Here is a 388,160-nt window from a genome sequence, read left to right as displayed (position 1 = left end):
AAATTTTTTCATATTGAAATTCTCCTTAAAAATATCATAGAGAATTTTCTACTTTCTTGCTGTACTATTTTAGGGGATAGTTACAATAAAATAATATTTAATTATATTTTCTATTCTTTTAATTAAATACCTTGTAGACAAGAATTTTTTTAATCAGCTGCACTTTATGGAAAACAGTTTCGGGAATAAAATTCGAGCCAGATTTTACCTGATAGATATCTATAGAAGCCAGTAATTGGCTCATCAGATTTGATTCGATATCAATATTATTCCTGAACTTTAATAGTATAGATTTTTAAATTTGCTTTCCATACACATCGTGCCGTAAGCCATATCTGCAAGCTCAATGGTGATTGTCCCAGTCATTTCTTATTTATATAGTCAGAATAAATAAATCTTATAATTACAAAAATAAAGTATTCGATAAATTTGTTAGCTATTAAATTCAATTTTTTATTAAAAATTTTATTCCAGATATAAATTTGTGTGAATAGGATTGTATTGCCTTAAATACCTTATGAATTAAACTTAGAAGACATAATATTATATATCAATTGATGTCTGAATATATGTATGTATCTAAACAAATTAATCTGGATTTGTCTGAAATAATAAAAAATTAAATTGTAGTTTTTAGAATAAAAAATAATATTGAAAATCTAAACTATTAAAGTTATAATTTCTTTACAAATGTAAAGAAAAGTTTATTTATGAAAATATAGGAATAGTAATGATCTCTTTTACACCAACAGTATTTTTTTCGCGTTTATGCTCTTCTTTGGCAATTATAATTTGCTATGGATATCCAATATTGTTGTATATCGGATTAATTCATAAAGAAAACAAAAATAATGATTTAATTCTGCTTTTGTTATCAGTCTACTTTATACTTACTATACTTGTTTTAATGATTTTAGGATGGGCTCTTAACTGTAAATCAAATATTTGGATTAAGACAGTTGTGATCTTCGCGTCATGTTGTGCTATTCCTCATTTATTATTCAGTTTGGTATTTCTGCTAGGTATTTTCAGCCTCCCTTTATACATATTTACTTATTACCTAGCTTATTGGTATTTGAAAGGTGGTGCAAATTACCAGCCCACAACAAAGCCAAAGAGAATTAGGTTAAAGGTAATCAGCTAAAATATGTCATCAATAAAGTTATAGTATGATTTAGTTTTTATATTTAAAAAATATCTATTAAAAAAATATAAAATATCAGTATGATAACTGGCCATGAAATATTTCATTAATTAAAACTAATGGCCACATCTGCTCGTATTGAGTTTGTTAAATAAGTTAATAAATTTAATAAATTTATTGCATTTTTAATCAATATTATTACACAGGATAACTATTATGGATAAAGAATATACTGAGGCTACATTTCTGCGGCGTTTTAGTATTTCTGTCATGTGCCTGATTATAGGATCACCATGTTTCTTTCTAGGTATTGTAGGTGATGATAAAGCATTTCCGTTTTTACGTTTATTGCATATTATGCCTATGCCGGAAAATATGAGCAGTGATGAAATTTTTTATTTCACATTGGGAGTAATGGCTTTTTTAGCCACAGTAATATTATTAATTATGATGTTCGGATGGATATTTGATATTTCTACTAATCGTTTTCTGAAAATATTGGTGATTATTGGCTGTTGCTGCGGTTTTCCTAACGCTGCATTGTGTTTGAGTATTGGTGGCCTGATAGGAATAGGATTATTAATTTTACCTGCGACAATATTATCTATATATCTGTCACTTAGGTACTTTAATATTTTCGATTAAAATCAGTTTAAAGATAAAATTAATAACAAATAATTATTTATAGCCGAATATTTTGAAACTGATTATTACTTATTAGGATAAATAGTAATCAGTTTCTGTATATTTATATAACATATTTTGTATATAAGCAAATTTATAATTAATTTTTTACTTTATTTATATACTGTTGCATATATTTCTGCGCGGTATCAACAATTGCCTGTGTCTGAGCATCCACTTCGAGATTGATGCGATCATTTACCTGACAGCTTCCAAATAAAGTCCGGTTCATGGTTTCGGGAATCAGATGAACGTTAAATTCAGTAGTGGTTACCTCGCCGATGGTCAGGCTGCAACCGTTCAGCCCGATAAAACCTTTAGTAAGGATATAAGGGGCTGCACTTTCAGGGAGATTAAACCAGACAGTACGATTATCAGGGGTGTCTTCAATTTTACTAATGGTGGTCGTAGTAAAAATATGACCACTCATAATATGACCGCCAATTTCATCCCCATAGCGTGCAGCCCGCTCAATGTTTACCGCATCACCTACTTGTAGTTGTCCTAAATTGGTTTTGGCCAGACTTTCCGCCATGACATCAAAACATACTTCATCACCTTTAATGGCTGTAATGGTCAGGCAGCAGCCATTATTGGCAATAGAAGCACCGATAGTCAGGTTGTCACAGGCTCCCTCAGGGAGACGTACCTGTATTGTGCGCAATTGTTCATACTCTTGAATAGAGGTAACGGTACCTAAACCGCAGACAATTCCTGTAAACATTTATAATCCCTTTAAACAGATCAGGCAGATTGTGTATGTCTGGTTTTTGCAGCCTTTAACCGGGCTTCTTTGCGAATGGCTCCTTCCTGAAAACGGCGAGCCTCTTCTTCGCTGGCAATACATAGCGGCGGTACAACTGTAGGTTTGCCGTTTTTGTCTACAGCAACCATGCTGAAATAACAACTATTAGTGTGACGTGCACTGCGATGCTGGATATCCTGTGCTTCCACGCGAATACCAACTTCCATAGAAGTTCGGCCGACATGGTTAACTGACGCATAAAAAGTAACGAGTTCGCCCACGTGAATTGGTTCTTTGAATATTACCTGATCAACTGATAATGTTACTACATATTCGCCAGAATAACGACTGGCACAGGCATAGGCTACCTGATCCAGTAGCTTGAGTAAATCTCCGCCATGTACATTTCCGTGAAAATTTGCTAATGCTGGAGTCATAAGTACAGACATGGAAAGCTGATGCTGCGCACCTTGCGGTGGTAAAGGTGTAGGTTTCATGGAATAGCCTCTGATGTGTATTTCTGTATTAATTATTGTCTTTCTATGAAGACTGATTGTTATTATAGAAGCTATTGATAGTTATAACCAGCGCCGTCTGTAGAAATAAATTAATAAGCTAATAATTATAGTCGCCATAAGACCGAGTACCACAAAATAACTATAATGCCAGTGTAATTCAGGCATGTTATCAAAATTCATCCCATAGATACCGGTAAGGACATTCAGTGGCATGACGATGATAGTGATAACGGTAAGCATGCGCATTTGTTCATTCAGATGGTTTGACTGATAGGATAAATGCACATCCATCATGCCCATTACAGTATCTCGTGCACTGTCAAGCGTTTCCATTAATTGCTGGGTATGGTCATACACGTCAAGTAAATAAACATGAGTGTTCTGACTGAACATGGAAAATTCTCCATGTACAATTCGGCCGACAATATCACGAATAGGGGAAAGGGTACGGCGCAGATTACTGGCATCACGTTTTAACTGGTGGATCAGAATCAGTAAGTTTTTATTACTGTTGCTAAACAGGCGTTTGTCAACACCTTCAACCCGATTGTCAAATTCATCTACAGTAACGAAATAATCATCAATGATACGATCCAGCAATGAATACGCCAGAAAATCAATTCCTTTGCGGTAGATATCGCTGTAATTATGCTGAATATATTTACGGATAATATGCAGTAATCCGAGCGGTTCAAACTGGAAAGTAATAATATAATTCTGACCAATGATAATATAAATCTGGTTATATTGCAGTTTTTGTTTTTTATAAACAAAAACTCGTGCGGCTAAAAACAGATAATGTCCGTAGTCTTCAATTTTCGGACGCTGCTTGCGACTAAGCATGTCTTCCATGGCCAGTTCATGGATATTAAAAGGCTGTAATAGCTGATGCAGCTGTTCGTTATCAGTAATACCAATCAGGTGAATCCATGTAAGACAGTCTGTATCAGGTGCCGGTATGTTTTTACTGCATATATCGTCGCCGGTGAAGCTATGATTGATTAGTTGCTTTTCTTTAATCCGGATAATAGTCATGGATTGTGCTGGCATGTTGCTGACATTGCTGCGATGTACCAGACTAGGCAGATTATGGGTCTGAGCCAGTTTGTTACTGGAAACATTCGGCGTTGTACTCATGGGACATCCTTGACTGATTTATGGTTTACATGGCTTTGATTTCTAACTGTAATCCAATTTTCTGCCATAAAACAGATTCCTGCAATAAGACACTATCAGTAAGCGGATTGTGTTTTAACCATTCTTTACCCAGGCTGATGGTCAGTTTCCTTAACTGTTGGTCATAGTGAATGTCACAATGATTCACCGGTATCTGAATGTCTTGCCGTGCCCGGCAGAACAGTGCAGCCAGCCGTAATGACAATATACCCAGCCAGAGCATTTCCTGCTGACTGAATTCGGCTATTTTGCGTAGGTCGCCACGCTGTCCTAATACCATTGTAGCCAGAATATGCTGTTCTTTACGTGAAAAACCGGGCATATCAGCCTGATCGAGAATATAGGCTGCATGCTTATGAAAACCAGTATGAGAAATATCCAGACCAATTTCATGTACCAGCCCAGCCCAATGTACATATTGCTGCCATTGTTCCGGATGATCAGGAGAAACAGAGGCGGACAGATGATTGAATATCATTTGAGCTAGCTCGGCTACGCGTTCTGCCTGGATGGTATCAACATGATAGCGCTGCTGAAAATCAGCTATAGTCTGGTTGCGCATATCATCACCAAGTTGTCGTCCGATCATGTCGTAAAACACACCATCCCGCAGTGCGGCATCGGTTACTGTCATTTCGCTGATATTCAGTTCGGCAAAGGCGGCGATCATTACAGCCAGTCCGCCGGCAAAAACCTCTGTCCGGTCTGATTTTAAGCCTTCCAGTTTGGCTTTTTTGGTACTTCCGGCTGCAATAATATGATTGGCAATTTTGTGCATTTGTGTTGCGGTAATTGCATCGATGGTTGTGTCACCGGCTGCAATCACATCGCGAATTGAGCGGGCAGAGCCGGAGGTACCAATAGCGTAATGCCAGCCAATATTTTTAAGTGCGACGGAAATACGCTGAATTTCTGCCCGTGCATTGTTGACTGCGGCCTGAAAATTTTTATGGTGTATTTTACCGCGCGGGAAGAACCGCATACTGTAGGAAACACAGCCAAGATTCAGGCTTTCAGTAATGGCAGGCTGTAAATCCTGTCCGATAACAAATTCAGTAGAGCCGCCACCAATATCTATTACCAGCATGTTTTCACCCTTAGGTGGTAAGGTATGAACCACACCGGTATATATTAGTCTGGCTTCTTCGCGTCCGGCAATAATATCAATCGGAAAACCCAGTCTGGCTTCGGCAAGCGGTATAAACTGGCTGATATTTTTGGCAACGCGAAAAGTATTGGTTGCAACAACTCTTACCTGATCAGGATTGAAACCACGCAGCCTTTCTCCAAATCTGGCCAGACAATCCAATGCGCGTTGCTGAGAATCCTGATCAAGATTTTTTTGTTCGTCCAGTCCTGCTGCCAGCCTTACCATTTCTTTGATGGAATCAATGACCTGTAAATGGCCGTTCTGATTGTGGCAAATCTGGAGACGAAAGCTGTTAGAGCCTAGGTCTACAGTAGCGAGCATGTCTTGCGTGGTCATAATAAATATTTTTTAGTTCAGATAGGCATAATGTTACCGTATCCCTACCACAACTGCCATGAAAGGCTGTTTTACCAAATTCTGCCGGCGAAAATGATACACAAGTAACAGTGAATTTTATTTTTGGGTAAAAATAAAAAGGGGAAATTTGCGATTGAATGTACTTAAGTATTTCGGCAGAGCTGAATACTTTACATTGCTATTATGCTGACAGATTGCAGCAGTGCATAGAGCTAGAATCAGCTGAAATCCGGATACAATTCAGACCGCTGTATCTGTGGAATAAATTTTGCCAGTATGGCGGATTTATTCATGGATAAGCGGTCTGAGAATCAGCTTGAGACTAATATCTTACAGACTGTAATACATTTCAAATTCAAGCGGATGTGGTGCCATACGGATGCGTTTTACATCATCGCTCTTGAATTCAATATAGCTGTCGATCCAGTCCTGACTGAATACGCCGCCACGGGTTAAAAATTCATGGTCTGCTTTCAGTGCTTCCAAAGCTTCTTCTAAAGAAGCACATACGGTTGGTACCAGGGCATCTTCTTCCGGTGGTAAATCGTACAGATTTTTATCTGAAGGATCACCCGGATGAATTTTATTCTGGATGCCGTCCAGTCCGGCCATTAACAAAGCGGTGAAAGCCAGATAAGGATTAGCGGTTGGATCCGGGAAGCGAGCTTCGATACGGCGGGCTTTTGCACTGGCAACATACGGAATGCGAATAGAAGCTGAACGGTTTTTGGCAGAGTAGGCCAGTTTAGTCGGGGCTTCAAAATGCGGTACCAGACGTTTGTAAGAGTTGGTTGACGGATTAGTCAGCGCATTCAGTGCTTTAGCATGTTTAATGATACCACCGATGTAGTACAAAGCCAGATCAGACAAGCCGGCATAGCCGTCACCAGAAAACAGATTTTGTCCGTCTTTCCAGATAGACTGATGTACATGCATACCGGAACCATTGTCACCCAGAATAGGTTTTGGCATGAAAGTAGCAGTTTTACCAAAGTTGTGCGCTACATTCTGGATGACATATTTCATATCTTGTGTCCAGTCAGCACGGCGTACCAGTGTATTGAAGCGGGTACCGATTTCCATCTGACCGGCTGTGGCAACTTCGTGGTGATGTACTTCTACCGGAATACCGATCGCTTCCAGTGTCTGGGTGCAGGCTGAGCGTAAATCCTGACCGGAATCAACAGGTGCTACAGGGAAATAGCCGCCTTTAACGCCCGGGCGGTGTCCGGTATTCTGACCGTCATATGATTTACCGCTAGACCATGCGGCTTCTTCAGAATGAATTTTGTAACGGGTACCGCTCATATCGGTTTGCCATTCTACGCCGTCAAACACGAAAAATTCCGGTTCCGGACCAAAAAATGCAGTATCACCGATACCGGTTGATTTCAGATAAGCTTCGGCACGTTTTGCGATGGAGCGCGGATCACGGTCGTAACCCTGACCATTAGCCGGATCGATAACATCACAGGTTAAAACTACTGTGGTGTCATCATAGAAAGGGTCAATAAATGCTGTCGATGCATCTGGTCTCAGAGTCATATCGGAAGCCTGAATTCCTTTCCAGCCGGCGATGGAAGAACCATCAAAAGCCTGACCGTTTTCAAACCATTCTTCAGGGTCTTCCAGCACAATTCTGGCTGGCACGGATACGTGCTGCTGTTTGCCTTTTGTATCGGTAAAGCGCAAATCAATGAATTTGGCATCATTTTCTTCAATCAGGCTAACTACTTTTTTTATTGACATATTTAAGGCTCCCATTAAGGTCTGGAGAGTAACAAACTCTCCGGCAAGTTAAGGTGATTCTGCCACATTCAATTTGTAAAAAAAACGCATTGATGTAAAAAAAACCGGTTTTTTATAACGGATTAAATTAATTTATTTAAAAACATGTTGTTATGTATATTTATTCTGGTTTATATCAGAATTTGTGAACTATCAGATTTAGATATTCACTACAGAAAAATTTAATAAATCAAATATTGTCAGGAAATAAGGAAGAGCCAGGTTGATGTATCAGGCAGAATATTAACGGTAAATAAAAGGCGTTATTTCAAATTTTCTTATGTTATTGATTCAGAATGCTGATATTTGAATCGAATCGTATTGATTTGTTTCAGCCCGTAAGTTATCTATTAACTCATAATTAACGGGCTGAAATTAATAAATATTAGTTATTTATTTGATTTTTCCGTATTTTTTCAAAATTGCTAACAGTTGATCCTGCGGTAGCGCCTGAACCAGATTGTGATCACGACCTTCCATGGTTTCAGCTGCACATAAAGCATTTAATACTGCTTCTTCAACTGCTTCTACTGTGGCAATATAAAGCGGATCAATAATTTCATCGCTCAGCATATCAATTTTGCTGATGCCCAGACTGTAAGCATTTTCATTAGCGGTAGAGAAAGCCAGAAAAATGTCGCCGGAACCGTTATCACCATAAGCGCCGAGTAAGCCGATGCCAATAGGGACACGTTTGGTGAGTTTACTCAGTTGCCAGGGAAGTAACGGGGCGTCGGTAGCCAGAATCACAATGATAGATCCTGTTCCCGGTTTGGGGGCAAAAGTATTAATTACAGGCATGGTTTCAGGGCCAAATTCATCTTTCAGCGGAATACCGCAAATTTGAAAAGTATCACGCATCCCATGGTTGGCCTGTACCAGTACACCCAGAGTAAATTCACCGGCTTCTGTGCTGACTATACGTGATGCAGTGCCGGTACCACCTTTGAAATCATGGCAGATCATGCCGGTGCCACCACCGACGTTACCTTCAGCAATGGCACCTGCGTGTGCATTATTTAAAGCCTCAAGTGCATGTTCAGGTCTGATATGAAAACCATTAATGTCGTTTAATAATCCGTCCCATGTTTCGCCCACTACCGGATAAAAATATCCTACGCCGTCTACAGGCTGACCATTGTTAACATATGGAAAATAAAAGTGATTATCTATCATCCATTTGCTGGTGGTATCGCGTACAATACCTACGCTGTTAGTATTGGTAATGAGTACCGGACCATGCATTAAACCTGAATCATCCAGCCAGTGAGTGCCGGTTAATTCTCCATTACCGTTTAAATCATGCCTGCCGACAAATACAGCACTGCGTTGTTTACCTCTGGGCAAAATAGCGGTTACACCAGTACGGGCAAAGGCTGAACCCGGACCTGTATAATCATCCGGTGTACCATAGATAACGGTACTGTAGCCAACTTCAATGCCGCATACATCGGTTATCGCATTGTTTTTGCCAGTGGTGCCGGTTAGAGGAATTCCTAATTCCCGTGCACGTTTCTTAGTCATAATATTTCTCCTTTTTTACATGTATCATATTGTTTATCTTGATTATATTGTAAATATCAGCTTTTGCAGTATTTTTACAATAGTTGTTTGAAATTACTGGTGGTGTACGGCTGCTGCTCTTTTTTTGCTTTAAGAGCGGTAAGTAATGCCTGGTAACGACTGCGGGTCAATGGATAACCAATGGCACACAGTGCAGCAATAATGCCGGCTAATGCATGAATCCATGTGTTTAATTCCAGAATAGCCTGTTGTGCCAGTGGTGGCTGAATAATGGTTTCCTGACCTGTAGATGATATATATCCATGTTTCCCCAGATAAAAACCAATAAACCAAATGGCCAGTGCACTACCGAATTTTTGTAAGAATGACATCAGGGCTGTAATTGCTCCTTCTCTTCGTTTGTTGTTAATAAAATCATCCAGCTCACTAATGTCGTACATCATGGAATAATATATAGTCCAAAAATAACTATTGCCAAGTTGCAGCAGAATTAAAAAAATTATCAGCATAGTTCTGTTAGGAAATCCGCAAAAAAAGAATACGCCTGTGCCTATTGAGCTGATGAGCATAGACATATAATAGGCATTTCTTTTATCAAATTTCTGCGCGGTATAATTTACAGCGGGAAGCCAGGCAAGAGCCAGTAAGCTGTAAATCAAAAAACAGATCGCAGCATTTTTTTCGCTGTATGCCATGTTGTTTAAAAATAAATAATATAAGGCTCCGGTACTGAGCGCGTAAGCAGCCGACCAGAAAAAAACTGATGCGCCGAGAAATTTACTTGATGAAAGACGCCAGATTTCAATCATGTTACTGATAACTTCGCGAATAAAAGCCAGAAGCCGGTATCTGCTATGTATTCGGCTTGTTTTATGCCGGACAGGCAGTTCATAACCACGTGTCAGAAACCAGCAGGTGAGTCCGCTCAGTAAAGTCAGAACAGCAAATATCACACTCACTCCGTGCCAGCCGCTGCTGACACTGAATCCATAATCTACCATCCATTTAACAATCAGCGGCGGAGCGCAAGAAGATACAAGAACGGCTGCATTAAGTGCATAACCCGCCCATACCCGAAGCGAAGTACGTTCATCAAAGTTATTGGTCATTTCTGCACCTAAAGTGTAGAAAGGTATGACGTAGATTTTGTAAGCAGACCAGAAGAGAATGGCAATTATGGTGAAATAAACCGTTTTCTGATTGGTGCTAAGAGATGAAATATCAGTATAGAGCAGTAACAATAGCAGGGTATATGGCAGAATAGCTGCCAGCATTAATGGTCTGCGCCTCCCCCAGTGTGAACAGATATTATCTGAAAACTGACCTACCAGCGGATCAGCCACAGCATCCCAGATAACAGCAATCAGAACAATGGTACCTGCCTGAGTAGCAGGAATGCTGGCAACGTTTGTCAGAAAAAAAAGATAAAAAACATAAAAAAGATTATAGGCGAGTGAATCAGCCATTTGTCCGATGGCATATCCCAGTTTAACGTGTAAGGGTAATTTATTGAATGTGTGAGGAATGACAGGCCGGCGAGTATGCATGATTCATCCTGATAAAAACTATATCAATTGGCATTGCAATATGCATTGCATAAAAATTAAAAATTTTTGCTTCAGATGCTGGCCTGATATCAGATTATTTTTTGAACGTGCTGATTGATTGAATGCCAGCTGATTGATAAGTAGTTTTGTGTTTACCTGGATGTAATCAGGTTTTATTACGGTTAATCGATAATCCGAAAATTAAAGAGTAAGCGCGAGTAAATCATACGGTAAATTGAAGTTAAATAAAAATAATTTTTACAATTGTTGCTAATTGGTCTGGTTTTCAGGCTAAAAAACTAATTTTATTCAGTCAGAAATTTATTTAGCGACCAGATATGCATGCGTATGAAAACCAGCGTCTGCTTATCATGAAAGAAAAATTAATGGTTTTATGATAGGGTTTTGCCTTTAACCGGTGTAGTCTGGATAATGGCAACAGTTATTTACATAGCAGAGGGGAGTCAATGAGTATATTTGCAGTATTGGGTAATCCTGTAGCGCATAGTCGTTCTCCGCAAATTCATCAGGCTTTTGCTGCTCAGCACGGTCAAAAGTTAATTTATGAGCGGCGTCTGATTGCTGTTGATGATTTTGCTGCACAAGCCAGAGAATTTTTTAAAGCTGGCGGAACTGGGGCCAATGTTACTGTGCCTTTTAAGCATGAGGCTTATATTCTGGCTAATGTGCTGACTGAACGGGCTAAAGCAGCAAAAGCTGTTAATACTTTATTCTGGCGCAACGGGCAGTTGCTGGGGGACAATACTGACGGTATCGGTCTGGTGCGGGCAATTGAAGAATTATTGTCTTTTTCTCTGAGTAATAAACATATATTACTGCTGGGAGCGGGTGGTGCAGCGTGTGGTGTCATTCAGCCACTTTTACAGCAACTGCCGGCTTCGCTGACTATTGCTAACCGTTCAGTTGAAAAAGCGCACCTGCTTGCTCAGGAGCATAATGTAAGCTGGTGTGCGGTAACGCAGATAAAACCGGAATATGATGTCATTATCAATGCTACCTCAGGTAGTTTACACGGGCAGAAATTACCTGTATCTGCGCCAGCACTGGCCAGAGCGCAACTGGTTTACGATATGATGTATTCGGCAAAGTTAACCCCTTTTTTGCTTCAGGCTCATGAAGCAGGGTGCCGGAATCTGGCTGATGGTCTTGGTATGCTGGTAGCGCAGGCAGCAGCCTCATATGCACTGTGGCATGGTTTTAATCCTGATATCCGGCCGGTAACCGAGCAGATACGTAAAGAAATGGAACAGTCATGAAAATCGTGCGTAATTTGTTAATTGTGCTCGTTACGCTGTTTTTGCTGTTTAATGTTTATATTTATGGCAGTCTGTTAATCTATCGGACAGTGGCGCCGCACCGTACCATGTTTATGTTGTTACGTATGCATGAGCTGGCTGAAACCCGTCCGGATACGCAGTTGAATTATCAGTGGGTAGCTTACAACCGTATTTCGCCAAATCTGAAAAAAGCGCTGATTGCCTCAGAAGATGCGCGTTTTGCCGAACATGATGGTTTTGACTGGAATGGTATCCGTACGGCAATTAAAAAAAATGAACGTCAGGGTAATATTAAGGCTGGCGGGTCAACCATCAGCCAGCAGCTGGCTAAAAATCTGTTTTTATCTGAAAGTCGCAGTTACTGGCGTAAAGCAGAAGAAGCAGTGATTACTTCGCTGCTTGAAGCTACAACCAATAAAGACCGGATTTTTGCTCTATATCTGAATGTTATTGAGTGGGGATATGGGGTATACGGTGCCGAAGCGGCCAGTGAAACGATTTATGGACGAACCGCCATGCAGTTGTCTCCGCAACAGGCAGCCAAACTCGCTGCGCGTGTACCCAGACCACTTTATTACATTGATCATCCGCGAGATAAAGAAATTCGCCGTAAAGCCAATGTAATTTTACGGCGAATGGGTTCTGCACAATTGCCGGATAATGACCAGTAACTGCAAAGAGTATTGGTTAATTACTCACTCCGGATTAACCGCGTCGGCGTAAATCTTCTACTTCATCCAGTAATTGCAGAATCAGTGCAGTGGCACTCGCACTGGCATCAAAATCACGATGAATACGCCATGCGCGGCGGGCAATAGCCATATGGTAGCCACTATAGCGCGCCAATTGCGGTTCTTGTTCAACAGGAATAACGCTTTCAGCAATCAGGCTTAATATCCAGTTACTCTGATTGTCACAGGCACGAACCAGATCATCAAAGCTTAATTCAATATCTTGTTGATTTTTATTCATTCTTCGCTCCTGTTATCAAACATGATTCTGTGGTTTAAAACCGGCGTAATGCGTGGCAAGTGCCTGCCATGCGGCACGGTCTGCTTCGTTACTGGCTTGTGGCAGCACAATATTTATCAGCAGATACAAATCACCGGCTGCTTTTGCCGGTATACCTTTACCTTTCAGGCGCATTTTCTGCCCGTTGTAGCTGTTGGCAGGAATATTGACACTCAGTTTGCCGGCTGGAGTAGTAATATCTGTTTTACCGCCCAATGCAGCAGTCCAGGGAGCAACGTTGATACGCTGGTAAACATCTTTACGGTTCTGGACATATAAATTATCCTGATTACGGAAACTGATTTTTAAATATAAATCTCCGGATGAACCACCGTTAAAACCAGGTAATCCCTGACCGCTAAGCCGGATTTGCTGACCTTCAGTAATCCCTGCCGGAATTTTTACATTGAGTGTTTTACGCTCATAAGCCATTTGCCCCTGAGCATTCAGTGTAGGCATATCCAGGGATAAATTACGCTGTGCTCCCTGATAGGCTGCGGCAATATCAATAACCAGCTCAGCATGCTGGTCTTCTCCGCCTACCGGACCGCTTCGGCGTTGTTGAAAGCCTTGTCTTGCACTGCTGCCGAAAGCAGAGAATAAGTCGTCAAAACGAAAATCGCCATTGCCAAAGGCTCCGTTCTGACCAAAGTGACTTGGGTCAAAATCATACTGCTGATAACTGTAATCACCCTGGCTACCTCCAGCCTGCCGGCTGCTATGCCGGAACGGATTGTCCAGCATTTCATCATATTCAGCCCGTTTTTCCTTATCATGTAAGGTTTCATAAGCAATATTGATTTCACTAGTTTTGGCTACGGCATCAGGATCTTTACTCACGTCAGGGTGATATTTGCGAACTAGTTTACGATAGGCTTTTTTGATATCGTCTTCGCTGGCCTTTCGATCAACACCGAGAATTTCATAATAATTGCGTTCAGCCATATTTTATCCTTTGCTGAAATTTCTATTCGTTTTCAAAATACTATTTAAATCAAAATAAGGTCAAATGATTAAGATTTAAAGTGCTTATTTTAGGTAGTAAAAACAATTAATAAAATGTATATTTGTGTTTTAATTATAGATAAATAAAAATGAAATGATTAATTTTTGAAGTCTGAAAGAAATTAAAACTTGATTTGATAATGCGGTAAAGAAAAATTGTAATAATCCAGCTAATATAATATTGATTAGATTAAATAAATTATAAATTGAGATTGAAAATAACAGAATGTGAAATAATTTTATGGGATCAATTTATGATAATTATTTAACATTAAACTATAAATAAAATTCTAAAGAATTAAAACTAAGATAAAAAATAAAGAAAATTTCATTTGTCTGAGTAAAACTGATACTGATAACTTGATTTAGGTTTGGTTGTTTAAAGCAGCGAATAAACAAATTGATTACTCAGTAATAGCGTTTGTATAAAATAAAATTTATTAGTTAATAAATGTCAATTAATGTGCGGAAGTTCAAAAATAATTTCAATTCTGAATTTATTAATAAAAAATAGTTTTTGTTAATGATAATTACGTATTTGGTATTAATATAACTTATTATATTTACTTTTGTTTTATATAATTACCTGTTTTTGGCATAGTAAAAATCATTTACCACATTCTGATAAACTTTCTGTGATGATTTGTTTATTTGTTTTAAATCAGAAAATTGGTGTAAAAATACATTGCTGTTTAGGTATTACGCTGGTACGATTTAAACGAAAATACAGTATGTTGCATCACAATAATATATGCTTTTATTCAACTAAGATTATGCAGATTTATTGTAAGTTATTTGAATTTATTTGTATTTCTTTTAATTAATTTGGTAAAGCATCTGGTTAATAAAGAAAATGATAAATGAAATAGCAACAACATAAAGTGTTTTGTTCATGACTCAATCCCAAATGAAAGAGGATATTGCTATGTCTGCTGACTTCCATGATCAAGATATCGATCCGATTGAAACCCAGGAATGGCTGGATTCACTCAGCTCGGTGCTGAAAGAAGAGGGACCTGAACGTGCGCATTATTTAATGGAAAGCCTGGTGCGCTATATCCGCCGCCGAGGCATTTATATGCCGTTCAGTGCCACAACAGCCTATCTGAATACTATTCCTGTTGGTAAAGAAAAAAAATCACCGGGTAATCATGAATTAGAGCACCGAATCCGATCACTGGTGCGCTGGAATGCAGCAGCATTGGTATTAAATGCCAGCAAAAAGAATCTTGAGCTGGGCGGGCATATTGCCAGCTTCCAGTCTTGTGCTACTTTATATGATGTTGGTTTCAATCACTTCTGGCATGGTAAAACAGATAATCAGGAAGGCGATCTGGTATTTTTCCAGGGTCATAGTGCACCTGGTTTCTATGCACGTGCATTTGTTGAAGGCCGCTTAACTGAAGAACAAATGAGTAATTTCCGTCAGGAAGTACATGGTAATGGTCTGTCTTCTTATCCGCATCCATGGCTGATGCCTGACTTCTGGCAGTTCCCGACAGTATCTATGGGTCTGGGACCAATCCAGGGTATTTATCAGGCTCGTTTGCTGAAATATCTGGAATCCCGTGGTCTGGCGAAAAATCAGGGCCGTAAAGTATGGGTATTCTGTGGTGACGGCGAAATGGATGAGCCGGAAAGTCAGGGCGCAATTGCACTGGCTGCCCGTGATGGATTAGATAACCTGATTTTTGTTGTTAACTGTAACTTGCAGCGTCTGGACGGACCGGTACGCGGTAACGGTAAAATTATTCAGGAACTGGAAGGCAACTTCCGCGGTGCCGGCTGGAATGTACTGAAAGTAATCTGGGGCAGTAAGTGGGATGCACTGCTGGCTCAGGATAAAGATAATCTGCTGAAAAAACGCATGGAAGAATGTGTTGACGGTGATTATCAGATGTATAAATCACAGAATGGCGCATATGTGCGCGAACACTTCTTCAATACGCCTGAACTGAAAGCCATGGTGGCTAATATGTCAGACGATGAAATCTGGTCACTGAACCGTGGTGGTCACGATCCGCATAAGGTGTATGCCGCTTACTATGAAGCAGTTAATAATCCGGATGGACGTCCGACTGTAATTCTGGCTAAAACCATTAAAGGTTATGGTATGGGTGCTTCTGGTGAGGCACAGAATACTGCTCACCAGGCTAAGAAAATGGATATGAAATCTTTGAAACAATTCCGTGATCGTTTCCAGATTCCGGTAACTGATGAAGAGATGGAGCATACTCTGCCATTCTTCCGACTGCCTGAAGACAGCGAAGAAATGAAATACATGAAAGAGCGCCGTGCTCAGCTGGGTGGCTTCCTGCCTTACCGTCATCCTGATTCTGAGCAGTTACCAATTCCGCCATTAAGTGAATTTGAAGCTCAGTTGCAGGATAGCGGTGACCGTGAGTTCTCTACAACAATGGCCTTTGTACGTATTCTGAGTACACTGCTTAAAGATAAAAATATCGGCAAGCGGATTGTGCCGATTGTGCCGGATGAAAGCCGTACATTCGGTATGGAAGGTCTGTTCCGTCAGTATGCTATCTGGAATCCAAAAGGTCAGATTTACACCCCGCAGGATCACGACCAGCTGATGTTCTATAAAGAATCTAAAAATGGTCAGATTTTCCAGGAAGGTATTAATGAGCCGGGTGCAATGAGCTCATGGATTGCTGCTGCAACAAGCTATTCCAATAATGATTGCCCGCTAATCCCATTCTATATTTATTATTCAATGTTTGGTTTCCAGCGTATCGGCGATCTGGCCTGGGCTGCCGGTGATCAGCGTGCCCGTGGCTTTATGCTGGGCGGTACTTCCGGCCGTACAACTCTGAACGGTGAAGGCTTGCAGCATCAGGATGGTCATAGCCATATTCAGGCTGAGCTGATTCCGAACTGCATTTCCTATGATCCATCCTTCTCTTATGAAGTTGCTGTCATTATTCAGCATGGTATGCAGCGCATGTATGTAGACCGTGAAGATGTGTTCTATTACATCACTTTGATGAACCAGAACTATAAACATCCGGCTATGCCGCAGCGTGAAGGAATCGAACAGCAGATTCTGAAAGGTATGTATCTGTTGCAGGAAGGTGGCAGCGGTAAACTGAAAGTGCAGTTAATGGGTTCCGGTGTTATTTTGCAGGAAGTGATTGCTGCAGCAGAACTGCTGAAACAGGATTTCGATGTTGATGCCAATATCTGGAGTGTGACTTCATTTAATGAACTGTACCGTGATGGTATTGATATCGAACGCTACAATCGTCTGCATCCGACCGATACCCAGAAAGTACCTTATGTGACTCAATTACTGTCTGGTCATGAAGGTCCGATTGTGGCTTCAACCGATTATGTACGTCACTTTGCTGACCGTATTCGTGCTTATGTACCACAGGATGTGTTCACAGTTCTGGGTACAGATGGCTTTGGTCGCAGTGATTCCCGTGACAATTTACGTGAGTTCTTTGAAATCAACCGTTACCACGTGGCTGTAGCTGCTCTGAATGGTCTGGCTGATGAAGGCAAGATCAGTAAACAGGTGGTACAGGATGCCATCAATAAATATGGTATCAAGGCTGATGTAGAACCGAGCTGGGCACGTTAATAAACCCAATGCCTGAAGTTCATTCGGATTTCAGGCAGGTTTTGCTGGCTGTGCAAGCTAATGATTGTCGGACGCAGGCTTAAGCCTGCTGTCATCAAAGGACATAATGATGAGTCAGATTGTAGAAATAAAAGTGCCTGATATCGGTAATTATACCGGTGTCGATGTTATTGACGTGGCGGTCAAAGTTGGCGATAGCATTGCGGTAGACGATACCCTGATTACGCTTGAAACAGATAAAGCCACTATGGACGTTCCTGCTGATAAGGCTGGTGTGGTGAAAGAAGTCCTGGTTAAAGTAGGTGATAAAGTATCTGAAGGTAATGTGATTGTGAAAGTAGAAACTTCTGCTGCCGCAAGTGCATCTTCATCTGCCGGTACCACTACTGAAGCTCCGGTTAAGGCAACAACTACCGAAGCAGCCGGTACAGCTGCTCAGTCTGTTGCTGTGAAAGTACCGGACATCGGTAATTTCTCGAATGTTGATGTAATTGAAGTAGATATTAAGGTTGGTGATGATGTGGCTGTTGATCAGACACTGGTTACCCTGGAAACTGATAAAGCGACGATGGATGTACCGTCTACTGTTGCCGGTAAAGTAACGGCTGTACATGTAAAAGTTGGCGATAAAGTATCAGAAGGAAGTGCTCTGATTGAAGTGGCTGTTGCTCCGGCAAGTGCTGCTGCCGCACCGTTAACGCCGGAACAAAAAGAAGCTTCTGAAATCAAAAAACAGGTTGCTGCCACACCATCTGCCGAAAATAATGAATTACGTGCCGAAATCAAAAGCCATGTGCCTCAGGCTTTTGGCAGCTCTGATATTGATGAGAAAGGTTTTGAAAAAGCCCATGCCAGCCCATCTGTACGCAAACTGGCTCGTGAACTTGGCGTAAATTTAGGACGTGTAAGTGGTAGTGGACGTAAAGGGCGCATTACCCCTGTTGATCTGCGTGAATTTGTTAAATCGGTTATGCAGAAGGTTGATCGGGGTGGTAGCGGTGCTTCTCTCGGAGGCGGGCTGGATTTATTACCATGGCCTAAAGTAGATTTCAGCAAATTTGGTGAAATTGAAGTTAAAGAACTGTCACGAATCAAGAAAATCTCCGGTCAGAATCTGGCTCGTAACTGGGTAATGATTCCTCATGTTACTTTGCATGAAGATGCAGACATGACAGATCTGGAAGCTTTCCGTAAACAGCTGAATAAAGAATGGGAGCGTGCAGGTATTAAAGTATCTCCGCTGGCTTTCATTATTCTGGCCTGCGTGAAAGCATTACAGGAATTCCCTGAATTTAATTCTTCGCTTGATGGTGATAACCTGATTCTGAAGAAATACATTCATATCGGCTTTGCCGCTGATACGCCGAATGGTCTGGTTGTGCCGGTTATTAAAAACGCTGACCAGAAAGGTCTGAAAGAAATCACGCAGGAACTGGCTGATATGAGTAAGCGTGCCCGTGAAGGCAAGCTGAAACCTCAGGAAATGCAAGGCGCTTCTTTCACCATTTCTTCTTTAGGCGGTATTGGCGGTACAGGCTTTACGCCTATTGTTAATGCACCGGAAGTGGCTATTCTGGGCGTTTGTAAATCACAGATCAAACCGACCTGGACTGGTAAGGAATTTGAGCCGCGCTTACAATGCCCGCTGTCTCTGTCTTTTGACCACCGTGTGATTGATGGTGCGGCCGGTATGCGTTTTCTGGTATTTATCAGCCAGCTGCTGGCTGATTTCCGCCGCGTATCTCTGTAAGTTTTTAAATAACAGGCTGCCTGAAAACAGATTGGTTTCTGGCAGCCTGTATACATGAAATACAGGCAATTACTGTTGTATCTGATGCAACAGTCAGGCAAAAGGTAAGACCATGAGCTTAATTGAATTGAAAGTACCGGATATCGGCAATTATAAAGATGTCGATATTATTGCGGTAGAAATCAAACCGGGCGATACCGTTGCGGTAGATGATACACTGATTACGCTGGAAACAGATAAGGCCACGATGGATGTACCGGCAGAAACAGCCGGTGTGGTGAAAGAGGTTAAAGTTAAAGTTGGTGATAAAATTTCTGAAGGCGGTGTGATTGCAGTAGTAGAAGCTGTTGCTAAACCGGCAGTAAGTGCTCCTGCGGCTGAAAGTGCACCGGTAGCCGCACCTCAGGCAGCCAGTTACTCCGGCAGCAGTGATGCTGAGTACGATGTTGTTGTACTTGGCGGTGGTCCGGGCGGATATTCTGCGGCTTTTGCTGCAGCTGATGAAGGCCTGAAAGTTGCCATCGTGGAACGTTATGCAACTTTGGGCGGTGTTTGTCTGAATGTCGGTTGCATTCCATCCAAAGCTTTACTGCATAATGCAGCTGTAATCGATGAAGTTAAAGAACTGAAAGCCAATGGCATTGAGTATCCGGCACCAAAAATTGATATCGACCAGTTGCGCAGCTACAAGGAAAAAGTAGTAGCAAGAATGACCGGCGGTCTGGCCGGCATGGCTAAAACCCGTAAAGTTGATATTATTCGCGGTAATGGTCGCTATATCGATCCGCATCATATTGAAGTCAGACTGACTTCAGGGGAAGGACGTGTTGAAACCGGTGAAACCAGAACACTGGCTTTTAAAAATACCATTATTGCTGCCGGTAGCCGCGTAGTTAATTTACCGTTTATTCCTGAAGATCCGCGCATTGTTGATTCAACAGGCGCTCTGGCACTGAAATTTGTGCCGGAAAAAATGCTGATAATCGGCGGCGGTATTATTGGTCTGGAAATGGGTACAGTGTACAGCACACTGGGCGCACGTCTGGATGTAGTAGAAATGATGGATGGTCTGATGCAGGGTGCTGACCGCGATATGGTCAGAATCTGGCAGAAGAAAAACGAACATCGTTTTGATAATATCATGCTGAATACCAAAACCACAGCTGTTGAAGCTAAAGAAGATGGTATTTACGTGACATTTGAAGGCGCTAAAGCTCCGACACAGCCGCAACGCTATGATTTGGTTCTGGTTGCAGCCGGTCGTGCACCTAATGGCAAGCTGATAGGCGCAGAAAACGCCGGAGTGGCCGTTACAGATCGCGGGTTTATTAATGTTGATAAGCAGATGCGTACTAATGTACCGCATATTTTTGCCATAGGTGATATTGTGGGTCAGCCGATGCTGGCGCATAAAGCTGTACATGAAGCCCATGTGGCTGCTGAAAATTGTGCCGGTCATCAGGCGTATTTTGATGCACGTGTTATCCCCGGAGTGGCTTATACCAATCCGGAAGTTGCATGGGTAGGTATGACAGAAGATCAGGCAAAAAAAGACGGGGTAAAAATCACTAAATCTGTATTCCCTTGGGCTGCTTCCGGCCGTGCTGTAGCCAATGGTTGCAGTGAGGGGGCTACTAAGCTGATTTTTGACGCTGACAGTGGACTGATAATCGGCGGTGCAATTGTTGGTCCGAGTGCCGGCGATATGATTGGTGAAATCTGTCTGGCTATTGAAATGGGTTGTGATGCAGATGATATCGGTCGCACCATCCATCCTCATCCGACGCTGGGTGAATCAATAGGTATGGCAGCTGAAGTCGCTATGGGTACGTGTACTGACCTGCCACCACAGCGTAAAAAGTAAGAACTAAAATTCTTATGTCACAAGCTGTCCGGTTTTTCCGGACAGCTTTTTTATTGGACAAAAAAGGGTAAATTCGGAAATAATTGATTAAATCAGCTGGTTAAATTGAATAATATTTGCAAAAAAATATCAGTATCTGATACGTAAGTTACATTTAGACATTCCAGTACTGCGCTTATTCAGCTATTATCAAAATAAATATGCTGATAAATCACTATCCGTGTATTGCTGTGAGCTTATATTTTTATTAATCAGTATGAGTGTAATTGAATGAATATGAACAGCAAAACCTCTTCTGGTATTGCCCCCTGGATTATAGGAGGGTTGGTACTGCTGGCAACCATCAGTCTGTTTATAGGGCTAAAACCGATTCTAATGCCTTTTGCCGCAGCCGGAGTACTGGCTTACATTTTAAATCCATTGGTAGTAAAACTTCACAGTCTAAAACTTTCCCGCTCACTGGCAGCAATGCTGGTGATGTTTCTGGGACTGAGTGTTATTGTGATTTTGCTGCTGATTGTGATACCGATGCTGATTAATTTGCTGGACAGTATTTATGAGAAACTGCCCGCATTTCTTGACTGGGTGCATCACCGGCTTGTTCCATGGCTTAATCAGACATTTCATATCCGTATCCGCTGGGATGCGGATTATATGTCCAAGTATGTAGCACAATGGATTCAAACTCATAATGCCAGTATTAAAGATGCCGCTTCAAAAGTTTTACCTGTAGTATGGCAGCATAGCAGTGGTATGGTAGAGTGGGTGACCAATCTGCTGTTACTGCCTTTTCTTTTATATTATTTTCTGCTGGACTGGAATCGCTGGACCTCTGGTATCCGTCATCTGATTCCGCGCCGTGCCTTACCTACTTATAATCGTATCGCTACCAACATGGATACGGTACTGGGCGAATTCCTTCGCGGCGAACTGCTAGTAATGGTAATTATGGGCATGGTTTATGGTCTGGGGCTGGCATTGGTAGGGCTGGAATCCGGATTTGCTATAGGTATGGTTGCCGGTTTGCTGGTGTTTGTCCCTTATCTGGGTGCTTTTACCGGTCTGCTGCTGGCCACGCTGGCAGCATTATTGCAGTTTGATGGCTGGACAGGACTATTACTTGTCTGGGGTGTATTTGCCATTGGTCAGTTTCTGGAAAGCTTCTTTGTCACTCCGAAAATTGTGGGCGACAGAATTGGTCTGTCTCCGTTCTGGGTTATTTTCTCATTGATGGCATTCGGGCAGTTACTTGGTTTTGTCGGTATGCTGCTGGCCTTACCATTGGCTGCAATATGTCTGGTATTGATTCGGGAAGGAACTCAGGCGTACTGGAGAAGTGATTATTTCCGCAAATTGCCGGAAAATAGCATAATCAAGGATGAAAAAACACAGCAGGACAGGTAATCCTGGCTTCTTATTTTTATATGTTGCCTGCTGAAAAAACAACACCGGTACTTGCATTTATGCTGTGAAGTCATTAAAATTCTGCGTTTCATGATTTGTATATGTATGTTAGGAGATATTGATGGCCAATAGTGCACAATCTCGTAAGCGCGCCCGTCAGGCACTGAAACAACGTGCCCATAACGCTAGCTTGCGTACCGCTTTTCGCACTGCGGTTAAAAAAGTATTGAAAGCCGTTGAAGCTGGTGACAAAGCAGCTGCTCAGGTTACCTACAGCGAGAGCGTTAAAGTGATTGATCGCATTGCTGATAAAGGTGTTTTCCATAAAAATAAAGCTGCACGTCATAAAAGCCGTCTGGCTGCCAAAATCAAGGCTATGGCTGCTTAAGCTGATTTTTGTCATTGCATGAGACGATTCTCATGATTGCTATTATCACGAGGCTGTTCCCATTGTGGGCAGCCTTATGTTCTATCTTTGCCTATTATAATCCTGCCGTTTTTATTCCTCTGAAATCTTATATTTCTGAAATGTTGATGCTGGTGATGCTATCCATGGGCATGACGCTGAGAATTGAGGATTTTACCCGGGTATTGAAGCGGCCGGCGCCTATTGCGGCAGGTATTGGTCTGCATTATCTGATTATGCCACTGGCCGCATGGCTGATTGCCAGATTGCTGAACATGTCGCCAGAATTGCAGGCAGGAATGGTGCTGGTAGGGTGTGTGGCCAGTGGTACTGCTTCGAATGTGATGGTGTTTTTATCCAAAGGTGATGTTGCACTGTCTGTCACAATCAGTGCCTTGTCTACTGTAGTGGGCATTTTTGCTACACCACTATTGGCAAAACTTTATATAGCAGCATCAATTGAAGTACCTGTCGTAAATATGCTCAGGGAAATTTTGCTGATTGTTGCCTTACCTATTGCTATAGGGGTAAGCATTAATTATTTTGCGCCGAAACTGGTAAAAAAAATTATACCTTCACTGCCACTGATAACGATGTGTATGATTATTATTGTGCTATCAACTGTGGTGTCATTAAGCAGCGATAAAATCGGAATAAAAACGGTAATTGTTGTTATTGGTGTGATTTTGCATAATGCTTTAGGGCTGATTGGCGGTTACTGGGGTGGACGGTTGTTTGGTTTTGATAAATCCATCTGTCGCACACTGGCTCTGGAAGTAGGGATGCAGAATTCTGGTCTGGCAGCAGTATTGGGATCTAACTTTTTTGGTTCGATGGCTGCTTTACCGGGCGCAATATTTTCATTATGGCATAATATTTCCGGTTCGTTTCTCGCCAGCTACTGGTCGGGAAAGCCTACAGGTACAAGTAACGACCATGTGAAACGTGAAGATGTCAGTTTACATTAATTAATTTGACATACCAAAAAAGCCCGGTTATGAGTCCGGGCTTTTTTTATTGAATAATGCTTTGCTGAATTAAATGTACAGGTATTGATTTTGTATGTATATAGACGAAATTTTGTATTTTTAGGATGTGCAGTCAGTACCTGGCATTATAATCAGTATTCATCTTCGTCAGGCAGCGAAGTATCAGCCCACGCCTGGCGGATAGCTGAGTGAATAATATCCATACTAAAACCGCGGTAAGCAAGAAAATGCATACATTTATGTTTTTCTTTTAAGTCAGCGGGAGGCTGACGATATTTTTTTTGCAAAACAGCTATAGCATTATTTGTCTGTTGTTCTCTGTCCGGTAAATAATCTGCAATCAGAGCTGCATCAACACCTTTTTGCTTCAGGCTTTGCTCTAAACGCAGATTGCCATGCAGCCGGCTTTTACTATTGATATAAGTTTCCGTATATCGCTCATCTGATTGCCAGTGCTTTTGTGCCAGTTCATCCAGTAATGCTTCAAGATTGTCGTTTTCATCTGCATAAGGATGCAGTTTACGTGCCAGCTCAGCTCTGCTGATTTCCCGCCGTGCCAGTAGGGCAATGGCACGGGCACGTAAACTGATTTTTTGCTTCATGCGCGGATTTCGCTGTTAGCATGATGACGTATGCCATCATCAATCTGAGGCAGATGATCAACAATAATGTCCGGTTTAGTCTGGGTGTTTTTTGCCAGCTGTGCCATATCTGCATAACCCCATGTGACGCCACAGCTTAAAGCTCCGGCTGCTTTAGCTGCCAGAATATCATTAGCAGAGTCACCAACCATCAGTAAATTGCCGACGGGTACGCCTAATACTTCTGCTGTGTGCAATAAAGGCATAGGAGAGGGTTTTTTTTCAGCCAGTGTATCACCACCCACAACCAAACTGAATGAATCAGCCAATCCAAGCTCACATAATAATTCCACTGCCAGAATTTCATTTTTATTTGTGATTACTGCTAAAGGCAAACCACGGGCACGGAATAATGCCAGTGCGGTTTCTACTTCAGGATAGGGGCGGGTGTGAACACTCAAATGAGTACGGTAATAGGAAATAAAAGCAGTAAATCCCTGTGTCCAGATTGTTTCATCCACCAGACCGTCCCGATTACCACTGAGAGCCCGGTGTACAAGGCTGGATAAACCGTCACCTACATAGGTAGTCAGTTCAGATTCTGGCAATGATGACAGTCCTAGTTCCGCGCGCATATGATTGGCAGCAGCACATAAATCGGCGATTGAATCGACCAGGGTACCATCCAGATCGAATGCTATGGCATGAATATCATTCCATTTCATGATTGGCTTATTGATTGGGTAAAAGACATGCTTATTTTATCATGTTCAAATAACCAGTAAGGCTGCCGGTAGCAGTATATTTACTCTGTTTAGCAATCCGGTATTATTTAGGTTCAGACATAGCCGGATAAAACTACAGGCAATTAATCCAATTGCAGTTAGTTTATAACTGGCTGAATGGGATCACGGCTGAATATATAAGCTATATGCTGTTTAAACTTTGTACCGGCATGCAGAATATTATTCGGAAATGCATGGTGATTCGGAGCATCTGTATAGCCTTGCGGCTCAAAACAGATTGCTGCAAATGGCAGAAGTGATTTACGTGCCGGTATCTGCTGCTCAGACAGATTTTGGGCATTATAGACCACCATTACAGGTGCATCTGTTTTTACTGCCATGGACAAACCGGTATCCGGAGCACTTAAGCGCGCAACAATGTTGTTTGCTGAATTTGGTGGTAATACATAGGCCGTATCAATAATACTGCTGCCTATGGGACGTGCTGAATGAAAATCAAGCGTTGCCGGTGCTTTATGAATATCACCAGTTGGTATCATATCTTTATCAGTCACGATGACTTCTTGCGGTAACAACCATAACTGATGTTCGCTAATCGTGCTTTCTCTCAGAGCCAGATTAAAATAACTATGCTGAGTCAGATTAATTAAAGTATCACGATCTGATTCAGCGCTGAAATCAATATTCAGCTCGTTATTTACTGTCAGGGTATAGCATACCTGTACATTCAGGTTACCCGGATAGCCTTCCTCACCATCGGCACTAAAAAGCTGCATGGTAACCGAAGCGCAATGTTCATCATTGTGGGTAGCACATACTTTCCACCATTTCTGATCAAAACCAGTATACCCGCCATGCATATGATGTTCTCCCTGATTAGCAGTCAGGTGGAGCAGTTCATGGTTGAGCGGTGCATGGGCAAAGCTGATGCGTCCGGCATGCCGTCCGATTACAGCGCCCAGATGAGGATTGCTGGTACGATAACTGGTGCTGGCATAATCCTCAGCATTATTGAAACCCAGAACACATTGCACAGGATTACAATCTCTGTCAGGCATGATGATCGAGGTAACTATGGCACCGAAATCCATAACAGATACCTGCATCCCCTGACTGTTTGTCAGTGTCCACAATGTGGTACTTTCACCGTCTACCAAACCGAATGGCTGAGTACTAATCGTACATAATGAATGTTCATTTGATTTCATTCTGTCCGGCCTCTTCATCAAGATTATGTAAGAACGCCAGTTTTTCGGCGATTTTAATTTCCAGCCCACGAGCTACCGGCTGATAGAATGCCGGTTCATCCATCCCTTCAGGCATATAGGTTTCTCCGGCTGCATAGGCATTAGGTTCATCATGGGCATAGCGGTATTCACGCCCGTAGCCCAGCTCTTTCATTAACTTAGTCGGTGCATTGCGTAAATGAACCGGTACTTCATTAGACGGGTGTTTTTTGACAAAAGCACAGGCTTCGTTATAAGCAAGATAACCGGCATTGCTTTTTGCTGCACACGCCAGATACAGTACTGCCTGCGCCAGAGCCAGTTCCCCTTCAGGGCTGCCAAGTCGTTCAAAAGTCTGCGCTGCATCATTGGCTATTTGCATCGCTCTCGGATCAGCCAGACCAATATCTTCCCATGCCATACGGATTATACGTCTTGCCAGATAGCGGGGATCAGCACCACCATCCAGCATCCGGGTAAACCAGTATAGAGCGGCATTCGGATGAGATCCGCGTACTGATTTATGCAGTGCAGAAATCTGTTCGTAGAAGCTGTCGCCGCCTTTATCAAAACGGCGTAATTGCGTGCCAAGACTGCCGGCAGTTAACTCTGCGCTGATTTCAGTTTGCTGCTGTGCTTGTGCGGTATGAATCAGTTGTTCGAGTAAATTCAGAAAACGCCGGCCATCACCATCAGCGCTGTTAAGGATTAATGTCTGTGCATCCGAACTGATACTGAATGATTGAAACTCAGGCAGGCTGAAAACTTTATTTTGTAATTGTTTCAGTTCTTCAATGCTGAGTGAGTGCAGGGTATACACCTGTGATCGGCTTAGCAGTGCCGGATTAACCTCAAAAGAAGGATTTTCTGTTGTAGCGCCTATAAAAGTAAATAAGCCGTTTTCGACATAAGGTAAAAATGCATCCTGCTGTGATTTATTAAAGCGATGTACTTCATCGACAAAAAGTATGGTGCGTTGTCCTTGTTGTAAAGCCAGCTGAGCTTTTTCAACCGCAGTACGGATTTCTTTTACTCCGGAAAAAACCGCTGATAAAGGAATAAACAGAGCATTAAAGCTTTGTGCCAGAATCCGTGCCAGAGTGGTTTTACCCACGCCGGGAGGACCCCATAACAGCATGGAATGCAGGTGTCCGGTTTCTACGGCAACACGCAGAGGTTTACCTGCACCAATCAGGTGTTGCTGCCCGATTACGTCGTCCAGATTTTTCGGGCGTAACTGTTCTGCCAGTGGCGGTAAAGGTTTCTGATTAAATAAATCCATAACGTGTCATTCAGTACACGATAATTCGTGTAATATATTGTACCTGATTATGTAAACTTTGCAGGGCTGGTAACCATTGGATTATAGGTATAATCAGTATGGTTATATATTGTATAAATAAGAAAAGTTGTATTCTAGACTTAAATTTAATCCAACTGAAGAAATTGTATGAGTAAAATATTGTTTTTTCTGGTTTTTGTAGTTGTAGTGATAGGGGCTTATATAAATTATGACAGAAAATCAGAATACGGGCTGATATCTGGTATTGGCAGATATATGATCGATCAGGAATGTCAGCGTCAGTTTGGTCAATCGGTAAATAAACAGTTGACAGAATTATTTATCATCAAAAGAATCAGTCAAAAGGATTGTAACTGTATTGCAGTACATGCAAGTCGAAAACTCAGTATTAAAGAAATTGCAAAAATGGTCGATCCGCAGGTTCGTCAGCAAAGAGTGCGTGAATTTACTGTATCTCAGGCCAGAGTATGCAGGATAAGATTCCAGCGTTATTAACTATAGCTCAAATATGATTAAATCATACGGGAGAAACAATGAAATACATTAGTACCAGAGGGCAGACCGCGCCAAAAAGTTTTAGTCAGGCATTAATGGCAGGTCTGGCAGATGACGGTGGTTTATTATTACCACAAAGCTATCCGCATATTGATACATTTACTCTTCATGAGTGGCGGTCATTAAGTTATGCTGAACTGGCTATGCAGATTATCAGTCTGTTTGCTACTGATATTCCTAAAGCAGATTTACAGAAGATAGTTAATAAGACATATACAAAAGAAATATTCGGAAGTAATGAGATTACTCCGGTCAGAACTTTGCATGATGGAATTCTGATTGAAGGACTTTCAAATGGTCCGACGCTGGCATTTAAAGATATGGCCATGCAATTATTGGGTAATTTGTTTGAGTATGTGCTGGAACGTGAAAACCGCTTTCTGAATATTATCGGCGCCACCAGTGGCGATACCGGTTCTGCTGCTGAGTATGCTCTGCGCGGCAAAAAGCGGGTAAATGTATTTATGTTGTCCCCATATGGAAAAATGAGTGATTTCCAGCGTGCTCAGATGTATAGCCTGAAAGACAGTAACATTTTTAATATTGCTGTTAAAGGCATGTTCGATGATTGCCAGGATATTGTAAAAGCGCTGCAGAATGATCATGCTTTCAAGGCACACCATCATTTAAGTACAGTTAATTCTATCAACTGGGGTCGTATTGTTGCGCAGGTGGTGTATTACTTTAAGGGCTATTTTGCGGCTACCAGCACAAATGAACAAAAGGTTTCATTCTGCGTACCCAGTGGTAATTTTGGTAATGTGCTGGCAGGACATATTGCCCGAAGCATGGGCCTGCCTATTCATCGCCTGATTGTTGCTACAAATGAAAACGATGTGTTGAATGAATTTTTCAATACCGGCCATTATTGTCCCCGTGATGCGGCACATACATTTGTTACTTCAAGCCCATCTATGGATATTTCCAAAGCTTCTAATTTTGAACGCTTTGTTTATGATTTGCTTGACCATGATGGTTCTCATGTGCAAAAACTCTGGCAGCAGGTTGCAGCAGGCAATGGATTTGATTTAAGCCATATGCTGAATAAAATTCAGCATCAGTATGGTTTTGCTGCTGGTAAAAGTACTCATACTGATCGTTTGCAAACCATTGCTCAGGTGTATCGGGAGGATAATGAGCTGATTGATCCGCATACAGCAGATGGCGTAAAGGTAGCGCGACAGTTGCGCGAAGCAGGCGAAATCATTGTGTGTCTGGAAACTGCTCTGGCAGCTAAATTTGCACAGACTATTCATGAGGCAGTTGGAAGTGATGTAACCATACCGCGCCCTGATAATCTAGACGGACTGGAAGATTTACCACAGCATGTTACCGTGATGGATAATGATGCGGCTGCGGTTAAACGGTTTGTGGAAACACAATTGGATAAATAAAAGTAGATGTAAGTTTTTTCAAATTTTAAAGGCCGGCATGGTTATGCCGGCCTTAGTTTTTCAAATTAGAAATTATCTGGATTTTCCAGTTTATCTACTTTCTGTTTTAATTCTTCAGGAGTCAGTGCAATTTCTTCACTTGGATTAGCCGCTGCAGTGGCTACTGCAACAGGATTATAGACAGAAATGTATTCTGATCCGTCAGAACGATCCTCAATAGTGTACATCACTCCGCTGCGGTTGAAACGGTGGCACTGGCGCTGATACCAGCCTCTGAACCCAGTTTTAGGTTCATTTGGGTTGTAATAGAATGCGTTGAGTATTTCCGGTAAGCCAAGGCCACATACCACACCGGAAAGCAATACACAGATAAATGTATAACCAACCAGAATATCGCTGTATTTAGCCAATGCCGGCATATTGGCTACAGCCAGTATCAGGGCGAGAGAGATACCACCGCGTACACCCCCCCAAGATAAAATGGTAAGGCTGCCATGGTAGCTTTTCTTATATACTTTCGGAAACAACATAAATGCCAGTATGTTTCCGGCAAAACGGCTCAGATGCAGTAATACGAAAGCTATAATACCGCCGATAACCAGAGTTTTACTCATATCAACGATAAAGAGTTCCAGACCGATTAAGGTAAACAGAAATGAATTGATGATGCCTTCTACAGCGTGCCAGAAGTTATTAACATCATCTATTTCTTTTTTCTGTAAAACTTCCTGCCATTTATTTCCAACGATCAAACCGCCGACAACACAGGCAATCGGGCCGGACGCATGAGCAAAATAAGCCACCAGATAAGAACCGGAAGCCAGCAAAGCTGTTGTCAGAATCAGTGATTCATTTTCATGTTTGCCATGCAACAGGCGCAATGCGCCAATGCCGAAAATAAACCCGATAATAACGGCAACAACAATTTCATAGAAGAAATTTTCAATAACACCTAAAGGAGATACGTGCTGACCATTAATCAGAGTAAGAATGGTCATAAATACAACGATACACATGGCATCATTAAATAATGATTCACCTTCCAGTTTAACCATTAAATGGCGTGGGGTACGTACTGAGCTCAGTACGCCTTTAATCCCGATAGGGTCTGTTGCACCCAGAGCAGAGCCCAGTAACAGCAGAACCAGCAGAGGAACATGATCGCCGACCAGAAACTGAAACCCATAAAGCAGACCGCCAAACAGCACTGAGCACAGCAATAATCCCAGAGTGGCCAGAATCAGAATTTGTCTCCAGTAACGTTTTAAATCAGAAATCTTAAATTTAAGAGCAGAGGAGGTCAGAATAAAGCAGATTACGCCGTTTACCAGAAAATCATAAAAATTAATATGACTTACGGCTGCCTTTAAGGCCATGATATCTACATGGATAAAATGATTGCGTCCGAATAAATTCATGCCCCATTGCAGTGCAAACACCAGAATGGCTGAAACAATCGGTACACCAATGGCCTGCGGCATATCAAATAAGCGTTTATTTAATAATGTGGTGACAATAGACAGTGAAAAAATAACCGTTATTGCCTGTAAAAAAAGTACACTACCCATGCAAACAGTTTTCCTTTATTTAAGTATTGTAATAAGTTGCTGATGAATCGAATCTGTCGCAGTTTGTAGCAGGTTCCCCTTGAATCAAAACTTGCAATAATAACTTACGAATCAAATTCATCCAGTAAATCAGGTGCTGGAATAAAATAGAGACTGCCGCTTACCGGTGTGCTGAAATCCAGCAGACGGTCTACGTGACCTTCGTCATTTCCGGTAAACATATGCTGCAGCATTTGGCGTGTTACTGCAAATGAACGTGCATAACCGATAAAAAACGTACCGTACTCATTTTTTGACGGATGAGCAAATGCTACATTGGCACGAATAATTTTCAGTTCATTGCCTTGTGCATCATAAGCCTTACTCACGTTACTATGTGCAGTTTTCGGCTTTTCTTCATCAGAAAGCTCAATGTCATTAAAACGGCGCCGGCCAATGACTTTTTCCTGTTCTTCTACTGATAATTGCCGCCATGCCTGCATGTTATGCAGATATTTCTGAGTAAAAGCATAACTGCCGTTGCGAAATAACGGATCTTCATCACCCACCAGAGCATATTCTGCTTTGGATACATCTTCCGGATTTTCAGTACCGTCAACAAAACCGATGATAGCGCGACCATCCAGATAACGGAAACCACTTACTTCATCAATGGAATAAGTCGCATCAGCCAGTAATTCATCAATCATTGCGGCCATTTCATAACAAATATCCTGACGATCGGCACGGATATGAAAGAAAAGATCGCCAGCTGTCGCTACAGCAGTATGTTTTTCGCCTTTAATAGCAGTAAAAGGAGTCAGTTCTTTAGGCTTTGGTTTGCCCGGCCGCAGCCTGTCCCAGGCTTCCGAACCAATCCCCATTAATGCATTAAAATTTTCATCATGAAACCGGCCATGCATACTGCGTACTAACGCTGAAAAACCAGTAATAAATTCGAGTACCTTGGTAATCGCTGCCTGATTATTCTGTATCCCTAACGTAATAAATAAAGCACTTTTACCCGGATAAGCTAATACTGAAGGTGTTCTGTATATTGTCATTAATAAATACTTTCCTAAACCATTATTATAATGAAATCAACGTACATTATTAAGTACAAACTGACATGAATTTAAATATTTTTAACTATGTCATAAAAAATCGCCTGTAAATATGTTCAGCACAGTAAACCGAACCGAGTAATAAATCCGGCTTTTCTCACTGCCTGTATTAGTAACGCAATTAGTAAATGGGGATACTTATACATAAGATATGAAAATTATCGATAAAATATGATAATTATAACCTAAAAGCGTATAAAAGCTTTTATTTGCTGATATTTTTCCGCTAGTATAGATTACTTACTATTATTTACTATTACCCTGAGAAAGCAATGCATCACTCATTTCCACTGGTTGAAACCATCGTAGGTGGTTTATTTTTCGCCTTTGTGCTCGGTTATATCGCACATAAGCTGCGGATGCCCCCGTTGGTCGGCTATCTGCTGGCCGGCATAATTGTCGGACCGTATACCAAAGGATTTACTGCTGATATACATTTATCACAGCAGTTGGCCGAACTGGGCGTGATTTTGCTGATGTTTGGGGTGGGGCTGCATTTTTCCATTCGCGATTTACTTGCAGTTAAGCGGGTAGCGATACCGGGTGCACTTATCCAGATTGTTCTGGCTACCTTACTTGGCTGGCTGCTTGCCTATCTGGCCGGCTGGACAACAGGTGCGGGTATTGTCTTTGGATTGGCTCTATCTTGTGCTTCAACTGTTGTCTTAATAGCGGCTTTACAGCGCTGGCATTTGGGGGATTCTACACAGGGGCGAATTGCTACCGGCTGGCTGATTGTTGAAGATATTGCCATGGTGTTTGTGCTGGTGATGATTCCGGCTCTGGCACCGGTTTTATCAGGAGAGGGTGCTGTTTCCAGTGCAAATCTGCTTTATTTACTGGGCAAAACCGGAGCACAAATCATTGCATTTATACTGGTTATGCTTTTTCTTGGTCGCAGAATAATTCCATGGTCTTTACAGCGTGTAGTGAGCACAGGAAGTCCTGAGTTGTTTCGTTTGGCTGTCATTGCTATTGCTTTAGGCTGTGCCATACTGGCCAATTATTTCTTCGGTGTGTCGTTTGCTCTGGGTGCTTTTTTTGCCGGAGCCATCATCAGCGAAACCAGTATGAATCACACTGCTGAAGAAGCATCCGGCGGCTTACGTGATTTTTTTACCGTACTGTTTTTTGTTTCAGTGGGTATGCTGTTTGATCCTAGTATTATTGTCCGTAACCCACTATTACTCTTAGCCACTTTATTGGTGGTAGTAATAGGTAAAAGTGCGGGAGCATTTTTGATTGTGCGTGTATTCGGCTATCCGCCTCAAACTGCACTAACAATTGCTGTTGCGCTGGCTCAGATCGGTGAGTTTTCCTTCATGATTGCCAGTCTGGGCGCGGTATACAATATTTTGCCGCAATTAGCCAGTGATCTGATTCTGGGTAGTGCACTAATATCCATAATCTGTAACCCGTTTTTATTTGTCTGGCTGAACCGCTATCTGGAAAAACAGTCACAGCAAAAATCTTCTGCTACAACCATTGTGTCCGAGAGTAATCGATTATCGGATAAACCTCATGCAAAAGTAGCTGCACCAATTAAACCGGTTTCAATCTATTTTGTAGATGAAGATATGGCTATTGCTCCTGCGGTGAGCGATCATACGGTATTGGTGGGTGCAGGCCCGGTCGGACAAGAAATAATCAGACATTTGCACGCACGTAATGAAACAGTCTATGTACAGGAAAATCGTTTAGAAGTTGTTACCGAGTTGCGTGCACGTCAGATACCTGTGGCCTATGGGCATGCATTATCAGATGGGATGCTGGATGCTGTATTTGTCGCTCAGGCTAAAAATCTGATTATTACTATTCAGAATAAAACTGAAGTGATATCAATTATAAAGGCTGCTATCGCGCTTAATCCGCAACTGCACATAGTCACATTCAGCAGATATGAACAGGACAAACAGTTGTTTATTCAGGCAGGAGCAACCAAAGTTGTTGATAGTCAGCTCGTACTGGCCAATGAAATTATGCAAGCATTCGGACAGGTCTGAAAACTGACATTGATTCCAATAGAAAAATATAATTTTTTATTAGTTTTTAAAATAATCCAGTATCCTGAAAATGATATTTTTTGAAACAGGCGTAAATCGATAATTATCTAATATTGGTTTGCGCCTGTTTTGGTTTAATTACTTATAGTATCGATGAATACTTCCAGTTGTTCACGGTTAGTAATTTTGCTGTCTATTTTGATATATATACTGTGTTCTTCAGGAATAATTAGTACCTGATGTACACCAGCCTGTTCAAGTAATTGTTGTCGGGCATTGTCAGGTAAAACACGACCCTGTTTCAGGATAATGCGCAGACTGGCCAAATAGGGTGGTTCGTGCATTGTCAGACTCAGCAGAAGCCAGATAAAAGTTAATCCTGTGCCAAAGATAAAAACACTATGTGCACCGGTATGTGCAGCTAGCCAGCCTCCGATTGTTCCTCCGCAGGCTACGCCCAGAAACTGCCCAGTTGCATAGATGCCCATTGCAGTGCCTTTATAACCTGCCGGTGCTTCTTTACTGACCCATGAAGGCAAGAGTGCTTCCATCAGATTAAAAGCAATAAAGAATAATAAAACACCTGTGACAAGCGGCCAGAAAGAAATATTAGCCAGCCATAATACACTTTCAGCAATTAATAGTCCGGCAACACACAAGATAAACACTTGCTTCATTTGCCGTTTGCTTTCAGCGTATATAATTGGTGGCAGAACAGTTATGAAAGCAATCAGCATCGTGTATAAATAAATCTGCCAATGTCTGGCTGCCGGAAAGCCTGCCTGTTCCAGTTGTATAGGCAGTGCAACAAAAGTCGACATAAGCAGAAAATGCATGCAGAAAATACCGATGTTCAGCTTAAACAGGGCAGGGTTGCGCAGTACAGTACCAAAACTGCCGCGTACAATGCCTGATTCACGGTTAAGTATATGAACAGTACTGTCGGGTACAAAAAACAATGTCAGGCCGATAGCAGCCAGTGCCAATACCGCAATAACCCAGAATAATCCGTGTAAACCTATTGCGTGTGTAATGATAGGTCCGCAGACCATGGCAATTGCAAAAGTGATACCAAAGCTAATACCAATAAAAGCCATGGCTTTGGTGCGGTTTTGTTCGCGCGTCAGGTCAGATAATAATGCCATTACAGCTGCTGCGATAGCACCACTGCCTTGTAATGCACGTCCCAGTATGACTCCCCAGATAGAGGATGTTAAGGCAGCAATAATGCTGCCCAGAGTGAAAATCAGCAAGCCGCCTACAATTAAAGGTTTACGCCCGAAACGGTCAGACCACAAACCAAAAGGAATTTGTAATATAGCCTGCATCAGACCATAAATTCCGATTGCCAGTCCGATCAGGCTTTCACTTGCTCCCTCTAATTTCATACCATAAGTAGTCAGAACAGGAAGAACCATAAACATGCCCAGCATACGCAGCGAAAAGACTGCCCCTAACCCCCAAGTTGCACGCCTTTCGGCAAGATTCATGTGTGTATCGGTGTTGTTCTTGGAATTCATGTTTAATACTGCTTAAAAGAAAAACCTGCCTATTGTAAAAGAAACAAAGGCAGGTTGGGTTGGTTTGCGTATTGTTATATATTTATGTCACGGTATCAGCCAGCAAAGCTTAATACAGTTTGTGAGGCCGGAGTCATAAAATCTACCGACATCATTATGCTTAAGGTAGTGATAGCAATAATCGAAAACACAAACAGTTTGCGCGCCCATATACGATCATTATTCTGTGCTTTATAGCCGGATAATGCCATACACAGCCACCACACGCTGACAGCCGCAGCAACGACCAGATATTTGTAGCCGGCGTAACCGCCTATTGACAGCATCAATGTTGCAAACATAAAGGCAATAATATAAAACGTGATATGGTGTTTTGCTACAGCAATGCCTTTTACTACCGGTAAAACCGGAATATTAGCCGCCTGATAATCCTTAAAGCGGTAAATCGCGATTGCATAGGAATGTGGCATCTGCCAGAGACTGAAAATCGCCAGCAGAATAAGTGCACCTGCATCAAAATTATTGCTTACAGCGCAATAACCGATTACTGGTGGTGCGGCACCCGACAGACTGCCAATTAAAGTTCCGTAAACTGAATGCCGTTTCATATAGAGACTGTAAATCCCTACATAAACCACAAAGCCCATTACAGATAACCACATGGCTAAGGGATTTGCGCCAAAATAAAGCACAACAAACCCGGCAATACCCAGTATCGTGGCCAGTGCAAATGTTACGCGGGCAGATGCTAAGCCCCGCACAAGCACACGATTCTTAGTACGCTCCATTTTCGGATCAATATCACGGTCAATCAGATTATTAAACGCACAGCCGGAGGCTACTACCAAAGACACGCCCAGCAGGGTAAGGATTAGCAGGTAGCCGTTTATGCTGCCTTTTGACGCCAGCAAAAACCCGCCGACAACCGAAATCAGGTTGCCGACGATAATACCTGGTTTTGTTACTTGCAGGTATGGCTTAATCATGAACTGCCTTTAACCTAACACCATGTTTGCGTTGAGGCTCCACATAATCCAGATGGAAAGACCTACTAGCAATACAATCACAATAGCAGTGAAGATAAATGAAATCAGATTCCAGCGTTCTTCAGGGTTACTGCCCAGATGCAAAAAGCATACCAGCTGAACAATAAGCTGCAAAACGGCAGTAATGACAATCACGGCAAACAGAGTTTGTTTATCAGCGGACTGATTCATTACCATCATAAATGGAATCAGAGTTAAAACTACAGACAGGATAAACCCGATAATGTAGTTTTTAGCACTGCCATGTTGTGGGATATGGTCTTGATGGTTTGACTGACTCATAACGCTACCCCCATCAGATATACAATTGAGAACACGCAAATCCACACGATGTCCAGAAAGTGCCAGAACAGGCTCAGGCAGTTGATGCGCATGCGGTTAACACTAGTAAGACCGCGTGAAGCTACCTGAATCATCATTACAGCCATCCAGATTAAACCGGCAGTAACGTGCAGACCGTGGGTGCCGACCAGAGCAAAAAAGCCAGAAAGATAACCACTGCGGTCAGGACCCATACCACTTGTAATCAGGTGATGAAATTCATACAGTTCCATCCCGATGAAGCATGCACCGAATACAAAAGTAATCACCAGCCATAATAAAACCTGACTCTGATTATTGCGATTCATTGCCAGCACGGCAAAGCCGTAAGTAATGGAACTCAATAAAAGAGCAAAAGTTTCTACCAGCACAAAAGGCAGCTCGAAAATGTCTTTGCCGCTTGGACCACCTGCTGTGCCCGGCAGGAGCACGATATAGGTGGCAAACAGACAGGAGAACAAAATCAAGTCACTCATCAGGTAAATCCAGAACCCGAATACCTTCAGTGAACCGTTGTCGTGGTGAGCGTGCTCATGCGCACTACCGTGAATCAAGGTTTCAGTTGACATTATTTCAGTCCTGCTTTAGTTAATTCATTAAAACGTTTGCTTTCAATGGCTTCGATTTCAGCAACCGGAACGTAGTAATCCACATCCGTGTCAAAGCTCTTGACAATAATGCTGATAATCATGCCGGCAAAGCCAACGATAGCCATCCACCAGATATGCCAGATCAGGGCAAAGCCGCAAATCATTGAGAACACTGCAATCACCAGACCGGCAGCAGTATTTTTCGGCATATGAATTTCTTCATATTTGGCTGGTTTCTTGTAAGCAATACCTTTTTCTTTCTCATCCCAGAATGCATCACGGCTTTCAACCTGTGGCTGCACAGCGAAATTATAGAAAGGTACAGGGGAAGAAGTAGACCATTCCAGAGTACGACCATCCCACGGATCACCCGTAACATCAAGGTTTTCCTTACGATGCAGGCAGGAAACTACAACTTGAATCACCATGCATACTACACCCAGAGCGATAATGGCAGCACCACTGGCAGCAACGCACAGCAAATTATGGTAAGCCGGATCAATGTGCTGACTCAGACGGCGGGTCATACCCATGAAGCCCAGTGCGTATAAAGGCATGAATGCTACAAAGAAGCCGATAAACCAGCACCAGAAAGCCCGTTTGCCCCATTTTTCATCCAGCTTAAAGCCGAATGCTTTCGGGAACCAGTAGTTAAGTGCTGCAAACAATCCAAACACTACACCACCGATAATGGTGTTATGGAAGTGAGCGACTAAGAACAGACTGCCATGCAATACAAAATCCGCACCCGGCACAGCAAGCAGTACACCGGTCATACCACCTACAGAGAATGTAATGATAAAGCCTACAGTCCACAGCATCGGCACATGGAAGGAAATACGACCTTCATACATGGTAAACAGCCAGTTGAAGATTTTTACCCCGGTCGGGATAGAAATAATCATGGTTGCGATACCGAAGAATGCGTTGACATTGGCACCTGAACCCATGGTAAAGAAGTGGTGCAGCCATACGATGAAAGACAATATGGTGATACACACAGTTGCCCATACCATTGAAGTATAGCCAAACATGGTCTTGCGTGAGAATGTAGCTGTAACTTCTGAATACACACCAAAGATTGGCAGTATCAGAATATATACTTCCGGATGACCCCATGCCCAGATCAGGTTGATGTACATCATCATGTTACCGCCCAGTTCATTAGTAAAGAAGTGGGTGCCGAGGTAACGGTCTAATGTCAGCATGGCAACAGAGGCTGTCAGGATAGGGAAGGAAGTCAGAATCAGAATATTGCTACAGAAAGATGCCCAGCAGAAAATAGGCATTTTCATCATAGTCATGCCCGGGGCACGCATTTTCAGGATAGTAGCAATAAAGTTAACAGCACTAACTGTTGTCCCGATACCTGATATCTGCAAACTCCATATCCAGTAATCAACACCTACCCCCGGACTGAATTCCAGACCAGACAGCGGCGGATAGGACAACCAGCCGGTTTGTGCAAATTCACCGATTCCCAGTGATAAGTTAACCAGTACCACACTTACAGCAGTAAACCAGAAACCCAGATTATTCAGGAATGGGTAGGCCACATCGCGCGCACCCAGTTGCAGCGGGATGACAAAGTTCATCAGGCCGATTACAAAAGGCATGGCAACAAAGAAAATCATGATTACACCGTGAGCGGTGAAAATCTGATCGTAGTGATGTGGTGGCAAAAAGCCGTCACTGGTACCTGATGAGGCTAAAACCTGCTGACTACGCATCATCACTGCATCGGCAAAACCACGAACCAGCATCACAATAGCGACAATGATATACATGATACCGATGCGTTTGTGGTCAACTGTAGTAAACCATTCTTTCCACAGATAGCCCCATTTATGAAAATACGTAATTGCACCTACCAGCGCCAGACCAATGACGATGATAGCTGTAATCGTTACCATGACAATCGGTTCATGGAACGGTATCGCATCTAAAGATAATTTTCCGAACATTGTTTATTTCCTCGCAAGCTTACTCAGCACTGCTGGCTGCACTGGCCTGTAGAGCAGCAGGCATATTGTGATTGGCAAATTTAGCAATCACGTTGCCGTACAAACCCGGATTTGCGCTGGAGAAATATTCCACTTTATGGAATTGACTAGGCGCAGCCAGTTTGTTGAATGAAGCCATGTCATTAAGTGTATTGGGCGACTGTTTCACCTTATCCACCCACTGATTGAAGCTGGCTTCATCCGGTGTCGCAATGGCAGTAAATTTCATGCCAGAGAAACCGGCACCGCTGTAGCTGGATGAAATACCTTTGTATTCACCTGCTGTATCAGCAACCAGATGTAATTTGGTTTGCATACCAGCCATAGCATAAATCTGGCTACCCAGCTGCGGAATAAAGAATGAATTCATCACTGTATTGGAAGTGATTCTGAATTCCACCGGGGTATCTTTCGGAAAAGCAATTTCATTAACAGTGGCAATACCCTGTTCAGGATAAATAAACAGCCATTTCCAGTCTAATGAAATTACTTCGATTACCACCGGTTTTTTATCACTTTCCAGCGGACGATAGGGATCCAGAGAGTGAGTGGTTTTCCATGTGATTGTTCCCAGAATGAGAATAATCAGGATAGGAATACCCCAAACTACGGCTTCGAGTTTGTTGGAATGCGCCCATTTCGGTGAATATTTGGCATTACTACCCTCTCTGAATTTCAGAGAAAATAAAACTGCCATGATAATCACCGGAATTACGACTATCAACATCAAGCCTAAGGCTGTCAGTATCAGTGTGCGTTCTTCCTGACCTATATGGCCTTTAGGGTTTAGCAGAGCTGCATCACAGCCGCTTAAAAAAAGCGAACCGATCAGCATCGTCAATACTATCCCTGAGAGCTTACTTAATTTCATGTAACGACCTCAACATTACGGGAAACACGATTAACGTTTGTAAAAAACGGGTGCTACTATTTTAAGACAATGTAGCTGAACTGTATATTGCAGTATTCAACACATTATTAAAAAACATAGCGGAATAAATAAAAAATTTTTAAAATATTTTTTATTATTTATTATATAAAACAAATATGTATATTAAAAAATTACTTTATATTTCTTTGTCGTGAAGATAAGAATACTGCTTTGATTTCCGATAAAATCCGTTTATTAACACATAAATGTCATTTTGAAAATTAGTTTAATATTTAAATTTATCATGAATAAACTTAAATTTTTATTAAATATAAAATGCTGATTTATATAGATAAATATAGGGTGTATGTTTTAAGAAAAAAACAGCAAGCTTTTTTTCTGAAAAAAAGAAGATAAATGTTAAGATTATAAAAAGGTTAATCTGTATCAATTTTGTGTGAATTATTTTAAAAAATAATTTTTTTTAAATAATTTCAACAATAATTAAAAGCCAGATCGTCTAATTGTTGTATTTAAAATTTTGTATTATATGGTTTTTTATGAACTCGTTTTGAAATAAACAAATATTCGGGTGTTGTAAAGGTATCGACTGAAATAAAATATTGATTGATTTCTTTTTGCAACATGGTTTAAATAATATAACTAAAGTAAACAATCTAATTCAAATTAGATAATTATTATCTTTATTGTTTTTATGCTTATTTTCCTTACTTGTTAACATTTGAGTAAATGTTTAGCAATTTTCATACCATTTTGCATATTTTCTGTATTGAATTCATATTTATTGTAATTTCTCAAAATAATCATTAAGTGTTTTAACTATCTGATTATCTATATTGTTAATGATATTTGTATGATGGTATAGAAGAATCAGTAATCAAATTCAAAATAAATCAGCATGCATTCAAATATAAATATATAAATGCATCGGTTTGCTTTCATACCGGCTGGGTTGTTTGCAAACTGATGCATTCCTGATGGCTATATATCTTTTTATTCTAGCTATTTTGTTGTAATTGCTGCGCTGCTTGCAAGGCAAAATAGGTCAGAATACCATCTGCACCGGCTCGTTTAAATGCAAGCAGGCTTTCTAAAATTACTTTATCAGCCTCGAGCCAGCCATTACTGATGGCTGCCTGCAGCATGGCGTACTCACCAGATACCTGATAGGCGTATGTAGGAACGCCAAATTCATCTTTAACCCGTCTGATTACATCCAGATAAGGCATACCCGGTTTAATCATTACCATATCTGCTCCTTCAGCTATATCAAGTGCTACTTCATGCAGTGCTTCATTGCTGTTAGCAGGATCCATCTGATAAGTATATTTATTACCTTTACCCAGATTACCGGCACTGCCTACCGCACTGCGAAACGGACCGTAAAAAGCTGAAGCATATTTGGCAGCATAAGACATAATCCGGGTATGAATAAAACTATTTTCTTCCAATGCTTCGCGGATAGCTCCGATACGTCCATCCATCATATCGCTTGGAGAAAGAATATCCGCACCGGCTGCTGCATGTGAAAGTGATTGTTTGATAAGCGCTTCTATCGTTTCATCATTTTTAATATAACCATTTTCATCCGGCAGGCCATCCTGTCCGTGGGTTGTATAAGGATCGAGAGCCTGATCTGCCATTACACCCAGCTCAGGAAAACGGGATTTCAGAGCACGGATAGCACGCTGAATGATACCGTTTTCATCCCATGCCGCCCGTCCGTCAGCGGTTTTGCTATCAGGATTGGGAACACCAAATAAATCCAGAACCGGTACGCCCAGTTTTAAAGCCTGTTCCGCAACTTTTAATAATTCATCAATAGATAAACGTTCTACTCCGGGCATGCTGTCAACAGGCATACGCCCAGTTTGTTCATGCACAAATACCGGCAAAATAAAATCATTGGCTGTCAGTATGGTTTCACGCATCATTCGCCGTGAAAAATCATCACGTCGCATACGCCGCATACGTGTATTGGGCATAATTCGAGGAGGAAAGTTCATAATAGTAATCCTGATTTTTAATAATTACAGCCACCTATAAGCTGGCTAAAATCACGTTCTGTAAAGCTTAGTGAAATTTGGATTGTTATTCTAAACCCTTTCAGGCAGGACTTCTAATGACATAATTTTGTACTGATTATTAATAAAAACTATTAAATTTTGGTTTGTAATTAAAAGTGTATTTATAAGATGTAATTAGGAAAAAGCATAATTGCTTTTAAAATTCCTTCTGTTTAGTATTTAATTAAAATTGATAAGCAGTAAATATTTGAAACAAAGTCTAAATGAGTTAATTGATAGAATAATTTTTTATTGCTGAAAGAAAGCTGATTTTTCAATGAAATTAGCGTTCAATATAACTATTTAGTGAAAATCAAGCTAAAACTTATACTCCACATAATAATCCCTATAACTAAGTCTAATATTTTCCATGAAAGATTTTGATTAAATAAAGGAGATAAAAATTTTGCACCATAGCCTAAAGAAAAAAAGAACAGCCATGAGGCAAGCATAACTCCAAGCGTAAATAGATGAAGATTATCTTTGAATGATACTGATATCGAACCAACTAAAATCACTGTATCCAGATACACATGTGGATTTAACCATGTAAAAGCCAGACATACTCCAATAACTTTCATTAAGGAACTTTTATCAATCAGGCTTGTTTTCAGCGCTGAATTTTGATTCAATGCAGAATAAAAACTTCGTATGCCATAAATAAATAAAAAACACCAAAATATTTGGCATAAATAATAATTTCCGGATAGCGGTTAAGTACTTTAGCAAATCCGGTTACCCCTAAATAAATCAGAATAGTATCTGATACTGAGCAGATCAGGCATACCCAGAAAACATATTGCTGCTTTAGACCTTGCTTTAAAACAAATGCATTTTGGGCACCAATAGCTATAATTTATAAAAAGCCAAGGCCTAGTCCTGATAGTAAAGCAAATATTGAGTTTAACCTATTAAACTATTGAAATATAAAATAATTAACGCAATTTCTATTACTTGTTATATCAAAGTATATTTATATAACAAGTTTATTTTATTAATAATTTTGCTGAAAGCTTTATTAATTCAATAGATACGACGGTTTTTAAAATTATTCGGAAAATGTCTGGATAAAAATAGCTTAGATGAAATCCAGCTTAGGAATAATGATTTAGATTCATTTGAAAACAGGTTATTAAGTTTTACTCAGAGGGCTGACAACTGCGTACAAAGGCAGATGGTCGGAGAGTTTTTGCCATGGCAGACCTGTTAATGGTTTTGCTTCATGTATTTCCAGATGGCGGGTAAAGATTCTGTCGAGACTTAAAATAGGCAGGCGGGCGGGAAAAGTTTTCGGTGCATGGCGATAAGCATAAAATGCATCATGCAAATTTAATTTTAAACCTAAAGTATCGTGAGAACGCTGGCGCCAGTCGTTGAAATCGCCGGCTAAAATTAATGGATTGGCCGGATCTATTTCACTTTGGATATAGTCATAAATAGTCTGATACTGTTTTATTCGGTCTGGTTCACGTAAGTTTAAATGGGCACACAGGCATACCAAAGGTCGTGTCCAGTGCGGGGGCTGTATTTCACAATGTAACAGTCCTCGTTGTTCAACACTGTTTACACTTATATCCAGATTATGACAGGTTACAATTGGCAGCTGACTTAAAATAGCATTACCATGATCGCGGTATTTATAACGGGCATTACGTCCGTAACTGACGTTATAGGCTAACTGTTCGCCGAGTACCTGGTAATGGGGTTTTTTGGGAAAATCCGGCATATTTTCTGCCCGTTTACTATTGATTCCTTGTACTTCCTGCAAAAACAATATGTCTGGTGCCAGCTGATGCAGTGCTGCCGCCATTTGAGGAAGCTGTACTTTTTTATTAAGTGCTGACATGCCTTTATGTATGTTATAGGAGGCAATAGTGATTTTATTCATGAAAATGGCCGGTGATTTTAAATTACCAGTGTTGGGGTAGTTGTAGTATTGCTGAACGGTTCGATGGCGAAAATACTTTTTCCGCAGCCTGTTCAGGCGAACACCATATATAGTCTAAATGTTCGCGTGGTGACAGAAGAATAGGTGTTTCTGCTGTAACACACAGGGAAAAGATATGCTCGGTATTATGAGTAACTCCGGGAGCATAGCGATGACGCCAGTGCGGATAAATTTCGTAGATAGTGGATTGCTGCCAGTTAAGAATATCATTGCTGTAAATGCCGGTTTCTTCTGCCAGTTCTCGTTTTGCAGTCTGTTCAATTGTTTCTCCCGGTTCCAGACTGCCAGTTACAGATTGCCAGAAATCCGGCTTATCTGCGCGTTCCAGTAGCAGTATCTGCCGGTTGTTATCATAAATAACAACCAGTACAGATACAGGTTGTTTATATGGTTTATTGTTAATCATGATGCTGTTGATGAGCTGAGCGATAAGATGAAACGCTTAATGCGGTGGGTAAGGGCTCCGGATAAGCTGAAGCAGTTTCAGTTTTTACTGAACTGGTTATAGTATCGCAGGTAATCGGATCTTCTTTATCATTGAGAATACGTATTTCCTGCTGCGGAAATGGAAATTCTATACCAACTTCTTTAAAACGATTCCAGATTTCCAGCAAAATTGCAGAATTGATACTTAGAAAACCATTTTCCGGATCACGAATCCAGTAATTAACATACAGATTAATTCCGGAATCAGCAAAGCCGGTAACATAACTGTTTGGTTTAGGATCATCGCATACTCTTGCCTGTTTGGCTGCAGCTTCTTTTAGTATTTCCAAAGCCTGAGGCAGATCTGTATTGTAGGCTACCTGTAAGGTCAGGTTGTTGGACATGATTTTACTAGAATAAGAATCATTGATAACTGTATTGGAAACAAAAGTATCATTCGGAATCAGGGCTTCTGAGCCGTCGCTGCTGCGTAGTACTACAAAACGGGCAGTTATCTTGGTTACATAGCCGGTGAAATTATTAATATTCAGTCTGTCGCCAGGACGCACGGAATGGTCTGCCAGAATGATAAAACCGGATACATAGTTGCTGGCAATTTTTTGTAAGCCCAAGCCAAGACCAACACCCAGAGCACCACCAAAAACAGAGAGAATAGTTAAGTTAATTCCTACCATAGGCAGGGCAATCAGTACGGCAACCACTACCAGTAATGTTTTGACAATTTTTACCAGTACATAACGCAGATTGACGTCGAGTTTTTCTGCTTTAAGAATACGTCTTTCGGTAAATCGGGACAGCCACATGGCAATAATAATGGCAATCCCGACAATAATACTGCCGGTAATGACAGTATACAGGCTCAGACTGGTTGAACCTATGGGCAGAGCCAGTGACTTGAGCAGGCGGACAATAAAGGTATCCAGACTGGTGAGCCATAGAATAAAACATACCCATAGGAATGTGGATAGTGAGCGCTCATAATGCTCATTAAAACGGTTATTCGGGATAGCGTTGTGCAACACGGCCATAATGATGCGAATCATCAGTAACCAGCGCGCAGTAAAAACAGTTATTTGTAACCATAATACCGACTCACCTGTGCCGGCACGCCAGATAATCATTGCAATAATAGTGCAGATAAATAGCAATACGGGCCATAGCAGGCGTGTAAACAGGTGGTACAGAAACGGAAATTTAATGTTGTTCTGGTTTTCAGTACGTTTGGATACGGCCGACAGCATTTGCAGGCTGAGCCAATAAGTACCAATCATAATCACCACTGCACAGGCCAGTTCCAGCCAGCCGGTAGTGGTTTTTAAACTATGTACTATCAGGCGTGCCAGAAATTCTTTGCGGGCAAACATGGAGTCAAAGTAGTTATTCATGGTAGGGCAAAGAAAAAATTTTAAAATTGACCTAATGGTAGGCGTTTTAATAGGTTTCTGTAAACTGTCGTTATTAAAATTATCAAATATAGATAACTAAGCTGTGCGTATGATATTGGTGAATAATACTTGTAAAAATGATGGTTTATTTAAAATTATTTATAAAAACATATTTTTGTTGTGATTTTAACAAATCAGATTAAGCAGGCAACTTATTATTTGATTCTGAATGCAAAGATGCTTATAATAGTTGGTTTTCCAACCTTGCCCTTTGCACTTTCGCATGGTAAAGGGATCGATTAGCCACAAGGAGTACTCATGCGTCATTATGAAATCGTGTTCATTGTCCATCCGGATCAAAGCGAACAGGTCGGTGCTATGGTTGAACGTTACAAAACCATGATTACCGAAGCTAATGGTAAAATTCACCGTCTGGAAGACTGGGGCCGCCGTCAGCTGGCTTACCCGATCAATAAAATTCATAAAGCACACTACGTGTTAATGAATATTGAAACCACACCTGAAGTGATTGACGAAATTGAAACAGCATTCCGCTTTAATGATGCTGTATTGCGTCATCTGACTGTAAAAATGGACGCAGCAGTGACTGAAGCTTCTCCAATGATGAAAGACGAGAAGTCTAAAAATCTGTTAGCAGGTAACAGCACTGAAACTGCTTCAGAAGAAGCAGCTGAAGCCTGATTAATTTACTGAGGCCGGTTTGCTGAATCAAATATACCTGTGTGCACAGATTAAAAGTCTGGACAATTTACGCTATACGCCTGCCGGTTTGCCGGTTCTGACCATGTGGCTTACCCATGAGTCATGGCAAACGGAACTGCAACAGCAGTATCTGGCAAAAGTGGAAATTCAGGCGAAAGCACTGGGCGATTTAGCTGAAAACTGGTCGTATCAGCCGGGAAATATGGTCGAAGTCAGCGGATTTCTCAGCCAGAAAGGTATATACCACTCCCGTCCGGTACTGCATATCCAACAAATTCGTGAATATAAAGGTTAAACGACATGGCTCGTCAATCATTCAAACGTAGAAAATTTTGCCGCTTTACTGCGGAAGGTATCAAACAAGTAGACTATAAAGCAGTTGATTTGTTAAAAGATTTTATTACTGAAAATGGTAAAATCATTCCTGCACGCATTACCGGAACCAAAGCACATTACCAGCGTCAGCTGTCTACAGCGGTAAAACGTGCCCGTTTTCTGGCTTTGCTGCCTTACACCGATCAACATAAATAATAAGGAAGAGTTATTATGCAGATTATTTTGTTAGAAAAAGTCGGTGGCCTGGGTAATCTGGGTGATCTGGTTAATGTAAAAAACGGCTATGCCCGTAACTTTTTGATTCCTCAGGGTAAGGCTCAGCGTGCCAATGCTGCCAATCTGGCTGCATTTGAAGAAAAACGTGCTGAATATGAAGCACATCAGGCTGCTGTTCTTGCTGATGCTGAAGCACGTAAACTGAAACTGGATGGTCAGAACATCAGTGTAGCGCAAAAAGCTGGTGTTGATGGTCGTCTGTTTGGTTCTGTAACTACTCATGATATTGCAGAAGCTATTAAAGCTGCTATTGGTGTTGAAGTAGTTAAAGCTAATGTGCGTTTGCCTAATGGTCCTTTGAAAGCCATTGGTGAATATGAAATCGAAGTAGCTCTGCACAGTGATGCTGTTGCTGCTATCACAGTAACTGTTGTAGCTGCTGCAGAATAAATATAACTGACACACATCAGGAAAGCGTAAGCTGTTCGGGTTAATCCGGACAGCTTTTTTGTTATTGATGGTAAAATTAGTTTAAACTGTGCATGAAGCATATACTAGGAACCATAATAATGAAATTAGTCAGGATGATAAGTGCAGCTTTGTTTCTGTCTGCTTGTCAAAGTACCCATCCAATTCAGGAAAAACCACTTCAGCCTACTGCTACAACCAGTGTATCGTCACCAGCTGATAATAAAGTGTTTGCTTTGACGGACAGTGGAATAGATTTACTGAAACGTAATGATGTAAATCGTTTTATTGATTTTGAAGTTAAGCGGGGACAATATAGCAGGGCTCAACTGGAAAATTTTTTCCGGCAGGTAAGCTACCGGCCAAGTATTGTTCGTGGTATGGATAAACCGGGAACATCCTTACCGTGGTATACATTTGTACAGAATAATGCCAATAATGTTCGTATTAATACCGGAAATATCTTCTGGAAAAATAATACCGGAATAATTCAGGCAGTATCAAAACGTTATGGAGTAGCGCCGCAATTGCTGGTGGCGATTGTCGGGATTGAAACCAATTACGGCAATACTATGGGCTCATATCGGGTTGCTGATGCACTGACAACATTGGGCTATCACTATCCGCGGCGGGCTGAATATTTTCAGCGTGAGCTATCTGAATTTTTGCAACTGGCTTATGAAGAAAAGCAGGATCCATTAAGCTTTAAGGGCAGCTTTGCCGGGGCAATGGGTATGCCACAGTTCATGCCATCCAGTTTTCGCCAGTTTGCCGTTGACTGGGATGGTGATGGACATCGGGATATCTGGCGTAATTCCGGTGATACACTGGCCTCAGTGGCCAATTATATGAAACAGCATGGCTGGCAGTCCGGAGCGCCGATTGCTGTTCCGGTAAATATGCAGCCAACACCGCGATTACAACAAATCATTGATGAACCTACTTCGCTTAAATACACCGCAGGTCAGTTGCGTCAGTTAGGCGTAGTCATTCCCGCGCAGATTAAAGATCAGGAAAAGGGTATTTTATATCGTCTGGAAAGATCTTCCGGCGAATATGATTACTGGTTTGGTCTGAATAATTTCTACACTATCTGGCAATATAACCACAGCCGGCATTATGTGGCAGCCGTTCGTCAGATTGCGAATAATCTGGCAGATGCCAATGCTAATTTATAAATGAATGTTCATTTGCAATCATCAGCCATCTTATTATACAGATGGCTTTTATTTTGCTATGGTAAGTAGTAATTGATTAAAATAATTATTAAAAAATTTAAATAAAGATGAAACTAATCTGGTGTAATTCTTACCTGTATTAATATTGCAGGATATTCAATTAAACCATAGTCAGATTTATCATTGAAATGAAAATGAATGTCTGATTAATGATTATTAAATTAGTTATAGTAGAAGCTATTAATATTAATTTATGTGTTCAAATAAGTTTTTATCTTTCATTGCAGATAACTCCGATTTAAAATTTTATCTAAGTATGGCTATTCGTGTTTATTAGATAATGAGTAATCTAGTGATTTACCTGCATTTCCTCGATAACACTTTCTATAATCTGATAAGCCAGTTTAGCTGCATCTAATTTTTGATTGATAGAATTTTGATCATCATTATCAGGATTATTCTTATAATTAATTGTAAAAGAGTATAAGTAGGAAACTTCCCAATTATTAGTAAAATCATGAGTTATATAGCATTTTAAATCATAATCAGTCGGGCAATTAATAACAAGAGGTTCCGTTACAGATGGTAACCAACCGGGATTGGGAACGGTTATGACATTATAGTAGTGATCAAAAAACTTAAACATTTGTACTTGATTATCAAATTTTAAATTTTCAATCAATTCAGTGTGATGATTCACTATTTCATAATTTAATTTTTCTTCTTTAGTATAAATATATTTATTATTCAGATCGTCTTGAAATTGTTGCCATGGACTTTTAGTATTCTTATCTTTTTTTATCAGTTCGAATTCAAGCCATTCAAATTTTATTTGTCTGGTTGCCAGATTTTCGCAATAGCTGGCCATTTTTTTTGAAACCGGATGTTGGCATAAAGTATTTAAATCAATATTTATTTTACCAATGGAGTCGATTAAAGTTGGTTGAGAAGCTGAAAACTGCCTGCAAAAATTCTTTTGAGCGGTATTAAAAATATAATCTTCTAACTTAGGAGCAAGGCTTCTAATCCAAAATGATGGATATTTGGAGATCGGGTAAATACGTAAGTTAATATCTTCTGATAAAGCCACTAATCGGCCATTTTGTTTGCATTCACTGTCTGGACGGTTTTGCCAGTATTCTATTAACGTCGGAGCGACAAGATAGGCTGGCCAGAAAAAGGTACATAAGAATGGCAAAACAATATAAACAATAACAGAATAAAATTTTTGCTTAATGCCTTGAAAATGAGTTGTGAAGGATTGACAGTAGCGAAGAATAACTGGAAAAAGTGCTCCTGTTATTGAAAATAAAAAAATATAGAAGTCAGCAAATATCAGGCTGAAAACTAACCATCCGGCAATAATAATGGCAAAGCCTATTTTGATAAATTTATAAATTTTTCCATAAACAATTATCAGGGTAGGAAGAAAAACGATGTAGAAAAAGGGCAGTATAAATATCCATACAAAAACATAACTATCAGTGTGATAATAAGGATGATCCATGTACAGGCTCACTAAAAATATCTTTTTAAAATTATATTGACCCTGTTATTAATATAAATTAATTATTTTATTTAAAACAAATAATATTGATATATTGTGTATTTATATCAAATTATTGGTAGGTTAATTTGTAAATATGAACTCTTTTGACAAGGATAAATAAATTTCTGGTAATTTTTTTACTCATCCAGATGCTTAGATTAAGAGTAAAAATATTTAATATTGGAATAATGTGATTGTTAAACGCAGCTACTCAAGTAATGTTATATATTTCATAAATTAAGATTGATTTATAATTAAGCATACAGACTAAGTGCGTGGTTACATGTATTCAGATAGTTTTTCATGTAGCAAATGACTTTTTATTTCTTTTTGTTTTTATTTTCGCGTAGTTATATTTACTAAGAGCGATTTGTGTAAAATATTTGTACTTTAATTTATTATTGATGATTTAAGCATATTAAATATATATTCTGCAATCTTAACTATTTAAAGTAATAACAACAGATGTTAAAGCAAGTTGAGGTTGTTTCATCTGATTGTTTCACCTGGTTTGTGGCTTTGGTATAACCTTTTATGCTGGTTTTTGGTTACAATAAAGTGCTTGTTTAGATTGCACTGAACAAGATTTATTTTGCCTTTAAGTTTTGCTGTGGCTGGCAGTTGCGGATGGTTATGACTTATCAAGTATTGGCACGAAAATGGCGACCAAAAAAGTTCGCCGATTTAGTAGGACAGGAGCATGTAGTCAGGGCATTGTTAAATGCGCTTGATAAAGGACGTTTGCATCATGCTTATATGCTTACAGGGACTCGGGGTGTAGGTAAAACCACCATTGCCCGTATTCTGGCCAAAAGCCTGAATTGCCAGCATACTGAACATGGTGAGCCATGTAACCAATGTGATTCTTGTCGCCAGATTGATGCCGGCCGTTTTGTTGATGTGCTGGAAATTGATGCTGCTTCCAATACAGGAATTGATAATATCCGCGAAGTACTCGAAAACGCACAATATGCGCCAACGATGGGGCAGTATAAAGTCTATATCATCGACGAAGTGCACATGTTGTCGAAAAGTGCTTTTAATGCCATGCTCAAAACTTTAGAAGAGCCGCCTGAACATGTGAAATTTATTCTGGCGACAACAGATCCGCAGAAAGTACCGATTACGGTTTTAAGCCGGTGTCTGCAATTTGTCTTGCGCAATCTGAATAGTACTCAGGTACATGATCATCTGGTTTATGTATTACAGCAGGAACAAATTGCTTATGAAGATCCGGCATTATGGCTGTTAGGCCGGGCTGCTGCCGGCTCAATGCGTGATGCACTCAGTTTGCTTGATCAGGCTATTGCCATTGGTTCAGGAAAGGTAACTGAATCTGATGTGCGGAATATGATTGGTGCGGTTGATAAAAGTTATTTGTATGCGCTTTTGGAAGCCTTGGCTGTACGGGATGGTCAGGCATTACTGGCTAAAGCGGAGGAAATGGCCAGTTGCGCGGTAGGATTTGATAGTGCGTTAACTGAGCTGGCTCTGTTATTACAGCGATTAACAATACTGCAATCTGTTCCGGCAGTCGGCGCTGATGATCCTGAATATACGGCTTTAACTCGTTTTGCGGGTTTGTTTTCAGGAGAGCAGATTCAATTATATTATCAGTGTGTATTACGAGGTAAGGCAGATTTGCCGCTTGCTCCGGATGAGAAAGCCGGGTTTGTCATGACCTTATTGCGGATGCTTGCATTTGCACCTCTGGCTGCACTGAATACACAACGTTTGCATGGGCAAATCGATGGTACACAGTTGCATGATGTGCCAGTAAACAATAAGCAGATTGATAATATACCAACTGTTTCTGAAAAAAATAGTCCAGCTTCAGTATCTGAAGCACTGTCAGAGACAGCATCTGATGCAACTATTGAAGTACCGGTAACATTAGAAACTGAAATAATCGAAAAAAAATCGTCGTCGATAACAGCTGCTGATAGCAAGATATTAAATGATTCTTCACCTGCTTTGCAGGAATCTCAGTCTGTAACGATTAGCGATGAGCCTCCGCCACCCTGGGAAACAGGTGTTGATGACATATCCTGCGAGGCTGTGAGTGTGTTTGAGGCTGTAGAATCAGTCAATGCAAACTTGGCGGAAAAGTATGATGAAGATACGGATATATTCGCAGAAAAACCCAGAGATGATCAGAATTTAACTCTGGTAAAAAAGGCTTTTCCGCCATTGACGGCAGAGAACTGGCCGGAAATTTTAACTTTGCTGGCGCATCGTCTCGGTGCAGTACAGTTGTTCAGTCAGCATACGGCGATTGTTGCTTATGATGAAAATAGTGGTGATTTAACTATTGCTCTGGCTGAGCAGGGTGAGCCGACAGCCAATCGTGAGTTATTAAACCGGCTGGCTGAATCGTTGTCAGAAGTTTATCAACGGCCGATACATCTGCATACCTGTAGCTGGCAGGAGCAGAGTATGCCGGAAACACCGCAAATGCGTCAGCAGCGATTACATGCAGAACAACAACAGCAGGCAAAGACAGTGTTAGAAGCGCAGCCCGCTGTAAAGATGCTGATGGAAACTTTTAATGCAGAATGGATACCGGAAAGTTTACATCTGGATAAAGAATAATTGCCATTATTTGTTTAATTTTTTCTCTCTATTTAATTGACGTGTAAGGAAGATATTATGTTTGGAAAAGCAGGTTTGGGTGGTTTGATGAAGCAGGCGCAACAGATGCAGGAACGCATGAAAAAGGCGCAGGCTGATCTGGCTAATGTAGAGGTGGAAGGTGAATCTGGGGCTGGTATGGTTAAGGTAACCATGAATTGTCACTATGGAGTAAAACGTATCCATATTGATGACAGTTTGCTTGCTGATGCCGCTGATGACAAAGAGATGCTGGAAGATTTGATTGCAGCTGCGGTTAATGATGCCGTACGTAAAGCTGAATCAACTTCTTCAGAACGTATGAGTCAGTTTACTCAGGGTATGAATTTACCAGCAGGTATGGGAGATTTATTTAAATAATTACGCCAATAAAAAAGGGTAACGGTTATGTTACCCTTTTTTATTGTTTTTAGTTTAAGTTGTTATCATTAAAACCATTGTTATCTGCTTAGTTATGAAACTAAGCAGATAAAATGTTATATTGAAGTTCAGAAGTCAGGATGATAAGTGATCCGGATTAGTCTGATGGTAATCTTACATGGTATACAAATGTCAGGTTGGGTAAGATGAAGATATTTTGTCTGAGTTGGTGAAGCCAGTTCCGTTTCTTCCGGTTTGATGAGAGTTTAATTACATCAGAGCTATATATAAAATAATCTATAGTTTTTATGAAATAGATCCGGGCAGTCAGTCAGTGAAAACGGGCTGGTTTTATGTATGACTGAAGAGTTTGTTACAGGTAAAAAATGAGTACAAAACATGTGGACGCATTTAGCCGCTTAACCAATGCATTAAAAGTATTGCCTAATGTTGGCCCTAAAACAGCGCAGCGCATGGCATATGAATTATTACAGCACCAGCGTCAGGGCGCAGAAGAGCTGGTGGAAGCAATTCAAGCTGCTTTATTACAGGTACAGCATTGTCGTTTATGTAATACTTTCTGTGAAGGTGAATTGTGTGCAATTTGTTCTGATGAGCAGCGTGACACCAAACGATTAATGATAGTACAAATGCCGGTGGATGTAGCCAGTATGGAATCAGCACATTGCCATGATGGTTTGTATTTTGTATTGATGGGACAGGTTAGTCCGGCTCAGGGAGCAGATTTGCAGGCCATTGCTTTAGATAAACTGGTAACGCGATTACAGCATCATGAAGTAGATGAGATTATTATTGCTACCAATTTTACTGCTGAAGGAGATGCTACTGCGTACGTGCTGGCACAATTACTGGCTGAGTTTCCGGCAAAAGTTACGCGTCTGGCGCGAGGTATGCCACTCGGAGCAGAACTGGAATACATAGATGCAGGTACTCTGGCTCAGGCTGTTTATGAACGCCGTAATGTAAAGTAAACACTATAATTTACAGATAAAATCGGCTTAATGGCAGAATGGAGAATAAAAATATCACTAGGAAAGATTAAGCCAGTCACAGATTCATTTAAGAAATCAGACAGAGTAATTTTAGCAATTACTCTGTCTGTTGTTTTGTGGTTGTATTTCTGATTTAATTATCAGGAGGTAGCGGATTCGCTCAGAAATAGCTGATAAGCGGCATTGTGAGTTTGTTCCTGATAGATATAACCCACATTATCCAGAAATGCATAAAATTTTTCTGCATCAGCCGGGGGAATATTCAAACCAACCAGTACGCGGCCGAAATCGGCTCCATGATTGCGATAATGAAACAAAGTAATGTTCCAGTCGGATTGCATATGTATCAGAAAACGTCTCAGGGCACCCGGTCGCTCAGGAAATTCGAAGCTAATCAGACGTTCATTAGCCACTTTGCTGGTACGACCACCTACCATATACCGGATATGCAGTTTGGCCATTTCGTTATGAGTGAGATCCAGAGCCGGCAAACCATTGTTGTTCAGTTCCTGTACGATAGTCTGTAAATCAGCAGTATCATTGCTTTGAATACCAACAAATATATGGGCCTTCTGGTCATCACCATAACGATAATTGAATTCGGTAATATTTCTGTTACCGATTAGATCAATGAAAAAACGAAAGCTACCGGGTTTTTCCGGGATGGTTACCGCAAAAATTCCTTCATGTCCCTCTGTCAGTTCACAGCGTTCAGAGACGTGGCGCAGTTGATGGAAATTCATATTTGCACCGCTGGTTACTGCGATTAGATTTTGATGCTGACATTGATTCCGGGCGATATAGGCTTTTAATCCGGCAAGAGCCAGTGCACCGGAGGTTTCAGTAATACTGCGGGTATCATCGAAAATGTCTTTAATTGCAGCACAAATACTATCGGTATCTACAACAATAATATCATCCAGTAAGTCTTTGCATAGTGTGAATGTTTCTTCACCTACCAGTTTAACTGCGGTACCATCCGCAAACAAACCTACTTCTTTAAGTTCAATGCGTTTGCCGGCAGCAATAGATTGCTTCATAGCACAGGCATCTTCAGTTTCTACGCCGATTACTTTGACCTCCGGACGTACATTTTTAATGTATGCCGCCACTCCCGCCGCCAGCCCGCCGCCGCCAATAGCAACAAATACAGCATCAATAGGTTTCGGGTGCTGGCGTAATATTTCCATACCGATGGTACCCTGTCCGGCAATGACATCCGGATCATCAAACGGTGGAATATATGTGAGGCCACTTTGGGCAACCAGTTGCATGGCATGGTTATAGGCATCATTATAGGACTCACCGGCCAGTACTACTTTACCACCGCGTTTTTTTACAGCATCGATTTTAATTTGTGGTGTGGTCTGTGGCATAACGATAGTTGCCTCACAACCCAGTTTTTGTGCTGAAAGTGCTACGCCCTGAGCATGATTGCCGGCCGAGGCCGTGATGACACCTTTTTCCAGGGCATTTTTATCCAGTTTGGCCATTTTGTTATAGGCCCCGCGGATTTTGAAAGAGAATACTGGTTGTAAATCTTCCCGTTTCAGCCAGATGTGATTGTTGAGTCGATCTGACAGATTAGCAGCATAATCCAAGGGTGTTTCAATGGCCACATCATATACTGCGGCAGTAAGAATGCGGGTAAGGTAGTTTGTGTGATTGTTCATAATGTAGAATGAAAAAACTGATTTTATTTTGCAGATTATCTGATTAACTGAATTAATCAAAAATTAACGATAACGCGGCTGTTTTTTTTATGCAAGTAAATTTGCCAATATTGCTTCTCTTGTGCAGACTAATGTTTATAATAAGTGGTTATGGAAGTAGTTAATCGCGGTTAATTCAGATTTAAATTTGATAATAGAAATGATGAGAAATTTTTTTCACTGGTTTATTACAGCTGTGCTGATGAGTGTTTTGCTACCGGCACATGCAGTAACTATGCCTGAAATTAATGCTGCTGCATATGCAGTGGCAGATCAGCAAAGTGGTACAGTTCTGGCCAGCCGTGATAAAGATGCCCGGATTGAACCGGCAGCACTGACAAAGCTAATGACAGCTTATCTGGTATTAGATGCTTTGCATACGGGTAAACTGAAAGCGCAGCAACCGCTAAAAGTTTCCGCTACCGGCTGGCAGGCAGATGGTAGCCGGATGTTTTTACAGCAGGGTGTTCCGGTAAATGCGGAAACCGTTGTGCAGGGTATGCTGGTTATCTCAGCTAACGATGCAGCAATTACGCTGGCTGAGGCTGTGAGCGGAAACGAAAAAGCATTTGTGCGCAAGATGAATGCTGAGGCGCAAAAAATGGGACTGACAAATACCAATTTTGTCAATTGCACCGGATTACCGGCAGAGGGACAATATAGCAGTGTGGGGGATCTGCTGCTGCTGGCTCAGGCTTTGGTGCGCGATTTTCCGCAATATCAGAGCTGGTTTGCTAAAAAATCTTTTGCTTATAATGGTGTTACTCAGTTAAACCGTAATTTGCTCCTATTCAGAGATGATCAGGTAGATGGTCTGGCAGTCGGCTATACTATACATGGTGGTTACAATCTGGTTGTAAGCAGTAAACGCAATGAACGCAAAATTGTAGCTGTACTGGTAGGAGCTGACAGTAGTGAGGCCAGAGCAGCAGAGGGAAGTAAATTATTAAGCTGGGCTCTGACTAATTTTAATACGGTCAGATTATATCCGGCCGGACATAAAATAAGTGATATTACTGTTTATAAAGGTGCACACAGAAAAGTAGCAGCAGGTTTTTTAGGTGACGCTTATGTCACTTTGCCGTCTGGTAGTGCTAAACAATTGTCTGTAGAGCTGGAGGCTGTTCAACCAGTGGTAGCACCGGTGTACAAAGGCCAGAATATCGGAACTTTAAAATTGCTGTCAGGTAAACAGGAAATTGCCCGACAGAATGTTGTGGCACTGGAAAATGTGGGTGAAGCAAGCGGGTTTGGTCGTTGGCTGGATGGTATCGCCATGTGGTGGCATAACCTTTTTAACTGATAAAGCCGGCTGCTTTTTGAGAGATAAGCATTTATCTAAACGACTAATTAATCAGTTTAAAGGTAATATGTGCTGAATTGATTGATTTGTTTTAAAAATAAACCCATCAGCTGATGGGTTTATTTTTAATTTCAGTTATTCATAAGGATGACGGAGCAGAATGGTTTCTTCTCGATCAGGACCGGTAGAAATCATGGCAATCGGAGCACCGCAAATTTCTTCAATACGTTTCAGATAGGCTTTAGCATTGTCTGGTAGTGCGTCGTATGATTTCAGACCAAAAGTGCTTTCCTGCCAGCCCGGCATTGTTTCATAAATAGGCGTACAGGCAGAAACGGCGTCGGAACCACAAGGCAAAATATCTATTTTTTGCCCGTTATAATCATAACCGACACAAATATTAATGCTATCCATGCCATCCATAACATCCAGTTTAGTTAAACATAAGCCGGAAATACCATTTACCTGGATAGACCGTTTCATCAGAGCAGCATCAAACCAGCCGCAGCGGCGCGGACGTCCGGTTACTGCACCAAATTCATTGCCGCGTTCTGCCAGACCTTGACCCACGCTATCAAAAAGTTCGGTCGGGAATGGTCCGGAACCAACTCGTGTTGTGTAAGCTTTGACAATACCTAGTACGTAATCAAGTTTAGTCGGTCCTACACCAGAACCGACAGCTGCCGCTCCGGCAATACAGTTAGAGGAGGTAACGAAAGGATAGGTACCGTAATCAATATCAAGGAAAGTACCCTGAGCACCTTCGAACAGCAAGGATTCACCACGGGCATTCATGTCGTTCAGTTCACGGGAAACATCTCCGACCATTGGTTTTATCTGATCGGCCAGTTCCAGAGTCTGCTGGTAAATTTTTTCAGCATCAAGTGCTTCCTGACCATACAGGCCGGTAAGCTGGCAGTTATAAATGGCTACTGCATCTTTAATTTTCTGCTGTAAAACATCAGGATGGAATAAATCCATAATACGAACTGCACGCCGGGCAATCTTGTCTTCATATGCAGGTCCAATACCGCGACCGGTCGTGCCGATTTTCTTATCCCCCTTGGCTGCTTCACGAGCATGATCAAGAGCGATATGATAGGGAAGAATTAAGGGACAGGTCGGTGCAATGGTTAATTGTTTGGTTACATCAATACCCGCCTGCTGTAATTCAGCCATTTCGCTAAGCAGGGCTTCTGGTGATACGACAACACCAGAACCGATAAAACAACGTTTACCTGTATGTAAAATACCACTGGGAATCAGGCGCAAAACAGTTTTTTTGCCATTGACCACCAGAGTATGCCCTGCATTATGTCCGCCCTGATAACGTACCACGCCGGAGGCACGTTCAGTCAGCCAGTCTACAATTTTACCTTTGCCTTCATCACCCCACTGGGTGCCGACAACAACGACGTTTTTTGCCATATGGTTTTACCTGCTCATACTAAGGGTTAATTATTGCTACAAAGGAATCAGCTGCCATTGCTGGTTTTGCCATACCAGCTGGCGGTCGCATCCTCTGATATCGTTACATTCGGGAGTGTAATCAATAATGACACACTCACCGGCTGAACGCAGTTGCTCTATTTCGGTTTTTGCAGCAGAGGCATCTTGTACGCTGACTTTTATGCCGCGCAGTTTTTCTACCGGAGGCAGATGCCCGATTAAATCACGTAAATCAAAACTAAAACCGGAAGCAGGGCGGTTACGGCCAAAATATTTACCCAGACCATTATAACGTCCGCCTCGTGCCAGTGCGTCCGGCCAGTCTTCGCTATAGGCAGCAAACAGCAACCCAGTATGGTAGTTGTCTACTCGCAATTCACTTAAATCAATAAATATATTATGGTTTGCAAATGCTGTGCAGATTTGCCGGAGCTGCTGTAATGCTTCACTTATTTCCGGCAGGTCTGGCAGACAGTCTGCGGCAGTCTGCAATACTGTCTGGGTTCCATATAATGCAGGTAAAGCGACGAAAGCTTTAATCCACTGCTCAGAAAGCTGCCATTGTTGTACACACTGCTGAACTGCGGCAGCATCTTTAGCCTGCATCAACTGTAATAAAGTTGCCGCTTGTTGTGTAGTCAGGCTGGCAGCATTAGCTAGTGTATGAAAAATACCGATATGCCCAAGTGACAGTGTTGGTTTGGGTACATTGACGATAGCCAGGCTTTTTAGCATTAAATCAATAAGTTCGATGTCGGCTTCGATACCCGCATATCCATATAATTCGGCGCCGATCTGTAAAGGCTCCCGGGTGCTTAAAAAGCCGTCAGGCCGTGCATGTAAAACCGGACCGGCATAACACAGTCGGTTAACCCCGCTATTGGCTGACAGCAGATGAGCATCTATACGGGCAACCTGGGGTGTGATATCTGCGCGCAGACCAAGCTGCCGGCCACTAAGCTGATCGACAACACGAATGGTTTTTAGTGACAGTCCTTCATCAATACGGGTAAGTAAGGACTGGCTGTATTCAAGTAAAGGGGGGCTGACAAGTTCGTAGCCATGGACGCGATAAAGTGCTAACAGCTGTTCTTTGGCGCTTTCAAGCTGGCGCGCCGCTGAAGGTAGAATGTCGGCAATATATTCGGGCAATTGCCAAGACTGCATTGGGATTCCTCACAAAATACAAGCCACACTGACCCTGACGGAACAGTGTGACGTGGACGTGGAAAGGCAGCTGAATGCTGTGCCTGAGGTCTTTTAAAATATCACTTTATCACAATTTAACGTTTTTATACCAGAGACAATTAGATTCTGATTACCATTTTACCCAGCCTGTAGCCCAGGTAACTAAAATGATACCGCCAAATACAATTCGGTACCACGCGAAAGGAATATAATTTTTATGGGCAACAAAACGCAATAAAGCTTTCACTGCAACCAGAGCAGAAAGAAATGCGGCAACAAAACCAATTGCAATCAGCAATAGATCATCCCGGGTAAATTCATGTAGATGTTTAAGCATGTCGTAACCGGTGGCAGCAATCATTACTGGTACGGCCAGAAAAAAAGAAAACTCTGTTGCTGCTTTGCGCTCAATCCCCCAAAGCATGCCGCCCATAATCGTACTTCCAGAACGAGATGTACCGGGAATTAATGCCAGAATTTGCGCCAGTCCGACAATAAGTGCATCGCGAGGCCGCATGTCCTCAACAGTTTTAACTTTCGGTTCGGTACGGCTCTGACGTTTTTCAATCCAGAGAATCAGTAAACCGCCTATTACAAGTGCTGTAGCAACAGTGATCGGATTAAACAGATAATGCTTGATTTGTTCACTGAACAGTAAGCCCATGATGGCTGCGGGAATAAAGGCTATAGCCAGATTAAGAACAAAGCGGTTGGTAGCCGGTTCTTTACCAATATGGGTAATGATATGAGCAAATCGGTGTTTATATTCAAAAACAATGGCAAGAATTGCACCAAGCTGTATCGTAATGTCGAATACTTCACCTGTAGTCTCAAATTTCAGCAGATTACCGACTACTATCAGATGTCCGGTACTGGAAACAGGCAGAAATTCGGTCAAACCTTCTACAATGCCCAGAATCAGGGCTTTTAAAAACAAGACAATATCCATTTTATTTACTGTATTTGTGTATTTAAGCCATGAAATTTATACAAAACAATAGTGTGTTTAAGGTTAAACACACTATTGTTTTGATCGAAGACCAGAGTCTATCGATTGGCAGAGGCTGCTAGTGAGGCACCTATGCTTTTGGGTAGTTTACGTGTGCTTGCAGCATGTGCGCTATTTTCATTGCGTACTTTTTCAATTAGTTCATTCATTGTTTTCATTCCTGCTGCAAATCCTTTCGGAAATTTAAGTACGTATTTGCCGCCTACAATAACAGTGGGTGTTGACGTAATATTGTATTTTTCGCCCATTTTACGCATGCTGGTGGCCGTAGCTGAATTTTCCAGACTGTTATAGGCTTTTACCAGTTTTTGCCCGTCAAAAGCAGTCTGTTCTACTGCCCATTTATTGAATACGTTAGGTTGCCATAATTCGATGTGTTTATTAAAAATAGCATCAAAGATTAATGGGTCTGCCTGTAATTTCATGCCGGTACTGTTTACTGCTGCAGCAACACGGGCAAGATTGAAATAAACGTCATCATCCCAGACAACATGAACGGGACGCAGATAGGTATCAGGCGCAAAAGACTGCATTTCTTTAAGCATAAATGGCTCAAGATGTGAGCAGTGGACACAGCTGTAGGAAAAAAATTCCAGAACTTCTACTTTGTCTTTATGCAGTTGCGGAATGGGTTTATCCAGTACATCATAATCTATTTTTACTATTGCTGCCTGTGCTATACCAGTGACAAAAGCCATTGCTGTCACCATGGTAGTAATGATTTTTTTTAGCATGTTAATTTCCTGTTATGAAACTGGCTGACTCAGGATGCTGTTCTGGTCAGGCTGTCGATATTGTGCTGCTGTAAAGTTTGTTTAATCTGTTTTACCTGATTCTGACTCAGATTATCAGTCTGAACACGATATTTGATTGTACCGTTCACTTTAGCACTATGCACGCTGCTGTTAATTCCCAGCATCACTAGTTTGGCACGCTGGGCATCAGCATCAGTACGGTTGTTATATGAACCGATTTGTAAAAAAACTTTGTCTTCACTATGCTGCTTTGCTGCAGCACGCTGAGCTTTTTCAAGACTGCCGTTATTCAGAATTTGTTCCGGAGTTATATGTGTATGACTGACTGGGGGTGCTTTTCTGGGTGTTTTTTCTGGTGTTTTATGTGGTATGGGTGGTTGTGTTGTCGGTGTGTGTTCAATAGTAATGTCATTTTCAATCCCTCCCATATTGACCGGTTGTGAAGCCGGTATAGTCTCCGGGGTTTCAACGGTGGTTCCTGAAGACGCAGGAGTATCAGGAGTAAAGATTTGAGAAGATGCTGTTGTACTATTGGCCGGAGTAAGTATTTCGGGTTGTGGCGGAACAGAAGCAGCGGGATTATCAGGATTTTTAAAATCTGATTTGCTTTTATTCAGGAAGAACAGGATGCAGGCAATGATTAAGGTTGCAAGAAGCAAACCTATTATAAAGCTGACAAGCCCCTTACCTGCCTGACGAAGTGGTGTGTACATATGCATGTTAAAAGCCTTTATGTTTGGCATTATATACGGCAAATTCTGTTCAGAACCGGAAGCTATCTGTATAGATAACATTATCAATTTCAGTTCTGCTGATATTATAAAGCACGGCGGAAGCTTATGGCGCGTAAAATGTGACTGGTTTCAACATCATGTATATCATTCATATCTGCTAATGTACGTGCAATACGTAAAATACGATGAAAACTGCGTGCTGACAGCGACAATTTTTCCATCACACTGGCCAGGGTTTGTTTGGCTTCAGGGGTGATTCGGGCTATATCATCCAGTTCACGGTTGCTCAGTTGAGCATTGATTTTACCCTGACGCTGATACTGGCGCGAGCGTGCTGTTCTGACACGCTCACGAATACTGCTGCTGTTTTCGCCGTTTGCCTGCTGTAACAGATCACTGGCTGGTAAACTGGGCACTTCAATTATCAAATCTATACGGTCAAGCAGCGGACCGGAAATTTTATCACGGTAACGGGTTATGGCTTCGGGCGTACAGCGACATGGTTTAACTGGATGTCCGAGATAACCACAAGGGCAGGGATTCATTGCTGCTATCAGCTGGAATTCAGCCGGATAAGTAGCCTGACGTGCTGCGCGTGATATATGAATTTCTCCGCTTTCCAGTGGTTCTCGCAGAACTTCAAGAACTTTCCGGTCGAATTCCGGTAGTTCGTCCAAAAATAAAATACCATGATGTGCCAGTGAAATTTCACCAGGTCGGGGATCGGAGCCACCACCTACCAGTGCAACAGCCGAAGTACTATGATGGGGTGAGCGAAATGGCCGGTTCTGGCGGTATTTTTGCTGTTCGTGAGGCAACAATGACTGTAATGACCAGACACTGACGAGTTCTTTGGCTGTAAGTGGCGGTAAGATACCGGGTAGACGCTGTGCCAGCATAGATTTACCGGTTCCAGGCGGTCCGGACATGAGGATACTGTGACCGCCGGCTGCGGCGATCTCCAGTGCCAGTCTGGCTGTTTGCTGCCCGCGTACATCGGCCATATCAGGATAGTTTGTTTCATCAGGCTGTTGTTGTATAGATTGTACATCAACAGGGGAAAGTGGTTGGTCCTGATTAAGATGAGCTGCTACAGCCAATAATGTATCGGCGCCATAAACATGCGCATCGGGTAACAGGGCAGTTTGAAAAGCGTTATCTGAGGGCAGAATAAATGAACGCTGTTGCTGTCTGGCTGCTTCTGCCATGGCGATAGCTCCGCGGATAGGCCTGATCTGACCGGACAAGCCAAGTTCTCCGGCCAGTTCATACTGATGCAGATTGGTACCATCAATCTGACCGGATGCTGCCAGTATGCCGATAGCTATCGGTAAATCAAACCGGCCTGATTCTTTGGGTAAATCAGCAGGTGCCAGATTAACGGTAATTTTTTTAGCCGGAAAGTCAAAACCGGACTGAATAATAGCCGCTCTTACCCGATCTCTGCTTTCTTTAACTTCTGTATCCGGCAGACCAACAATGCTGAATGCAGGTAAGCCGTTGGCCAGATGAGCTTCTACCTCTACGAGTGGTGCTGCCATGCCAGCCAGAGCACGACTATAAACAACTGCCCATGACATGGCGTAATTCCTTAGTCAGACAAATCAGTATGATTATCTGTCGGAGCAACCGGATCGGTGGTTTCATGGTTGTTATTATTTTGTGCTAACAACGCTTCCAGCGCGATCACTCTGCTTTCTAGCTCAGCCAGTTTTTCCCGGGTTTTTAGTAAGACCTGTTGCTGAATATCGAATTCTTCACGTGTAATCAAATCCATCCGGTTAAAAGCACTGCCAAGCATGGATTTAACATTTTTTTCCATATCTTTGATGGGACTGTTACTGATGGTATCGCCGAGTTTATCGCTGATGTCTTCAAAAATTTTTTTGCTGATCATGACCTGAATCCTTTTAATGGCAAGGTAATCAATGTCTGTGATTGTACGGGTGAAACCGTCTGAGATGCAATGCTTATATGCTGTGCTGTTTACGGTGCAGTGAACACAATATTGTAATGCTTGCCGTCAACAGTTAAATCACCAAGAAAGTCATTACGTTCGTCAACACATACGGGCAATACGGCACGGTAAGCTGTCCATACCCCCTGTCCCTGCGGTTTGAAGTCGGTACGATTAAAACCCAGACTCATATTACGCATGGTGAAATGTATGCTGATTCGTTTTACAGAAGCGGGTACTTTACGCATGCTGATATCAAAAGGTTTAGTGATATCTGCCGGAGGCGTAAACTGAATGACAGCTCCTCCGGGTAATATGCAGCCGGTACGGACATTACAGTTACTGAGTGTGCTCAAAGCATCGGTACGGGTGTTATGCCAGAAAACTATGCCAATAATAAGCGGAACAGCTATGATAAAAATAAGTAGTCCGATGATAACAGCAGTTGATTTTTTTGCGGGCTGATTCATGAGATTGGCAGACCAATATAAATTAAGAAAAATTATCCGGTAATTGCAGTACAGGTGGTCGTGAATACACAGAGGCTGTAATACTTATTATTGTTGTTCCAGTATGATGCCATGAACACCCAGTGTCATCCAGTCTGGTTGTGCAATGAGCTGAGCGTTTATTTGCTGTAAAACCATAACGGGTACAGAGGAAGGCTGATTATGCAGCAGATGAAGCAGCAGCTGAATATCTTCATGTTGGCCAACCGGCCAGATTATCGCCGCAGCTGCTTGTGTCTGTAGCCACTCTTCACTGTTATGACATATAGCCCAGATGGCGCTGACAGGATGCAGATTCGCCAGTTGCTGTAGCTGATCTGCTGGTGTGTAAATAATTGATTCTGCTGCTATTCCTGAGTGGTAAGGGTATATTTTTAAGGCAGGTTCCTGCTTTGCCGCGGTATGAAAACCTGTATTTAAATTTCCGCTCATATGAGCAGGGATGGCTAATGCGGCCAGAATAGGTGCATTAGCAGGTAATATGGGGGTAACAGTAAGACAACCGGGCTGCTGCCAGCTCCAGCTTTGCTTTTCTCGTGCAGTTAGTTGTCCCTGCCACTGATCGGCAGCAATGCGATAAAATTGCAAATGTACGTGGGCATGTTCATAACGATGAGTTTTGCTTATCCATGGTGTAGCTGAATTAACGGTTATGCCTAGTTCTTCGGCAAATTCCCGCTGCAATGCCGCCAGCGGACTTTCCCCTGATTCTACTTTACCGCCGGCAAATTCCCAGTACCCGGCATATGCTTTACCTGCCGGTCGTGAACTAAGCAGAAATTCACCGCGCTGGTTATAAAGGATACCGGCAACTACTTCGATGAGATTATCCTGCGTCATTTAGCATACTCTGCTACAGCAAAAGCCACTATGTAGTCGTCTTCATCTGTGAGACTCAGATGGATACGGCCAATGTTTTTTTGTCTGAGCCATTGTGCTAATGGTTTTTCAACAATAAATTCAGGCCGGCCGAGTTCATTATGACCGATTCCGATATTGCGCAGGGTCACCGGACTGCGCAGACCGGTATGGACGGCTTTGGCAAAAGCTTCTTTAGCGGCAAAGCGTTTGGCCAGAAACTGTACAGGATGATTGGCTGAAGGCCACTCTAGTGCTTCAATCCGTGACAGCATTTTTGCTGCTACGGCATTAGCACCATAGGTTTTACACATTTTGGCAATACGTTCAATTTTAACTAAATCTGTACCTATGCCGTAAATCATGTTGTTCCTTTTGCTGGTAAAAGGTTAGGTTAATAAGGAAGGCTGCGTGCACGGAAAATAGTGGTTTTCATTTGTTCAATGGCTTGTGGTAAGCCGATGAAAATAGCCTGAGCAATCAGGGCATGACCAATATTCAGTTCGTTTATAGCCAGAATTTTAGCAATAGGGGTGACATTGTGAATATTCAGACCATGGCCGGCATTAACAATTATGCCCATTTCACTGGCCTGATGAGCTGCTTCTTCGATTCGTGCCAGCTGCTGCCGGCGCTGATGCATTTCAGGTGCATCAGCATAAGCACCGGTATGCAGCTCAATAACTGGTGCACCGACCTCCTGACAGGCCTGTATCTGCCGGCTATCTGCATCAATAAACAGTGATACACGTATCCCCGCAGCTGTCAGTTTCTGGACATATTCTGCTACTTTATCCTGTTGTGACAGAACATCCAGTCCGCCTTCTGTGGTAATTTCCTGTCTTTTTTCCGGTACGATACATACGTCGGCAGGCTGAACAGCCAGAGCGTTGTCAAGCATTTCCGGGGTAAGTGCCATTTCCAGATTAAGACGGGTGCTGATGGCATTTTTTACGGCAAATACATCAGCATCATGAATATGGCGGCGATCTTCACGTAAATGCATGGTAATCAGATCGGCACCATGTGTTTCGGCAAGCAGTGCTGCTTCCAGCGGGCTAGGATAGATACTGCCGCGAGCGTTACGTACTGTTGCTACATGATCTATGTTTACGCCAAGTAACATAAGTTTTTACCTAGTGCTGAGTTAAATGGATGTCACGATACTTTACCTTTTTCCGGCGGTAAAGATAACCGGTTTAACTTTATTTATCTGCAAATAAATCGTTGTCAAAAAGGTCTGGATTGTGTTCCGGTGTATCGGTTCGAAGATGGCAGACCAGATGCAAATCGGTTTTTACCTGACAGCAGCAGGGAAGTATCTCTCCCGGAGCGATAAAGGCCAGCGGCTGTTCTGCATAACTGACCTGCCCGGATAGCAGTTTGAGCCGGCATGAGCCACAATAACCGCTGCGACACTGATATTCAACTTCATGTCCGGTACGTTCCAGACCTTCCAGCAGGGTTTCATCCTGCTGAAGAGTGAATGTTTTGTCGCAGGTGGTGATTAAGCTCATTTTAGCTGAAGCTGCTCCGGTAGATTTTGTTGAAAACTGGGTTCAGACAGAAGTTTTAAAGTTCAAAATCGCTTAAGTCGTCTTCATTAAGTTCGGCATCAATCTGACCAACCAGATATGAGCTGACTTCTACTTCCTGTGGTGCTACCTGAACATTGTCGGAAGACAACCATGCATTAATCCACGGAATGGGATTTTGTTTGGCATGTTCAAAAGCCGGCGGTAAGCCTACAGCCTGCATACGCAGGTTGGTGATATATTCGACATACTGACCAAGAATATCTTTGTTCAGACCAATCATGGATCCGTCTTTAAATAAATATTCTGCCCAATCTTTTTCCTGTATAGCAGCACGACGGAAAAGCCGGAAACATTCTTCTTCCGTTTCAGCCGCTATCACCGCCATTTCCGGATCATCTGCACCGGTACGCATCAGGTTAAGCATTTGCTGAGTGCCAGTGAGGTGTAAAGCTTCATCACGGGCAATCAGTTTGATGATTTTGGCATTGCCTTCCATCAGTTCGCGCTCAGCAAAAGCAAAGGAACAGGCAAATGAAACATAAAAGCGGATTGCTTCCAGTACATTGACACACATCAGGCACAGATACAGCTTTTTCTTCAGCTCATGTAAATTGATTATAACGGTTTTACCGTTAATCTCATGTTCACCTACGCCCAGTAAGTTGTAGTACTGGGTATATTCGATTAAATCATCGTAGTAACAGGCAATTTCTTCAGCACGGGCAATAATGTGTTTGTTTTGTACAATATCATCAAACACAACCGAAGGATCATTCACGATATTGCGGATAATGTGAGTGTAACTGCGTGAATGAATGGTTTCAGAAAAAGACCATGTTTCAATCCATGTTTCCAGCTCAGGAATAGATACTAGAGGCAGTAAGGCAACATTAGGACTGCGCCCCTGAATGGAATCAAGCAGGGTCTGATATTTCAGATTACTGATAAAAATATGCTTTTCATGCTCTGGTAAATTGGCATAATCGATGCGATCACGCGATACATCTACTTCTTCAGGACGCCAGAAGAATGAAAGCTGTTTTTCAATCAGTTTTTCGAATATATCAAATTTCTGCTGGTCATAACGGGCTACATTAACCGGCTGTCCGAAGAACATCGGTTCTGTCAGGGCATTATTCGGTTTTTGACAGAATGTACTGTAATTCATAGACAGATGTTCACAGGCCATGGCGATACTCTTTATTTAATTAATGTAGAAAAAGGAGATAAGGGTGCTGATGCACCCTTGTTTAATCAGATTTTGCAAGCACCGCTGGCGCAACCGTCATCCTGAATACTGGTTTGCATATCATCGGCACCATCACGGGTATTCTGGTAATACAAAGTTTTCAGACCAAATTTATAGGCTGTCAGCAAATCTTTGATTAATTGCTTCATCGGGACTTTTTGTCCTTCAAAACGCTGTGGATCGTAATTGGTATTGGCAGATATCGACTGGTCGATAAATTTCTGCATAATACCGACTAAATGCAGATAACCTTCATTATTTGGCATATCCCAGAGCAATTCATACTGGTTGTGCAGACGTTCGAATTCCGGTACTACCTGTTTAAGAATACCATCTTTGGACGCCTTCACCGATACCAGCCCGCGCGGTGGTTCAATACCGTTTGTAGCATTGGCAATCTGGCTGGATGTTTCTGATGGCATAAGTGCCGTCAGAGTGGAATTACGCAGACCGTGTTTAACTATATCGGCACGCAATGATTCCCAGTCCAGATGCAAAGGTTCCTGACAGATTTTATCCAGATCTTTTTTGTATGTATCAATCGGTAATAAACCCTGAGCATAAGTAGTATCGCTGAATTTAGGGCATGCTCCCAGTTCCTGTGCCAGTTTGACAGAAGCTTTCAGCAGATAATACTGAATGGCTTCAAAAGTCCGGTGGGTAAGGTTTATGGCAGAACCATCACTGTATTTAACGCCATTTTTGGCCAGATAGTATGCAAAGTTAATGACACCAATACCTAATGTCCGCCGGTTCATGGTAGCCAGTTCAGCTGCTTTGATAGGGTAGTTCTGATAATCCAGCAAAGCGTCCAGAGCACGGGTAGCCAGCTCGGCCAGTTCTTCGAGTTCTTCCAGACTTTCCAGTGCGCCCAGATTAAATGCTGAAAGGGTACAGAGAGCTATTTCTCCCTCAGGGTCTTTAATGTCATTTAATGGACGGGTAGGTAAAGCAATTTCCAGACACAGATTTGACTGACGAACCGGAGCCAGCTTCGGGTCAAACGGGCTATGGGTATTGCAATGGTCGACATTCTGAATGTAAATGCGTCCGGTACCGGCACGTTCCTGCATTAATAATGAAAATAAATCCACTGCTGGAATACTGCGGCGATTGATGCTGTTGTCTTTTTCGTATAAAACATAAAGACGTTCGAATTCGTCCTGATCTGCAAAAAATGCATCATATAACCCCGGGACATCTGAAGGCGAAAACAGACTGATATTTTCACTCTTAATCAGGCGGGTATACAGCAGGCGATTAATTTGTACACCGTAGTCAAGATGCCGTACGCGGTTTTCTTCAACTCCGCGGTTATTTTTCAGTACCAGCAGATTTTCTACTTCCAGATGCCACAATGGATAGAACAGGGTAGCAGCACCACCGCGGACACCGCCTTGTGAGCATGATTTCACAGCTGCCTGAAACATCTTATAAAATGGAATACAGCCTGTATGTTGTGCCTCTCCGCCACGGATTTCGCTGCCTAGTGCACGGATCCGGCCAGCATTAATGCCAATGCCTGCGCGCTGAGATACATACTTCACAATTGCACTGGTAGTAGCATTGATGCTATCAAGACTATCATCACATTCAATCAGTACGCATGAAGAAAACTGACGGGTCGGGGTGCGAACACCTGACATAATTGGTGTTGGCAGGGAAATTTTAAAAGTACTGATGGCATGGTAGAATTTTTTTACATAAGTCAGTCTTGTAGCCTGAGGGTAACGGGCGAACAGGCACATTGCTACCAGCATGTATAAAAACTGCGGACTTTCAAAAATTTGTTTGGTAACACGGTTCTGAACCAGATATTTGCCTTCCAGCTGTTTAACTGCAGCATATGAGAAAGTTAAATCACGGTTATGTTCAATGCAGTCATTCAGTTCATCAAATTCTGCACGAGAATAATCTTCTAAAATATGTTTATCATACTTACCTGATTCTGTCAGCTTACTCACATGATCATATAGGTGAGGTGGCTCAAACTGGCCGAAAGCAATTTTACGCAGATGAAAGATAGCTAAGCGGGCTGCCAGATACTGATAATCCGGTGTTTCTGTGGAAATCAAGTCGGCTGCTGCTTTAATAATGGTTTCGTGAATATCGTCAGTACGAATACCATTATAAAATTGAATGTGTGAGCGCATTTCGACCTGAGATACGGATACATTATCCAGACCTTCTGCAGCCCAGGTAACGACCTGATGAATTTTATCCAGATTGATGTCTTCCAAACTACCATTACGTTTGGTTACTTTAAGGTTGGCAACCGCATTCATGAGTTATTCTTTCTAGCACAATTGACGCAGAAAAAAACAGTGCCAACACAAAATGTAGTGGTCAACTGTTATTTCAAACACAATATACTGGTTTTTTGCTTTAAAAAAAAGACTTGTCAAAACTGACTATATCCGCTTCTTGATAATGGTTGGGTTAAGTGAAGTAATGATTTTTGTTGATTGACAAGCAGTTTGCTTTGATTTGTCTCAATTTGAATAAAATTGTAAAAAAAATTATTAATTTTTTTGTTTTATTAGTTTTTTTATATCAGGGGATAAGTTTATGCTGTATATATCTACATTTACAGGGAAAAAGAAAAACTGCCTAAAATATAAGCTCAGCACAGCTTCGTTTAATTTCAGGCAGCAATGACAACGATTAGTATCTAGTGTTGCAATAGTGACTCATCTAGTTTTAAGTCATTGTTGTAATTGATACTAATCTGACTTTCAAGAACTGTTCGGGCAATGGACTTGGCTTCTTCGAGTGAATGCATGGTATAGCTGCCACACTGATAGCGGTTAAGTTCAGGTATGCGGCTCTGATCAGTTACCGCAAGCACATCCTGCATAGATTCCGCCCAGGCTTTGGCCACAGTTGCTTCATCAGGTGTTCCGATCAGACTCATATAAAAACCGGTGCGGCAGCCCATTGGTGAGATATCAATAATTTCTACTTGATCACTGTTAAGATGGTCGCGCATGAATCCGGCAAACAAATGCTCAAGAGTATGCATGCCTTTTTCAGGCAGTATAGTCTGATTCGGTTTGCAGAAGCGTAAATCAAATACAGTAATGTCATCTCCTTTGGGTGTGGTCATATTCTTAGCCACACGTACCGCCGGAGCATGCATACGGGTATGGTCTACAGTAAAACTGTCGAGTAATGGCATGATGATTCCCTCGCAATTATCAGTTTAAAATTTTTCGTGCATTGGCAAACAGACGGTACCAGCCGGACAATTCCGGCCAGTCACGCGGAGCCCAGCTCATTTGCGCTGTCTGGAATACCCGTTCAGGATGCGGCATCATAATGGTGACACGGCCATCCGTACTGCTGACACCGGCAATACCGGCCGGAGAGCCATTCGGGTTGAGCGGATATATATCCGTTACCTGATTTTGACCATCAACATACTGGAGTGCAACAGAAAGATCTGCCGGTATGGTTTCATTGGTCAGGTGAGCAAAATCTGCACGTCCTTCTCCATGACTCACCACTACCGGTAAACTACTGCCGACCATATCAGCCAGAATTAATGATGAGGAAGCCGGAATAGTGACCATGCTCAGACGAGCTTCAAACTGTTCGGAAATATTGCGCCGAAAACTTGGCCAGTTATCTGTACCTGGGATGATTTTAGCCAGATTGCTGAGCATCTGGCAGCCGTTACACACGCCTAGTGTCAGGGTATCCTGTCTGTCAAAGAATTCTGCAAACTGTTGTCGCAGTTGTTCATTAAATAGGATACTTTTTGCCCATCCTTCTCCGGCGCCCAGTACATCACCATAGCTGAATCCGCCACAGGCAGCCAGCAGTTGAAAATCACTTAATTTAACCCGTCCGCTTAGTAAATCACTCATATGAACATCGTAAGTTTCGAAATTAGCGCGGGTAAATGCAGCCGCCATTTCTAATTGTCCGTTAACGCCCTGTTCACGAAGAATGGCAACTTTAGGCTGCTGATGTCGATGAATATAAGGTAAAGCAATATCTTCTTCCGGATTAAAGCTCAGGCTGGCAAATAATTCTGACAGCTGTTCCTGCTCCAGTAAGGCAAATTCACTGTCTGCACAGCAAGGATTATCGCGTAAGCGTTGCATTTGATAACTGGTTTCACTCCACCTCTTTTGCAATTCAACCCGGTTTTCATTGAGTAAAACAGTATTACCATGCTGAACCATTAACCGGTCAGTTGTATTGATGTGACCAAGCACATGTAAAGTTTCAGCCATACCGGCAGAGGCAAAAGCATTCTGAATGCTGGCAAGGTCATCATTGTGTATCTGAATAACCGCACCAAGCTCTTCTGTAAACAGACTGCGTACAGCGGCATCTTGCAGCTTCTGATTCTGGCTGTGCTTATTGGTTTGCCGGATGAGAGATGCAATATCAATAGTCACCCCGATATGGGCAGCAAACATCATTTCAGCCAGTGTTACTACCAATCCGCCATCACTGCGGTCATGATAGGCCAGAATTTTATTTTCCTGAATCAATGACTGAATAAGTGTGAAAAATTTAGAAATAATTTCGGGATTGCTGATATCCGGAGCTAAACCGCAGAGATTTTTCCATACCTGCTGCAAAGCACTTCCACCCATTCGGCTGTACCCCTGACCGAGGTCAATGGCCAACAGAGTAGTATCTGCAATATTCTGTAGCTCGGGTGTCACAGTGTTGAGCACATTCTGAACCGGTGCAAAGGCTGTGATGACAGCAGATAAAGGCGAAACTACCCTTTTTTCTTCACCGGCATCATGCCAGCGTGTTTGCATTGATAATGAATCTTTGCCTACAGGTATACTGATTTGCAGTTTCTGGCACAGTTCGGATACGGCTTTGACAGTCTCATACAGACGGGCATCTTCTCCGGCAAAACCACAGGCAGCCATCCAGTTGGCAGAAAGTTTAATTTTACCCATTTCTCCGATGTCTGTGGCAGCAATATTGGTTAATGCTTCACCAACTGCCATACGCCCTGAGGCTGCACCGGAAAATAAGGCTACAGGTGATTTCTCACCCATACTCATGGCTTCGCCACGTAAGGTATTAAAGCCCATTTTGGTTACAGCAACGTCTGCAACCGGTGTCTGATATCTTCCAATCATCTGATCGCGATGCGTAAGGCCGCCAACACTGCGGTCGCCAATAGTAATCAGAAATTGTTTGCTGGCTACAGCAGGCAGACCTAATACTCTGTATAGGCTTTCACGAATATCTAGTTTACTTCCGTCAAAAGGAGGAATCTCTTCAATAACGGCAGAATCAGTGCGAGTCACTTTAGGAGGTTTGCCCAGTAACACGTCCAGAGGAATATCTACCGGGTTGTTATTGAATAATTCATCACATAATTGCAGCTGGCCATCATCAGTAGCTGTGCCGACAACAGCAAACGGACAACGTTCACGCTGGCATATGGACTGAAATATTTCCAGATTTTCAGGCTGTACTGCCAAAACATAGCGTTCCTGAGCTTCATTACACCAAATCTGCAACGGATTAAGTCCATGTTCTTCAAGTGGTATGCGGCGTAACTGAAAGATTGCCCCGCGGCCGGCATCGTTGACCAGCTCCGGAAAAGCGTTAGATAAACCACCTGCACCAACATCATGGATGGATATAATCGGATTTTCTGAGCCAAGTTGCCAGCAGCGGTCAATAACTTCCTGTGCGCGCCGCTCAATTTCAGGATTACCACGCTGCACTGAGTCGAAATCCAGATCAGCATGATTTGCTCCGGTACTCATACTGGAGGCTGCTCCGCCGCCCAGCCCGATCAGTAAGCCCGGTCCGCCCAGCTGAATAAGTAATGCACCTGCAGGAATATTGTCTTTAAAAACCTGCTGAGCCTGTATATTACCTAGTCCGCCTGCAATCATAATAGGTTTATGAAAGCCGCGCATAGTACCACTGAATAATTCTTCAAAGGTACGGAAATAGCCGAGCAAATTAGGACGACCAAATTCATTATTAAAGGCCGCGCTACCGATCGGGCCATCCAGCATGATATCCAGCGCACTGCTGATATGTGCTGGCTTACCGTACTGATTACGTGTAGTTGTATATTGTTCCCATGGCTGGATAAATTCGGGAATACAAAGATTAGAAACACTGAAACCACTTAAACCTGCTTTAGGACGTGCGCCTTTTCCTGTAGCGCCTTCATCACGGATTTCCCCGCCAGAGCCGGTTGCAGCGCCGGCAAATGGTGCGATAGCGGTAGGGTGGTTATGGGTTTCCACCTTCATCAGAATATGTGTTTCTTCAGTGCTGAATTGATATTTCTGCTGTTGATTTGCCTGTGGGTAAAAGCGTTCTATACTGGCACCGGCAATGATTGATGAATTGTCTTTGTAAGCGACCAGTGTACCTTTAGGATGCGCCTGATGCGTAGCCCGAATCATGCCAAACAGAGATTCAGGTTTGGCTTCATCATCAACAATAAATTTGGCATTAAATATTTTGTGTCGACAATGTTCTGAGTTTGCCTGAGCAAACATCATCAGTTCTACATCGGTAGGATTACGTTGCAGTTGCTGATAATTTTCAACCAGATAATCTATTTCATCTGCGGATAATGCCAGCCCCATTTGCTGGTTAGCTGCTTGTAGAGCTGTTTTGCCATTTGCCAGTATGTCAATACTGGTAAAACTTTTTGCCGCAGTTGTGTGAAACAGTTGTGCAGCGTCCGCTACAGCAGTTAGTACACTTTCTGTCATGCGGTCGTGTAGTATGGTTTGCCAGCTATCCTGTTCCTGCTGACTAAGCTCGCGCGAAAATGAATACAGGATGCCGCGCTCAATGCGCTCAATTACGTTTAGTCCGCAATTGTGTGCAATATCGGTTGCTTTGGATGCCCACGGTGAAATAGTGCCTAGACGGGGTGTAACCAATAATTGCGTGCCTGTCAGAGTATTGCTGTTCTGATGGGTAGCACGTAAAAGTTGAAGCAGTTTTTGCTGTTGACCAGAATCAAGTTCGGTGGCTGAAGCTACAAAATAGCGATATTCGCTGTTTATCTGAATATTACAATCCAGTTGTAATTTGGCTGCCTGCTGTAACAATTTTTCGATACGAAACGGGGATAGTGCGGCCTCGCCGCACAGTGACAGAACAACTGACATGATGAGAGTAGCTCACTTTAGTAGTGGGTTTTGGCTGAAACGCAATTTTACGCGAAAAATAAGTGCTTTGCTTAAATTTATGTTATTAAATCATGGTAGTTTGAGTTTCAGATAAGGATATGGTAGTTTTTAGCACTGTGGATACAGTAAAAAGGAACATGGCGGCATGAAAAAAATTGAAGCAATTGTTAAACCGTTTAAGCTGGATGATGTACGTGAAGCTTTGTCTGATGTAGGTTTCAGCGGAATGACTGTATCTGAGGTCAAAGGTTTTGGTCGGCAGAAAGGACATACAGAAATTTATCGCGGCGCTGAATACGCAGTAGATTTTCTACCCAAGGTAAAAATTGAACTGGTATTACCGGACGATAGAGTTGAGCAGGCGATTGAGGTAATTATTGCCGCTGCTCATTCCGGCAAAATCGGAGATGGTAAAATTTTTGTATTGCCGGTAGAAAGCGCTATTCGTATTCGGACCGGAGAGCGGGACGATACGGCAATTTAAAAAATAGTCCGAATAAATAGAAAACCGTCTGAGAATAGCAGTGATAACATGATCCAAGTGTGTTGCTACATTGCTTTCGTACGGTTTTCTTATCTTGAAGATATTAGCTTGGCTTTTTACCAAATTGCCACAGAGTGAACATAATAGTCGCAGCAATAAAAAATTTAAGTAAATCAAAACCGGCAAATGGCAGATAGCCTAATTGCAATGCATGATAAATACTGGTATGCAAATAAAAAGCCAGATAAAAAACACCAAAGACAAATATAACCTGATGAGCAAGTGCAAAGGCGCATAATCCGCTGAAAAAATGTCGGTCATAACCTCTTTCAGCAGCCCAGCCGGCGATATATGCACTGAATATGAAACCATACAGATAACCGGCAGAGGCTGATACCAATACATTTATTCCGCCATGCCCACCCGCAAAAAAGGGCAGACCACAGGCGCCGAGCAGCAAATATTCAAGTATGGCTAATACAGCGAGCTTTCGCCCTAAAAATGCACCGAGCAGTAAAACTGCCAGCGATTGCAGCGACAAAGGGACGGGGTGCAGAGGAATGCTTATATTGGCTGATATAGCCATTAATAATGCTGCTAATGTAGTAGCAAGTAATTGGTGCGACCACTGGGTTAACCTATAGTGCTGTAAAAGATAAGGCTGATAGGTTCGCGATAAAATTGAGGTCATGGATTGGTTATATTTAGTTGAATATCAGGGAGAAAAAAAGAGGTTCGCAATTAATAAAAAAGCGGCCGAAGCCGCTTGAATATAAAATTACAATACGTAACGAGCCAGATCCTCACGTTCAGCTATATCCTGTAAACGCGCATCAACGTAAGCTGCATCGATGGTTATATCGCCGGCAGGCGCATCAAAGGAAACTTCTTCAAGTAATTTTTCCATAACCGTATGCAATCGGCGTGCTCCAATATTTTCGGTTTTTTCATTAACCTGAAAAGCGATTTCAGCAATACGGGCAATGCCGTCATCAGTAAATTGCAGATTGACATCATCAGTAGCCAGTAAAGCAGAGTATTGTTCAGTCAAATTAGCGTGGGTCGTTGTCAGAATGGCTTTAAAGTCGTCTACACTCAGATTATCCAGCTCAACACGAATCGGAAAGCGCCCCTGTAATTCTGGGATTAGATCACTGGGTCGATTAAGATGAAATGCGCCAGATGCAATAAATAAAACATGATCAGTTTTAATCATGCCATACTTAGTCTGTACAGTTGTCCCTTCAACCAGAGGCAGTAAATCACGCTGCACACCCTGACGTGAAACATCTCCGCCATGGCGACTGCTGTCAGTAGCAATTTTATCGATTTCATCCAAAAATACGATGCCATTTTGTTCAACTGACTTAATTGCCTGTTCACGTAATTCTTCTTCGCTTACCAGTTTAGCTGCTTCTTCATCCAGCAGTAATTTCATGGCAGCGCTTACTTTCATTTTCTGAGCTTTTGTTTTACCATGTCCCATGCTGCTGAACATATCTTGCAACTGATTCGTGAAGTCTTCCATTCCCGGAGGGCCCATAACAGACATGGTCGGAGAAGGATTAGCGGCAACCTCAATCTCGATTTCCTTATCGTCAAGCTCGCCTTTACGCAGCATCTGACGGAATTTCTGCCGGGTATGATTTTCCGGTTGAGTTTCCTGTGGCTCACCGGCAAAACCGACACTGCGTGGCGGAGGCAGCAGGGCATCCAGAATGCGGTTTTCTGCGGCATCCTGAGCACGGTCGCGGTTTTTAGCAATTGTCTGGTTGCGAATGTTTTTCAGGGCAATTTCAATCAAATCACGAATAATACTGTCAACATCACGGCCTACATAGCCTACTTCAGTAAATTTGGTAGCTTCTACCTTAATAAAAGGTGCGTTGGCCAGACGGGCAAGTCTGCGGGCTATTTCAGTTTTACCTACACCAGTAGGCCCGATCATCAGAATATTTTTCGGAACGATTTCGCTTTGTAAGGGTTCGGCAACGCGACTGCGGCGATACCGGTTTCTCAGCGCTACTGCTACTGCACGTTTGGCCTGAGTTTGCCCGATAATATGATTATCTAATTCATGAACGATTTCGCTCGGGGTCATTACAGATGTACTCATCTTGTTCCAATCTTGAGATATGACCGTTTTAAAATACAAATTAAACGGCCAATAAAATTACAAGGTTTCAATAGTGTGGCTCTGATTTGTGTAAATGCAGATGTCACCGGCAATCTCGAGGGACTTTTTAACTACTTCAGCCGGTTCAAGCTCGGTATTTTCCATTAATGCACGTGCTGCCGACTGGGCAAAAGCACCACCGGAACCAATAGCTGCAATGCTTTGTTCCGGTTCGAGCACATCACCATTTCCGGTAATTACCAGTGTGTTTTTTTTATCAGCCACAATTAACATTGCTTCCAGACGGCGTAATGCGCGATCGGTACGCCATTCTTTAGCCAGTTCAATTGCAGCCAGCATCAGTTTACCCTGATGTTTTTGCAATTTACTTTCAAATAGTTCTATCAGGGTAAATGCATCGGCGGTACCACCGGCAAAACCGGCCAGCACCTGATTGTTATACAGTTTGCGCACTTTGCGTGCAGTCCCTTTAATAATGGTATTACCCAGTGTCACTTGACCATCTCCACCGATGGCGACGTTTTCACCGCGGCGAACGGAAATAATGGTTGTACCGTCGAATTGTTGCATGTCTCGTGATCCTTTGCTGACCAGCAGCCGGATAGCTGCCGGAGAAAATAACTGCATTTAAATAAGGGCAGTTATTACCGCTTTCAAGTTAAACCATGATTTATTCTGATTTATTAGAATTTGTCTATCACTCCGGCTGGCTAGTACAGATACTAAGCAGGAGAGTTTTTTATTCATATATAAAATAAAAACGGCAACCTGAAAGGTTGCCGTTGTTCAAAACACAATCAATTATTTTTTGTGTTTGTATACTTTTTTGGTAGTAACAGTTTTGGTGGTTTTAACAGTTTTGGTTTTAGCCGGAGCTACTGCCACTGTACCATTATCTATTACGCAGTTCTGGGTAACGATTTGCGGAACAATTTTTTCCTGACCGTTAATTACCTGTTTGCTTGGCTGTAACAGACCCAGAGCACCAACTTTATCTACAGTATCGCTGTTGGCAATAGCGGTTTTCCAAGTAATGCCTTCGGGAGAAACGAAAGTATTGTAGTTAACATCACGTGCATCACGCATCATTACAGGAGAAAGTCTGCCCTGATAATTTACCTGAGCTGCCACGACGTTCTGACCTTGCAATCCATACATTACAGTCAAACGGTTTTTAGCTGCACCAGTACCGCACAAATAAGCTACTTCTTTACGCGCATCAATCTGTACATTCGCTGTAGTTGCTGCAGGTACGGCTACCTGTGTAGAAGGTGCTTTATGATGATGTTTTGATGCACAACCGGTAACAGCCAGCATCAACAATACAGCCGGGACAAGAACTTTTTTCATGACAACTCCTTATAAGCATTTATGAATGAATCTTCTGATAACATAAACCATCATACTTGGCTTAGGTAAAGATGCAATAGCTGTATCTTAGTCTTTTTTAGCTAATGTAGGGTAGTATTAAATAATACAGTTTAAACGTTATCGTTATTGTATTAATAGTACATGAATAAAAAATTCTTCACAACATCATGTTTCAAGTGAAATATTTGTTTTCAAGGCCAACTATTAGTATGTGAAGGTCATTATTTTAACTGTATTTAATTTTCAATATTTAACTTTATTTCACTTGGTATCTGTACCACGCTTCTGTCATTCAGATTAAATGCTGTTAGGCTACCCCCCCATAAAGCACCGGTATCCACACACACAACATGATCGGCCTGATAAAAACCTAATGCCGACCAATGACCGAATAGAATGGTTTTATCGATATTTTGTCGGTGCGGCGCCTTAAACCATGGAATATGATGTGCTGGTATATTAATGAGCGTCCCTTTATAATCAAAATCCATTGCTCCATCATCAGTCAGTGCACGCATCCGGGTAAAACTGTTAGTGATAAAACGCAATCTCTCATCGCCACTGAGATTATTGTTCCAGCGAACAGGTTTATTTCCATACATTTGGGAAAAAAAATGTTCCGGAGTATTTTGCAATACGGTTTCCACTTCCTGAGCCAGTAGCTGTGCCTGATCGCTTGTCCATTCAGGCCATATCCCTGCATGTACCATGACATAATTGTCCTGCTGGTGATATAAGGGCTGTCGGAGTAACCAGTCAATTAATTGTTTTCTGTCGGGCGCATTCAGAATGTCACTGATTGTATCTGCACGTTTGAGTTTGCCATAACCATAATGCAGTGCAAGTAAATGTAAGTCATGATTTCCCAGAATAGTCTGCATACAGCCATCATGCTGTTTTACCAGACGCAATGTGGCCAGTGATTGCGGACCCCGGTTTACCAGATCTCCAGTAAGCCATAAGGTATCAGTACCGGGATTAAAATTCAGTTTGTCCAGCAGTTTTTTAAACTCTGTCAGACATCCCTGTAAATCACCAATCACATACTGTGCCATGTTCATCTCCCGAGAAATCGGGATAAACCTAATCAAACTGGTTTGTCCCGATTTGTCTGTTTACTTGTCCAGTACCAGAATGGCTTCAGCTTCAACCAAAGCACCTTTAGGTAAAGCAGAAACTTCAACAGCAGCACGAGCTGGATAAGGAGTTGTAAAGTATTGCGCCATAATCTCATTAAACGTAGAAAAATTACTCAAATCAGTCAGATAGGCATTTACTTTTACCAAATCATTCAGACTGCCTCCGGCTGCTTCTGCAACTGCCCGGAGATTTTTAAACACCTGATGTGCCTGTTCAGCAAAACCGCCATCAACGATTTGCATTGTTTCAGCTACTAACGGAATCTGACCGGAAAGATATACTGTATTGCCAGCACGCACTGCTTGTGAATAAGCACCGATAGCGACCGGTGCTTTCTCAGTATGAATAATATTTTTTCCCATGTTTTTACTCCTTGGTATGAAAAGGGGTTATCAGTCTTTCAAAAATAAAGCCAGTAAATTGTTCAGAAAAGTACGTCCGAGTGCAGTCGGACGTAAGTTTAACGGATCTGCGTCCATTAAACCTCGCTCTACGGCCTGAGTAATCGCATATTGAATGGAGGTAACAGGCAAGCCGGTACGCTCGCTAAACCATGTAGTAGGAACTCCGTCAGTTAATCTCAGGGCATTCAGCATAAATTCAAAAGGTAAATCCTGTGCAGAAATTTGCCGGCGGACAATAGCACACTGAGGTTGCTGCTGCATCGCTTGCAGATAATCTTTCGGATGCCTGCACCGAGTAGTGCGCTCAATTGCCTGAGCACTGGATATCTTACCATGAGCGCCAGCTCCGATACCGATATAATCGCCAAATTGCCAGTAGTTCAGATTATGCCGGCATTGTTGCTGAGGGTGGGCGAAGGCAGACGTTTCATAATGATGAAAACCTGCCTGTGACAGTGATGTATGTACCGCTTCTTCTATATCAGCAATATGGTCATCATCCGGTAGCTTCGGAGGAGGTGAATGGGCAAAAGGTGTATTGGGTTCCAGTGTAAGCTGATAAGCACTAATGTGCCTTACGCCAGTTGCAATTGCTGTATTAATATCTTCCTTTGCCTGTTCGACAGTTTGTCCTGGTAAGGCGTACATCAAATCAATATTGAGTTTAGGAAACAGGATTAAGCCTGATTCAATGGCATTTAGTGCTTCTTTGCGGTTATGAATTCTACCCAGTGCAGTCAGTTTGTCATTGGCAAAACTTTGTACTCCGATGGAAAGCCGGTTTATACCAGCTGCTGCATAGTCTGCAAAACGATCGCGTTCAAATGTGCCCGGATTGGCTTCAAGGGTAATTTCTGCTGTGGGTATCAGATTAACCCGTGCACGAATGCCGCTTAAGAGCTTTTCAAATGCAGATGCGGAAAACAGACTGGGTGTCCCTCCGCCGATAAAAATTGTGTGAACAGACCTACCCCAGAAATAAGGCAGTTCAGTTTCCAGATCAGTTAATAAGGCAGCAATATACTTCTGCTCATCCAGTTCCTGCTTAAGCTGATGCGAATTGAAGTCGCAATACGGACATTTGCGAACACACCATGGAATATGAATATACAGAGATAGTGGCGGTAAACTGGTCAAAGCTGGCGTAACAGAATGCGGTATTTGCAGAGAAACGGGAAACTCAGACATGAGTATTCAGACCATACTGCTGACGCAGTTTATCCATTAAAATATTTAATGCCTGAGCACGATGATTTATACGGTTTTTTTCTTCCTGACTCATTTGTGCAGCAGTCAGTTTCTGGTCTGGAACATAAAAATGCGGATCGTATCCAAAACCATTGCTTCCTGCAGCAGAGGATTGCCACAGCCCAGACCAATTGGCTTCAGCAATTAATGGCTGTGGATCATCAGGATGACGCACTAAAACCAGTACGCATACATAAAACACACTTTTGTCATCACAATTGCGTAATTCATCATCCAGCTTGGCATTGTTGGCTGTATCTGATTTTGGTTCCGTACCTGCATAACGTGCTGAATGGACGCCAGGTTTGCCATGCAGTGCATTGGCACAAATACCAGAATCATCGGCTAATGCCGGTAAGCCACTATAACGGCTGGCATGACGTGCTTTAGCAAGTGCATTTTCAACAAATGTGACATAAGGTTCAGGGCACTCAGGAATATTAAATTCAGACTGCGGAACAACTTCGATATTTAAAGAATTAAACAGGCGGCTGAATTCAGCCAGCTTGCCCTGATTATTACTGGCAAGAACAATTTTATTCATGGTTTACATCATTTGAGGATAACACTTGATTAATTTGCCGGTATGCACGTTCACGCAAAGTAAACGCCAGCGCAGCAAATTGCCCCAGTACACTAATGAAAGCGAGTAAACAGCAGATTATCGCAATAGTGTGCTGTTGATGTACCCAATAATAACAGCCCAGCGCAACCCAGCCAATAAACATAAATGTACATGAAGCCAGAATGAGTAATAAAAGTTTGAGTTTCGTCATTCGTGGATGCTTTAAAAAGATATAAATTGGCTGGACAGATTGGTTAATTAAGAAAGATACAGCTATTTACGATTATTACTTACAGCCGGAATAAAATAAATCAGTTTATAAATCAATTTTAAGTAAAAAAATATGAGTTATTTATAAAATACAGATTAATATTAATTATAGTGATTTCATAAACTGAAAAATTTTATTTTTTTCCCAATGAAGTAAAATCTGTAGTTGTTTCAGATTTCTGCTGATTCTCTTGTTTCATTTTGGTTAATTTAAAGGTCAAAGGCATTTCTCCGATAGCCATAATTGCACCTAGGATAAAAAATGTTTTACTATAAATTGTCAGTTGCTGATCTTTATTATAGAGAAAAAATCCGATACCGAGAAAGATTACAAACATAAGGCTTGTGCAGATATGCATTATAATTAATTTTTTCATTAGTCTGACATTATAAAAGGTTAAAGAAGAAATTCCAGCCAATTATATACAGAAAATCTGTTAAATGAAAACTATTGTAAATATTTAAATAATAAATATTTACAACTTATAGTTAAAAATATGCATATAAAATAAATTAATATTATTGAAAATGGATATTGAATTAATTTAAGTTTCGATTAATTTTAATTATTTTAATGGTAAATGGCGTTAGTATTATTAAGCCGAAAGCAGCAATAACAAAGCAGGTGATACTATACCATAATGGAAAGCGTATATCCGCAAAGAATATTGTACCGATAACTAAAGCTCCAATTACGGTCATTGAAAGAACACAATAACTAACAATTAATTTTTTCATATTTGACACTTCAGAATTTTTTATTTTCTATCTTTAGAATCTGTTTATCTGTCTAATAGACAAGAAAACCGGTTTTATAATAAACAGATTGAACAGTAAAAAAGATTGTATAAAAATAATTTTATTTTTAAAAGATATAAATATTAAATCGTTAGTATGTAATTTAAAAAAGTATTTGATAAGTAATTTAATCGAATCCTGAAAACAGCATAAAACAAAAATCCCGTGTCAGTTAAGTTAATCTTAAAGTAATTAATTAGCTCTGATTAGAAATCAAACAATCCATTTAATCCAAATTGATTCTAATTATTTAATTAGGCGACCTGAAATAAAAGTCTGGGTAGTTGTTTGGTTTAAAAAAGCCTGCATAAGCAGGCTTTTTTAAAGTTAGCGTAATTGCTGATCCAGTTGCTGAAGCCATTTTGTGGCATCTTTTCCGGTATATATTGTGCCATCTTCATTGGCCAGAGTGACACGTGTTCCGCCATCCTTGAGAGGTATTGCCAGTACCATCAGACGAGGTTGCTGTTTTGGCTGTTGCTGTTGTTCAGCTTTTTTGCTACGTCCGAACATACGTCCGAATAATCCTGGTTTTTTATTAGAAACAGAAGAGGCTTCTGCAGCAGCTACTTCAACCAGATAAGCATATTGACTCTGGTTTTCGCCAATTACATTCAGACCAACACGATCCAGAGCCAGTGCAACACGTCTCCAGTTACGTTCCTGAGGTCCAAGCAGGTAAATACTATTGCCATCAATTTTGGCTAGATTGTATTCATTCGGGTTTTGTTTTTGGGCAGCTATCTGTTGCTGTACCTGTTTGGCGTCTGCACCAAGATATTGCATAAAGCGCGCAAGAAATGCTGCTTCCAGCTCAGGCTCATTTGGTCTTGGCTGCCATGCAGTGCTGTCACCATCTTTGCTGGTATAGACTTCTTTCATACCTTTCTGGCTGAAGAATACATCTGTACCGCCTTTGCTATTACGTTCCAGACGGATAGTAAACATATCCCGCTCGCCGCTGGAGTAAACACCACCCAGACCTACTTTTTCGAATATACCGCGAATCACATCAGATGGCAGTTTGGCACGGTTTTCCGCCCAGTTGGTTTGCATCAGACCAATGGATGGTTCTTCACGCTCGATGGTAAAGCCCTGTTCCTGCCAGAATGCTCTGAGCAGCGGCCATAATTCAGCAGCTTGCTTGTTATCGATAGTCAGCCAGCGAATACTGCCATCACGTTGTAAATGAATATTCGGTACCTGAGTCAGTACCTGTGCATTCGCATTATTCTGAGTTTTGCCTGCTTTCTTGTTCATGTCACTGGCACGTACAGCCCCATTAATCAGTGTACTGCCAGGTGCACTAAAGCGGTTCCCCTGATTCGGATCAGTCAAATCAGGAGGTACATCCAGCTGAACAATTTTTTTATTGTCAGACTGATAATCCAGTTTAGGCAGGTTATCTTTTTTGCTGGCACAGGCGGCAAGACTGGCTGCCAGCAGGGTTAGTGCAACGGTTTTACTTATATTCATATCGGCCACTTTCAGTGTGCATTACAATGACAATGTAGGCTTGTGTTTAAATTAATTCGGCTTCCTGCATGGCGGCTAACACGACAGCCTGTCCGGCAGGAGTTAATTCAGTAATAGGTAGTCGGCAAACCGGATTGATTTTACCCAGTTTAGACAGTGCCCATTTCGTTGGTGCAGGGCTTGGTTCACAGAAAAGATCACCATGCAGACGCTGTAATTTATCATTTAAAGCGCGTGCACCGGTAATATCTCCGCGCAAAGCTGCATGACACATATCTGCAAACAATTTCGGAGCAACGTTAGCAGTAACGCTGATCACACCATGACCACCGCACAGTAAAAATGCCAGGGCAGTAGGATCATCACCGGAATAAACTGCAAAATTTTCAGGTACGTGCTTAAACAGATAACATGCACGGCCAATGTTGCCAGTGGCTTCTTTAATACCAACAATATTGTCAATTTCTGCCAGACGTAAGGCTGTGTCCGGTTGCATATCGGCAACAGTGCGACCCGGGACATTATACAAAATCATGGGGATACTGGTTGCTTCGGCAATAGTTTTAAAGTGGCGGTAGATACCTTCCTGATTCGGTTTATTGTAGTAGGGTACTACAGACAAAGTCATATCTGCACCAGCCTGCTGAGCCTCCTGAGCCAGATAAATTGCTTCATGAGTATTGTTGGCACCAGTACCGGCAATTACTTTCACACGTCCGGCTACATGTTCTACAGCAGTTTTGATGACATTCAAATGCTCATCCACGCTGAGTGTGGCTGATTCACCGGTTGTTCCCACGGCGACAATGGCATCGGTTCCGGACTCGATATGCCAGTCAATAAGCTGTTTGTATTGTTCATAATCAATACTGCCATCTTCATGCATAGGCGTTACGATGGCAACCAGGCTGCCTGTCAACATAATTCTACCCTTTACAGGTGAGCTAAAAATGTGATGATTGTAGCGTATTTTTTGCTTACATGGAAAACTGCCGGTATTCGAACCACTTTTGATAAAAGTAGTTTGCTTGTGTTAAAGATTCTATTCCTCAATAGTTTGCTCTAGATTAAACAGTGCCGTATCGCTTAAAATACGCTGCTTTATATACATTTCACACATGCATAAAGCAAATAAGGAAGGATGACATGGCCGATAATTCCTCTGTTCGTAAGCAGAATGAACACTCTGATTTGGTCTATGGTCTGGAGGAAAAACCTCCTGTTTTAAATGGTTTGCTCAGTGCATTAACCCATTTACTCGCTCTTTTTGTTCCTATGGTGGCGCCGGCTCTTGTGGTGGGCGGTGCGCTGAAACTGCCGGCTGACATGACTGCTTATCTGGTCTCAATGTCTATGGTAGCTTCAGGTGTAGGTACTTATATTCAGGTACACCGCTTTGGTGTTATTGGTTCGGGGCTGTTATCAATTCAATCAGTTAATTTTTCATTTGTCACTGTCATGATTGCGCTGGGGCTGGGCATGAAAGAAAGCGGGATGAATGAAAATACTATGATTTCAACTTTACTGGGCGTCTCATTCGTGGGCGCCTTTTTAGTAATCGGGGCATCATGGCTGTTACCTTTTCTGAAAAAAATCATCACACCTACTGTAAGCGGAGTTGTGGTATTGATGATAGGCCTGAGTCTTATTCATGTCGGTATTACTGACTTTGGCGGTGGTCTTACTGCAAAAGCAAATCATACTTTTGGTTCATGGTCTAATCTGGCTCTGTCCACATTTGTACTGTTTACTGTATTGTTATTTAACTGTTTTAAAAATGCATGGTGGCGTATGGCCGGCATTGCGGTAGGTTTGATATCAGGTTATGTAATTGCTATTTTTATGGGAATTGTAGATTTTTCCAATCTGCACGATTTACCCTTAATTACAATACCGATTCCATTTAAATACGGCTTTGCTTTTGACTGGCATGCTTTTATGGTGGCCGGTACCATTTATCTTTTAAGTGTATTTGAAGCAGTAGGTGATTTAACTGCTACCGCCATGATTTCTAATCAGCCGGTAGATGGTCCGTCGTACACAAACCGTTTACGCGGCGGAGTAATGGCTGATGGTCTGGTATCCGTAATTGCTACAGCACTGGGTTCATTGCCGTTAACCACTTTTGCTCAGAATAATGGCGTAATTCAGATGACGGGAGTTGCTTCACGGCATGTCGGTAAATATATTGCTGCTATTCTGATTATACTTGGCTTATTTCCATGGGTTGGTGCTATTTTTACCACTATACCCAGTCCGGTTTTAGGTGGCGCAATGGTGGTTATGTTCGGTTTGATTGTCACCGCCGGTATCAGAATTATTATTACTGCTGGTATCCGACGCCGTGAAGCAGTTATCTGTGCTACATCACTGGGGCTTGGTCTGGGTGTGGCTTTTGAACCGGAAGTGTTTGCTCAGTTACCAATATTGTTTCAAAATCCGATTTGTATGGGCGGAATTGTAGCGATTATTCTAAATATAGTGTTGCCACATGATAAAAGTGAACCGGCTGTTTATTTAAGTGACGACATTCCACATTAATTAATATCTGAAAAAAGGCTGCCGAAAATATTGGCAGCTTTTTTATAAATTTAAAATAATGATTTTAAATAGTAAGTTCTACTTTAATTAATGAATACTATAAGTTATAGGGAAAAGTTTAATTATCTGTAATTCTGGGTGGTATTAGTATTGTATTAAAAATTACTTTTAATTTTGTATTATTCTTTGATTTAATAACAATATCCGGCAGGTAAGGAGTTTGTTTTGTCAGAATTCAGAAAATTGTTATCTATGCTTTTTCCTTTGAAAGCAGATTAGCACCGTCAGTTGAATGCAGACGGGCAAATATCCAGCTTGAAAGCAGAGTAAACACGCCGAGAATAATAAAAGTAATGCGAAACGCGGTAGTAATATTGTGATTGATAAAGCTGGCACGACTGAAAGATTGTAAAAGTAATGCGCCAATTGCTATACCGAAACTTAATGCCAGTTGCTGGTTAACAGCCATCAGACTGGTGCCGCTGCTAACCTGATTAGGGCGTAAATCAGCCAGTGTAATGGTATTCATACCAGTAAACTGCAAAGAGTTACAAGCGCCCAAAATACACAGATGTAATAATATCAACCATTGCGGTGTACTAGCACTGATTAAAGCGAGTGACATAATCAGTATACCGATAATACGTGTGTTCCAGGCAAGTGTATTACGATAACCAAAATGATTCATTAAAGGCTTCAGAAAGGGTTTGGCAAATATAGCCGCCAAAGCAAGAGGCATCAGCAGCCAGCCTGAATTTACCGCATCATAGTTAAAAGCAACCTGAAATAATAAAGGCAATAATAAAGGCAGGGCGCTCATGCCAAGGCGGCTTACTAAATTACCTGCCAGTCCCAGACGAAATGTACGCACCAGAATTAAATGCGGAGGATACAAAGCACAGTTGTTCTGGCGTGCATGAGCAAGATAGGCAAATAAAGCGCCAATACCAGCAATAGCCATCATACAACCAAATAAAATATTATTAGCATGTGACATGGTTTCAAAAGTAAGCGTCATGCAAAAAGCAGATGCCGAAAACAGAAAGAAACCTAATCCATCAAAGTAATTTGCCGGACGGTTAAAATTGGGCATGATATACCAGGTAACCAGTAATCCTAATAACCCTATCGGTACATTAAGCAAAAATATCCAGTGCCAGCTGGTATATACCACAAGATAGCCACCAATAATTGGCCCCAGTACCGGTCCGATCAGTGCCGGCATGATGGCATAGTTCATAACAGTTATGAGTTTAGAGCGGTCGTAGGCCTGCATCATGGTTAAACGGGCTACCGGTGTTAGCATTGCGCCACCTAAACCCTGAATGATTCTGGCCAGTACCAGCAAAGCCAGATTATTACTTGCAGCACACAGTACAGATCCAATAATAAATATGACCATAGAACCCATAAAGAGTTTACGAGTTCCTAATTTATCCGACAGAAAACCAGACAGAGGCATCATTATTGCTAGCGTTAGCGCATAAGCAATAATTGCTGATTGCATATTAAGTGGTGACTGCCCAAGATCGGCAGCCATTGAGGGCAGAGCAGTATTCAGGATAGTAGCATCCAGCTGCTGCATAAAAATGGCTATAGCCAACAAAATGGGCAAAAAGCGTGAAGGTTTACTGTCGTTAATAGAAGCCATAATTGTTGTTTATCAATAATGGATTCATTTATTATAACAGAATCATGTAATGCATTATTTTGTTAATATAAAAGCATAAATTTATGAAAGTATATTTTTTATATTCATAATTTTAAGATAATAAATGTATATAAGAAGTATTTATGCTTTAAGGTTGATATATGTTTTATTATGGTAGATTAATAACGCGAAGCAGGCATGCATTACCAAATTCTGATAAGTAATTTTTTTATAAAATATAGGTTTGTTGAGTTTGTTTATAATGTTAGGATAATTGTATAGATAGATATTATTTTATTTTTTCTGAATCATATTTAAGCTTATATAAAAGTTTGGTGAAAAATGCCAGTATATGGATAATTTAAGGTATATCTGTTTTTTACATTTATTAAACTTGTTTACCAGAAGACACATTGCTTCACTAAATTGGAAAAAGCTAACAAACATACAAAGTAATCATTATAAATTTAGCGTAAAAAAATATTTAGATGTTTTAAATAATATTCATTGTGTACGTATGTCATTATGAATATTAGATAAATTTATTATTGCAGATGCTGGTAAGTACAAGCTTGCTTTTAGTATCCGGCTTATAAAAAAATTTTCAAATAAGGTGGATAATTATAAAATGAGAAAGTATTGAATAAATCTCAAAAAAATTGATATATGTTTCACATAAATAATATCTACTCTGTTTATATAAAACAAAAAGGTTAGATATAAAATAAACCGTGTTAGCTTAATAAAGCTAACACGGCCTAGAATGCAGTAATAGACTTACATACGTAATGTGTCTACAACATCAATCATGAATTCCATATCTTCTTCAGATAACTCGGTAAAGCCTTCTGGAAAACTTAATGCTTTAACAATAGTAGCGCCATCAGAATCGTCTGCCATTTTGCATAATATCTCTCTCAACGGCTCTGCTTTATCAGCTATATCTTTATGATATAACATGACATGAGATACTTCATTAATCCGGCTTTTCAGTAATACTTTTAACTGATCTTTGGTAACAGAGTTAAAGCTGTCATATACTTCAGCTTGAATAATGCCAATTTTTGCTTGTTGGCGGATAACACTTGAAGCTACCATAAGGAAGTTATCTTTACGATTGATAACCAGCTCATCATCGCTCAGATTAGCTGGTTCAAGCAAACGCAAACCAATAAAGTTGGCATCTTCATTATTGGAAAGAGCCAGTTCAACAGTACCTTTGAGCTCTTCAATAGCATTAATTTCCGAATCAGCCGCAGTAACAATTACAATCTCATCTGGTTGATTTTTAGGTTTAACCAGTGGTAAATAACCTTGTTCACGTACATAATTACCGGCAGCAAACGGATTAACAAAAAGCATAGAGACTTTTTCTTTATCTTGCTGTGCTTTTACTTCATCAAATGAAGGAGGCATAATCAGAGAAATATTCTGATTGCTTTTCTTTTGCAGGTAATTATTTAGCAAATACCATGTGCTGAACTGATCAGGCAAATAATCGGGTACAACCATTAAACTCAGCATATTATTTTCCTTCCTGTTCAGTTTTCAGCATTTCTATATACTTGGCACTCATTTCGTTAACACGTTCACGGCTTGGTTTGCGACGAATTGAGCTATAGCCAATCACTTTGCCTTGACGTAAGTTCGGAATTACAGTGGCGTATACCCAGTAATGGCCGCCATCTTTTCGTAAGTTTTTAACATAACCGTACCAGCGTTCGCCTCTTTGCAAGGTTTCCCACATATCGGCAAATGGAGCTTTTGGCATGTCAGGATGACGTAAAAGGCAGTGTGGAGCACCAATAATTTCATCACGTGCCCAGCCACTGATATCAACAAAGACGTCATTGGCATGCGTGATAATACCGTTAAGATCTGTACGTGATACAATTAAAGCACCATCAGGATAAGGAAATTCCTGATGAGTTACATATACTGTTGATTCTCCGTCTTGCTGATAATGCTTAATTTTATACTCTGAAAATTCACCTTCAGGCTTTGGCTGAATCCAACGACTCATATCCATATTTATCTGTCCTTCAATTTTGGTTTAATCTGATAAAGAATGAGTGTGCTTAATAGAAATGCATTTCAGATTTTTTATTTTTCTTACAGTAGTTTATTCTTTCTACTTTAATAAATTTACTGCTAATATAAATTTCTGGAAATGCATACAATCGGGATTTTAAATATTACCCAATACATATATGCGATGCGTTTCAATATAGTTATAAAACATTTAAACGCCCTTTCATGCAATAAATTTAGTTTTAGCTTTAGTTTTCTTTAGGTTTGACTAACAGCAATTTAGTCAGAATTCAGAAAATATCCGAATACAAGAGTACTGCCTGATTTTAAAGCTTATTTTTACAGTATTATAAACTGCAATAAAACGTGTTAATTTCAAATTTGCATGAGCGGGTATTTAAATAGCATTGCATATTTCAGATCAAGCAAATTGATTATTAACTAAAATGGTCAGCTAATTCTTTCAATGCCCGTTTAGCTTCAAACAGAATCAGACCTAATTTGGCTTCATGAGTGGTAGTAATGGTTAACAGAATAGCTTCAGAGGCCTGAAACAGCAGCATGTAGCCTTTATCAGTATGAATAATGGTATTGTCCAGAGTACCTTTTAATACCTCTTTTGCAGAACGATTACCCAGAGACAGTAATGCTGCAGCCATTGCACCAATACGGTCTTCATCCATGCCACTCTGCAAAGCTGAAGCAATTGGCAAACCATCAGTTGAGATAACTGCTGAAGATGTAATGTCGGGTGTACTGTTCAGGGTTTTCAATACGCCGTCGATAAAATCATATTTCATGGAAATTCCTCTTAAATTGACTGTAACTTTGTCAATTATAAAGATGGGTGAATGTTTTTGCAAAAAAATGTTATTAAATTTTATTAATTATCTTTATTTAAGCTTTCTATTTTATTTACATTTCTTTATTTTTTAGTTTATCTATAATTATTCAGAACCAATGAAAGCTATTGTTACAGTTTATTGAATTCTATTGAAATGTAAATGAAATTATAGCATTTTAGATAGTAGATTGCGTAATATAATCCTGTCAACTTAGCTAAAGTTTGATATTTATCAAATGTTATCTCATTTTTTATATTTTATATGCTATTGAGACTGCGAATATATGTTTAATTCTATGCTTAACTAATGGTAAATGAATTGTTTTAAATATTAAAATCTTACTTTTTTAGTGCATATTAATATATAAATTAATAGTGTGTTGTAAGTTTGCTTATATATTTTACAAATTTAAATTAATGTTATTTATTAAAAAGACAATTAAGTGAAATTAGTGCCCTTATAGTTTGATAATGTTAATTATGTTTATTTTGTTGTTTAATATATAAATTAATTTAAACAGGTTGTTCTCAATATGCTAAACAACCTGTTTGTCAGGTTAATTTCAAATATCGGCTTCTACTTTATCTCCTTCAGCTTCCATCCATACTCTTCTGGAAGCTGCTTCACCTTTTCCCATTAATTTGATAAAAATATTTCGGGTTTCACTGTTTTCTTCATCAGGAATATGTACTTGCAACAGACGGCGTGTATCCGGATTCATGGTAGTATCCTTGAGCTGATCAGGATTCATTTCGCCTAAACCTTTAAAGCGATTTATGTGATAAGTACTTTTTTCTAGTTGCAGTCTGTCTTTAATGCTTTCCAGTTCTGCCTCATCCTGAGCATAAATTTTGCGTGCAGTTTTGCTTTTACCCTGTGCATTTACATCTATACGAAAAAGTGGTGGTTGGGCAACATAAATGTGTCCGGCCTCTATCAGGCGCGGAAAATGGGTATAAAACAAGGTAAGCAATAGAACCTGTATATGAGCACCATCAACATCGGCATCTGATAAAATGGCTATTTTTCCATAGCGTAAGCCAGATAAATCAGGATTATCGTTTCTCCCGTGGGGGTCTACTCCGATGGCAACAGAAATATCATGTATTTCTGCATTACCAAACAATTGGTCGCGATGAATTTCAAAACTGTTTAAAACTTTACCTCGCAATGGAAGAATTGCCTGAGTATTTTTATCCCGTGCCAGTTTGGCTGAGCCGCCGGCTGAATCACCTTCTACCAGAAACAATTCATTTTCGCGGATGTCTTCACTTTCACAGTCTGTAAGTTTGCCTGGTAAAACAGCAACGCCAGAACCTTTTTTCTTTTCAATTTTTTTAGTTGAGCGCATTCGCGCCTGAGCCTGACTAATAGCCAGTTCAGCTATTTTTTTACCTGTATCGATATTCTGGTTTAACCAGAGTTCTAGTGGATCACTACATACTGCCGCTACCAGTTTGAGTGCATCACGACTGGTTAATTTGTCTTTTGTCTGCCCTTGAAACTGAGGATCGAGCAGCCGTGCTGAGAGAACAAAGGCAACGCGTGAAAAAACATCGTCTGACTGTAGTTTTACGCCGCGTGGAAGTAAATTATGATGATTGATAAAGTTGTTTACAGCGTGAAAAACTGCCTGTTTCAGCCCGGCTTCATGAGTGCCTCCTAACGCGGTAGGGATCAGATTAACGTAGCTTTCACTTGGTGTATGTCCGTCTTCCAGCCATGTCAGAGCGAAAGCTGCACCTTCACCCTGATTAAAATCAGTTCCATGATTTGAGTTTAAATAATTTTCACTGGAGAAAATGGGCGTGGCAGTCTGGCTGTCTGAGAGTAAGTCAAGTAAATAGCTTTTCAGGCCATTCGGATAATGCCAGTTTTGTGTCTGAGCTTCATCCGTAGCATTCTGGTAGCGGGTAAGGGTAACATTCACGCCGGGTAATAAAACTGCTTTGGCACGTAAATTGCGTTCCAGTTCCGGCAGATTGTATTGCGGATTATCGAAGTAATGTCCGTCAGGCCAGATACGAACTTCGGTACCACTGTCTTTAACGGCGCATTTACCGGTTACAGACAAAGGTTTAATGACGTCACCACCAGCAAAGGCAATATGGTAAATATTTCCGGCTCTTTTAACAGTAACCTCAAGCCGGGAAGACAGTGCATTGGTCACGGAAACGCCTACACCATGTAAGCCACCTGAAAAAGCATAAGCACCGTCGCCGCTTTTTTTATTGAATTTACCACCAGCATGAAGTTGGGTGAAAACCAGTTCAACTACGGGTACTTTTTCGGTTGGGTGTAATCCGGTGGGAATGCCGCGACCATTGTCTCTGACGGTAACGGATTCATCGGGATTCAGAGTAACATCGATATTTTGTGCATAGCCGCCCAGAGCTTCGTCTGCGGCATTATCAATTACTTCCTGAATGATATGAGTAGGGCTATCCGTTCTGGTATACATACCAGGGCGTTCTTTAACCGGTGCCAGTCCTTTCAGAACGGTGACACTGGATTCATCATAAGTTGTGGATTTGCTCATAATTTATTTTTAGATAAGTATTAATCGCAATATAAAACAAATTACCGTAAAAAATTTATTTTTTCGGTAATTTGTTTCAGATTCAGAATTTTGGCGGAATCTTCAATACAGAACTATTCACAGGCAATCATTCTGCCAGTGAGTATTTATCATCATGATTTTGTCGAGTTTGAACAAATTCAGTCCAGCTGGGCAGTTCGTGTAAAAAGCGTGAAAGCTCGTGTAATGCATTCAAATAGACATTTCTTTTGAATTCAATAACTTCATCAACTGGAGCCCAGTATTGGTGCCAACGCCATGCATCAAATTCAGGATGATGGGTTGCTCGCAGATGAACATCACTTTCCCGTCCGGTTAGACGCAGCAAATACCAGATCTGTTTTTGGCCTTTATAAGAACCCCGCCATTCGCGTTTGATCCAATGTGTAGGTACATCATAACGTAACCAGTCCCGGGTGCGTCCGATTATTTTGACATGATGCGGCAGCAGGCCGACTTCTTCCATGAGTTCACGATACATGGCGGCTTCCGGGCTTTCACCCGGCTTAATACCGCCTTGCGGAAACTGCCAAGAGTGTTCATGTACACGCTTGCCCCAAAAAACCTCGTTATGGTCGTTAGTAATGATTATCCCGACATTGGGGCGATAACCTTCTCTGTCTAACATGGTAGTTCGCCCAATAAATAAATTGAATTTTCGCACAAATCAGGCAGTGAGACTAGTAAGGATTAAATGTGAAATATCAAATTAAATTAAGTGAATTTTTATATTATATTGGCATATGGAAATTTTCAGTTAAAAATCTGGATTTAGCTATAAATAATATTGGTGAAATCTATTATTAATGATTAATTAGATATCTGGATGAGTTTTAATCATTCAGATTGGGTATTTAATTAGTCTTGTTATTAATTATTATGATTCAATTCGAACTGATGTATGAAAAATCCGGCGAAGTTTATTATTCATATAGAGTAGTGTATTTGTTTTATATTTTATTTATGGTTTTCAGAAACCAGATAATTGTGTAAATATTAAATCAGTTAAAAGCGTAAAAAACGTATCTTTCTTTATCTATCAATAGAATATCATTGGGATTATGTGGTCGTTTGGAATAAACGATATACGAAAATTATTTTTCCAAATATTTTCTCATTTCCAATATTTTAGACGAAAGATAAACTTTATGCTGATAAACAGGTAAATTATTATTTCTAATATTCTGCTTATTTTCATTTTGATATTTTAAAAAAGACAATTCTGTTAAATCTATGAATGATTGAACAGTTGGTAAGGGTATATATTAAATTGAAAAAATTATTAATATTAAGCAATTATCATAAAATTAATTGTCTAAAAGAAAAACAATATTGTAGTGAGGGTGGTTGAATCTATATTATAGTGACTGGTATAGCTGATGATAATTAATATTGCTCCTGGAGCTTAATCCTGAAAAGGTTGAAATAGTGGGACGGTATATAAAAGATAAAAATGTCTATCTAGTCAAATTAAAGTCATTTACAAAATGAATGCAGATGCAGAGAAATTTAATATTTTTATTTTAGCGCAAAGATATTCAATTTTAGGACTGGGATATGATGATATTTATTGTATTGTCAATCGTTTGATTTATAAAAAATTTTATTTAATTTAGTGTGGTCAAATATACTAAGGAATAACTGATTAAAAAATATTTTCATACCGATTTATAATAATTGAATCTGTACTCAATAATTGAATTAAAACAAATTCAGCTGAAAAAAATCCACATTACTGCAATCTTTTTGTATTTGAAATTTTATTATAAATAAGATGTAATGAGTTTATAGGTATTTGTTACTGGTAATAACTTTTCCGAAAATATTATTTATAGTTTTTATTAAAGAGAGCATATTTAAAAAGAGCCCTATCTCTGCAGATAGGGCTCTTTTTTAGCAAAAATTTTATTGATGAACAGGTTCGAAATTGTGAATGGCTTTTTCATTTTCAGGAGTTTGCTCTTTGCCATTTACAGCCTGAGTATGTTGATAAAAAGCAGCGCGTTTAGCTGCCTGAAAAATTTGTAATCTACGACGATGTTGCATAGTTAAATCCTTTCTCGCTTGCTGGTGTGGGGCACCAACTGTTGTCATTTATAACTTGGAAGTATAAGTTTACTGATAAATTAATAATGCAGATCAGTTATCAGTTCGGATATTGTTTTTAACGTAATAATTTATTAGTTCATTAAACAATATATAAGATATAACAGAATATTGCAAGACAGTGATGTATGTCTGTCTTTAAATTGAGAGGAAATGATAAATAGAAAAACCGCAGAATTGTTAAAAGGTCAGGTCTGAATCAGTAGCCTGACCTTTTATTACGATAAAGTGAGGAGCTTATTGCTTGGGTTGGCTATTACTACGTCTGTTTGGCTGACTGTTTCTCTGACGGGCAGCCGGAATGTTCTGGCGGGAACGGTTTGGTTGCTGTTCGCCAGACTGACGGCGGTTTGCATTCCAGTTACCATTTTTGTTGTGATTACCATAGGAGCGGCGACCTTTATTCGCTATTTTACCAGCACGTTTACGTGTCGGTTCCATACCGGCAATAGTTTGCTCAGGTAGTTTGCGGTTTAGGTAGCGTTCAATTTTATGTACTTTAATATACTCGTTTACTTCAGCAAAAGTAATGGCCAGACCGGTTCGGCCAGCACGGCCTGTACGACCGATACGATGTACATAGTCTTCAGCCTGCTTAGGTAAATCATAATTAATGACATGTGTAATGGTTGGTACATCAATACCACGGGCGGCAACATCAGTAGCCACTAGTATTTTAATCCGACCTTTGCGTAAATCCATTAATGTACGGTTACGCCAGCCTTGTGGCATATCGCCATGCAGACAGTTAGCCGAAAAGCCTTTTTCATAAAGTTCATCAGCCAGCTGTTCAGACATAGCTTTGGTGGCAGTAAATATTACTGCCTGATCAATACTGGTATCACGCAACAGATGATCAAGCAGACGGTTTTTATGCCGGATGTCATCACAGTAATACAGTTTTTCATCAATTTTGCCTTGTTTTTCTTCCCGGGCAATATCGATTTTTTGCGGTTGATGTGTTAATTTTTCGGCAAGTTTACCTACCATACCATCCCAGGTAGCTGAAAATAACAGGGTCTGACGTTCAGCAGGAGTTGCGGCAACTATGGTCTCAATATCATCAATAAAACCCATATCCAGCATTCTGTCTGCTTCATCCAGAATAAGCACTTCAAGCCGGCCAAAATCAATGCGTCCCTGACGCATGTGATCCATCAGACGTCCCGGAGTAGCTACGATAAGATCAATCGGACGGGATAATGCACGGATTTGCTGACCGAAAGCTGTACCGCCTACCAACGTTACTGTGCGCAGCCAAGGCATGTTTTTACCATAAATCTGAGCGTTTTTTTCTACCTGTTGAGCAAGTTCGCGTGTAGGTGTTAATACAAGAGCACGCGGGCCTTTGCCTGATTTTTCACTGCGTTTGAGCAGTTTTTGCAGTGTTGGTAATAAAAATGCGGCTGTTTTTCCAGAACCAGTTTGAGCGGAAACCATTAAATCCTGGTTATCCAGAACTGCCGGAATAGATTCAAGTTGTACTGGTGTTGGATTTTCGTAGCCGGCAGCAGTGAGTGCATTGGTAAGCTGTTTGTCTAGTTTTAAATCTGAAAAAGACAATGTCATGATTTTCCTTTGGTTAAACGAGCAACCAAACGTGATAATCTAGTTTATTGATGTGAAATTAGATTACAGGGAACTGTTGCTAGCTTAAGCCAAAAAGAAAATAACAAAGGAAAGATAGCAATTGGTTGTCGTAAGTGTGTGTGTTTAGGTATTTTATACATCGACAACAACCAGACAACGTACGCATTGCTGCGGGTGTTGGGTGAGCGGCATTACAAAACTATTAAAGTAATAATGAATTCGCTGTATTTAATAAGGTTGCAAACGATGGTTTCAAATATTATCTTTTTAATTATAAGAGATATGGTCTTTTTAAGCAAGAGCACTATTATATCTATATATGTAAATGTGCGAAGGTTTCTGTGGTTTTTTCCGTTACAATGTGACTGTTAGTGTATTTATTGCAGAAATGTAAAATTTTATTTATGAGTGAAGATATTGGTGCTTTTGTCAATCGTCTGGGCAAAAATATTAAGCATTTACGTAAATGGGCACAACGTCAGGATATAGAGGCATGGCGTATGTATGACCGGGATATTCCACAGTATCCATTTGCTGCTGACATTTATGCCGATCATGTACATTTACAAGAATATGATACGGGCTGGTTGATGCATAAGACAGACTATGAAAAATGGTTGGCTGAAGTAGTAGAGGCTGTTTTATTTGTGACTGGTCTGCCTAAAGAACATATTCATGTGAAAAAAAGACAAAGGCAAAAAGGTAAAGATCAGTATGAAAAAACTGATGTTACGGGTACGGATTTTGTAATTCATGAGCATGGGCGTGCATTCTGGGTGAATCTGGATAAATATCTGGATACAGGTTTATTTCTTGATCATCGTAATACTCGCCAGAAAATAGGCAATATAGCGGCGGGAAAACGATTTTTGAATTTATTTGCTTATACAGGCAGTTTTTCAGTATATGCTGCAACTGGCGGTGCTTTATTCAGCGAAACTGTAGATCTCTCGAATACTTATCTGCAATGGGCACAACGAAATTTTGAATTGAACGGGCTGGATATGCAGGCTCATCAGATTGTTCGTGCTGATGTATTTCAATATTTGCAGAAAGCTGTTGAAGATCACAAACAGTTTGATTTGATTGTAATGGATCCGCCAAGTTTCTCAAATAGTAAGAAAATGCTGGATATTCTGGATATTCAGCGGGATCAGGAAAAACTGATAGATGGTGCAATGCGTTTATTATCGAAACAGGGTAGTTTGTATTTTTCAAATAATCTGCGTAGTTTTACTTTAGATCCGGTTCTGGAGCAACGTTATGATGTAAATAATATTTCCAGAAAAACAATACCTGAAGATTTTCGCAATACTCGTATTCATCAATGTTGGGAAATCCGGCATCGTTAATCAAAAGGTCAATTTGCGGGAGATAAAAATGATTCGGGCTATACAATTATTTTTAGTTTTTGGTGTATTGAGTTTGTCAGAGTGGTTATTTTCTGTAGCTGAGGCCGCTGTTATCTACCATTCAGGTCGTGGCGAACGTCATGTTTATGTCGATTTACCCGTTTCATCAACTACAACCATTAATAAAACAGTACATATTGATGCTCCTGCCGGTGCAACAGTGATTTATACGGATACGCCGGTTTATCCTGCTGCACTTCCGTATCCGCCAGTTTATCCTATTGCATCCAGTATTAGTTTACGGCCAGTAAGCCATGGCTGTCTGCGTAATGACGGCATGTCTTCGGTCTGGCAGTCGGTAGCACTCGATTCCTGTGCCGGTGGTGAAATCAGCGAGGCTTTTTATTTTCATCAGGGACAGGTATGGCTGAATAATCGTTGTCTTGCGGTGAAAAATCATTCAGTAGGGACTGTTTCCTGTGAGCCGGACAGGAACAATAACTGGTTGCTTACAGGCAGACAAATTCGTGACAGAAACAGTAATTTATGTGTGGATGGTTCACAAGGATATTTACAATTGCGGCCTTGCAGTAATGATAGAAGTCAGCAGTTTCATTAAATCTGTTTACAGATTTGTTAATATAATAAATATATCCAATAAAAATTATTGTTATATTTTATAATGCGAATCTATGTTTGTAATATTTTGTTTAGTTGATAAGTTTAGTAAAAGTAAATAACTTTGACTTAAATATAATTCTACATGTTTATGTAATGTTATATTTTATTATGTTAAGATAATGCTTAATGAAATTGCTTTAAATTTATTGAAAAATTTGTTTTTATTTTCATAATCATAAATACGGACATCAGTTTTATTTATGTTGTGCCTGTGTAAACTTTGCCTGTTTCAGTGGTTTCACTGGTGGAGTAATAGCTGCTAAAGAAGTGGTAATTAAGCTATTAATTTGATTTATCAGGTAAAAATATAACAAATATGTATGAGAAAAGGCGGTTTCATACTGATGACTTTCATTGCAGGAATTTTTGATTTCAGCTAATTTTATTTATATTCTTGGTAAGGTAATTTAATACCACTATGTCTCGTTTTTCTTCCTGTATTCTGCCGCCGGCGATGCTGGGTATTCTGGGTGGCGGCCAGCTGGGTGCAATGTTTACGGTAGCTGCTAAGACAATGGGTTATCAGGTAACGGTTCTGGATCCTGATCCGAATGCGCCAGCAGCACAGTTTGCTGACAGACATTTGTGTTCCGCATTCGATGATGCTGATGCTTTGCAGCATATGGCCAAATGTGCTGCTGTTACGACTGAATTTGAAAATGTAAGTGCTGATTCAATGCACTGGCTGGCACAATATACGGTTGTATCGCCCTCGGGTGATTGTGTTGCGATTGCTCAGGACAGGCAGCAGGAAAAAGAATGGATTGACCGCGCCGGTCTGGTTACCGTGCCTTATACTGTTATCAGCACAGAATCTGATATTAATGATTCTCTGAAAAAATTGTTACCGGGTATTCTGAAAACAGCTACTCTGGGTTATGACGGAAAAGGACAGAAAACAGTTGATTCTATCGCTGAATTGCGTGAAGCTTTTACTCAATTGCAACATGTGCGCTGTGTGCTGGAAAAAAAAGTAGATTTGTGTGCTGAAATATCAGTAGTGGTTGCCCGTCTGAATAATCAGTATGCAGTATGTTTTCCGCCTGCAGAAAATCAGCATAAAAATGGTATTCTGGCGTACTCATTAGTACCGGCAAGGCTACCTCAGGCTATATTAAAGCAGGCTGAAAATATGGCTTTTAAGCTGGCTCAGGCCATGAATTATCAAGGGGTTCTAGCAGTTGAGATGTTTGTTGTAGGCAATGATATGCAGTTGATTGTTAATGAAATTGCTCCCCGGCCGCATAATTCAGGTCATTACACTTTAGATGCCTGTATTTCTGATCAGTTTCAGCAGCAGGTAAGATTAATGTGTGGTTTGCCTCCGGCAGCCTCAGATTTATTAAAGCCCTGCTGTATGGCGAATATTCTTGGTGATGTCTGGCCTGAAAACGGCGAACCGGACTGGAATGCTGTTCTGAATCATAAAACTGCCTGTTTACATCTGTATGGTAAAAAACAGGTGAGACCCGGCCGTAAAATGGGACATTTTACTGTTCTGGCTGAAAATACTGATCAGGCATGGCAGACAGCACGCGATCTTCATCTTCACTTGCAAAACTCAGCTCAAAATTCTTGCTCGACTGCTTTAGATAAATCCTGTTGACATGGACAAAAGGATAATACCTTGAAACTGATGAGCACAAAACAGTCTCCATTGGCGTGGTTTTCTTCTGGCTGGAAATTATTGGGATATGTCCTGCCAATGGCTCTTGCCTGTGCTGGTATTGCCGGTTTACCTGTGTCTATGGCAATTGCAGGTGTGATGTGTGCTTTGTTATGCAGTCTGCTTTTGGGCGGTAGTAAAAAAATATTATTAACACCATCACCTTTTTCCGCACTAATGCTGATGGCGGCAATAGCCTATTATGCAGGTGTAGTCAGTGAACGTATTGCTGTGGCCAGTTTACTTACGCTGTTTACCGGTGGCTGGTTATTATTGATGTCACTGATATTACCCAAACATTGTCTGAACTGGATTGCACGGCCAGTCTGGCATGGTATTGGTTTGGGTATGACGCTGACTCTGATTGTCATGCTTTTTCCGGTCATTTTAGGTGTGCAGGCCAATAATAGTTCATGGCAGGGAATGTGGGAACTGCTGATTGATTGGCAAGGCTGGAACTGGCCAAGTGTGGTTTTGGCCGGTTTATCATTTGCCTTGCTGGTATTATGGAGAAGTAAAACTCAGCCCAAGGCTTTATGGGTATTATTACTGGTATGGATTCTCAGTTATATATGGCCGTTTGCGCTAGTCGGAATTGCTACTCCGGTTCAGCAAAATGTGCAGCTCTGGCCATTTATGAATCCCGTACATGCTGACTGGCCATTATTGTTTTTTTTAAGTGCCACAATAGCACTATTAATATATATGGAAAGTTGTCAGTATTTATCTAATCAGTTCAGGCGTAATGTTGGCCTGGTTGGTTTTAGTAATATTCTGACAGCATTCACCGGAGGTATGGTAATCAGTTTAGGCTACATAGCTGATGAGGTTCTCAGGATTAAGCGTAATACGCTGATAGCAATGTTATTGCTTATGGCACTGATTTTTTGCTGGTCATGGCTGGCATATGTACCATTACCTGTGCTGGCAGTAATTGCGTTATATGTTATTTGTGTTCAGATTAACTGGTGTGAATTACGTTTATATTGCTGGCAATGGAGCGATTTATTGTGGCTGTGTATATCTGCCATACTGATTATTCTGTTTGGTGTCTGTACGGGTTTGTGGCTGGTGATTTCTTTTGCTCTGATAGTAATGTGCTGGTATTCACTCCGGATGCATGCCTGGCCGGTTTTATTGCCTGAAATTCAGATTATTGCGCAAGAAGCGGTTATCATTTTACCGCAGATATTATTGTTTGCTAATGTCAGCACGCTGCTGAATAAAAGCTATCTTCTTATTAATACGCTGGATATTAAAAAAATATATCTGGATATGAGTGCAGGCTGTCATGCTGATGTGACTGTATTTTTTCATTTACAAGCTCTTGCCCGTAGATTGCATCAGCAGGAAAAAATGTTATTTGTATGTGGTCTGAATGAAAAAACATACCGTATACTTATTGCTAAAAAGCTGGATTATTTATCAGCCGAGCAATTCAGTACCCTCAGTGCTGAATCTTTGTTAATATGTCATAAGTATAATAATGGTCCTGTAATAGCATGATTTGCTCAATATGATAATTGTTGATATGAATGTCAGTTCTGAGATTTTAATACTGAATATTTTATTCAGGCTGGAGAGAGAATGAGTAAATTCTGGAGTGAGAAAACCAGACAGCTGCAACCTTATGTACCCGGAGAGCAGCCCAAAATAGCTAATCTGGTTAAACTGAATACTAATGAAAATCCATTTCCGCCTTCTCCATTGGTATTAAAAGCAATGCAGGCTGCTACTGAAGATTTGCGTTTATATCCTGATCCGAATGCAGATAGATTAAAACAGACCATTGCTGATTATTATGGTTTGTCCAGGGAGCAGATTTTTGTGGGTAATGGTTCGGACGAAGTACTGGCTCAGGCATTTGCTGCTTTTTTTCAGGGAAAACAACAATTATTATTACCTGATATCAGTTATAGTTTTTATCCGGTCTATTGTCAGTTATATGATGTTGAGGCCCGTTATATCCGGCTTGATGAGCACTTCGCTATTAATCCGGTTGATTATTATGGTGCTCAGGCCGGAGTTGTTTTTCCTAATCCGAATGCACCTACCGGATGTATTTTGCCTTTGGCTCAGGTTGAGCAGATATTACAAGCCAATCCGGACTGTGTGGTACTGGTAGATGAGGCCTATATTGATTTTGGCGGTGAGTCTGCGGTGGCATTGATTGCTGATTATCCTAATCTGCTTGTGGTGCAGACACTTTCAAAATCTCGTTCGCTTGCCGGTATGCGGATTGGTCTTGCACTAGGGCAGGCAGAGCTGATTGAAGGACTTGAGCGGGTTAAAAACAGTTTTAATTCTTATCCGCTTGATCGTTTAGCACAAGCTGGCGCTATTGCAGCATTCGAAGATGAAAATTATTTTCGCTCAACTTGTGCCAAAGTTATTGAAAACCGTATCTGGCTGACTAAACATCTGTCTCAGCTCGGATTTGAGGTTTTACCTTCGCAGGCCAATTTTGTCTTTGCAAGTCATAAAAATAAAACAGCTGTGGAAATTGCTGCTGAGTTACGCCGGCATGGTGTAGTGGTTCGGCATTTTCCTCAGGAAAGAATCAATAATTTTTTACGAATCAGTGTCGGAACACAGCAACAGCAGCAAAGGCTGATTGAAGTATTGGAAGAAATGCTGAATCCATAGACAAATATACATTCTGATTTTGCTCGTCTGGAAAGTGCAAATTATCAAAAAAAGGTATTTGTTTGGTTAATGCAGTTAAGAATAGCTGATGAGCTGATAATCATCTGCTATTAATTCAAATGTGAAATGCTGATTGGATTGAATGATTATTTTTTTATCTCGTGTTACGAATATGACTCCGATATTTTGCTTTTTTTTCAGTTCACTCAACCCTTGTCTGATGCCTAAGCCATAAAAAATAGTTGAATAAATATCTCCGGTTAATGAGTTATCTGAAATGATGGTTACACTGTGCAATTCATTATTCAGAGGATAGCCGGTGTGCGGATCAAGGATGTGATGATACAGCTGGTCGTTAAGAGTAAAATAGCGTTCATAAATTCCGGAAGTGACTACTGATTTGTCTTCAACATGTATGATTCCGAGCAGATTGTTTGCCTCGGTAAAAGGGCGTTTTAAACCAATATGCCATTGCTTGTCAGCAGTAATTGGTGAGTAGCCGATTGTTAGTACATTACCTCCACAATTGATAATTGCCTGAAAAATGTTATATTGAGCTAAGAGCAATTTGATAATGTCCGCAATATAGCCTTTGGCAATGGCTCCTAAATCAATTTCCATACCAGCTTTAGCCAGATATACAGTTTGATTTGTCCGGTTCAGATCAATGTGATTCGGGTTAGTCAGTGTTAATCTACGGGCTATTTCATCCTTTTCCGGAATACTGCGTCCGTTAAAACCTATTTTCCATAATTTCACCAACGGACCAATTGCCAGATTAAACTTGCTGTCAGGTAACAGGCTGGCTGCTTTAGCCTGACTGATTAAATCAAAAACCAGTTTGCTTACTGCTACCGGCTGTTTGCCGGCAGCATGGTTAATGCTCATCACTTCTGATTGGTAGCGGTTTACTGTTAACCGGGCTTCCAGTTGCTCTATAGCGTTAAAAACGGCAGAGACTGCGGTTAGGTTTTCAACAAACAGTTTCAGGGAAACTGTTGTCCCCATTAGCTGTTGGCTATAGGTGTAACTTGTACCAGACATAAGTGATGAGACATTTATCAGTAATTAATGATTTTTAGCATATGCAGCAGCCTGATCACCGGCCTGAATACCAAAAATAATGATATCGGCAATGGCGTTCCCTCCAATGCGGTTGCCCCCATGTACACCACCGGCAACTTCACCCGCGGCATAAGCACCTTTAATGATCTCTGTATGAGTATCAAGAACCTCTGTCTTCGTATTGATGGTTACACCACCCATAGTATGGTGAATGCCTGGTGCAATACGGATAGCGTAAAAGAATGGCTGGTTCAGCTGGTGACGCATGCCGGTAGTACGTCCGAAATCTTCATCATGCTGCTGTTTTACAAAATGATTGTAGCGCTCTACTGTAGCGATGAGAAAATCCGGATTAATATTCAGCTTTTCTGCAAGTTCAGCCAGTGAGCCGGCTTTTACCGCCAGCCCTTTGCTGATGTAGGTTTCTGCTGCTTTATTTTCTGCACAAATCTGTTCATCAAATAATATATAGGCATAATGTTCAGAAAGGGCAATGATGCTGTTGGATACTTTGTCACGTGTGTCCAGTTCATTGACAAAGCGTTTGCCTTTTTGCGATATCAGAATAGCACCTCCGCCACGGATGGATTCTGATATTAGATAAGCGGTATTTTGCTCTACTGTGGGATGAATCTGTATTTCGTTCATATCAACAGTGCCGGCACCAATTTTTTGTAATAAAGCAATGCCTGAACCGGTTGCTCCTTTATGATTGGTGGTGACAAAATCAGCTAAATCAGGGCGGTAATGGGTGACCATTTGTGCATTGGCTCCAAAGCCACCGGTTGCGATAATGATTGCTTTGGTGCTGATGCGTTGTTCATTTCTTTCTTCGTCGCGCACGATTACTGCGTTAATGCGCCCGTCCTTCATTTCAATATCCGTTACAGAGGTATCCAGCATTACCTCTATCCCGCGGTCATTAATATTTTTCAGCAGACCGCTAATCAGAAAACCGCCGACTGCGGCACCATTATCGGGACGATGAGTGCGGTCTACACTCATACCGCCTGTGGTAGTCAGGTTATTTAACCGGATTCCTTTTTCATCCAGCCAGTCTATTGCAGCCGGAGCATGTTCGACAAAGTAGTGTAATAATTGCGGGTTGTTTTTATTTTTACCGCCTTTCAGGGTTTCGTTATAAAACCATTCTTTATGGTCGGTAATTCCTGCCTGCTGCTGAAAGCGGGTTTCAGCCGCATTCATACCTGCGGATGCTTTGTTGGTATTGCCGCCGATAACCGGCATTTTTTCAATAATAATTACTGAAGCCCCTTTATCATGTGCTTCAATAGCTGCGGCCAGTCCGGCACCGCCGCTTCCGACGACGACTACGTCACAGGATTTATCATCAGCATCACCGCCTTCTACAATTGTCGCTACTTTATATGAGGTTGATATGGCTTTGGTTACAGCTTTTTTAAATGCATCACATTGTGATGTAGCGCCACTGATTGCATCTACATAAGGGCTGTTGGCTGCCAGAATCCGTTCTTTAATTTCATTGAAATTACGTATAGAAACATGATCCAGTTTTTCGGCATTGACTAAAGACAAATCTTTGATAAAGTCTTGCCCCAGTTCTACATTTATGACAAATTGGTTATCAAAATCGTCGCTGACAGTTTGCTGATAGGTGCCGGCATGGAATTTTTTGGTATTGATTTCTCTTACCATGCTATGAATAAGCGGAAAGCGCCATAATGGTTCGGGAATGTTCAGGTTAGTACGCTGATCGCTGTTCATGGATAGCTGTAAATCATTATGTTTCTGAATGCGTTCAGCCCAGTCAGGATAGGCCACACAGGCGCGCCCTGCAGCGATGAGATCATAGCCATGTGCCATTGCTGTTTCTGCATCAGTTTTATTCACGACATTACCGACGCCGATAACCGGTATCTTAGCCAATACGGCAGAGCGTAATTGTATGTATTTATCAATTAATGGTGTTTCATCATTGCTGTCGATGATGGATGGCCGCAGTGTGGCACCCATAGAAAAATGTATATAGTCCAGACCAATTTGAGCGAGTTTGTCTAGCAGGAACAATGAATCGTCAAAAGTAATGCCCGGCACTTCGAGTTCTTCCGGTGAAAACCGGTAACCGATAATAAATTCATTAGAAGCATATTTTTTAGCCATTTGCCGGCTGATTTCAAGTATGGCGAGCGGGAAGCGGACGCGGTTTTCGCGGCTGCCGCCCCATTTATCCTGGCGCTGATTGGCGTGTGGTGAAAAAAACTGCTGGATAAGATAAGTATTGGCGCCATGTATTTCGATTCCGTCAAAACCCGCGGCAATTGCGCGCCTGACAGCTTCGCCGAATTTCTCAATCATATCTTCAACTTCGCCGGCTGTCATTGCTACAGGAACCGTTGCATTCGGACGTGGAATAGCAATCGCACTGGGGCCGACAGGTGTCTGACCGCCGATTAATTGCGGCTCAACCATTCGTCCGCCATGATAGATTTGTATAACAGCTTTTGAACCACGCTCTTTTATGGCTGTGGCTAACAGGCTCAGACCTTCGATACAATCATCATTATGAATGCCTATTGCTCCCGGAAAAGCCGGTCCTAAAGTATCAACATAAGCGCATTCAACAATTACTGTGCCAATACTGCCGGCACGTTCACGATAATAATCAATCAGATTATCTGTTACAGTTCCATCATAAAAACCACAACAGGTTGTCATTGGAGCCATAACTAAACGGTTTTTTAATACAGTACCATTAGGTAACGTCAGCGGATTGAAAAGGGGCGAAGATAGCTTATTCATATTTTGATACGAGTTCATCAGAACGGGATAAAAAGACTTAAATACATGGTAGCGTAAACGCTAATAATCATCTATTGAACAAAAGGGTTATATATTACAATGACATATATATAATATATTGCATTGATGTTTATCAAATTAAGCGGGTTAAATCGGGTAAATAATTTGTTTTGGGTCAGTTTTAAATACTTTTTTGACTATGGGTGAGATTGTTCACTACCACTCTTATATTAAACAGTTTGTGCTGCATACTGATTCATGCAAGCCACATCTGGCTTTGCAGTTTTCATTATTGAAATTGATATTATCAGCAGAGCATAATTAGTATTGGTTCTGAATATTATTTAACGTGCTGAAAAGATAAAAATTAATTTTTTACAAATATTAATAATCAGGTATTTGCTGTATAAGCATGACTTTGTCTGCTGCGCTCAGGTACAATCTGTTTTTTCTATTGAAATACAGTACTCATGGCATCTCTGGAAACATGGATTGGTTTACGTTATTTACGTGCCAGAAAACGTAATGGGTTTATGTCATTCATTACAGCAGTATCAATAGTTGGTATTGCATTAGGAGTGACAACATTAATTGTTGTTTTATCTGTTATGAATGGTTTCCAAAAAGAAATCCGCAATCAGCTCTTGAGTGTTGCTCCTCATGCTGAAATGGGTTTCTATGAAAATAGTCTGAACCAGCACTGGCAGGATTTGCAGAAGCTTGTTAAAGGTAATCCGCAAGTACTGGGCTCAGCTCCTTATGTGGCTGATCAGGCTTTGCTTGCTAATGCCGGCGAAGTTCGTGGTGTGCAAATACGCGGAATAGATCCGGCACTGGAGGGTAAAGTTGCAGATTATGGTCAGGGTATGCCCAAAAATGGGTTTGCTGATCTAAAGGCGGGTGAGTTTGGTATTCTTCTGGGAAAAGATTTGGCCGATGCACTGGGTGCTAATATCGGAGATAAGATAACTGTTATTACCCCTGATGGCAATGTTACACCAGCTGGTATGGTGCCACGGCTGAAGCAGTTTACATTAGTAGGTGTAGTTAAAACCAAAATCTATGAAGTGGATAATACACTTGCTTTAACTCATATTACGGATGCACAGAAATTGTACCGGCTGGGAAATAATGTAAGCGGATTGCGTTTAAAGCTGGCTGATCCGCAGAATGCACCGTCTGTCATTCAAAATATTGTGCCGGCAAAACTTCACAATGAAATCTGGATTCGCGACTGGACTTTTCAAAATCGCAGCTATTTTGATGCAGTGCAGATGGAAAAACGGATGATGTTTATTATCCTGTTATTAATCATTGCTGTAGCTGCCTTTAATCTGGTTTCGTCTTTAGTCATGGCGGTTACTGAAAAACAGGCTGATATTGCTATATTGCGCACCCTCGGACTTTCGCCGGGCGGCGTCATGCGTATTTTTATGATTCAGGGTGCCATAGCCGGATTCTTCGGTACATTTTTTGGTGTATTTTTTGGTGTAACACTCGGACTGAACATTGGCCGGATCGTTGCCTTTTTTGAACATCTGACGGGTAAGCACCTGATTCCTTCACAAGTATATTTTGTAAGCTATCTGCCTTCAGATGTGGAATTTTCTGATGTGTGTATGATTGCTGTTATTTCATTATTACTGGCTTTCGTTGCTACTTTATATCCAAGCTGGCGTGCCGCCAAAACTCAGCCGGCGGAGGCTCTGCGCTATGAATAAACCAGAATATGTTCTTGAGTGTGAGCATGTCAGCAAAACTTATGATGACGGACATTTACAGGTATCTGTACTGGATGATTTAGATTTCAAAGTCAGATGCGGTCAAAGTGTGAGTATAGTTGGTGCGTCCGGAAGCGGAAAATCTACTTTGCTGCATTTACTTGGCGGACTAGATACACCTAGTAGCGGTACTATACGTCTGATGGGACAAGATATTACCCGTCTTGGGCAGAAAGCCATAGGTCAGTTGCGTAACCAGTATCTGGGTTTTGTTTATCAATTTCATCATTTGTTGCCAGAGTTTACTGCGCTGGAAAATGTAATGATGCCTTTACTGATTGGACGCATACCAAAGGCTCAGGCAGAAGAACGTGCTAAGGAAATGCTGGATAACGTAGGGCTTAAGCAGCGTATGACCCACCGCCCCGGTGAATTGTCTGGCGGTGAGCGGCAACGGGCTGCTATTGCCCGTGCGCTGGTTACTCATCCCGCCTGTATATTGGCTGATGAACCTACAGGCAATCTAGATCGGAAAAATGCCGGCAATGTACTGGATATGATGCTGGATTTACAACATGAACTGAATACAAGTCTGGTAGTTGTTACCCATGATGATGAGCTTGCTCAACGTTTTGATGAAGTATTGACAGTAACAGATGGTAAATTAGTACCATTCAATGTTCGTTGATGTATGAATGTATAGGTTGTATTGATTGACTAAATATGGCTGAAGCTATCAATCCGTCAGAAACTCAGGAACAGTCTGCACATCCGGCGCTCGCTGCAATTGAGCATGTGCTTCGGGTGGTTGCCCAGCATGAGTGGGAAATTATTCAGCCATGGGCAGATAAACTGTTATGGGCGCTGAATCGTGGAGACAGTTATATTATTGTTCCCCGACAGCATTCGGAGGCGCTTCGTAAATGCAGAATTCTTGTTGGAGCTGCTGGTACTTATACGCCATTTATTTTGCAAAGCAATCATTTATTTTTAGGAAGAATGTGGCAGCTTGAGCAGGATATAGCCGAGTCTATGCTGGCATTGGCCAGTATTCCGCCTGTTCATTTGAATATGGATGTAGCCGCTGATCTGGCGGACTGGTTTCCTGATGCCGACAGTACCCAGCAACGTTTTGCTGCGGCACTGGCTCTTATTCAGCATTTTGTAGTGATTAATGGCGGGCCCGGAACAGGTAAAACGACTACTGTAGCCAAAATACTGGGTTTATTGCTGAAACATACCTGGCATTTATCACGTCCGCCGCAAATTGCACTGGTAGCTCCAACTGGCAAAGCAGCGGCACATATGGCCAGTGCTTTACAACGTGCATTGGATAAGCTGCCATTATCTGATGACAGCAGACAATTGCTGGCGGATTTATCAGGTCAGACGGTTCACCGCCTGTTACAGTTACAGCCTCCATTATTAACAGGCCCATTTGATGCAGAACATCCTTTACCGGTTGATATACTGGTGGTGGATGAATCTTCGATGCTGGATTTGTCTCTGTTTCGTGCACTGTTGCGTGCTTTAAAGCCTGATGTTCGTATCATTTTGCTGGGAGATGCTAATCAGCTGCCTGCTGTAGGCGCAGGAAATGTGCTGGCTGAATTATCCCAGCCGACAGTACTGTCTCCTGAACTGAAAAAACAGCTTACGGCTTTATTGCCCGAACAGTTTTTGCCTCCTGTCAGCGATAATGCCGGTATAGCTCAATATGTTGCAACTTTAACTCACAGTTACCGATTTGATGCGACACAGGGTATTGGTGCTCTGGCCTCCGCTTGTATCAACGGTGACGCGACGGCTGCACTTAATGCAGTAAACAGTTTTCCGGAGCAGTTACAACTGCACCAATTTGATATACAAGTACTGTGTCGCAAATTATATTCACAGCAACAGCTATGGTGGCAGGCAGTGGCTGAAAATAATATTACTCAAGTATTCAGCCATCTTACCGATATTATGGTGCTGACTACATGGCGTACTGATGCAGAAGCATTTAATCAGCAATACCGAAGCTATTTACGGACTCAGTTACATCAGAATACAGATAGCTGGTTTGCTGGTATGCCGATTCTGATTACTCAGAATGATTATGGTGTGGGTTTGTTTAATGGTGATATCGGCGTGATTCTTCCTGAACAGAATAATAGTGGGCATTTACTCGCTTATTTTGCTGAAGGGACAAATTATCGTTCAATTTCCCTCAGCCGCTTACCACAGCATGAGGCAGCTTTTGCCATTACGGTACATAAAAGTCAGGGATCAGAATATGATGATGTCTGGTTGCTGGCCCCGCAGTTGCGCGCAGCAGCTGATGATTCGTTGTTTAACCGTTCTCTTTTGTATACCGCATTAACCAGAGCCAGAAAACAGTTTACTTTTTGCGGTGCGTCTAAACAGCTAGTACAAGGTATAAAAAACAACCAGCAGCGGCATGGTGGATTAGGTACAGCTCTGACTCAATTATTGAGGAAACAGACGCAATTGTCTTTATTCTGAGTTGGCGGAATCTGAATCCGCATTGGTTGTTTTGTTCAAATAATTCATCTGTTAATCATTAAATTGTTGTGCATTACATCCATGTGGTGAATAAAATAAGATTATGCTATTCTGTTTGATTCTGTTACAGAATAAAGTTTCAATTATGCAAAAACCTTTAATTGCCATTATTGCGGCTATGCAGCCTGAGCTGGATTACCTGCTTGAACAACTGGATAACCGGCAGGATAGTCAGGCTGGTGCTGTTCATTTTCATCAGGGTGAAATTAAAGGCGTACCAGTGATACTTGCACTGAGTGGTATTGGTAAAGTCAATGCGGCGCTGACAACAGCAGTAATAATTGAAAGATTTACACCTGATTATGTTATCAATACTGGTAGTGCCGGTGGTTTGAAAGCCGGTATTCAGATTGGCGACGTTGTTGTAGGTTGGGAAATAGCTCATCATGATGTTGATGTAACTGTTTTTGGTTATGTGCCGGGGCAGGTACCACAATTACCGGCACGATTTAACGCTAACCAGTATCTTGCTGATGCAGCCAGAAAAGCCGCACACGTATTTACAGGTGCAGAAATCTATACTGGTTTAATTGTCAGTGGTGATCAGTTTGTTGGTACTGCTGAACAAAATCAATTGATTAAAGAAAAATTTTCTGATGTTGTGGCTGTAGAAATGGAAGCCGCTGCCATTGCGCAAACTTGCTATCAGCTTAATATCCCTTTTGTGATTATTCGTGCTATTTCAGATAATGGTGATGCAAATGCTTCTGTCAGCTTTGATCAGTTTCTGCAACAGGCTGCCGGTAATTCTGCACAAATGGTAATCAACTTAATTACTTCAGGATTGAATAAATCTGCCTTTGAAAACAAGTAAATTAGAGTAGTGATACTGAAAACAGAGTAGATATTCAGATAAATAAATATTCTGATACTGCTCTGTTTTTTTTATTTCTTGCTCTGAATTGTCTTAATATAGTGTTGGGTACTGTGAATCTTTTGACATTTATTAGTCTTGGCAGAAAATAATAAATAATTTGGATTATCTGTTTGAGCATGTTTATGCAGAAAATTTTCTTAAAAGCATTACATTGCTAAAATTTAATTTTGCCGGTTTCTCAGATATCGAATTTGATACAGGTGCTGTGTGATTACATTAAATTTTTGTTTGAAAAAATTTGATTATAAACAATTTAAATATTATTAATTGACTTTGTAGACAAGCCACTATTTAATAGCTTCTTTACAATATAGCTGGTTATGTAATAACTGTATTTACTGTGCTGCCCGCAGCTAAAGAAAATTAAGACTAATAATAGCTTATTTTTAACCGGCATTTATTTCATCAGGATGAGATTGTGTTCCATTCATTTTTTCCAAAGCCACGTTGGTTTTTTCCGTCTGCCATATTGTGGATAGGTCTGAATATTGCTCTCTGGTATTGCGGTGGGGAGAGTGCCGGAGAGTGGTTTGGCTGGCCGCAAGGCTATGCGGACAAACCTCTGGCTATTGGTCTTTCGCGTTTCTGGTCGCCGGCATTTTTGTGGTTTTATCTCTGGTTCTTGCTGGCTACAATCATTTTTGCTGTTTTCTGGTCAGTAGTAGCAAAACATCCGTGGCAGCGCTGGTCAATATGGGGTTCTGCTTTAATTCTTTTTAATATCTGGTTTAGTGTACAGATAAACGTAACGATTAATGCCTGGTATGGTCCTTTCTGGGATATGATTCAGAAGATGCTCAGTAATGGGGGTGGGCCGATCAGTGATTTGTATCAGAATATACTAACATTTTTGCAGATTGCGATGGTTGCAGTAACAGTATTTGTATTAAATACTTTTTTTGTCAGTCATTATGTATTTCGCTGGCGTACAGCCATGAATTATTACTATATTGAAAACTGGTCGAAACTGCGTACTGTTGAAGGGGCTTCTCAGCGTGTTCAGGAAGATACAATGCGCTTTGCCACTATTGTAGAAGAGTTGAGTGTCAGTCTGGTTCGGGCGGTTATGGTATTGATTGCATTTTTACCTCTACTGTTTCAGTTATCCAGCCATGTGCCGGCATTACCAATAATTGGTGAAGTAAAATATTCACTGGTTTGGGCAGCACTGGGCTGGTCCTTGTTTGGTACAGTTTTATTAGTTGCGGTCGGTATTAAATTACCCGGACTTCAGTTTAATATTCAAAAAGTAGAAGCTGCATATCGTAAAGAGCTGGTATATGGGGAAGATGATAGTGAACGTGCTCAGCCGGCGACATTGAAAGAGCTTTTCGAACGGGTAAAGGTTAATTACTACAGACTGTATTTTCACTATGCCTATTTCAATATGGTGAGTATATGGTATTTACAGCTGGATGGTATATATGGTCTTGTTATGTTATTTCCATCCATTGCTGCGGGTACCATGACTCTGGGCTTAATCAATCAAATTCTTAACGTATTTAATAATGTTCGTGAATCATTTCAGTATCTTATTAATTCATGGAAAACCATTATTGAGTTGCTGTCAATTCATAAACGTTTGAAGGCTTTTGAATCTATACTAAATGACAAAAATTGATATCTGATTGTTTAGAAAATTCTATGGGTATTCAGCTCTGACCGGATACCCATTAAATTTTATCAGTTTGCTCCAATAATGGATGAATAGTGATAATGTAACCAAAAGTTACATGAGAATCTTATTGGGTATTTCACAAATTTAAATTTACAAGTTGTAATTAAGCAAAATAAATCTTGATTATATTTGCAGAGTTTTTTTATTGATAATCCAGTGCAATCAGTTTTTTATCTATAGCTGTTGAGGGTTGAAATTCAGAGCTGATGATATACAAAATGTTATTTTTATCCTGTAAAAAAAGCGGAATAGCCTGCGGATGATCATGACAATACTGATGATAATCATAGGTAGCGGTAATATTGGTAATTTTAATTTTTGTCTGCTTACCGAGCATATTTTCCAGCCTTCTGAAAGTCACATCTTTGCCAAAAAGCTGGCGGGAAACATATTGATACTGTTTTTGTGCACGCGATGTTAAATCCTGTTCTTCATTAAAACGGATGCGATATATATTCTGTTCGCCAAAATCATGCCGAAATTGCAGCTCACATAATGTATTCAGTTCTTTATCACGGCTAACAGCAAACAGATAGCCAATACCTATCAGGTCAAGCTCAGTTTGTGCATTTTCTGAAACAGGGTTGCCAAAATATGTACGTAACCCCTTCATGCGCGCACGGGCAATTTGTACATAGTGATAATCGGCAACTAAAACATCAATATTAAGCTGCTTAAGTGTTGTAGCCAGCATCAGGGCTACTTCATTACTGCCTACAATCAGTACACCGTTATTACCGGGTTCACGGACTTTTAGTATACCGGCAACGGTTTTGGCACCAAGTCCCTGTATCAGGACAGTACCAATAATAATCAGAAAAACCATTGGTGCCAGTAGTTCAGTACCGGATAAGTGTTGATTTTGCAGGCGTAATGCAAACAATGAAGCAATGGACGCAGCGACGATACCGCGCGGACCTATCCAGCTAATCATTATTTTTTCCTGGATACTTAGGCCGGAATTAAAAGAAGAGAACCATACAGCCAGAGGACGTGCAATAAACATTGCGATAAATAGCAAAGCCAGCCCACGCCAGCCTAAACCCAGTAACGCAGTAACGTCCATACGGGCAGCAAGAATAATGAACAGCGTAGGTATAAATAATAAAGTTAAAGATTCATTAAATGCGAGAATACTTTGACGAGGAAATTGCGGCCAGTTTGCCAGGGCGAGTCCTAAAATAGTAACGGTTAACAAACCAGACTGGCTTTCGAGATAATTGGATACGGAAAACAAAATTAAAACAAAGGCAAATGTTACGACATTGCGCATATATTCAGGCAGCCAGTAGCGTTTGATGGCATTGGCAAGAAATACTGCACCGAGACCACCGCAAATAAATGCTACCAGTACAATTTTGCTAAAAAGCAATAGAGAATTTTCATGTCCGTCAGAAACGATATATTCGTATACCAGTACAACTGCAATGGCACCTACTGGATCAATAATAATCCCTTCCCAGCGCAGAATATTGGCAATTTTCGAACGAGGACGCACACTGCGCAGCATGGGTGCAATAACAGTAGGGCCAGTTACACAGACAAGTGCACCAAATAACAGAGCTACCCGAAAATCCAGATTAAACAGCCAGTATGCCGCCAGCGATAATACGACAATAGTTATCACTGCTCCAAGCGTAACCAGATTCTGCACAACTCGTCCGTGCTGGCTGATTTCATGAAATTGCAGGGTCAGTGCGCCTTCAAACAAAATAATGGCAACGCCAAGTGAAATAGAAGGAAAAAGTAGACTTCCCAGCACTGTATCAGGATGAAACCAGCCCAGAACCGGACCAATCATGATTCCGGTAAACAACAAAAAGAGTACAGACGGTTGTTTTAAATACCATGCCAGCCATTGAGCGCCCATGCCCAGAGCCAGTAATATCGATAACTGAAAAGCGATATCCATTGCTTATATTTGTGTAGTTCTCAGAATTGCTATTCTGCCACAAACTTGTTTCGCTATTATTATTTTCGATGAAGTGACGATTATGTATTAACTAAATGATATTTATATTGACAGATTATCAAACTTAGACTGATTGTTTGGCAGGCAAATACATGTTAATGGAAATTAACATGTATATCTTTAGGTTATATTAATTTATGTATTATAAATACAATTAATTTGTAGCTAAATTGACTGAATCGCTGCACAATTATGCATGTTTATAATGGGAATTAAATATATTCCAGATGTCTGTGAATGTAATTAATGCCTGTCTAGTGTGCAAGTTATTGTTTTGTTTTCAATAATGTGTGCACGCAATCATGGAGACGATATGAATACACGTATTGAACATGACAGCATGGGTGAAATTGCTGTATCTGAAAATGTTTACTGGGGTGCGCAGACTCAGCGCAGTCTGCAAAATTTTGATATTGGCGGCGAAACTTTGCCACCAGCTATGATTCAGGCAATGGCTCTGGTTAAAAAAGCAGCCGCATTAACTAACCAGCAGCTTGAGCGTATCAGCGGTGAATGTGCCGGTCTGATAGTACAGGCAGCTGAACGTGTTCTGGAAGGGAAACTGGCTGACCAGTTCCCATTGGTGGTATGGCAAACCGGCTCTGGTACGCAGAGTAATATGAACATGAATGAGGTTCTGGCTAATGTGGCCAATGAAATAGCTGGTCAGCCAAGAGGCAGTTATAAACCGGTACACCCGAATGATCATGTTAACCATGCTCAGTCTACCAATGATTCATTTCCGACTGCTATTCATGTCGCTACAGCAATTCAGATTAATAAGCATTTGATTCCCGCTGTACAGGCTTTACGTGACACACTGGCTTCTAAAGCAGAAGCCTTTAAAGATATTGTTAAAATTGGTCGTACACACCTGCAGGATGCGACACCGCTGACACTGGGTCAGGAATTCAGTGGCTATGTCAGCCAGCTGGATCATGGACTAGAGCGTTTGCAGCAGGCATTACACTGGTTATATGAATTGCCATTGGGTGGTACGGCTGTAGGCACTGGTTTGAACAGTCATCCGCAGTATGCAGAAAAATCAGCAGCTAAACTGGCTGAGTTAACCGGTTTACCGTTTGTTAGTGCACCTAATAAATTTGAAGCACTTGCTGGACGTGATGCAGTGGTATTCGCTTCTGGAAGCCTGAAAACTCTGGCAGTTAGCCTGAACAAGATTGCCAATGATATTCGCTGGCTGGCCAGCGGACCTCGCTGCGGTATCGGGGAAATTACTATTCCGGCAAATGAACCTGGTTCAAGTATTATGCCGGGTAAAGTGAATCCGACACAGTGTGAAGCCATGACTATGGTAGCTGCTCAGGTAATGGGTAATGATACGACTATTACAGTAGCGGGTGCTTCGGGTAATTTTGAACTGAACGTATTTATGCCTGTACTGGTGTTTAATATTCTGCAATCAGTACGTTTACTGGCTGATGCATGCAATAGTTTCAATCTGCGTTGTGCACAAGGAATTGAACCTGTAAAAGAAAAAATTGATGCCAATTTACATCATTCACTGATGCTGGTTACTGCGCTGAATCGTCATATTGGTTATGAAAAAGCAGCTAAAATTGCTAAAACTGCTTATGCACAGAATACAAGCCTGAAACAGGCAGCAATAGAGCTGGGATTTCTGACAGCAGAAGAGTTTGATAAATGGGTTATTCCTGAAGATATGATTGCACCACACTAATGGTGTAATCTGATTAAAAGCCGCATCGAATTAATTCCATGCGGCTTTTTGATATTAAACTCAGTATTATCGGTTGTATGATTAAGCTTTTAAAATTGATTACAATCTGATAATAAATTTTTTGTATATTTTAGTTAGTTTGCTGTATTTTTAATTAAACGCGCTTCTAACCTTACATAGCGGTGTTTGTCCAGTAATTGCAGACGTACACCAGTAGTATCATTGATTATACGCCATGATTTAACAAAACCTAATGTACCGGTACCAGTCCGTTCATCTTCTATATTGGCACATAGTTTAGTGATGCCGAAAGGCTTACTTAATCGCAATGTATGACGATAGTCGCGATAGGTTCCGTTTATATGATTACAGCCGAAATAAGCAAAATACTGGTGTGTATTCGGATCAAAACGAATGCGAGAAGAAGTATCTGGTGTGGGTTCTCCATTCAGAGAACGGATTTCCCAGTTACCGGATAAAAATCTGGTATCAGGCTTATCTGCAAAAGCACAGGCATTAGTTATAAGCAAAACAGCCATACAACCCAGAAAGAATGTTAGTTTCTTCATCTTTTTAATTTCATTTACTTATATAGCCAATTAATTTTGACATATTTTAGTATTTTAGCATTTTTATTCAATTTTGTCAGATTTTGCGCATTATTGTTCGGATTCGCGTTGTTGTTTATACAAACGTAACCATTCAAGAGCTTCTGTTTTTTGCTGATCATTTCCATATTGTAAATCTCGCATGGCGCGGCGGTAACCAGCCTGCTCCTGTGCCTTGGCAATTTGCTGCTGCTGAAAAGAGTCTTGATTATCAGGCACTCTTCTGTGTATCTGTTGCGTTTGTGCTTTAGCCATTGCTTTTGCAATCAGGGCAGCCGGATTAATTTTTCCGGCAGACTTTGCTGCAGAAGTTGTGGTTGTTGCAGGCTCTTTAGCTTTGCGTGCATGCAGTTGCTCCTCTTTTAAACGCTGCAGGCGTTGCAGACGTTCGGTACGATGCTGAAATCGCAGACTTGCCTGAGTAGCAGCAGCAAAACGGTCACTTTCCTGCCCATCGGTCAGTGTTCTTGACCGTGGTAACCAGTGTTCAAGTACCGGCTGCATATCGATACAATCAACCGGGCAGGGGGCAATACATAATTCACAACCACTGCATTCAGTGCTGATTACTGTATGCATTTGTTTGGTTGCGCCCATAATCGCATCTACCGGACAGACTTTAATACATGCCGTACAACCGATACACTCGGTTTCATCAATTACAGCTATTGCTTTAGGGAGGGCAGCTTTAAGCGCATCAGCCGGAGGAAGAACCTGCACTTTTAACAGTTTAGCTAAATCACTGATGACAGCAGTACCGCCCGGTGTACAAAGGTTAATTTCAGCTTCTCCGCGACTCAATGCCTGAGCATACGGCAAACAACCCTGATATCCACATTGCCTGCACTGAGTCTGAGGTAAAAGCCGGTCAATGTGTTCAGAAGCAATAGACATGATAAAACTACGTAGTTTTTAATACTTAAAGAACTATTCTAACATAAAGCTAAAACAGCAAATTTATACATATAAGCAGACTTTATTAAATATTATAGTCTGTTTATTCTGCTTTGTATTCAATCCTGTGCGGTTGTGGCTGAAATTATTTACCTGCAGGTGCTGTCCAGCCTCCGCCAAGAGCCTGATAAAGTGAAACCTGTGAATTCAGATAATCTGCTTTACTCTGAATCAGCTGACTTTGTACGCTTAGTAAATTGCGCTGGCTGTCCAGAACATCAAGATAAGGAGAATAACCTGCACGATAACGATTTGTTGCATGGTGCAGGGCATTCTCCAGTGCATTTCGTTCCATTTCCAAAGCTTGTTCCTGTTCCTGCAGGCGATAACTGCCGGATAATTGGTCTTCAACTTCCTTCAGAGCAGTCAGCACAGTTTTGCGATAGTTCCAGACAGCTTCATTACGTTTAGCTACATTCAGATCAAAATTTGCTTTTAATCGTCCGCCTTCGAATACAGGTGCCAGAATACTGCCGCCTATACTCCATAAATTAACCGGTTCTTTAATTGGTGAAGTGGTAAACAGACGGCCGAATGTAGCGCTGATTTTCACGGAAGGTAAAAATTGTGCCTGAGCCGAAGCCAGACTGGCATCACTGGCAGCTATTAATAGTGCTGACTGAACTATATCCGGACGATTTTTCATCAGATCAGAAGGCAGTATGTCAGGTATAGCCGGTGCATGCAGTTCCGATAAGGATAAACCGCGTTCAATGGTACGGCTGCTACTGCCTGTCAGCATACTCAGAGCATGTTCCTGCTGGCTGATACTGGATTGAACTACTGGAATCTGTTGCAGTGTGGCTGCATATTCAGCCTGTGCCTGATTCAGTTCCAGCTTGGATGTATAGCCGACATTAGCTTTAGATTGAGCAATTTTTAGCTCTCGCTGACGCGCTTCCAGAGTTTTTTGCAGTAAATTCAGCTTTTCATCAAGTGCACGCAGAGTGACATAAGATTTAACCGTAGTTGTGATGACACTCAGACGGGTTGCTTCTTCGGCAATTTCACTGGCCTGCCGGTTCAGACGACGTGCTTTCCATGCATTACGGTTTTGACCAAAAACATCCAGTTCGTATGCAGCCTGAAATGTTGGCTGTTCTACCCGGTTAATGGTAGCAATACCAAAAGCATTCAGGCTTTTTTGCCGTGAAGTACCGCCGCTGGCTTCCAGACTGGGTAGTAAGGATGCGCGCGAAGCATGTTCCTGAGCGAGTGCTTCCTGTATTCGTGTTTGTGCCAGAGCGATATCAATGTTATTAGCAAGTGCTTCACTGATAAGCCGGTTTAAAACCGGATCATTAAGCTGAGTCCACCATTGTGCATCTGCATGTTGAGCGGAGTGATGATACTGTTCATGCCACTGTACCGGAACGTCGACCCGCGCAGCTGCCGGAATGTTCGGAATTCTGGGAATACAACCACTGGCACTGACTGATAGGGCGATCAGGGTAAACAGTCTGATTAAAGGTGTTTTCATGCTTTCACTCTGGTTGTATCTATACTTACTACCACAGACATGCCCGGGCGCAGACGTTCAAAAAGATCATTACTGGTATCAATGCGTATACGGACAGCGATACGCTGTGGCACTTTAACGAAGTTACCTGTAGTGGTATCTGGTTTGATTGCAGAAAACTCACTGCCCGCAGCCGGAGAAATTTTTTCTACGGTACCTTTGACTCTGGCTCCGTTCAGGGCATCCACTGTAAACCATGCTGGCTGACCAACGCGGATATTGGCTGTCTGTGCCTCTTTAAAGTTAGCGACTACCCATTTGTGTGCGGGTACCAGAAACATTAATTGTGTTCCGGCATTTACCAGCTGACCATTTTTGACACTGATTTCACTTAGCCGGCCATTTTCAGGCGCCCGGACAACGGTATTGGATAAATCAATCTGAGCCAGTCCGAGCTGTGCATGTGCATTATCAACGTTTGCTTTCAGGCCGCTCTTGTTAACATGAGTGCTTTTCAGATCTTCCTGAGCAACCCGATATTGTGCTTTAGCTTCCGCAACTCCGGTTTGAGCCTGTTTTAATGCAGCTCTTGTCTGGTCGCGTTCACGTAAGGAAAGCGAACCATCAGCAACCAGAATATTTACCCGGGCCATATCAGCCTGAGCTTTTTCCAGTTGCGCCTGAGCATTGGCAATATCTGCCTCACGGGCTGCCAGAGTTGCTTCTTTACTGCGGCGATTCTGTTCGTAATTGGCTAAAGAGCTATCCTGTAAACCAATTCCGGCTTCAGCGGCTGCAACTTTTTGTTTGTAGATGCGGTCATCAATCTGTATGAGTGGCTGTCCAGCCTTAACGTCGTCAAAATCCTGAACATATACCTTAGTAACGTAACCAGTTACTTGAGGACTGATTATGGTAGTCTGACCACGTACATATGCATTATCAGTTGATACCATTGAGTTGCGGAATGGTGGTAATTTCCATGCACGTAAAATCATCAGGACACCAAGCATTAATACCAGTACCAGAATAGCTGTTACAAACCATTTACGTTTAGGAGGCTGCCACTGACTGGCTGCCGGCTGGGCAGGTGAGGGATTAGCCTTACCGGCAGAAGCGGATGAGCTGTTTTGCTGGTTCGTGCCCGCCTGATTCGTATTTGGCTGAGCAGATGTCTGTTCTTTAGCGGTTTTGTTTGCTGCCGGAGCAGACTGTACAGTTTGATTGCCGGTTGTTTTCTGATTTTGATCCGGATTGTTTTGTTGTGTGTCAGTCATTATTGTCCTTCTTTATTTTATTGTTTTGGCGGTTCTTGCATTGCACGCTGGCGGGCAGCCGCATAGTTTCTCAGTTCACGCCCGATAGGGTTGGTACCGTGTATCTGATGCCACCAGCGATGTGCGCCGACAACCAGAAAGCAGATTAACGAACCGATTCCCACCAAAACAAATAAATCATTGTAAGCAGCTATTTGTGCCAGCATGGTGTCCTGTTGAATCAGTTTACTGACACCATAGGCATGATTCCAGCTGCTATCAAAACTAAAGCGCTGGCTGGCCAGAGCATTCTTCTGAATTGCCTGATTGACTAGCGGGTCTGTCAGGTATGCACTGTCTGCGCTGTTAATCAGATGAATGCGTGTTCTGATCGTAATGAAAGCATTAAGTAACGCTGAACCGATTAGTCCACCGACAGTTTGTGAAAAACCGAATACTGCCGAGAAACTCATGATGTATACAGGGTCTTTGGAAAGAGCCCGTATCAGTCCTTCCATCATAACCGGCCCGAAAAAAAACAGCGAAGCAAAGGCAATCATAAACTCGGGAATATAGAAGTTAACCGGCCGTGACCACTGATTCTGTCCAACTTCCATAAAACTGGCCATAGCAATAATGGCAAATGAAATGACCAAAGGTAATTTAATATCAAGAGGATTGAATGTTAATACACTAGTAAGCAATCCGAGTGCAGCACCGCAGGAAACAACAGCATAAAAATGTATCATCTGGTCATTACTCAGACCTAAAACTGTCATCAGACCGGCCGCACCCATATTTTGTTCAGATAAGGCAACCCGTATCAGTGAACCGAAAATCAGTATCTGGAGCATACCGTTGGTATGCATCATCCATTTGATATCCAGCATCGGGTGTTTGCGGTTGTATTCAATAATCACGGAAAGCATACAGCATACGACGCCGGCTACAAACAGCCAGCCAATCCAGTCTTTGTCCCACCAGACAATCCTGCCTTGTACCGCTCCTGCAGAAATAAAGGCAATTCCGGCAGCCAGCAAAGGGAAGCTTATCAGATCAATTTTTTCGAAAGATTTTTCCAGATAGCCAGAGGGAATAGGTAACAGCCATACTGCACCGCATACCAGTAATGCCATACCTAGCTGAAAGCTGAATACAAGCTGAAACTGTTCGTGCTGTAAAAGCAGGGGAGAAATAAATCTGGCCAGCGGCTGGCTGAGCTGAGTAAGCCCCAGCCCGAATATCATGCCTTTACCACGATGAATAGCCGGCATCGCCTGCATCATGTAATACATGGCTACACTGTTTAAGCTGCCGCCTACCAACCCGCTCATACCACGGGCGAATAATTCCATATAATAATCATGGAAAAAAAACTGAAGGCAATTAGTCAGTATCAGCCCAAGAATGATATAGCCTACATAACGCGGCAACCCGAAATTCTGGCGGATTTTAAAAAGTAATACACTGATAATGGCGCTGAACATGTAATAAGATACCTGTATCCAGCCGCCCTGTTCAGGTGTCAGTCCCAAGTAGCCCTGAATCTGGGGAATGTTAGCCAGCATCATGCCATTGGTAAATCCGGCAGTTAAGCCAACGATTGTTCCAATGATGCCGTAGCATAAACGCCTTTTCCACGGATGGTCGGGAAATGACGGTGAGCCCGCCATCATGGGGCGTTCATGCGGTTTTAACTGATAGATATTTTGAGACATGGATTTTTTACTGCAATATACATATGCTGAAGCCGCTACAATTAAAAATGCCATCCAGTAATCCTGATTAACTCAGATGGATGGGCGATAAACGTTCAGCGTGTAATTATTCTAAAACAAATTTTTAGTTTCTGCTAACAATATTTTAATATCTGTGATAATAACTCTGCTTTAGAATAACGGATATAAATTGTTAATTTTTAAAATTATTTATCATTGTATAAATATAAAACTATTGTGTCTGTCAATAAATCTCAAGTGATAAAGATAAATTACGATTACATAAATATACGATAATTAAAACAGACAAGACCGCATATTAGTTTAATGTAAGATAGGACGAAAGTTCAGTAATTACTGATTGATTTTTTAGAGACAGGCATAAGTGATAATCACTCATAAGTATTAACTTATTTTGTTAATAAAAAATCCAGAAGAGCAGATGGTCGTTAAAAACAAAAAAGCATAATCCTGAGATTATGCTTTTTTGTTTTTAACTGGTGCCGGCACCAAGAGTCGAACTCGGGACCTTCTGATTACAAGTCAGCTGCTCTACCAACTGAGCTATGCCGGCGAAAGAGGAGCGCATTATGCGCAATAAAATTAAATCGTGCAAGCCTTTTTGGTGATTATTTTTTAAATTTACAATTAAACTGCTGTTTTAACGATTAAATAAAATATTCAAGTTTTAGCCTGATGGCGACAAACTATAACTATTTTTTATAACGTCCTATATTATAATACTGGGTTTTGTTTATTTATCGGGAGTGTCAGGGTGGGACACCATTTGAAACTCGCGCTTGCCGGCGCGCAAATTCTGTTTGTAGCATTTGGTGCTATGGTTCTGGTACCGTTGCTGACAGGGCTGAATCCGGCACTGGCATTAATGGGTGCAGGTATAGGTACTTTATTATTTCAACTTTGTACTAAACGTAAAGTACCGATTTATCTTGGTTCCTCTTTTGCGTTTATTGCACCGATTATTTATGCCATGCAGGAATGGGGACTTGGTTCAACTATGTTTGGTCTGTTTGCTGCCGGCTTTATGTATTTTGTTTTTGCCGCATTAATTAAATGGCGCGGTCTGGCTTCAGTACATCGTTTACTGCCACCAGTGGTCATTGGTCCGGTGATTATGGTGATAGGTTTATCGGTGGCTGTGGTAGCGAGCAGTATGGCTATGGGCAGATCCGGTGATAAGCAGGTGGTTGATTACGCTCATTCATTATTTTTGTCCGGTTTCACATTTGCTGTAACGGTTATTGTTACAGTATTCGGCAGCAAAATGATGCGGCTGATTCCGATTCTGATCGGTGTGGCTGCCGGTTATATTATGGCCTTATTTACCGGTATGGTAGATACCAGTGCCATGGCAGCGGCACCCTGGTTTGCTGTGCCGCATTTCGCTACACCTGAGGTTAACTGGCAGGCTGCACTGTTTATGCTGCCCGTAGCTATCGCACCAGCTATTGAGCATATTGGCGGAATCATGGCGATTGGTAAGGTAACAGGCCACGATTATGTAAAAGACCCCGGTTTGCATCGGACTTTGCTGGGTGATGGTTTGGGTGTATGTGTGGCCGGTCTGATTGGCGGCCCTCCGGTTACTACTTATGGAGAGGTTACCGGCGCGGTGATGATTACTAAAAACAGTAATCCGGTAATTATGACCTGGGCAGCCGTTTTTGCAATTTTTATGGCTTTTTTTGGTAAGTTTAATGCATTTCTCAGCTCTATTCCGTTGCCGGTAATGGGCGGGATTATGTTGTTGCTGTTTGGTACTATTGCTTCATTAGGTTTGAAAACGCTGATTGATGCCAAAGTGGATTTGATGGAACCGCGTAATCTGGTGATTGTCAGTTCCGTACTGACTGTCGGTATCGGCGGTATGGTTGTGAAGATTGGTACGATGGCTTTTGCTGGTGTGGGTTTGTGCGCTTTACTGGCGATTGTGCTTAATTTGCTGTTACCGGCTAAATCATCTGTTCAGTCCTGATAGATTATTTAAACGATTTATCCTGTAAAAAACCGCAGCTTGTTTATTGCTGCGGTTTTTGTATTTGGATATTAATTCTGTCTTTTAAGATAGTTTCAGTAAGAAATATATCAATTCAGATACAGGAATTTCAGGACAAATTACGTGCAGGAATATTAACTGTCTGAATATCAACGGCCAGTTAAATAGAGATTAATGATACAGATAAATATTTAGGTCATTATCCTGCAAAAGACAATTTCTTCAATTTCAAACAGAAAATAGCGGCTTTTGCCGCTATTTTAGACTAACCGGACAACCGGCTAAGATTAAGCTGCCTGAATATTAGCCGCTTGTTTACCTTTTGGACCGGTGGTCACATCAAAAGATACACGTTGACCTTCTTTCAAGGTTTTGAAACCATTCATGTTGATTGCAGAGAAATGTGCAAACAAATCTTCGCCACCTTCATCTGGGGTAATAAAACCAAAACCTTTAGCGTCGTTAAACCACTTAACAATACCAGTTGCCATGAAACTTCCTATACATAAAAAACAAAATAAAGAACAAGTTTACGACACAAAAAGGCCAAAAAAATAGTGAACGACTGTACAACAGTTTGTCTGGCAGTCTATGTCTGACTTGTTAAGTAGTCTTTTTACATAGGTTAAGAACTAACGTCAAGCAAGCTTACCGAAAAATGATAAAATTATTAAAACCGTTACTAAAAACCCACAGATACATGTAGATTAATAGACAATGTCAAATTCGAAGATACAAATTGTTAGCCAGAGCCAGAAATCCATGATAATGCCGCCAAAGCGCTATAAAGTGGTTTTGCTGAATGATGATTACACGACAATGGACTTTGTAATTGCAATTTTAATGGATGTGTTTCATTTACCACATACGCAGGCCATAGCTATTATGCTGATGGTACATGAATCAGGCAGCGGGATATGCGGTGTGTTTCAAAAAGATATTGCAGAAACAAAATGTAATCAGGTTTTGTCACGCTCGGAAGCAGCCGGTTTTCCTTTACAGTGTTTGGTAGAAGAGGCCTGAATTGCCTGTTTGGGTAATTACGGGTGAAATATTAGTTCTGCGGGCGCTACTTGAATTTTATCGTGTATGCTTCATGTTGTTTATACAAGTGAATAAAATTGGTTGCAGTCGCTATTGATAACGTTACTTTGTCAGGAGGTCGGATATGATTTCGGCACAGCTTGAAAAAATTCTGCAATATGTTTATGCCGAGGCTCGTAGCCGTGCCTTCGAATTTATTGGAGTGGAACATTTATTGCTCGGCCTGTTGCAACAAAGTGAAGATGTTAGTGAAGTATTACAGGCTGTGGGTGTAGACAATCATTTGCTGGCTAAACAGTTACAACAGAGTATTTATGAAAACACTCCGGTTTTGCCGGATAATGAGCTGGAACAGTCTGAATTACAGCCTACACTGGGTTTTCAGCGGGTTTTACAGCAGGCTATCGTGCATGTACGTGCGGCTCAGGCAAAAGGAGAGGTAACGCCGGTTGATGTATTGGTTGCGATAATGTCGGAAAAAGACAGTCATGCTGTCTATTTTATTGAATCGCAATCAGTAACCCGTCTGGATGTGCTGCGATATCTGACACTGGGTAATCATCGTTTTTCTCAGGATAAAAATACCGAGCAGAATAATGAAACAGAAGCAGCCAAAGCAGAGGCAAAAGCACTCGAACTGTATACAGTGAATCTTAATATGGAGGTAATGGCCGGACGTATTGATCCGTTAATCGGACGCAATGAAGAAATGCAGCGTCTGATTCAGACATTGTGTCGACGGCGCAAAAACAATCCATTACTGGTAGGTGAGGCTGGTGTAGGTAAAACTGCTCTGGCAGAAGGACTGGCCTATCTGCTGGTGAATGAAAAGGTACCTGAATCTATTAAGGGGTCAGTAGTTTTTTCTCTGGATATGGGCGCACTGCTGGCCGGTACCAAATATCGTGGTGATTTTGAAGCACGCCTGAAAGCAGTAATCAAAGAATTAAGTGAGCTGGATAAAGCTGTATTGTTTGTTGATGAAATTCATACCATCATCGGAGCCGGCAGTGTATCCGGCGGGACAATGGATGCATCCAATCTGCTTAAGCCCGCGTTAGCTAAAGGAAGTATGCGCTGTATTGGCGCCACTACGTATCAGGAATACCGTACTATTTTTGATAAGGATCATGCATTAAGCCGGCGTTTTCAGAAAATAGATGTAGTAGAACCTTCCGTACCGGAAACGGTACAGATATTGCAGGGCTTACGTCCGGCATTTGAGCACTTTCATCAGGTACGTTATACCCGTGCAGCATTACAGGCTGCTGCTGAGTTATCCGCACGCTATATAAACGAGCGATTTCTGCCTGATAAGGCGATTGATATCATTGATGAGGCAGCTGCTGCACAAAAAATTCAGCCGAAATCCAGACAGCGTAAAGTTATCGGACGGGCTGAGATTGAGGCTATTGTCGCTAAGGTGGCACGTATTCCGGAAACTGCTGTTTCTCATGATGATAAGCAGGTATTGCGTTTTCTGGCCGATAACCTGAAAGCAAAAGTTTTTGGACAGGATCAGGCTATTGATGTACTGGCTGCATCAATAAAAATGGCTCGTTCCGGTTTGAAACCGGCTGATAAGCCGATTGGCAGTTTTCTGTTTGCCGGGCCTACCGGCGTCGGTAAAACTGAGGTTGCCAGACAGCTGGCGCAGTTGCTGGATTTACCATTACTACGCTTTGATATGTCTGAATATATGGAACGGCATGCAGTTTCGCGTTTGATTGGTTCACCGCCGGGCTATGTTGGATACGAGCAGGGTGGATTGTTAACTGACGCGGTGAATAAACAGCCGTATTGTGTGTTACTGCTGGATGAAATTGAAAAAGCCCATCCTGATGTATTTAATGTGCTGTTACAAGTGATGGATTATGCCAAACTCACAGATAATAATGGACGTAGTGCGGATTTTCGTAATGTAATTGTCATTATGACCACTAATGCAGGTGCTGCCGAGCTTGCCAGACCGAATCTTGGATTTACCGGTCAGCGTGAACAGTCTGACAGTTTGATTGCTATTAAGAATACTTTTACTCCTGAATTTCGCAATCGCCTGGATGCTATTGTTCTATTTAAGGCATTGGATGAACAAATTATTGCGAAAGTGGTTGATAAGTTCTTGCTGGCTCTGGAACAGCAGTTATTGTCTAAACAGGTTGTGGCAGAATTTACACCGGCTCTGCGTGTTTTTCTGGCTAAAAATGGTTTTGATGCAGCAATGGGTGCGCGTCCGATGCATCGTCTGATACAGGAACGTATCCGTAAATTGCTGGCAGATGAATTGCTGTTCGGAAGGTTAAGTGAGGGCGGTGCTGTGCTTATAGATTATCTTCCGCAGTCAGATGAAGTAGTACTGGATTTTGCGGATTCTCAGGAAGCTGATCAGAACAAATTTGAATCAGTAACAATTGAATAATTATGTTAAGAATGTCAAAATTAAGATAAAAAAAAGTGTGGCGAAGAGCCACACTTAAACACACACATCAAGAGGAAACCAATCAAAGTAAATTCATTATAATGTTTTTGTTCAGAAGTGTTTTGATTCATATCAAATGTAAAGCTTTAATCTGAAATTATTTGAAAAATTTAATCTCTCTGCTTTGTAAAAAAACAGAGAGATTGTTTTTTTATGTAATTGTCACTGCAATTGTGCAGGGAGAGGATCGTTTTGCAGCTTATCTACAGGTTGTAACCGCTGATTGAGATCCAGAACCTCTAGCTGAGTACTGTCCGTTTCACTGAAAAATTGTTTACTATACGGCAGTTGTGGGGTGCTGATTCCCAGCCATTGTGCAACTCCATCCAGCAATTCTAAACCGCTGCGCCGTGCTTTGTTACGTAATTGTCCAGTTTGATTACTGCTGATAATCACTAATGGAACATGATAGTTCTGATAGAAGTGATCATTATGACGAAGAATACTTTCAGAACGCACGATGCTGTTTTTTTCATAACTGTTTTTATCGTGACTTAAACCGTGATCGCTGAAATACAACATACTGAATGGCTGACCGCTGTGCTGTAATGCACTATATATCTGACTTAGTAAATTGTCTGTCTGCCGGATAGTGTCAATATAGCAGTTACTGTTGTTATTATCGACATAGTGATGCGCTGGTTGTGGAAGACGGTCGCACGGATTAGGATGAGAACCCATGATATGCAGCACAATCAGCCGTGACCGATTCGCAGGCAGTGGCTGATTTAAAACTTTTTGCAGCGGTGCAATAAGTTGATCATCAAAGCTGCGTATACCAAAATCGTATCCGGTTGTTTTCAGAAAAGTCACCTGATTTGCCTGATGAGCAATAGTGGAAATTGATGTATCGTATTGTCCGAGAGCCCCCTGATTAGATAACCAGACAGTATCCATACCGGCTTTCTTAGCCAGAGTAATAACATTATTCTGAATGCTGAAAGGTTTGCCATGGCTTAGCGTTAAGCCGTGTAATAATGAAATAGGCGTGTTGGGGCCGGCAGACAGCATATTATCCATAACAATATTGGCATGTTTATCCAGAAATGGTGTATCTGCATATTTAAAGCCATACAGATGCATATAGTCTGCACGTACACTTTCACCGATAATTAGTACATAGTTACGATAAATCTGATGGCTGCTGCTGATTTGCCAGTTGTCAGGTTTGGCTAAATCCTGCTTCATTTTTGCCAGTGCAGCAAAATAGGCTCGTGGTTGCAGATAGGCATCTGCTAAAAATTCCACTGGTTGTGCGCGCAACGCAAAACCACCGGTTGTATAGCCCTTACGTGCTGTCTGTACTGTCATTACTATTAGAATCAGTACCAGCGGAATACTCCAGTAAAAGCGCCAGCGAGGTGCTGCGGCTTTACGATTAAAACGTACAATAAACAGCGGAACGGCAGCCAGTAAAATAGTAGCAAGGTAGGTGTGCCATGGAATAGCACATATATATTCACTTGCTTCACTGGCGGTTGTGCTTAATAACGAAGCAACAATACCAAAACTTGGCCGGCCGTACAGAGTAGCAGTAGGGTGGTATAAAAGAATAATAATAGCACTTAACCACATCAGCCAGCGCCATACGCTCGGGAAGAAACGCTGTAAAAGCAGCATAAGCAGCCAGGTTTCAATAATCCGGTTAGGATTCGGCGGATAAGCCAGCGCATAAATCATTACCAGACTGTAAATAAGTAATAACAAAATCATCAGCAGATAATGTTTACGAGGTGTCAGTTTCATAAATAACTCAGGATGCAGGAGTAAAATTATCGGCAAAGAAAGCTGTTTCTGCCAGAGCAGCCTGTTTGAAGAATAAGGATTGTGCGCTGGCAATCATTTGCGGATGTCCGCATGCATATACTTCATGGTTGCTCATGTCAGGATAATCATTTAAAGCGATATCCTGTACATACCCTCGAGCTCCTTTCCAGGCTGATTCCGGACGGGCCAGTACCGCTGTCCACTTTGCCTGAACCAATTTGGCGCAGAGTTTGTCCAATAAGGTAGCATCGTACAAATTTTCTTCTGCGGCTACTCCCCAGTATACATGGATAGCCTGCCGGTATTGTTGTTCAGCCAGAGTATTCAGCATAGCTTCAATTGGCGCAATACCAGTACCAGATGCCAGCATAATTAATGGTTTTTGCTGTTTACTCAGTTGAAAGCTGCCTAAAGGTCCGTGAATGTGAATAATATCTTTTTGCTGAAGCCGTCCGTCAAATAATTGTTCAGAAAAAACACCACCCGTATGGCGGCGGACATGAATAACCAGCTGACGAGTATCAGTATTAAAACCGGCGATGGAGTAACTGCGGCGTAAATTATCAGCGAGAACAATATCGACATATTGTCCGGCTGTAAAATTAAACTGTTTTTTTAGCGGCAGTTTCAGGGTAATAATGGCTACATTGGCACAATAGCGAATATCATCAATCCGCGCATTCAGCGTTTGAACCGGCTGATTATTTTTACCCAGATAATTGGGTAGATAAAGTGTTATATCACTTTCAGCACTCTGACAGCATAATAAAATATCCTGCTGATTGCTGTCTTTACTGTTCAAGGCCGCCTGTGAATTGATTTCAGTAGTTTTGCCCTCGGTCAGTTGCGCCTTGCAGGCACCACAACAGCCACTTTTACAGGCATGCGGCAGCATAATACCGTTTTCAATAGCCGCATTAAGCAGTGATTCCCCTTGTTTTGCGTAAAAAGTTTCACTTGCCGGTAAAACAGTTATCCGATAACTCATATCTGTTTTATATTATTTTAAAGAAAACGGCTATTTTAGAACCTTGCCAGATAAAAGCCAAATCAGGAGGTAAAAAGTGATAATAAATGCCGCAGCGCAGATTACATTATTATTTAATGAAAAAAGCCTGTTATGTTAATAACAGGCTTATCATGAATACTGCCTGAAAAGGCAGGGAAAGATTTAATTAGAAAAGTATTTGGCGTAGATTTTGTCGTACTCGCCACTGGCACGAATTTTTTTCAATGCATCATTCAGTTTTTCTACTGTGGCTGTATCACCTTTGCGTACCACGAATCCATAATGGTCTACACCAAATTCCGGTACCTTATTAATAGTAAATTTATCAGCACCGTTGGCTTTAACATAATTACTGATAACAGCACCATCTGAAACCATGGCCTCAACTCCGCCATTTTCCAGCTCTTTAATGGCTAAAGGTACACTATCAAAACGGGCAATTTTGGTACTTTGGGCACCAAGTATTTTCTGAACGGCCAGATCACCGGTCTGACCACTTGCAACAGCTACCCGCTGCATATTATTTAACTCTGCCAGAGAATGAAAGGTTTTTGCTTTCGGTGTCAGTACCATCATAGAAATATCAAAGTACGGATCGCTGAAAGTCATACTTTGTTTACGTTCATCAGTGATGGTTACCCCGGAAGCTACTATATCTAAATCGCCATTATTTAAACTGGCAAACAGACCATCCCAGGGCTGGTCTTTAAACTGTATTTTGAAATTACCGGCTTTAGCCATTGCGGTAAGCAAGTCAATATCAAAACCGGTAAGTGAACCATTAGCGGTACGTGACTCGAAAGGGGCAAATTCGGCATTTGTACCCACAATATAAGTTTTATCGGCACTAGACTGTGCAGGTGCAGATGCAGATTCTGAATTATTTTTACTTCCGCCACAGGCTGTTAGCACCAGTGCAGAGCACATGGCCGCAGCGGCGAACCAGTGTTTGATTTTCATAAATGCTCCTTAAGTTCAGATGGGTTAATTGGCTAAGGAAGATGTTCTATACAAAAATTTACATTTGATAATATGCATCCTTACTGCCATGTCTGGTTTGATAGTAACATATTTAAATGATGACACAAGCTTTACAGATACTCTGTAATGTAGGTTTGCAGTGTTATAATTTCACTCTCACATATACAAGACATTTATTAACAGTATATAAATTATGTGTGTTTTAGTTTTACAGGATAATTTATGCATATAATACATACCATTGCTGAAATGCGTTCATGGCGCAGGCAGGCTAAACGCGTAGCCTTGGTACCGACTATGGGTAATCTGCATGAAGGTCATTTGTCACTGGTACGTACAGCTAAAGCTTATGCAGATTCAGTGGTAGTAAGTATATTTGTTAACAGGATACAGTTTGGTGCCGGGGAAGATTTTGATAAATATCCGCGTACTTTAGAGCAGGATGCAGAAAAACTTAAAGCAGCTGGTGCTGATGTGGTATTTGCACCTGATGAAAGCGAGCTTTATCCAAATGGTGTGCAGAGTTATTTTGTTGAACCGCCGGCAATCCAGAATGAGTTATGCGGGCGCAGCCGTCCGGGTCATTTTCGCGGGGTGGCGACAATAGTAACTAAATTGTTTAATATTGTTCAACCTGATGTAGCCTGTTTTGGTAAAAAAGACTATCAGCAACTGGCTGTGATAAAAGGCATGGTTCAGGATCTGAATATGAATATAGAAATCATTCCGGTAGAAATTGAACGAGCACAAACCGGTTTGGCTTTATCCAGCCGTAATGGTTATCTTTCGGCACAGGAGCATGTACAGGCAGCACAGTTGTTTGCACAGTTACAAAATATTGCCGATGCAATTAAGCTGGGAAATACTAACTTTTCGGCTTTGGAAAATAGTGCCGCAACGTATTTGCAACAAAATGGATGGCAGGTTGATTATATTGAAATCAGGCAGGCACAAACGCTGACAAAAGCTCAGATATCCGATAAAAATCTGGTTATTCTGGCTGCTGCAATCTTGGGAACTACCCGTTTAATTGATAATATAGAAGTCAATTTGTCGCATTAATAATAAAAATAGTCTGTTAACCAGATATTAACCATAAGGCAGCGTGAACACGTATGTGGTGGATTGTATTAATACTGTTAATTATTGCTATAGGCGCTTTATTCTGGTGGCGTAATATTCAGGAACGCAAATGGCAACTGGAATTGACCTATCTGACTCGCTATGAAAACCGGTTTCAGGCAGGTCAGTTTCCGGTATTGAAGGTTGCCAGACCCTCTTTGAAAAGCCGTATTTCTTATCTGGCGCAAAAGCTTGTACAGCGCAATCAGACAGTTCAAAGTTCAGCGCAACAAGAACAACCGTCAGAATCAGAACTGCAAAAGACTAAATCTGAAGCAATAGATACTGTAAATAATCATGAAGAAATTCACTCGGCTGTACCGGCTAATAGTACTGGTGAGAGCTGTCAGCCAGAACAACAGACTGAAAAATCGGAATCTGAACCGGTTACTCCTCAGATTACAGTTATTGAATCCGCCCCTATACCGGTAAAAAGTGAAACGGAAAAAACAGTCAGTGAAAATGAAGATAGTTTACAAGACACAGCCGAAACTGATAATGAATTGCCGGTAATAAAGGATAACCCTTTGTTTCCGGTTAAATTGTTTAAATCTTTAAAAGAAGATACTGCCGAAAAAGAAGATGCTGCCGATGGTAATGATATTCATGCTGAAGCTGTGGCCGAAGAAAATATTTTGCCGGATACAGACGAAGAGACTGATATCGATAATGATGATCAGACAGATCAAAACATACTGATTACCAGTGATGAGCATGCTGAAACCGCTGTGGTGTTCCCTCCGGATAAAAATCTGGAAGTAATTACTCTGGCAGAAGCTACCCGTAAAGTGGCAACTCATCCGCTTACTGATACGGTTAGTGAACAGGCGCCTGCTCTTGAAGTTATTCAGCTTAAATGGCAGTACAAACCTTTAAACAGTCAGAATCAGCAGCGCAATCGCAATGCGAAAGAAATTACTGTCGATGATCCGATATTAAATAAAGTTCGTTCGCGTACTAAAGCCGAACAGGCTGCTTTGTTAAAAGCCCGGGCATTAAAAAATTTTGATTTGGATGATTTACAACAGGCTACCCATCACAAACTGGGTAATTCTGTTGGTGCTCCTTCGCACCTGCCGCATTCTGTAACTACTATTCCTGAGCAGTCAGTTCATGAGCATAGACTCGGGAGAGAACATAATGGTGTGCAAATTATTAACGAAGAAGATATTCGTTTGAATCTGCTGCGTCAGCGACTGGCAAGACAGCGCCATCACGAAAATGCCCAGCAGTTTAATTCTGGTTATAGCATACCAGTAATAGCTGAAGATGAAATATATGCGAATCTGGCCAAAACCGATTCACCGGTGAACAAACAGAAATTTCAGCGACCGGTAGTCAGAGAAAGTGTTATTCCGGCAGCTGCACGTATCGGTAAAAGCCATACAGTAAAAATGACGGCACCCGTAGCTGATATGTCTGCAGACAAAGGTTTTACCGATGCCGCCGGCAGTGCACAGGCACCACTGTCAACCAGATTTACACCTTTTCATTCCATGCCGCCAACATCTATTACTACAGTTGCGGCTGGAAATGCTCCTGTAGCAGAAAATTACACCAGCAGTAATGCTGACTATAGCGATTCTTTTAATCGGCAGCCAGTACAGCAGAATGAAAATTTCACTGAGAATCTGCGCCCGAGAAGAAGTCTGTTTCATTATTCTCAGGATATGCCAACAGTAAAGCAGGCAGTAACTGTCAATAATAATTCAGAAAATTCTTATTATGAGAATTCTGATTTTAGTATTGGAAACGCTTCCTATCTATCTGATGATAGTGATGGAGATGTTGCTGTGGCGGAAACTCCGATATTGGCTACAGAAGATCCGTTTTTCGCTGAAATTGAAGAGCAGACAGAAACGCCAGATTATTTCCCTTTGCATGAACATTACAACGAAGAAGAAGCTAATACAGATATATCTGCATTTTTGCCAAAGGTTGAAACTCAACCGCAAGGCAGTTCGGAAGTTGTTAATCATGTCGAAGTCATTGAAAAAGATGAACAACAAACTGAATCAGTACCGGTTGTCGAAAGCGCCGGAGTAGTTATCCGAAATAACCGGCAGTCACTACCCACAGAACAAAAAAACTATAGTGCTCAGCCATCGCAAACTGCTATCGGTATGGCACTGCAAAAAGCTTTACATAAGACAGCGGCCGTCACACCGGTGCATAAACCACAGTTAAAACCTATGCTGCCGGGGATGGATTTATTATTACCACCATATTATGATCCCGCGGCACAACAAAGTGAAGAAACCTTGCTGGAAAATGGTATCACCATCGAAGAAAAACTGGCTGAATTTAAAGTCAAAGTTCGTGTCATCGATGCATTTGCCGGCCCGGTCATTACTCGTTATGAAATTGAACCGGCACAGGGCGTTCGCGGTAGTCAGGTAGTTAATCTGGAAAAAGATTTAGCACGCAGTCTGGGCTTTGCTTCTATCCGGGTAGTCGAAACGATTCCGGGCAAAACCTGTATGGGACTGGAATTACCTAACCCCAAACGACAGATTATCCGTCTTAGTGAGATCTTTTCAGCTTCGGTATTTCAGCAATCCCGTTCTAAATTGACGCTCGCTCTTGGTCAGGGTATTACCGGTCAGCCTGTGGTAACGGATTTGGCTAAAGCACCACATCTTTTGGTAGCCGGAACAACAGGTTCTGGTAAGTCGGTAGGTGTTAATGCCATGATACTGTCTTTGCTGTTTAAAGCCACACCTGAAGATGTACGCCTGATTATGATTGATCCGAAAATGCTTGAATTGAGCATATATGAAGGTATCCCTCATCTGCTGGCGCCTGTGGTTACGGATATGAAGCTGGCTGCCAATGCGCTGACCTGGTGCGTAAACGAGATGGAAAAACGCTACCGGCTGATGAGTCATGCAGGTGTGCGTAATCTGGCCGGATTCAATCAGAAAATTGCTGAACTGGGTGCACGCAATCAAAAACTGTTTAATCCGTTCTCACTTACGCCGGATAATCCTGAACCACTGGAAAAATTGCCTTTTATTGTTGTGATTGTTGATGAATTTGCCGATTTGATGATGACAGCCGGCAAAAAAATTGAAGAACTTATTGCGCGTCTGGCGCAAAAAGCCCGTGCTGCCGGTATTCATTTGATACTGGCTACCCAGCGTCCCAGTGTAGATGTTATAACCGGACTGATAAAAGCTAATATTCCAACCCGTATTGCTTTTCAGGTATCCAGTAAAGTAGACAGTCGCACCATTCTTGATCAGATGGGCGCTGAAAACTTGCTCGGACAGGGGGATATGCTGTTTTTACCACCGGGTACCGCCTATCCGGAGCGTGTACATGGGGCCTTTGTCGCCGATGAAGAAGTGCATCGGGTAGTACATTATCTGAAACAGTTTGGCGAACCCCAATATATTGATGATATTTTAACTGCCGGGGTCAGTGATGATGATATGTTCAGCAATGCATCGTCACGCAGTAGCGATGATGAGATTGATCCTCTGTATGATGAAGCAGTGGCGCTGGTAATTAAAACTCGTAAGGCAAGTATTTCTTCTGTACAAAGACAATTGCGCATCGGTTATAACCGTGCTGCACGTCTGGTTGAACAAATGGAAGCAGAAGGAATTGTCTCTGCCGCAGAAGGCAATGGCAATCGTACCGTGCTGGCTCCGCAGAGTAATCATCTGGATGGATAATCTTTTAAAAATAAGTTTGTTTCTGCCGATTTCTTAAACGCATATTTTTATATGCGTTTTTTTATATCAATATGAAATGTAACCCTATATTATGTACAAGTATTTTATTAAAGTGATGATTTTAAAAAACAGTATTGCTGCATAATAGTTAATATCAGTATTCAGCATCTGATGAAAAATTTAATAAAATAATATTTAGTAGTAAAGTATGTTTAGTATCAATTTATAGTATTGAATATTTCAATTACTGATATGTAGATATTTATAAAATAAACGATAAATAGAAGATTTAAACTAAATTTTTCAGTCTGAATATTAAACCAATTAAGTATTTGAGTTAATTCTTTGTATTTATTTGTATGATTAAAATGAATTGATTGTAATAATGTTGTTTAATTTATACATTTTACAGCCTTTTTTTAATAAAATGTCATATTTATTAAGAATTGTCTGCTACGCTGAAACGCGGTCTATGCTTAAATAATGTCAAACAATTAATTAATTTTGATTTGTACGTATAAAAACGCAAATAAATATACAAATATATTAATTAAAGTATATAAATTCTCATAATTGATAAATTATAAAAATATATATATATCAATTCTCATTAATAAATAAATATTGTAAGTAATTGTTTTTAAAGTTAAGTTGTTTGAATCGTTTATAGATAAGTCTTAAGATAAATCGGCAATGTTTGAAATATAAATCCTAATTTCAAAATTTATATATTTATATAAATGAAAATATATTAATTATCTGGAGATGAATTTATGATTGAATCTTACAAACGATTCTGGCATAACATTCTAAATTTTTCAGGGACTTCTAATCGTGCTGATTATTGGTGGCCGATTGTGATTAACTATGTTCTTGGAATAATTTTGACGTATGCAGTTGAAAAAATGCTCGGACATCCGATTAATGATATCTATACATGGGGCGACTGGACGATTGATTTTGTCTTTCTGGTAGTCTGCTTTGCTGTGTGGATAGCGACTTTGTCACTTCAGTTCAGACGGCTGCATGATACAAACCGTTCTGCATGGTGGATTCTGATTACTCTTATACCGATCATCGGGCAAATTTGGTTTATTATACTGATGTTGTTGCCAGGTAGGCCAAACCGTTTTGAGCAAAGATTATTCTAGTGCTTTTTGGTAATTTGGTTTACAGTAATAGCTCAGTATTACTTAAATTGCCCGTTTGATAGCTTAGTCTTATTTTTTCTTTTTACCAGCAGCTTATTTCACTTGAAATTAAGCTGCTGGATAAATATCTTAATTGTTATTGCTAAAAATATATTATTTATTGATTTAAATAATTTTTTGATACTAGATATCTACAGCACTCATTGAGCATTCTTCATATTCTGCGTTGGCTCATTAACACTGAATCAAATATTTTCCATTGCTGAATACTTTTATCAGCCAATATCAATAATGTTAATACTTTCAGAACAATAAAATATGGCGGTTCCATAAGCAGACCAGTCTGTTTGCTCAATATCAAATTCGGAGATGCAATACTTAATAAAATCCAAAATTAAACAATGTATAAATTTACTCTTATCAAAGTTTAAATAAATATCAAAGATATATTTTGACTTTTGCGTTATAGTGCTGCCAGTTTTCTGATTGGGGTGTTATGAAAAATCTGTGGCAAAAGTTTGATCGGTCGTTTTTACGCGGACAGAAGTTATCAAAAGTCCTGGTTGTGCTGATTGCTGTGTGGCTGTTTCTGGCTACCAGTCTGGTAGGGTTGTCGTTGAATACCTCATGGCGGCTGGAAGAGCTGGGAATGGCAATCAATGAAGCCGGCAGTCTGCGCAAGCGGGTGTTTTATATGGTACTGGTCACGAAAACACCGGGTGCAGAGCAGCAGTTTGCGGATGAAAAGCGTCAATTTAAGGAAATACTTGGTCATTTATACGAATTGCATGATACCGGTGTTATGAACGGCCAGCGCCATAAACAGTTATTAACCCAAGTTCAGGAAATTGAGGAGCAGTTGCAGGATTTTCTTGCTGACCGTGAAGCTTATTTACAGGGCAGACTAAGCGGAGAAGCTTTCCTTGCTCAGGCCAGAGAATTCACTGCGGTAATTGACCGGCTGGTTTTGCTTATTGAGCAAGATAATACGCACAATATTAGGCTGTTGCGCTGGCTACAGGCGCTAGTATTAATGATGGCTGTACTATCTGCGATTGTGTCTTTGCTGTTACTGCATCATTTGGTCATTTCGCCGCTATTACGTCTGAATCAGGGCATCAGTCAGATTGGTAAGGGTTATTTTGATACACGCCTGAAAGTGGGTACGGCCAATGAGTTCGGGCAGGTAGCACAGGGTTTTAATCTGATGGCCGCCAAATTGTATGAAGTATATGACACGCTGGAAAACCGGGTCGCTGAGCAAACGCAGGCAGTGGTTAAGCGTAATCGTGAGCTAGCGGTATTATATACTATGACCTCATTGTTTCAGGAACAGCATGATCTGACGGTGCTGGTACAAATATTTATGCATAAAATGAAGGCGTTTAGTGGTGCGGATGCCTGTGTGGTGCAGTTAAAAAATCGCCATTCACAGATGCTCGAAGTAGCCGGTTCGGACGGGCTGACAGAGGAGCAGGTAGATATGTTCCGTGATTATCGCTGTGATGGCGGGCGCTGTGTGCGGTTGCATCAGTCTGTGGTTAATTACAATAATCAATCGCTGGTCATTCATGAGGAAAATAATCATTGCTGTCAGATGCAGCAGGTTCTGCCGTTTTGTCTGACTTTTGCAGTGAAATCAGTAGATGATGAAATCGGTATGCTGCACTTGTTTGCATTGAAGCCATTTGCACTGAGTGAAGAAAATCAACGTCTGATTTCAACTGTTTGCAGCCAGTTCGGGATAGCGATTGAAAGTATGCGCCTGAATGAACTGGATAAGCAGATGGCGATACTGGAAGAGCGTAACCTGATGGCACAAGGATTGCATGATAGTATCGCGCAGTCGCTTTCATTTATGAATATGCAGATACAGGTACTGGAAAAATCTCTTGCAGAGCAGAAACAAGAGCAGGCTAAACAGACTCTGGATTTTATTCATGAGGGTATTCAGCAATGCTATGATGATGTACGCGAATTATTGTCAAATTTCCGGGTACGTCTGGTTTCAGAAGGGCTAATCAGTTCGTTGCAGGAGGTGATGAAAAGATTTGAACAACAAACAGATATTGTTGCAGACTGGTCGGTAGAAGGCGATGTGTATGAGGTAGAGTCGGATGTACAATTGCAGGTAGTGTTCATTGTGCAGGAAGCATTATCAAATGTACGTAAACATGCGCATGCTGATGCTGTGCGGGTGAAGCTGGTATATCTGGCTGATCGCCTGAATCTCTGTATTGAAGATAACGGAATAGGTTTTGCCGAGGATACGCTCATTCAGAAGGGGCTGCACGGGCATGTGGGGGTACATATCATGAAAGAACGAGCCGGCAAAATTAATGGAGAATTAAAAATATTTGCACGTGAAAATAACGGGGTATGTGTAGAGTTGATGGTGCCGCGTCAGTATATTCATGCGCAGGAATAATTTTTGGGAATTTAATAATGCTTAATAAAAATAAGTACCGGATTCTGATTGTCGATGATCACACTTTGTTTCGGCGTGGTTTGCGTGCACTGATTGATAGTTGTGAGCGTTTTGAGGTGGTCGGTGAAGCCACAGACGGGCTTGAAGGGGTAAAAATGCAGCAACAGCTCCAGCCGGATGCTGTACTCCTTGATCTGGATATGCCGGTAATGAGAGGACTTGAAGCACTACCGCAGATGATAAATCATAATCCGCAGCAGGTGGTGCTGATGCTGACAGTATCTGAAGATGGTAGCGATTTACTCGAATGTATGCGGCTAGGCGCCCGCGGATATCTGTTAAAAAATATTGATACGGAATTTTTGCTGGATAGTATTGAAAAAGCGATTAGCGGTGATAGTGTGTTATCGCCTGAAATGACAAGTAAGCTGGTAACAAGGTTGCGCAGGCAGGAGCAGGCTGACGAGAAAATTACTGAACCACTGACACCGCGCGAACGGGAAATTTTGCGCTGGCTGGCACGTGGGAATAGTAATAAGGTGATTGCGCGTAATCTGGATGTGACTGAAAGCACTATAAAAGTGCATGTTCAGAATATTTTACGCAAATTAAATGTAGCCAGCAGGGTGCAGGCTGCTGTCTATGCCATTGAGCATGGTCTGGATAAATAAACAAATGAGTTGAGTATCGGATAATAGCTACTGAATATCAGAATTTGATAAAGGCCTATTGAGTTTGTCAATAGGCCTTTTTGCTTATTTGGCGTTGTGCTTTCTGATTAATGATTTTGCTTCGGATGACTAATTGGATATGAAAAGGTGATTACGTACACTAAAGAGAATTATTAATGGGGGTACAGAATGGATTCTGGTGTTAGAAAATCGGTAACAGTGCTTACTTCCAGCACGATTGCATTTATTGTCTGTTTTATGATCTGGATGATATTTGCTGTTTTGGGAATACCTATCAAAAAACAATTACAACTTAGTGAAGCTGAATTTGGTTTGCTGGTAGCGATGCCTGTACTGTCCGGATCACTTATCCGGGTGCCTTTAGGTATCTGGACTGACCGTTTTGGCGGCCGTATTGTATTTTTTCTGCTGATGCTGTCATGTGTTCCGGCAGTTTGGCTGCTTGAATATGCACACACATACAGTCAGTTTCTCTGGATTGCGCTGTGGCTGGGATTAGTAGGCGGCTCATTTTCTGTTGGTACTCCTTATGTGGCCAAATGGTTTCGTAAGGAACGTCAAGGTTTGGCAATGGGTATTTTTGGAGCCGGTAATGCTGGTTCTGCCGTAAATAAGTTTCTGGCACCTGCATTGATTGCAGCATATGGCTGGCAGGCTGTACCCCGCGTATATGCCGTAATTTTGCTGGTTATTACAGTGCTGTTCTGGTTTTTCAGTTATCCGGAGCCTAAAGCAGCTTCTGCTAAACAGCCAAGTCTGAAAGCTCAGTTGTTATTAATGAAAAATCCGCAAGTGCTGAAATACAGTCAGCTGTATTCGGTAGTGTTTGGTGGCTATGTGGGTATTTCGCTGTGGATGGTGAATTACTATGTTAACGAATATAACTTCGGCTTAGCACAGGCCGGGTTGCTGGCTGCATGCTTCTCTCTGCCGGGGGGTGTACTGCGTGCGTTCGGTGGCTGGCTGTCTGATAAATACGGTGCCTATAAAGTTACTTGGGCTGTAATGTGGATTTGCGCAATTGCATTCTTTCTGTTGTCTTATCCGCAAACACAAATGTCTATTCGTACAGTGAATGGTCATCTGGATATGCATATTGGTTTAAATGCAACGATATTTACTGTGCTGCTGTTTGTGGTCGGTGTGGCTATGGCAATCGGTAAAGCTTCGGTATTCAAGTTTATTTCTGATGAGTTTCCGGATGATATGGGTACTGTTTCTGGTGTAGTGGGTCTGGCCGGGGGACTGGGCGGTTTTCTGTTGCCGATTATGTTTGGTCGGTTAGTAGACTGGACAGGTGTACGTTCTACCTCCTTCATGCTGATGTTTGGCACGGTATGTATCAGTTTAATCTGGATGCATTTTTCTCTGAAAAACCCTAAGCACCAATAAAGTGAGTTTGATATGGGTAAAGTTTTAAAAGATTGGCGGCCGGAAGATCAACAATTCTGGCAGTCAGGTGGTCGTGCAATAGCACGCAGAAATTTATGGATTTCCGTTCCTGCATTGTTACTGGCGTTTGCCATCTGGCAGGTATGGAGTGTGACGGTAGTAAAACTGCCACTGGTTGGATTTAAGTTCAGCAGCAATGAACTGTTCTGGCTGGCGGCCTTGCCGGCATTATCAGGTGCAACTTTACGAATTTTCTATTCATTTGTGATTCCGATTTTCGGGGGCCGCAAATGGACGACAATTTCTACAGCCAGTTTGCTGATTCCTGCACTGGGTTTGGGCTTTGCTGTACAGAATCCGAATACTTCTTATACAACGATGTTCATTCTGGCGCTTTTATGTGGTTTTGGCGGAGCAAATTTCAGTTCATCTATGTCCAATATCAGTCTGTTTTTCCCGAAATCGGAAAAAGGTCAGGCGATGGGGATTAATGCCGGTTTGGGCAATCTGGGCGTATCCGCAGTACAGATTGCTGTGCCACTGGCGATTACTAGCTGCCTGTTTGGTGCAATGGGCGGTGAGTCTCAGACAATTTCTACGCCACAGGGTTCTGCACAGGTTTGGTTGCAGAATGCGGGTTTTATCTGGGTACCATTTATTGTGCTCAGTACGCTGGCTGCATGGTTTGGGATGAATGATATTGGCAGCATGCATTCCTCACTAAAGGAACAGTTTGTCATTTTCAAGCGGTTGCACAACTGGATTTTATGCTGGCTTTATGTGGGCACGTTTGGTTCGTTTATCGGTTTTTCGGCTGCTTTCCCGTTATTAATCAGCCATTCTTTCCCGCATCTGGATGCAGTTAAATTTGCCTTTTTAGGTCCGTTTGTTGGTGCAGTACTGCGTGTCGTGGGTGGCTGGTTGTCTGACAAGATGTCTGCGGCAAAACTTACTGAAATCAGCTATGCCATGATGATTGTCGGGGTTATTGGCGTTCTGGTATTTCAGCCTATAGGCGGCAATGAAGGCAGTTTTGTTGGTTTTTTCTGTAGTTTTATGTTGCTGTTTGCCTTTAGCGGTATTGGTAACGGTTCAACTTATGCGCAGGTGCCGCGGATTTTCTCTCAGTTTCATCGTCATCTGCATCAGGGCGATGTTAAAACCTCAGAAGCTCATGCCACTAAAGAATCAGCTACGGTATTAGGCTTTATGGGCGCAATCGGTGCTTATGGTGGTTTTCTGATTCCGAAAAGTTTTGGTTCTTCGATTGAGGCGACAGGCAGCGCATCAGTGGCTTTATGGGGCTTTATTGTTTTCTATGTAAGCTGTCTGATAGTTAATTACTGGTTTTATGTTCGCAAACAATCAGTTACGAGTTGTTAATTTGAAGTGATCGCACCATTGTCATAGATAATGGTGCAGAAAAAATATAAATCAATAAGAAACTGTTTGAGGCTTTTGCCTCTATGGAGCACAAATTCATGAGCCATTTTTTAGACAGACTGAATTTTTTACGTAAAACCAAAGAAACATTTTCTGCCGGACATGGGGCAGTGGTGGCTGAGAGCAGAGAATGGGAAGATGCTTACCGCCAGCGCTGGCAGCATGACAAAATTGTACGCTCTACTCATGGAGTAAATTGTACCGGTTCCTGCAGCTGGCGCGTTTTTGTTAAAAACGGTTTGATTACATGGGAAATGCAACAGACAGATTACCCGCGTACTCGTGCCGATTTACCCAATCATGAACCGCGGGGCTGTCCGCGCGGTGCATCATATAGCTGGTATGTTTATTCTGCTCAGCGGGTGAAATACCCGATGATTCGCGCTTCTTTGCTGCGTATGTGGCGTAAAAAGCGCCAGACTCTGAATGCAATTGAGGCGTGGCAGAGTATTACTCAGAATCCGGAACTGGCGAAAAAATATAAATCTGAGCGTGGTCAGGGCGGTTTTGTCCGTCTGGACTGGAAAGAAGCTTATGAAATTATTGCTGCTGCCAATGCATTCACAATTAAAGAGTTTGGCCCGGATCGTGTAATTGGCTTTTCTCCGATTCCGGCAATGTCGATGGTGAGTTATGCTGCCGGTTCGCGTTATCTGAGTCTGATTGGCGGTGTACCGCTGTCATTTTACGACTGGTATTGCGATTTACCACCTTCCAGCCCGCAAACATGGGGTGAACAAACCGATGTTGCAGAATCTGCCGACTGGTATAACGCCAACTATCTGATGGTATGGGGTTCTAATGTACCCATGACACGTACTCCGGATGCGCACTTCTATACTGAAGTGCGTTATAAAGGTACAAAAACAGTAGCAGTTTCATCTGATTATGGTGAAATGGTGAAATTCAGTGATATCTGGATGGCACCAAAACAGGGCACGGATGCTGCACTGGCAATGGCAATGGGGCATGTGATTCTGAAAGAATTTCATCTGCAGAATCCGTCAGAATATTTTATTGATTATTGTCGTCGTCTGACAGATATGCCTAATCTGGTGGTAATTAATCAGGAAAACGGCAAACTGCTGCCGGGCTACTTCCTGCGTGCAAGCCAGATAGCAGGCGGGCTGGATGAAAGCAATCATCCTGAATGGAAAACACTGGTTATCGACGAAAATACCGGTGATATTGTTGCACCGAAAGGATCGATAGGCTTCCGCTGGGGTGAGCAGGGTAAATGGAATCTGCTGGCACAAAAATCCGACAGTACAGAAATTAAAGCGCTGATATCACTTAAAGATAATCATGATGCCATCATGGGTGTATCTTTTGATTACTTCGGCGGGGATGATGCAGCAGAAGTAATTGTTAAAAATATACCGGTTAAGCAGATAATTAATGCAGATGGCGAAAAAATACTGGTAACCACAGTATTTGATTTGATGTGTGCCAATTATGGTATTGACCGTGGTTTTGGTGGTGATGGCGTTACCGATGATTATCTGGCTGATGTGCCTTATACACCATTGTGGCAGCAGAAACATACCGGCGTGAAGCCAGAGCTGGTGATTCAGGTGGCACGCGAATTTGCCCAAAACGCACATGAAACACATGGTCGCAGTATGGTAATTGTGGGTGCCGGTCTGAATCACTGGTATCACATGGACATGGCGTATCGTGGCATTATCAATATGCTGATGATGTGTGGTTGTATCGGTCAGAGCGGCGGCGGCTGGTGTCATTATGTCGGTCAGGAAAAACTACGCCCGCAAACCGGCTGGGCACCTCTGGCTTTTGCTGCAGACTGGAACCGGCCTTCACGCCAGATGAATGGTACTTCTTTCTTCTATGCACACACCAGCCAGTGGCGGCATGAAAAACTCAAGATGTCGGAAGTTATTGCGCCCACTCATGCCGGTCAGATGGCTGATATGAGTCAGCTGGATTTCAACGTTAAAGCTGAACGAATGGGCTGGCTGCCTTCTGCTCCGCAGCTGGGACGTAATCCGCTTGATGTGACCCGTGACGCAGAAGCACAAGGTAAAGATCCGATTGCATTTGCTGTTGAGCAGATGAAATCGGGCGCACTGGATATGGCTTGTACTGATCCGGATAATCCGCAGAATTTCCCGCGTAATCTGTTTGTCTGGCGTTCCAATATTCTTGGTTCATCCGGTAAGGGGCATGAGTATTTTCTCAAGTATCTGCTTGGCACACAAAATGCACTGATGAGTGATGAAACTGATGCTATTAAGCCGATTGATGTACAAGTGCGTCCGGCAGCAGAGGGTAAGCTGGATTTACTTACCGTACTGGATTTTCGTATGTCTACTACCTGTCTGTATGCAGATATTGTGCTGCCTACAGCCACCTGGTATGAAAAAGATGATCTGAATACTTCGGATATGCATCCGTTTATCCATCCGCTTAGTGAAGCAGTAAAACCGCTTTGGGAAAGTAAAACTGACTGGGATATTTATCGTGGTCTGGCGAAAGCGTTTTCCGAAACTGCCAAAGATTATCTGGGAGTACGTAAGGATCTGGTATTAACACCATTGATGCACGACAGTCCAGAAGAGCTGGCACAGCCGTTTGACCCGAAAGACTGGAAACTGGGTGAATGTGAACCGGTACCGGGCAAAACCATGCCGAAAATGACCGTGGTTGAACGTGATTATGGTGCTATTTATGACAAATTCACTTCAGTAGGACCGTTGCTGGAAAAAATCGGTAATGGTGGTAAAGGTATTAGCTGGCAGACTGGTGCAGAAGTAGATTTACTGCGCAAACTTAACAACACCCAATCCGAAGGTGTGGCCACAGGCCAGCCGAAACTGCATACAGCTATTGATGCTGCGGAAATGATTCTGACACTGGCTCCAGAGACCAATGGCCATGTGGCAGTTAAGGCATGGGAAGCTTTATCAAAAAATACAGGTATCGACCATACTCATCTGGCCATTGCCCGTGAAGACGATGCTATCCGTTTCCGTGATGTGCAGGCACAGCCGCGCAAGATTATTTCATCACCCACATGGTCTGGTCTGGAAAGTGAAAAAGTCAGCTATAACGCTGGTTATACCAATGTGCACGAACTGATTCCATGGCGCACCTTAACCGGCCGGCAGCAGTTTTATCAGGATCATCAATGGATGCGACTGTTTGGTGAGGGACTGGTTTCCTATCGTCCGGCTGTAGACCTGAAAACCACGCTAAATGTGAAAGGTCATCAAAGCAATGGCAATCCTGAAATCGTACTGAATTTCATCACACCACATCAGAAATGGGGTATTCACAGTACTTATTCAGATAATTTGCGAATGCTGACCTTATCACGCGGTGGTCCGCATGTGTGGGTTTCTGAAATTGATGCTAAACGTGCCGGTCTCGAAGATAACGACTGGGTGGAAGTATTCAATGTGAATGGTACGCTGACCGCACGTGTAGTGGTTAGCCAGCGAGTACCAGAAACCATGATTCTGATGTATCACGCACAGGAAAAAATTGTCAATGTGCCCGGTTCAGAGCTGTCCGGCAAACGCGGAGGTATTCATAACTCAGTCACTAAAGTGGTTATGAAGCCAACGCATATGATCGGTGGTTATGCTCAATTATCATGGGGCTTTAATTATTACGGTACGGTAGGTACCAACCGTGATGAGCTTGTCGTAGTACGCAAAATGAACAGAGTGGAATGGCTGGATCAACCAGCGAAAACACCGGTGACAGAATAAAAAGGACACAATCATGAAAATTCGTGCACAAATCGGAATGGTGTTAAATCTGGACAAGTGTATTGGCTGTCATACCTGTTCTGTTACCTGTAAAAATGTATGGACCAGTCGTGACGGGGTCGAATATGCCTGGTTTAATAATGTAGAAACAAAACCCGGTATCGGCTATCCGAAAAACTGGGAGGATCAGGAACAGTATAAAGGTGGCTGGATACGTGAAAATTCAGGCAAACTGAAACTGAAGCAGGGTAATCGTCTCAAAGTACTGGCCAATATCTTTGCCAACCCTAACATGCCGGCTATTGACCAGTATTATGAACCGTTTACCTATGATTATGAGCATCTGCAAAATGCCCCGCTGATGCAAACACCGCCTACAGCACGGCCTGTTTCGGTATTAACCGGGCAGAAAATGGATAAAATTCACTGGGGACCGAACTGGGAAGATGATTTAGGCGGTGAATTTGCCAAGCGTTCTAAAGATAAACTTTTTGATGGCATTCAGAAAGACATCTACGCTGCTTTTGAAAACACATTTATGATGTATTTGCCGCGTCTGTGTGAGCATTGCCTGAATCCAGCCTGTGTGGCCAGTTGCCCGTCCGGTTCAATATACAAGCGTGAAGAAGATGGGATTGTCCTGATTGATCAGGATAAATGCCGTGGCTGGCGTATGTGTGTTTCTGGCTGTCCTTATAAAAAGATTTACTACAACTGGGTGGCAGGCAAAGCGGAAAAATGTATTTTCTGTTATCCGCGCATTGAAGGCGGTCAACCGACAATTTGTTCAGAAACCTGTGTTGGCAGAATACGTTATCTTGGTGTACTCCTTTATGATGCAGACCGGATCAGTGAGAGTGCTGCGATAGAAAATCCTCAGGATTTATACGAACAGCAACTGGATATTTTTCTTGATCCGAATGATCCTGAAATTGCCAAAGAAGCACTGGCTCAGGGAATTCCGGCAGACTGGATACAGGCTGCTCAGAATTCACCGGTTTATAAAATGGCGGTTGAATGGAAAGTGGCATTTCCGTTACATCCAGAATATCGTACTTTACCGATGGTTTGGTATATTCCGCCGTTATCACCAATTCAGTCTGCGGTTGAATCCGGTGTTATTGGTCAGAATGGCCTGATTCCAGAAATAAAAGATATGCGAATTCCGATTGAATATCTGGCTAATCTGCTGACTGCCGGTAAAACCGAACCAATTATTAATGCGCTGCAAACCATGATTGATATGCGTAAATACATGCGCAGCAAAAATATTTATTCCGAAGAGCAGGCATTACAGGAATTGTCCGGACATCGTTTGAGTGCTGCGCAAATTGAAGAAATGTATCAGGTAATGGCAATTGCCAATTATGAAGACAGATTTGTCATTCCAAGTGCACATAAAGAACTGGTCAGCAATACTTTTGAGGAAAAAGCCAGTTGCGGATTTTCTTTTGGAGATGGCTGCCATAACGGCCACAGCAAAGAAAGCCTGTTTGGTACACGTAAAGCTTCACCGATTATTTTTCATGGACTGCGTAAGAAAAATAATCGTCAGTCGGCCTCATAGGACAGACAAATGTATAAAATTTTATCCATTTTACTAAGCTATCCAAGGCAGGAATGGTTAGACCATACGGATGAATTGCATTCAATTCTGGCTGATCAGTTATCTGCTAATCAGATTTCAGTATTACAACCATTTTTTGAACATTTACGCACGCATGATGAAATCGATCTTCAAGAAGTATATGTAGCTACTTTTGATCGCAGTCGCAAACATGCTTTACACATGTTTGAACATCTGCATGGAGAAGATCGCATCCGTGGTCAGGCGATGGTCGATTTACTGGCAGAATATCAGAAACACGGCTTTGAACCGGCTGATAATGAGTTGCCGGATTATCTGCCTTTATTTTTAGAATTTTTGTCTCATGTTGTCGAAGATGAAGCCAAAAATTTACTTGCTGATGCAGTACATGTGATTGGCTATATAGCTGACAACCTGCATCAGAGTAAATCAGTGTATGCACCGGTTATGGATGCAGTTGTCGCTTTATCTCCAGTTAAACCACAGCCATTACAGGCTGCACCAGTACGCAATATGGACGAAGCTCTGGAAAAATTCGGACCAACAGCAGAAGGGCTCGAACCATTATTAAATCAGCCGTCTGTGCAGGAAGTGCAATTTTTCCGCAATAAAAAATTCAGTTAGCCGGGAGACAGCATGTATTACCTTAATCAATTTATTTTCGGCATTTTTCCTTATATTGCCGCCAGTATTTTTTTTCTGGGCAGTTTGATTCGTTTTGATACAAATCAGTATTCATGGAAATCTGAATCAAGCCAGTTGCTTTATCCGCGTCTGCTGCGAGTTGGCAATATTCTGTTTCATATTGGTGTACTCGGACTGTTTTTCGGACATCTGGTCGGTTTGCTTACGCCTGTAGTAGTTTGGGATACACTTGGTGTTACTCATGAAGCCAAGCAGCTGACAGCAATGATTGCCGGCGGAATAATGGGTACCCTTGCTTTAATCGGATTACTGATGCTTATTTACCGGCGTTTCAGCTGTGCACGTTTACTGGCCAACAGTAGCTGGCGCGACAAACTGGTATTAATCTGGTTGCTGATTACGCTTTGTCTGGGGCTGGGTACTATCCATGTTTCCGCTCATCATCTGGACGGAGCAGAAATGATTAGTCTTATGCAGTGGGCTCAGCATATTGTGACATTCAGAGGCGGTGCAGCGGATATTATTGCGCATGTCAGCCCGATTTTTAAATTACACCTCTTTATGGGTATGAGTGTATTTGTAATCTTTCCATTTACCCGTTTGGTGCATATCTGGAGCGGATTTGGTACTTTAGTCTATCTGAAGCGTAAAACACAGCTGGTCAGAAGCAGACGTTATTAAATAGTATCTAAAAAAGAAAAAGGCAGTACTGGTAATCAGTACTGCCTTATTTATAATTTAAAAATCAATCTAAAATTTAACCTGCTAATTTGCCTCTACAGCTTAAATTTCATTTTCAGAAAATCTTTGGTTTTTCCAGTCTTCTTACTATTGTTAAAATTTACCTATATTTTTAAACTGTTGGATAGAATTACTAAATCAACATTTTCGCCTGAAATAGACTTACTCGCAAAAGAATCATTTGACCATATAATTTCAGTAACGTGAGTATCGGTGTCAGCTACACCCAGTCATTAAATCAATAGCAGATTATCGTCGCAATAAAGCCAGAACGGATGCATTGAAAACACAGCGTAAAAATATTCTGCAAGTAATCTTACTGCGTGATATCTGTCAGCTTGAAAAAATTGCCGGTAACGACACATAAATAAAGATTAATAAAATAAATATTGACGAAAAACAAAGTTAATTCATTTTTATAATAATAGGATATTGATAGATAAAATTTGTACAATTCAACAATAACTATAAATATCAAAAAGGTTAGGGTGATGAAAAAAACATGGGCATGGCTGGCGATGCTGGCAGCAATCGAATTAATGGGTTGTACCAATCATTTTGAACCATTTGTCGGCATAACCTCAGGTAAAAACCGCATGTATGCCGCACCGGTAGAAGCAATTGAATACAATTATGAAAATATGAGCGGGGGTAGTATTGGCGGAGGCTGTATTCCTAATACTCCGGGAATAGATGATTATGATGTAGGCAAAAAACGCTATGGTGGTGGTTCGACCTGCGGTGCAGCGGCACTGAGGGCTAAATGGACACCGGGTATGACTATGAAGATTTATTGGAAAATATTACCTTATCCGGGCTGGCAAGCTAGAGGCTTGAGATTGCCAGGTGTCAATGTAGATAAAAATGAAGAGCGAATAATTGATCAGTATGATGAATATTATTCAGCAGAAATACCCTTACCGCCACCACCACCATCAGCCGGAGATGATTTTGGTCAGGTAGCTAATATTACAGTACATTTCCTTCCATGTAATCAGTTGTTTATCACATACGGAACAATAGAAGAAGGACGTAATCCGGTTCACTGGAAACTGTTTGCCGAAAGCCAGAAATTGTGTACGCCACGCCCGAGCGTTAAATCGATGGCAGATTATCGCCGCAACAAAGCCAGAATGGATGCAGTGAAAGCGGAACGTAAAAATATTCCGCAGGTAATCTTACCGCGTTATATCAAACAGCTAGAAGCAGAAGGTAAATTGCCGGTAAGTACCACTAAATAAAGAATTAATAATTGGATAAATGTTGATAATAAACTAAAATAAATTCTTATTGATAATAATGGTTTACAGATAGTTAATATTTTAAAAAGTTAACAGTAACTATAAATACCAAAAAGGTTAGGGTGATGAAAAAAACATGGGCATGGCTGGCGATACTGGCAGCAATCGAATTAATGGGCTGTACCAATCATTTTGAACCTTTTGTCGGCATAACCTCAGGTAAAAACCGCATGTATGCAGCACCTGTTGAGTCATATGGATACAATTATGAAGATATGAATGGTGGCAGTATTGGTGGAGGATGTATTCCGGGTACACCAGGTGTTGATATTTATGAGGTTGGTAAAAAACGCTATGGAGGAGGAGCTACCTGTGGTGCAGCGGCACTAAGGGCAAAATGGACACCAGGCATGACTATGAAAATTAATTGGAAAGTCATACCTTATCCTGATTGGCGACCAAAAGCATTAAATACATCTGGAATGAATTTCGATCATGACCAACTAAATATTATAAATAAATATGATGAATATTATTCTACTGAAATCCCCTTACCACCACCACCACCATCAGCCGGTGATGATTTTGGTAAAGTAGATAATATCACGGTACATTTTCTTGCCTGTAATCAGTTATTTATTACTTATGGGACGATAGAAGAAGGTCGTAATACACCAATGCATTACAAACTGTTTGCCGAAAGCCAGAAGCTGTGTACGCCACGCCCAGTTGTTAAATCGATGGCAGATTATCGCCGCAACAAAGCCAGAATGGATGCAGTGAAAGCGGAACGTAAAAATATTCCGCAGGTAATCTTACCGCGTTATATCAAGCAACTGGAAGCAGAAGGTAAATTACCGGTAACTACTTCTAAATAAAGATTCATAATCAAATAAATATTGACAATAAACAAAGTTAATTCATTTTTATAATAATAGGATATAGGTAGATAGAATTTTAAAAAGTCAGCAATAACTATAAATATATAAATACAAGAAAGGCAGAAGAGATGAAAAAAACATGGATATGGCTGGCGATGCTGGCAGCAATCGAATTAATGGGTTGTTCCAATCATTTCGAACCTTTTGTCGGCATAACCTCAGGTAAAAACCGTACCTATGCAGCACCTGTTGAAGCCTATGAATACAATTATGAAAATATGAACGGGGGTAGTATCGGAGGAGGATGTATTCCGGGTACACCAGGTGTTGATGATTATGAAGTTGGTAAAAGACGCTATGGAGGAGGAGCTACCTGTGGCGCAGCAGCATTAAGAGCAAAATGGACACCGGGTATGACCATGAAGATTTATTGGGAAGTATTACCTTATCCGGGATGGCAAGCGAGAATTTTAAATACAGCCGGAGTAAATGTTGATCGTGCAGAAGCTGATATTATTCATCAATATGATGAATATTATTCAGCAGAAATACCTTTACCACCACCACCGCCATCAGCCGGTGATGATTTTGGTAAAGTAGCAAATATTACGGTACATTTTCTTGCTTGCAATCAGTTGTTTATCACTTATGGGACGATAGAAGAAGGTCGTAATACACCAATGCATTACAAATTATTTGCCGAAAGCCAGAAATTGTGTACGCCACGCCCGAGCGTTAAATCGATGGCAGATTATCGTCGCAACAAAGCCAGAATGGATGCAGTGAAAGCGGAACGTAAAAATATTCCGCAGGTAATCTTACCGCGTTATATCAAGCAACTGGAAGCAGAAGGTAAATTACCGGTAAGTGGCAGTAAAGCACAATAATTTTATTAATAAGGGAGATTATTATGACTGATAATGCAAAACAGCCTGATGATAGTAAACCAAAAGCCGATAGCAGCTCTAAATCTTCAAATATCGATAAGCAGTTTAATTTGGGACATATAATAGAAGATATATTGGGTTTAAACCCTCCCGAAGTCAATACCGATGACCCGAATGATAAACCCAGTGCTATCGGAAAAGTAATTAATAAAGCCGGTAAAAAAATAGGAGAGATTGGCACAGGTATAGGTGAGATAGCTCAAAAAGGCATAGATGCAGTTCAGGGAGTGCTGGATGAGTTACCACCATTGAAAGATGTTGATTTTGACTGGCCGGTTATGCATAAGCCACAGGTTTTTCCAACTGAGCCGGGCGGGCGCCTGCCGGCTTCTATTGAGGTAATTCAGGAAAATAGAGGTGATTGCTTTTATAAAGGTCCTAAAGAGGACAAGCCGTGCCAGAAAATCATTAAAATCAGCTTTTTCTTTGATGGTACCAATAATCATGAAAAGGCAGATAAAGTGGTCACTGGTGCCGAAGCACCTACTGAAGAGGAGCTGAAAAAACAGGACAAAGCAGCACCGCAAGCCAAAATGATTGCTGCGTATACCTATCCTCGTACCAGTAATGTAGCACGTTTATTCCATGCCTGTATGGGAGCAGGAGGAACACCGGGTGAGGTTAGCTATAGTTCGCCTATGATAGAAAATGGTTGGTTTAAACATTATATTCAGGGCGTGGGAACGCGTTTTGAAGAAATTGGTGATTTAGATCCGGGTTTCAGTGGTGAAATGTTTGCACGCTATGGGCAGTCGCGGATTAACTGGGCACTGACACGCTTATGCGCCACATTAGGTCTATGTAAAGTTTTTAATGAAAAGCCTTTATTATTAGCAACAGCGCAAAAAATGATTAAAGGCATGGATTCAAAAATTGGCCGTAAAAACCAGCTTGATGAGTATATAGAGTCGCTGGTTTTTGCCAACAGTAATCAGCCATTACCACAGGCAATCAAACTGTATGTAATCGGATTTTCACGCGGAGCGGCTGAGGGGCGTACCTTTATTAACTGGCTGCTGGAATACTTGCTGGAGCGTCCGGAGAATGCCGGAGCAAAAGAACAGCTGGAAAAATTGATGGAACAGCGGCGCCAGCAACGAAAAGAATTACGCGAGTACTATCGTAAATATCCGGAAGCAAAGGCAGAGGCTCAGAAGCAGGCAATAGAAGAGGAAAAAGCGGCTAGCAGTGGCGTTAAACAGAATACAACACAGAACGGAGCCAAGCCGGGACAAGGGCCGAAGTCAGCGCCTCCTACCCCGGGCAATAATACGGGGAATCAGCAAAACAATAATAATGGTACGAGTAAAAATTCAAACAACGGTCCGATTAACGGTGCCAGTACTACGGTCAGTCTGAATCAGTCTGGCAATATCAATGCCAATCGCAAGGATGATAAGAAGACTGAACCTAAACCTGAATTTATCTATCTCAAGCTTAGAGGTATACCGATCTATATCGAAATGGCTGGTTTGTTCGATACGGTAGCCAATGTAGGTATGTCTCCGCTAACTTCCTTGATTAGTGGTCATTTCGGCTGGGCACATGGCACCATGTCTTTGGAACAGGCAGCGGCTGCTCGTTTTGTAAAAAGCTGCTATCACTTTGTGGCCGGGCATGAACAGCGTAGAAGTTTTTCCGTTGAAAGTATCTGTATTGATGGCGGTTATCCGCGTGGTGGCGGCGCTGAGTTTCGTGAATATACTTATCCTGGTGTCCATGCGGATATAGGCGGCGGCTATCCGCCGGGTGCGCAGTTTAAAAGTAACTTCGGTATGGGGCATGTAATAGCCCAGATAACTCTGCATGATATGTACGCACGCTGCTGGCAGCATGGTATGCCATTACAAGTACTAGAAAAGCATCCTAATTTGGTAGCACAAATGAAAAAAAACCATAAATTTAAATTAAAAAATTATGAGGTTATGAATCCTAAAACTGTAGATGAGTTTGATATACAACCTGAAATGGTGAAGCGATTTAATGCCTGGCTGGAAACAACAGTTCTCGACAATATCACGAAGAGTTTACAGCAGCAGGTTCATCATATTACGGCCTGGCGGATTCTGCGCTGGGTTAAAGACGGAATAGATGGTTATGCTACATTTCTGGGTCTCGCCATTACACGCAAAAAAGGATCTGCGGGAGAAAAAGAAGATGCTGAACAGGTTAGCGCACGGGAAAAAATCATTGCTCAGGGGCGCAAAGAGGCAAACGAAAAACTTTCTAATGCCTCCGGTGGTTTAGTGCCGGTATCATCCGATTCAATTGCTGATGATGATAAATTATGGCAGCAGGCCGGTTTGGGAGACATACCGGCAGAAAAACGCGATGATTTTTTAAATGGCATGATTAATAAAAATTATGATCCGGTGAATGATGGTTGGGATATGCTGGAAAGTGCCAAAGAATTCAAAGCAGATTATCTGCATGAATTTCGTTTTGAATCTTTCCTGTCATTAGGATTCTTAATGAAAACTTTTGCCGGCAGTATTTATATGCTCAATAATGTCGATGAGGCGGCTGAGTTTAAAGATATACATGAAGAAGGCGATAAGCTTTATTTTGGAGATCCGGCAAAAAATGAAAAAAAAGCTCCGCCTCCGCCTCCTTCTCAGGATGATGGATTTGAAGGTGATCCGGTAGCAACAGGAGCAACACCGCCGATAGCACCACCCAATAAAAAGGATAAGTCTGGTTCTATTTTTGACGGGCTGTTTGAAAATCTGGATATTGGTGCTGTAGCTACAGGCATTATATTAGACAGAGTAAAAGATAAAATTAATAAGGATAAGAAAAAAGCGGAAGCCGCAAAAGATAAGTCTGGCAAAAAGCCGGAAAAGGTATCCGGCAAGGATAATGCTCTGGCAATTTTATCCAGTGTCTGGGAACGGCTTAATAGCAAAGATAAGCGTGATGTAACGGTATTAATGGATAAAATTAAAAAAACACCGGAGCAGTATTCCAAAACATTCGGAAAAATAGTTACGCTGTTTGACGAACAGATTCATGATTCGCGTGCCAAATATATGCATTCAATATTGAATGACCGCGAACCGTTTACCAGTTATTTTGCACACCGGCTTGTATTCAGTGGTTCAACGTCTAATAAACAGATTACACCGCTGATGTTGCAGAATAATCTTATTGGTATCGCCGGTCTTGCTCGCAGTGCCTATATGTCTATCCGCTATGGTAATCCGGCCTATATTTTGTTAGGGCTTAATAATCCTGAATTTTTTGTAACAGAGAATGAACGCAAAGCATTTGAAGCACTGATTAACGGATTTGATGCGATTGCAGTTAATCCTGATACCGGAAAAATTATACTTAACGGTAAAAATATTAAAAATATTTATAATCTGTATCAGAATTCGCAGCAATCAATTCAGAAAATAAAAGAAGCCCATGAAAAACTAACTGAATGGAACGGACGTGATTTTGCAGATAAGATTACTCAGGAAATAGCAAAATATGGCGATGAAACAATAAAAAATCTACAGCAGATTCGCCAGCTGCTGGAGGAACAAAAGGCTGCGCTTAAAGCAGCTGCCGAAGCTGAAAAACAAAAGAAACAGGCTGAATTAACACAAAGTCAGGCAGCAGCAATGGCTAAGGCAAACGAAGCACAAGCCAATGAGGCTGAGGCTGGCGGTGCCGAAACAGCCGCTCAGCTTGAACAACAGCTAAATACAATGATTAGCAAAATTGATAAAAATATTAATCAGCTGCAATCATTACTGGAATCGTCAGGTACGAGCGGGGATGCCAGTGCGCTGGAGCATGCTCAGGAATTACTCAAACAGCTTGATCCGCAACTGGTGAATGGATTAAATCTAAACAATCTCAGTAATCTGGATAAAGCCCGTCAGGCTTTAAATGGAGCTCAAAATGCCATACAAGCCGGAAATATAACGGTTCCGAATGGCAGTTTGGTAAATGTATTACCGGCGCAACAGCAACTGGCGGATATTAATCCGCAATCTATGGCAGATTATCTGAGTAATCAGATTGCTCAATATCAGCAAAATCTGCTGCAGCAGACTCAGGCTACCGTATCGCTTATGCACAATGGCGTCAATGATCCGCAGACGCTTGCACAGGTTTTTTATCGAAATGCGCAGGGTGATATTGCTGATCAAGTAGTAAATAACATCAGCAAAACCACACTAAGCAGTATGGGAATGTCGGATCTGGAGCTGAATGAATTCTTACCGGAAAATATTGCTAACCGCAGCCAGACAGAAATTATTCAGCTGGTACAGCAACTGCGCAGCGGAAATGTTCCGGCTGAATTGCAATCATTACCGAAATACCGTTTGCAGCTAATGGCCAAAGTGCTGGAAAGCTGGCTTGTCTGAGGCTTACGACCGGCATGATTATTTCTCTGCCGGTCTGATAAAACTGTGCAATGGTGAAAGTATATTATCTGATTTGGTTTTGAATCATAAAAAGCAAAAATGATGAATAGTGTTGCACAAATAACTGAAAAGTTGATTTATATATAAAATAAGTATTTTTGTGTTAAAATTATTAAATCAGTTATATGTAAATTTCAAAAATATTTACATCTTATAATCCTGAAAAGTAATTTCAGATTCAAATCGGATTTGGCTGGCTGCTATGAAAACTAACCGAATCTGTGAACAAGTGTAGATTGAATCTGATATTATATTTTTGTTTTGCTTTTAAATTTTATGCGGGAATATAGTTGGCAGTATACGGCAGACTGGACTGTATATAAATTGAGTAAATATATATTTTCAATTGTATTGATTTTTTAAATTTTGTAGCCAGCAACCTGTATGCGGGAATATTTTTCCGTATCAGCACTATATCGGCTGATACGGAAACAGAACTGTCAGTCATGTATAAAGGTTTAATAAAGGGTGATTAAATGCAACAGCGTTATTATCTGAAACTGAACGCAAATCTGGCTAATTTTGACCAGTTTTCGGTGCGAAGATTCAATCTGGAAGAAAAGCTGGATGATTATTACGTGTTACAGCTTGAAGCAACGCATATGGCTGCTGACTTACCTCTGGAAAATTTTATTCATCAGCGTGTAATGTTTGAGATGGCTCCGGATATTGACTGGAGCGGAGTGATGCAGGTATCCCGGCAGCAGCTTGATGATTCTGACAACCGGCGCTGGCATGGTGTTATTCAGAGTGCGGAACAGATAGCAACCAGTGCTGATGAAACCTGCTATCGATTTACTATTGTGCCCCGCCTGGCTTTACTGAACCGTATTACTACCACAAGGCTGTTTCAGAATGAGACGGCACTGAGTATTGTTGAGAAAATTCTGCGTCATCATGGTTTTGCCAGTGAAGATTTTCTGCTGAAATCATCCCGTTCGTTACCGCGCTATGAACATCGCATGCAGTATCGGGAAACCGATTATGCATTTATTAAGCGTGTACTGGCTCGTGAAGGATTATGGTTTACCTTTACACAAACGGCTTCCAATGAGGTAATTTCCGTATCTGATGATGTAAGCCATTATATCCAGCTGCGGCAGCAGGCGTTACCATTCAAACCGGATGCTGGTTTAGAAAGTGATCTGGACGGGCTGGAGAGCAAACTGGAAGCGCAGCTTTCATTTGATGTGAATGCTACGGCACAAGGTATCAGGGATAATCTGAAACAGCAGTTAATGCAGGGGCTGACAGCAAAATATTCTGTTTCCGAATTTCATGTAAGCTATAAAGCTCAGTATGAAAGTGTACAGATTAAGGATTATAACTACCGGGATGCCAATAACAGTTTGCTAGGCAAAGCCGGTTTTAATGAGCAGCAGCCTGCTGCATTTGGTCAGCCCTATATCTACGGATTTTTTCATCATAAAGATAGCGGGCAGGCGCAGGAATATGCCCGAATTCTGCATGAGCATTCTGTATCCCGCCATATTCTGGCCACTGGTAAAAGTAATGTTCAGAGCTTTGCTCCCGGTTTTACCATGGGATTTTCCTCTGATGCCAGAGTAGGCAATATTCGTCAGTGGCTGCTGGTCAGTGTTCATCATTCTGGTGCGCGCGATGAAGATTACATTAATTCATTCTCTGCTATACCCTCAGACAGCCAGTGGCGTCCGGAGCCGATTAAACACCCGATTATAGACGGAACGATACCGGGAACCATCTGTGATGCCGGCCAGGGGCCGTATGCATGGGTTGATGAGATGGGGCGTTACATCGTTAAGTTTAATCTGGATATGGATGGCTGGCAGCCGGGTGGTGAAAGCAGACCCATCCGTCTGGCTAAGCCTTATGCGGGCGGGCAGTACGGGCAGCATTTTCCGCTGCATGTAGGTACAGAAGTACAGCTGGCTTTTCAGAACGGTGATCCCGACCGGCCATATATTATTGGCGTTTTGCATACCAGCACTCAGCCGGACCATGTTCCGAATACATGGCGTACCCGTAATGTAATTCGTACCTGGGCAAATAATAAAATCCGCATGGAAGACCTCAGCGGTCATGAACATATCAAAATGGCTACTGAGTACCATAAAACCCAGCTTAATCTGGGGCATCTGGTAGACAGCGGACGGGATAAGCGTGGAGAAGGTTTTGAGCTGCGAACTGATGGCTGGGGAGCTTTGCGTTCAGCACGAGCATTATATCTGACTACTGAAAATCAGGCTGCCGCCAACGGCATGCAAATGGATCGTACGGTAGCAGTCAAAGAAATTGAAGGTGCACTCAGTCAGGCCAGTCATCTTGCCGACGTGACAGCCAAGCATACTTCACTCAAACCCAGACTAGAGACATTATCTGATTTAGGTGAAAACTGTGCTTATCTGGAAAAACCGGTTATTTTAACCAGTGCAGTCGCCGGAATGGCGCAGGTTTCACCAAAATCTATTCTTAACAGTGTTGGTCAGGATATTCATCAGCAGGCGGGTAAAGATGTATTTACCGGTGCCGGTGAAAACATTACACAAACTGCCGTCAAATCTGTACAGGTATTGGCTCAGACAGAAGATTTAAATCTGGTAGCCGGTAAGAAAACTGCGCGTCTGGCTTCACATGGTAGCGCAGTGGAAATTACTGCGGCGAAAAAAATCTCTGTTCAGTCTGTAGGTGATGAGGTACTGGTTAATGCAAAAAGCGGTATCAAGCTGGCCAGCGGTGGTGCTTATATAGAAATTAAAGGTGGAAAAATCAGCCTGTATAGCCCCGGTCCGATTGAATATAAAGGTAATCATCAGTTTCAGGGGCCACAGGGCGGTAATTTCCCGTTACCGGAATTACCTGGTTCAGTTTGTCTTGAGTGCTTGCGCAAGGCACGTGCACAAGGTGTTGGCATTGTAGAGAGATAATCAATGAATACTTATCGTGACGTGCTGGCACAATTTATCAATTTTACTAATGAGACTGATGAGAAAACTCTTTTTCTGATTATCGATTTATGTACTTGTGACTATCCTCTTCTGGCTGCCATAGAAAACTGGCAGCCGGCATTGCAGTATTCTCTGCTATTTGAGCAAACACCCGAATCTCATATCAAGGAAGAAGGGCCGCTGTTGCTGGCACTTGATATCAGGAATGAAAACCATCGGGAAATACTGGAAAAAATATGTGAAATTACTCATATGAATAATCGCTTGCTGGCTTTCAACAGCAACTATCCTTTTGGTACCTTAGAAGTTCATCTTCGCCGTGCCATGCAAGTGAAATGGGGTAAAAAAGAGGGATTACTTCGATTTTATGCACCAGATATGTTTGATCCGGTTAACATGGTGTTAACAAATTCACAAAAAAACTGGCTGCATCAATATATGTTGCGCTGGTTTTTTGTTGATGATTCCGGAGAGTGGGTAATTTATCAGGCCGATTATCCGCAGTGTGATCAGAATGAATTTGATGTAAATGGTTTTGTTTTTACTGAAAAACAGTATGATACTTTGTTGTTATGGGCTGATGCATATAATTACCGGCGTAATTATGGTATTGCTTTGGATGCAGATGAGTATGGCGGTGAAAGGATGTTAATTAACCAGCTATATGTCCTTGCTGCGGAAGCTGATACCAGATTGATTTTAAGCCAGGAAGAACGTGTTCAGTTTTTTAGGAATAATTTGCAGAAAATTATATAGGAAAGGCTGAAAGATGTTACGACGTATATTGACAGCATTTTGTTTATGCTTTGCTTTGATACAAATGGCCTGGGCGGGTACATATGATGATGCCGCTGCTGCTGCTCAAAACCGGCAATATGATAAAGCCTTAGTTTTATTTCAGAAAGCCATTAATGAAAATGATGATGCACGGGCATATAACAGTTTGGGTACGCTGTATGAAATGGGTTTGGGTGTACCGCAGGATTATGCTACCGCAGCAAAATATTATGAACAGGCTGTAAAAAAAGGCAATGTAAAAGCCAATGGTAATCTCGCCGTATTGTATGAGCGCGGATTAGGTGTAAAAAAGGATTGGGGTAAGGCGATGGGCTATTATTTTAATGGTCTGAACAGAGGTGACGGCAAATCCATGAACAATCTGGGGGTGATGGCCCTTAATGGCGAAATTCTACCCAAAAATATTTCTGTTGCATGGGCTTTGTTTGCCAGTGCTGCGATTCTTAAAGACAGAGAAGCACCGCATAATCTTGCTGTAGTTGAAACCAAAATGACCAAAGCGGAAATTGAGCAGGGTAAAGTAGTTTTTAAAGCCCTGCATCAGGTAAAGAGTAAAAAACCGCCTATGGATATTATGTTAGATTATTTAGGCTGGCATGATTACGAATAGTATACAACGTCAGACTACATGGCTGCCGCCAAGACCAGTTCGCTGGCTTGCGTGGCTGGCCTTATATGCTTTGGCAATTGGTATTAATAAAAAATATGCAGATTCAATTATTACCCATTTCGGACTGGAAATCACAGTACACTGGCAAAAGTGGATGATATCTGTAATGCCGGCAGTTGTAATAGTAACTTTACTTCTGCTGGTGCGCTGTATCTGGTATCAGTTATGGTTAATTTACCAGCGTAATAATCAGTTTGTTTATAATGAAAAAATTTTGAATAATCAAAAGTACTGGTCGGAATATATGGTACTGGAAGAGGTAATATTGCACTGCGGCCAGTTAAATCATGCTTCCGATTTTTATACATATTTAGGACTGTCTCCAGAAGAGCGGCAGAAATCTGTATTTGAATCAATGAGTATGGAAATACCGGTTCAGAGCAATTCTTCTGTTTATTCTGACCGTTTGCATATTGTTTTATCACAACTGGTTCAGATATTATCTTCAAAAGAATATTTTACTGAACAATATACACAGTATTTATGGCTATGGGCAGCAGACAGAGAAAGCTGGCTGGTATTTAGGGAGCTTGTTATTGCTGAAGGCGGATATTGTCCGGCGGTACCGGATTATTATGTTAAGTTTGAGGATTTAAACTGGATTATTGACCGTTTTCAGGAAGAACTTTATCAAAAAATTCTTTTACTCGGGTTTGAGTGTCAGCCTGAGTTTGAATTGTATCTGGCAATGATTTTTGCCCGAAAAGGAAAAATAGCAAAAATACAGCGAGCTTTTGATACACAAATGTGGCGTATGGATCAGGATTATTTTTTTACAGCCATGACTGAAAAAGTTTCTGGTTTCCAGATTGAAAGCCATGCACAAGAAGTAACTCAGCCGGAAATAAAAGAATTGACTGAAGATTTAACTGCAAAAGATTATGAAATCTTGCCGTATAGTATAGATAAACCGGATTTTTTTCAAAAATTACAGTATACGAGTGACTGGATGCAATTGCTGCTGGCAGTTTATCAGGCGCATAAACATTCCTATGTAGTACTATTTAATCATAAAGAAAAGATAATACCTGCTTCCCAGGTTAAGTAAAATTTAATTACAGGCGCGTTTATGTTAAGGTGGAACCCGTTAAGACAATTCAGTTCACGTGTAAATAGCCAATTATCCAAATTAGCGCAGGTGAATCAGAAAATTACCCAGCGCCCTAAAATTCTCAAATTATGGTTATTATGCAGTTTCCTCTGGTTGATACTTATCTGCGGATTAACTGCATTTTTATATTGGTATTATGATAAAAAATGGCTGCAAAATCATAAATTTCATTTGATAATACTGGCACTGGCCGGTTTATTTCTCTGCATTATACTGCCATTATTCTGGCGTATTTTTGTGGTTATTGACGGGCAGGAACGGACAATCCGCTTTATTGAGCGTTCGAAATATACACGTGAAAGTCCTTCACAGCAGAATTTGGTGGCTTTTCAGAATTATTTGGATCAGAAATATCCTTTATCTATTTTAAATCGCTGTTATATTCTTGCAGTACATGGTGAACCGGATGCTTTCAGCGACGTGAGTGAGCAGCTACAGCGTACAGGGTGGGTACAGGTTGACAATGTTTATCTGGTATTGATTAATGATGTGGATGAAATTGAATCCATACCGGCTTTTCGCGGCAAATATCATTGTCCTTTTGATGGATTAATAATATTGCGTGATATGAAAAGTAACAAAACTCCGGTTACTCACGATACTACTTCAGTCTGGCTGGAAAAATTTTATCAGCTGTTAAACTGGAAAATTCCGTTTATCCATGTATTTCAAAGTGAGATTGATTTAAATAAATTTCCTCTTAATCAGGTTTTTACCTGGTCATTGCCAACAGAAAATATTGTTTCAGATATCAAAATTAAAGCTGAGGATTTATTTATTCAGGCTTTTTTAAAAAGCCGGGACAGACAGTTTTTGTCTCTGATTGATTCCATTGCTATTACTAAATTAAATCCGGCTGAAAATTATTCTGAACAGCAGCAACCCTGGTTTACTGGTATGGCTATACAGGCTAAACAGAGTAACTGGTGGGAAACATGGGCGATGGTGGCAGAGCAGTTAAATCAGCAACCTGCTAAATTGATTCTACAGCCCGCTACTCAGCGACTGGCCAAAGCCGGTCTGGTAATCTGTACTGTAACCTTTTTAATGATTCTGTATGCTTTTACCAGTAATTACAGGCAGGCACAGTCATTCCGAAACCAAATCACCAGCGTGAATAAATCTTCGGGCAGCAACAATGCGATTAATTCTATACTCAGTTTACAACATCATATTGCATTGATAAATAATGTTCCGAAACCATTTTACCGTCGTCTTGGATTCAATCATGATGATATTTTGCTGAATAAAGCATTTGTAACTTATGGTAAGGCTGCAAAAAAATGGCTGATAAAACCCGCTGATCAACAGATTATTCTGGTTCTGAGTTCTTTACAGCAGCTTCAGACTTTACCTAACGTAATTGAAACAAATGCGGCGGAAACAGAGAAAATTGCAGAACAAACCAGTAATGCAGTTGCTTTGGACGAAGGTTTTAATGCTCTGAAAGCATATTTAATGTTGCGTCGTCCTAAACGTCTGGATAATATTTTTCTAAGTGATTATTTATCACGCCTGTATCGGACACAGGGCTTACAAAAAGCCGATGCTGCTCAGAATATATTCAGATTTTATACCCGGAATATGATGAAACATCGAAGCTGGTTTCTGAATGAAGATTCTGCTTTGGTGGCAGAAAGTCGGGGAGTATTGAATAATATTGTTAATCAGCAGCAGGAAGATGTCGTTATTTATCAGAATATGCTGGATTCTGCATTAGAGAAATATAGTGATATTGATTTAGTGCAGCTGGCTGGCAAAGATAGTACTCAATTCTGGACAAATAAGAATAAATTGCATGGCGCATTTACTGCACGTGCATGGAACGAATGGTTTAAACCGGAAATTGATAAACTTAATCCTGAGCATTTTAAAAATGGTTCATGGGTGCTGAATGAGTCTGAGCAAAGCAACGAAAATACGGATATCCGTAAACAGATAATGGCATTGTACAAGCAGGATTATTTTGAAGCATGGACACAATTTTTATCTGGTATACAGTGGGTACCGGTTACTGGTCTGAATAAACAGATGGATCGTTTGAAAAAATATTCAGATAAAAAGAATTCAGTACTTGTTAAGTTACTAACAGCCATTCAGTTTAATGCCAGTATCGGATATCCGGAAGACCGGACTGAAAAAGGCAAAGGAGTTTTACAGGAATTTGAACCAATTGTAGATTTGATTAAAACAGTTGAAGATAGGAATAAGCAACCCAGCCGTAAACTGGATCAGTATCAGGAAAATCTGCTGGCTATGTATCTTGAAGTACAGAAAGTTCAGGGAGCTAATAATCAGGCCTCTGCTTCACAACTTTCTTTCAATACTATTTTGAATAGTGATGATGGTTCTAATCTGGCTAAAGCTGAAGAATCTATCAACTTACAAGTAGCTAATCTGGGAGAGGAATGGCAGGATATCGGGCACACTTTACTTACTTATCCTTTTGCTGATGCTAAAAAAGCAATTTTGCTTCCGGCTTTAAACAATATTAATGCATTGTGGCAGCAGATGGTGGTTTCGCAATGGAATTCTCGTTTTGCTAATCGTTATCCACTGAATCCTTCCAGCAATCTCGATGTCTCTTTGCCTGAATTACAGAAATTTATTGATCCGCAAAAGGGTGTTGTTGCACAGTTTAATCAGCAATATTTAAATAAAATTCTGAATCTTGTTGGTAATCAGTGGATTGTTAATCCTGCTGTAATGGATCAGGTTCAGATTGATGATCAGTTTGTAACTGGTTTAAATGAATTAAATCAGTTACTAGAATTTGTTTCAGATGGCTCAAATACCGCTTCTTTTGAAATAATGCCATTACCAACTCCCGAAGTTAAACAGATTACATTTAATTTTAATAAACAGAAAATTCAATTTTATAATGAAAAATCTTTCTGGCATAAAGTGAATTGGTCTGTCAGTGATAGTACCGATAAAAAGGCTTCAATTCAGTGGTCTGATGTGACAGATAAGACTGCTCAGCTTGAAGTAGTTGGTGATTTGAGTATTTTGCGTTTACTTGAAAAGGCTCAGGCACGCAAAAATGATGATGATACTTATCATCTTAAGTGGACAATAAAAAATAGGGTTGTAGAAATGAATCTAAAGAATTTACAAACTAACGACCTGATTACATTATTGAAGTTAAAAGGGGCGAGTTTGCCGCAACAGGTTTTCAAGGTGGATCAAGATGCAAATTAGTGCAGCACTGAAAGTTCTCCAGAAGCGGAAAATCTATGAAGATATAAAACCTTTATGGGATAGTATTGAATATCTTCTTGTTCCTGTGGAAGGTGAGATGGAAGATGTTACACATCACGATTCTTTTCTGGATATCCGGCAGGAATTGGAAAAGGTCAGTGATATTCAGCTGGGTAAAATTGAAGACGCGGCCAATTATCTTTGCCAGAACGTAGGTAAGGATATTCGCGTAGCGGTATATCTGACTTATGTATTGTTTCGTCGTGAAGCCTTTCAGGGACTGATTAAAGGTTTATTATTAATATATGGAATGCAGGCAATATATACGCCTACTTTTCAGCCCCGACGTATCACTCTTATTAAAACGATGCTTCGCTGGCTGGGCGGCACAAAAATGGAAGATGCATTTTTATTGTGCCAAAGTACATTATCATCAAACGAATATCAGGTAATTACCATATTATGTGAGCTGATTCAGGAAAATTTTTCTGCACAATTTGAAGCGACAGTAGATGAGCTCAATGGCTTGCTCAGCTTATTACCTGTGCCTGTTGGTGAAACTCAGGCAGCTATTAATCAAGCTGATTCTGTAACTACTGATAATAATTCAAACCAGAGTAATAGTACTGATAATGATGAAGTAATTTTACGTTCTTTTCAGGATTTGATGCAGACAATGAAAACTGTTGGGCAGTTCATTGCCGATAAAGAGCAGAAACCCTATGCATCATACAGATTGTTGCGTCAGTTCCGGTGGGATATGCTTGAACAGTTACCTTTGCATCAGGACGGACTGACAAAAATTCCTCCTCCGAGACAGGAACTGATAAACCGCTTACAGACATTGTATCAGCGTAAGGAGTGGAGCGGATTATTAGAACAATGCCATGCTGGTTTTATGGAGGCTTCCAATCATTTTTATTTTGATTTGCAATATCTGAGCTGGAATGCAATGCAGCATTTGGCACCTGAAGCAAATGTATGGGCTGATATGCTGTGCAGTGATATGGCTTTTCTGCTTAACCGTGTACCCGGACTCGAAACATTATCATTTAATGATAATCATCCTTTTGCTTCCGGCGAGGCTTTAGACTGGATTGCCGTTCATGCACGTTTTCAGCAACAAAATGTAGAAGAAATGCAATTGTCTTCCGATAATAAGCTTACATCAACCGAAGATATTGACGCACAGGCATTTGTAATTCTGGCAGAGCAGGGTTTTGATAAAACTATGGAATGGCTGTCTACTGTGCAATTTGATGAAGGGCTTGAGCAGTTATATTACAAACAATTTTTACTTGCCCGATTAGCTATTAAAAGTGGCAAATCAGAATTTGCAATATCTTTGCTGGAAAAGCTTAATCAGCCTTTTTCACAGCAACCTTTATTTGAATGGAATAAAAAATTAACATTCCAAATTAAACAAGAGTTATTAAAACTTTTACAGCAGAAATTTATTACTGTAAAGGGGAGTAATAAAGAGTTTATAGCTGGGCAAGTTGAAGAGCTGAAAAAAGAGCTGGTATTACTCAATCCGTTTCTGGCGCATCAATTATTGTATAGGTAAGTGAAAAATATGGAAAAAAAAGACAATATTCTGCGTTATTATGAAGCGGAAATGCGTTATCTGAAAGAGGCTGGACAGGATTTTGCAGAGGTTCATCCTGATGCAGCACAGTATTTAAAAATGCAGGATTCTCTTGAGCGGGATCCGATGGTTGAGCGGCTATTTGAAGGATTTGCTTTTTTAACTGCAAAATTGTATCAAAAAATTGATGATGATATGCCTGAGTTAACTGAAAGCTCATTAGCATTGCTGTGGCCACATCATCTTCAGCCTATTGCCTCCATGTCGATAGTGCAATTAATGTTAAATGAAGAGATTTATACGAATGATCAGCATATTCCCGCAGGTTTAATATTGCAGACTGCTGTTGATTCTGATACAGGTATATCGTGTGAGTACCGGACAACTCAATCAGTTGATATTTATCCTGTTGAAATAAATGATTTCCGTCTTGTTCACAATGATCTCGGGCAATCAGTTATTCAGTTACGTTTGCAGCTACGTCAAACAGACGCGGGTCAGAATATTCGCTTACCGGATAATTTTTCCCTCAAATTTCATCTTGTTGGTGAAATAGAAACCAGATTGAGTATTTATCATTACTTAATAAATTATTTGTCACATATTACTGTTGATGAAAATTTAAACATTATCAGCGATAAAATAAAACTGCATCGAACAAATTTTAATTATGATTCAGTTACATGGTTGCAGAACTATCAGGCAAATGAACATAATTTATTGATGGAATATTTTCTCTTTAAAGAAAAGTTTCTTTTTTTTCAATTAAATAATCTGAGTGGAAAAGATTTCAATAATGATAAACATGAATTATTGATAAATTTTCATTTAAATCGCGATTTTCCTCTGGAGCTGGTATTTAACCGCAATTATTTAAAATTGTTTTGTGTACCTGTAATTAATCTGTTTGATTTGGAGGCAGAACCGGTTGTGCGTTCTCCTTTGCATACTGAGTATAGGCTATCACCTATGTTTTCAGTTCCAGATCAGGTAACTGTGTGTGGGGTTACCGAAGTGGAGTCATTTAGTCAGATAAGTGGTAACAGAAAGTATTATTTGCCCTTTAATGAGTTTAAGCACGGCAAACGTCAGCTAAGTATTCTTGAAAAGGACAGACCTTATTATTATATCCGTACACGTCAGGGAATCGGTAATAAATATGATAATTTCATTACTTTTAGTGGTGAAATGCAATCCGGAGAAGAAGAGATTTTTTCTATCAGTATTCTTGGTGCTAATGGTAATCTGCCTCGTCAGATAACTAAATATAATAAAATACTAAGCCTGCATTCACCTGTGCTAGGCGTAAAAAATGCTCAGATGGTAATGATACCTACTGCTTTACATTATCCGCCTGATTATAAAAATCAGCAATGGCAGTTATTGTTTGAGATGAGTAATAATTATCTGGCTACCTTAGATACCGGCACCCTGAAAAATAGCTTGCGCTTATTGAACTGGTCAACAGCAGCAGCAAATGAAAAAAATATAGCAGCTATTAGCTCTGTTCAAACTGAAATTCAACATATTATGCATCATGGTATGATGATTAGATGCCTAGTAATTGATATCGAACTGGATAGTACCGGATTTATCAATGAAGCAGATGCTGCTTTATTTGCTTATGTACTGAACTGTTATTTAATAGCTTATGCACAATTAAATCTGGCTATAAAGGTAAATGTCATATTGCAGCCAGAAGCAATGATTTTTAGCTGGCCAATAAGCGTGGATGAAAAAATTTTATGAATGCCAGTTTATTCAATCGATTAATGCTGGCGCCAGAAGCCTATAATTTTTTTCAGTTTTGTCATTTACTGGAGTCGCATCAGGTTAACTTACGCGTACCTGATTTGCAGAGTGATAGTGAACTGACGCTGCAATTTTGTGCATGGCCTTATCTTGGTTTTCCTGCCAGTGAATTAAAGCATGCTTTGCCTGAATCTGTATATGATTACAAGCTACCAGTAGTCTTTACTACTTTCATGGGATTAATCGGTACTGACGGTGTCATGCCAAACTGGTTGATAGCAGAAGGTGCTGAAAAAAAAGATGGTATGGAAAATCTAGTAGCTTTTCTGGATATGTTCCATCACCGTATGATGACTATATTTTATCAGATATGGAAACGTTTTCATTATGAATTTCAGTTTCAACCTGATGCTTCAGATAGTCTTTCTCGGGCATTTCTGACATTAATTCACGGTAAGAGCAAATTAGATATTGACCCGCGTTATTACCTTGGTGTTATAAAAAATTTAAATAAAAAAAATAAAAATATTTTTGGTTTAAAAGAAATTGTTCATTATGTACTTCCTGCCGCCAGTGAAGTAGTTATAGATGAGTTTATTGCTGTTAGATATCCTGTACCGCAACGATCCATAGGTGAGGGAATAGCTTTTGATACAGCAGTGCTGGGCCGCTTTTTGTACGATGCCAACAGCCGAATAAGAGTATCTGTACAACTTAATGATTATGCAATATTAAATTTACTTTATGAAGATCAGCCTTTGAGAACGGTTTTGAAGACCTTAATCAGGAAATATGTGGGATGTACTCTGGATGTAGAGCTGGTAGCGAAAATCAATGCCGACTTATTACCACAGGCACAATTAAATGGTAGTAATCCCCAGCAACTCAGAGCTGGTGTTACTGCTGGTCAGCCAGAAACCGGTATGCTATTTTCGATTTTTCTTGGAGTGTTATAGATGAATTTTCGTTTCTTGGCTGTATTAATTTTACTAGCAGGATTATCTGGTTGTGGATTATTGCAACAAGGCTATGAGGATGCACGCAAGGTAGGTAAAGATGCAGTTGAGTTAAAACATTATCATTATGATTTCAGGGTGGTTTCTGCGCATCTTTTAAATCAGACCGATAATTCACAGCAAAATACTTTCAGAATGGCAATCTTTCAGTTAAATAGTGATAATCTATTTAATCAGGCAAGTTATTATGATTTACTTACTAATTCAGACAATGCTCTTGCTGACGAACTGGTAAAAAAAGATATACGTATGATTTATCCTTTTGATACACAGAATATAAAAGGAGATATAGATAGTAAAACACAATATCTTGGATTAGTGTTTTTCTTTAATAAACCAGAGTCTGATAATAAAACATGGAAAATACTAATTCCTATAGATAATTTAAAATTATTTAGAAATAATTATATTCTGGTGGACGGTGCTCAGGCTCAGTTAAAATCTAAAAAACAGGTTAAGGATTTACTTAAGCAGCAAAAAAAAGCAGAGAAAGCACAGAAAAAAACAGAGAAAGCGGAGAAAAAAGCATCAAAAGAAAAGAAAAAACAGGAGGAGTTGGCCAAAAAAGCTCAGCAGGCTATGCAGGAACAGCTGGATAAATTGCAACAGCAGGGTAAACAAAAAGCTCAGGAAAATATAGGGAAGAAGGTGCAAAAAATATTACCTGATGTCAAGAAGTAGTGTGTAGTATGTCATAAATAATTGATGTACTAATAGTAAAATATTCTGATGGTTATTTATTAAATAAACCTAAATAATTATTTCATATTATGAAAGCGTAAATAAATTTATTATGATTGATGCGTCTTTATTGGAAAAAATTACTTTAAATTTTTCTGGAGATGTTCCGTTTGATAGTCTGGATCCTAAAGAACGCTATATTTATAGTGTTATGAATAATATCGAGCGCATATTAAATACGCGTCGAGGAAGTGTGAAACATATACCTGATTACGGGTTACCTGATTTAAGCATTATTTATCGTCATTTACCCTCCAGCCTGTCTGTATTGCAGAAATATATCACTTTAACTTTATTAAAATATGAACCGCGTGTACAGGCTTTGCAAATTCAGATGGTTGAAAATAAATCTTCGGATTTTATTATTGCCTATGAATTATTATGTCAATTAAAAGAGGTTGGTTATATTCGGTTTTCTACTACATTTGATGGTGATGAGGCGGTTAGAGTATTTCGATAATAAATTTATTCAGTATCGAACGATATGTGAAATTGTTAAAATAAAAATACAGCCTGACTGACTGGCTGTATTTTTATTTATTTTGGTCGGAGTGAAAGGATTCGAACCTTCGACCCCTTGCACCCCATGCAAGTGCGCTACCAGACTGCGCCACACTCCGACTTTGTAAAGGAAGCGATTATAAAAGTAATCGTATTACTTAGCAAGTACACTATTCAGGTTATCTACTACTTTTTCAATTTGCTGACGGGTTTCCAGTGCATTAATGACGGGATTACCATCAGCATCTACCTGATTACGTGTAAATGGGTCTATATATGGTGTAAAGCTGTCGCGCAATTGTCTGACTTTAATCACATCAGCACGGGTATAGTGCTTACCGCCATAGCCTACAATAATGCCATGTGTCTGTTGCCAGACAGAGAATTGCTCGGCACTGATGTCTGCAAGGCGGCATAGCTCTTCGAGAGTAAAATACCGCTGTGCTGGTATGGGTAACAACTGCTTAGGCTTGTTTTCCATTATAGTGATCAACCATACCTTTTAATTTTTGTGATGCGTGGAAAGTAACAACGCGTCTGGCAGAAATAGGTACTTCTTCCCCAGTTTTTGGATTACGTCCCGGACGTTGCGGTTTATCACGCAACTGGAAATTACCAAAGCCGGAAATTTTAATTTGTTCGCCCTTTTCAAGAGTACTGCGAATTTCTTCAAAGAATAGTTCAACAATTTCTTTGGCATCATGTTTGCTCATGCCGGCAACTTTTTCAACTAGAATATCAGCAAGTTCAGCTTTTGTCAGCGTCATATCAGAATTTCTTTCATTAAAGAGGGCATTATTATCCCTAAATTAGTTTTTGTTTTCAAGTATGTAAATTTTTAACTAGGCAAATTGCCCAGTTTGAATTTTTTAAGTACGTAATTGTGCACCAATTGTGGCTGCTGTATCAATGAGTTTTGTCATTATTTCTTCAACTTCTTCATCAGTTAAGGTTTGTTCTGTACTTTGTAAAATAATTTTGACCGCCAGACTTTTCGTATTTTCCGCCATACCTTTACCGCGATAAACATCAAAAACAGATATTTCCTGAATGGCTGGATGTTTCACAGTAGACAACACATTGATCAGCTCTTCAGCAGTAGTTTGTTCGGAGATGATAAAGGCCAGATCACGCCGTACTGGTTGGAATTTAGATGCTGGCTGATAAGTAATCCTGGCTTGTGCCAGAACAGCACTTAAATCAAGCTCAAATAAAATAGGCGACAAGGGCAGGTCGTATTTTTGTGTCCAGCGCGGATGCAATTCACCAATAACACCAACTACTTTATTATCAATGATAATTTCAGCGGTTCTGCCTGGATGGAGTGCAGGATGCTGTGCCGCGCGATAATTTACTTTATGCGCACTTAACAGGCCTGCAACATCGTTTTTGACATCATAGAAATCGGTGTTGCGAGTGGGTACTGCCCATTGTTCAGGAAAGACAGAACCATAAGCCAGACCGGCAATTTTTGTGGTTTGTGTATATTGCTGGTTTTGTTTTTGAAATACACGTGCTACTTCAAATAATCGTACTCTGTTTTGTTTACGGTTCAGATTATTGTGTAATATTTCAATCAGGCCGCCAAACAGAGTAGAGCGCATAACGCTGAGCTGACTGGCTATCGGATTTAGTAAACGAATCGGATCAGTATTACCGGCCAGATCGCGTTCCCATGCTTCTTCTACAAATGCGTAGCTGACTACTTCCTGATAGCCGCTATTAGCCAGTTGATGGTAAACACTAAACAGTGGCTTTTGTGTTTCCGGCAAAGCTACCATATTCAATTTGCCATTGGTATGATCATTGGGAATATTTTCATAACCATACACGCGGCCAATTTCTTCTATCAAGTCGGCTTCGATTTCAATATCAAAACGGAAGCTGGGTGAGGTAACAATAAAGCCATCTTCACAAGCTTGTGGCTCCAGTCCTAAATGCTGCAGGATAATGGCAATTCTGGCTGAATCAATGGCAACGCCTAATACTTTTGCTACTCTTGCTGTACGTACTTTTACCTGTTTAACTGCAGGCAGATTACCGGTTGCTTCTGTAATTGCACCAATTTCACCGCCACAGATTTCCTTTATCAGCGTAGTTGCCCGTTCAATGGCTTGTTGTTGTAAATTAAAGTCTACTCCGCGTTCAAAACGGAATGATGAATCTGAACCGAATCCATACTGCCGTGCTTTTCCGGCAATGATATCCGGGGTAAACCATGCGCTTTCAATCACAACATTACGCGTACTGTCTGTTACTGAGCTGTCAACACCACCCATTAATCCGGCAATACTCAGAACCTGTTTTTCATCAGCTACTACCAGTGTGTTACTGCTTAGAGTTACGGTTTTATCATTGAGGCATTCCAGTGTTTCACCTTCATGGGCACGCCGCACGATCAGTTTGCCGGAGATTTTATCTTCGTCAAACATATGCATTGGCTGACCCAGCTCAAGCATGACATAGTTACCTATATCAACCAGAGGATTAATGCTACGCAGGCCACTGCGTTCGAGCCTCTGTTTTAACCATGCAGGCGTTACAGCATTAATATTAATTCCGCGAATTATCCGGCTGATAAAGCGGCCACAGTCTTCCGGTGCTTCGATGGTGACAGGCTGGCTGGCATCCAGTGTTGATGGATTAGTAACAATCTCTATTGGATTTTGTGGTTTCTGGGTTAAAGCACCTACCTCACGTGCTATGCCTTTTATACTCAGGCAGTCTGCTCTGTTAGGTGTGATTTTTAAGGTTTGCAGAGCATCATCCAGATTGAGATAATCGCGGATATTATTGCCGACTGGTGCATCAGCAGGCAGAATCAGTAAGCCGTTTACTTCATCTTGTAAACCTAATTCTTTGGCAGAACACAGCATCCCGTTAGAGACTTGTCCGCGCATTTTTGTTGGTTTGATTTTGAAATCGCCCGGTAAGACAGTACCAGCTAATGCACAAGGTACTTTGATTCCCGGTTGTACATTAGGAGCACCGCAAACGATTTGTATCAGTTCTCCTGTACCGGCATCAACCTGTGTAATATTGAGACGGTCTGCATCCGGATGTTTGATTACAGATTTAACTTCTGCGATGACCACCCCATGAAATGGAGGGGCAGCCAGGGTGGTTTCCTCTACTTCCAGTCCGGCCATGGTTAATAAATGTGCCAGCTCTTGTGCAGATAATTCAGGGTTAATCCATGAATATAACCAATTTTGAGAAAATTGCATGATGCTTCCAGTATATATTCTGTTTCGGTTTAATCCAAAAGTTCGGAGGCTGATTCAGGCATGCTCAGTGACACGATTATAAAGCCTTACAGACGCTTTTTTTACTTTTGGAATTGATATCTTTGATTAATGAAATTAGTTCAGGTTACTTAATTGGACTAAATAATTTTCTGGCAGTTTCCGGTAGGTTAAATCTGAGAAATTCATTTTTAATGCGGTGTCCGGTATTCTGTACAATCAGTAATTGATAACTGGCTGAATGTAAAATCTAACTATTTAATCGCTATATTTACGCGATTTAGTCCGCTCAGTATTACCTGTCAGTTACATGATCAGTAATCTTAATCCTGAAATTGTTTAAGAAAATTCAGGTCATTATCAAAAAACAGGCGTAAATCATTAATGCCATAGCGAAGCATGGCAAAGCGATCCAGACCGATGCCAAAGGCAAAACCTGTATATTTTTCTGCATCTATATTGACATTTTTTAATACATTGGGGTGTACCATGCCGCAGCCGCCTACCTCCAGCCAGCCGCGTTCACCCATGATGTCAATTTCTGCTGAAGGTTCTGTAAACGGGAAGAAGGAAGGGCGAAAACGTACCTGTAAATCATCGCGCTCAAAGAAACGGCGGATAAAGTCTGTAAAGACTGCTTTCAGATCGGCCATAGTAACGCCTTCTTCTATCCATAATCCTTCAGCCTGATGGAACATGGGAGAATGTGTTGCATCTGAATCGACGCGGTATACACGTCCGGGAGCAATAATGCGAATCGGAGGCTCTTTTTTATCCAGCATGTAACGAATCTGGATAGGAGATGTATGGGTGCGCAGTACGTTACCATTTTCTACATAAAAAGTGTCCTGCATAGCACGGGCTGGATGATTTGGCGGAATATTTAAAGCCTGAAAGTTATGAAAATCATCTTCTATTTCCGGTCCGTCTGCTACAGTAAAACCCATGCTATGAAACAGTTCTACTATACGCTGCAAAGTAAGGGTAACCGGATGCAAACCCCCGAGATTTTGTCCGCGTCCGGGCAGGGTAACATCCAGCGCTTCTGCCGCCAGTTGCTGCTGAAGTTTTGCCTCATTTAATGCATCACGTTGTCGGTTATATGCATCCTGAAATTGGTTTTTACACTCATTGATATGTGCGCCAGTTGTTTTGCGTTCTTCTGGCGACATTTTACCCAATGTTTTTAATAAAGCATTCAGTTCACCTGTTTTACCGAGATAGCGGGCTTTTACTAATTCTAATGCAGGTAAATCAATGGCTGAATTAACAGCAGCGATGCCTTCGGCAACGATGCGGTTGGCATTTTCCATAACAAGATTCTTTACTTAAAATATAATGAAAATATGTTTTGATGCTCTTTAGTTTTGCTGAATATGGCAGCTGTATTTTATCGATTACCGTATATCAGATCTTAAATGAGCTATATAACAATTTATAATAAAATATGTACTAAAAGATTATTTTAGCGCGAAATTCATCTGTTCAACAATGCTAAATATTGATGGAACAATGATGGAAATTTTTTTACTAAAGCAGAAATACAAAAAAAGGAAACCGAAGTTTCCTTTTTGCTAAGCTTTTTGTCTGTTAGGCCAAAGCAGCTTTTGCCTGTGCTGCCAATTGAGCAAATGCAGCCTGATCGAATACAGCCAGATCAGCCAGTACTTTGCGATCAATAACAATGGCAGCTTTTTTCAGGCCATTCATGAATTTGCTGTAAGACAAACCATTCTGACGGGCTGCTGCATTAATACGAACGATCCACAACTGACGGAACTGACGTTTACGCTGACGACGGTCACGGTAAGCATACTGACCGGCTTTCATTACTGCCTGTTTGGCAATGCGATAGACGTTTTTACGACGACCACGATAGCCTTTGGCTAACGCTAAAACTTTTTTATGACGTGCACGAGCGGTAACACCACGTTTTACGCGAGGCATAATTTAAACTCCTTAAGCGTAGGGTAACATTTTATGAACAGAAGCCATATCGCGTTCATTCACCATAGAGGTGCCACGCAATTGACGTTTGTTTTTGGTGGTTTTTTTCGTCAGAATGTGACGTTTGAACGCATGAGCGCGTTTTACACCACCGTTACCCAATACTTTAAAGCGTTTTTTCGCGCTTGATTTGGATTTCATTTTCGGCATGGGAAAACTCCATTGTTGTTTGATCAGGCGAGGGGTGGCTGAATTCAGCACTTTAACCCGCACACCACGGTTTTTGCCGCTTAAAATTTGATTCATGCACAGCGGCGATGCACAAGAAGCGGATTATAATATACCTGTACTGCTAAGACAATATAGCGATAATAACTTATAGCCAGGCACACCCGAATTTGTTAAGTTATTATTTGTGTTTTTAATAAAATGAAAAGTCTCATTTTACTGAGATAAAATGAGACTTTTTTAAGACAGGCTGAAATTCCGGTTAATGATTATTTTTTCTTCGTTGCAATAATCATTACCATCTGGCGACCTTCCATTTTTGGAAACTGCTCAACGGTACCAATTTCGATTAAATCAGCCTGAATACGCTTGAGTAGTTCTGCGCCCAGATGCTGATGTGCCATTTCGCGTCCGCGGAAACGTAAGGTAACTTTTACTTTATCACCGTCAGTCAAAAAGCGAACAATGTTACGCAATTTAATCTGATAGTCACCTTCATCGGTACCAGGCCGGAATTTAATTTCCTTAACCTGTACCTGTTTCTGCTTTTTGCGTTGCTCGTCGCGTTTTTTGGATTGCTCGTATTTGAATTTACCGAAATCCATTAATTTGCAGACGGGCGGTTTGGCTGTGGGGGCAATTTCCACCAGATCCACATCGTGCTCTTCGGCCAGTTTCAGGGCTTGCTGAGTCGATACTACACCCAACTGTTCGCCAGTTGGACCAATCAAACGCACTTCTTTAATGGTGATTTCACCGTTGATGCGTGCTTCGCGTTCTTGAGCGATGGTCGTACTCCTTATTCACGGTTTAATGAAGAGACAAGGCTTCTTGTTTCAGCTGGCTAATGAATGTTTCAATATCCATCTGACCAAGATCTTCACCGCCGCGTTTGCGAACGGCAACCTTGTTGTCCTGTTTTTCTTTTTCGCCTATAACTAGTTGATAGGGTAGGCGTTGCGTACTGTTATCTCGGATTTTGTATCCAATTTTCTCATTACGCAAGTCTAAATGCACGCGGAATCCTTCTGCGGTTAATCGCGTGGCAAGTTGCTGACAATATTCGGTTTGTGATTCAGTAATATTCATGATTACCATTTGTACAGGTGCCAGCCACAGTGGAAATGCACCTGCATGATGTTCAATCAGGATGCCGATAAAGCGTTCCAGTGAACCTAGAATGGCGCGATGCAGCATTACCGGACGGGCTCGTCCGTTTTCTTCTGTTACATATTCTGCACCCAGACGTTCCGGAAGAACGAAATCCAGCTGAATGGTACCGCATTGCCATGAGCGGCCTAATGCATCCTTAATATGGTACTCTACTTTAGGTCCGTAGAAAGCGCCTTCTCCGGGCAGTTCTTCCCAGGTTACACCACAGGCTGTCAGTGCATCACGCAGTCCTTGTTCAGCTTTGTCCCAGATGGCGTCAGAGCCAGCGCGCTTTTCCGGACGCAAGGATAATTTAACCGCTACATCATTGAATTCGAACTGACGGTAAATACGCATTACCAGCTCATTGAATGCTTTTGCTTCACTGACAATCTGATCTTCGGTACAGAATATATGCGCATCATCCTGAGTAAAGCCGCGTACGCGCATCAGGCCATGCAGGGCACCAGATGGTTCATTACGATGGCAAGAACCAAATTCAGCGAGACGCAGCGGTAAATCACGATATGAGCGCAGCCCCTGATTAAAAATCTGGATGTGACCAGGGCAGTTCATGGGTTTTACAGCATAAACACGTTTTTCTGATTCAGTAATAAACATGTTTTCTTTGTAGTTATCCCAGTGACCGGATTTTTCCCATAATGTGCGATCCATAATCATGGGTGTTTTGATTTCCTGATAGCCGGCAGCAGACAGCTCGCGACGCATATGCTGTTCAATAACCTGCCACAGTGACCAGCCTTTGGGATGCCAGAATACCATACCCGGTGCTTCATCCTGCAAATGGAATAAATCCATTTGTTTTGCCAGTTTGCGGTGATCGCGTTTTTCTGCTTCTTCAATACGCTGGATGTAAGCATTCAGATCTTCTTTACTGGCCCAGGCTGTGCCGTAAATACGTTGCAGCTGTTCATTTTTAGCATCGCCGCGCCAGTAGGCACCTGAAAGCTTGGTCAGTTTGAAATTCTTGAGGAAGCGAGTATTAGGGACATGTGGTCCGCGACACATATCTACATATTCCTGATGGTAATACAGACCCATAGCTTTTTCATCAGGCATATCTTCAATCAGGCGCAGCTTATAATCTTCATGACGCTGCTTAAATACATTAATTACCTCTTCGCGAGGGGTAACTTTTTTAATTACATCATAATTTTGTGCAATCAATTCTTTCATGCGAGTTTCAATTGCAGCAATATCTTCGGGTGTAAATGGGCGCTCGTACCAGATGTCATAATAAAAGCCGTCTTCAATTACCGGCCCGATAACCATTTTGGCTTCCGGATACAATTGCTTAACAGCATGACCAACCAGATGTGCACAGGAGTGACGAATGATTTCGACACCTTCTTTATCTTTGGCTGTAATAATGCTGACTTGTGCATCTTCTGTTACCTGATCACATGTATCTACCAGTTTACCGTTAATTTTACCGGCAATTGCGGCTTTGGCTAAGCCTGCACCTATGGAAGCGGCAATGTCAGCTATGCTTAATGGCGCTTCAAACTGACGGACAGAACCGTCAGGCAGGGTGATGTTCAGCATGCATACTCCACAAACAACAGACCAGACTCGCTTGATACAAGTGAGAAAATCAAATGGCTGCTTTTGATTATATTTATAAGGGTAAATAGAAGCCAAAGTTACTTAAATGCACTTTTGCTTCTGTCAAATAATTTATTTTAGCGATTTGGATTTTGCTTGGCAATGCTTGGTCGGCGAAATGTGGTGCTTTAGGCTATAATAATATATTCTGTCATAATTTTTGCCTCTGAATTATTTAATATGCTGAAATTTTCTTTAAAGCGCACGGATGGCTTTGCGCGTCGTGGTACTCTGGAGTTGAATCATGGTACGGTGGAAACACCAGTATTTATGCCGGTAGGAACATACGGTTCAGTTAAGGCTATGTCGCCGCGTAATCTGGAAGAAATCAAGGCACAGATTATTCTGGGCAATACTTTTCATCTGTGGCTCAGACCCGGACTCGATGTTATCCGTGATTTTGGCGGGTTACATGATTTTATTGGCTGGAACCGGCCAATACTGACAGACTCCGGTGGTTTTCAGGTATTTTCACTGGCACAAATGCGTAAATTAACAGAAGAAGGCTGTACTTTCCGCAGTCCTATTAATGGCGACAAGCTGTTTTTGTCTCCTGAAATTTCTATGCAGATTCAGACGGTACTCAATTCAGATATTGTCATGCAGCTGGATGAGTGTCCTGACGGAAATGTAGATGCCAGAGAAGCCGAAAAATCTCTGCAAATGAGTTTGCGCTGGGCTGAACGCAGTAAAAATGAGTTTGAACGCCTGAATAATCCGAATGCTTTATTCGGTATTGTTCAGGGTGGAATGTACGAGGATCTGCGAGAACAATCACTGGCCGGACTGGAGGAAATTGGTTTTCCCGGATTATCTGTAGGCGGGCTGTCTGTGGGTGAACCAAAACCTGAAATGTACCGTATTTTGCGTGCTATCGGACCTAAACTTCCGGCACATAAGCCACATTATCTGATGGGAGTAGGTACACCTGAAGATTTGGTATACGGTGTGGCATGCGGCATTGATATGTTTGATTGTGTTATGCCTACCCGCAATGCTCGCAATGGCTGGCTGTTTACCCGTTTTGGTGATGTAAAAATCCGAAATGCCATATACCGGCATGACCAGCGTCCGCTGGACGAAAGCTGTGACTGTTACACATGTCGCAATTTCAGCAGGGCTTATCTGCATCATTTACAGCGTGTGGGCGAGATTTTGGGTGCACAGTTAAATACGATACATAATTTGCGCTATTATCAGATACTGACTGCAGAAATGCGTCTGGCTATTGAAGCTGGTAAATTCGAAGATTTTCAAACACGCTTTCATGCTGAGCGTGCCCGGGGTGTATTGTGATCAGAAAAAGCACGGTAGCGACTATTGTCTTTATATGATAGAGGCAAATGATGTCAGGCTAGTGGTTATAATCTGCAGTTAGTAAATTTTTTGAATATTGTTGAGTTATAGTGGAGAGCAAGTATGAGTGAAAAAGCCTGGTCAGGCCGTTTTCATGAACCGGTAAGTGAACTGGTTAAACAGTACACAGCATCAATAACTTTTGATAAACGTTTGGCACAATGTGATATTCAGGGTTCTCTGGCGCATGCACAGATGCTGCATCAGTCTGGCGTGCTTAGTGCAGAAGATCTTGCAGCAATTAAAACCGGTATGCAGGAAATCCTGGCAGAAATTGCTGCCGGTAAAATTGACTGGTCAGTAGATCTGGAAGATGTTCATATGAATGTAGAACATTTACTGACTCAGAAAGTAGGGGATGCCGGTAAACGTTTACATACTGGACGTAGTCGTAATGACCAGGTTGCTACAGATATTCGTTTGTGGCTGCGTGATGAAATAGACAGTATTGTTCTGTTAATTAAAGATTTACAATCTGCTTTGGTTGATCTGGCCGATAAAAATGCAGAGGTGGTGATGCCGGGCTTTACTCATATGCAGGTAGCTCAGCCTGTAAGCTTCGGCCACCATATGCTGGCATATGTGGAAATGCTGGGGCGTGATAGTGAACGGATGCTGGACTGCCGTCATCGTGTAAACCGTATGCCATTGGGTGCGGCTGCTCTGGCCGGAACGACATTTCCTATTCAACGCGAGATAACTGCTCAATTACTTGGTTTTGAAGAAATTTGCCAGAATTCTCTGGATGCAGTGTCTGATCGCGATTTTGCCATTGAGTTTACTGCTGCAGCATCCATTCTGATGGTACATCTTTCCCGTCTGAGTGAAGAATTAATTTACTGGATGAGTCCGCGTTTTGGCTTTATTGACATTGCCGACCGGTTCTGTACTGGTTCCAGTATCATGCCGCAGAAAAAGAATCCTGATGTACCTGAGCTTGTACGTGGAAAAAGCGCAAGAGTTGTAGGACATCTGATGGGGCTGATTACTTTAATGAAATCACAGCCACTGGCATACAACAAAGATAATCAGGAAGATAAGGAGCCGCTTTTTGATACAGTTGATACTTTGACAGATACTTTGCGTATTTACGCAGAGATGATGCGAGGTGTTAGCGTTAAACCTGCAAATATGCGTGCGGCAGTTTTGCAAGGTTTTGCAACAGCAACAGACCTGGCTGATTATCTGGTTAAAAAAGGTTTACCTTTTCGCGATAGTCATGAGGTCGTTGCACGTGCTGTCCGACTGGCAGAAGAGCAGCAACGGGAATTAAGTGAGTTACCGCTGGATATATTACAGTCTTTCTCCGGCTTGATAGAAGAAGACGTTTATCAGGTACTTTCTCCTGAGGGCAGTCTTCTTGCCCGTAATCATATTGGCGGTACTGCGCCGGTTCAGGTACGCGCACAGGTTGCTCGCTGGCGTCAGTATTTGCAGGCGGTTTAGCATTTGTTAAACCAGCTTAGCTGGTTATGAGGATATTAAAAAACGGGTCAGATATTTTTGTCTGATTTATATTATTGGATTTAAATTCAGATTATCTCCTCTGAATAATTTGTCAGGATCAAACAGCCGGTATACAGTGCATACCGGCTTAAAGTATTAATTCAGATAATTATATTTTTTGGCTCTGAATACTATTGGTACAATTATTTTTATTGGTTTGTTTATATTTTTGATTTCTATTTGAATCTTAATACGATAGCTTATACTAATGAATTTTCCGTTTGAATCAAAATAGAAATCGCTTACCATTGGAAGAAATTGATATTCGAATTGATCTGAGTTATTTATAAAAAAATTATTTCTATCAGATAATGAAGCAGCTATATTCTTTACAGCAGCGTCTAACTCAGGTTTATATTTACTATCAGGATATGCTTTGTATAACCTTTCTTTTAATATCGTAGAAATATTCAGGTTATCAAGATATGTAGTATTATGTTTCAAGCTTGCAATATTATCTGTATTCAGCTTGAGCTGATATTTTGCCTTTAGCCTTTTGCCGTACTTGTCAACATTTACCTTTTTGAACGCATTGGGATTAATTGCTGCATAACTGTCATAAATATTTACTTTTTTGAAGACACCTCGATCGGCGGCGTAGCTATCAGATGTATAATCGGGTAAATTTTTTAATAAATCTGATACAGAGATATCAGATATGGTTTCCTGTGAAATTGGTGGTTGAATATCCTTGTTATTTATCATCCGTTTATTGTCAGGTATGGTATCTGATGCATGAGTAGATGATTTTGTATCTAGTGAGTTTTCAATTATATGGCTACATGAAGTAACTATTTCTACAACTGCGAATATTAAAAAACATTTTTTAAATTTCAGCCACATAGAAATTCCATTAAATTAAGAAGAATTCTGACAATTAATAAAACATATTATCATTATTTATATAAATTTTGCTTATATAATTTATTATTATATTTAAGATCAACAGTAATTAGTCTTATATCATGGATAGCATTTAATCAGTTGGGTTTATTTCATAGAAATTTACGATTATGTCATAAAGAATTTTAGCAGCTGATACAATGAATGTATTCATATATCTTTTTATTTATTTTATTATTCAATATTAGGGTAAAAGTAGTTGCGTAGTCAGGCAAGCATATCCAGATCTGCTATTAAAGCACTACAATCTGCATAGCCATATTGCTGTAATAGCAGCGGATTTATCCAATTCAGACGATTATCCAGGCGTTTACAAAGTTCTGTTTCTAAACAGGTGTTGGTAAATTTTTCACTATTTTGCCATACATAGTTAATCAGTACCTCCTCTGTAAAATGGCGTAAAGTTATTTTATTGTTAATCATTACTATGCCTCTCATATAACAGCGCTTATAGGATTATATTCTTTACTGTTCATAACTTTTTTCTTATTTTTTTCCTCGTTTGATTTCCTCATGTTTCTCTTTATTAAATACTGACTATCATATTTTTTCAGATGATTAAAAGAATTTGATACTGATAAAGGTAGTCAAAAAATTAACCTGCATGATAATCAATAATTTATCAATGTTTCTCCTTTGTAGACCTGCTTATGTGTTTTGGCAAATATACTATTTCATCATGCTTTTATTAATTAATAAATTAATATTTTTATGTAATTAATTAAATTCTTATTTATGTTTTAATCAAAATAAGGTAAGTGTATTAATTTTATTCAAATCTAATTTTATTATGTTCTCAGTACTTATAACAGTTGATTTTAGCCAGAAATGGTTATATCGATTGGTTCCCAATCATCACTATTTTTACAAGATAACCAACTAAGAGATGTGTCGCCGATGTTGTACTCATTTTCTTCAGTTGTAGAAATAACTACTCCATGGCTTTCAGAAAAAAACAAAACAATAAATCCATATTCCGGATCTCTGCGAGCTACCGGATATGTAATTCTCTCGCTTGAAGGTTTGACAATTTCTAACATAATTAGTTCCTTGAAAATATGATTAAGTGGTAGTAATAAAAAATTTGCTATTACCAAGTTCTAAAAACTGAAACATACTTATATGTGACAAATATGCTGTAGTTTTTAAACTCACTTTAATTCTGTTTTGGCTAAAGTCTATTTAGAAAATAATTAACAAATAAAATATACAAAAGTTACTTAACCTAAGTTTATGAAAAAGAGTAATTAGTTCCGTCATAAATTTCTTCCTTTTTAAAGTTTTGTTTAATGTTAAATCCATTAGTTTCTTAACTTTTTCCATGTGTATATATTACAATTGTAATTAAATATTTGCAATCATTTTTGTGATAATTTAAGTGTAAATTTTATAATTATTTGATTATTATATGTTTTAAAGATTAATTTTGTGATTGAATGACGTAAAAAAACCGCTATTGGATAGCGGTATGAATTTAGACTTTTAACCTCCTCGCCAGACCATCTTACCAAGCACTTTGAATTGATCATATGTTTCCTCTGTAACATGCATAGTTTCATAGTCACGATGATAGCTAATAATATCTATACCATTTTCTGTGTTGCGTAATTCTTTTATATATAATCTATTTTTATAGATTATTGCATATACACCGCCATCTACAATTTCCAGATCATTTATGTTTAACAAAATTGTATCCATGTCATAGAGTAATGGCTCCATAGATTCGCCACGGACATACATTGCTTTAAGAGATGACTCATCAAGCCCCTTTCTTTGTAACCAGCTTTCTCTGAAAAGCAATTTATCTTGAGTATCACGAACTATCCAGGTTGCGTTACCCATACCTGCAGATAAACTAATATCATAATATGGAATCTTCACATATGCCCCAATACTGTTACTAATATTTTTGTCAGAATAACTACCAATTTCAGAGGATAACGGAACGACGCTTAAGTCCTTTACACCGTTTAATAAGTAATTCGGTGTGGTATCAAGAACCTCTGCAAGCTCTATGATTTTTTTGGTGCTTTTATTTCTGCCTGTTTCAATTTGAGCTATTGTACTTTGTGGAACGCCTGCCATTTTTGCTAATTTAGCCTGTGAAAGATTTTTACCCTCACGAAGCTTAGCCAGACGTTCGCCGAATGTGGTCATGGATCACTTTCTGAATAAAAGTCAAAATTTATCACATTTGTAATAATGCTTCAATAGCCTAATTTTATCATTTATTTAATATAAATTTATATGAAGATTTGTTTATAATTCATCATAAATGAGCGGTTATATTATTTTTTAAGTGTTATCGAATTTATTATAGGCTTCAGATTTGTTATCAAATATTGGCTTAATTATAATCCCATCACATTTTATTAAAAATAGTAACAACTATGCTATATGCTACTATTAATATTTAGAGCTATATATATTAACTAGTAAAGTATTAAGAGTTAATCAGAGCTAGTATGGTCATAATTACCAATAAAAAACGCTGCACAAATTTGTTATAAATAATTCAATTCTTAAGTGATAATTGGTTCATTTATTTTGCTATAAAAATAATATTTTGATTTTAAATATTTATTGTAAAATTAAAATTTATTAACACATAATAAGTCGGAATTAATTTTACGCATTGTGCTGATTTATATTAAACTGATTTGCAGAAAATATGAATTTATATGAATAAAATTCATTTTAATTAATCTTGATTTTTTCAGAATGGTAGGGGATAATTCCCCTGATTCCAAAATATCTAAGTTAGTAATAAATATTTTTCTATGTTTTTTCATTTAATGCTATAAGTATTCAAAAACTAGCAATAAACAAGTCAAATTTTTAGATATATATTTTAAATTTTTCTATGACAACCCCGCAAATATAAAAGTTATCAGACATTTTAATAATCGGGTAGCGATTATTAAGTGGTTTCAAATAATGATAGCTACCCTCACAGATATACTGCTTAAACATGGCTTCGTTGTCATTTTCACGCACAATAACAAAACAGCCATCTTTTACAGAATGCTCTGGATCAACAATAATTCTGTCGCCTGCGGTAAATTCAGGTTCCATGCTGTCACCTTTAATTTCAAGTGCAAATGCCTTGTTTCCAGGTTTGCGTAGTGTTGGTACCCAAAGAATGTTGCTTTCTGTTAAAGCATTTTTGTCCAGCTGTTTGGTAGCATCTATCCATGATAGTAAAGGCACTTTATAACCATTAAACAAAATTTCGTTAGTTTCAAATGAACCAATACCAAAATGCTCAGGTTGAACAACATCGGCAAAATATGAAACCAGCTTGTCAATATGTGTTTTATCTACACGACCAGTCTGGATCCAACTAGTTACTGAAGGCGGCTTGATTCCAAATGCACGAGCTACATCCGCTTTGCGGACACCTTTGAGTTCAATCGCCGATTTAATAGCCTCACCTAATTTTTTACCAGTATACATAATTAACCCTTAGTTTTTACCTAATCTTATTTAGTGATTGCATAATTAGGCAATGATTTGCATTTTATTAGTTATTGGCTTATTATTATGACAATTTTGATAGATAATTACGGTTTTTATTAATCATAATCAATTTTATGTAAGGCATAAGCAAAGATATTTATTAAATTATATGAAAATATAAATGCATAATCTAATCAATAAGGAATATTTATAATATAAAAGAGGAATCAAATGATTTTGCAAAAAAATTTTTAACCAATATTTAATCTGAGAATATATTTTAAATATTAATGCCTAATTAAAAATATATAATAAATTAAAAAATTTATTATAAAATTAAATTAATTAGCATATTTATTAAATTAAGGTATATCTATGAAAGACTATAAATTTGAAGTAGATCTGGCGGAAAATGTATTGCGTGCTTATGAATATTGCATGAGAGATACAATCAAAAAAGGACATTGCCGAAGTATAGAGTGGAAATATCAGGCACAGACATCTAAAAAAAATGTTCAGCAGACACTTTATCCTACTTATCAGCCAGAAGTGTATGATATGGTAAAAGCATCTATGGGAAATCTGTTTTACAAGAATCGTGAAGCTTTTGCTTTATTATCCAGTAAGTACTGTAAATTAAGTCCCTTATATAAACGCCAGAATCAAAATACAATCAAACGTAATCAGCGTAGACGTTATTCCAGTAAGGACTGGAATGAGTCAATTGAACAAAGTTTGTGGCTTTTTTGGCAAGAAATGAAAACACAACCAGATTTTGAAAAATATTTTCGGTTTTCTTCTTGACAATTATATTACAAAGATTATAATATATTTATATTTTATAGGTATGCTTAACCTTAAACAGCTGATGATTAAAGTTCCCGAAAGGGAGCTTTTTTGCGTCTTGAGATAGTGTTTTTCACTTCCTTTTACTATTAAGATAAATTTTATATTTCATTATTGAATGAGTAAAATTAAAGCAGGTTTATAGCTCAGTTTATATTTTAATTTTAAATTATTATTTAATTAATCATTTTTGTATTCAATTTTAATTTTACATTTATATATTAATAAATTGAAATTAAATATTTTTAAATAGATTAAATTCCTGTATTTTAGAGTGTATGGTATATAAATGTTGAAATTTTCAATTTATTAGTAAATTATAAAAATTTACTTGTTAATATTTTTAGAATCTTATATTTATATATTAAGTCAAATGCACATTTCTGGCACTCGACTTAATATCTGATGAAAGCATTTATTATTGATATTGAGGTTGTAATTAAAGAGTTTATAAAAAGCCTCCTCTGTAAATGATTTGGCCGATTAATTCGATATCTTTTAATGTTACAGTTTCATCTGGATATTCATAGGAATTATAGCTTTTAATACGTATTCGCTGTTCAGGTAGGTTTTGCAGAATTTTGATTCTGAATAAATTACCTTGATTAAAAGCATAGATTTTTCCATCTATTAATTTTTTCTGCGAAGTATCAACTATGAGTTTATCTCCATCATTTAAAAGATTTTGCATTGAATTACCACTCATGATGACATAGAACAGATTATCCATATGAAATTTATGGGCAGTTATATCAGTTTTTAAAATAGTAATATGAGTATTCTCTGAATTTGCAGTTTGTTGAAATAAAGGTGGTATAGTTAAATAACTATTTTGATTATCTTTAGAAGGCGCTAATGATTCAATATTGTGAAAATCAAGTATTTTCATAATTTTATTCATTGTATCTACCCTGGGTATAACTTTGCCCAGCTCATATCTGGATATTAAAGACGGGGTAATACAGGCTTTTTGAGCCAGTTCTTTTTGGGAAAGTCCCGCAGCCAGTCTGGCATTTTTTAGTTGATTAGCAAATTTCATAATATAAGCATAATTGATTAATAGTGGAAAAATGATAATGAATGATAAAATATGGCACTAAAAGACCATAAAGTGCTTGTAATTATCTTTTATAAATTTTAATATAGCCATATATGGTTATTTTGATAACCAATTAAGGTTATATTACCTTAAACTTACATAGAGTTAAAACAGCTATTCAACTTATTATATAGCTTTTGTAAATATATTTTATTAAGTATTGGTTAATTTGTATAAGGTTAAAATTGAATAAATTAAATTTAGATACATAGAATTTATTTTTAAAAAGGAAAATACCTCAAAGGCTGCCACCTATGAGGTATTAGATAAACAAAACCCAAGACTAATTTAAGGAGTTTTGAATGGATAATAATATCACATTTGTTTCTTTTCATGGGAGTAGTTTGGCCACTGTCAAGGTCAAAAATACTATTTACGTTTGCATGAAATCCGTGGTGCAGGGGATTGGACTGGATTGGTCAACCCAGCATCGTAAATTAAAAGGCTGCTATCAAAAATATGGTTGTGGATTTTTATCTATACCAATCAAAAGCGGCACAAAAAAAATTCTGGTTATTCCGTTAAAAAAACTGACAAACTGGTTGCAAAGCATTAATCCGAAAAAAGTAAAAGACAGTTTGAAGGAATTGGTTGGGGTGTATCAGAATGAGTGTTCTCAAGCCATTCATTCACATTGGCGTAAATCAAGAGTAGCTAAAAAGCGTGGCCGACCTGGATTGGTTAAAGAAAATGGCGCTTCTGGATTGTTACCGGCACAGATTACCATGATCAAGACTTTGCACAAACAGCTGGTAATGTCTGTTGAACCTGAAAAACAGACTGAACTGGCTATGACATTATGGCAGGCTGTACGCACACGTTATGGTGTCAGCTATGAAAAAGTCCCATCATCTAAATTTATTGATGTAATTTGCCTTTTAAGCCGGGTTGCTGTTAAAAAAGTTAATTTTAACAGTAAGGAAGTTACTAAAAACTGTTCAGACGAAATTCATGTTTCGGTACAAAGTCTGGTAAATTTATATGAATCATTTGTTTGTTCTCAGAAAATGCGTTTGATGTATGAACATTTATTACCTGCTTTCCGTATCCTGGGTAGTAAATATGAATCTCAAATTCATGAATTTGGCTATGGTATGGATAGCATTTTTAATAAATGTCATAAAGCTTTCTTACCTTTATTTGAAAAAATACCGGACTCTCCTGCCAAGGAATCAGCACGTGAATACCTCGCTAAATTGATGTAAACATTCAGGCTGAAGAGGTATTTTAATTTTCACTGAGTATTAGCCATGCTCTATAAAATTAAAGGTATGGCTAATTTGTTGTTAAAGATATTTCGCAATATTACAAACGATTTAAATCAGAATTATGAATATAAAATATAGTTTTATATTATTTAATTGTATTTTAAATTTCATAAAAGATTAAAAATATATTGGAAGATATTTGTTTATATTTATGATTATAAATAGATATTTATAATCTATTGGTATTAAAGCCGGCTTTTAGCCGGTTTTTTTGAGGATTTGATGGAAGATTTATGAAAAATGTGGAATTGGTATTTCAATTACTTTATTCACTGCTGGATTTAAGATTTTTACCAGATAAATTACAAAGATGGTTGTTTGATACAGGTACAAGAGTGATTACTGTTACCAGTGCGCTGGTTATGATAGGTTTTGCTGGCATATTTATTTTGGGTGGCAGCGAAGTTTTTCATCTGAAACTGTATAAAGGTTTTTTGCTATTGCATCCTTTAACTCTGTCTGTGTTGCTGATAGGTGTGGCTTTAACACAGCTGGTTATTGCAATATTTAAGTCTAATCGATGCAGTGTATTGTCTGGATATTTGCTGATTTTTTCAGCATTGATATGGGCTGTAATTTCAGCTACTTTCTGGGCCTCTTATCCACCATTAACAACCGGAATGACAACTTATCCTGTGCTGGCTGTGGTATGTGCTCTGGCCGGGAGAAATTTGATCAACTACGCTAAACGGATTGAAGATTCTAAATATAAAGGACGATAAAGTATGGAGTTTTTAAAAGATGCTTTTTCCGTCTGTATTTTATTTGCGCTGGTAGGTGGGCTGGCTGGTTCTTTACTGGTTACAGATTACAAACGCTATGGTTGGTTTATGACAATTTTATTTGTCTTGTTGGGAATGATTTTTGCTGCGGCAATAACTGATTATTTTTTCCCACAGAATCATCCATGGCTTTTTGCCGGAGTTGGTGTATTTGCAGGAATGTCAACTACATCGTTTCTTGATGCATTTAAAGCTGCTGCACCGAAACTGGCACAACGCATAATGAATATTGTTAGTAAAAAAGCAGAAGAGTTTATTGGTAGTGATAAATCAACAAAAGATTAAATATAAATATAAATCAAGCGGCCTTTGGGCTGCTTTTTTTTGGGTGATAAATATGTATAAATTAAGTAACCGATCCTTACAGCGTTTGTATGGAGTCAATTGCAGCCTGGCCAACGTGGTAAAGCGGGCTATACAGATAACAAATCAGGATTTTATGATAACTGAAGGGGTGCGTTCCCGTGAGCAATGCTGTATTAATTATGGTAAGGGGCGAACGGTACAACAATGCAGCCAGAAAGGAATACCGGTAAAATATGCTCAGCCAAATTTAAGTAAGGTGACCTGGTTAAATAATCCTTATGCCAGTAAACATGTTACAGGCAAAGCTGTGGATCTGGTTCCATATCCTGTTGACTGGACTGATTTGAATAAATTCCGGACTATTGCGCTGGCAATGAAGCAAGCGGCTGCTGAACTTGGAGTGAAGATAATCTGGGGCGGAGACTGGAAAACCAGTAAGGATTATCCTCATTTTGAAATTTTATAAATATTTTTATAATTATAGCGATAATTTATCTGATTTAAATTATTTTTTTGCTTTTTCCAAGCTAAAAAGATCAGATTAAATCAGTTGATTAAAGTCTTTTATATATAAAAATAATTATAAAACGATATATTTTTCTGGTAACAGTATGTCTATTTTTGTTTAATAATATAATTTTGATTATTAGTTTATTGGATAAAAGTCTAGCAAGATTAATTATATAATTTATTTTTTAAATATTATTGACTAAATCATAAAATATGTTATAATTCTTAAAAATTAACAGGTATGCTTAACCTTAAACAGCTGATTACACAAGTTCCCGCAAGGGAGCTTTTTTGCATTTCAAAGAAATGAAACTTTATATTTATAATTTTTGACAGGTTGTAATATATAGATATTTAGAAATTAGAAAGAATTTGAAATAAAAATAGAAAGACTGGTGGAGGCGGGGGGAATCGAACCCCCGTCCGAAAGTCCTCTACAGAGCGATCTACATACTTAGTCTTGCCAACTTCGAATCTTATTCACAAACCGCCGACAGACAGGCTGTTTGTAAACCAGTTGCCATAAATCTTGTTTAATGCCAGACAACACGACATTAAACCAGCCAATGTAAATGTCGTTGCGGTGAGTTGCCTCACACGGCCCATTGGCGAACCGCTGCAACGTTTAGCCTTAAGCGGCTAAAGCGTAAGTTTCGTCGTTTGCGACTATATAAATTCAGTGTTTAACGGGAATCTGAGACCCCGGTATGCACGCATCTGCTTTGCAACCCCCGTCGAAACCAAGGTCGCCCCCAGATGGTCAGGCAATTATACTTTTTTTTGGTGATTTTGCATAGTTATCTATGCTATCGGTTCTTTTCCCAGAAAAATAATCTTCACTTCCGAAGAAAATGATAAATTATTATCAATTGAGGAGTTTAAAGAGCATGGAATTTGGGTTGGAGAATCACTTGCATGAATGTGTTGCTGTAGTCAAATATTTTGCAAAAGCACTACATGTTTGTTTTTGGAAAAAAGGCACCAGGGTTAAAGGAAATAATTAATATTCAATATGTTACGGCTATAGCAGCATTCAATAATAATGGTAAATTTTATGACCATACTGCAATTTATATTAGTCGAACAGCTGCCGCTATAAATGTTTATGATCAATGGAATAGCGTACCTTTACATTTTCGCTCAATCCAATTTAAGGGTCATGGCTACGTTTCTAATGATGGGGATCAATTTTATGTTATTGAATAATTAGAAAAATGCGATATTATTTTCAGTCTATTTTCTTGGACTAATTTCATTTAATTGCTATGCTCAGACACCTGTTGTGAGTTGTCCACCAACATTTTCTGACGGACATGGTATTCATAAACTTACTGAAGTCATGGTATATGATGGTCCGGTATGTATGAAAGCATCATTAGTACCTGAGTATAAAAAAACAAAGAAGTATGGGTTCTAGATACATTAAGGGATCCATCAGTAGTTTGCGCGTATGAGAAAATCCCTCATTACATTGTTCTTAATGCGAAGGGGGCAGCTTATTGTGAAAGAACAATGGCACCAGTACAGGTAAAATGTATGCCATAGACATTTAGTGCAAACAGTTATCTCATATCGTAAGTTATTTGCCAGCTTTTTATAAAGTTACGGTACTGGCAATCTGATAATGCCAATTGATAGGATGAGTCAGGCTTATAAGAAAATAAAAAATCGATGATTTGTTTATTATTTCAGCTACGGTAAGGCTAGCAGTAATTACTGTATGCATCAGCTAATTTTTCTTTATTTTGATTGATATACAATTTAATGAATAGTTATTGATGTCCGGTTATTAATCCATTTTGAAAATATGTGCTGTTACAGAAATAAGGATTATTAAGAAGAAACTGGTTGCGATAGAAGTAATAAATTATCAGTAATAAGGTCATTGTTTTATAATTTGCATTATTTTGTCTGCAATGAGTGCTGTAATGTATGATGTCAATACTAATGATGTACGTCATTTTTTTGCGGATGTATGGCGTAAACGTCAGCAGCCGCAGTTGCTGGATGCACTGCAACAAAAAGCGTTAAGAATTATTGCTGCACACTCTGAATATGCACCTTATCTGGAAAATATCGAGCAGTATTTAACCCGGGTATGGCGGCCTGAAGAAGGAGAAACTAATCCGTTTCTGCATTTATCTTTACATTTGTCTGTACAGGAGCAGGTAGCGATAGATCAGCCTTTCGGGATTGCTGCTATTCATCAGCGTTTGTGTCAGCAGTATGCAGGCGACTGGGTAAAAGCGGAACACGATATGATAGAAGTTCTGGCTGAAACTTTATGGCAGGCGCAACGATATGGTCAGGGGCTGGATGTTAATGATTATATGACACGTTTACGCAGTCTGGTCGGATTGGGGCAGGAAGATGAGGCTCGTTTAAACCCTCATGAAGTCGGAAAAATTTCTGATATACAAGCATGAATTGCTCAGGCTTTGATTATGGTTTATTGTTTTGTACATTTGTATCAGTTATCCATGTTGTTGCAATGGGATTGATACGGGTATTTATTTTCAATAATCTTAAATCAGGGGATGAATATGTCTTTCTGGGCAAGTAATGCAAATGCTTTGCTGCTATTATTGTTTGTGGCTTTGGGTATTATCGGACATAACCCTTCTGTAACCATTTCTGCACTGATTATTTTGCTGGTGCAGCAAACGCCTTTGCTTAAATATGCACCTGTACTGGAAAAATACGGTGTGCAACTGGGTATTATGTTACTTATGATAGGGGTACTGGCTCCTTTAATTACTGGTAAGGTTCAGCCTGCACAAATTGCAGCTCTGGTAACCAGTTGGAAAACCATGGCTGCAGTAGTGGTAGGTATAGTGGTGGCATGGTTGGGCGGACGCGGTGTTCATCTGATGCAGGTTAATCCGACCATTGTCACTGGTTTAATGATTGGCACCATTATTGGTGTGGCTTTTTTGCGCGGAGTACCGGTCGGACCTCTGATTGCGGCAGGATTGTTATCACTGATTTTATAGTAGCCGGATTGCGAAGTTCTTGCCAGAAAGATACGCTCTCGTTATAATGCGCGCAATTCCATTCTCTCGGAGAGGTGGATGAGTGGTTGAAGTCGCACGCCTGGAAAGCGTGTATACGTGAATAGCGTATCGAGGGTTCGAATCCCTTCCTCTCCGCCAAATTATGATTAAAAGCTGCGAATGCAGCTTTTTTTATAGCTGTTATTTAAAATGCTTTTGTCATTTTAATGTTTATACTTTTTTGTATATTCATATTCTGAATGTCATCTTTGTTAAAGATGACAATTTGATTTTGTAAATATTTTATTGATTTTTTGCTGGCAGGTTTAAGCTGTAAACTGTTTAGTCGCAATATTTATTTCCCTCACAATTTTGATTGTGAGGTTTTTTTGTGCCTGCCGGAATGTATGGAGAGTACTGGATGAATTTAACCCGTTCTGTTTTAAATGATGTGCAGACACATCTTCAGCAAGCATTGCCGAAATATTCAGTACAACTGATGCCTAATAGTTTAAAGAATTATCAGTTTGTTCATTCGCTGGGTACGGTCTTAATCGGTTATCAGCGCAGTAAATTTAAAAAGCCGCGCAGTACGGATCTGATTGTACAGGAGAGGCATTTGCAATTGCGTTTTATTGTTTTTGCACGTGCTTTGGATGGTGAAAACGGTGTTCTGGATTTACTCGATTCTTTACGTCTGGCATTAGTGGGATTCCAGCCTGAACATTGCCAGCAAATCCGATTGTTGAGTGAGCGCTTTCTAGGTGAGGCCGACGGAGTCTGGCAATACCGGTTACGCGCTCGCACCGAGACACTTCAGGTGGAGCAGCGTCCGGTGATTAATCAGCAAAATTTGGTCAAGTCTATACCAACTCGTGGTGAGATTAAGGCCAGAGCTATTTCACATTCTGTAATTTCGAAGGAGTAAAAATCATCATGGCAGCAGCCTATTTGCATGGTGTTGAAACAATTCGTATTGATGGTGGCAGCAGTCCTGTCTATACCGTAGACGGGGCAATTACTGCAATTGTCGGTACCGGTATGTCTGGTCCGGTTAATGAGTTAACTGTATGTCAGACTGTTAAAGATTTCAGTCAGTTCGGTTTGCTGACTGGTGCAGGTTTCACTTTACCTGATGCGGCCAATATCTGGACTCGTTATCAGTCTGGTGTTGCTTATGTAGTGAATGTACTGGATCCGGATAAACATAAAACGGTCGTTGATTCTGAGTTACTGGTTATTGACGGTGATACGCTGACTGCGAAAACAGCACATCCGGCTGTACAGGCAGGTTATACAGTTCTGGCTGGTAATCAGACATTATCCGAGGGTACTGACTATGCTTTGAATAATGAAACAGGTGAGCTGACTTTTGTTCAAATGCGTTCAGATGTCTCTATTAGTTATACTTATCTTGATCCAAGTAAGGTAACTTCAAAGGATATTATCGGCGGTTACGAGGCAGCTACCGGTAAACGCAAAGGGATGGAGCTGCTTACGGAAGGTTTTACCCGGCTGGGAGCAGATGCAAAAATTATTATTGTGCCTCAGTTTGATGCGGAAGCGACTGTGGCGGCAGCTATGGTTACTCTGGCTGATAAGCTTGAAGCTATTGCCTATATTGCTGCACCGAAAGGAACAACGCTTACCCAGGCTGTTCAGGGGCGCGGTTCGCTCGGTAATATTAATTTCCAGACGTCTTCGGATCGGGCGCAATTATTTTATCCCTATGTTACCGGTACCAGTGGTGAGTTGGAAAGTTTGGCTACTCATGCAGCCGGTTTACGGATGCGAACTGATGTTGAACAGGGTTATTGGTTCAGTATTTCCAATCGTGAACTGTCCGGTGTAACGGGTATGGAGGTTTCGCTGACTGCACGTATTGATGATCCGCAGGCAGAAACCAATCGTCTGAATGAAAAGGGTATTACGACGGTATTTAACAGTTATGGTACTGGTTTCCGCTTATGGGGTAACCGTCTGGCCTGTTTCCCGACAGTAACACATATTAAAAACTTTGAAACTGCACAGCGTACCGGCGATTTGATTAATGAATCAATTCGCCGTGCTCAGTTACAGTATATTGATTTGCCGATTGATGATGCGCTGATTGACAGCCTTCTGGGTACGGTGCGCACCTATCTGGGTACGCTGAAGAGTATTGTTGGTTTTAGTGTCAGCCTGGATTATGACTATGATCTGGCTGATGCTTTCAGTAAAGGGCAGGTACCAATTAAGTATGACTATACGCCTAAACTGCCTGCAGAACGTATCACTAATACCAGTGTGATGACCCGTACTTATCTGGCTAATTTGATTAGTAACCAGTCTGCCGCTTAGGAAACAGTTATGACAGAATTTAATGCAATTTATAATGCCAATGTTTATGTTAATGGTAATAGTCAGTTAGGCCGTGCCAGTCAGTTTAAATTACCGGATATTTCTGTTGGTCAGACAGAAACTAAAGGTCTGGGTCTGGTGGGTTCAGTAAAACTGCCTAGCGGAATTGAGGCACTGGAAGGGGAAATCACCTGGAATAGTTTCTATCCGGATGTGTTTACAAAAGTATATAACCCTTTCAAAGCTTGTCAGTTAATGGTTCGTGCCAATGTGCAGGCATTTAATGCTTCTGGACTTGCAGCTGAGGCTCCGATGGTCGTGACTGTAATGGCAACTTTCAGCAAAAATCCGTTGGGAACTTATAAACCGAAAGAAAAAGCTGAATTCGCCAGCACTTTTCAGGCTACCGAAATTCATCAGACAGTAGCTGGTCGTGAAGTGTTGTATTACAACGCATTTACCAATCAGTACCGGGTAAATGGTGTGGATATGCTGGCGCAGATGCGCGCAAATATTGGTATGTAATTTTTATTTGTATTGATGTATTTGAATGCTCACTCTGATTACCGGAGTGAGCTTTTTTATGGTTGAAGTATTTTTATATGCTGAATTGATTCAGTAATTATTGATTAGTCGAGGAATAAATATGGCACAAACTGAAGCGCAAAATCTGCAAGAACAATTGGGTACAGGCAAAGTAATTAAACTGGCGGAACCACTGCAAACACCAAGTGGTGCGATAACGGAGCTGACATTGCGCCGGGTACGGGTTAAAGATTTTAAACGTGCTGCAGAACAGTATCCTGATAATGCAGTATTACAGGAAGCTCAGTGTCTGGCTATGGCATCTGGTCTGCAAAATGAAGATTTTGATGAGTTGTCATGGGAGGACTACACGCTGGTGCGTCAGTTTTGTCTGGGTACTCACTGATTGGGATAGTTTTTATCAGGCAGCTGCGGATTTAGCGTGGTGGTTTGGTTTTTCTCCGGCAGATATTGATGAAATGTCTCTGGAGGAAATTTTGCAATGGCAGCAACAGGCTAATCGGCAGATTAAAGCCAAATACAGCAAACTATAACTGGTTGCTGTCTGAAGTAACTGTGCTGTTAACTTGTTGTAAGCTTATAAGCGTGGTTATGAAGCGATAATAAGTTGACAGTCACAGTAATCGAAACAACAAATAATATAAATAAGTAGATTCCAATACAGTTTAGTTAATTGGAAAAAATATATTGGTGCCGTTATGGATAATGGATTCGTTTCTGATTTTGGTGAGGTGCACCGTTCTGTAAAGGCTTTTGGCTTTGCTATCAGTACAGCGACCCGGCATGTTGAGGAGATGGGAAAAGCTTTACAAGGTTTACATGGACAAATTCGCTCTATTGATAGTTTTTCAGCAGCGACGGCTAAAGCGGGTAATGCTCAGGATAAATTAACTCAGACAATTGAAAGACAAAATAAGGTTCTGGAGCAGCGCACTAAAATCGGTAGTGAATTAAGCAAAACTAAGAGCACGCTGCAAGCTTTGATGAAACCAGCTGAAAAGTCTGTAAAAATTTATATGGAGCGCGAAACATCTGAAACCGGGCTGAAGCAGGCTATGATGCAAAATGATGGCAGATTAGGCGGATTTGATCAGATTAATGCCCGAACAGCACAGCTAAGCCTTGAGCAGCGGGGAAATAAAAATGATTTTACCAGTCTTGCCACTAATATGAAGATGGCTAATATGTCTGATGATTCGCTACTTCAGGGAGGTATGAAATCAATAGCCAGTTTTAATGCATTATTCGGTAAAAAAATTGAGGATATTTCTGTTGCCAAAGGGCTGATGCAAACTTATAAGCTGAAAGATACTGAATTATCAGCCGGTCTTGATGCTGTACAGAAAATGGCTTATTCGACCGGAATGAGTTTGGAAGATATAGAAAAATTTCAAAGTGCTATGGCCTCTCCTCTGCAAAGGCTTCATCTGACCGGTTTACAGAACCAGCAAAAAATATTTGCTTTAGAAGGTATGGCAATACAAGGTGGTATCAGTAAAGCTGTGGCCGCAGATGGGATGGAAGAATTTCTGAATAAGTTGGCGCAGGGACCTAAAGCTATGCATCTGGCTACGTCAGCTATGAATGCGGAAATGCGCCAGATGATGCAGAAATCTGGTGTAAAGTTTGATTTATTTAATAAAGACGGTTCACTTAAAGACATGCGTGTGGTTATTAGTGAGCTGGAAACGAATTTCAAAGCTGTTAAAACTAAGTATGGTGAACGCGCTGCACTGAATATGATGGATGCTGTGTTTGGCGGGAAGGGCGGACAAGTTGCTTCTGCCGCTGCTAAAGGTGGTCATGCCGGTTATCAGGCCATGCAAACTAAAATAAATCAGCAGCCTTCTCTTGATCAGCGAGCAGAGCTGCAGACAAATACGCTGGCTGTCAGTATGGAAAATCTGCAAGATTCGGTTGCTGAGGTCGGGAATGCTTTTGGTGCTATTCTGGCACCGGAGATTAATACTTTCGCTCAGGTGGCTAAAGATGTGCTGCTTAATACTGTATTGCCTTTTATTCAGAAACATCCGACGCTGATTAAATCTGTAGTGGCTTTTGGTATTGGAATGGCAGGCTTACGGATGGTATTACTGACTGTTCGTTATGCGATTACTTTGGTTACCGGTCCGCTGGCTGTTCTGCGTACTATTTTTGCCCGTTTTCAGGTGGCACGTGAGCTTAAGCAAAGTGGTTCTGTATTTAAGCGTCTTCGAACTGCAATTTCCTCAGTAGGAAAATCTGCAGGTTCATTGCGTCAGAAACTGATGTCTTTTGGCAGTAAGCTGTCCGGCATTGGAAAAAAGTTTGCTGTTTTTAGTAAAGGTCGCGCTGCATTAGGTTTATTGCAAAAAGCATTTGGTGCAATTGGTCGTGCAGCAATGGCTCCCATCAGAAAAATTGTGCAGTCTTTTGGTCTGATTTCTAAGGCGGTGAGACCTCTGTTTTCGGTTTTTTCGAATTTGGGGAAGGGGTTTAGTGTTTTAGGTAAAGGCAGGTTTGTACTTAATTTGCTGCGTCAGGGAATTATGGCAGTAGGCCGGGCTTTCTTGATGTCACCGATAGGCTGGGTTGCGCTGGCCATTGGTATGGCCGCCTTATTGATTTATAAATATTGGCAGCCAATCAAGAAATTCTTTATTGGTTTATGGGATACGGTTAAGACCAAATTTGAAGCCGGTATGAATTTTTTCAGAGAATTACCTGCTAAATTCAGTGAATTCGGGCGCAATATTATTGATGGTCTGGTCCGAAGCTTTACTGAAGGTATCAGTAAAGCTGTTAATGCTGTAGGTGAGTTTGCCAGTAAAATTATTAATAAGGCTAAATCAGTATTGGGTATTAATTCCCCCAGCCGGGTATTTAAAAGTATAGGCAGCTCGCTGATGGAGGGAATGCATCTGGGAGTTGATCTCGGGGCGGATAAACCTGTTTCGGCGATAGGTCAGGTAGCTGAGCGTTTACAGCAGAAATTTAAAGCCGGTTCCGGAAAGCTGACTGCACAGTTAAATGAAAAAATGCAGCTAAATGCAGTAGAGTTTGCACAGAATCGTTATCCGGCCGGACATGATTCAGGTGCTGTGACCATTAATTTTAATCCAACAATTCAGGTTAATGGTAATGCTGACCGTTCAGTCATTCAGCAGGCGCTTGCACTGAGCCAGCGTGAATTTGAACAGATGTACCGGCGCATGATGCAGGCAAAAGAGTTGAGGAGTTACTGATGTATGCAATGCTAGGGGATATTCGCTTTGAAGTGCTGGATAGTTTCACCAGTTATGAAGAAACGCACAGTGCTGTTTTTGCCAAACATGATGTACTGGCCGGGCGACCGCGCCTGCAGGCTACCGGTAATGATTTGACTACGATACGTTTTGGTATGCTGCTGCATTGGAAACTGGCTAATCCGGATAGTGCCTATAATGCGCTGATCAGTGCTAAAGAAGCACAGCAGGCGCTGGCGCTGGTGTTCGGTTCCGGGCGGTTTGCGGGCTGGTTTGTGATACAGCAATTAAGCAGTACAACTCTGATCCAGGATGCTAAAGGACGTACGGCGGCGCGCGAAATTAGCGTTGAATTGCTTGAATTTGTTGGTGATCCTAATAATCCGTTACCAACACCGGGAATCATGACCGGACAGAATCCGCTGCTTGCTCTTTTACCGGAGTCGGTTAAAGGCGCGGTTAATAAAGTTTCCGCAGCGGTTCAGACTGGTGTGCGTATTTATCATTCTGTTGAACAGAATATTACTGATATTCAGAACCTGATTACGCGCGCGCGTACTGTTCAGCATAATACTGCCGGCTGGATGGGGTTGATTGCAGATGTATTGTCTATAGGTGGTCAGACTCTGGATAAACTGAATACTTTACCTGAGATTGGTGCATGGTTCGGAAATCTGGCCGGAGCAGCAGATTTTCTGTCTTACATGGGTCAGGCAGCCTGTCAGCTGCAAACATGTATTAATTTAATACAAACCGGTTACGATAGCGGAGAGTGGGGCGATTGGCTGAATACCAGTGAACAAGTGTTAGCAACGGTAGAAGACAGTATTGGAAATGCAACTGCAGGTACCCAGTCATTGACGGCGTGGCTGGCCGCAAGAAAAGATGAGGTCTGATTATGGTTGATTCAGTCTTGCAATATCAGACCAGTGAAGGGGATCGCTGGGATTTGATTGCACATAAATACTATGGTGATGCCACGATGATTGACAGGCTGATTGCGGCCAACCCGCATTTAGCGCTGGCTGAACAATTTACGGCAAATCTGACTGTACTGATTCCGGTTATCCGGTCTGATACTCATGCTGCTCAGGAGGATATGCCACCATGGATGCGGTAAATATGTTAAAAGGATTATCCGGCTTAAGCAAAACACATCCGGTTACTATGCCGGATTTCACTATCGAATACGAAAAAAAAGACATTACATTAGCAATTAAGCCTTATCTTATCAGCATTAGTTATACGGATTATCTGGGCGAGCAATCAGATGAGCTGTCTGTGTCGTTTGAAGATACAGATGGCAGATGGTTGCGTAACTGGTATCCTGAACAGGGTGATTTGCTGTCGTTTTCACTAGGTGATCAGTTTACCAGTCTGGTGAATCTTGGTAATTTTGAGATTGCGGATATCGATTATGCATTTAAACCAAATGTGATTACTCTGAAAGCGCTTTCTACTGGAATTACTTCGGCCAGCCGGACTTTACAGCCTAAGGCGTATGAAAAAACCACTCTGGAAAAAATTGTACAGACAGTAGCCGCACGATTACAACTGGTGGTTAAAAATCCGATTGCCAGGCTGGAAATTGAACGTATCACACAGTATCAGGAAAGTGATGTTGAATTTCTGGCGCGACTAGCAAAACAGTTTGGCTATACTTTTAAAATTGTTGATAAGACTCTGGCTTTTATTGCTAATACGGAATTAACTGCACAGGAACCGGTACTGGTGTTGCTGCCAGAAGATATTGAGTCAGCCAGTTTTCGCGATCAGATCAAAGGTGTTCCTAATGAAGTTGTTGCTTCCGGCTACGACCCTAAGGCTAAACAAGTACGTACGGTTAAGCGTAAAGGACAGCCGTTACGCCCGCAAAGTAAACAGGGTGCAAGCGGTGACAGGTTAAAAATTGTGGCTAATAAAGGGGAATCACAGCAGCAATTAGCTGCACGTGCAGATGCTGCATTGGCCGATGCACGCAAGTGTCAGGTAACCGGTAGTCTGGATCTTTTTGGCAATGTCAAGCTGGTAGCCGGTCAGATTATTCGTCTGAGCGGTTATGGCAAAATGTCGGGAAATTACCAGATTAAGCAGGCAAGCCATAATTTGAGCCGCAGTTCAGGTTATGTAACGTCTTTGGAAATAAATATGATTGAATATATTGCTGATGACGCAGATGGTGATACGCATGCAGAAACTGTATGAATTTGGTGCGACTTTACAGTTTGGTATTGTTGAATCCATAGATGCCGGACGGCATATGCTTAAAGTCAGTTTACCGGCATTAGAAAATATTCACACTGACTGGCTGCCAATGCTGACTGCTGCTGCAGGCGGAAACAGTTTTTATTCACTGCCTGACAGAGGGGAGCTAGTCGCCTGTATTCTGGATGCACGGGGAGAAAATGGTGTGGTTTTGGGAGCCTTATACAATCAGGCTGATAGCACACCGGTAAATAATAATAATGTCTGGATGAAAAAATTCAGTAATGGTACGGTGATCAGCCATAATCGCAATAGTGGTGAAGTATGTGTTCAGACTGGTGGAGCAGTAATAGTAGAAGCAGATACGGTACTGGTTAAAGCAGGTGATATTACTCTTGATTCACCTACTACTACTGCTACCGGCAGCTTACTGGTACAGGGGCAACTGACCTATCAGGGCGGAATGGCCGGTTCCGGCGGTGGTGGTACGGCAGCCTCAATAACCGGCACAATTAAGGTTGAAAACGGAGATGTGGTAGCCGATGGTAAAAGTCTTAAGAGTCATACTCATCCTGATCTGACTTCAGGTGGAAATACGGGCAAACCAAACTGATAATCAGCGAAACGCTCTGCTAATTCTTATTTTTTATATCCCTGTTCATTCTGACAGGGATTTTTATTTTTTGGAAAACCGCTATGACCATAACACCGCGTACCCGCCACTGGCAGCTAGCGCCACTGAATAGTGGCTGCGATATTGTTACCGGTATTGATGATATTAATCAATGTATTTTGAATATTTTAATAACCCGTAAAGGGACAGATGTAACCCGGCCGACTTTTGGTTCAGACCATCTGGACTATCTGGATACACCAGAAGATGTCTTTATTCCGGGAGTAACGCGTGAGGTGATTCTCGCTATTCAAACCTGGGAAAAGCGTGTGGTAGTGGAACAGGTCACTTTTACGGGTCACGCACCTGAACTGACGATAACTGTTCATTGGCGGATCGCAGAAGAGGTAGCCGGTGAAATTTATCAAACAAATATTGGGTTGGTACAAAAATGACAGATTTAACTAAGCTTTCACGAACAGATGTAAAAATAGTTGAAGACGATCTGGCAACGATTCTGGCCGATACCATAAATGATTATCAGAATCGTACGGGCAAAACACTACAGCCGGCGCATATTGAACGCTTACTGATTAATACTTACGCCTATCGTGAGGCATTAACCCGTCAACAGATAAATGAAGCCTACAGGCAGCAGCATGTTCGTTTTGCTACCGGCCTGATGCTGGATTTATGTGGTGATGATGTTAATACTCCGCGATTACAGGCTCAGCCGGCACAAACAACACTTCGCTTTCAGGCTGTACTAAAAGGTAAAGAGCAGATTGTGATTCCGAAAGAAACCAGAGTTACAGTGGACTCGCTGATATTTACTACTACAGCAGCAGGTATGCTTACCGCAACCACTCCCAGCCTAGAGCTCAATGCTGTCTGTCAGGCAACGGGAATCATAGGAAATGGCTGGTCACCAGGCCAGATAAACACTTTAGCTGATCATTTGACCGATATTGCTGAAATTAAGGTCAGCAATGTCACGACATCAAGTGGTGGAGTAGATGTTGAAAGCGATGATGCTTATCGGGTACGTATTCTGCTTGCTCCTGAATCATTTTCAGTTGCCGGACCTGTAGGAGCCTATGAATATTTTGCCAGACAAGTTAGTCAGGACATCATTGATGTTTTTGTAACCAATGATACTGATAAACAAGGTAAACCCTTGGGAGGTGTTGTTGCAGTGAATTTGCTTACAAAAACCGGCTTGCCTTCAGCAGAACTAGTTAATCAGGTTCAGTCAGCTTTGTCTGATGAGCGGGTACGCCCACTATGTGATCAGGTGATTGTACGGGCTCCGAAAACGTTTACTTATCAGGTAAATGCAATATTAACTTTGTATATAGGCACTGACGCAAGAGCTGTACTTGCAGCAGTTCGAGCTGCCTGGCAGCAATATCAGATTAGTCAGGAGCAACGACTCGGAGTAGATGTAGTCCCGTTAGTTATACAGTCATTATTAAAAGTTGATGGTGTTTATAACGTTGCTACACCGGATTTAGTGCTGACTAAGGTTGCTGCTGATACATGGGCACACTGTACTAATCTGATCCTGAGCATAGCTGAGGAGGCAGTGGATGGCTAAGCTGACCTATGCAGCAGTAATTGAGCGTGATCAGCGGATGCGGGCACTGGCTGCTCTGGGATTACGTCTTGATTTGGTGTCTACACCACAGCTTATGCCCCGGCTAGTAGAACTGGTATTGGCCGATCATCTTGAACTTCTGGCTGAAAGCCATTGTATTCTCGGAGTAAACGGATACTGGCTGGCCGAAAGCGATCAGGCCAAACGGCAATTGATTAAAGGTGCATACGAACTTCATCGCAATAAAGGAACACCCTGGTCGTTACGAGAGATTGTCCGCCGCCTCGGCTTTGGTGAAATAACGATTATTGAAGGGCTTAATCACCAGCGGCACAACGGTAATATTCAGCGCGATGGTATGTATGTACGCGGACATAATAGTTACTGGGCGCATTACCGTATCTTACTGAATAACCCGATTACTAATCAACAGGCAGCTTTATTACGTCAAACTCTGGCTGCTTTTGCTCCGGCACGCTGTGTGCTTTCCAGTCTCGACTATACTGCTGTACCACTACAGCATAACGGACAGGCACAGCGGGATGGCTCATTTAACAAAGGAACTGCTTAATGGCAAATTTAAAAGAATCTTCGTTCTGGGAAGAAGGTATTTATCAATGGGAAACATCCGATCCGGTATTGGGCGGGGAAAATGGTATCGATAATGTACCGACACGACAATTGGCCAACCGAACCAAATGGCTCAAAGACAATAAACTGGATAAATCAGCTACCGCTGCCAGCGCAGATTTGGCTAAAAAAGCACAGTTAGCTGACAAACTTAGCAAAGCCAGAAATGTGGGTGGGGTCGCATTTGATGGTTCAGCGGATATTGATTTACCCGGAGTAAATAAGCCCGGAAATCAGAATACTTCTGGAAATGCGGCCACAGCCTCATACGCAGCTCAGATAGCTGCCAGAAAAATTGGTGGAGTTATATTTAATGCCAAAACAGATATAGATTTACCGGGTGTCAATATTAAAGGTAATCAAGATACATCTGGTAATGCTAATACAGCTTCCAGATTACTTAATGCCATTAAAATTGGTGGTATTAACTTTGATGGTTCTACTAATATAAATTTGCCGGGAGTAAACATAGCAGGAAATCAAAATACAAGCGGTAATGCTGCATCGGCGACAGTTTTAAAAAATTCGCGTCAGATTATTTTAAATGGAGATGTTTCAGGTAGTTGCTGGTTTAATGGAGATGGTAACGCTATTATTTCAACACGTCAGGTTAATTCACTGGGTGTTAATCAGAATTGGTCGGATGTTACAGGGGCACGTGGATATTCTATAACTTATACAAATCAGACTTCATCGCCAATTGCAGTAGCCATTAGTTTTTATCATATAAACAATAGATCAGCTGAACTAATTGTCAATGGTGTATTACTAGGTGAAGTAAATACAAGTAATGAAGATTCGCAACGTAAGCCAATATTTGGCATTGTACCGCCCGGACATAGTTATTGCCTTAATGGTAATTTGCCAGTCAGAGTGTGGGCAGAATTGAGAAGAGGTTAAAATGAAATATTATTTAAATAGTAATGATAAAATGGTTTATGCCTTTGATTCAGAAGAATTAGCAAATAAATGGTTCGAACAATTGCTTGAAGGAAATGAGGCATTCAGGATAATGACAGATAAAGAAATATCCAGACACCTTCAACCAGAAAAATACATGACAAAAAGTGAAAAATTATTGAGAAAGCGTAAAGATGCCATTTGTCTTGCTCGTCATCAGTTTTTGACTATGGCTGAGTTATCATTTGATAAAAATAAAGATGCTTTAATCTTAGTAACCGAAAAAAATTTTGAAGGTAAATCATTAATTAAGCTGCGCAATTACTTACAGGAAAGCCAGTCTTTCAGTTTGGTTTCTGAGGAGTTATGGAATCTTTTAACTAATATTTTAAAAATTGATCCTGATAAGTTATTTAATTCATGGGAAGAAGCTCAGGAATTTTAAATAGATTATTTGAAAAATTTATAAATAATGAGAATGTTGTAATTCAGAATTATGAATGAAGCACTAAGACAGCTGATAGCATAGTTATTGGCTGCCTTTGCTTTTTAAATTGACTATTAGATTATTTTTAAATCTAAATCATCTATTCAGCTGTAAATTATTATTCCTCCGGTCACCTGACTGCATTAATCGGATCGGATAGCGCATGGAAAAAATCGCCTATAGCGTTAGTTATATACCTTCCTACATGGAAAATATGAAGCTTTATGCTTAGTTATGCAGTCTTTTATCACAGGTTCGTCAGGAAACTTTCCAGTGATCATTAGTTTTATCAAACTGTAGCTTTTTTCTGGCCTGTTTGCCGGTCAACTTTTTGGTGGTATGAAACAAAGATTAGGTCATGCTTATGCGATGATGGCTTCGCCTAAGATATTGCTGTCTGATGAGCCGAGAGCAGGTGCAGATCCTCTTAGACAGCAGGACTTATGGAAAATGGTATTTGATTGATTAATGAGGGGATGGCAGCTATATGAACAACAGCGTATTTGGATGAGGTTAGCAATGTCTATCGGTTTAACTTTTGAATGAAGTTCATCTGGTTTTTGAAGGTAATCCGGAAAATTTAACATCTAAACTGAATAGTCGGAGTTACAGATATTAATATTGGTCTGAGTATCTTTGCATTCAATTCAACCTAGTAGCAAATAATATCAGGGGGTATTCGGGTCTATGGTGTATGGTTATGATTTCTGGATTTGCCACGTCCATTGATGATACACCTATTGTTTTGCAATAACTGACTGAAACGATGCTTTTTAAGTATTATTTTGTTTTTCAGATTTTTTTAAAAATATGTCATAAGATAATTTTTTTAATCCTTTACGGGAAAAACATATTAATTCAAATAATAACTGTATTGTCGTTGAATATTATCATCAGCGGCGCGCCAGCACAGCTGTAGACAGATAATCCTTAATTCCGCTACTAATTGAGTTTGCAACTTTTTTTCTGAAATCGCTGTTAGATAGTAAGCGTTCTTCAGTCGGATTAGAAATAAAAGCTGTTTCAACCAGAATTGATGGAATATCCGGTGCTTTCAGGACGGCAAAATTTGCCTGATCGACACTGCCTTTATGCAGGTTGTTGATTTTGGCCAGTTGATTCAGTACGTCTTTACCGAGTTTCAGACTATCATTGATGGTAGCTGTCTGAGTCAGATCAAACAGTGTGTTGTTGACATTTTTATCAGTTGAATAATTTACCCCGCCAATCGAATCAGCTGCATTCTGGGTTTGTGCCAGATATTTGGCTGCTGCACTGGTGGCGCCTTTAGGATTAAGTGCATATACACCAGTACCTTTTGCTGACGGATTGGTAAATGCATCTGCATGAATGGAAACAAAAACATCTGCTCTGAGTTTACGCGCTTTGGCTACACGTACACCCAATGGGATAAAAATATCTTCGTTTCGGGTCATATAAGTTTTGTAACCATACGAATCCAATATTTTTTTTACTTCACGCCCTATAGCGAGCACCACATCTTTTTCACGCAGACCGGAAGGACCTGTGGCTCCGGGATCTTCACCACCATGTCCGGGGTCAATCATAATTACAGGCTGACGATTCAGTTTATTTGGCGTACGTGATGGTTGAGGAGGCTGCTGAGTTACTGGAGGTTTATTTTCAGGCAGTTTTTTTACCGGAGGTGTGGAGGCTGTAGCCTGAGGACGAGTAGTGCCGTCACTGTTTACTTTACCGTGACTGTAATCCTGTAATAGAGCCATTAACGGATCGTTTTTTTCCTGTTCCATGGCTACGGTGGCGGTAGGGTATAAATCCACTACCAGTCTGTTTTTAAAGTTGGCAACCGGAGCAAGTGAAAATACCTGAGGATTAACGGTGGTTTTCAAATCCATCACGATACGGATGGTTTCAGGATTAAATTGTCCGACGCGGACACTGGCAATATAGGGATCCATTGGGAGAACTTTATTGCTCAGTTCACGCAAATACTGATTGGTGGCTGACCCCTGAATATCAATAACCAGACGGTCAGGATTCTTTAGCTGAAAATATTTAAACTGGATGGGTGTTGTGGATTCTAATGTCATCCTGGTATAGGCTGTGGCCGGCCAGATGCGTGAAGCCACAATATCAGCCCCTGTCTGGGCTGCTCGTGCAAATGGAGTCAGGCTGATTAAAAGCGTGCCGGTAGATGTAATTAATAATTTCCGGCGGCTGATGTGGTTGGACATAGTTTATTCTGTAATTTTATTTAATGTTTTTGTTCCGTTTGTAGTAACGGCATTTATCTGTACTGTACGGCCACTACCATTGATGGTGATGTTCAGGATAATGTCAGCCGGAGGTGCCAAATCACCGCCGAGCTGTGGCCATTCAATCAAAATAATGCTGTCTGCTGTAATCAGTTCATCCAGTCCTGCATCCAGCCATTCTTCCGGATTTTGAAAACGGTATAAATCAAAATGATGCAGGTTAAAGCCTTTAAACGGATAAGTTTCAACTATATTGTAGGTAGGGCTTTTAACTGCACCGTTGTAACCAAGAGCGTTGAGTAAGCCTCTGGTAAAGGTTGTTTTGCCCGCACCCAGATCACCTTCCAGCCAGATAATCAGAGGAGGGCTGATAAGCTGTGCAAAACGTTCGCCCAGTTTCAGGGTATCGTTTTCATCAGCCAGAAAAATTTCACGGACTTCAGTGGCAGACATGGTGTTTTTAATTAATCAAAACGGGGTTATTATGCGATAAAGTTTGTAATAACGAAAGTAATAAAATTCAGTCTGTCTGTCTTGTTTCTGGATTCAGGCTTCTTTTATGTACATTTGTTGTGTACTAAGCTATGAGTATATTTCCGGGTCAATGCTATAATCACAATAATGACTGATATTCGATTAATTCAGTTTATGCTGAACTGAGTTGTCATGGTCAATAATGAAGAGACAAATGACTGCAATACAACAACAACCTATAGGTGTATTTGATTCCGGGGTAGGCGGCCTGACAGTGGTTCGCGCACTGATGGAACGGCTCCCTAATGAAAATATTATTTATTTTGGTGATACGGCGCGGGTTCCGTATGGTGTGAAATCCAGACATACAATTGAAGTTTATACTGAACAGATTGTATCTTTTCTGCTTGAGCATGATGTTAAGGCGCTGGTTGTGGCCTGTAATACTATAGCTGCGGTGGCAAGAGAAAAAGTAAGGCAGCTTGCAGGCACAATGCCGGTTCTGGATGTGATTGCTGCAGGTGCACAGGCTGCTCTGGAAACCACTCAGAATAATCACATTGGTGTAATAGCCACCAGTACTACTGTTAATAGTAATGCTTATGCCCGGGCGATTCACAATCAGAATGCACAAACGCGTGTTTTTTCACAAGCCTGTCCGTTGCTGGTGCCGCTGGTGGAAGAAGGCTGGCTGGATCATGAAGTTACCCGCTTGACTGCAAGGGAGTATCTGAAGCCGATTCTGGCAGAAGAGGTGGATACGCTGGTTTTGGGATGTACTCATTATCCGTTACTGAAGCCATTAATCCGTCAGGAGGCTCCTGAGCTGAAGTTAGTTGATTCGGCGATTACGACTGCTGAAGCTACTGCATTGGCATTGGAACAGCATAATCTGATTAATCCTGATCATTCAGGTGCGCAATACCGGTTTTATGTCAGTGATATTCCGCTACGTTTCCAGACAATTGGTGAGCGATTTCTGGGGCGAAGTCTGGAACAGCTGGAAATGGTTTCTTTGGGCTAGGTATTTTGGTTGACAGGTGAGAGATGAGCGCTAAAAAAAGAATTGTGATTTTGATTTCCGGTCGCGGCAGCAATATGCAGGCTCTTGTAGAAGCCGATATTGCGCAGGCAGAAATTGTGGCAGTAATCAGTAATCGGTCTGATGCAGCCGGTTTACTGTGGGCTGCGCAACACGGGCTGACAACCGAGGCAATCAGCCATCATGATTATCCAGGCCGTGAAGCATTTGATGCGGCATTGATAAAGCATATTGATGCTTTTCAGCCTGATTTGGTGGTACTGGCTGGCTTTATGCGCATTTTAACACCTGAGTTTTGCAAACATTATACGGACAGGTTAATTAATATTCATCCGTCATTATTGCCCGCTTTTACCGGACTGCATACTCATCAGCGTGCACTGGATAGTGGCTGCCGGGTGGCAGGCTGTACGATTCATTTTGTCACTGCCGAACTAGATTGCGGTCCGATTATAGCCCAAGGTGTAGTACCTGTTCTGAATGGGGATACTGCCGATACTCTGGCACAGCGGGTATTAAAAATTGAACATCAGCTTTTACCAAAAGCAGTGGCTGATTTTGTTGCTGGAAATCTGGTAGTTGAAGGTAACAGAGTTAAAAATCTTGCTGATGCTGTCACGGATAATGTGGCCTGCCTGAAAAACTGAGATGTTATGAGAAAAATATGAAGTTGAAAGTATATTCAGGTTTGATATTTGTCTGGATAAATTTGCTGTTCATACCTATGGTACAAGCAGCAGACCTGCCTCAGCAGGCACAATTGCAGTTTGTCGACAGTTATGGTTTGCCGGTAAATATGGATTTTGTGCAAAAGGATGGTCAGTATCAGATTAATACGCAAATTAATTTGATTTTTTACCAGATGCAGTTTGTTTCGTCCGGAACCGTAAAAGACTCAGTTTTAAATCCGCTTTCCTACACTGACAGCCGCTTTGGCAAACCATATGCTCAGGCACGTTTTTCTGAGCATGGGGTTGATTATGGTAAGGTTTCCGAAGCAGTTAAACATATCTCGGTGAACGGACCGGTATATGATATGTTTGCTCTTGGCTGGCAGCTGGGATTTAATCAAGGTAAATTGCCCGCAAATACTTATCTGACTAATGGTAAAAAAGTATACCAACTGGATGCAGTTAACGGCCGTGGTAGTGATCAGCTGATGTTAAACGGACGGCAAATTGAGATCAGACAGTACAGTATCAGTCGTGGCGATGATGTAGTGGAATATGCATTCGCTCCCCAGCTTGAAAATATTCCGGTACGGATTAGCTATGTGGACAATGGTAAAGTATATACATTGCAACTGAAAGGCGGCCGGATTAACGGGAAGGTTTTTTAAGAAATTATGATAAATGCACAACAACTTGATTTAACTACTTCTGCGCTGGCACAGGTGTTAACATTCAGACAGCCTGCAGATGTTGTGCTCTCAGCTTTTTTCCGGCGTGAGCGCAAGCTGGGTATGCGTGACCGGCAGGAAATAGCTGAAACTGTGTTTGCTACTATCCGCCATTTGCAGAAAATTCAGAAGATGCTGCCAAAACCGCATCAAAAACCACGTCGGGCAGCTTTGGCTGCATTGGTTTTAGGGCGGGGAATAAGCGTACACGGTGCAGAATCACTTTGTGACTCAGAAGAAAAACAGTGGCTGATTGATGTTAAAGAGCAAAAGTCTGCTTTTGCCTCCGATCTGACTACAGCTGCTGAGCTGCCTCAATGGTTAATTGAGTGTCTGCAACAGCAGGGCTGGGATGATAATCAGATTGCTATTTACGGTCGCAGCGTTATGCAGCCGGCGCCGCTGGATGTACGGGTAAATACTCAGAAAGGTAAACGTGATAAGATTCTGTCTGAGTTACAGGCAGAAGGATTGCGTGCTGAAGCTACGCCTTTTTCGCCATGGGGAATCCGGCTATTTGATAAACCGGCTTTAAACAAGCATCCGCTGTTTTTAGACGGTGTGCTGGAAGTTCAGGATGAAGGCAGTCAGCTGCTGGCGTTGATAACAGGCGTTAAACGCGGTCAGATTGCTGTCGATTTCTGTGCCGGAGCCGGTGGTAAAACACTGGCAATGGGGGCAATGATGGCAGGCAGTGGCCGGCTGTATGCTTTTGATGTGGCAGAAAAACGTTTGGCTAATATGAAGCCGAGAATGGTTCGGGCAGGTCTGACTAATATTCATCCGCAACGGATTGATAATGAGCATGATGCCCGTATTGCCAGATTAAAGAATAAGGCAGATTGTGTGCTCGTGGATGCACCCTGTTCCGGAATGGGCACCTTGCGTCGTAATCCTGATTTAAAATATCGTCAGAGTAATGACAATATCCGGACGTTGCTCGAGCAGCAACAATCAATTTTACAGGCAGCTTCTGAACTGGTACGTCCGGGCGGAAGGCTTGTATATGCAACTTGCAGTATTCTGGAAACGGAAAATCAGCAACAGTTAAATAATTTTCTGGCAGCCAATACAGGCTGGCATATAGAACCGGTGCAGACTTTGCTTAAAAGTAATGTCTTACCTGATATGCAGGGTGACTATCTGCAGTTGAATACCGGTGAACATCATACAGACGGTTTTTTTGCCGCTGTACTTACACGCATTAAATAAAGTGATATAAGAAGGAATGTACATGAGTACTCAGGAAAGAATTAAAACGCTTGTTACTGAACATCCGGTTGTGTTGTTCATGAAAGGCACTAAGCAGTTTCCACAGTGTGGTTTTTCATCCCGTGCTGTACAAATTTTGCAAGCTGCCGGTTTAAAAGAGTTCTATACTGTTAATGTGCTCGAAGATGAAGATATCCGTCAGGGTATCAAGGAATATGCAGACTGGCCGACAATTCCGCAATTGTATGTAAAAGGTGAATTTGTCGGTGGTTCTGACATTATGCTGGAGATGTACGAAGCAGGTGAATTGCAGACTTTGCTGGCGTCTGTCTGACAGAGTTTTGTTCGGAAATATTTTCCGGTAGCTGTTTTATTCAGGTTTTATAGCAATTATTTTTTGGAACTGGCTATGAATATAAATGTGATTGACCATCCTCTGGTGAAGCACAAGCTGTCATTAATGCGAGAAGAAGATTGCAGTACTTATCGTTTTCGTACGCTGACTAAAGAACTGGCACGCTTAATGGCTTATGAAGCCAGCCGTGATTTTGATATAGAAATTGTCAAAATGCAGGGCTGGTGTGGTGAGATTGATGCTTACCAGATTAAAGGCAAAACGGTTACTATTGTACCGATTCTGCGGGCAGGGCTGGGTATGCTGGATGGCGTACTGGACTTAATCCCTACAGCTAAAATCAGTGTAGTAGGTTTACAGCGCGATGAAGAAACGCTGGAGCCTGTACCTTATTTTGAAAAATTTGTCAGTCAGATGGATAAACGCCCGGCATTGATCATTGATCCAATGCTGGCAACAGGCGGATCCATGAATGCAACTATTGAGTTACTTAAGAAAAAAGGTTGCAAGGATATTAAGGCATTGGTTCTTGTAGCAGCTCCGGAGGGGGTAAAGGCTGTCAATGAAGCTCATCCTGATGTGACTATTTATGCAGCGGCTCTGGATGATCATCTAGATGATAATGGCTATATTATTCCTGGTTTGGGCGATGCTGGTGACAAGATTTTTGGTACCAAGCACTGGTAATTTAAATTCAGATTATTTCATGCAGTCTGATCGCTGAAAGAATCTGTTAATAAAAAAACACAGAATTTTCTGTATGGAAGATTCTGTGTTTTTTTATTATGCTGAATTAAATCCAGATTTGTTTTTAAAAATGGATATGGGTATCAGATAAATATTCTAAATAGAATTGGTTTGTTGGATAAGAAATAAGTTTTTGTTTATAAAATGATAAATCGAATATTTGCCGGTTAATTATAATCTGATGCAATCATTTTATAAGATTTAAGATGTTATTTGTTTTGTGCTTGCAGCTTATCTGGGCTGAATATCAGGCTTACAGCCAGTCCTGCTTTCTGTTCTGAATTTCGCAGGCCAGAGTCTGCCAGACTGATACTGATGTGCCACTGATCACACAGGGTTTTAACGATTGCCAGCCCGAGACCGCTTCCGCTTTCATTGTTGCCCAAAATACGATAAAACGGTTCAAATACTAGCTGGCGTTCAGTTTCAGAGATTCCCTGACCATTGTCTTCTATAAGTAAAATCGTTTTGTTATCTGTAGTTGGTCTAATGCCAATGCATATTTGCCCATCAACAGGAGTGTATTTGATGGCATTACTCAGTATATTTTTCAAAATAGTATATAAATCATTACTGCTGACTGGCAGAAAAACATCTTCGCTAATGTCGAAACTTAAGTTCTGTTTTTTTTGTTCGGCCAGCGGCAATAATTCGGAAATTAAATCACGCAGTAAGGGCATTAGTGCAGTTTTCTGAGCATTGTTCGCTATCAGATGTTGCTGCTGCTGATGCTGTGCTCTGGCCATAGATAATAATTGGATAAGCAGCTGTTCGGTTCTTGCAATACCTGCTTTGATTTGTTCAATAAGTTTGTGTTGTTCCTGAATAGTTAATTCCGGTTCATCAAAACGTGCTATTTGCAAGGTAAGTGCGGTAATTGGTGTACGTAATTCATGTGCTGCATGACTAATAAATTTTTTATCATGCTCCATCGCAGCCTGTAGCTGACTGAACAGGCGGTTAAGTGCGGTAATGAAAGGGCGGATTTCTGTCGGTACGTGCCTGGTATCCAAAGGTGATAAATCATTGGCGTTGCGTGCGGTTAATTCGCTACTCATTTCCTGCGTTGCCCGAAACAGGCGGCGAATCCAGATAGCTGTAAACAGCCATAGAATAGGCATTAAAATAAGAAATGGCCAGACTACACTTAATGCACTGTCTTTGGCTATATGATTTCGGTATGCTGTACGCTGAGCAACAATAATTCGCTCACGTTCACGGGTGAGCAGGTAAACCCGCCAATGACGAGCTACCGTAGTAAAGTTATGAAAACCATCAGGTAATTGTTGAAGGTTCTGCACAGCATTATCATCTCCCATCAGAATATTGAGATAGGGTGAATCTAGTGTCTGTGCCAGCACGCGTGGTTTGGGCAGCGTTCTGGCGCTTTCAGGAAAATTAAGGTCTTCCTGTGTATCTCTGCGCAGTATGGAACTGCGCGGATCAAGTAAATGGGCTATCTGCTCCAGCTGAGCATCTTGTAAATCCTGTGTTTCCCGAAAAGCAGTCTGATAGGCAAGAATGTCACCAATAATAGCGATTGAAGTTACTACGATGGTTAAAACCAGTAATAAGCGCCACTGTAGTGATGAGACTATCCGCGTCGGTCTACCAGCCATCCCAGTCCTCGTACATTTTTAATCACATTACTGCCCAGTTTTTTTCTAATTCCGTGAATAACTACTTCTACGGCATTGCTTTCTACTTCTTCATTCCAGCCGTAGAGCTTTTCTTCCAGTTCCTGTCGTGACAGTATCGTGCCGGGTTGGAGCAATAAACTGTACATCAAAGCGTATTCTCGTGCTGACAGGCGGGTAACCTGTCCGTTGGCACTGATTTCACGAGTAGCAGGATTCAGGGTAATGGTGCCATTGCTTAGTATAGGAGTAGCATGTCCGCTACGGCGGCGTAATAAAGCCCGGATACGTGCCAGTAATTCGGAAGGCGCAAAAGGTTTAATTACATAGTCATCGGCACCGCTGTCCAGACCATTAATACGTTCTTCCACTGTGTCTCGGGCAGTAATCAGAATAACGGGTAAATCACAGTTTTTTGCACGCAAGTGACGTAAAACACTTAGACCATCCTGTCCGGGTACACCAATATCCAGTAGGGCAATATCATAAATTTCTGGTTGCAATGCATTTTCAGCTGCTATACCGTCAGCAACACAATCAACGGCAAAACCGGCAGCATGCAGCATATCGCTTAATGCCTCTGCAATCATTTTGTCGTCTTCAAGAAGTAAAATTCGCATGAGTTAACATTTTTCCGCATAGACTTGTAAACCAGTCTGTATTGTTTCAGACTGTGAGATATCTATGATAACAAAAACCGTTTCAGGATTCCTGAAACGGTTTTATTCAAACGTTAACCAGCGACTGATTAGTTAGTTTCAGTAGTGGTAGTAGTTTGTTTAGTTGTAGTAGTACTAGCAGCTGCTTTTCTGGCATGTGCTTTTTTAGTATGTACTTTTTTTGCTGGTGCTTTTTTAACAGCTGGTTTTACAGTTTTAGCACTGGTGTTTTCAGCTGTAGTGGTTGTAGTAGTGGTGGTAGCTGTAGCTGGTTTAGGGGGAGTAGCAAAGGCAGCAGCAGCAGTTAAACCAAAGATAGCACTTACAACAGCAGCAGTGATTTTTTTCATGACAGATCTCCATTAAAAGTAATTAAAGACAATAACCATCTCGGTTCTTGTTGATGCACAGTATGGCTTTAAATACTTAGGCAAGACTTAGCTAAATGTTGTTTATTGTTAATTTAATGTAATTAAATGTTATTATTTAGAGTAAGTATAGATTCGCTTATTAGTTTAAAATTTAAAATAATATGCATTTATAATGGTTTATGTTTGATATATTGAATAAAGACTATTATTTATATGCTATTGAAATCTATTTGTTAATAAAAAATAAATGAGATTTTTATAAAAAATGGAACTTAATCTTGTCTTAATATGTGACTGCTAAAAGTATAAATATAAAGATATTTAAATTACGTGATTATTAGTTCAGAGTTGATTATTATCTATGATACCAGTGTATGTTTTACTTTTGACATACACTTGACATACACTGGTAAGAATAAATGTCTCAGACAGTGCGCGCAATTTCCGTAAATGCTTCGGCAGCTAAACCCAGTGTATCTGCAATGATTTCACTGCTATGAGCAGCTGAAACAAAACCCGCTTCATATGCTGATGGTGCAAATGCAACACCGCGTGACAGCATGGCATGGAAAAACTCTTTAAATAATATCTGATTGGTATTTTGCATATCTGCAAAACAGGATGGCAGATTATTAGTAAAGTAAAAACCAAACATTCCGCCTTCACTGCGGCTGCTGAAAGGGATATTGGCTTCACGTGCGATTGCTGTCAGACCATCACTCAACTGTCGGGTATGTTTGCTGAGTGTAGTGTAAAAATCCGGTCGTTGTATGATTTCCAGTGTTTTTAGTCCGGCTGCTACACATACCGGATTACCGGAAAGGGTACCTGCCTGATAAACAGCACCTAAAGGCGATATACATGCCATAATGTCTGCACGGCCACCGAAAGCTGCTACTGGCATGCCTCCGCCAATTACTTTGCCAATTGTCGTTAAATCAGGCTTAATACCATGGATAGATTGTGCCCCGCCCAGAGCAACGCGAAAACCAGTCATTACTTCATCGTAAATAAGAACACTTCCATACTGTTCTGTAAGTTCACGCAGTGCCTGAACAAACTCAGTTGTGGCGGGGATCATGTTCATATTACCGGCAATTGGTTCGACAATAACACAGGCAATACTGTCGCCCTTGCTGGCAAACGTTTGTTGTAAAGCCTCAACGTCATTATAAGGTAATACCAGGGTATGGCGGCTGAAATCTTCAGGTACGCCGGCAGAGCTGGGATTACCAAAGGTTAGCAGACCAGATCCGGCTTTAACCAACAGACTATCTGAATGACCATGATAACAGCCTTCAAATTTGATGATATTGTCCCTGCCGGTAAAACCTCTGGCCAGACGGATTGCACTCATGGTTGCTTCTGTACCTGAACTGACCAGTCGAATCTGCTCCATGCTGGGCATGATATGGCGTATTTCTTCAGCAATTCGGATTTCATTTTCTGTCGGTGCGCCAAAAGATAAGCCATTTTCGGCCGCCTGACAGACTGCCTGAACAACTTCAGGATGTGCATGACCGACAATGGCTGGTCCCCATGAACCGACATAATCAACATAACTGGTTTGATTTTCATCCCATACATAAGCTCCCTGAGCTTTGTTAATAAAGCGGGGTATGCCGCCGACACTGCCAAAAGCCCGTACAGGAGAATTTACTCCGCCGGGAATAATGGTTTTTGCCTCTTCAAAGAGCTGCTGGTTTCTATCCATGATTATGACCTCTGCTTTATTGGAATATCAGATAACTTGTATTCAGGGATTAATCATACTATCGATTACCCTTAAAGGTTAATTGTCTTTAGCTTTTCGAACAGGAATCCGGAAGATAAAATAAAATATCAGGGTAGCAGTAAGTAATTTTAATGGTGAAATAATTGATTTATTAAATATTAATATGTAATTTCTTACTATTAATAATTGATTAAGTAATACTTTCTATTTTCAAAGAAATAAAATTATCTATAGCTGATTGTAAAATCGTAAGTCTCACATACATAAAGACAGAGCTAAGATTTCAGATTTAAAATCTTATAGCTGTATGAAATTTATGTTTTTTAGCTAAATTAATGGACAGAATTCTCAGATTCTAAGGTAACTAAAAGAAAATTACTAAACTAGCGTACGTAGCATACGAATAAAACGCGGAAATTTTGATAAATGCTGCACCCACTGATAAACCATTAAAGTGTAGCTTTCCTGCGCAATAAAGCGTAATTTCGACTGGGTTGCGGTGTAGCGGGTAGTCGGAGTAGGCGAAAGCTGTACATTTAAACCCAGATCACGTGCCATAAAGCAAGCACGTGCCAGATGATATGGATCGCTGACAATAATAAAACTGTTTAGATCATTATCATCAGCTATGGCTTTTGCATTAACCAGATTCTGCCAGGTATCGCGCGAATGATTTTCATAAATAATATCATTGGCATCAACACCGTTACGGATAGCATAGCGACGTCCGACGGCTGCTTCCGTCATGAAACCGGCTCTGGGGCTGCCACCAGTAAAGAGAATTTTTTTTACTATGCCGGCACGATACAGATTAATGGCATGATTGATACGTTCACGGAAAACTGGTGAAGGGCGCTTATCCCATGCGGCTGCGCCAAGCACGATAGCGGCATCGGCTTCTGTCGGTACTTGCTGCGGATGGCTGAGCTGGTAGACTGTAGCAACACTAAAAGCATAGTTGGCCCCAACAAATAGGCTGCATCCGGCAATTACAGTGCGCAGACAATACCAAAAACCTAAACGTGTGCCGGAGCTCATTTATTGTTCTAGTAAAGCTTCAATATTCGTTAACGGGCGACCTATAGCGGCATGTTCGCCGTATACAGCTATCGGTCGTTCAATCAAAATCGGATGTGCTGCCATTGCGGCAATCAGAGTATCTTCATCTGCTTCAAGCAGATTCAGTTGTGTGAACAAATCATCTTTACTGCGCATCATTTCCCGTGCTGAGTTGATGGCCAGTTTTTGTTTCAGTGAACGAATTTGTGCTTCGGATAAAGGCTCGGTCAGGTAGGGAATGACTTTGGTATTAATATTGCGTACTCGGAGTAAAGACAGGGCAGCGCGCGACTTAGAGCAATTTGGATTATGGTACAGTATGACGGTGTGTGTCATGATTATCCCTGAACTTCTATAAATAAAAAATCTAAATTGGAAGTGTGGACGAAACTTCAAATTTTGACAAGTATTATTAATTATTCTAAAGCTAAAGCTGAATTAATGTGTCGGATGTAAATAAATTATCTGCTTTTGAATATGCATTTCAATTGATTTATACAAAATAAAAATAAATAAACCCCTTACCTGCTAATGTTTTTGCGGCAAAATTGTATATGAATTATTCTATAATAATTGCTATTAAAGGTAATATTAAGGTAATGATATGTTTCCGTCTGCCCAAGTATTGAAAAAAATATTTTTAATTAGCGCACTGTTTCTGAGCTGTATTCGTGTGCATGCTTCAGAATTACAAAACTGGTCTCAGCGTACACCGGCTACTTTACCAACTAATTCCCCGATAATGGTAGTAAATGTCTGGGCAACTTGGTGTAAACCTTGTCGTAGTGAAATAGCTATGCTTTCGCGCTGGTACCAGCAACAACGAAATTCAGGAAAGAAAACCATTACTGTCGTTGGTGTATCTTTAGATAATGATGCAAATTTACAACGCTTTACTCAGCAGGTGTCCGTACCGTATCCGTTATACCGTTATACAGGTTCGGATAGCCGCGCATGGATGCAACGTTTAGGCAATAATATTGGCGGAGTACCTTTTACTCAGGTTCAGGCACCTAAATGCGGTTTTCAGCGGGCATTGATAGGTACACTGAGTGAAATAAAGCTGAATCAAGTGATTGCTGAAGCCAGACGGCAGTGTAAACAGCACAACGTTCATTTATAGATTTTCCTGTAGGTCAAGATTAAAGTGGGTGCCACGGTTCATTTGCTGATTCAGTCCGTCCTGTACCATTAATAGTGCAGTTACCAGTGACAGTTTATGTTGCTGATTAATGGTTTGCTGATACCAGTATTGTAAGATTTCATGCAGTGTGAGCATTTCATCAGTTCGCCGGCAAATTCCAAAATAACGGCTCATAGAGTGTTGCAGTGCTTGCATGCTGAAAGAAGGGATATCCTGAATCGGATGAGGATGTTCCGGAAAAATAATTTCCTGCCAGGTTAATTCTGATGAATTCTTCTGCTGATTGATTGGCCATGTTTGCGGATATTCTTTAGAAGCAATTATCGATGCCGCGGCATTGCGTCCGGTTACGACACATTCAAGTAAAGAATTACTGGCCAGACGATTGGCACCATGTAGCCCGGTACAGGCAGTTTCACCTATAGCATACAACTGAGCCATATCGGTACGCCCATTGGTGTCTGTAACAATGCCGCCACAGGCATAATGTGCTGCTGGTGCTACCGGAATTAATTCACGAGTGATATCCAGACCCTGTTGCAGACAATGCTGGTGAATTTGTGGAAAATGTGTGCGGATAAAGCTTTCAGGTAAATGAGTGATATCCAGATACACACAGTGATGGCCGGTTTTGGCTATTTCGCTGGCAATGGCGCGTGCAACAATATCACGCGGAGCCAGTTCGGCACGGTTATCGTATTCAGGCATAAAGCGCCGGCCTTGCTGATTACGTAAAATACCTCCTTCACCGCGTACAGCCTCAGAAATCAGAAAACACGGATTTTCAGGTAAGGCAAGTGCTGTGGGATGGAACTGTACAAAAGCCAGATTTTGCGTTCTGCAACCAGCCAGAGCCGCTAAAGCAACTCCTTGCCCATTTGCTGTTACCGGATTAGTGGTCAGAGTGAATAATTGTCCCAATCCTCCGGTTGCCAGTACTGTATGCTTAGCCTGAATAGTTACAGTCTCATCAGTTTGTGCCATCTGTACGACTGCTCCGGTACAAACTGAATTTTCATGCACTAAATCGATAACACAGCTATGCGGCAAAATATGAATATTTGGTCGTGCTGATAGCTGTTGCTGGAGTGTACGAGTAATACTGTGACCAGTATGATCTGCCGCATGTACGATACGCCGCCGGCCATGTCCGCCTTCACGTGTCAGATGCAGGCGACCATTCTCACGGGTAAATTCCACGCCATGGGCGCATAACCATTCAATAGCACTGTTGCCTTCAGCCAGAATTTCGGCAGTCTGTTTTTCATTACAGCAGCCGGCACCAGCTATAAGCGTATCCTTAATATGTTCGGCTACACTGTCTGCCTGATCAATAACGGCTGCTACACCGCCTTGTGCCAGATTACTGGCACAGGTTGATAAATCTTCTTTTGCCAGCAAAGTAATGTGAAAATTTTCCGGTAAAGATAAGGCTACCGTCAGCCCGGCCAAACCGGCACCGATAATCAAAACATCGGTATTATTAACAGAGCAGGGTGTGATATTGGTCATGTTGGCTAATCCAGTGAGCAAAAATATCGGGGGAATGGTTTTCTGTATGGTGAAGATTGGTCTTATCAGTATGAAATTCCCGCCATGCAGTTGAAAAATCAAGCATACGCTGTATGGAAATACCAGCCTGTTTACCTAAAGCAGAAGGTAGATCAATTTTATGCTGTTCTGGTTTGCTTAAAGCATCTATACAGGCTTGTAATCCGTTCATAGCCATCCAGGGACAGAAAGCACAAGACTTGCAGGTGGCACCATTGCCTGCAGTAGGTGCGGCCAGAAAGGTTTTTTCCGGAGCATGTTTATGCATTTCATGTAATATGCCCTGATCTGTCGCTACAATAAATGTATCTGCCGAATCGTGAATTGCTGCCTGCAATAGACGGCTGGTAGAACCTACTACATCAGCTAAAGCGACTACAGCAGCCGGTGATTCAGGATGAACCAGTATTTTGGCATGCGGATAGCGTGCTTTCATTAAAGCCAGCTCCTGACCTTTAAATTCATTATGTACCAGACAGGAACCCTGCCAGAGCACCATATCTGCACCCGTCTGATTCTGAATATATTCTCCAAGATGTCTGTCCGGGCCCCAGATAATTTTTTTTCCTTGGGCATGTAAAAAAGAAACAATTTCCAGAGCAATTGACGAAGTAACGACCCAGTCAGCCATGGCCTTAACTTCGGCACTGGTATTGGCGTAAACCACAACTGTCCGATCCGGATACTGGTTGCAGAAAGCAGTAAATTCTTCTGCCGGACAACCCAGATCAAGAGAGCAGGTCGCTTCAGTATCGGGCATAAGAATAGTTTTTTCTGGACTGAGTATTCGTGCTGTTTCGCCCATAAATTTCACTCCGGCTACCAATAATGTCTGTGCCGGATGCTGTGCTCCGAAACGTGCCATTTCCAGTGAATCACCAACCATGCCGCCAGTAGCCAGAGCCAGATCCTGCAATTCCGGTTCAACATAGTAATGTGCCAGCATCACAGCCTGCTGTTGCTGTAATAAAGCTTTTACCCGTTCAATATATTTTTGCTTTTGCTGCCGGTCCAATTGCTGTGGAATTTTAGCCCAGGCACATTGCAGCACAGCAGATTCATCTTTAGTAGTTTGTGCAGCATTTTCAGTAGCTGCAACTGATGACAATTGTGGTTTTTCGTAATCGAATGCACGCCATTGATTGGTACTTTGCATAATCGCTCCTGAAAGGAATAATTAATTATGCTCATAATGAGTATATAAGGCAATACGAAAAAACTAAAAACTCGAATAAACTCGACTGAATGTGATAATCAGTTGAATACAGTTAGATACAACGGTGCTTTTGCGGTAATGTACTCAATCAGTGAATTTTGTTTTTTTGCGACAAATTCTTTACAATTAGCCAGCTTTAATAAAGGAGTTTATCCGCATGCACTCTTCAGCTGAATATTCATCTTCAAGTTATAGCGACAGTGCAGCTGAACTCGTGGCGGTATTGTTTGCTGTTACCGATTTTAGTGCTCGGGTACTTACCATAAACGATGGAAAACTATTGCCATATGGTCCGCTGAAACCTGTACATCATTCTTTACAGGCTGGTGCCAGAACCTGGGTACATCAGCAGACAGGTCAGCCATTAGGCTATATGGAACAGTTATATACATTTGTTGATGTCAAACGCAGCCATCATTGCGGCCATGCTGTAATTAATATCAGCTATCTCGGACTGGTAAAAGAAGCTGCTGAGAGTGGTTTAAAGCTGGAAGCCAAATGGCATGACTGGTATGAATTTTTTCCTTGGGAAGACAGCAGACTGCCTCAGCAAAAGCAGATCCTTGATCAATTAATCCTGCCGATGCAAAACTGGGTAGATGCTGCTCCGAATCAGGAAATCCGCAATCAGCGTCAGCAGCGCCTGAATTTATGCTGGGGAATAAACGGGCAGCAATGGCTGGCAGAAAATGTTCTGTTGCGTTATGAATTGATGTATGAAGTTGGCATGATTATTGAATCTCCCTATTTCGACGGTCGTCTGCCGGCCATGCTGACCGGTCGCTCCATGCAGTTTAATCATCGCCGTATTCTTGCTACTGCTGTATCTCGTTTACGAGCTAAATTACAGTATCGTCCGGTGATTTTTGATTTAATGCCGCCTCAATTTACTCTATATCAGTTGCAGAGAAGCATAGAGGCGCTGAATGGCGTAGATTTGCATAAACAGAATTTTCGCAGATTAATCAACAATCAGCAGCTGGTTGTGCCAACCGGAAACACAATAGTGGCTGAGCGCGGACGTCCGGCACAGTTGTACCGTTTTAATGAAAATGTTTTACAGGAAAGTCTGCTCTCCGGTTACAGATTACCATTAATTAATAATCATATTCAGTAATTCGGTTAGCGTAATTGGCATCAATTCCGTTGATAAAATAGAAATTTATTTGCTTATTATTTGTTAACGTATTTTCAGACTTTGACTACTGATATATACTCTAAAAGAGTATATATCAGGGCTTAACAATATGATTAGCGATTTACCAGAAATAATTATCCGACCACTGGTACAGGCTGCACTGTCAGAAGACTTAGGCAGACGCGGAGATGTTACCTCGCAGGCAGTGATACCGGAAGACAGGATGGCCGCATTCAGTATTGTAACCAGAGTGCCCGGTGTGGTATGCGGTTTAGAGCTGGCCAGGCAGAGCTTCGCTCTGATGAATGAAAATCTGGAATTTACTGCATACAAAAATGATGGTGAGATTATCGCTGCCGGTACAGTGCTGGCCCGGGTTGCCGGTAATGCGCGTGCTATTCTCGCTGCCGAACGTACAGCGTTAAATTTTCTGACGCATCTTAGTGGGATAGCCACTACAACTCATAAAATTCAGAAATCAATAGCCCATACCGGAGCTCAGCTGACGTGTACACGTAAAACCATACCTAATTTGCGTATAGTCCAGAAATATGCAGTAAGAATGGGCGGGGGACGTAATCATCGTATGGGGCTGGATGATGCCATACTGATTAAGGACAATCACATTGCGCTTAGCGAAGGAGATATTATTACTGCTGTTAAGCAGGCTAAATCTTATGCCGGCCATTTGATTGCAGTGGAAGTAGAAATTGACACATTGGAGCAATTGCGTCAGGTTCTGGATGAAGGCGTCAGTTTGGTATTGCTGGATAATATGTCAATAGAAGAAATGCGAACAGCTGTGAGCTGGTGTAAGGGACATTGTCAGACTGAGGCTTCAGGTAATTTGCGACCGGATACTGTGGTAGCTGCTGCAGAAACAGGCGTAGATTTTCTGGCGATGGGCTATCTGACCCACAGCGCACGCTATCTGGATATTGGTCTGGATTATGCAGATAATCAGAATATTCTGAAAAAGTGAAAATAATCAAAAATTTTGTTTTAGAACAAATATCATATTATCATTAATTAGTACAATAATATATCTTTTATAAGAATAAATATTATTTAATAATGAAAAAACTAATTATTTGGTATAGCTATTTTTGTTTGTTGCTGCCATTAACTGCGTATGCGGTGGTAGTCAATGATGTTACCGGTATGACGCCGGTACAGATGACCGCTGTAATACAGCCGGAATCAACCGAAGAGGTTGCAGAGCTGATTAAGCACACAACCGGTCCCATTAGTATAGCTGGTGGTAAATACAGTATGGGCGGGCAAACTGCAGTTCAGAATGGCGTGCAAATAGATACTCAAAAACTCAATCATGTAATTGCTTTTAATCCTGAACAAAAACTTTTAACTATAGAAGCAGGTGCAAACTGGCGTCAGGTACAAGAACTGATTGATCCATATGGATTATCTGTGAAAATCATGCAAAGTCTGGCTGATTTTAGTATCGGTGGTTCTTTAAGTGTTAATGTACATGGTCGATATATGGGGGCAGGTCCTATTATCCTGTCTGTTGAGCAAATTAAAATAGTACTGGCAGATGGTTCAATAGTTTTAGCCAGCCCGCAAGAAAATTCGGATATTTTTTATGGTGCTATTGGTGGCTATGGTGCATTGGGTGTTATCACAGAAGTGACATTACGCCTTACTGAAAATGTAAAAGTAAAACGAATTAATGATGTGATGCCGATTAGTCAGTATTCCTCTTATTTCTCTGAGCAGATTCGTTCTGACAGAACGGCCATATTTCATAATGCCATTATTTATCCTCCTGATTTCAAAAAAGTTAGGGCTGTGACTTTTAAGCAGACTGATGAACCATTAACCATTTCTGCCCGTTTAAGACCACTTTCTGCACCTACACGCAAACGCCAAAGACAATTGAAAATTGTTGCTGCATCGGATTTTGGTAAAGAATTGCGCAAATTATATGATGATGCCTATTTTGTAAAACAGCCAGTAATGATGCGTAATTATGAAGCCAGCTTAGCAGTAGCACTTTTAGAGCCTATTTCCATGCAAGATAAAAGTTTTGCTTTGGAAGAATATTTCATACCGGTAAAAAAGTTTGATGATTTTTATCCGCAGATGATCGACATCCTGAAAAAGCATCAGGCAAATATTATCAATATCTCTATTCGTCATGCTATTCCTGATAGTGGTTCTTTGCTGGCATGGGCTCAAACTGAGGTATTTGCTTTTGTGATTTATTATCAGCAAGGAACTGATGAACAGAGTAAAAAGCAGGTAGGAATATGGACACGGGAGTTAATAGATGCGGCATTGGCAAACGGAGGTACTTATTATTTACCTTATCAATTGCATGCAACTGAGGAGCAATTTCAGCGTGCATACCCACGGGCAGCAGAATTTTTTAAGCTTAAAGAGCGCTTAGATCCGGAGAATAAATTCAGTAATCTATTTCTGGAGCGGTACCGTCCGGCAACGGCTCACTAGACATAGAGTTTGAACTTAGCTTTGAGCGAATTGAATATTTCCAGAATAGAGATGAAAAACTGGTGTGGTATATTATCGCCACACCAGTAATCAGAAAAAAAGTTGATTATCCGTAGCGGCGCTGAAACTCTTGCATGAACTCTACTAAAGCTTCAACCCCTTGTATGGGCATGGCATTATAAATACTCGCCCGCATTCCGCCCATTGATTTATAGCCTTGTAATCCGCTCAAACCATGAGCATTGGCTTGCAGTACAAATAATTTATCCAGCTCTTTTGTAGGTGTATGGAAAATAACATTCATCTGTGAGCGTGCATGCTGTTTCACATTATTGATATAAAATCCATTGCTGTTATCGATGGCAGAATACAAAGTTTCAGCTTTAAGGGTATTAATGGCTTCCATCTGTTCCACACCACCGTGAGTTTGCAGCCAGCGAAATACCAGACCTGAAATATAAATCGGGTAAGTTGCCGGAGTGTTGTACATTCCCTGCCGGCTGATATGACTTTGATAATTCCACACATCAGGTATTCGTTCAGAACAACGATCAAGCAAATCTTCCCGAATAATCACAATAGTAGCACCTGATGGTCCGATATTTTTTTGTGCACCGGCATAAATAACGCCAAAATCTGCCACATTTACTGGTCGTGATAAAATTTCGCTCGACATATCGCAGATGACAGGGGGCAAACCATCTGGTTTGGGAATATTGCGATATTGCAGACCATGTACTGTTTCATTAATGCAGTAATGAACAAAAGCAGAATTTGGATCCACATCCCAGCTTTCAACTGGCGGTACATCTGTGTAGTTATATAAATCACCACCATGTGCTGCCAGATGTATTTCTGCATCGGAAAGTTTACCCATCTGGCTGTGTGCGATACGGCTCCAGTTACCGGAGACTACTGAATCAACCCGCTTAAAACCATTGGCCAGATTCATCACGACCATATTGAACTGGGCACTGGCACCGCCCTGCATGAACAAAACTTTATAGTTGTCCGGAATATGCATAAGCTGGCGCAGATCCTGCTCGGCATGGTGCAGAATACTGATAAAAGCATCTGATCGATGGCTCATGGTCATGACTGAGCAACCAGTACCGTTATAATCCAGCATTTCAGCCTGTGCTGTTTCTAATACGGCCTCTGGCAGTATTGCAGGACCGGCAGAAAAATTGTATGTGTTCAGTGTTGTCATGAATAAATTTAAACCTGTTACAGAAATGTACTGTTGTTGATTAATTTCAGTGCGTTTGATGGTTGTGTATACACCGGCAGTCTGTTTACAGATTAATGTTGCAATCTGTCAGTGAACTGGTGAAATTCTAGTTGCTTGATAATGGGAACGCAAATACAAAACCGTTTTGCATGTAAAGTAGCAAAAGTATGGTTATTTCTGCCTGTTAGTATAATGGATTTAGTTTAAACCACTTTTTTTTTACGTTTGAACAGGTAATTTTTCTATAAATAATCGGATTTATTCTGAGATAAGCCATCAGTCTTATCTTTATATTCAGCCCTCACTGCTTTTATCCAGTGGGATAATATTGGTTGCCCCCAGTTTTTGTAGTTCCTGTAATACATATTCCCAGGCTTCTGGTAAAAAAGCAGAATTTTCACTATGTGTTTTCAGACCGAATTCCAGACGGTAATAATGTATTTGTTCTTCTGCCGGTAAATCATCACGAATGGTGGGTAAACTAAAAGTTTTAATCCCAGGCCAGTTTTGTTCAATTGCTTCCATCAATGGCGTAATTTTGGACTCAGGCACACCATCAACCAGAGCTGCTTTAGTCACCAGTTTTTGCCGGAAAAAATTTTGCTGGTAATATTGACTCAGTACCCACTGGGCCATAGGGTGTGCCATTTGGGGAAAGCCCGGGAAAAAATAATGCTCATTGATTGAAAAACCAGCAATGTTATTGAAAGGATTAGGAATCAGTGCTGAACCCTGTGGAAACTCAGCCATTTTTGCCCGTTGCAAATGTGCAGGGCTGTCAAGTGAATCTCCCTGTTTCAGTGAAATGGATTCAATTACTTTTAGTGCTTCCGGATGAGGTGTTAACGGCAGGTTTAATGCCTTTGCACAGGCTTGGCGAGTATGGTCGTCTGGTGTGGCACCTATGCCGCCGGTAACAAAAACAGGTATTTTTTCTTTAAATGATTCAATAAGCTGCCTGGTAATGACTACCTGATCATCTGGTAAATATTGCGCCCAGGCCATATATAAACCGTGTTGTTGTAATAATTGTTTGAAAAAAACAAAATGGCTGTCCTGACGCGAACCATTAAGAATTTCATCACCAATTATAATGATACCGAATTGCATACGAATACTCCTGTATTTGCGGCAGTTGTTGCATGATAGCTATATCCTGTCTGCCGAATAAAACATGAATGTTGTTTTATGTGCTGAATTATTTTAATGTGCAAGTGTAGTGTTATTTTAGCAAGGATGTACTTATGAATATCAAAAAATTAGCAGTTTCCGCTCTGATTGCCGGCAGTCTTGCGGCCTGTGCACATACATCTGACCGTAAGGTAAGTATGCGCGCCGTCACTGTTCCGCAGTTAAGCGCCTATGACTGGCAGCTGGCTGAAGCTACTGACCGGCATGGTCGGCCGTTACCCGGTTTTGCATCTGGCTCATCTATGACAATGAATTTTTCTGGTCAGCGGCTAAATGTTACCGGTGGCTGCAATAATATCAGTTCTAACTATCAGTTAAATGATCAGGATATGCAAATTCAGGCTCCTGTAAGCACTATGAAAGCCTGTGCGCCTGATATTATGGCGCAGGACTCTGCAGTTGTGGCTTTTATGAATGGTCAGAAATTACATGCAGGTCTGCTTAATACTGAGAATGACCAGAATGCGCAGCCACAATTATGGATTGAAAACCGCCGCGGTGATCATTTGCTCTGGCGCGGTGTCCCTGCTGCCGTTGCTCAATATGGTCAGCCTACTGTGGTATTTTGGGAAATAAGCCCGCAAACCCAAACCTGTCAAACTGCACAGGGGGCAGCTCAGTGTTTGAAAGTCAGAGAAATTAGCTACAATGATCAGGGCGTTAAGGTTAAAACTGGTGTATGGCGTAATTTTGCCGGCAAGATTGATGGCTGGCAGTTTAATCCGCAGGAAAATCAGGTATTACGTCTGAATGTATATGAGGTTAAACCGGCTGATGTAACGGGTACTGCTGCAGATAACCAATATGTTTATAAACTGGATCAGATAATCGAACGCTCAGTAGTGAAGTCTCCGAAGCATAAACATAAATAAAGTTTTCTATAATAGATAAATAAAAAGGCAATGAAAAAAATCATTGCCTTTTTATTTAACGGATATTTTGTATTCAATACATCCTAAAAAGTTGAGAATTTACTGTTGTAAATAAACATCCGGCTGACTGTTGGCATTATTCAGTATTAATGTTTTTCTGCCATTATGCTGAGTGATTTTACCTCTACGGGTAACTGATTTGCTTTGTCCGTCTTTACTAATCTGATTCTGATAAGTGAAATTCTGATTCGGATCAAGATGGAAGGATGTTGTTTCCCAATATTGATGGCACTCTGGCTGTTTGCAGTTTTTAAAAAGCTTAACCTGATTATCATCCTGAATAACTGATGCGGATAATCTGTCGATTTCTTTTTCAATTTGCTGTTGCTGATGATACATTTGAGCTAAGATTTTATCTGCATCATCAAATTCATTATTATCAGCGAAGTTTTTATGGCTGGCTGCCAGAGCAGGGTTAAACTGTAAACCGATTGTTACAGTTAACAGAAATAATTTCAGTATATTCATATACTCACCCTTAATTAAATTTATAAAAATTTAATATTAATATCTTTGATATCTCATTAATTTTGAAAATAAGTGAGAAATATATAATCGATTTCACAGAAATTTTAAAAGGGTTCGCAATCTTTATTTTCTTTATTACAAAGTGACCACCCTTCTACAGAATTATAGACAACATTTTTGGTTTCTCCTGAATTTGCCTTAGTTGGTGTGGCTGTCAAAATATAACTACTTTCTGTATAATCTCCCGTAATAGTAAAGAATTTTTCGCTTCTCTTTTTTGTTAGTTTATCATTAGAATACTTATCAAATGTTTTATTCAATGAGTAATAACGTTCTAATAAACTAATATTTTCTGACATATCGGCTCTGACATTTTCTTCTCGTGCCTTAATCACATAATTTTGATATGTGGGATAGGCAATTGCAGCGAGTATGCCAATAATAGCCATAGTAATCAATAAATCAATAATAGTAAAACCATAAGTGTGGCGTCGCATCACGTTCTCTTTCTTTTAAAATGCTTATGATCAATTGTTTTCAACAATAGTTTGGTCAGGCTGTACCAGTACATATGGTCTGACAACTACTGCCCACATTGGCTGGTTACAATCATAATATTGTTGCGCCATTATATCGCTTACTTTACCAATTTTACCTTCTTGAATCAAAAGTGCAATGGCAGCGGAGTTATCAGTAGCTATCATGTGGGCTATATTGACCAAATCCAGTTCTGGTGCAACATATATGCAAACACCCCGGGCAAAGTGAGTTTGTAGTTCATGCCAGTTGATACGGGCAGTTTCCAGATTGAGTTTCTGTTCTAATGGCAGAGGATGGCTTAAAGTAAGATTATTCGAATGCATATGTAGATAAACATTATTTGTAAAAGCATTCCGTTTTAAATTCGTATACGGAATGCCTGCTCATGATTAATTGATTTAATTATTTTGCCGGTGCGGATGCGGGTTGAGTAGCTTGAATACCCCATGATTCAGGATATTTATAGCCGGCAAAGCGCTTGAATGCATATTGTTTAAATGCAGCTGAGTTATATGCGGCTGTTATGTCTTTTACCCATTGGCTGTCTTTATCAGCAGTGCGGATTGCTGACCAGTTAACATAAGTATAGCCGGGTTCCAGATACAGGGCGGATGTAAATTTTAAGCCAGAACTGGTCGCAAAATTACCATTGATCACTGCAAAATCTACATCATGACGCGAACGAGGTAATTGAGCAGCTTCCAATGGTACCAGTTTGATGTTTTTATTATTACCTGCTATGTCGGCAAGTGAAGCTTTAAGAGGATTAATATCGGTTTTCAGAGTAATCCAGCCTAGTTTATCCAGCATAACGAGAGCACGTGCCAGATTGGACGGGTCATTGGGTACAGAAACACTGGAGCCTTCTTTTACTGCACTCAGTTCATGCATCCGGCCGGTATATATTCCAAGCGGACCAGTAGGAACCTGAAATGCCGGCATAATATCTAAGTGGCGTGATTGGGCAAAATCATCCAGATAGGGTTTATGCTGGAAAATATTGATGTCAATAGATTTATCTGCTAATGCCAGATTAGGGCGCACATAATCAGTAAATTCGAGTAATTGTACCCGATATCCCTGCTTTTCCAGTTCTGGTTTTACCTGATCTCTGACCATATCGGCAAAATCGCCTACAGTAGTGCCGATAATAATTTCTTTTTTATTTTGTTCAGTGGAAGCTGCAGATTGAGTGTTTTTTTCGCCGCTACAGGACGCCAGAGTGAGGATACACAAACTTAATAAAAGGAATTTCAAATAACTTTTCACTATGATTCTTTCTTTTTTATGTTTTAAAAATTGAAACGGATATTGACTATATTGATACTGTTTTCTCTTTACTATTACAGTCAGATATAGGCGTAAACACATATATACTGGGCCAGGCTGCCTAACAAAACAAATAAATGCCAGATACCATGTCCATGACGGATTTTTTCATCATTGACAAACCAGTATATGCCAATGCTGTATGCCAGCCCGCCGGCAGTCAGCCAGAATAACCCTGGTGCAGACATCCGGTGAATCAACGGATAAATAGCAACAATAATCAGCCAGCCCATAATCAGATACAGGACTAATGACAGAATGCGGGTTTCACTTTTACGTCCGATAGTCACTTCCTGAATAATACCAAATATTGCCAGTCCCCATGATATGCCAAAAATTGACCAGCCCCAGCCTCCGTGTAATGTGGTAAGGGTAAATGGTGTATAACTGCCTGCGATTAACAGATAAATCGCACAATGATCAAATTTTTGTAACACCGCTTTGGCTCGATGAGAATAAATAGAATGATAAAGTGTAGATATACCATATAAGAATATCAGACTGGCACCATAAATGGCTGAGCTGACAATACGGTAAGCATCTCCGTACATAGCGGATTTAATTAATAAAAATACGGTGCCTGTGATGGCAAGAATAAAACCGATAAAATGAGAGTATGCATTAAAGCGTTCACCGCGATACATATTTTGTTTGCTAAGGTAATTTGTAAGATGACTATCGTTTCACTAGCGCTCAAAAGGTGCAAGTGTTTTTTATTTTTATTATTGTGCCGGTATTTATCCACATGCAGGTCTATGGCTGTTCAACTGCTTGCAAGCACAGTAAAATAGATAATTTTGCAGACTATCAGAAATTTCTCGTCATGCTGACTTTTCAGGAAATTATTTTTACATTACAAAACTATTGGGCTAAACAGGGCTGCGTGGTGTTACAGCCATTGGATATGGAGGTAGGAGCGGGTACCAGCCATCCGGCAACCTGTTTGCGTGCACTGGGGCCGGAACCATGGTTTGCAGCTTATGTGCAGCCGTCACGCCGTCCTAAGGATGGGCGTTATGGTGAAAATCCAAATCGTCTGCAACATTATTATCAGTTTCAGGTCGCTCTGAAGCCTGCTCCTGATAATATTCAGGAGTTATATCTGGCATCTTTACAGGAACTGGGTATAGATCCCTGTCAGCATGATATCCGTTTTGTAGAAGATGACTGGGAAAATCCCACTCTGGGTGCCTGGGGACTTGGCTGGGAAGTCTGGCTCAATGGTATGGAAGTGACTCAGTTTACTTATTTCCAGCAGGTAGGCGGTATGGACTGTTCGCCTGTATTGGGTGAAATTACCTATGGTATTGAACGGCTGGCAATGTATCTGCAGGGTGTTGAAAATGTCTATGATCTGGTTTGGGCTAAAACTCATGATGGCCGGATTGTCACCTATGGTGATGTATATCATCAGAATGAAGTCGAGCAGTCTACTTATAATTTTGAATTCAGTAATGCAGAATGGTTACTGGCACAGTTTAATTATTATGAAACCGAAGCTAAACGTCTGCTGGCTGTAGAGGATGTCAGTCTTGCATTACCAGCCTATGAATTAGTACTTAAGGCAGGACATACGTTTAATTTGCTTGATGCACGCGGCGCTATTTCTGTAACCGAGCGGGCGGCTTATATCGGTCGAGTTCGAGCTTTAAGCCGTGCAGTTGCACAAAAATATGTTGAAAGCCGTGAAAAACTTGGTTTTCCGTTACTGAATAAAAATACTACTAATCAGACTGCCTGAAACTGAATGAAAGTAATACTTGCATGAATGCTCCTTTATTAATTGAACTGCGTACTGAAGAGTTGCCGCCAAAGGCACTGAATAATCTGGGTGAAAGTCTGGCCGCCGGAGTTGTTGAGGGTCTGGAAAAGGCACAGCTGATTAGTGGTGTGGCTGATTATCAGGTATTTGCTGCACCCAGACGGCTGGGTGTTCTGGTGCAAAATGTTAAAGCGGTGCAGGCAGACCAGCAAATTGTGAAAAAAGGTCCAAGTGTAACAGCGGGTATGAAAGATGGTGAGCCTACCAGGGCTTTGCAGGGATTTGCCCGCAGTAATCAGGTAGAAATCAGTCAGCTTAGCCAGATTAATGATGGCAAACAAATGGTATTTGCCTATGAATATACTCAGGCTGGTTTACCACTGAATGCCTTGTTAAGTGATATATTGAATCAATCCATCAAAAAACTGCCTATTCCGAAAGTGATGCACTGGGGTAGCAGTACCTTTACTTTTGTCCGGCCTGTACATGGACTGGTGATGATGCATGGTACTGAAACGGTTACTGGCAGTGTCTTGGGATTAGACAGCCAGAACTGGACTTTAGGTCACCGTTTCCTGAGTAAAGACAGAATTATTTTTAACCATGCTTCAGATTATGAAAAAGTATTATTGGAGCAGGGTAAAGTAGTGGCCAGCTTTGCCGAGCGCCGAGCCCGTATTGAACAGGGTTTAACTGTAGCGGCTGATGCACTTCATGCTCAGGTAGCCTATGCAGAAGGCTTGCTGGATGAAGTTACAGCTTTGGTTGAATGGCCGGTAGTTTTACAGGCAGGTTTTGATGAGCGCTTTTTACAAGTGCCGCAGGAATGTCTGATTTTAACCATGCAGCAAAATCAGAAGTATTTTCCGCTGTTAAACAGTGATGGCAAACTAATTAATCGTTTCCTGCTGGTATCTAATCTGCAAACAGAAAATCCGGTACATATTATTCATGGAAATGAGCGTGTATTACGAGCCCGTCTGGCAGATGCCGAATTTTTCTACCGTCAGGATCAGAAAACGACTCTTGAAAGTCGTCTGCCTCGTCTGCAGAATGTGGTTTATCACAATAAGCTGGGTAGTGTTGCAGAAAGAGTTCAGCGTATTACTCAGCTGGCAAAAGCTATTGCACCGTTACTTAATGCTGATGTAGATAAGGCTGTACGTGCTGCTGAGCTGGCTAAAGCTGATTTACTGACCGACATGGTAGGGGAGTTCCCTGAGCTACAGGGAACGATGGGTAAATACTATGCTTTGCATGATGGTGAAAATGCTGATGTTGCTGTAGCAATTGAGCAACATTACTGGCCGCGTTTTGCTAATGATGCTTTACCGGACAGTTTAACTGGTACAGTGGTTGCTCTGGCAGATAAACTGGAAACTTTAATTGGTATCTGGGGTATCGGACTTATTCCGACAGGTGATAAAGATCCGTATGCATTGCGCCGCAGTGCACTGGGTATTTTACGAATGCTGATGCAGCACAATCTGGCGCTGATGCCATTATTACAGGCAGCATTTGATACATTTGCTTCAGGCAGACTGGCTGAAAATACTGTCAGCGAAGTGGCCGGGTTTATGCAGGCCAGACTGGCAATTCTGTTACAGAATTCCTTTGCACAGGATGTAGTGGCTGCTGTACTGGCCGGTAGGGTAGAAAATCTGGGTGAGCTGGAAGCCAGACTTGCAGCAGTAACCCGCTTTAAACAGCTGGATGAAGCTACTGCACTGATTGCAGCTAATAAACGTGTTCATAATTTACTTAAAAAAGCAGATATTTCTGCTTTATCCGCTGTTAATCCAGATCTTTTGCAGCAGCAGGATGAAAAACAGCTCTATCAGGCAACTGAGCAGGTTGCAGAAAAAATTCAGGCTGTGCTGAAACGGCAGGATTTTGCTCAGGCATTAACAGAGCTGGCCGGAATTAAAGAAAAAGTGGATGCATTCTTTACTAATGTGATGGTAATGGATGAAAATGAAGCTGTTAAGAATAACCGTCTGGCTTTGTTACTGTGTTTATCGCAGCAGATGAATGCTGTGGCCGATATTGCCTTATTAAGTGAGTAAATAATAGCAGACATTTCTGCTCATTCTTAAATAGTGGATGAAAGCTAAATTATGATATTTGATAATATAGTATTCCATACAGAAGAAGATTATCCGCCTGCGTTGTCACTGGCTAATGCTGCTACACATATGGGTTATTACTGGTCATGGGCTGTACGCCGCGGTTTATATAATCCGCAATGGGATGAAGCGGCAGAAGAAGATATGGCAGCATTGAAAGCTCAGGTTATGAGCGGAGCTGAATTTGTTCTGAATAATATGGCCGGTTGTCTGGAAGACAGTGACTTTAACGATGAAGGACGACGGTTTTCACTTTATTACTATGAAGATGAAGATGAGGGCTATGGTCGTTTTATGGAAGATTATGTGCAAACATTAAATACGCCGGCCTTGCAAAGCTTTTATCATGTAGAAATTAATAATGAAAATCAGTCTTTACTTGATGGCGTATTTGATAGTGCTTTGATTCAGTGGCGGCAAAGTTTGAAGCCGGTGCAATAAGGTTAATTATGGCATTGAATGGAAAAGGCAAATTAATCATACTGGATCGCGATGGTGTGTTGAATGTTATGCAACCGCAGCCCATCAGCGATCCTGATCAGTGGCTTCCTTTACCGGGAAGTATGGATGCTGTTGCCTTTCTGACTCAAAGTGGTTATACCGTTGTTGTGGCGGAAAATATGTCTGGTATCGGGCGTAATCAGGTCAGTATGCAGCAGCTGAATGAAGTACATAGTAAAATGCATACTCATATACAGAAAGCTGGCGGCCGCTTAAGCGGGGTTTGGTTTTGTCCGCATACCGGTAATGCTAAATGTAAATGTCGTAAACCTGAACCGGGTTTGTTACTGGATATTCTGGATCGCCTGCATATGAAAGCAGAAAATACCTGGCTTGTCGGAGATGGTATTCGCGATATGCAGGCAATTGCCGCAATTGGCGGTCATCCTGTACTGGTTTTAACCGGTAAAGGCAAGGAAACATTAAAAATGGAAGAATTGCCGGAAGATACTCAGGTGTACGATGATTTGCTGGATTTTGCCAAATATTGTCGTACTCTGGCTGAACAGGCAGCCGAGGAATAATATAACATGCTGTTGTTGCGTAATTTGATTTACTGGTTTTGTTTGTGTGTATTTTCATTAATCTGGCTGGTGGTAGTAATTGTTTCCATGCTGGTACCAAAAGGGGTTACATGGACAACCACTGTATGGGGAAAAACTCTTTTCTGGATGCTGGAGCACATTATCGGATTAAAATACGAAGTAACCGGCCGGGAAAATATTCCGCGCGAACCCGGAATTGTGTGCTGTAAACACCAATCCGGCTGGGAAACGCTGGCCATGCTGGTATTTTTCCCTGATCTGGCCTTTGTGGCTAAACGCGAACTTTTTCGTATACCGGTTTTTGGCTGGGCACTGAAATGGCGCGGCACAATCGGTATTGATCGTAAAAACCCTAAAGCGGCAAATGCCCAGATTATCAGTCAGGGGAAAATATGCAAGCAAAAGGGGATGTGGATTTGTATTTTTCCGGAAGGTACACGAATTAAGCCAGGTTTCCGTGGTCATTATAAAAAAGGTGCTGCCCGAATGGCACAGGAACTACATATGAATCTGGTGCCGGTCGCATTAAATAGTGGCGAATTCTGGCCTAAAGATTCCTTTTTTAAATATCCGGGTAAAGTAACAGTAGTGATTGGTGAACCGATTCATTATGAATCAGCTCATAATCCGGAAGAATTAATCAGAATCTGTGAGCAATGGATAGAATCCGAGCAAGTAAAAATTCAGGGGGTGGGGCCGTTTGCACCAGAGCATCCGCAAGTACCAACGCCGTTTGTGCCGCATTAATTGATATCAGTTGAATATTGATACTTTTTTATTTTTAAAATAGTGTTTTGCAGAATCCTAAGCAGATAAACAGGCAGTTTATTTAATTTTTTAAGACTGAATCTGAAACGGGATATAAATAATATGATGTGCTGGTTAATAGAAGTATCTGCTTGTCTCAGATAGTAATTTATTTACATTTTTATCAGATTAGTTGTCATGTCGGAATTTCTTCACACAACTACAGATGGCGATATCATCAGGCTGAAATTACGGCGTACAGCAAAAAAAAATATTATTGTACGTCCTGCATCAGGTTGTTTACTGGATATTAACGTTCCGCCATTTGTATCAATGAAATCTTTGTATGAATGGCTAAACGTTAATGAAATTGCTATTAAAAAACTGTGGAAGCAATCAGAAAAAATAGCAACAGCATTACCTGAATTTATCTGGTTTCGTGGGCAGGCATATCCTTTTACTCAGATATCCGTACTAACAAAAGTGCAGTGGCATAAGCAATATGGCTTTTTAGTACCACTGGTAAATTCACAGTCGCCCTATGTACTTTTGAAAGCATGGTTAAAACAAAGTGCCAAAAAGGAATTGTTGCTACGCTTGCAATATTGGGCAAATGTAATGCAGTTGCAGCCAATGGCAATGACATTAAGTCAGGCTCGAACTTTTTGGGGAGTATGTCGCCGGCGTAGCGGAATCCGTCTCAACTGGAGATTAATTGGCGCACCTGCTGACGTGGTGGATTATGTCTGTATTCATGAATTGTGCCACTTGCGCCATGCCAACCATGGTAAAGCTTTCTGGGCAATGGTTGCAGAATACTGTGCTGATGCTGATAATGCCCGTAAGTGGCTAAAAAAATATGCTAATGAGCTGTTTGCTCTGGATAAATTCAGTTAAAGTCTCACTCTGGAAAATTTGGTAAATTTTGGCTGTTTTCAATACTGATACAAAATAAAAGCAGCCATACTATTTTCATCGTATGACTGCTTTTTGTTATTCAGCTTTAAATGCTGATTTTTATTTTTGGCTGTCAGCTAAAAATGCTTACCTGTTATTTTTAAGTTTAGCCAGCATCAACCGCAAGTTGTTTCATAATGTTTTTAATAATCTGGACACGTTGCATAACGTCTTCAATACCAATGCTAACTCTGAGTTTATCTGCTCCAGTCAGACGGTAGTTTTTATCACTTTGCATAATGGCTACAATAGTTGCGGGGTTAATACGATGATGTTTGCCAAAAGTAAAAGTAATGGCTTCACTACTGGCGTCAATTGTGTCTATGCCTAAGCTGGCTGCTTCAATGCGTAAATGATGGCTGGCAATCAACGTGGAGACGGCCGGTTCAGGAAGCCCGAAACGGTCGATCAGTTCTTCGTGTATCTGGTCTATCTCAGCTTCTGTTTCACAGCTGGCCAGGCGTTTGTACAACACCAGTCTGGCATGAATATCCGGGCAATAACTTTCCGGCAGCAGAGCAGGGCTATGTAATTTAATGTCACTGGTAATACCCAGCGGGGCATCCAGATCCGGCTCTCTGCCTTTCTTCAAATTGCGCACGGCCTGCTTGAGCATTTCGGTATATAAAGTAAATCCGACCTGAATCATTTCACCAGACTGTCCTTCACCCAAAATTTCGCCGGCACCACGGATTTCTAAATCCTGCATGGCTAATGTAAATCCGGCTCCCAGATCATCAGCCATTTCTATGGCTTCCAGACGTTTCTGTGCATCTTTGGTCATTGCATCCGGTATCAGTAGATAGGCATATGCCTGATGATGAGAACGGCCTACACGGCCACGCAGCTGATGCAACTGGGCAAGACCAAACTTATCAGCTCGCTCAATAATAATCGTATTGGCATTGGGTATATCAATTCCGGTTTCAATGATAGTTGAACACAGTAACACGTTATAACGCTGCTGAAGAAAATCCCGCATAATTTGTTCCAGTTCGCGTTCACGCAGTTGTCCATGAGCGATACCGATACGGGCTTCAGGTAATAAAGTAGTTAATTTTTCATAAGTGTTAGCAATGGTATCAACTTCATTGTGCAGAAAAAACACCTGTCCGCCACGTTTCAGTTCACGTAACACGGCTTCTCGTATTAAACCTTCGCTGTAAGGACGAACAAAGGTTTTTACAGCAAGCCGGCGGCTTGGCGCTGTGGTAATCAATGAAAAATCACGCAGGCCTTCCAGCGCCATACTTAATGTACGCGGAATTGGTGTTGCGGTCAGTGTAAGCACATCCACATTAGCGCGCAGGCGTTTAAGCTGTTCTTTCTGACGCACGCCAAAGCGATGTTCTTCATCTATAATAACCAGTCCCAGATTTTTAAAATGGACATCCGGCTGAACCAGTTTATGGGTACCAATCACAATATCTACTGTGCCGTCAGCCAATCCGGCAAGTGTGGCCTGTGTTTGTTTACTGGTATTAAAGCGGGAAAGCTGGGCAACTTTAATCGGAAAGTCTGCAAAGCGATCAGCAAAATTTTGTGCATGTTGCTCAACAAGCAGTGTAGTTGGCGCAAGTACTACCACCTGTTTACCAGCCATTGCTGCTACAAAAGCGGCGCGTAGCGCAACCTCAGTTTTACCAAAGCCTACATCTCCGCAAATCAGTCTGTCCATGGGCTTTTCAGCACATAAATCTTTTATGGTCGCAGCGATTGCCGCAGCCTGATCTTCGGTTTCTTCATAGCCAAAGCCATTGGCAAAAGCCTGATAATCCATTTCATTCAGACTGAAGCGGTGGCCTTGCTGAGCTTCACGCTGAGCATATAGATTTAATAATTCAGCAGCTGTATCTCTGGCTTTTTCCGCGGCTTTATGTCGTGCTTTATCCCATGCTCCATGACCCAGTTTATGCAAACTGATGTTATCATGAGCACTGCCTGCATAGCGGGAAATAAGCTGGAGCTGACTAACAGGTACATATAACTGAGAACCTTCAGCATATTCCAGTAGCATCATTTCACAGGCACCTTCACCTAAATCCAGGGTTACCAGTCCCTGATAGCGTCCGATACCATGTTGTTCATGTACCACCGGATCACCAATTTTGATTTCAGCCAAATCGCGCAGCATGCCGTCTGAAACAGCACTATGTTTGCGTCTTGTACGCCGGCCGCGAATAACATACTGGTATAAATCAGCCTCAGTAATAATGGCCAGTTGCTGAGCTGTCAGCAGGCAACCGTAACTTAACGGCGCAATAGTCAGGCACAAGCAGGAATTACTGTTCAGAAAGTCCTGCCAGCTATTGACAATATCTGGCTGTAAACTGTACTGGCGCATAAAATTGAGCATGGTTTCCCGGCGTCCGAGACTTTCTGCGCAAATCAGTACCCGTCCGGACCATTGCTGGAGAAAATTTTTCAGTGTGTGCAGCGGATCATCAGCCTGTCTGTCTACTGCGACACTTGGCAGTGTATAAGTAGTGTCTTCGCTGATTTGCGGAACAAGACGCGCATAAGATTTAATACGTGCCCCGAACTGGTCTTCACTAAGATAAAGATAATCTGGTGCCAGCGGGGGATAGGCCGGATCGCCCTGTGCCAGAATGTAGCGCTGTTTGACATCCTGCCAGATGCGGGCAGATTCTTGATGAATATCACCCAGACAAACCAGAATGGCTTCATCATCTGTGTAATCAAAGATACTGACGCATTCTTCTTCAAAAAATAAAGGCAGGTAATATTCAACACCCGCCCCGAAATGTCCTTCAGATACTGCATTATAAACAGTTGCTTTTCGGGCATCGCTATTGATTTCTTCCCGAAAGCGGCTGCGGAATATTTTCTGTGCATCACTGTCGGTTGGAAATTCATGTGCCGGTAACAGACGGATTTCATCTACAGTGGTTAATGTACGCTGGCTGTCTGCATCAAATGTTTTGATGGTATCAATTTCATTGTCAAATAAGTCCAGACGAAACGGGGTGTCACTGCCCATTGGAAAAATATCGAGAATACCGCCACGCATGGCGAATTCTCCGGTCGCTACCACATGAGAAACATGATTGTAGCCGGCTTCAACCAGGCTGTGTTTCAATGCTTCAATATTTAGTTCCTGCCCGGTTTTCAGCCAGAAAGTATGTCCCAGCAAAAATGAAGGAGGGGCAATTTTTTGCATGGCTGTTGCCAGCGGTAACAATAAAACGTCAACCAGTCCGTTTTTTAGTTGCCACAATGTACTTAGTCGCTCTGATACTAGCTCCTGATGAGGAGAAAAATGTTCGTAGGGCAGAGTTTCCCAGTCCGGGAAAAACATGATACGTGCAGCAGGAGCAAAAAATTGCCATGCTGCCTGAATACGGATTGCCTGTTCAGCATCTGCAGTTAAAATAATTTTCAGTTTTTTTTCAGGTAAATGCTGGCTAAGTAATAATGGCAGACTACCAGCATTTAAATCAGACCAGGTTACAGTCTGTCTGGTTTTAGGCAATGCGAATGAAGCAGCAGCGGGCATAATTTTAGTTTTACAGATAATAGAAATTGATTGCCAGTACTTATGGGCAAGCTATGATAAGACAAGCCCTGATAAGCAGACAATTGAAACAGAATTGTTTGGAATGGGTGAATAACAAGTCAGTTTCAGACACAGTCCTGAAATTATGGCTATTATTACATAATAATAATTAATATAGCGAATACAAATACATCACAGCGATGGTAATCAGAATGGCAAATGCACAGCCAATTTTGGCAACCACACCAACAACCAGGCCAATCAGTGTGGCAAAACCTACCTTGCCGGCAGCGACCAGATTGCGTCTGGCAATAAATTCACCGGTTGCTGCACCAATTAACGGCCCCAATACCATGCCCGGTAAGGCAAAAAACATGCCAATAATCGCACCAATAAAAGAACCCCAGATAGCTCTTCTGCTTGCACCACTATGTTTAGCGCCCAGCATACCGGCCATATAATCTAGAAAACAACCTAATAAAGTCAGTATACCTAAAGTAATTAATGTGGGTGCCCCCATAATCTGATAATTGCTGCTCAATGCCAGTAACCATGCACCTCCGAACATGAGAGGCAGACCCGGTAAAGCAGGCATAAATGTACCTAATAAACCAATGAGTAATAAAACAATAGCCAATATTACCAATACTGCATTCATGGCAAATTAGTCCTTAATAAAATTCATAATATAGAATAGTAAAATGGGGGATGCGGTTGTCACATACAAGGATAAATTTTGTTGTGTAGATAAAAAATATGTAATCAGCCGGTGATTAATAACAGATAATTTTATCAGTTTGGCATGGTATCTGTATATTAGTGAGCATTTGCAGTACAGACAATCTGTATAAAATATAAATGATAAATAAACCTGCGTTATTTGTTGAGACTGGATGATTCAATAGCAATACAATAACTAGATTGAATAACAATGCTATTTATTATGAAATATTTTTCTTAAAGATAAATATTCGATATTGAAAAAAGGCAGCCTTTAAAAAGCTGCCTGTACCAGATAAACTTTAATTAATCTAATTTTTTAAAGTGTTTGCGGCGTTCCTGTTCGCTCAGGTAGCGTTTACGCAGACGAATGGTTTGCGGAGTAATTTCTACTAGTTCATCATCATCGATAAACTCTACCGCAGCTTCCAGAGACATTAGTACCGGCGGAGTCAGACGCACTGCTTCATCTGTGCCGGAAGCACGGACATTAGTCAGTTTTTTGCCTTTCAGCGGATTAACAACCAGATCATTGTCACGGCTATGAATACCGATAATCATGCCTTCGTAAATTTTTTCGCCCGGATTGATAAACATACGACCTCGGTCTTCCAGATTCCATAAAGCATAGGCTACGGCATCACCCTGTTCTTGTGATACCAGTACACCATTGCGGCGGCCGGGTATTTCTGCTTTTACTGGTGCGTAATTATCAAATACGTGGCTCATCAGTCCCTGACCACGGGTCATGGTCATGAATTCACCCTGAAAACCAATCAGACCGCGCGCAGGAATACGGTATTCCAGACGGGTACGGCCTTTGCCGTCGCTTTCCATATTGGTCAGTTCACCGCGGCGGCGACCCAGTTCTTCCATTACAGCACCCTGAGTATTGTCTTCTACATCGACAGTCAGGTTTTCGTAAGGTTCGCATTTAACGCCGTCAATTTCACGGAAAACCACACGTGGTTTGCCGACAGCCAGCTCATAACCTTCACGGCGCATATTTTCAATCAGAATAGTCAGATGAAGCTCACCACGGCCTGAAACACGGAATACATCTGCGTCTGCTGTGTCTTCAACGCGAAGGGCTACATTGGTCAGCAATTCTTTTTGCAAACGTTCGCGAATCTGGCGACTGGTAACAAATTTACCTTCTGTACCGGCCAGCGGGCTGGTGTTGACCATGAAATCCATCGTCAGGGTAGGTTCGTCTACGCTCAGCATAGGCAGCCCCTGAGGTTGTTCACGATCAGCAATGGTAACACCGATACCTATATCTTCCAGTCCGGAAACCGTAACAATATCACCGGCTTCTGCTTCTTGTAACGGAATGCGTTCCAATCCTTTGAAGCCAAGCAACTGATTAATGCGTCCCTGACCAATCTGCTTATCTTCATTCATGATAGCTACTACCTGACCGGGTTTAATTCGTCCGTTCAGAATACGACCGATACCCAGCCGGCCGGTATAGTTATCATAATCAAGCTGAGAAATCTGTAATTGCAGAGGTTTATCTGCATCACCGGCTGGTTCCGGGGTATATTTCAGAATGGTTTCAAACAGCGGACGCATATCGGTAGATTCGTCTTCTTCATTCAGCTTGGCAAAGCCAGACAGACCAGAAGCATAAACGATAGGGAAGTCGAGCTGTTCATCGGTAGCGCCCAGTTTATCGAATAGTTCAAATGTCTGGTCAATTACCCAGCTCGGGCGGGCACTTGGCTTATCAATTTTATTGATCACTACAATCGGTTTCAGCCCTAATGCCAGTGCTTTTTTGGTAACAAAGCGGGTTTGCGGCATCGGACCTTCCTGTGCATCCACCAGTAGTAGCACACAGTCTACCATTCCCAGTACACGTTCTACTTCGCCGCCAAAGTCGGCATGTCCGGGTGTATCAACGATATTAATATGGTAGCCTTCGTATTCGATGGCGGTATTTTTGGCAAGAATGGTAATGCCGCGTTCTTTTTCAAGATCGTTGCTGTCCATTACTCGTTCGTCTACCTGCTGATTGGCACGGAAAGTACCGGACTGGCGCAATAACTGGTCTACCAGTGTGGTTTTGCCGTGGTCGACGTGTGCGATAATGGCAATATTACGAATTTTTTTACTCATAGGAGTGTGTAACCTAGTTTATTAGCTATTTGTAAGGAAAATTAACCTTGAATTATAACATTTACTCTGCTTTTCGTGGAATTTTTAGCAAAATCAGATGTTCTGTCCGTATTAAAGAGGCTGACTTACATCTGTGTATGTGTCATAGTTAACGTTTTTCCGGTGTTATTCCGGCTGGGTTATTTGAGGCAGTCTGTTGTAATTGTGGTATTGAAGAGGGATGCAAAACCTAGGCAATGGAACAGTTAGAATTTTTTGTTATTCCCAGTCCCTGTAAAGGTGTTTGTGAAAGCAATCATAAGGGATATTGCAAAGGCTGTCTGCGCAGCAGGGACGAGCGTCTTTACTGGTTACGTATGTCTGATACTCAGAAACAGTATGTGCTGCGTTTGTGTGCATTGCGCCGGCGCAAGCTGGAACAAATGCAATCACAACCAGCAGACCAGACAGAACAAAATCTGAGTGAGCAAATATGGCTGCAGGCAGATTTTGATTTTTAGTTTTCAATAGCTGATAAGTTAGTTCGTAAATTTTGATTTTTGGGGAAAAAATGCATTTTCTGATTATTAGTATTTTATGTAGTGTCTCTGTATCAGTATTACTGAAACTGGCACGCAGAAACGGTGTTAATATTGCTCAGGCCGTAGCGATTAATTACCCGGTAGCTGCTGCCTGCACCTGGTTTTTTTTACGTCCGGATTTTTCTGACTGGCATACTTATAGCAGTCACTGGATTATTTTTCTGGCTTTAGGTATTGGTCTGCCGCTCGGCTTTATTGTGCTGGGGCGGGCTATCGAACAGGCGGGAATGGTAAAAACAGATGCTGCACAGCGCCTGTCGCTATTTATGCCTATAGTGGCCGCATTTGTGGTCTTTGGAGAAACTTTAAGCACTAATAAAATTATTGGAATTGCACTGGCACTAATGGCCTTGCTTACCTTGCTGTACCGTGAGAACCCGGCTAAAAGCAAAGGAAAAGGCGATTTTTTAAGTACTGCCGGCTATTTATTCGGTGTATGGCTTTGTTACGGAACAACAGATATTCTGTTTAAACAGATGGCGAAAAGCGGAACAGCTTTTGCACCGACCTTGCTGGTGTCATTTATCCTCGCTGCTATTCTGATTATATGTTATCTGTGTTTACGCAGAATAGTCTGGAATGCGGCCAGTATTCTGGCAGGTCTGATACTGGGTGGTTTGAATTTTGCCAATATTCTGTTTTACATTCGTGCACATCAGTATTTTCAGCAAGACCCTTCGCTGGTATTTGCCGGTATGAATCTGGGCGTAATAACACTGGCCACTATTATTGGTGCTTTTGTGTTTAAAGAAAAAATCAATGGTTTGAATGCTGCCGGAATTGTACTGGCAATTGCTGCAATCTGGTTTCTGTTTTATGGCAGCAGGCTTAATTCTTTGTTGTAGCCGATTTATATTGAAAAGCTGTTCTGAAATTCAGAACAGCTTTTTTTGATGTGCTTAGCCGGCATTACTTAATTGTGCCAGCTGCTGAGCCTGATGCTCGGCAATTAATGCCTGTGTCAGCTCAGATAAATCACCATCCATAATAAAATCCAGTTTATGCAAAGTAAGATTGATGCGATGATCGGTTACTCTGCCTTGCGGATAATTATATGTGCGAATACGTTCACTGCGGTCGCCGCTGCCAATCAGGCTTTTACGTTCAGCAGCCTCTTTGGCATGAGCAGCATGTTTTTGCTGTTCGTACAGACGGGAGGCAAGTACTCGCATTGCCTGTGCTTTATTGGCATGCTGTGAACGACCATCCTGACATTCCACTACCATACCCGTTGGTAAGTGAGTAATACGTACGGCAGAATCCGTCTTATTAATATGCTGACCACCCGCACCAGAGGCGCGGAAAGTATCAATGCGTAAATCGTTCGGATTGAGCTGTACTTCAGCCACTTCATCGGCTTCCGGCATAATGGCCACAGTACAGGCTGAGGTATGGATTCTGCCCTGACTTTCTGTGGTTGGTACGCGCTGAACCCGATGGCCGCCAGATTCAAATTTGAGCTGACTGTAAACATTCATGCCTGCAATTCGTGCAATCACTTCTTTATAGCCACCCAGATCACTTTCACTGGCGGATACAATTTCTACCTGCCAGCCCATACGTTCTGCAAAGCGGGTATACATGCGCAATAAATCGCCGGCAAATAAAGCTGCTTCATCACCACCGGTTCCGGCACGAATTTCTATGAAAATATTCTTGTCATCATCTTCGTCTTTCGGTAATAAAAGTTTTTGCAGCTCGCCATCCAGCTGAGTAATCTGATTACGGGCAGTATTGATTTCTTCAGCCGCAAATTCTTTTAATTCCGGGTCTGCCAGCATTTCTTCTGCGGCAGCTAAATCAGTTTCTGCCTGTGTATACTGGCGATAGGTTTCTACTACCGGTGTAAGCTCGGCATGTTCACGAGTAAGGCGACGATATTCGTCAATATTGTCCGTGACATCAGGAGAAGCCAGCAAAGCGGTTACTTCTTCCAGACGCTCAGTCAGGTGCTGTAACTTGTCTATCAATGAAGGTTTCATCTGGTATTCCGTATTAAATAAAAGCTATCAGTCGTATTAAATATATAGAGTTAAGGATTATGAATAAATTGGAGGCAGTAGCTAATGCTGCTGATTTTTTCCATGCAGCTGGTAAATCTGACAAATGGCCTCGGCCAGCTCAGGATATTGCTGACTGTCTTTATTTAAAGCTCGGGTGGGTGCATGCAAAAGGCTATTGGTTAATTCACGGCTTAAACGCTGCAATACTTCTTCAACAGGTGTACCTTTACGCAGACGGCGCAGAGCTTTATTGACTGCTTTGCTGCGCTGCTGTTCACCCTGATCGCGCAATTCACAAATTAAAGGAACGCTATTACGTGTCTGTTGCCATGCAATAAACTCAGCAACTTTGCCTGCAACCATCTTTTCAGCTTCAGCTGCAGCCTGTTGCCGTGCTGCCTGACCATGCTGCACAATATGAACCATATCATCAACACTATATAAATACGCATCGTTCAGTTCGCCTGCTTCGGCTTCAATGTCGCGTGGTACGGCCAGATCAAGCAAAAACATCGGCATGCCGCGCCGCTGCCTGAGTGCGCGTTCTACTAAACCTTTACCAATAACCGGAAAAGGGCTGGCAGTAGAAGAAACAATTACGTCGTATTCAGCCAGAATTTCAGGTAAAGCAGTTAATATGCGTGCATCTGCTTCACAGCTTAATTTCTGACATAACTCCTGAGCCCGCTCCAGTGTACGGTTTAAAACAGTCAGGCGCCGCGGACATTCTGCGGCAAAATAGGTGGCTACCAGCTCAATCATTTCACCGGCACCCACCATTAAAACATTCAATGCTGAAATATCAGGAAAAATCTGTGCGGCCATTTTAACTGCAGCAGCAGCCATGGATACAGAGTTTTCTCCAACTGCACTTTCATTGCGAATTTCTTTAGCTGCTGCAAAAGTTTTTTCAAACAGAGCATTCAGCTGCTGATGCAGCGTATGCCGGCTGCGGGCAACGCGTACGGCTTCTTTTAATTGTCCGAGAATCTGCGGTTCACCTAAAACCATTGAATCCAGTCCGCAAGCCACCCGAAAGGCATGCTGCACAGCCTGTTTATCATGGAATTGATATAAATAGGGAGCAAATTCAGATAATGGCAATTGATGGTAGTCGGCCAGCCATTGTATGGCTGTGGTTGCATTACCAGTACAGTAAATTTCTGTACGGTTACAGGTAGACAGAATCATCGCTTCTGCTATTTCTTCCTGACTGCCAAGCGCAGTCAGTGCTTCTGCCAGTTCTATGGCAGGGAAAGCCAAACGTTCACGTACAGAAACTGGCGCAGTTTGGTGATTGAGTCCGATAACGGTTAAAGACATACTACCTGAAGTAATTTGCGTTTGCCCGCTACCGCGGGTAGGATAATTGCCAGCCAGACTTTATATTCTATATAAATATAAAGTTATTAAATCGGGCAATTATACGCTATCAGTGCTGAAAAAGCAGTAAATCATGCCTGAGAGTGGTATAAATAACTTTTTCGCATGCATAAACAAAAAAATGAAGAATCTGGATTTGCACGATATTCGTGAAGATTACAGCCAGCAGTCACTTAGTGAAGCTGATTGCTGTGAAGACCCTTTGGAGCAGTTTCAAAAATGGTTAATGGCAGCCATGCATGCCAAAGTAAATGAGCCTACAGCCATGAATGTTGCTACTGTTGATCAGCACGGACGACCTAATGCCCGCATTGTGCTGTTAAAAGAAGTGACAGCAGAAGGGTTTGTAATTTTTACTAATTATCATAGCCGTAAAGGGCGTTCATTAAGTCTGAATCCGCATGCGGCACTCACATTTTTCTGGCCGGAACTGGAACGTCAGGTACGGGTGGAGGGAAGCGTGCAACAATTACCTGCAGCAGAATCAGATGCCTATTTTCAGTCCCGACCTTACAGCAGCCGTATTGGTGCATGGGCTAGTGAACAAAGCGCCGTAATTAATAGTAAAACCGAGCTGATGGCGCGTGCAGCAAAACTGGGGGCAAAATATTTGTTCAATGTACCCAGACCGCCGCATTGGGGCGGATATCTGGTTAAACCCGAGCTGGTAGAATTCTGGCAGGGAAGACCAAGCCGTTTACATGACCGTATTCAGTATACAAGACAAAATAATCTCTGGATTAAACAGCGCTTATCACCTTAAACATCTTTTGGCCTATATTGATTCAGAAGTTGAAGGCGCGGCTGCTGTAGCCGGACTATCCATAAGAACTTTGTTTTGAATAAAATCTTCAGCCTGAGTTTTCAGGCTGAAACGATCATTTGTTTTGTTTTCAGCAATATTCAGCAACGCAGAAAAATCTACTTTTACTATAATTTCCGGCATAGATACTATATTCCACAGACTACGCAATAAACTGGTTTTGCCGGCAAATGCTACTTTAGATGTACGCAATCCCTGAGGGTTGTAATAGCGCATGGCTACTGCCATCACGGGTGTATCTGCATCTATTGCTGCCTGAAACAGCGCTGCTTTAAACGGCAAGGTAGTCATTCCCTCAGATGTATACGCTTCGGGAAAAAACAGGACGTTTTTACCTTCATGTAATGCCAGTACTATGGCTTTGATAACCGGATTAATATCCTGTCTCGACTGACGATTAATATAAACAGTGCCCCCGTTTGTAGCCAGTCTGCCGATTACCGGCCATGATTTGACACTTTGTTTAGCAATAAAGCCACCGGGGATATAGGACATTAATACGAAAATATCCAGCCAGCTAATATGATTGGCTACAGTAAGCCAGGGCATACTTGCTGTATCGGGTAATAATTGTTCAGAGTTTACCTTTACGTGCAGAATATCAAGTAAATTGTGCGCAATTGAAATTAATTCCTTATTTCGCTCTGTTTCATTCAGGTTCTTAAACCGATTTACCCGTCTGATTGTCTTAACCAGCCATAAAGCCAGTCTGAAAATACGCGAAAAACGGGTAATTAAAGAAGTATGTTCTGATTTTGTCATTGTTATTTATCGTTTTTTCTGGCATTGAGGACAATAAAAACTGCTTCTTTGTCCCAAAATCATTTTTTCAATCGGATGCCCGCATTGCGGGCAAGGTTCACCGGCTCGTCCGTATGCCTGATGTTGTAGCTGAAAATAACCACTGGTACCAGCACTATTTACAAAATCCCTTAAAGTACTGCCACCTGCTGTAATGGCTTCCTGTAGTATCTGTTTGATTGCATCAGTCAGTGCGCTAATCTGCTGTTTATTCAGCTTCATAGCCGGAATGGCCGGATGGATACCAGTACGGAACAAAGCTTCGTTAGCATAGATATTGCCTACACCGACAACAATCTTATTATCCATAATTGCTGTTTTAATCGCACGTTTCTGGTTTGAAAGTTTTTGTAGCAAATAATCAGTATTAAAATCCTGGCTGAGTGGTTCCGGTCCGAGGTTAACTAATAAAGGATGCTGTTCAATGAGTCCGATAAACCATAAAACAGCTCCGAAACGTCTGGGGTCATGAAATCGTAAGAGCGTACCATTACTAAAAGCAATATCTACATGATCATGTTTTTGTACTGGCGGAGCAGTAAAGTCAGTAAAGACGCGTAAACTGCCTGACATACCCAGATGAATAATTAATGTGCCTGAAGCTAATTCAATCAGCAGGTATTTAGCTCTGCGTCTGACTGATAATACCTTTTCGCCGCCAAGCTGTTCGCCTAGATTATCTATTATCGGCCAGCGTAAACGCGGCTGACGCACTTCTACCTGTGAAATAGTTTGATTTTCAATAAAAGGAGCGATTCCGCGCAGCGTTGTTTCTACTTCCGGTAACTCGGGCATAATTTATTTATATTATTCAGAATAAAATCGTTACAATAGCATCATGAAAACAAAATTTAAAGCACATACTGTGTCAGTTTTAATCAGATAAAATTGCCATAAGTCATACGCAGCTAAAATTGTCTGTGTTAAAGTAGCAAATTATTTTACCCTAATAGTTTATTCTTTAAACGGCTGCAAATTTTATCGTGCCGGTTAAAGTATTTAATAACTGAACACATATTGCATGATAAACCGCGATTAGAAAAAAATTGCCTGCACAAGTACAGAGTTGTTATTTATTTATGATTCAGTGTCTACGTAAACTGATTTGCATATATGGAGAAGTTTAATGCCTCGTTGGATTCATCGTATTACCCCGATTGTTTTAAGTTTAATGGCTGTACATATGGCCAATGCCAACAGTGTGTCAGAGCAGCATAAACCAGTACCATTGATTCAAACTAAAATTGAGCGGATAAATAATCAGGTTACAGCACCGGATGATGCAGATTCGCTGCAACGGCGTCTGGCTATTGCCGGCCGTGCCAATGATATTTTTACTTTATTTGCCACAGAACTTATTTATTCTCAGGGTAAAACGGATCAGGCTCTGGCCGCAGATATGCGAATGCTTGAGCATACACAGGAACCAGATGTGGCTGAACGGGCGATGGAAATGGCTCTTGGCGCAAATAAAATCACCGAAGCGCAAACCATTGCTAATCGCTGGCAGCAAATTGAGCCGACAGAGACACCAGCCAGACAGCGCCTGATGTGGGAGCTGGCTATCGCCAAAAATGATGTGCCGCAAGTATTGAAAAATGCAGATGCAGTTTTATCTCATGCCAATGATTATCAGCTGCGCCGGTTGTTTTTAAAAATGGCACAATTCCGGTTAAATAATCTGGATGCCACTGATGAGTTAAATGCACCGATTCACAAAACAGCAGTTTTACATCCTGAAATGGCAGAAGCCCTAATTGCCGATGCTATTTATGGTGCAACCGGTGCGCATAAAGAGCAAACCATCAAAGCGTTACAATTACTGGTTCATCTGGATACCGATATTTTTCCAGCCAGCCAGCTGACACTGAACCTGATTAATCTTAAGCAGCCACAATATCTGCTGGATTTTTACCAGCTAACCGGTGTGGATACCATGCCAGCTAAATGGCAAAGTCTTTATATAGAATTGCTGATTAAGAATAATCAATTACAACAGGCATATCAAACTTTGCAGCCATTACTTGAGAAAAGTAAAAGCGCGGATCTGTATTTGCAGGCAGTTTATCTGGCTGTCAGTCAAAAAGCTGCTACAGCTACCATTGCCGGCTATGCAGAGAAAATTGTAGAACTGGGGAATTCCAATCAGCGAAGTAAAGCGGCCATGATGGTGGCTATGCGCTATTATGATGAACATAATCTGCCGGCTTCCCGTTCGTGGGCGACTAAAGTTAATGATCCGCAGTTTCTCTTTGATCAGGCACTTATGATGTGCTCAATTGAAGCAGAACAAAAACACTGGAAAGCAGCTCAGCAATGGTTAAATAAAGTTCAGACAGATAAAACACCGGCAGGTACTTTTTTCAGCGGATCGGATTTGCTTCGTTTACAAACATTTGTAAATAGTTCTTCACTTACTGACCAGAAATATGAACAATATCTGAATAGAGTGATTAATGAAGCAGAACATGGTGATACCAGAACACAGGTAGAAAATGTTGCGCCGTTATTACTCCTTCGTGGGCTGTTATATGCAGATAAATTTGATGAGCCGGCAAAAGCAGTAGCAGATCTGCGCCGGTTTGTGAAAATGCGGCCTAATCAGATAGAGGGGCTTAATGCACTGGGTTACACCTTATTAAGTCTGTCAAAAGATCACTGGCAGGAAGCACAGCAATTGCTGGAGCAAGCCTATGCTCAGAATAACCAGTCTCCGGCAATTAATGACAGCCTGGGCTGGGCTTATTTTCTTAATGGTAATGTAGAAAAAGCGCTGCCTTTACTAGAATATGCATATCAGAAGCTGCCGGAAAGTGAAGTAGCTGCTCATCTGGGGGAAGTTTACTGGCAGCAAGGGCGTGAGGACGAAGCTCGTCAGATATGGGCTCAGGGCTGGCTTAATAAAGCCAGTGATCATAAAATTCTGAATCAAATACTAAGTAAACACCAAATCAGACCGAATAGTCTGCCCTTAGCTACAGCAAAGAAGGTAGAAACTCAGGCTGATGCAGATATCTATTTACAACAGGCAGGAATTTTATTTAGCAACAGAACCAATGAACCGGCTTTGATTGAAAATATTAATAAAGTCATTCAGACCGGTAACAGACTTCAACAAAGTCAGGCAGCGCTTCTCGCTGCAACATATTACTTTTCTAATCGGGATATGACCTCTGCACGTAAGTGGCTGGATAAAGTAACTGATAGTGAGTTGATCGGAGATAAAGCCTATCTGATGGGGATGATTGAAGTAACCCAAAATAATATACCGGCTGCAAAGCAATGGTTAGCTCGGATAGATCAGAATAAAGAATCACCCGTTTCTGATAATATGCATACCATTGCACTGTCAGTTTATATTGATAGTAAAACCCTCGATCCGAAAGTTTATGTACAAAAGCTGACACAGATGCTAAAGGATGCAGACAAAAAAGCTGCTGCATCTGAGGATAATAATACAGACTTAAAAGCATTCCTGCTGTATTCACGAGCAACAGCTTATAGTGAAAAACTGGATCAGCCGAAAAAGGCAATAAAAGATATTCGTGCTTTTATTGAATTAAAACCTGATGATGCGGAGGGCTATAATGGGCTGGGCTATACCATGCTAAGTATGCCAAAACGCTATTGGGCAGAGGCTTTATCGATTTTGCAGCATGCAAGTCAGCTGGATAATGAGTCCTGGGCAATTCAGGATAGTCTGGGGTGGGCATATTATCTGAATAACCAGCCTGAAAAAGCGTTACCGCTTTTACGTTCAGCCTATCAGGTTCAGCAGGAAAGTGCCATTGCAGCGCATCTGGGAGAAGTCTTGTGGCAGCAAGGAGAACAGGAACAGGCACGAAAAATTTGGGCACAGGGATTAGCTAATAAAGACTCTGACCAGAAAGAGTTACAACAGATTTTGAAAAAATTTAATGTAAATCCGTCTAGTCTGACTACTGCACCGAAATCACAAAACAATAAATAGCCGGATACTAGTTATCGACTTTAGCAACTGAACTATTGAAATTTACCGAAAAAGCTGCCGTATGCATCAAGTGTCAACGGCAGCTATTCATTTAATTCTAAAACATAAATTAACTTCACACAGCTTATATAACTAATTCTGATAATATTACAATAATAGACAATCATAGATACCGGAATAAGAATGATATATTCATATTTACGTAAAAAAAATCTTTATCTGGCAGCAGCTATCACCAGCCTGGCTTTAAGTGCCTGTAGCAGCCTCATACCAGACAGAATAACATCGGCATCAGACTGGCAGGCTGGTAACGAAAATGATGTTTCCGGTTTTGACAGTTCCGGACGGCTGGCTATTAAGGATCAGGGTAGAGGAAGCTATGCAAATTTTAGCTGGCAGAATACCGGTAGCGTACAAACAATTGAAGTCAAAACACCATTGGGTAATAGTGTAGGGGTTTTATGTACTGACAGCTCAGGTGTAATTGCAGAAGACAGTAAAGGGCAGATAATTACTGCAGCCAGTATTGAGGAGTTAAGCCAGCGTATGCTTGGTTTTGTGCTTCCGTTTGATCACTTGAATCAATGGGTGCAGGGATATTGGATTGCAGATGAACCTTATCAGTTATTGCCCAACGGCAAACTTAAACAGTCTGGCTGGATTATCCAGCGTCAGCAACAAAACGGAAGTCATAATCCGCGTATTGTACTGTTAAATAATGCACGCTTCGACATCAGACTGGTGTTTGATGAATATACAGATACTGATGATAGTGCAAAATCAGCACAATGCGAATTGCGTCAAAAATTATCCTGATTAATTATTTAAAAATATGAATAAATCTCCAGCAGCTGATGCACGGCATTTTCTGGCGCCGGCCAAGCTGAATCTTGATTTGAGAATCGTCGGACGGCGCGCCGACGGCTACCATTTACTTGAAAGCATTTTTACTCTGATTGAGCTGTATGATCATATCTGGTTCAGCCTAAATCAGACAGGCTGCATAAAGTTACATACGCCAACTGACGGCATTACTGAAGAGCAGGATTTGTGTGTGCGTGCAGCCCGGTTATTATCCGACCATACCGGTACTAAACACGGAGTGGATATCTGGCTGGAAAAACAGATTCCTGTTGGTGGCGGACTGGGTGGTGGCAGTGCGGATGCGGCAGTCGTATTAATGGTGCTTAACCGATTGTGGCAGCTTAATCTGAGTAAGACAGAACTATTACAGCTTGGCGTGCGCTTAGGTGCAGATGTGCCGTTTTTTATTTTTGGACAAAGTGCATTTGCTCGCGGTATTGGTGAGCAATTAAGCCCGATATCTTTGCCAAAACAATGGTATGTGATTATCAAGCCTCCGGTGCATGTCAGTACACCGAAAATATTTGCACATAAAGACTTGACACGTGATTCCAAGCCACGGATAATGCCAGACTTCCAAGCAGGACAGCACTGGCGCAATGATATGCAGAGCGTTGTTTTAGCTGAGTATCCAGCAGTAAAAGCGGCATTTGATGTTTTGGCTGAATACGGTTCACCAATGATGAGTGGTTCTGGTGCATGTGTATTTTTGTCATTTAATTCTGAAAGTGCAGCGCAAGCTGTTTACAATAAAGTTTCTTGCGCGCATCAGGCATATTGTGTTGCTTCCCTGACGAGGCATCCGTTTTATCAATGATGTGTGTAGTTGGGGAGTCGTCAAGTGGTTAAGACACTGGGTTTTGATCCCAGTATGCGTAGGTTCGAATCCTACCTCCCCAGCCAGTTGCTTGATAAAAAGCATTGGGGAGTCGTCAAGTGGTTAAGACACTGGGTTTTGATCCCAGTATGCGTAGGTTCGAATCCTACCTCCCCAGCCACATTTCGAGCAAATAAGCAGTAAACCCTATTGGGGAGTCGTCAAGTGGTTAAGACCCCGGATTCTGATTCCGGTATGCGTAGGTTCGAATCCTACCTCCCCAGCCAATTCAGATAAGCGTGTAAGTTTACTTACACGCTTATTTAATGTGTAAATGACAAATTGTTATTTTATAGCACGTGCAGATTGCCATAAGTGATATAATTTGCCATTAATCCCGTACGGAAAACTTCCAGTCGGGAAACAAGCAAGTTTGTATAACTGTTTTCACTTTTTGTGATAATTAGCATGGTTAAGCCTGCAAAATGCAATACAGTTTCAATCCTAGTAATAGAATAGTGTTACTATTTTGTTGTGTTGCTATCAGGTATCGGCAAAATTGATTGATTAAATCTGTTTTAACCATGATACTTGCAGCTATCAGTATATACAGAATATTTTTCAAAGAGGTGGTCATTGCTTTTGAATTTAAAAGTAACGTAAACGGGTTAACAGCGAAATGAGCAACGAAATTCATAACGTTGAAAGCCATTACTTGTTTAAATGACAGATACACTACAACCCAAGTGGTGATATGAAAGCTTTGGATTAATGTTTAATCTACCTCACACAAATCAAACCAAACCAAAACAGGACTCAGGTACAACAGAAATGGCAGCATACGACAGTTTGATGGTTTTTACCGGCAATGCGAATCCGGAGCTGGCAAATAACGTAGCCAGACACTTGGATATTTCTCTGGGACGTGCTTCAGTTGGAAAATTTTCTGATGGCGAAATTGCAATTGAATTACTTGAAAATGTACGTGGTCGTGATGTATTTATCGTACAGCCTACCTGTGCACCGACTAACGATAACTTAATGGAAATCCTGACAATGGCTGATGCACTCAAGCGTGCTTCAGCCGGACGGATTACTGCAGCCATTCCTTATTTCGGCTATGCACGCCAGGATCGCCGTCCGCGTTCAGTACGTGTGCCGATTTCTGCCAAACTGGTAGCCAATATGCTGTATTCTGCCGGTATCGACCGCGTACTTACAGTTGACTTGCATGCTGACCAGATTCAGGGCTTTTTTGATATTCCGGTAGACAATATTTATGCTACCCCCATTCTGGTGCATGATATTGAAAAGCAGCGCATTGATAATCTGACAGTTGTCAGCCCTGATATCGGTGGTGTAGTGCGCGCCCGTGCCGTAGCAAAAACACTGGGCACTGATCTGGCCATTATTGATAAACGCCGGCCAAAAGCCAATGTGGCAGAAGTAATGAATGTAATCGGTGAAATTCAGAATCGTACCTGCCTGATTATTGATGATATGATTGATACAGCAAATACCTTATGTAAAGCTGCATCAGCATTAAAAGAACGCGGTGCAGAACGCGTGCTGGCTTATGCTACTCATCCGGTATTTTCCGGAGCGGCGATTGAGCGTATTGCTTCATCAGAAATCGATCAGGTTGTAGTCACTGATACTATTCCTTTATCTGAAGCTGCACAGAAATGTGATCGGATTCGTCAGGTAAGTATTTCAGGCCTGCTTGCAGAAACTGTACGTCGTATCAGTAACGAAGAATCTGTGTCATATCTTTTCAATGAAGATGTGGCCATACCGGGAGCAATGTTTCTCCCTTAATACCCCCAAGCCGTCTTAAGCTGGTCGCGGCCGATGACGGCATTATTAACTTTGGAGTAGTTATGTCTTACGAAATTAAAGCAGAAATCCGTGAAGCTCAGGGCACTGGTGCGAGCCGCCGCCTGCGTCGCGAAGGTAAAGTACCGGCTGTATTGTACGGCGAAGGTACCGAACCAGTAGCCATTACAGTAGATCATCGTACTTTATGGTACGCACTGGAAAAAGAATCTTTCCATACTGCTATCATCAAACTGGATGTTAATGGCAAAACCTACGACGTTATTGTACGTGATTTCCAGATGCATCCGTTTAAACAACAAGTACAGCACATTGATTTCCAGGCCGTTGATGCAAATAAAGCTATCAATATTCGTGTTCCGCTACACTTGCTGAATGCTGCTATTTCTCCGGCAGAAAAATTGCAAAGTGGTCGTGTGTCTCTGCTGGCTACCAGCGTAGAAGTAAATGCTTTACCGAAAAACATTCCAGCTGTATTGGAACTGGATGTTTCTACCATCAGTGCCGGTGAAATTCGTCACCTGACCGATTTAGTGTTCCCGGAAGGTGTGACCAGCGTTGCATTAAATCGCAATGAAAATCTGGCTATTGCTTCTGCTACTGGTAAAAACAAATAAGCAGTAAAAATCAATACCTGCATCTGATTAGTATTTTACCTAAAAGTAAAATACCATTGAAAACTGAAGTCTGTAGTAACAGACTTCAGTTTTTTTATAGTAATTGGAGTAATAACTCCTAAATTTAAATAATTACAATTTAGCACATATAGCAAAACGTAAAGTTAAATTTGAAAAATCAGAAATAAACGGTCTGCACAAGAAAAATATATAAAAATATTTTATTTCATTCAAATTACGTTTTATAAAATAAGTAATGCATACTAATTATTTTATAAATATATTAATAACATAAAAAAGTCAAAAATATAAAAAAGCTTTCATCTGATTCAACACAGATAAAAGCCTTTTTAGAAATTAATTTAATCAATTATAACGCAGCATCAGGACTTTTTACGGCCTGGTTTTTTGCGTGAACCATTAATACGTGACTTCTGAACGGCAACAGTTTTTGTTTTGTTTAACTTAGTTTTCTTACCAGGTACTTTGCGCGGCTGTTTAACAGTGGCTTTAAGCTGTTTCTGAATATTTTGCGCATTAATTGTCCGGCGATGCTTACCATTATTCGTGCTAATCAGCACCAAATCAATCCGGCTCGTATCCAGATCCGCGCGAGCAACTTTGACTACAACTTTATCACCCAGCTTAAAGCGGATACCACTGCGCTCTCCGACAATGGCCAGCATTTCAGGATGATAATTAAAATAATCTTCACCCAGATCGCTGATATGAACCATACCGTCAATATAAACATTATCTAAAGTAACAAACAAACCAAAATTTGCCATACCAGAAATCGTACCGGAAAAAACCTCACCAATTTTGTCCTGCATATAGTAAGTTTTAAGCCAGTTTTGCACATCGCGGCTGGCATTATCAGCTTTGCGTTCTGCCAGTGAACAATGCACACCCAGTTCAGACCACGACTTTGGCTGATATTGTTTGTGCTGTAAAATAGCCTTAATGGCTCTGTGAACAGTCAGATCAGGATAACGCCTGATTGGTGAAGTGAAATGTGTATATGCCGGATAGGCCAGACCAAAATGGCCAATATTTTGTGGTTCATAAACTGCCTGCTGCATTGAGCGTAACAGCATAATACTGATTACATTCTGATCAGGCCGTTCTTTGATTTTTTCACTTAGTTCCGCATAATCTTTTGGAGTAGGGTTACTACCGCCATTCAGATGTAAACCAAGCAGCGATAATTGCTCACTTAAAGTATTCAGACGCTCACTGGTCGGACCGGCATGATTACGGTATAGAGCAGGATGTTTATGATGCTTGAGAAATTCTGCAGCACAGACATTCGCAGCCAGCATACATTCCTCAATCAGACGATGAGCTTCATTGCGCTCAACCGGTATAATACGTTCAATTTTACCTTGCTGATTGAACAGCATCTGTGTTTCTATACTTTCAAATTCCACAGCACCACGCTGCAGGCGTTTTTTCAGTAAAATCCGATATAGCCGGTATAAACTCAGTACATGTGTTTTCATCGGGTCATCAAACTGGTCATTACTAATCCAGTCCCATGCCTGTGTATAGGTAAGTCGTGCATGTGAGCGCATTACCGCCGGATAAAATTCATAGCTTTTAATATTGCCTGCATAAGTAATCACCATATCGCATACCATGCACAGGCGATCTACATTCGGATTAAGGGAACAGATGCCATTAGATAAATTCTCCGGTAGCATCGGAATAACCCGCCGTGGAAAATAAACACTCGTAGCACGTTCCTGTGCATCCTGATCAATAGCATCATCAGGATGGACATAATGGCTAACATCAGCGATAGCAACTACCAGGCGGTAATTACGACCAATTTTTTCTGCATATACCGCATCATCAAAATCGCGTGCTGTTTCGCCATCAATAGTAATAAGCGGTAGCTCGCGCAGATCTTTTCGGTTTTTTCGCTCATTGGCTTTAACATGGTCAGGTATTTTAGCGGCCTGAGTCATACAGGCCTGACTAAACTGATAGGGTAAATGATGTTTGCGTACTGCAATTTCAATTTCCATACCACTGTCAGCATAATCACCAAGAATTTCTGTAACACGTGCCACAGCTGCCTGAGTTGCATTCGGATAGGACTCAATTTTTGCTACCAGTACCTGACCGGCTTTAGCTTTACCCAAAGAGTCAGGCTGCAACACAATACTTGCTCCCAGACGTTTATCTTCGGGAACGAGCATAGCTATGCCGTGTTCAATTGTGAGTCGTCCTACCACATCTTTGTTAGCTCGTTCGATGACATCCAGTACCTGGCCTTCACGCCGCCCGCGACGGTCAGAACCAGCCGGTCTTACAGTGACAATATCTCCGTTCATTAACCCGCACATCTGGCGAGCGTAGAGAACAAAATCACTACCGTCAGCAGGGTTTAACGGTACAGCAAAACCAAAGTCATCTTTGTGTACTTCAATCCGGCATTTAACCAGCGCAAGTTTATTAGCTACACAAACGGCACCGCGGCGATTAATTAGAATCTGTCCGTCTCGTGCCATAGCATTTAAACGGCGCTCAAAAAAAACTATTTCTTCATTAGTAATATTAAGCTTCTGCGATAATTCAGTCATTTTGACCGGAATACCGACTTTATCTAAAACAGCAATAATCCATTCCCGGCTGGGTAAAGGATTGGAATAACGTTGTAATTCACGTTTTAAATATGGATCTTGATGGCGTAAATCTGATTTTTTTTTCATAGAGTATTGACAATCTCTTTAGAGAATATATAATGCACTTCCTCAGTTAAAGACATACTTTAACTGAAAGTTGCAATATATGCAAAAGCCCAGGTGGCGGAATTGGTAGACGCGCATGGTTCAGGTCCATGTGCCAGCAATGGTGTGGAAGTTCGAGTCTTCTCCTGGGCACCAAATTATTTTCTTTATCTAGTAATATAGACTTCAATCTTCAAAATTTCTTTCCAAAAGCAGTTCAGAATAGTTTTTACTGCAGACTTTCACAAAAGCTTATAAACCTTATAAATTTTGAATATCTGTATCTTAAAGATATACTTTCACATCGGTACAATTGTTTTAAATTAATAAAAATTATTATGACGGACTATATAGCGAGGGCTAAAGCTATAGCGAAGTATACAAATATAAATAATTACATTAATTCCAACTTAAGAGAAGAGAAGGGTTCCTCGAACAGGCTGGGTTGAATAAACGTATTCATAATCGATTTTATTTATTAAAGTGGTAAAAAATAAATATCTTTAAATCTAATACTTAATTAAGAAACCTAAATAAGCTAAATTTGCTAAGAAATAAACTTGAATAAAAGCAATTTAGTAAAGAAGTGATTACTATTAAGTCCAGTTTTCTTTGCTGGTAAATACTTTTCTTTGATAATCAATAGTTATAGTCTGATGTACTAGTAATACTGTTGACAATCCTAGCCAAAAATATATAATGCACAACTTCACAAGCACAACGGTGTTAGTGAATAAGCCCAGGTGGCGGAATTGGTAGACGCGCATGGTTCAGGTCCATGTGCCAGCAATGGTGTGGAAGTTCGAGTCTTCTCCTGGGCACCAGAATTCCAAAAAAGATATCTAATATTTAGATATCTTTTTTTATTTTATAAAACTTAAAATCACTAATAGTCATTTTTTAGAGATTTGCAGATTAGCATAAAATTTGCATACTCAATCTGCATTTGACTTATTAAGTCAAATATCAATTTATTTTGTATCAAATATATAAATAATTTTCAAAATAAAAAACTATTTATGTTCCGTAGCAGGGAGCTGATTAAATGCCCATTCTTTATCCGTGCATACCCGTGCGAGTACTAAGCCTAATGGTAAAGCCAAGACAATAAGCATCGCCTGTGCTCCCCAGTTAATAGCATTAATAATATCGTTTTGCTGTAAAAAATACATAGCGCGAAACATATAAATGCCCGGTACCATAATACAAACTGCCGGTACCGATAAAGCAATACGCGGACATTTACTATGGTGGCTGAAATAAAATGCACTGATACCGACAATAAAAGCTGCTATCAAAGAAGCTGCCTGAATAGGTATATTAGTCAGGTCTATCATTTCCAGCCGTAAAGTATTGGCATACATGCCGATAAAAGCAGTCATTAAAGCAGTTTTTACCGGACTGTTAAAAAGCAGGGAAAAACCAAGTACACCAAAAAAGCTGGCAATCAGACGAAAAAAAGCTGTCCATACCGGGTAGAGATTAGGCGAAAGCATAGCTTCCGGTGCCATATGGATTCCGGCTGCAACTACCCATGCAGCAAAAGTGGCGCAAAAAATTACAGTTATGGCATAACCTACACGCTGAATACCAGATGAAAAATCCAGTTTGGCTAAATCCAGCACTCCGGTTATCAATGGAAAGCCGGGTATCAGAAACAGCATAGAAGCTATATAGCCGGCAGTATGCTGAATATTTACTTTTAGCAAAAGATGGCTACCGCCAATAATCAGAAAATACACACTAGATGCTACAGCTGCGGCCAGCATGGTGACAACAAACTGATTCAGATGTTTATGTAATAGGGTTTTTCTTAGCGCCTGACCAAAACCAGAGGCAAAAAATACACCCAGCATTTCAATCAAACCACCACCGATTAAAAAAGTAAAAGATGAACACGCAACCGCAGCAAACAAAGCTGACTGCCGTAAACTATATAGAGCTGGTTGATTTTCAATTTCTGACAAAGATTTATCAAGAAAGCGAATCAGCTCGCTTTCACTCATTTGCTGATAACGGACCTGTGTTTCTATCAGCAGAGTTTCAAGCAATTGGATATTATTAGTATTAATTCCAACTCCTTGAATCGTGGTAACCTCAGTTTTAAACTGTTTACCATTACGGCAGGTAGAGTTGATTTCAGTAAGCGTAATATGTGCCTGATTTTCCACGCCGAGCATATAAGCAACATGACGCATTGACTGTTTAATGCGATAACTCCCGGTACCTGCTGCCAGACAAATTTTACCAACGCGTAAAACCAGATCCGATTTGATATTTAACTGAAGCTCATCAGAAGAAAGAGGCAAAGACATAATACTTTTTTTATAAAAATAGTAGGCTAGTATTATAACGCTTGTAAGTAGATGTTGCTTAATAAGAAATATTATTTAATTCACTTCCTGGCTACCGTAGCAAATGAATATATTTGGCGTTTCAGATTTAATAATAATTCTCAGGTAGTTTATATGATGATATAGATATGCAAATCAGGAAAAGTAAGACATGTAAATATGATGAAATATTGTATTATGACTGTTAAATGGGCATTGTCATGGCAGGATTTGGCGATTCATTATCTAAAAATGGTTTATAACCAATATATGAGAAATTGCTCAATAAAGATAAAACTAGACAACAGGCTATATTTACATTGTTACTTTATTCGTTGGGATGGTGGTTGAGCAAATTTTTGGAAAAAAGATTCAAAAGCCATTTGTAGTGCATAGTGTAACTTATCCAGATATAGTCAATGCCGTTGTTAAGTGGAAAGATACTAGTTTATAAAATCTAAATACATGAGATTTATTAGATGTCAGTTGCTTTTGAACTAAATATGAAAGATATTTAAACAAAATTACAAAACAATAGGCTAAAAATATCCCTAATTTATTCGAATTTATGAAAAGATTATGATCGTATAAAAATTTAACAGAGCTATTAAAAAGAAAAGATGAAAAAGTTAATTTTTTGAAAAAGGATCAAAATAATGAAGAAAATTTTACTATTTATATTAATATTTATAAGTAACAATGCTTTTAGTAAAATCAGTCTAATAGATGAGATGCTTAATAATCTAGATAATAAAATACAAGCTAATTATATTATTATAAATCAATTATCTGAAATTGTTTTAAAAAGAGATATTGATATTTATCAGTAGGAATGGGAAAAAGAAGTTAATAAAAAATGTAATTGGGTCTATTCTAATATTGATATTTATTTGGTCAGGAAGATAAATTTAGTTATCCATTATGTTTACTGAATGAACAAAATGCTATGATTAATGAATTAATTTTACTAATTAATCATAAAAAATTTTAGTGAATAATGAAATACAACAATATTTTACTAATATTCCAGAACAAAAACAGTATAATATTTATTTTAATTTATTAACGGAAAGATATGCTTTAAAATTTTGTAGTTCACTTTATCCTTCAACTAATATTAAAGAATGTATAAACCGATTTCTGTTGACTCAATATATTCCCGAAGAATATGGATTTATACTCACAGTGGATAAGGGTTATTAGTATGATTCCAAAAATTTATCTGATAAAACAAGAATATATTTGGTTAGGGAGATCAGATAAAATTATTAAGTTATAAAAATAATTTTTATAAAATCGAACATACATCAAAAGAAAATAAGATAATAAAAAATGGCTTCAGTGCTCTGCTATTAATGCTTGTATCTCAGATTAATAATACAAAAAATTTTAATTATTAATTTATAACCGACTCGATATTAAATAACTTAAATTAAGGAGAACATAACGTCTATGTTTAATTGAGATTTCATAAGAGAATTAAATAAAATTGAATAAAGTAAAACTCAAGAAAAAAATTATGCAGCACAAAATATTAAGCAAAAAAATCAGCAATTTATAATCAAAAATCAAAAAACTTCTGCAAATAAAAATTTTTTGAATCAAATGGGAGTCAGCAGATAAAAAAGGCAAATTTTATTATTAGATTATAGTGGGTAAGTAGGTAATTTAATTAAGTTAGCAGCGATTTTACAATATTTACAGCATGAATGAATGTATATGCTTTGTTCGCCGCACAATAAAACAATCCTATACTTACTACTACTTTTAAGTAATTTAGAGTTACAAAGTTATATACTGGGGTATGGTATTTCTCTTAATAAAAAAAGTAAGCAGCTTTTCCTCTAAGGAATAAGCTGCTTTTGTTTAAACAAAAAATCTATTGATTAATCTGTGCTGTTAGTTCGCGGGTTTCATGAAAACGAATATCCGGCCAGCGTTCTTCTGTCAGAGACAGGTTTACACGGTTGGGAGCCAGATAGGTTAGGTTACCACCTGCATCTGTAGCAAGATTAAGTATGTTGGCTTTTTCAAATTCAGCCAGTTTTTTCCGGTCAGAGCAGGATACCCAGCGTGCTGACCAGATGCTGACAGATTCAAATACGGCATCAACGCCATATTCGTTGGCGAGACGGGCAGTAACCACTTCAAACTGCAATACACCTACAGCACCGAGTATTAGATCGCCGCCATTGTGGGGTCTGAATACCTGTACTGCACCTTCTTCACCAAGTTGTTGTAATCCTTTTTGCAGCTGTTTCATTTTCAGCGGATTTTTAATTCTCACAGCACGAAACAGTTCCGGTGCAAAAAACGGAATGCCGGTAAAGGTGAGGCGTTCTCCTTCGGTGAAGCTGTCACCAATCTGGATGTTACCGTGATTAGGGATACCGATAATATCACCAGCAAAAGCCTCTTCAACCAGTTCACGGGTATGTGACATGAAGGTGACAACACTGGATGCAGCAATGTCTCGGTTAAGGCGCAAGTGTTTGATTTTCATGCCCCGGGTAAATTCACCGGAACACACGCGCAAAAAAGCGATACGGTCGCGATGCTTGGCATCCATATTGGCCTGTATTTTGAATACAAAACCGGAAAATTTGTTTTCAGTTGGTTCGACCACACGCTCAAGTGTTTCTCTGGGCTGCGGAGCCGGTGCCCAGTCAATCAATGCATTGAGGATTTCCTGAATACCGAAATTGTTGATAGCTGAACCAAAGAAGACAGGTGTCAGCTCACCACGCAAAAATGCGTCTAAATCAAATTCATTTGAAGCTGCCTGCACGAGCTCAATTTCTTCGCGCAGTTGCTGAATTTCTATCGGAAAGAGCTCATCCAGTCGGGAATTATTGATACCTTTGACTACATCAAATTCATGAGGCAGCTTCTCGCCACCTGCTTCAAAGAGGTAAATCTCATCATTCAGGATGTGATAGACACCTTTGAAATTTTTTCCCATACCAATCGGCCAGGTAATCGGAGCGCAGCGGATGTGCAGTATGTTTTCAACTTCATCGAGCAGTTCAAGTGAGTCGCGAACTTCGCGGTCATATTTGTTCATGAAGGTAATAATCGGTGTGTCACGCAGGCGACAAACATTTAAAAGTTTGATTGTTTGTGCTTCTACGCCTTTGGCAGCATCGATAACCATCAAGGCACTGTCAACGGCAGTGAGTACGCGATAAGTATCTTCAGAAAAATCTTCGTGGCCGGGTGTATCAAGCAGGTTAACAACATGTTGACGATAATCAAACTGCATCACAGATGAGGCTACGGAAATACCACGCTGTTTTTCGATTTCCATCCAGTCTGATGTGGCAAATTTACCGGATTTTTTTCCTTTTACTGTACCTGCAGAGAGGATAGCTCCTGAAAACAGTAGCAGTTTTTCTGTTAGGGTGGTTTTACCGGCATCCGGATGGGAAATAATCGCAAATGTGCGGCGTCGTGCCGCTTCCTGGGCAATCTGACTCATGATTTTTATATTCTGAAAACAATAAAAACAAGACGGCTGTGGCCGTCTTGTAAAGAGATACATATTGTAGCACAGGTTGATATGAAATCTGTTAATTGGATATTTTAGTGCTGTTAATCATAATTTTTTATGAATATAAATTTTGTTTATCGGCTGTTTACCTGTGATTTAAACCGGTTAGTCATTAGCTGTGGAAAAAAAGCATTTTTTTATTATTAAAACTTGGTTGTTACATTTTAGCTGCGCCTGGGCAGCATTGTGTTTAATAATAGCCAGTGCCAGTGAAACTGAGTCTTTTTGTACCTGATTGATAATCAGCCCCGCTTCTTCATTGTTGCTATCATATATGCTGTCTCCGTCGGAAAGCGGGGTAGTACTTTCAATAAGTACCAAGCCGCGTTTTACCTGACCGCGGTACTGGGCCCGAGCGATAATTTCCTGTCCTGGATAACATCCTTTTTTAAAATGCACGGCACCGATAAGCTGCTGATTGAGCATTTGTGCCACACATGTTTCTGTGGTGGCTGCACTAATCCATGGATTGCCGCAGGTAATTTCATGAGTTTTCCATGCTAGGGCATTTTCTGTATTCAGTGGTGGTAGTTGATCGATTTTGCCGATACTGACCAAAGAGTGATCTGGCAGTTGTATATGCCAGATCTGATTTGTCATCGTTGCTGATAAAACGTATTGAGGTTGTTCTGGTGTATTTGATACAGGAATATCATTTGGTAAACAAACTGCTACACCCCATTCAGGTAAGGTTTCTAATTTTACTTTGCTGCGCAAAATGTACATTTGCAATTTTTTCTGTAGTGTTTCACACAGATCGGCTGCAGCAATCAGAATAATATCGTCTTCTCTGTTAAGTAGAAGCATATTGGCGATGACACGGCCTTTAGCTGTGTTGTAAGTTGCCAGACATGCCTGTCCTTCTGCAAGATGGTTGATGTCATTTGAAAGTTGATTATGCAAAAATGTGGTGCGATCTTCGCCGCTAACCCGAATAAGGCCGAAAAAGGGCATCAGGGTAGATGCTGTGTGTGTCATGTATAAATCCTAATTAATCGTTTTGCTTATTATAAGGTTGGAATTTTTAATATACAAAATAAAAGCTCCGTCCAGAGAAGGTACGGAGCTTTGATAAGGGGCTAAAGAGCAGAGAGGATCATTTTCCTTCTACTTTGGCTTTAAGCTGCTGATACATATCAGGATGCTCAGTTTTAAGCAGTTCAGCCACTTCCATGTTTACGCGATTAAGTTTGCTTAATTCCAATTGTTCAACATGTACCAAGCGAACCAGTTCACGAACTGGCTTCGGGATATTACGACCTGCTTCATAACGGGAACCACCAGACTGAGTAACGCCAACCTGACTCCAGAACTCAATCTGATTCAGACCAAGTTTTTTACGGATTTCGCGCACATTGTTAATAGGCTTGAATGCTTTCATGATTTTTATACCTTAAAAAGCGAGTTGTCTATGTTTAGTTGAATTAATTAATATGGTCATTCACAGATAATTATTTATTTTGATAAAAATTTATCAATAAATGTTATGAAAAATGTTTTACCATTATGCATAATTATCTATGGACATCAATATTATCACAATTGTTTTTACATTCAATACAATATTGCTATTGTTTTATCAAAATGCGGTATAACAGGATAATACAAATTTATTTTAATTAAACTAAATTAAGATTTATTGCCTTATATCAGATATTCGTGCAGCTTAAATGTAAATTTATGATATTTTAAGGTGAATTAGGGTTTACCTGTTAATGGACTAACTGTGAGTATTTCATAGCCGTCATCAGTAACCAATACCTCGTGTTCCCATTGTGCAGAGAGTTTGTGGTCTTTGGTTACAACAGTCCATCCGTCACCTAATATACGCAAATGACGTTTACCTTGATTAACCATTGGTTCGATTGTGAATATCATACCGGGTTGCAATTTTAATCCTGTATGACGACGACCATAATGCAACACTTGTGGTTCTTCATGGAATCCGCGTCCGACCCCATGTCCGCAAAATTCCTGCACCATGGAGTAACCTGCATTTTCTGCTACTTGCTGGCAGGCGTAACCAATATCCCCAAGTGTCGCGCCCGGCTTAACTACAGAAATACCGGCCATCATACTCTGGTGAGTGATGTTAATGAGACGGCGTGCCTGAGGGCTGATTTCTCCGACAGCATACATGCGGCTTGAGTCGCCATGAAAACCATCTTTGATAATGGTGACATCTATATTTAATATATCGCCATTTTTTAGTGGTTTATCATCAGGTATGCCGTGACAGATTACATGGTTAACAGAAGTACAGCATGACTTGGGAAATGGCGGGTTGCCATAACCTAACGGGGCAGGATAGCCGCCCTGAACATTGATATGGTAATCATGAATCAGACGATCAATTTCATTGGTGGTGATTCCCGGTTTGATAAACTGGCCTATGTAGTCAAGAGCTTCGGCAGCCAGCCGGCCAGCAACACGCATTGCAGCAATTTCTTCTGCATTCTTAATAATCACGGCCATGATTTTTCCTTTTAGGGTAATTAAAACAATTCAGTTAATGTGTACAATAATTTAAGCATTGACCAGTAAACTTAGTTCATCAGCAATGTTTTGTTTACGCATAAGGCTTTCACCGATAAGAAAAGTGTTAACCTGATGCTGTTGCATCATATGAATATCGTTTGTGGTGAAAATACCACTTTCTGTCACAATAGTTTTTCCGGTTAATGCAGGCAGAAGTTTGATAGTTTGTTGTAAATCTACTTCGAAAGTACGCAGATTACGATTGTTTACTCCCCATAGCGGGGTACGCATATTAATGCATTTTTCAAGTTCGTCTTCGTTATGAATTTCGAGTAATACAGTCATACCCAGCTCGTGAGCAATGGCTTCATATTCGGTTAACTGGGTACGGCTTAATGCTGCTGCAATAAGTAAGATTGCATCTGCATTGTATGCCCGGGACTGGTATACCTGATAGACATCTATGATGAAATCTTTGCGCAGTACCGGCAGATTGCAGGCATTGCGTGCGAGATTCAGATAGCCAAGGTTACCCTGAAAATAGTTTTTGTCTGTTAATACAGACATGCAGGCTGCGCCACCAAGCTGATAATCTCTGGCAATTTTTTCTGGTGAAAAATCAGGACGAATCAGTCCTTTAGACGGGCTAGCTTTTTTAACTTCGGCAATAATGGCAGCTTTTCCCTGATGATGTTTTGTATGTATTGCTTCAAGAAAAGGACGCGCAGGGGCTTGGTCATAGGCTTTTGCCCGCACTTCAGCCAGTGATTCAGCCGTTTTGGCTGTAACCATTTCGGTTTTTTTTGTGGCAATAATTTTATTTAAGATATCACTCATGGTTTTTTTTGTCCGAAGTTACATGCTGAAGCTGAATTAATGAAAAAAGTGAAAGGTGAATTGTGTGAAGAAAGAAGTAAGGGTTCAGGATGCTGTATCTTCACTAATTTCCGTTTTCAATACCTGAAAAATAGCGCGGAAAGCTTTTGGTGGCTTTCCTGCTGCCTGTTCCTTACGGGCATTGCGGATTAATGTACGCAGATTATTGATATCAATATGCGGATAGCGGCTGATAATTTCAGTAAGGCTGCTGTCATCGGAAATTAAACGATCACGCAGATTTTCCAGCCTTTGTAAATAAGCATTGTGTGCACTGTTTTCGCCTTTGAGGCGAGCCAGATAATCACTAATTGGTTTGGTATCGGTTTCGCGCATCAGACGACCGATAAACTGAGCCTGACGTTTCAGTGCGCTGTTGGAGGTAATTTTCTGATAGCTTAATACTGCCTGTAATAAATCCTCTGACAAATTTATTTTTTTCAGTGTATCAGCAGACAGTTTAGTTAGCTCCATACCTAATTGCTGCAAATCATTCATTTGCTTTTTCAATTGGGTTTTACTTACCCATTCTTCGTCTGCACGGGACTGACTGTCTGTATTACTGTTCATATATGTATGTATTACGTGTATATCGGAATTTCAAGTATCTATTTTAGCAAAAAATCCATATCATTTCAGTTGACATGTATGTTTAACTGCTGCCAGTGCTGAAATCAGCATGTTAGAATGCAGGCTTCTTCGCATGAGAGTAGATTAATGTTTCATCATAGTGCCGATCAGTTACAGGAGCTGTGCCAGCAGGCAATAAATAAAGCCAGAAAGCAGGGAGCCAGTTCTGTTGAAATTGATATCAGTGAATCTGCGGGTCAGAATGTACAGGTACGCCAGCAGAATGTCGAACATATTGAGTATCAGCAGGATAAATCTCTGGATGTAACTGTTTATGTGGGACAGGCTAAAGGGCGTGCAAGTACTGCTGATTTTAGTAATAAGGCAATTGACGAAGTCATCGGAGCAGCTTTGAATATTGCCCGTTTTACTGCTCAGGATGATTGCGCCGGTTTGGCGGATGCGGCATTACTGGCAACGGAATTCGGTGATACAGAATCTTTTTTCCCCTGGCGGCTGTCTGCTGATGAAGCAATTGAGATTGGTATAAAAACCGAACAGGCAGCACTTGATACGGATGAGCGTATCAAAAACTCCGAAGGAGCAGAAGTACAGACTGATCATTATCAGTTTGTGTATGCCAACAGTAATGATTTTTGTGCTTATCAGCGCGGCAGCAGGCACAGTATTTCCTGTAGTGTGGTGGCTGCGGACGCTTCTGGAATGCAGCGTGATTATTGGTACGATTTAGCGCGTGATGCACGAGATCTTGCTGATGCTGAAATTATCGGACAGACAGCGGCAACACGTACAGTACGGCGTCTGGATGGCATGTCTGTGGCTACAGGAAAATATCCGGTAATTTTTGATACTACTATAGCCGGTAGTCTAATTGGTCATCTGGTAGGTGCACTGAGTGGTAGTGCGTTATATCGGCAAACCAGTTTTCTGGTGGATAGCCTTGGTAAACAGATTATGGCGCCCTGGGTATGTCTTACAGAGAAACCACATGTGAAAAAAGCGCTTGCCAGTACATATTTTGATGCTGAGGGTGTAGCCACACATGACCGTACTGTTATCAATGATGGCTCTGTTGAGGGTTATTTTCTTGGCAGTTACAGTGCGCGTAAGTTAGGTATGCGCACCACTGGAAATGCCGGTGGTGTTCATAATTTATATCTTAATCATACACATGCCAGTCAGGACGATTTATTGAAAACAATGGGAACCGGTTTATTGGTTACTGAGTTGATGGGGCAGGGTGTAAATGTTATTACAGGTGACTATTCGCGAGGCGCGGCAGGTTTCTGGGTGGAAAACGGTGTGATTGCCTATCCGGTAGAGGGTATTACAATTGCTTCATGTTTACAGGAAATGTTTATGACGATGGTTGGTGCAGCAGATGATGCGTTAAGGCGCAGTACGCATAAAGTTGGATCTATTCTGATAGATAATATGACTATTGCTGGTACCTGAAACGTAAATGATTATGGGAATTTGTTTGATTAATAGACGGGCAGAAAGTAGAAATGTTTGGTAACTGTCTGCTTAAAAGGATTGAAAATGAGCTTCCGTAAAGCATTGTGGTGTGTATTTTTTCTGGCTGTACTTTGTGCAGCTGGTTCTTTTGTTGGTCAGTATGTTCTGGGTATGAACCCGTGTGTGCTGTGTATTGTTCAGCGTGTTGCGGTTATTGCCACTGCGCTTCTGGCATTTTTGTGTGCCTGCTGTCCGAACCGCAACTGTATTGAGCGGGTGATAAATGCTATTGTGGTCAGTCTGGCACCCATAGGCGGACTGGGTGTAGCTGTATATCAGATATATATTCAGCATCTGCCATTGATGGATCAGCCATCCTGTGGCGCACCATGGACTTTCCGTCTGCGTGATGCGCCATTGTTTCATTGGTATGAACCGATTATTCGCGGTACAGGTAATTGTGGTGAGGTTCAGAAAATTTTACTGATACCTTTACCGATATGGAGTGCGTTATTTTTTACAGCCGTATTGATTTGGGTCTGGGTATGGTTTTGGCGTAGCCGTAAGAGCTAAAACCGAGCTGAGTTTCCTGCTGAAAACAGATTTGTTCGAATGAATGCTATGGTATGAATGCTAGATTTTTACTGAAGACTATTAGTCATATAACACTGGCCGGGTTTCTGCTATACAGTCTGTCTGCATGTAAGGACAGTGGCGGATGGTCTGGCGGAGATGATAATTCACCGAATGACAGCAGCAGAATATTAAATCAGCCTTCTCAGATAAGCAGGCTAATACCTGCTCGTGTAAAAGAACGAGATGCGTGGGCTGTGGATATTAGCCGGATCATGGATGAGCTGAAAATCAGTAAAACACAGGAAAATGTATGTAGTGTAATTGCCGTTGTAGATCAGGAGTCAAATTTTGTTGCTAATCCAACTGTTCCGGATCTTGGTAATAAAGCAATTAAAGCTTTTCAGACAGAAGTGCCGCAAAAATTTGTCAGACAGTTCGGACCTGCTCTGGGACCGGCAGTTTCACGCTATTTTACTTCAGTGCTGGTTAATGAACCCAGCAAAGAAAACAGTTTCCTGATACAGATGCGTACGGTTAAAACCGAACAGCAGCTGGATTTAATTTACCGGCAGATATTTGCTTATGTTTCAAAGCAATTTTATGCAGATTCAATTACCAATGCCGCAGCTAAATTTATGGGAAAGGATATCGGAGAAGATAATAATCCGATTACAACAATTGGTTCAATGCAGGTATCAGTAAAATACGCACGTGAACATCAGCGCGATAATGCTTCGGTAAATGAATTACGTGATTATATGTATACACGTGAAGGTGGTTTATATTATGGTATTCACCGGCTAATGAAGTATCCAGCAGCCTATGATAATGCTCAATATCGTTTTGCTGATTATAATTCCGGCATGTATTCAAGCCGTAATGCGGCTTTTCAGCAAGATATAAATAAACTGCTTAATGCAGATATGGCACTGGATGGAGATTTATTGCTGTATGATAAAGATGATAAGGCGCAATCAATGCCAAGTCAGACTGAAACTGCACTGAATCAGTTATTTGCCGATCATGGTATGCCAATGAAACCGGAACAGATACGTGCAGATTTATTACAGGAAAAACAGGCAGAATTTGAAAATACATCCACCTATCAGAATGTAATTACTTTATATAAGCAACAGTTCGGTAAGAATCCGCCATATGCCATTATGCCACAGGTTGTAATTAGCGGACCAAAGTTAAGCAAAGATTATAATACCAACTGGTATGCTACTAATGTCACACGTCGTTATGAAACTTGTATGCGGCATGGTGGAGGGACCGGACGCCATCGTAAAAGATAAATTCAAACATAAAAAAGCCAGTATATGAATATACTGGCTTTTTTATCGGATTAGCCCTGATTTTTTTGTTTTGCTTCAAGGATTTCCCAACGTTCAAGTTTTTCCAGCAGCAGCTCTTCAATTTCAGCAATACGTGTTTGCCATTCAGTTGCCAGTTTATAGTCATTTTTGAATATTTCCGGATCGGAAAGTTTATTATTCAGCTCTTGTTGTTCTGCTTCGAGAGCAGCAAGCTTGTCGGGTAAGCTGGCGAGTTCACGCTGTTCGTTGTAGGAAAGTTTATCGTTGCGCCGGCTTTTTTGCCGGCTTTTATCTGGATTACTGGTATTTTTGCTTGTTGTGGGCGCTGGTGTTAGTAAACTTTGTTCACGTTTTTGGGCGTCAATAAAATCCTGATAACCGCCTATGTATTCTTTTAACTGACCATGACCTTTGAAAACTATGGATTGAGTAACTACATTATCCAGAAAAGTACGATCGTGGCTGACAAGAAATACAGTGCCGTTATAATCCCGCAATAACTCTTCCAGTAATTCCTGCGTATCAATGTCCAGATCATTTGTTGGTTCATCAAGTACCAGAATGTTGGCCGGACGAGTAAATAGTTTGGCCAGTAATAGCCTGTTGCGCTCGCCACCAGAAAGTGATTTGACTTCACTACGAACTCTGGCCGGAGAAAACAGAAATTCTTCAAGATAACCAATTACGTGTTTACGCTGACCGCCAATATCAATGTAATCATTACCCTGACCTATAGTATCAAAAACAGTATCATTTTCATTTAATGCACTACGAAACTGATCGAAATAGGCAACTTCCTGACGTGAACCCAGCCGAATTTTGCCTGAGGTTGGCTGTAATTCACCTAAAATCAATTTTAAAAAGGTGGTTTTGCCAACACCATTTGATCCTATCAGACCAATTTTGTCACCGCGCTGAATAACACAGGAGAAATCACGCATAATAAGGTGTTCACCATAAGCAAATCCGGCATGTTCAAGCTCTGCTATAATTTTCCCGCTGGCTTCACCGCGATTTAAATTAAAGCTGACCTGACCCTGCACCTCACGACGGGCAGCGCGTTCGCGACGCAGTTGTTCCAGTCGTTTAACCCGTCCCTGGTTACGTGTGCGGCGTGCTTCAATTCCTTTGCGAATCCAAGCTTCTTCCTGAGCATGAAATTTATCAAAAAGCCGGTTATGTTCTGCTTCAACAGCCAGTTCCTGTGCTTTTTTTTCACTATAAGCACTAAAACTTCCCGGGTAGCTACGTAAATGTCCGCGGTCTAATTCGATGATACGCGTAGCTACACGATCCAGAAAGCGTCGGTCATGTGTTACGACAATCAGGCTGCCGGCAAAATTGCCTAGCAGATTTTCCATCCATTCTATCGCTTCAATATCCAGATGGTTGGTTGGTTCATCCAGTAACAGGATATCAGGTTTTTGTACCCATGCCTGAGCCAGAGCAACACGCTTTTTCTGACCGCCGCTTAAATTGCCGATCAATTCGTTTTCCGGCAGTTGTAATTCACTTAAGGTTTGTGCAATTAAGGCATCAAATTGCCAGCCGTTACGGTTTTCCAGCTCATTTTGTAATTCAGTTAACCGATTCAGACTGGCTTCATCACCAATATTCTGGCTGAGCTCATGATACTCACGTAATAGATTTTGCAGTTCACCCAACCCTTGGGCTATGGTGTCAAATACAGTGGTCTGAGGGTCAAAAAAAGACTCCTGCGGAACATACACAACTTTTTGGTTGTTTTGGATGGTCAACAATCCATCATCCAGTTTCTGTACCCGGGCCAGAATTTTTAGTAATGTGGATTTCCCGGCACCATTGCGACCAATAAAGCCTATTTTTTCACCTGCATCCATTTGCAGAGATGCATGATCCAGTAAGGGGTGGTGACCTACAGCAAAGCAGGCATTATCGAGTGACAGAATACTCATGATTAAAACGGATATGTTCTGATATCAATGATGAAAACGAGTGTATTGTATCAGTTTAACAGTTAATATGTTGCTATTGTCCTGTATATAGAATAATTAAAAAATCCGGCATTTTTTGTCTGGCTGACCTTTACCATCAAAAAAATGATTTTCTTCATCGCAGCGGCTGGTACTGCTTTGACAGATAAATATTCTGCCATCCTGATTTAGTTTGATAATTCGGGGTTCAGCTTCAGTATTAATGGCTACAGCTTTAAGTGTGAAATGCTCTTCACGAGCAAAACTTGGGTTCCCTTGTATACGAAAACAGAAATGCTGATTTTTACTGACAGGTAATTCAGGCCAGTTGTGCTTGTTTTGTTTATAACTTAGATGTTTCTGATAATGTCCGGCAAGAAATTGACCATTAATCAGCAGTGCCGCCTTCGCCTGATTTAATCGTGCCTGTAACTGATGCTGACGATAATATGGATAAGCTATAACGGTTAATATGATGATAACAGCCAGAGTAACCAGAAGCTGAAGCATGCTGTAGCCCTGTATATTTTTGCGGGTAGACTGCGGATGATATCTGATTGGTAATTGATGGAATATACGAACCATTATGGAATAAAAACAATCAATATTTTAGTATAATATTATATATAAATATATTTATTTTGTATATTTTATTTATTTAAATGATGAATTAATTGTAAATTATTGAAATTTTATAAATACATTATATAAATATGATTGGCTTAATTATGTTATGCATATTAAATTATTATATGCTCAGAAATAATAATCTGATATTGAGAATTAAATTACTTTTGTCGATATTGTAAAAATAAAAATTTTTATTTTTACAAACAGTACGGCAAACTTTGTGCTGATTTCTGCAACGACGATAAAAAACGGGCAAATAATGCCCGTTTCAGAAACATGATCAGTGATGGAATTATCTAGGATGTAAGCTTTCCATCCGAATCATGGTAACTGGGGATAACACCCGTGGTAATGCCTGAATTCTGGCCATTGACTGTTTGATAAAACGTTCTTTGGTTGAATGTGTCAGGATAACAATTTCGGCAGATTCCTTATTAATCATACCTTTTTGGATGAGAGCCTCAATAGAAATATTTTCTGCAGCAAGAATATTCGCAATTTCTCCCAGCACCCCCGGTTCATCGCAGGCAGATACACGCAGATAATAACTGCTGGTGATTTCATCCATTGGCAGAATGGAGATATTTTGTAATGAATTAGACTGAAAAGCCAGATAGGGAACCCGGTAGCTGGCTTCAGCATTCTGTAATCGGGTTACATCAATAATATCAGCCATTACCGCACTGGCAGTTGGGCCGGCACCAGCACCAGCACCATAATAGAGTGTCTGCCCGATCATATCTGCCTGAACAGATACAGCATTCATAACTCCTTCTACTTTTGCCAGTAATCGGCTTTCAGGGATTAAAGTAGGGTGTACACGCAGCTCGATACCTTGCGGAGTTTTGCGGGTAATACCAAGTAATTTAATGCGATAGCCTAGTTCCTCAGCATAACAGATGTCCAGCCTTTCCAGATGACTGATGCCTTCCAGATAACACTGGCTAAAATTAATCGGGGTTCCGAATGCCAGTGCGGAAATAATACTTAATTTATGACCAGCATCATGACCTTCAATATCGAATGTAGGATCGGCTTCTGCATAACCTAGTTCTTGTGCTTGTTTTAATGCTTCCGGAAAGGTGCTGCCTCGGGTACGCATTTCACTCAGAATGAAATTACTGGTGCCATTGATAATGCCGGCAATAGATTCGATATGGTTGGCAGCCAGCCCCTCACGTAAAGCTTTAATAATGGGAATACCGCCGGCAACTGCAGCTTCATACATCACCATTACATTGTGTTCAGAAGCCAGTCGGAAAATTTCGTTACCGTACTCTGCCAGTAGTTTTTTATTGGCTGTAACGATGTGTTTTCCGTTTTTGATTGCCTGAATCACAGCGTCTTTAGCTATTGTTGTACCGCCAATCAGTTCTACCACAACATCAACATCAGTTGCATTTACTACTTCAAATACATCATCACTAACAAAAGTGCTGTTACCGCATATTTCCCGGGTACGTTCAATATTACGACTTGCTGCACGGGTAATAATTAATTCGCGACCGAGCCGGCGGGTAATTTCATCCGCATTATTCTGTAATAACTTGACGGTACCACCACCTACTGTGCCGACGCCCAGCAAGCCTATACGCAGAGGCTGCATGTTTACTCCTTCAAATAGACAAATTTAATTTATGGACTGCCTGATACTTGCAATTTTACGTGAATAATCTACTATGCTAGCCGAAAACTACTTTTTTGACTACTACAGCCATAGTATGTTGTGTGGTTATGCATGAGGAAATTTTAATGCAAATTGAAGAAATCCGGGATAAACAAGGATTATGGATTGAGGAAGTTGATACCGGAAAAATTACTGTAAACGGCCGGCAATATACTCAACCTGTATGTATTACTGCTGATAAGGTGCTCACACTGGATAAGCAAGCAGCCAGTGAGTTAACCATTGATGATTTTACTCAGGCTTTACAGTTTAAGCCTGAAGTGATTTTAATCGGTACCGGAAATCATCATGTGTTTATTCATCCGCGTCTGACTTCACAATTAGTCGCAAAAGGAATCGGTGTAGAAAGTATGTCTACAGCTGCTGCTTGCCGTACTTTTATGGTATTGCGCAGTGAAGGCCGCAGTGTCTGGGCATGGTTGTGGCCATTTACAGAAGAGTAGTATGTATTTAAATATATTGCTTTTAAAAAGAATAATTTAGAAATAATCAGTATCAGGGTTAAGGATAAAAAATCAGGCTGCCGGTATCATTAACCGGAACCTGATTTTTTAATAGTTACGTAAGTTATTTATTTAACTGCTGTGTTGTTCTGACCTTTGATAATGCTCATGCCAGCACTTACCAGACTACCAATATCTGCAACATTAGCAGGCATAATCAGAGTGTTATTGGTTTTTGCCAGTTTAGCAAAAGCATCTACGTATTGTTCAGCCACTTTCAGATTCACAGCTTCTGTACCGCCCGGTTCTTTTACTGCGGCAGCTACCTGACGAATTGCTTCCGCGGTCGCCTGTGCAACCAGACGCAAAGCTTCAGCTTCACCTTCGGCGCGATTAATCTGTGCTACTTTGGCACCCTGAGATTCATTGATAGAAGCTTGAGCTTCACCTTGTGACTTCTGAATTTCAGCTTCACGCTGACCGGCCGCCAGATTAATCTGTTCCTGCTTGATCCCTTCAGACTGAGCAATACGTGCGCGTTTTTCCCGTTCAGCTGTAATCTGAGCTTGCATTGAGCGCAGAATTTCCTGAGGTGGAACCAAATCTTTGATTTCATAGCGCAATACTTTAACGCCCCATGAAACCGCTGCTTCATCCAATGAGGCAACCACGGTATGGTTAATATCATCACGTTCTTCAAAAGTTTTATCCAGTTCCATACGACCAATAACTGAACGTAATGTTGTTTGTGCCAGTTGGGTAATGGCAACTACAAAGTTACTGGAGCCATAGGATGCAAGTTTAGGATCAGTTACCTGAAAATAGATAATACCATCCACTGTAAGCTGTGTATTATCGCGGGTAATACAAACCTGACTGGGTACATCCAGTGGTATTTCCTTTAAAGTATGTTTATAAGCGACACGATCGATAATCGGAATAATAAAATTAAGACCGGCTACCAGAGTAGCGTGATAGCGGCCTAAACGTTCAACAATATAGACTTCCTGCTGAGGTACAACTTTAAATGCCATGCAGATAAATGCAACAATGGCGGCGAGAAAAATAAAAGTCAGAATCATGATTATTCCTGCTGAGTAGAAGGGGCTTGAGAAGTAATATTTAAAATATTGCCTTGATGGCTGATGATTTGAGCACTGTCACCGGATTTTGCGTCAGTTGGATGATTAAAACGAGCCTGCCAGATAGTGCCCCGATAATGTACCTGCCATAATCCGTCGGGTAGGAGCTGAGTAAGTATCACTGTCTGACCGTAGTCCGGATCATCAGTTGGTTTTGCCATGTTTTCACGCGGATGTTTCTTTTGCCAGGCACGTACGATGGTAATACCCAGAATAGAAAAAACTATTGCAATAACAGCATTGACACTCTCACTGGTTTTCAGCAGCCATTCAGCCAGACCGGCACTTAGTAATGAGGCACTGATTACCAGCATATAAAAGGTGCCGCTAAACATTTCCAATACAAACAGAGCCAAAGCTGCAATACACCAAATCATCAGTATCTCCTTAACTTTATAATATTTAACAGAAATGTGTTTTATTGTAAAGCCGACTTCAGGCAGATAGTATCCGTTGCCTACGGGTTTCGCTCAGAACGATACCAGTACTAACAGAAACATTCAGGCTTTCAACGGTTCCGAACATAGGAATGGATACCAGTGTATCACACAGATCTCGTGTTAAACGGCGCATGCCATTACCTTCTGCACCCATTACCCATGCCACTGCTTCCGGGGCAGTAAAGTGATATAAGTCATCACTACCGTTCATATCGGTACCGATAATCCAGATACCGCGCTGTTTCAATTCACGAATGGTGCGTGCCAGATTCGTCACAGTAATATAAGGTACTGTTTCAGCAGCACCACAGGCTACTTTACTTACGGTGGCATTTAATCCGACACTTTTATCTTTGGGTGCAATTACTGCGTGTACTCCCATAACATCTGCAACACGCAGACAGGCTCCAAGATTATGCGGATCTGTAATGCCGTCAAGAATCAGCAATAACGGTGGTTCATTCAGATTTTCAAGTACATCTTCTATGTCTACATGTTGTCTGGAAGCATCGATAAAGCCCACTACACCCTGATGGCGGGCATGTTTACTCAAAGTATCGAGCCGTGCCTGATCTGTGCTGATAACGCGCACATTTTCTGCTTCAGCTTTATTTAATACATCGCGCATACGGGCATCATGTTTACCCTCCAGTACATAAAGTTCAATTATGCTGTCCGGGTTTTGCCATAAACGGGCATTAACTGCGTGAAAGCCAATGATGAGGCGCTGATTTGACATGTATATTTCATTTAGTGAGTAAAGAAACCAATTATAACGGAAATTAGTGTACTAATCTGATTATACCGAATAAATATCATTCTTCTTTTAAAAATGTAATTGTGATGTAATTTTCCTGATAAAAGAAATAAATACCGTTGACAGGTAATTAAATTTTTCGCTCAGGGTTAAGACGGTATCAGTTACATCCTGATAAAAAATTATTGCTTGTAAAATGTTATCTTTATCATTTATTTAAAATAAAGCAAATTAAACTAAAGTATCTTAATGTTCATTTTCAGAGTTTATGAATAAAGTTAAGAATGATGCTTGTATGAGGGGAATGAACTCTGACCGGTGATAGCTGGTCGGGAATTTAACTTTAATACAGGAAAAATTCTTATGGAATATTATTTATGGGTGCTGGCTAAGTTTCTTGTTGGTTTTATTATTGTCATTCTGCATTTGAATGTAACAGGTAAAACGCAGTTGAATCAGATGACCCCGGTAGATTTTATTGGTAACTTTGTACTTGGCGGTATTATCGGTGGTGTAATTTATAATCAGGATATTCCGATTTATCAGTATATTATTGTGTTGTTAATCGGGGTTTGCCTTATTTCATTATTAAACTGGGTATGCAAGCATGTTAGCTTTATCCGAATGTTTGCTATTGGTGAACCGATTCCGATTATGAAAGACGGACATTTTTTGATGGATAATATTCTGCGTAAAAAGAATAAGATTGATATTCTTAATGTGGCTTCACTTTTGCATGCTCAGGGTATTACTTCGTTTCAGGAAGTCAGTTATGCACAGATTGAGCCCAGTGGTTCGCTGACGGTGTTAACAGATAAAGGCAAATATCCTTCATTAATTTTATTTAAGGAAGGAGAGGTGCGTACAACGGAATTGCATCGGATAAATAAGGATGAGAAGTGGCTGGAGCAAAAAATTCAGCAGCAGCACCTGACAGAAGATGATTTATTTCTGGTTGAATTCTGGAATAATAGTTTAAATTTTGTACTGCGTAACGGCGAAGTAAAAAAAGATACGCTAAAAAGTTAATTTTTATTGCAGATTAGTGGCTGGAGAAATATCCGGAAAAGGTTACAATACTGTTTTAGGTTAATTTAATTTATTGCTGTGCAGCCACTCGAATATTGTCTTCAGAAAATTTGCCATAGCAGGAATGCTATGGCTTTTCGTTTTCCTTTTCTTTCCTCGGTGCAGCGTCATGCACTGATAGCTTTGTATGCTTTGCAGCAAGAATTAAATGATGTAGTAGAAGATTGTTCTGATGCTAATGTGGCTTTGACAACACTGCGATGGTGGGAGCAACAACTAGATAAGCTGTATAAATCTGATTCTGTTCCTGAACATCCTTTATTACAGGCTTTAAAACCATTTATTACCCGATATTCTTTACCATTGGATGAAATACTGGCTTTGCCTGATGCACTTCGTACGCAATTAACTCAGGCCAGATTCCAGGATATGGAACAGCTATGCCATTATAGTAAACAAGCAGGGATGGTGCAGGGACGTTTAACTAGCAGAGTTTTGGGGTTCAGTGCGGAACAAACTTTGGATTTTGCCGATAAAGTGGGTGAAATATGTCAGCAAGTGACGATTTACTCACGGATTGGTGCGGATACAAGACTGGGGAAGCTGTATATTCCAGTAGAGTTATTACAGCAATTTAATGTTCCGGCTCATTTGGTACTTAACCGACACGGTGGAGTTGAATTTACGGCATTGATGAACTCATGGCTTGCTACATTAAAACAGCAGTTTAATTCTGCTCTTGCTTTGCTGCCCTCTGCAGATAACCGCAGGCAGCGCCCCAGTCTGGCCATGCTCGCAGTAGCCTGGGCTCAGCTTAATGAAATTGAGCAGGACGGACTACAAAATATCATGCAATATCAGCTGGTCGTGCCGCGACCGCGTCAGCAACGGTTATTCTGGAAAACATGGTTGTGTGGTTTTCGTCCGGTATAGATTAAAAAATGTGAAGCAGGATGTTTTCTAAGAAAAGTGTGATATAGCGAGTATTATGAGTTATAAGAACTATTTTTGTAATTGAATTATATTTTTAAAATTTTATTGCTTAAATAAATAAAATATTGAAATTATATTTCAATGTAAAAGCGTATGTCTGAGCAATTTTAATTACGCAATAAGGCCGGTTTTTTGTATAATTTATGCCATCATCTGCTTACTTGTGCAGGTGTAAGCAATTTTATTGCTAAATTGCTTCCGGATTAATCCTGTGCTGAGGAACCTCATATGCTCAGAGCAAAAAAAACCTTATTTATTCTGGGTTTAACTGCTGCCTGTTTGCTTTCTGCCTGTTCGCAATCCGAACAGGGAAATAAAACCAGCGATACCAATACGAAAAAAGTAGCCATTACGGCAATTGTTGAACATCCTGCTTTGGATGCTGTACGTCAGGGTGTGGTAGATGAACTGCGTGCTGAAGGCTATGAACAGGGTAAAAATCTTCAGCTGGATTTTCAAAGTGCACAAGGGAATACTGCTACTGCCGGTCAGATTGCTAAAAAATTCGCTGGTAATAATCCGGATGTAATTGTTACTATCGGCACGCCAAGCGCGCAGTCTATGGTTGCAGCAACGCGCAAAATTCCGATAGTGTTTGCAGCAGTAACCGATCCGGTTGCAGCTAAACTGGTAACAAGCTGGGAACCCAGCAAAACCAATGTTACCGGTGTATCTGATGAACTGCCTTTACAGCCACAGATTGATTTAATGAAACAAGTGGTACCTAACCTGAAAACAGTGGGTTATGTATATAGCCCGGGGGAAATCAATTCAACCGTTGTGCTCGGACAATTACAGTCTTTACTGGCTAAGGACGGTATTACTGTGGCAGCAGCTCCGGCACAGCGTACAACTGATGTACCTATGGCTACTAAAAGCTTGCAGGGTAAGGCAGATCTGATTTATACCTCTCTGGACAATAATGTGGTTTCTGCTTATGAATCCATGTACAAAGTTGCCAAAGATATGAAAATGCCCTTGGTGGCTTCAGATACCGGCTCAGTAAAACGCGGTGCAGCTGTAGCACTGGGGGTTAATTATCATGAGCTTGGTACAGCTACTGGTAAAATTGTAGGCCGGATTCTCAAAGGAGAGCAGGCTGGTAACATTGCTCCGCAGCGTATGACCGCAGATCAGCTTGATTTGATGGTAAGTAAATCTCATGCTGCCGAACAAGGTATTACATTTTCGGAGCAATTACTCAAACAGGCTAAATTAGTCGATTAGGATTATAGAAAGCCTCTGGGACGGATACCGTAACATCGGCAAGCTGATTCAGGCTTTGCCGATGTTGTTTTTATTTTCAACCACAATTTATTAATTGGTTAATATGTCTTCTATAGCTTTATTTGGCGCTTTAGAAAGCGGACTGATATATGCTCTCGTTGCTCTGGGTGTACTGATTTCATTCCGTATTCTGGATTTTCCTGATTTAACTGCCGATGGCAGTTTTCCGCTCGGCGGTGCTGTATTTGCCATTTGTGTTACCCATGGTATTAATCCGTGGCTGGCTACTGCACTTGGCGGAGTTGCCGGTGCATGTGCTGGTTTGGTAACAGCATGGCTGCATGTTTCTTTAAAAATCATGCAGCTGTTAGCCAGTATTCTGGTTATGGTTGCTTTGTATTCGGTTAACTTGCGTATTATGGGTGCACCTAATTTGCCTTTACTGGATCAGCCCAGTGTATTTACGCCGTTTTTTAATGCTGACGGAAGCAACCAGTATTGGGTGCAGCCGCTGGTAATTTTTGGTTTTGTGCTGATTGCCAAATTTTTTCTGGACTGGTTTTTTGCTACAGAAATTGGCTTATCAATGCGAGCTACCGGCGTAAATGCACGAATGGCTCGTGCTCAGGGTGTAAATACCTCACGTATTTTGCTGTTAGGCATGGCGATATCAAACGCATTTATTGCCTTGGCCGGTGCACTATTTGTGCAGACTCAGGGCGGTGCAGATATATCAATCGGTATTGGCACGATTGTCGTCGGGCTGGCTGCGGTGATTATTGGTGAAACCCTGATTCCGGGAAAACGGTTCATCATTATTACACTGGCTGTTATAGTGGGGGCAGTACTTTACCGTGCATTTATTGCGCTGGCGCTGGGCAGTGATACATTGCAGCATATGGGCTTTGGACCGCAGGATTTAAATCTGGTTACAGCAATTTTAGTTGTACTTGCGCTGCGTTTGCCGGCAATCAAAGGTTACTTTAAAAGGAAATTCAAAGCATGATGCGCGCAGATAATTTACGCCTTACATTCAATGCGGGAACACCAATTGAAAATCCTGCTTTGCGAGGCATGAGTTTAAGTATTGCAGATGGTGAGTTTGTTACCGTTATCGGTAGTAATGGTGCCGGTAAATCTACTTTTCTTAATGCTATCAGCGGTGACACCATGGTAGATTCCGGTACGATTACTATCAATAGTGAAGATGTTACCAGTGAACCTGCTTATAAACGTGCGCCATTAGTAGCACGTGTTTTTCAAGACCCTCTTGCCGGTACCTGTGAGGCCTTAACCATTGAAGAAAATATGGCTCTGGCACTGCGGCGTGGCAGCAGTCGTGGTTTGCGTCCGGCTATTAAACGTCAGTATCGTGAACTGTTTCGTGAAAAACTGGCAATGCTTAACCTGGGGCTGGAGAACCGATTGAGCGACAGAATTGGTCTGCTTTCCGGTGGGCAGCGACAGGCTGTCAGTTTGTTGATGGCTTCGTTGCAAAGTTCTAAAATTTTATTGCTTGATGAGCATACTGCTGCACTGGATCCTAAAACAGCCGCTTTTGTACTCGAGCTGACAGACCGTATTGTGCGTGAAAATAAATTAACTGCAATGATGGTAACACATTCGATGCAGCAGGCCCTGGATCACGGATCACGTACTGTCATGCTGCATCAGGGGCGTGTGGTGCTGGATGTGGCTGGTGACAAACGTGCCGGTATGAGTGTGGCGGATCTATTAAAGATGTTCGAACATACTCAGGGCGAAAAAGTATCTGATGATGCTTTATTACTGAGCTAAACCTCGTGTGTTTATAAAGCAGGCTGTCAGCATTCCTGACAGCCTGATTTTCTGATTGGAAGCATAATGTCTGTACCTGAACTGATTGTACTGAATAAACCCTATGGTGTGATTTGTCAGTTTAGCGCTCATGAAAAACATCCTACTCTGAAGCAATATGTATCATTACCGGATGTCTATCCGGCAGGCCGGCTGGATACAGATAGTGAAGGATTGCTTTTATTAACTGCGAACGGACGTTTACAGGCAAAAATTGCTCATCCTAAGTATAAACTGATAAAAACATACTGGGCACAGGTGGAAGGTAAACCGGATAATGAACGCATACAGCAATTGGCTGGCGGGGTAAATCTGGGCGACTTTATTACACAGCCGGCTCAGGTTCAATTGGTTAGTGCTGCTGATAGTGCCCGTTTATGGCCGCGAGTACCGCCAATTCGTGAACGCAAAACAGTAACTGATTTCTGGCTGCAAATTCGAATCAGTGAAGGTAAAAACAGGCAGGTACGACGCATGTGTGCAAAAGTCGGCTGGCCTTGTTTACGTTTAGTGCGAGTAGGAATAGGGCAGCTAGATGTTTTTTCCCTTAAGTTACCTTTGGGAAAGTGGCAGGCTGTGAATCCAAAAGATTTATCATAAATATTTTTTGAATTGCCATAAATTAAAAATAACCCTTATGTTACAAGCATAAGGGTTATTTGTATTTCCTAAAATGAAATAATTAATCAGAATGCAGGGATGATGGCACCCTGATATTTTTCTTCAATAAATTTTTTCACTTCAGGTGAAGTCATGGCCTGTTTTAGTTTTTGGATTGCATCACGGTTTTCATCCCCCGTGCGGACAACCAGAATATTTGCATAAGGAGAATCTTTTGATTCAATAAATAAAGCATCTTTGGTTGGAACCAGTTTGGCTTCCATAGCAAAATTGGTATTAATTACAGACAGAGTAGCATCATTTAAAGTACGCGGTAACTGGGGCGCATCCATTGGTGTAATTTTAAGATGTTTCGGATTATCAACAATATCACGTACAGTAGCACTGATACCGGCATCTGCTTTTAATTTGATTAAACCGGCTTTTTGCAGCAATAACAAAGCTCGGCCACCATTGGTAGCATCATTTGGAATAGTAACCAGACCGTCATCTGGTGTTTCACTGAGTGCTTTTACTTTTTTAGAGTAAATACCCATCGGTTCTACATGAATATTGGCAATCGGTGTTAACTGCATTTTGTGTTTCTGGACAAAATCTTCCAGATAAGGTTTGTGCTGAGAGAAATTAGCATCTACATCTTTCTCATTCAGGGCGATATTCGGACGTACATAGTCAGTCATCTGAATGATTTGTAAATCAATTCCTTCTTTTTCCAGTAATGGTTTAGCTACCTGGAGAATTTCTGCATGAGGAACAGGTGAAGCAGCAACTTTCAGTATTGTTTTATCTGTTGTTGCAGGAGTGCTGCCAGAACTGGCGGCCGGTACGGATTCAGTTTTCTGAGTACACGCTGTCAGTACCGTACTGATTGCTGCCACTGACAATAATGCAAATAACAATTTTTTCATATTTAACCTTGAGTAAGATACGCAATAGAAATATACAGCTGAACATTAACACAAAATGCATGTTACTTGTATTTTTTACATGCATGTTTACTTTGGTTAATAATTCTTTTAACTGGTAATTAAACTATGCGGCCGATAACAGCCGCACAGTTTAATTTATTTATTTGCCAAGCATTGGCTTAAGATATTTTCCGGTATAGCTTTTAGGATTGGCTGCAACTTCTTCCGGAGTACCTTCCGCGATAATCGTACCGCCTCCATCGCCACCTTCCGGACCCAGATCAACGATATAGTCAGCTGTTTTAATTACATCCAGATTATGTTCGATAATAACAATACTATTACCTTTCCCTTTCAGGCGATGAATAACGTCCAGTAACAGAGCTATATCGGCAAAATGTAAGCCAGTGGTTGGTTCATCAAGTATATAAAGTGTCCGCCCGGTATCGCGTTTGGAGAGTTCCAGCGCCAGTTTTACCCGTTGAGCTTCACCGCCGGAAAGTGTAGTGGCAGACTGTCCTAATCGTACATAACCCAGTCCTACGTCCAGCAATGTCTGCAATTTTCGTTTAATTGTTGGTACAGCATCGAAAAATGTACAGGCTTCTTCTACGGTCATTTCCAGAATTTCACTGATATTTTTGCCTTTGTATTGTATTTCCAGTGTTTCACGATTATAGCGTTTACCATGACAAACCTCGCAGGGTACATAAATGTCGGGAAGAAAATGCATTTCTACTTTAATAACACCATCACCCTGACAGGCTTCACAGCGTCCGCCTTTTACATTAAAAGAGAATCGGCCAACTGTATATCCGCGTTCGCGAGACAGTGGTACCCCGGCAAACAGTTCACGGATAGGTGTAAACAGGCCGGTATACGTGGCAGGATTAGAACGCGGAGTCCTTCCTATGGGAGACTGATCAACATTAATAACTTTATCCAGATGCTCCAGTCCTTTGATATCTTCATAAGGAGCAGGCTCTTCACTAGCACGATTTAATTCACGTGCAGTAATTTTTGCCAGTGTGTCGTTAATCAAAGTTGATTTGCCGCTGCCGGAAACGCCGGTAATACAGGTAATCAGGCCGAGAGGTAAGGTAAGGGTTACATTTTTAAGATTATTGCCACTGGCGCCGCTTAATATCAGTAAGCGCTCTTTATCAACCGGACTGCGCTGTTCCGGCATGCTAATGGCTTTTTCTCCGCTCAGATATTGTCCTGTTATGGATTCTTTGCATGCTGCCACCTTTTCAGGTGAAGCTGCGATAATAACTTGTCCGCCATGCTCACCGGCACCAGGTCCCATATCGACAACAAAATCGGCGGCACGGATAGCATCTTCATCATGCTCAACGACAATTACGCTATTACCCAGATCGCGCAGATGTTTCAGTGTATCGAGGAGGCGGTCATTATCGCGCTGATGCAGGCCGATAGATGGTTCATCCAGTACATACATGACACCTGTCAGGCCGGAACCAATCTGGCTGGCTAGCCGGATACGCTGAGCTTCACCACCAGATAAGGTTTCAGCACTGCGTGCCAGACTCAGGTAATTTAGGCCGACATTAATCAGAAAACCAAGGCGCTCATTAATTTCTTTAAGAATTTTTTCAGCAATCTGTTTTTTATTACCTTCCAAATTCAGATTCTGGAAAAAATCCAGTGTGGCTGTTAACGGCCATGCATTGACATCCGGTAATGATTTTCCGCCTATATAGACATATCGGGCTTCTGTTCGCAAACGGGCACCGCCGCAGGCCGGGCAGGCTCGATGACTTTGATACTGGGCTAATTCTTCGCGTACAGTAGCGGAATCTGTCTCGCGGTAGCGCCGCTCCAGATTGGGCAGAATACCTTCAAATGGATGACTGCGGGTAAATTTTGTGCCCCGTTCAGACAGATAAGTAAATTCAATCTGCTCTTTACCGGAACCATAAAGAATAATATTCCGGATTTCTTCCTTTAATTCATTAAATGGCGTATTAACGTCAAATTTAAAATGTTGCCCGAGTGACTGAATCATCTGGAAATAGAAAGTATTACGTTTATCCCAGCCCTTGATTGCTCCTGCGGCCAGCGATAAATCCGGATGCATTACTACGCGCTCAGGATCAAAATAATCCATGCTGCCTAGTCCGTCACAACTGGGACAGGCTCCGACAGGGTTGTTAAAGCTGAAAAGACGTGGTTCGAGTTCCTGCAGACTATACGAACATACCGGACAGGCAAAGCGTGCCGAAAACCAGTGTTCTTTACCACTATCCATTTCGATGGCCAGAGCACGCTCATTACCCAGACGCAGTGCAGTTTCAAAACTTTCAGCCAAACGCTGTTTGATATCCGCGCGTACTTTTACCCGGTCAATAACCACATCTATATCATGCTTGATGTTTTTTTGCAGTTTTGGTACTTCTTCAATCGCATATACCTCACCATCAACACGAACTCGTGCAAAACCCTGTACCTGTAAATCAGCAAAGTATTCAAGAAATTCACCTTTGCGACCGCGTACCGCCGGAGCCAGAATCATTACCCGGCTTTCTTCAGGCAGGTTCAGTATATGGTCAACCATCTGAGAAACAGTCTGACTGGATAAAGGCAGGTTATGTTCAGGACAATAAGGTGTACCGACACGTGCATATAATAAGCGCAAATAGTCATGAATTTCAGTGACTGTTCCTACGGTAGAGCGCGGATTATGACTGGTTGCTTTCTGTTCAATGGAAATAGCTGGTGACAAACCTTCAATTAAATCAACATCCGGTTTTTCCATCATTTGCAAAAACTGGCGAGCATAGGCCGACAGGCTTTCTACGTAGCGTCGTTGACCTTCTGCATACAAAGTATCAAAAGCCAGCGAGGATTTACCGCTACCAGACAAACCGGTAATGACAACCAGTTGATGACGGGGAATATCCAGATCTATATTTTTAAGATTGTGTGTGCGTGCACCGCGAATATGAATCGTATCGTTATCTGACATAATGCCTTGCCCAAACTAGCTGGATAAAAGAGGATACCGGCTTTAATTAAATTGCTGTTTATTAAAACCATCCGGTATTATACCTATTTCAAAACGCTAATTTAAAGCTATCAGGTAAACGTTTTAATGTTTTCGTAAAATAAATTCCTTAAAATCAATACGTAACTCTTGACTTCGCCATAAGTAAATTAAAACGGGCACATTTCCCAGCGCCACAATCATGTATAGGGCATTAATACTGTTAAACAGCCAGATCAGTACAGCACTTAATATGGCTGCACAAACCATAAACAGGCCGTTGATAATATTATTGGCAGCAATTGCATGTGAACGGAACTGATTGCTGCTGGCTGTTTGCAGCCATGTGTATAACGGCAGTGAGAAAAAGCCGCCGGAAAAACCAATACCGATTATGCAAATGATTATTGCCATGCTGTCCGGCCGGCCGATAAATGTACCGATACCGGCAACTGGCAGATTAGGTTGTGACGGTGTGAACCATACCAGCAGCAGACCGAATATACTCAGGCCGATTGTCCCGATCACAACCAGACTAAGATGTAACTGATGGCGGCTAATCCGTGCACAAACAATAGAACCCGTACCTATGCCAAGGGAGAAGAGTGTTAGCATTAAATTAAATACAGCCTCGTTTCCACCAAGATTCAAACGGGTGAAAGTAGGGAGCTGGGTTATATATACAGAACCAATCAGCCAGAACCAGGAAATACCGATTATGGCAATCCAGAGATTTTTTTGCAGATAAGTTTGCCGAAGTAGCTGTTTTGTACTCCGCATGATGTTTGAATCAATATATTGCTGTGGAATTTGTGCGGGTACCCTTGGCATAAATATACTGGCAATCTGCCCAAGAATAGCGACAAACAGCAGGATACCAAACAGCCATACTGTATTGGTGCCAGCCAGAATAGTACCTAAAATCTGCCCGAATAATATTGATAGAAACGTACCGCTTTCGATCAGGCTATTACCGTTGAGTAGTTCATATTTAGGGAGATATTCTGGTAATACCGCATATTTCAACGGACCGAACAAGGTAGAATGTGTGCCCATCAGAAACAGGCATAACATCAATATTGTGACAGACTGCATCCAAAAGCCGATACCTGCTATCAGCATAATGCAGATTTCCGCAGTTTTTATCCAGCGCGCCAGAATGGCTTTATCCATTTTATTAGATAATTCACCAGATAATGCAGAGAAAAGAAAAAAGGGCAGAATATACAGCAGGGCACCAGCATTCAGCATCTGGCTTGCTGGTAACCATGAATTAGCGCCAAGCCCATAAAAGCTGATTAAAACGAATAATGAGGTTTTAAACAGATTATCATTAAACGCTCCAAAAAACTGAGTACCAAACAGCGGTAAAAATCGTCTGGTACAGGCAAAAGCAAACTGGTTGCCGGATGGAAGCATATCAGGTGTAGACATAAATAACCTTACCAATACATATGTTGTGGTTACAGGGTGCCGGTGAGGTCATTCAGTATAAAATGCTGACCACATAAAATGAGATATTGTTGCTGTAAACGCCCTATAATATTGTTTTCAGCATCACAAAGCTGAACATAATCGGCTTTGCGAAACCAACGAAGACAGTCCTGAACTGATAATTGCTGCAATATCTGCCATTGTACCGGACAGGCTTGCTGGTCTGTTTCATCAGCCTGTGCTTTAACAGCATAATAGCCGGTAGCTCCATCAGTATAAGCTGAATTATCTTCATCCATGAGTACCAGAAAACCAAGATGACAGTTGTCCGGGCTGTTAATACTAAAATAAAACATAGTCAAAAATTTCTTTTAATTCTGAGAAGAGCTTAGTCAAATTATTTATTCTGCTGGGAGGATTCTAGCAGTTTATAAATGTTTGTGTATGCTAATATGCATGCTTTTGTGTACAGAAAAGCGTACTGGCTTTGAAACGTATTGCAAATAGACATGATATTTGGTTAAAACACTGACAAATATTTGTTCAGATTAATTGAATCATGTATTTAAAACGAGTCAGTGCGCAGAATTTTTAGTTTGTTTAGTTTGAAATTATGCTTTATCTCTTAATTGCTTCATTTATGTGGGGTAGCTCGTTTATTGCTACAAAAATGGCTTATGACATGCTGGATCCGTCACTTGTGGTACTCGGCAGGCTGATATTGGCAGCAGTAGTTACCTTACCCATCACGTGGAGCTATTTTAAAAACCATAATGTTATTTCCAAAGTACAACTGATCAAAATTATCGGACTAGGATTGCTGACATATCCTGTAACTTATCTGTTACAGGTTACAGGTTTGAAACTTATTCCTGCGGTCAATGCGGTCACCATTATTGGTATGGAACCAATTATTATAGTACTGGTGGGTCTGATTTTTTTTCGCGAAAAAACACCATTACTGGTATTTATACTGGGCATTGTGGCTTTTATAGGAGTGCTGCTGGTAGTAGGTAAACCAGAAAAAGCCAGTGGTAATACTGCATTGTTGGGAGCCTCGCTGGTATTTACTTCAACTATTGTCATGGCTTTCTGGATACGTTTGTCACAAAAGTTACTACGCAAAATAAATGTTAAGATATATACAGCCTTAACGTTGCAAACTGGTACTGTATTTGGTTTGCCGTTTATGCTGTTTCTAGTTGAAAACTGGGATATTCATTATTCTTTTCAGGGTATTGGTGCTATAGCTTATCTGGGTATAGGATGCAGTCTGGTGGCTGCATGGTGCTGGAATAAAGGGCTGGAAAATGTTTCTGCCAGTGTGAGCGGGATATTTCTGGCTATGGAACCGGTTTTCGGAGTAATAACGGCCATTCTGTTATTGAATGAAACGGTAAATATACAGGTTTTTGCCGGAATAGTTATGGTTATCGGAGCGGCAACTACCTGTATATTTATTCCAAAAAAGAATTAAATTTATATAGCTAAAAATAAAAGGTTAGTGAATGTACACTAACCTTTTTGAATTAATTGCAATGATATGCTGTAAAGCTACAGATTGGTCAGCTTAATTTTCTGACCGGGACGTAATACTTGTTTCCCATGTACTTTTTGCAATTTACTTACAGGAATATTCAGGCGCTGAGCTATGCTGCTAAGCGTATCGCCTTTTTTTACCGTGTATGAAACAGGAACTACACTGGATTTAGAGTCTTTACCTTTACGTACAGCAGCCAGTATCTGTTTATTATCCTGATTCGGGCTAATTTTCAGTACCTGACCAACCTGCAGATTATGACCGCGCAGATTATTGGCAGTAACCAGATCAGCTACATTAATATTATAGCGCTGGGCAATTGAATACAATGTATCACCCTTATTCACTTTATGAGCAATATTACTGCGTTTGTCCGCAACGTTGATGATATTGCGTAAAGAGCGTTCATTACGGTTTTCTGCCAGACGAGCAGCAGTCTGAGCTTCTTCACGTTCAGCCTGTGCCAGTGCTTTTTGAACAGAAGCCGCAGCAGCTGCCTGTAATTGCGCATCCTGTGCAACCTGCATCAGTGCATCCTTATTGGTTGCAACAGGAGCAGGCAATTCAGACGGGGTTGCTGCGTTTTCAGCCACGGTTATGGTTTGGGTTTGTACTGTTGTATTGACCGGTGACGGCTGGTCAGTATTCAGTACAGTGGATGTTGTGGTTGTAACTGTTTCAGTAAGAGCTGGTACAGATGCATTGCCGGTATCAGTAACTTTATCAGCCTGAGCAACAGTAGTTGCTGCCGGATGAGTCACAAACGTGCCCGGAGGTAATACTGGTTTTGCCATAGCAATATTCAGTAATGGATCTGTATCACTGTTGCTGAAAGAATCCATAAGCTGAGTGTTCAAACTATTTTTACTGATAAGCAGGCTGCGACCGGCTGGTACAGTATTGCTGGACAAATTATTCAGCCGCTTGATTTCTGCACTGCTCATTCCAGTTTGTGCAGCTAAATCAGCTACATTGGTGGTTGAATATGCTTTAAAGATATTCCATGAAAGCAGAGTATTTTTATCTGCGTTGCGGTAATTGCGTTCAAAAGTATTTACTGCGGTAATAGGCAGCAACATTTTACGATTTTCTTTAGGAATAAAAACCGGACTCTTGAAACTTGGATTAAGGGTTAGAAATTCTGAAGTCGAAATATTCGCCAGTCGGGCAGCTGCATCAATATCAATTGGCTGATCAATGCTGATTGCTTCAAAGTAAGGACGGTTCGGCACAGAAACCAGATTAATACCAAAGGCTTGCGGATTTTCGATAATATTCCGCACAGCCAGCAATTTCGGCACATAATTGCGGGTCTCATTTGGCATGCGCAGATTTTCATAGGTAGGATCTATACCCGCAAGCTGAGCACGTTTAATGGCCTTACCAACATTACCCTCACCCCAGTTATAGGCCGCAAGAGCCAGTGACCAGTCACCAAACAGGCTATAAAGATATTGCAGATAAGTTAAAGCAGCATCGGTCGCTGCATATACGTCGTGACGACCATCATAGAGATTAGTCTGTTCCAATCCGTACTGTCGACCACTACTGGGCATAAACTGCCACAGACCGGAAGCTCCTACCCGCGACTGAGCCTTGCTGACGAAAGCACTCTCAATAAACGGCAGTAAAGCCACTTCAGCCGGCATCTGGCGTTTTTCTGCTTCATTTACAATGTGATATAAATAAGGCTGGCTGCGCACAACCGTACGGTTAAAGTAATCGCTGTGGCTTGAATAATACTGCTCCTGCCGGCGAATAATTTCAGGATTAACCTCTGTCATACGGAAATCCTGACGCATGCGTCCCCAGATATCATGATTAGAATACGTTTTTCCTTTCAGGGTAGCCGCATTCAGATTCATTATTGATAAGCCAATGCCATTACTGGTGTAAGATTGGGCAAATGATAATGAGGGAGCAAGTATCAGGCCAGTAAGTGCCAGTACCATATGCTTCAATTTAGCCATTCGTTTAACCGTAAAATTTGTGCAAAATCCTATTAATATTAAAGAGGAAGTTCTTAACGGTCAAGGATAAATCCCTATTTTTACAGTAATGATGTAAATGCAATAAAATAATTCAATAGTCTGCAGCTTAGATTTAATATGGTACATAATGGTGTTTAAATGAATACTCAGCAATTGGAAAACTGGCTGGCCGAACATAAATTTGGTCTCTATTTAAGCCGGCTGGAGCAGCAGTTTATCCTGCATAAATTAACAGGGTTGCGTTTTGGTACCATATTACAATGCGGTATATCACAATGGCAGTTCCGGCATGTTTTTGCAGCTGATTCCCAGTATATTGTACAAAGTAATATAGCCGGTCGTGGTACGGCAGTTATTGCTGAATGTAAGGCCTTACCCTGGGCTCAGCAAAGTATAGATACCATTATCTGGCCTCATGGTCTGGATACTTTATCCGATCATGAAGAATCTATAGCTGAAATAGCCCGTATTCTGGTACCCGGTGGGCATCTTGTAATGACCGGCTTAAATATTCATGGATATTGGCGCCTGTTTTATCAGAGCAGTCTGAAAGGCCATTCTGCTTTAAAGTTACTATCTGCCCGTACGGCTGTTGATAAGATGCAACGCTTTGGTCTGTTTCTGGAAGAAGGCCAGTTTATGGGTTATGGTATTCCGGCCTGTTACGGTGATAGTCACAAGGCTATAGAGTATATGGGTAATCGCTGGTGGCCGCATCTGGCAGCTATTTACGGGCTGGTACTGGTCAAGCGAACTGTACCGCTCACTTTAACTGCGCAGAATGCAAATATATTACTGAATCCGGCACCATCGGTTGCTTTGAAAAGCATAGAATAAGAGCGATAAATTCACTCTCTAAAATAAACAAAAACCTGAGCTATCACTCAGGTTTTTATTTAATCAGTTTCAGGCAGCCTTATCTGTATTACAGTCCAGCTTTTTGTCCATAAGTTCCTCAAATTCACGCATGCACACACTGGCGATTGCCAGCATATTATCTATCTCCTTTTTGGAAATAATTAGCGGAGGAGCCGCTACGATATGGTCACCACAGGCACGGAAAATCAGATTGTTCTTAAAAAAGATATCCCGGCAAATCAAACCTGTAGTGCCGAAATCATCAAAGAACTCGCGAGTATCACGGTTTTTTACCAGTGTAAAACCACACATCAATCCTTCACTGCGAATATCAGCAACATATTTAAACTGACTGAATGTTTCCTGCCAGCGCTTACGCATATAAGGACCTGTTTTGGTACGTACCTTTTCAATCAGATTCTTTTTATCGATTATATTCAGGTTCGCACAGGCAACTGCGGCTGAAACCGGATGCCCGCTGTAAGTAAAGCCATGATTAAACTCACCCCCAGCCAGCAAACCTTCTGTTACTTTGTCATTGACCAGAACTGCCCCGATCGGTAAATAGCCGGAAGACAGCCCTTTAGCTGTCGTAAAAATATCTGGCGTGAAACCAAAAGTTTCGAATCCAAACCATTTGCCAGTGCGCCCATAGCCGCAAATTACTTCATCAGCTACCAGTAGTACGTCATATTTTTTACAAATAGCTTCAATTCGCGGCCAATAACTTGCAGGAGGAATGATCACTCCGCCAGCACCCTGAATCGGTTCTGCAACAAACGCTGCAATTTTATCCGCACCCAGTGAAAGAATTTTTTCTTCAAGCCAGTTTGCAGCACGAATACCGAATTCTTCTTCACTTTCGCCAGTTTTGGCTAAGCCGTAATACCAGGGTTGTTCTATATGAACTATATTGGCAATTGGTAAATCACCCTGCTCATGCATGCCTTTCATACCACCCAGACTTGCTCCGCCTAAGGTAGAGCCGTGATAGCCGTTCCAGCGACCAATGATCACTTTTTTAGAAGGTTTGCCGACAGAGGCCCAATAATGGCGCACCATACGTATCATGGTATCAACCGACTCAGAACCGGAGTTGGTATAAAACACATGGTTAAATCCCTCCGGTGTGATTTCAACCAGTTTTTCCGATAATTTAATGATTGCAGGATGGGTTGTTTTGAAGAAAGTATTGTAAAACGGCAGCACTTGCATTTGTTTCTCGGCAATTTTAGCCAGTTTTTTTTCTCCGTATCCAATATTGACACACCACAACCCGGCCATACCGTCAATGATTTCATTGCCGTCACTATCATATACATAAATGCCTTTTGCTTTAACCATCATGCGTACACCGTGCTTTTTAAGCTCAGCATTATCGGAAAATGGATGTAAATGATGTTTTACAGCCAGTCTCACATCGGTTTTATTACTCATAAAAACTCCTTTGTTTTAAAATGTTATAAGCAATCATTCAATGTACAAGTACAAGAATAACAGTTGAAATATGCTATTGAGATGGTTTCAGACATGCAATAACAGATATTTGCGCTCCCAAGGGCTGATAACACGAAAATATTCTGAAACTTCCTGCTCTTTTACGGCAATGTACATCTCAACAAAGCGCTGACCCAGTATTTCATGAATTGGTTCACACTGGCGTAAACGTTCTATTGATTCTTCCAGTGTAGTAGGGAACTGATAAGGTAATGAATACGCATTACTGCTCAGCGGAGCACGCGGTTGTAGCTGTTCTTTAATTCCCAGATAACCACAAGCCAGTGAGCAGGCAATCGCCAGATAAGGATTCACATCTACTCCGGCCAGCCGGTTTTCAATCCGTCTTCCTTTGGCTTTAGCACGCGGGACACGTAAACCTACAGTGCGATTGTCATAACCCCATTCAACATTAGTGGGTGCAGCTGTAAACCGGGTCAGCCGGCGGAAAGAATTAACATACGGAGCAAAAAAGGGCATGGTTTGCGGCAGGTATTTTTGCAGGCCGCCAATAAAATGAAAAAATAGTTCTGAAGGAGTGCCATCATCACTGCTGAATGCATTATTACCATTCTCTACGTTGTTCAAACTCTGATGGATATGCATGGCACTGCCCGGTTCTCCTTCCATAGGCTTAGCCATAAAAGTGGCATACATTTTATGATGAAAGGCAGATTCACGTACTGTGCGTTTGAATAAAAATACCTGATCGGCTAAATCCAGAGCATTACCATGCAGGAAATTGATTTCCATCTGTGCTGCACCAATTTCATGAATCAGCGTATCAACTTCAAGGTTTTGTTCATGGCAGTAGTCGTAAATTTCTTCAAACAGAGGGTCAAATTCATTTACTGCATCTACAGCATAAGACCGTCGTCCGAATTCACTGCGTCCGGTACGGCCGATCGGAGGTTGCAGGGGGACATCCGGATCGGGGTTGGGTGAAATCAGATAGAATTCCATTTCCGGAGCAACGATGGGTTCCAGCCCCATATTTTCATACAATTTTAATATGCGTTTGAGTACATTGCGCGGCGCAGTTTCAACCGGTAAACCGTCAGGAGAGAAGCAATCAAATATTAGTGATGCTGTCGGATCCTGAGCCCAGGGAACAAAGCGCAGAGTAGACTGGTCTGGCTTTAACTCCATATCCGCATCTGTTTCATCCAGAAGGCTGGATTGTGGATATTCTCCGGTTACTGTTTGCAATAATACTGCCTCGGGTAGTCGCATATCCGGTTCAGATATAAATTTATCTTTCGGAATAATTTTACCGCGAGCCACACCTGTAATGTCCGGTAAAATACATTCTACTTCAGTGATACCATGTTCTTTAAGCCAGTTAAATATGTCATCATACATAAGTCACCTTAAAATGATTCCTTTTGCCTGTGCAATTTATATTGCATACATGCTTCACGAAAAGCTTTAAAAATAGCGATAGAAAGCGGCTTACTCCCATATTGCCATTCGGGATGCCACTGCACTGCATAGCCAAATATTGACGCTGCATCAATCCTGAATGCTTCAATAAGACCATCTGGAGCAGTTGCTTCTATGCTAAGCCCGGGTGCTAACGTTTTTACTCCTTGCTGATGTAAAGAATTGACCTGATACTGTTTGTGGTCTGTTGCCAGCCACAGCATCAATAAACTGTCTGTTTTCAGATTAACCGCATGCGCATCGCCATATTGAATTTCAATTGGCTGATTATCGGGTTCACGATGATCCAGATAACCGGGTATTTCCTGTATATGCTGGTGAAGGTCACCACCAAGTGCTACATTGATTTCCTGCAAACCGCGGCAAACACCCAGAAGTGGTATACCACTATCAATAATATATTTAATTAGCGGTAAAACAGTATGGTCACGGGCAGCATCCTGTAACATTCCCTCTCGTGCCGATATTTCACCATACCATTTCGGGTCTATATTTGAATAAGAACCGGGTAAAAAAACACCATCAACCAATTTGAGCAGGCGAGTTAAAACTTCCTGATCAGACAGTACCGGAAGTAAAATAACATCACCGACACTGTCCTGAACCGCATGAATGTATTTTTCACCGACAGCGTGAAAATTCCACTTACCTATCTGCTTTACATCACATGGTATACCTATGATTGGACGCGGCTGCATAAAATTGTCTCAAAGGATTAATAGTTAAAACAATTTTGATTTTTATGATTCATAATCCCATGAGAAAAACAAAATGGCAAGAAAACTTAACTTAAATTGATAATAATTCGATTTATTGGTAACAAAAGATATTAATCTAAACACATAATAAAAATAAATTTTTAGAATTAAATTAAAAATATCATTATTATATTGAGGCCATGATTATTCGTTGTTTTTGCTGGCGTGAAAATTTACTGACTAAGTAATAATTACTGATGTTAACGATTATGTTAAATGAATATTAATTATAGAATGTAATTAAGAAATACAAATAAGCATACTTTATTGATTACGTCATTAAAGCAAGAGAATAATAATCTAAAGTATATCATTGCAACACTATTATCCATGTGTCTGACCACAGGATAATAGTCTCAGCACTTTCGGATGTTATCTGAATAGTTGGACATATTTTAATTTGGAAATTTAGATATAGTACAGTTACCTTGGATAGTATATAAAAAATATGCCATGTGTTTAGATAATAATATTCACGCGTTCAAAGATTGATTTAATATTAAAGCTGCTTAATTTATTCGTCTATTACTGATACAAGATAAATACAAATCATGATTGCAAGTTAAAATAAAGGCCCTGAATTTATTCAGGGCAAAACTTTATAACGAAACAACCTAAAACCGCCGTTGTAATTTTGCCGCTAAAATAATACTTGCAGCCAGTTCTTCAATAGATTTATGAGTTGTATTGGTATATGGAATATTAAAACGGCGGAACATATCTTCGGCGGTTAAAATCTCACGTCGGCAATTATCACGACTGGCATAACGGGAATCAGGACGACGCTCCGAACGAATATGGTGCAGACGGTCTGCATCTATGGTTAGCCCATATAATTTTTGCCGGAATGGTTGCAGCATTCTAGGTAATTCACTGCTTTCCAGATCTTCTGGAATAAGAGGATAATTTGCAGCACGAATTCCATACTGTAATGCCAGATAAAGACAAGTAGGCGTTTTACCGCTGCGAGAAACGCCCATCAGAATCACATCAGCTTTTTTCAATTCGCGATCAGTAATTCCATCATCATGATTAAGAGTAAAATTGATTGCTTCCATTCTCTTATCATAGCGTTCAGTATCGTGCATTCCATGGGTTCTGCCAATGGAATGATTTGCTTCTGTGGCAAGTTCATCTTCCAGCTCACCAATAAATGCATCATAAAAACTCATATGCAGCCCTGCACTGGTTTTAATCAGTTTACGGACATTTTCATCAACGATGCTAGAAAAAACCAGCGGACGCGCTTCACAGTGGTTTGCTGCATTATTAATTAAAGCAACAATCTCACGAGCTTTTGTTTCTGTATCTACAAATGGATAAGTAGCACGCTTGAATTCTATATTGTCAAACTGGTTCAATAAAGCAAGACCCATACTTTCGGCGGTGATACCCGTTCGGTCAGAAACAAAAAAGACTTGGCGTACTGGTTTCATAATCAATCTACATAATTCAGAGTTAAAAAGGGATGTGACTTTATGAATTATCCATTGTAAATGAAGTTTCTTCCAGTTCCTGCGTAAAATATTGGTTTTTTTTCAACATTGATACTAAAAAAATAAAAATAGACTGAATATATAAAATTTAAGCAATAAAATTAATGTTTTATTGAATAAAAAAGATAATTTTAGATTAAAATTGCTAAAAAAATGTATAAATTGATATTTTAATCTAAATAATTGAAAATGTAATTAAAATACTTAAGGTATCAAGGATTTGTATTTGAATAGTGTTTGATTAGGGATAAATTATCCTCAATTATGGGCGGATAAATAGCCAAAAATACATGACATTTTATACCTGACTAGTTAGAATAGGTCGTCTTCAACTTTCCCACTCCTCACTGGATAACCATCATGGCCGGTAATAACGTAATCTGGTTTGAAAATCTGCGCATGACTGATGTTGAAAGCGTCGGCGGCAAAAATGCATCTCTTGGCGAGATGATTTCACAGCTCACCGAAAAAGGTGTGCGTGTACCCGGTGGTTTTGCTACCACTGCCGAAGCCTATCGCAATTTTCTTGCTTACGAAGGTTTGAGTGAACGTATCAATAACGAGCTAAAGGCACTGGATGTAGATAATGTTGCCGAACTGGCTCGGGTAGGTAAACAGATCCGTCAATGGATCATGGACACCCCATTTCCGCCTGAACTGGAAGCAGATTTACAGGCAGCATGGGAAAAAATGGTAGCTGATGCCGGTACTGACCAGATTTGCGTGGCTGTACGCTCTTCTGCGACTGCCGAAGATTTACCTGATGCCTCTTTTGCCGGTCAGCAGGAAACATTTCTGAATATAAGCGGTTATGATAATGTTAAAGAAGCTATGCATCATGTATTTGCTTCTTTGTATAACGATCGCGCCATTTCCTACCGTGTGCACAAGAATTTTGCTCATGATGTAGTGGCTCTGTCTGCCGGTGTTCAGCGGATGGTGCGTTCTGATAAAGGCGCCTCCGGGGTGATGTTCACCATGGATACAGAATCTGGTTTTGATCAGGTTGTATTCATTACATCATCCTATGGTCTGGGTGAGACTGTTGTACAGGGTGCAGTAAATCCGGATGAATTCTATGTACATAAACCAACTCTGCGTGCCGGTCGTCCTGCGATTCTGCGTAAAACCATGGGTTCTAAACTGATTAAAATGGTTTTCACTGATGCGGCTCAGGCAGGTAAATCTGTACAGACAGTAGATGTTGATGTTGCTGACCGCAAAAAATTCTCAATCAGTGCCGAAGAAATTACTGAGCTGGCTCAGTATGCACTGACTATTGAAGAACATTATGGCCGTCCGATGGATATTGAATGGGGTCGTGATGGTATTGATGGTAAACTGTATATCTTGCAGGCTCGTCCTGAAACTGTGAAATCACAGGAAAATAACAGCCGTGTACTGCGTCGCTATCAGATTAATGACAAATCTGCCATTCTGGTAGAGGGTCGCGCCATCGGTCAGAAAGTCGGTCAAGGTAAAGTGCGTCTGGTCAAATCTGTTGATGAAATGGATAAAGTGTTGCCAGGTGACGTACTGGTTACTGATATGACCGATCCGGACTGGGAACCGGTTATGAAACGTGCCTCTGCAATTATTACCAATCGTGGCGGACGTACTTGTCACGCAGCCATTATTGCGCGTGAACTGGGTATTCCGGCAGTGGTTGGCTGTGGTAATGCAACTTCTGCTTTGCAGGATGGTCAGGAAGTAACGGTGTCCTGTGCCGAAGGGGATACGGGCTATGTATATGAGGGTTTACTGAAAGTTGATGTCAATGAAATACCTTTAGATAATATGCCTGAATCACCAGCCAAAATCATGATGAATGTAGGTAATCCTGAGTTGGCATTCAGCTTCTCTGGTTTACCGGGCTATGGTATTGGTCTGGCACGAATGGAATTTATTATTAACCGCCAGATTGGTATTCATCCTCGTGCTTTGCTGGAATTTGATCAGCAGGATGAACAGATGAAAGCCACCATTACTGACAGAATTTCCGGCTATTCATCTCCGGTAGATTTTTATATTGATAAAATTGCTGAGGGTGTGGCAACACTGGCAGCTTCTGTGTATCCGAAAAAAGTAATTGTGCGTATGTCTGACTTTAAGTCAAATGAATATGCCAATCTTTTAGGTGGTAATAAATACGAGCCTCATGAAGAAAATCCGATGCTGGGTTTCCGCGGTGCAGCCCGTTATGTTTCTGATGATTTCAAAGATTGCTTTGCGCTTGAGTGTAAAGCACTGAAATATGTGCGTGATGAAATGGGATTGACTAATGTTGAAATCATGATTCCATTTGTACGTACATTGAAAGAGGCTGAAAATGTCGTACGCGCATTGAAAGACAACGGACTGGAACGTGGTAAAAATGGTCTGCGCCTGATTATGATGTGTGAACTGCCAACCAATGCAGTACTGGCCGAACAGTTCCTGAAATACTTTGATGGATTCTCTATTGGTTCAAATGATATGACTCAGTTAACACTGGGTGTGGATCGCGATAGTGGTGGTCCGATCGCAGGTACTTTTGATGAACGTGACCCAGCTGTTAAAGTGATGTTCAGTCTGGCAATTCAGGCTTGCCGTAAATTAAATAAATATATTGGTATTTGCGGTCAAGGGCCGTCTGATCATGCTGATTTCGCTAAATGGTTGATTGAGGAGGGAATTGAGACTATCTCTCTGAATCCCGATACCGTAATTGAAACTTGGTTATATCTGGCTAAAGAACTGAAAAAATAAATTTTCCGGTTTGTAAAATAAAGGCTGCTAATAAAATTAGCAGCCTTTATTTTTTGATTAATAAATATAGAAATTTCATATATAAATGATTTATTTAAAGATTTTTAGTTTTGCTTAATTAAACTTTTATATTATGTAAAATTAATACGATAAGTAAGTATTAGAGAATGATAATAAAGTGCCAATAAGTCATAAAATCGTTTTCATAGCGGGTTATATCTTCTGCGTCTATAGATATTGAGCTAATTGTTTGTTATTCGTCATTAGCTGTAATCCTTTTTGCAAATAAATGACTGTCAACTAACTTTGAAACACCGGTATTATTGAATGGATGACTAGCAAAATAAAAAATTGTTTAATATTTTTAAATTTAAAATTTTTTATTCAAATCATAGTAGTTAATTCAATTGAGTTAAATATTAAATAAATTTTGTTCGAGCTAAAAATTCACTAGATGAAAAGTAAAAAAGGAGTGGTTTATTAACTTTTTTAGGCAAATATCATTATTGGAAACTTCCCAACCTAAAAGTATTAAGGTTTTAACTAAAACTTTTATTTAATAGTTTGTGGAAAGTTAATTGTTTATATTCATTCAATTTTATTTGTTGTTATTGAGCCTATTCTGCAAACATTATTTTTGGGTAAGTTGGAATTTTAATTATTTTATAAGTTTTTTTATTTAAAAGTGTAAAGATATGGATTTGAATTCATTATCAGGTACTTTTAAATATTATTAAAGCATATATGGATTAGGTACTTTTTCTCAGCAATTAAGTTTTAGTTTATCTATATGATTTTGCAAATTAATCAAATACATTTAATAAAAAACAGATAGCTTTAAGCTATCTGTTTTTTAAGATGAAATTTTATTTTTTATCTTTTTTGTCATTGGTTTTAACTGGTTTTTTAGCAGCCAGTCCCAATGACTGATTCCATTTTACCGGGTCTTTTACCAGATCCAGAGCAGATTTTAACTGAGCATCTTTTGCTGGGTTAGGTTCACGTCTCGCCAGCCAGTCTTCTTCATCCTTTTTCTTGCTATCTTTTTTATCAGCAGTAATTGTACCTTTATTGGTTTGATTTTCGTCTTTACCAGTTTTAACTTCCTTGGTACTGTCTTTATCCGAATCTTCGTTAAGCTGATTTACAGGTTCACTGGCAAAAGCCGGAGAAGTGGTTTTTTTCTGACTGCCTTCTAATCCTCCTTTTACCTCCTTACCACCTAACGGGTTACTCAGATGTCCGCCAAGATCAGCTTCGCGGCTTTCAAATTTTCGGTTTTTATCTTTTACTTCAACATCAGGAACGATACCCTGTGCCTGTATTGATCGGTCATTAGGAGTGTAATACAGCGCAGTTGTCAGTTTAACCGCACCACCATTTGATAGAGGAATTACTGTTTGTACCGAACCTTTGCCAAAGCTTTGTGTACCTACAATTACAGCACGTTTATAGTCTTGAAGCGCACCGGAGACAATTTCAGAAGCAGAAGCGGTACCTGAATTTACTAAAACTGTAATCGGTATGGTTTTAATTTCTTCAGGCATATTTACCAGCGGATCATTGCCTTTAACTACATAATCTTTAGGAATAGCTTTTAATACCATACCTTCTTTTTTATCACGGTTTTTCGTGCTGACAACTTTTACTCCCGGTTTCAGGAATACTGCGGATACACCAACAGCACTGTTTAACAGACCACCCGGATCATCGCGTAAGTCGAGTACCAGACCTTTCAAAGGCTGTTTGTTCTGTTTTTCCAAATCTTTAATAGCATCAGCCAGCAGACTTACAGTATGTTCCTGAAACTGAGTAATGCGCACGTAACCGTAATCAGGTTCCAGAAGTTTGTAACGTACACTTTTAACTTTAATAATTGCTCTTGTCAGATGTAATACAATTGGCTGTGCTTCATCTTTACGAGCTAAAGTCAGAGTTATACTGGTTCCCGGTTTACCTCGCATTCTTTTTACAGCTTCGGTAGTGGTCATGTTGCGAGTTGATTCGCTGTCAATTTTAACGATGTAGTCACCGCTTTTGATGCCGGCACGATCAGCAGGCGTGTCTTCTATAGGTGCCACAATTTTTATCAGCCCGTCTTCAGAGCTGATTTCCATACCGAGGCCGCCAAATTCACCTGTAGTGCTTTCCTGTAAATCTGAGTAATCTTTAACAGTCAGATATTCAGAATGCGGGTCAAGATTATTGACCATCCCTTTCATGGCACCTTCAAGAATAGTATCGTCAGTTTTATTCTCAACATAATTGGCTTTAATTTGTCCATAAACTTCCGCCATGGTATGCAGAGATTGTACCGGTAAAGCCTCGGATTTCTCATTGGCATAACTCTGTATGCTTAAAGTGAGAATGACACCGCTGAAAGCACCCAGTGTATATAAAGCAGCTTTTTTTAATCTAGATTTAGCCATTATTACTATTGTTCTTTCTTATAACGACATTAATTCAGGATATCAATAACCTGTTTATAGCAGGTTATGATGAAAATTCAAAATCGGTCAGAGTGTACACTATAAAATTATTGAAAGTAATAGCAAAGCATAATATGTGTTAACGCAACCATGATAATGGATTCATTGCCTGATTATGATAACGAATTTCAAAATAAAGTCCGTTCTGACCGTCCGGTAATTTACCACTTATACCAATGGTTTGACCAGAGCTAAGAATGCTACCGGCAGAAACATTGACGGAGGACAAGCCTGTGTAAATGCTGATATAACCTTCACCGTGATCAATGATAACGGTATTGCCGTAACCTTGTAAAAAAGCAGCATAGACCACATTACCATTAGAAATGCTGTGCACAGCCGCATTGTTACATGAAAAAAACAATCCTTTCCAGATACCGCCATTTGGTCTGTTTTCTCCAAATTTTCCTGATATGCTGCTGTTAACCGGTCGGGGAAGGCGTCCCTGTTTCTGTGCAAGACCTTTAATAAGCGGTGTTTTAATATTTTCTGTAGCCTGTAAAGCTAAATCTTCTGCAGTTAAGGTAGAAGGCGGTCTGGTGCTGTCTGTATCATTGTTACCAGCATCGTTACTTGGAGTAATTTGTGGCTGACCTGTGTTTTTCGGTTTGATGGTTTGTTTAGGAGGTTTAGGCTGAGTCTGAGCCAGACGACGCATTGTTGCCTGAGCAGAAAGACGGCTTAAAAGATTGTTCAATCGTTTTTCATCAGCCTTTAATGATTGTAATTGCTTATTCTGTACTTGTAATTGTTGGTTTAATACACTGGATTTGCTTTGCTGAATAGTATGTTCATTACGCAGTTTGTTAATAAGCTGCTGTTGTTTTTTTTGTAGCGAAGAAAGTTGTTGTTGCTGAATATTGATAGCCTGTTGCTGTGCATTCATCCGCGATTGTTGTTCACGTAAACGTTGAATGACCTGCTCATTGGCTTCATTTAAATAACGGATATATTGTAACAAGCGCCCTTTTTGGTCGGAGCGATCCTTTATTAGCATCAAATATACGCTGTTCGGCTGACGGTTACGGTAATGTGCGTTAAGTAAACGGGCTATCTGGGTCTGAGTTTCTGCAATCTGGGTACGGGTTTTATCCAGATTGGTTTGCAGGGTTTGTAACTGCCGCATACTGGTCTGTTGCTGTTGCTGAATGCGGTGAAGCTCATTTTTTGCCTGATTAAGCTGCTGGTCTGTTGCAGCCATTGAGGCATCAATTTTTTTCTGTTCAACCGTAGTTTTACTGATCTGGTTTTGTGTTGCTGAAATAGCCTGGTGAACCTGTTTCAGTTCACCAGTTGGCTGTTGGATTTTCTGATTATTGGCAGCGATAGCCAAAGAGAAAAGGGTACTGCACCATATCAGAATGAGACAGAATAAAGATTTCATTATTTATCTGTGAATTCAATCAGGTTCTGCCCCGTCATTTCTGCAGGCGGAGTCAGTCCCAGAGCAGTTAAAAGAGAAGGCGCTACATCTTTAAGCGCTCCGCCTGAACGGATTGTAGCCTTACGCCCTATATAGATAAATGGGACCGGTTCAACTGTATGTTGTGTGTGAGGTTGCTGATTTTTTTCATCATACATGTGTTCACAGTTACCGTGATCGGCAGTAATAATCACTTCTCCGCCTACAGAAAGTGTTGTTTCAACAACCTGTGCAATACAACTATCTAGTGTTTCTACTGCTTTTATAGCGGCGTCAAGTGAACCGGTATGTCCAACCATATCACCATTGGCAAAGTTACAAATAATAACATCATGGCGATGATGTTTCAGACTATCAATAATTTGTTCAGTAATGCCGACAGCACTCATTTCTGGCTGTAAATCATATGTAGTCACTTTGGGTGAAGGAATCATAATCCTTTCTTCACCAATATAAGGTTCTTCCCGACCACCGCTGAAAAAATAAGTTACGTGCGGGTATTTTTCTGTTTCCGCTATGCGGAGCTGGCTAAGACCCTGTCCGGCCAAAAATTCTCCCAAACCATTATTTACAGGTTGTTTTTCGAACATTACCGGATTGCTGAATTGTGTGCCGTAAGCAGTGATAGTGGCAAAATAGCCCGGTTGTACACGATACTTGCGTTTAAATCCATCGAAATCAGCAAAAGTAAGAGCTTGAGTTAATTCACGTGCGCGATCAGCGCGGAAGTTGAGAAACAGAATGGCATCACCATCTAGCAGCCCTGCCTGCGGGCTGACAATGGTAGGTTTGACAAATTCATCCTGCTCGCCACGGGCATAAGCAGCCTCTAATGCAGTAACAGGGGAATCAGCCTGGTAGGGCGCATCTCCGAATAAGGCATTATAAGCAGCTTCAACGCGATCCCATCGATTGTCTCTGTCCATGGCAAAAAAACGTCCGACAAGGGCACCGCATAATATCTGAGAATGCTGTTGCATATATTGTTGCAGGCGTTGCAGATAGGGACGGGCACTTTGCGGCGGAGTATCACGCCCATCAAGAAATGGATGGACAACAATTTTTTGCATGCCGGCAGCTAGTGCGGCATCTATAACTGCAAAAAAATGTTCTATATGGCTATGCACACCACCATCAGAAAATAAGCCCAGCAGATGTACAGTATGATTCGGATTATTCCATGCCTGTTGCAAAACCGGATTTTGTTCAAGAGTATGGTCTTCAATAGCCATATCGATTCGGGTAATATCCTGAGGTACAACTCTGCCTGCACCAATATTCAGGTGACCCACTTCTGAATTGCCAAACTGGCCAACAGGCAATCCGACCATTCGTTCTGAAGCATCTATCGTGCCATAAGCATAGTACTGACGATAGTTATCGATATAAGGAGTATGCGCCAGTAAAATTGCATTGTCATTTCCTTCGGCACGATGGCCGAAACCATCCAGAATTAAAAGCACAACAGGTTTAATTAATGACACAATTGACCTTTCTGTGATGGCTGTCTTTGACTCAGTCTGCCAGTATTAGCTGTTTTGATAAAATTTTAAAAACCGGATAAAACAATCCGGTTCGGAGTAAGATAGAATTATAGCGAAAAGCATACGCTTGAGAAACTGTAAAACAGACCCAATTTAACGACAAATTAATTTATATAGTCTGACATCATTTTCATGGATAAGCACAATATGGCTGCACAACAAAACGCTCCGTCCGGATTCTCTCTGGCCAATCATTTTCTGATTGCTATGCCGTCAATGGAAGACCCGTTTTTTAAAGAAAGCGTGATTTATCTGTGTGAACATAGTGCAGACGGTGCTATGGGTATCATTGTAAATAAACCATCACCGATTATGATGGATTTACTGTTTGATTCTGCTAAAACCCCTACACCGGAACGTTTTCACGGACAAAATGTTCTGATGGGCGGTCCGGTTCAAGTAGACCGTGGATTTCTGGTACATACTCCGACAGGTTCATGGGAAAGCAGTTTGCTGGTAACTGACGAAATAGCCATGACTACTTCTCGCGATATTATTCTGGGGCTTACACAGGAAAATGAAGTGGATAAAGCTGTAGCTACTATTGGTTATTCCAGCTGGACTGCCGGACAGCTGGAGCAGGAGCTAGCAAATAATAGCTGGATAACCGTGCCTGCAGATAACCAGATTTTATTTGATATGCCTTATAAGCAACGTTACAAAGCTGCTTTGCAGTTATTAAATATTGATATTGCCAATCTGAGCGTATTGGTGGGCCATGCCTGAATCAATCCCTTCTCCCCTAAAGCGTGGCACTGTACTCGGATTTGATTTCGGAAGCGCACGGATAGGAGTAGCCGTCGGTGAAGCTGAGCTGGCGAGTGTACATCCGTTGGAAACTATTACTGTTATCAGTAATGAACAGTATTTTAGCCGTATTAAAACTTTAATAAATGAATGGCGGCCACAGGTGCTTGTAGTAGGTCTTCCCACTCATGCAGATGGTGAGGACGATGAAGCTACTGCTCTTTGTCGCCGTTTTGGTAACCGTTTACATGGTCGTTTTAATTTACCGGTATACTGGGTAGATGAGCGCTGGACATCTGTAGTCGCCGAAAGTTTGCTAAATGAAGCTTTAGTTTTTGGGAAAAAGCGTAAACAAATACTGGATCAGGTTGCAGCACAGGCAATTCTGGCAACTTTTTTCAGTACCGGCGCATGTATGGTCAAACTTGATTAAATTTTCAAGTGTATTTTAAATGAATCTAAATATCGGGTTACTGATAACGCAGAACTTATAACTACAAATACTGTTTTATTATTTCGATAATTTTTAGACTGCTTTTTCAATCAAGTATATTTTTCATTTATTTTTCAATTTGTACTTATTATTGCTTAAAATCTTAAACAAACATTAAATAACAAATTATGGTTTTATTTTATCATAACTAAAGATAAACTTAACCGTAGAAAAATAATCAGTTTAATTAGGCAGGGATAAATAATGAGCACAGACATCTTCACGAACATTAATGCTATTGAGGCTAAAACAAAAGCTAATATTTTAGCCGAGGCGCTACCATATATCCGGCGATTTTCCGGTGTGACAATGGTAATTAAGTATGGCGGTAATGCAATGACTGATCCGCAATTGAAAGAAAGTTTTGCTAAAGATGTCGTATTGCTCAAACTGGTGGGAATTCATCCGATTATTGTACACGGGGGCGGGCCGCAAATTAATGAGCTGTTACAGAAAGTAGGGAAAGAAAATCAATTTATTCAGGGTATGCGGGTGACTGACAGCGAGACCATGGATATTGTTGAAATGGTGCTTGGTGGTTGTGTTAATAAGGAAATTACATCTTTACTTAACCTGCATGGAGGGCATGCAGTCGGAATTACTGGCCGCGACAATCATTTTATCAAGGCCAAAAAATTGTTTCTTACCACTTCTGATAATGAAAAGCAAGATATCGGACAGGTAGGTGAAGTTGAAGAAATTGATACAGCTCTGATTCAGGAAATGGTGGAACATGGTTATATTCCTGTAGTGGCACCTGTTGGGGTAGGTGAACATGGTGAAGCATTTAATATCAATGCAGATGTGGTAGCCGGTAAGCTGGCAGAAAGTCTGAAGGCTGAAAAACTGATTATGCTGACCAATACAATCGGTGTACTGGATAAAAACAATCAATTATTAAGCCGCCTTACGCCATCTGATATCAATGCATTAATTGCTGATGGTACTTTACAAAATGGTATGCTGCCTAAAATTAATGCGACTTTGCAGGCTGCTATGCATGGCGTTCATAATACTCATATTATTGACGGACGTGTTCCACATGCTCTCTTGCTTGAAATTTTCACTGATAAAGGTGTCGGGACCATGATTCTAGGCCAGAATGAACGGGCTGAATAATTTGAAATGAAAACTTCTTACTAATAATTATTATTGTGTAATTAATAATTTAAACAACTTGTAACCATAAAGTTGTTTAAAAAGCTTGACAGTAAAATTACAGTCGCTATAATCTCGCCTCATTCCCTGATAGCTCAGTCGGTAGAGCGACGGACTGTTAATCCGCAGGTCCCAGGTTCGAGCCCTGGTCGGGGAGCCAGATTTTAAAAGCACTCAGTTTACTGAGTGCTTTTTCATTGACTATGCCTACAATCAAATTTACTTTCCAACTTTAATCAGCTTCACATCAAATATCAGAACACTGTTAGCAGGAATGGCACTTGTCGGGCTATGTTCGCCGTAAGCAAGTCGGGCTGGTATATAGAATGTGTAGTCACTACCTTCTGACATAAGCTGCAATCCTTCAGTCCATCCGGGAATCACGCCATTAAGCGGAAATGTAACCGGTTCATTATTACGCTGAGCTGTGCTATCAAAAATAGTCCCGTCGATTAACCGACCTTCATACTGAACCGTTACCATATCAGTAGCTTTGGGTTTTTTACCGGATCCCTCATGATTAACTTTATACTGCAAACCTGATGTAGTGGTTTTTACACCGGAAACATTTTTATTTTTGGCCAGAAACTCCTCTCCTGCACGCTGCGGGTTTCGGGTAGCCGAAGGTGCAGTTGAAGCTGCTACCGGCTCACTGCTGTTATTTTTATACCCATTATCAGCAAAGTTACAGGCCGATAAAACCAGTGCAGTAGTGATTCCCAGAGTAGTTAAAGACAAGTGTTTCATAATTTCTCTTTTAGTATTTAAAGGAGAGACAATTATAGCAGTCATCAGCAGAAAAGCATTTTCTTATCTGCTGTTTTACTGGTAGTTTGTTATTGATTTGATATCTGGAAATTCAGTTTTTTAAATACATAATTTATCTGTAACTGTTGTCTTTCTGATATATTCTTTTTCTATTTACATTATTATACTAACTTTAATAATGCGGTAATAATCCGACCTGAATAACAGTTTATGGTTAAAAATTAGTGATTAATATAACAATAAGAAATTTATATTAACCTGAATTGTTGTTCGGTTCGGTTAATTCCTGATACAGACTAAAAAACACAACTATAATTTTTTATGCTATATGGATTTTCTGATGTCAGAATTAAATTTTAAGGGTATGCTTCATACAAGTGTTATTGAAAGTTGATAATAACTTGACATTATATGGTTTGAAGATTAGAATTGCACTTCATAAGAAGATGTCACTTCTGAAAAATCTTTTATTAATGTCTTTTGTGGCAGAATTAAACCAAATCAACTTTCAATAAAAACCTTACCTGTCTTTGGCAAGTATTTTGCAACTTAAAGACTGGTAACTGGAATTATTATGAGTTTTCTGACTCATTTTATCTTCGATTCTAATAAATAAGTTCATTTATATCTTTATGCACGTTTCTGAATTACAAAATCTACATGTGTCTGAATTACTGGGCATAGCTGAAGAGTTTGGTATTGAAAATGCCAATCGTTTGCGCAAACAGGATCTGGTGTTTGCTATTGTGCGCATTAAAATGAAGCAGGGAGAAGCGTTTACCTGTTCCGGTACGCTGGAAATTCTGCCTGATGGCTTTGGCTTTTTGCGTAGCATGGATACATCTTATCTGGCAGGCCCTGATGATATTTACGTCAGTCCGAGTCAGATACGGCGTTTCAATCTGCATACTGGTGACACGATTGAAGGCAGTGTACGTGTACCTAAAGACAATGAACGCTATTTTGCGCTGGTTCGTCTGGATAAAATTAATGGAGACGATCCGGATGTATGCAAACATAAAATCCTGTTTGAAAATCTGACACCATTATTCCCTGATCGCCAGTTTGTGCTAGAGCGGGATATTCGTTCCGGAGAAAATCTTACTGGACGTGCAATTGATCTGATTGCACCTATCGGATTTGGTCAGCGCGCTTTGTTGGTAGCTCCGCCGAAATCTGGTAAAACAGTGATGCTGCAGAATATCGCACATGCGATTACAGCTAATTATCCTGAAGCTGAACTGATTGTTCTGCTGATTGATGAGCGTCCTGAAGAAGTTACGGAAATGACTCGTTCAGTTCGGGGTGAGGTAGTATCTTCTACTTTTGATGAGCCGGCTACCCGCCATGTACAAGTGGCTGAAATGGTGATTGAAAAAGCCAAGCGTCTGGTAGAACACAAAAAAGATGTAATCATTCTGCTTGATTCAATTACACGTCTGGCGCGTGCTTACAACACAGTTATTCCTGCATCCGGTAAAATTTTAACTGGCGGTATTGATGCAAATGCACTGCATCGTCCAAAGCGATTCTTCGGTGCAGCCCGTAATGTGGAAGAAGGCGGTTCACTGACCATTATCGCAACTGCTCTGGTAGAAACCGGTAGCCGTATGGATGATGTAATTTATGAGGAGTTCAAGGGAACGGGCAATATGGAATTGCATCTGGATCGGCGTATGGCTGAAAAACGTCTGTTTCCGGCAATTAATATCAATCGTTCTGGTACTCGCCGTGAAGAATTGCTGGTTTCTAATGAGCATTTACAAAAAATGTGGCTGCTGCGGAAATTCTTGCATCCAATGGATGATATTGAAGCAATGGAATTTATCATTGATAAGCTCAAGCAGTCTAAAAATAATGCCGACTTTTTTGATTTAATGCGCGGCAAGTAAATAATTTTTTTTAAAACTAGTATCAACCGTGTTTACGCTTAGTAGACACGGTTTTTATTTTAAAATCTCTGAATATAGTGGGTGATTTAATAATGATATGCTATTACCCAGATAAATCAAGGTATTTGGAAATGAAAAATAATAAATAAAAACCGAAAAGAATTTTTAATCTTTTCGGTTTTTATTTTACTGGCGTTGTATTCAGATACGAAATCTGACTGCTTAGTTAATAATGAGATAATCAACTGCTAGGAGCATTCCCATTAATAGTATAGATGTATTTTTTCTACTTATAGCTTAAGCTCATGTACGTGTACACCATCTGTGTCTACAGCTAGATAGCCGCCGTAATTATCAGCCCAGTCCTGTATGACATAACGTTTGAAAGGTTGGTTGTTCAACTGTAATTCATGTACGGCCGGACGATGAGTATGACCATGAATCAGTGTAGGCAGAATAGGTTGAATATGGCTACTCATCAGTTCATTAATGGCTTGTTCTGTTACATCAGAAATCTCACTTTTACCTTCATTATTTTTACGTGTTTCACTCATCTGACGGATTTGTCCGGCTAGTAAACGACGCTCTTCAATAGGTTTACTTAATACTGCCATTTGCCATAAAGGATTGCGGGACTGGGCACGGAATTGTTGATATGCAATATCGTCAGTGCATAATTCATCCCCATGCATAATAATATATTCATGCTCGTAAAGGTTTATTTGCTGAGGTGATGTAAGTAGTTGTATTCCGGTTTCTGCAGCAAATTTTTCACCAATCAGGAAATCCCGGTTACCATGAATGAAAAAAACTGGTGTCGCAGAAGAAAAAGATTTTAACTGAGATTTAATATGACGAATGAAATCACTATCATCATCGTCACCTATCCAGACGTCAAAAAAATCACCTAATATGTATAACGCATCGATATTTCCTTGCCATTGTTGCAGGCAGCGTTCAAATAGCTGATTTAAAGGCGGCGTCTGTTCAGAAAGATGTAAATCAGAAATAAATATTGTTGTGTTGTTCATGGTTTGTATCTGGAAGTATCAGGCAAAAAATTCAGTATAGCGTTGCGGATCAAAACCAACCAATATTAATTGATTTTTTACCAGAACTGGTCTTTTAATCACTGAGGGGTGGTTTATCATTAGGCGAATGGCTTCATCATCATTACTTAAAGCAATTGTCTGTTCATTGTTACTTAATTTCCGCCATGTTGTACCTTTACGGTTAATTAATGTTTCTTTAGGTACTTGTGTAAGCCAGAACTGGATATCGGTTAATGTTGGCGGTGTTTTCTTAAAATCGATAAATTCAGCGTTAATATGTTGATCAGCCAGCCATTTGCGGGCTTTTTTGACAGTATTGCACTGACTGATACCATAAATTTGTATACTCATTGATGAAAGCCTGTTTGCGGAAATAAGCTGTTATTATACCGTTTTGCTTATATTTGCTTAAAGTGTTGGTTTTATGTCGATTGAGCGTTTTAAATTGTTTCTGACCAGTGAAGGTAAACTGCTTGCGTTGCTAATCCGGCATATTGGCAGTATGCTTTAATCAGTATAGATTTTATTTTATAAGGAATACCGGGATGAAAAAAATCAGTGTATTAGCCGTTAGCCTGTTACTGGCTGCCTGCGGTGGTAAGCAAGAGGCGAGTAATCACAATTTTACTGAGGCGATAGATAACTTTGCTAAAAATGAGAAGGTTTGTCTGGCGGTTAATCTGATGCTGGATAATGCTCAGGGAGGTATGAATAATACGGTTGCACTTGGTAATAAAGAAATACGTATTGCCAGAAAAAATAGTGATGGCGATAAAGTTAATAAAACTGCTTTAAAGCAAATGGATATTTTAACTGATGCAGACTTGTATGAAAAAGGTAAGGATGCAGCTCTGGTTGTTAATGGCGGAAAAGATATACCGCAGGCAGTGTATTACCGTACAAGTAAAGGTGAGGACAATGTGCAAAATACAGCTCAGGGAAGTATGCTGTGCCTAGGAACACAAAAAGTAGATAAAATTGTGCTCTTTACTGAACCTACCCCTGCAAATGGAATGACTATTTCCAAGGTAGTTTATGATGCAAAACTGGTACCTGAGAAATGGGCTGAAAAATTATTGAAAACTACCGATGAAAACTGGTGGAAGTCTATGCAGGAACCTCAACGTCGTGCGGCTGTATTGGTTTTAACGGATAAAGGTTGGAAAGACGAACGGGCACTACGTTAGCAATCAGATATTGTTCGGCTTAGGAACATCAGTTTGTTAGCTTTTCAAATTCCATTTTTGATTGCCGTATAGATAAACCTAATTTTGTAGGTAAATTTTAAAATCATAAAAAACTCCAGAAATAAAATATTATTCTGGAGTTTTTTAATTAATTAGAGGAAAACAATAGTAATTTAATCTTAAACTACAGCTTCCTCTTTCCGTTTTGGCGGCTTAACCAGATTTTGCCGGTTCAGTCCAAACATCAGTAATAACGGACTCGCTACTAATACTGATGAGTAAATACCAAACACAATACCAATTGTTAATGCCATTGCGAAACCATGCAAAGCAGCTCCGCCAAATACCAGCATAGAAATGACCATTGCTTCAGTAGATCCGTGAGTAATAATGGTACGGCTCATGGTTGCGGTAATGGCATTATCTATGATTGCCGGAACGCTTTTACCACGCATATGTGGTTTACGGAAATTTTCACGGATACGGTCAAAGACAACTACTGACTCATTAACTGAGTAGCCAAGCACGGCAAGTACGCCTGCAAGTACGGTAAGAGAAAATTCCCAGTGAAAGAGGGCAAAGCAACCCAGAATAATTACTACGTCATGCATATTGGCAATAATAGCAGAAACAGCAAAGCGCCATTCGAAACGCATGGATAAGTAAATAATGATGCCAATCACAACCATGCCTAAAGCCAGTAAGCCGTGAGTAACCAGTTCTTCGCCCACTTGCGGCCCGATGAATTCAACCTGACGTAAACTTACACCTTCCTGATGTTGTTTAAGCAGGTCCATAACTTGATTGGACAATTGTGCTGAAGTCATATTGGCTTTATTGGGCAGACGAATCATGATTTGTTTATTTGTGCCCAATGCCTGTACTTGTATTTCTCCAAGTTTTAATCCATCCAGTTCTGTACGGATTTTATTTAAATCCGCACTCTGTTTGAATTCCACTTCCATTACAGTACCGCCGGTAAATTCTACAGAAAAGTTCAGCCCGCGAGTAACAAGAAAAAATACAGCCAGAATAAAAGTAATTAATGAAATCGCCGTTGTCAGCTTACCATAGCTCATAAACGGGATATCACGTTTTATTTTGAAGAATTCCATAATTTATTAAGCCTTACTTTTACCAGTGGCAGCTTTATCTGCAATCCAGATGTGGCCGATAGAAAGTGTTTTCAGTTTGCGTTTGCGACCATACCACAAATTAACAAAGGCACGAGAAACCACTACTGACGAATACATAGATGTAATAATACCCAGACAATGTACGACAGCAAATCCGCGAATAGGGCCTGAACCGAAAATCAGTAACGCCAGACCGGCAATCAGTGAAGTGATATTAGAGTCTACAATAGTATGCCAGGCGTGATCGTAACCTGCATTAATTGATATTTGTGGTGTATTACCATGACGTAATTCTTCGCGGATACGTTCATTAATCAATACATTCGAGTCAATCGCCATACCTAGTGTAAGAGCAATTGCCGCTATACCCGGCAGTGTCAGAGTAGCCTGCATGGCAGACAAAATAGCGATCAGGAACAACAGATTGCATGACAGGGCAATTACTGAAAACAGTCCGAACATCCGGTAATAAAGCATCATGAATATGGCTACTACTACAAATCCCCATAAGGTGGAATGAAAGCCTTTGCTAATATTTTCTTTACCCAGAGACGGGCCAATGGTTCGTTCTTCGATAATTTTCATTGGTGCAGCCAGTGAGCCGGCACGCAATAGCAATGCGGTATCATTGGCTTCAGCAATACTCATACTTCCTGAAATAATGGTTTTACCGCCGGGAATAGGTTCATTGATTACCGGTGCGGTAATCACTTCTGCCTTACCCTGATCGATAAGTACCATCGCCATACGTTTACCAACATTATTGCGGGTGAGGTCAGCAAAAATGCTGGCACCTGTACTGTCAAAATTTACGCTTACACCCGGCAATCCCCGGTCGTTAAAGCTGGCCTGAGCATCATTAATATTGTCCCCAGTCAGTTCAACCTGTTTGCTGACCAGTGTAGGTGCTCCGTTACCGGCAGATGGCAGTAGTTCAAATCCATCTGGATTGTGTCCTTGCAGCGCCTGCTGATACAGATTGGGATCATCACTTACCATTCGTACCTGTAAAGTTGCAGTACGGCCAATGATATCTTTAGCTTTAGCAGTATCCTGAACGCCCGGCAGTTGTACGACAATCCTGTTCGGTCCGGCCTGCTGTATAACCGGTTCAGCAACACCCAGCTCATTAACACGGTTATGCAGGGTATTAATGTTCTGGGTCACTGCATCTGTACGAATTCTGGTCAGCGCAGTGTTACTCAGGCTAACTACCAGACGGTCACCATTCTGAGTTAGTGTTGCATCATTAAGATATTTTTTTAATCCGGATATTGCAGTGGAAGCATCGTTTGCAGATTGGAAAGGAACAACCAGTGTCTGTCCGTTTTTAACAATATTGCCGCTGCGGATTTGTAGTTTGCGCAGCTGACGACGGATATCTCCGGCATAGCTGTCAAGTGTTTTATCAACGGCTGAATCCATATCCACCTGCATGGTAAAATGTACACCACCACGCAAATCAAGACCAAGAAACATTGGTTTGGCATGAATTTTTTCCATCCATTCCGGAGTATTGGCCAACAGATTCAGAGCTACGATATAGCCTTCGCCGAATTTAGATGCAATCGCATCACGTGCTTTAAGCTGAGTTTCAGTATCACTGAAACGCACTTTCAGGCTGCCATCAGTAATGAACATACCCTGATGCTGTATGTGTGCAGCTGCCAGAGCCTGTTTAACTGTATTTTCAGTTTGTTCATCGATAGTAATGGCCTGCCGGTTGGTAGAGATTTGTACTGCCGGTATTTCGCCAAAAAAATTGGGAATGGTGTATAACAGACCCAATACTATTGAGACGATAATAAGCAGATATTTCCATATAGGATAACGATTCATATTTGCTGCCTTGTTGCAGACTGTTGTTCTTCAGTTAATAAAAGAAAGAAAACAAACAAAGGCCGCAACTGAAAAGTTGCGGCAGGATTACTGATTTTATTCTGGTGCCTTACCACTGATGGCATTGCGTTCAAATTCAACTTCTACTTTAGGAGCAATTTCTAAAGTGAAATATTGTTCATTTACTTTAGTGATTTTGCCAACTATTCCAGCCAGAGTAACAACTTTATCGCCTTTTTTCAGTTCGGTTAGCATTTGCTGGTGTTTTTTATGTTTGCTTTGCTGCGGGCGGATAATCAGAAAATAAAAGACAACAAGAATTAATAAAAGTGGGACGAATTGCATAAGGCCACTCTGTGAACCGGCAGTGTTGGCAGCATAAGCAAAATCAATCATGGGGTACTCCGTATGATTAAGGTAAATAACGCTATTAAACCAGTTATTGTAATCGGCAATGATAAATTTATCCAGCTTTGCACTATTATGCTATTAAGATAGAACGTTTAATTAATAATTTTTACTACATTAGATTTAATTCAGCCATTGATGTTATTTTTTCAGCAGTAACAATAAAATGATCCAATAAACGAATATCCAGCAGATTTAAAGCGGCTTTTATTTCTCTGGTAAATTGAATATCGCCATTAGACGGCATAGTAGATTGTCCTGGATGATTATGTGCCAGAATAATTGAGACTGCGTGGTGTTTTAAAGCTGCTGTAGCAACTTCGCGAGTGTAAACCCGTGCTTCATTGATGGTACCGCGAGCCAGTTCAATGGTTTGCATAAGCTCGTTACGCTGGTTCAGAAGTAAAGCTACACAAACTTCCACTTTTTCATGGCCTATATGTAAACGCAGGAAATCAGCCACTACAGCCGGCTGAGTAAAAATAGGGCGGCAATAAATTTTCTCTGCCAGCATGCGTCTGCTTATTTCTCTAATTACTGCAAACTGGGTATAACTGGCAATGCCCATACCGTGATACTGACAAATTTGCTGACAATCTGCTTCAAGCAGTGCGCGCAGACTGCCCAGTTGAGAAATAAGCTCTCGTGCCAGATCTACCGCACTTATACCCCGAGTACCTGTACGCAGCAGGATTGCGAGTAGCTCGGCATCACTTAGCGCTGAGGCGCCCAGATTAAGAAGTTTTTCCCGAGGGCGATCGTTTTGCGGCCAATGCTTGATGCTCATTATTACGATTATGTGAATTAAAGGACATAATCATAATATAGCTATGTAATAAAATAAATTGGTTTGAGAGCATATTCGGATTACTGATTAACTTAAAAACAGTTTAATCCGCCAGGTTAATTAAAGTTCATTTTGTTTTAGTATGGTAGTGCTTATAAGCATCTTTAAAATGAATCTGTACTATCTCACTTGGTTTTTTATCACATAAACTAAAAATAATGATTGCAATTGATGCAAGTATGAATCCAGGGATGAGTGAATACAGATTAAACCAATTAAAATTGATCCACAGCAATACTGTGACAGCACCGGTAATCATACCGGCTAATGCGCCGTTTCGTGTCATACGTGACCAGAATACGGAAAAAATAATAATCGGACCAAATGCAGCCCCAAAACCAGCCCACGCATGGCTCACCAAATCCAGAACGCTGTTATTCGGATTAATTGCCAGTAAAATGGCAATCACAGATACTATAAACACCATTATTCGTCCAATCCAGACCAATTCTTTCTGTTTTGCTTTTGGACGGAAAAATGCACGATAGAAATCTTCTGTCAAAGCGCTTGAGCAGACCAACAGCTGGCAACTTAAGGTACTCATCACAGCAGCCAGAATTGCAGCGAGAATAACACCGGCGATCCATTGATTGAAAAGTAATTTAGATAACTCGATAAAAATCCGTTCATGTTTTCCATTGCTGACCAGATAGCTTAATTCTGGATGGTTGGCAAAATATGCTATTCCGAAAAAGCCGACGGTAATGGCACCGGCCAAACATAAAATCATCCATGTCATGCTGATACGGCGTGCATTTTTCATTACTTCATGCGAATCAGCAGCCATAAATCTGGCTAAAATATGCGGCTGCCCGAAATAGCCCAACCCCCAGCCTAGCAATGAGATTATGGCAATAAAATCCATATGGGCAAAAAGGTTGGTATAGTCCGGATTCAGGTTTTCAATATGAATGAGTGCATCAGAAAAACCACCGGCATTAATGATTACCATTATGGGGGTTAAAATCAGAGCGAACATCATCAGACTTGCCTGAATGGTATCTGTCCAGCTAACCGCTAGAAAACCGCCTATAAGCGTATAAAGTATAGTTGCACCAGCTCCTGCCAGCATTGCCCAGCCATAGCTCATGCCAAAAGTACTTTCAAATAATTTAGCCCCGGCGACAATTCCTGATGCACAATAAATTGTAAAAAAAATCAGAATAATTACTGCTGAAATAATACGCAGTAACGAGCTGTTATCTTCAAACCGATGGGTAAAATAATCGGGTAAAGTTAACGCATTATGATTGATTTCTGTAAAAACACGTAGACGTCCGGCAATCAATAACCAGTTCAGGTAAGCACCAAGGATTAAGCCAATGGCTATCCAGCTTTGTGAGATACCAAATAAAAATACTGCACCCGGTAATCCCATCAGTAGCCAGCCGCTCATGTCAGAAGCTCCGGCCGAAAGTGCAGTTACTACGCTGCCAATACGACGCCCGCCCAGAATGTAATCACCAAAATTCTGTGTTGACCGATAGGCAAAAAAACCAATTGCAATCATTCCTAAAATGTACACAGCGAATGTGACAATCATTGGCAAGGACATAGTTTTGAAAAACCCTGTGTATAAAAATTGAAATAAAAATAGATTGATTTAAAAAATTAAAATATTCCGCCAAGAATTAGCCGAAGACTAAAATTCATTCCATTTTTTTCGATGTATGTTAAAGATTAAATAGTGTAATGTAATAATTGACCATGCAAGAGAGTATCAAGGTAAAACTGGATTTAACCTGCACGAATTGACAGAGTATATAATAATTGCCAGACAAAGTAATTATTATAATTTGTTTTGGGAAGCAATTACTATTTGCCAAAAACATTTGATTTTATCGTTCAGTTATAAGTGTAGACTCTTTTGAATTTGAATCAGTAAATTGCCATATTTTTTAATCAGCTAATCATTATGATTAATATCATTATAGTGCTTCAACTGTCTATATACATGAATGTTACTATTTTGATTTAATGGTTTTAGCATCAGAAATTCAACTAAATTATACACTGTTAAAGAGTAAAATTAATGGCTTTTTTCTTGTTATGGCTAGGTGAAGCTTAGATAAAATAGAGAACTAAATAAAATTGGTCAATTTTATTGAATCATTATTTCCCAATAGTCAAAGGAAACTATATTTGAATTTAATGCAAGTCTTGCTGGAAAGGTTTCATGGTAAAGCAGAAAACTCAGTTTCAATGTCGCAGTTGTGGTGGAAGCTCACCTAAATGGCAGGGGCGTTGTCCTCATTGTGGCGAATGGAATACTCTGGAAGAAACAACAGTTTTATCTGTATCTTCTTCTGGCAGCCGTTTTCAATCATGGGCATCAAGTGAATCGGCGGTACAGTTACTGGCAGAAGTCAGTGCGGTTGAAATACAGAGAACGCCAACAGGAATGGGTGAGCTGGACAGAGTACTTGGAGGTGGTTTAGTAGATGGAGCTGTTATTTTGCTAGGCGGAGATCCGGGTATTGGTAAATCTACATTATTGCTACAAACAATAGCCTTGATGGCCGAACAGGAATCCGTATTGTATGTTTCCGGAGAAGAGTCAGCTCAGCAGGTTGCTTTACGTGCAAAGCGTCTTGGTGTACATGCAGACAAAGTTCATTTACTGGCAGAAATACGTGTAGAGGCAATTAGTGCAGTTATTGCACGCCAAAAACCCAGAGTGGTAGTAATCGATTCTATTCAGACCATGTATTCTGATGGTATTACTTCAGCACCCGGTTCTGTATCACAGGTTAGGGAATGTGCAGCCCAATTAACCCGCCTGGCAAAACAACAGGGTATCAGCATGTTGCTGGTTGGTCATGTAACCAAAGATGGCGCGATTGCCGGTCCTCGGGTGCTGGAGCATATGGTGGATACGGTATTGTATTTTGAAGGGGAAACTCATTCAAATTATCGTATGATTCGTGCTATTAAAAACCGTTTTGGTGCCGCTAATGAGTTAGGTGTTTTTGCAATGACAGAAAAAGGGCTGAAGGGGGTTTCCAATCCTTCAGCATTGTTTTTATCCAGTTATCGCGATGATGTTCCCGGCTCATGCGTTCTCGTTACTCAGGAAGGTTCGCGCCCCTTACTGGTAGAAATTCAGGCACTTGTTGATGATGCTCATGGTTTTGCTCCAAAACGATTAACTGTAGGGCTGGCTCAGGAGCGTCTGGCCATGTTGCTGGCTGTGCTGAACCGTCATGCAGGTATCGCTTGTTATGATCAGGACGTGTTTCTTAATGCTGTAGGTGGTGTGAAAATTACTGAACCGGCAGCAGATCTGGCTGTGATTCTGGCCATGCTTTCAAGCTATCGTAATCGACCATTACCGGAAAAGCTGATTGTATTCGGAGAAGTCGGGTTATCAGGTGAAATTCGTCCTGTTCCGCGCGGACAGGAACGTTTGCGAGAGGCAGAAAAACTTGGATTTACTCATGCCATCGTACCTGCAGCTAATTGTCCCAAACGGACGGCAGATTTTCCGAGGCTGACTATTATCGGGGTAAATTCGGTACAGGAAGGTGTAGATGCTACACGACGTGATTGATTTTATATTTGCCTTTAGCTGATTAAAAGAATAGGCTTTACATTTGCAAATACCTGAGTATCGTTTAAGAAAATCAAGGAGATAAAATATGTCACAGCCAATTAAACTAATTGCGATCATGGACCTGAAAGCCAATGCCTGGATAAATATTGCTGCTGCGGTTGAGCAATGTGTGGAATTGTCACGTAAAGAAAAAGGAAATGTGTTTTACACTGTTAATAAAGATTTAGATAAGGCTGACCGGATTATATTTATTGAATGCTGGGCTGATGATGCAGCAATTAATGAGCATGGTAATACTGAACATTTTCAAAACCTGATTAAAACAGTAGAACCATACTTGCGAGAACCAATGCAATTAATAAAATTAAGTGAAATTACTGCTTTTTAATTTTACTAAATATATTATCTTTGGTTCTCACAGACTATACCGGCTGAATTTTCAATTTTGATAAACTGATTTTGGCCGGATAAATTGCTATTTCCAGACAGTAATTAACTTCAAATCTGGATTTAATTTTTGGTGACACAAGATGAAAACCGTTTATATCGAAGAACAAAAAGTTGCTTTAGGTAATATTTTTTGTATTGGAAGAAATTACACAGAGCATATTAAAGAATTACATAATGTAAAACCTGAAGAACCCGTGGTATTTATGAAGCCAACTTCTTCTCTGGCTCTGGAGCCTGATGATATTCAATTACCATCCTATAGCTCTGATGTACATCATGAGTGCGAGTTGGTTATCTATATGGCAGAAGATGCTTTTGATGTTCAGGAAAATGAGGCGTTAGATTATGTCGGTGGCTATGCTATTGGTCTGGATTTAACTGCGCGAGATGTACAGGCAGAGTTAAAGAGTAAAGGTTTGCCATGGGAAAAAGCCAAAGGATTTCCTACAGCAGCCTGTTTATCGCACTTTATTCCGCTAACTGAAATTGATGATATTCAGCAACAGGAATTTTTCTTAAAGGTAAATGGAGAGATACGCCAGCAGGGTTATACAAAAGATATGATGTTTACGTGCCGGCAAATTATCAGTTATCTGTCCAGGGTTTATGGTTTGCAGGCAGGTGATATTATTTATACCGGTACACCTGCCGGAGTTGCTGCGATTCAATCCGGTGATGAACTGGAATTAATCTGGCCGGATAAAATCAAAGCTACATTCCGAGTAGCTTAAGCTAGCTTTAGTTGAGCTGAATTTGCATTATTCAGGCGCAATTTTTCATTGCGCCTGAATGCTTTCAGTAAATGATTTTTTAAAATCAACAGATAAGTTTCTTGATAATATTGCTATACAGTAGTGTCTAATAGTTACTGCACCCTTTATAATACCTTACTTTCAAAATTGAAATCTTTTTATGCCAAGCAAACCGTTGTCGCTCAGACTACCCTTTTGGTTAATACTTTATTTTATCTTGTGGACGGTATTACCTTTTATGCTTTCCTCAAGTTATCCCTTAGATGTTCCTGAGGGTATTTACTGGGGACGTGAATGGCAATGGGGATATTATAAGCATCCGCCATTTTCAAGCTGGGTACTCTATTCTTTTTACTATATTTTTGGTCATATTGGTCCGTATATTTTAAGTCAATGTACGATAGCATTGAGTTTATGGCTGGCTTATTTGTTCGGCCGGCAACTGATGAGCAAAAGCCGGGCTTTTATCGGTGCATTGTTTTTGCTGGCAATATTTTATTACACGTGGCCTTCTCTTGAATTCAATCACAATATAGCGCAAATGCCCGTATGGCTTGGTTTAGTCTATATCTTTTATCTGGCTATTCGAGAAAATCGCTGGAAATACTGGTTATTGTTTGGTTTGCTGGCTGGTATTGGCATGCTGGTAAAATATACCGTTGCCTTACTGCTCTTAACTATGGTGTTATATTCATTGTGTACACCGAACCGACGGTTATGGCTGACACCAAAGCCGTGGCTGGCAATTTTGCTTGCTCTGATTGTGTTTGCTCCGAATATATACTGGCTGATAGAGCATAACTGGCTACCACTGACTTATGCTTCAGCACGCTCAGCTGAAGATGCAAACCGTAACGGGCATCTGGCGGCTCTGGGCTATTTTGGGACTCAGCTAATTAATCATTTACCTATTTTATTTATTTTGCTGTTTACCCGTACACGATTGAGTTTACGCCCGTCTGTTCAGGTATTGCGTCAGCGTGACTGGTATTTTCTTTTATGGATGGGATTAGTTCCTACGCTGATACTTGTATTTGCCGGACTGATTTTTGGACTAGGATTACGTGATATGTGGGGTATGCCGATGTGGGGCTTATCCGGACTCATAATCGTGTCTCTGATTCCCGAACCTGTATTTATATCTAAAGATAAATCTTTGCTGAAAGGTATAGCAGTCTGGGCGTTTATTGTTACCATATTGATGGCTGTTTATGTAGGATTCGGAGCCAGAATCCGTCATAAACCTTCTCGGATGGACTGGCCTCAGGCTGCACTGGCCAAACAGGCTGATGATCAATGGCAGGAGTTGTCTTCTTGTAAGCTTGATAGTGTGACTGGTTCAGACTGGGTAGTATTGCTGGTAGCTTCCTATTCAAAATTTGCTCCATCAGTCATGGTTTCCGGTAATTCCGCTTATTCTCCGTGGATGAGCAATAGTCGTTTACAGCAGCAAGGTACGCTGGCATTATGGCCTGCTGATGAACATCCTCAGATACCATGGTTAGAACCTTTAGCTCATCATTCTGAGCTGGTTGTAAAACAAGGTGAGTGGATAGTTCGATGGAATAAATTACCCGATCGAGAGCCTCTTAAGGTAGTCTGGCAGGCATACATACCGAAAAAATGTTTAAAACAACAATGATTTTTTATATTTATATAAAATTAAAAATGATTAATAATACATTTGGATTATCTCAGTTTGCTTTTCTTTTAGGCTGAGAGGTGAATGATATGGATAAAGTTAGCACTGGTTTAAGTATTATTTTGCCGGTATATAATGATGCAGCAGCTATAAATCGCTTTTTGCCTGAACTGTTTGTTTTTACCAGCCGGCAGCAACAGAACTGTGAAATTATTTTAGTAGATGATGGTAGTAAAGATCATCTGACCACATTATTTGAAACGTTTCGACAGCAATTACCAAGTAATACAGCATTGAGGCTGATACAATTTTCGCGTAATTTTGGTAAAGAAGCTGCACTTACGGCCGGATTAGCGCAATCTCTGGGTGAACTGGTTACCATGATGGATGCTGACGGACAGCATCCGGTTTCAGTACTGGAACAAATGCTTGAATTAATTCAGACCAATAATGTGGATGTGGTGGCTGCCGTACAGGCTTCACGTGAACATGAAGGCTTAATAACCCGGATATTGAAAAATGGCTTTTACCATTTTATGCAGGATACTCACCGGTATGAGCTGACACCTAATGCCGGTGATTTCAGACTGATGAAACGTCGTGTTGTAGAAGCTTTACTCAAGTTACCTGAGCGGCAACGGTTTATGAAAGGGTTGTATGCATGGGTAGGATTTTCTACCATTTATATACCTTTTCAGGCCTCTGAACGGCAGGCAGGCAAGAGTAAATTTAATTATTTCAGCCTGTTTGAGCTGGCTTTAATAGGTATTACTTCGTTTTCTCAGCGTCCATTACGCTGGATTTCCAGAATGGGAATGATTATTTCATTCCTGTCGATTGTCTATGGATTGTATATCGTTGCTGATACGCTGTTTTTTGGTAAAGACCTTGCTGGCTGGCCGACACTGGCAGCCGGAATTATGTTTTCTGCAGGGATTCAGCTCGTTTGTCTTGGTGTAATTGGCGAATATATTGGTCGTATTTATGAAGAAGTAAAACAACGGCCGCTTTATCTGGTAGACAAAGTGTGGGACAGTCGCGAAAAATAATGAAATCTGTATCTGCACAGGGCATATGGTTTACTCTGGTAGGAGGAGCTGCTGCTGCTATGCATTTTTTATGTTTGGTGGTGTTAGTCCGATATGCTCACTTTTTACCGATTTTGGCTAATCCTCTGGCTTTTCTTTGCGCTTTTGTTATCAGTTTTACCGGTCATTATTACCTTACATTCAGTCTGACGCGACATACATGGTTTCAGGCTCTCTGGCGCTGGTTATTCAGCTCTATAGCCGGTTTCATGATAAACCAGATTTTATTTATGGCAGGTATACACTGGTTTGGAAATCAGGCCTATTGGTGGTTATGGTTTATTGTTACGCTGATAGTGACAGTTTTATCTTTTATACTGGGTAAATTCTGGGCATTTAATGAAAAGACACACAATGAAACCAGTAATGATTAATGTAGATGATCTGGGTTTATCTGCAGCTGTAAATGAAGCTGTACTTCGTCTGTCTGAGATGGGACGCATACAGGCAAGCAGCTTTATGAGTCTGGGTACCATTCATTCGGATGAGGTTGCAGAATTGAAAAAGCAGCATATTGATATCGGTTTGCATCTGGATTTTACCGGTTTTGCGGGGCTGGGTACGCTGAAACAGGTACTATCTAAATCTTACTTGCATGCATGGCCGGAAAAAATTTTGCAGGATATTATTAATCGCCAGCTAGATGCTTTTGAAGATAAAATTGGTGACATACCTGTTTTTATCGATGGCCATCAGCATGTACATCAGTTCCCGCAGATACGTTCTGTACTACTAAATATAATATTGCAGCGTTATGGAAATACAATAGCAGTACGCAGCACAAAAACTTCTCAGAAAGATATCAAGGCAAAATTAATTCATACCCTTGGTGGTCATGCTCTCGACAGCGCTTTAGATGCGGCTAATATTACGCACAATCATTTCTTTGCAGGTATCTATAACTTTAACGCCAATTTAAAAATTTTACAGCATAAATGGAACAACTGGCTTGGCATGCCTGCTGAACATTCATTGTTGATAATGTGCCATCCGGCAGTATCTTCAGAGCACTGGAATGATGAAATTAAAAATGCGCGTGAATACGAATGGCAATGGTTACAAAGTGAAGAATTTGCGCAATGCTGGCTGCAACATCATTGTTATGGCGTTAACTGGCATAATTTTAAACAATAGCTTTATTTTATACGCTAAAAAAAGTAATACATAATAATGAACTTAATCACGAAGATTTACAGTATACTTGCATTTTTTAGCCGTAGTCATTAGAAAATCAGTCAGCACGTTTACGATTTATCAAGTACACTATCTGTATTGCATTACATCTGGATCATTGGAAATCAGATCGCAGCGAGTATTTAAGGATCGTTATGATCATATTTGAAAATATAAAAAAAACTTACATCAAAAATAAACAGCAGGTTCATGCCCTGAATGATATTAACCTTACAGTTGATACAGGTGATATCTATGGACTGATCGGGTGGAGTGGCGCAGGTAAAAGCAGTTTAATTCGTCTGGTTAACCAGCTGGAAAAACCAACATCCGGTACGGTTACCGTAGACGGAGTAGATTTAAACAAACTGGATGCCAAAGCTCAGCGTGAGCATAAGAAAAAAATCGGCATGATTTTTCAGCATTTTAATTTACTGGAATCTAAAACAGTTGCCCAGAATATTGCAATTCCATTAATTTTACAGGGATTAAAACGTGATGAAATTGACCGCAGAGTTGATGCAATGTTGTCATATGTTGATCTGGCAGGTAAAAAGCAAAGTTATCCCAGCCAGTTATCCGGTGGTCAAAAACAGCGTGTCGGGATTGCCCGTGCCCTGATTACAGAACCAACAATATTATTGTGTGATGAGGCTACTTCTGCATTAGACCCTCAGACTACTTTATCTATTCTGAAACTATTAAAACAAATTAATAGCGAACGCAATATCACTATTTTACTGGTTACTCATGAAATGGAAGTGATTAGCTCCATTTGTAATAAAGTAGCGGTGATGGAAAAGGGGCAGGTAATTGAGAAAGGAACTGTACTTGATATTTTCTCTGCCCCTCAGCAAGAGACAACGAAAAAATTTGTCAGCACAGTAATCAATGCAAAAATACCCGAAGCAGTGTTGGATAGTCTGGTTGAACAGGAAAATATATTCAGGTTGGAATTTTTAGGTAATTCAGCCAGAGAACCAGTAGTTAATGAGCTTATTTTAAAACAACTGGTGGAAATTAACATACTTTTTGCCAATATGCGCGAAATAGGCGGAGTAGTACTGGGAAGTATGTTTATCCAGATGAATGGTATTGAGACAGATGTAGAAAAAGCGTTGGCATTTTTGCAGGACAGAGGCGTTCGAGTGGAAAGAGGTGGTGTATGAATCAGTGGTTTGATACCTCATTAACTGCTGACCAGTTTGGTACGGCAATATTGCAAACTTTCAATATGGTCAGTATCTCATTTGTTCTGGGATCGATACTGGGAACAGCCTTAGGTGTACTGTTATTGCTTACCCGTCAGGGAGGAGTATGGCCAAAGCCGATACTGTATAATTTGCTAAATATTATTATTAATATTGTTCGTTCATTACCTTTTATCATTTTGCTGATATGTGTGTTACCGATAGCCAGTCTTGCTATCCATACATCTATTGGTACCAAGGCAATGATCATTCCGTTGATTATTTTTGTTTCGCCTTATATTGCCCGGTTAATTGAAAATTCCTTATTAAGCGTACCGGCAGGTATTATCGAAGCAGCTCAATCAATGGGAGCAACCAATTTTCAGATTATTCGCTATTTTATTTTACCTGAAGCCATGCCCTCTATTTTGCTGGCCTTAACCACAGCTCTTATCGGATTAATTGATGCTACAGCTATGTCTGGTACAGTTGGTGGCGGAGGCATCGGTGATTTAGCTGTTAATTACGGATATCAGCGATTTGATTATGTAATTATGATTGTAACAGTTATCGTTCTGGTATTAATTGTTCAAATTATTCAGACCCTGGGTAACTGGCTCGCAGCTAAGACCAAAAAAAATTAACTTTCTATTTATTAAAAACGGCTTATTTTAAGCCGTTTTTGATGTTTGCATGTATATAAATTTCTTATCTTTGGTTATAAGCAGTCAGTCTTTTAATATTCATATGCAATGATTAGACTACCCAGCTATATTATATTTTTTCCATAAGCCAATTAATCATTAATTCACATAAATAAAACGTACTTGCTGTTATGTGAATTAAAAATATTAAATTGACTATCATCGGAGCCAATAGCATGAAGTTTTTTAAGCAAATTATTATTTTAATTACTGCCTGTCTGGTACTGGGAGCCTGTCAGCAGGATAAAACCAGTAATAAACAGATTATTGTCGGCACTTCACCCGGCCCCTATAGCCAGCTTTTTCTTGATGCAGTAAAACCTATTCTGGAAAAACAGGGATATCAAATTAAACAAATTGATTTTTCTGATTTAATGCAGGCTGATATCGCTTTACAACAAGGCAGTATTGACGTAAATGTTGATCAGCATACTGCCTATATGGATGCATTTAATCAGAATAAAAAAGCCGATCTGATTGCTTTAACTCATATTCCTACTGTGCCAACAGCAATTTATTCTAAACGCCATACAAACTTGCAGGCAATAAAAAAGGGAAGTGCTATTGCAGTACCAAACGATCCGGCAAATGCTGCACGAGCCTATCGTCTGCTGGCAAAAGCTGGCTGGATTACCCTTAAGCCTTCAACCAATCCGGGAATGATCTCTAAAAATGATATCAAGACAAATCCTTATGAATTGAATATCACTGAGCTGGATCCGGGTAATATTCCGCGTACTTTATCAGATTTTGATTATTCAGTTATACCCGGAAGCAGGGCATACGCAGCCAAAATTAATCCTGATCTTGCCCTGTTACAGGAAGATATTATTCCTTCATTTGAGTTAGTTGTAGCGGTAAGAGCCGATAATGCACCAAAAGCATGGGCACAGGCTGTGAAATCAGCTTATAGCTCAGCAGAATTCAAACAGTATATGCAAACACACAATACTAAAAATTACTGGTATGTGCCGAAAGAAAATAACTGAAACAGATGCATAGTTATAAAAAAACTGCCTTTAGACAAAAGGCAGTTATAATTATGTGCAGTGAATTATAGCTTATGCTGCAAAGCGTTTTTCTACTTCATTCCAGTTAACGATTTCCCAGAAATTACTTAAGTAATTCGGACGGCTGTTGCGATAGTCAATATAATATGCATGTTCCCAGACATCGCATGTCAGCAAAGGAGTGTTGTCAGTGGTCAGTGGTGTAGCTGCATTACTTGTTGAAACCAGATCAAGATTACCGTCCGGTGTTTTTACCAGCCAGGCCCAGCCTGAACCGAAAGTACCTGCAGCTACTTTGTCGAACGCTTCTTTGAATGCATTAAAATTGCCCCATTTCGCATTGATAGCGTTAGCCAGAGCACCATTTTCAGTTAATGCCGCACCTTTAGGTATAAAGCCAAACCAGTAAAATGTATGATTCCAGGTTTGAGCTGCATTATTAAATAACCCGCCCGAAGATTTTCTGACAATTTCTTCCAAAGGCATATTCTCAAACTCTGTTCCCTTAATTTGGTTATTCATATTGGTGATATAGGTCTGATGATGTTTGCCATAATGATATTCCATTGTTTCTTTTGAAATATGTGGTGCCAAAGCATCAAGGGAGTATGGTAGTACTGGTAATTTATGTTCCATGGTTGCGATTCCTTCTGATAGAGTGAGTATTGCGTTTTTTGCAGTGAGCTCGATGTAGAGAGTTATATAAGATATATTTGCAAATATATAGAACATTTAACTCACTTTAAACCATTATATGGTTCGTTAATATTGTAATACACAGCCCTTATTACCCGCAAATAAGCAGTCACTTAATGGTAAAATTAAAAAAGTTGTTAAAAAAGTCAGAAGACATGGAAGAAAACGATATCAGTGCAGAAGAAACAAATCAGTTAGCTATGCCGCCGCATTCGATGGAAGCAGAACAGTCGGTTTTAGGCGGGCTGATGCTCGAAAACAGTGCATGGGACAGAATTGCAGATTTAATTGATAAAGACGACTTCTATCGTCATGAACATCGCCTTATATTCAGAGCAATTAAAGCATTAGTAGAGCTCTCACGTCCGGCGGATGTGATAACAGTACAGGAAGAGCTGCAAAAGAGAGAAGAGCTTGAAATGGCCGGTGGTCTGGAATATTTAATAACACTGGCACAAAACACCCCTTCAGCAGCAAATATCCGGCGTTATGGAGAAATTGTTCGTGAACGTTCCATAATGCGCCAGCTGGCTCAAGTAGGAACACAAATTGCCCGTTCGGCTTATAGTCCTCAGGGAAAAGATGCAGCACAAATGCTGGATGAAGCCGAAAACAGCGTTTTTCAGATTGCTGAATCAACTGCACGATCAAAACAGGGTTTCCTGACAATGCCGGTGCTGCTAAAAGAAGTTGTGGCACGAATTGACTACTTGTATTCGCGTGATAACAAAAACGATGTAACTGGTGTTTCAACCGGTTTTATTGATCTCGATAAAAAGACATCAGGTCTGCAACCGGGAGATCTGATTATTGTTGCAGGTCGTCCGTCTATGGGTAAAACGGCTTTTTCACTAAATATTGCAGAGCATGTCGCTATTGCAGAAAAATTACCGGTAGCTGTTTTTTCAATGGAAATGGGTGGTGCTCAACTGGTATTGCGAATGCTTGGTTCAGTAGGCCGTGTCGATCAGAGTGTTCTGAAAACTGGACAATTGCAGGATGAGCATTGGGGTAAACTCAATGATGCAGTAGTTAAGCTCACAGATGCCCCAATGTTTATTGATGAAACCCCCGGATTAACAGCGCTGGAAGTGCGTGCCCGCGCTCGCAGACTGGCACGTCAGCAAGGCGGTAAACTGGGATTAATTGTACTGGATTATCTGCAATTAATGTCTGGTTCAGGCCGCTCAGACAACCGTGCTTCTGAGCTGGGTGAGATTTCACGATCTTTAAAATCATTGGCTAAAGAACTTCAGGTTCCTATAATTGCTTTGTCACAACTATCCCGTACGGTGGAGCAACGTACCGATAAACGACCTATGATGTCAGATTTACGTGAGTCTGGAGCTATCGAACAGGATGCTGATCTTATTATGTTTATGTATCGTGATGAATACTATCATCCAGACAGTCAGTTTAAAGGATTGGCAGAATGTATTATTGGTAAACACCGTAATGGTCCAACCGGAAAAGTTCATCTTACCTTTCAGGGGCAGTTTACTAAATTTGATAATGCGGCCATGCCTGATGGTTATTTTGATGAATAAAAATCCCTTATTTATTATATTAGTAGTCTAAATCATATGTTTTGATGTAAAATTAATTTAAAATAAGTGTATATTAACTTGTGTCCGGCTTATTAGAATTAAGGTTAGAAAATGGCTTCATCTAAACCAACAAATGCTGGTTTTACTTTAATTGAATTGTTAATTGTCATTGCTATTACTGCCATACTGGCTGCAATAGCATTACCGGCTATGAACAGATTGGTTGCATCACACAGGACAAATAACCGAGCAGATCAGATGCTTGCAATGTTTCAGTTTGCAAGAGCTGAAGCTATTCGTACCAATAAACCTGTATTAATTTGTCCTACTGTAATCAAAAAAGGTACAGGTACAAATAATATTTGCAAAATATTTAAAGATTATTCCGATGGGAAGGGATGGGAAGGCTTTCTTGCATTTAATGATAACGATCTAGATGGAACATTTACAATCACTGATACACCTGTGCGAACTGTTGCGATAAATCAGAACACGGATAGGATCAAAGTAAAACTTAACTGGGGAATATGTAAAAATAATACAAATAAATGTACAGACAAAATTACAGATCAAAGCATGTTGGCATTTATGCCGAATGGACAATTCGGTCTAGGTTATAGTGATGATTCTACTAAATGGACAATAGGGACTTCCAATGTAGCTATAGAAATATTTGATGCTAATTACGAAAATATTAGACGTCGCATTGTTATATCACCTAGCGGCAGACCTGTATCATGTTATGGTAATTCTAAAAATGGTTCTGTTTCTGCTTCTACACTTTGTATTGCAAGCCTAAAATAGAGTATATCAAGGAATTATATGGATAAGTATATGTACCGGTATATTTCAGTCAGGATATTATATTCATCAAATAGATTTCAGCGTCAGAATGGATCTACAATCATTGAAGCTATTGTGGCCATGTTTGTCTTGTCATTTGGTGTACTTGCATTAATGCTGGCTCAGATCACTGCAGTTCATACATCTGTAAATGCAGCGAATCAAGGAGAGGTAACCAGAGCAGTACAAAATTACATTGAACTGATGAATTCTCAACCAAAAATTTCTTTAGAAGTAACAGAAGATGCAGCAAAAAATAAGATATTTACTTTGAAAAAGGATTTTTCAGATTTTAATAATAAAAATTGTTCAACTCTCCTCAATATTAATTTAACAAATGCTAAGGTAAACAGCTGTGTAATTACAGATGGTCAGATTACTGTAACCTGGTGGGGGCAGATTCTTAATAAGGATGATGATAACAATGATGATAACAATTTAAAGGATAAAAATCTATTTTCGTATTCCCTGACTGCAGGTCAGTCATGAACACAACAGACAAAAATACAAAGATTGATCCAATAATGAAAATAGTTAAAATCACTAATTTAAAACAAATTCCACGCCGGCAGCAAGGATTCAGTCTGGTCGAACTGATGGTGGCATCTGCAATCAGCATAATTGTTTTATTGGCTGCCAGCTCTACATTTTTAACAACGTATAAATTAAAAGAACAGGTTAAAACACGTATTAGTTATGAACAAGATGTGCGTAATGCAGCAAATGTAATTCGTAGCGATATGCGGCAGTTGGCTGATTTTAGTTGTATGAATCCCCCATCGACATCCCAATTAAACTCTATATTCGAAAATGCATTTAGTGTGAAAAATAAACAGTTTTTATCAACTGATTTACCAACCGCATCTTCTAGTATTGCTGTAAAACCAGTAACAGGCAGTAAGCCTTTAGTGTTAACTTATGTAAGTGATAAATTAGTCAATAGTATTTTGTCTTCGAAATGTCAAACTAATATAGATGATGAAGACATAAGTGGTGCGGTTTATATAGTTGGAACTACAAATTTGGATCCAGATCCGGGATTTTATCGAATAAATTATTCTAATAAAACATTTAGCGCCCCACAACTGGTAGTAAGAAATGTCACTGCTGTAAATTATCATTTTGATTATGATAATCATACTGCAAATGATTGCCCCAGTGCTGCCAGTGCTGCCGGCAGCAAACTCCCTCCGCCTTTGAAAGCCAATGTAACACGTACAACTAATCTTAATTTCAAGTATGAAAAGCCACCTGTTTTAATTGGAGTAACCCTCACAGTAAGACCTAATGGAACAAATGATAATACAACTATCAATTATGAAATTAATGCCTCTGTACGACAAGGTGAAGTTTGTGTAAGTAGCAAAATTTAATTTTATAGACCAATTACTCTGGAAATCGTTGCAGACATGAAAATTAAAAATAAAACCTTACAATCCAGTCAGTCTGGTTTTGCATTATTTTTAGTGCTGATTATGATGATAGTTATTGCTTTTCTTGTAGTAGTAACTATGCAAAGTACATCGATGGATACGCGAACCAGCGCTAATGATAGCGATCATCAGCTTGCATTTCAAAACGCACAGCTTGGTTTGGCTGATGCTGAAAAGAAAATTAGTGAGTGGCCTGGTTTAAAGACAGCACAGCAATTTAACTGTGATTGTAAAGCAGGATTATGTGCAGCAAAAGGAATAGATCCGGCAAAAGTAAACAGCAAAATAGCTAAAGTTGAATCCTGTACTGATTTAAAAGATGTTTGGAAACGATCTGGAGTATTTACAGATATAAAAGATAGTGATCCATCATTCAAATATCCAGATAAGCAAAATGAGAAGGCAGAGTATCGTTATGTAATTGAATATTTAGGGCCTGATACTAAAGCAGGAGTAGGGTATTATATATTCCGAATTACTGCAAAAGGCTGGGGACAAAATGCTTCAACTTCAAGTATTATTGAAGAAACTATTCAAGCCGCTTTATATGATTATTAATATAAAGATTTATATCTGGAAAAATGCATGAAAAAATATCAAAATGGTTTCTCTTTGATTGAGCTAATGGTGGTAATTGCAATTATGGGGATTTTGACTGCCTTAGCTGTACCGGTTTATAGTAGCTATATTGAGAAAGCAGATTTAACAGATGCTACTACTACACTAGCCAATATCAATCAAGATATAGCACAAACAAAACTAAAACTATTTAATAGAAATTTACTAAAAGATGATCTCGATTCATCAATTAAGAATCAATTGACCAAAAATGGTAATGTAGACAAAAAATATGAAATTGGAGTTACATGTAGTACAACTGATGATTGCACAAAATTTCGTTTATATGCAGAACCTAAAAATGGTGTCCATTTAAAAAAATCAGTTTGGATGAGTAATGACTCAAGTACTTACATTTGTAATACAAAATCTGTAAAAAGTATTACAGATCCATCTCAAAATTCTTTGTGTAGCAGGCAATAAGCATTTTTTATCGTAGTACTATACTTTATTTTATGATGGTATTAAGTAAAATCTGAATTCATGTAATTGATTTATTCAAAATAATATTTAATTCAAATAGTTATCTGTCAAGTACTAATTTTATAGTTTTAACGCAAACAATTATTAATCCAGTTTTGTCTTTGCTGCTGATTTAAAACTTGCAAAAACTCATATTGTACTTTTAATTCATCTATATCTTGTTGTATACGAGGCATATAATAGTTCAACACATAGCGTTTTGCTTCAGTTTCATCAAATTTTGGTTTCATCAGAATCTGTGTTAATTGCTCACTTTTACGTTTATTGTTTGCGGTATGCTGCAAATTAGTGTCCTGATTTCGTTTGTACTGCATTCTGATAAGCCTAAGCCTTGTTTTTTGCATTTGAGTTAATTCAAGCTTGCGTAAGTCACAATTAATCTGACCCGAGGCAAAAGTAGAAAAAGTAAATGTTAATAAGACAAAACCGGCACAATAGCGGGTCATTTTTTGCCAGTATGAAAATATCATTTTGTTCTCCCTTTGATTTCTATCAGTTATTATGAGTATACTTCAATAGCAGTCAAACACATATAATGGTAGTAAACTTGCGTAAATAATATAATTTATTATAGATAATGTTTTAATATGAATAAGTTAACGAAACCGGATTTTTATATTGCTCCTAGTATTTTATCAGCAGATCTTGCCTGTTTGGGCAATGAAATTACTTCCGTAATTAACAGTGGAGCAGACTGGATTCACTTTGATGTTATGGATAATCATTATGTGCCAAATCTTACGTTTGGTCCTATGGTTTGTCAGGCAATAAAACCATATGCTTCTGTTCCCATTGATGTACATTTAATGGTAGAACCAGTTGATGAAATGATTAATGCTTTTGCAAAAGCCGGTGCGGATATTATTACTTTTCATCCCGAAGCAAGTAAGCATGTAGATAGAAGCTTAAATCTAATAAAGACAGCTGGATGTCAGGCAGGGGTGGTATTAAATCCGGCTTCTCCAATAAGCTTATTGGAAGAAGTATTAGATAAAGTAGATGTCATATTACTGATGTCGGTTAATCCAGGTTTTGGTGGACAGAATTTTATTCCATCCACACTGAAAAAAATTCGTAAGGTTAGGGCAATAATTGATGAATATGCCTATGAAAGTAAAAGATTTATCCGATTAGAAGTAGACGGTGGAATCAAAATTGATAATATTGCTCAGATAGCAGCAGCAGGAGCTGACACATTTGTTGCAGGTTCTGCAATTTTTGGTCATAACGATTATTTTAAACAGATTTCTGCTATGCGTGCGCAATTAGCTGAAATAAAATAAACTATTCGTACATCATTTTATTTATATATTAATATTTTTATATATTCTGTCATATAAAATATAGTTTATATTGTTAATTTTTAAAAGGTAGCCAGATAAATTTCAAACTACCTTTTATTATTAATCCTAGTATTTCAAATAGTGTATTCCATTAATGAGCTTCATCCCAATTATGCCCATATCCGACATCAGCAATTAATGGAACTTTTAATTTAGCCACATTTGCCATCAATTGAGGCAAATGTGTTTGTACAGATGACAATTCATATTCAGGTACTTGTAATACCAGCTCATCATGTACCTGCATAATCAATCTGGTTTGCATTTTTTCCTGATCAAGCCATTTATATACAGCAATCATGGCTCGTTTAATTAAATCAGATGCCGTCCCTTGCATCGGAGCATTTATCGCAGCTCTGAATGCTCCGGCGCGTTCGTTAGCATTTGTGCTTTTTAAACCAGGCAGATAAAGACGACGTCCGAATAAGGTTTCTACATACCCATGCTGTAATGCTTGTTCTTTAGTTTTTTCCATATATTCGTGTACACCCGGATATCTGTTAAAGTAACGTGATATAAAGTGTTGCGCAGCCTGCAATTCAATTCCTAATGATTTGGCCAGGCCATATTCACTCATACCATAGATTAAACCAAAGTTAATGGTTTTAGCATAACGGCGTTGTTCTGAGGTTATTTGCTCCTGATTTGTCGCAAAAATTTCTGCTGCGGTACGCTTATGAATGTCCTCATCATGCTGAAAGGCATCAATTAAAGTAGAATCATTAGAAAGATGAGCCATAATCCTTAGCTCAATCTGAGAGTAATCCGCAGAAACAATAAACTGGTCGGGTGGGGCGATAAAACTTTTACGAATACGCCGTCCTTCTTCAGTACGTACCGGAATATTCTGTAAATTTGGATTATTACTGGCCAGACGACCTGTAATAGCGACAGCCTGAGCATAGGTAGTATGTACACGACCGGTACTCGGATTAATTAGTTGCGGTAATTTATCTGTATAAGTGGATTTTAATTTAGCCAGACTACGTGTTTGTAAAATAAGCTTGGGTAGGGGATAATCTGCTGCAAGCTTTTCCAGCACGGTTTCATTGGTAGAAATACCTCCGGATGAAGTTTTTTTCAGGCCGGAAGTAGGAATTCCCATTTTTTCAAACAGAATAGACTGAAGCTGTTTGGGTGAGTTTAAGTTAAAAGACTGTCCTGCCAGTTGATATGCCTGTTCTTCGAGTCGAACCAATTCAGTACCAAGCTCATGGCTTTGCTGAGCCAGTTCCTGACGATCTATTAGCACTCCGGTGCGCTCCATGTTATAAAGTATGTTCTCTACAGGGATTTCGAGATTACGATATAACTCAAGTTGCGCTGTATCCATCTGTTTTCTTAGTAAAATTTCTAGGCGAAAACAAACATCCGCATCTTCTGCTGCGTAATTAACGGCATCTTCAAGCGCGACATCAGCAAAACTGATTTGTTTTGCTCCTTTGCCACATAAATCTTCATAATGAATAGTTTGCCAGTTCAGATGTCGAAGTGCCAATTCATCAAGACCATGGCCTAAATGGCTTTCAATTATATAAGAAGCCAGCATTGAGTCACCGGTAATTCCCTGTAAGTTAATCTTATAGTTAGCCAGAACATGTTGATCATATTTAATATTTTGACCAATTTTTTCTGGTAGATCTGCTTCCAGATAAGGTTTCAGGGTAGCAAGCACAGTTTCAATAGGTAATTGTTCACTGATTACTGCCGGGCTGTGTCCGACAGGTATATAAAATGCTGTTCCTGGTTCTAAAGCAATACTGATACCGACAAGATGCGCATTCATCGCATCCAGGCTATCTGTTGCTGTATCCAGAGCAATAACTTTAGCGTTGTTTAATTGTCGTTGTAATTTATTTAATTGTTCAATTGTGGTAATAGCTGAATAGTTTTTGGGTATATTTCTGATTTGTTCAGTTTCTGCTGTATTTTCTATAATTTTAGTATCAGTACTATTATCGGTTTCAATATCACTAAACAGATCATTAGCAGGCTGAGAAGTTTCATTCATATTCTCGTGACAATGATTTTGTGCTTCTTTTAACCAGCTTTTGAAACCAAGTTGCTTGAATTGTGAAATTAATTCTGCCCAATTCGGAGTTTTTCGCTGTAAATCTTCAATTCCGTGCGGTATCTCATGATGTAAATCTACATCAGTTTTAATAGTAATTAATTGATAGGACAGGGGCAATTTTGATAATGCAATTCTAAGATTTTCACCAACTTTACCTTTAATTTCATTAGCATGTTCAATAATATTTTGTAATGAACCATATTCCTGCAGCCATTTAACCGCTGTTTTAGGACCACATTTTTCCACACCGGGTACATTATCAACTTTATCACCAATCAGACTAAGATAGTCTATTATCTGGTTCGGTTTTACGCCAAATTTATTAATTACACCTTCAATATCAAGCTTTTCATTGTTCATGGTATTGACAAGCGTAATTTGGCTGTTAACCAGCTGAGCCATGTCTTTATCACCAGTAGAAATAATAACCTGATAACCGGCTTGTTCTGCTGAATAAGCTAATGTACCAATTACATCATCTGCCTCAACACCTTTGACAGATAAGACCGGCCAGCCCATTAATTTCACTAATTCTGGTAACGCTTCAGCTTGTGGTCTAAGTTCTTCTGGCATCGGCGGACGATTAGCTTTATATTCAGGATAAAGCTGATGGCGAAAATTTTCGCCTTTAGCATCAAATATACAACAAGCATAATCATGTGGTGTATCTAAGCGTAAACGCCGTAACATATTTAGTACACCATATAATGCACCTGTGGGCATACCTGTTGGACTGGTTAATGGCGCAAGAGCATGAAATGCCCGATATAAATAAGATGAACCGTCTACCAGTAATAGTTTTTTTTGCATAATTATTCCAGAAATATCAGTTCTTACTTACACATCCATTATTAGAAGCAAGAAACAGATGTTAGATATAAAGCCTCAATTAATTTGTATTTTACGATAAAAAATATTATTAGTAATTTAAAACTATGATTGAATTAGCCAAGTATTATTGAACGAAGCTTTAACAGATTAAATTTCGCATAATATATATTATGTTAAATTTTAGTATTATATTTAGCTAGTAATAAATATCAATAACAACCTGACTGCCCTAATATATTAAACTTAATATCGTTGACTTGTTTTAGCATTCTGTTTGCAATGAGCACTGCTTCCTGCATCTATCCTTGCATTTCTATCATCTTTATAAGCCTTTGCTATACAAATACTGGACGCATGCCCTATTGCGATCTGTTTACATTTTATTGTCTGTTAACTTGTAGCAATTTATCCGCTAGTAATCTTCTTTAAAGAAATTAAGTTATTGTATTTAAAATTTTGCTGCGATATCTGAATATACCAAACTTCAAATTTCGCAGCACTCTAACATATTATGGTTACATAAATTGTATGTTTAAATTATTTTTGTTTCCAGCGTTGCTGAGATTCACGAATAACACTTTTTGCCTCTTCTATATCTCCCCAGTTTGTTACTTGGGTTGTGCCGGCCTTTTTTAAATCTTTATAATGGTTGAAATGAAACTCAATTTGTTTTATTAATTGTGCCGGTAGGTCGGCCAGTGTTTGAATTGCATTACCATTATTGCGATCGTCGGCTGGTACAACTACAATTTTGTCATCCACTTCGCCATCATCAACAAATTTCATTACGCCAATAATTCTGGCTTCCAGATAAATACCGGTAGTCAATGGCTGATCGGTAATGATTAATGCATCCAGTTCATCACCATCTTCATCCAGCGTTTGCGGTATAAACCCATAGTTGGTTGGTTTTGCAAAAATACCAGGTTCAACGCGATCGAGTTTCATGGTAGCCAGTTTTCTGTCCCATTCTATTTTATGGTTTGATCCGGCCGGAATTTCAACTACTACATTAATAATACCGCCGTCTACATTACCAGCATCCAGAATCTGATTAAAATCTGCCATAATTAAATGTCCTGCTTTAAAGTTTAAGTAGGCGTATTGTAAACAATGGCTTTTTGTTTGCCCATATTTTATTTAAATTTTACCGGGTAAAAAACAATTCATAGCTATTCGTATTCGATAGTTTTTACTAAAAGGCAAACTATATTAAGTTTGCCTTTTGGATTAAAACTAGATTTTATAGCCGTTCAGTTCTTTGATTTTGCTTTCAGATTTTTTAATGACACAATTATCATAATTTATTTGAGTTTCATTAAGATTCTGGGCTGTTGGTCTGGAAAGGCAATATTGGTTTACCTCATCAGACCACTGTTCAAATGTCTGATTCAGGTTCTGTTGTATATCTTCCGGAATTGTTGACCAGGTTAAGTTTACTCTTTTTAATGCGTCAGTTGCCATTTTATCCATTTGAGCTGTTTTTTCCTGTTTAATATCAGCCAGAGAAGATGCCTGCTCATCAAGTAAACTTTGTGCCCGGCTATTTAGTATCATGGTTTCGCAATACTGATTAGCCACTTGTTGTGCTAATGGTGTGCTGTAACCTGATAAAGAACAATTAGCTGCTAATGCAGTGCTATCCCAATCTTTCTGTTCTTGCTGCACTGTTGCTTTGAAATCAGGATCAAGACTAGCCCATACAGAGCGTAAATTAGCTACTGCATTAGCACGTTCTTGCTGAAATTTAATCAATAGTTTATTGAGTTCTTCAGGCGTTTTTTTATTAAGATTCAAACCTGTTTCATCTGTGTCTGCTTCCGTTGTATCACTGGGTTGCTGGGCATTCACTGTGATAACACTACTGGCCATACTGGCTGAAAGAGTATTCGGGTCATTAACAGGAGGTGTATTTACTCTATTGCTGAAGAAAATAAAAAACATCGCTACAAGTATGATTATTCCAATCATGATAATTAAAATAATCTTGACACTGTTACTGTGAGATTGCTGATTTTGAACCTGAGCAGGCTGTTCTATAAATACTGGAATTGATTCATCCTGAGATTCTGCAGATTCTGGGAAGGATGTATTTGTATTTATAGGCTGTTGCTCTTGATTTGATAAGAGTAAAGCTTTTTGAGCTTCATACTCTTCTTTAGTAATCGCTCCTTTTTCAAGCAAATCAAATAATGCTTCCAATTCTTCAGTTATAGAAGATTTATCCATACCCTAACCCTTTAATGTAGACTGTTAATATATAAAGGTTATAACATAAATTAAAGATTTATTTATAGTAAATTTTTATTTGTTTCTGGTATCCGGGCATTGAAATTATTTTTGATATTACTTGAATTTTGATTCTTATAGTCTCAATGGTAAAAAATGGTAAAAAATATATAATTTAAATTTTGAATTAATTGGATTAGCAATGAATAATAGAACTAAACGACTTTTATATTTAATTGAAATGGTTTTCGGAGGAAGTCAAACGAAATTTGCTAGAGCAATCAATAGATCTAATGCTCAAGTAAATGCACTGGTAAGAGAACGCAAGCCTATTGGAGACGCTTTAGCGTTAAACATAGAGAGAACACTTAACCTACGTATCGGCTGGTTTGATATTCCTATTGAAAAGATTGAAGACCAAGTAAATCAAATTACAAATAAAACAGGCACCAACGATATACATTATATTTCTGTTGGGTTAATGAAAATGGCAGAAGAAAACATTTTGCTAAATAAAGATGAAGATGAAGTAGATTTACCTTTTTATACTGATATACGCCTTTCTCCCAGGAATGGGTTTTCTGAGGATATTCAGAATTACAATAATCAAAAATTACGATTTTCGCGTCATATTCTTAGCAAAAATAATATTAATCCTGAATATGCTTTTTGTTTAGAAGTTGAGGGTAACAGCATGGCTCCAATAATTCCTGATGGTGCTATTATTGGTATAAATTGCGAGGATAAAATTCTTCGCGATGATAAACTGTACGCTATAAACCATGATGGACTTTTAAAAATTAGAATTTTAAGAAAAAAAACTAGTAATAAAATATTACTTCAAAGTTATAACGCTATTTCATATATTAATGAAGAAGTTAGTCTAAAAGATATCAATATTATTGGTCGCATTTTTTGGTGGTCAGTATTCCTGTAGTCAATCACTTAATTGATATTTTTCCAGCCTGATTAGTCACCTTAGGTGTAATCCTGACAATGGTGATTTAATTAAAATACATTTACGAGTGTGCTTGTTTGAATTTAAAAGATAGGGTTTTACGATGATTTCTATCAAAACCATTTAAAAGTATTTAAATACTAATTTAATCAGTACAATAGTACCTTTATTTAAGGTAATAATATGAATGGCTTAAATGAACGCTTAAAAAAAGCGCGGTTAGAAAAAGGAATAAGTCAAAGGGAATTAGCAGCCAGAATTGGCAGAGCCCAGTCAGCAATTGCTGCCCTTGAATCAGGACGCAATAAAGAAAGTACAAATATAGCAACAATTGCACAGGTACTTGGTGTCGACCCTGTATGGTTGGAAACAGGTAATGGACAAATGAAAAATGCTTATAAATCAGATGAAATAATTTATGAGAATCAAGCACGAAACGGATTTATTCAATTCAAGAAGATTGACTTATTCGCAGACTCTGAAAACGAAATAAGATTGGTTGAAATTTCAGAAGAATGGGTCAGGAAAAACATAGGTAATGATTTTAAAAATACTTTTATAATTACTGCTCCAGATGATTCTATGTATCCAACTTTTTCTAATAGGGATTTGTTATTTGTAAATATTGCAATTAAATGTCATCGTGGCGATGGTGTATATCTGATTGCTACACCGAAGAGTCTGCTTGTTAAGCGTATACAAGCAACGATTTGCGGTGATTTAAAAATAATAAGTGATAACAAAAATTATGCCCAAGAAATCATTTCACCTGCAAAGCTGAAATCTATACATATTTATGGAAAGATTGAAGCTGCTTTTGCATTCAAAACTTTGTAATAGAACTTTATTAACACAAAAGCCTTGATTTAAGGCATAAATATGTAAGCTAGCTGATGCAGAATAGAGTCTCGATGTATGAGCTAAAAGCAATGGTAGGATTGCAATTACTGGAAATGTTGCAGAAGTACGCTCATCTGGACAATGATCATTTACACGCACACGCAGCTAAGATTGACAGCCTCATGCAAATTGCATGTCAAAAAAATGGCAAACACAGAAATTCAATGGACTATTCATTAACACTTAAACAGTACTGTAACCTATTGAATATAATGGGTTAGTTTGTGGTGGGTCGTCAGGGGATCGAACCCTGGACAAATGGATTAAGAGTCCACTGCTCTACCAACTGAGCTAACGACCCAATAGGATTGCTGATTATACGCGTCTTTACACTGAAGGGCAATATTTAATACGGTGGTGTATAAATATTGCCCTTAGTAAAATTTTTATAAATTGAGATTCAATAAATCGTTGATATTTATGCGCGTAATACGCTTAATCCGCCCAGATAAGGTTGTAAAGCCTCTGGAATATTAATGCTTCCATCCTCATTCTGGTGATTTTCCAGTAATGCAACCAAAGCTCTGCCAACTGCCAGGCCTGAACCATTTAATGTATGTACCAGCTGATTTTTGCCGTCATTATCTTTAAATCTTGCTTGCATACGCCGTGCCTGGAAATCTTCGCAGTTTGAGCAGCTGGAAATTTCCCGATAAGTGTTTTGTGCAGGTACCCATACCTCCAAATCATAGGTTTTAGCGGCACTAAATCCCATATCACCTGTACAGAGAACAATTACCCGATATGGTAATTCCAAAAGCTGAAGAATTTTTTCGGCGTGACCAACCATTTCTTCCAGAGCAGCATATGAATTTTCCGGTCGCTGAATCTGCACCATTTCCACTTTGTCAAACTGATGCTGCCGCATCAGTCCGCGTGTATCTTTACCGTAGGAACCTGCCTCAGAACGAAAACATGGTGAGTGTGCGGTGAGTTTTTTAGGTAATTCATCTTTGCTCAGAATACGTTCACGCACGGTATTAGTCAGGGTAATTTCTGCGGTTGATATCAGATATTGTTCCTGTGTATTTTCTTCGCCTCCGCAGCTTACTTTATACATATCTTCAGCAAACTTAGGTAATTGTCCGGTACCTAACAGAATTTCAGGATTAACAATATAAGGAGTGTAATGTTCTGTATAACCATGCTGCTGAGTATGGGTATCAAGCATAAATTGTGCCAGTGCACGATGCAGGCGAGCTATCGGACCCCGCATTAATGAGAATCTTGCTCCGGATAGTTCAGAGCCGGTTTTGAAATCTAAGCCTAGCGGTTCACCTAAATCAACATGATCCTTAATTGCAAAATTAAATTGTCTTGGCGTACCGAATCGGCGGATTTCGATGTTGTCATTCTCATCTTTGCCCACAGGAACGTCACTATGCGGTAGATTCGGAATTGTCAGGATCAAATTATTAATTTGATTTTGTATGGTTTGGTAGTCTTGATCAACCTTTTCCAGTTCTGTCTTAATTTGGGTTACTTCAGCCATTGTCTGGTTAGCTTCATCATGTTTGCCCTGACCTTTTAGTGCACCAATCTGCTTAGACAGATTATTGCGTTTAGATTGCAACTCTTCTGTGCGTATTTGTAATTGTTTACGCTGTTGTTCCAGTCGGGTGAAAGTTTCGGTATCCAGATTAAAACCACGAGTCTGTAATTTTTGCGCAATACTGTTGATATCCTGACGGAGTAATTGAATGTCTAGCATAATAATATAGTGTGTTTAGTGACAGATTATAGCCATTATTGTAAACGATTCATTGCTAAAATGAATGCATACAAATTTTATTTAGCTTATAAGCTGGGTTTATTTAATGTTAGCTATTTGACAGGTTAGCCAATTGTTGTGTTTTTTGGATAAATTCTGTTTGTTTCGCTTTTGCCTTACCAGAATCTATGGCGGTAATGGCTAAATCAACACCCTCTTCTAATGAAGAAGTTATGTCTGCCGCATAGATTGCAGCAGCTGCATTGAGCACGACTATATCACGGCAAGGTCCTTTTTCTCCATTTAATACGCTATTCATAATATGCAGCGATTCTTCACTATTGGCCACTTTTAAAGGTTTTAAGTCTTCAATTACCGGCATGTCAAACTGAGCCGGATGGATATCGTATTCCATGATAGTGCCATTTTTTAATTCAGCTATGCGGGTTGTGCCGGTAAGTGTAATTTCATCCAGTCCGTCACTTCCATGTACAACTAAAACATGTTTGCTGCCAAGCTGTTTCAGTACACGAGATAAAATCCCGACCAGATCAATATGGAATACCCCTAAAACCTGGTTGGATGCTGTTGCCGGATTGGTTAATGGTCCTAGTATATTAAAGACGGTACGTACGCCTAATGCCCGACGTACGGGAGCTACATAACGCATGCTGTTATGATGATTTGGTGCATACATAAATCCGACACCAAGCTGATCGATACATTCTCCTACTTGTTCAGGAGCTAATTCGAGTGCAGCACCCATGGCTTCAATGATGTCAGCAGAACCGCTTGAAGAAGATACGGAACGTCCTCCATGTTTGGCCACTTTTGCTCCGGCTGCTGCAACTACAAACATGCTGGTTGTAGATATGTTGAATGTATGTGCACTGTCTCCACCCGTCCCAACGATATCGACTAGATGTTCACGCTGCTGTACAGGTACTTTTGTTGAGAATTCGCGCATAACGGTTGCCGCAGCCGCGATTTCCGATACGCTTTCTACTTTAATACGTAATCCGATTAAAATAGCAGCTATGACTTCAGGCGCCACTTCTCCGTTCATTATCTGGCGCATTAAATCTGTCATTTCATCATAGAATAATTCATTGTTGTCCAGTAAACGATTAAGTGCCTGTTGCGGCGTTATCATGATAATTCTTTCTAAAATATAACTATTTTTAAAATTTTTACTTTATTAGTTATGCTGTTGCAGAAAATTGTGCAACATTGCATAACCATTTTCGGTAAGTAATCCTTCAGGATGAAACTGAACACCTTCTACAGGCAGAGTTTTATGTCTGATACCCATAATTTCGTTGTCATCAGTCCAGGCAGTTATTTCGAGACAATCGGGTAAAGTTTCTTTTTCTATAACCAGACTATGGTATCGGGTACAATTTACCGGATTAGGCAGGTTATTGAAAAGGGAGTTATTGTGATGGTAAACAGGTGAAATTTTACCATGCATAACTTTTTTGGCACGTACTATATTTCCGCCAAAAGCATAAGCTATACTCTGATGTCCCAGACAAATACCCAGTATCGGTATTGTGTGTGCAAAATGTTTAATGGTATCAACAGAAATACCAGCTTCTCTGGGTGTGCATGGACCCGGACCGATGACAATTTTATCCGGAGCCAGTCTGCTAATATCTTGCAGTGTAATTTCATCATTATGTTTAACAATTACGTTTTCGCCAAGCTCACCAAGGTATTGCACTATATTAAAGGTAAAGCTATCGTAATTATCTATAAACAAAAGCATTGGCAATACCTTTTAAAAGAAATATCAAGTTGTGAACAAATGAGAGATGGCTAAAACTGGTTAAAGTAAACTTTCCAGTGGGAGTAAGGAGAGCATTTTTACCCAGACACGCTGCCAAAAAGTGGTATCCGGTTCATGATGATAAACCTTTGTTTGATTTTTGTCGTTGGTTTCTGTCCATTCCAGCTTGCCTTGTGGTGTTAGTTTTACCTGATAAGTAACATATGGCAATGCTTCATTAATCGCTTGATTCATAAATTGTGCCATTTCCGGAGACTGTATTACGACACCCATTTCTGTATTGAGTCGTGCCGAACGTGGATCAAAGTTTAATGAACCGATATATAGCTGTTGTCCGTCGATAGTAAAAGTTTTAGCATGCAAGCTTGATTCGGAATTACCTGTAAATGCACGGTCACGAGGTCCTTTTAAAAAGCCTTGATTTTTGAGTTCATAAATTTCTACTCCTTCTTTTAACAACGGTGTTCTATAGTGAGAATAACCAGAATGTACTGCTGCCACATCGGTTGCTGCTAAGGAGTTTGTGAGAATACGTATCTTTACACCCTCTTCTCGTAATTTTTGCAGATATTCAAGACCCGTCTGTGTGGGTACAAAATACGGAGTGATAACCAGTAAATCTCTTTGTGGTTCAACAACAGATGCAGCGAGTGCGTTCAGAGTTAAACTGGCTTTTTGATATTTAATTACCGGTGGTTGTTCTGTATCAGGTTCAATTAAAAGATTATTGTCAGACTGGGTGGCTTCTACTTTTCTCCTGTTTTTGGGCAGAGCTTTATCAGGATTGTCACTTACCAATATCAGGTGTGCCCATTGATAATCCAGTGATCCGTCTAATAATCGGTTGGCAAAATTGTCACGATTATAGGCATTATCATAACTATTGGCACGTAGATGATTGAAACTGCGATGTTTAAATATAGGCATGCTTGCCTGTAATTTAATATGGCGGGGATGAACTATACCGTTTAAAGGATATGACGAAGCACTGTTCCAGTAGCGGTCAAAATTGTTTGAAACCTGATTAACAATAGGTCCTATGGCGAGAATATCTAAATCTACAAAAAGTGTGCCTTTACCCATATCAAAATATTCATCACCAATATTCCGTCCGCCTAGAATAGTGGCCTGATTATCAGCTGTGATAGATTTATTATGCATACGCCGGTTCAGGCGGGCAAAATCTGTCATGTAGCTTAAAGCGCGCCAGTGCCGGTGCATAAAAGGGTTAAATAATCTGATTTCGATGTTGGGTTCTTGATTAAGTGCTTTTAATATATTATCTAGGCCGACAGTATTATTGTCATCAAGCAATAAGCGAACATGTACACCGCGCTGAGCAGCTAAAACTAATTCATGAAAAAGTAACTGACCGGACGTATCGTTACGCCAGATATAGTACTGTACATCCAGACTGTGTTCTGCGGCGCGAACCAGAGCTATCCGTGCGGCGAATGCTTCATGTCCGTCATCAAGCGGATAAAGACCGGATAAACCTTTATGTTCGGATACAAGTGAAGCATTAGCATAGGCAAGAGAGGACGGAGTGTCGGCAGTAATATGTGTTTCAATACTACGCCCCTGTTGAGAAGGCAGGTTTTGGCAGGCCGCCAGAATAGAGATCAGACCCAGTTTCAGGCACCATGTACAGATACGATTTATATATTTACTTCCCATGTTTATGCCGTATATATTGTTAAACTTCAATCTGTAAAATTCATAGTGACTGAAAATAGCTATAAACCTAAATCTTGCCATATGGCGTCAACTTTAGCTATGGTTGCCGGATCCTTGTGTATTACCTTACCCCATTCACGGTTTGTCTCTCCGGGCCATTTATTGGTTGCATCCAGACCCATTTTCCCGCCAAGTCCGCTAATCGGACTGGCAAAATCCAGATAATCAATCGGTGTATGATCGATTAGTGTCGTATCCCGCACCGGATCCATACGTGTGGTAATTGCCCAGATAACTTCTTTCCAGTCTCTTATATTAATGTCATTATCTACTACAATAATATATTTAGTATACATAAACTGACGCAGGTAGCTCCAGCAACCCATCATTACTCTTTTGGCATGTCCGGCATATTGTTTCTTTATGCTGACAACAGCCATGCGATATGAACAACCTTCCGGAGGCAGATAGAAATCAATAATTTCCGGAAATTGTTTTTGTAATAACGGGATAAACACTTCATTCAGAGCAACCCCCAGAATTGCCGGTTCATCGGGCGGCTTACCAGTATAAGTACTGTGATAAATGGCATTTTCGCGCATAGTAATGCGTTCTACGGTAAACACCGGGAAGTTATCCTGTTCATTATAATAACCGGTATGGTCTCCGTAAGGACCTTCCAGTGCGGTCTCATCCGGGTAAATAACTCCTTCAAGAACAATTTCTGCCCGGGCAGGAACATGCAAATCATTTCCGATACATTTAACCAGCTCAGTACGCGATCCTCTTAATAAGCCGGCAAATTGATATTCACTGAGACTGTCTGGTACCGGGGTGACTGCTCCGAGGATGGTAGCAGGATCACAACCCAGTATGACTGATACAGGATAAGGTTTGTTTGGATATTTTTGTTTAAAAGCCTGAAAATCCAGAGCACCGCCACGATGAGCAAGCCAGCGCATGATTAGTTTGTTTTTTTTCAGTAGTTGCTGTCGGTAAATGCCTAGATTCTGGCGTTTTTTTTCTGGCCCGCGTGTAACTGTTAAGCCCCAGGTAATTAGCGGAGCCGCATCTTCCGGCCAGCATTTTTGAATTGGCAATTGTGTTAAATCTACTTTATCACCTTCTAGAATAATTTCCTGACAAGGTGCTTTTTTGACGATATGCGGAGCCATGCTCCATAAATCTTTGAGTAAAGGTAATTTGGAAAAAGCATCTTTGAATCCTTTAGGAGGATCCGGCTCTTTCAGGTAAGCCAGTGTTTTACCTATTTCACGTAATTGACTGGTATCGTCTGCCCCCATTCCCATGGCAACACGTTCCGGAGTACCAAAAAGATTAGCCAGAACAGGAAACTGGTATGTTGTTCCTGTCTGATTTATAGTATTTTCAAATAATAATGCCGGTCCCTGCTTTTGTAATACACGATCAGCAATTTCTGTTATTTCCAAATGTGGAGAAACTGATGTTTGAATCCGCTTTAATAATTGCTGCTGCTCAAGAACAGCAATGAATTCCCGCAAGTCACGATATTTCATAACATGATCTTTCAAATTTTACTTGCTGTGTAATTGTTGCTGCGCCCTGCCGAATTCTCCATTTAACAGCAGGGGTATAGCATTCACAGATTTGTGTAAAGCTTCGTCTATCAAAACTTTTTCTTCGGCTAATGGTTTATGCAATACATAATGGACAACAAGATTACGATCACCCGGATGACCAATACCTAGTCGTATCCGGTAAAAATCTGCGGTGCCCAGCCAGGCCTGTATATCTTTTAGTCCGTTATGACCGCCATTTCCTCCGCCTTTTTTAAACCTGATCTGGCCACAGGGAATATCCAGCTCATCATGAATTACCAGTATTTCCTCAGGTGATATTTTGAAGAATTTGGCTATAGATTGCACGGATGTGCCTGATTTGTTCATGTATGTGGAAGGTTTAAGCAGCCAGATTTCATTTTCGGGTAAGTTAACTTTTGCTACTTGTCCAAAAAATTTTTTTTCTTCTTTTAAGCTGATTTTCCATAACCTGGCAAGTTCATCAATGAAATCAAAACCTATATTATGCCGTGTATGTTCATATTCTGTGCCCGGATTGCCCAAGCCAACTATTAGCCTGATATGAGACATGTATATTCCTCGGGAATTACAAACTGTTTAAAAGTTAACTGGAAAACTATTCTTTTTGCTTTGCACGCCGTCGCCGGTTTTCTTTCGGATCAATTAGTAACGGTCGGTAAACTTCAATTCGATCCCAATTGGATAATATATAATTATCATTAACTTTTTTACCGAATATACCAATGGGTGCTGCATAGAAATCGGTTTGTGGAAATTTTTCTGGTAAATCTGACTGTAATAATGCCTGACGTGCACTGCTTCCTGCCGGAACTTTTCCCTGCCAGAGATGCTGATAATCAGTGGTGGCATATACTGCTTCAACAACAATTTCAGTCATCATAGCGTCTGTTTGCTTCCTTAATAAAAGCATCAACCAATGTTGTAGCGATAATGTTAAAGACCGGACCTATTAGTGCTGAAAGTAGTGCATTGGAGAATTCATATTCCAGACGAAAATCGATTTTACAGCCCAGATCATCGATAGGAGTAAATTGCCAGGTACCTTCCAGTTTACGAAAAGGACCATTAAGTAAACTCATCTGGATTTTATTTGGTCTTTGATTAATATTTCTGGTAGCAAATGACTGACGTATTTTCATATAGTCCATGTACAATACTGCTTCCAGAGATTGCTCATCCCGTTTAAGAATATCTGTACGATTACACCAGGGTAAAAACTTAGGATAATCTTCAACTGTGTTGACCAGATCAAATATGTGTTCGGCACTGTGTAGTACTAAAACGCTTTTTTCAACTGTTTTCATCATTATTGGATCAATAGTTTAACGGTGAGTTACCAGAATAATGTTCAGATGGTCAGAGACAGAAAAAGATGTTTGATTTCTGCCCATGCATTACCTTCTTCTGCACCTTTAATTTGTCGGTCGATATACGCACAAATCTGTAAAGCTTCAAGAAGACGTCTGATGCCGATACGTCTGGCAGCCTGTGGTGCTAAAGTCTGTTTTTCACCCCATAAACGCAGGCTCTGGCGCATTTCACTGATTGATTTACCTTGCTTTAATGCTGCAAGTAAGCGTATGAGAGTACGAATATCCTCACTGATAACCCATAATAATAGTACCGGTTCATTTCCCTCTGATGCAAGACCCTCCAGTAAACGTAATACGCGTTCTGAGTTTCCGCTCATCCATGCTGCTGACAATTGAAAGATATCAAAACGTGCTACGTTGGCTACTGCTGTCTGTGCGTCATCCAGAGTAACGGTATGTCCGGCCGAATGAATTAGAGCCAGTTTATCGATTTCCTGCTTTGCGGCTAAAAGATTGCCTTCTACTTTCTCTGCAAACAGGGCAAGTGCATCATTATCGATATTCAGATTCCGAGCCGCCAGCCGATTTTTTATCCACTGAGGTAATGCATTTTGGTTAATAGCTTTTGCATCAAATATCTGAGCATTTTTTGCCCAGCTTGAAAACCATTTACTCTGTATTTGTAATCGTTCCAGTTTAGGGAGTATTAAAAGCAGGCAGGTATTTTCCGGTAATTGTTCAGCCAATTGTTGTAATACTACGGCTCCTTCTTTGCCGGGTTTACCAGAGGGAATATGAATTTCCAGTAATTTTTTATCAGCAAATAATCCAACGGAATGGACTGAGGACAGAAGTGATGTCCAGTCGAAACCGGTTTCTATATTGATAACTTCGCGCTCATTATATTGCTGACTGCGTGCAGCTGAACGGATAGTGTCTAGAGCCTCTATTCGCAATAATTCTTCTTCACCGTGAATCAGATATGCTGCAGACAGAGGCTGGACTGATAAATTACTCATTCGTTAGTAGTTACAGGCAGAAAAGCCAGGCGACGAACAATTTGTTCTGCAGCATCGGTACGCATATCATGCCAAATCATACGTTGTTCATCTTCTTTGGCCAGTACCTCATGATCAGAATAATCCATATAACGGTGTACTGTGACTTGTATCGGATCGCCTAGTGGCTGATCATTATGATAGGCTTGTACATTCACTTTCAGTGTGAGCAGATATTCACTGGTACCGCCAGATAAATCTACTGCTGATGTGGAAGAATCCTGTGTCGCTGAAATGACTTTTACCACTATCTCTGGATGTTCAGTATCCACAATTACATTAGGCTGCCGCCGCAATACGACTTCCAGAGCCCGCTGCATACTACCGCCTTCAATCTTCCAGCTATGATATGGCATGGGTGTGTCGAATCCGGATGTTCCTTTCAGATGGAATCCGCAGCCTGTTAATACAAACAGAGTAGCCAATAGCAGCCATTTTTTCATGTTTGAACCTTATCTTGCTTATGCCAGTTTGCTATGCAGTAAAGACTGAACTTGTTGAGGGTTAGCTTTACCGCGAGAAGCTTTCATTACCTGCCCTACAAGAGCGTTAAATGCTTTTTCCTTACCGGATTTGAATTCTTCTACAGATTTCTGATTATTAGCGAGTACTTCATCAATAATTTTTTCGAGGGCACCAGTATCCGTCATCTGTTTCAAGCCATCACGTTCAATAATGGCATCAGCAGTAAGATCACTGTTCCACATGGCTTCAAATACCTGTTTAGCCAGTTTATTGCTTAAAGTATTATCTGCAATTCTACTTGTTAAACCAGCAAGACGTTCAGCACTAATCGGGCTTTCAGAAATATCTATTCCGGCTTTATTCAGAGCAGCTGCAAGTTCTCCAAGCATCCAGTTAGCAACCAGTTTACCGTGACCATGAAGTTTTGCGGCCTGTTCAAACCAGTTTGCCTGTATATGATTGCTAGTTAATAATCGTGCATCATAATCAGAAATACCATATTGATCGATAAAACGGCCGGCCATCTCTTTAGGTAGTTCAGGCATGCCTGCTTTGGCTGCATCCAGCATGGCATCGGTAATGATCACTGGTAATAAATCAGGGTCAGGAAAATAACGATAATCATGAGCATCTTCTTTACTGCGCATGGCGCGAGTTTCACCCTTGTTCGGATCAAACAAACGTGTTTGCTGAATGACTTTACCGCCGTCTTCAATTAATTCAATTTGTCGTTCCACTTCATAATTAATGGCTTGTTCCAGAAAGCGGAATGAGTTCAGATTTTTAATTTCACAACGGGTGCCAAACTCAGTCTGTCCTTTCGGACGTATTGAAACATTGGCATCAATACGGAAAGAACCTTCTGCCATATTACCGTCACATATGCCTAACCAGGTTACCAGGCTATGCATTGTTTTAGCATAAGCAACAGCATCTGCTGCTGAACGCATTTCCGGTTCTGACACTACTTCCAGTAACGGTGTACCAGCCCGGTTTAAATCGATTCCGGTATAGTGTTCAAATTCATCATGGATGGATTTACCGGCGTCTTCTTCCATATGAGCTCTGGTAACGTTAATGGTTTTAACTTCATTACCAACTACGATTTCAAGTTTTCCGTGCTCAACTATCGGCAAATCAAGCTGACTAATCTGATAACCTTTAGGCAAGTCCGGATAAAAGTAGTTTTTCCGGTCAAAAACATTTTTCCGGTTAATATTCGCACCTAAAGCCAATCCAAGTTTAATGGCCTTGTTCACCACATCACGATTCATTACTGGTAAGGCACCAGGCAGTGCGCAATCCACAACATTGGCCTGAGCATTGGGTGCTGCGCCAAATGCAGTAGATGATCCACTAAAAATTTTGGAACGCGTGTTTAACTGAACGTGGATTTCCAGACCGATTATTGTTTCCCAATTCATTCTGTCTTCTTTCAATTCGTATACTGGCAATTATTGTACAAATGGAGTTCTGGTATGCCAGTCACTATGTTGCTGAATCTGGTGTGCAATACCTAGCAGACGGCTTTCTGCGAAATAATTACCGATAAGCTGAGCGCCTACGGGTAATCCGCTTGTGGTAAATCCTGCCGGCAGAGAAATACCCGGTAAACCGGCAAGATTTAAAGAAACGGTGTAAATATCAGAAAGATACATTTCAACAGGATCACTATTATGGCTTTCTAATAATGGTGCTGCAGTAGGCGCAACCGGAGCCAGAATAATATCGCACTGTTTTAATGCTGCCTGGAAATCGTTTGCAACCATTCTGCGTAATTTTTGTGCTTTCAAGTAGTAAGCATCATAGTAACCGTGAGATAAAACATAAGTGCCTATCATAATGCGGCGTTTTACTTCAGACCCGAAACCTTCGGCACGGGTATTACTGTACATCTCATCCAGATTACCGAATTCAGCAGCGCGATGTCCATAACGAACACCGTCGTAGCGTGACAGGTTTGTACTGGCTTCAGCTGAAGCCAGTACATAATAGGCAGGAATGGATAGTTCTGTATGTGGTAAAGTAATATCTACAATTTCCGCACCCAGTTTTTTGAGTACTTCTACAACACGATCAATTGATGCATGTACTTGTGCGTCCAGACCTTCGCCAAAAAATTCGCGCGGCAGACCTACTTTTAAACCTTGTAATGATTGATTTAAATCGCGGGTATAGTCCTCTTTATTGCGCTCTATACTGGTAGAGTCCCGCTCATCAAAACTCGCCATACTATTCATTAACAAGGCGCAATCTTCTGCTGTTTGAGCCATTGGTCCGGCCTGATCAAAACTGGAAGCATAAGCAACCATACCGAAACGGCTAACTACACCATAGGTTGGTTTCAGACCAGTAATACCACAGTGTGAGGCAGGCTGGCGAATGGAGCCGCCAGTATCTGAACCCAGCGCAACCGGTGCTAGCCGCGCAGCCACGGCTGCTGCTGAACCACCTGAGGAACCACCCGGAACATGACTGAGCTGCCACGGATTGTGAGTTATACCATAGTAGGAAGACTCAGTTGTTGAACCCATGGCAAATTCATCCATATTGGTTCTGCCTAGAGTTACCATACCTGCATCAAGCAAATTCTGAACTACTGTTGCTGTATAAGGTGCAGTAAAAGTATCCAGCATTTTGCTGGAACAGGCACTGCGCCATCCCTGTTGGCAGAATATATCTTTATAGGCTATGGGTACACCGGTTAATACATTTGCTGAACCCTGCGCCAAACGTGTGTCAGCTGCCTTAGCTTCAGCAATAGTGCGTTCTTTATCCAGTGTTATATAGGCATTAAGACTGGCATTTTCACTTTCAATTGCAGCCAGATACTCCTGCGCCAATTCGACAGCTGAAGCCTGTTTTGATTGCAGTAAGTCACTGCACTGTTTTAATGTATAATTTTTTGGCATAGTGGTTATATAACTTTCAAGCAACACTGTCTGTAGTTACCTGCAATAAATTTAAATATGAATGAACAAGTCATTATGGTAAGGGTTGAGTTATTCAATAACCTTAGGCACAAGATATAAACCCCTGTCTACCAGCGGTGCACATGATTGGATTGCATGATGCTCGTCTTTTTCAGTAACTGCATCGTCGCGTAAACGCAAGGCCAGTTCATGCGGATGTGCCATCGGTTCAATCCCATCAGTATTGACTTCTTGCATTTTTTCGACCAGATTGAATACATGGTTCAGCTCTGTCAGCATGTTATTTCGCTCTGCTTCTGAAAGACTCAAGCGAGAGAGGCGTGCGAGCTTATCTACATCACTTAATGTTAAAGCCATCAAAAATCCTTAAATTTGATTTAGCAAAACGGGCAAACTGCGGTATCATTGCGCGTTCTGATTCGGTTGTTACATAATATAGAATTATAACCGAAAACCCTATTCTTTGGCGTACTGATTTGCTGAGTACAGTGCGCCGCAAAACTGCTTTTGCCATACTTATAATTTAAAAGTTCATTAGGACATCCTCATGTTTCGCTTTTTTTCCAAATATTTATCCAATGATCTGGCTATTGATCTTGGTACCGCCAACACTTTGATTTTTATTAAAAATAAGGGTATTGTTTTAAACGAGCCGTCTGTGGTGGCCGTGCAAAATGACACCATAAATGCTAAAAACGGCATGCTGGCTGTGGGAACAGCAGCAAAGAAAATGCTGGGGCGTACGCCGGGAAGCATTCAGGCAATACGACCTATGAAAGATGGTGTGATTGCTGACTTTAATGTCACTGAAAAAATGCTCAAGCAATTTATCAAAAAGGTAAACAACAGCCGGTTTACAGCTCCCCGAATCGTTATTTGTGTTCCATGCGGTTCAACTCAGGTAGAACGTAAAGCTATTCGTGATTCAGCTCTGGCAGCCGGCGCATCGATTGTAAATCTGATTGAAGAGCCTATGGCAGCAGCAATTGGTGCTGGTTTGCCTATTGAAGAACCAACAGGCTCAATGGTCGTGGATATTGGTGGCGGAACAACTGAAGTTGGTGTGATTTCTTTATCTGGTGTGGTTTATTCTCACTCAATCCGCGTAGGTGGTGATGCATTTGATGATGCCATTATTAACTATGTGCGCCGCAATTATGGCATGCTAATTGGTGAATCTACTGCTGAAGAAATTAAGAAAAATATCGGTTCTGCTTTCCCCGGTATGGAAGTAAAAGAAATTGAAGTAAAAGGCCGCAATCTGGCAGAAGGTATTCCTCGTGCTTTTACAATCAGTTCGAATGAAGTTTTGGAAGCGCTGACTGAACCACTTAATCAGATTGTACAGGCAGTTAAAAATGCTTTGGAGCAGACTCCCCCAGAGCTGGGTGCGGATATTGCCGACCGTGGTTTGGTGTTAACCGGAGGCGGCGCTTTGCTTAAAGGTTTGGATCGTTTGCTTTCTGAGGAAACCGGCTTGCCTGTTATGATTGCAGAAGACCCGCTGACATGTGTTGCACGGGGTTCTGGTCATGCATTGGATATGATTGGTAAAATGAACTCTGTATTTGTATCCAATCCGTAAATGCAGCACTGTTTATCAGACATAAGATAATAATGGCAGAGCCTTCACTCAATTTTGTACACAATGGTCTGCGCAGTACCAGTAAACTGGTTGTACTGTCACTGTTAGCAGTTGTATTGCTGTTGCTTGATAACCGGTATGATGTGGTTAAAATTAGCCGCAATTATATCGGTACCGCATTATATCCGTTACAGTGGCTGGCTATGCAGCCGGTTAATGCTGTATCTAATGGTATGGTGTTTCTTGAAAAGCAGCAGAATCTGAGCGATGAAAACAAATTGTTGAAGGCTCAAAATGCGCAGCTTAAATTACAAATTAGTCAGCGTGACGTACAGTTAAAGTCAGTAATCAGTCTTGATCATCTGACTCAGCTTCAGAAAGCAGCATTACCTCAGGCGCAGGTTGCACAGATTGTATCAAGTGATACTAATCCGCTGACTGACCGCTTCATTATAGATAAAGGCAGCCATCATCAAATTCGACAGGGTGATGCCGTAAGTGATGAACATGGTCTGATTGGTCAGATTACAGCTGTTCAGCCATTGAGTTCTGAAGTGACACTAATTACCAATAGTAATGCAGTTATTCCGGCGATGGTAATGCGTACCGGAGTACGCACACTGGTTTATGGCCGTTCAGGTAGTTTGGATCTGCGTTACTTTCCGGCTAATGCCAGCCTGTTACGTAATGATTTACTGGTTACTTCAGGCATGGATAGTATTTATCCTGCCGGGATACCTATTGCCAATGTCATACAAGCGCAGAGTGGTAATGGTTCACCTTATTACCGGACACAGATTGAACCTGTAGCGCAACTACGCAATAGTAATTTTGTACTGGTTATCCCGCAAAAGCATGCGCAGATAGTTGATCATTATGCTGATGCAAAAGCCACTAATACCTTATCCATCAATCATGACTGAAGTTGACAGCTTGCACCGCCATACCAGAAAAAGGCTTATTGTATTAAGCTTAGTAATTGCATTATTTCTGGATCTGATTCCGTTTCCCCAGCTTCTGGCTGGCTCCTTGCCTACATTTACAGCTATGATGGCATTGTATTGGAGCTTGCACCGACCACAAAATATTGGTATCGGTATGGCTTTTGTATTAGGACTGCTCTTGGATGTGGGAATTGGTACTCCGTTTGGACAGCACGCATTAGGTTTGATGGCAGCTGTCTATTTGATTGAACAAAACAGACATCAGATGCTCGGCTATTCATATACTTATCAGGCTCTGACTATTTTCGGGAGTCTGATGCTAATGACTTTGATTTTAGTGGTTGTACACTTCTTTTCGACCCATCATTTTAGTGGCTGGAATCTGTTTGTTTCACCATTTATCAGTGCTCTGCTCTGGCCTCTTTTATCTAAATTCATGCTTTATCTCGCCTATTCAAGACGTCTATGAAAGCACTGCAATTCCGAACTAAAAAAAAGCGTGTATCTAAACCTGCGCAAAATGGCGATCTAGGTTTACGGATTGCAGTAGCCTTTGCTTTGATTATTATTTGTTTTTCTATGCTGATTGGCAGGTTTGTATACTTGCAGGTAATCAAATATGATGAATATGTCATTGCTGCTACCAATAATCGTATCTCATTAATTCCTACGCCACCCATTCGTGGAGAAATAGTTGATGTTAATGGTGTGGTACTGGCACATAACTATCCGGCTTATTCTCTTGAGATAACTCCTAATCAGATACCGGGTAAACTCGAAGATACAATTAATGCCTTGCGCAACTATGTGGACATTACCCCCAGCGATATGAAGCGGTTTAATAAATTCCGTGCAGAATACCGTTCTTATGAAAAAGTACCTTTAAAACTTAAGTTAACAATGGAAGAAGCCAGCCGTCTGGCGGCTGAACTTTATCGCTTTCCGGGTGTTGAAATTAATGCGCGAACATTTCGCGACTATCCTTATGGCGAATTACTTGCTCACATCGTAGGCTATATCGGCCGGATCAGCGACCGCGATATGGCAGCTCTCGACAAAGCTGAACTGACGACACTGTATCGTGGTAGTACTCATATAGGAAAAATGGGGCTGGAAGAATACTATGAACGGCAATTACATGGTATTCCGGGTTATCGTGAAGTTGAAAAGGATGCGCAGGGACATATTGTTCGTACTATTAAAACAGTGCCGGCAGTGCCCGGACAAACGCTTCGCCTGGGACTCGATATCCGTGTACAGCAAGAAGCAGACCGGTTGATGGGTGATAAACGTGGTGCTTTAGTTGCTATTAATCCGCAAACGGGTGCAATTCTGGCCATGGTATCCAAACCCAGCTATAACCCAAATCTGTTTATTGACGGAATCGATACTGATACGTGGAAAAGTCTGAATGAAGACTGGCGTCACCCGCTATTAAATCGTGCGACTCAGGGTATGTATCCTCCCGGATCTACATTTAAGCCTTTTCTGGCAATGGCTGCTTTGGAAAGTGGCAAACTGACTCAGAGTACAGTTTTACCTGCCCCGGGGTTTTGGAGTATTCCCGGATCAACCCATCAGTTTAGGGATGCTGCGCGAAGTGGTCATGGATCAGCCAATCTGAATAAAGCTATTCAGGTTTCGTCAGATACATTTTTTTACCGTCTGGGTTATGAAATGGGTGTGGATCGTATGTCACCTTATTTAGCTGAGTTTAATCTTGGTAAGCAGACTGGTATTGATATAAATCATGAATATGCTGGTGTATTGCCAACACGCGCTTGGAAAGAAAAAAGATTTGCCCGCTCTAAACCTCAGGCACGTGTATGGCAGCCGGCTGATAGTGTGAGCATGGCCATCGGTCAGGGCTATAATGCGTATACTCCTCTGCAGATGGCTTTTGCTACAGCAATTCTCAGTAATGATGGTGTTGTTTACCGCCCTCATTTGGTTCAGGCATTACTTGACCATAATTCGAAAAAAATGACTTTAATCGACCCGCAACCGGTTAGAACTGTCCCTTTCAAACGTGGCAATTTTGAATATGTTAAAGATGCTATGCAAAAAGTATTAAAACCGGGTGGTACGGCTGCGGCAGTGGGTTCGGGTCTGGCTTATACTATGGGCGGCAAAACCGGTACAGCTCAGGTGGTGCAGATTAAACAAGGTGCACGTTATAATGCGGCAGCATTAAAAGTACAGCTGAGAGACCATGCATGGTTTATTGCATTTGCGCCTGCAGATAAGCCACAGATAGCGATTGCGGTTATTCTTGAAAACAATGGATGGGGTGCTACAGCGGCTCCTCTGGCCCGTCAATTAGCTGATTTTTATCTTTTGAAATTAAAAAATCTCCCCAGTGCAAAAGAAGCAGCTAATTCTGCAGACTTACCGGTGAATGATTTATCCAGTAATGCCATGATGGATGCAAAACAACATAATGAGCATAGTCAAACTGACTTACCTCCGTTATTGCGTGCTTATCGTCCTCAGCCAGGCCTGTGAGATAAACTATGATCAATGAACAAAAATGGTTTAAACGTCTCTGGATCAAACTTTGGGCACCGATGGATGTATGGCTTTTTTATGCCATGTTGATTATTTATGTAATGAGTTTGTTTTTGCTTTATTCTGCCGATGGTCAGGATTTTGGTCAGCTTGAAAATAAGACCCTGCATACTATTCTAAGTTTTATTTTACTATGGGTTATTGCGCGTACTCCTCCTCAGATATTAAGTAATTTTGCTTTACCTGCATATTGTTTGGGGATTTTGCTATTGATTGGGGTACATTTTGCCGGAATTACGGTAAATGGTTCTACACGATGGCTGAATGTTGGTGTAGCTCGTATTCAGCCGTCAGAAATTATGAAAATTGCCGTACCGATGCTGATTGCGTGGTACTTTCAGAAAAATGAAAGTAATATTCGCTGGTATCATTATATTATTGCTTTTGTACTGATATTCATTCCGGTAGCACTGATTTTAAAACAGCCGGACTTGGGGACTGCTACTCTGATTATGGCTTCAGGTCTGTTTGTGATATTTTTTGCCGGTTTACCGTGGAAAGTCATCATTTCAGCAATTATTGGTTTCGTTGCCATGCTGCCATTGATCTGGAATTACGGTATGCATGATTATCAGCGTATGCGTGTATTGACTTTACTGGATCCGACTAAAGACCGGCTGGGTGCCGGATATCATATTCTCCAATCCATGACAGCAATTGGTTCTGGCGGAATATGGGGCAAAGGATGGTTAGAAGGTTCGCAAACTCATTTAGATTATATTCCTGAATCAACTACTGACTTTATTTTTGCAGTGTTTGGCGAAGAGTTTGGCCTGATAGGAAATATTTTACTGGTAACCGTATATACATTTATTCTCGTGCGCGGCCTTTATATAACCTTTAAAGCACCAACCTTATATTGCCGAACACTGGCTGGAGCATTAACCATGACCCTTTTTTGCTATGCATTTGTAAATATGGGTATGGTTAGTGGGATTTTACCTGTGGTAGGAGTGCCTTTGCCATTGGTAAGCTATGGTGGTACAGCTACGTTATCGGTAATGGTAATTTTAGCCATGCTGATGGGTATAAGTAATCAGCGTAAACAATAATATTTTATTTATTTGTTTAAGATAAAAAATATTGTTAGCTTACATGTCATAAGTACAATAATGAAAAACGAAACCTTGTTTGAAGGTTTCGTTTTCTAATGTATTAGATATACTATCTAATTATATGCTTCTTAAAATTTTATTTAGGTCTGTGAACTAGTACTTCATCTATCAAACCATATTTTTTAGCTTCTTCAGCTGACATGAAATTATCACGATCGGTATCTTTTTCAATCTGTTCAAGCTTTTGTCCGGTATGACGGGCAAGGTGCTCGTTTAATTGTTTTTTTAGTTTAAGTAACTCACGTGCGTGGATTTCAATGTCTGAGGCCTGACCACCTAATCCGCCACTTATAAGCGGCTGGTGAATCATAACGCGACTATTAGGCAGAGCAAAGCGTTTACCTTTAGCCCCTGCAGAAAGTAAAAAAGCACCCATACTGGCAGCCTGTCCCAGACACAAAGTTGCTACATCAGGCTTAATAAAATTCATCGTATCAAAAATTGACATGCCTGCTGTAACTGAGCCACCCGGAGAATTAATGTAAAGAGAAATATCCTTGTCAGGATTTTCACTTTCCAGAAATAATAACTGGGCAACCACCAGATTGGCAGTTTCATCGGTAACCGGTCCTACCATAAAAATAATGCGCTCTTTAAGCAGGCGTGAATAAATGTCGTATGCACGTTCTCCGCGGCCGCTCTGCTCTACTACCATAGGTACCAGACCCAGATTTTCAATATGTGACATATTTTTCCTCAGTTGAAATAAAAGCACCTAAGCAGCTTTACTACTACTTTGGTGCTTGGTCATTCATATCAGATTATGTATTTTACATTCAGGCTTGGGCCTGCTGACCCATCACTTCATCAAAAGTCAGTACTTTATCAGTCACTTTTGCTTTGCCTAATACATAATCAACTACATTCTGCTCAATGGCTAATGAAGTAGGTGCCTGAAGATTTTTTCTGTCGCTGTAGTACCAGTCGATAACTTCCTGCGGATCTTCATAGCTATCAGCAAATTCGTTAATAACGTTACGCACCTGCTCTTCTGTTGGCTCAAGCTTTTCTTCGCGAACCAATTCACCCATAATCAGGCTGATGGCAACACGACGACTAGCCTGTTCGTTAAACATGTTCAGAGGTAATTCCAGATCTTTCTGATCCATACCTTGAGCAGCAAAATTTTCTTTCATTCTTGCTGCCATGCTTTTAGCTTCTTCTGTAATCAGTGAGGAAGGTACTTCAATCGGCGTTGCAGCCAGTAATGCATTAATTGCACTGTCTTTAGTCATTTCGCTAACGCGACGGTTTACTTCACGGCTGACATTTTTTTTGATTTCAGCACGCATTTTTTCGACATCACCATCTTCAATACCAAGTGACTTGGCAAATTCTTCATTTACTTCGGGCAGAACTGCTTCAGAAACGTTTTTCAGAGTAATAGTGAAATTTGCAGTTTTTCCTGCCAGCTCTTTGCTTTGGTAATCTTCCGGAAAAGTAACGGCAACTTCTTTTACATCATCTTCTTTCATGCCAGCAATACCTGCTTCAAAATCCAGCAGCATCTGGCCTTTGCCCAGCATAAACGGATAATTTTCAGCAGTACCGCCAGCAAAGGCTTCACCGTCAATTTTGCCGGCAAAATCAATAATAACCCGATCGCCTTCACGTGCCTCTCGTTCAACATGATTAAAACGGGTACGCTGCTGGCGCAGAATATCAACAGTTTTATCTATTTCTGCATCACCGATTTCAGTGCTGAACTTCGTTACTTCCTGATTACTTAAATCACCGACTTTGATTTCTGGAAATTCTTCAAATACTACGGCAATTTTATAAACTTTTTCATCATCCTGATCGGCATCTTCCAAAGCAGTCAGGCTTTTCAGACCAGCAACTTTTAGTTTTTCAGCTACAATGGTATCTTCAAACGCTTTATGGGTCATTTCGTTCAGTACTTCATCACGAATACCATAGCCGTACATAGAGTCGATTATTCTCAGCGGTGCTTTACCGGGACGAAAGCCATCAACACGGGCACGTTTCTGTGCTACTTTCATGCGTGCGTTGACTTTTGCTCTGATGTCTTCCCAGTTCAGAGCCAAAATGATTTTACGCTCTAAATTATCTAATTTTTCTACTGTTACGCTCATCGTAAACCCTTAGATGTCAGTTGATCTGATTTTGGTTTCATTTGTCTTAAGCTACTGCTTTTGGGCTGTACGCACACGGGCATTTACTCATGCAGACAAAAATTAAATGGCAAGTGTACCATAAGCCCTTATAAAAACCTATGTAGTGATAAAAACACTTACTGCTGTTCATGTTTAGTTGTTTTTACAATTTGTTTTCATTATACGCTGCACTTCATGCCAGCAGCCATCTGCACGCTTTTCAACCACTGCAACCATACCCTGGCGGATTTGCTTAATCTGATTGAAGGTAACTATAGCATTACTACTGATGCGTGCAGGAGACAGAAAAGATAAATGGTCAAGTACGTAAAAACGACTATTTTCTGAGCATTTAAATTCATCCCAGTTTTCTACATAATTACCTTGCCAGCTCAAAGAATTTAATGGTGCTGGCAATTGTTGCTGCGGTTCAAGTATAAACAGCATACCGCGAATAATGCTGGCATGTTGCAATTGCTCATGCTCCAAAGATAAATCTTTCAGGATATTTTTAGCTTCGGGCTCCGTGCTTAACCTGAGTTGCTGCTGGATTTTATGTATTTTATTAATAAGCTGATCAGTCGGATTCAGACCGGTAAAGTTTTCAGGTTGATTTGACCGGCTGCCATAATATTTAGTTGCTAACTCCAGATGGTAAATACTTTCGTTTAACTGTACGATAAAATCGAAAGCCCCCAATGTTTGCTGATTATGCTGAACCTGCACATTATGTGCAATCAGTCTGCTGTGCGGAGCATGTAAAAACCAATACCTGAGTAAACGTTCTGCATAAATGCCCAAGCGGCTCTGATATCCGCCATGTTTTTTCAGAAATAAATACAGGCTTTCAGGCTGCTCATCCAGAGAAAGTAAAAATCGGAATCCTTCATCTCCCAATAATACTGAAACTGGTATCTCGACAGACGATATCCATGGAGGTGGTGCCGTTAACAGGCTGGCCAGATCGCGTACGATCGTTTTTTTTAAACGCCACCAAATCGGATCTGAAGAATAATTCATACTGGCACCCTTTTCTTTTGCAGACAAATATTTACAATATAATACTAATTTTGATTTTTTTGTAATTGCTGACTAACAGTATTGTAGAATCCGCGCAAGACATCGATATCTTCTGTGCTTAATTGTGCACGGTCGAACATTGCAGCCATGCGTCGCATCAGCCTTTTTTCATTGCGCCGGTTAAAGAAGCCGGCCAAATTCATTACCTGTTGTAAATGTTCTACCATACCGCTTGTTTGCTGATGAGTAGCCAGATTCTGTTCTTGTTTTAGATGTGTCATACTGATATCAACATGGCTGAACAATTCATAACATATAATTTGCACCGCCTGGGCCAGATTAAGAGAAAAATAATCCGGATTACCATTAATAGTAATCAGACGATTGCAACTTTGAACTTCATCTATACTTAATCCAAAAGTTTCATTTCCAAATACCAGTGCTATTTGCTGACCTGTACCGGCTGCCGAAATTAATGAGGGCATGATTTCCCGCGGGGTATGTAGCGGAGCGGACAACTCACGCCGCCGGCTGGTTAAGGCGCAAGATAAAGTAGTATCTGCAAGAGCATCATCCAGTGTAGCGACAATCCGTGCATTTTCCAGTACATCACGAGCACCTGAGGCCAGGATAAAGCTTTCTTCAGGTAATACAAATGCAGCTGGATTGGCATAATCGAACTTAGCAGGGTCAGATGTCATTGGCGTCTGCATCAAATTCGGTGCAACAAGAGTAAGTCTGGTTAAACCCATTGTTTTCATGGCTCTTGCTGCAGATCCGATATTGGCAGGATGACTGGTTCGGCTAAGTACAATAGTAATGTTGTTGAGAAAATCCGGTAGAACAGGTTTATTCATATCAGTGATTAATACAGACATCTGCTGAATGCAGAAATTCTGCGTATTATAGCAAAATCAGGCCTCTCAATCTGCTACGAGAGCATAATTTTGGCAAAAACACTTTTTGTCGTATAATTGGCAATATTCTGTTTATATTGCCGCAGTGTTTCTATGCGGCATTTGTTCTTTAAAATACCCATTGTATATCTGTTTTAGCTTTTAAGCCCTATCTCGAGAATTAGCATGAATCCTATATTAACTACTGCGTGGAAAGCAGCACGCAAAGCCGGCCAAATGATGCATCGTGCCAGCAGCAATTTAAACAACATTAAAATTGATAATAAAGCTGCTAATGATTTTGTTTCAGATGTAGACCGCGAGGCTGAGCATATTATTGTTAACACTATTCAGGAAGTCTATCCTCATCATGCTGTTTTGAGTGAAGAGGCTGGTCATTTAGGTAATACTAATGCGGAATATCAATGGATTATTGATCCGCTGGACGGTACAACCAATTATTTACACGGACATAAACAGTACGCTATTTCTATGGCTTTGCTGCATAAAGGTACTTTAGCCGAAGCACTGGTTTATGCACCGGAACAGAATGATTTATATGTTGCCAGCCGAGGTCAAGGCGCTTTGCTTAATGATAAGCGTATACGGGTTAGCAATCGAAGTGATTTATTGCGCAGCCTGATAGCCACAGGTTTTCCAGTTGTTGACCAAAGCATGATGGATACCTATCTGGCAATTTTAAAAGACGTACTGGCTAAAACAGCCGGTGGTCGCAGAGAAGGTTCTGCTGCTCTGGATTTATGTAATGTTGCCTGTGGCCGAGTTGACGGATATTTTGAGTTTAACCTGAAACCCTGGGATATTGCCGGTGGTGCTCTGATTGTGCAGGAAGCTGGCGGTATTGTTACTGATATGCATGGTGAACAAACTTGGCTGGATAGCGGGGATATTGTTGCTGCAAATCCCAAAATTCTTGCCCAGCTTTTACAAATTATTGCTCCGCATTTAGCTGTATAATGTTTTTATGGCAAATTGCTCCGGTTAAGGTCATTCGGGTACAACAAATTTTATATCTGCTTTTATAAAGATGATAATTATGAAAAAAATTTTGTTTTCGACTTTATTGGCTTCATATGCAGGTTTGGTATTGGCACAAGGTATTGCTGCTAATCATGCATGGGCACGGTTCAGTGTGCCGGGAATGTCTTCCAGTGGTGTATTTATGGATTTGGATAATCATTCAGGTAAAGATGATGTTTTACTGAGTGTATCCAGCCCGGTGGCAATGTCTGGTGAAGTGCATGAAACAACCGAAGTAGATGGCGTTATGAAAATGCGCCCTTTACCGCAAGGTTTGCCCTTACCTGCCGGTAAGGTGACCCAGCTTCAACCGGGGAAAATGCATATTATGTTAATGGGCTTAAAAAAGCCCTTAGTAAAAGGGACAACAATTCCGGTGCGTTTAACTTTTCGTTATGCCAAACCGTTAATGCTTAATGTTCCTGTCAGTGTCGGTTCTTCTAGTTCAGATAATCATCATATGCATCATTAGATTTGCAGCCAGTCTGTTAAACAGGCTGGCATTTATCTTTATCTTACAATCTCTGGTCTTTCAATAGATTCGTTTACTTAATTGACTAAGCTGATTGTTGGCTTCTAATTTAATCAGTAGGATATTTTTATTTTATTGATTGAATTTGTTTTATATAAAAATATATTTTGTTTCTTTGTTCTGATGATAAATCAGAACAAAGTTTTTGAGAATAATCCAATTTTAATTCAATATGATTTCCTTATTGCATTCAGGCAAATTTTGGTTGAAGCTGATCGTATTCAGCTGCCTGAGCATTATCCTTTTGCTGGCCATTGATATAGCCGTTTTGCATTATTTATTTAATGCAGAAGAAATTAATAAACGGGCAAATGCCATGATGGCAAATAGTGGCCATCAGGTTGTTTTTGACCAGGATATAAACCGTGCTATGTTTCCACGCCCGACAGTTACTTTGCACAATGTACGTATTAAAAATAAATTCAGCAAAGCAGACGATATTCATATTGATGATATGAAAATTGGTTTAGGGTGGCAAAGCTTGTTCGGTCGCATGACAATTGAAAAATTACAGCTTACAAATGCACACGTTAATCTTGTTAGAGATAGTCAGGGGCAATGGAATCTGAGCGATTTATGGGAACAACAACATAAAAATAATCAATTGAAAATTAATCGCTTTATTTTGGAAAATGCCAGCTTCCGTATCAATGACGGACAAAATATTCAGAAAATTAATCAGCTAAATTTACAATGGCATAATCTTGGTAATAACAGTTTGCTTAAACTGGATGGGACGCTCAGCGGCCAATACATGCAGACTATGCAATGTCAACTAAGTGCTGTTTACCGTCCTGATGCGGTTATGCAATGGCAGGATGTCAATCTGGAAGTAAAAACTAAACTACCTTCTTTGGGCGATAGTAATGGCCAATGGCATTTTGATGCACGCTGGCTGCCTCAGCAGCAGCTTTTTCAGACAACTGCTGTCCAATGGCAATGGCACAGTCAGCATAATCAGTTGCATATTTCAGGTAATGGCCAGAACTGGCAACTTGGTTGGGCTAAACTCTTATTACCTCAATTGAACGGTGTGGCTACAGCACAAATTGGTGATAATGAGATTAATGCAACTTTATCAGCCAGTAATACTAGCTGGATACAGAATCAATGGTCTTTATCACAATTTCAGATTGATAGCGGCTGGCAAAGTCATTTATATCAAACTGCTTTAACCGTGAGTGGTCAGTTAAACTGGCTGGATATGCGACATTGGAAAATTAGTAATTTATCGGTTAACAGCCATCAGGATGCTGTTAATGCTCTGCCCAATTCGCGGTTTATCAGTGATCTAACTGGCAGCCTTCATGGAGATGACAACGGAAATGCACAGTTAGTATTACAAGGTCTATTCGATAATCAGCCTGTGGATATTAATTTAAATTACCAAAGTGATAAAAATTCAGGAAAAGTGAATGGAAATATTCATCTTGTTCAGCTAAATCTGCGCCCGTATACAGATAATACTACCGGTATACTTCCGTCTGACTGGCAAAAGTTGTGGCAAAACTGGTTTAAGAACCGTTCTGTTAATACCCTGCTTAATATTGATTCTTTGCAGACGCATAAAGTGCAGCTGAATCAGCTGAAAACCAATCTTTCAATCGATGCGCATAATTTTACACTGCAACCATTCAGTATTCAGATGTATGGCGGAAACACTCAGGGAATGTTACAGATTAGTAATGCCAATCCTTTGAGCTGGAAAATTCAGCAACATGTAAATAATGTGCAGATTAAATCTTTTCTTCAGGATACATTTGGCTGGCATAACCTTGATGGAACTGCAGATGCTGATTTTGAGTTACATGGTAATGGAATTAACCGTAATCAATGGCTGTCGACTCTGACTGGTAATGCTAAATTACAAATCCATCAGGGTTTCTGGAATGGGATCGATATCAATAATATTCTGCAAAACGGTGAAAATCAGACTACCGTTGCTTACAATGAAACCAGCCAAACACCATTCCGTATTATTAAGCTGTTTATTCCGGTGGAGAAGGGTAATAGTAAAAACGGACGAATAGAATTGCATGCTGATAACTTTGATATTAAAGGTGTGGGTAGTGTTAAATGGTTACAGCAGCAAATGGATTATAATGTGCTGATTGCTACCCGGCGTGCCCAGCAGCAAAATTTACTGCCATTACGCATTAATGGCACTTTTAGCCGCCCTTCCTTTACTATTGATTATCAGAAACTGACTGCTGGTTTACACACTTCACAACAAAAACAGGACAGTTTGCGGCAAACATTACAGCAGCAATGGTTATGGCTTAATCAGGGAGCCAGTTCTTCTTCTGAAACTCATACCTCTGCTCGTCAGCCATGAGCGTTTATACTTTCCACGGGTGGCCGAAGCCAGATGAACTGGCTGAGAAGATTGGTAGTGATGAGCAGGCAGAAATCATAATAATTGCACAAAACTGGCCAGAATCTTTAACTGCACAATCACATGCCGGCCAGATTATTGTACAGCTCTGGGTTGAAGCCAGGATATTCTGGCAGCACCAGCCGGTATTTAGTTATCCATTTCGTCATGCAGGAAAATTTACTTTTATTCAGCCGCATGTATATGAACAATGGGTTCAGTTTAATCCCGGTATAGTCTGTACAAGTACGACGCCCGTTTATTCTGAATTCAGATATAAACCATGGCTTACCTTGCCGGATTTATTACCGGTTAAATCCGTTGTGGTGATTGGCGCAGGTATTGCCGGCGCTGCCACTGCCTTTGCTCTGGCAAAGCGTGGTATAGCAGTAACAGTTATAGAACAGCATACAATTGCCAGCGCAGCCTCAGGCAACCATCTTGGTCTGTTATACGCAAAAATTTCTGCCCATGCTACGGTTCAGACTGAGCTACTACTAGCTGGCTATGGCTACAGCCGGGCACTGCTCAGCAACTGTTTGCCTGCCGGTCAGGGTTGGCTGGATTGTGGTGTTATCCATCTGAATTACAATTCAAAAGAACAGCAACGTAATATGCTGTTGGCTAATCAAAATCCGCAAAGTAAATTATTTCATGCTGTTACACAGGAAGAAGCCAGTCAGATTGCCGGTATAGATTTGCCGCATAGTGGTTTATGGTGGCCTTATGGCGCAGCAATTAATCCTCTCAGCTGGATTCAGAATATGCTCAGGCACCCGCTGATTCAGGTATTAACAACAACGAAAGTAAATGCCATTTGCCGGCAAAAGGATTTATGGCAGATAGATTGTCAGAATCAGCTTGAGGTATTTTCACTTAATGCATCACATATTGTCATTTGTGCCGGTGCCGAAAGTAATTTTTTGTATCCGGTAGCCGGATGGCCATTTCATAAAATACGCGGTCAGACGACTACAGCCAGTATAAAACAGGAGGCTGTGCAGCCGCACTGCGCATTGAGTGCAAATAGTTATATTACCCCGCAATGGCGTGATAAATTGTGTTTTGGTGCTACCTTTCATCCCAATCAAACCAATGATGATTTAACCAGTGAAGACGAAAAAGAAAACTGGCAGCAATTACGCCAATGGATGCCGCATCTTGCAGCTAACTTAGATTCTGATAACCCATTGCAGGGACATGCAGCCATACGCTGTGATGCTTATGATCATTTACCGGTTGTCGGACCAATTGGCGATACATCTGCTATGTTCAAGTATTATGCGCAGTTACGTATGGATAAAAACTACCCGCTTACCCAGCCCTGTCCATGGCTGCCGGGAGCATTTATCAATACCGCTCATGGCAGCCGTGGATTGATTACTGCTCCGCTATGCGCTGAAGCTATAGCTGCATCTATTCTTGGTTTGCCCTCTCCTTTATCGGTACGCTTACAACAGGCTTTACATCCTAATCGTTTACCCATCAGGATGCTAACTCATCACCAATCATTCGCATTTGCTGAACAGACTAAGTAACATTTTGCATATATATAATGTTATAGGGTATCATTTATGTAATGTTATAGGGTATCATTTATGTAATGTTATATAGTAACATTCTTGATTAAGATTGGTTATTAAAGGCTCAGTATGTTTTCACTCTTGCTTTGCGGAGCAATAAAACGTCTGTCATGGGTAAGCCTGATTCTGGTTTTACTCTGGTTAATGTATGCATGGGCGGTGTGCGGATCATGAGTATTCAGCTTGAAAATGTTACTGTGAGCTACAGACATCGACCGGCTATTCATCATATCAATATTGATTTTAATATGAATGAGATGTGGGCTATATTTGGTCCGAACGGAGCGGGTAAATCAACTTTGCTTAAAGCCATTATGCATCTTGTTCGCCCTGATAGCGGGCAAATCAGCTGGGGAAAATTGCAGCGTTCCGATATTGCTTATCTGCCTCAGCAGTCGGATATTGATCGTAGCCAGCCGATGAGTGTATTTGAACTGGTAGCAATGGGTTTATGGTATGAAACCGGTTTTTTTGCCAGTATATCTAAAGCCATGTATCAGCGAATTTTTAATGTACTTAATCAGGTAGGGATGTTGCAATATAAAGACCGCAGTATTGCCCAGCTTTCCAACGGCCAGTTTCAACGCATATTGCTGGCGCGTATGCTGATTCAGAATGCAAGTGTATTATTACTGGATGAACCATTTAATGCTGTCGATGCGTCAACCACATTTGCTTTACTGGATATACTCAAGACATATCAGCAGCAACAAAAATGTACTGTTATTACCGTTTTGCACGATTATGAACAGGTACAAGCCTATTTCCCCAATACGCTATTAATTGCCCGTGAAAAAATTGCAGCAGGCAAAACAGATAAAGTAATAACAGAAAATAATCTGCAAAAGGCAGCGGCAGCTATGCAGCAATATGAACAAAACCAGTGGTGTGACAGGTAAAACTGATGAATATTGTCCATTTACTTACAGAACCTTTTGCTGAATATGATTTTATGCGTTATGCACTCTGCTCTATTGTATTTCTTGCTTTGGGGACGGCACCGGTAGGGGTTTTTCTGATGATGCGCCGCATGAGTCTGGTTGGTGATGCTTTAGGTCATGCCATTTTGCCGGGTGCTGCGGCTGGTTATATGATTGCCGGTCTCAGTCTGCCCGCAATGAGTTTAGGCGGCTTTATTGCCGGTTTACTGATGGCATTACTGGCCGGTCTGGCCAGCCGCTTTGCCGATGTACGTGAAGATGCCAGCTTTGCTGCTTTTTTTCTTACCTGTCTGGCTTTAGGCGTGGTATTGGTCAGTCGTGGCGGTAATAGCGTCGATTTACTGAATTTATTATTCGGCTCAATTTTATCGGTTGATCACGCAGCCTTAACTTTGGTTGCAATAGTCAGCAGTATAACCATGCTGGTACTGGCTGTTATTTACCGGCCGCTGATGCTGGAAAGTATCGATCCGCTGTTTCTGCGTGCCGTAAACGGAAAAGGGACACTCTGGCATATTATCTTTTTAATACTTGTCGTTTTGAATCTGGTAGCTGGTTTTCAGGCTTTAGGTACCTTGATGTCTGTAGGCTTGATGATGTTACCGGCTATCAGCGCAAGGCTATGGCATAAAACAATGGGCGGTATGATGACCATTGCTGCCGGTATTGCCATAGTTTGCGGATTTATCGGATTACTGCTTTCTTACTATATAGATCTGCCTTCAGGTCCGGCAATTATTTTGTGCTGTGGTTTTGTTTATATTCTGTCTTTATTTATTGGTTGTGAAAACGGTATTTTATGGCGGTTATATAAACGTCACCGTCATCATATTGCCTGAAAAATTTTCAGTAAACTCATTCTAGGATATTAGTTGATGAAACGTGGTCTGTTTATCTGTCTGTTAACTTTATTTCTGACTGGTTTTGCCAGCATAATTCATGCAGCACCATTACCGGTAATCACAAGCTTTAGTATTCTGGGAGATGTTACACGGCAAATCGGCGGTGAACGAGTACAGGTACGAAGCATGATTGGTACTGATCAGGATGCGCATATGTATCAGTTAGTAAGTAAAGATTTACGTGACATGCGTACTGCTAAACTGATTTTGCTTAATGGACTGGGGCTTGAACCTCTTGCTTTGCAACGTGCTGCTCAGCAAAGCCGAGTACCGATGTTTACTGTTACTCAGAACATTAAACCGTTAATGCTGGCTGATGATGGTCACGGACATCATCAGCATACCGATCCGCATGTCTGGAATGACCCTGTTCTCATGCAAATATATGCACGCAACATTGCTAATGCTCTGATTAGTGTGGATCCGCCAGGTAAGGCCTATTATCAGCAGCGTCTGACTGCATATCAGCAACAACTTGCCGGATTGAATAACTGGGCAAGCAAAATGTTTAATGCAGTGCCAGCAGAAAAACGAAAAGTGTTAACCGGACATGATGCTTTCGGTTATATGGCAAAACGTTACCGGATTGATTTTATTGCGCCACAAGGTATGAGCACCGAAGCAGAGCCTTCTGCCCGTCAGGTTGCCGCTATTATCAGCCAGATCCGGCGCGATCATATTAAAGCTATATTTATGGAAAACATAAAAAATCCGAAGATGGTTCAGCGTATTGCCAGCGAGACTCAAACCAAAATATCCGGTCGTCTTTATTCTGATGCACTGAGCAAAGGTGCTCCGGCAGCTACATACATTGATATGTTCCGTTATAATGTAAATGCTTTATGCAGTGCGATGAAATAAATTTACAGATAAGCATATAGTCAGAGCTGGCTATATGCTGTTTTTAATTTTGTAAAGCTTGCCGCCAGTTATGTATATCTGTCTGGCGGTTTTGCTCAAAATTTTCCAGCATTTCCAGTTCAAAACTGGAAAAACCAGCTTGTTCCCGTGCTTCCAGATTAACATAGCCGCGAAAAATAAATAAATCATAACGACTGAGTAAGCGACGAAATAATGTCAGTGGCTCTAGTCCGCGCTGTTTACATAAATACTGATACCAGTAATTTCCCGCACGTACATGCCCTACTTCTTCCCGATAGATAATATCCAATACAGCACAAGTTTCATCATCCCCTTTTTGAGCAATTTTCTTACGCATTCCCGGTGTTACATCCAACCCTCGTGCTTCCAGTACTCTGGGTACTAAAGCCATACGCAGTAATGGATCAAATGCAGTCTTATAAGCCATATCCCATAAATGATTATGAGCAGAAAAATCACCATAATCATATCCGGTTGCTTGCAAACGCTGACGCATAAGCTGAAAGTGTTTTGCTTCTTCAGCAGCAATCCGTACCCAGTCACGTGTGAACTCTTCCGGTAATAATCTGAATCGGTAGGCTGCGTCTAAAGCCAGATTGATTGCATTAAATTCAATATGACAAACTGCATGCAACAAAGCTGCATAACCTTCTATAGTAGTTAAATTTCTGTTTGTAACTCTGGAGGGAGGCACTAACTCAGGTTTCGGTGGATGTCCGGCCAGACGAAAATCTTTTATTTCACCTGTTTCATTCCTTCTCAGACTATTCGCAGGTGTATCTGAGCACAGTTGCTGTGCAGTTAAACTTAGCGTACATTTTTCCTCAGGCTGGCAACTTAACAAAGCAGATTCGAGTAATAAGACAATAGACATATATAGAAGTTACGTTATGGCAAAATTATGATTGAGTATACATGTCCTGTCGCTGTTAAATAAACCGCGATTTAATATGATTTAACAATTTAATGGTTTTAATCAGCTATTATGAATTACAATATCAATTTATTAATATATAAAAGGATTAAAATGTATTATTCACGCACAACAAAAGCTGTTCTTTTAACTTTGACTTTAGCAGTTTCCATTCCTGCACTAGCTGATCATAATTGGCAAACCTGTAAAGAAAAACAGCAACAGATTGAAAAACAATTGCAATATGCACAGGCTAACCATAATCAAAAGCAAATTAACCGGCTGAATGCACAAAAAGCAGACATCATTCAAAATTGCTCAAATGATGATTTACGACAAAAATACACTCAGAAAATTAATAAATTAGACAGCAAAATCAGTGAAACACAGCGTAAACTAGCCAAGGCTCAGGCTAAAGGAGATACAGAAAAAACTGCTGAATTACAAAATAAATTAAACGAAAATACATCAAAGCTTCAACAGGCTAAACAGAATTTAGCCCGTTTTGAGCAGGCTGCTAAACATTAAATGCACCAATATTGCTGATGAAAGAGCTTTTCACTTAAGGCTTTTTCATTAGCAAATTTATTTTCTGAAAATTCTTAGAAATTTTATGTAAACTAATAAGAAATCCCTATACCATCATTGATTGATATATTCGCCAGATATTTTCAAATTCCTTATTTGTTAAGACTACTGTCATTATTCATTTATTTTGTAATTATACAAACAGAGATTAATAGCTTAATTTAGTTTCATCTTTGTTCAGGAGCAGCTAAAATATCCTTTAGTAGTTCATCAAAGGAGTAATTAATGCGAATTTTGAGTAAAGCAATACTAACCGGCTTTATGACTGTCAATTTAACTCTGGCCTATGCCGGAGGTCTTGATACTCTGCAAAAATTCAATTCCGATACAGATGGTATTTCCGGTCAGTTTAGTCAGACTGTTCACAGTAAAAAGCGTACTCAAACTACTTCAGGAACATTTTCCATTCAGCGCCCGGGACTTTTCCGCTGGGAATATACACAGCCATATAAGCAAACTATTGTTGGTGATGGTAAAACTGTCTGGTTATATGATCAGGACTTAGCTCAGGTAACCAAGCGCTCTCAGAATCAGACCATTGGCGATTCTCCGGCAGCTATTCTTTCGAATAAATTAGCGTTGAATGCCAATTATACCTTGTCAGATGATGGCAGCAGTAATGGCATTGATTATGTTCGGGCCATTCCAAAACGAAGCGATACAGGCTATCAGAATATTCGTATTGGTTTTCGTGGTGACAATCTGGCCAATATGCAGCTGAAAGACAGTTTTGGTAATCTGACCAATATTACTTTCAGTCAGCTTAATACTCATCCGCAGTTTAATCGCAATCAGTTCAAATTTACACCGCCCAAAGGTGTAGATGTATTAAGCCAGTAAAATAGACTAATAGCATAACAGGCAGCCTGTACCTGCCTGTTTTATATTGCTTATTAATTTGATGTCAGCAACGATAAACGTATGAGCGTCCGTTATGAACACCCCGGCACCAGCGCGGACGGAACATCATCCAGTCCATATCATCATCCCATCTGCGCTGCATTGCCCAGTTCTGCGCCTGCTGCAATTTAATTTTGTTAATATAATTATTCCATGCCAGCTTGTAACAACTCTGAAAAATAGGCAAATTAACTCTTTGCCGGTATTCTTCTGCTAATTTGGCATTGGCAGGATCAGATAAAAATGTCGGGTTTTGCATTTGTTCCCGCATTAATTCAGCAGTACGGGTATCACACTGTGCAGCCAGATCCAGCTGCAGTTTTTGCTGTGCAGCCTTTTCTGCTGCTGCACGCTCGGCCTGACGGGCAGCTTTTTGCTCAGGTGTAGCACAAGCAGCCAATGCTAAAACGACTATGCCTAAATAGCAAATTTTCCGCCAATACATACAGATTCCTTTTATCCGATTACTTTCAGATCCTTATAATTATACACCAGGACATTATGGCATTTAATTGTTATAGCCTTGATGTTTGTTTTATCGGTTTTCGTTGCCAGTATGGTTTATAAACCTGTAATGGCTGCCAGCTCAAATTTCGTTCTGATAACGTTGCCTGTATTCCTCCCATCCGGTCTGTTCGTAAAAGACTAATATTTTCTTGTGCCAGCAACGCTTGCACCTGAATATGCGGATGACCGTAAGGATTTGCATAGCCTGCACTGGCCACGGCATATTGAGGGGCAACTGTTTGGATAAAAGCAGCCTCACTTGAATAACGGCTGCCATGATGACCTAAAACTAAAATCTGGCTAAATAATTTATCTCCATAAGCTTTTAGCAAGGCCTGCTCGCCTTTTTTACCTAAATCGCCGGTTATCAACACGGCTTTATCAGCACTGACTACCCTTAAAACACAGCTATAATCATTTTTTCCTTTTTTATTAGTTGCTACTGGCTGATTAAGAAATTCAAACCAGACATTGTCCCACTGCCAGTTAGCTCCGGCTGTACATGGGTGGACAGGATACTGATATGCACTGATTTGTCCGGCGATGATTTTTTTAGGTTGCAGCTGCTTTTTAATCAG

Annotated in this window: 335 protein-coding genes, 10 tRNA genes, 1 other RNA gene and 1 pseudogene (1 of these 347 only partly in view); 171 read left to right on the top strand and 176 right to left on the bottom strand. The window is 40.7% G+C overall.

From position 1 onward, the window contains the following. The first annotated feature begins 1,360 nt into the window (after positions 1-1,360). The gene (locus H3T75_RS06090; protein WP_084585090.1) at positions 1,361-1,789 is read left to right on the top strand and encodes a hypothetical protein; all 429 of its coding nucleotides are present in this window, start codon (positions 1,361-1,363) and stop codon (positions 1,787-1,789) included. Positions 1,790-1,928: 139 nt separating this feature from the next. Here the strand turns inward: H3T75_RS06090 and H3T75_RS06085 are convergent, their stop codons facing one another. From H3T75_RS06085 to H3T75_RS06055, 7 genes are all read right to left on the bottom strand, one after another. Further along, positions 1,929-2,552, bottom strand: coding sequence for a riboflavin synthase subunit alpha (locus H3T75_RS06085; protein WP_084585089.1), 624 nt, complete (start codon positions 2,550-2,552; stop codon positions 1,929-1,931). A gap of 20 nt (positions 2,553-2,572) precedes the next feature. Further along, complete coding sequence (locus tag H3T75_RS06080) at positions 2,573-3,070, bottom strand: acyl-CoA thioesterase (RefSeq protein WP_025330379.1); 498 nt, start codon at positions 3,068-3,070, stop codon at positions 2,573-2,575. 81 nt (positions 3,071-3,151) lie between these two features. Beyond that, positions 3,152-4,228 (bottom strand): magnesium/cobalt transporter CorA, encoded by a 1,077-nt coding sequence (gene corA / locus H3T75_RS06075; protein ID WP_084585088.1) that lies wholly within the window; start codon positions 4,226-4,228, stop codon positions 3,152-3,154. A 25-nt stretch (positions 4,229-4,253) separates the two neighbouring features. Further along, complete coding sequence (ppx, locus tag H3T75_RS06070; RefSeq protein ID WP_084585087.1) at positions 4,254-5,753, bottom strand: exopolyphosphatase; 1,500 nt, start codon at positions 5,751-5,753, stop codon at positions 4,254-4,256. A 351-nt stretch (positions 5,754-6,104) separates the two neighbouring features. After that, positions 6,105-7,523: a type I glutamate--ammonia ligase gene (gene glnA / locus H3T75_RS06065; RefSeq protein WP_025330382.1), complete on the bottom strand. Its 1,419-nt coding sequence runs from the start codon at positions 7,521-7,523 to the stop codon at positions 6,105-6,107. A gap of 432 nt (positions 7,524-7,955) precedes the next feature. Continuing rightward, entirely contained in the window at positions 7,956-9,086 is a 1,131-nt protein-coding gene (locus H3T75_RS06060) for a P1 family peptidase (RefSeq protein WP_084585086.1), read from the bottom strand. 74 nt (positions 9,087-9,160) lie between these two features. Beyond that, positions 9,161-10,633, bottom strand: coding sequence for an MFS transporter (locus H3T75_RS06055; RefSeq protein ID WP_198211248.1), 1,473 nt, complete (start codon positions 10,631-10,633; stop codon positions 9,161-9,163). 467 nt (positions 10,634-11,100) lie between these two features. Between H3T75_RS06055 and aroE the strand changes: the two genes are divergently transcribed. After that, entirely contained in the window at positions 11,101-11,910 is an 810-nt protein-coding gene (gene aroE, locus H3T75_RS06050) for a shikimate dehydrogenase (RefSeq protein WP_084585084.1), read from the top strand. Further along, entirely contained in the window at positions 11,907-12,602 is a 696-nt protein-coding gene (mtgA, locus tag H3T75_RS06045) for a monofunctional biosynthetic peptidoglycan transglycosylase (protein WP_084547417.1), read from the top strand. The genes aroE and mtgA overlap by 4 nt, the downstream gene beginning before the upstream one ends. 34 nt (positions 12,603-12,636) lie before the next feature. Here the strand turns inward: mtgA and H3T75_RS06040 are convergent, their stop codons facing one another. Then, positions 12,637-12,903: a chaperone modulator CbpM gene (locus tag H3T75_RS06040; protein ID WP_078475325.1), complete on the bottom strand. Its 267-nt coding sequence runs from the start codon at positions 12,901-12,903 to the stop codon at positions 12,637-12,639. A gap of 15 nt (positions 12,904-12,918) precedes the next feature. Continuing rightward, positions 12,919-13,887 (bottom strand): DnaJ C-terminal domain-containing protein, encoded by a 969-nt coding sequence (locus H3T75_RS06035; protein ID WP_084549895.1) that lies wholly within the window; start codon positions 13,885-13,887, stop codon positions 12,919-12,921. 952 nt (positions 13,888-14,839) lie between these two features. Here H3T75_RS06035 and aceE point away from each other — a divergent pair. The 6 genes from aceE to H3T75_RS06005 all read left to right on the top strand — a co-directional run bounded on the left by aceE (position 14,840) and on the right by H3T75_RS06005 (position 23,940). After that, a complete protein-coding gene (aceE, locus tag H3T75_RS06030) occupies positions 14,840-17,548 on the top strand; it encodes a pyruvate dehydrogenase (acetyl-transferring), homodimeric type (protein WP_370570074.1) in 2,709 nt (902 codons plus the stop codon). Positions 17,549-17,657: 109 nt separating this feature from the next. Beyond that, positions 17,658-19,298 carry a dihydrolipoyllysine-residue acetyltransferase gene (aceF, locus tag H3T75_RS06025; RefSeq protein WP_198211247.1) on the top strand — a complete coding sequence of 547 codons (1,641 nt, stop codon included), beginning with the start codon at positions 17,658-17,660 and terminating at the stop codon, positions 19,296-19,298. Between the two features lie 112 nt (positions 19,299-19,410). Further along, complete coding sequence (gene lpdA / locus H3T75_RS06020) at positions 19,411-21,162, top strand: dihydrolipoyl dehydrogenase (RefSeq protein ID WP_198211246.1); 1,752 nt, start codon at positions 19,411-19,413, stop codon at positions 21,160-21,162. 276 nt (positions 21,163-21,438) lie between these two features. Beyond that, positions 21,439-22,566: an AI-2E family transporter gene (locus H3T75_RS06015; RefSeq protein WP_084562660.1), complete on the top strand. Its 1,128-nt coding sequence runs from the start codon at positions 21,439-21,441 to the stop codon at positions 22,564-22,566. A 121-nt stretch (positions 22,567-22,687) separates the two neighbouring features. Continuing rightward, positions 22,688-22,954, top strand: coding sequence for a 30S ribosomal protein S20 (rpsT, locus tag H3T75_RS06010; protein ID WP_025330392.1), 267 nt, complete (start codon positions 22,688-22,690; stop codon positions 22,952-22,954). Between the two features lie 32 nt (positions 22,955-22,986). Further along, the gene (locus H3T75_RS06005; protein ID WP_198209555.1) at positions 22,987-23,940 is read left to right on the top strand and encodes a bile acid:sodium symporter family protein; all 954 of its coding nucleotides are present in this window, start codon (positions 22,987-22,989) and stop codon (positions 23,938-23,940) included. 152 nt (positions 23,941-24,092) lie between these two features. Here the strand turns inward: H3T75_RS06005 and recX are convergent, their stop codons facing one another. From recX to H3T75_RS05985, 4 genes are all read right to left on the bottom strand, one after another. Next, the gene (gene recX, locus H3T75_RS06000) at positions 24,093-24,563 is read right to left on the bottom strand and encodes a recombination regulator RecX (RefSeq protein WP_037391581.1); all 471 of its coding nucleotides are present in this window, start codon (positions 24,561-24,563) and stop codon (positions 24,093-24,095) included. Then, positions 24,560-25,267, bottom strand: coding sequence for a phosphoglycolate phosphatase (locus H3T75_RS05995; protein ID WP_084552856.1), 708 nt, complete (start codon positions 25,265-25,267; stop codon positions 24,560-24,562). The genes recX and H3T75_RS05995 overlap by 4 nt, the downstream gene beginning before the upstream one ends. A 158-nt stretch (positions 25,268-25,425) precedes the next feature. Then, the gene (locus H3T75_RS05990; RefSeq protein WP_198211245.1) at positions 25,426-26,496 is read right to left on the bottom strand and encodes an aldose epimerase family protein; all 1,071 of its coding nucleotides are present in this window, start codon (positions 26,494-26,496) and stop codon (positions 25,426-25,428) included. Further along, entirely contained in the window at positions 26,483-27,796 is a 1,314-nt protein-coding gene (locus tag H3T75_RS05985) for a replication-associated recombination protein A (RefSeq protein ID WP_078475316.1), read from the bottom strand. The genes H3T75_RS05990 and H3T75_RS05985 overlap by 14 nt, the downstream gene beginning before the upstream one ends. A 168-nt stretch (positions 27,797-27,964) precedes the next feature. Here H3T75_RS05985 and H3T75_RS05980 point away from each other — a divergent pair, with 168 nt between their 5' ends. Both H3T75_RS05980 and thrC read left to right on the top strand, forming a co-directional pair. Continuing rightward, entirely contained in the window at positions 27,965-28,312 is a 348-nt protein-coding gene (locus tag H3T75_RS05980; protein WP_025330398.1) for a hypothetical protein, read from the top strand. A gap of 38 nt (positions 28,313-28,350) precedes the next feature. After that, a complete protein-coding gene (gene thrC / locus H3T75_RS05975) occupies positions 28,351-29,766 on the top strand; it encodes a threonine synthase (RefSeq protein WP_198211244.1) in 1,416 nt (471 codons plus the stop codon). 65 nt (positions 29,767-29,831) lie between these two features. Here thrC and H3T75_RS05970 read toward each other — a convergent pair whose 3' ends face one another. Next, a complete protein-coding gene (locus tag H3T75_RS05970; protein WP_078475313.1) occupies positions 29,832-31,334 on the bottom strand; it encodes a sodium:proton antiporter in 1,503 nt (500 codons plus the stop codon). A gap of 104 nt (positions 31,335-31,438) precedes the next feature. After that, positions 31,439-32,377: a Dyp-type peroxidase gene (locus H3T75_RS05965; protein ID WP_078475312.1), complete on the bottom strand. Its 939-nt coding sequence runs from the start codon at positions 32,375-32,377 to the stop codon at positions 31,439-31,441. A gap of 332 nt (positions 32,378-32,709) precedes the next feature. Here H3T75_RS05965 and H3T75_RS05960 point away from each other — a divergent pair, with 332 nt between their 5' ends. After that, positions 32,710-34,440, top strand: a complete 1,731-nt coding sequence (locus H3T75_RS05960) for a cation:proton antiporter (protein WP_198211243.1) — start codon at positions 32,710-32,712, stop codon at positions 34,438-34,440. Between the two features lie 134 nt (positions 34,441-34,574). Here H3T75_RS05960 and H3T75_RS05955 read toward each other — a convergent pair whose 3' ends face one another. The 11 genes and pseudogenes from H3T75_RS05955 to H3T75_RS05900 form a co-directional block, all read right to left on the bottom strand. After that, complete coding sequence (locus H3T75_RS05955; RefSeq protein WP_232335777.1) at positions 34,575-35,960, bottom strand: MFS transporter; 1,386 nt, start codon at positions 35,958-35,960, stop codon at positions 34,575-34,577. A 95-nt stretch (positions 35,961-36,055) separates the two neighbouring features. After that, on the bottom strand, positions 36,056-36,946 hold the full coding sequence (gene cyoE, locus H3T75_RS05950) for a heme o synthase (RefSeq protein WP_041880326.1): 891 nt from the start codon (positions 36,944-36,946) through the stop codon (positions 36,056-36,058). Between the two features lie 9 nt (positions 36,947-36,955). Beyond that, complete coding sequence (gene cyoD, locus H3T75_RS05945; protein ID WP_025330405.1) at positions 36,956-37,288, bottom strand: cytochrome o ubiquinol oxidase subunit IV; 333 nt, start codon at positions 37,286-37,288, stop codon at positions 36,956-36,958. Beyond that, on the bottom strand, positions 37,285-37,896 hold the full coding sequence (locus tag H3T75_RS05940; protein WP_025330406.1) for a cytochrome o ubiquinol oxidase subunit III: 612 nt from the start codon (positions 37,894-37,896) through the stop codon (positions 37,285-37,287). The genes cyoD and H3T75_RS05940 overlap by 4 nt, the downstream gene beginning before the upstream one ends. Continuing rightward, the gene (cyoB, locus tag H3T75_RS05935) at positions 37,896-39,881 is read right to left on the bottom strand and encodes a cytochrome o ubiquinol oxidase subunit I (RefSeq protein ID WP_025330407.1); all 1,986 of its coding nucleotides are present in this window, start codon (positions 39,879-39,881) and stop codon (positions 37,896-37,898) included. The genes H3T75_RS05940 and cyoB overlap by 1 nt, the downstream gene beginning before the upstream one ends. 19 nt (positions 39,882-39,900) lie before the next feature. Beyond that, positions 39,901-40,791, bottom strand: a complete 891-nt coding sequence (cyoA, locus tag H3T75_RS05930) for a ubiquinol oxidase subunit II (protein WP_025330408.1) — start codon at positions 40,789-40,791, stop codon at positions 39,901-39,903. 1,019 nt (positions 40,792-41,810) lie between these two features. Further along, positions 41,811-42,818 carry a porphobilinogen synthase gene (gene hemB, locus H3T75_RS05925; RefSeq protein WP_078475310.1) on the bottom strand — a complete coding sequence of 336 codons (1,008 nt, stop codon included), beginning with the start codon at positions 42,816-42,818 and terminating at the stop codon, positions 41,811-41,813. Between the two features lie 359 nt (positions 42,819-43,177). Then, positions 43,178-43,725, bottom strand: a pseudogene (locus H3T75_RS05920) (LysE/ArgO family amino acid transporter). A 285-nt stretch (positions 43,726-44,010) separates the two neighbouring features. Beyond that, complete coding sequence (locus H3T75_RS05910; RefSeq protein ID WP_078475308.1) at positions 44,011-44,766, bottom strand: endonuclease/exonuclease/phosphatase family protein; 756 nt, start codon at positions 44,764-44,766, stop codon at positions 44,011-44,013. A 22-nt stretch (positions 44,767-44,788) separates the two neighbouring features. After that, on the bottom strand, positions 44,789-45,232 hold the full coding sequence (gene nudB, locus H3T75_RS05905) for a dihydroneopterin triphosphate diphosphatase (RefSeq protein WP_037394082.1): 444 nt from the start codon (positions 45,230-45,232) through the stop codon (positions 44,789-44,791). Continuing rightward, entirely contained in the window at positions 45,225-46,658 is a 1,434-nt protein-coding gene (locus H3T75_RS05900) for a mechanosensitive ion channel family protein (protein ID WP_084549762.1), read from the bottom strand. Before H3T75_RS05900 ends, nudB begins: the two co-directional genes overlap by 8 nt. 318 nt (positions 46,659-46,976) lie before the next feature. Here H3T75_RS05900 and rpsF point away from each other — a divergent pair, with 318 nt between their 5' ends. From rpsF to mltB, 5 genes are all read left to right on the top strand, one after another. Further along, the gene (gene rpsF / locus H3T75_RS05895) at positions 46,977-47,360 is read left to right on the top strand and encodes a 30S ribosomal protein S6 (RefSeq protein ID WP_025330414.1); all 384 of its coding nucleotides are present in this window, start codon (positions 46,977-46,979) and stop codon (positions 47,358-47,360) included. Positions 47,361-47,379: 19 nt separating this feature from the next. Continuing rightward, positions 47,380-47,676 (top strand): primosomal replication protein N, encoded by a 297-nt coding sequence (gene priB, locus H3T75_RS05890; protein ID WP_174831356.1) that lies wholly within the window; start codon positions 47,380-47,382, stop codon positions 47,674-47,676. A gap of 5 nt (positions 47,677-47,681) precedes the next feature. Beyond that, entirely contained in the window at positions 47,682-47,912 is a 231-nt protein-coding gene (gene rpsR / locus H3T75_RS05885; protein ID WP_025330416.1) for a 30S ribosomal protein S18, read from the top strand. A gap of 15 nt (positions 47,913-47,927) precedes the next feature. Further along, on the top strand, positions 47,928-48,383 hold the full coding sequence (gene rplI / locus H3T75_RS05880; protein ID WP_041880712.1) for a 50S ribosomal protein L9: 456 nt from the start codon (positions 47,928-47,930) through the stop codon (positions 48,381-48,383). A gap of 116 nt (positions 48,384-48,499) precedes the next feature. Beyond that, entirely contained in the window at positions 48,500-49,579 is a 1,080-nt protein-coding gene (gene mltB / locus H3T75_RS05875) for a lytic murein transglycosylase B (protein ID WP_084586542.1), read from the top strand. A 349-nt stretch (positions 49,580-49,928) separates the two neighbouring features. Here mltB and H3T75_RS05870 read toward each other — a convergent pair whose 3' ends face one another. Continuing rightward, positions 49,929-51,086, bottom strand: a complete 1,158-nt coding sequence (locus tag H3T75_RS05870) for a hypothetical protein (RefSeq protein ID WP_198211242.1) — start codon at positions 51,084-51,086, stop codon at positions 49,929-49,931. Positions 51,087-51,761: 675 nt separating this feature from the next. On the opposite strand from H3T75_RS05870, the gene dnaX reads away from it, so the two are divergent. The 3 genes from dnaX to recR all read left to right on the top strand — a co-directional run bounded on the left by dnaX (position 51,762) and on the right by recR (position 55,111). Beyond that, complete coding sequence (dnaX, locus tag H3T75_RS05865) at positions 51,762-53,720, top strand: DNA polymerase III subunit gamma/tau (RefSeq protein ID WP_198211241.1); 1,959 nt, start codon at positions 51,762-51,764, stop codon at positions 53,718-53,720. A 57-nt stretch (positions 53,721-53,777) separates the two neighbouring features. After that, complete coding sequence (locus tag H3T75_RS05860) at positions 53,778-54,119, top strand: YbaB/EbfC family nucleoid-associated protein (RefSeq protein ID WP_025330421.1); 342 nt, start codon at positions 53,778-53,780, stop codon at positions 54,117-54,119. A 386-nt stretch (positions 54,120-54,505) separates the two neighbouring features. Then, positions 54,506-55,111 carry a recombination mediator RecR gene (recR, locus tag H3T75_RS05855; protein ID WP_084551641.1) on the top strand — a complete coding sequence of 202 codons (606 nt, stop codon included), beginning with the start codon at positions 54,506-54,508 and terminating at the stop codon, positions 55,109-55,111. A gap of 161 nt (positions 55,112-55,272) precedes the next feature. Here the strand turns inward: recR and ilvA are convergent, their stop codons facing one another. Continuing rightward, positions 55,273-56,805 carry a threonine ammonia-lyase, biosynthetic gene (ilvA, locus tag H3T75_RS05850; RefSeq protein ID WP_084585824.1) on the bottom strand — a complete coding sequence of 511 codons (1,533 nt, stop codon included), beginning with the start codon at positions 56,803-56,805 and terminating at the stop codon, positions 55,273-55,275. A gap of 241 nt (positions 56,806-57,046) precedes the next feature. On the opposite strand from ilvA, the gene H3T75_RS05845 reads away from it, so the two are divergent. After that, positions 57,047-58,147, top strand: coding sequence for a D-alanyl-D-alanine carboxypeptidase family protein (locus H3T75_RS05845; RefSeq protein ID WP_232335778.1), 1,101 nt, complete (start codon positions 57,047-57,049; stop codon positions 58,145-58,147). Positions 58,148-58,282: 135 nt separating this feature from the next. Here the strand turns inward: H3T75_RS05845 and H3T75_RS05840 are convergent, their stop codons facing one another. The 16 genes from H3T75_RS05840 to purL all read right to left on the bottom strand — a co-directional run bounded on the left by H3T75_RS05840 (position 58,283) and on the right by purL (position 76,526). Beyond that, positions 58,283-59,575 carry an adenylosuccinate synthase gene (locus tag H3T75_RS05840; protein WP_198211240.1) on the bottom strand — a complete coding sequence of 431 codons (1,293 nt, stop codon included), beginning with the start codon at positions 59,573-59,575 and terminating at the stop codon, positions 58,283-58,285. A gap of 36 nt (positions 59,576-59,611) precedes the next feature. Continuing rightward, positions 59,612-60,763, bottom strand: coding sequence for an ATP phosphoribosyltransferase regulatory subunit (locus tag H3T75_RS05835; RefSeq protein WP_084552958.1), 1,152 nt, complete (start codon positions 60,761-60,763; stop codon positions 59,612-59,614). A 151-nt stretch (positions 60,764-60,914) separates the two neighbouring features. After that, positions 60,915-61,733, bottom strand: coding sequence for an undecaprenyl-diphosphate phosphatase (locus H3T75_RS05830; protein WP_037394066.1), 819 nt, complete (start codon positions 61,731-61,733; stop codon positions 60,915-60,917). 98 nt (positions 61,734-61,831) lie between these two features. Further along, the gene (locus H3T75_RS05825; RefSeq protein ID WP_078475302.1) at positions 61,832-62,527 is read right to left on the bottom strand and encodes a thiol:disulfide interchange protein DsbA/DsbL; all 696 of its coding nucleotides are present in this window, start codon (positions 62,525-62,527) and stop codon (positions 61,832-61,834) included. A 29-nt stretch (positions 62,528-62,556) separates the two neighbouring features. Continuing rightward, positions 62,557-63,261 (bottom strand): SPOR domain-containing protein, encoded by a 705-nt coding sequence (locus tag H3T75_RS05820; RefSeq protein WP_198211239.1) that lies wholly within the window; start codon positions 63,259-63,261, stop codon positions 62,557-62,559. Between the two features lie 104 nt (positions 63,262-63,365). Beyond that, complete coding sequence (locus H3T75_RS05815; protein ID WP_198211238.1) at positions 63,366-64,862, bottom strand: YifB family Mg chelatase-like AAA ATPase; 1,497 nt, start codon at positions 64,860-64,862, stop codon at positions 63,366-63,368. A gap of 11 nt (positions 64,863-64,873) precedes the next feature. Then, complete coding sequence (locus H3T75_RS05810; RefSeq protein WP_198211237.1) at positions 64,874-65,179, bottom strand: accessory factor UbiK family protein; 306 nt, start codon at positions 65,177-65,179, stop codon at positions 64,874-64,876. An 89-nt stretch (positions 65,180-65,268) separates the two neighbouring features. Then, positions 65,269-65,709 carry a hypothetical protein gene (locus tag H3T75_RS05805; RefSeq protein ID WP_078475298.1) on the bottom strand — a complete coding sequence of 147 codons (441 nt, stop codon included), beginning with the start codon at positions 65,707-65,709 and terminating at the stop codon, positions 65,269-65,271. 87 nt (positions 65,710-65,796) lie between these two features. Beyond that, complete coding sequence (locus H3T75_RS05800) at positions 65,797-66,588, bottom strand: NUDIX domain-containing protein (protein ID WP_198211236.1); 792 nt, start codon at positions 66,586-66,588, stop codon at positions 65,797-65,799. Next, entirely contained in the window at positions 66,585-66,971 is a 387-nt protein-coding gene (gene acpS, locus H3T75_RS05795; protein WP_084564923.1) for a holo-ACP synthase, read from the bottom strand. Before acpS ends, H3T75_RS05800 begins: the two co-directional genes overlap by 4 nt. Before the next feature lie 29 nt (positions 66,972-67,000). After that, the gene (gene pdxJ, locus H3T75_RS05790; protein ID WP_084563445.1) at positions 67,001-67,732 is read right to left on the bottom strand and encodes a pyridoxine 5'-phosphate synthase; all 732 of its coding nucleotides are present in this window, start codon (positions 67,730-67,732) and stop codon (positions 67,001-67,003) included. A 79-nt stretch (positions 67,733-67,811) separates the two neighbouring features. After that, entirely contained in the window at positions 67,812-68,123 is a 312-nt protein-coding gene (gene yfaE / locus H3T75_RS05785) for a class I ribonucleotide reductase maintenance protein YfaE (RefSeq protein WP_025330435.1), read from the bottom strand. A gap of 55 nt (positions 68,124-68,178) precedes the next feature. Continuing rightward, entirely contained in the window at positions 68,179-69,312 is a 1,134-nt protein-coding gene (gene nrdB, locus H3T75_RS05780; RefSeq protein ID WP_144340637.1) for a class Ia ribonucleoside-diphosphate reductase subunit beta, read from the bottom strand. 86 nt (positions 69,313-69,398) lie between these two features. Next, positions 69,399-71,678 carry a class 1a ribonucleoside-diphosphate reductase subunit alpha gene (nrdA, locus tag H3T75_RS05775; RefSeq protein ID WP_198211235.1) on the bottom strand — a complete coding sequence of 760 codons (2,280 nt, stop codon included), beginning with the start codon at positions 71,676-71,678 and terminating at the stop codon, positions 69,399-69,401. 386 nt (positions 71,679-72,064) lie between these two features. Beyond that, a complete protein-coding gene (gene luxS, locus H3T75_RS05770; protein ID WP_174833152.1) occupies positions 72,065-72,571 on the bottom strand; it encodes an S-ribosylhomocysteine lyase in 507 nt (168 codons plus the stop codon). 19 nt (positions 72,572-72,590) lie between these two features. Beyond that, on the bottom strand, positions 72,591-76,526 hold the full coding sequence (purL, locus tag H3T75_RS05765; RefSeq protein WP_198211234.1) for a phosphoribosylformylglycinamidine synthase: 3,936 nt from the start codon (positions 76,524-76,526) through the stop codon (positions 72,591-72,593). Between the two features lie 166 nt (positions 76,527-76,692). On the opposite strand from purL, the gene H3T75_RS05760 reads away from it, so the two are divergent. Beyond that, entirely contained in the window at positions 76,693-77,031 is a 339-nt protein-coding gene (locus H3T75_RS05760; protein ID WP_078475291.1) for a P-II family nitrogen regulator, read from the top strand. Between the two features lie 103 nt (positions 77,032-77,134). Here H3T75_RS05760 and H3T75_RS05755 read toward each other — a convergent pair whose 3' ends face one another. The 11 genes from H3T75_RS05755 to dapA form a co-directional block, all read right to left on the bottom strand. Next, complete coding sequence (locus H3T75_RS05755; protein WP_174833154.1) at positions 77,135-77,722, bottom strand: biotin transporter BioY; 588 nt, start codon at positions 77,720-77,722, stop codon at positions 77,135-77,137. Between the two features lie 87 nt (positions 77,723-77,809). Further along, a complete protein-coding gene (hslU, locus tag H3T75_RS05750) occupies positions 77,810-79,147 on the bottom strand; it encodes an ATP-dependent protease ATPase subunit HslU (RefSeq protein WP_198211233.1) in 1,338 nt (445 codons plus the stop codon). A gap of 57 nt (positions 79,148-79,204) precedes the next feature. After that, the gene (hslV, locus tag H3T75_RS05745) at positions 79,205-79,738 is read right to left on the bottom strand and encodes an ATP-dependent protease subunit HslV (RefSeq protein ID WP_025330443.1); all 534 of its coding nucleotides are present in this window, start codon (positions 79,736-79,738) and stop codon (positions 79,205-79,207) included. A 231-nt stretch (positions 79,739-79,969) separates the two neighbouring features. Next, a complete protein-coding gene (locus H3T75_RS05740; protein WP_025330444.1) occupies positions 79,970-80,518 on the bottom strand; it encodes a hypothetical protein in 549 nt (182 codons plus the stop codon). A 257-nt stretch (positions 80,519-80,775) separates the two neighbouring features. Further along, positions 80,776-81,594, bottom strand: a complete 819-nt coding sequence (locus tag H3T75_RS05735; RefSeq protein ID WP_198211232.1) for a symmetrical bis(5'-nucleosyl)-tetraphosphatase — start codon at positions 81,592-81,594, stop codon at positions 80,776-80,778. 60 nt (positions 81,595-81,654) lie between these two features. Beyond that, positions 81,655-82,041: a RidA family protein gene (locus H3T75_RS05730; protein ID WP_198211231.1), complete on the bottom strand. Its 387-nt coding sequence runs from the start codon at positions 82,039-82,041 to the stop codon at positions 81,655-81,657. A 30-nt stretch (positions 82,042-82,071) separates the two neighbouring features. Continuing rightward, complete coding sequence (gene hemW / locus H3T75_RS05725) at positions 82,072-83,271, bottom strand: radical SAM family heme chaperone HemW (RefSeq protein WP_198211230.1); 1,200 nt, start codon at positions 83,269-83,271, stop codon at positions 82,072-82,074. Continuing rightward, the gene (rdgB, locus tag H3T75_RS05720; RefSeq protein ID WP_198211229.1) at positions 83,264-83,875 is read right to left on the bottom strand and encodes an RdgB/HAM1 family non-canonical purine NTP pyrophosphatase; all 612 of its coding nucleotides are present in this window, start codon (positions 83,873-83,875) and stop codon (positions 83,264-83,266) included. The genes hemW and rdgB overlap by 8 nt, the downstream gene beginning before the upstream one ends. Then, positions 83,868-84,107 carry an NGO_0222 family membrane protein gene (locus tag H3T75_RS05715; protein ID WP_037394032.1) on the bottom strand — a complete coding sequence of 80 codons (240 nt, stop codon included), beginning with the start codon at positions 84,105-84,107 and terminating at the stop codon, positions 83,868-83,870. The genes rdgB and H3T75_RS05715 overlap by 8 nt, the downstream gene beginning before the upstream one ends. 1,184 nt (positions 84,108-85,291) lie before the next feature. Continuing rightward, positions 85,292-86,440 carry an outer membrane protein assembly factor BamC gene (gene bamC, locus H3T75_RS05710; RefSeq protein WP_078475284.1) on the bottom strand — a complete coding sequence of 383 codons (1,149 nt, stop codon included), beginning with the start codon at positions 86,438-86,440 and terminating at the stop codon, positions 85,292-85,294. A 46-nt stretch (positions 86,441-86,486) separates the two neighbouring features. Then, positions 86,487-87,362 (bottom strand): 4-hydroxy-tetrahydrodipicolinate synthase, encoded by an 876-nt coding sequence (dapA, locus tag H3T75_RS05705; RefSeq protein ID WP_025330452.1) that lies wholly within the window; start codon positions 87,360-87,362, stop codon positions 86,487-86,489. A 224-nt stretch (positions 87,363-87,586) separates the two neighbouring features. On the opposite strand from dapA, the gene H3T75_RS05700 reads away from it, so the two are divergent. Beyond that, positions 87,587-88,981 (top strand): nucleobase:cation symporter-2 family protein, encoded by a 1,395-nt coding sequence (locus H3T75_RS05700; RefSeq protein ID WP_084584874.1) that lies wholly within the window; start codon positions 87,587-87,589, stop codon positions 88,979-88,981. Positions 88,982-89,231: 250 nt separating this feature from the next. Here the strand turns inward: H3T75_RS05700 and H3T75_RS05695 are convergent, their stop codons facing one another. From H3T75_RS05695 to H3T75_RS05660, 8 genes are all read right to left on the bottom strand, one after another. Further along, entirely contained in the window at positions 89,232-90,632 is a 1,401-nt protein-coding gene (locus H3T75_RS05695) for a DHA2 family efflux MFS transporter permease subunit (protein WP_084584914.1), read from the bottom strand. 777 nt (positions 90,633-91,409) lie between these two features. Further along, positions 91,410-92,156, bottom strand: coding sequence for a phosphate/phosphite/phosphonate ABC transporter substrate-binding protein (locus H3T75_RS05690; protein ID WP_078475282.1), 747 nt, complete (start codon positions 92,154-92,156; stop codon positions 91,410-91,412). A gap of 1 nt (position 92,157) precedes the next feature. Next, the gene (locus tag H3T75_RS05685) at positions 92,158-92,655 is read right to left on the bottom strand and encodes a PAS domain-containing protein (protein ID WP_078475340.1); all 498 of its coding nucleotides are present in this window, start codon (positions 92,653-92,655) and stop codon (positions 92,158-92,160) included. A gap of 445 nt (positions 92,656-93,100) precedes the next feature. Then, positions 93,101-93,463 carry a roadblock/LC7 domain-containing protein gene (locus tag H3T75_RS05680; protein WP_078475281.1) on the bottom strand — a complete coding sequence of 121 codons (363 nt, stop codon included), beginning with the start codon at positions 93,461-93,463 and terminating at the stop codon, positions 93,101-93,103. Between the two features lie 607 nt (positions 93,464-94,070). Next, on the bottom strand, positions 94,071-96,047 hold the full coding sequence (locus H3T75_RS05675; RefSeq protein WP_198211228.1) for a DNA topoisomerase IV subunit B: 1,977 nt from the start codon (positions 96,045-96,047) through the stop codon (positions 94,071-94,073). Between the two features lie 127 nt (positions 96,048-96,174). Continuing rightward, entirely contained in the window at positions 96,175-96,714 is a 540-nt protein-coding gene (locus tag H3T75_RS05670; protein WP_025330459.1) for an RNA pyrophosphohydrolase, read from the bottom strand. A gap of 1,277 nt (positions 96,715-97,991) precedes the next feature. After that, positions 97,992-98,132 (bottom strand): hypothetical protein, encoded by a 141-nt coding sequence (locus H3T75_RS05665; RefSeq protein WP_157785008.1) that lies wholly within the window; start codon positions 98,130-98,132, stop codon positions 97,992-97,994. A gap of 297 nt (positions 98,133-98,429) precedes the next feature. Then, positions 98,430-99,761, bottom strand: a complete 1,332-nt coding sequence (locus H3T75_RS05660; protein WP_078475279.1) for a DEAD/DEAH box helicase — start codon at positions 99,759-99,761, stop codon at positions 98,430-98,432. Positions 99,762-100,186: 425 nt separating this feature from the next. Here H3T75_RS05660 and H3T75_RS05655 point away from each other — a divergent pair, with 425 nt between their 5' ends. The 5 genes from H3T75_RS05655 to hisC all read left to right on the top strand — a co-directional run bounded on the left by H3T75_RS05655 (position 100,187) and on the right by hisC (position 106,127). Then, entirely contained in the window at positions 100,187-101,134 is a 948-nt protein-coding gene (locus tag H3T75_RS05655; protein ID WP_198185874.1) for a class I SAM-dependent methyltransferase, read from the top strand. 28 nt (positions 101,135-101,162) lie between these two features. Beyond that, positions 101,163-101,753: a ricin-type beta-trefoil lectin domain protein gene (locus tag H3T75_RS11035; protein ID WP_198185875.1), complete on the top strand. Its 591-nt coding sequence runs from the start codon at positions 101,163-101,165 to the stop codon at positions 101,751-101,753. Between the two features lie 480 nt (positions 101,754-102,233). Continuing rightward, positions 102,234-103,421, top strand: a complete 1,188-nt coding sequence (locus H3T75_RS05645; RefSeq protein WP_198211227.1) for a 5-(carboxyamino)imidazole ribonucleotide synthase — start codon at positions 102,234-102,236, stop codon at positions 103,419-103,421. A 30-nt stretch (positions 103,422-103,451) separates the two neighbouring features. Next, positions 103,452-104,987 carry a SulP family inorganic anion transporter gene (locus H3T75_RS05640; RefSeq protein ID WP_198211226.1) on the top strand — a complete coding sequence of 512 codons (1,536 nt, stop codon included), beginning with the start codon at positions 103,452-103,454 and terminating at the stop codon, positions 104,985-104,987. Between the two features lie 81 nt (positions 104,988-105,068). Beyond that, the gene (hisC, locus tag H3T75_RS05635) at positions 105,069-106,127 is read left to right on the top strand and encodes a histidinol-phosphate transaminase (protein WP_084564704.1); all 1,059 of its coding nucleotides are present in this window, start codon (positions 105,069-105,071) and stop codon (positions 106,125-106,127) included. Between the two features lie 75 nt (positions 106,128-106,202). Here the strand turns inward: hisC and H3T75_RS05630 are convergent, their stop codons facing one another. Together H3T75_RS05630 and H3T75_RS05625 are read right to left on the bottom strand one after the other, a co-directional pair. After that, on the bottom strand, positions 106,203-107,171 hold the full coding sequence (locus H3T75_RS05630; protein WP_198211225.1) for an FAD:protein FMN transferase: 969 nt from the start codon (positions 107,169-107,171) through the stop codon (positions 106,203-106,205). Positions 107,172-107,195: 24 nt separating this feature from the next. Beyond that, positions 107,196-109,973, bottom strand: a complete 2,778-nt coding sequence (locus H3T75_RS05625; RefSeq protein WP_198211224.1) for a flavocytochrome c — start codon at positions 109,971-109,973, stop codon at positions 107,196-107,198. 470 nt (positions 109,974-110,443) lie between these two features. Here H3T75_RS05625 and H3T75_RS05620 point away from each other — a divergent pair, with 470 nt between their 5' ends. The 5 genes from H3T75_RS05620 to sbmA all read left to right on the top strand — a co-directional run bounded on the left by H3T75_RS05620 (position 110,444) and on the right by sbmA (position 116,757). Continuing rightward, complete coding sequence (locus H3T75_RS05620; protein ID WP_198211223.1) at positions 110,444-111,694, top strand: lipoprotein-releasing ABC transporter permease subunit; 1,251 nt, start codon at positions 110,444-110,446, stop codon at positions 111,692-111,694. Continuing rightward, a complete protein-coding gene (gene lolD / locus H3T75_RS05615) occupies positions 111,687-112,382 on the top strand; it encodes a lipoprotein-releasing ABC transporter ATP-binding protein LolD (protein WP_084587243.1) in 696 nt (231 codons plus the stop codon). Before H3T75_RS05620 ends, lolD begins: the two co-directional genes overlap by 8 nt. 35 nt (positions 112,383-112,417) lie before the next feature. Then, entirely contained in the window at positions 112,418-114,199 is a 1,782-nt protein-coding gene (gene recD, locus H3T75_RS05610; RefSeq protein ID WP_198211222.1) for an exodeoxyribonuclease V subunit alpha, read from the top strand. A gap of 145 nt (positions 114,200-114,344) precedes the next feature. Further along, complete coding sequence (locus H3T75_RS05605) at positions 114,345-115,073, top strand: 5'-methylthioadenosine/adenosylhomocysteine nucleosidase (protein WP_198211221.1); 729 nt, start codon at positions 114,345-114,347, stop codon at positions 115,071-115,073. 481 nt (positions 115,074-115,554) lie between these two features. Next, positions 115,555-116,757, top strand: a complete 1,203-nt coding sequence (gene sbmA / locus H3T75_RS05600) for a peptide antibiotic transporter SbmA (RefSeq protein ID WP_198211220.1) — start codon at positions 115,555-115,557, stop codon at positions 116,755-116,757. Positions 116,758-116,956: 199 nt separating this feature from the next. Here the strand turns inward: sbmA and H3T75_RS05595 are convergent, their stop codons facing one another. Then, positions 116,957-118,726, bottom strand: coding sequence for a sodium:proton antiporter (locus tag H3T75_RS05595; RefSeq protein ID WP_198211219.1), 1,770 nt, complete (start codon positions 118,724-118,726; stop codon positions 116,957-116,959). A 373-nt stretch (positions 118,727-119,099) separates the two neighbouring features. On the opposite strand from H3T75_RS05595, the gene fumC reads away from it, so the two are divergent. Further along, positions 119,100-120,488 carry a class II fumarate hydratase gene (gene fumC, locus H3T75_RS05590; RefSeq protein WP_198211218.1) on the top strand — a complete coding sequence of 463 codons (1,389 nt, stop codon included), beginning with the start codon at positions 119,100-119,102 and terminating at the stop codon, positions 120,486-120,488. A 134-nt stretch (positions 120,489-120,622) separates the two neighbouring features. Here fumC and H3T75_RS05585 read toward each other — a convergent pair whose 3' ends face one another. The 6 genes from H3T75_RS05585 to H3T75_RS05560 all read right to left on the bottom strand — a co-directional run bounded on the left by H3T75_RS05585 (position 120,623) and on the right by H3T75_RS05560 (position 127,057). Further along, complete coding sequence (locus H3T75_RS05585; protein WP_078474818.1) at positions 120,623-121,057, bottom strand: META domain-containing protein; 435 nt, start codon at positions 121,055-121,057, stop codon at positions 120,623-120,625. 90 nt (positions 121,058-121,147) lie between these two features. Next, a complete protein-coding gene (locus H3T75_RS05580; protein ID WP_110414125.1) occupies positions 121,148-121,990 on the bottom strand; it encodes an RnfABCDGE type electron transport complex subunit B in 843 nt (280 codons plus the stop codon). 145 nt (positions 121,991-122,135) lie between these two features. Next, positions 122,136-123,530: an efflux transporter outer membrane subunit gene (locus H3T75_RS05575; protein ID WP_198211217.1), complete on the bottom strand. Its 1,395-nt coding sequence runs from the start codon at positions 123,528-123,530 to the stop codon at positions 122,136-122,138. Beyond that, positions 123,527-124,786: an HlyD family secretion protein gene (locus H3T75_RS05570; RefSeq protein WP_198211216.1), complete on the bottom strand. Its 1,260-nt coding sequence runs from the start codon at positions 124,784-124,786 to the stop codon at positions 123,527-123,529. Before H3T75_RS05570 ends, H3T75_RS05575 begins: the two co-directional genes overlap by 4 nt. 17 nt (positions 124,787-124,803) lie before the next feature. Continuing rightward, positions 124,804-126,537: an MFS transporter gene (locus H3T75_RS05565; protein WP_084551606.1), complete on the bottom strand. Its 1,734-nt coding sequence runs from the start codon at positions 126,535-126,537 to the stop codon at positions 124,804-124,806. 444 nt (positions 126,538-126,981) lie between these two features. Then, positions 126,982-127,057, bottom strand: a tRNA-Thr gene (locus H3T75_RS05560). Positions 127,058-127,258: 201 nt separating this feature from the next. Here H3T75_RS05560 and H3T75_RS05555 point away from each other — a divergent pair. Continuing rightward, positions 127,259-128,479, top strand: coding sequence for a uracil-xanthine permease family protein (locus H3T75_RS05555; RefSeq protein ID WP_078474813.1), 1,221 nt, complete (start codon positions 127,259-127,261; stop codon positions 128,477-128,479). Between the two features lie 308 nt (positions 128,480-128,787). Here the strand turns inward: H3T75_RS05555 and H3T75_RS05550 are convergent, their stop codons facing one another. Further along, complete coding sequence (locus tag H3T75_RS05550) at positions 128,788-128,991, bottom strand: cold-shock protein (RefSeq protein ID WP_025330479.1); 204 nt, start codon at positions 128,989-128,991, stop codon at positions 128,788-128,790. Between the two features lie 226 nt (positions 128,992-129,217). Between H3T75_RS05550 and clpS the strand changes: the two genes are divergently transcribed. Together clpS and clpA are read left to right on the top strand one after the other, a co-directional pair. Then, a complete protein-coding gene (clpS, locus tag H3T75_RS05545) occupies positions 129,218-129,523 on the top strand; it encodes an ATP-dependent Clp protease adapter ClpS (protein ID WP_025330480.1) in 306 nt (101 codons plus the stop codon). Between the two features lie 145 nt (positions 129,524-129,668). Next, positions 129,669-131,963: an ATP-dependent Clp protease ATP-binding subunit ClpA gene (gene clpA / locus H3T75_RS05540; protein WP_198211215.1), complete on the top strand. Its 2,295-nt coding sequence runs from the start codon at positions 129,669-129,671 to the stop codon at positions 131,961-131,963. Positions 131,964-132,185: 222 nt separating this feature from the next. Here clpA and H3T75_RS05535 read toward each other — a convergent pair whose 3' ends face one another. From H3T75_RS05535 to H3T75_RS05525, 3 genes are all read right to left on the bottom strand, one after another. Then, positions 132,186-133,769, bottom strand: coding sequence for a phosphoethanolamine transferase (locus tag H3T75_RS05535; protein WP_084551605.1), 1,584 nt, complete (start codon positions 133,767-133,769; stop codon positions 132,186-132,188). Positions 133,770-133,776: 7 nt separating this feature from the next. After that, complete coding sequence (locus H3T75_RS05530; RefSeq protein WP_198211214.1) at positions 133,777-134,778, bottom strand: 2Fe-2S iron-sulfur cluster-binding protein; 1,002 nt, start codon at positions 134,776-134,778, stop codon at positions 133,777-133,779. A 183-nt stretch (positions 134,779-134,961) separates the two neighbouring features. Then, positions 134,962-135,759: a basic amino acid ABC transporter substrate-binding protein gene (locus H3T75_RS05525; protein ID WP_084551603.1), complete on the bottom strand. Its 798-nt coding sequence runs from the start codon at positions 135,757-135,759 to the stop codon at positions 134,962-134,964. A 243-nt stretch (positions 135,760-136,002) separates the two neighbouring features. On the opposite strand from H3T75_RS05525, the gene panC reads away from it, so the two are divergent. From panC to tssE, 25 genes are all read left to right on the top strand, one after another. Further along, positions 136,003-136,842, top strand: a complete 840-nt coding sequence (gene panC / locus H3T75_RS05520) for a pantoate--beta-alanine ligase (protein WP_037391876.1) — start codon at positions 136,003-136,005, stop codon at positions 136,840-136,842. Between the two features lie 53 nt (positions 136,843-136,895). Continuing rightward, positions 136,896-140,582 (top strand): DNA translocase FtsK, encoded by a 3,687-nt coding sequence (locus tag H3T75_RS10895; protein ID WP_232339909.1) that lies wholly within the window; start codon positions 136,896-136,898, stop codon positions 140,580-140,582. Between the two features lie 773 nt (positions 140,583-141,355). After that, positions 141,356-141,733 carry a DUF805 domain-containing protein gene (locus H3T75_RS05510; protein WP_084550842.1) on the top strand — a complete coding sequence of 126 codons (378 nt, stop codon included), beginning with the start codon at positions 141,356-141,358 and terminating at the stop codon, positions 141,731-141,733. Between the two features lie 496 nt (positions 141,734-142,229). After that, on the top strand, positions 142,230-144,161 hold the full coding sequence (locus tag H3T75_RS05505; RefSeq protein WP_084550840.1) for a histidine kinase: 1,932 nt from the start codon (positions 142,230-142,232) through the stop codon (positions 144,159-144,161). Between the two features lie 17 nt (positions 144,162-144,178). Next, positions 144,179-144,832 carry a response regulator transcription factor gene (locus H3T75_RS05500; RefSeq protein ID WP_174830023.1) on the top strand — a complete coding sequence of 218 codons (654 nt, stop codon included), beginning with the start codon at positions 144,179-144,181 and terminating at the stop codon, positions 144,830-144,832. 189 nt (positions 144,833-145,021) lie between these two features. Next, positions 145,022-146,245, top strand: coding sequence for a nitrate/nitrite transporter (locus tag H3T75_RS05495; protein ID WP_110414136.1), 1,224 nt, complete (start codon positions 145,022-145,024; stop codon positions 146,243-146,245). Between the two features lie 12 nt (positions 146,246-146,257). Further along, a complete protein-coding gene (locus H3T75_RS05490) occupies positions 146,258-147,628 on the top strand; it encodes a NarK family nitrate/nitrite MFS transporter (protein ID WP_078474597.1) in 1,371 nt (456 codons plus the stop codon). Between the two features lie 98 nt (positions 147,629-147,726). Next, positions 147,727-151,422: a nitrate reductase subunit alpha gene (locus H3T75_RS05485; protein WP_198211213.1), complete on the top strand. Its 3,696-nt coding sequence runs from the start codon at positions 147,727-147,729 to the stop codon at positions 151,420-151,422. Between the two features lie 13 nt (positions 151,423-151,435). Continuing rightward, a complete protein-coding gene (narH, locus tag H3T75_RS05480) occupies positions 151,436-152,989 on the top strand; it encodes a nitrate reductase subunit beta (RefSeq protein WP_198209479.1) in 1,554 nt (517 codons plus the stop codon). Positions 152,990-152,998: 9 nt separating this feature from the next. Continuing rightward, positions 152,999-153,634: a nitrate reductase molybdenum cofactor assembly chaperone gene (gene narJ / locus H3T75_RS05475; RefSeq protein WP_025330499.1), complete on the top strand. Its 636-nt coding sequence runs from the start codon at positions 152,999-153,001 to the stop codon at positions 153,632-153,634. 12 nt (positions 153,635-153,646) lie between these two features. Further along, positions 153,647-154,336, top strand: a complete 690-nt coding sequence (gene narI, locus H3T75_RS05470; RefSeq protein WP_025330500.1) for a respiratory nitrate reductase subunit gamma — start codon at positions 153,647-153,649, stop codon at positions 154,334-154,336. A gap of 551 nt (positions 154,337-154,887) precedes the next feature. Next, entirely contained in the window at positions 154,888-155,637 is a 750-nt protein-coding gene (locus tag H3T75_RS05465) for a DUF3304 domain-containing protein (RefSeq protein WP_198211212.1), read from the top strand. Between the two features lie 125 nt (positions 155,638-155,762). Continuing rightward, positions 155,763-156,515 carry a DUF3304 domain-containing protein gene (locus tag H3T75_RS05460; RefSeq protein ID WP_198211211.1) on the top strand — a complete coding sequence of 251 codons (753 nt, stop codon included), beginning with the start codon at positions 155,763-155,765 and terminating at the stop codon, positions 156,513-156,515. 131 nt (positions 156,516-156,646) lie between these two features. Beyond that, a complete protein-coding gene (locus H3T75_RS05455; protein WP_084585990.1) occupies positions 156,647-157,405 on the top strand; it encodes a DUF3304 domain-containing protein in 759 nt (252 codons plus the stop codon). A 23-nt stretch (positions 157,406-157,428) separates the two neighbouring features. Next, complete coding sequence (locus H3T75_RS05450; RefSeq protein WP_198211210.1) at positions 157,429-161,826, top strand: DUF2235 domain-containing protein; 4,398 nt, start codon at positions 157,429-157,431, stop codon at positions 161,824-161,826. A gap of 536 nt (positions 161,827-162,362) precedes the next feature. After that, the gene (locus H3T75_RS05445; RefSeq protein ID WP_084550813.1) at positions 162,363-164,792 is read left to right on the top strand and encodes a type VI secretion system Vgr family protein; all 2,430 of its coding nucleotides are present in this window, start codon (positions 162,363-162,365) and stop codon (positions 164,790-164,792) included. 3 nt (positions 164,793-164,795) lie between these two features. After that, positions 164,796-165,569, top strand: coding sequence for a DUF4123 domain-containing protein (locus H3T75_RS05440; RefSeq protein ID WP_078474588.1), 774 nt, complete (start codon positions 164,796-164,798; stop codon positions 165,567-165,569). 13 nt (positions 165,570-165,582) lie between these two features. Further along, positions 165,583-166,221 carry a tetratricopeptide repeat protein gene (locus tag H3T75_RS05435; protein ID WP_025330509.1) on the top strand — a complete coding sequence of 213 codons (639 nt, stop codon included), beginning with the start codon at positions 165,583-165,585 and terminating at the stop codon, positions 166,219-166,221. Further along, entirely contained in the window at positions 166,208-167,329 is a 1,122-nt protein-coding gene (locus H3T75_RS05430; protein WP_084550810.1) for a hypothetical protein, read from the top strand. Before H3T75_RS05435 ends, H3T75_RS05430 begins: the two co-directional genes overlap by 14 nt. 21 nt (positions 167,330-167,350) lie before the next feature. Next, entirely contained in the window at positions 167,351-170,593 is a 3,243-nt protein-coding gene (locus H3T75_RS05425; protein ID WP_198211209.1) for an ImcF-related family protein, read from the top strand. Further along, a complete protein-coding gene (locus H3T75_RS05420; protein ID WP_084585985.1) occupies positions 170,583-172,160 on the top strand; it encodes a TssA family type VI secretion system protein in 1,578 nt (525 codons plus the stop codon). Before H3T75_RS05425 ends, H3T75_RS05420 begins: the two co-directional genes overlap by 11 nt. 9 nt (positions 172,161-172,169) lie before the next feature. Then, on the top strand, positions 172,170-173,930 hold the full coding sequence (gene tssF, locus H3T75_RS05415) for a type VI secretion system baseplate subunit TssF (RefSeq protein ID WP_198211208.1): 1,761 nt from the start codon (positions 172,170-172,172) through the stop codon (positions 173,928-173,930). Continuing rightward, positions 173,927-174,889, top strand: a complete 963-nt coding sequence (locus H3T75_RS05410) for a type VI secretion system baseplate subunit TssG (RefSeq protein WP_084585984.1) — start codon at positions 173,927-173,929, stop codon at positions 174,887-174,889. Before tssF ends, H3T75_RS05410 begins: the two co-directional genes overlap by 4 nt. Next, positions 174,890-175,630: a type VI secretion system lipoprotein TssJ gene (gene tssJ / locus H3T75_RS05405; protein ID WP_078474582.1), complete on the top strand. Its 741-nt coding sequence runs from the start codon at positions 174,890-174,892 to the stop codon at positions 175,628-175,630. A 112-nt stretch (positions 175,631-175,742) separates the two neighbouring features. Next, on the top strand, positions 175,743-176,150 hold the full coding sequence (gene tssE, locus H3T75_RS05400) for a type VI secretion system baseplate subunit TssE (protein ID WP_084550793.1): 408 nt from the start codon (positions 175,743-175,745) through the stop codon (positions 176,148-176,150). Between the two features lie 83 nt (positions 176,151-176,233). Here the strand turns inward: tssE and H3T75_RS05395 are convergent. The 9 genes from H3T75_RS05395 to thrS form a co-directional block, all read right to left on the bottom strand. Continuing rightward, positions 176,234-176,310, bottom strand: a tRNA-Pro gene (locus tag H3T75_RS05395). A gap of 35 nt (positions 176,311-176,345) precedes the next feature. After that, the gene (locus tag H3T75_RS05390; protein WP_078474580.1) at positions 176,346-176,672 is read right to left on the bottom strand and encodes a hypothetical protein; all 327 of its coding nucleotides are present in this window, start codon (positions 176,670-176,672) and stop codon (positions 176,346-176,348) included. Beyond that, entirely contained in the window at positions 176,656-176,958 is a 303-nt protein-coding gene (locus H3T75_RS05385) for an integration host factor subunit alpha (protein WP_025330518.1), read from the bottom strand. Before H3T75_RS05385 ends, H3T75_RS05390 begins: the two co-directional genes overlap by 17 nt. 102 nt (positions 176,959-177,060) lie before the next feature. Beyond that, complete coding sequence (pheT, locus tag H3T75_RS05380) at positions 177,061-179,418, bottom strand: phenylalanine--tRNA ligase subunit beta (protein WP_198211207.1); 2,358 nt, start codon at positions 179,416-179,418, stop codon at positions 177,061-177,063. Positions 179,419-179,759: 341 nt separating this feature from the next. Further along, positions 179,760-180,749, bottom strand: coding sequence for a phenylalanine--tRNA ligase subunit alpha (gene pheS / locus H3T75_RS05375; protein ID WP_078474578.1), 990 nt, complete (start codon positions 180,747-180,749; stop codon positions 179,760-179,762). 277 nt (positions 180,750-181,026) lie between these two features. Next, on the bottom strand, positions 181,027-181,383 hold the full coding sequence (rplT, locus tag H3T75_RS05370) for a 50S ribosomal protein L20 (protein ID WP_025330521.1): 357 nt from the start codon (positions 181,381-181,383) through the stop codon (positions 181,027-181,029). A 12-nt stretch (positions 181,384-181,395) separates the two neighbouring features. Continuing rightward, a complete protein-coding gene (gene rpmI / locus H3T75_RS05365; protein ID WP_025330522.1) occupies positions 181,396-181,593 on the bottom strand; it encodes a 50S ribosomal protein L35 in 198 nt (65 codons plus the stop codon). A 287-nt stretch (positions 181,594-181,880) separates the two neighbouring features. Next, a complete protein-coding gene (gene infC, locus H3T75_RS05360; protein WP_110414147.1) occupies positions 181,881-182,399 on the bottom strand; it encodes a translation initiation factor IF-3 in 519 nt (172 codons plus the stop codon). A gap of 22 nt (positions 182,400-182,421) precedes the next feature. After that, complete coding sequence (gene thrS / locus H3T75_RS05355) at positions 182,422-184,329, bottom strand: threonine--tRNA ligase (RefSeq protein ID WP_078474576.1); 1,908 nt, start codon at positions 184,327-184,329, stop codon at positions 182,422-182,424. 240 nt (positions 184,330-184,569) lie between these two features. On the opposite strand from thrS, the gene tgt reads away from it, so the two are divergent. Together tgt and argH are read left to right on the top strand one after the other, a co-directional pair. Beyond that, positions 184,570-185,685 carry a tRNA guanosine(34) transglycosylase Tgt gene (tgt, locus tag H3T75_RS05350; RefSeq protein WP_084585980.1) on the top strand — a complete coding sequence of 372 codons (1,116 nt, stop codon included), beginning with the start codon at positions 184,570-184,572 and terminating at the stop codon, positions 185,683-185,685. Between the two features lie 123 nt (positions 185,686-185,808). Continuing rightward, positions 185,809-187,191, top strand: coding sequence for an argininosuccinate lyase (gene argH / locus H3T75_RS05345; RefSeq protein ID WP_084552748.1), 1,383 nt, complete (start codon positions 185,809-185,811; stop codon positions 187,189-187,191). A gap of 156 nt (positions 187,192-187,347) precedes the next feature. Here the strand turns inward: argH and H3T75_RS05340 are convergent, their stop codons facing one another. From H3T75_RS05340 to H3T75_RS05320, 5 genes are all read right to left on the bottom strand, one after another. Continuing rightward, positions 187,348-188,094 (bottom strand): hypothetical protein, encoded by a 747-nt coding sequence (locus H3T75_RS05340; RefSeq protein WP_198211206.1) that lies wholly within the window; start codon positions 188,092-188,094, stop codon positions 187,348-187,350. Between the two features lie 267 nt (positions 188,095-188,361). Continuing rightward, positions 188,362-188,577: a hypothetical protein gene (locus H3T75_RS05335; protein WP_198211205.1), complete on the bottom strand. Its 216-nt coding sequence runs from the start codon at positions 188,575-188,577 to the stop codon at positions 188,362-188,364. A gap of 395 nt (positions 188,578-188,972) precedes the next feature. Further along, complete coding sequence (locus tag H3T75_RS05330; RefSeq protein ID WP_078474571.1) at positions 188,973-189,194, bottom strand: hypothetical protein; 222 nt, start codon at positions 189,192-189,194, stop codon at positions 188,973-188,975. A 442-nt stretch (positions 189,195-189,636) separates the two neighbouring features. Further along, positions 189,637-190,314 carry a LexA family transcriptional regulator gene (locus H3T75_RS05325; protein WP_198211204.1) on the bottom strand — a complete coding sequence of 226 codons (678 nt, stop codon included), beginning with the start codon at positions 190,312-190,314 and terminating at the stop codon, positions 189,637-189,639. A 681-nt stretch (positions 190,315-190,995) separates the two neighbouring features. Next, positions 190,996-191,613, bottom strand: a complete 618-nt coding sequence (locus H3T75_RS05320) for a LexA family transcriptional regulator (protein ID WP_084550773.1) — start codon at positions 191,611-191,613, stop codon at positions 190,996-190,998. A gap of 378 nt (positions 191,614-191,991) precedes the next feature. Between H3T75_RS05320 and H3T75_RS05315 the strand changes: the two genes are divergently transcribed. Continuing rightward, positions 191,992-192,420, top strand: coding sequence for a hypothetical protein (locus H3T75_RS05315; protein WP_084549689.1), 429 nt, complete (start codon positions 191,992-191,994; stop codon positions 192,418-192,420). 490 nt (positions 192,421-192,910) lie between these two features. On the opposite strand, the gene H3T75_RS05310 is transcribed toward H3T75_RS05315, so the two are convergent. Beyond that, the gene (locus H3T75_RS05310; protein ID WP_084549710.1) at positions 192,911-193,501 is read right to left on the bottom strand and encodes a LexA family transcriptional regulator; all 591 of its coding nucleotides are present in this window, start codon (positions 193,499-193,501) and stop codon (positions 192,911-192,913) included. 362 nt (positions 193,502-193,863) lie between these two features. On the opposite strand from H3T75_RS05310, the gene H3T75_RS05305 reads away from it, so the two are divergent. The 4 genes from H3T75_RS05305 (at position 193,864) to H3T75_RS05290 (ending at position 196,383) form a co-directional block, all read left to right on the top strand. Further along, positions 193,864-194,766 carry a phage antirepressor N-terminal domain-containing protein gene (locus H3T75_RS05305; protein WP_198211203.1) on the top strand — a complete coding sequence of 301 codons (903 nt, stop codon included), beginning with the start codon at positions 193,864-193,866 and terminating at the stop codon, positions 194,764-194,766. Between the two features lie 296 nt (positions 194,767-195,062). Beyond that, positions 195,063-195,551, top strand: a complete 489-nt coding sequence (locus H3T75_RS05300) for a hypothetical protein (protein ID WP_078474179.1) — start codon at positions 195,063-195,065, stop codon at positions 195,549-195,551. 3 nt (positions 195,552-195,554) lie between these two features. After that, positions 195,555-195,896, top strand: a complete 342-nt coding sequence (locus H3T75_RS05295; protein ID WP_084586276.1) for a hypothetical protein — start codon at positions 195,555-195,557, stop codon at positions 195,894-195,896. Between the two features lie 52 nt (positions 195,897-195,948). Further along, complete coding sequence (locus H3T75_RS05290) at positions 195,949-196,383, top strand: M15 family metallopeptidase (protein ID WP_100125640.1); 435 nt, start codon at positions 195,949-195,951, stop codon at positions 196,381-196,383. 437 nt (positions 196,384-196,820) lie between these two features. Here H3T75_RS05290 and ssrA read toward each other — a convergent pair. Beyond that, positions 196,821-197,181: a transfer-messenger RNA gene (gene ssrA / locus H3T75_RS05285) on the bottom strand. A gap of 203 nt (positions 197,182-197,384) precedes the next feature. Between ssrA and H3T75_RS05280 the strand changes: the two genes are divergently transcribed. From H3T75_RS05280 to H3T75_RS10955, 20 genes are all read left to right on the top strand, one after another. Continuing rightward, on the top strand, positions 197,385-197,633 hold the full coding sequence (locus H3T75_RS05280) for a BPSL0067 family protein (protein ID WP_198211202.1): 249 nt from the start codon (positions 197,385-197,387) through the stop codon (positions 197,631-197,633). A gap of 722 nt (positions 197,634-198,355) precedes the next feature. Beyond that, positions 198,356-198,853 carry a DUF1841 family protein gene (locus H3T75_RS05275; protein WP_078474954.1) on the top strand — a complete coding sequence of 166 codons (498 nt, stop codon included), beginning with the start codon at positions 198,356-198,358 and terminating at the stop codon, positions 198,851-198,853. A 111-nt stretch (positions 198,854-198,964) separates the two neighbouring features. Further along, positions 198,965-199,420 carry a DUF441 domain-containing protein gene (locus tag H3T75_RS05270; RefSeq protein ID WP_037475441.1) on the top strand — a complete coding sequence of 152 codons (456 nt, stop codon included), beginning with the start codon at positions 198,965-198,967 and terminating at the stop codon, positions 199,418-199,420. A gap of 68 nt (positions 199,421-199,488) precedes the next feature. After that, positions 199,489-199,579, top strand: a tRNA-Ser gene (locus H3T75_RS05265). A gap of 262 nt (positions 199,580-199,841) precedes the next feature. Then, a complete protein-coding gene (locus tag H3T75_RS05260; protein ID WP_198211201.1) occupies positions 199,842-200,348 on the top strand; it encodes a Gp37 family protein in 507 nt (168 codons plus the stop codon). An 8-nt stretch (positions 200,349-200,356) separates the two neighbouring features. Beyond that, on the top strand, positions 200,357-201,760 hold the full coding sequence (locus H3T75_RS05255; protein ID WP_025330544.1) for a phage tail sheath subtilisin-like domain-containing protein: 1,404 nt from the start codon (positions 200,357-200,359) through the stop codon (positions 201,758-201,760). 9 nt (positions 201,761-201,769) lie between these two features. Continuing rightward, on the top strand, positions 201,770-202,285 hold the full coding sequence (locus tag H3T75_RS05250) for a phage major tail tube protein (protein WP_037475438.1): 516 nt from the start codon (positions 201,770-201,772) through the stop codon (positions 202,283-202,285). Between the two features lie 121 nt (positions 202,286-202,406). Next, positions 202,407-202,691 carry a phage tail assembly protein gene (locus H3T75_RS05245; RefSeq protein ID WP_198211200.1) on the top strand — a complete coding sequence of 95 codons (285 nt, stop codon included), beginning with the start codon at positions 202,407-202,409 and terminating at the stop codon, positions 202,689-202,691. Then, positions 202,633-202,839 carry a GpE family phage tail protein gene (locus H3T75_RS05240; protein WP_198209433.1) on the top strand — a complete coding sequence of 69 codons (207 nt, stop codon included), beginning with the start codon at positions 202,633-202,635 and terminating at the stop codon, positions 202,837-202,839. Before H3T75_RS05245 ends, H3T75_RS05240 begins: the two co-directional genes overlap by 59 nt. Before the next feature lie 165 nt (positions 202,840-203,004). Beyond that, complete coding sequence (locus H3T75_RS05235) at positions 203,005-205,530, top strand: phage tail tape measure protein (protein ID WP_198211199.1); 2,526 nt, start codon at positions 203,005-203,007, stop codon at positions 205,528-205,530. After that, positions 205,530-206,426, top strand: coding sequence for a phage tail protein (locus H3T75_RS05230; protein ID WP_198211198.1), 897 nt, complete (start codon positions 205,530-205,532; stop codon positions 206,424-206,426). The genes H3T75_RS05235 and H3T75_RS05230 overlap by 1 nt, the downstream gene beginning before the upstream one ends. A gap of 2 nt (positions 206,427-206,428) precedes the next feature. Then, positions 206,429-206,650, top strand: a complete 222-nt coding sequence (locus tag H3T75_RS05225) for a tail protein X (RefSeq protein WP_025330549.1) — start codon at positions 206,429-206,431, stop codon at positions 206,648-206,650. Beyond that, on the top strand, positions 206,638-207,735 hold the full coding sequence (locus H3T75_RS05220) for a phage late control D family protein (protein WP_198211197.1): 1,098 nt from the start codon (positions 206,638-206,640) through the stop codon (positions 207,733-207,735). Before H3T75_RS05225 ends, H3T75_RS05220 begins: the two co-directional genes overlap by 13 nt. Continuing rightward, positions 207,719-208,348, top strand: coding sequence for a phage baseplate assembly protein V (locus tag H3T75_RS05215; RefSeq protein ID WP_025330551.1), 630 nt, complete (start codon positions 207,719-207,721; stop codon positions 208,346-208,348). Before H3T75_RS05220 ends, H3T75_RS05215 begins: the two co-directional genes overlap by 17 nt. A gap of 83 nt (positions 208,349-208,431) precedes the next feature. Then, a complete protein-coding gene (locus tag H3T75_RS05210; RefSeq protein ID WP_198211196.1) occupies positions 208,432-208,803 on the top strand; it encodes a GPW/gp25 family protein in 372 nt (123 codons plus the stop codon). Next, on the top strand, positions 208,800-209,945 hold the full coding sequence (locus H3T75_RS05205; RefSeq protein ID WP_025330553.1) for a baseplate J/gp47 family protein: 1,146 nt from the start codon (positions 208,800-208,802) through the stop codon (positions 209,943-209,945). Before H3T75_RS05210 ends, H3T75_RS05205 begins: the two co-directional genes overlap by 4 nt. After that, the gene (locus H3T75_RS05200) at positions 209,938-210,516 is read left to right on the top strand and encodes a phage tail protein (protein WP_025330554.1); all 579 of its coding nucleotides are present in this window, start codon (positions 209,938-209,940) and stop codon (positions 210,514-210,516) included. Before H3T75_RS05205 ends, H3T75_RS05200 begins: the two co-directional genes overlap by 8 nt. Then, on the top strand, positions 210,516-211,475 hold the full coding sequence (locus tag H3T75_RS05195; RefSeq protein ID WP_198211195.1) for a hypothetical protein: 960 nt from the start codon (positions 210,516-210,518) through the stop codon (positions 211,473-211,475). Before H3T75_RS05200 ends, H3T75_RS05195 begins: the two co-directional genes overlap by 1 nt. 1 nt (position 211,476) lies before the next feature. Then, on the top strand, positions 211,477-211,920 hold the full coding sequence (locus tag H3T75_RS05190; RefSeq protein ID WP_025330556.1) for a hypothetical protein: 444 nt from the start codon (positions 211,477-211,479) through the stop codon (positions 211,918-211,920). Between the two features lie 381 nt (positions 211,921-212,301). Further along, positions 212,302-212,427 (top strand): hypothetical protein, encoded by a 126-nt coding sequence (locus H3T75_RS10955; RefSeq protein WP_255517923.1) that lies wholly within the window; start codon positions 212,302-212,304, stop codon positions 212,425-212,427. Between the two features lie 428 nt (positions 212,428-212,855). On the opposite strand, the gene H3T75_RS05185 is transcribed toward H3T75_RS10955, so the two are convergent. Beyond that, positions 212,856-214,178, bottom strand: a complete 1,323-nt coding sequence (locus H3T75_RS05185) for an N-acetylmuramoyl-L-alanine amidase (RefSeq protein ID WP_084565569.1) — start codon at positions 214,176-214,178, stop codon at positions 212,856-212,858. 3 nt (positions 214,179-214,181) lie between these two features. Next, the gene (gene tsaE, locus H3T75_RS05180; RefSeq protein WP_025330558.1) at positions 214,182-214,652 is read right to left on the bottom strand and encodes a tRNA (adenosine(37)-N6)-threonylcarbamoyltransferase complex ATPase subunit type 1 TsaE; all 471 of its coding nucleotides are present in this window, start codon (positions 214,650-214,652) and stop codon (positions 214,182-214,184) included. Between the two features lie 235 nt (positions 214,653-214,887). Here tsaE and murI point away from each other — a divergent pair, with 235 nt between their 5' ends. The 6 genes from murI to upp all read left to right on the top strand — a co-directional run bounded on the left by murI (position 214,888) and on the right by upp (position 219,368). Continuing rightward, positions 214,888-215,697 carry a glutamate racemase gene (murI, locus tag H3T75_RS05175; protein ID WP_084565570.1) on the top strand — a complete coding sequence of 270 codons (810 nt, stop codon included), beginning with the start codon at positions 214,888-214,890 and terminating at the stop codon, positions 215,695-215,697. Between the two features lie 23 nt (positions 215,698-215,720). Then, a complete protein-coding gene (purN, locus tag H3T75_RS05170; RefSeq protein ID WP_110414161.1) occupies positions 215,721-216,362 on the top strand; it encodes a phosphoribosylglycinamide formyltransferase in 642 nt (213 codons plus the stop codon). Between the two features lie 17 nt (positions 216,363-216,379). Beyond that, positions 216,380-217,054, top strand: a complete 675-nt coding sequence (locus H3T75_RS05165) for a DUF3108 domain-containing protein (RefSeq protein WP_198211194.1) — start codon at positions 216,380-216,382, stop codon at positions 217,052-217,054. 9 nt (positions 217,055-217,063) lie between these two features. After that, on the top strand, positions 217,064-218,326 hold the full coding sequence (locus H3T75_RS05160) for an RsmB/NOP family class I SAM-dependent RNA methyltransferase (RefSeq protein WP_198211286.1): 1,263 nt from the start codon (positions 217,064-217,066) through the stop codon (positions 218,324-218,326). A 22-nt stretch (positions 218,327-218,348) separates the two neighbouring features. Further along, positions 218,349-218,660, top strand: a complete 312-nt coding sequence (gene grxD / locus H3T75_RS05155; protein WP_025330563.1) for a Grx4 family monothiol glutaredoxin — start codon at positions 218,349-218,351, stop codon at positions 218,658-218,660. A gap of 75 nt (positions 218,661-218,735) precedes the next feature. Next, the gene (upp, locus tag H3T75_RS05150; RefSeq protein WP_025330564.1) at positions 218,736-219,368 is read left to right on the top strand and encodes a uracil phosphoribosyltransferase; all 633 of its coding nucleotides are present in this window, start codon (positions 218,736-218,738) and stop codon (positions 219,366-219,368) included. A 269-nt stretch (positions 219,369-219,637) separates the two neighbouring features. Here upp and H3T75_RS05145 read toward each other — a convergent pair whose 3' ends face one another. The 6 genes from H3T75_RS05145 to arsC form a co-directional block, all read right to left on the bottom strand. Beyond that, complete coding sequence (locus tag H3T75_RS05145) at positions 219,638-221,047, bottom strand: ATP-binding protein (RefSeq protein ID WP_198211193.1); 1,410 nt, start codon at positions 221,045-221,047, stop codon at positions 219,638-219,640. Next, positions 221,023-221,685, bottom strand: coding sequence for a response regulator transcription factor (locus H3T75_RS05140; RefSeq protein WP_084554366.1), 663 nt, complete (start codon positions 221,683-221,685; stop codon positions 221,023-221,025). Before H3T75_RS05140 ends, H3T75_RS05145 begins: the two co-directional genes overlap by 25 nt. 128 nt (positions 221,686-221,813) lie before the next feature. Further along, positions 221,814-222,074: a hypothetical protein gene (locus H3T75_RS05135; protein ID WP_084551580.1), complete on the bottom strand. Its 261-nt coding sequence runs from the start codon at positions 222,072-222,074 to the stop codon at positions 221,814-221,816. Positions 222,075-222,519: 445 nt separating this feature from the next. Further along, the gene (hemL, locus tag H3T75_RS05130; RefSeq protein WP_198211192.1) at positions 222,520-223,809 is read right to left on the bottom strand and encodes a glutamate-1-semialdehyde 2,1-aminomutase; all 1,290 of its coding nucleotides are present in this window, start codon (positions 223,807-223,809) and stop codon (positions 222,520-222,522) included. 399 nt (positions 223,810-224,208) lie between these two features. Then, the gene (locus H3T75_RS05125) at positions 224,209-224,868 is read right to left on the bottom strand and encodes a YdcF family protein (RefSeq protein ID WP_025330569.1); all 660 of its coding nucleotides are present in this window, start codon (positions 224,866-224,868) and stop codon (positions 224,209-224,211) included. Beyond that, complete coding sequence (gene arsC, locus H3T75_RS05120) at positions 224,869-225,225, bottom strand: arsenate reductase (glutaredoxin) (RefSeq protein ID WP_025330570.1); 357 nt, start codon at positions 225,223-225,225, stop codon at positions 224,869-224,871. It lies immediately after the preceding gene. A 268-nt stretch (positions 225,226-225,493) separates the two neighbouring features. On the opposite strand from arsC, the gene H3T75_RS05115 reads away from it, so the two are divergent. Then, complete coding sequence (locus H3T75_RS05115; RefSeq protein ID WP_198211191.1) at positions 225,494-226,012, top strand: TlpA disulfide reductase family protein; 519 nt, start codon at positions 225,494-225,496, stop codon at positions 226,010-226,012. Here the strand turns inward: H3T75_RS05115 and nadB are convergent. Together nadB and nadA are read right to left on the bottom strand one after the other, a co-directional pair. Further along, the gene (gene nadB / locus H3T75_RS05110; RefSeq protein ID WP_025330572.1) at positions 226,007-227,545 is read right to left on the bottom strand and encodes an L-aspartate oxidase; all 1,539 of its coding nucleotides are present in this window, start codon (positions 227,543-227,545) and stop codon (positions 226,007-226,009) included. The two genes, H3T75_RS05115 and nadB, sit on opposite strands and share 6 nt — an antisense overlap. After that, the gene (gene nadA / locus H3T75_RS05105) at positions 227,517-228,740 is read right to left on the bottom strand and encodes a quinolinate synthase NadA (RefSeq protein WP_198211190.1); all 1,224 of its coding nucleotides are present in this window, start codon (positions 228,738-228,740) and stop codon (positions 227,517-227,519) included. Before nadA ends, nadB begins: the two co-directional genes overlap by 29 nt. A 217-nt stretch (positions 228,741-228,957) precedes the next feature. On the opposite strand from nadA, the gene H3T75_RS05100 reads away from it, so the two are divergent. From H3T75_RS05100 to H3T75_RS05090, 3 genes are all read left to right on the top strand, one after another. After that, entirely contained in the window at positions 228,958-229,917 is a 960-nt protein-coding gene (locus H3T75_RS05100; RefSeq protein WP_198211189.1) for a hypothetical protein, read from the top strand. 130 nt (positions 229,918-230,047) lie between these two features. Beyond that, complete coding sequence (gene nadC / locus H3T75_RS05095) at positions 230,048-230,920, top strand: carboxylating nicotinate-nucleotide diphosphorylase (RefSeq protein ID WP_198211188.1); 873 nt, start codon at positions 230,048-230,050, stop codon at positions 230,918-230,920. 92 nt (positions 230,921-231,012) lie between these two features. Then, on the top strand, positions 231,013-232,410 hold the full coding sequence (locus H3T75_RS05090) for an FAD-binding oxidoreductase (RefSeq protein WP_198211187.1): 1,398 nt from the start codon (positions 231,013-231,015) through the stop codon (positions 232,408-232,410). 106 nt (positions 232,411-232,516) lie between these two features. Here H3T75_RS05090 and serC read toward each other — a convergent pair whose 3' ends face one another. Together serC and H3T75_RS05080 are read right to left on the bottom strand one after the other, a co-directional pair. Next, on the bottom strand, positions 232,517-233,620 hold the full coding sequence (gene serC, locus H3T75_RS05085; RefSeq protein WP_198211186.1) for a 3-phosphoserine/phosphohydroxythreonine transaminase: 1,104 nt from the start codon (positions 233,618-233,620) through the stop codon (positions 232,517-232,519). A gap of 315 nt (positions 233,621-233,935) precedes the next feature. Continuing rightward, positions 233,936-234,751: a molybdopterin-binding protein gene (locus tag H3T75_RS05080; protein WP_198211185.1), complete on the bottom strand. Its 816-nt coding sequence runs from the start codon at positions 234,749-234,751 to the stop codon at positions 233,936-233,938. Between the two features lie 134 nt (positions 234,752-234,885). On the opposite strand from H3T75_RS05080, the gene H3T75_RS05075 reads away from it, so the two are divergent. Next, entirely contained in the window at positions 234,886-235,704 is an 819-nt protein-coding gene (locus H3T75_RS05075) for a DUF4377 domain-containing protein (protein ID WP_198211184.1), read from the top strand. A gap of 99 nt (positions 235,705-235,803) precedes the next feature. On the opposite strand, the gene H3T75_RS05070 is transcribed toward H3T75_RS05075, so the two are convergent. The 5 genes from H3T75_RS05070 to H3T75_RS05050 all read right to left on the bottom strand — a co-directional run bounded on the left by H3T75_RS05070 (position 235,804) and on the right by H3T75_RS05050 (position 238,745). Further along, positions 235,804-236,232 (bottom strand): hypothetical protein, encoded by a 429-nt coding sequence (locus H3T75_RS05070; protein WP_198211183.1) that lies wholly within the window; start codon positions 236,230-236,232, stop codon positions 235,804-235,806. Between the two features lie 104 nt (positions 236,233-236,336). After that, a complete protein-coding gene (locus H3T75_RS10890; RefSeq protein WP_198211182.1) occupies positions 236,337-236,729 on the bottom strand; it encodes a type IV pilin protein in 393 nt (130 codons plus the stop codon). 30 nt (positions 236,730-236,759) lie between these two features. After that, on the bottom strand, positions 236,760-237,095 hold the full coding sequence (locus H3T75_RS05060) for a DUF2288 domain-containing protein (RefSeq protein ID WP_198211181.1): 336 nt from the start codon (positions 237,093-237,095) through the stop codon (positions 236,760-236,762). Between the two features lie 79 nt (positions 237,096-237,174). Beyond that, positions 237,175-238,047 (bottom strand): MetQ/NlpA family ABC transporter substrate-binding protein, encoded by an 873-nt coding sequence (locus H3T75_RS05055; RefSeq protein WP_084565705.1) that lies wholly within the window; start codon positions 238,045-238,047, stop codon positions 237,175-237,177. 74 nt (positions 238,048-238,121) lie between these two features. Next, positions 238,122-238,745 (bottom strand): hemolysin III family protein, encoded by a 624-nt coding sequence (locus H3T75_RS05050; protein WP_037475569.1) that lies wholly within the window; start codon positions 238,743-238,745, stop codon positions 238,122-238,124. A gap of 179 nt (positions 238,746-238,924) precedes the next feature. On the opposite strand from H3T75_RS05050, the gene glyQ reads away from it, so the two are divergent. The 6 genes from glyQ to H3T75_RS05020 all read left to right on the top strand — a co-directional run bounded on the left by glyQ (position 238,925) and on the right by H3T75_RS05020 (position 244,679). After that, entirely contained in the window at positions 238,925-239,842 is a 918-nt protein-coding gene (glyQ, locus tag H3T75_RS05045) for a glycine--tRNA ligase subunit alpha (RefSeq protein ID WP_037392164.1), read from the top strand. 23 nt (positions 239,843-239,865) lie between these two features. Then, positions 239,866-241,929, top strand: coding sequence for a glycine--tRNA ligase subunit beta (glyS, locus tag H3T75_RS05040; RefSeq protein WP_198211180.1), 2,064 nt, complete (start codon positions 239,866-239,868; stop codon positions 241,927-241,929). A 51-nt stretch (positions 241,930-241,980) separates the two neighbouring features. Further along, positions 241,981-242,430 (top strand): cell surface protein, encoded by a 450-nt coding sequence (locus tag H3T75_RS05035; protein WP_232336103.1) that lies wholly within the window; start codon positions 241,981-241,983, stop codon positions 242,428-242,430. A gap of 8 nt (positions 242,431-242,438) precedes the next feature. Beyond that, entirely contained in the window at positions 242,439-243,014 is a 576-nt protein-coding gene (gene gmhB / locus H3T75_RS05030) for a D-glycero-beta-D-manno-heptose 1,7-bisphosphate 7-phosphatase (protein ID WP_025330587.1), read from the top strand. 6 nt (positions 243,015-243,020) lie between these two features. Next, a complete protein-coding gene (locus tag H3T75_RS05025) occupies positions 243,021-243,782 on the top strand; it encodes a 1-acyl-sn-glycerol-3-phosphate acyltransferase (protein ID WP_084554333.1) in 762 nt (253 codons plus the stop codon). A 198-nt stretch (positions 243,783-243,980) separates the two neighbouring features. Beyond that, positions 243,981-244,679: a M48 family metallopeptidase gene (locus H3T75_RS05020; RefSeq protein ID WP_025330589.1), complete on the top strand. Its 699-nt coding sequence runs from the start codon at positions 243,981-243,983 to the stop codon at positions 244,677-244,679. A gap of 166 nt (positions 244,680-244,845) precedes the next feature. On the opposite strand, the gene mfd is transcribed toward H3T75_RS05020, so the two are convergent. The 3 genes from mfd to typA all read right to left on the bottom strand — a co-directional run bounded on the left by mfd (position 244,846) and on the right by typA (position 251,097). Next, positions 244,846-248,256 (bottom strand): transcription-repair coupling factor, encoded by a 3,411-nt coding sequence (gene mfd, locus H3T75_RS05015; RefSeq protein ID WP_198211179.1) that lies wholly within the window; start codon positions 248,254-248,256, stop codon positions 244,846-244,848. A gap of 169 nt (positions 248,257-248,425) precedes the next feature. Beyond that, on the bottom strand, positions 248,426-248,914 hold the full coding sequence (locus tag H3T75_RS05010; RefSeq protein ID WP_025330591.1) for a DUF456 domain-containing protein: 489 nt from the start codon (positions 248,912-248,914) through the stop codon (positions 248,426-248,428). Positions 248,915-249,282: 368 nt separating this feature from the next. After that, the gene (gene typA / locus H3T75_RS05005; protein WP_025330592.1) at positions 249,283-251,097 is read right to left on the bottom strand and encodes a translational GTPase TypA; all 1,815 of its coding nucleotides are present in this window, start codon (positions 251,095-251,097) and stop codon (positions 249,283-249,285) included. Positions 251,098-251,333: 236 nt separating this feature from the next. Here typA and H3T75_RS05000 point away from each other — a divergent pair, with 236 nt between their 5' ends. Further along, complete coding sequence (locus H3T75_RS05000; RefSeq protein WP_084562397.1) at positions 251,334-251,597, top strand: DUF1289 domain-containing protein; 264 nt, start codon at positions 251,334-251,336, stop codon at positions 251,595-251,597. A gap of 50 nt (positions 251,598-251,647) precedes the next feature. Next, positions 251,648-252,523, top strand: a complete 876-nt coding sequence (locus H3T75_RS04995; protein ID WP_110414172.1) for an EamA/RhaT family transporter — start codon at positions 251,648-251,650, stop codon at positions 252,521-252,523. Positions 252,524-252,577: 54 nt separating this feature from the next. Here H3T75_RS04995 and prfA read toward each other — a convergent pair whose 3' ends face one another. Both prfA and hemA read right to left on the bottom strand, forming a co-directional pair. Then, entirely contained in the window at positions 252,578-253,660 is a 1,083-nt protein-coding gene (prfA, locus tag H3T75_RS04990; RefSeq protein WP_110414173.1) for a peptide chain release factor 1, read from the bottom strand. A gap of 81 nt (positions 253,661-253,741) precedes the next feature. Continuing rightward, on the bottom strand, positions 253,742-255,004 hold the full coding sequence (gene hemA / locus H3T75_RS04985) for a glutamyl-tRNA reductase (protein ID WP_198209370.1): 1,263 nt from the start codon (positions 255,002-255,004) through the stop codon (positions 253,742-253,744). Between the two features lie 190 nt (positions 255,005-255,194). On the opposite strand from hemA, the gene pdxH reads away from it, so the two are divergent. After that, the gene (gene pdxH, locus H3T75_RS04980) at positions 255,195-255,827 is read left to right on the top strand and encodes a pyridoxamine 5'-phosphate oxidase (protein WP_198211285.1); all 633 of its coding nucleotides are present in this window, start codon (positions 255,195-255,197) and stop codon (positions 255,825-255,827) included. Positions 255,828-255,839: 12 nt separating this feature from the next. Here the strand turns inward: pdxH and H3T75_RS04975 are convergent, their stop codons facing one another. Then, on the bottom strand, positions 255,840-256,649 hold the full coding sequence (locus H3T75_RS04975; protein ID WP_110414488.1) for a lysophospholipid acyltransferase family protein: 810 nt from the start codon (positions 256,647-256,649) through the stop codon (positions 255,840-255,842). Positions 256,650-256,655: 6 nt separating this feature from the next. After that, the gene (gene mutM / locus H3T75_RS04970) at positions 256,656-257,483 is read right to left on the bottom strand and encodes a bifunctional DNA-formamidopyrimidine glycosylase/DNA-(apurinic or apyrimidinic site) lyase (RefSeq protein ID WP_025330599.1); all 828 of its coding nucleotides are present in this window, start codon (positions 257,481-257,483) and stop codon (positions 256,656-256,658) included. A gap of 331 nt (positions 257,484-257,814) precedes the next feature. On the opposite strand from mutM, the gene H3T75_RS04965 reads away from it, so the two are divergent. The 8 genes from H3T75_RS04965 (at position 257,815) to H3T75_RS04930 (ending at position 264,792) form a co-directional block, all read left to right on the top strand. After that, positions 257,815-260,658 carry a tetratricopeptide repeat protein gene (locus H3T75_RS04965; protein WP_198209368.1) on the top strand — a complete coding sequence of 948 codons (2,844 nt, stop codon included), beginning with the start codon at positions 257,815-257,817 and terminating at the stop codon, positions 260,656-260,658. A gap of 183 nt (positions 260,659-260,841) precedes the next feature. After that, complete coding sequence (lolB, locus tag H3T75_RS04960; RefSeq protein WP_198209366.1) at positions 260,842-261,474, top strand: lipoprotein insertase outer membrane protein LolB; 633 nt, start codon at positions 260,842-260,844, stop codon at positions 261,472-261,474. Positions 261,475-261,490: 16 nt separating this feature from the next. Then, entirely contained in the window at positions 261,491-262,339 is an 849-nt protein-coding gene (ispE, locus tag H3T75_RS04955) for a 4-(cytidine 5'-diphospho)-2-C-methyl-D-erythritol kinase (RefSeq protein ID WP_025330602.1), read from the top strand. A 10-nt stretch (positions 262,340-262,349) separates the two neighbouring features. Continuing rightward, positions 262,350-262,425: transfer RNA gene (locus tag H3T75_RS04950), tRNA-Gln, on the top strand. Between the two features lie 19 nt (positions 262,426-262,444). Continuing rightward, positions 262,445-262,520: transfer RNA gene (locus H3T75_RS04945), tRNA-Gln, on the top strand. Between the two features lie 30 nt (positions 262,521-262,550). After that, positions 262,551-262,626, top strand: a tRNA-Gln gene (locus H3T75_RS04940). A 544-nt stretch (positions 262,627-263,170) separates the two neighbouring features. Continuing rightward, positions 263,171-264,157, top strand: a complete 987-nt coding sequence (locus H3T75_RS04935; protein ID WP_025330604.1) for a ribose-phosphate pyrophosphokinase — start codon at positions 263,171-263,173, stop codon at positions 264,155-264,157. A gap of 62 nt (positions 264,158-264,219) precedes the next feature. Further along, positions 264,220-264,792: a 50S ribosomal protein L25/general stress protein Ctc gene (locus H3T75_RS04930; RefSeq protein ID WP_025330605.1), complete on the top strand. Its 573-nt coding sequence runs from the start codon at positions 264,220-264,222 to the stop codon at positions 264,790-264,792. A 383-nt stretch (positions 264,793-265,175) separates the two neighbouring features. Here the strand turns inward: H3T75_RS04930 and rnr are convergent, their stop codons facing one another. Next, positions 265,176-267,509 carry a ribonuclease R gene (gene rnr, locus H3T75_RS04925; protein WP_198211178.1) on the bottom strand — a complete coding sequence of 778 codons (2,334 nt, stop codon included), beginning with the start codon at positions 267,507-267,509 and terminating at the stop codon, positions 265,176-265,178. A gap of 87 nt (positions 267,510-267,596) precedes the next feature. Here rnr and H3T75_RS04920 point away from each other — a divergent pair. Then, positions 267,597-267,683 (top strand) — tRNA-Leu (locus H3T75_RS04920). Between the two features lie 581 nt (positions 267,684-268,264). After that, a tRNA-Leu gene (locus H3T75_RS04915) sits at positions 268,265-268,351 on the top strand. Positions 268,352-268,540: 189 nt separating this feature from the next. Here the strand turns inward: H3T75_RS04915 and H3T75_RS04910 are convergent. The 7 genes from H3T75_RS04910 to yjgA all read right to left on the bottom strand — a co-directional run bounded on the left by H3T75_RS04910 (position 268,541) and on the right by yjgA (position 277,334). Then, a complete protein-coding gene (locus H3T75_RS04910) occupies positions 268,541-269,842 on the bottom strand; it encodes a threonine/serine exporter ThrE family protein (protein ID WP_198211177.1) in 1,302 nt (433 codons plus the stop codon). 1,897 nt (positions 269,843-271,739) lie between these two features. Next, positions 271,740-273,338, bottom strand: a complete 1,599-nt coding sequence (locus H3T75_RS04905; RefSeq protein WP_198211176.1) for a peptide chain release factor 3 — start codon at positions 273,336-273,338, stop codon at positions 271,740-271,742. A gap of 177 nt (positions 273,339-273,515) precedes the next feature. Then, positions 273,516-274,388 (bottom strand): folate-binding protein YgfZ, encoded by an 873-nt coding sequence (locus H3T75_RS04900; RefSeq protein WP_198211175.1) that lies wholly within the window; start codon positions 274,386-274,388, stop codon positions 273,516-273,518. Between the two features lie 118 nt (positions 274,389-274,506). Continuing rightward, the gene (locus tag H3T75_RS04895) at positions 274,507-274,791 is read right to left on the bottom strand and encodes a DNA-binding transcriptional regulator (RefSeq protein ID WP_025330612.1); all 285 of its coding nucleotides are present in this window, start codon (positions 274,789-274,791) and stop codon (positions 274,507-274,509) included. A 317-nt stretch (positions 274,792-275,108) separates the two neighbouring features. Continuing rightward, on the bottom strand, positions 275,109-275,885 hold the full coding sequence (gene map, locus H3T75_RS04890; protein ID WP_025330613.1) for a type I methionyl aminopeptidase: 777 nt from the start codon (positions 275,883-275,885) through the stop codon (positions 275,109-275,111). Between the two features lie 51 nt (positions 275,886-275,936). Further along, positions 275,937-276,725: an indole-3-glycerol phosphate synthase TrpC gene (trpC, locus tag H3T75_RS04885; protein WP_025330614.1), complete on the bottom strand. Its 789-nt coding sequence runs from the start codon at positions 276,723-276,725 to the stop codon at positions 275,937-275,939. A gap of 84 nt (positions 276,726-276,809) precedes the next feature. Then, entirely contained in the window at positions 276,810-277,334 is a 525-nt protein-coding gene (gene yjgA, locus H3T75_RS04880) for a ribosome biogenesis factor YjgA (protein WP_025330615.1), read from the bottom strand. A 117-nt stretch (positions 277,335-277,451) separates the two neighbouring features. On the opposite strand from yjgA, the gene pmbA reads away from it, so the two are divergent. The 3 genes from pmbA to H3T75_RS04865 all read left to right on the top strand — a co-directional run bounded on the left by pmbA (position 277,452) and on the right by H3T75_RS04865 (position 280,687). Then, positions 277,452-278,810 (top strand): metalloprotease PmbA, encoded by a 1,359-nt coding sequence (gene pmbA, locus H3T75_RS04875; RefSeq protein ID WP_232339907.1) that lies wholly within the window; start codon positions 277,452-277,454, stop codon positions 278,808-278,810. An 87-nt stretch (positions 278,811-278,897) separates the two neighbouring features. Further along, positions 278,898-279,386, top strand: a complete 489-nt coding sequence (locus H3T75_RS04870; RefSeq protein ID WP_100126361.1) for a disulfide bond formation protein B — start codon at positions 278,898-278,900, stop codon at positions 279,384-279,386. A gap of 53 nt (positions 279,387-279,439) precedes the next feature. Continuing rightward, complete coding sequence (locus tag H3T75_RS04865; RefSeq protein ID WP_084551550.1) at positions 279,440-280,687, top strand: DUF1615 domain-containing protein; 1,248 nt, start codon at positions 279,440-279,442, stop codon at positions 280,685-280,687. Positions 280,688-280,737: 50 nt separating this feature from the next. On the opposite strand, the gene H3T75_RS04860 is transcribed toward H3T75_RS04865, so the two are convergent. From H3T75_RS04860 to H3T75_RS04850, 3 genes are all read right to left on the bottom strand, one after another. Then, on the bottom strand, positions 280,738-282,642 hold the full coding sequence (locus H3T75_RS04860) for an ATP-binding cassette domain-containing protein (protein WP_198211174.1): 1,905 nt from the start codon (positions 282,640-282,642) through the stop codon (positions 280,738-280,740). 96 nt (positions 282,643-282,738) lie between these two features. After that, a complete protein-coding gene (locus H3T75_RS04855) occupies positions 282,739-283,170 on the bottom strand; it encodes a type IV pilin protein (RefSeq protein WP_172349929.1) in 432 nt (143 codons plus the stop codon). A gap of 412 nt (positions 283,171-283,582) precedes the next feature. Then, on the bottom strand, positions 283,583-284,896 hold the full coding sequence (locus tag H3T75_RS04850; RefSeq protein ID WP_198211173.1) for a homoserine dehydrogenase: 1,314 nt from the start codon (positions 284,894-284,896) through the stop codon (positions 283,583-283,585). A 146-nt stretch (positions 284,897-285,042) separates the two neighbouring features. Between H3T75_RS04850 and H3T75_RS04845 the strand changes: the two genes are divergently transcribed. After that, positions 285,043-285,420 (top strand): Mth938-like domain-containing protein, encoded by a 378-nt coding sequence (locus H3T75_RS04845; protein ID WP_084551972.1) that lies wholly within the window; start codon positions 285,043-285,045, stop codon positions 285,418-285,420. Between the two features lie 128 nt (positions 285,421-285,548). Here the strand turns inward: H3T75_RS04845 and H3T75_RS04840 are convergent, their stop codons facing one another. Genes H3T75_RS04840 through rlmB form a run of 3 tightly spaced genes read right to left on the bottom strand, consistent with a single transcriptional unit; the run spans position 285,549 to position 287,741 of the window. Continuing rightward, positions 285,549-286,502, bottom strand: a complete 954-nt coding sequence (locus H3T75_RS04840; RefSeq protein WP_037393457.1) for an SPFH domain-containing protein — start codon at positions 286,500-286,502, stop codon at positions 285,549-285,551. A 2-nt stretch (positions 286,503-286,504) separates the two neighbouring features. After that, positions 286,505-286,939: an NfeD family protein gene (locus H3T75_RS04835; RefSeq protein WP_198211172.1), complete on the bottom strand. Its 435-nt coding sequence runs from the start codon at positions 286,937-286,939 to the stop codon at positions 286,505-286,507. A gap of 58 nt (positions 286,940-286,997) precedes the next feature. Then, positions 286,998-287,741: a 23S rRNA (guanosine(2251)-2'-O)-methyltransferase RlmB gene (gene rlmB / locus H3T75_RS04830; protein ID WP_198211171.1), complete on the bottom strand. Its 744-nt coding sequence runs from the start codon at positions 287,739-287,741 to the stop codon at positions 286,998-287,000. A 381-nt stretch (positions 287,742-288,122) separates the two neighbouring features. On the opposite strand from rlmB, the gene H3T75_RS04825 reads away from it, so the two are divergent. From H3T75_RS04825 to H3T75_RS04800, 6 genes are all read left to right on the top strand, one after another. Continuing rightward, positions 288,123-288,788: a DUF421 domain-containing protein gene (locus H3T75_RS04825; protein ID WP_025330626.1), complete on the top strand. Its 666-nt coding sequence runs from the start codon at positions 288,123-288,125 to the stop codon at positions 288,786-288,788. A 129-nt stretch (positions 288,789-288,917) separates the two neighbouring features. After that, complete coding sequence (locus H3T75_RS04820; RefSeq protein ID WP_198211170.1) at positions 288,918-289,721, top strand: squalene/phytoene synthase family protein; 804 nt, start codon at positions 288,918-288,920, stop codon at positions 289,719-289,721. A 288-nt stretch (positions 289,722-290,009) separates the two neighbouring features. Beyond that, positions 290,010-291,008: an ABC transporter substrate-binding protein gene (locus H3T75_RS04815; protein WP_198211169.1), complete on the top strand. Its 999-nt coding sequence runs from the start codon at positions 290,010-290,012 to the stop codon at positions 291,006-291,008. Between the two features lie 103 nt (positions 291,009-291,111). Continuing rightward, the gene (locus H3T75_RS04810) at positions 291,112-292,014 is read left to right on the top strand and encodes an ABC transporter permease (protein WP_198211168.1); all 903 of its coding nucleotides are present in this window, start codon (positions 291,112-291,114) and stop codon (positions 292,012-292,014) included. Next, positions 292,011-292,805, top strand: coding sequence for an ABC transporter ATP-binding protein (locus H3T75_RS04805; protein WP_198211167.1), 795 nt, complete (start codon positions 292,011-292,013; stop codon positions 292,803-292,805). The genes H3T75_RS04810 and H3T75_RS04805 overlap by 4 nt, the downstream gene beginning before the upstream one ends. A gap of 66 nt (positions 292,806-292,871) precedes the next feature. Then, on the top strand, positions 292,872-293,444 hold the full coding sequence (locus H3T75_RS04800) for a pseudouridine synthase (protein ID WP_084565617.1): 573 nt from the start codon (positions 292,872-292,874) through the stop codon (positions 293,442-293,444). Positions 293,445-293,530: 86 nt separating this feature from the next. Here the strand turns inward: H3T75_RS04800 and H3T75_RS04795 are convergent, their stop codons facing one another. The 4 genes from H3T75_RS04795 to H3T75_RS04780 form a co-directional block, all read right to left on the bottom strand. After that, on the bottom strand, positions 293,531-294,373 hold the full coding sequence (locus H3T75_RS04795; RefSeq protein WP_037393445.1) for a MetQ/NlpA family ABC transporter substrate-binding protein: 843 nt from the start codon (positions 294,371-294,373) through the stop codon (positions 293,531-293,533). Between the two features lie 160 nt (positions 294,374-294,533). Next, positions 294,534-297,362: an excinuclease ABC subunit UvrA gene (uvrA, locus tag H3T75_RS04790; RefSeq protein WP_198211166.1), complete on the bottom strand. Its 2,829-nt coding sequence runs from the start codon at positions 297,360-297,362 to the stop codon at positions 294,534-294,536. A gap of 123 nt (positions 297,363-297,485) precedes the next feature. Continuing rightward, complete coding sequence (locus H3T75_RS04785) at positions 297,486-298,814, bottom strand: MFS transporter (protein ID WP_232339906.1); 1,329 nt, start codon at positions 298,812-298,814, stop codon at positions 297,486-297,488. Between the two features lie 29 nt (positions 298,815-298,843). After that, positions 298,844-299,170, bottom strand: a complete 327-nt coding sequence (locus H3T75_RS04780; RefSeq protein ID WP_174830083.1) for a hypothetical protein — start codon at positions 299,168-299,170, stop codon at positions 298,844-298,846. Positions 299,171-299,427: 257 nt separating this feature from the next. Between H3T75_RS04780 and H3T75_RS04775 the strand changes: the two genes are divergently transcribed. Further along, positions 299,428-300,291: a DMT family transporter gene (locus tag H3T75_RS04775; protein ID WP_174830084.1), complete on the top strand. Its 864-nt coding sequence runs from the start codon at positions 299,428-299,430 to the stop codon at positions 300,289-300,291. A gap of 77 nt (positions 300,292-300,368) precedes the next feature. Here H3T75_RS04775 and H3T75_RS04770 read toward each other — a convergent pair whose 3' ends face one another. Next, on the bottom strand, positions 300,369-302,324 hold the full coding sequence (locus H3T75_RS04770) for a LysM peptidoglycan-binding domain-containing protein (RefSeq protein WP_198211165.1): 1,956 nt from the start codon (positions 302,322-302,324) through the stop codon (positions 300,369-300,371). 159 nt (positions 302,325-302,483) lie between these two features. Between H3T75_RS04770 and H3T75_RS04765 the strand changes: the two genes are divergently transcribed. Continuing rightward, positions 302,484-303,182 (top strand): class I SAM-dependent methyltransferase, encoded by a 699-nt coding sequence (locus tag H3T75_RS04765; RefSeq protein WP_174830086.1) that lies wholly within the window; start codon positions 302,484-302,486, stop codon positions 303,180-303,182. A 69-nt stretch (positions 303,183-303,251) separates the two neighbouring features. Here H3T75_RS04765 and H3T75_RS04760 read toward each other — a convergent pair whose 3' ends face one another. From H3T75_RS04760 to H3T75_RS04745, 4 genes are all read right to left on the bottom strand, one after another. Continuing rightward, positions 303,252-304,640 carry an aspartate aminotransferase family protein gene (locus tag H3T75_RS04760; RefSeq protein ID WP_174830087.1) on the bottom strand — a complete coding sequence of 463 codons (1,389 nt, stop codon included), beginning with the start codon at positions 304,638-304,640 and terminating at the stop codon, positions 303,252-303,254. Between the two features lie 87 nt (positions 304,641-304,727). Beyond that, on the bottom strand, positions 304,728-306,062 hold the full coding sequence (locus tag H3T75_RS04755; RefSeq protein WP_198211164.1) for a glutamine synthetase family protein: 1,335 nt from the start codon (positions 306,060-306,062) through the stop codon (positions 304,728-304,730). Positions 306,063-306,070: 8 nt separating this feature from the next. After that, positions 306,071-306,841 carry a gamma-glutamyl-gamma-aminobutyrate hydrolase family protein gene (locus H3T75_RS04750; protein ID WP_084586203.1) on the bottom strand — a complete coding sequence of 257 codons (771 nt, stop codon included), beginning with the start codon at positions 306,839-306,841 and terminating at the stop codon, positions 306,071-306,073. A gap of 674 nt (positions 306,842-307,515) precedes the next feature. Next, a complete protein-coding gene (locus tag H3T75_RS04745) occupies positions 307,516-308,337 on the bottom strand; it encodes a pyruvate, water dikinase regulatory protein (protein ID WP_025330642.1) in 822 nt (273 codons plus the stop codon). Between the two features lie 420 nt (positions 308,338-308,757). On the opposite strand from H3T75_RS04745, the gene ppsA reads away from it, so the two are divergent. Then, positions 308,758-311,145, top strand: coding sequence for a phosphoenolpyruvate synthase (ppsA, locus tag H3T75_RS04740; protein ID WP_078475550.1), 2,388 nt, complete (start codon positions 308,758-308,760; stop codon positions 311,143-311,145). A gap of 866 nt (positions 311,146-312,011) precedes the next feature. Here the strand turns inward: ppsA and H3T75_RS04735 are convergent. The 3 genes from H3T75_RS04735 to gpmI form a co-directional block, all read right to left on the bottom strand. Beyond that, positions 312,012-313,574 carry a S41 family peptidase gene (locus tag H3T75_RS04735; protein ID WP_025330644.1) on the bottom strand — a complete coding sequence of 521 codons (1,563 nt, stop codon included), beginning with the start codon at positions 313,572-313,574 and terminating at the stop codon, positions 312,012-312,014. Between the two features lie 139 nt (positions 313,575-313,713). Next, complete coding sequence (locus H3T75_RS04730) at positions 313,714-315,018, bottom strand: murein hydrolase activator EnvC (protein WP_198211163.1); 1,305 nt, start codon at positions 315,016-315,018, stop codon at positions 313,714-313,716. After that, positions 315,018-316,541: a 2,3-bisphosphoglycerate-independent phosphoglycerate mutase gene (gpmI, locus tag H3T75_RS04725; protein ID WP_198211162.1), complete on the bottom strand. Its 1,524-nt coding sequence runs from the start codon at positions 316,539-316,541 to the stop codon at positions 315,018-315,020. The genes H3T75_RS04730 and gpmI overlap by 1 nt, the downstream gene beginning before the upstream one ends. Before the next feature lie 207 nt (positions 316,542-316,748). Here gpmI and H3T75_RS04720 point away from each other — a divergent pair, with 207 nt between their 5' ends. The 4 genes from H3T75_RS04720 (at position 316,749) to H3T75_RS04705 (ending at position 319,159) form a co-directional block, all read left to right on the top strand. Further along, positions 316,749-317,327 carry a YqgE/AlgH family protein gene (locus tag H3T75_RS04720; protein WP_198211161.1) on the top strand — a complete coding sequence of 193 codons (579 nt, stop codon included), beginning with the start codon at positions 316,749-316,751 and terminating at the stop codon, positions 317,325-317,327. Continuing rightward, positions 317,320-317,781 carry a Holliday junction resolvase RuvX gene (gene ruvX, locus H3T75_RS04715; protein WP_078475554.1) on the top strand — a complete coding sequence of 154 codons (462 nt, stop codon included), beginning with the start codon at positions 317,320-317,322 and terminating at the stop codon, positions 317,779-317,781. The genes H3T75_RS04720 and ruvX overlap by 8 nt, the downstream gene beginning before the upstream one ends. 264 nt (positions 317,782-318,045) lie before the next feature. Then, the gene (gene argB, locus H3T75_RS04710; protein ID WP_037393422.1) at positions 318,046-318,960 is read left to right on the top strand and encodes an acetylglutamate kinase; all 915 of its coding nucleotides are present in this window, start codon (positions 318,046-318,048) and stop codon (positions 318,958-318,960) included. A 123-nt stretch (positions 318,961-319,083) separates the two neighbouring features. Beyond that, positions 319,084-319,159: transfer RNA gene (locus H3T75_RS04705), tRNA-Asn, on the top strand. Positions 319,160-319,218: 59 nt separating this feature from the next. Here the strand turns inward: H3T75_RS04705 and H3T75_RS04700 are convergent. Further along, complete coding sequence (locus H3T75_RS04700) at positions 319,219-319,746, bottom strand: FKBP-type peptidyl-prolyl cis-trans isomerase (protein ID WP_232336100.1); 528 nt, start codon at positions 319,744-319,746, stop codon at positions 319,219-319,221. A 653-nt stretch (positions 319,747-320,399) separates the two neighbouring features. Between H3T75_RS04700 and rho the strand changes: the two genes are divergently transcribed. Next, a complete protein-coding gene (rho, locus tag H3T75_RS04695; protein WP_025330651.1) occupies positions 320,400-321,659 on the top strand; it encodes a transcription termination factor Rho in 1,260 nt (419 codons plus the stop codon). A 290-nt stretch (positions 321,660-321,949) separates the two neighbouring features. Here the strand turns inward: rho and H3T75_RS04690 are convergent, their stop codons facing one another. Both H3T75_RS04690 and H3T75_RS04685 read right to left on the bottom strand, forming a co-directional pair. Further along, the gene (locus H3T75_RS04690) at positions 321,950-322,690 is read right to left on the bottom strand and encodes a UDP-2,3-diacylglucosamine diphosphatase (RefSeq protein WP_198211160.1); all 741 of its coding nucleotides are present in this window, start codon (positions 322,688-322,690) and stop codon (positions 321,950-321,952) included. 18 nt (positions 322,691-322,708) lie between these two features. Further along, entirely contained in the window at positions 322,709-323,062 is a 354-nt protein-coding gene (locus H3T75_RS04685; protein WP_037393418.1) for a Spx/MgsR family RNA polymerase-binding regulatory protein, read from the bottom strand. A gap of 194 nt (positions 323,063-323,256) precedes the next feature. Here H3T75_RS04685 and H3T75_RS04680 point away from each other — a divergent pair, with 194 nt between their 5' ends. After that, positions 323,257-323,898: a hypothetical protein gene (locus H3T75_RS04680; protein ID WP_037393417.1), complete on the top strand. Its 642-nt coding sequence runs from the start codon at positions 323,257-323,259 to the stop codon at positions 323,896-323,898. A gap of 179 nt (positions 323,899-324,077) precedes the next feature. On the opposite strand, the gene secF is transcribed toward H3T75_RS04680, so the two are convergent. From secF to putP, 5 genes are all read right to left on the bottom strand, one after another. Continuing rightward, the gene (gene secF / locus H3T75_RS04675; protein WP_025330655.1) at positions 324,078-325,013 is read right to left on the bottom strand and encodes a protein translocase subunit SecF; all 936 of its coding nucleotides are present in this window, start codon (positions 325,011-325,013) and stop codon (positions 324,078-324,080) included. 6 nt (positions 325,014-325,019) lie between these two features. Next, positions 325,020-326,873, bottom strand: a complete 1,854-nt coding sequence (gene secD / locus H3T75_RS04670) for a protein translocase subunit SecD (RefSeq protein ID WP_084551886.1) — start codon at positions 326,871-326,873, stop codon at positions 325,020-325,022. 96 nt (positions 326,874-326,969) lie between these two features. Then, positions 326,970-327,269 (bottom strand): preprotein translocase subunit YajC, encoded by a 300-nt coding sequence (gene yajC / locus H3T75_RS04665; protein WP_025330657.1) that lies wholly within the window; start codon positions 327,267-327,269, stop codon positions 326,970-326,972. Positions 327,270-327,393: 124 nt separating this feature from the next. After that, complete coding sequence (gene radC / locus H3T75_RS04660) at positions 327,394-328,068, bottom strand: DNA repair protein RadC (protein ID WP_084551887.1); 675 nt, start codon at positions 328,066-328,068, stop codon at positions 327,394-327,396. A 127-nt stretch (positions 328,069-328,195) separates the two neighbouring features. Further along, positions 328,196-329,683 (bottom strand): sodium/proline symporter PutP, encoded by a 1,488-nt coding sequence (gene putP, locus H3T75_RS04655; protein ID WP_171991536.1) that lies wholly within the window; start codon positions 329,681-329,683, stop codon positions 328,196-328,198. Between the two features lie 621 nt (positions 329,684-330,304). Here putP and radA point away from each other — a divergent pair. From radA to H3T75_RS04605, 10 genes are all read left to right on the top strand, one after another. Next, positions 330,305-331,678, top strand: coding sequence for a DNA repair protein RadA (gene radA / locus H3T75_RS04650; protein WP_198211159.1), 1,374 nt, complete (start codon positions 330,305-330,307; stop codon positions 331,676-331,678). A gap of 88 nt (positions 331,679-331,766) precedes the next feature. Further along, complete coding sequence (locus H3T75_RS04645) at positions 331,767-332,069, top strand: putative quinol monooxygenase (protein WP_198211158.1); 303 nt, start codon at positions 331,767-331,769, stop codon at positions 332,067-332,069. A gap of 142 nt (positions 332,070-332,211) precedes the next feature. Further along, on the top strand, positions 332,212-332,862 hold the full coding sequence (locus H3T75_RS04640; protein WP_037393247.1) for a fumarylacetoacetate hydrolase family protein: 651 nt from the start codon (positions 332,212-332,214) through the stop codon (positions 332,860-332,862). 259 nt (positions 332,863-333,121) lie between these two features. Beyond that, positions 333,122-334,525 (top strand): glycosyltransferase family 39 protein, encoded by a 1,404-nt coding sequence (locus H3T75_RS04635; protein ID WP_198211157.1) that lies wholly within the window; start codon positions 333,122-333,124, stop codon positions 334,523-334,525. A gap of 89 nt (positions 334,526-334,614) precedes the next feature. Then, positions 334,615-335,574 carry a glycosyltransferase family 2 protein gene (locus H3T75_RS04630; RefSeq protein WP_198211156.1) on the top strand — a complete coding sequence of 320 codons (960 nt, stop codon included), beginning with the start codon at positions 334,615-334,617 and terminating at the stop codon, positions 335,572-335,574. After that, positions 335,574-335,987, top strand: a complete 414-nt coding sequence (locus H3T75_RS04625; protein WP_198211155.1) for a GtrA family protein — start codon at positions 335,574-335,576, stop codon at positions 335,985-335,987. Before H3T75_RS04630 ends, H3T75_RS04625 begins: the two co-directional genes overlap by 1 nt. Then, positions 335,953-336,747 (top strand): ChbG/HpnK family deacetylase, encoded by a 795-nt coding sequence (locus H3T75_RS04620; protein ID WP_198211154.1) that lies wholly within the window; start codon positions 335,953-335,955, stop codon positions 336,745-336,747. Before H3T75_RS04625 ends, H3T75_RS04620 begins: the two co-directional genes overlap by 35 nt. Before the next feature lie 194 nt (positions 336,748-336,941). After that, complete coding sequence (locus tag H3T75_RS04615; RefSeq protein WP_198211153.1) at positions 336,942-337,955, top strand: methionine ABC transporter ATP-binding protein; 1,014 nt, start codon at positions 336,942-336,944, stop codon at positions 337,953-337,955. Beyond that, a complete protein-coding gene (locus H3T75_RS04610) occupies positions 337,952-338,620 on the top strand; it encodes a methionine ABC transporter permease (RefSeq protein WP_198211152.1) in 669 nt (222 codons plus the stop codon). Before H3T75_RS04615 ends, H3T75_RS04610 begins: the two co-directional genes overlap by 4 nt. Positions 338,621-338,856: 236 nt before the next feature. Then, positions 338,857-339,669 carry a MetQ/NlpA family ABC transporter substrate-binding protein gene (locus tag H3T75_RS04605; RefSeq protein ID WP_198211151.1) on the top strand — a complete coding sequence of 271 codons (813 nt, stop codon included), beginning with the start codon at positions 338,857-338,859 and terminating at the stop codon, positions 339,667-339,669. A gap of 72 nt (positions 339,670-339,741) precedes the next feature. Here the strand turns inward: H3T75_RS04605 and H3T75_RS04600 are convergent, their stop codons facing one another. Continuing rightward, a complete protein-coding gene (locus H3T75_RS04600; protein ID WP_198211150.1) occupies positions 339,742-340,326 on the bottom strand; it encodes a superoxide dismutase in 585 nt (194 codons plus the stop codon). Positions 340,327-340,541: 215 nt separating this feature from the next. Between H3T75_RS04600 and dnaB the strand changes: the two genes are divergently transcribed. The 6 genes from dnaB to H3T75_RS04570 all read left to right on the top strand — a co-directional run bounded on the left by dnaB (position 340,542) and on the right by H3T75_RS04570 (position 345,250). Then, entirely contained in the window at positions 340,542-341,933 is a 1,392-nt protein-coding gene (dnaB, locus tag H3T75_RS04595; RefSeq protein WP_198211283.1) for a replicative DNA helicase, read from the top strand. Positions 341,934-342,044: 111 nt separating this feature from the next. Next, complete coding sequence (locus tag H3T75_RS10880; protein WP_198216765.1) at positions 342,045-342,737, top strand: GspH/FimT family pseudopilin; 693 nt, start codon at positions 342,045-342,047, stop codon at positions 342,735-342,737. Between the two features lie 18 nt (positions 342,738-342,755). Next, the gene (locus H3T75_RS04585) at positions 342,756-343,265 is read left to right on the top strand and encodes a hypothetical protein (protein WP_025330673.1); all 510 of its coding nucleotides are present in this window, start codon (positions 342,756-342,758) and stop codon (positions 343,263-343,265) included. Beyond that, positions 343,262-344,149, top strand: coding sequence for a PilW family protein (locus H3T75_RS04580; RefSeq protein WP_025330674.1), 888 nt, complete (start codon positions 343,262-343,264; stop codon positions 344,147-344,149). The genes H3T75_RS04585 and H3T75_RS04580 overlap by 4 nt, the downstream gene beginning before the upstream one ends. Positions 344,150-344,185: 36 nt before the next feature. Further along, positions 344,186-344,767: a PilX N-terminal domain-containing pilus assembly protein gene (locus H3T75_RS04575; protein ID WP_084551901.1), complete on the top strand. Its 582-nt coding sequence runs from the start codon at positions 344,186-344,188 to the stop codon at positions 344,765-344,767. Between the two features lie 27 nt (positions 344,768-344,794). Beyond that, positions 344,795-345,250, top strand: coding sequence for a type IV pilin protein (locus tag H3T75_RS04570; protein ID WP_084551902.1), 456 nt, complete (start codon positions 344,795-344,797; stop codon positions 345,248-345,250). 128 nt (positions 345,251-345,378) lie between these two features. Here H3T75_RS04570 and H3T75_RS04565 read toward each other — a convergent pair whose 3' ends face one another. Beyond that, positions 345,379-345,780, bottom strand: a complete 402-nt coding sequence (locus H3T75_RS04565) for a Spy/CpxP family protein refolding chaperone (RefSeq protein WP_084551903.1) — start codon at positions 345,778-345,780, stop codon at positions 345,379-345,381. A 117-nt stretch (positions 345,781-345,897) separates the two neighbouring features. Between H3T75_RS04565 and rpe the strand changes: the two genes are divergently transcribed. Next, positions 345,898-346,593, top strand: coding sequence for a ribulose-phosphate 3-epimerase (rpe, locus tag H3T75_RS04560; protein ID WP_084551904.1), 696 nt, complete (start codon positions 345,898-345,900; stop codon positions 346,591-346,593). 151 nt (positions 346,594-346,744) lie between these two features. Here rpe and polA read toward each other — a convergent pair whose 3' ends face one another. The 3 genes from polA to H3T75_RS04545 all read right to left on the bottom strand — a co-directional run bounded on the left by polA (position 346,745) and on the right by H3T75_RS04545 (position 351,787). Beyond that, positions 346,745-349,537, bottom strand: a complete 2,793-nt coding sequence (gene polA, locus H3T75_RS04555) for a DNA polymerase I (RefSeq protein WP_198211149.1) — start codon at positions 349,535-349,537, stop codon at positions 346,745-346,747. A gap of 558 nt (positions 349,538-350,095) precedes the next feature. Continuing rightward, the gene (locus H3T75_RS04550) at positions 350,096-350,626 is read right to left on the bottom strand and encodes an inorganic diphosphatase (RefSeq protein WP_084548462.1); all 531 of its coding nucleotides are present in this window, start codon (positions 350,624-350,626) and stop codon (positions 350,096-350,098) included. 168 nt (positions 350,627-350,794) lie between these two features. After that, entirely contained in the window at positions 350,795-351,787 is a 993-nt protein-coding gene (locus tag H3T75_RS04545; RefSeq protein WP_084586129.1) for an SHOCT domain-containing protein, read from the bottom strand. A 202-nt stretch (positions 351,788-351,989) separates the two neighbouring features. Here H3T75_RS04545 and H3T75_RS04540 point away from each other — a divergent pair, with 202 nt between their 5' ends. Beyond that, positions 351,990-352,724 (top strand): S24 family peptidase, encoded by a 735-nt coding sequence (locus tag H3T75_RS04540; RefSeq protein ID WP_198211148.1) that lies wholly within the window; start codon positions 351,990-351,992, stop codon positions 352,722-352,724. 204 nt (positions 352,725-352,928) lie between these two features. Continuing rightward, complete coding sequence (locus tag H3T75_RS04535) at positions 352,929-353,582, top strand: LexA family transcriptional regulator (RefSeq protein ID WP_198211147.1); 654 nt, start codon at positions 352,929-352,931, stop codon at positions 353,580-353,582. A 288-nt stretch (positions 353,583-353,870) separates the two neighbouring features. Here H3T75_RS04535 and H3T75_RS04530 read toward each other — a convergent pair. The 14 genes from H3T75_RS04530 to gatC form a co-directional block, all read right to left on the bottom strand. Next, positions 353,871-353,946: transfer RNA gene (locus H3T75_RS04530), tRNA-Lys, on the bottom strand. Between the two features lie 117 nt (positions 353,947-354,063). Continuing rightward, positions 354,064-355,356, bottom strand: a complete 1,293-nt coding sequence (serS, locus tag H3T75_RS04525; protein ID WP_198211146.1) for a serine--tRNA ligase — start codon at positions 355,354-355,356, stop codon at positions 354,064-354,066. A gap of 109 nt (positions 355,357-355,465) precedes the next feature. After that, a complete protein-coding gene (gene trpD, locus H3T75_RS04520) occupies positions 355,466-356,509 on the bottom strand; it encodes an anthranilate phosphoribosyltransferase (RefSeq protein ID WP_198211145.1) in 1,044 nt (347 codons plus the stop codon). Between the two features lie 45 nt (positions 356,510-356,554). Beyond that, the gene (locus tag H3T75_RS04515) at positions 356,555-357,124 is read right to left on the bottom strand and encodes an aminodeoxychorismate/anthranilate synthase component II (protein ID WP_084565647.1); all 570 of its coding nucleotides are present in this window, start codon (positions 357,122-357,124) and stop codon (positions 356,555-356,557) included. A gap of 60 nt (positions 357,125-357,184) precedes the next feature. Continuing rightward, the gene (locus H3T75_RS04510) at positions 357,185-358,822 is read right to left on the bottom strand and encodes a phospholipase D family protein (RefSeq protein ID WP_198211144.1); all 1,638 of its coding nucleotides are present in this window, start codon (positions 358,820-358,822) and stop codon (positions 357,185-357,187) included. Between the two features lie 59 nt (positions 358,823-358,881). After that, positions 358,882-360,360: a 4-hydroxy-3-polyprenylbenzoate decarboxylase gene (gene ubiD / locus H3T75_RS04505; protein WP_198211143.1), complete on the bottom strand. Its 1,479-nt coding sequence runs from the start codon at positions 360,358-360,360 to the stop codon at positions 358,882-358,884. Between the two features lie 18 nt (positions 360,361-360,378). Continuing rightward, positions 360,379-360,954 (bottom strand): aminoacyl-tRNA hydrolase, encoded by a 576-nt coding sequence (pth, locus tag H3T75_RS04500; RefSeq protein WP_198211142.1) that lies wholly within the window; start codon positions 360,952-360,954, stop codon positions 360,379-360,381. A 46-nt stretch (positions 360,955-361,000) separates the two neighbouring features. Continuing rightward, positions 361,001-361,285, bottom strand: coding sequence for an RnfH family protein (locus H3T75_RS04495; protein ID WP_232339905.1), 285 nt, complete (start codon positions 361,283-361,285; stop codon positions 361,001-361,003). Beyond that, complete coding sequence (locus tag H3T75_RS04490; protein WP_198211281.1) at positions 361,275-361,715, bottom strand: type II toxin-antitoxin system RatA family toxin; 441 nt, start codon at positions 361,713-361,715, stop codon at positions 361,275-361,277. The genes H3T75_RS04495 and H3T75_RS04490 overlap by 11 nt, the downstream gene beginning before the upstream one ends. A gap of 38 nt (positions 361,716-361,753) precedes the next feature. Continuing rightward, the gene (gene holA / locus H3T75_RS04485; protein WP_198211141.1) at positions 361,754-362,737 is read right to left on the bottom strand and encodes a DNA polymerase III subunit delta; all 984 of its coding nucleotides are present in this window, start codon (positions 362,735-362,737) and stop codon (positions 361,754-361,756) included. Beyond that, positions 362,734-363,219: an LPS assembly lipoprotein LptE gene (gene lptE, locus H3T75_RS04480; protein ID WP_198211140.1), complete on the bottom strand. Its 486-nt coding sequence runs from the start codon at positions 363,217-363,219 to the stop codon at positions 362,734-362,736. Before lptE ends, holA begins: the two co-directional genes overlap by 4 nt. 18 nt (positions 363,220-363,237) lie before the next feature. Continuing rightward, complete coding sequence (gene gatB, locus H3T75_RS04475; RefSeq protein ID WP_255517922.1) at positions 363,238-364,680, bottom strand: Asp-tRNA(Asn)/Glu-tRNA(Gln) amidotransferase subunit GatB; 1,443 nt, start codon at positions 364,678-364,680, stop codon at positions 363,238-363,240. A 15-nt stretch (positions 364,681-364,695) separates the two neighbouring features. Beyond that, positions 364,696-366,153: an Asp-tRNA(Asn)/Glu-tRNA(Gln) amidotransferase subunit GatA gene (gene gatA, locus H3T75_RS04470; protein WP_198211138.1), complete on the bottom strand. Its 1,458-nt coding sequence runs from the start codon at positions 366,151-366,153 to the stop codon at positions 364,696-364,698. A 90-nt stretch (positions 366,154-366,243) separates the two neighbouring features. Beyond that, entirely contained in the window at positions 366,244-366,531 is a 288-nt protein-coding gene (gatC, locus tag H3T75_RS04465) for an Asp-tRNA(Asn)/Glu-tRNA(Gln) amidotransferase subunit GatC (protein WP_084565655.1), read from the bottom strand. 190 nt (positions 366,532-366,721) lie between these two features. Between gatC and H3T75_RS04460 the strand changes: the two genes are divergently transcribed. The 5 genes from H3T75_RS04460 to rodA are packed head-to-tail and all read left to right on the top strand — an operon-like array spanning position 366,722 to position 372,323. Further along, entirely contained in the window at positions 366,722-367,759 is a 1,038-nt protein-coding gene (locus H3T75_RS04460) for a rod shape-determining protein (protein ID WP_025330699.1), read from the top strand. Between the two features lie 32 nt (positions 367,760-367,791). Further along, entirely contained in the window at positions 367,792-368,682 is an 891-nt protein-coding gene (mreC, locus tag H3T75_RS04455; RefSeq protein WP_084551920.1) for a rod shape-determining protein MreC, read from the top strand. Then, complete coding sequence (gene mreD / locus H3T75_RS04450; RefSeq protein ID WP_172397416.1) at positions 368,675-369,172, top strand: rod shape-determining protein MreD; 498 nt, start codon at positions 368,675-368,677, stop codon at positions 369,170-369,172. The genes mreC and mreD overlap by 8 nt, the downstream gene beginning before the upstream one ends. Beyond that, positions 369,169-371,208 carry a penicillin-binding protein 2 gene (gene mrdA, locus H3T75_RS04445; RefSeq protein WP_084565656.1) on the top strand — a complete coding sequence of 680 codons (2,040 nt, stop codon included), beginning with the start codon at positions 369,169-369,171 and terminating at the stop codon, positions 371,206-371,208. Before mreD ends, mrdA begins: the two co-directional genes overlap by 4 nt. Before the next feature lie 8 nt (positions 371,209-371,216). Next, positions 371,217-372,323, top strand: a complete 1,107-nt coding sequence (rodA, locus tag H3T75_RS04440; RefSeq protein WP_041880167.1) for a rod shape-determining protein RodA — start codon at positions 371,217-371,219, stop codon at positions 372,321-372,323. Positions 372,324-372,462: 139 nt separating this feature from the next. Here the strand turns inward: rodA and clpP are convergent, their stop codons facing one another. From clpP to H3T75_RS04420, 4 genes are all read right to left on the bottom strand, one after another. Continuing rightward, positions 372,463-373,074 carry an ATP-dependent Clp endopeptidase proteolytic subunit ClpP gene (clpP, locus tag H3T75_RS04435; protein ID WP_025330704.1) on the bottom strand — a complete coding sequence of 204 codons (612 nt, stop codon included), beginning with the start codon at positions 373,072-373,074 and terminating at the stop codon, positions 372,463-372,465. A gap of 88 nt (positions 373,075-373,162) precedes the next feature. Further along, positions 373,163-374,482 carry a trigger factor gene (gene tig / locus H3T75_RS04430; protein ID WP_198211137.1) on the bottom strand — a complete coding sequence of 440 codons (1,320 nt, stop codon included), beginning with the start codon at positions 374,480-374,482 and terminating at the stop codon, positions 373,163-373,165. A gap of 174 nt (positions 374,483-374,656) precedes the next feature. Next, positions 374,657-375,523, bottom strand: coding sequence for a DUF1853 family protein (locus tag H3T75_RS04425; RefSeq protein ID WP_198211136.1), 867 nt, complete (start codon positions 375,521-375,523; stop codon positions 374,657-374,659). Positions 375,524-375,567: 44 nt separating this feature from the next. Further along, positions 375,568-376,401, bottom strand: a complete 834-nt coding sequence (locus H3T75_RS04420; protein ID WP_232335785.1) for an RNA methyltransferase — start codon at positions 376,399-376,401, stop codon at positions 375,568-375,570. Positions 376,402-376,605: 204 nt separating this feature from the next. On the opposite strand from H3T75_RS04420, the gene H3T75_RS04415 reads away from it, so the two are divergent. The 7 genes from H3T75_RS04415 (at position 376,606) to H3T75_RS04385 (ending at position 384,653) form a co-directional block, all read left to right on the top strand. Further along, on the top strand, positions 376,606-377,397 hold the full coding sequence (locus H3T75_RS04415) for an inositol monophosphatase family protein (RefSeq protein ID WP_174830123.1): 792 nt from the start codon (positions 376,606-376,608) through the stop codon (positions 377,395-377,397). Between the two features lie 79 nt (positions 377,398-377,476). Then, complete coding sequence (locus H3T75_RS04410) at positions 377,477-377,932, top strand: copper chaperone PCu(A)C (RefSeq protein ID WP_179300429.1); 456 nt, start codon at positions 377,477-377,479, stop codon at positions 377,930-377,932. Positions 377,933-378,197: 265 nt separating this feature from the next. Next, positions 378,198-380,327 carry an AsmA family protein gene (locus tag H3T75_RS04405; RefSeq protein ID WP_198211135.1) on the top strand — a complete coding sequence of 710 codons (2,130 nt, stop codon included), beginning with the start codon at positions 378,198-378,200 and terminating at the stop codon, positions 380,325-380,327. Further along, positions 380,324-381,904 carry an FAD-dependent 5-carboxymethylaminomethyl-2-thiouridine(34) oxidoreductase MnmC gene (mnmC, locus tag H3T75_RS04400; protein ID WP_198211134.1) on the top strand — a complete coding sequence of 527 codons (1,581 nt, stop codon included), beginning with the start codon at positions 380,324-380,326 and terminating at the stop codon, positions 381,902-381,904. Before H3T75_RS04405 ends, mnmC begins: the two co-directional genes overlap by 4 nt. A 215-nt stretch (positions 381,905-382,119) precedes the next feature. Next, complete coding sequence (locus H3T75_RS04395) at positions 382,120-382,848, top strand: metal ABC transporter ATP-binding protein (RefSeq protein ID WP_099048801.1); 729 nt, start codon at positions 382,120-382,122, stop codon at positions 382,846-382,848. 5 nt (positions 382,849-382,853) lie between these two features. Then, a complete protein-coding gene (locus H3T75_RS04390) occupies positions 382,854-383,729 on the top strand; it encodes a metal ABC transporter permease (protein ID WP_037394901.1) in 876 nt (291 codons plus the stop codon). Between the two features lie 36 nt (positions 383,730-383,765). Next, on the top strand, positions 383,766-384,653 hold the full coding sequence (locus tag H3T75_RS04385) for a metal ABC transporter substrate-binding protein (RefSeq protein ID WP_198211133.1): 888 nt from the start codon (positions 383,766-383,768) through the stop codon (positions 384,651-384,653). 43 nt (positions 384,654-384,696) lie between these two features. Here the strand turns inward: H3T75_RS04385 and H3T75_RS04380 are convergent, their stop codons facing one another. Next, the gene (locus tag H3T75_RS04380; protein ID WP_198211132.1) at positions 384,697-385,548 is read right to left on the bottom strand and encodes a ferritin-like domain-containing protein; all 852 of its coding nucleotides are present in this window, start codon (positions 385,546-385,548) and stop codon (positions 384,697-384,699) included. 153 nt (positions 385,549-385,701) lie between these two features. Between H3T75_RS04380 and H3T75_RS04375 the strand changes: the two genes are divergently transcribed. Continuing rightward, positions 385,702-386,115, top strand: coding sequence for a DUF1090 domain-containing protein (locus H3T75_RS04375; RefSeq protein WP_078475601.1), 414 nt, complete (start codon positions 385,702-385,704; stop codon positions 386,113-386,115). A 285-nt stretch (positions 386,116-386,400) separates the two neighbouring features. Next, positions 386,401-387,015 carry an outer membrane lipoprotein chaperone LolA gene (lolA, locus tag H3T75_RS04370; RefSeq protein ID WP_025330717.1) on the top strand — a complete coding sequence of 205 codons (615 nt, stop codon included), beginning with the start codon at positions 386,401-386,403 and terminating at the stop codon, positions 387,013-387,015. Between the two features lie 64 nt (positions 387,016-387,079). Here the strand turns inward: lolA and H3T75_RS04365 are convergent, their stop codons facing one another. Continuing rightward, entirely contained in the window at positions 387,080-387,520 is a 441-nt protein-coding gene (locus H3T75_RS04365) for a hypothetical protein (RefSeq protein ID WP_180296353.1), read from the bottom strand. Between the two features lie 70 nt (positions 387,521-387,590). Further along, positions 387,591-388,160 carry the final stretch of a DNA internalization-related competence protein ComEC/Rec2 gene (locus H3T75_RS04360; protein ID WP_198211131.1) on the bottom strand. 1,698 nt of this gene lie beyond the right edge of the window, so 570 of the gene's 2,268 nt are visible here — the last part of the coding sequence; its start codon lies beyond the right edge, outside the window; its stop codon occupies positions 387,591-387,593.

The sequence above is a fragment of the Snodgrassella sp. W8135 genome, from assembly GCF_016101225.1.
In the GTDB taxonomy this organism is placed as follows: Bacteria; Pseudomonadota; Gammaproteobacteria; order Burkholderiales; family Neisseriaceae; genus Snodgrassella; species Snodgrassella alvi.
Note: the sequence above shows the minus strand (reverse complement) of the source record. Positions and strands in the feature narration are given on the sequence as shown.

Bases quoted from the DNA above. Each gene is read 5' to 3' on its own strand.
- H3T75_RS04625 (WP_198211155.1), top strand. From the start codon at position 335,574: ATGAAATCTGTATCTGCACAGGGCATATGGTTTACTCTGGTAGGAGGA.
- H3T75_RS05460 (WP_198211211.1), top strand. From the start codon at position 155,763: ATGAAAAAAACATGGGCATGGCTGGCGATACTGGCAGCAATCGAATTA.
- mrdA (WP_084565656.1), top strand. From the start codon at position 369,169: ATGAAAGCACTGCAATTCCGAACTAAAAAAAAGCGTGTATCTAAACCT.
- H3T75_RS04860 (WP_198211174.1), bottom strand. From the start codon at position 282,642: ATGAGTATTCTGTCACTCGATAATGCCTGCTTTGCTGTAGGTCACCAC.
- H3T75_RS05300 (WP_078474179.1), top strand. From the start codon at position 195,063: ATGAAAAATGTGGAATTGGTATTTCAATTACTTTATTCACTGCTGGAT.
- H3T75_RS05690 (WP_078475282.1), bottom strand. From the start codon at position 92,156: ATGCTGAGTTTAATGGTTGTACCCGATTATTTGCCTGATCAGTTCAGC.
- H3T75_RS04645 (WP_198211158.1), top strand. From the start codon at position 331,767: ATGTCACAGCCAATTAAACTAATTGCGATCATGGACCTGAAAGCCAAT.
- H3T75_RS05530 (WP_198211214.1), bottom strand. From the start codon at position 134,778: ATGAGTTATCGGATAACTGTTTTACCGGCAAGTGAAACTTTTTACGCA.
- H3T75_RS05595 (WP_198211219.1), bottom strand. From the start codon at position 118,726: ATGGATATCGCTTTTCAGTTATCGATATTACTGGCTCTGGGCATGGGC.
- H3T75_RS05075 (WP_198211184.1), top strand. From the start codon at position 234,886: ATGAATATCAAAAAATTAGCAGTTTCCGCTCTGATTGCCGGCAGTCTT.
- H3T75_RS04820 (WP_198211170.1), top strand. From the start codon at position 288,918: ATGGCTTTTCGTTTTCCTTTTCTTTCCTCGGTGCAGCGTCATGCACTG.
- gmhB (WP_025330587.1), top strand. From the start codon at position 242,439: ATGGCATTGAATGGAAAAGGCAAATTAATCATACTGGATCGCGATGGT.
- H3T75_RS04420 (WP_232335785.1), bottom strand. From the start codon at position 376,401: ATGTCTGTATTAATCACTGATATGAATAAACCTGTTCTACCGGATTTT.
- H3T75_RS05655 (WP_198185874.1), top strand. From the start codon at position 100,187: ATGAGTGAAGATATTGGTGCTTTTGTCAATCGTCTGGGCAAAAATATT.
- H3T75_RS05230 (WP_198211198.1), top strand. From the start codon at position 205,530: ATGTATGCAATGCTAGGGGATATTCGCTTTGAAGTGCTGGATAGTTTC.
- secD (WP_084551886.1), bottom strand. From the start codon at position 326,873: ATGAATCGTTATCCTATATGGAAATATCTGCTTATTATCGTCTCAATA.
- H3T75_RS05050 (WP_037475569.1), bottom strand. From the start codon at position 238,745: ATGTATCGCGGTGAACGCTTTAATGCATACTCTCATTTTATCGGTTTT.
- H3T75_RS06085 (WP_084585089.1), bottom strand. From the start codon at position 2,552: ATGTTTACAGGAATTGTCTGCGGTTTAGGTACCGTTACCTCTATTCAA.
- H3T75_RS04770 (WP_198211165.1), bottom strand. From the start codon at position 302,324: ATGGCTAAATTGAAGCATATGGTACTGGCACTTACTGGCCTGATACTT.
- H3T75_RS05390 (WP_078474580.1), bottom strand. From the start codon at position 176,672: ATGGAAAACAAGCCTAAGCAGTTGTTACCCATACCAGCACAGCGGTAT.
- gatC (WP_084565655.1), bottom strand. From the start codon at position 366,531: ATGGCTTTAACATTAAGTGATGTAGATAAGCTCGCACGCCTCTCTCGC.
- H3T75_RS05810 (WP_198211237.1), bottom strand. From the start codon at position 65,179: ATGATCAGCAAAAAAATTTTTGAAGACATCAGCGATAAACTCGGCGAT.
- recD (WP_198211222.1), top strand. From the start codon at position 112,418: ATGGCTGAAGCTATCAATCCGTCAGAAACTCAGGAACAGTCTGCACAT.
- H3T75_RS05255 (WP_025330544.1), top strand. From the start codon at position 200,357: ATGGCAGCAGCCTATTTGCATGGTGTTGAAACAATTCGTATTGATGGT.
- gatA (WP_198211138.1), bottom strand. From the start codon at position 366,153: ATGCCAAAAAATTATACATTAAAACAGTGCAGTGACTTACTGCAATCA.
- pdxJ (WP_084563445.1), bottom strand. From the start codon at position 67,732: ATGTTACTTGGCGTAAACATAGATCATGTAGCAACAGTACGTAACGCT.
- H3T75_RS04540 (WP_198211148.1), top strand. From the start codon at position 351,990: ATGAATAATAGAACTAAACGACTTTTATATTTAATTGAAATGGTTTTC.
- murI (WP_084565570.1), top strand. From the start codon at position 214,888: ATGACTGCAATACAACAACAACCTATAGGTGTATTTGATTCCGGGGTA.
- putP (WP_171991536.1), bottom strand. From the start codon at position 329,683: ATGTCCTTGCCAATGATTGTCACATTCGCTGTGTACATTTTAGGAATG.
- H3T75_RS05740 (WP_025330444.1), bottom strand. From the start codon at position 80,518: ATGAAAAAAGTTCTTGTCCCGGCTGTATTGTTGATGCTGGCTGTTACC.
- H3T75_RS05320 (WP_084550773.1), bottom strand. From the start codon at position 191,613: ATGTATACTGGTAAAAAATTAGGTGAGGCTATTAAATCGGCGATTGAA.
- H3T75_RS04935 (WP_025330604.1), top strand. From the start codon at position 263,171: ATGGCAGCATACGACAGTTTGATGGTTTTTACCGGCAATGCGAATCCG.
- H3T75_RS05990 (WP_198211245.1), bottom strand. From the start codon at position 26,496: ATGAAATCAAATGAACATTCATTATGTACGATTAGTACTCAGCCATTC.
- H3T75_RS05195 (WP_198211195.1), top strand. From the start codon at position 210,516: ATGGCAAATTTAAAAGAATCTTCGTTCTGGGAAGAAGGTATTTATCAA.
- H3T75_RS05125 (WP_025330569.1), bottom strand. From the start codon at position 224,868: ATGAGCTCCGGCACACGTTTAGGTTTTTGGTATTGTCTGCGCACTGTA.
- H3T75_RS05270 (WP_037475441.1), top strand. From the start codon at position 198,965: ATGAATATGTCTTTCTGGGCAAGTAATGCAAATGCTTTGCTGCTATTA.
- tssJ (WP_078474582.1), top strand. From the start codon at position 174,890: ATGAATTTTCGTTTCTTGGCTGTATTAATTTTACTAGCAGGATTATCT.
- yjgA (WP_025330615.1), bottom strand. From the start codon at position 277,334: ATGAACAGTAATACAGACAGTCAGTCCCGTGCAGACGAAGAATGGGTA.
- H3T75_RS04615 (WP_198211153.1), top strand. From the start codon at position 336,942: ATGATCATATTTGAAAATATAAAAAAAACTTACATCAAAAATAAACAG.
- H3T75_RS05965 (WP_078475312.1), bottom strand. From the start codon at position 32,377: ATGACAATATACAGAACACCTTCAGTATTAGCTTATCCGGGTAAAAGT.
- panC (WP_037391876.1), top strand. From the start codon at position 136,003: ATGCATATAATACATACCATTGCTGAAATGCGTTCATGGCGCAGGCAG.
- rplT (WP_025330521.1), bottom strand. From the start codon at position 181,383: ATGCCTCGCGTAAAACGTGGTGTTACCGCTCGTGCACGTCATAAAAAA.
- clpS (WP_025330480.1), top strand. From the start codon at position 129,218: ATGTCAAATTCGAAGATACAAATTGTTAGCCAGAGCCAGAAATCCATG.
- H3T75_RS04395 (WP_099048801.1), top strand. From the start codon at position 382,120: ATGAGTATTCAGCTTGAAAATGTTACTGTGAGCTACAGACATCGACCG.
- H3T75_RS04735 (WP_025330644.1), bottom strand. From the start codon at position 313,574: ATGGCTAAATCTAGATTAAAAAAAGCTGCTTTATATACACTGGGTGCT.
- H3T75_RS04620 (WP_198211154.1), top strand. From the start codon at position 335,953: ATGAAAAGACACACAATGAAACCAGTAATGATTAATGTAGATGATCTG.
- aceE (WP_370570074.1), top strand. From the start codon at position 14,840: ATGACTCAATCCCAAATGAAAGAGGATATTGCTATGTCTGCTGACTTC.
- H3T75_RS05490 (WP_078474597.1), top strand. From the start codon at position 146,258: ATGGGTAAAGTTTTAAAAGATTGGCGGCCGGAAGATCAACAATTCTGG.
- hemA (WP_198209370.1), bottom strand. From the start codon at position 255,004: ATGTCTTTAACCGTTATCGGACTCAATCACCAAACTGCGCCAGTTTCT.
- map (WP_025330613.1), bottom strand. From the start codon at position 275,885: ATGGCCGTGATTATTAAGAATGCAGAAGAAATTGCTGCAATGCGTGTT.
- H3T75_RS05870 (WP_198211242.1), bottom strand. From the start codon at position 51,086: ATGGATCATCCTTATTATCACACTGATAGTTATGTTTTTGTATGGATA.
- yajC (WP_025330657.1), bottom strand. From the start codon at position 327,269: ATGATTGATTTTGCTTATGCTGCCAACACTGCCGGTTCACAGAGTGGC.
- H3T75_RS04930 (WP_025330605.1), top strand. From the start codon at position 264,220: ATGTCTTACGAAATTAAAGCAGAAATCCGTGAAGCTCAGGGCACTGGT.
- H3T75_RS05500 (WP_174830023.1), top strand. From the start codon at position 144,179: ATGCTTAATAAAAATAAGTACCGGATTCTGATTGTCGATGATCACACT.
- H3T75_RS05340 (WP_198211206.1), bottom strand. From the start codon at position 188,094: ATGTGGCTGAAATTTAAAAAATGTTTTTTAATATTCGCAGTTGTAGAA.
- serC (WP_198211186.1), bottom strand. From the start codon at position 233,620: ATGACAACACTGAACACATACAATTTTTCTGCCGGTCCTGCAATACTG.
- H3T75_RS05860 (WP_025330421.1), top strand. From the start codon at position 53,778: ATGTTTGGAAAAGCAGGTTTGGGTGGTTTGATGAAGCAGGCGCAACAG.
- H3T75_RS05995 (WP_084552856.1), bottom strand. From the start codon at position 25,267: ATGAAATGGAATGATATTCATGCCATAGCATTCGATCTGGATGGTACC.
- H3T75_RS04580 (WP_025330674.1), top strand. From the start codon at position 343,262: ATGAACACAACAGACAAAAATACAAAGATTGATCCAATAATGAAAATA.
- H3T75_RS05835 (WP_084552958.1), bottom strand. From the start codon at position 60,763: ATGCAGTCTTGGCAATTGCCCGAATATATTGCCGACATTCTACCTTCA.
- aroE (WP_084585084.1), top strand. From the start codon at position 11,101: ATGAGTATATTTGCAGTATTGGGTAATCCTGTAGCGCATAGTCGTTCT.
- dnaX (WP_198211241.1), top strand. From the start codon at position 51,762: ATGACTTATCAAGTATTGGCACGAAAATGGCGACCAAAAAAGTTCGCC.
- ilvA (WP_084585824.1), bottom strand. From the start codon at position 56,805: ATGAACAATCACACAAACTACCTTACCCGCATTCTTACTGCCGCAGTA.
- uvrA (WP_198211166.1), bottom strand. From the start codon at position 297,362: ATGTCAGATAACGATACGATTCATATTCGCGGTGCACGCACACACAAT.
- H3T75_RS05485 (WP_198211213.1), top strand. From the start codon at position 147,727: ATGAGCCATTTTTTAGACAGACTGAATTTTTTACGTAAAACCAAAGAA.
- H3T75_RS04810 (WP_198211168.1), top strand. From the start codon at position 291,112: ATGTCTTCTATAGCTTTATTTGGCGCTTTAGAAAGCGGACTGATATAT.
- H3T75_RS05830 (WP_037394066.1), bottom strand. From the start codon at position 61,733: ATGGATATTGTCTTGTTTTTAAAAGCCCTGATTCTGGGCATTGTAGAA.
- tgt (WP_084585980.1), top strand. From the start codon at position 184,570: ATGCTGAAATTTTCTTTAAAGCGCACGGATGGCTTTGCGCGTCGTGGT.
- upp (WP_025330564.1), top strand. From the start codon at position 218,736: ATGAATATAAATGTGATTGACCATCCTCTGGTGAAGCACAAGCTGTCA.
- argB (WP_037393422.1), top strand. From the start codon at position 318,046: ATGAGCACAGACATCTTCACGAACATTAATGCTATTGAGGCTAAAACA.
- H3T75_RS04750 (WP_084586203.1), bottom strand. From the start codon at position 306,841: ATGCAGCCGCGTCCAATCATAGGTATACCATGTGATGTAAAGCAGATA.
- hisC (WP_084564704.1), top strand. From the start codon at position 105,069: ATGAGTAAATTCTGGAGTGAGAAAACCAGACAGCTGCAACCTTATGTA.
- thrC (WP_198211244.1), top strand. From the start codon at position 28,351: ATGAAATACATTAGTACCAGAGGGCAGACCGCGCCAAAAAGTTTTAGT.
- H3T75_RS04850 (WP_198211173.1), bottom strand. From the start codon at position 284,896: ATGCAGCCTCTGCGTATAGGCTTGCTGGGCGTCGGCACAGTAGGTGGT.
- H3T75_RS05410 (WP_084585984.1), top strand. From the start codon at position 173,927: ATGAATGCCAGTTTATTCAATCGATTAATGCTGGCGCCAGAAGCCTAT.
- cyoE (WP_041880326.1), bottom strand. From the start codon at position 36,946: ATGATTAAGCCATACCTGCAAGTAACAAAACCAGGTATTATCGTCGGC.
- H3T75_RS04775 (WP_174830084.1), top strand. From the start codon at position 299,428: ATGCTTTATCTCTTAATTGCTTCATTTATGTGGGGTAGCTCGTTTATT.
- mtgA (WP_084547417.1), top strand. From the start codon at position 11,907: ATGAAAATCGTGCGTAATTTGTTAATTGTGCTCGTTACGCTGTTTTTG.
- H3T75_RS05565 (WP_084551606.1), bottom strand. From the start codon at position 126,537: ATGGCATTTTTAATTGTAGCGGCTTCAGCATATGTATATTGCAGTAAA.
- H3T75_RS06060 (WP_084585086.1), bottom strand. From the start codon at position 9,086: ATGACTAAGAAACGTGCACGGGAATTAGGAATTCCTCTAACCGGCACC.
- H3T75_RS05025 (WP_084554333.1), top strand. From the start codon at position 243,021: ATGCTGTTGTTGCGTAATTTGATTTACTGGTTTTGTTTGTGTGTATTT.
- recX (WP_037391581.1), bottom strand. From the start codon at position 24,563: ATGAAGCAAAAAATCAGTTTACGTGCCCGTGCCATTGCCCTACTGGCA.
- pheT (WP_198211207.1), bottom strand. From the start codon at position 179,418: ATGCAATTTTCTCAAAATTGGTTATATTCATGGATTAACCCTGAATTA.
- H3T75_RS04900 (WP_198211175.1), bottom strand. From the start codon at position 274,388: ATGACACACACAGCATCTACCCTGATGCCCTTTTTCGGCCTTATTCGG.
- purN (WP_110414161.1), top strand. From the start codon at position 215,721: ATGAGCGCTAAAAAAAGAATTGTGATTTTGATTTCCGGTCGCGGCAGC.
- H3T75_RS04975 (WP_110414488.1), bottom strand. From the start codon at position 256,649: ATGACAAAATCAGAACATACTTCTTTAATTACCCGTTTTTCGCGTATT.
- H3T75_RS04760 (WP_174830087.1), bottom strand. From the start codon at position 304,640: ATGAGTAATAAAACCGATGTGAGACTGGCTGTAAAACATCATTTACAT.
- H3T75_RS04840 (WP_037393457.1), bottom strand. From the start codon at position 286,502: ATGATTCTGACTTTTATTTTTCTCGCCGCCATTGTTGCATTTATCTGC.
- H3T75_RS04835 (WP_198211172.1), bottom strand. From the start codon at position 286,939: ATGATTTGGTGTATTGCAGCTTTGGCTCTGTTTGTATTGGAAATGTTT.
- H3T75_RS05820 (WP_198211239.1), bottom strand. From the start codon at position 63,261: ATGTACACACCACTTCGTCAGGCAGGTAAGGGGCTTGTCAGCTTTATA.
- H3T75_RS05020 (WP_025330589.1), top strand. From the start codon at position 243,981: ATGTCGGAATTTCTTCACACAACTACAGATGGCGATATCATCAGGCTG.
- ppx (WP_084585087.1), bottom strand. From the start codon at position 5,753: ATGACCACGCAAGACATGCTCGCTACTGTAGACCTAGGCTCTAACAGC.
- H3T75_RS04855 (WP_172349929.1), bottom strand. From the start codon at position 283,170: ATGCTTCAGCTTCTGGTTACTCTGGCTGTTATCATCATATTAACCGTT.
- serS (WP_198211146.1), bottom strand. From the start codon at position 355,356: ATGCTAGACATTCAATTACTCCGTCAGGATATCAACAGTATTGCGCAA.
- H3T75_RS05505 (WP_084550840.1), top strand. From the start codon at position 142,230: ATGAAAAATCTGTGGCAAAAGTTTGATCGGTCGTTTTTACGCGGACAG.
- H3T75_RS05845 (WP_232335778.1), top strand. From the start codon at position 57,047: ATGAGTGTTTTGCTACCGGCACATGCAGTAACTATGCCTGAAATTAAT.
- H3T75_RS05090 (WP_198211187.1), top strand. From the start codon at position 231,013: ATGAAAAAACTAATTATTTGGTATAGCTATTTTTGTTTGTTGCTGCCA.
- lolB (WP_198209366.1), top strand. From the start codon at position 260,842: ATGATATATTCATATTTACGTAAAAAAAATCTTTATCTGGCAGCAGCT.
- H3T75_RS04785 (WP_232339906.1), bottom strand. From the start codon at position 298,814: ATGTCTACACCTGATATGCTTCCATCCGGCAACCAGTTTGCTTTTGCC.
- H3T75_RS04605 (WP_198211151.1), top strand. From the start codon at position 338,857: ATGAAGTTTTTTAAGCAAATTATTATTTTAATTACTGCCTGTCTGGTA.
- radA (WP_198211159.1), top strand. From the start codon at position 330,305: ATGGTAAAGCAGAAAACTCAGTTTCAATGTCGCAGTTGTGGTGGAAGC.
- H3T75_RS05060 (WP_198211181.1), bottom strand. From the start codon at position 237,095: ATGCATTCGAATAATCTTACTTTAAGCCATCCTCTGCCATTAGAACAG.
- H3T75_RS05275 (WP_078474954.1), top strand. From the start codon at position 198,356: ATGTATGATGTCAATACTAATGATGTACGTCATTTTTTTGCGGATGTA.
- mreC (WP_084551920.1), top strand. From the start codon at position 367,792: ATGGCAGAGCCTTCACTCAATTTTGTACACAATGGTCTGCGCAGTACC.
- H3T75_RS05315 (WP_084549689.1), top strand. From the start codon at position 191,992: ATGAAAGACTATAAATTTGAAGTAGATCTGGCGGAAAATGTATTGCGT.
- H3T75_RS05575 (WP_198211217.1), bottom strand. From the start codon at position 123,530: ATGAAAACACCTTTAATCAGACTGTTTACCCTGATCGCCCTATCAGTC.
- pmbA (WP_232339907.1), top strand. From the start codon at position 277,452: ATGCAGGCTTCTTCGCATGAGAGTAGATTAATGTTTCATCATAGTGCC.
- H3T75_RS04685 (WP_037393418.1), bottom strand. From the start codon at position 323,062: ATGAGTATACAAATTTATGGTATCAGTCAGTGCAATACTGTCAAAAAA.
- radC (WP_084551887.1), bottom strand. From the start codon at position 328,068: ATGAGCATCAAGCATTGGCCGCAAAACGATCGCCCTCGGGAAAAACTT.
- pth (WP_198211142.1), bottom strand. From the start codon at position 360,954: ATGTCTCATATCAGGCTAATAGTTGGCTTGGGCAATCCGGGCACAGAA.
- H3T75_RS05735 (WP_198211232.1), bottom strand. From the start codon at position 81,594: ATGGCACAGTATGTGATTGGTGATTTACAGGGATGTCTGACAGAGTTT.
- hslU (WP_198211233.1), bottom strand. From the start codon at position 79,147: ATGAGTACATCTGTAATGACCCCGAGCGAAATCGTTCATGAATTAGAT.
- tssE (WP_084550793.1), top strand. From the start codon at position 175,743: ATGATTGATGCGTCTTTATTGGAAAAAATTACTTTAAATTTTTCTGGA.
- H3T75_RS05235 (WP_198211199.1), top strand. From the start codon at position 203,005: ATGGATAATGGATTCGTTTCTGATTTTGGTGAGGTGCACCGTTCTGTA.
- H3T75_RS05960 (WP_198211243.1), top strand. From the start codon at position 32,710: ATGCATCACTCATTTCCACTGGTTGAAACCATCGTAGGTGGTTTATTT.
- lolA (WP_025330717.1), top strand. From the start codon at position 386,401: ATGCGAATTTTGAGTAAAGCAATACTAACCGGCTTTATGACTGTCAAT.
- H3T75_RS05980 (WP_025330398.1), top strand. From the start codon at position 27,965: ATGAGTAAAATATTGTTTTTTCTGGTTTTTGTAGTTGTAGTGATAGGG.
- ubiD (WP_198211143.1), bottom strand. From the start codon at position 360,360: ATGAAATATCGTGACTTGCGGGAATTCATTGCTGTTCTTGAGCAGCAG.
- H3T75_RS04700 (WP_232336100.1), bottom strand. From the start codon at position 319,746: ATGAAACACTTGTCTTTAACTACTCTGGGAATCACTACTGCACTGGTT.
- H3T75_RS04550 (WP_084548462.1), bottom strand. From the start codon at position 350,626: ATGGCAGATTTTAATCAGATTCTGGATGCTGGTAATGTAGACGGCGGT.
- purL (WP_198211234.1), bottom strand. From the start codon at position 76,526: ATGTCAGTTGTTCTGTCACTGTGCGGCGAGGCCGCACTATCCCCGTTT.
- H3T75_RS05675 (WP_198211228.1), bottom strand. From the start codon at position 96,047: ATGAGCAAATCCACAACTTATGATGAATCCAGTGTCACCGTTCTGAAA.
- H3T75_RS04425 (WP_198211136.1), bottom strand. From the start codon at position 375,523: ATGAATTATTCTTCAGATCCGATTTGGTGGCGTTTAAAAAAAACGATC.
- tig (WP_198211137.1), bottom strand. From the start codon at position 374,482: ATGAGCGTAACAGTAGAAAAATTAGATAATTTAGAGCGTAAAATCATT.
- H3T75_RS05535 (WP_084551605.1), bottom strand. From the start codon at position 133,769: ATGAAACTGACACCTCGTAAACATTATCTGCTGATGATTTTGTTATTA.
- H3T75_RS05445 (WP_084550813.1), top strand. From the start codon at position 162,363: ATGCAACAGCGTTATTATCTGAAACTGAACGCAAATCTGGCTAATTTT.
- rpsF (WP_025330414.1), top strand. From the start codon at position 46,977: ATGCGTCATTATGAAATCGTGTTCATTGTCCATCCGGATCAAAGCGAA.
- narJ (WP_025330499.1), top strand. From the start codon at position 152,999: ATGTATAAAATTTTATCCATTTTACTAAGCTATCCAAGGCAGGAATGG.
- H3T75_RS05525 (WP_084551603.1), bottom strand. From the start codon at position 135,759: ATGAAAATCAAACACTGGTTCGCCGCTGCGGCCATGTGCTCTGCACTG.
- H3T75_RS04815 (WP_198211169.1), top strand. From the start codon at position 290,010: ATGCTCAGAGCAAAAAAAACCTTATTTATTCTGGGTTTAACTGCTGCC.
- rnr (WP_198211178.1), bottom strand. From the start codon at position 267,509: ATGAAAAAAAAATCAGATTTACGCCATCAAGATCCATATTTAAAACGT.
- H3T75_RS04630 (WP_198211156.1), top strand. From the start codon at position 334,615: ATGGATAAAGTTAGCACTGGTTTAAGTATTATTTTGCCGGTATATAAT.
- H3T75_RS10895 (WP_232339909.1), top strand. From the start codon at position 136,896: ATGTGGTGGATTGTATTAATACTGTTAATTATTGCTATAGGCGCTTTA.
- lpdA (WP_198211246.1), top strand. From the start codon at position 19,411: ATGAGCTTAATTGAATTGAAAGTACCGGATATCGGCAATTATAAAGAT.
- H3T75_RS04375 (WP_078475601.1), top strand. From the start codon at position 385,702: ATGTATTATTCACGCACAACAAAAGCTGTTCTTTTAACTTTGACTTTA.
- H3T75_RS05695 (WP_084584914.1), bottom strand. From the start codon at position 90,632: ATGGCTTCTATTAACGACAGTAAACCTTCACGCTTTTTGCCCATTTTG.
- H3T75_RS05700 (WP_084584874.1), top strand. From the start codon at position 87,587: ATGGCCGATAATTCCTCTGTTCGTAAGCAGAATGAACACTCTGATTTG.
- H3T75_RS04755 (WP_198211164.1), bottom strand. From the start codon at position 306,062: ATGTATGATGACATATTTAACTGGCTTAAAGAACATGGTATCACTGAA.
- prfA (WP_110414173.1), bottom strand. From the start codon at position 253,660: ATGAAACCTTCATTGATAGACAAGTTACAGCACCTGACTGAGCGTCTG.
- H3T75_RS05605 (WP_198211221.1), top strand. From the start codon at position 114,345: ATGCAAAAACCTTTAATTGCCATTATTGCGGCTATGCAGCCTGAGCTG.
- nudB (WP_037394082.1), bottom strand. From the start codon at position 45,232: ATGATTAACAATAAACCATATAAACAACCTGTATCTGTACTGGTTGTT.
- H3T75_RS05465 (WP_198211212.1), top strand. From the start codon at position 154,888: ATGAAAAAAACATGGGCATGGCTGGCGATGCTGGCAGCAATCGAATTA.
- H3T75_RS05250 (WP_037475438.1), top strand. From the start codon at position 201,770: ATGACAGAATTTAATGCAATTTATAATGCCAATGTTTATGTTAATGGT.
- H3T75_RS04730 (WP_198211163.1), bottom strand. From the start codon at position 315,018: ATGAAATCTTTATTCTGTCTCATTCTGATATGGTGCAGTACCCTTTTC.
- H3T75_RS05955 (WP_232335777.1), bottom strand. From the start codon at position 35,960: ATGAATTCCAAGAACAACACCGATACACACATGAATCTTGCCGAAAGG.
- H3T75_RS05260 (WP_198211201.1), top strand. From the start codon at position 199,842: ATGAATTTAACCCGTTCTGTTTTAAATGATGTGCAGACACATCTTCAG.
- rodA (WP_041880167.1), top strand. From the start codon at position 371,217: ATGATCAATGAACAAAAATGGTTTAAACGTCTCTGGATCAAACTTTGG.
- H3T75_RS04575 (WP_084551901.1), top strand. From the start codon at position 344,186: ATGAAAATTAAAAATAAAACCTTACAATCCAGTCAGTCTGGTTTTGCA.
- H3T75_RS05425 (WP_198211209.1), top strand. From the start codon at position 167,351: ATGTTAAGGTGGAACCCGTTAAGACAATTCAGTTCACGTGTAAATAGC.
- clpA (WP_198211215.1), top strand. From the start codon at position 129,669: ATGATTTCGGCACAGCTTGAAAAAATTCTGCAATATGTTTATGCCGAG.
- H3T75_RS05450 (WP_198211210.1), top strand. From the start codon at position 157,429: ATGACTGATAATGCAAAACAGCCTGATGATAGTAAACCAAAAGCCGAT.
- H3T75_RS05805 (WP_078475298.1), bottom strand. From the start codon at position 65,709: ATGAATCAGCCCGCAAAAAAATCAACTGCTGTTATCATCGGACTACTT.
- H3T75_RS05290 (WP_100125640.1), top strand. From the start codon at position 195,949: ATGTATAAATTAAGTAACCGATCCTTACAGCGTTTGTATGGAGTCAAT.
- H3T75_RS04495 (WP_232339905.1), bottom strand. From the start codon at position 361,285: ATGATGACTGAAATTGTTGTTGAAGCAGTATATGCCACCACTGATTAT.
- lolD (WP_084587243.1), top strand. From the start codon at position 111,687: ATGAATAAACCAGAATATGTTCTTGAGTGTGAGCATGTCAGCAAAACT.
- typA (WP_025330592.1), bottom strand. From the start codon at position 251,097: ATGAGTAAAAAAATTCGTAATATTGCCATTATCGCACACGTCGACCAC.
- mreD (WP_172397416.1), top strand. From the start codon at position 368,675: ATGACTGAAGTTGACAGCTTGCACCGCCATACCAGAAAAAGGCTTATT.
- pheS (WP_078474578.1), bottom strand. From the start codon at position 180,749: ATGGAAAATGCCAACCGCATCGTTGCCGAAGGCATCGCTGCTGTTAAT.
- recR (WP_084551641.1), top strand. From the start codon at position 54,506: ATGAGTACAAAACATGTGGACGCATTTAGCCGCTTAACCAATGCATTA.
- H3T75_RS04825 (WP_025330626.1), top strand. From the start codon at position 288,123: ATGGAATATTATTTATGGGTGCTGGCTAAGTTTCTTGTTGGTTTTATT.
- trpC (WP_025330614.1), bottom strand. From the start codon at position 276,725: ATGAGTGATATCTTAAATAAAATTATTGCCACAAAAAAAACCGAAATG.
- H3T75_RS04795 (WP_037393445.1), bottom strand. From the start codon at position 294,373: ATGAAAAAATTGTTATTTGCATTATTGTCAGTGGCAGCAATCAGTACG.
- H3T75_RS05680 (WP_078475281.1), bottom strand. From the start codon at position 93,463: ATGAAATATGATTTTATCGACGGCGTATTGAAAACCCTGAACAGTACA.
- H3T75_RS05080 (WP_198211185.1), bottom strand. From the start codon at position 234,751: ATGCAATTCGGTATCATTATAATTGGTGATGAAATTCTTAATGGTTCG.
- H3T75_RS10955 (WP_255517923.1), top strand. From the start codon at position 212,302: ATGAAACAAAGATTAGGTCATGCTTATGCGATGATGGCTTCGCCTAAG.
- H3T75_RS04390 (WP_037394901.1), top strand. From the start codon at position 382,854: ATGAATATTGTCCATTTACTTACAGAACCTTTTGCTGAATATGATTTT.
- H3T75_RS05200 (WP_025330554.1), top strand. From the start codon at position 209,938: ATGGCTAAGCTGACCTATGCAGCAGTAATTGAGCGTGATCAGCGGATG.
- H3T75_RS05205 (WP_025330553.1), top strand. From the start codon at position 208,800: ATGACAGATTTAACTAAGCTTTCACGAACAGATGTAAAAATAGTTGAA.
- hemB (WP_078475310.1), bottom strand. From the start codon at position 42,818: ATGAACTTTCCTCCTCGAATTATGCCCAATACACGTATGCGGCGTATG.
- H3T75_RS05295 (WP_084586276.1), top strand. From the start codon at position 195,555: ATGGAGTTTTTAAAAGATGCTTTTTCCGTCTGTATTTTATTTGCGCTG.
- H3T75_RS04965 (WP_198209368.1), top strand. From the start codon at position 257,815: ATGCCTCGTTGGATTCATCGTATTACCCCGATTGTTTTAAGTTTAATG.
- H3T75_RS05140 (WP_084554366.1), bottom strand. From the start codon at position 221,685: ATGCGAATTTTACTTCTTGAAGACGACAAAATGATTGCAGAGGCATTA.
- H3T75_RS04600 (WP_198211150.1), bottom strand. From the start codon at position 340,326: ATGGAACATAAATTACCAGTACTACCATACTCCCTTGATGCTTTGGCA.
- H3T75_RS05070 (WP_198211183.1), bottom strand. From the start codon at position 236,232: ATGAATATACTGAAATTATTTCTGTTAACTGTAACAATCGGTTTACAG.
- H3T75_RS04910 (WP_198211177.1), bottom strand. From the start codon at position 269,842: ATGTCTTTGCCTCTTTCTTCTGATGAGCTTCAGTTAAATATCAAATCG.
- mnmC (WP_198211134.1), top strand. From the start codon at position 380,324: ATGAGCGTTTATACTTTCCACGGGTGGCCGAAGCCAGATGAACTGGCT.
- H3T75_RS04510 (WP_198211144.1), bottom strand. From the start codon at position 358,822: ATGGGAAGTAAATATATAAATCGTATCTGTACATGGTGCCTGAAACTG.
- H3T75_RS04515 (WP_084565647.1), bottom strand. From the start codon at position 357,124: ATGCTTTTGTTTATAGATAATTACGATAGCTTTACCTTTAATATAGTG.
- rpsT (WP_025330392.1), top strand. From the start codon at position 22,688: ATGGCCAATAGTGCACAATCTCGTAAGCGCGCCCGTCAGGCACTGAAA.
- aceF (WP_198211247.1), top strand. From the start codon at position 17,658: ATGAGTCAGATTGTAGAAATAAAAGTGCCTGATATCGGTAATTATACC.
- H3T75_RS06080 (WP_025330379.1), bottom strand. From the start codon at position 3,070: ATGAAACCTACACCTTTACCACCGCAAGGTGCGCAGCATCAGCTTTCC.
- H3T75_RS05035 (WP_232336103.1), top strand. From the start codon at position 241,981: ATGATATTTGATAATATAGTATTCCATACAGAAGAAGATTATCCGCCT.
- H3T75_RS04565 (WP_084551903.1), bottom strand. From the start codon at position 345,780: ATGATATTTTCATACTGGCAAAAAATGACCCGCTATTGTGCCGGTTTT.
- H3T75_RS05310 (WP_084549710.1), bottom strand. From the start codon at position 193,501: ATGAAATTTGCTAATCAACTAAAAAATGCCAGACTGGCTGCGGGACTT.
- ispE (WP_025330602.1), top strand. From the start codon at position 261,491: ATGAATAAATCTCCAGCAGCTGATGCACGGCATTTTCTGGCGCCGGCC.
- polA (WP_198211149.1), bottom strand. From the start codon at position 349,537: ATGCAAAAAAAACTATTACTGGTAGACGGTTCATCTTATTTATATCGG.
- H3T75_RS05640 (WP_198211226.1), top strand. From the start codon at position 103,452: ATGAGCACAAAACAGTCTCCATTGGCGTGGTTTTCTTCTGGCTGGAAA.
- H3T75_RS05665 (WP_157785008.1), bottom strand. From the start codon at position 98,132: ATGCAACATCGTCGTAGATTACAAATTTTTCAGGCAGCTAAACGCGCT.
- nadB (WP_025330572.1), bottom strand. From the start codon at position 227,545: ATGACCAATATCACACCCTGCTCTGTTAATAATACCGATGTTTTGATT.
- H3T75_RS05715 (WP_037394032.1), bottom strand. From the start codon at position 84,107: ATGACGAAACTCAAACTTTTATTACTCATTCTGGCTTCATGTACATTT.
- H3T75_RS04905 (WP_198211176.1), bottom strand. From the start codon at position 273,338: ATGAGTCAGATTGCCCAGGAAGCGGCACGACGCCGCACATTTGCGATT.
- H3T75_RS05430 (WP_084550810.1), top strand. From the start codon at position 166,208: ATGATTACGAATAGTATACAACGTCAGACTACATGGCTGCCGCCAAGA.
- H3T75_RS05620 (WP_198211223.1), top strand. From the start codon at position 110,444: ATGGCATCTCTGGAAACATGGATTGGTTTACGTTATTTACGTGCCAGA.
- H3T75_RS05825 (WP_078475302.1), bottom strand. From the start codon at position 62,527: ATGCTAAAAAAAATCATTACTACCATGGTGACAGCAATGGCTTTTGTC.
- arsC (WP_025330570.1), bottom strand. From the start codon at position 225,225: ATGACACACACCGTCATACTGTACCATAATCCAAATTGCTCTAAGTCG.
- rplI (WP_041880712.1), top strand. From the start codon at position 47,928: ATGCAGATTATTTTGTTAGAAAAAGTCGGTGGCCTGGGTAATCTGGGT.
- H3T75_RS04720 (WP_198211161.1), top strand. From the start codon at position 316,749: ATGGCTGCACAACAAAACGCTCCGTCCGGATTCTCTCTGGCCAATCAT.
- H3T75_RS06005 (WP_198209555.1), top strand. From the start codon at position 22,987: ATGATTGCTATTATCACGAGGCTGTTCCCATTGTGGGCAGCCTTATGT.
- H3T75_RS05585 (WP_078474818.1), bottom strand. From the start codon at position 121,057: ATGAAGAAACTAACATTCTTTCTGGGTTGTATGGCTGTTTTGCTTATA.
- H3T75_RS04545 (WP_084586129.1), bottom strand. From the start codon at position 351,787: ATGGATAAATCTTCTATAACTGAAGAATTGGAAGCATTATTTGATTTG.
- H3T75_RS05840 (WP_198211240.1), bottom strand. From the start codon at position 59,575: ATGGCAAAAAACGTCGTTGTTGTCGGCACCCAGTGGGGTGATGAAGGC.
- argH (WP_084552748.1), top strand. From the start codon at position 185,809: ATGAGTGAAAAAGCCTGGTCAGGCCGTTTTCATGAACCGGTAAGTGAA.
- H3T75_RS05000 (WP_084562397.1), top strand. From the start codon at position 251,334: ATGGAACAGTTAGAATTTTTTGTTATTCCCAGTCCCTGTAAAGGTGTT.
- H3T75_RS05760 (WP_078475291.1), top strand. From the start codon at position 76,693: ATGAAAAAAATTGAAGCAATTGTTAAACCGTTTAAGCTGGATGATGTA.
- H3T75_RS05550 (WP_025330479.1), bottom strand. From the start codon at position 128,991: ATGGCAACTGGTATTGTTAAGTGGTTTAACGACGCTAAAGGTTTTGGT.
- dnaB (WP_198211283.1), top strand. From the start codon at position 340,542: ATGGAAGAAAACGATATCAGTGCAGAAGAAACAAATCAGTTAGCTATG.
- H3T75_RS05630 (WP_198211225.1), bottom strand. From the start codon at position 107,171: ATGTCTGGTACAAGTTACACCTATAGCCAACAGCTAATGGGGACAACA.
- nadC (WP_198211188.1), top strand. From the start codon at position 230,048: ATGATTAGCGATTTACCAGAAATAATTATCCGACCACTGGTACAGGCT.
- H3T75_RS05625 (WP_198211224.1), bottom strand. From the start codon at position 109,973: ATGAATAAGCTATCTTCGCCCCTTTTCAATCCGCTGACGTTACCTAAT.
- H3T75_RS05385 (WP_025330518.1), bottom strand. From the start codon at position 176,958: ATGACGCTGACAAAAGCTGAACTTGCTGATATTCTAGTTGAAAAAGTT.
- rpsR (WP_025330416.1), top strand. From the start codon at position 47,682: ATGGCTCGTCAATCATTCAAACGTAGAAAATTTTGCCGCTTTACTGCG.
- H3T75_RS04640 (WP_037393247.1), top strand. From the start codon at position 332,212: ATGAAAACCGTTTATATCGAAGAACAAAAAGTTGCTTTAGGTAATATT.
- H3T75_RS04535 (WP_198211147.1), top strand. From the start codon at position 352,929: ATGAATGGCTTAAATGAACGCTTAAAAAAAGCGCGGTTAGAAAAAGGA.
- ppsA (WP_078475550.1), top strand. From the start codon at position 308,758: ATGGCCGGTAATAACGTAATCTGGTTTGAAAATCTGCGCATGACTGAT.
- hemW (WP_198211230.1), bottom strand. From the start codon at position 83,271: ATGTCTGAGTTTCCCGTTTCTCTGCAAATACCGCATTCTGTTACGCCA.
- bamC (WP_078475284.1), bottom strand. From the start codon at position 86,440: ATGAATATAAGTAAAACCGTTGCACTAACCCTGCTGGCAGCCAGTCTT.
- H3T75_RS05570 (WP_198211216.1), bottom strand. From the start codon at position 124,786: ATGACTGACACACAACAAAACAATCCGGATCAAAATCAGAAAACAACC.
- rdgB (WP_198211229.1), bottom strand. From the start codon at position 83,875: ATGAATAAAATTGTTCTTGCCAGTAATAATCAGGGCAAGCTGGCTGAA.
- H3T75_RS05440 (WP_078474588.1), top strand. From the start codon at position 164,796: ATGAATACTTATCGTGACGTGCTGGCACAATTTATCAATTTTACTAAT.
- H3T75_RS04765 (WP_174830086.1), top strand. From the start codon at position 302,484: ATGAATACTCAGCAATTGGAAAACTGGCTGGCCGAACATAAATTTGGT.
- H3T75_RS05900 (WP_084549762.1), bottom strand. From the start codon at position 46,658: ATGAATAACTACTTTGACTCCATGTTTGCCCGCAAAGAATTTCTGGCA.
- cyoB (WP_025330407.1), bottom strand. From the start codon at position 39,881: ATGTTCGGAAAATTATCTTTAGATGCGATACCGTTCCATGAACCGATT.
- holA (WP_198211141.1), bottom strand. From the start codon at position 362,737: ATGAGTAATTTATCAGTCCAGCCTCTGTCTGCAGCATATCTGATTCAC.
- H3T75_RS05115 (WP_198211191.1), top strand. From the start codon at position 225,494: ATGTTTCCGTCTGCCCAAGTATTGAAAAAAATATTTTTAATTAGCGCA.
- H3T75_RS05455 (WP_084585990.1), top strand. From the start codon at position 156,647: ATGAAAAAAACATGGATATGGCTGGCGATGCTGGCAGCAATCGAATTA.
- H3T75_RS05730 (WP_198211231.1), bottom strand. From the start codon at position 82,041: ATGGGAAAAAATATTATTCATACTGAGAAAGCACCGGTCGCTATCGGT.
- H3T75_RS04365 (WP_180296353.1), bottom strand. From the start codon at position 387,520: ATGTATTGGCGGAAAATTTGCTATTTAGGCATAGTCGTTTTAGCATTG.
- mfd (WP_198211179.1), bottom strand. From the start codon at position 248,256: ATGCCCGCTGCTGCTTCATTCGCATTGCCTAAAACCAGACAGACTGTA.
- tssF (WP_198211208.1), top strand. From the start codon at position 172,170: ATGGAAAAAAAAGACAATATTCTGCGTTATTATGAAGCGGAAATGCGT.
- trpD (WP_198211145.1), bottom strand. From the start codon at position 356,509: ATGATAACGCCGCAACAGGCACTTAATCGTTTACTGGACAACAATGAA.
- H3T75_RS05010 (WP_025330591.1), bottom strand. From the start codon at position 248,914: ATGAATGCAGTATTGGTAATATTGGCTATTGTTTTATTACTCATTGGT.
- glyS (WP_198211180.1), top strand. From the start codon at position 239,866: ATGAATGCTCCTTTATTAATTGAACTGCGTACTGAAGAGTTGCCGCCA.
- clpP (WP_025330704.1), bottom strand. From the start codon at position 373,074: ATGTCACATATTGAAAATCTGGGTCTGGTACCTATGGTAGTAGAGCAG.
- H3T75_RS04805 (WP_198211167.1), top strand. From the start codon at position 292,011: ATGATGCGCGCAGATAATTTACGCCTTACATTCAATGCGGGAACACCA.
- H3T75_RS04410 (WP_179300429.1), top strand. From the start codon at position 377,477: ATGAAAAAAATTTTGTTTTCGACTTTATTGGCTTCATATGCAGGTTTG.
- hemL (WP_198211192.1), bottom strand. From the start codon at position 223,809: ATGGATAGAAACCAGCAGCTCTTTGAAGAGGCAAAAACCATTATTCCC.
- grxD (WP_025330563.1), top strand. From the start codon at position 218,349: ATGAGTACTCAGGAAAGAATTAAAACGCTTGTTACTGAACATCCGGTT.
- H3T75_RS04995 (WP_110414172.1), top strand. From the start codon at position 251,648: ATGCATTTTCTGATTATTAGTATTTTATGTAGTGTCTCTGTATCAGTA.
- H3T75_RS10880 (WP_198216765.1), top strand. From the start codon at position 342,045: ATGGCTTCATCTAAACCAACAAATGCTGGTTTTACTTTAATTGAATTG.
- mutM (WP_025330599.1), bottom strand. From the start codon at position 257,483: ATGCCCGAGTTACCGGAAGTAGAAACAACGCTGCGCGGAATCGCTCCT.
- H3T75_RS04385 (WP_198211133.1), top strand. From the start codon at position 383,766: ATGAAACGTGGTCTGTTTATCTGTCTGTTAACTTTATTTCTGACTGGT.
- H3T75_RS05940 (WP_025330406.1), bottom strand. From the start codon at position 37,896: ATGTCAACTGAAACCTTGATTCACGGTAGTGCGCATGAGCACGCTCAC.
- H3T75_RS05670 (WP_025330459.1), bottom strand. From the start codon at position 96,714: ATGTTAGACAGAGAAGGTTATCGCCCCAATGTCGGGATAATCATTACT.
- H3T75_RS05305 (WP_198211203.1), top strand. From the start codon at position 193,864: ATGGATAATAATATCACATTTGTTTCTTTTCATGGGAGTAGTTTGGCC.
- H3T75_RS04870 (WP_100126361.1), top strand. From the start codon at position 278,898: ATGAGCTTCCGTAAAGCATTGTGGTGTGTATTTTTTCTGGCTGTACTT.
- H3T75_RS05335 (WP_198211205.1), bottom strand. From the start codon at position 188,577: ATGATTAACAATAAAATAACTTTACGCCATTTTACAGAGGAGGTACTG.
- H3T75_RS05145 (WP_198211193.1), bottom strand. From the start codon at position 221,047: ATGGCTGGTAGACCGACGCGGATAGTCTCATCACTACAGTGGCGCTTA.
- H3T75_RS05645 (WP_198211227.1), top strand. From the start codon at position 102,234: ATGTCTCGTTTTTCTTCCTGTATTCTGCCGCCGGCGATGCTGGGTATT.
- H3T75_RS05970 (WP_078475313.1), bottom strand. From the start codon at position 31,334: ATGGGTAGTGTACTTTTTTTACAGGCAATAACGGTTATTTTTTCACTG.
- H3T75_RS04745 (WP_025330642.1), bottom strand. From the start codon at position 308,337: ATGAAACCAGTACGCCAAGTCTTTTTTGTTTCTGACCGAACGGGTATC.
- H3T75_RS05800 (WP_198211236.1), bottom strand. From the start codon at position 66,588: ATGACGCAGGATAATCTCATCGAAGTAGTTGCCGGTATCCTTTATAAC.
- narI (WP_025330500.1), top strand. From the start codon at position 153,647: ATGTATTACCTTAATCAATTTATTTTCGGCATTTTTCCTTATATTGCC.
- secF (WP_025330655.1), bottom strand. From the start codon at position 325,013: ATGGAATTCTTCAAAATAAAACGTGATATCCCGTTTATGAGCTATGGT.
- H3T75_RS05220 (WP_198211197.1), top strand. From the start codon at position 206,638: ATGGATGCGGTAAATATGTTAAAAGGATTATCCGGCTTAAGCAAAACA.
- corA (WP_084585088.1), bottom strand. From the start codon at position 4,228: ATGAGTACAACGCCGAATGTTTCCAGTAACAAACTGGCTCAGACCCAT.
- H3T75_RS05190 (WP_025330556.1), top strand. From the start codon at position 211,477: ATGAAATATTATTTAAATAGTAATGATAAAATGGTTTATGCCTTTGAT.
- H3T75_RS04780 (WP_174830083.1), bottom strand. From the start codon at position 299,170: ATGTTTTATTTTAGTATTAACAGCCCGGACAACTGTCATCTTGGTTTT.
- cyoA (WP_025330408.1), bottom strand. From the start codon at position 40,791: ATGAAATTAAGTAAGCTCTCAGGGATAGTATTGACGATGCTGATCGGT.
- H3T75_RS06015 (WP_084562660.1), top strand. From the start codon at position 21,439: ATGAACAGCAAAACCTCTTCTGGTATTGCCCCCTGGATTATAGGAGGG.
- H3T75_RS05495 (WP_110414136.1), top strand. From the start codon at position 145,022: ATGGATTCTGGTGTTAGAAAATCGGTAACAGTGCTTACTTCCAGCACG.
- H3T75_RS05580 (WP_110414125.1), bottom strand. From the start codon at position 121,990: ATGTCTATTGCTTCTGAACACATTGACCGGCTTTTACCTCAGACTCAG.
- luxS (WP_174833152.1), bottom strand. From the start codon at position 72,571: ATGCCATTACTCGACAGTTTTACTGTAGACCATACCCGTATGCATGCT.
- dapA (WP_025330452.1), bottom strand. From the start codon at position 87,362: ATGTTGACAGGCAGCCTGGTTGCCATCGTAACGCCTATGCATGAAGAT.
- H3T75_RS05325 (WP_198211204.1), bottom strand. From the start codon at position 190,314: ATGACCACATTCGGCGAACGTCTGGCTAAGCTTCGTGAGGGTAAAAAT.
- H3T75_RS04800 (WP_084565617.1), top strand. From the start codon at position 292,872: ATGTCTGTACCTGAACTGATTGTACTGAATAAACCCTATGGTGTGATT.
- H3T75_RS05420 (WP_084585985.1), top strand. From the start codon at position 170,583: ATGCAAATTAGTGCAGCACTGAAAGTTCTCCAGAAGCGGAAAATCTAT.
- H3T75_RS04635 (WP_198211157.1), top strand. From the start codon at position 333,122: ATGCTTTCCTCAAGTTATCCCTTAGATGTTCCTGAGGGTATTTACTGG.
- H3T75_RS05215 (WP_025330551.1), top strand. From the start codon at position 207,719: ATGCAGAAACTGTATGAATTTGGTGCGACTTTACAGTTTGGTATTGTT.
- H3T75_RS04690 (WP_198211160.1), bottom strand. From the start codon at position 322,690: ATGAACAACACAACAATATTTATTTCTGATTTACATCTTTCTGAACAG.
- H3T75_RS04585 (WP_025330673.1), top strand. From the start codon at position 342,756: ATGGATAAGTATATGTACCGGTATATTTCAGTCAGGATATTATATTCA.
- nrdB (WP_144340637.1), bottom strand. From the start codon at position 69,312: ATGAATTACAGTACATTCTGTCAAAAACCGAATAATGCCCTGACAGAA.
- rho (WP_025330651.1), top strand. From the start codon at position 320,400: ATGCACGTTTCTGAATTACAAAATCTACATGTGTCTGAATTACTGGGC.
- H3T75_RS05165 (WP_198211194.1), top strand. From the start codon at position 216,380: ATGAAGTTGAAAGTATATTCAGGTTTGATATTTGTCTGGATAAATTTG.
- H3T75_RS05245 (WP_198211200.1), top strand. From the start codon at position 202,407: ATGGCACAAACTGAAGCGCAAAATCTGCAAGAACAATTGGGTACAGGC.
- H3T75_RS05660 (WP_078475279.1), bottom strand. From the start codon at position 99,761: ATGACATTGTCTTTTTCAGATTTAAAACTAGACAAACAGCTTACCAAT.
- ruvX (WP_078475554.1), top strand. From the start codon at position 317,320: ATGCCTGAATCAATCCCTTCTCCCCTAAAGCGTGGCACTGTACTCGGA.
- H3T75_RS05330 (WP_078474571.1), bottom strand. From the start codon at position 189,194: ATGTTAGAAATTGTCAAACCTTCAAGCGAGAGAATTACATATCCGGTA.
- H3T75_RS05280 (WP_198211202.1), top strand. From the start codon at position 197,385: ATGTTTGTTTTTGGAAAAAAGGCACCAGGGTTAAAGGAAATAATTAAT.
- H3T75_RS05210 (WP_198211196.1), top strand. From the start codon at position 208,432: ATGACCATAACACCGCGTACCCGCCACTGGCAGCTAGCGCCACTGAAT.
- H3T75_RS04680 (WP_037393417.1), top strand. From the start codon at position 323,257: ATGAAAAAAATCAGTGTATTAGCCGTTAGCCTGTTACTGGCTGCCTGC.
- H3T75_RS05910 (WP_078475308.1), bottom strand. From the start codon at position 44,766: ATGAATAAAATCACTATTGCCTCCTATAACATACATAAAGGCATGTCA.
- yfaE (WP_025330435.1), bottom strand. From the start codon at position 68,123: ATGAGCTTAATCACCACCTGCGACAAAACATTCACTCTTCAGCAGGAT.
- H3T75_RS06035 (WP_084549895.1), bottom strand. From the start codon at position 13,887: ATGGCTGAACGCAATTATTATGAAATTCTCGGTGTTGATCGAAAGGCC.
- H3T75_RS04865 (WP_084551550.1), top strand. From the start codon at position 279,440: ATGAATGCTAGATTTTTACTGAAGACTATTAGTCATATAACACTGGCC.
- thrS (WP_078474576.1), bottom strand. From the start codon at position 184,329: ATGCTGAACATCACCCTGCCTGACGGTTCTGTCCGTCAGTTTGAAGCG.
- rlmB (WP_198211171.1), bottom strand. From the start codon at position 287,741: ATGTCAAATCAGCGCCTCATCATTGGCTTTCACGCAGTTAATGCCCGT.
- H3T75_RS06040 (WP_078475325.1), bottom strand. From the start codon at position 12,903: ATGAATAAAAATCAACAAGATATTGAATTAAGCTTTGATGATCTGGTT.
- rpmI (WP_025330522.1), bottom strand. From the start codon at position 181,593: ATGCCGAAAATGAAATCCAAATCAAGCGCGAAAAAACGCTTTAAAGTA.
- narH (WP_198209479.1), top strand. From the start codon at position 151,436: ATGAAAATTCGTGCACAAATCGGAATGGTGTTAAATCTGGACAAGTGT.
- H3T75_RS06090 (WP_084585090.1), top strand. From the start codon at position 1,361: ATGGATAAAGAATATACTGAGGCTACATTTCTGCGGCGTTTTAGTATT.
- fumC (WP_198211218.1), top strand. From the start codon at position 119,100: ATGAATACACGTATTGAACATGACAGCATGGGTGAAATTGCTGTATCT.
- H3T75_RS04895 (WP_025330612.1), bottom strand. From the start codon at position 274,791: ATGAAAGCATTCAAGCCTATTAACAATGTGCGCGAAATCCGTAAAAAA.
- tsaE (WP_025330558.1), bottom strand. From the start codon at position 214,652: ATGTCTGCCACTGAAGTCCGTGAAATTTTTCTGGCTGATGAAAACGAT.
- acpS (WP_084564923.1), bottom strand. From the start codon at position 66,971: ATGATTTACGGCATAGGTACAGATTTAGTTAAAATTGAACGTATTGCC.
- nrdA (WP_198211235.1), bottom strand. From the start codon at position 71,678: ATGAATGCGGTTGCCAACCTTAAAGTAACCAAACGTAATGGTAGTTTG.
- nadA (WP_198211190.1), bottom strand. From the start codon at position 228,740: ATGCAAAGTACCAATCAATGGCGTGCATTCGATTACGAAAAACCACAA.
- H3T75_RS05985 (WP_078475316.1), bottom strand. From the start codon at position 27,796: ATGGATTTATTTAATCAGAAACCTTTACCGCCACTGGCAGAACAGTTA.
- cyoD (WP_025330405.1), bottom strand. From the start codon at position 37,288: ATGAGTCAGTCAAACCATCAAGACCATATCCCACAACATGGCAGTGCT.
- glyQ (WP_037392164.1), top strand. From the start codon at position 238,925: ATGCTGACTTTTCAGGAAATTATTTTTACATTACAAAACTATTGGGCT.
- rpe (WP_084551904.1), top strand. From the start codon at position 345,898: ATGAATAAGTTAACGAAACCGGATTTTTATATTGCTCCTAGTATTTTA.
- H3T75_RS06055 (WP_198211248.1), bottom strand. From the start codon at position 10,633: ATGCATACTCGCCGGCCTGTCATTCCTCACACATTCAATAAATTACCC.
- H3T75_RS04380 (WP_198211132.1), bottom strand. From the start codon at position 385,548: ATGTCTATTGTCTTATTACTCGAATCTGCTTTGTTAAGTTGCCAGCCT.
- H3T75_RS05135 (WP_084551580.1), bottom strand. From the start codon at position 222,074: ATGAAAAAAATCACTGCTGCTGTTGTAAGTGCTATCTTTGGTTTAACT.
- H3T75_RS04415 (WP_174830123.1), top strand. From the start codon at position 376,606: ATGAATCCTATATTAACTACTGCGTGGAAAGCAGCACGCAAAGCCGGC.
- H3T75_RS05510 (WP_084550842.1), top strand. From the start codon at position 141,356: ATGATTGAATCTTACAAACGATTCTGGCATAACATTCTAAATTTTTCA.
- H3T75_RS05755 (WP_174833154.1), bottom strand. From the start codon at position 77,722: ATGACCTCAATTTTATCGCGAACCTATCAGCCTTATCTTTTACAGCAC.
- H3T75_RS05240 (WP_198209433.1), top strand. From the start codon at position 202,633: ATGAGTTGTCATGGGAGGACTACACGCTGGTGCGTCAGTTTTGTCTGG.
- H3T75_RS05435 (WP_025330509.1), top strand. From the start codon at position 165,583: ATGTTACGACGTATATTGACAGCATTTTGTTTATGCTTTGCTTTGATA.
- H3T75_RS04610 (WP_198211152.1), top strand. From the start codon at position 337,952: ATGAATCAGTGGTTTGATACCTCATTAACTGCTGACCAGTTTGGTACG.
- glnA (WP_025330382.1), bottom strand. From the start codon at position 7,523: ATGTCAATAAAAAAAGTAGTTAGCCTGATTGAAGAAAATGATGCCAAA.
- H3T75_RS05685 (WP_078475340.1), bottom strand. From the start codon at position 92,655: ATGAGTCGTTGGATTCAGCCAAAGCCTGAAGGTGAATTTTCAGAGTAT.
- H3T75_RS04570 (WP_084551902.1), top strand. From the start codon at position 344,795: ATGAAAAAATATCAAAATGGTTTCTCTTTGATTGAGCTAATGGTGGTA.
- H3T75_RS05815 (WP_198211238.1), bottom strand. From the start codon at position 64,862: ATGTCATGGGCAGTTGTTTATAGTCGTGCTCTGGCTGGCATGGCAGCA.
- lptE (WP_198211140.1), bottom strand. From the start codon at position 363,219: ATGAAAAAATGGCTGCTATTGGCTACTCTGTTTGTATTAACAGGCTGC.
- H3T75_RS11035 (WP_198185875.1), top strand. From the start codon at position 101,163: ATGATTCGGGCTATACAATTATTTTTAGTTTTTGGTGTATTGAGTTTG.
- H3T75_RS05225 (WP_025330549.1), top strand. From the start codon at position 206,429: ATGGTTGATTCAGTCTTGCAATATCAGACCAGTGAAGGGGATCGCTGG.
- H3T75_RS04845 (WP_084551972.1), top strand. From the start codon at position 285,043: ATGCAAATTGAAGAAATCCGGGATAAACAAGGATTATGGATTGAGGAA.
- H3T75_RS05100 (WP_198211189.1), top strand. From the start codon at position 228,958: ATGCACTCTTCAGCTGAATATTCATCTTCAAGTTATAGCGACAGTGCA.
- H3T75_RS10890 (WP_198211182.1), bottom strand. From the start codon at position 236,729: ATGCGACGCCACACTTATGGTTTTACTATTATTGATTTATTGATTACT.
- hslV (WP_025330443.1), bottom strand. From the start codon at position 79,738: ATGCAACAATTCGACGGTACAACCATTATTTCCGTTCGCCGCGGTGAA.
- H3T75_RS04460 (WP_025330699.1), top strand. From the start codon at position 366,722: ATGTTTCGCTTTTTTTCCAAATATTTATCCAATGATCTGGCTATTGAT.
- H3T75_RS05185 (WP_084565569.1), bottom strand. From the start codon at position 214,178: ATGTCCAACCACATCAGCCGCCGGAAATTATTAATTACATCTACCGGC.